The organism is Labrys sp. 22185, assembly GCF_052045555.1.
GTDB lineage: Bacteria > Pseudomonadota > Alphaproteobacteria > Rhizobiales > Labraceae > Labrys > Labrys neptuniae.
In genome coordinates this window covers 1-450,687 of the sequence record NZ_JBQEPH010000002.1, presented here as the reverse complement: position 1 = coordinate 450,687, position 450,687 = coordinate 1, and the positions used below count along the sequence as shown (strand labels likewise).

The following is a 450,687-nucleotide window of genomic DNA, read 5'->3' as shown; positions in this document are numbered from 1 at the left end:
CTCCTTGAGGATGGTGGCGATCGACTTGCGCTTGGAGAACCATTGCCGCCGGATCTTGGTCAGAAGCTTCGTGGCGTCGGTCTTGTCGAGCAGGATCGCCCGGGTCGACCAGCGATACGGAAAGGCGAGCCGGTTGAGATCGTCGAGTATGCCGGGCGTCGTCGCGGTCGGAAATCCGACGACCGTCAGGATGCGCAGATGCGCCTCGGCAAGGCGCGGCTCCAGGCCTCCGGTGAGTGGCTGATCGGCGACGAGCGCGTCGAGATACATCGGCGTCTCGGGAACGCGCACGCGGTAGCGCTTCGTCGAGACGGTCGAGTGTAGATAGGTCAGGGTCTCGACATCATCGAGCCACGCGCATTCCGGCATGAAGGCTTCGACGAGCTGCAGGATGCGATCGGTGCGGTCCACGAAGCCGCGCAGCGCCTCCCAGGCATCGACGCCTCGCTCGGCCTTGCCTTCGTAAAGCCAGCTCTCGGCGCGCGCGGCATCCTCGGCCGGAGGCAGGAAGGTGAACGTCAGGAAGTAGCTCGACTCGTAGTGGACGGCGTCCTCCTCGAAGTCGGCCTTGCGCTCGGCATCGACCATGGCCGAGGCGGCGTCGGGAAAGCGGCTCGCCGGATAGGCGCCGACGGCATGGCGTTGCGCCTCGACGAAGATCGCCCATCCGCTGCCGAGGCGGCGGAAGGCGCTGTTGAGGCGGCCCGCGACGGCGACGAGCTCGGCCTGCACGGCGGAATCGAGATCGGGCCCGCGGAAGCGTGCGCTGCGCTGAAACGAGCCGTCCTTGTTGAGAACCACGCCGGGAGCGACCAGCGCCGCCCAGGGCAGGAAGTCCGCAAGGCGGGTCGAGGAGCGGCGATATTCGGCGAGGCTCATCATGGCGCGCCTCAGACGTTCAGGTGACCGGGGATGCGGAGGTGCCGGCGGCCGACGTCGACAAATTGCGGGTCGCGCTTGGCCGCCCAGACGGCGGCGAAATGGCCGATCGCCCAGAGACCGAGGCCGACCAGCCAGAGGCGAAGACCGAGACCGAGAGCGGCGGCGAGCGTGCCGTTGAGGATGGCTATGGCGCGAGGTGCGCCGCCGAGCAGGATGTGCTCGGTCAGTGCCCGATGGACCGGGACGGTGTAGCCCGGAACGTCGCCGCCGCTCTCGATCAGGCCCGCCATCAGACGAGCGCCCCGCCGCCGAACGAGAAGAACGACAGGAAGAAGCTCGACGCGGCGAAGGCGATCGACAGGCCGAACACGATCTGGATGAGGCGGCGGAAGCCGCCCGAGGTGTCGCCGAAGGCGAGCGTCAGCCCGGTCACGATGATGATGATCACCGCAATGATCTTGGCGACCGGTCCCTCGATGGATTCGAGGATCGATTGCAGCGGCGCTTCCCACGGCATCGAGGAGCCGGATGCGTGGGCGGCCGGGGCCAGCAGGACACTGGCCATGAGGACGGATGCGGTTGTCGCGACATGGCGACGAAAATGCAGGGCACGGCGGATCATGCGGGTTCTCCTTCGGGGGGCTGGGTTGCGGGGCGGACGCGGTAGTCGCCGTCGGGGCTGAGCCCTTCGACGCGGCCGAGTTCGGCCAGGCGCCGGGTGGAGCCGCGGCCCGAGAGGACCGCGACGAGATCGATCGTCTCGGCGATCAGCGCGCGCGGGACGGTGACGACGGCTTCCTGGATGAGCTGCTCGAGGCGGCGCAGTGCGCCGAGCGCGGTGCCGGCGTGGATAGTGCCGATCCCGCCGGGGTGTCCGGTGCCCCAGGCCTTGAGCAGGTCGAGCGCCTCGGCGCCGCGTACCTCGCCGATCGGGATGCGGTCGGGACGAAGGCGTAGCGAGGAGCGGACGAGATCGGAGAGCGTGGCGACGCCGTCCTTCGTGCGCATGGCGACGAGGTTCGGCGCGGCGCATTGCAGCTCGCGGGTGTCCTCGATGAGCACCACGCGGTCGGAGGTCTTCGAGACCTCGGCGAGCAGCGCGTTGGTCAGCGTCGTCTTGCCGGTCGAGGTGCCGCCGGCCACGAGGATGGTGCGGCGATCGGCGACGGCCTGGCGCAGGATCTCGGCCTGCGCGGCGGTCATGGTGTCGGCGGCGACATAGTCCTGCAGCGTGAAGACAGCGACGGCGGGCTTGCGGATCGCGAAAGCCGGCGCCGCCACCACGGGCGGCAGAAGCCCCTCGAACCGCTCCCCTGTTTCCGGCAGCTCGGCCGAAACCCGGGGATTGCCGGCATGGACCTCGGCGCCGACATGGTGGGCGACCAGGCGCACGATGCGCTCGCCGTCGGCCGCCGAGAGCCGCTCGCCCGTGTCCGACAAACCTTCCGAGAGCCGGTCGATCCAGAGACGGCCGTCGGGGTTGAGCATCACCTCGACGACGCTGGCGTCTCCAAGGAAACCGGCTATTGCGGGGCCGAGTGCGGTCCGCAGCATGCGGGCCCCGCGAAGTATCGCCTCAGATTTCTCGGAAGAACCGGCCACGTTGTCCCCGTTCTTTGCGGGACCGCGTCAGGCCGTCCCTGGATCGGGGATGATTAAGAGAACCGGAAATCGGCCGGCGGCAACAGGTTGTTTTGCTCGTCGTACCGTGGCGTACAAAGACAGGCGATCGGCGGAATCGCCGAGTACTTGAGTTGCCGCAATCGCACATTATTGGCGCGCGGAGCCGAAATGACTTGGCGGAGCACGCCTCAGTGGCTGCCGTGAGGCGGCGGCTCGCGACCAAATTCTCGATCGGGGTATAAAGCCAAACGATCCTTGATCGCAGCGACCGCATCATACGGTGCCTCGTAGAACCAGATGGCGTCCACCAAACGCTCGCCGGAGACAGTCGCCATGCCGCGGGGACATAACGTTTGGCATATCTCGTGAGGTTTCAATTGAGCCCTAACGAGCTAGCTCGGTCGTGAGGTCAGATATCGGCGGCTGAAACTCACGCACGATCTCGAACATACCGGGCTCAAAGGTCGCGGCCTTCATGATTTCCTGAAGCGCGCTCGTCGAGCCGCTGCCTGCGCGCATCGCATCATAGTGCGCAAGGCTCTGCCAACGCGCGTACATCACAACTCGCTTTTCATCCAGGCTCAGATGCAACGTGGCACCTCTGAAGCCAGGCGCCATCGCTACTGACTCTTCTGTGACTTTGGTTAGCAGAGCTATCAATTTCGCCGGGTCCTCCGCCTTCAGTCGGAAGGTGTTGATCAAAACGATTGGACGCTGGTTATCTGGCATCACAAATCCTTTCCCTATGCTGCGGCTGTGCGCTTTCAGAACCTCAGGCTGCCGCTGCCTCAAGCGCCGTCCGCAGGTCCTGATCAAGCTGCTGCGCGACGGCGTCGACCTGCGGGTCATCGAATTGGCCGAAAACGGATACGGGGCGGTCGTACTCGAATGCCGAACCGCCGCCGTCCTCCCGCAGCAGAACCCGGATCGGTGCGTAGATCCCGGCCGAAAGCTGATGGCGGGTCATCTTCGAGGCAGTCAGCGGGTTGCCGATGTCATACTGGATGGAGCGCCGCTTCTGACCGACGATCGCCAACAAGGCGCCGTGGTCACGGAAGCTGAAGATCGACAGGTTCGCCGATGCTTCGAGCTCACGCAATGCACGGTCCGCTTCGCCGTAGCGCAGAAGCGTGAATATCCCATCGTCGATCCGCGGGACGAGGCTCTCGAGCCTGGCCTTCGCCTCCGCGAAGGGCTTGGTGGAACGGATGGTGACGTGCTCGTTTGTAAACGGCCGTATCTCGACCATAGGGGTGGTCATTGTCTGTCTCCAATCATTACGGGTGAGAGTTCGAGAGTCAGCAGAAGGTCATTGCCTAGGCGCTGAACACTTTCTCCACGCGGGCGGCGAGACCGAGAAGCGCGCGATCCCCACCATCCGGCCCATCGAGCTCCAGGCCGATCGGAAGGTCATGGCTGTCGACGCCGATCGGCAGGCTGATCCCCGGTAATCCTGCGGCGCTGGCAGGAATGGTGTTGTTCGCCAACACCCGGAAATCGACCTCCTGCCCATCCACGGTGAACTGCGTCTGGCGATCAACCGAGGGTGCCGTGCAGGGCGTCGTCGGGAAGATCAACGCGTGGGCGCCGTGCCGGGTGAAAACCTCGCTCATGCGTTGCTTCACCGCCAGCCGGTCGGCGGCCAGGGCGTGATAAGCCTCCTCGCTCAGGTAGCCCGGTGCGCCGGGGATGACGAAGTGGTCCCAGGCGTCCTTGACGCCCGCGCGCAACCCCTGGTGTAGGTCCTCGAAGGTGACGGGGATCGCGTGGCGCTTCAGGAACTCGGTCAGCGAAGCCTTGGTCTCGCGGAAGAAGAGGCTCCAGGTCGTCCGCAGGGCCAGCGCCTGGAAGTCCTCGCCGAGATCGATCTCGACGATTTCGGCCCCCGCCTCGGCGAGGCGCTGGATCGTGTTGCGGAACTGCGCCTCGACCTCGGGGTCGACCGGGCTCAGGTATTGGCGCGGCGCGAAGGCGAAACGGATTCCCTTCAGATCGGCGCGAGCTTCCAACTCCGCCGCGGGCGCACCGGTGACGACCTGGTCGATCAGTTCGCAATCCCCGACGGTGCGGGCGAAGACCCCCGTCGTATCGAGCGTGTGAGAGATCGGCGCGACCCCTTCGCGCGGCCAGCGCCGGGTGGTCGGCTTAAACCCCACGGCTCCGCATAGTGAGGCGGGAACCCGAATCGACCCGATGGTGTCCCCGCCGAGCGTCGCCGGAGCGAGGCCGGCAGCAACCGCCGCCGCCGAACCGCTCGACGAACCGCCGCTCACATGATCGGGCGCATGCGGGTTTCCGACCTGGCCATAAGGGCCGTTGTCGCCAGTCAAACCATAGGAAAGTTCGACCAGATTGGTCTTCCCGAGCACGATCGCGCCCGCCGCCTTGAGCGCCGCAACCGCCTCCGCGTCCTCAGTCGGCTGGAAGGCCGTGAGCGCACCAACGCCCAGCGTCGTGCGCAAGCCGGCCGTGAGATAGCTGTCCTTGATGCCGAGGGGAACACCGAGCAGCGGCGCGTCCAGCCCCTTGGCGCGGGCCTTGTCGGCTTCGCGGGCGGCGGAAAGGGCTCCAGGCTCGTCCAGGGTGATGAACGCCTTCAGGCCTTCGTCCTGCCGGGCCTTGGCGAGAAGGGCAGAAACATAGGTTTCGGCGCTGACCTCGCCCCGGCGAATGGCTTCCGCCGCGCCCGAGACGCCCAGTCGTGTGAGTTCTACCGCTTCCGGCACATTGGCCGCGATGGCCTTGGTCTGCTGACCCAGCATGACGCTCTCCGATCCGATTAGATGTTGCGTGACATCTTAATAGATGTCGGGTAACATCCAATCTGTCAAGGCCATCGTTGGGCGGTAGTGAAGGATGCGTCGTTGAGGAAATCGAACAAGGAAGCCGCCGAAACTCGGCGCGCCATCGTTACCGCGGCTGCTGACCACATCCGGCGCACGGGCATCGCAGAGGCCAGTCTTTCGGACGTCATGGCTGCCGCCGGCCTCACCCACGGTGGGTTCTACAAGCACTTTCGCAACAGGGAGCAACTGATAGCCGAGGCGCTCGTCGCTGCAGGCGGGAGTTCGGCGGGAACCCTTAAGGAGGTCCGGGCGAAAAAGGGGCGGAACGCAGCGTTAGACCATTATCTATCTCCTGAGCACCGCGATGCGACTACGCCTACCTGTCCAATGGCTGCCTTGGGGAGCGAAGCTGCCCGGTCGTCAGGTGAGACCCGGGCGGCGGCGGCGGCCGTTATCGAACAGATGATCGACGCGCTGGTCGAAGATCCATCTTCCGAGGAGGCTCGAGACGAGGCCATGGTGGACTACGCCACCATGATCGGCGCCATGACCTTGGCCCGGATTATGTCTGGAACGCCGCAGTCAGAGGAAATCCTGGAACGTGCTAGGCGGCGCCTGCATCGTTAGACACTCCTCTCCGGGGTCACTTGCGGCGCGACACCTGAACGTCTGCTATGGCCGACGGCCGGCTCTAGCGGCCATCGAACGTCAGATTTGGACCACTAGAGTATGCCGCCGCGCCAGTTTCGCTGTTCGCCGAGCGGCGAGCCACTTCTCCCCCTTCTGCTAGCTTACTGCGCGTCGCGCGCAGGAACGATGTCCTCGGAAATCTCCTGCCGGAGCTTCGGGCCCTTGGCGAGTCTCCGGCCCAAGGCCGCAACGAACGCATCGTAGCGCTCGCCCGCCTGGGCGCGGGCCGCGGCTTGCGCCGGCTCGGGCAAAGGCGGGTTAGTCGTCAGCCAGAAGCGCACGAAGACGGCAAGCATCTCCACCGAGATGCCGATGTCGCGCTCCATGCGCGTCATCCGACGGTCGAGCTGGTCGAGGCGTTTGGTCGTCGCCGCCTCTTGGCGCTCGGCGGCGTCCGGCGACAAAAAGGACGCGATCGCCGCCTCGGCGATGAGCGAGCGCGACTGATCGCGGCGGACCGCATGGGCTGCGAGCGCCTTCATGACTTCGGGTTCGAGATAGACAGACAGGCGCTGCTTCTTCGATGGATTGGCCATGGGCGCCTCACAGCTCCATGCCGTCGTTCGGATCGAGCGAGACCTGTCGCGCCACGCCCTGCATGATCTGATTGGCGCGGCTGATCCGGGCCGTGTCGTCATCGGCGGCATCGTCGAAGCCGCCGTCGAACTCGTTCTCGATCGGCGCCTTCTTCTCGACGGGCGCGGCGCGTTCCAGTTCCGGCTGGTGGCGCCGTTCCGATCCGGTGGGATCTTCGTCGCCGGCATCGTCTACGATGACTGCGCTTGGCGACACCATGCTTGCGGGCCGTGCCGGAAGCGGAAGTCGGCTCCAATCGTCCATGCCCGGCTGCGTCGGCCTGGTGAGCGCTGGCGGCGCCATGATCCGATCCTTGAAGCGGCGATCCTCGTAATAGCGCGCCTTCTTCGCGCGGATCGGCGGCGTGCCCGCGACCATGACGATCTCGTCGGCGGGCGGGAGCTGCATGATCTCGCCGGGCGTGAGCAGCGGCCTTGCGGTCTCCGAGCGCGACACCATCAGGTGGCCGAGCCAGGGCGAGAGACGATGGCCTGCGTAGTTGCGCATGGCGCGCATCTCGGTCGCGGTCCCGAGCGCATCGGAGACGCGCTTGGCGGTCCGTTCGTCGTTCGTCGCGAAGCTGACCCGGACATGGCAGTTGTCGAGGATCGAGTTGTTCGGCCCGTAGGCCTTCTCGATCTGGTTCAGCGATTGCGCGATCAGGAACGCCTTCAACCCATAGCCGGCCATGAAGGCGAGCGCGGATTCGAAGAAGTCGAGCCGACCGAGCGCGGGAAACTCGTCGAGCATCAGGAGCAACCTGTGCCGGTTGCCCTTCGCCTTCAGGTCCTCGGTCAAGCGGCGGCCGATCTGATTGAGGATAAGGCGGATGAGCGGCTTGGTGCGGGCGATGTCGGACGGCGGCACGACGAGGTACAGGCTGGTCGGTTGCCGGGCGCCGACGATGTCGGCGATGCGCCAGTCGCAGCGCCGCGTCACCTCGGCGACGACGGGATCGCGATAGAGGCCGAGGAAAGACATAGCCGTTGAGAGCACGCCGGAGCGTTCGTTGTCGGACTTGTTCAGCAGCTCGCGTGCGGCCGAGGCGATCACAGGATGCGGTCCGCTCTCCCCGAGATGAGTGGTCTTCATCATCGCCGCCAAGGTGGATTCGATCGGCCGCTTCGGATCGGAGAGGAAGGCGGCGACGCCGGCGAGCGTCTTGTCCTCCTCGGCGTAGAGGACATGCAGGATCGCACCGACTAGGAGCGCGTGGCTGGTCTTCTCCCAGTGGTTCCGTTTCTCAAGGCTTCCTTCAGGGTCGACCAGGATGTCGGCGATGTTCTGAACGTCGCGGACCTCCCACTCTCCGCGGCGACGCACCTCGAGGAGTGGATTGTAGGCGGCCGACTTCGCATTGGTCGGGTCGAACAGCAGCACCCGGCCGTGGCGGGCGCGGAAGCCGGCGGTCAGCGTCCAGTTCTCGCCCTTGATGTCGTGGACGATCGCCGAGCCCGGCCAGGTCAGCAGCGACGGCACGACCAGACCGACGCCCTTGCCGGACCGGGTCGGCGCGAAGCACAAGATATGCTCGGGGCCGTCATGCCGGAGATAGGCGCGGTCGTACTTGCCGAGCACCACGCCGTCCTCGCCGAGCAGGCCGGCGCCGCGCACCTCGTCTTCATGTGCCCAACGCGCCGAGCCGAAGGTCTCTGCGTTCTTCGCCTCCCGGGCCCGCCACACCGACATGCCGATCGCCACCGCGATCGAGATGAAGCCGCCGGAAGCGGCGATATAGGCGCCCTCGACGAAGATCGGCGGCGCGTAGGCGTCGTAGAAATACCACCACGGAAAGAAGGACCACGGATAGTAGATCGGCCAGTCGCCGAGCATGAACCACGGAGCTCCGAGCTGGGGTTGGAAGCCGAGCCGGTAGGCCGTCCACTGCGTGGCGGCCCAGGTGGTCAACAGGACGATGGCGAAGACAGTGAGGATCTGGCCCCAGAGGATCTTGGTGGCGGACATGGCGGGTCCTTTCGCTTGGGTGGTCACAGGCCGAGCCCCCGCTGGCGGCCGAAGCTCCAGTCGACGCCGCCATCGCTCCTGGCGACGCCGGAGACGTGGCGGCCGAGCTGCTTTTCGAGGGATGGCGTCCAGGGCACGAGGCTGAAGCCGAGCCCGTCGTCGATCATGGCGAAGCGGCCGCTCGCGAGCGTCAGCCGCCGCTGATAGGCGCCGGTGACATATTCACCGGATTCAGGTTTGACCTGGGGACGCCCGGTCTCGGCGGCGATGCGTTCGGCAACCGCCTCCAGCTCGCGACGCCGCAGCGTGTCGACCAGGCCGGGCTGGAAGCTGACGCCGCGCTTCTGCCGCTCGGCGAGGCCCTGGCCGACCAGATGTTCGGCGCGCCGGTCCATGGCGTCACGCACCTCGGCGCCAAAGCCGCCGCCCAGCGCCGCCGGCTCGCGGGCGATATTCTGCCGGTCGAGCCAGGTCGCGCCGGTCGCAGTGACCTGCCGCTCGATGTCGAGGTCGGAGCGCACCGCGATCGCCACGCGGCGCTGGCCGCGCGCGTCGTCGAATTTCCGAAGCTCGACGATCGAGCCCGGCGCGCTGTCGCCGGCCGCGTCGAGGTCGGAAAGCTTGATGTGGTGGGTCCGGCCATCGATGCCGTCGACGACTGCGAAGGCTGTGCCCTTGAGCTCGTCGTCGAGGCCGCGGGCGACCAGGCGGCCGATCACCGGATCGTTGAGCCTTTCGGACGCCAGCACATGGCTCGCCGCGCCGCGCTCGATGCCGCGCTCGGTCAGGCCGTGATGGATGCGCTTGATGATGTCGCCGCGCTCCCCGAGCTCGCGCAGCGTCGCCTCGGCCTTGTCCGAGATGGTCCATTGTCCCGGGCCGATCTCGTCGGCGAGCCCGAGGCCTTCGAGCTTGCGCAGCCGCCCGACCTTCAGCGCGTGGAATTCGTCGGGCTGCCGATCGGGATGCGGCGCGAGATCGATAACGCCGGTGCGATCGGCGTCGCGGACGAGCTGGCGATCGAGATTGGTCCAGCGGTCGGCGTCGATCTGGCGCTCCAGCGTCTGCCGGATCTCCTGATCGGTGCGCGGCCCCAGCTCCTGGGTGATCAGGTCGCGCGCCCGATCGCGCATGCCCTCCTTTATGTAGTCGCGCGAGATGACGAGGTTCTCGCCGTCATCGCGCACGCCGCGCACGATCAGATGGACATGCGGATGCTCGGTGTTCCAGTGATCGACCGCGACCCATTCGAGCCGCGTGCCGAGATCCTTCTCCATCTGGCCAACCAGCTCGCGGGTGAAACCCTTGAGGTCGGACATCTCCAGCGCGTCGTCCGGCGAGACGATGAACCGGAAATGGTGGCGGTCGTCCTCGGACCGCTCCGCGAAACTCTTGGCGTCAACCTCATCGCCGCCCGGACCGAACAACCGGGCCTTCTCCCCGTCGCGGGTGACGCCATCGCGACGGAGATAATCGAGATGCGTCGACAGCGGCGCGGACCGCCCGCCGTAACGGACGACCCGCGCCTTGATGACCGCGCCGCGCGAGCGGGCGGTGATGAGGCGGTTCGCCTGGATCGAGGCGCGCTGTCCACGCCCGAACCGGGACCGCGCGCCGGACCCGATCTTCCCCTGCCGGGAGACGCTGCCGCCGGCGCGCTGGGCGGCCGCCAGGGCCTGGGCGATGAAGGGCCGCGCCCGTTGTGCGCTGGTCGAGCGGATGCGGCCTGGCCGGATGCGGAAATCGTGCTCGTCGGTCATGCCCGACGCTCCACACATCGCGCCAACGCGATGAATTTGCTTGGTAAGACGCCGATGCGCAGGCTGCGCCGATCAGGCGCACCTCGCGAAATCGCCGCATAACCCCTTGAAAAAGCACAACCGAACCGAAGCGCACATCGCGCCCCTTTATCCTGCCATCGTGCGGTTGTGTTTGCGGTCCTCCCTCCCAACGCCCTCCAAACTGCGCTGGGGTTCGCCATGCTGCGATGGACGGGAAAGGCGGTCATCGCGGGCCTGCAGGCTCCCGGCGGGAGACGAACAGGCCGCCGGTTGGCGTCGCTTCGGCAGCCGTATCGCGCGGTGAAGTCGCAGGGTCGCTGTCACGCGTGTGTTCGTCCGCCTGCACCGGAGCTGCGCCCGGCCCGCGATCCGATGCGCCGATGAAGAGCGGCGCGCGCGTCCAGGCCAGCGGGTCGGCGGCGGCAACGGTGACGATGGCCGGAGTCGCTTCGCCGCCGACAAGGGGCGCGAGCTGGGCGACATAGGCGCGCGTTTCTGCTGGCAATGCGCGGCCGTTCGCGAGGTAGTCGTCGTACCGCCCGGGCCCCGCATTGTAGGCCGCGAGAAAGCCTGGCGCGCCGTAGCGATCGTAGAGTTCGCGCATATAGGCCGTGCCCGCGATGATGTTGTCGCGGGGATCGAACGGATCGCTGCCGAGGCGATAGCGCGTGCGCAGATAGGCCCAGGTGTCGGGCATGATCTGCATCAGGCCCATCGCACCCTTGGGCGAGACGGCGCGCACGTCGTTGGCGCTTTCGACTCGCATGAGCGCACGAATCCACGCGACCGGAATGCCGAACCGCTGCGAGGCCTCGGTCACGAAGGCGGCGACCTGAGTGCTCGCCTCGGCCGGAACCGGCGCCACGGTCTGAGCCTGTGCCGGCGATATCGGCGAAGCGGCGATCGGCAGGCCGGAAAGGAGAAGGGGGAGCAGCCGGGAGGCGGCACGGGACTTGTCCCTGCCGTTCCGATGATGCTGCGATCGATGTGGGCCGCGCACCGCTCAGTCCTCGCTGTCGCGCGTGTTGGTGCGCGGCTTGGCGGGCCGTGACCAGTGCAGACCCCAGGTGCCGTTGTCGTCACCGGCGCGGAAGAGATTGGCGCGCAGCGGACGCGGGAAGAGCGGGCTGTCGAGTTGCACGGAGACATAGTCGCCGGCACGTTCGCCGACATGCTTCCAGCCGGCGCCGATCTCGATGCCGTCGTCCCCGCCGAGCAGGACACGGTAGTCCGGAGCGTTCTCGGCCTCCGACGCCTCGGCCGGAATGAAGGCGAGTTCGGCGTCGATGCCGAGCGCGGTGAGCCGCCCGGAATAGCCGGACTTGGTGCGGGTGAATTGGCCGATCTGGGTCATCGTCGTCTCCTTGGGTTGGGGGTGGAAGCGGCAGTTCAGCGGGTCGGCGCGCGCCAGACGTAGCGGCCGTCGCCATGCTCATCGGTCCAGAGCGGCGTCGCCCGGCCGATCACGTCGCTGGTCGGCAGTGGCCCGAAATAGCGTCCGTCCAGGCTGTCGCGGACCGACCAGTTCATCAGGAAAAGTTCGCCCTCGGCGATGCGGCGGCAGCCCTGCCAGACGGGCAGCGAGCGGCCGAGATGGTCGCGTTCGAGCGCATCGCCCATCGGCACGCCGTCCACCGTGATGGCGTGATCGCGGCGGCAGACCTGTTGGCCGGGCACACCCGCGATCCGCTTCATCAAGGGCACGCCGCGGCCGATGTAGCCGCGTTCGACCATGAATGCGGCGAGCGGTTCCAGCGCGCGGACGGCGACGAGATCGGTGACCTCGAAGCGGTCGGCCGGGCCGATGCTGTAAAGCCCGATCGGCGTGCTCGCCGACGCGTTCCAGATCAGCTTTTTGGGGAAATCGACGAAGGCGGCGATCGCCGTTCCCATGGTCAGGACGTAGGTGACCATGACGTAGCCGAAGCGGCTCATGATCCCACCCTCCGACGCAGGAGGAAGGCCTTATGGTGCTGGGCCGTGTAGGGTCGCGGCTGTTCGCCGGCGACCAACCTGTTGTGGACGTGACGCCAATGATCGGGCGAGACGTCGCTCGGATCGATGCCCGTCGCCTCGATGGCGTCGATCATCTGCAGCACACGCTCGACTTTGGGCCAGCCCTCGACCTTCAGCAGGATGTCGCCGCCGGGGCGCACGAAGGGCACGGTCTGCTGCTGCTCGCCAGCGCGCGTGGTGCGGAGCACGTCGAGATGCGAGGCGATGGTCCCGTAGTCGTTGGCGACCCAGCGCACGAAGCCGAAGACGCTGTCCGGCGCGAAGCGAAGCACGCGCCGACGGCGGTCGAGGACCTGTTCGCTTACCTCGCGGCCGAACCTGATCCAGTTCTCGGTGCGCTTCTCGATCCAGGTGAGCTCGACTTCGGTCAGGTTGTCGGGCGGCGGCGCGGTCGGTCTCGGCTCGCCACGCGCATGGATGGCGGCGGCGCCGGTCATGTCGCGTCTCCAGTGCTGTCGGGGAATTCGCGCGCGAGCAGCTCGCGCAGCATGTCGGCAACGGTGACGCCGCGCTGGAAGGCTGCGATCTTGATCCGCGCACGTTGGTCGGGCGTGACGTCGATCGTCAGCCGTGCGGTGTAGATCGCGGCGTCGGGCGCGCGCGGCGCAGGCGCATCGGCGGCCCTGATCCAGGTCTCTGCGGCGCCCGGCCGGGTGGCGAAGCCGCGCTTCGGAGGCGTCGCGGTCATGGCGCGATCCTCCCGATCTCGCTGACCAGCGCGGCGATCTCGCGGGCCGCGGCACTGTCCTGATCGAGTTCGCCAACAAGCCGTCCGGTCTGCGCGGTATCGGCAAAGGCGACGCGTTGGCCGACCGTAGCGGCAAGCAGCGGCGGATCATGGTCGGCGAGTGTCTCGGCGGTCTCGCGGGCGATGACGGTGCGCGCGGCGCAGCGGTTGAGGACGAAGCGCGCCACGAGCTGCGGCCGGTAGATGCGGGCCTCGCCGAGCAGCGACAGCATCTCGGCCGACGCCCAGCCGTCGAAGGGCGACGGCTGCACCGGGATCAGCACCAGATCGGCGGCGAGCAATGCCGAGCGCATCAGCCCGGCGACGCGCGGCGGCCCGTCGATGATGACGTGGTCGACGTCGCGGGCGATCTCCGGCGCCTCGCGATGGAGGGTGTCACGCGCCAGACCGACCACCCCGAAGAGCCGAGGCAGGCTTTCTCGTGCGCGCTGCTGTGACCAGTCGAGCGCCGAGCCCTGCGGGTCCGCATCGATGACGGTGACGCGCTGACCGCGCTTTGCCCACTCGCCGGCAAGATGGAGCGCGATCGTCGTCTTGCCGACGCCGCCCTTCTGGTTGAGCAGCGCGACGATCATGACGGTCTCCCGGCGATCAGGGACTCGTCCACACGCGGCGAAAATGCCGTTCGCGTTAGAAAGATTCCGAAGGAATCTAAGTTAGAGAAGTTACAGGGCTCACAAGTTGCTGATTCAGCGGGCGGATTCGGCGATTTCGGTCCCCGATAGCACGAGGATCGGGTCCTCGATGGCACGATGGGTCCGGTCCCCGATAGCACGAGACGATTCACAGCTTATTCCCAGGGCGCTTGGTCGAGCGGCGGCGCTGGCGAGGGATGCCGAGCGCGTTCGGATCGATCGGTTTGAAGGAGAGGATTTCGGGACCGCCGAGGCACTGCTCGATGGTCAGGCGGTAGCCGGGCAGTGGCTGGCGACGGACGATGTCCCGCAGGTCGTAGGCGAAGTGTTTGAGCGGCGAGAGCGAGCCGGACTTGGCGTGAAGGTGCTGAAAGTCGAAGCTCCAGCCGAATTCCTGCTTGCCGCCGTGCTTGCGCACGAGGCGATAGAGCCAGCGCTCCAGACCGCCCGTCAGGCCGAAATAGTTGCGGTCGATGGTCAGCACGAGCGCATCGTCGAGAACGGCGGCATAGAACCAATCCGGCACGATCAGTTCGAGGCCGAGCGGCCGGCCTCTGCCGTCGGCACGCTCCTTCCATTCGTTGATCCAGGAAAAGCGATGCAGCCTTCGCTCGGTGGGTTGGCGGATCGACGTCGCCACCGTCGTCGACTGGAGGCGGTCGAGCGCGGCCTTCAAGCGGTCGTAGTCGCGCAAGGAAACGCCGCGGCCGATGAACTGCAGAATCTCGTAGGGCGTGGTCGCCATCAGACGCGACGGGCGCAGCCCGTGGTCACGCGCCTCGACGATCTGAGAGGCCGCCCAGATCAGCACGTCGGCATCCCAGATGGTGGCCATGCCGTGCTCGGGCACGGCTTCCACGCGGATGACGACAGAGCCGGCCTTGAAGTTGATCGGCGCCAGTCGCTTCGACTTGCCGAGCGCGAAGAACGGGTACGCCATCAGGTCCTGCGCGTCGCGCGGCGCCAGATCGCCGGGCAGCGCCCGGAAGAGATCGAGCTGCTCACGTTCGCTGCTGTGATGGCGCGCCGACATGCCGGGGCTCAGCGCGGGAGGCGGCCGGCGACGGCAGGCGAGACCGCCTGGCGCTTTGCCGGAAGAACGGTGCCGCCGCGCGGGTCGGAGGTCGAGGTGACGAGGCCGCGATCCGCCCAGGCCTGGAGATCGTCTACGGAATAGACGACCCGACCGCCGAGCTTTCGGTAGGTTGGGCCCGTACCGTAGGTGCGATGCTTTTCGAGGGTGCGTTCTGAGAGGCCGAGGAAGCGGGCGGCCTCCTGAGTTCTCAGGTAGCGTGGCGGTAGATTGGCGGCTTTTTCGGCCATGGTCGCACCTCCGTGTTTTCGCGGGAGGCCGCTGCGAACGAGCGGCGGGTCGCGAGCACGGTGGCGTGAAGACGGCGCGTTGGACGATGTCGAATTAGCAGGTCTAGTTTCGACACCAGGTGGAGTCAGCGTGTCCGGCGGGGGCGCCGAAGAAGATCAAGGTATCCCCCGTGCACCAGTTTCAGGCCGTCGCGAACTAGACGAATGGTGGTTTCACGAACTGAATTGCCGACCCAGCTCTTGGAATCCAGCTTATGTTTGGGAAATAGGGCTTCACCGATAGCCCGGTATGTCGCCCCTTCGGCCCGGCCGTCGATCGCTCGAAGCATCGCGCGTAGACGCGTGCGCCGTTGAGCCGTCACTCGATCGTCAGTCCCGCTCGAATGGCCTCGGTCCGCCATCAACAAGCGGGTGATCGCCAACAATCTGTCCGGACCATCGTCATCGAGAATGACTAAGGCTGCCAGCGGACCATCAGCTTGATCGATAAAGTCGACATCGAACAAAGCGCCGGCCTTGCGGACAAGGGCGTGGCCGCCCGGCTTCTGGCCAGGAGGTGAAAAGTCCTCAATCGTCCACGCGGTTTCGGTCGCGCGTATCGGAGATGTAGCAAGTAGGATGCGGAAAGGGTCAGCAGCGGGCGACCAGACAACATCAGTGGCGGGAGCGGGGAGGTCTGGGTCTATTGCGAAACGATAACCCCCAGTGATCGGAAAGGGAGTTCTCGGGATTAACGAGCTGACTCGAAACGCTCACTACTTTCTTGTATTCACTTTTATACTCCTCGTTCCGTCGCAAGAATTCCCAAGCGAGTTCGGGTGCACGAAGATCGTCGACATAGTCATAGGCAGAATCTACCCGCCACTTTTCTTGCGGCATGCTTCCTCTCCTTCTCGCGCCGTCAAACCGGAGCCGAGGAAGATCAGAATTCCAATTTGGCGGGGGTCTGGGAAGCAATCCAGATGCGCAACGTGATGCGATCGACGCATCATCTCGGCCTCGGCGTTCACCGAACCAGATGGCGGTAGCCGTTCTCAGTCATCCATTTGGCGCGAGCGAGATGACTGAGATAGATGCGTCTTGCTCGGGAGAAATCTTGTGCGGGATCGACGCCGAAAATAATTCTTGTCGCCTCCTGCCACGACGCGCCGTCCATTTCCGCGTCCAACAATCGGAGATAAATTCTCATATGCGCACGATCGTAGGCAGTCGGCGCTGCACTCGCGGGCGGTTCGTCCAAGATCGACGTCATCATATCCTCGCGCCGAATGTATGCATTCTGGAGAGGCCTGTTAACCAACTGCCAGCGATTTCAACCTCCGGATCAGCGGTGCTCGAACTAAGCGGGGGAACGACCACTCTTCTTTCCGCGGACGAGCATCACACCCTCGCCTTGATCGGAATTAAGAAATACGATCCCGCCATCCTCAAACGCCCGACGTATCTGATCGCTCGTACTCTCATAGACATCGAGCCCATTCTCAGACTCGAGGCGCTTGAGCGCAGTCAGTGATACCCGGGCTCTGTCCGCGAGCGCCTCCTGTGTCCAACCCAGCAGCGCACGAGCAGCCCTCGATTGTCGGGCGGTGATCATGCATGATCACCTCCCACACGTCGACCCGCTTATGCCAAAACTACGACTATAATAGTCGTTCTTGAGCTTCGGGGCCAGCGCTTTCGGCTCAGAGCCGCGCCGTATCAGGTGCCGCTAATGGGTGGCGTGCGGGTCGGTCCGGGACTTCGGCAGGCCCGGGGGCGACCTGATCGAGGAGCCAGTGGCGGAACGCCGTCATGGATGCGGTCTCGGAGCGAGATTTTAGCCTCGTCAGCCAATAGGAACCTGTGGAGATACTTATTTCGAATGGCTGGATGATGCGGCCGCTAGCAATTTCGGGTGTAAACATCGACACCGGAACTAGAGCGACACCAACTCCTCGAGCAGCAGCCTCCATGAGCGTCAAAGAGGAGTCGAACATCCAGCCTCGCAGATTGGGCATATCCACCCCCGCCGCCGCAAACCAGCGCGGCCACTCATCGATGCGATAAGACCGTAGCAATTCAGCCCTCGCCAAGTCCGTCGGCGTAGCAAGAGAATCGCAAAACGCTGGGGAGCAGACCGGAGAGAGCGGAGCGTCAATGAGATGCGTCGCTTCGGTACCATGCCACGCGCCGTCTCCGAAGCGGATGAAGAAATCCAGGCCGTCGAGGAGGATGTCAGATCGGTTGTTATTTGTCTTCAGCCGAAGATCGATATGGGGATTAGCGCGTTTAAATCCGGACAAGCGCGGTAGCAGCCATCCGATAGCGAACGTGCCTACGACTCCGACAGTAAGAATCTCGCTGAAGTTGCCCTCTTCGAACTGGCTGAGCGTTGTGCTCATCCTGTGGAATGCGTCGGTAAGCACTGGCAGCAGAGCATTGCCCTCGTCGGTCAAAGACAGTCCGCGGGGAAGTCTTTTGAATAGCGTCACTCCGAGGGCGTCCTCCAGGGCCTTCACCTGGTGGCTGATGGCTGTCTGCGTGACACGAAGCTCGAGGCCCGCGCGGGTGAAACTCGTGTGGCGGGCCGACGCCTCGAAGGCGCGCAGGGCATTGAGAGGGAGCTGTGAGATTTCCATGTGTCGCGCCTTGGCCAACTTTGATTCATGCCATAGCGGATAAATGATCATTTGTCTTGGGCATGGCGCTGCGCGATGGTGGGGTCGTACGGGACGGTCGAACGGCTGAGATGCTGCCGTCGCCGTCCCATCTCGCGAAAAATTAAGAAGGAAAAAGGAATGACAATGATGTTGTCACGCCGGCTTGCGCTTGGCGGTTTGCTTGCGATTCCAGCTGTCTCAGCAGTGAGCTCGCGTGCTCTGTCTCAAGGGTCCCCGTCCACAGAATCAAAGCTGTCCGAACTCGAACGGCGCCATTCGGGACGCATTTGCGTCTCCGTCCTCGATATGGGGACAGGACGGCGAATCGAGCATCGCGCCAATGAACGGATGCTTCTGTGCAGCACATTCAAGGCAATGGCTGCTGCACACATATTGAAGAGGGTGGACGAAAAGCGTGAAGCATTGGACCGCCGTGTCGTGTTTTCTCAGCAAGATGTCGTGCGGGCTTCTCCTGGAACCCAAGGTCGTACTGGGGAGCCGGGCATGACTGTCGCAGAGCTTTGCGACGCTGCCGTTACCCTTAGCGACAACACCGCGGGAAACGTCTTGCTCGCGAGCTTCGGAGGGCCAGCTGGGCTGACCGGCTTTTTCCGTTCAATCGGGGACGATATTTCGCGCCTCGATCGCATCGAGACCGATCTCAACTATCATGACAATGCGGACGACGTACGCGACACGACGACTGCAGCAGCGATGGTTGAAAACCTTCGCAAGTTAGTATTCGGCGACGCTCTATCGCCAGCATCGCGTTCGCAACTCGTCTCATGGCTCGTTAACAACAAGACCAGCGATGCTCGGATTCGTGCCGGCGTGCCGCGAGATTGCCTCGTCGGCGATAAAACCGGAGTGAACGGGGACAAGGACGGTAATCTCAACGATATCGCGGTCCTGTGGCCAGCTAATCGAGCGCCCATCATTGTAGCAGCTTATTGCGAGATTCCGGGAATCTCGGCCGGCGATCGTAACGCAGTGATTGCGGAGATCGGCAAGATCGCGATGCAGGTCTGAGTCCCCCTGGGCGAGGCGGGTACCCTTTGTGGCGATTCTCAAATCTGCTTCCGAGAGAGAGGAAGCGTGCTCGCCAATCGCAATCCGTCGCAGTCATGCCGAATAAGAAACTGAACAGGTCCGGAAAGGACGAACATGAATCGTAGAACTTTCGCATTACTTGCCGCCGTGTGCCTCGCCGTTTCGGCGCGTGCTCAGGCTGCCGAAACTGACGCACGCACTCGGGTGGGGAGCATCGTCGATTCGGTGGTCCAACCAATGATGGTCGAGGGCGACATTCCAGGAGTCGCGGTCGGGATCACCGTCGCCGGCAAGGAGTACATTTTCTGCTATGGCGTCGCCGATAAAGAGAGCGGAAAAAAGGTAACGAGCGAGACTATCTTTGAGATTGGCTCTCTCAGCAAGACGTTTACGGCTACGCTCGGCGCTTATGCTCAGGTGCAGGGAACGATTGCCCTTGCAGATCCGGCAAGCAAGTATCTTCCTGCTCTGAGTGGCACGGCATTCGATCGGGTCAATGTTCTTAACCTCGCGACGTTCACTGCAGGCGGCCTGCCTCTCCAATTTCCCGACGAGGTAACGACCGACGATCAGATGATCGAGTTTTATAGGGCTTGGAAGCCCGAGCAGCGGCCTGGCACGAGCAGGCGCTATTCCAATCCGAGTATCGGCCTGTATGGATATCTAGCCGCCAAAAGCATGGGTATGCCGTTCGAGGAATTGATGCAGAAGCACCTTCTGCCCGGCCTCGGCTTGGAGCACTCGTTCATCACCGTGCCCAGCGGCGAAATGGAGAACTACGCCTTCGGGTATACGAAGGAAAACAAGCGGATCCGGGTTGCGCCAGGCATGTTCGACGCAGAAGCATATGGCGTGAAGAGCACCGCCACGGACATGCTCCGGTTCGTGGAAGCCAATATCGGCGCACGCGGTGGAGAAAGCGCGCTTCATCGCGCGATCTTGCAGACACATATCGGTCGTTTTCAGATTGGTCCCATGGCGCAGGGCTTGGGATGGGAGATAATTCAGTATCCGACCAATCTAGACACACTGCTTGCCGCGAATTCTTCCGACATGGCTTTCACTCCTCAGAAGGCAATTCCGATCGCACCAACCGCAATGCCCCTGGACAACATCCTGATCAATAAAACGGGATCGACGAATGGTTTCGCGGCTTATGCAGCACTGGTACCGAAAGAAAGAGCCGGTATCGTAATTCTCGCGAACAAGAACTTTCCGATCCCGGCGCGCGTGAAAGCCGCGTATGCGATCTTGAGCGCGCTCGGCATCCAATAAGCATGACCGACAGATCGATGGCGGTCTAGCGGTCGGTCGCGAGAAAAGCAGAAGGCCCGCCCGATATTGGGTGGGCCTTCGCGGTTCCTAGTCCCGACTACGGCGGTGAGAGCGCGACCAGATAAGGCTGTAGCCTTCGCCTTCCTCGTCGTCGAAGAGGTTGGCGTAGATCGGGGCGTTGAAGCTCGGATCGTCGAGCTTGAGGCCGAGATAGTCGCGGCCCTCGTTGGAGCGCTTGGACCAGGCGGCGCCGATCTCGGCGCGGCCGACCAGGACCCGGTGGCTGGGGGCGTTCTCGCCGGTGGCGCGCTGGTCGGGAACGATGCGCACGTTCTTGGCCTGGACGCTGAGGGTGACGATTTCACCGGTGAACTCGTTCGGGCCGGTCTTCTTGAAGGTGCCGATGGTCGCCATTGTAAGTCTCCGTTTTCCGTTCCCGAGCCCGCGCCATTGCGACCTCGATGGCGATCGGCAGGCCGGAGGCGATCGACGGCGCACCCCGAAGGGGCCTGACAGCTAAGGAGGGCTTTCTTGTCTCGCGAGGAATGACGGCGCAGCCGGCAGGGGAAGAAAGTTTGACGCGGCTGTTGCGTCATAGGCGATCGAGGCGCAGCCGGCCTTCGGCCAGATCAGGCCATTGAAGAGGCCGTTTGAAGCGGTCGAGGCACGGTGAGATAACGGAGAAGATGGCGGCCGTCCCGCAACGGCAAACCGGCGCCACAGCACGCTCACCGACTTCGTCTCCTCCCGCCAGACCGACGCTGCCGCATCCGGCCGTCGTACCGCCACCGCCGAGGTCGCCGCGCCGATGTCCGGTGCCCGCCTAGACACGGCTCAGCTCTCGCAGTGCTCCAACGAAAACCGCCTTTCCGGACCAGCGTCGATCCGCGTCGCACGCCCATCGTTCCGGCCTCAGATGACGGGAGCGACCACGGCCACGGTTGCCCTGATCCTCCTGACGGCGATGACGAAGATCAGGCGCGTGCAAGGTCCCGGCCGGACGGGGCCGGAGCCGCCGCCATTCCTGCGACCCGCACGAAGGCGGTGATGCCGACCGCGACCGCGCCGATGACGGAGAAGGTGATCTCCCACGCGTCGGACGGCATGAGGTGCTTCACGATGCCATGGGTGGCATGGAAGCCGGCGATCGCTGCCGGTGCCACGAAGGCTGCGGCCACGATCAGCTTCAACCACATAGGCCGGACGAAGGTGATGAGCAGATGGCCGGCGGCGAGCGTGATCGCCGCCGCGACGGCGCCGACCAGGATGGCGCCCGGGATGCCGGCGCCCGTGCCGTGCGTCAAAGCGCCGGTGGTCACGCCGACGAACGCCGGCAGCGCGAAGACGGCCAGCGTGAACAGCAGCCAGCAAAGCAGGCCTATCGCTGCGAGGGATGCAAGTATTGCGATGATGATCATGGCGGTGGTTTCCGTATGGACAAGGTCTGACGGCCGCGCCTTCCACCACCACCACGGCGCGGATGAAGTATAGCGCAAGAGCGCGCGTGCCGGGAGTGGAAATCGTCCGGGATTTCCGTACCTGCGGCCGGCTCGCCCCGGTCACGGGGCGAAAGGGTCGATCTCCTGGACGATGGCGGCGGTGTCGCCGTCATATTCGCTGGCGGGCGTGACCGACATCGTGTCGTCGCCGGCCTGGAAGATGATGATGGCGGCCATGAGGGTAGTGGCCAGGCTGAAAGCGAAGGCGTGTGCGTCGGTGAGGGACATTGATCCGGCTCCTGCTTCGAGCGGAGGACCGTCCCCCGCTGACAGGCGCCCGATGTGTCGGACGGATCGCTGCAATCACCGCGCAGGCGAAGCCGGAGCGGCGGCATGCTCGCATAGCCGACCCTTTACGGGTTGATGGCGTCAAGCGATCCTTCTGACCAAGGATCAGCGCACATAAAGCAGGGAGCGGGTTTCCGCTCGGCGCGGGCCGGATTTCGGCCGAGGCGGCAGCGCCTCTGGTTCAGGTCTTGCTCGACTGTGCAATTGCGTCCCGAACCCATCGCTGGCCGACATGATCCTGAGTACGTTCATGCCAGACCATGCCGACGGAAAAGCCTTCCACCGGAAACGGCGATTCCATAATAATCAGCTTGTCGTTCCGACCGACGACCAGGCGCTCGGGGACAAGTGCCACCAGATCGGTTGTCGATACGATATCGATTACGGACAGGAACGAACTGGCCGACACCACGACCTTTCGTCGATGGCCAAGCGCTTTGACTGCCGTATCGACGGGGGTGGCGAAGTCCCGATCGCGAAGGGAGGCGATGACATGACCAAGGTCCGCGTAGTCCGCAACGGTCAGCCCCCGATGCAAATGCGGATGTCCCTTGCGGCCGATCAGTACATAGCGTTCGTTGAAAAGGTGCCGTGTTCTGAGATTGGCGGGCGCATCACCCGGCGTCATGAGGGCGAGATCGATCGCGCCCTGCGCCATCTCCTTTTCGAGACCGGCGATATCGAGGCTTCGCAAGGCGATGCGTATGCCAGGAGCCTTTTCCCTGAGGCCCGCGAGAAACGGAGCGGCCACCGCTGACTGAAGATAATCCGTGCAAGCTATGGCAACCGTCAGATCGGCGGTGGCGGGTTCGAAGCTGCGATTTGATGTGACGGTGGCACGCGCTAGTTCCAATGCGTGGCGGATCGGCTCCCGAAGCTCCTCCGCCTTGGGGGTGGGGATGATGCCCCGCTGGGCCGGGACAAACAACTGATCGCCGAACAGGTCGCGCAGCCGATTCAGTTGCGCGCTGACGGCTGGCTGACTGAGATTAAGCCTTGCGGCCGCCCGGGTCACGTTCTGCTCGGCGAGCAGGGCCTCAAGGGTCACAAGAAGGTTCAGATCGAAACGGCTGCTATCCATTCAAATTATGATAACGCATATATCGTTCAATTTCAAAAATAGCAGAGGAGAGCAGTATTCGGTGGCTCGCGCTCGGCCCAGTCCCCGGCCGATCGACGATCCATTCGAGAGTAGAGATATGAAGAAGACAGTCCTCATCGTTTATGCACAGCCGGAACCCAGCTCGCTTACCCGCCACCTCGTCCATCAAGGGATAGAGTTGCTTCAGAAGCGGGGGCATGATGTCCTGACCTCAGATCTATATGCGATGAACTGGAAGGCGGTGTACGACGCTGATGACTTTCCCGAACGGGCGGATGTCAGGCGGCTGTCGTTCATCGATGAATCCCGGCATGCGCACAAGAACGGCTTCCAGACGCCGGACGTCGTCGCCGAGCAGAACAAGCTCCTTGCCGCCGACGCGGTCATCCTCAAGTTTCCGCTCTGGTGGTTCAGCATGCCGGCGATCATGAAAGGCTGGGTCGAAAGGGTTTACGCGTACAATTTTGCCTACGGCTACCAGGATGCCGGCAATGCATTCCGATACGGCGACGGGATATTGAAGGGAAAGCGCGCCATGCTGTCGGTGATGTGCGGCGGGCCAGCGGAAGATTATTCCCTCCGTGGCATCAATGGTCCCCTCGACGAGCTTCTGTTTCCGATCACCCACGGCATCCTGTTTTATCCGGGAATGGATGTTCTTCCGACCTTTGCGATCTACGGCACGGGGCGCCTCGATGCGGCCGGCCTTGAGGCAGCCGAGAAAGGCTGGCGCGCACGCCTGGAGCGCCTGTTCGAAGACAAGCCCATCGCCTTCCGCCGCCAGAACGGCGGCGACTTTCCCGATCGGCATATCCTGGCGGATAATATCGCGCCGGGCAGGATCGGGATCGCCGCTCACATCGCGGAGTGACGATCGGGCCTAGGACCGGCGGCTATCAGCGCCGATCAAGCGGCTGCACCAGTTGCTGAAGTGTGAGGAGAGCAAACCCGAAGCACGTGCGATGGGGGGCGGCGCTCACGCGCCGCCGAACTTCCAGACCGGGATGCCGAGCTTCTTGGCCTTGTCGGCGAGGTTGTCGTGGATGCCGGTGCCAGGGAAGTGCATCACGCCCTTGGGCACGATCTCCAGGATCTCGTCGTTGCGCTTGAACGGCGCAGCTCGGCCGTGCTTCGTCCAGTCGGGTCTGAAGCCGATCTGCGGGACGTTGCGGTTTTTCGCCCAGAGCGAGGCGATCTTTTCGGCGCCCTTCGGCGATTTGCCGTGGATCAGCACCATGTCGGGATGCTTCTCGTGGACCTGATCGAGCTTGGCCCAGATCAGCCGGTTGTCATCGTAGTCGAGCCCGCCGGTGACGACGATCTTCGGGCCCGGCGGCAGGAGTACCTCCTGGTCTGCGCGCTTCTTCGCCATCAGAAAGTCGCGGCTGTCGATCATCGCCGAGGTGAGATTGCGATGGTTGACCTTCGATCCGCTGCGCGGAAGCCAAGTCTTTCCGACGTGGCGCTCGTAGTGTTCCGCGGCTTGGTCGCGCATTAGCTCGAAGGCGTTCTGGCGCTCGATCAGCGTCATGCCCTCGGCGATCAAGCGCTCCAGCTCGACGGATTTCACCTCGCTGCCGTCCTGTTCGCGCTGCGCCCGCTTCTGGGCCTGCTCGTTATCATCCAGTTCCCGGCCGATCCGGTCGGTGGCGCGGTGGAAGACGTTGACGGTCGACCATAGGAGATCGTCGAGGTCGGGTTCGAGGCGCGTGTCCTCAAGGGTGCCGATCAGGGCGTCGAAGATGTCGGCGACAGCACCCGCGACCTGGTTGCCGTCGGGCAGTAACCGCTGGTCGGGCTCGTCGGTGAAGGGCCGGTAGCCGTGGAGCTGGAGTTCGTTGAGGACATGCTCGGTGGGTGAGGATTCGTGGTGTGGTTCGAAGTCGTCGTGATCGCGCATGGGATGCTCCGTCGGTGAGACCGCGACCGTCGCGGCCTTCATGGCGACGAAGCCCACGGGCCGGACGGCCGGGCACCCGGAGCGCAAGCGCAGGGCTCGATGGCTAAGGCCGGCTATTTTGCCTCGCGATGGAAAGCGGCCGTCAGGCCGCGCCGGAAAATAGTCGGCCGCCGCCATTGCCCGGCTGGCCGGCTTGTGGGCCGATCGCCCTCTCGAAGCCCGAGGCGCGGTCCCCCTCCGACGGATCCTCCGGGCACGGCGGCGTTCGGCACGCCCATTCTCCTGCCGGCTATGCTGCCAACGCCATGAAGCGGGCCACGTCCTGCGGCGCGACCTGCAACCGGGCTTCCATGCGCAATACGTCCAGGCCGAGGGTGCGCAGATCCTCGTTGAAGTCGCCCAGCTCCGGCGAGATGACAATCGCCTCGATCCCGGCCGCGTTCGCCCGTTCGATCAAGCTATCGCGTGCCCCGTCGCCGGCCGGATCGTTGTCGCGGACGATGTAGAGCCGTCGCAGCGTGTCGGGGAACAGGATGGCGGCGAGATGCGCCGCTGAGAGCGCCGCCAGCATCGGCATGTCGGGAAGGACCTGGCGGAGCGACAGGACGGTCTCGATGCCTTCACCGGCCGCCATCACCTCGCCGCCGATGCCGAAGCGAACAGCGTTGCCGAGAAGATCGCCCATTGCCCGCCTCGGCGTGTCGATCGGCGCCTTGTCGCGGTGGCGTGGATCGAGCCAAGTGCGATGCGCCCCGGTGATCTTGCCGTCGAGGTCGGTAACCTCAGCGATCATTGCCGGCCAGGTCTCGGTCGGCGAACGCTCGTCGGGTCGATAATAGCAGCGCCGGTGGAAATGCAGGCTTCCGGTTCCGCGTAAATCCGTAATGCCGCGTTTCCGTAAATACGCTTGCACGAGCGTGCCGTAGATCGGCTGCGACATGCGGACGAGGCGACGCGCCGCCTCGGGAGAACCATGGGGCGCAGGGCTCTGATGCTGGTGCTCTCGGGGTTCGGGCTCGGGTGGCGGCATCGAGAGGAAGGACCGAGCTTCGTCGGCGACGTCCTTAAAGTCGATGAGGCCGCAGCTTTTCCGGATGACGTCGAGGAGATCGCCGTGTTCGCCGGTCGCTGCGTCGGTCCATTTGCCGGCTGGACCTTTGGGCGTGTCCTTGAGCCGAACATACATCGAGCGCCCGGGCGTATTGCGGACGTCGCCAACCAGCCAGTAGCCGCCCTCGCGACGTCCGCTGGAGAGGTAGTGGCGGCACACCGTCTCGGCACGATCGGCGAGACGACGTGCAAGATCATGCGGATTTTGGATCATGGTCGTTTCCCATGCAAAAAGGCCCGCCGTCTCCGGCGGGCCAGTCTCGCAAATCGTTGACGTTATTCGGCCGCGATCGCGTGGGGAGTGTCGTCGGCGATCTTATCTTCCGCGAGCGGCTCGTCTTCGACCATGGCCGTTTCGCCCTCGATTGCCGTCGATTGTGCGAACGCCTCAATGGTTTCGCCGATCGCGGTGGGTTCGACATTCGACGCGCTCCGCTCGACGGTGCGAAGCGGTTCAGGCAACCAGCCGCTATCGCCGAGCAGCGTCTCCGCCTCCGCCGCCATGTCGCCCTTCTTCAGATGCTCGATCCGATCGGCGGCGCGCTGCCCCTTCGCCTGGGAAACCGCCTGAAGCATGCGAGCCTTCGTCACCCGGCCGAGGAAGTTGTCCACGGTGGGCTTCCAGCCTGCGGCGACCATGTCGAGGTCGACCGCCTGCGCCAGCCGGTCGGCATGGGCTGCCGCACGGGGCCGCCGGTTCCAGGGCTCGTACACCGCGTTGACCGAGAGGCTGACGATGTGGGCGAACAGGGCCGCCTGGCTGTCGCGGTCCCACTCCTGCAGGGAGTCCCAGAGATCGGCCGATTCCTTGGGAAGTGCCTTCGACCAGCTCTCGTGGCGCACGCGGATCGCCTCGGCCGATGCGCTGTCGTTGAGCCCCGGCGCCTGCGTCCCTAAGCTGATGCTCTTCAGATCGAGTTCGAGGCAGCTATCCGAGCCGTAGTGGTAGAAGGTCTTCAGCGTCAGGACGTGCAGCGCCGCGACGAAGGCGACGTCCGGTCGCTCGCCGAGTGCGTTGCGCAGGCCAAGCGTCCGGTGCGAGGTCAACTCGGTCATCAGGCGGTCGGAGATGGGCGAGAGACCCTCGTCCTCCTCCGGCTCGGCGTCGGGGTCCGCCGTCGCGACTGCATCGTCGCCCTCGTAGCTGGCGGCCATAGCGCGTTCGTCGTCGCCGTCCACGTCCGGCTCGGACCCGGGCTCGGCCAGCAATTCGTCTTCCGGCCGGACATAGCCGCGCTCGACGCGAAGCTGGCCGTCGACGCCGATGCTGACGAAGGCGCCGGCCCGCGCGATCTCGGCGGCGTCGAACACCACGGGACGGTTGTCGAAGCCCTCGATCAGCGTCTCCAGCTCCGACAGGCGCTCATCCACTTCATCCGGAAGCTCGTCGGCGTCCTGGTATTCCTCGGACAGCCGGTCGAACTCGGCCTGGAGCGCGTCGCGGCTCGCTTCCTCCTGGGCCGACAGCGGCATGGCCTCGCCGCGAAGCTGGCGCAGGCCGAAGGCATGACCATAGGCGAAGTCGGGCGCGACCTCGATCCACTTCCAGCCTTCGGCGGCGATCGCCTCGGCGTCGGCCTTCAGCTTATCGGCTACCATCTGGTCGACGAGCGGAACATCCTGCAGCCAGCCGCCATCGTCGCCTTGGAACAGGTCGCGCAGCACCGTGCCGCCCGCCGCCACATAGGCGTCGAGGCCGATGAACTGCGCCCGCTTGTCGGAGGCGCGGACCGCGCCCTCGGTCAGCATGCGGCGGATGACGTACGGCTGCTTGTCGTAGGAAGCCTTCAGGCGCTCGAAGACCTGCTCCTGGCGCTCATGATCCCCCGAGACGGTGAAGGCCATGAGCTGGTCGAGCGTCATGCCGTCCTCGGCATAGACATCGAGCAGCCCCGGCGAGACCGACGCAAGCTTCAGGCGCTGCCTCACCACGTTGACCGAGACGAAGAAGGCGGCGGCGATCTCCTCCTCGGATTGCCCCTTCTCGCGCAACGCAAGGAAGGCCCGGAACTGGTCGAGCGGGTGCAACGGCGCGCGCTGGACGTTCTCGGCGAGCGAGTCCTCCTCCGCGATGCCGCCGTCGCGGACGACGCATGGCACGGACGCCGTTTTGGCGAGGCGCTTCTGCTTTACGAGCAGTTCCAGCGCCCGATAGCGCCGACCACCAGCCGGGATCTCGAACATGCCGGTCGGGGCGCCGGCCTGGTCGACGACAGCACGCACGCTGAGGCCCTGCAAGAGGCCGCGGCGGGCGATATCGTCGGCCAACTCTTCGACCGAGACGCCGGCCTTCACGCGCCGGACGTTCGACTGAGAGAGCAGGAGCTTGTTGAAGGGGATGTCGCGCGAGGGCGAGAGGGTGATCTTCTGAAGAGTGGTAGCCATCGGGATATACTCCGCGACGAGCGCCGAAAGCCTCTCTCTCGGCATCAACTCGTCACGAAGCGCAGCGCCGCCCTCTCACTCTGGAGGGCAGCGCCGCAGAACCGACGACTTCCAATTAGCGCACCTTCGACTCCCGATTAGCCGGCATCGACTGAAGGCAGGAGATACGCTTTTCCGTATCTCCGGCTTTCCGGGAGTCAGGCCGCCCGGTCGAGCAGCTTCTTGGCCCGCGCCTCTAGGTCCAGCCGCGCGTCCTGCTGGGTCTTATCCCGCGCGACGGCGGTAATGCCCTGCACGAAGTCGAAGACGCTCTCGGGCTTGCGGCCTTCCTCGGCCAAGACGGTCTCGATGATCTTCGCCGTCTCGGCCTTGGAGAAGCCACGCTTGCGCAGGAAGTCGCTGCGGTCCTCGTCGGAGCGGGCGACGATCTTTCCCCGGGCCGCTCTGATGCCGTTGACGAAGGGGAGCGGCGAGGAATCGGCGAAGCGGGTCAGCGCCGGCGCCGCCTCATGCGCGAAGCGCGAGGCGGCGTATTTCGAGTGGCGGATGGTGATCTCCTCGAAATCCTCGACACCCCAGAGATTCCGATTCTGGCAAACGGCACGGAGATAGAAGCTCGCCATGCCAAGCGTCTTCGCTCCCACCTCGGAATTCCAGCAGTAGAAGCCGCGGAAATAGAGGTCGGGCGAACCGTCGGGCAGCCGACCGGCTTCAATCGGGTTCAGGTCGTCGACCAGGAAGAGGAAGACGTCGCGATCGGAGGCATAGAGCGTGGTCGTGTCCTGGGTGATGTCGACGCGCGGATTGTAGATGCCGGTCGACCAGTCGAGCACGCCTGGGACTTTCCAGCGCGTGTCGCCCGTGCCGTTGCCGGCGATGCGCTGCACGGCTGCGACCAGCTCATGGTCGAAGATACGGCCATAGTCGGGCCCTGTGACGGCGCGCAGCTCGACGCGGCCATCTTCGATCTCGAGGGTCTTCACCTGCTCGGCCCGATGGGAGGTCAGCCCGTATTGCAGGTTGATGCCGGCGAGCGGCGCTGGGAGCTGGCGCAGGTAAGCCGCCGGCGCGCTGACTAGACCGGCGAGCTGGCCGAAGCTCCAATGGGTCGGAGCGATCGGCATGTCGGACCCGGGCAGCATCAGCGACAGACGTTCGGCGTTATCACGGCTCGCGTCGACCCGGATCGCCGCGCTCTCGACGGTGCGGGTACGGCTCCGCTCGGTCCGGCCATGGACGGCGGCATAGAGGTCCGACAGGGACAGGTAACGCTCGTCCGCCGGTCGCGAGAACCATTCCGACGATACGCGGCCGATGCGCTCGCCGCGGCTTACATCCACCTTGTAGCCGCCAGCGCGGTCGCGAGCGGCGTCCAGAATCTCCACATGGGTCATGGCAAGTCTCCATGACGGGCGCCGGAGGCCTCTCCTCCAACCCTCAACCCGTCACGGAGAACCCGTCCGCACTCTCACTCTCAGGGGCGTTGCGGGGTCTCCCCGCAGAAGGGGTCGGCCGAGACGCCAGGCTCGGCCGCAGGGGAAGGCTTTCCCCTCATGGACTACAGCACGCGTTCACAGCGAGAACGGCGTTCGAGGCCCCGGCCACTCATCGGCTTCCATTTGCGCAGCGAGATCCGCCGTCCCGATCCTGCGCACGCTCGATGCCGCGATGAATTGCGCGCCGAGGGCGAGCCTGACCACCTGAAGGCGCTTGAGGCCAGCGGGCTTGTACCGACTGGCAACATAGGGCGGGAGGTTCGCGATCACGGCTTGGACGCGAGCATCGTCACGATGCGGTCGGGCGGCCGCCATTCGAGCGGCCAACGCCGGTAGATTGTGACCGGCTGGACCACGAAAGGAATTGGGGTCGACGCCATCCCACACCAACACGGCCTTCATCGACAACTCCGCGACCATGCAAATCGGCTGAATCACCGAGTCATGGCTGAACGAGGTCGGCAAGGTATTGGCGGCGTCTTCGAGGTTCGATCGGGCCATCCGCCATAGCGTCACCGCATCGGCATTGCCGTGCTCGATTTCATTCAATCCCATCGTGAAGTCGTGGAGATCGGCGACGGCAAGGGTCACCTCAGCGGCGATCGTCCGATCCTGCCGGCACCAGTTCCACCACGTCTCGCCGTTGGCAAATCCGGCAATCTGCCAGGGCTGGAGAGCGTTGTCGCCGAACACCACGGGCAAGACGACCTTTCGAACTTGGTCGACGGATGCGACAATGCCCATGCCGGCGCCGGGCCAGCTCGTCTCGACCTCGGGCGTCATCGCAGCATAGGCGTCCATGATGCGCTTCACGTCCGGATTTCCGCCGAAGCCCATGACGAAACCGGAACCGAGCAGCTCCATCGCCGCTCGGAAGGGGCGCTGGTGAACATGGACGCCTTCCTCCGCATATTTCAGGTCGAGCCTGCGAAGGTCATCAAGTGTCCATCCGCTCATATAATCCTGCCTCGTCTCCGGCTTTGCTGGGCGTAGTGTCCGCGATCAGGCGAGCAATGTGCGCAGGTTCGACAATATGAACTTCGCCGCGACATCAGCCGATAAATCGAGTGTCGCTCCGAGGGCGGTGATTGTGCTTGCGACGTCTGAAGGTTCCGAGGGCCGTCCTCCAACCTGGGTGAACGGACCATCAGTTTCGGTCAGGATTCGATCTCGAGGGAGGGTGCGGATCAAGTCGCGTCCGCGATCGGTTCGCGTCATCTCGGCGTTGATGGAGAAATAGCAGCCGAGCGCAGCCGCTCGACGAGCATCACTCTTGCTGCCGGTAAACCAATGAAGCACCACTCTTCCACGTTCGCAGGGTAGATGGGCCTCGATCATGTCCAGGACCGCTGGAACGCTTCGCACGCTGTGGACCGTGAGAATCTTGCCGCCGGCTTCAGCGCAGCGCTCCAGGACGCGCTGGAACACATGCCTTTGCGTCTCCAAGGACTTGTAGAAGCGAGGACCAGCATCGAGGCCTACCTCGCCGATATAGCGCGTCTCAGCGAGGTGGCGTTCCCATAGCGGCAGCTCCGCAGCGCGTTCGGCGACAAGCTGTGGATGCAGGCCGAGAGCGGCGCGAACATATTGCGTATGTCGCGTGAGCTCGTGATTGCGCGGCCACGCTCTAGGCGTCGTCGTCACCGTCAGCGTGTAAATTCGCGCTGCTTCAGCTCTGGCGACGGCCGCTTCGTGATCGGGGTAGAGATCGAGGTGGCAATGAAAATCCACGCCGCCGATCGGTGACATTTCACTCATCCGGGCCGCGTCCGCACGCCGGTCAGGAGCGCACCTACCTCCTCAAGGCCGCGCCGGTACACGTCCGCGAGGGCGGCTTGGTGCTGTGGCGACTCATCGAAAAGCGGTCCTGGCTTGTGGATCAAGATCGGCGCCAGTGCCGGCCGTGAACGCAGGCGTTCGATGGCGAGCTGGAACGAACGAACCTGCACACCTTCCGATTGGCGGGTGTCGAGTGCGTGGGCGGTGAGATCGGGCACGGTATAAACGGTAGGATCGGTGTCCGGGCGCAGCCCCTTCAGGAGCGCGGCGCGCCGGATCAGGCAGGGCAGGCAGTAGCCGCAATGCTGCGTGCCGTGGCCCTGCCATCTGCCCTTCGTCGGCGAGGCGCAGGAGAGGGATGACGGCGTGAGCTGCCGAAGAAGCGCGGCGTTGGCGCAGTCCTCAACCATCTCGCCTTTCGTCCGGTCCCAATAGGGATTTTCGATGTGGCCGAGGATGCCGAGCGCATTCAACGCATCGTTCCAACGGGCGATGTAGAAGGGATGCGTCGTGCGGGTGCTCAGCGCGCCGAGCCGCAGCGGATCGAGGGGCACGTTGACGGCGATTAGCCCATTCTCCGGCACCTTGAGGGTGAAAGCCCCATCCAGCCCGGTGCCCGCGAAGACACCGAGAGTGAAGAAGAGGAAGGACCTGCCCCTGGTGGTGTTCTCACCAGCCGAAGCTCGGACGAAGCCGTCGGGGAAGGCCATCCAAAGGCGGAGCCGATCGAACGCCCGGCCTCGGTAGTGCGCTTTGAGGGCCTCAAAGATTGTGGACTGCGCATCGCTGGTGGCGCCTTCCCCCGCATGGCTGATGAAGAGGGGCGTGCGCCCCGCCTCAAGCGCGTCGATGGCGCCGATCAGGCTGTCGAGACCGCCGGAGAAGAGAGCGAGATCGTCGAACGGAGCGCCTATGAGCCGCGCGGGCGATGTCGGCGCCACATTCGCGAAACGTCGAGGCCGCGCCCGAAATCCCAAAGACCAACGATCGCCAGTCAGGAAATTGAGCAGTCGCACGAAGATCGGCGCAGCCGCCTGCCAGCGATCCGGGTCGGCCACCGGGACGATGAGCCGCAGCTCGCGGGTCCAGCCGTCCTGAGACTCACTGTCGCGTGAAACGCGGGTGTCGGCTGCGTGAACATGCGCCGCCAGCACCAGGAGATCGACGCCGATCTCCGAGGGGAAGACACCGAGGCGCGACAGATCGGCCAGCGCGCGTCCGATACCGTGGCCGAGGGAGCGCTCGCCGACCACCAGATCGAGACGGGTTTCCTCCTCGCCGTCGCCGAGCGGCATTCGGCTGCGGTCTCCGGGGCCGTAGCGGCCGGTGATAAGGTGTCGTCTCATGCGCCCTCCGCCTCCGCATCGCCCATGATCTGCAGGATGCCGAATGCCTGCTCGTAGACGCGCCCGACGAAGGCGAGCACGCGATCTGGAGTCAGCGCCGCGGCCGCCGCTCTGGCAGTCGTGAGGGCATCGGCGACGCCCCGCCTGATGAAGTCGTTGAGCTGCGCCTGGACTCGCGCGGCCTCGCGACTGTCGCTGGGCAGGGTCACAGTTCGCGCGCCGATGTCGTTGCACAGACGGGCTTCGATGGCGTTCGTCGCGTAGAGTTCGAAGACGGTCTGCATCTGTTCGGCGGTGAGGCCGTCCAGATCCGTGATGCCCGCGCCGGCGAGGTCGGCGATCGTCTCGATGAAAGCTTCGCGAGCGATGCCTTCGTCGATCGAGCCTCCGTCGGGGCAGACATAGTCGGCGAGGCCGAGAAAGATCTCCTCGATAGGTCGGCCTGCCAAACCGTCCAGGTTCAGCGAGCGCAACGCCTCCGTGGCACCGCGGGCCACGGCGTCGGACAGGAAGCCGAGGAGACGGCTTCCCGCGCCCCGCGCCGATCCCATCCTGGCCGCCGCCGTCCGGGCGCCCCCGGAGGATGAACCCACATAGTGCGAGACGGCGCGGCCGAGGCTGCGGCGGTCATCACCCCCTGAGCCTGCGAAACGCGAGAAATTGTTGCGGGCAGCCGAGAAGCGCGTGGGGTCGGCAATCGGCGGGACGGGAGGTCTGACAGGCGGCGCCGTCGGAGCGGCGGGCGGGGCGCCGTCGGCGGGAGCGCCGTCTGGCGCCTGACCGGGATCGGGCGGCGCACCATCGGGCGCGGACGGCGGCGCGCCATCGTCGCCGAGCCAGCTTGGAACGAGCGGGGTGCCCCCGCCTTGGCCGCCGAACGCACTGGACGTACCCATCAGCGTCCTCCCTGGCGGGTGCGCAGGACACCGTTGGCGGCAGCCTTAAGCATCGCTCCGCCTTCCTTGCCCCAGGTCTGGAGCAGACGATCGAATCGCTGGACGGCGTCGCCGTCCTTGAGGACGCCTTCCCACCCGCCGCAAACCCACGGGCCCAGCCGGTCGCGGGGCAGCGCGTCCAGGAAGTCGACAAGTTCACCTTGAAGCGTGGGATGCGCTTTGATGAGCACCGCGAGCCCGGCGGCGCCCGGTGGCTCGGTCTCAAATGCGTCCGCACCGACGATGCGACCACGCACGGCTTCGAACACCTGCGCCGCTTCCGGCGGAGCGAGCCGCTTGAGATCGGCCTCAAGGCCCTGAACGGCGAATTTGCCGCCGAAGAGTTGCTCGACGACGGCGGCCAGGTGCCCGAGCACAGACGCCGCGCCGAAATAGTCCTTTCGATCCTTCGCCACGAAGAGATAGGGGCGGAGATCCTCGTCCCCGATCATTGTAGGGACCGTTGCCCAAGCTTTGATGGCAGGGGACGAGAGCCACTCACCGAGCATCGCGCTTTCGGACGCCTTCACAGCTTCGAGGTTGGGGGCGGTCGCCTTTGTGGCTTCGCCGTCCTTGCCGGCGGGTTTGCCCGGTTTCGCCTTTGGCTTGTCGTCTTCCTTGGCGGTGGCGGCGGCTTCCAAGGCTGTCAGGTCGGGACATTTTCCATCGGCCGCCGCGGCCGCGGCGGCGGCGATCTGGTCGAAGAGGCGAGGGATGAAGCGTTCGGCGAGCATGAGCTTCGCCAGGACTGGCAGCTTCACATCGTCACCGAAGCCACGCGCTTCGGCCGTCCGCTGGCGCAGGACTAGGGTGTTGAGGAAGCGCTTGATCTGACGCGGGTTACCCTTGGTGCCGCTGGCGAGGATCGGTCCAATCTGATCGCTGAGCGCGAGCGCGTTGTTCGCACGGGACGCCTTGTCGCCGAGCGCGGCTCTCACCGAAGCCGAGTCCAGCGCGCCCGAGGTCCATGGGCGCTTCAGGCGCTCGCGCGCGACGCCGATCAGGGTGTTGAACGCCGGATCGCTATCGCCGAGCTCGGCACCCACGAGCAGCAAGGTCACGTAGATGCGGGTTTCGGTGTCGCCGAGAGCCGGGATGCGGAACGGGACCTGGATCAGCTTCTCAAGATAGTTGCGCGCGTAGGTCTGCGGGCCGGTCGTATCCGGCAGGTCCGGGAAATGCTTGCGCACGGCATATTCGATCATTGCCTCGTCGGCGGCGACGACGAACGCCGTCCGCGACGTGAAGACGAAGAGGCGGACCGCTTCCAAAGTCTCGATCGCGGTGTCCGGGAGGCAGCGATCGAGGTCGTCGATGAGCACGACGAGCTGTTCGACACCGGCCTTTTCCAGGAGGTCGTCGAAGGCTTTTCGGAACGCGTTGATCTCCTCAGGGACGTTGGCGCTTTCCCCATCCTTCTCCTTCAGGAGGCCTTTCACGCCGTCGATCGCCGATTGAAGGTTATCCTTGGTGGCGAGCTTCGCCGGGTCGGAGAGGAAGCCCTCCAGCGTGCCGACGATTGCGCCGATTTGCTCGGGCGTCGGGATGCCCGTGAAGGCGGTGAAGGCCAGACCCCCAGCCTTTTTCGCGACCTTGAGCCAGTCGATGCGGCGGAAGACGTCCTTTACGGCCTCGCCCGCCCTGGTCAGTGCCGGTCTCTTCTCGATCAGACCGGTGACGATCCCCTCGATCAGCGCGATCTTGGCGTCTTCGAAACCCTGGAAGCGCCATCCGTTGAACTTGAGGCAGAGCACTTTCGATTCCGACTCGAAGCCGGCTTCGATCATCTCGAGGACGCTCGACTTGCCGGCGCCCCAGTCGCCATGCACGCCGATCGTCACGGGCTGGTCTGGCCGGTCCCGCAGGAGCTTGATGATCGTCGTGGCAATCGCCTCGTTGTTGAGGAGATCGACCTTGGTTTCGTTGTCAGTCAGAATCATCGGCTCCCCCCGTTCTGATCAAAAAGCTCCCTCACCGGGATGAAGGGGCGGCCCGTCTCCGCGGCCCTGCGCACCTTACGTTCGAGAACCGCCTTTAGCGGGATCTGGCGGTCGAGCGCGTCATAGATATCGCGGCCATCCATGCAGATGAGCCGCTTGCCGGAGCCAAATGCCGTCAGACCATCAGGCGTGAAACCGTTGTAGCTGACGAAAAGTCCGCGCGCCCAGGCGGCCTTCTGATCAAGCTTGCCGTGGAAGACGTGGAGGTCTGCGACACCTGTCGGCGAGGAATGCCACTTCGCCTCAAGCAGATAGATTTCGTCCGCCAGCAGGAAACTGCCGTCTATCTGCTCGCCGACGTTGCGGAACGGTTCGCGCGCCTTCAGGCCCGCCATCTCGAAGGAACGTCGCAGGAAGGCCTCAAAAGCGTAACCCCGCTCATGCGGCTGCAAGGACTCCACCCGGACGAGTTCGTCCCGCAGCTCGGCAAGAAGACGCCAGTCTAAGGCCGGCCGGGGCTGCTCACCGGTGCCGACGGACGGCTGTCCCGTAAGGCGGGCGAGAAGCGTCAGGTATCGGCCCTCGGCATTGGGAACCGGATCCTGTTGTCCGGTGCGTGTCAGCAGTGCCGTGCGATGCTCCCACAGGGCTTGCAGGGTACGGGCTGCAGTCGCGTCATCGATCTTTTGAAGGAAGCAGCGCAGCCGCTTTCCCTTGGAGCCGCCGTGCTCGGCATAGATCGGATCATCGATGTCGACATCCAGCTCGGCGGCGAAGAATTCCGAGAAACTCGAATCCGAGAAATCCAGCACGTAGCCGCGGCCTCGGACGAATTCCACGAGGTCGTCAATCAAGCGCAGATCAATGGAACGTATCGAGCTAATGAATTCCTCCCCGGGGCCGCCTCATTCTATGCGTTTATTGTTTCCTGTATGGCCGCGATCTTCGCAAGTATGTCATCGAAGGGCGGCGGACTCTCATCAAACATCATTGGCGCCATGGCTCGATAATCCGCGCGCAGATCCTTCATACGCGCCTCGTTTGGAAGGAGTCGCAGCTTCCCAGGCTGAGCGGTGTCGTAGCTTGCCCACCCCGACCGAAAGAACGTTGCCTTGTGCTTGGCGACCTGAGCGAGCAGCTCGAAGTCCCTGACCGCTGTCTTCCCCTCGTCGGTGTCGAGAAGCATGGCGAGATCGTAGTAGTGCCGCGAGAAATACTGCGGCGTCGGTGACTCAGCAGGGCGATGCGCCTCCGCGTGTAGCGCGGTCGCCTTCTCCCAGAAGGTGCGCCGCGCCGACAGCACGGTCACGTTGGTGTCGGGATCGGTGAAGAAGTCAGGATAGTCGTCTGCCGCGTAGGGGCGGATGATTTTCTCTTCCGTCGGCCAGGGATCGCCGCGTGCGCCGAGTTCGAGCTTCACCCGCGGGGTAATGTAGGCCATGCCCTCATATTCGGTGGCAGGCAGCGCCGTCGGGTACTGGAAGTTGACCGTCTGCGCGTCGGCGGCATCGATCTCCAGCGACCACTCGCCCTTGGCCGGCTCGCCGAGCTGTTCGACGATAGCGGCGCGAAGCGCCGGGAGGAGTTGCTCGGCGATGTGACGCTCGACGTCGCCGACGAGATCGTCGATCAGCTTGGCCGCCTGCTTCCTGCTGAGTCCCTCCTTCTCGGGATCGCGATCGCCGGTGTAGCCCAGTTCAGCCCGATCGAACGAGAGATCGATGTCCTCCGAGAAGCGACGGATGGCCCCGAACGCCTTGGAGAGCGATGTGCCGCCCTTGAAGACGAGGGTGGCCGTCGTCCCCTTTGGCAGACCGAACACACGCCTGAGGGTCCAGCAGACCCAGAAATCCTTTTCGATGATCGTGTCCGCGACACCCCGGCTGGCACCGGTCTCCCCGAAAAGGGCGGCGCGGTCGTCAGCGGGGAGCAGGGCGACCTTATCCATCGATATCGGCCATCGCTCCGTTGGCGATCGAGACGAGAGCAGGCCGCATCCAGGCCGGAGCCTGAAAGGCGGTCGAAGCCAGTGTCTTCTTGTCGATGGCCGACAGCCGGCGCGCGGCGACTTGCACGACGTCGGCCGCCCGCACAGGGCCGACATGGCGAAGAGCCTGAACGACCGTTCCGGCAGGGCTTCCGGGGGCGATGAGATGCTTGGGCGAGGCGTGACGAAGATCAACGACGCGCTTGCCCAGCACAACGCGCCGGGAGGGACCGTCGGTCAGGTAAGTGCTTTGGGCCGGGACCTGTGTCGAAAGGCCGAGCGCGTTCGCCGCCCGCGCGCCGGCGATCTGAACCTGCGAGCCGGTCTCCCGGGCGAGCGCCTTGGCGACATCGTCGGGAGCGGGAGAGAGGGGACCGAGCTTCGGATGCAGCTTGGGGAAGTCATAGAGCCCACGGGTGAGGCGGCGAAGCTGACCACCCTTAACCAGCCGGGACAGCGCTTGATCGATGGACGGGCGAGCGGCGACGGCGAGGAAGTCGCTGGGCGTGAAGACGCTGCCGCGCCCGCTTGCGCGGACACGTCTCATCACTCGATCAGGAACGGATGCGGCCGGGGTTTTCATGTGTCAGAAAATAAGCTATCTTTTTCTGACATTCAAGGGCGCCTCGGGAGCCGTTCGGGGGCAGCGGGCAAATTCTTTTGGGCGCCGACGATTGGGGCGCCCAAGACAATTAAAAACGGGGGGGCTCGGTGCGGATCAAGGAAGTTCAAATCGAGAATTTTCGGCTCCTGCGCGATGTCGCGGTGGGGTTCGAAGATCGCACCACGTTGATTGTCGGCCGGAACAACAGCGGCAAAACGTCGATTGCAGAGCTGTTCCGGAGGCTCCTCGGCGACAAGGTGCCATCGTTCAGGATCGAGGACTTTTCCCTAGGCTGCCACGAGTGCTTCTGGACGGCATTTGAAGCAAGCAACGCGGGGACTCCTGCACCCGACATCGTCGAACTCCTCCCATCCATCAAGATTACGATCGACATCACCTACGATATTGACGCCCCCGACCTCGGCCCCTTGAGCGAGTGCATCGTCGATCTCGATCCGGACAGCAGCGACGCAAGGCTTGTTCTTACCTATGGCCCTCGGCCAACCGCACCTGCAGCGCTCTTCACGGATCTCGCCGTCGGCGATGACGTGGCGATCAACCGCCGGAACCTGTTTCGAGCGTTGGGCAGTCGCGTTCAAGCTGCCTACGCGGCATCGCTGGAGGCCGTCGATCCTAATGATCCGACCAATCGAAAGTCCCTGGAGCCGAAAACGCTCACGACGCTCATTCGGGGCGGCTTCATAAACGCGCAGCGGGGCCTGGACGATGACACGCATCGCGAGCGGGACGTTCTGGGGAAGGTCGTGGAGGTACTCTTTCAGTCAGCGCTGACCGATCCCGTCGATCCAGAGAAGCGGACAACGGCCGAGCAGCTTAAGGAAGCCGTGGAGCAAATCCAGGGTGACCTACATGCCGGCTTCAACGCCAAGCTCACCTCACTCCTGCCGACGTTCGACCTGTTCGGTTATCCCGGCCTCTCCGATCCGGGCCTCGTTACCGAGACCAGCTTCGACGTCGAAAAGCTGCTGAACGATCACACCAAGGTTCGCTACGTCGGCGTGAACGGCATGACCCTGCCCGAAACCTACAATGGGCTCGGCGTGCGTAACCTCGTCTATATGCTGCTCCAGTTGTTACGTTTTTTCCGCGAGTATCAGGCCACGCCGACCGCGGCCGGGGTGCATCTGATTTTCATCGAAGAGCCGGAGGCGCACCTTCATCCTCAGATGCAGGAGGTCTTCATCCGGCAGCTCGATCAGATCACCAACGCCTTCGTCGCTCAGCTCAACGAGGACCGGCCGTGGCCGGTCCAGTTCGTCGTCACCACCCACTCTCCCCACATGGCGAACGAAGCGCGCTTTGAGGCCATGCGCTATTTCCTCTCTGTACCGGATGGGGAAGGCATGCGCCGTTCGGTCGTCAAGGATTTGCGCAAGGGCATGGGTGGCGCGACCGAGCCCGATCGTGAATTTCTGCATCAGTATTTGACGCTGACGCGGTGTGATCTGTTCTTCGCCGACAAGGCGGTCCTTATCGAGGGCACGGCAGAGCGGATTCTGCTTCCCGCAATGATCCGCAAGACGGACAGCGCCGCCGCTGGTCAACCGCAGCTCGGCAGCCAGTATCTCACGGTGATGGAGGTCGGCGGCGCCTATGCCCACCGCTTCTTCGATCTTCTGTCCTTCCTCGAATTGCGTACCCTCATCATCACCGACATCGACGCGGTGAAGCCGAACGATGGCGGGAAGCGTGTTGCCGTGCCTGTTGCGGAGGGCGTGTTCACCAGCAACGGGTGCTTGAAGGCCTTGTTCGGCGACGACGTTTCGCCGGAGGCTCTGTTGGGAAAGACTGCGGCCGAAAAGACAACAGGCATTCGGCGCATCGCCTTTCAGATTCCAGAGGCCCAGGACGGACCGTGTGGCCGCAGCTTCGAGGACGCCTTCATCCTGGCCAATCCTGCGCGCTTTCCCCTTGGCGATGGCGATCGCGCGCTTGCGGCCTATGCGCTCGCTGGTGATCAGAAGAAATCTACGTTCGCGCTAGAGCACGCGATCGAGCACATCGAATGGAATGTTCCCCGATATGTTGCCGAGGGACTGCGCTGGCTGGCGGAAGGCAATCCCGCCCCCGCGGAGCCGGCTCCGCCAGTCGCGGTAGAGATCGTTGCTGACGCCGCGGGCGTCGCGGTGAACGTGGCCGAGGTTGGCGACAATGGCTGAGGAAGCGGAAAATCCCGCAGACGCCGCCGGACGCGTCGCCCTTGAGCGGATGTTTGCCTGTCTCGATGAGGGGCGCAGCTTTCGTCTGGAGGCAGGCGCTGGCGCTGGAAAGACCTACTCCCTCGACAAGGCGCTTTGTCGCCTGATCGACCGCCGAGGCGCCGAGCTTCTTCGTCGCGGCCAGCAAGTCGGCTGCATCACCTACACCAACGTCGCCAAGGACGAAATCATCTCTCGCATCCAGGCTCATCCGGCGGTGCGTCCCGAGACGATCCACGGCTTCTGCTGGTCCACCCTTCAGGACTTTCAATCGACGCTCCGCACACTTGTGCCAGCTCTTGACGGCTGGGCCGAGCGTCTCGAACCTGTTGGCGGCATTGGAGCGCGCCGTGTCCATTACGAACTGGGATACCCCAGCGTCGGCGACCAGCAGGTGACGCTTCGGCATGAAGACGTTCTGACGCTGATGATGCAGGCGCTTGCCTATCCGAAGTTCCGATCGGTCCTGACGGCGCGTTATCCCATCCTGCTCATCGACGAATATCAGGACACTGACGCCGGTTTCGTCGATGCGATCAAGGTCTGGTTTCTGGACACGGGCCAAGGTCCGCAGCTCGGCCTGTTCGGCGATCACTGGCAGAAGATCTATGGCGAGGGCTGCGGCCTGGTCGAGCACGCGGCGCTGGAAGTGATCGACAAGAACGCGAATTTCCGATCCACCGATCCAATCGTCCAGGTTCTCAATCGAATGCGGCCGGCGCTGCCGCAAATGGTGCGTGATCCTGCGATGCCGGGCGAAGCGCGCGTGTTTCACACCAATCTCTGGCCTGGCGTCAGGCGAACCGGACAAGGCGGCGGGCACTGGACCGGTGATACAAGCCCCGAGGCGGCCAAGGCGTATTTCGCGCACATCAAGCATAGACTTGCGGCCGAGGGCTGGGACCTCGGGGTCGGGAAAACCAAGATTCTCATGCTCAGCCACAGCGTCCTTGCGCGCGAGCAGGGCTATGCGAGCATCCCGCCGATCTATGGCCAGTTTAGTGATCCCTGGCTGAAGAAGGACGATCCCCACATCAAATTTCTGGCCGACCAGTTGGAGCCGGCTTGCGCCGCCTTCGAGGCGAAGCGTTACGGCGAAATGTTTGGATGCTTCGGAACCGGGACGCCCAAAATCCACAAGCACGCGGACAAGGTGTCATGGACGGAGGCTATGACCGCACTGATCGCGCTGCGAACATCGGGGACGATCGGCGAGGTTGTCGATTTCATCGCCGCTCAGCCGCACATGCGCCTACCCGAGCCTGTGGAAGAAGCGGAACTACGACTGGCCGACGCCGGCCCCGAGCCAATGGAAGGGGAGTCCCGCCGCGTCACCCGGCTTCGGAAGTTGCGTGCGGTCCCCTATACGGAGCTGATCGCCCTCGACCAGTTCATCGACGGACACACACCCTTCGCCACCAAGCACGGCGTGAAGGGCGCGGAGTTCGAGAATGTGTTGGTGATCGTAGGTCGTGGGTGGAACAAATATAATTTCGGCCAGATGCTCGAATGGATCGAGCCTGGTCCGCCCGCCGACAAGATCGAGTTCTTCGAGAACAACCGCAATCTGTTCTACGTGGCATGCTCCCGGCCCAAGGTCCGCCTAGCGATCTTGTTTACGCAGGTGCTCAGTGCAAATGCGATGACGCGGCTCACGGCTTGGTTCGGGGCCGACAACATTGTCGCCTTGCCGGCCGACCCGGCGGTAGTGCCGGCATGAGCCTGGACCTGCTCGATTTTGCCGGCATTGAGGAGGCTGACGCTCAGCATGTTCGAGCCGCGATCGAGCGCGGCGACAACTTCCAAAGCTACATTCCTTCGGACGCGCTCGATTTCATCGTGCGCAATTATCGCGCGCTCGGCCGGTTGCAGGTTTTGGAGCCGGCATGGCTCGATTGCTATGTCCACTCGTCGCACTTCAGCGCCTATGGGATCGAGACGATCAAGGCGATCTTCGATGCTTGTGATCGGCAGCGGCTGCGCACGCTCAAGCCTCTAACGCAGATCACCGGCGACCGCGCGACGCTATTTCGAGGATGTGCCGGGCCCGTCCACACACTGGGAATGTCGTGGACCTCCTCTCTCGATAAGGCAATCTGGTATGCCGCTCATCACGCATCGTACTACAATCTCGCCGATTGTGCGGTTTACGTCACCACCATCTCGGTCAGCGAAGTCTATTGCTGCTTGGACCACTACGACCACGACTTTATCGCCCATCCGAGCTCAGCGTGGCGTGTGGACGTTCCGGCTGAAGAGTTCCGATTAGACAGACCTCGTTGACGACACCGCGGACCGGGTCGTCATGCTCGCGTATGAGAGAAGATTCTGCTATTGGAGTAACGGTACTTTCTGAAGGTTGCGAGTGGAACACGGCTTGGCTTGCGGCGACCCTTGGGAACCCAATCGGCAGCGATAGATGCGGAAACCACGCAAAAAAATTTCCGAGGGTATTTCCCTTTAAAATCAACACCGTAGGATTTTGACGGCCCGAGCGTCGGCTTTTGATGCTGCGAATAAGAAAAAACCCAGTCAGATCAATGGCCTAACTAGGATGAAAACAATTGAGTGGGAGTGACGGGGCGTAGTTTTGGATACTGAGGGATACAGTAGCGAACATTGATGGCTTGGAACATTCGATAGGCGCCGATCGATGTCGGTAAGCCCGAAGAGATCGCCGGACTCGTATCGTATCTCGCACGCGACGAGGCGGCGTACATGACCGGCGAGAGCCTGACGATCGATGGCGGCTTCGTGCTGTAATCGACCGATACGCTCGACCTGAACGATCTCAGCGGGCTGCTCGCAATCTGGAGGGGCTTGCTCGGGAAGCGCGGGTGGGGGCGGACTGCATCCAGTCTCCCCATCCGCGCGCCCGAGCGAGTGTTCAGACGTCGACGAGCCCGACTTCGATCATGCTGCGCGCGGCGGCCTCGATGGCATCGGCGGGCGGGCGGGGATTCCAGCCGAGCATGCGTTTCGCTTTTTCGCCGCTGGCAGACAAATCGACGCCGAGCAGCGGCAACAGCCCCTTCACCTTGGGATCGACCAAAGCCTTGGCTTTAAGGGCGATGTCGGGAAGCTGCATCGTCGATATTTTGCGGGCCTGTTCGCCGAGGCGCTGTATGAGGATTTTGGCCACGTCGACGAGCCATAAGGCGTCACCGGAGGTTGCAAGAAAGCGCTCGCCCGCCGCGGCCGGACTGGTCATTGCCCGCATGTGAAGGTCGGCCACATCGCGCACGTCCACGAAACAGGACTGGATCCGAGGTTGGCCGGGCTGGCCCTCGAGCATGCCCTTCAGCATCATCAGCGAATGCGACGTATCCGGCCCCAGCGCCGGGCCCATCACGGCGGTCGGATTGATCGTGGCCAGTTCCATCCCGCCGCCCTGTTGGGCGATGAAGTCCCACGCCGCGCGCTCCGCTAGCGTCTTGGATTTCTGATAGGGAGCGATGTTGCCGTTCAGATCGCTCCAGTCCTCTTCGGTAAAGGGGCGCCCCGGGCTGGCCTTGCCCGCACCGATGGCACCGAAGGCGGAGGTTAGCACCACCCGTTTTACTCCGGCGTCGCGGGCGGCGCGGAGCAATCGCAAATTGCCGTCCACTGCCGGCCGGATCCATTCTTCTTCGCTCGCATAGGCGCCTGAGGGCGTCGAGGACGCGCTATGGATTGCATAGGTGCAGCCTTGCGCGGCTTCCGCCCATCCATCGTCTTTTAGCAGGTCAGTCTCGACGAAGCTCAGGTGATCTCCCGGCTCGGCACCGCCTTTGGCGAGATACGCGCGAACCTGGTCCGAACGATCAAGCGAGCGGATGGCGGTGCGCACGCGGAAGCCGGCGGCGAGCGCGGCGATGATATTATGCTGGGCGATGAAGCCGGTCGCACCGGTGATGAGGATGGTGTCGTCTGCCATGGCTGCTCCGAAAGCGAGTTGGTGTCGTCTTTCAGATAAGGCTCGAATCTGGATCGAGAATGCTTGAACGTCCGGTATCTATACGCGATAATCCGAAAATGCCCTCCGACGCGCTTTCCGAGATCCTCAGCCTGACCACCGTGGAGTCGATGGTAACCGGGGGCTTCGAGGCGGGAGGCCCCTGGGCGCTTCGGTTTCCGGCGCCCAAGTCGATCAAGTTCTTCGCGCTGACCAAGGGCTTTTGCTGGGCGCAGATCGACGGAGAAGCGCCGGTGCGCTTCGAACAAGGCGATGTGGGCCTTCTGACGGCGCAGCGTCCCTACACCTTGTCGAGCGATCCATCGGTGACGCCGGTCGACGCAATGGCGCTGTTTTCCGGGCGTGGCCGCTCGTTCGTCACCTTGGGCGACGGAACAGACTGCAACTATGTGGGCGGGCATGTCCTGCTCGATCCGACGAGCGGGACTCTGCTGTCGGAAGCGCTGCCACCGTGGCTCCGCATCGACGGTGCGACCGAGCAGGCGGCGCGGTTTCGCTGGTTGCTCGGCGAACTGGTGAACGAGCGCAAGCAGCCGCTGCCGGGAGGCGCCCTTGTCGCGTCGCAGCTCGCACAGTTGCTTTTCGTGCAGATCCTGCGGGCGCAGATGGACGGCAACGACCGCATACCGGCGGGTTGGTTGCGCGCACTGGGCGATCGGCGCCTCGCGCCGGCCGTGCAGCTCATGCATGATGATCCGGCGCGCGCATGGCATCTCGACGAGCTGGCACGGGCCTGCGCAATGTCGCGGTCAACCTTCGCGGCGCGCTTCACCGCCTCGGCCGGCATCGCGCCGCTCGGCTATCTGGCGCGCTGGCGCATCCACCTGGCTTGCAAGGCGCTGCGGGACGAGGAACTCCCCGTGGCGTCGGTGGCCACTTTGGCTGGCTATTCCTCGCAAGGTGCCTTCAGCAATGCCTTCAAACGGATGATGGGCGTTTCACCTTCGCTGTGGCGGGAACGACAGGCCTGCTTCGACGCCGCCTAAAAGCCAGATGCCCGGGCAATACTGCCTCGAGGCAAGGCTCAGGATGTCACCACGACCATCTCCAGATTGCCCGCCTCGGCCGCTGCCGTCATCGCCGAATCGAGATCATCCAGCGCGAAGACCTGCGTGGCGATCGGATCGAGCGAAAGACGGCCCGAGCGCACCAGGGCGGCAAGGCGCAGATGCGCGTCGGACGGATGCATGAAGTTGCCGAGCACCTCAAGATTGTTGAACATCATCTGGAGGTAATCGAGCGGAAGCGGCGCAAGCGCGCTCCCCATCATGACGAGCCGGCCACCCCGGTAAAGCGAACCCAGCGCCGCGCTGGTCGACTTCGCATCCGCGGCGCCCCCGATCATGTCGAGCGCGAGATGAGCGCCCCCGCCGGCGGCATCGCGCAACCGTGCGGTATCGGCTGCCACATCGCCAACGATCGCCACCGGCTCGACCATAGGGCCGGCCGCGTCGGCGAGCCGCTGCAGCACGTTGCCGTTCCGGCCCGCCGCGACGATCCGTGCCGCGCCCATGGCAATCGCAACCAGCACCGCCGCCGTTCCATAGGCGCCGGTCGCGCCATTGACGATCACCGTCTCCCCGGCGGCAAGGCGACCGCGCAGGAGGCCGCCATAGGGCACGACCAGCCGGGTCAGCACCGCAAGCCGAGCCGGGTCGAAATGCTCCAGCCCGTCGAGCGGCGTCGCGAGTTGCGCGGGGACGAGCACATATTCGGCAAGCGTGCCGTCTTGCCACGATGCCTGCAGCGCGTCGCCGATACCGCCCGGAGAGGTGACCCCGAGCAGGATCTGGCCCGGCTCCTGGACATTTTCGCGCGCCACCAGATGCGAGGAAACGATGACCCGTTGTCCCGGTCGAAGATGCCAGACATCATCGCCGGCAGCTTCGATGACGCCTATGCCGTTGCCGCCGGGCGTAAAATCTTTCGGCGCACGATAGGCCGGCAGCGCGCCTTCCAGATAGGGCTTCAAATAGGACATCAACGCCTGGGCTTCGATGCGGACGAGCACGCTGCCGGCGCGCACTGCGGGCGCAGCGCACTCGACGAGACTAAGCGAGCCGCCGAGGTGGTCGATATTCCAGGCTTTCATGAGCTTTATCCTTGTCATTGCCCGGACGCGGCTTCGAAATATTCGACGACGAGACCGTCGGGGTGGCGCGCCAGCAGGTTGGCTCCTCCGGTGACGGCACGGGGCGGACGCAGGATTTCGGCACCTTTGGCCATCAGCCACGCAGCGGCGTCGTCCAGCGCATCGACATAGAATATTGCATCGACCGGCCGCGCCGCAGCGAGCTGATCTTCGGTCCCTGAGAGAAGCAGGAAGCCGCCAATCTTGGCGACCTTGACGCCGGTTTCCGCAATCGTCAGGCGGCGCGCGCACGCGACACCCTGCAGCGCCTCGTAAAAGGCGATCATTTCGTCAAAGTGGCCGGGGTCTGCGTAGGCCCGAAAACAGTGTTCCAGAATGCGCATGAATGGTCCTCGTGGTGAAGGTCCCGCGCATTGTTGCGTTTTTATCCTGCATTTCCATAATGCAGACGCCATGATTCCTATTCAATCGTCCGAAATCGGCGCTCGTGACCCGCTCAGCGACATGCTTGCCCTTCTCGACGTGCGGAGCTTTCTATCCCGCCGGATCGAGGCGTCGGGACCTTGGGCACTGCGTTTTCCCGCCTATCGCCACATGAAGTTCGGCGGCGTGATCGAGGGAAAGCGCTGGCTGTGGATGGAGGGCGGGGCCGAGATACTGGAGCTGGAAGCGGGGGACTTCTATCTTCTGACCGATGGCGGGCCATACTGCTTTGCCAGCGACCGCGATGCGGTGCCGATGGACGGTCTCGGCGTAATGGACGAGCATTTGCAGGCCGATGGCGTGGTGCGCTTTGGCAGCGGCGAGGCGCGAAGCGTCGGAGTGGGCGGGCGTTTTGTCCTGGATGACGAAACATCGAGCCTGCTTCTGTCGATGCTTCCGCCGATTGTTCATATTCGAGGCAGCCAACCCCAGGCTGGCGCCCTGCGGGCCGCATTGGCGCTCATCACCTTCGAGACAGAAAAGAAACGGATGGGCACCGCCGCTATCGGTGGCAGTCTTTGCGCCATCATTCTGGTCAATATCCTGCGCGTCTACCTCACCAGCGGCGAGCGACTGTCCGGGTGGCTGGGCGCGCTGGCCGATCGCCACGTCGGAGCGGCGATCCAGGCAATGCACCTCGACGTGGCCCGGCGCTGGAGAGTGGCGGACCTCGCGGCAGCCGTCGGCATGTCACGCACCGCCTTCGCGGACAGGTTCAAGCGGCTAGTCGGCCTGGCGCCTCTCGAATATCTAATCCATTGGCGCATGACGGTTGCTCGCGAAGCGCTGAAGCGGGATAGGGCGCCTCTCGGAGAGATTGCCGAGGCCATTGGCTATGAATCGGAAACTGCCTTCGGCCTAGCCTTCAAAAGAAAGTTTGGTGAAAGCCCCGGCCGCTACCGATCACGGCTTCACCAGGCCGTAGCGTCTCAACTCGGCTGAACTGCGATTGGGGCCTCAGCCGCTGGGTCTATGCGGGGTTGGACAACGGCCGCGAACGGCCCCCATTCGGTCTCGAGGCGGTCCGCTCGAAAGCGGGTCTGTATGGTCGTCATCCTGATTAGGACGCGCACGCGGCTTGGCCTCTCGCTCATTTTATCCTCCAGTGGTCGGAGAATTGGGACGCAGGTCAGCCTTCGCTTGCTCGCGTAGGCGCCGAGTCGGCCAACTTCGACGGTACTTTTCGCCTCAATCTGGATTTGGGCGGCAGAGCTGGGACAGCGCGCAATGAGCCGATAGTAGCCGATAGATGGTTTGCGGATGTCAGGGGAAATTCCTCAGCGATATCAGCAGCGTAGGTTTCTAACGGGTCCTGAGCCGGTAGTATTTGGACGCAAAAATATTTTCTGCAATGAATTCATATGGTTGACGTGAGCCCGAACAATCGAGTGGGAGTGACCGGGGCGTACTGTGGAGTAGGGTAGGATAGACTAGCGGGTTATATGCGATCTTGCTCCAGCGATAGTCGTCGATAGTTCGCTATATGCTAGGCGACCAGCGGCGTACGCGGCTTAGTCCTCGGATGAGATTTGAACAATCGAGTGGGCGTCATCGTTCTCGCTGCCCGCGCCGATACTCTCGACGGTTCACGCGCACCTGAAGTCGTGCGAACTTCGCCGCTCGCAGCGCATCGCGGCATGAGGCGGGCGCTGACGAAGGTCAGGCTCACCCGGATGGGCTGACGGCCGGCGCGGTCGATCCGTCGCGACAGCCGTCGCGGCTGCGCACTCGTCGAACCGTCCGACAGCGTCAGCATCGCCGCGACTTAACTGATGCGGGTCTCTTCTTCGCGCCCTACTCAGTCATCGTCCTGCCATCTGCGCAGATCCGTCTGGTCATGGTAGGCCATGCGATCCGGCGTGGTGATGAACTCAATCGTCGTGCCCCATGGCATGCGGCAATAGCAGACCTTGTTTCCAAGACCTTTTTCGGTTGCGTAGGGAATAGCGCGCGGCGCTGTAAGAGACGTGCCTCCAGCCTTTTCGAAGCGCTCTACCGATGCGTCGATGTCGTCGGTGTAGACACCGAAGTGCGTAATGCCGAAGTCGCTCGCCCGAACCGGCTGTGCTTGTTCGGGGCCGTGCATTTCGAAGAGCTCGATGTCAGGTCCGGTTCCGATTTTGACCATCGCCTGCGCACGCACGACCGTTCCGGGGAAAGCACCAGTGGCCTGCTCGAATTCGGGTCCCTGCCGCGGCGGATCCTGCGGCCCGAAGGACTGATAGATCACCTGGCCGCCGAAAGCTTCCACCAGGAACGATTTTGCGGCTTCGATGTCCGGCACCGTGATGCCGATATGATTGACGCCGCGAATTACGGGTGCGGTCATGACAGTCTCCTTTGCTATTTATTCGATCCACCGCGAGGCCCACGACGGCCCGGGCGGCGGGTTTCAGTTGGTCTTGAGGAACTCGATCAGGGCGGCTGCGACTTCCTCCGGCCGCTCATCGGCGACATAGTGGCTGCACCGGGCGATCGAGCCGCCCGTCACATGGGTGGCGAACTCCTTGAGCATCGGCACCATCTGCGCTCCGAAGCGCTGATCGCCACCCAGGCCGAGGACCGGGATCTCGAGCGGTTGCTTCTTATATTCGAGCGCGGCCGCATGATCGGCGGCGAGCGTGCGATACCATTCCATGCCGCCACGCGTACGGCCGGGAAGCGCCATCGCCCTGGCACAGATTTCGACGTCCGTCGGATCGAAGCGGCCGTGGTCGTAGAACCGCTCCGCCATGAAGGCCGCGATATAGTCATATTCACGGCCATGGATCAGGCGCTCGGGCAGGTCCCGGTTCGCATGGAAGCCAAAGTGCCAGAGCCGTGCGATCGTCGCCTCCCATCCGGTCCAGCCGGGCAGCGGAACGTCGAGGACCGCCAGGTGGGTGATAGCCTCCCGGTGGAGGGCGGCCTGTGCCATGGCGACCATGCCGCCGATGTCATGGCCGCACACGGCGTAGCGTTCATGCCCAAGGGCAACCATTACGTCATGCGCGTCGCGCGCCATCGTCGCCTTGTCATAGCCGTCGAGAGGGCAGTCGGAAAAACCCGCGCCGCGCAGATCGATGGCCACCACGCTGAAATGCCCGGCCAGCGGCGGCATCACGTGGTGCCATTCCCACCATGTTTCCGGCCAGCCGTGAAGCAGAAGGATCGGCGGGCCTGAGCCTCCCGTGACGGCGTTGATCTTGATGCCGTTCACCGGCACCAGCTGCTGGGTAAACCCGTTCAAAGCTGCGATCATTATCGCTTTCCAGTCAGATGGAGGTGTCAGATAGAGCGCGTGTACAGCGCTCAGGGCTGGTCGAAATCGGTGGCGATCGTGACGTCGCGCCAGGCGTCGATATCGCTGCGGAAGGCAGCCAGCTTTCGCTCAGCGATCGAATGCGCGATCGGGCCGAGCGGCAGATGAAGCGGGGCGTCGTCGGCATCGACTGCCTGCAGGATCACCGCGATCGCCTTGTCGGGATCGCCTGCCTGATTGCCGTCGTTCGTTTCGCGATAGGGCTTGCGCGAGCTCGCGGCGTATTCCGGCATCTCGTTGGCCGCCATCGTGATCGAACGTCCGAGGAAATCGGTGCGAAACGGTCCAGGCTCAACGATCAGCACGCGGATGCCGAACGGCTTCAGCTCGCCGGCGAGCGCTTCGGAAATCCCTTCCACGGCAAACTTGGCGGCGTGGTAATAGCCTCCGCCGCCGCGGCCCTCGATGCCTGCACCCGAGGACATGTTGACGATCGTCCCGCCCGAACGTCGCAGGACGGGGAGGGCGGCTCTGGTGGTTTCGATCAGCCCGAAGACGTTCACGTCGAACATCGGCCGATATTCTCGGGGCGTGCCTTCCTCGATCGCGCCGAACAGTGCGTAGCCCGCATTGTTCACGAGCACGTCGAACCCGCCGAATGTCTCGACCGCCTTTGCGACCGCTGCCTTGGTCGCCGCCGTGTCGGTCACGTCGAGTGGCAAGGTGATCATGCGGCCGCCGAAGGGCTCGGCCATTTCCTTGATCGTCTCGACATTGCGGGCCGTCGCGATGACCCGGTCGCCGCGCTCTGCTGCAGCGAGCGCGAGCCGCTGGCCGAAGCCGCTTGAGCAGCCTGTGATGAGCCAGGTTTTCATGACTTTTTCTCCAAGTTGTTTTCAGACGGCGCCAGGGGACCAGCTAAAGCTGGCGAAGGTGGATTGCCGGAACTCAAGGCTTTCAATTCCAATGGCAGGGCGCAGACCCGGAGAGATCAGCGCCCCCGCGATCGACAGGCCCCGATGCGCCGCTCAGAGCTGCTTCACGATGCTGCGCCGCGGTTTGACGGCGGTGACGATGTCGACGTCAGCCATGACCTGAGCGGTCTCCGGCGAATTGAGCGCCGCTTCCATGGCGGCCTCGTCGCGGAAGTTGACGACGCCAACCGCGATTAGCCCGGCGCCATCACCTTGCGGAAAAAAGCCACCGGCGCTGACCAGCCCATAAGGCTCCCAGCTTTCCCGCACGAGCGGGAAATGTATGTTGATCCAATGATCGCGGTCGAACGGCGTTTGCTCATCGCCCGCATAGGTCACCAGCATCGTGATCATCATCGAAGTCCTCATTTGCGATCGTCAGACCGAGACCCGCGCCGATGCATTGGCCGGTCGCGATGCCGAAGCCACAGGGGCGGCTTCGGCGCATGGGTCACGAAACTTCCGCAGCCCTGAGCTGAACATCAGGGCATCGGCTTCATTTGCTCGCTGCTGCGGCGATGACATCGGCGACTTCGCGCGGATGCGAGATATAAATCGCATGGCTGGCACCGGGCACCTCGGTGACCTTCGCACTTGCCCGCTTGTACATAGACCGCTCCGCCTCGGCGCCGAGAGCCATGTCCAGCCCGGCCACGATGCCGTAGCTCGGCTTGGTCTTCCAGGCTGCGTGCTGCGTCTTGGTTCCGAGGATCTTCGCCGAAACCGGCACCTGCGAGTTGGTCATGAAATCGGTCTCGGCCTTAGGCAAGTCAGCGGCGAATCCCGCCCGAAACTTCGCGGGATCGAACAGCAGGAAGCCGTCAGAAGTCGGCTTGAACGCGTCCGCGGTCGGACTCGGCCACTTCTCGAACACATCGCCTACGCCCTCGCCAACATCCGGGACGATGGCCGCGACGTAGACAAGTGCCGAAACCTTCGGGTCGACGCCGGCTTCGGTGATGATCTGACCGCCATAGCTGTGGCCAACGAGGACGACCGGCCCATTTTGCTGCTCGATAGCGCGGCGAACCGCCTGAACGTCATCCGCCAGCGACGTGTTCGGTTCCTGAACGACCGTGACTTTCAAGCCCTTGGCGACCAGGCGCTCATAAACGCCCCTCCAGCCGCTGCCATCGACCAACGCGCCATGGACCAGAATCACATTTTGGGCTGGCTGCGCGAAAGCGGAGGGCGCGCCGAACACCACTGCAAGGGCCGCAGCACCGAGATAAAGAGACTTGAGAGACATTTGCCGATCCTTCCGAATGACATGAGGTGATGCACGAGAGACGGTCCGATGGGCCGATGGTGGGAATCTAGGTGTTTAGATTTGTTCTTTAAGTGACATAAATGTATTCTCGGCGTTCAGTTTTGTGTGGGTGGTCGCGATGGAATGGAGTGACGTCAGGATCTTTCTCGCTGTTGCACGATCCGGCACCCTCGGCGGCGCCGCGCGTTCTCTTCAGACAAGCCATCCGACCGTCGGCAGGCGCCTGCGCGCACTTGAGCAGGCGATCGGTCACACGCTCTTCCAGCGCACAGCGGACGGTCTGGTTCTGACCGAAGAGGGCCACGGGATCGTCGCGCTGGCCGAGCAAATGGAAGAAGGCGCGCTGGCCATGGAGCGCCGGCTTGCGGGGCAGGAGCAGACTCTCAAAGGCAGTCTGCGGATTTCGTCAGCGGACTGGTTTGGGGCCTATGTCCTCCCTCCAATCCTGGCGGATTTCTCGAAAGCCTACCCCAATGTCGACGTCGAGATCCTGACCGGCACACGCCAGTTCAACCTTGCCCAACGGGAGGCCGATGTCGCTTTTCGTATCGTGCCGTTCAACACGGCTGATATCGTTCAGCGGCGGCTCTTCAGGCTCGAATACGGCGTCTACATCGCCGAGGAGGCGGCTGATCCCAAATATGGCGATGGAACCGGTTTTCGGCTGATCACCCATGACACATCCACGGGCCAATTCCCTGACATCGCGTGGCTCATCGAGAGTTTCCCCAACGCGAGACCGGTCCTGCGATCGAACAACCGCAACGTCCAGGGGCGTATGTGCAGGCAAGGCGTCGGCATCGCTGTCCTGCCCCGCGTGGTCGGCAATCAGATCCCGGGTATCCGCAGACTGGAACTGCCGACGCCGCCGCCAACGCGAGACATCTGGATGGGATACCATCGGGACCTACGGCGTCTTAAGCGTCTTCGCGCGTTCATCTCGACGGTATCGGACCATCTCGTGAACGCGACCGCATGATGTGCGGCTCGGCAGATGTTCGCGCGACGCTGCGATCTGCTCGATAGCGGCAGGCGGATAGCCGGTCGTATCGAACTGATCTGGGGCCAGGCCCGATGGTGTGATCCAACGCGAGCAGTGGAGGCGACTCGAAAGGGAGGTGGACAGTCACCGCCCTGGAGACGATGGCGCCAGCGCCCCGGCCGGCGTAGTTATAGTCGCCGTTGCTATCGAGGACCGCTTGTACACGGTAGTCGCAAGGCGGCAGCGAGCCGAACGCGGTTGAGAAGGCAACATCGTTTGTGTCGATAGTGGCACGGCGATCGGGACCGAAGTTCGAGAGGTCGCGACCAGCCAGCGCGACCTTCGCTTCCGGATCGCTTAAGTCGACCACATTGGCAGTGGCATTTGCGGCAGTCGCCGGTTCAACGAAGACCAGCCGCCGCCCCCCCCGCACTGCTCTCCACATCCGGCGGTAGGGTCACCAAGATGCGCGCTTCCGGAGGGGCTGCACCCATCAGGCAGAGGGCCGGGACGAGGCACGTCAGACGTGCTAGGCGGAGCCTCGATCTGGGGAGAGAATGTCTCATCTCGACTTATTCGCTAAGGAGGTGCGAACGGTCACGCCCTGTCGATGATTTCTTCCAGACCGACCGGATCCCTGCTCGACCGCTGCCGAAATGTGGCTCAAGCAGCCGAGCGTCAATGTAAGGCCTAATGTGAAAACGGCACGCTAGAGCCGCGTGGCGGGACCTGTCGGCATGGCGTTCATTGAGGCGTCAGATCAAGCAGCAGCGTCGGGATGAGCTCCGAAACCGTCGGGTGGATCGGAACTGACCAGCGCAGGGTCTCGATCGGCTGGTCGGCGTTCATCATGTCCAGAATGCCGTGGATCGCCTCGTCCCCACTCGTTCCCAGTATCGCCGCGCCGAGGATGCGGCGGGTGTCGGCGTCAGCCACCACCTTCATGAACCCCTGAGTCTCGCCCTTCTCCACCGCGCGACCGACGCGGGACATCGGTCGCGTCGAGTGGAGCAGCCGTCGTCCGGTCTTGGCCGCCTCGGCGTCGGTCATGCCCACCCGTGCGAGCGGAGGATCGATATAGAGCGCGTAGCCCGACAGACGCTGGCTGACCCGGCGGTCCTCGCCGTCCAGGAGGTTCGCTGCGACGATCTCGAAGTCGTTGTAGGCGGTGTGCGTGAAGGCGCCGCGACCGTTGCAGTCGCCCAGCGCCCAGATGCCGGGGACGCTGGTCTCCAGCCTGTCGTCTACGGTGATGTACCCGCGTGCATCCACTGCCACGCCGGCGGCCTCCAGCCCGAGGTCGTCGGTGTTTGGCCGCCGCCCGACCGCCATCAGGACGTGACTGGCGACGACCGGCTGCGCGTCCTCGGCGCAATCCACGCGCATCTCGACATCCTCGCCGCTGCTGGCGAAGCCGATGCAGTCCGCACCCGTCCGGACCGTGACGCCCTCCGCCTCGAGGATCTGCCTGACGGCATCCGACACGTCGGGGTCCTCCCGCGCGATGAGCCGGTCCATCCGCTCCACAATCGTGACCTCGGCACCGAAGCGCCGATACATCTGGGCGAACTCCAGCCCGATGTAGCTTCCGCCGATCACCACGAGATGTCGGGGAAGCGTGTCGAGTGCGACGATATCGGTGTTGGTGAGGATCGGGACCTGATCCGCGCCGGGCATATCCGGCACGATGGCCCTGCCGCCGACGTTGATGAAGATGCGCGGTGCGGTCAGCCGCTCGCCCTCTACCGCGACGACATTGGGCCCCTCGAAGCGCGCATGCCCCCGGATGAGCTCGACGTGGGCCATGCCGAACAGCCAGCTCTCGTTGTCAGCCCGTCCACCCCGGATGATCCTGTCCGCCCGGGCTGCGACTGCCTTCATGTCGACGTCGACCGCCCCGGCAACGCTGAATCCGTAGTCCGACCCGCGCCGCGCGGTGTGGATCGCATGGGCGCTCGCCACAAGCGTCTTGGTCGGCCTGCAGCCGGTGTTGACGCATGTGCCGCCGACATGATGGCGCTCGATGATGGCGACCGATAGGCCGGCATCGTTCAGCCGGCCGGCGAGCGCCGGACCCGCCTGGCCGGCGCCGATGATGATAGCGTCGAAGCCACGCATGCTGAGGTCACCTCGTGATGTGGGTTATGGCGCGAAGCGCCGCCCGGGGGGGAACGGGCCTGCACTTGGGCAGGCCCGTCAAGGTCAGATGACGCTGAGGCGCACGTCGACGTTGCCTCGCGTGGCGTTGGAGTAAGGACAGGTCTGGTGAGCCGCCTTCACCAGACGCTGGGCGTCGTCGTGCTCCACGCCTGGCAGCGCCACGGCGAGCTCTACCTCTAGGCCGAAGCCGCCTTCGCCGCGCATACCGATGCCCATGGTCGCGGTCACCGCCGCACCCGTGGGCACCTGGAGCTTGAGTTGGTGCGCGGCAAACTTCAGGGCGCCGAGGAAGCAAGCGGCGTAACCCGACGCGAACAGCTGTTCCGGGTTGGTCCCTTCGCCGCCCGTGCCGCCGAGCTCCTTCGGCGTGGACAGCTGGAGGTCGAGCTTCCCGTCCTCGGTACGGGTGCGGCCGTCACGGCCCCCGTTCGCGGTGGCGGCGGTGCGGTATTTAACGTCGACAGTTATGGTTCAATCCTTTTATGGGTCGGCGCAGGCAGGTCCTGCGCCGGAGATGACGGGGACGCGCGTCAGGCCGCGACGGCCTTCGAGCGGCGGCGCGCGCCGCTGATGGTCAGCGAGACCGCCGAGATGAAGAAGTAGAAGGCGCCGAAGGCGGCGTAGGGCGCGATGTCGGCGATGCTGACCGGCGCCGTGCCAGCGGCCTTGCTGAGCATGTGCGCGCCGGCGAGCCCCGACTGGGCGCCGCTCAGGATCATGGCCCACTGCGCGCCATAGGACTTCCAGCGCCGTACCCCGGTGAGGAGCTGGAACAGGCCGGAGAGGACGGCCCACACGCCGAAGATCTGGAGGACCGCATGCATGCCGTGCGGCAAGGTCGCGGCGACGGCGACGGCGGTCACGACGCTGACGACGAAGTTGAGCATCTGGATCTTGTTCCTCGTCAGGCCGCCACTCCGGCTGGCGTCGAGATAGTTCGCCAGCGCATCCCACGCGGGATAGGTGACGAGCATCACCGCAGCCAGCGGCGGCATGGCCTTCGCGACCGTGAAAGCGAGCGCGACCCAGATCGCGGAAACCGCGAAGCGCAGATAATAGTAGGTCTTGAGCCAATCCCGGTCCGGAGTCTTCGCGTCGGTGATGGTCTTCATGGCAGGGTTCCTTTTTGTGATACAGGCGCACGTCTCCCGTTCCGGAATCCGGGTGGGTCGGTGATCGCTGGTTCAGGCGGAAATCTAGGTGTTTAGATTTGTTCTTTAAGTGACATAACCGTACTCTCGGCGTTCAGTTTTGTGTGGTGGTCGCGATGGAATGGAGTGACGTCAGAATCTTTCTTGCTATTGCGCGATCCGGCACGCTCGGCGGCGCCGCGCGTTCTCTTCAGACAAGCCATCCGACCGTCGGCAGGACGAGCTCGATCGTGCCGTCATCGCCAATGCGTACGGCTTGGATTTCTTGGTGCTGGATGAATTGCATACATATCGCGGCCGCCAAGGAGCGGACGTCGCGATGCTGGTGCGCCGCGTCAAGGACCGCCTCGTCAAAGAGCGCAAGCTGCTCTGCATCGCCATTACGGCACCTTGGGTCTGACTTCGGCTGGTTCGCAATTGAGGAGAAGGCAGGAGGCGAATTCTTAAATGCGCTGAGCAATGTCATCCGTGACAGAGGGGCGGGTCTGCCTGCAACGATGAGGCTTCCAACTTTCGAGCCGACGGGCTTTGCGCTTTCTGCGGGAGATCGCATTGCCAGAGCCGACGCTGACGAGCCTTATCAGTATGCGCTTTTCCGCGACGGCTTAGCCCTCCTAGGCGAGCCTTTCCGAGGACGGCCGCGCGATGTGATTGTCTGGTCGCCAGATGTAGGGATGACGCTGCTGCTGCCGCGGGTCGTGTCGCAGAGTGCACTATGCTATGAGTTCGTGACGGTACTTTCTTGGTTCGCAGCGAGAGCCATCCGCGTCGCCGAAATGGGTCCTGAGAGGCGATCGACCTCGATAGATGCTGAAACCTCGTAAAAAATTCTCAGCCAAAAAACCATGCAAAATCAAAAGCGTAAGATTTTGACGATATCAGCGGCGGTATTTTGCGCTGCGCAGAAAAAATTTGATAGTAGAATCAAATGGTTAGATGCTGTTTAAACAATCGAGTGGGAGTGAGGGAATCGGCGGCTCTGGCGCAGGTACAGCCGGGGGCGTAAATTGACAGAGAGCCAGCCTCGTCTCCGGCTGGTTTTGGGCGGTAGGTTTGCGGACCCCCATCTGTGCTATGACGGGCTCGCTAAGGCGCCCCCGGAAATCGTGCTTTCCGATGGCTGTAAGAACTTTGCGGTTGATGTCGCGACATTTGCCTAGCCATATGCCGGTCTCGCTCTAGCCGCTTGCTCTATTGAGCAATACCCAGAGGCGCGAAATCCTCCCGTCGACGACTTCGGCCACATCAGCTCCGGTCACTGCAACCGGTCCGCCTTGGGGCCCGGCCTCCCAGTGCAATACGCCCATGCCGTGGTGCCCAACCGCGTTGCCGATAGGCGTGAAGCGGAAGTTGGGGCCAAACTGTTCCAGAAGAGCACCCGCGACGGCGGAGATTGCTGCGCGACCCTCCACGACATTGTCCGGCTCGTACATGATGGGATTCATAACGAACAGTTCGCTAACGGCCGTTTCGCGTTGGGCGCTATCGCGTTCGTTAAAAACGCGTGCGAGATTGCTGCCGAGCAGCGCGTCAAAATCAGGCTCATCGATCGTCATTTGGTTATGACCTCTTGGTATGGGGGAGAGCGACAGTCTCGTACCACCGGTGGCTCCGGACTGTCGGTTGCGAAATTCCCGGTTCAAGCGTGCAGAGCGCGCGCCTCAGCGACGTCTCCTATGAAAGGGTAATCGACATAGCCCTCTGGTCCTTGTGTGAACCACGTTCCAGGATCGTCCGGCGAGAGGGGAGCCCTTTCCATCAATCTAGGGGGCAGATCGGGATTGGCGATGAAAGGGCGTCCGAAGGCGACTGCATCCCCGATACCTGCCTCGATCGAAGCGTTTCCGCGTGTCGCGTCAAAGTCCGAATTCAGGATGAGCGGTCCGCGGAAATGAGGTCGGATCTGCGGAGCGAGCGGATCGAGATAGCCGACGCCGAAAGTACCATTGAGCGGCGGCTCGCGCAGTTCAAGATGTGCGATGCCGATCGCGGAGAGTGTCTCAGCCGCCGCGATAAACAGTGGCAGCGGTTCGCTGTCGCGCACGCCTTGCGTTTCGCCATTGGGAGAGAGACGGACGCCGGTTCGGTCGGCGCCGATGGCATCGGCAATAGCCTGCGTCGTCTCGGCGAGCAGGCGCACCCGGTTGGCGATCGATCCGCCATAGGCGTCGCTGCGGAAGTTGGAGTTATCGCGCTGGAATTGGTCGATCAGATAGCCATTGGATGCGTGGAGCTGCACGCCGTCGAAGCCAGCCTTCCGCGCGTTGCGGGCGGCGGTGGCGTAGTCCGCGACGATGCCGGGAATCTCGTATGCGCTTAGGCTACGCGCGGCCGTATAGGGCAGCTTGCCGACATAGGTGTGGGCATAACCGGGGGCGGCCGTGACCGAAGCCGAGACCGGCTGCGCGCCGTCGAGGAAGGTCGGGTGAACGACGCGGCCCATGTGCCATAGCTGCGCGATGATGCGTCCGCCTGCCTCATGGACGGCATCCGTCACATGACGCCAGCCAGCGATCTGTTCGCGACTCCACAAGCCGGTTGCATAAGGCCAGCCAAGGCCTTCCCGCGAGATGCCGATAGCTTCGCTGATGATCAGCCCGGCCGAGGCGCGCTGGGCATAGTAGTCGGCCATAATCGGTGTCGGCATATGCTCGCGCGTGCCTCGAGCGCGAGTCATCGGCGCCATGAGGATGCGGTTAGGCGCCGTAATGGCTCCAAGCCGGATCGGATCGAAAAGGTTGGGCACAACAAATCCTCGACCAAGATCAGACGAGGCGGGAACCGCCGTCGATGTGCAGGACCTCGCCATTCATGAAGCCATTGCTCATGAGAAAGACGACAGCGGCTCCGACTTCGCGCGGCGTGCCGAGCCGATGAAGGGGAAGCTTTTCCTTCAGTGCTTCGACATATGCTTGGCGACCGTCCCCGAGGGTGCGGGCGAGCAGCGGCGTATCCGTCGTGCCGGGCGAGATTGTGTTGAATCGACGAGGCGCCATTTCCAGCGCCAAGCCGCGGCCAAGCGCCTCCATCGCCGCCGAAGCGGCAGCCAGTACCGCTGTGCCGTAAGCTGTCGGACGATCGGACAGAGCACCCGAGATGAAGGTCACCGACCCATGGGCATCAAGCCGATCGCCCAGTGCGCGAAGTGCATGGACCGCTGCCCAAATGCGCTCGTCGAACGCTCGCCTCAGATGCCCGACATCAGCCTCCAGAATCGTGCCGGCGACGAAAGTGCCGGCGAGGAGCACTAGATGATCCACGCAATCGATATCCGCGAGTGCAGCTGCGATGGTTTCGGGCTTGGTCACGTCGGCGGCACGCCAGCCGGCGAAGCCGTTCTCGGCGGCAATCCGCTCGGCACCGGTGGCATCAAAGCCAATCACGATCACCGTCGCACCCGCAGCCTTGGTTTGCTGGGCTGTCGACAGCCCGATGCCGGAGGTGCCTCCGAAGATGACGACGGAGCGATCCTTGAGTGTTTCATTCATGTGCAGGGCGCCTTGTTTGGAGCGCGCAACGAGCGCCGCTGAGGCGACCCTACGAAGAAGAGTACAACTTGATAATCGGGGCCATATTCGCTTTGATTATTCCGTCATGGAACAAATCAATCTTGACCGTCTCACTGGTTTGATTGCCTTCGCACGTGCTGGCTCGGTGGGCAGCTACACCGCGGCGGCGCGAGCTTTGGGCGTCTCGCCCTCTGCGATCAGTAAGAGCGTGCAACGCCTGGAACGTCACCTCGGCGTGCGCCTATTCAGCCGGACGACCCGCTCGTTAACCCTCACGCCGGAAGGACGGGACCTTCACGAACGTACTCTTCGTCTGCTGCGCGAGGCGGAAGCAATCGAGCAAGCCGCGCTCGCCGCCCGGTCCGAGCCAGCCGGCGTCCTGAAGGTCACTGCGCCCCTGCCTATCGGGGTGCATATTTTGGCACCAGCCTTGCCTCGCTTCCGGGCGCGCTATCCAAAGCTTTCGATCGATCTGAGGCTGGGCGACCATTTCGTCGATTTGATCGAGGAAGGCATCGACGTAGCTATCCGCGTTGGAGATCTCTCCGACTCGCGCCTGATCTCGCGATTACTCGCTCCGCACAATGTCTGCGCGTTCGCATCTCCAGATTATCTGGCGCGGCGCGGAATACCGCAGAGTCCTGGCGATCTCGACGACCATGATTGCGTGAATTTCCGTTTTCAAAGCTCAGGCCAGGCCCTGCGCTGGTCTTTCGCGCAAGGCGATCGCACCTTCGATATTTTGCCCGATGCAGCCATCATTACAGACGTCAGCGACGCAGTCGCGGCGATCCTGGCCGCGGGGGGAGGTATCGGAATTTCGCCCAACTTCGTCGCCGCAAGTTACGTCGAGAGAGGGAAGCTTGTCCCGCTTCTCCAGGACTATATCGCGCCGCGCTCCACGATCACGGCATTATGGCCCGAAAGCCGCCGGGCGAGCCCTAACGTCAAGGCATTTCTCAATTTCTTGAGCGAGGTTTTCCCAACCGAGACGGCTTGGGATACGATAGTACGAGCAAAATATAGCTCGTCATCATCGCTCCTCGCAGGCCAGGTGATGTAGCGTGGCACTCGGTCCAGATGACGGTACAATTCGGCGGCGGAGTTGTTTTCGGCGTACCGCGACGTACTTTCGGCGCTACGCGTTGAAGCAGTGCTCTGATCGGCACAACGCCCGTGCTCGTCGATAGATGATGGCGAAACCGCGATTCTGACTATTGGGCGAAAAAATCCAATATTTTCAATAGCACCATTTCTGACGGTGCGCCGTCCGGAGATTTTTATCTAATAGAATCAATTGGTTATGGTGCCCATAAACAATCGAGTGGGGAGTGGGGAGTGGGGAAACGGCGGCGGTATAGCGGATCGCAGAGGACAGTTAGACTGCACCCCGTAGATCTGCCGCTCCGCCGGGCGTGTCCCATTCTTCGAACAGCGGCCGTACGCCTTCGACTACGGTTCCTTCTTGAACAAGTCCTGGAAGATGAGCTGGCCCCAAATGCGGTCGCGTGCATGCACCAGCGCGCCGCCCTCGTCGAGCTTTCCCAGCTTGACGGGGGCGAACCCGAGTTGTTTGGCCAAGGCCGCCACGGAAGCGGTCGCGTCCTCGTCGTCGCTCGACAGAAAGACGACCCGGTGGCCGCCCTCGACGACCGGATCGGCAGCCAGGGTGGCCGCAACCAGGTGATTGAGAGCTTTCACGAGCCTGGCGCCGGTGAACGCCTTCGCTACGAAGGCGGAGGACGGGAGACCGTCCAGCTCCTCGGGGGAAACCAACGCGTTCATTGCGTCGATGATCGTCTTGCCTTTCCAACTCGGCAGGGCCTTGGCAACCTCGCGATGCTCCCCGAACGGGACCGCCAGGATGATCGTGTCGGCCTCGAGGGCATCCCGCAGCGGCTTGGCGATGACCGTGGGTCCAATCGCCCGAGCCTGTGGCTCCAGCGCCTCGGGGGGCCGCCGGCTCGCGACGGCCACCTCGATGCTTTTGCGGGCGAAGGCCTGGGCGAGGGCCTGGCCTACCGCACCGAATCCTACAATCGCATAGCTCATGATACTTCTCCGATCCGTGTTGATGTTGATTCCCGGCCTTCGGTGGCGCCGGGCTATCCGTCTCGCTGCGTGGCGACCTTTGCGCGGGCATTCCGCCGATCAGTCGCTTCCCGTGATCCGGCGCGCTGTCAGATGGCCGAGAACCCGCCGTCGACGGACAGCTCCACCCCGTTCACGAAGCTGGAATCGTCAGAAGCAAGAAACACCGCGACCGCCGCAATTTCCTCGGGACGCCCCATCTTTCCCCGCGGGATCAGGGTTTCGAACATCCGCTTTGCTTCTTCGGTCAGAACTTGGTCCTGCATCGGCGTGGCGATCGGCCCCGGGCTCAACACGTTCACCCGGATATTCCTGCCCTTCAGTTCGTTGAGCCAGGTGCGTGCGAAGGAACGCAACGCCGCCTTGCTCGCCGCATATACGCCGTAGCCGGGAAAACCTTTCACCGAGGCGACTGACCCGGTCATGAAGATCGACCCGCCATCGTTGAACAGCGGGAGCGCCTTCTGGACCGTAAACAGCGTACCGCGCGTATTCAGGCCGAAGGCCGCATCGAAATGCCGCTCGGTGATCTCGCCCAGCGGAACGGCTTCGCCTGTACCAGCGCTTGCGTACAGGACGTCGATCCTGCCTTTTTCCCGCCTGACCGTGTCGAACAAGCGATCGAGGTCGTCCAGATCGGCAGCGTCGCCGCGCATGCCGGTTACGTTCCGGCCAATCAGCCTGACGGCCTCGTCGAGTGCCTCCTGCCTCCGGCCCGTGATGAAGACATACGCGCCTTCTTCGACGAAGCGCCTTGCGCTCGCCAACGCCATGCCGCTCGATCCACCCGTGATGACTGCAATCTTACCGTCCAGCTTTCCCATGACTTCTCCTTTTCGGGCTCCGTCTTTGGTCGTGTGGGGAGCCCCCGAGAACCTCAACATGGGTCTGTTGGAGCTGAGCGTTGAGTGGGGAAGCGCGCACATCGGTGGTGCGAAAACGATCCGGCTGGACAGCTGACACCGCCTGCGACGATCACTATCTGCCGGTCTGAGTTGAGCTGCGTCCGGTGGTACGGGCTATGAAGACCGCCCATATTGATGTTTGATGTGTTAGGCACGGCTTTGGAAGGCGCACCCCGGTGGTGCTGAATTGCACCATGATCGACTGGGACGACATTCGCTATTTTCTTGCCGTTGCGCGCAAAGGCTCGGTGCGGGCTGCCGCCGAGCATCTCGGGGTGAACCACTCGACCGTGCTGCGACGCGTCGCCCAACTGGAGGAACGGCTCGGGGCTCAGATGTTCGAGAAGCTGCCTTCAGGTTACCGCCTGACGGTTGCAGGGGAGGAGGTCCTCGAACTCGCTGGTCAGATGGAAGCGTCGTCGCACCAGTTGGAGACGCGCGTCTTTGGCCGCGACCAAAGCGTGCGCGGGCTTCTGCGGGTGACGTTGGCGCCGACGCTTGCGACACACCTGCTCATGCCGGATTTCTCGGATTTCGCGTGCCTGTATCCGGACATCGAGATGGAAATCTTGTCGTCCGGCGAGCTGGCAAATCTGACCAACCGGGAGGCCGACCTCGCGATCCGCGTCGTCTATGACCGCAAAACCCTGCCGCTCAATCTTCACGGCCTGAAGGGGCCGGATGTCTTCGGAGCCATCTACATGTCCCGCGATCGACTAGCCGCGTGGCGTGCGGGCGCGCCTGATCCCATCCGCTGGATCGTCATCAGCATGCATGGCATCCCGGACTGGGTCCGCAAGGGGAATGTGCACGCCGCCGAGGTTCCGTTCAGGGTCACGGATGCCGGGGCGCAGATCGCCGCGGTGCGGCAGGGGCTCGGGATGACGACGCTGCCGTGCTTCGTCGGAGATGCAGACCCCATGCTGGCGAGGGTGCCGGGTACCGACTTGCACATGTACGGAACGCTCTGGCTTCTCACCCAGGGGGAGACGCGCAAGACCAAGCGCGTGCGGCTCTTCACGGAGTTCGTCTCCAGCAGGCTTGCTGCATATTCTTCGCTTCTCGCCGGTCTGTCCCCATCGCGCGACTGACGCGAGGGCTCGCCGGCGAGGTTTGCGCAAGGCGTTCGACATCAGACCCGATTTCGGCGACGCTTTGCCATCGGCCCATGCGCCAGCGGCGCGGTGATCACCACTGCCGATTTCAGTCGAGCCAAGCAGGAGATTGTCCAATGGCGCTCGAACTCATCAACCCGGATGATCTGCCGGTTCCCGAGATGTACACCCAGGTTGTCGTTGCGACAGGATCCAGGCTGGTCTTCATCTCAGGCCAGCAGCCCGAGGATATCCACGGCAAGCTGGTCGGGCATGGCGATTTTGCGGCGCAGGCGCGCCTGGCCTTCGCCAATCTCGGCCGGGCACTCCGTGCCGCCGGTGCGCGACCCGGGCACGTCTGCAAGATCACCATCTACATTGTCGATTATAACCGCGACGAACACGTTCCGATCATCGAACAAGCGCAGATTTCGTTGTTCGGAGATCACAAACCGGCGAATGTGGTGGTCGGGGTGGCGATCATGTCTCCGGGTTACCTCATAGAAGTCGACGCGATCGCGGTCATTGACGAGGTCGTCACACGCTAAGCACCGTGAAGACTTCACTGCTCACGGACCTGTCCCTGTCCTGCGAGCGGAAGGGGCGGACCGTTTTGAAACCGGTGTCGTTCAGTCAGGCGACTTCACGTGCGAACTTACCCGGCGGGCAACCGAGGCGTTTGCGAAAAGCAGTGCTGAAGGCGCTGGCGGATTCATAGCCAATTTCATCGGCGATCCGATCCAGGGACTTTACACCACGCATGAGCGCGTCCTTTGCGATCGCCATGCGCCAACGTGCCAAATATTCGATTGGCGCACATCCCAAGACCTCCCCGAACCGCGCGGCGAAACCCGACCGTGACATGCCGGCCATCCTGGCGAGATCGGCAACGGTCCAACTCGCACGAACGTCGGCATGGATCGCTTGCAGCACTCGGGCGAGAGCTGGGTCCCGCATGCCGCTGAGGAGACCTGGAGGCATCGCCCGATTGCCGATGCTGCGCCAGCGAAGGGCCTCGACCAGCAGCGCTTCGAGCATGCGACGGACAATCAGCTCCTTGCCCGGATAATCGGTCGCACATTCCTCGGCGAGCAGGTCGATGAGACGGCCGAGCCGTGTCGTCCGTCCCTCCGAAGCCGGGATGTGAATGAGGCCGGGCAACAGTGCCAGCAGGAGCGGTGCATTCACCCGTTCGAATGCGAAGGTGCCGCCCAGGGCAACAAGGTCGGGTGCGCCTTCCGGTTCGCCATGCCGGATCGCTTCGTTTCGCGGCTCCACCGGAATGCAGGCGATATCCGGTTCGCTGGACAGGGAGAATGCAGGCGTCGTCGGAAGGAGTACGAAATCGCCCTGTGCAAGCCGGAGCGGCTCTTCGCCATCGAATCTCAACCAGGCCTGCCCTTCCAATAGGATTGTGAACCCGGGCGCGTCATGAGCCCGATAGCTCACGCCCCAGCGGCCGCGCGCAGTGATCGGCTTGGAGATGGCGGCAGTCGGCCGGAGCAGGCTTATGATGTCGCTGAGCGGATCCATTCTGGACGATTCATAAATATTTTTGGATATTGGATTATATATCGTCCAAATCGGCTTGTCTATCTTGGGGCATCAAACGCAAGGAGACAGGCACTATGGACAAGACGATCCTCATCACCGGCACCTCCTCGGGCTACGGCAAGGCCACTGCCGAGCATTTCCTGCAGAATGGCTGGCATGTCGTCGCTGCGATGAGACGCCCCGACCCGACCATTCTTGGCGCTCAATCCGGGCGGCTGCGCGTATTGCCGCTGGATGTCACCGATGAACAAAGCATCGCTGCGCTGGTGGACGCTGCGGGCCCGATCGATGTGCTCGTGAACAATGCCGGCGTGGGTGGTGTGGGCGCATTCGAAGCCATGCCGATGTCGCTGATCCGCCAGCTCATCGAGACCAACACGATCGGTGTCATGGCCATGTGCCGGGCACTCATCCCGCAAATGCGTGCACGTCGTGCGGGTACCATCGTCAACGTGACATCGAGCGTAACGCTCGGCGAGTTTCCGCTCGCTGCCGCCTACACCGCGTCCAAGCAGGCAGTCGAAGGGTTCTCGGGCTCGCTCGCTCATGAGCTCGGTCATTTCGGGGTGCAGGTCAAGCTCGTCGAGCCCGGCTATGCTCCGACCACCCGGTTCGGCACCAATGCCATCGTGCCGGTCGAAGATTTGCTCCCCGGGGACTATGCCGAGTTTGCGCGGCCAATTCTCGAGGCCTTCGCGAAGCCGGCCATGACAACGCGGGAGAGCGACGTTGCCCAGGCTGTGTGGGCCGCTGTCCACGACACCTCCGGCCGGCTCCGTTTCCCTGCTGGGGCGGATGCCGTAGCTTTGGCGCAAGCGGGCTGACCGGGTTTCGCCCCGGGCTTTGGGCGGGAACGCGACGAGCGCCTGTCTTCTCGATGTTGCCTGTATGTGGGGCGACGCTCCGGGCCGTTGAAGGGGCAGGCCGCATCCCACGACCTCGGCATGCCGCTTCCTATAAGTTCAGAAACATTAGCATTGACTAATCAATTAGCATTTGCTAATTGATTTTCATGACAGAGACAGCCGCCATCGATACCGTCATGCGCGCCCTCGCGGACCCCACGAGGCGCGCCGTGTTCGAGCGGATCGTCGGATGCGACGAGATCACCGTGGCCGAACTGACGCAGGGAAGCGGCGTCACGCAGGGGGCGGTTTCCCAGCACCTCAAGGCGTTGAAACAGGCGGGTCTCGTCGCCGAACGTCCGGAAGGGCGGAAGGTCTATTACCGGGCCGAACCCGGCGGCCTCGAGCCGCTGGCCGACTGGATGAGCCATTACAGCCTGTTCTGGCGCCAGCGCTTCGCCAATCTCAGAACTCTCTTGAAGGAGATCGATCCGTGAATGATTCAGCCTTGAAGCCGGACACGCAGGCAATCGTGGTCGACGAGATCTTCCCACATGCTCCGGAGATCATCTGGAAAGCGCTGACCTCGGGCGATCTCATCGCCCGCTGGATGATGGCGCCTGCCGATTTCGCTGCTGTGGAAGGACAGCATTTCACCTTTCGCACCACGCCCGCCGGTGCCTGGGACGGTGTCATCCATTGCAGGGTGCTGGACGTGAAGCCAAACGAGCGCCTCGCCTATGCCTGGCAGGGTGGGGACGAGAGCAATGCGGGCTATGGATCGCGTCTCGACACGGTGGTGACCTGGACGCTGGAGGGCGCCAAGGGCGGGACGCGGGTTCGCCTCGTCCATGCCGGCTTCGTGATGCCCAGGAACGAGACGGCTTTCAGGAATATGGGCGAGGGTTGGAAGAAGGTCCTGCGCAACCTCGGCACCGTCGTGGCCAGCAGCAAGGACTGAGGCGAGGAGGACGAGATGAGCAAGGCCTATACCGGCGGATGCGCCTGCGGTGCGATCCGCTACGAGATCACTGCCGAGCCGGTGTTCAGCAATGATTGCCAGTGCCGCGACTGCCAGCGCGAAAGCGGCACGGGGCATCAGTCCCACCTGACCTTCCCGCGGCAGAATGTGGCTCTAACGGGGGAAGGGCGGCCCTGGGAGATGGTCGCCGACAGCGGCGTCAGGAAGACCCGCTATTTCTGTCCCACCTGCGGATCGCCTGTTTATCTGACCTTCTCGTCCATGCCGCAATTTTTCGCCGTCCGTGCCACGAGTCTCGACGAGCCGGGCCGCTACAAGCCGCAGGCGGTGACCTATACCAGCGAGGGGCATGCCTGGGACCACCTCGATCCAGATTTGCCGAAATTCGAGAAAATGCCGCCGCGGTGAGGAAAAAGGCCGCGTAGCGCCAGGGTGACGGCCATTAGCCGCCTGACGACCGAATACAATGCGGTTGACCTTAGTTCTCTTTTTGTTCTAGTTACGGGCAGTACCGGTCGAGAACGCGAGGTCATCATGCAGTTGGCGTTTGACTTCTATGGCGAGCTTCCGCGCGGGCCGCTACGAAGCGAAAGACTGTTCTTCGCGGTGTTTCCCGGCGCGGAGGATGCGTTTCGGATCGAACGGTTCAGGCAGGATTTTCTCAAGGCGAACCATCTCGGCGGCAGCATGTTGCGGCCGGACCGCTTCCACGTCTCACTCCACCATGTTGGCGACTTCAAGCGCCTCAGGTCACCGCGTACCTATGCGGCGGAACTGGCCGGCGATCTCCTGCAATTGCCTGCTTTCGAGATAACACTGCATGCCATCAAGAGTTTTGGTGCGTTCCCGAAGCCGGGCAGGGCGCTACGCTATCCCCTTGTCCTGCTCGGCGAGGGAGCGGGCCTGTTAGAGCTCCATGAGACATTGGGCGCAGCCATGACCAAGTTCGGCATACGTGCCTTACCGAATTTCACGCCCCATCTGACCTTGTCCTATGGCGAGAGGCCGATATCGGAACAGCGGATCGACCCAATCCCCCTTCAGATCGAAGGTTTTTGCCTGGTTCATAGCAGGTTGGGCAAGACGGAATACCGGATCATCAGGCGCTGGCCCCTGAGCGAACCCAAGCCGCTGCTGCATTAACCCAAGGAACCCTGATGCCGCCCGTTATCGTCGATCCCGCCAAGGTTCGTGAATTCGCCGATGCCGAGAGCTTCTACACCTGGCTCCGCGACCATCACGACAGCCAAAGCGAAGTCTGGATCAAGATCCACAAGGTGGGTTCGGGCCTCGCCTCGATCACGCCCAAGCAGGCGATCGACGTCGTGCTCTGCTGGGGCTGGATCGATGCGGTGCGCAAGGGCTTCGATGAGCGCAGCTTCCTGCAACGCTACACGCCGCGCGGGCGCAAGAGTATCTGGAGCCGCATCAATGTCGACAATGTTGCCCGGCTGGTCGCCGAAGGGCGCATGACCGAACACGGGTTGAAGCAGGTGGAGGCGGCCAAGGCGGACGGCCGCTGGGATCGGGCCTATGAGAGCGGCAAGGACCTGAAGATTCCACACGATCTCCAGGCTGCGATCGAGGCCGAGCCGGAGGCGCTGCAGATGCTGGCAATGCTCAGCGCACAGAACCGCTTCGCATTGGCCTTTCGCATGCACAACACCAAGAGCGAGGCAGGGCGGAAGAAGAAGATCGTGGCCTTCGTCGCCATGCTCAAGCGCGGCGAGACGATCTATCCGCAGTCGAGGAAATGAGGCGGCAGCGCCCTGCGTACACCGCCGCGGTTCAGAAGAACTCGTCCAGCAGAAGATAGAAGGCCATGCGCTCCGGATCCGGCACGATGCCGTAGCGGGCGAGAAAACGCTCGACCTGGGTTGGCCCGAAGTGATCGCCGATGCTGCGCGTCGCGAGCGCCAGGTCCTGGTGGCGATCGGCGAGCCCAGCCCGGGCACAATCGATGAAGCCGGAAAAGACCTCCTTGTCCGCCAGCAGGTTCTCCAGCGTCGCATCGCCATGCGTGACGACAAGGTCTTCCTGGCGCGGTCGCAGGGGCGACAGTTCGGCGAAGACATCGGCTGCGGTCTGGCCGGCGCGCTCCTCATCGAAATCCCCCTCGTCGACGAGGCCAGCCTTGAGCCGCGCTTCGGCCAAGGCGATGCGGCTGTCGGCGCTGTGGTCGAACAGACAACCGGTCCTGTCGAGAGCATGCAGATGCCGCAGGGCGTCGGCGGCGATGTCGACCACCCGTTCCGGGGCAAGACCGGCCTGGGACGACAGGATCGTGCCTGAAATGGCACTCATCAGCAGCCAGTGTCGGCCGTCATGCCGGGTCTCCGCCAGGCGTTTCGGGCATGGGATGCCGCGGGCGCCCAGCCAGTCCAGGCGCGGTCCTTCATCCGGCAATTCAGCGAGCGGTGACAGTTCCTCGGTCTTGGCGAACAGATCCGGTCTGTCCGGCGCTTCGAGGCGAAAGACGCCTGCACCGGAGGCTCCGATCGACTGGGCCTTCCAACCATAGCCTGCCAGATCGCGGCGCCAGTCGGCGGGCAGGTTCAGCGCTGATTCCATTGACGGTATCGTCCAGGTTCCATCAGGCGCCGGCAAGCCGGCTCTTGTCACTCTGGCCCGATTCCCTGGACGGAAAGAAGGCGGCCCGATGCGAACTCAAGCGGGCAGTGCCTCGGCGACGACGCCATTTTCGGCAGCCACCACGCCGCCTCGCAGCACGAGCTTGCGGGGCGGGCGATTGATCACGGCTTCCTCGGCACTCGGCGTGTCGATGACGACGAGATCGGCCGGCGCGCCGGGCACCAGGCCATAGCCAGTGATGCCGAGCGCCCTAGCCGGTTCAACGGTAGCAAGGTCGAGTGCCAGGCGCAAATCGTCATTGGCGTAGAATTCCTGCCTGGAAGCGACGATGGCGGCACGATCGAGCATGTCGCCATTGCCGAAGGGCGACCAGCAGTCGCGAATATTGTCGGACGCGGCGAAGAGGGTGACACCATGGCGGCGCAGCGCCTTTACCGGCGGCACCGGCACGGCGGCCGGGCTCGATGTCATGATCGCCACGCCGGCTCGGGCCAGGGCGTCTGCCGTTCTGGCGAAGCTCTCGGGAGACTGGTCACCAAGGGAAAAAGCGTGGCTCACCACCACGCGCCCCTGCAGGCCGAGGGCTTCGGTGCGGCTGGCGATATCGCGCAACTCGGCGCCACCGGTTTCGCCGCCATCATGCAGATGGATGTCGATACCCTTGCCGTGTTTCTCGGCGAGGGCGAAGACGATGTCGAGCTGGCCCGGGACATCATGGTCGAAGCCCTCGGGATCGAGGCCACCGATCAGGTCCGCACCTGCGGCGAGGGCAGCATCGAGCAGATCGGGGGCGCCGGGCTCGCTCACGACGCCGCTCTGGGGAAAGGCGACGATCTCGATGTCGACCCAAGGCCTCCAGCGTTCCCGAACGGCGAGCAGGGCCTCCAGATTGGCGAGCTTCACGTCATTGTCGATATCGACATGGCTGCGCACCCGAGTGGTACCGTTGGCGACGAGGCGACGGAGGAGGTTGGTGGCACGCGCTTCGACGGGCAGGGGCACGGCATGGCGGGCGACACGCTCGGCGGCGATGCGCTCGCGCACGCTTTCCCCCGGCACATGCGGCACCAGCGGCGCGCCCATATGGGTCTTGTCGAGGTGGATATGGCCATCGATGAAGGCCGGAAGCAGCAGAGCGCCGGCAAGATCGCGCCGATCCAGATCGGCGGCCGGAAGCCCGGGCGCGGTGATCGAGGCAATCAGGCCGTCGACGATATGGACATCCGCCCGGCGTCCGTCGGGCAGGGTAGCATTGGCAAGCAGCATCAGATGAGTCCGAGACGTTTGGCAGCAACATATTTGTAGAGCGGATCGCGATAAAGCTTGAATTCCTCGGAAGCCGAGAAGGTGAGGCTGAGATCGTGCTCGTCGTCATGCCTGACGGCCTCGGCAAAGATCTCCGGCCAATCCGGCACTTTCTGTCGGCGCCATTCTTCCACCTGCTCGGCCGCCGGAATGTCGGGAAAGCCGATCTTGGGAATGAGCGAGGCGATGGCCTGCCAGAAGCGCCGCATCGGCACGGCCGGATCGGGCGAACGCGGCGCCATCATGCGCAGCCAATGGGTGCCGGTGAGGGCATGCAGGAGGGAAAAGTCTCCCGTCGCGGCAAAGAGCGCCAGCGACAGGCGGGCGAAACGGTCCATGGTATCGGGGCCGATGGCCAGCATGTCATGGACGGGCGCGAATTCCGGCTTGGCCGCGACCGCGCGCATATTGTGCCAGAGCAGGTCGCATTCGGTGACGATATGGCGGAAGGAGGAAGGCCCGTACATATAGGCCAGCACGCCGAGCGGATCGTCTGTCGAAGCTGACGCGCCTTGGCCTGTACCGAGATCGAGATAGGTCGCCGCCCAATAGGCGAGCGCAATGGCGGTTTCCTCGTCATTGTCCGTCCAGGTCGCATAGGCCATGCGCATGAAGGCATGCATGGCGCTGGCGGCAAAGCCGTCGAACAGGAGCGGCAGATAGAGCCTGGCGGTCGGCGTGGCGCCGAGCCGCCCGACTTCCGCCTGAAAGAAGGTGCGGTAATCGCCTTCCCGTTCGCGGTCACCGAGAAAGTCGCGCCAGTTCTCGCGGCTGATCGCCCCCTTGGGCTCCGGCACGGGAACGAGGCCGTTCTGGACACGGTAGATTTCGCAGAACTCTTCCAGCCTCCGGTCGTCAGCGCCCATGCGCTGCATGGCGACCAGGATCATCGGCAGGTGATTGGCGAGCATATAGGGGAATTCGGCACTCCATTGCTGTGACCAGCCGATGGAGCGCGCGAGCGCATCGCCCTTGCTGCCCGCTTCTCGTGGTGCCGACATCGAACCCTCCCCATCCGGTCCTGGTTTGCTGGCGCGGCGAAGCTCTTCGTTCCTTCCGGCCACAGTGGTGAAACTACTCCGTCCGTGCGGGGCAGAAAAGGGCCACCCGCAACAAACCAAACAAAATTATGTAATAATTTGTTCGATATTGCGAGGATACAGGGCTTGCCTTTTGTTAAGTTGCAAAAAAATGTTTGAGTGTGCTCGAATTTCTCACATTCTGATTGCGCGTAAAAAATGCAATGATAGCCTCCCGGTTGCGAGGGTGTAACGGAGGGGACCCACGATGAACATGACGGCAAAATGCCGCTCACTCATGCTGGCAGGATTCCTGGTGTTTGCGGGAGCGGCGCAGGCCCAGGAGCGTTTCGACGGCGTCACGCTCAGCCTGGCATCGCAGAACGACCAGTTCGCGGTGATCCTGGCCGCGATGGCGCCGGATTTCGAGAAGGCGACCGGCGCCAAGGTCAATGTCGAGATCCTGAGCTATCCCGAACTCTTGACCAAGATCACGGCCGACTATGTCGGCCATACCAAGGGCTACGACATCGCCACCACCGATATCGTCTGGTCGGGACAGTTCGCGGAAGCCGGCTACACCGTCGACCTGACCGACTGGATCAAGCGCGATGCCGCCGAGATCAAGGTGGACGACATCTATCCCAGCCTGATGCAGGGACTGGGCGGCTACAAGGGCAAGCAGGTCGCCTTTCCCTTCGCGGGCTATGCCAATGTCCTGGCCTATCGCAAGGACCTCTACGAGGCCGCCGGCCTGAAGCCGCCCGCGACCATGGAAGACTACATCGCCGATGCCATCAAGCTGACCGACCCGGCCAAGAAGACCTATGGTTTCGTGGCCAATGGCCAGAAGGGGCCGGCGGTGGCGCAGGACTGGATGCAATATAATTTCCAGCTCGGCGGTTCGATCCTCGGTGCTGATGGCAAGCCGACGCTCAATTCGGCGGCGAACGTCCAAAGCGTGGTCGACTACAAGAAGCTGTTCGACAAGGCAGCTCCTCCCGGTGCGGCCGACTATGACTGGGGCGCGCGCGAGGAGAGCTTCCGCCAGGGCATGGCCGCCAACATGCAGACCTGGTCGATCGGCGCCGCCGGCTACGACAATCCGGAAATTTCCAAGGTCGTCGGCAAGGTCGGCATCATGCTGACCCCGGCCCGCGCCGGCAAGCAACCGGAATACGGCATCGGCGGCTGGGGGCTCGGCATCAACGCCGATATCGACAAGCGCAAGCAGGAGGCGGCCTGGGCCTTCATCAAATGGATCACCAGTCCGGCGGTGCACAAGGAGTTCAATCTGCGCGGCGCCGGCAGCTATCTGCGCAAGAGCGAGATGACGGACAAGGACCTTCTGGCGAAGTTCCCCTTCCTTCCCGTGCTCGCCACCTCCTTCGAACATGGCAATGTCGATTTCCGGCCACGCATTCCGCAATATCCGGAATTGCAGGACCTGATCGGCTCGGCCGTCAATGGCGTGCTGGTCGGCAATGCCGATCCGAAGGCGGCGCTGGACGAGGCGCAGGCCCAGGCTGAAAAGCTGTTCTGAGAGAGGCGAGGCGTCCTGGGATCGCAGGAGTTCTGGGATCGCAGGAGTTCTGGGATCGCAGGAGACCTCGCCTGCATCTTCCCATCCTGCGAGCGCCGCGGCGCAAAGAGCAGGCGAGGACGTCTGCGGTCCCAGGAAAACCTTCTGCTGGCCCGATGCAAGCATAGTTGCGCGGCCCTTGTGGCTGCGCGACCATGCCGGCCTATCCATTCGCCGCCGATTCCGGAGAGTTCGAACTTGGAAAGTCACTCATCGCGCCTCGCCGGAAGCGCCGTCGCGGCCAAGGCGCGGCCCCGACGCCTGTCCTATGCGCGCAAGCGCCAGCTCTTCCTGATCCTGCTGGCGGCTCCCGCCATACTCTATGTGCTGGCAATCGCCGTCTGGCCGATGGCTCAGGGGATTTTCTACTCCTTCGAGGAATACAGCCTGGTCCGCCCGGCGGGCCGCCATTTCGTCGGGCTCGACAATTACGTCGCCCTGTGGAGCGACAAGACCGCCCGCCAGGCGCTGATCAACACCTTCATCTTCACCATCGGCGCCGTCTCCATCGAGTTCGTCTTCGGCCTCGGCATCGCCTTGCTGCTCTGGCGCGACGACTTGTTCAATCGCATCGCCCTCGGCCTGTTGCTGATCCCTGCGACGGTGACGCCCCTGGTCGTCGGGCTGATCTTCAAGGCCATGCTCAATGCCGACTATGGCGTGCTCGGCTATTTCCTGGCCGAAGCCGGCATTTCAGGGCCACGAGGCCTGCTCGCCGATCCACTGCTCGCCTTGCCGACCCTGATCGCCGTCGATGTCTGGGAATGGACGCCGCTGATGGCGCTGATCCTGCTGGCTGGGCTGAAGTCCCTGCCGACTGATATTCTCGAGGCGGCACAGGTCGACGGCGCCACCAGCGCGCAACGCTTCGCCCTGATCATCCTGCCGCTCCTATTGCCGGCCGCCTTCCTGGCCCTGGTGCTGAGGATGATGGATGCCTTCCGCGTTTTCGACATCATCTATGTCAGCACCAGCGGCGGGCCCGGCGATGCCACCACTACGTTGATGATCCACGGCGTCAAGCAGGGGCTGGAGTTCTTCAATATCGGCCGGGCATCGGCCGTCAGCAATCTGATCACCATCTGCATCGGCATGATGGCGGCGCTGTTCATCTTCGTGGTCAGGCCGGCGAGGAACCGCAATGCTTAGAACCGCCGCCGACAGGGGATTGTGGGCACGGCGCGCAGCCCTGATCGTCATCCTCGTCATCGCTCTTTTTCCAATCCTGTGGCTGTTTTCGACGGCCTACAAGCCGGCGAGGGACATCTTCACCACGCCGCCGCAGCTCTTCTTCGAGCCGACCTTCGCGAATTTCGAAAACGTCTTCCGGCTTTTCGACCTGTGGTCCCTGGTGAAATCGAGCCTGATCATCTCGATCGGCTCGACGCTGCTGTCGCTGCTTCTCGGCGTTCCCGCCGGCTACGCCCTGGCCCGATCCAAGAATCCGAAAGCCGTGTGGCTGGCCTATTTCTTCCTGGCCATCCGCACCGTGCCGCCGGTCGCGACGCTGATCCCCTTCTATCTGATGATGCGCGACATCGGCCTGCTCGGCACCTGGTGGGCGGTGATCCTGCTCAACACAGCCCTGAACAGCGCCTTCGTGGTGTGGATGATGTTCTCCTATTTCCGCGCCTCGCCGGTGTCGATCGAGGAGGCGGCTCTGACCGACGGCAGCAATGACTGGAACACCTTCCTGTTCACGGCCCTGCCGTCCGTGGTGCCCGGCATTATCGCCAGCGCTATCTTCTGCATCATGTTCTCCTGGAACGACTTCCTCTATTCGATGTTCCTGACGCGGGCCGACAGCAAGCCGATCTCGGTGGCGCTGCTCTCGGCCTATGGCACCAAGGACATTTCCTGGGGCACGCTCGGCGCGCTGGCGCACTTCTCCACCCTTCCCATCGTCTTGATGATGATCCTGCTCAATCGCTATTTCGTGCAGGGCCTGACCAAGTCGGCCCATTAAAGGTTCCATCATGGCCGCGATCAGCTTTTCAAAGGTCAGCAAAGCCTATGCCGATGGGCACCTGGCCGTGAACAAACTCGATCTCGACATCGCCGATGGCGAGTTCCTGGTGCTGGTCGGACCCTCCGGCTGCGGCAAGTCCACGGCCCTGCGCATGATCGCGGGCTTGGAGACCATTACCGGCGGCACGCTCTCGATCGGCGCGGAGGTTGCCAACGACCTGTCGCCGCGCGAACGCAATGTGGCGATGATCTTCCAGAGCTATGCGCTCTATCCGCATCTTTCCGTCGCCGACAATGTCGGCTTTGCCCTCAAGGTGCGCGGCGAGAAACGCGAGGTGATCGCGGAGAAGGTCAAGGCTGCCGCCGAGATGCTCGAGCTGGACAAGCTGCTCACCCGCCGTCCCGGGCAACTGTCCGGCGGCCAGCGCCAGCGCGTCGCCATGGGGCGGGCGATCGTGCGTGAGCCTGCTGCCTTCCTGATGGACGAACCGCTGTCCAACCTCGATGCCCGCCTGCGCGGCCAGATGCGTGCCGAGATCGCCCGCCTGCAGCGGGCGAGCGGAGTGACCACGGTCTATGTGACGCATGACCAGGTCGAGGCGATGACCATGGGCGATCGCGTGGCCGTGATGAATGGCGGCGTGCTGCAGCAATTGGCGCCGCCCCGCGAGCTCTACGACCGCCCGGTCAACCTGTTCGTCGCCACCTTCATCGGCGCGCCGCCGATCAATTTGCTGCCCGGCCGGTTGCGCCGGGGCGGGCAGGGGATGGAAGTCGCCCTGCCGGGCCTCGTCCTGCCATTGCCGGCCGCTTTCGTGGAGGAAAGACCCGCCCTCGGGGTCCAGGGCGACCGCGAGGTGATCGTCGGCATTCGCCCCGAGAACCTGTTCCTCACCGAAGGCGACGCCGAAGCGCTTTCCGCCCGCGTCGCCTTTCAGGAGGATCTGGGCGCGAGCCTGCTTGTCCATGTCGACCTTGTCGATCCCGCAGCGAATGCCCAGCAGAAGCGGGCAGGGCTGGACGAATTGGACGAAGGCGCCCCGGCTGTAATCTCCACCCGCATGCGCATCAGCGCGCCCGTCAGCGCGAGGCGCAAGGCCGGCGATACCGTCAAAATCCGGATCCAGGTCGACAGCCTGCATTTCTTCGATCCGGCAAGCCAGCTGGCGATACGCTGACGGAATGGGAGACATCTTCACAAGGCGCCGCCGCTTGGCGACTTTCCCAACCATGCCTATCTATGATTTAAGCTCATCGTTGCGAACGCAGCGAAGCAATCCGGCTCTGTGGTTTGCGGCTTCTGGATTGCTTCGCCGCGCTCGCAATGACGAAAAGCCGCCCGCCGGGCGGCAATACATCACTCGGCCTCCGGCTTCATTGACAGGACTTCTCCTTTGTTCACAGGCATCATTCAGGGCGTCGCCAATATCGACGCCGTCAAGGACCATGACGGCCTGCGCACCTTCACGCTGCGCTTTCCCGAGGGCTTCAGCGAAGGTCTCGCCATCGGCGCGAGCGTCTCGGTGGACGGCGTCTGCCTGACCGTAACCGAGTTGGTCTCGGCGCAGACGGCGACCTTCGACGTCATGCTGCAGAGCCTGAAGATCACCACCCTGGCCGACTATGTCGCCGGCGATCGCGTGAATGTCGAGCGGGCCGCCAAGGATGGCGCCGAGATCGGCGGCCATCCGATTTCGGGCCATGTCGATTTCTCCACCGCCATCGACTCCGTCGGCACTTCGGAAGGCAACAAGGTCATCCGCATCGCCATCCCGCCGGATTTCGCGCGCTACGTCTTCGCCAAGGGCTACATCGCCATCAACGGCGCCAGCCTGACCGTGTCTGAGGTCGACAAGAAGGAAGGCTGGTTCGAAGTCTGGCTCATCCCCGAAACCCGCCGCATGACAGTGTTCGAGGACAAGCGCGCCGGCGACCGCCTCAATATCGAGATCGAGCGCGACACCCAGGTGGTTGTCGATACCGTGCGCGATGCCGTCCAGGAGAGCCTGGGGCGCCTGCAGCCTGTGCTGGAAGCCCTGCTCGCGGAAAAGGGCCTCAACCTCGAGGACTTCGTGCAGGTTCCGCGCCAGATCGGCAAGAGCTGAGGCTCGAAGGGATCTGCAATGTCAAATGTCGTGCCGTTCGGTAGAAGGAAACTGGGCGGCGCGGGATCTGAGGGAAAGTCACAAAGACGATTCGAGCTCCAACTTTTCATCAAACATCCAAGTATCGATCCAGCGGAAATTACGGCAGCGATCGGCCTTGAACCAAAATTTCAGCATAGAGCCGGAGATCCTCGTACCTCCCCCAAGGGCGAGCGTCTGCGGAGCCTCTATCCGAACACGAGTTGGCGCTATAGCGAGCGACATCATGTCGAAAAGCAATGGTTTGCCAGTCGTGTCGATGACCTGATCGATCGCCTTCTTCCCCACAAAGCCCTTCTGCTTAGCCTTAGGGAAAGCGGCGGCAAGACATGGATCATCGTCGAGTTTCTTGGCGATGGTTATTTCGGCGACGAAATTCCGCTGCGGACATTGGCTAAATTGGTCGAGCTTGGCCTGGATTTCGGTATCGAGGTCTTCGCTGTTCCTCAAAACTGAAGCTTTCGCAGCCGTCATCACCCCATGCCCAGCACCACGGCGCCCCCGGTCATGCCGGCGCCGGCCGCGGAAAGCAGCAGCTTTTCGCCCGGCCTGAACGGCTCGGCTTGACTGGCGAGCGACAACGACAGCGCTATCGTGGCCGCCGAGGAATTGCCGTAATCCTTGATGCTACGCACGGTTTTTGCTGCATCGAGCCCGAGTTCGGCCGAGACCGCATCGAAGATGCGCGCATTGGCCTGATGGGGCACGAAACGATCGATGTCCGCGGCCGTCAGCTCCGCGCGGGCCATCGCCCGTTCGGCGCAGCCGCTCATCATACGCACGGCCTGCGAGAACACCGCCTTGCCGCCGCGCATGGTCATCAGGAAATCCTGGGCGGCGATATCGGGCGCGAAGGGGCGGTTGCTGCCGCCAGCCGGGATGGAAATCAGGTCGTATTGGCTGCCATCGGAGGCAAGGTCGACACCGAGGAGGCCGGTCTCCTCGTCGCGCGAGGGGCCGAGCAAGAGGGCTCCTGCCGCATCGGAGAACACCACGGCGCTGGCGCGCTCATGAGGATTGATGCGGCGGCTGAGGATGTTGGCGGCAACCACCAGCACGGCCTTTTCCTGGGTGCGCACGAAGCCGTCCGCCAAAGTGAGGGCGTAGAGGAAGCCCGAGCAGGCGCCGGCGAGGTCGACGGCTCCCGCTTTCGGCAACGCTAGCCGGTGTGCCAGCAGAGGCGCCGAGGGCGGCAGCAGATGATCGGGCGTCGAGGTTGCGAGCAGGACGAGCCCCACCGCATCGGGCGCAATGCCGGCATCCGCCAGGGCTGCGGCACCGGCCTCGGCCGCAAGGCCGCTCAGCGTGTCCCCGGCGCCAGCCCAATGGCGATGGCGGATGCCCGTCCGCCGCTCGATCCAGCCGGCCTCGAGGCCGAGGCTCGCCTCGATCTCGGCATTGCCGACCCGACGTTCCGGGACGCGATGGCCGAAGCCGAGCACGCGGCTCGAACGGCAGCGGGTCATCGGCCGGCGCCGGCGACCAGGTCCACCGCCTCGTCGATGGTCGCATAGGCGCGGTCGAGATCATCCGGCGTGACGCAATAGGGCATCATCAGATAGATCACATTGCCGAGCGGGCGGATGAGCAGGCTGCGGGCCTTGAAGAAGGTGCGCAGCCGCGGCCCCGCATCGGAAAGATAACCGCCGGAGGGCACGGCGATCTCCATGACCGCGATGGTGCCGCATTGCCGGAGGTCGGCGAAACGCGGATCGCTGCGGAACCGGTCGAGGCGGCGGCCGTGTCCGGCCGCCAGGGTGGCGATACGTTCGGCAACCGGCTCCGAACGCCAGATGTCGAGATTGGAGCAGGCGGCCGCGCAGGCAATGGGATTGGCGGTATAGGAACTGGAGTGGAAGAAGGTGCGGCTGCGGTCATCCGACAGGTGCGCCTCGAAGATCTCCGACGTGCACAGGGTTGCCGCAAGCGGCACGGCACCGCCGGTAAGCCCCTTGGATAGGCACATTATGTCGGGCGTGATTCCGGCCTGCTCGCAGGCGAACAAGGAGCCGGTGCGCCCCCAGCCCGTCATCACCTCATCGGCGATCAGGAGGACGCCATGGGTCTCCGCGATCCGCTTCAGTTCGGTGAGAATCCAGGGCGCGTAGATGCGCATGCCTCCGGCACCCAACACCAAAGGTTCGATCAACAGGGCAGCGATGTCGCCCTGCCGGCAGAGGTGTTCGAAGGTATCGAGCGTGCGCTGTTCCTGCCCGGCGGCAGGAAAGGGCAGGCTATCGACCGAGAACAGCAAGGGGCCATAGGCCGCATTGAAGACACCGCGTTCACCGGCCGACATCGTGCCGATGGTGTCGCCGTGATAGCTGTGCTCCATCACCACGATGCGGGAACGGGGCGTGCCGCGATTGTGGAAGAAGCCGAGCGCCATCTTCAGGGCGACCTCGACCGCGGTCGAGCCACTGTCGGAATAGAAGACATGGGCGAGGCCTGAGGGCGCGAGTTCGATCAAGCCCCTGGCGAGCGTCTCGGCCGGCTCATGCGTATAGTCGGCAAAGATGATCTGGTCGAAGCGTTCGCTGGCCTCCCGGATCGCCTGCATGATGGCGGGATGCCGGTGGCCATGGGTGATCACCCACCAGGAGGAGATCGCATCGAGCACCGCCTGCCCGTCCTCCTCATAGAGGAAGGCACCTTCCGTGCGGGCGATCCGGCGCGTCACCGGATCGAGCTGATGCTGGGTGAAGGGATGCCAGACTGGCGAGGGCAGGGATTTCAGCATGAGGCAAGCCCCTTCTTGATAGTGGATAGGTCGATCCACTTCCGGAAGCCGGCATGCAGGCCATCGGCGGTGAGGGGATCGAGTTTTGGCAGCCGACCCAGGCTCCGGACATCGCCGATCTCGGCGATGACGGACTGACTGTCAGGCTGCTCGTCGCCGATGAAGACGATGCCGAGGATGGGAATGCCCCGGCGGCGCAGGGCTTCGAGCGACAGCAGCGTGTGGTTGATGGTGCCGAGCGCCGTGCGGGCACAGAGGATCGCCGGATAGCGCCAGCGCGCGAAGACGTCGGCGAACACGATCCGGCGCGTCAGCGGAACCAGCAGCCCACCGGCGCCCTCTATGACGAGAGGGTCGGCGACCGGCGGCGGATTGAGCATATCGGGATGGAGTTCCACACCGTCGATGGCAGCCGAGAGATGCGGCGAAGCCGGCGTGGCGAGCCGGTAGGTTTCGGGCAGGATGCGGTTCGATGGGAGCCTGCCCAGGCGCTGCACCGTCTCGCTGTCGGTCTCCTCGTCGAGGCCCGATTGCACCGGCTTCCAGTAGCTGGCATCGAGCGCATGGGCGAGAGCGGCTGAGAACACGGTCTTGCCGATGCCGGTGTCGGTGCCGGTGACGACGATGCGCGGATGAGCTTTACCGATCATGGCGCAGCCCCTGGGACCTTCGTTTCATCGATCCTCCTCCGCCATTACCATGGCGAGCCGTTCGACCATTTTCGTGATGGTTTCCTCGTCGACATTGGGCGTGATGGAAATACGCAGGCGCGCCGTGCCGGCCGGAACCGTCGGCGGGCGGATGGCCCGGATATCGAAACCGGCCCCCTGCATCCGCTCGGCGATGGCGAGGCAGCGCTTAGTGTCGCCGATGACGACAGGCAGGATCTGCGAGCCGCTGGTCGCGATGCCGAGCCGTTCGGCCACGAGTCTGTTGGCAAAATCGATCAGCGACAATTCCCGGCTGCGCCGCTCCGGCTCGTCCGCCAGCACGCGCAGGGCTTCGCGCACCAATGCAGCCTGGAGGGGAGAGGGCGCAGTCGCATAGATGAAGGGCGCGGCATGGTTGACCATGACGTCACAGAGCACGGCATTGGCACCGATGAGCGCGCCCGAGACGCCCAGCGCCTTGCCGCAGGTGTGCAGCACGACGACATTGTCCCGGCCTTCCAGAGCGGCGGCGAAACCGCGTCCGCTAGGCCCGTGCACCCCGGTGGCATGGGCCTCGTCGACATAGAGGAAGCCGTCATGCGCCTCGGCCAGTCCCATCAGCTCGGCCAGGGGCGCGATATCGCCATCCATGGAGTAGAGGCTTTCGACCACGATCCAGGGATGGCCTCTGCCGCCGGCCGTCCGCCAGGCGCGGATCGCCTGTTGGAAGGCGGCAACGTCGTTATGCGGTACGGCCACGGCCGCAGCGCGGCCGGCTGCGATGCCGGCATGGGCGCTGGCATGGACGAGGGCATCGTAGACGATGAGATCGCCGCGCTGCGGCAAGGTGGAGAGCGCGGCGAGATTGGCCGTGTAGCCGCCATTGAAATAGAGCATGCGCGGTGAGGCGAAGAACGTGGCGGATTCGGCCTCCAGTGCCTCATGCTCGGGATGGTTGCCACGCAGCAGGCGCGAGCCGCCGGCGCCGGTGGGCACGCCACGATCGACGGCCGAGATGAGAGCCTCGCGCAAACGGGATGACGACGCCAGCCCCAGATAGTCGTTGGAGCTGAAATCGATGCCGCTCAGCGGCGCCAGGACCCGGCGACGCCCCTTGCGTTCGAACTGGTCGAGCCTTGTCGCATAGCGCGCCAGCCGGGGCCGCTCGCCCGGCGATGCGACGCTCATGGCGCTTCCTCCATGGGCGCGGCCGTCAGGCCGAGACGGCGCATCAGGCTGCTGTCCTTGTCGTCTCCGGGATTGGCGGCGGTGAGCAGCGTGTCGCCGACGAAGATGGAATTGGCACCCGCGAAGAAGCACAGGGCCTGCATCTCGTCGCTCATCGCCGTGCGTCCAGCGGTGAGACGCACATGCGAGGTTGGCATCACGATACGGGCGAGCGCGATGATGCGGATGAATTCGATGGCATCGACCGGCGGGGCGTCCGCCAGCCTGGTACCGGGGACGGGGATGAGCATGTTGATCGGCACGCTTTCCGGCGCCTCGGGCAGGTTGGCGAGCGTCACCAGCATGTCGATGCGGTCATCGACCGCCTCGCCGAGGCCGAGAATGCCGCCGGAGCACACCTTGATGCCGGCCTCGCGCACATTGGCCAGCGTATCCAGCCGCTCGGCGAAGCTGCGGGTAGTGATCACCTCGGGGTAGTAACGCTCCGAGGTATCGATGTTGTGGTTGTAATAGTCGAGGCCAGCCTCGGCGAGCGTGCCGGCCTGCTGGGGCGACAGCATGCCGAGCGTCATGCAGGTCTCCATGCCGAGCGATTTCACGCCTTCGACCATGGCGACGAGCATGGCCATGTCGCGCTGCTTGGGACTACGCCAGGCCGCGCCCATGCAATAGCGCGTGGCGCCACCCGCCTTGGCCTGGCGCGCCTCCTCGATCACCCGCTGGACCTCCAGGAGCTTGGAAGCCTTCAGGCCGCTGTCATGATGGGCCGACTGGCTGCAATAGCCGCAATCTTCGGGGCAGCCGCCCGTCTTGATGCTGAGCAGCTTGCTGAGCTGGATGCGGTTGGGATCGAAATGCCGGCGATGAACGCTCTGGGCGCGGAACAGCAGGTCGTTGAACGGCAGGTCATAGATCGCGCGCGCCTCGGCATGGTTCCAGGGCAGGGGGCCGGCGCGGTCAGTGCTCGAACCGTGGATACCGGGCGCGCGCTCCTGGTTCTGACTCGTCGACAGGTGATCGTGCATTTCGTCTCCTCGCATGACCGGTCGCGGATCCCTTCAGGAAGGGCGCGAGCGTGGGAAGGAGAGGCAGCCAAATGTCCAGCGCCTCAAAATTATAGATAAAATCTTGAATCTATCTATCTGGAATCATCATAAAGTTGCGAAGCGAGGATGCATCTGGTTTTATCATAGATAATCTATGGAGCTGCCATGGCCGAAACCGTTGCCGAGCGCATAGCGCGTACCCTGGCCGAGCGCATCGTGCGCGGGGAATTGGCGCCGGGAACGCCGCTCCGGCAGGACAGGATCGCGGCGGAGTTCGAGGCGAGCCATGTACCCGCCCGCGAGGCCTTCCAGCTGCTGCGCGCCCAGGGCCTGGCGGTCAACGAGCCGCGGCGCGGCATGCGGGTGGCGCCGCTCGATGGCAAAGCGGCGCAGGAAGTCGTCGAGATTCGGGCGAACCTGGAAGTGCTGGCGGTCAGCCATGCCATTCCCTGGCTGAATGCGACGAGTTTTGAACGGATGGAGCAGGCTCTTCAGGCCGGTGACCGGGCTGAGACCATCGAGGATTGGGAACTCGCTAACCGGGCCTTCCATCGCGAGATCGTGGCACCCTGCCGCATGCCTCGGCTGCTTGCCATGCTGGATGGGCTGCAACTCGCCAATTCGCGCATCATTTTCGCGGCGACGCGGACGGCGGGATGGCGCCCCGGCACCAGCCACGCCCACCGGCAGATTCTCGATGCCCTGCGACAGCGGGATGCCGGGCGCGCGGCCACCCTGCTGCAGTCGCATATCCGTGGGCTTGAGCAGGGAAAGAGCGGCGACTTTCCGACATCGCCGCCTTCCACTTCCTGGATCGGTTCAGGCCGGTGAACGACCGCTCGCACCAGGTCTCCAGGCGATGACACCCTCCGTGCGCGCCCGCACCGTCCGCGAAGCGAGGCATGACGCAACCGCCTCGTAACCGGGGAACCCCGGAAAGGGAACGACCAGAGACGGAGGGCTGTGATTGGCGGGACACAGGATGATGGCCTCCTCCTCACCGGCGGTCGCCAGGTCCAGAATGGCATGAGACCGGGTCAGTACGAAGAGCGGGCTGGTGCCGGGAGGGCGCGCTCGCAGATAGGCACTTACTGCGCGCTGGGTCGGCTCGTCCAATCCCTGCTCGATCATGTCGATGACAAGAAAGGCGGGGCCTACTTCTGCCAGGCCGATTGCCAGAGCGGCGAGAGCATCGGACATCCCGGCGCCGTGGTGGGCGAGTTGCGCGAGGATCGGCTCGACGCGATCGCGAAGAGCCGGATCGGCTGCCAAACCTGTCCGCAATGAGGCCGTGTCGGATACGCGCTCCAGGCCGAGAAAGGCGGCATTCGGCAAGGTTTCGGCCAGACGCAGTGCCAATCGGGTCTTGCCGCTGCCGAGAGGGCCGATGATGTAGGTCAGCGGCTTGATGTCCTGAATCGCGAAGCGTTCGCCACCCCAGGGCCAGGGCAGGTCGAAGGCAATGGCTGGTTCTCGGCCGGATGAAGAGCGCGGCATGAGATTCCCCGGCACTAACGCAGGCGTGTTGGCGTGGCCGCTTTGGAGGGCTTGCAGTGTCATCGCCGTGGCGGCAAGTCCTTTGAGGCGATCCTTGATGGCCGTCTGATGCGCCGCGAGCGTCGCAACCCGTTCGCGGCTATTGCCCTTCAGCACCCGCGCAATCTCGGCAAGCGAGAAGCCGAGCCGGCGCAACGCGGCAATCTCCCGCGCCTTGTCGATCTCCCCAGGACCGTAGACGCGCCAGCCCGCGGCGGAGCGCGGCGGGGCAAGCAGGCCCTTGTCCTCATAGAGCCGCAGGGCCTTGGTCGAGACGCCCAGCCGCCTGGCGGCTTCGGACGGGTTGAGGAAACGCGCGGATGCCGGCATGAATCAGCCCTCGATGGTTGACCATCCTCTTATCGAGGCGGCCCCAGGGGCAAGGTCAAGCGCGCAGGCTCTCCATCACGCCGCGTCGTTGTCCTCGACCTTGAGGATGATGGCATCCTTGGCATCGACGGCACGCCCGTCACTGGTGCGGATCTCGAGCTCGATGGCTTGCCCGGTCTCGCGTTCGACCAGGCGGGAATGCGGCTCGCCAGGCGCAAACAAATGGGCTTCTCCGAATTTGCGCAAGGCCACCATCACCGGGAAGAGATCCCGCCCCATCTCGGTGAGGTGATATTCCTGGTGCGCACCACCATCCGACGCCGGCGCGGATTTGAGAATGCCCCGGGCAATCAACGTCTTCAGACGCTCGGACAGGATGTTCTTGGCGATGCCGAGGCTCTTTTGAAACTCGCCGAAGCGCGTCAGCCCATCGAAGGCATCGCGCACGATCAGCAGCGACCACCAGTCGCCGATCACGTCGAGCGAGCGTGCGCTCGGACAATAGTCCCCGGTGAGGCTCTTGCGCTTGACCATGACCCTGTTCGTCGTTCTTTGTCGGAAATTGGTTGCATCATAAAACTCCATCATTTACGAAGCAAATGGTTTCATTATTAAACCTATATTGCGATGGAGTTGTCATGCCTTCCGAAGTGGAGCTGGGATCCCCGCATGCCGCGGAAGTTGAAATCACGGCCGGGCCATCTGCGCCCCCCTTGTCGCGTACCTTGATCCTGCTGTTTGCCGTGGCGAGCGGCCTTGCTGTCGCCAATGCCTATTTTGCCCATCCCATGCTCGACGTGATGGCGGATGATCTCGGCCTGCCGCGAGCAACCGCCGGCCTGATCGTCGGCGCCACCCAGCTCGGCTATGGCATCGGCCTCGTCCTGCTGGTGCCGATCGGCGACCTGATCGAGCGGCGCAAGCTGGTCATCGCGCAATCGCTGCTCTCCGTCCTTGCTCTCGTCTCGATCGCCTTCGCCTCGAACAGCGCCATGCTGCTCGTCTCCATGGCGGTGATGGGGCTGCTGGCGGTGGTGACCCAGGCCTTCGTCGCCTTTGCCGCCAGCCTGGCGCGACCCTCCCAGCGCGGCGAAGTGGTGGGCATCGTCACCAGCGGCATCGTGCTCGGCATTTTGCTGGCGCGCACGGTGGCGGGTACGCTCACCGATCTTTCAGGCTGGCGCACGGTCTATCTCGCTTCGGCCGCGGTGACTCTCCTCATCGTGCTGGCGCTCTGGCGCATGCTGCCGCACCAGCCTCGGCCGGAGAGCCGGTTGAGCTATCCCCAACTGATCGGCTCGGTCTTCACCTTGTTGGTCGAGGAGCCGGTGCTTCGGATCCGTGCCATTATCGCCATGCTGATCTTTGCCGACATCACCACGCTGCTGGCACCGCTGGTGATGCCCCTGAGTGCGCCGCCCTTTTCCTTCTCGCACAGCGTGATCGGCCTGTTCGGCCTGGCCGGCGCGGCTGGCGCTCTCGGAGCGTCCCGGGCGGGACGCTGGACCGATCGCGGCTACGGGCAGCGCGTGACCGGCATCGCACTCGGCCTGATGTTGCTTGCCTGGCTGCCGATCGGACTGTTGCCTTACTCGATCCTCTGGCTGGTCCTCGGCGTCCTCGTCATCGATTTCGGCCTCCAGGCCGTGCATGTCACCAATCAGGGCATGATCTATCGGGTCAGGCCGGAGGCGCAGAGCCGCCTGACCGCCGCCTATATGGTGTTCTATTCGATCGGTAGCGCCTTTGGCTCGTCGTCCTCGACCCTGGTCTATGCCTATGCCGGCTGGACCGGTGTCAGCCTGCTCGGCGCAGCCATCGCGGCGGTTACCCTGGTCTTCTGGGCGGCAACCCTGGGCACAACACCCAAGGAAGCGGCGCAGGCGATCGATGCTGCCGAATAATCGGGCGTGATCGGGAGCTCAGGTCGAATGGAGGCGCTTCAGCTTGCCGAGCAGGGAGGTCATTTCCCGCAGGGCTTGCAACTCGCCGCTGTCCTGGGCAACGGCGCAGCCCTTGTCCCAGACGGTGATCGCCGCCGATATATTACCTGCCTTGGCATGGGCGGCGCCAAGCTGCTTGTAGGCGGCGGCATAGTCCGGTTTCAGGGCGATGGCCTGCGTGAGATGCAGGATGGCCCCCGCCGGGTCGTCCTGTTCCAGCCGGGCCCGGCCGAGCGTGAAGCGGGCAAGGGCATTGTCGCGGCCGGAGATGATCTGCTGCTCCAGGCGGGCGATCAATCCGCCGGCGTCGGCCATGGCTGGGGCTCCTCGGCGAAGAGTGGCGGCCACTCCGAAAGCGGGGCGGGCCGATGATATTGCCGCCGGTGCCAGAGCAGCGGCGCGGTCGTCTTCGCCAGCTGTGTTCCGACGATCGCGCCGGCGATGACGAGATGGGTGGGGATCGACATGCTGCCGATCAGTTCGCAGTCGATGGACGCCGCCGCAGAAGACAGGTGCGGCGTGCCGGACGACCAGCTCTGCCAGTCGCCGACGCTGAAGCGGTCGATGCCGCCGAGCTTGCCGGCGAAGGCATCGGCAATGTTCTCCTGGTCGCTCGCCAGCATCGCCACGGAGAAGCGGCCCGAGGCAAGGACGAGCTCGGCCAGGCGGCATCTCCGGTCGATCGAAACCAGAAGGGAAGGCGGCTCGGCCGAGAGGGAGAGCACGGCCGTCGCCGGGCGCCCCTGGCGTTCGCCCTGCCAATGGCCGGCGACGATGCACACCGTCGCTGCCAGGTTCGACATCGCTTCGGCAAACTCCGATCGTTGGATGGGAGGCCGGCGCGGCGATGTCAGTGCCATCGGCGTGACGGGGACAGAATGGGCGATTTCACGCAAAAGGCATATCTCCCCATCCGCCCGGCACGCTGCGCCCAGCTGTCAAAGCGCGGCCAGATTGGCTTCGGCAAACTCATAATTGGCCAGCTTGTCGAGGAAGTTCGTGACATAGTCGGGGCGGCGATTGCGGAAATCGACATAATAGCTGTGCTCCCAGACGTCGAGGCCGAGCAGGGGCGTGCCTTCGCCGGTGGCGAGCGGATTGGAGCCGTTCGGCGTCTTGGTCACCTTGAGCTTGCCGTCCTTGCCGGCGACCAGCCAGGCCCAGCCCGAACCGAACTGCGTGGTTGCCGCCGTCTTGAAGGCTTCCTTGAAGGCATCGGTGCCGCCGAGATCGGCATCGATCCTGGCCTGCAGCTTGCCGGGGATGCCGCCGCCATTCGGGCTGAGTGCCTGCCAGAAGTGGATGTGGTTCCAATGCTGCCCGGCATTGTTGAACACCGGCGCCACCTCGGGGCGGTCCTTGACCAGGGCAATGATCTCCTCGAGCGTCCTGCCTGCGAGAGCGGCATCCTTTTCCACGAAGCCGTTGAGGGCGGTGACATAGGCCTGGTGGTGCTTGCCGTGATGGAGCTCGAGCGTCTCCTGGCTCATGCCGCGTGCGGCGAGGGCGTTGATGGCATAGGGCAGGGTGGGGAGCGTGAAGGCCATGGTCTTTCTCCATCATCGGCGGACTGCGCTCACCGTCAGCGGTAGCGCAATCCATTTTCAAAGTCTTATCTTTGAAAAACGAATTGCCGCATATGTCAAGTTGATGGTTGGAAAATTGCCATGCCTTCCTCGTTCGTGCCTTCCTCTTTCATGCCTTTCTCGCTGTGGATCCGCGCGCCTGGCCTTCAATCTAGTCGCTGGCGTCATGCCGGACTGTCCGGCAGCAGGCGCATTATGTCCTCGAAAATCTCCTGCCATTCGGCTTCGGTCATCTGCACGAATTGAAAGCTGTGCAGGAAGAAGATGCCTTCGGAGGCGAGAAAGGCGAGGCGCGCCTTGCGCCCCTCGGGAGAAGAGGGATCGATCTCCGTGAGATAGCGGCGGTACCAGGCGCGGGTATCGGCCAGCTGATCCGGGCTCTGGATCAGGGTTGCCAGCATGGCGGCCGAACGGGACGCATCCTTCTCGTCGGTATGGCGATTGGCCTCGACATAAGCCCGGACCATGGCGAAAGGCCCTGGCTGCTCGGCTGCGAGCCTGGCAACTTCGGTGTCGAAACCTGCGGCCCAGCGCTCCAGCATGGCCTTGAGAAGGCCATCCTTGGTGCCGAAGCAATATTGCACGCCGCCCTTGGTGATGCCCGCTTCCTTGGCGACCGCATCGATGGTCAGGCCTGCGGGGCCGATACGTGCCACCACGGCTTCTGCCGCATCGAGAACCTTGTTGCGGTCGATGCTGCGAGGACGGCCAAGGCCGCTTCTCTCTTTTGTTTCCATACGTATGTATTTATATTGGCTGGGTGGGGTGGGCAAGCGGTCCGCTTTGCACGGATAGTTTCATACAACGCTGAACTCGATCATGGCATATCACAATCGCTGGCTGGTTCTCGCAATCGTTTCGAGCGCCCTGTTCCTCATCGTCGTCGACCTGACAGTGCTCTACACGGCACTGCCCCGCCTGACCCATGACCTGGCCGCGACCGCCTCCGAAAAGCTCTGGATCCTCAATGCCTATCCGCTCGTCGTTGCCGGCCTGTTGCCGGGCTGCGGGACACTCGGCGATCGCATCGGCTCCAAGCGCCTGTTCATGGCCGGCCTGATCGCCTTCGGGGCGGCCTCGCTGCTCGCTGCCTTCGCCCCCAGTTCGATGGTGCTGATCGCTGCCCGTGCTTTGCTGGCCGTCGGTGCCGCCATGATGATGCCCGCAACCCTCGCGATCATTCGCGTCACCTTCACCAGCGAGGAGGAGAGGGCTTTTGCCATCGGGGTCTGGGCAGCCGTGGCATCGAGCGGCGCGGCGTTTGGCCCGGTATTGGGCGGCTTTCTGCTCGAGTTCTTCTGGTGGGGCTCGGTCTTTCTGATCAACGTTCCGGTAGTCGTTGTCGCCTGGGTGGCGGCCGGCCTGGTCCTGGAAAACCGTCCGGGCCGTGCCACCCACCCTTGGGATCTTGTCGGCTCGCTCCAGATCATGGCCGGGCTGATCGCCACCGCCTATGCCATCAAGGAACTGGGCAAGCGTTCGCCGAGTTGGGAGGTCGCGCTTGTGGCGGGGCTCATCGGCGCCCTGGCATTCTTTCTTTTCGGGCGGCGGCAGCGCCGGAGCGAGATGCCGCTGATCGATTTCAGCCTGTTCCGCAATCCTGAATTCGCTGCGGGCGTCATCGTCGCCACCGTGTCATCGGCGGCCCTGATCGGCGTGGAACTGGTGTTCAGCCAGCATCTGCAGCTGGTGCGGAACATGTCGCCGCTGCAGGCGGGGCTGCTTCTGCTGCCCATTCCCCTGGCCTCGATCGTGGCGGGGCCGCTGGCGGGTCTCGCCTTGCCGCGGCTCGGGGCCCGCCATGTGCTCTGGATGTCGCTGGCGCTGGCCGGCGGTGGTCTGGCTGCCTTCCTGCTGGCTCATGACGGGACAGCGGCGCTCTGGCTGACGGCCCTGAGCGCCATGGGATTCGGCGTCGGCGCGTCGATGTCGGCCGCTTCCAGTGCGATCATGGTCAATGCGCCGGAGGAGCGGGCCGGCATGGCCGCCTCGATCGAGGAGGTTTCCTACGAACTCGGCGGCGCGCTCGGGGTTGCCGTGATGGGCACCATCATGTCGGCGATCTATACGGCGATGCTGGTATTGCCGCCGGATCTGCCGGTTGCCGGCACCGTTCGGGACAGCCTGGATGAAGCCCTGCTGGTAGCCGAAACGCTGCCGGCGCCGTCGGCCGACATGCTGGCCCGGCTGGCACGCTCGGCTTTCGAGCAGGCCTTTCTGGGCGTGATCGCCGTCTGCTCGCTGCTCTTCCTGCTGACGGCACTCGTCGTCGGCCTGATGGGCCGTCGCCAGGACCGCCTGAGCGATCGTCAACCGATCGGTTGACGATCGCAGGAGAACCGCTGTCAGTTACCGGCCGTCGACCGGTCCGGCTTGCCCGCCACCTTGGTGACAGGCACTTTCTGCTCGCGCAGTTCGAACCACATCGCGTTGAGAATGGCGAAGGAGCAGGCGAGGCCGAGCCCGAGGATCCAGGAAAAATACCACATGGTCGGGCTCCTTCAGTAGGCGTTGGGATTGCGGCCGATCGAGTCGGCGGTGACGGGACCGCGCATCACGCGGAAGACCCAGGTGGTGTAGGCCAGGATCAGCGGCAGGAAGACCGCCGTCGCCAGCAGCATGACGAACAGCGTCATGTGGCTGGAGGAAGCGTCCCACACGGTGAGGCTGACCTGAGGATCGAGCGAACTCGGTAGCAGGAAGGGGAACAGCGCCAGGCCGGCGGTGGCGATGATGCCGATGATGGCGAGGCTGCTGCCGAAGATCGCAAGCTTGCCCATGCGGGCCGACAGGCCGGCAAAGGCCACCAGCGGCCCAAGCAGGCCGAGGGTCGGCGCCGTCCACATCCAGCCATGGTTATGGAAGTTGGCGAGCCAGCGGCCCGTTTCGAGTGCGACCGTCTTGCCCAGCGGATTGGAGGGGCCGAACGGGTCCTGCTGGCTGGTGACGACATAGCCGTCGATGCCATAGGCGATCCAGACCCCGGCCAAGGCAAACAGCACCAGGGTTGCCAGGGCGGCAAGGCGGCCATAGGAGCGCGCCCGCTCCGTCATCGGCCCCCGGGTACGGGCCGAAATCACGGTTGCGCCATGGGTGACCAGCATGGCGAGGCTGACGAGCCCGGCCAGCAAGGCAAAGGGGCGCAGCAGGCCGAAGAAGTTGCCGCTATAGGACGGACGCAGCGTGGCATCGAGGCCGAACGGCACGCCCAGCAGCACATTGCCGACAGCAACACCGAAGATCAGAGCCGGCACGAAGCCGCCGAGGAACAGGGCGCAATCCCACAGATTGCGCCAGCGCGGATCCTGGAGCTTGCCGCGGAACTTGAAGCCGACGGGACGCAGGATCAGGGCGAGCAATATGGCGATCATCGCCAGGTAGAAGCCGGAAAAGGACGTCGCATAGAGCGCCGGCCAGGCAGCGAAGATCGCGCCGCCGCCGAGGATCAGCCAGACCTGGTTACCTTCCCAGGTCGGCCCCATCAGGTTGATGAGGATGCGGCGTTCCTCGTCGGTGCGGGCGGCAAAGGGCAGCAATGCCCCAATACCGAGATCGTAGCCATCCATGATGGCAAAGCCGATCAGCAATACGCCGAGCAGGGCCCACCAGATCAGGCGCAGGGTTTCATAATCGAGAGGGATCGTGGTCATGAGTGCGTATCCTGATCTGGCTCAGCGCGGCGTGCGGGCGAGGGCGGGCTCGGGCAGGGTGCCCGCGCCGGCCGGTGCATCGTCCAGCACGCTGTGCTCGGACGGTCCCTTGCGGATGGTCTTCACCATCAGGAAGATCATGACGATGAGGAGACTCGTATAGAGCGCCAGGAAGAAGCCCAGGCTGATGACGAGATCGGTGAGGGTGAGGCCGGAGGCGGCATAAAAGGTCGGCAGTACGCCCTCGATCGCCCAAGGCTGCCGGCCATATTCGGCGACCAGCCAGCCCGCCTCGATCGCCACCCACGGCAAGGGCAGGCTCCACAAGGCCACGCGCAGAAAGGCGCGGTTCTCGCCGAGACGATGGCGGCAGCTCATCAGGAAGGCGAGGCCGAAGAAGGCGATGAAGTAAAAGCCCAGAGCCACCATGACGCGGAAGCTCCAGAACAGCGGCGCCACGCCGGGCACGGTGTCCAGGGCCGCGCGCTGGATCTCTTCCGGCGTGGCGTTCTGGATATCGGCGCGGTAGCGCTTGAGCAGCAGCGCATAGCCGAGATCCGGCCATTGCTTGGCGAAGGCCTCGCGGGCGGCCTTGTCGTTCGGATCCTTGCGAATGGCGTCGAGACTGGCCGAGGCCTGGATGCCGTTGCGAATACGGACCTCCGCATGCTCGACCAGCGTCCGGATACCCGGCAATTCCTTGTTCAGACTGCGGGTGGTGATCAAGCCCAGCACCCAGGGAACCTTGACCTCGTAGCGATTGCCATCCTTGCCGGGCAGGGCAAAGAGGGTGAGGCCGGCCGGCGCAGGCTCGGTCTCCCACATCGCCTCGATGGCGGCGATCTTCATCTTCTGGTGCTCGGTGGCGACATAGCCGCTCTCGTCGCCCAGGACGACGACGGACAGGGCCGAGGCGAGGCCGAAGCTCGCCGCCACCACCATGGAGCGGCGGGCAAGCTCGCGGTGGCGCCCGCGCAGCAGGAAGAAGGCGCTGATCGCCATCACGAACATCGATCCGGCAACATAGCCGGCGCTGACCGTGTGCACGAACTTGGCCTGTGCGACCGGATTGAAGATGACCGCGATGAAATCGGTGATCTCCATGCGCATCGTGTCGGGATTAAAGACCGAGCCGACCGGATTTTGCATCCAGCCATTGGCGATCAGGATCCACAGGGCCGAGAAATTGGCGCCCAGTGCCACCAGCCAGGTGACGGCAAGATGCGCCACCTTCGACAGGCGGTCCCAGCCGAAAAAGAACAGGCCGATGAAGGTGGCTTCCATGAAGAAAGCCATCAGGCCTTCGATGGCGAGCGGCGCACCGAAGACGTCGCCGACATAGTGGCTGTAATAGCTCCAATTCATGCCGAACTGGAATTCCATCACGATGCCGGTGGCGACGCCCATGGCGAAGTTGATGCCGAACAGGGTGCCCCAGAACAGCGTCATGCGGCGCCATACCGGATTGCCGCTCATCACATAGACGCTCTCCATGATGGCCACCAGGATGGAGAGGCCGAGCGTCAAAGGTACGAAGATGAAGTGATACATGGCTGTCGCCGCAAATTGCAGTCGCGACAGATCGACAATGGTGAAATCAATCATAGACGCCAAACCCGGTCCAATACTGGCGTTGCGCCAGTTTCAAGTTTTCCTAAACGGGCTGCCCGTGGTGGGCATTGATCGAAATCAATGCCCCGGGCGGCCCACGGCGGCTAAAGATGCCGAGATTGTGCTTCGATTGATTTTGCTTTTTCAAGATAAAATCTAAAGTACGCAACACTTTGTGTCGCAAGAAGATCAATGGATATACTGGCGTCATCGGTGAACCATCGGAGCCGGTGTTACTTCGGAATCTAAGATGAGGCCCGTGTGAAGCAGGCAGGCGAGACGTCCGGTCTCCGGATCGCAGCAGGATCAAGCAGGGACGATCGTTCCGCGCTTGCCAGTCTCGCTCGTCATGCGCGACGAGGACTGGCGATCGCGACCATCCTGCCGCTGGTCTCCGGGGCTCTCCTCGTCGCCCAGGCCTACGTGCTGGCATCGGTGCTGCATCGGGCCGTGGTGGGAGGAGAAAGCGTTGCAGCGCTCGGCAGCCCGATCTTCTCGATCGCTGTCCTGATCGCCTTGAGACTCTCTTTGGGAGGGCTGGGCGAACAGGCAGGCATTGTTGCGGCCGAGCGCATCAAGTTCGATTTGCGCAGCCGGCTCGCCGAGAAATTGTCGGCCGGTTCGCTGGAGTGGTCAGCATCCCGCTCTTCCGGCGCCTTGAGCGCCGCAGTCGTCGACCAGGTCGAGGCACTCGACGGCTTCTTTGCCCGTTTCCTGCCGGCGAGCATCCAGGCGGCCGTGCTGCCGCTGGCCTTCGCCGCTGCGGTGCTGCCGGTCGACTGGGTGGTCGGGCTGCTGTTCCTACTGACGGCGCCGCTCATTCCTTTGTTCATGGCCCTGGTCGGCTGGGGAGCCGAAGCCGCGACCAGGGCGCAAGCCGATGCACTGGTGCGGCTGTCCGGGCATTTTGCCGATCGCCTGCGTGGCATGACCACACTGAAACTGTTCGGCCGTGCCGAGTTCGAGACCAGAGACGTCCAACGGGCGAGCGAGTATCTGCGACGCCGGACCCTGCGGGTGCTGCGCATCGCCTTCCTGTCCTCCGCCGTGCTGGAATTCTTCGCGGCCCTCGGGGTGGCCGGCGTGGCGCTCTATGTCGGCCTGACCTATCTCGGGCTCGTGGACCTGCGCGGCTCCGCCCTGACCTTGCAGGCGGGGCTGTTCTGCCTGCTGATGGCCCCGGAGGTCTATCAGCCGCTGCGCCTGCTTGCCGCCCATTATCATGACAGGGCTTCGGCCAAGGCGGCGATTGCCGAGATCGAGGCACGTTTCGCCGGCCTGCCGGAAGCCGCTGCCGCAGGAGGCTTCGTCCGGCTTCCAGCTTCGTCCGGCGGATTGCCGCTCCATGTCGAGCACCTGACCATCCGGGTGCCGGACAGTGAACGCGTCCTGCTCGACGGCGTCTCGCTGAAAATCGGAGCGGGCCGACACCTGGCGCTTTTCGGTGAAAGCGGCATCGGCAAGTCGAGCCTGCTGGAAACGCTGGCCCGGTTGAGGCCGGGTGCCGGCATTCGCATCGCAGGGCTCGACCTCGCTGCGATCGACGAGGACAGCCTGCGGGCGGGCGTCGCCTTCATCAGCCAGCGCTCGCGCCTGTTCCATGGTTCGATCGCCAACAATATCAGGCTGGGCAAGCCTTCCGCCTCGGCCGCGGAAATCGCGCAGGCGGCAGAACAGGCATGCGTCCTGGATTTTGCCTCGAAACTGCCAGAGGGGCTCGATACCCCGATCGGAGAGGGAGGCGTCGGCCTGTCGGGCGGGGAGGGCCATCGGGTCGCCCTGGCACGCCTGTTCCTGCGTGACCCCGGCCTGATTCTCCTGGACGAGCCGACAGCGCATCTGGATGCCGCCACGCAGGCCCGCGTTCTGGATGCCCTGATCGGTTTTGCCGCTGGCCGTACCATGATCATCGCGACCCATTCGCCCGCCGTAGCCGCCCGGCTGGATGAAGCCTGGCGGCTGGCCGGCGGCAAGCTGCTACTGATGCCGCATCCTCATGTCGACAGGCAGCAGAAACAGCCGAGGTGGACCGCATGACCGCCTTGCTGTCCTTCTGGCCGCTGTTCCGCCAGCACATCGGCCGCATGGGTCTGGCGCTGTTGTTGGCCGTGCTGACCCTGGCCGCCGGCGTCGCACTGCTCTGGGTCTCGGGCTGGTTCCTGACGGCAGCGGCTCTCACCACAGCGGCGGCGAGTTTCAACCTGTTCGGACCGTCCTCGCTGATCCGGGGGCTGTCGCTGGTGCGGATCCTCTCGCGCTATGGCGAAAGGCTGGTCGGGCACGATGCCACCTTGCGTCTCCTCTCGGCCCTCAGGGGCTGGCTGTTCGCCCGCCTGTTTCCCCGTGTTCCCTTGCCCTCCCGCGATCTCAGGCATGGCGATCTCGTCAGTCGCCTCACGGCCGACGTCGATACGCTCGACACGGTCTTCCTCACGGCGTTCGGCCCGATCCTCACTGCCTTGCTGATCGGGACCGTCATGACAGTCGGGCTTTTCGTCCTGCTGCCGGCCGCTGCTCCGCTCTATGCCATGGCCATGATCCTCGCCCTTGCCGGCGTTCCTACCCTGCTGATCCTGTTCTCGCATCGGCTCGGAGCGGAACTGGTGGAAGCCTCCGCCGCCTTGCGCATCGCCGTGCTGGATCGCGTCGATGGCCACGCCGATCTGGTCGCCTTCGGGGGACTTGCGGCGGCAGGGCAGGAATTCGACAAGGCGGCCAAACGCCTCGCCCGCGCCCGCAGGCGTTCGGCGCGCGCCGGCCTGCTGGCCGCAGCCTCCGTCCAGGCCCTGGCGGGGATCGCCCTTGTCGGTGTGCTCTGGTGCGGCATCGAGGCCTTGCGGCAGGCCGAAATCGGCGGTCCTCTGCTCGTCGGGCTGCTGCTTGCAGTGCTCGCCAGTTTCGAAGCGACGGCCATGCTGGTGCGCAGCGTCGCCAAATTCGGCGCTGCCGTCACATCGGCCGAGCGGGTGCGGGCGATCGCGCAGATGGCTCCCCCGATCGGCGATCCCCAACGCCCCGTGGTGCTGCCGGGTGGCGATCTTGCCGTGAACCAGGTCACTTTCGGCTTCGATCCGGCGCGTCCGGTGCTGCGCGATCTCAGCCTGACCATTTCGGCCGGCGAGCGCGTGGCGATCGTCGGCGAAAGCGGCAGCGGCAAGTCGACCCTGCTTGCCTTGCTGCTCAGGCTGCACGATCCCCAGGCCGGTTCGATCGCCATGGGCGGCACGGATATCCGCACCGTACGCCAGGCCGATCTCCATGCGCGGATCGCCCTGCTGAGCCAGAGCGCGCCCGTCTTTCTCGGCTCGGTGCGTGACAACCTGTCGATTGGTCGGGCAGAATCGAACGACGCCGAACTCTGGGCGGCTCTCGAAGCCGCGCGGATCGCCGATTTCGTGCGGAGCCTTCCCGAAGGGCTCGATGCCTTCGTCGGAGAGGCGGGCCGCACTTTGTCCGTCGGGCAGGCGCGGCGGCTCTGCCTCGCCCGCGTCTTGCTGTCACCGGCCGACATCCTGGTCTTCGATGAGCCGACCACCGGTCTCGATCGCGCCATGGAGACGGATTTCCTGGCCGATCTCGCAGCCGCCACCCAAGGACGCAGTGTCATCCTGGCTACTCACGCCGAGATCCCGGAAGGCGCGGTCGACAGGGTGCTTGCGCTCGCCGATGGCCGCCTGATGCCCGTGGAACTAACTGGCGGCTAGCCGAAGATGTTCGGGCGACAGGCCGATGCCGGCAATCTCGGCGAGCCGGCCGTCGTGCAGAATTTCGACCAGATGGGCTTCCGGCAGGCGGATCAGCCCCTGCGCCTTCAACCGGGTGAAACAACGGCTGACGGTCTCGATGGTCAGGCCGAGATGGTCGGCGATATCGGTACGCGACATCGCCAGTTGCAGCCGCCGCCCATGGCGGGGGTGATGGTTGGTCCGGGCATCGAGCATGAGCAGGAAGCCGGCCAGCTTTTCGAGCGGTGCCAGCCTGCCGAGCATGAGCTGGCTGTCATGCGCCTGGCGCAAGGCCGCCCTGGTCATGCGATGGAGCCGCTCCCGCAGGCTCGGAAACTCGTCCATCAGCAGCTCCATCTGGTTGATGGGAAAGGCGCACAGGCTGGAGGCAACGACGGCTTCGGCCGATTGGGAATGGAAATCGTCATCCACCAGGCCGAGATAGTCGCCCGGCATCAGGAAATCGGTGATCTGGCGCCGGCCATCGGGCAGGTCGGTAAATAGCCGCAGCATGCCGGATGTCAGGCTGTAGACCTTGCGGCAGGGATCGCCCTGGCGCAGCAGCGCCTGATTGGGCTGGAGAAGCACCGGGCTCGTGATGCCTTCGAGGCGGTAAAGATGCTCGTCGGCCATGGCCGTGCAGAGGGCCTGGTGCCGAACCTCGCACGCGCGGCAGGCTCCGCAGGCCTTGCGGACAAGCGTGAGAGAAGAGCGAAAACCGGCTGCTGCGCCCATGATGAGAACCAATCGCGTTGCGACCACGTCCATGGGGTAGCAGGTAGGTAGACGCTGAACGACTGGACATTTCGTCCAGTCGGATTGCTTATCAATCGCCTCCATAGGCGGGTTTTCGCATTGTCGGGGCGCCGACCGACCGTGATTGCAGCTAGGCCGCTGCGCGCGGGCCGACGGCCTTGCCATGCAGCGAAAGCGCCGCCGTCTTCAGGCAATCGAGATAATGCTGGCGGTTGCGGATGCCGTCCTCGCGCGGGGTCACCAGGCAGAGCGTGGCGGTGCAGCGATCCTGTCCGTCGAAGACGGGCACGGCAAAGCAATGGGTGAAGCTGTCGACAATGCTGTTGAAGGTAAACTCGCCCGCGGCGGCGGCCTGGCGGACTTCGGCGATGAAGTGGCCCGGATCCAGCAGGCTGCCATTGGGCAGACGGAAATCACCGGGCGGAACGAAATCCCGGATCTCCTGGTCGCTCAGATGCGACAGCAGGAGGCGCCCCGACGCCGTCCAGGGAATCGGCACGGCACGCCCGACATCGGAGGAAATCCGGAAAGGCCTGACGCCCTCCTTCATGCGGACGACCGTATATTTGTTGCCATCCAACATGCAGAACTGGGCGGTCTCGCGCGTCTCCGCCGCAATCTGGGCCAGGACCTTGTCGCATTCGCGCATGAAATCGAAATGGTCCTCATAGGCCGCGCCGAGGAAATAGAGCTTGCGGCCGAGATAGACCCGGCCCTCGCCATCGGCATATTCGAGAATGCCGTTGCGCAGCAGGAGGTTGACCAGTTCGTAGACCGATGAGCGCGGCGCCCCGATCCGGGCAGCGATCTCGTTGGGCTTGGTCGGCTCGCGCTTCATGCGCAGGAAATCGAGAATTTCGAAGGCACGGTCGAGCCCGCGTGTGCGCCTGGCAATACCTTCGTCGCTGATTGAATCCATTTCCTATCCTACCTGACCCGCTGGAGCGGGCTGCCCGCCGCCGTTGTTTCACTGATGAACGTTACGGCACGCATCAATGCAAGCCTCAAACTGCTCGTTTCAGCAACGATATTTCGGATGGCGGCTGCAACGCCTTCAAAAATTTCGCCACCTGCTTGTCAGCCTTGAAAAACCACCTATAGTTCGTGCTGTCCGATATTATGACCATATGTACAGTATATTGTACATCATGCAAGAGCCAAGGCTGCGAACAAGGCCCGCTGGCTCGCAAGAGGGGAACGACATGATCAAGACTTCTTTGCTGCGGAAGCTTACCGATCGGCGCGCCTTGATGGCGGGAGTAGGGCTCGCTGTACTGGCCTTCGCGGCCACGGCCGGCGTGGCTCAGGCTGCCTCGAATTGCGTCAAAGGCGATCGCAAGGCGCCTTATCGCATCGGCTGGGCCAACATCTACTCCGTGCCGACCTGGATGAAGCAGACGGAAGGCACCATCGTCAGCGAAGTCGACGCGCTCAAGAAGGAGGGGCTGGTCAAGGACCTGATGATCACCGATGCCCAGGGCAATGCCCAGACCCAGATCCAGCAGATCCAGTCGATGATCGATGCCAACCTCGATGCCATCATCGTCGAGGCCGGTTCGTCCACGGCGCTCGATCGCGTCGTCTCCGATGCCTGCGCCAAGGGCATTGCCGTGATGAATTTCGACAGCCTCGTCGACACCGACAACCTTACCGCCAAGATCAACACGGATTCGCTCGAATGGGGCAAGCAGGCCGCCGAATGGATGGTCAAACAGCTCGGCGGCAAGGGCAAGATCATCATCATGAACGGCCCGGCCGGCGTCTCGGTCAGCGACGATCGCCGCAAGGGTGCCCAGCCTGTGCTCGACGCCAATAAGGGTCTTGAAATCATCACCGAGACCAACACCGAATACAATGTCGCACCGGCCCAGGAAGCGATGACCAGCCTGCTCTTCGCCAATCCGCAGATCGACGGGGTGCTGTCGCTCGGGGGCGCCCTGTCGGCCGGCTCGGTGCTCGCCTTCGACCGCCAGGGCCGCGACCAGGTACCGACCACCGGCGAGAACGCCCGCCAGTTCCTGGAACTGTGGAAGGAGAAGAAGCTGAAGGGCTGGGGCACCATGCAGCCCAATTGGCTCGGTGCCTTCTCGGTCTATGCGGCGGTCCAGGCCTTGCAGGGCAAGACCATCCCGGCCGAGGTCAAGGTGCCGCTGCCGGTGATCGACGACAGCAATATCGACTCCTATCTCGCCCGCGCCGACAAGTTCCCGGCGGATGGCTACATCTACTCCGACTATGACCGGGCGCTCTTCGACAAGCTGCTGGCGCAGTAGACGTCGAGGTTCGCACGGAGAGTTTGTTTCATGAGCGATCGTCCGCCTTTGCTGGAAGCCCGCCAGGTCCTGAAGGGCTTCTACGGCAATCCGGTACTGAAGGGTGTCAGCATCACGTTGCGCCCGGGCCGGGTCCATGCCCTGCTGGGCGAGAACGGCGCCGGCAAGTCGACCCTGATCAACCTGTTGTCCGGTGCCCTGGCACCGGACGGCGGCGAGATCGTGCTCGACGGCAAGTCCCTCTCGCGTTTCAGCCCCGATCTCGCCCGCAAGGCCGGGATCGCGGTGGTGCAGCAGGAACTCAGCCTCACGCCGGAGCTTTCCATCGCCGAGAATATCGGCCTCGGCGCCTATCCCCGCCGTTTCGGCCTGGTGGACTACCAGGAACTGCAGCGGAGGGTCGTGGAGGTCTGTGGCCTTGTCGGCCTGACGGAAGCGCCCGACACCCTGGTCGGCGACCTTGCGCTCGGCCGCCGCCAGATGGTGGAGATTGCCAAGGCGCTCTTTCGCCGCCCGCGCGTGCTGATCCTGGACGAGCCGACTTCCTCGCTGTCGGGCCATGAGGCCGGCATCCTGGCGGGATTGATCGGCAGGTTGTGCGAAGAAGGGCTGGCGCTTCTCTACATCTCGCATCGCCTCAATGAAGTGCGGGCCCTGTGCTCGCATGTCACCGTTCTGAAGGACGGTGTTGTCACCGCCGACCAGCCGCTCGCCGGCGTCGACGCCGAGGGCCTGGTGCGCCTGATGGTGGGACGCGAGGCCGGCGGTCTCTTCCCGGCCAGGACGCAGCGCTCCATCGGCGAGGAACGCATCCATCTCCGTGGCTTTTCCGCCGGCATGGTGCGTGACGTCGATTTCGTCGCCCGCTCGGGCGAGATCGTCGGTATTGGCGGCCTGGTGGGGCAGGGCCAGGAGGATTTCCTGCTTGGGCTCTATGGCGCCCTGCCTGCTTCGGCTCGCAGCGCCCATCTATGCGGCAGGTCGGGCCTGTTCACCACGGTGGGGGCCGCCAACGACGCGGGCCTTGCCTATGTGCCCGCCGACCGCAAGAAGGAGGGGCTGATCCTGCCCCATTCCATCGCCTCCAACCTGTTGCTGCCTTCGCTCGACCTGCAGGCGCGGCGCGGGCTGCGGGACAGCGGCCGCGAACGCTCGCTGGTCGCGGAGCTTGCCAGGCGCCTCACCATCAAGGGCGACACCGAACGTCCGGTCCAGGCCCTGTCCGGCGGCAACCAGCAGAAGGTGGCATTGGCCAAATGGCTGCCGCTCGATCCTTCGGTGCTGCTGCTCAACGATCCCACGCGCGGCGTCGATATCGAGACCAAGCGGGAGATCTATCTGATGCTCCAGGGCTTTGCCGCCGACGGCAAGCTGGTGATCCTGTTGAGCTCGGATACGCCCGAACTCGTGCATCTGTGCGACCGGGTGGTGGTGTTCAGCGAGGGGCGGGCGGTGTCCGCGCTCGAGGGCGGTGCCATTTCCGAGGAAGCCATCGTCGGCTCCGCCATGGGCGTCTCCAACCGGGAGGTCGCGGCATGAGCGGCACTGTCTTCTCATCCAACCTCTATTGGGCAGTCCAGCGCCGCCGCAATCGCGGCCTCGGCGGTCTCTACGTGGTCGTCGCCGTCTTCCTGCTGCTCTATGCCTGGCTGTTTCCCGGCATTCTGAGCCTCGGTGGCTTTTCCAAATTCACCCAGAACTGGTTCCCGCTCGCTTTGGTCACCATGGCGCAGGCCCTGCTGATGCTGAATGGCGGCATCACCCTGGCGGTCGGGCCGATGGTAAGCCTCGGCGCCGTGATCGCCGCCACGACCATGGGTGGGCCGGCGGGCTCGGTCGGCGGCATCCTGCTGGTGGCCCTGGCCGGGCTGGCGATCGGCAGCCTGATCGGCGTGATCGTCGCCTATCTGCGCCTGCCGGCCATCATCGTCACGCTCGCCGGTTCCTTCATCATCACCGGCGTGGCCCTGCTGATCCTGCCGCGGCCCGGTGGCTTCGTGCCGCCCTGGTTCTCCGAATTCCTGGCGGGTGACGGACCGACGGCCTTCATCCTGCTTCTCATCGTGCTGGTGGCCTGGAAGCTGTTCCTGGCCACGCCGACGGGCCTCAGCATCTATGCCGCCGGCGACAATCCGGTCGGCGCCTATCGCTCGGGCGTGCCGGTGGAAAGGGTGAAGGTGATTTCCTTCGCCGTCTCCGGCCTGCTCGCCGTCCTCGCCGGCCTCTTCGTGGCGGCCCAGACCGGATCGGGCGACCCCGTCATCGGCAATCCCTTCACGCTGAATTCGATCGCCGGAGCGGTGCTGGGCGGCGTCGGCTTTCTCGGCGGCAAAGGCACCATGCGTGGCGCCATCTGCGGCAGCCTGCTGCTCTCGGTGATGATCAACGTGATGTTCTTCCTCGGCTTCCCCCCGGTCGCCCAATATGTCGCCCAGGGCCTGATCATCGTCGGGGCCGTGGCCATTCCCGAACTCTCCGCGCGCTGGAGGACGAAATGAGCAGCCTGTCCACCGCCGTCAGGGGGCTTTTCAGGAACCCGGCGCTGCTCACCTTGATCCTGGTGGCGCTGGTCTGGCTCGTCGCCAGCTTCAGCCTGCGCGGCTTCGGCGCCTATGGCCATCTGCGCTATCTCCTGGAACTGGCCGCCGTGATCGGCATCGTCGCGGCGGGGCAGACCTTGGTGATCATCATGGGCGGCATCGACCTCTCGGTCGGGGCCGTGATCACCGTCACCGCGATCATGCTGCCGCTGATCTCGCCGGGCTGGGACGCCACCGGACTGATCGGCATCGTCGGCGCCTTGGCGATAGCCACCGGTATCGGCCTGGTGAACGGCGCCGGTGCCGCCTTCCTGCGCGTACCGCCGATCATCATGACCCTGGCGATGGCGACCTTCCTGCAGGGCCTGCTGGTGATCGTCGCCGGCGGCAGCGCGGTTTCCGTCACCAACAAGGCCGTGATCTGGCTGGGCTCAGCGCGGCCGCTGGGCATTCCCGCCGGCATCATCCTGTGGATCCTCGTCTCCGTCGCGGTGCTCGTCCTGCTGCATCGCATGCCGATGGGCGTGCGTTTCCTGGCCCTTGGGGCCAATCCGGTGGCGGCGCGGCTGTCGGGCGTGAGCGTCGTCAGAAACACGCTGCTGCTCTATGCTCTGTCCGGCTTCTTTGCAGGGCTCGCCGGCACGCTGATCCTCGGCATGAACCGGCAGGGCTATGTCGGCATCGGCGATCCCTATCTGCTGATGTCGATCGCCGCGGTGGTGCTCGGCGGCACCTCCATTCTCGGCGGCAAGGGCAGCTATGCCGGCACCATCCCGGGCGCCATCCTGCTGGTGACCACCACGGCGCTGATCACGGTGGTGAACGCCTCGCCTGGCTGGCGCTCGATCATGTTCGGCTCGCTCATTCTGGCCCTGCTGCTGATCTCGGGGCGTGAGGCGCGCCGATGACCGCTCTCTATGGCGGGCCGGTGATCGACCCGCATCATCACCTCTGGGATCTGTCGCTGGGGCGCCACCCCTGGCTGCGCCCGCCGGAACGGGAAGAAAGGGAAATGGTGTTCGGCAGCCTGGCGCCGATCCGCCGCGACTACGGCGTCGCCGACTATCGCGCCGATGCCGCCGGTCAGAACATCGTCGCCACCGTGCATGTCGAAGCGGGCTGGTCTTCCGAATACCCCTTAGAGGAAAGCCGCTGGCTCGAAAGCCTCGATAGGCGTTCCGGCGTGGCGCGGCGCATCGTGGCTCGCGTGCCACTCGATCGTCCCGACGCTGCGGTGCTGCTGGAGGCGGAAGCGGCAAACGACCTGGTCGTCGGCATCCGGGATATCGTCAGCTGGCACCCCGAACCCGCCAAGAGCTTTGCCCGCTCGAAGGACCTGATGGGCGATCCGCGCTGGCGCGACGGCCTGCGCCAGGCGACGCGGCTCGGCCTGTCCTTCGACCTCATGCTGTTTCCCTGGCAAATGACGGAAGCCCTGCGTCTGGTTGCAGATTTTCCCGATACGATCTTCGTGCTCGACCATTGTGGCAGCCCGGCCGACCGCAGTCCGGAGGGCATGGCGCTGTGGCGGCGGGGCCTGCAAGCTTTGGGGCAAGCCGACAATGTCCTCGTCAAGATCTCGGATCTCGTCGCCTATGACAATGACTGGAGCCTCGACAGCCTGAGGCCGGTGATCGAACACTGCATCGCCTGTTTCGGTCCGGGGCGTGCCATGTTCGCCAGCGATTTCCCGGTTGCCGGGCTGCATGCCAGCTTCGCGGAGGTCTACGAGGCCTTTCGAACCGTTGCCTCCGAATGCAGCGCGGATGAACAGCGGGATCTCTTCTTTGCCACCGCCGACCGGGTCTACCGCCTCGGCCTCGATAAAGCTGCTACCAGCGAAACCTGATCCATGTCCGACCTTCATCTTTCCCTCGATGCCATCGATGACCGCATGCGCGGCTTTCCCGCCGGCCATGCTCCCTTGCCGCTCGCCGAAATCGGCCGGCAGGGCTGGAAGCCTTATGACGGCACCATGTCGCTGCCGCTGATGTCGCTCGACCGCCCGGCCTTCGATGGCAATGTCGCTTTGATGATGCGCTATGTCCGCGACCATGGCGTCGCCATCGCCCCTCATGCCAAGACGCCGATGTCGACTGATATCGCCAAGGAACTGGTCGAGGCCGGAGCCTGGGGTATGACGGTCGCCGATATCCGCCAGGCTTCGGTCCTGCTCAAGGCCGGTTTCGATCGGCTGATCCTGGCCAATGAGACTGGGGGCAAGGCCGCTGCTCGGCGGCTTGCGGCCTTGCTCGCCGGGCATCCGCAGGCGCAGATGCATGTTTTCGTCGACTCGGCCGAATTGGCTGACAGCCTGCTGGAGATCTGGCAGGCGCGGGATGACCTGCCACCCCTCGGCTTGCTGCTGGAGGTCGGTGCCGGACGGGCCGGAGCAAGGACGATCGAGGCCGCACAGGCCATTCTCGATGCGATCCTCGCCGGTGAGAATGCAGGCATCAGACTGGGCGGCATCGGTGCCTATGAGGGCGCCGCGGCGACGGCGGATCCGGAGGAAAGCATCCGCCGCATCGACGAATTGATGGCCCTGACGGTCGAGACCCACCACCTCGTCCGGAATCGTGTCGGAACGGAACGGCCGCTGATCCTGACGGCCGGCGGCTCGGTGTTCTTCGACCGGGTCATCGCGGGCCTCGGGCCGGCCTATAAGGGAGATGCCGCCACGACGCTGGTCTTGCGCAGCGGCGCGATCTTCTTTCACGATCACGGCGTCTATGAGCGCGGGCTCGCCGCCCTGGATGGCCGATCCGGTTTTGAACTCTCCGGAGAAACCATCAGCGCTTCCAGGGGCTTCAAGCCGGTTCTGCGCGTATGGGCTGAGGTTCTGTCACGCCCCGAGCCTGACCTGGCGATCTGCGGCATGGGCCTGCGCGACGTCGCCATCGATCAGGGGCTGCCTCGTCCATTGGCGCTCTATCGCGAGGGACGCCGTATCGGCGCCCTCAATGCGGCGGCGGTTGCCCGGCTCAACGACCAGCACGCCTTCGTCACGACCGGCGGTGGGGATCTGCGCATCGGCGATGTCATCGAGTTCGGCCTGTCGCATCCCTGCACCTGCCTCGACCGGCATGCCTTGGTCTACGGACTCGATGTCGATGGCACGGTGATCGGCGCTTTCGCCACCTCCTTCGGCTAGAGCCTCGAAGGGTTCATATTTTTAAAATCTTACAAAGGATTACGATAAAATGATCATGCGATATCAGAAGGGCTCGCGCATGAGCCAGGCCGTCAGCTATGCCGGTCTCGTCCATATTGCCGGCCAGGTCGCAGATGACCGCAAGGCCGGCATCGAAGCCCAGACGCTGGACGTGCTTTCCAAGATCGACGCCCTGCTCACGGAAGCCGGCACGGACCGCTCGCGCCTTCTGGCCGTCAATGTCTTCCTGCCGGCCATCGTCGACTTCGACGCCATGAACGGCGTCTATGATGCCTGGATCGACCCGGCCAATCCGCCGGCGCGCGCCTGCGTCGAGGCCCGGCTCGCCGATCCGGACCTGCGGGTCGAGATGACGGCCATCGCGGCCCTGTAGAAAGCACTCCGCCATGCATAGCGGCCTCGCCCATACCCTCGATTTCGACGCCGATGGCCGCCAGAGCGGCTATCTGAGCATTCCCTATTCCGTCGATCGTTCGCCCTATTACCAGATCAGGATACCGATCCTGCGGGTTCGGAACGGGCCGGGGCCGAGCCTCCTCCTGATGGCCGGCAATCATGGCGATGAATATGAGGGCGAACTGCAGTTGGCGCGCCTCATGCGCCGTCTCGATCCCGCGGCGATGCGCGGCAGCGTCACCGTCCTGCCGGCGGCCAATCTTCCGGCCGTGATGGCGGCCAGGCGGTGCTCGCCCTTCGACGGCGGCAATCTCAACCGAGCCTTTCCCGGCGATCCCTTGGGAACGCCGACCGCCCGGCTCGCCTATTTCCTCGAGCATGAACTGTTCCCGCGCCACGAGGTGCTGCTCGACATTCATTCCGGCGGCACCTCCATGGCGCATCTCCACTGCGCCCTGATCGAGCGCCAGCCGGACGCGGAGCGCTCCACCCGCGCCAAGGCCCTGCTCAGGGCGATGGCGCCCAGCCATGCCTTCATCGCGGATAATGGTTCGCGCTCGCCGACATCCATGGGCGCCGCCATGCGGGCTGGCATCATCGGCCTCAGCGGCGAATTCGGCGGCGGCGGCACGGTGACGCCGGCCAGCATGGCGTTCACGGCACGAGCGATCGACAATCTGATGCTGGCGCTCGGCATCATCGACCGTCCCTTGCTGGGTGGCGATGTCACCGCCAAGCCTGGCTTGCAGCTGCTGTCGCTTTCGCGCCATAGCCAGGGCATCTATGCCACGCACCGCGGCTGGTTCGAGCCGGCCGTCGAGCTCGGGGCTCGGGTTGCGGCCGGCGACCTTGCCGGCTGGTATCACGATCTCGAACGCCTGGAACAGCCCGAGGAAGCCCTCCGCTTCGCCGAGGGCGGCATCGTGATTTCACATCGGCTGCATTGCGACAGCCAGGCCGGTGACTGCCTGATGCAGGTGGCCGAACCGATCGAGGATTGAAGCGTTTTGCGATTTGGCGGAATCGCCAAGAGGCGTAAACACGTCGAGGCAAAGGGCATAGGCAAGGTGGCGTTTCTTCCCAACGCTCCTTGCTCCAGAAAGGACCAGGCGTCATGGCCGATACACTCATCCGGGGCGCGCGCATCATCGACGGCACGGGAGCCCCCTGGTATCGTGGCGACGTGCTGGTTTCGGGCGGTGCCATTGCCCGCATCGGCCAGGACCTCAAGGCTGATGACGGCGCCACGATCGTCGATGCGGCCGAGCGCTATCTCGCACCCGGTTTCATCGATGCTCATTGCCATGACGACCTCATCTTCCTGCGCGAGCGGAACCGGCCCGAAAAGGCGCTGCAGGGCGTCACCAGTATCGTGGTCGGCAATTGTTCCTTCTCGCTCTATCCGGCCATGCCGGCTTCACGCGAGAACCTGCGGCTGCATTTCTCTGGCCTGCTCGGCGAGACCCTTGACAGCGAGATCTTCGCCGACCTCGACGGCTATCGCCGGGCACTGACCGGGGAGGGTATCGCGCTCAACCTGGTGTCGCTCGTCGGCCATGCCGCGCTGCGCCTTGCAGTGATGGGACATGAGCGCCGCCCGGCAAGCTCGGCTGAGATCGAGGCGATGTGCGCGCTGCTCGCCACGCAACTCGACCAGGGCGCCGCAGGCCTGTCGCTCGGTCTCGTCTATCCGCCGAGCGCCTTTGCCGAAGAGGACGAACTCTTCGCGCTGGGGGACACCGTGCGTAGCCGCGGCAAGGTGCTCGCAGCCCATGTCCGTTCCTACGAGGCTGGCCTGATGGACGCCATCCGCGAGTTCGGCGGCATTCTCAGGCATTCCGGTTCGGCGGGCCTGCTGTCGCATCTGCAATCGGCCGGACGGCCGAACTGGGGCCAGATTCCCGCGGCGATCGAACTTCTCGAAGGCATGCGCTGCGAGGGCATCGACATCAGCTTCGACATGTATCCCTATCCGGCCGGCAGCACCTGGCTCCTGCAATTGCTGCCGCCCGCCGCCATGGATGGCGGGCTCGACGGCCTCAAGGCCCGGCTCGCCGATCCCGAAAAGCTCGCCCCCCTCCGCGAATGGGTCGAACATGGCGGCCCGGCTTTTCATGGCCAGAGCAAGGTATCGCTGATCGGCTGGGGCAATGTCCGCCTATCCGCCGTCGGCAGCGCCGAGCTCAAGCATCTGGAAGGCCTCGACATGGAGAAAGCGGCGGGTGAGCTCGGCGTCACGCCTTTCGACCTGATGCTGCGCTTCATCGAGGAGGACGACGGCCAGACCGGCATCATCCTGTTCCAGCTCGACGAAGACGATCTGCATGCCGCCTGCTGCCATCGCCTCTACATGGCGGGCTCCGATGGCCTGCCGCGCCCGGGTTCCAAGCCGCATCCGCGCGCCTTCGGCACCTTCCCGCGCATTGCCGGGCCGCTCCGGCGCGACAAGGACTGGTTCAGCCTGGAGGATGCCGTGCGCCGCATGACCTCGGTGGCCGCGCAGCGCTTCCAGCTCGCCGATCGCGGCCTGGTCCGCCCGGGGCTCGCCGCCGATCTCGTGCTGTTCGAGGACGCCATCACCGACCGGGCGACCTTCGAGAACTCGACGCAATTGCCGACCGGCATTTCCCATGTCTGGGTGAATGGGGGGACCGTGGTTGCCGAGGGCCGCCAGACGGGCGAGCGGCCGGGCAAGGTGCTCTAAGTCGTGCCGTCTTTCGACGCGATGGCAGTGACGGCAGCGCGAACCCAATCGAGCCTTTTCGCCGGTATCAGGCCGTAATTGTAGAAATTGATGCCTTCGGCACCAGCGGCTACGGCCGCCTCCACCCGCGCGACCAGGTCGGCGGCACCGCGGTTCTCCGGATAGAACACCCGGAAGCCGGCACCTAGGAACTTGCCGGGGGGCAGGGCCTTGCGGCCGGCAGCGAGCACCTCGCCGATCTCGGCGGGCGTCATGTCGTAGCAGCACAGGATGAGGCCGTCGCATATCTCGCCCACGGCGGCATGGTCTACGCCGCCGAGCCAGCCATCCTTGAGGTCGATCAGCACGAGCTTGGTGGCGGGATCGGCCTTTTGCCGGATCTCGCGGATCAGGCTGGTCACCGGTTCGCTGCGCCAGGCCAGGAAGGCATGCAGATCTCGCCAGGGTTTGAAGGCATCGATGCCGGCAGCCGGAAAATCGGGAAATTGCCGCTCCGGGATTTCGCGTTCACAGAGGTCGGCGATGAAGCGCCGCACGGTCTCGCTCGCCGCTCGCCCGTCGACGCCGGCGCGAGAGGCCCTTGCCAGGCAATGCTCGCAAAAGCACAGCGACAGCAGGAAGTCATCCTCTGCATTCAGGCCGACGCCGTCCTTCTCATGGTGGTATTCATGCGCAAACCCCATGAAGTTCGGGCTTTCGAGCTCCAGCATATCCGGCTTGTAGTTGCGCGTGACGTCCTCGACCAAGGTCACCACATAGCCGCGCGCAGCCGGACTCGACGGGCAGAGATTGTAGTAATTGGGGTTGCCGAAGGCATTGCGTGTGACATGGCCGGGATGGAGCATGCCAAGCCTGGTATTGTGCAGGCACACCGTCCAGCAGGAGACGCGTGGACCGCCAAGGGCGCGCTGCTCCACCAGGGCTGCCAGCATGTCGCCGCGCTCGGCGAGGTTTTGCGCCATCAGCGGCCGGATTTCCTTGTCCTGCCAGAGCCGTTCATCCGGCCTGAAATAGACCGTGCCGTCCTCGGGGAAGTAGGCTTTTCCAACAGGGCTGCGTGGCTGCAGGAAGCGGCCGGCGTGATAGGATGTCGCCAGCGAGATCGTATTGAGCCCGGCGCGCTCCCTCAGATCCGCGACGGTGCCAGCCAGCCCCTGGTCCTGGATGTCCCAGGGATAGGTCCACATGGATAGATGCATGGTCGCTCCGCCATAACGCTCTGCGATTTGACGAATCTATCGGAAATCGCAAAGACATTTAAAAACAAACGGTTATGGCGTGATGCTCTTACCTTGATGCACGCCTTGTCCTGGATCGAATCGGTTCGTCTGACAATAGAATTCAGGCCTCGCGGGAACCAAGCGGAATATGCCGCCGGCAGCGAAACGCCGCAGGATTCCGAGAGCGCGGCAAGGCCGCATCGCGCCGCCCGCACGAACTCGATTGCTCAAGCCTTGGCCTGAGTCGATCGTTTCAGGAACGGGGGACACAGCAGATAGAGCAGGGCACCCACCAGCCAGGCCCAGCCGCTCCAGGACGCCAGGGAGGCGACATAGATCGCGGTGAAGAGCAAGGGGCCAATGATGGACGTCAGGCTGGTAAGGGCAGACAGCGATCCCTGCAACTGGCCTTGATGGTTCTCGCCAACCTCCCGCGACAACATCGCCTGCAGGGCGGGGGCGCCGATGCCCCCTGCCGCCAGGGGGATCATGATGGCGAAAGCCATCCAGCTTTGCGAGGCGAAGGCCAGCAGCACATAGCCGAGCGCGTCGGCGGACATGCCGAGGATGACGGCGCGATTTTCGCCGAGCCGCTGGGCCAATGGGCCGGTCATGAACCCCTGGGCGATGGCGTGGAGAATGCCGAAGGCGGCCAGGGACAGCCCCACCGTGCTCGTATCCCAATGGAAGCGGCTTTCACCGAACAGGACCCAGATCGACCCAGGCACTTGGCCGACCAGTTGCATGACGAAGAACACCGCCATCAGGGCCATCACCACCGGCAGGCCATGCACCCAACGGAAGGAGGCAATCGGATTGAAGGCAGCCCCGGAGAGGGGCCGACGCTCGCCTCGATGGGTTTCAGGCAGAAGCAACAGAGCAAGCAGGCCGTTCAGGCCGTTCAGGATGGCCGCCATCAGGAAGGGGGCATGCGGGGAAAAGCCCCCGAGCAGGCCGCCGAGGGCCGGGCCTCCCACCAGGCCGAGGCCGAAGAATGCGCTCATCAGGCCGAAGCGCCGTGCACGCCGACATTCCGGCGTGATGTCGGCGATCGCAGCGCCAGCCACGGCCGCCGTTGCGCCGGTGATGCCCGCAACGGCGCGGCCGACATAGAGCACCCACAGGACGGGTGCCGTCGCCATGATAGCGTAGTCGATGGTCGCGCCCGCCAGCGAAGCAAGCAGCACCGGGCGGCGGCCGAAACGGTCCGACAGGGCCCCGAGGGCGGGTGAGCACAGAAACTGCATCAGGGCATAGATCGCCAACAGCACACCATAATGTCCGGCTACCGCATCGGTATGGACGAGAGTGCGCAAGAGCTCGGGCAAGACCGGCATGACCAGGCCGATGCCGATGGCATCCAGGACCACGACGCCCAGTATGAGGGGCAAGGCGAATTTGCTTGTCATGGAAACAGACAATCGGTCCGGGTTAAAATTTATCACTGATAAGTGATGTCATCAAACTTATCATTGATAAATAGTCAAGGCCGAATTTGCGCGCTGGCTTACTGAATCGGGACCGATGGGGTAGGTATCAAGACTGCATCGCCGTGCGGGAGATGGAATCTCCCGAGATGGTGCAGGGAAGGATGCCATGGCGAAACTACAGCGCGAGAAGGTCATTCGAGCTGCCCTCGATCTCCTGAACGAGGTCGGTGTCGACGGCCTGACTACCCGCAGGCTGGCCGACCATCTCGGCGTCCAGCAGCCGGCGCTCTATTGGCATTTCAAGAACAAGCGGGCGCTGCTCGATGCCCTGGCTCATGCCATGCTCGCCGAACGGCATACCCATGCGGTGCCGAGGCCCGAAGATGATTGGCGTTCCTTCGTCACCGGTAATGCCCGTAGTTTCAGGCAAGCCTTGCTTTCCTATCGCGACGGTGCGCGCATCCATGCGGGTACCAGGCCCAACGGAGCCGAAACCGCAAACGCAGAGGCGCAGTTGCGTTGCCTGACCGAGGCCGGGTTCACCCCGGCCGACACCACCTATGCGCTGATGACCATCAGCTATTTCGTGGTCGGCTCGGTGATGGAGCAGCAGGCGGCGCAGGCGGACAGGACCGAGCGCGCTGACCTGCCTCCTCCGGCAGCGACGTCGCCTTTGCTGGCCGAGGCCATGGAAACATTCGATCGGGAGGGTCCCGACGCGGCCTTCGAACGGGGACTGGGCTTCATCATTGCCGGGCTGAAGGAGAAATTGCAGCGATGAATGCGATCGAGCAGGGGCGTGCCCTGCGCCGGCTTCGCCTGCTCAAGGGTATCAAGCAGAGCCACCTCGCCGAATTGCTGGGTGTCGACCAGGCCAGCATTTCGCGTTGGGAAAGAGGGAGCGCGCCATTGGGGCAGGAGCGCTGGCTGGCCGCCCTGGATCTGCTGGCGGTATCCCCGACGCCAGCCGAAGATGCCGCCTTGAAACGCCTGGTGGCCTCCTCCGGCGCCAAGGTTCACCTGATCTGCGACCATAGTCATCGCCTGCTGGCGGCTTCCCTGCCGCGGCAGGCTGAGTGGCACGCCGATTTGACCGAACTGCTCGGCAAGTCGCTGCTCCGCTATGCCTCCGATGACATCCTGGCGGCGGAGGAGGGGCTCGCGGCCCGCGGCTGGCATGAAGGCTGCCTTTCTTCGCTGACGCTGGAGACCGGAGCCAATCACGACCCCGTCCTGCCGATCGAGCCGAGCCTGGTTCTATGGGAGCGGGTGACGCTGGCCGATGGCAGGGCTGGACGGCTGGTCACCACCATCGGCTGATACGCCCCTGCATATTTTATGCATGGCCGGGACAGCCTGCGATCACTAGTCGTAAGGCCGAATTGCTAAGGGCGGGTGGCCACGATGACGATCCTGGTAACGGGCAGTGCCGGACATCTGGGCGAGGCCCTGATGCGTACCTTGCGCATAGCGGGCCGGCCCGCCATCGGGCTCGACATCAAGGCCTCACCCTTCACAGATGCCGTGGGTTCGATCGGCGATCGCGATTTCGTTCAGCGCCTCCTGCCGGGTGTGCGCTCGGTTCTCCACGCGGCCACGCTGCACAAGCCGCATGTGGCGACCCATGCCTATCAGGATTTTCTCGGCGTCAATGTCCAGGGAACGCTCGCGCTGCTCGAGGCTGCCTCAGCCGCCAGCGTCGAATCCTTCGTCTTCACCAGCACGACCAGCACCTTTGGCTCGGCCCTGACGCCGGCAGCGGGCGAACCGGCGGCCTGGATCACCGAGGACGTTATCCCGATCCCCAAGAACATCTATGGCGCCAGCAAGGTCGCGGCGGAGACGCTGTGCGAGCTCTTTGCCCGACGTCATCGCCTGCCCGTCATCGTGCTGCGCACCTCGCGCTTCTTCCCGGAAGCCGATGACGATGCTGAGATGAGGCAGCGTTACGGCACCGACAACGCCCAGGCCAACGAATTGCTCAACCGGCGCTGCGACATCCAGGATGTGGTCGATGCCCATCTGGCGGCGGCGAAGAGGGCGCCCTCGCTGGGCTTCGGCCGCTACATCGTCTCGGCGACGACGCCTTTCGGGCCGGCGGATTGCGCGGCGCTGCGGGCGGATGCGCCGGGGCTCGTGCATCGCCTGTTTCCCGATTGCGCCGAGCTCTATGCTGCCCGGGGCTGGAGCCTGTTTCCCGAGGTCGACCGGGTCTATGTCAACGCCCAGGCACGGGCCGAGCTCGATTGGCGACCATGCTACGATTTCCGGCATATGCTCGACTGTCTGCGCGAAGGCCGGGATTTCCGCAGCCCGCTCGCCAGCGAGGTCGGCAGCAAGGGCTATCACGACAGGGATTTTTCGGAAGGACCTTATCCGGTTCACGATTGAGCAGCCGGACAGACGCGGCACTTCCGGAGGCGCGAATGACCACGCCTCCGGAAAACGGCCCCTACCAAGCCACTACAAGTCCGCAAGCCAGGCTTTGGTTTGTGCGACATCGGCCTGCGTCAGGCCATGGCCGGCCGGAAGGACCTCGTGGCGCACGGCTGCACCGCGCTCCTTGAGAAGTTCGGCCAACGTGCCGGCATTGGCAGACGGGACGATCGGATCGGCCGCACCGGAAAGCATCAGCACCGGCTTGCCCGCCAAATTCGCCGGCGGGGCCGATCGCAAGGGCGTCATCGGTCGGAGCAGCGCTGCCCCGGCCAGGGCCTGCGGGTGCAGCAGCAAGAGAGCCGCGGCGATATTGGCACCATTGGAAAAGCCCAATGCGACCGGCGCCCCGAGGCCGTAAGCCTCACGTGCCTCCGCAATGAAGCTAGCCAGCTCGGCGGCCCGCCGGCGCAGATCCTCTTCATCGAACACGCCTTCGCTCAGGCGCCGGAAAAACCGGGGCATGCCGGCTTCCAATACCTTGCCGCGCGGGGAGATGAGGGCGCTGCCGGGCGCGACCAGTTCGCCCAGGCCGATGAGATCGTTCTCGTCGCCGCCGGTGCCGTGCAGCAGCAGGAGAGGCGGGCGCTTCGTGTCCCGTCCGGGAACGAAGCGGTGGATATGCGACAATTGGGTTGTCGTGGTCATGGCGATTGCCTCCTCGATCGAGGGTGATGGGGGATGTGCGGCGCTCCTGCCCTATCGAGACAGGGCGTCGCGGGAAAAGTGCTTTAGGTCGCGCTTGGCTCGAGGCGTGGCAGGGTGGCTTCCAGGGCCGAACGACGGGCTTCGAGGAAGGAAGGCAGTTTCAGGGCTTCGCCGAGCGTCGACGCCGGCTCGTCCACGGCAAAGCCGGGGACATCGGTCGCGATCTCGAACAGGACATGGCCGGGTTCCCGGAAATAGACCGAGCGGAAATAGTTGCGGTCCTTCTGCTCCGTGGTGTGGATGCGGTGGTTCTCGGCAAGCTTGCGCACCATTGCAGCCTCCTCGGCATCATCGGCTGCGCGAAAGGCGATGTGATGCACCGAGCCGCCACCGAGGCGGGCGGGCAGGTAACCGCCTGCCTCATTGATATCGACGATGCTGCCGGCTCCACCGTCTGGCACGCTATATCGCACCAGGCTGCCCTCGCGCCCGACCTCGCTGAAGCCGAAGACATCGGTGAGGATGGCGCCGGTCGGAGCTGCCTGCGCCAGCAGGAGGTTGACACCATGGAATCCGCGGATGGCGGCATCGGCGGGTATGCCGGCACCGTTCCATCCAGCTTCGTTCTCAATGCCGGGCACGGCGACGAGCGCAAGGCGCATGCCGTCCGGGTCCTGGAAGGACAGCAGCGGCTCGCCAAAGCGACGGGTCAGCGGCTGATGGGCAACGCCGTTCTCGACGAAGCGCCGCGTCCAGTAGTCGATCGAGCCTTCCGGCACCCGAAACACGGTTTCCTGCGTCTCGCCGAGGCCGATACGGCCTGGCGCGACATGCTCCCAGGGAAAGAAGGTCAGGATGCTGCCCGGATGGCCGGCTTCGTCGCCATAATAGAGATGATAGGTGCCGGGATCGTCGAAATTCACGGTCTTCTTGACCAGGCGAAGGCCAAGTATGCGGGTGTAGAAATCGAGATTGCGCTGGGCGGGGCCTGCAATGGCCGTGACGTGATGGATGCCTTTGCCGCTCATGGCGAAACTCCTTTCGGTTGGGAACGCCGGTTCCCTCGCCAATGAGATAGGTCCGATAGGGCAGGAATTGCCATTGCGCTGGCGCAATGAAATGGTTGGGCGCGGCGCTATTGAATTGTCGAAGCGAAACGTAATATAGCTGGGAAATGGGTTGAAGGTGTGCCAGGGAATTTGTGGTGGGGGACGGTTTTCCGAATTTGGCCTGGGACGATTTGCGTCTGGTGAAGGCGATCGCCGATACGAGGAATCTGCCGGCAGCAGCCGCGCGCATCGGCATCGACCATTCGACGGCCTTCCGGCGATTGCGCCAGATCGAACAGACGCTGGGCGTCCCCCTGTTCGAAAAACACCGTACGGGCTACACGCTGACTTCGGCGGGCGAGGAAGTGGCGGGGCTGGCCGACCGCGTCGACGAGGATATCGTCTCGGTCCTGCGCAGGCTTGCCGGCAGCGAACTCGACCTTGCCGGCGAACTGCGCATAACCACCAACGACACCTTGCTCGTCGAATTGCTGACGCCGCTCCTCGCCCGGTTCACAGAAGCTTATCCGGGCATGCGGCTCGACATGATCCTGTCGAATGCCGCGTTGAATTTGTCCAAGCGGGACGCCGATATCGCCATCCGTGCCTCCGACGCACCGCCGGACACACTGGTCGGCCGACGCGTCGCCCGCATCGGCTGGGCGCTCTATGGCAGGGTGGAGGATTTCCCCGAGCCCGGCCTGCCGGATCTGGAGACACTGCATCGCCGGCGCTGGGTGGCGCTCGGCGACAATCTCGCCACGCTCAAGGCGGTGCGCTACGTCAAGTCTCACATCGCGCCGGAGCGTATCGTCTATCGCGTCAACTCCGTGCTCGGCCTCGCGGAAGCCGTCGAGGCGGGCATCGGCATTGGTCATCTGCCCTGTTTCATCGCCGGAACCCGGCCGGGGCTGCGGCGTATTGGACCGGTCAATCCGGAGTTCGGGGCGGACCTCTGGCTGCTCACCCATCCCGATCTGCGCGATGCCCCGCGCATCCGGGCGTTCCTCGATTTCCTCGCTGCCGAGATCGTGCGCCGGCGTGCTTTCATCGAAGGCGCCTGACGCCGTGGCAGTGACTTGGCCAAGACATTGCGCTTGCAATGACGGAAGCAACGCCAGCGCAATTGCAATGACGATTGCAGCTTGAAAACGTCCTCTCGAAGGATGGGCGTGTCAGCCAGCGGCTCTGACACGCCGCACATCCTGTGCTCCCTCCTGCAAGCGCTACTTCAGGGCTAGGTCCTGGTAATCGAAACACCGCCGTCGACCAGCAGGGCCGTTCCCGTCACGAAACTCGACAGGTCCGAGACCAGATAGAGCGCGGAACGGGCGATCTCCTCGGGGGTGGCCAGGCGCTTGAGGGCATGCAACCCTTCGACGAAGGCGCGCGCTTCCGGCGTGTTGGAGACGCTCCGTCCCATTGGCGTATCGGTGCCGCCAGGCAGAAGCGCATTGGCCCGAATGCCCTTGGCGCTGTATTCGGCGGCAATCACCTGGGTGAGGCCGATCAGGCCGGCCTTGCTGGCGGCATAGGCGGCCATGCCGGGAAAGCCGACGGTATGGCCGACAAAGGTCGAGGTGAACACCAGGGCGCCACCGCCGCGCGACAGCATGGCGGGAAGCTGGTGCCGGGCCGCGAGGAAGGCGCTGGTCAGGTTGACCTCGAGCGTATCGCGCCAGCTTTCAAGGGAGATTTCGGTCAGCGGCACTATGTCGCCGGTGGTGCCGGCATTGTTGAAGGCGATGTCGAGCCCGCCGAAATGCCGCTGGGCGGCCTCGACCAGGGCTATCTGGTGGTCTTCGTCCTGGATGTTACCGGTCATCGGTATGGCCTTTCCGCCGGCCGCCTTGATTTCGGCGGCGACCTTGTCGAGAGCATCCCGGCGACGCCCTGACAGGACGACCGCTGCACCCTCGGCGGCAAACAGGCGCGCCGATGCTTCGCCGATGCCAGAACTGGCTCCGGTGACGATGGCGACCTTGTTTTCGAGTGTAGATTTCATGTCTTGAACCTCCAATTCGTTTGGGAGGTTCTTGTTGTCCGCACATGGTCCGATCGCGACCCGTTTTCTCTGGTCTGGCGGAGTTCGGCCAGTTCCTTGTTTCCTGGGAAATCGCCAAGCGAAAGAACGAGCGGCAAGAGTGGTTGCTTCCATCCACCCATCGGCATACTCCCGCCGATGCGATCAAAGCCCGAGAATGAACCCATGGCTTCTCTTCACTGCCAACTCAGACGGATCGGTGCCATCCTGCTTGCAGGTCTTGCAGGCGGATTGTCGGCCACTTCCGTCCTTGCGAGCGGACAATTGCCGCCGCGTCCAGTTCCGGCCCAACATTTCGCTGACTTCGAGACCTGCCTCGAGCATTTGAAGGCCGTTCAGAGGGCCGATATGGCGGGAGTGGCCGAGGGAGCGGTTGCCGATGGCGAAAACCGTACGCGCCAGAAACTGGTCGACGGCGACGGCATTGTGCGTGTCGGGGAGCAAAACGCACGCTACCAGGCTCGTGTCGGCAACCAGTTCCGCGTCACCGACCGCCAAAAGGGCGTCATCGAGACGACTTTCAGCTATGAAGACACCACCCTCGAATGCCGGGGCGGCGAACTCACGGGAAGTGTGATCTCGGGCTATATGTTGCCGAGCATGGAACCATTGCCCGACGCCGCCAAGTCGCAGTGATAGGGCCCCAGGGCAAATAGCGCATCGACCGAGGCGCTATTTGCTCCTGCGGTCACTGGCGCAAGGCCGTACCTTCGGCGGCCTTGCTCGCAGCCTCCTCTCGCGAGGCAACATTGAGGACGCGCAGTAGCAGCGAGACATGGTTACGCACCGTGAAGGGGGAGATGGCCAGCGCCCGGGCGATCTCCTTGTTCGACTTGCCCTGGACGATCAGGTCCAGGATGTCCTGCTGGCGTGGGGTGAGCACCGGGTTCAGGTGCAGGGTCTGGTCCGGGCCAGCCCAGGTCTCGAGTGCCGAGACCACCTGCTCGGCCGAAACCAGCTTGCCGTCCACACCGCCCGGCTGGGCCGTCAGCAGGAAGATCGTGGCATTGGGGAAGTGTCGGCGCAATTGCGCCAGCGCATCCTCGCCATCCATTTCAATGATCGCCATGACGGCGCGGCGGATATCGACGGGCGGGGCGGAGGAGGAAGACGTCAAAGCAATGTGTCTCAATCGAAATGTCCCAGTCATCGGGGTGCGGCGATTTCGGTGAAGCGATTTCCTGACGGCTGCCGAACCTGCGACCTTGCTTGCTCTCCTTCTGTCATGCCTCCACATGGCCGTCTGTTCCGCACGTGACTCGGGAACAGACCTATCGCCCTGCCGTCTCAGCCCGGCCTTTGCGCCGAGTTGGCGATCAATGGCTCAATCGTCGTTTTCGGAAGTGAGCTCCTCCGGCCGAAGGCCGGATTGGCGCGCCCCGCGGCGCAGGCGCAGGCCCGGCCCGCTGCCATCGTCGTCGAGGAACTGGATGCCCGCTTCTTCAAAGGCAAGGCGCATGGCCGCCAGGTCCTGCCTCTGCGGTACCCGTCCGCCCTTTTCAAACTCGGCGATGATGACTTTCGGCACACCGGACCGTTTCACCAGATCGGCAATTTCGAAATCCAGGAGAGCGCGGGCGGCGCGGCTGAGGGAAGGGGTGAGGGACATCGTGAACGCCTCATGCGGATGAACAGGCCAATATTTGGCAACAAGCGGCCTTAACAGGAGATGTAGGAAACAGCGAGGCGTTCGGCCAGTTCATCCCTCAAGATCGCAGGGAAGTGTTTCCGCGGCGGATGCGATTCCTGAATCGGATTCGATGCTGTAGAGGAGGGCCCCGACTTTTCAAGGAAGGACACTCCCATGGTCAAGCGTCTCCATCCCGGCGCGCGTTTCTGCAAGGCGGTCGTCGCCAACGGCATCGTCACCACCGCCGGCATCACTGCTGCCGACACCAGCGGCGACACCAGGGCACAGACCGCCGACATCCTGGCGCAGATCGATGCCCTGCTGGCCGAGGCCGGCAGTTCCAAGGCAAACCTGCTCACGGCCAGCATCTGGCTGCGCGACATCGCTCATTTCGGCCAGATGAATGCCGTCTGGGACAAGTGGGTCGACATGAACAACCTGCCTGTCCGCGCCACTGTGGAAGCCCGCCTGGCCACGCCGGAACTGCTGGTCGAGATCCAGGTCACCGCGACGGCCTGATCGTCCTGTCCAAGGCGCGCCGTGCAATGACGAGCGCGCCTTGGCAATTTCAGGTATATCCAGTCGATAAAGCAACCGAACCGGATCGAGCTTCTAGCTCCGTGCCACGCGGGCATAGGCGTCCGCGGACATCCATTCGCCATTCTCGATGGGCAGGCCCAGGAAGGCCCTGAAATAGCGTTTCATGTCCGTCCTGTCGCTCGCGTCGGGATGTTCGGCCAGCAGGCGCCAGGCCTGCATGATGTGGCCATGCGTGAAAATGGCGATGCGATCGAGCCCGAGCGCTTCGATATGGCGGGCCGTGGCCCTGACACGCTCCAGCATCCGGGCGAAGGATTCGGCGCCCGGACCGTCGACCCGCTCGGGATCGGCGAGGCGCCAATAGGCGTCCACCAGCGGGCGGCGCTGCTCCATCGTGGTGTTCGCGCAGCGAACGGGCGACAGATAGGTGAACTCCTGCACAGGCCAGGTTTCGATCGTCACCGCCGCGAAACGTTCCGCCGTTGGCGCGGCCGTCTGGCGCGCGCGCAGATAGGGTGACACCACGATCAATTCCGGGGCACGTTCGAACCTGGCCGCCACTTCACGGGCCTGCAGCCAGCCGGTTTCGGTAAGCGGAGCCGATGAGGCGTCCTTGCTCGCAGCGCCGGCATTGGCCGTGCTTTCGCCATGGCGGATCAGCCAGAGCTCACGCGCCATGCCACCTCCGGCCAACCGGCAAGGGGCCTCTCACTGGAATACCTCTCACTCGAACGTCTCAAACGGACGTCGAAGCCGATCTTCCCGAGTGACTTGGCGCGCGTTGAGCTTGAGCTCGCAGCCATCGCAAATATCCGGGCGAGCCGTGAAGGCCTTGGATGCCTTGTCCTGGGCATCCGGAGCCCATTGTGAGGCGGGATTTCCCAAAGCGGGCGCCTTGGCGGCCACAGGCGCCGGTTTCTTGTGTCGGGGTTGCTCCACCGTCAGATCCGGCAGTGCGAATTCCTCTGCCAGGACAGAGGTGCCCAGCAGCGGCAGGAGGAGGAGAGCGGTGCAGGCGGACAGCTTCATCGGGGAGCCCCAGCGTCAGGCATTGCCGGCACGACAAGGTCGGGCGAGTCGATGGCAATATTCCAGCATAAAACGCCTTCGACAAGGGGAAGAACGCTCGCCGAGAGAGCAACTTCGATACGGTTCTTGCCTTGGCCCCGGCCTTGTGGCTTGCTCCGCGGCGAAAAATGACGAGGAGCGATCCATGCCTGATCCGACACTCTGGGGACTGTTCGTTCTCGCATCGGTCACGCTGCTGCTGACACCTGGACCGGCGGTGCTGTTCATCGTGGCGCGCTCGGTCGAACGCGGCAAGGTCGCAGGCCTGGTTTCCGTCCTCGGCATTCATCTGGGCACCATCGTCCATATCGTCGCTGCGGCGGTTGGGCTTTCGGCCTTGATCGTCTCCTCGACCCTGGCCTTTTCCGTAGTCAAATATCTGGGCGCGGCCTATCTGATCTGGATCGGCGTCCGCACGCTGATGGCGCCGGACCTGCCGCCGGAGATCTCGGCCAAGTCGAGCAAGCCGCTGCACCGGCTCTTTCAGGAAGGCTTCATCGTCAATCTGTTCAACCCGAAGACGGCGATCTTCTTCCTGGCGTTCCTGCCGCAATTCGTCGATCCGGCGCGCGGCGCCCTGCACTGGCAGATCCTGGTGCTCGGCTTCACCTTCATGGGGCTCGGCATGCTGAGCGATGCCATGTTCGCGGTGGCGGCGGGCACCGCCGGGGATTTCCTGCGCCGCAGCCGCCGCTTCCTGCGCTTCCAGCGCTGGTTCGCCGGCCTGTCCTTCATCGGCCTGGGCGTGACGGCCGCACTGGTTTCACGCAAATAGGAACGCCTTGGCGATACCGTGCCTGAGGGGCGCCCCGGCGGCGCTTCTCGGATCGAATAACAAGCTGCGCCGGTCGTTGGGAAGCGAGGTCGAGGATCGCCTCCTGCAACCCGAACGGAACTGGCGAAGGCCGACGATATTGGCGTGCCGGCAATGCGAGATCGCCCGCGATCATGTTTGCCAGATGCCGCTGCTGGCCAGCTTGCGGGATCCCTCTTATCGATTTCATCGATAGATAGGTTCTACGGAACTCGACTATTCAGCTGGATCGCCCCGTGCCAGCATTGTCTCCACCGGCGCCGCCTGCTCATTGCCAGGGGCGGATTGGACAAGCGCGAGGCTGTATCATGGGCGAGTTGATCGACGGGCAATGGCATCGTACCACCTCGGCAAAGCTGACGGCCGACGGCCGGCTGAGGCGCCCGCCCTCCGTCTATCGCAACTGGATCTCCTACCAGGCGGACACGCCTTTCAAGCCCGAGGCCGGACGCTATCACCTCTATGTCTCGCTGGCCTGTCCCTGGGCGCATCGCACCCTGATCATGCGCAGCTTGAAGGGGCTGGAGACATTGATCGACATCTCCATCGTCAACTGGCTGATGGGAGAAGAGGGCTGGACCTTCGAGCCCGGACCGGGCGTGGTGCCGGACAGCGTGAACGGCGCAACCAGGCTTCACCAACTCTATACACTGGGCGATCCCCGGGCCACCACGCGCGTCACCGTGCCCGTCCTGTGGGACAAGCAGACCCGGCGCATCGTTTCCAACGAATCCGCCGAGATCATCCGCATGTTCAATTCGGCCTTCGATGGCATCGGGGCGAGGCCGGGCGACTTCTATCCGAGCGAGCTCCGCACCGAGATCGACGCCCTCAACGAGCGCATCTATGAAAGCTTGAACAACGGTGTCTACAAGGCAGGCTTCGCCACCACGCAGGCCGCCTATGAGGAGGCCGCACGGGGCGTCTTCGAGACCCTGGATTGGCTCGAGCATCGGCTCGAAGGCCAGGCCTTCCTGCTGGGCGGGCGCATGACGGAGGCCGACATCCGGCTGTTCACGACATTGCTGCGCTTCGACCCGGTCTATCATGGCCACTTCAAATGCAATCGGCGCATGATCGCCGGCTACCCGGCGCTTTGGGACTATACGCGGATGCTTCATCAGCATCCGCTGATCCGGCCGACTATCGCCATGGATCATATCAAGGGGCATTATTATGCCAGCCATCCCTGGATCAATCCGAGCCGCATCGTGCCTCTCGGTCCCGACATCGACTATGATGCGCCACTGTCGGGCCTGCGTGCCTCGGCGGCCCGCGCAGCGTAAAATCTCAAGGAGCCTAGAGGTTGATCGCCAGTTCATCCGGCATCGCAGCGAAGGCTTCACGCAGGTGATCTGCCAGCATGATGCCCGCCCGCGTTGGATCCGGCGCGACGTGAAGCCGGATCTCGGCGCCGGGCAAGGCTGGCAACCTGTCCCTCGGGGACAGGCCACGCAAGCTGCGCGGCAGAAAACTCGATTTCACCACCGTGACCGCCAGCCCCTGGGTCGCAATGGCTTCCACCGTCGCCAGATTATGCGACACGAAGGCCAGTCGCCATGGCCGCTCCGAAGCGTCGAGGGCCTCGATCGCCCATTTGCGGAAAAGGCAGCCCGGCGGATAGAGCGCCACGGGGAGAGGATCGAGCAGCCAGGCCCGGTGCTCCGCACTGCCTGCCCATACCGGTCGTTCGAACCGCAGCAATTCCCCGCTCTCGCAACCCTCGCCATGCATGGCGATGACAAGCTCATAGCTTTCGCCGATACGGCTGAGCATGGGGCCGGTCAGGCCGGTTTCCATCTCGACGTGAATGCGGGGATAGAGCGCGAGAAAACGTGCCAGCACGGCGGGCAGAACGTGGCTCCCGTAATCATCCATCACGCCAAGGCGCACACGGCCCTCCAGCCGATGCTCGCGAAGCTTGCCGACCGCCTCCTCATTCAAGGCGAGGATACGCCGTGCATAGGTGACCAGGCTTTCGCCGGCCAGGGTCAGCTCGACCGTGGTGGTGTTGCGGCGGAACAACTCGGTTGCCAACCGCATTTCCAGGCGCCTGATCTGCATGCTCACGGCCGACTGGGTACGATTGAGCCGATTAGCCGCGCGCGTGAAGGAGCGGTGATCGGCCACGGCCAGGAAGGCTCGCAGGAGATCAGGATCGAGCATCGGCAATGTCATCACACATCATGATGATGTTCCTGGCTGAAATGCAATTTCCTTATGAGCACCCTCTGCCTATCGAGGTACATGGCCCCTTTTGCCGGCAGTGCGTGGGAGGTCGTGACTCAAAGATCCGTTCCGCCGGGCCTCTACGCCTGCATGACGGCGATGAGCAGAGGAGGCCTCCTTGTGCCCCGGACAGCTGGGATTTCCTCATTCCACCTTCCATAGGGTAAGGAAGCCGCCTTGATAATTCGTTCGGAACTCGGGATAAACTCGTCGAGACGGCTGAATTTCTGGAAAGGAAAGCCATGGACGGAGCATATTTATCGGCTTTGGCGGCTCTTGCCGGATCGAGCATCGGAGCGTTCGCCTCCTTTGCCACCACTTGGCTCAATCAGAGCTATCAGCAAAGGGTTCAGCGTCTATCCAATGAAATGTCACGGCGCGAAAGAATATTCGGAGAATTCATTGACGAGGCATCGAAAGTATACGGCGATGCCATGGAAAACAATTTAACCGACACAACGAAACTGGTTAAGCTCTATTCCATTAAAAATCGTATGAAACTGTTTTCGGGAGATGAGGTCATCGCGAGGGCCGAAGAGGTCTTGCAACTGATCGTCAAAAGATATTCGTCGGAGAAAGTGGACTTTTCTCACTTCAACGCCAACTCTCTTCGAGAATCCGATCTCTTGTATGGCTTTACGGAAGCCTGCCGGAAGGAAATCATTCGGTACTGAGTGTCCAACGGGCCGGCGGCGGCTGACTCACCCAATCCCCTTGGATCGCCCCCTGGATCAAGCCGCTGCTGCCAATCGGTCATCACGCATCGTGATAGCGTTCATCAACAAAATGCAATTCCCTCGAGAACCCAGCCTCCGCTAGCCTGTTCCCGCGACGATCGAGATGGGGCAGGGGCGATGTGGGGTGTTCTGGCGGCTGTCCTTTCGAGCGGTATCGGAGGCACTGCCGTGGTCGCCACACGCTCGCTCTCGAAGGCGATCGACCCGATCACGTTGGGCGCATTGCGCTTCGGCCTTGGCTTCGTGTTCCTGCTGCCGGTGGCGTGCCTGCGCCGCGAAGCCTGGCCGACGCGCCGCGACTGGCCGGGCGTGGCCGGGCTGGGCGTTCTGTTCTTCGGGCTGTTTCCGATCCTGTTCAATGCCGCGCTCTATTTCACCACGGCGGCACGTGGCGCCATTGCGCTTTCGGCCCTGCCGGTGCTGACCATGCTGGCGGCCTCGGCCTTGCGCGCCGAGACCATGACGGGACGCAAGGTCCTGGGCGTGCTGGTCACCATGACCGGTGTGGCGCTGGCGCTGCTCTCGGGCCTCTCCACGGCACCGCCGGGCGCCTGGCGCGGCGACCTCCTGATGCTCGGAGCGGCGCTGGTGATGGCACTCTACACGATCTGGTCCCGGCCTTTTGTCGCCCGGTCAGGGCCGGTTCGTTTCACTCTGATGGCGATGGGAATCGGGGCGCTTTGCCTCGTTTCGGTGGCGGCGATCGGCGGAGGATTGGCGAATGTGCGCGGGCTTGCGCCGGAAGCCTGGCTGGCTGCCGCCTATCTCGGCATCATCGGCAGCGCGCTGGTCTTCTTCCTGTGGTCTTTCGCGGTGACCCATACGACGCCGACGCTGGTGGCGATCGCGGTGGCCGTCAATCCGATCACAGCCAGCCTGGCGGGGGAGGTGTTTCTCGGAGAAAGGCTGGGCTGGAACTTTGCGGCGGGTCTCGGCTTGGTCTGCCTCGGCATCGTCATCGCGGCAACCAGGCCCGGTTTGCGTTCCGAACAGCCGTTCAGCGAGAAACGTCGGTTTCGCCTCCGAATACGACCCCGCGGTTGAACTGGTAATTATAGCCCGCATGCGCCCCGAAGGTGGAGCCGAGGTCCGAAGACGACCGGCTGGCACCATCCGTGCTCCATTTCGACTGCCCCTGGGACAGGCCGGCGTGGCCGCCGACATAGAACCCCGTCCAGTCGTGGGGACCGGACGCTTTCTTGGAATCCAGGGGCGGCGGCGCGAATTTATTCGTCTTGGGAGCAAGCCCGTCGGCGAAAGCGGCACTGGTCAGCAGGAGCAGTGCGCCGGCAGCGATGGCGGGGATCTTCATGGTCAACTCCGGCAATTTCCGCAGATTGACCGCCGAATCTACAGAAGAATGCGACCGAATGAAGATCACGCGGCATGCCCCTGGCAATGCGCCGCCGCCACGGCTTCGGAAGAAGGCCGGCTTGCTCCCCAGGCGTTGCCTCAGGCGCGTCGATGCGTGATCCAGCCGCCCCAGAACAGGCTCGAGAAGAACAAGGTGGGTTCCTCGAAACCGGCCTGGGTCAACAATCGAGCGACCTCCTGGTCGGAAGCGGGCGGATCGGCGCCCTGCCGGATCTTACCGAGCTTAGCAGCGATCTCGTTGGACGACGCGCCATGCATGCGCCAGCGCTCGCCCCAGGCGGCGAGAAAGAGCGGCTTGCTGGCATAGGCATGCCGGTTGCCGGCCAGGATGAGCGGCGCCCCAGCCTTGAGGCGGGCTGCCAATGCCGCGAGAACGGCCTGCTTGGCAGGGAGGCCGGGCAGGTGATGCAACACGCCGATCAGGGTCGCGGCATCGTAGATCGGCTCTTCCGGCAGATCCGCAACCTCGCCCAGCACGGGCGTCGTTCGTGCCGCCAGGCCTGCTTCGCCAACCGCCGCCATGGCGAGTTCGAGCATGGCGGCGGATGGATCCACGGCGGAAAAGTGCCAAAGCGGCTCGAGGCGGGCCGCCGAGAGGATTTCCTGGGCGGTACCGCCCGCTCCCGCCACGAGAATCCGCGCGGCGCGGCCCGGGCCGAGGTCGGCGGCGAGCAGGCAGGCGGCGAGTTCGTGGCAGGCATCGTAGCCCGCCAGGGCTATGCGGCTCTGGACCGCATATTCTGCGGCCCTTCCGGTATCGAATTTTGCGGCTGCCGTGTTTCCGGTCTCGATCATGGTCTTCTCCTGAACACCGCTCCTTTGCTGGCAAGAAACGATGTCGGGAAGGCCGGTTCTTATGCTGGTATAAAAATTATCTCTTAAAGATGCGCGCACCGCTTAAAATCTTGCCAAATTACGCCTTAACGATGTGCGGAGGAACAACAGCCAAACAATGCCAAACGCCCGAAGTGATCGAGCCTGAAAGCTGACCGCCGCCGGTCTACTTCAATTCTTGGCAAAGCTCTCGGCCAGCCAGGAGCGCATCATCGCATAGGATCTCGCCGCAGCCTTGGCATCAAAGCGGCAATTGCCGGTCTTGCCGGTGGCCTCGGTTTCCGTGAAGCAATGCACGGCGTGGCCGATCTCGACGAATTGCCAATCAGCCGGGCTGCCGCGCATCTCCTCGGTGAATTTGGGCACGTCCGGGATGGTGGCGGTATCGTCGGCCCCATTGATGGCGAGTACGCGTGCCTTGATCGACTTGGCCAGGGCCGGATCGTCGGTGCCGAGGCCGCCATGGAAGGAGATCACGGCCTTGGCGTCCGAACCGCTGCGCGCGAGATCGAGCACGGCGCTGCCGCCGAAGCAGAAACCGATCGCCGCCAGCCGCGACTGGTCGATCGGCGCGTTGGTGGTGTTGACCTTCAATTGCTCGAAGGCCTTGTCGATGCGCTTGCGCATCAGGGCGCGATTGCCATAGAGCGGCCCGATGGCAGCCTTGGCCTCATCGTCGTTCTTGGGGCGAACACCCTCGCCATACATGTCGGTGAGCAGGATGACGTAATCCTTGCCGGCGATCTTCTTGGCCTTTTCGACGGCCGTATCGCCCACGCCATACCAGTTGGGCACCATGACCAGGCCGGGGCGCTTTGCCTTGGCGGCATCGTCATAGATCAGCAGGCTCTTGAAGGTCGTGCCGTCCAGGGTCCAGTCGACCGGCTTGACCACCATCTTGGCAAAGGCGGGCGTGACAGCGAAAAGCGCGAGCAAAGGCAGGATGAGGCGGACGAGGCGCATGGGATTTCCTCTCGACGGCGGATGAAACCTGGTCAGGCCCTCATGCTACCAGACAAAAGCAGCTTTCAAACCTGACGAGCGATGGTACCGATCACATTGACGAGAAGCCGTGCGGCTGTCAGCGCCGAAAGGCCGCTTTCATCGGCGGGAGGATAGAGCTCGACGAGATCGAAGCCCGCGATCCTCGCCCGCTTGCCGAGGCCCGCGATCAGGTCGATCACCTGGGTATAGCTAAGGCCGCCCGGCGTGCGGGCCGCCACGCCGGGCAGGACGCCAGGGTCGAGGCCATCGCAATCGAGGGTGACGACGACCTGCGCTCCAGCAGGAATGTGCCGAAGCGCCGCCTCGACACCCCCGGCGTGGATCTCGCGGGCAGTCACCAGATGGCTGCCATAGGTTCGGGCCGCCTCGATTTCCGCCAGGCGCGCGCTGCCGACGCCGCGCATGCCGACCTGCACCATGCCGGCCACATGCGCCATTTCGCTCGCGCGGCGCATCGGGCTGGAATAGCCCTGGCGCTCGCCATGCAATTCGTCGCGCCAGTCGATATGGGCATCGATCTGCAGGATCCAGACGGGGCCATGATCGGCAAAGCCGGCAAGGAAGGGAATGGGGACGGAATCATCGCCGCCGAGCAGGAGGGGAACGGCGCCCGCCGCCAGGATCTCGCGCGTCTTCGCCTCGATCCGATGCCGATTCCCGGCATTGTCGCGCATGACGGTCTCGATGTCGCCGATGTCGATGCAGGAAGCAGGCCTGCCGTCGAAGAGCGGACCGCCGAGGTCGAAATCCCAATGCTCGACCAGGCCGGCATCCTCCTGGCTGGCGGCACGGATGGCATTCGGTGCCAGGGCGTAGGGGCTGCTGTCCTTGGCGGGATAGGTGCTGCCATGACCGGCCCCGAAGATCACCATGCGAGGCTTGCTCTCGCCGGCAAGGCGGGTGGGAAAATCCAGAAAGGTGGGCAGGGCGGTCATGGGGTTTCAATCCTGTCGGCGACAACTCAGGAGACGGAGGCCTCGACGATTTCGAGCGGGAACCCGGTCTGCTTGATGGTCTTGGTGACGATATAGGTGAAATAGCGGTCGATGCCGATCTCAGCCTCGAGCAGGCCGTCCATCAGCCGCTGGTAGGAATCGATGTCGGTGGTCACCACGCGCAGCAGATAATCGATGCCGCCTCCCACGGCGTCGCAGGCGACGATGGCCGGCTCACGCATGATGGCGGCCTCGAAGCGCTGGAAATCCGCCTGGCGGTGGCTCTTGAGGGTGATCTCGACCAGCACGGTGGCAAAGCGCCCCAAGCGGGCGGCGTCGATGACGGCGCCATAGCGGGCGATCGCACCGGCCTTTTCCAGGCGGCGCAGCCGCTCCCAGCATGCAGCGGCCGACAGGCCGGCCTCGGTGGCGAGGTTCAGCTTGGTGATGCGGCCATCGCGCTGCAGGGCAGCGAGGATCTTCAGATCGATCTTGTCGAGTTTCAACATGGCGCCGGCGAATGGATTGGTATAATACGGATAGGCTTCGGTATTGTATCAGGACAATTACATGCCACTCTCCAATTCTGATCGTTTCGGGCGATTTGTCGAATCGCGGGCGCCTCTCGCGGCGGCGGCAGAATGGCGGCCAGTCCTACCGCGCCGCAAGGGCGTGACCAAGCACAAGCTCCTGACCGACCTGATCATCGCCGATGTCGAGGCCGAGATCCTGAAGCCGGGCACGCGGATGCCGACCCATCGCGACCTCGCCCACGCCCTCAAGGTTTCGGTGCAGACGGTCAGCATCAGCTACAAGGAAGCGGAAAGGCGGGGGTTCCTGCGCGGCGAAGTCGGGCGGGGCACCTTCGTGCGCGACCGGGTGACCGAGCGCGCCGAGCGTTTCATGCTCGACCGCTCCCCCGGCCAGACGGCCGACCTGTCCATCATCCGCGCCGTCTATACCGAAGCGCATGAGCGCGCCTCGCGGCAGGCGATGGCGCGCCTGGGCGACGGCGACAACAGCGCCTTCATGCGCCCTTGCCGCCCGATCGCCGGCCTCGACCGGCACCGGACGGCCGCCAGATCCTGGCTGCGCGGGCTCGGCGTTGAGGCGGAGGCCGAGCGCGTCCTGATCACCAATGGCGCGGCCCATGGCCTCTTCCTGGCCGTGGCCTCGGTGGTCCATCCCGGCGACCTGGTGTTGACCGAGAACCTGACGGATCACGGCATCATCGGCCTGGCCTCGTTGCTGGGCTTCACCCTGCGCGGCTTGCCGACGGACACGCAAGGCATCCTGCCCGAAGCGTTTGAAGCCGCCTGTGCGGCCGGGGGCGTCAAGGCGCTCGTCCTCATTCCCTCGCTCGGAAACCCGACCAGCCACGTCGCCGGCGCCGAACGCCGGCGGGAGATTGCCGACATCGCTGCCCGGTATGGCATCTTCGTGATCGAGGACGAGGTCTACAAACCCCTGCTCGACGAGCCTTTGCCTTCGATCGCCCAGATGCTGCCCGAACTCGGATTCTTCGCCACCTCGATGACCAAGTCGGTGATGACGGGTTTGCGCGTCGGCTACCTCGTGGTGCCGCCGGCCTATTCGATCCGCGTCGGCAGCATCATGCGGGTCACGAGCTGGAGCGCCACCAACCTGCCGGCGGAGATCGCCTCGCTGTGGATCGAGGACGGCACGGCGCAGGCCCTCGTCGACCTGCAGCGCCAGGAAGCGCGCGCCCGCCAGGCCATCGTCGCCCAGGTGCTCGGCGACATCGTCGCCTCCAGCCATCCCCTGTCGCTCTGCGCCTGGCTGAAAGTGCCGCCACGCTGGACGGAGGAGGGGCTGGTGCGCGCACTTGCCCAGCGCGCCATCGCGGTGACGCCCTCCGATCCCTTCGTAGCCGGAGAAGTCCGCCCGGGGGGAATCCGCATCTGCCTGGGCGGACGGCTGTCGCATGCCGCCCTGGCGGAGACGCTCGCATCGGTGCGCGCCACCTTCGAGCAGTTGCCGCCGGTGTTCGACGCCCGTCTCATCGCATGACCGCGCCCTGTATCATTACAATATAATAATTGACATGATTTTTGTATCGTAACACCATCCCCCCCAAGCCAGGAGGGATGGGTTCGATGCCGGTCGCGGTCACCATCGACGAGATCAGGGCCGCCCATGCGCGGATCGCGGGGCACGTGGTCCGAACGCCGCTGCGTCCAGCGCTCTCCCTGTCGCGAGATGGTTCGCCGGTTCATCTCAAGCTGGAGACGCACCAGATCACCGGCTCGTTCAAGCTGCGCGGCGCCACCAATGCCGTTCTGTCTCTGGACGCATCGGCCCAAGGGGGCGCCGCGGGGGTCGTCACCGCCTCGACGGGAAACCACGGCCGCGCGGTCGCGCACGCCGCCAAGGCCCGCGGCATCCGGGCGGTGGTCTGCATGTCACAACTGGTTCCGGCAAACAAGGTCGAGGCCGTCCGCGCGCTCGGCGCCGAGGTGCGCATCGTCGGCTGCTCCCAGGATGACGCGCAGGACGAGGTCGACCGGCTGGTGGCCGAGGGAGGCCTTGCCGAAATCCCGCCTTTCGACCACCCAGCCGTGATCGCCGGGCAGGGAACGATCGGGCTCGAAATCATCGCCGACCTCCCGGACGTCGAACTCGTGCTGGTGCCACTCTCCGGCGGCGGACTGGCAGGCGGGATCGCAGCAGCCGTCAAGGCGCTCCGCCCCCAGGCCAAGGTCGTCGGCATCTCGATGGCCCGGGGCGCTGCCATGCATGCCAGCCTGTTGGCCGGCAAGCCGGTCGAGGTCGAGGAATTGCCGACGCTGGCAGATTCGCTCGGCGGCGGTATCGGCCTCGCCAATCGCTACAGCTTCGCCCTGTGCCGCGACTTCCTCGACGAGGTCATCCTGCTGAGCGAGGAGGAAGTGGCGGCCGGGATCCGGCATGCCTTCACCGCCGAGGACGAAATCGTCGAAGGCGCCGCAGGCGTCGGCATCGCCGCTTTGCTGGCCGGCAAGCTCAGGCCGTCGGGATCGACGGCAATCGTGGTGTCCGGCCGCAACATCGATCCGGAGCTGCATCGCCGCATCGTGGAAGAGGGAGTGGCGGCATGATCGTGCTGACAGAAGCCGAATTGCGCCGTTGCGTGGCGCTCGACGCCGATGCCGTCGATTGTGTCGAGCAAGCCTTCCTGGCCCTCGCAACCGAAGCGGTGGCTATGCCGCCGATCCTCCGGCTCGACATTCCCGAGCATCGCGGCGAGGTGGACGTCAAGACCGCCTATATTCCCGGTGTCGAGGGCTTCGCCATCAAGATCAGCCCGGGCTTCTTCGACAATCCCAAGCTCGGCCTGCCCAGCCTCAACGGCCTGATGGTGCTGCTGAGCAGCCGGACGGGCCTGGTCGAAGCCCTGCTGCTCGACAATGGCTATCTCACGCAGATCCGCACCGCCGCAGCGGGCGCCGTCGCCGCCCGCCACCTGGCCCGGGCCGATGCACGCATCGCTGCCATCATCGGCGGCGGCGAACAGGCCCGTCTGCAGCTCGAGGCCTTGCGCTTGGTCCGCCCGATCGACCGGGCCCGGCTCTGGGCTCGCGATACCGCCAAGGCCGTGACGACGGCAGAGGGCCTGTCGCAACGCCTGGGTATTCCGGTCGCGCCGGCCGCCAGCGTCGAGGCGGCCTGCGCCGGGGCCGACATCATCGTCACCACCACGCCGGCCGAACGCCCGGTTCTCAAAGCCGAATGGCTGGCACCCGGGCAGCATGTCACGGCAATGGGCTCGGATTCCGAGCACAAGAACGAAGTGGATCCGGCCGTGTTCGGCAAGACGGTCTATGTCGCCGACAGCCTTGCCCAGACAAGGCGGCTCGGCGAACTCGCCCACGCCATCAAGGCGGGAACCGCAGCGGCCGATGCGGTGTTTGCCGAACTGGGACAGGTGATCGCCGGCAAGGCCGAGGGGCGCCGGAGCGATGCCGACATCACCCTTTGCGACCTGACCGGCACCGGCGTGCAGGATACCGCCATCGCCACGCTCGCTTTTCGCCGGGCCGCCGCCACCGGGGCGGGCCAGACTTTCGAGACAATCAAGGGAAAGTGACGCAATGATTGCGCCCACGCTCAATTTCAGCCGCGAGGAATATGCCGAGCGCCTGGCCAAGACGCGAGCCGCCATGTCCAAGGCGGGCATCGATCTGCTCGTCGTCACCGACCCCTCGAACATGCACTGGCTCACCGGCTATGATGGCTGGTCCTTCTATGTCCATCAATGCGTTCTCGTCGCGGGCGAGGGAGAACCGGTCTGGTTCGGCCGGGGACAGGATGCCAACGGTGCCAAGCGCACCGCCTGGCTCGCTCACGACAACATCGTCGGCTACCCCGATCACTATGTGCAGTCTACCGAACGCCATCCGATGGATTACCTCTCGGGCATCATCGAGCAGCGCGGCTGGGCCAAGGGCACGATCGGCGTCGAGATGGACAATTACTGGTTCAGCGCTGCGGCCTATGCCTCGCTGGTCCGGCATCTGCCCAATGCCCGCTTCAAGGACTGCCTGTCGCTGGTCAACTGGCAGCGGGCGATCAAGAGCCCGACCGAGATCGACTATATGCGCAAGGCAGGCCGCATCGTCGAGGCGATGCACCGGCGCATCCTCGACAAGGTCGAGCCCGGCATGCGCAAGAGCGATCTCGTCGCCGAGATCTACGATGCCGCCATTCGGGGCGTCGACGGCTTTGGTGGCGACTATGCCGCCATCGTGCCGTTGCTGCCGTCGGGCGAGGAGGCCTCCGCGCCGCATCTGACCTGGAACGACCTGCCGATGAAAACCGGGGAGGGCACGTTCTTCGAGATCGCCGGCTGTTACAGGCGCTATCATTGTCCCCTGTCGCGCACCGTCTTCCTCGGCAAGCCGACCCAAGCCTTCGTCGACGCCGAGAAGGCCACAGTGGAGGGAATGGAGGCCGGCCTCGCGGCGGCCAGGCCCGGCAACACCTGCGAGGACATCGCCAACGCCTTCTTCGCCGTGCTGAAGAAGTACGGCATCGTCAAGGACAACCGCACCGGTTATCCGATCGGCCTGAGCTATCCGCCGGACTGGGGCGAGCGCACCATGAGCCTGCGGCCGGGCGATCGCACCGAATTGCGTCCCGGCATGACCTTCCATTTCATGACAGGCCTCTGGCTTGAAAACATGGGCCTGGAGATCACCGAGAGCATCCTGATCACCGAAAACGGCGTGGATTGCCTCGCCAATGTGCCGCGCCAACTCTTCGTGAAAGCATGAACGCCGCTCCGAACCCGCGCCCGTCGCCGATCAGCGCCAGCGTCGATTTCGACGCCGACGGCATTCAGCACGGCCATCTGCGCCTGCCCTGGAGCCGGGATGACTCCGCCTGGGGATCGGTGATGATCCCCGTCACCGTGGTGAAGCAGGGCGAGGGGCCGACGGCCCTGTTGACCGGCGCCAATCACGGCGACGAATATGAAGGGCCGATCGCCCTGTTCGACCTCGCCCGCACGCTGCGGGCGGAGGCGGTGAGCGGGCGCGTCATCATCGTGCCCGCCCTGAATTATCCCGCCTTTCGGGTCGCCCTGCGCACCTCGCCGATCGACAAGGGCAATCTCAATCGCAGCTTTCCCGGGCGCCCAGACGGCAGCGTCACCGAGAAGATCGCCGACTATGTCACGCGCGGCCTGCTGCCGCTGGCCGACATCGTGCTCGACTTTCATTCGGGCGGGCGGACGCTCGATTTCCTTCCCTATGCCGCGGCCCATGAACTGCCTGACAAGACACAGGAAGATCGCTGCTTTGCCGCCGTGGCGGCCTTCTCGGCGCCCTGGTCGATGCGCATGATCGAGATCGACGCCGTTGGCATGTTCGACACCATTGCCGAGGCGGCAGGCAAGGTCTTCGTCACCACCGAGCTTGGCGGCGGCGGCACCGCGACGGCGCGCTCGGCCGGCATCGCCAAGCGCGGGGTCGCCAATCTCCTCAAACATGCCGGCATCCTGGCCGGGCAGCCCGAGATCGGCGAGACACGCTGGCTCGACATGCCCTCGTCGGATTGTTTCGGCTTCAGCCCGGAAGAGGGACTGGTCGAGTTCCTCAAGGATCTCGGCGAGCCCATCGCCAGGAACGAAGTTATCGCCCGTATATATCCAATCGGCCGTACCGGTTCCTCGCCCTATGAACATCGGGCAGCACTGGATGGCCTGCTGGCGGCCCGCCATTTCCCTGGCCTGATCAAGGCCGGCGACTGCCTCTCGGTGATCGCAACCATCGAGGACCATGCCTGACAATCGACAAGGACCTGCCGGAACCAACCGGGCAGGCAATCACACCAGACAGGAGAATGAGATGATGAAACTGCCCCGACTCGCCGGCCTCGCCGGATTGGCTCTCGCCATGAGCGTGGCCAGCGTCCAGGCCACCACCCTCGAAGAGGTCAAGAGCAACGGCTTCGTTCGCGCCGTTACGGCCAACGAGGTTCCCTACGGCTTCACCAAGGAAGACGGCACGGCCGCCGGCATCGGTCCGGAAGTGGCCATTGCCGTCCTGAAAAAGATGGGCGTCAGCGAGATCGCCTGGACGGTCGCGCCCTTCGGCACCCTGATCCCCGGCCTCAAGGCGCGGCGCTATGATTTCGTGGCGGCCGAGCAGAACATCTCTCCCGATCGCTGCAAGCAGGTCGCCTTCACCGAACCCAATTCCAGCTATGGCGAAGGCCTGCTGGTCAAGGCCGGCAATCCCAAGAAGCTGACCACCTATGCCGACATCGCCAAGGACCCTTCACTGAAGGTCGCGGTGGTGTCGGGCGCCAACAATATCGACTTCCTGCGTGCCGTCGGGGTCAAGGACAGCCAGGTCGTCTTCATCCAGGCCAATGCCGACGCCATCGCCACCGTGAAGAGCCGGGCCGATGCCTATGCGGCCACCGAGCTGACGGTCGCCAGCCTCGCCAAGGGGCAGACGGAGGTGGAACAGGTCAAGCCCTTCACCGACCCGGTCGTCAACGGCAAGCCGGTGCGCAACTATGGCGGCTTTGCCTTCCGCCCGGAGGACAAGGACCTGCGCGAGGCCTACAACGCCGCGCTGGTGGAGTTCCGCAAGAGCGACGAATACAAGGCGATCCTCACCAATTACGGGCTGAGCGAGGCCAGCATCAAGGCCGCTGCCGAAAAGAAGGTCGCGGATCTCTGCGCGGGTAAATGACGACTGAACCGTCCAGCCCATCTCCGAGAGTTCGCCAATACACGTAGAACGATCGCCAAATGAGGTGCGTAATCCTTCCCCGGTTTCGGGGAAGGTGTCGCTGCACAGCAGCGACGGAAGGGGGAGAGTGGCACTGAGAGGGCCATTGACCCGTAAGGCCGCACCACCCACCCCCATCCGGCCCGGCTTTGCCGGTCCACCTTCCCCGAAGTCGGGGAAGGATTCTCGTGCTCTATCTTGAGAGCTGAGCCTTCGCGCGCACGCTGGCCCGTGGAGGCAATGGCAAGGCCCCTGAGTCCGGGCCTACAAAACCGACGAGGGAGCCTCATGCACTGGATCTCCTATCTGCCTGCCCTGGGCCGGGGTGCGCTGATCACCGCCGAGATTACCCTGGCCTCGCTGGCGATCGGCGCCTTCCTGGCCTTCCTGGCCGGGATCGTCAGGGTCGAGGGCGGCCGCATCCTGTCCATCATCGCGCTTTGCTATACCGAGCTGTTCCGCGGCACCTCGCTCTTGGTGCAGCTGTTCTGGTTCTATTACGCCCTGCCTCTCGTCGGCTTTTCCTTCTCCCCGGTGTCTACGGGCATTCTCGTGCTCTCGATGCATGTCGGCGCCTATGGCTCGGAGATCGTACGGGCCGGTCTCAAATCAGTGCCGCAACAGCAGCATGAGGCGGCACGGGCCCTGAATTTCGGTCCGGTGCACAAATTGCTCCACATCACGCTGCCCCAGGCCATCGTCGAGATGATGCCGGCCTTCGGCAATCTCGCCATCGAGACCTTGAAGCTCTCGTCACTGGTGTCCTTCATCTCGATCGCGGACATGACCTTCCGCGCCCAGACCCTGCGCAACCTGACCCAGGACAGCACGACGATCTACACCCTCACTCTCGTCGGCTACTTCCTGATGTCGCTGGTGATCATGGTTGCCATGCGCTTCCTGGAACGCCTGGTGCGCCGCGGCGGCGCCTTCCCGAAGGCGGTGCAATCATGATGTACGGCTTCGAATGGGATCCCTCGACGCCGCTGACCTATGCGCAGTCGATCCTGCCGATCCTGCTCATCGGCCTCACCGTGACCCTGCAGGCCGCAGCCGCAGGCTTTGCCATCGCGCTGGTGCTCGGCCTCGTCTTCGCCCTGATGCGGCGCAGCCGCTTTGCCGTGGTGAGCTGGGGGACCGCCTTCGTCGTCGAGTTCCTGCGCGACACGCCCCTCCTGGTGCAGCTCTTCTTCCTCTATTACGTCCTGCCCGACTACGGCATCGCCTTGCCGGCCTTCCTGACGGGCGCCATCGCGCTCGGCCTGCAATATTCGGCCTATACGTCGGAGGTCTACCGTGGCGGCATCGAGGCTGTGCCGCGGGGCCAATGGGAGGCCGCCACCGCGCTCAATATGTCGCGCTGGCAGCTCTACCGGAACGTGATCATCCCCCAGATGGTGCCGCGCATCCTGCCCACCATGGGCAACTACCTGATTGCCATGCTGAAGGAAACGCCGGTGCTCTCCGTGGTGACCGTGCTGGAAATGCTCGGCCTCGCCAATATGATCGGCGAGAACACCTTCGAATATCTGGTGCCGCTGAGCATGGTCGGCGTCCTCTTCCTCATCCTTACCCTGGTCTGTTCCGCCGGCGTCCATCGGCTGGAAAGGGCCTTGCCGAAAGCAGGGATACCGATGCGATGACCGCAAACGCCCAATCCGACATCATCCGCTTTTCCAACGTCAGCAAGCGCTTCGGCACGCTGACGGTCCTGCAGGATTTCGACTTCACCGTCGCGCCGGGGGAGAAGGTCTCGCTGATCGGCCCCTCGGGATCGGGCAAGACCACCGTGCTGCGCATCCTGATGACGCTCGAACCCTTTCAGGACGGCACGCTGGAGCTCGGCGGCATCGGCTATCACGAGCCCGGCGGCCATGGCCCTTTCAAGGCCAGCGAGCGGCATCTGCGCCAGATCCGCACGCAGGTCGGCATGGTGTTCCAGAGCTTCAACCTGTTCCCGCACATGAGCGTCCTGCGCAATGTGGTGGAGGCCCCCATCGCCGTGCTCGGCCTGAAGCGTGAGGAAGCGGAGTGCCGGGCCCTCGATCTGCTCGGCATGGTCGGCATGGCCGACAAGAAGGATCATTTCCCCAGCCAGCTTTCCGGTGGCCAGCAGCAGCGCGTCGCCATTGCCAGGGCCCTTGCCATGCGCCCCCGCGTCCTGCTGTTCGACGAGCCGACATCGGCGCTCGATCCCCAACTCGTCGGAGAGGTCCTCGGCGTGATCCGCTCGCTGGCCAGCGAGCACGATCTCACCATGCTGCTGGTGACCCACGAAATGCGCTTTGCGCGCGAAGTCTCCGACCGTGTCTGCTTCTTCGACAAAGGACGCATCGTCGAGCAGGGCGAGCCCGAGCGCATCTTTTCCAATCCTGAACAGGCGCGGACGCGCGAGTTCCTGCAGTCGGTGCTGTAAGGCCGATAATCTATCGGCGCGGCCCGGCAAATACCGAGGCTTTGACGGTGAGGAAGGGGGCGAAGCGAGACATTCTCACGGCGGCTCGGGCTAGCCTTGCAGACATGACGCCACCGGAGTTTCTTCGATGATCGCCACCGCTCTGAAACAAATCGGCCATCCCGCCCTCGGCCGGCTGAACGATCGACGACTGCTGAGGGAACTCGCCTATATCGACGGCCGCTGGGTCGGGGGACGGCAAGCCGCGAGCTTCGAGCTGAAGGATCCCGGGTCGGGTGCCATTCTTGCCCATATCGCCAGCCTGGGGGCTGAAGAGACGGGCAGGGCTGTTGATGCCGCCGCCCGAGCCTTCCCGGCCTGGAAGGCCTTGCCACCTCAGGAACGCGCCGCCCGCCTGCGCGCCTGGCACCAGCTCATCCTCGCCGCCCGTGAGGACCTGGCTTTGCTGATGACGCTGGAGCAGGGCAAGCCCCTGGCCGAAAGCCGCGGCGAGATCGACTATGGCGCTTCCTTCGTCGAATGGTACGCCGAGGAAGCCAAGCGTGTGAATGCCGAGAGCGTGACCAGCCACCTTCCCGGGGCGCATATGCAGGTTTCCCGCGAGCCGTTCGGCGTCGCCGCTCTGCTGACGCCGTGGAATTTTCCCTCGGCCATGGTGACTCGCAAGGCGGCCGCGGCTCTGGCGGCCGGCTGCACGGTCGTGCTCCATCCCTCGTCCTATACGCCGCTCTCCGCACTGGCGCTCGCCGAGCTCGCCGAACGGGCCGGCTTGCCCGCAGGCGTCTTCAACGTCGTCACCGGCGAGGCAGCTCCGATCGCCGGGCGCCTGTGCGAGGATACCCGCGTGCGGGTGGTCAGCTTCACAGGCTCGACCGAGATCGGGCGCCTGATCGCGGCGCAATGTGCGCCCAGCGTCAAGCGCCTGGTGATGGAACTCGGCGGCAATGCGCCTCTCATCGTCTTCGGTGATGCCGATCTTGATCGCGCGATCAAGATTGCCGTCGATGCGAAATTCGCGACCTCCGGCCAGGATTGCCTGGCAGCCAATCGCATCTTCGTGCAGCGCTCGCTCTATCCGGCCTTCTGCGAGGCGTTCAGCCGCCGCGTCGCCGCGCTCAAGCTCGGGCATGGCCTGGAAGAAGAAACCGACATCGGTCCGCTCATGCATGAACGGGCCGTCGCCCGCACCAAAGAGCGCATTGCCGATGCCTTGCAGCGAGGTGCTCGCAAGTTGACGGGTGGCGACATTGAAGCCGGATCACTCTTCGTGTCACCGACCGTCCTCGCCGACGTCCCCGATGACGCCCTGATCATGCGCGAAGAGGTCTTTGCGCCGGTTGCCAGCATCACGCCCTTCGACGACGAGGACGAAGTGGTGGCGCGCGCCAATGCCACGGAGTACGGCCTCGTCGCCTATGTCGTTACCGAAAATGCCGGCCGAGCCCTGCGCCTCAGCCGCGTGCTGGAATACGGCATGGTGGCCGTCAACCGCGTGAAACTGACCGGCGCGCCCATCCCCTTCGGCGGCGTCAAGCAGTCCGGCATGGGGCGCGAAGGCTCACGCCATGGCCTCGAAGCTTTCACCGATCTCAAATATACCTGTCTCGACCTCGCCTGAAAGGAGCCGACATGCTCGACCGCGCCGTTTCCGACAATGAACTCACCGCCTGGGATCGCGATCACTTCTTCCATCCCTCGACCCATATGGCCCAGCATGCCCGCGGCGAGACGCCCAACCGCATCATCACCGGTGCCGAGGGGGTCTACATCACCGATCGCAACGGCAAGAGCAGCCTCGACGCCTTTGCCGGCCTTTATTGCGTCAATGTCGGCTACGGCCGCACCAAGATCGCCGAGGCGATCGCCGAGCAGGCGGCGCAACTGCCCTATTACCATGCCTATGTCGGCCATGGCTCCCAACCCTCGATCACCCTGGCCAAGATGATCATCGACCGGGCACCCAAAGGCATGAGCCGGATCTTCTTCGGCCTGTCGGGCTCGGACGCCAACGAGACCAACATCAAGCTGGTCTGGTACATCAACAATGTACTGGGCCGCCCCGAGAAGAAGAAGATCATCTCGCGCTGGCGCGGTTATCACGGCTCGGGTTTGATGTCGGGCAGCCTCACCGGCCTGGCCGCCTTCCACAATCTGTTCGACCTGCCCAAGCCGCCGATCCTGCACACGGAAGCGCCGTATTATTTCCGCCGAGAGGACCGTTCGCAGAGCGAGGAGCAATTCGCCGATCATTGCGCCGCCAAGCTCGAGGAACTGATCCTCGCCGAGGGGCCGGATACGATTGCCGCTTTCATCGGCGAACCGGTGCTCGGCACCGGCGGCATCGTGCCGCCACCGCGCACCTATTGGGAGAAGATCCAGGCCGTCCTCACCAAATACGACATCCTCCTGATCGCCGACGAGGTCATCACCGGCTTCGGCCGGCTCGGCTCGATGTTCGGCTCGGATCATTACGGCATCAAGCCCGACCTGATCACCATCGCCAAGGGGCTGACGTCAGCCTATGCACCCCTTTCCGGCGTGATCGTCTCGGAGAAGGTCTGGCGCATCCTCGAAAAGGGCTCGGACGAGTTCGGCCCGATCGGCCATGGCTGGACTTATTCTTCTCACCCGCTCTGCGCTGCGGCGGGCGTCGCCAATCTCGAACTCGTCGACGAGCTCGACCTGGTCGCCAATGCCGGCAGCGTCGGCGCCTATTTCAAGCAGGCTCTCACCGACGCGCTTGGCGCGCATGCCCATGTCGGCGAGATCCGGGGTGAGGGGTTGATGGCGGCCGTCGAATTGGTCAGGGATCGCGACGACCGCGTCTTCTTCGACGTGTCCGAGAAGGTCGGCCCCCGCGTGGTCGCTGCCATGCTGGAGAACGGCGTGATCGGCCGCGCCATGCCGCAGGGCGACATCATGGGCTTTGCGCCGCCGCTCTGCCTCACGCGCGAGGAGGCCGACGTCGTGGTGTCGGCGGCGGCCAAGGCCGTGAAGTCGGTGCTGGGCTGAACACGCCTGAAACCGGAGGACGTTTCCTGGGACCGCAGGCGTCTCGCCTGCATCCTGGAAACGTCGCACTTGTGGGGGAGGGAGATGCAGGCGAGACGCCTGCGATCCCAGGGATCATTCCGGGAACTGATAGCCCGGCGTCGACTTCGAAAGCGCGATCTCCTCGGCATCCATTTCCGCCTCGATGCCATCGAACAAGGGTGTCGTCATATAGCGCTCGCCGGTATCGGGCAGCATGCACAGGATGACGGAGCCGGCGGGCGCCTTCTCGGCAATCTGGCGGGCGACGCCGAAAGTGGCGCCGGCGGAAATGCCGACAAAGATGCCTTCCTTCTGGGCCAGCGCCTTGGCCCATTTCACGCCTTCGGCACCGGCAATCGGAACGAGCTCGTCATAGAGCTTGTTGTCGATCCCCTCCTGCAGCACCTTGGGGATGAAGTCCGGCGTCCAGCCCTGGATCGGATGCGGCTCGAAGGCAGGATGGCCAACGGCCGGCGAACCATCGGCATCGCGTTCCTGCTTCTGGCCGCTGCCGACCAATTGGGCATTGGCGGGTTCGCACAGCACGATACGGGTATCGGGGCGTTCCCGGCGCAGCACGCGCCCGACGCCAACGGCGGTGCCGCCGGTGCCATAGCCGGTGACGAAGACGTCGAGCCGCTTGCCGGCGAAATCGTTGATGATCTCGCGTGCCGTGGTCGCCTCATGGATGGCGGCATTGGCCTCGGTCTCGAACTGATGGGCCAGGAACCAGCCATTGGCCTCGGCCAGTTCCACCGCCTTGCGATACATACCGAAGCCCTTCTGGGCACGTGGCGTCAGCACCACCTTGGCGCCGAGCATGCGCATGAGCTTGCGGCGTTCGATCGAGAAGCTGTCCGCCATGGTGACGACCAGCGGATAGCCTTTCTGCGCACAGACCATGGCAAGGCCGATGCCGGTATTGCCGCTGGTCGCCTCGACCACGGTCATGCCCGGCTTGAGCGCGCCGGTGCGTTCGCCATGCTCGATGATGCTCAGCGCCAGCCTGTCCTTCACCGAAGCGGCCGGGTTGAAGAACTCCGCCTTGACGTAGATCGTGGCATGATCAGGGGCGATGTTGTTGATCTTGATGACGGGTGTGTCGCCCACCGTCTCCAGGATGCTGTCGAAAAGGCGGCCGCGGCCGGATGTCGTTCTGGACTGGGACTGTTGGGTCATCTCACCTGCTCCTTGGCTTTCGGTTCGTCGCTTTTTGCAACCGCGTGATAGCATCGAGGCGTGAGCCGCTCGTGAAGAGGTCGAGAAAGCTCCGGAAAAGTGCTGATGTTTTCTCCGGAACCTGCTCAGCGCCCAGCGGATATGATCACCATCATCGGCCGATCGCGCTCTTCCGCAAGCGCGGAGTGCTGTGCCACCTGTTCTTCCGTCGGGCTCCATTCCACCACGCGCCTGATCGCGAAGCCGACGTCGATCAGGGTGTTCAGCGTCGTCCCGAGGGTGCGATGATATTTGACGACGCCCTTGGCCAGCCAGTCCGTGGTGCGCTCGCCCTCTACGGAATAGCGATCGAGCGGCCAGATCCTCCGGCCCTCCTCATCGTGCTGCCAGCCCGGATGGCTCGGAGCCATGTAGATCGGGTGTTCGATGGAAAAGACGAAGCCGGAACCTGGCCGCAAGCTGTCATGGATAGTTTTGGCCAGGCGGCCGAAATCCGCGACATAGTGGAAAGCCAGCGAGCTGTAGGCGAAATCGAAATCAGCCGCCGGCAGTTCGAGGGTTTCGAGGTCGGCAATCCGGTATTCAGCCCTGGAACTCGCGGTCATCTCCCGGGCTCGCGCGAGCATTTTCTCGGAGAGGTCGAAGCCAAGCGTGCTCGCCGCCCCGTGATCGAGGGCCCATCGGCTGAACCAGCCGAATCCGCAGCCGAGATCGACCACGCGCTCGCCGACGAGATCGGGGATCAGGGCTCGAATGTCCGGCCATTCCGGCGCTCCCGACAGGCCGTGGACCGAGCGAGGCAATTGGCTGTATCCGTCGAAAAATTCCTGACGGTCGTAAATGTTCTGCGCCATCCCAATCTCTTCCTTCAATATTCCTTGCAGGTGGCCGCTGCTCCATGCGCGTCGGAAAAGAAAGCGATGCCAGGACGGCTTCAGTTGCCGCTTTCGACCTCTGCCACGCAATTGGCCAGCAATTCGACGCCCCTCCTGATCTGGCGCACATCCAGGCTGCCATAGCCCATCACCAGGCCGGCTTGATCCGGCCTCGTCGCGCTGCCCGCGGCATAGAGTGGCGTCAGGAGGTGGAGACCGAGCCCGACCTGGCCGGCTTTCCGGATCAATTCTCCCTCCAGGGCCGCCGGAATATGGCGGAACCATGCGATGATGTGAAGGCCCGCCTTGGCTCCCTCGACGGCAAGCCTGTCGCCGAAACACTGCCGCAGCCCTTCGAGCAGGGTATCGCGGCGTTCGGCCATGCGCCGGCGAATGCGCCGGATATGGCGTTCATAGGCCCCGGTCTCCAGGAGAGTGGCGAGGGCTTCCTGCTCCAAGGCCGGGCTGTGCCTGTCCATGATCTGCTTGGCGTGCGTGAAAATGGCAGCGAGGCCGGAAGGGACTACCAGATAGCCGATGCGCAGGGTTGGGGACATGGTCTTCGAAACCGTGCCGAGATAGAGGACGTTCCGGCCGTGGCCCAGGCCATGAAGCGGCGGCACCGGATTGATGTCGTAGCGATACTCGCTGTCGTAATCGTCCTCGATCAGATAAGCGTCGCGCTCCTGGGCCCAGGCGAGCAAGCGGTGGCGCCTGGCGATCGACAGCACGCTGCCGAGCGGAAACTGATGCGAGGGCGTGACATAGGCGAGCCGTGCCTCGGCGTCGTCGAGCCGCGAGGTGTCCAGCCCGTCCTGATCGGCCGGAATTGGCATGACCCTGGCACCGGCCGCGGCGAAAATGTCCCGAGCCATCCGATAGCAGGGATCTTCCACGATCGCACCATCACCGGGATCGAGCAGGAGGCGACTGCACAGATCCAACCCCTGCTGGGATCCGTTGACGATGATGATCTGCTCGGCCTCGCAACGCAGCGCACGTGCCCGCCAGAGATAACCCTGCAGGGCCCGCCGCAATCGGAGCGAGCCGGCCGGATGGCCATAGGAAAGGCGATCCGGCCTTTGCGCCAGCGCCCCCAATATGGCGCGTCGCCAGATCGGCGTGGGAAAGTCCGACGCGGCAAGGTCGCCATAACGGAAATCGACGGCAGGCCGCGCTGCTGACGGAGGAGAGGCCGGTTGCTGGGCGAGGCGCGCGCCATAGCTCGACAGCGGCGGGGGCGCAGAGCTCGTCAACGCCGGCGATGACGGCGGCGTGCGGTCGAGAAGGGCGGCTACTTTCGGCCTGGCGCCCTGGCGGCTGCGAATGAAACCTTCTGCCGACAACTGCTCATAGGCCGAGGTGACGGTCGCGCGGGCCACGCCGAGTTCGGATGCCAAGGCGCGCGAAGAGGGCAGGGCACCCGCATCCCCATAGGTTCCCGCCAAGATCTGAGCCCGCAGCACGTCATAGATCTGCCGGGCTCCCGGACCCCGGACCTGTCGATCTTGCGTCATGACAACTGGTCTAGCCAAAATCACCCAAACTGGACGTTCTTATTAAGCCAGTTTGCTCCTATCTTGACTGGAAACCAAGTCGAGTTTTCACGAGCCGAATTTTCACGAGTCCCCCGCAATGTACATACCGCCCGCCTTCCGCGAAGACGATCCGGCCATCCTGCTTCGGCTGATACGGGATACGCGCCTGAGCACCCTGGTGACCGCAACCGCCAATGGCCCGATCGGCACGCCCCTGCCACTACTCTTCGACCCGGACGAAGGAGAGCATGGCACGCTCTATGGTCATCTTGCCCGCGCCAATCCGCAATGGCAGGCCGAGCCGATCGGCGACGCCATGGCCATCTTCATGGGTGCCGACGCGTATGTCTCGCCCAGCTGGTATGCCGCCAAGCGCGAACATCACAAGGTCGTGCCGACCTGGAACTACGAAGCCGTCCACGCCTATGGGCCGGTGGAATTTTTCGAAGATCCCGTGCGCCTGCTCGAGGCCGTCACCCGCCTCACCAATCTGCGCGAGGGGGCGATGGCCACGCCCTGGCAGGTTGCCGATGCGCCGCCGGCATTCGTCCAGGCACAACTGCGCGGTATCGTCGGGGTGCGGCTGGCAATCCGTCGCCTGGAAGGCAAGCGCAAGCTGAGCCAGAACCGGCCGGCTGCCGATCGGGCCGGCGTGGCGCGCGCGCTCGCCGACAGCCCCGATCCGGCCGATCGCCGGGTCGCCTCGCTCATTCCCCTCGATCCGCTTTGATATGGCGGCGCGATACGAGACTGGATGCTTGAAATGAACGAACTTCACGCCGATACGGCCGCTCTCGGCGAGACCGACATTGCCCGCTTCGGCCCCGATCCAAGGGCAAGTTTCGCTGCCAATCTCACCGATGTCGAACGCAGGATCGAGGCGGCCAGCCTGCGCGCGGGCCGGCAACCGGCCACGGTGCGCCTTCTTCCCATCACCAAGACCGTGCCGGCTCCCGTGCTGCGGCTCGCCTTCGCCGCCGGTATCCGCGACTTCGGCGAGAACAAGATCCAGGAGGCGCAGAGCAAGCGCGACGACCTCGCCGACCTGCCGATCGCCTGGAGCATCGTGGGGCATCTGCAGACCAACAAGGTGAAATATCTCGCCCGTTTTGCCCGCGAGTTTCACGCCCTCGACAGCCTGCGCGTCGCCGAGATGCTGGACAGGCGCCTCGCCATCGAGGATCGCTTCCTCGACGTCTACGTCCAGGTCAATACCTCGGGCGAGGAGAGCAAGTTCGGCCTGCATCCCGACGCCCTGCTCGATTTCGTCGACCGGCTCGAGGGCTTCGCGCGCTTGCGCCCCCGCGGGCTGATGACATTGGCGCTGTTCAGCGACGACATGGCCCGCGTGCGCCCCTGCTTTCGCCTGCTGCGGGCCCTGCGTGATCGAGCGGTAAAACGTAATGCGGCCTTGACAGAGCTCTCCATGGGCATGTCCGGCGATTTCGAAGCCGCGATCGAGGAGGGGGCCGACGTGGTTCGCGTCGGCCAGGCCATCTTCGGCAAACGCCCGACTCCCGACGGGCATTATTGGCCCGGCTTCGCGCCAGGCTAAGACATCGCGTCGAAAAGCGAGCACCGGTTCTCGGCAGGAAGGATCAGGCAACCGAATCTACACCGTTCGGGGCGTGAATCCGTCTATCTCAAGACGGAGTTCGAACATGCCTGCAGCGCTCGCCATCGCCCAAACCTATGTGGGGCCCTTTGCCGAGGAATTGGCCAAGCTCCAGAAAACCAATCCGATTGGCGACGCCAAGCGCTGGCAGCAGGCCAAACATGACGCGATCGAGTTCCTGACCGATTGGGGCGACCAGGTGGCCGAACTCGGCTGGAGCGCCGATGACCTCTTCGGTCTGCACCCGACGGCACCGCTTGCACGTTATGACGTGATGGGGCTGATCTGGTTGCTGCAGGGACAGGCCGTCAGCGAGGTTACCGACCGGAGCGCCAGCCTCGGTGCGACGACCTTTTACACGGCGGTACGATAGAACAGAGGACCTCTGGAATCACGCCGAAGTCACAGGCCGTCGACACACTCGCCCCAGTCAACGGCCACGACGATGAGGAGAGGTCGGCTGACGATAGTACCCCAATAGAACTCGCCCGGCGCATGAAGCGTCGGGCTTTTTTGTCGGGTGACTTGATTGGCGACATTGCTGCCGCGCGCAGACGATCACCAACGGTGATGCCGGCCACCATGCCTGCGCCAGCCGTCATGCCCGTGCCGTCCGCCATGCCGGCGCCAGCCTTCATGGCGACCGCGCCTCCAGCCCCGATGCAGGCCATTGTCGTGGTGCCGGCGCCAGCCATGCTTCCCCCAGCCATGCCAGCCGACCTGTTCGGCCTGCGTTGCGGCGGGAGTGCCCAGATGAACCGGAGCAAGGGCGGATGACGGTGCAACGCTGGCAGACAACGCGCCGACGGCAATCAGGGCAGCAAGAAGAAGCTTTTTCATTGAAAATCTCCAGTCGGATTTGACGACACTGACATTCCGTTACGTAATATGAATGGATGCTGAATGAATTTCATCATCCGTATCCAATCGCCTCGCCCAAATCCTATCGCGTCGCTGGTTTCCCGAACCAGGTTCCGAGGGCAGCCTCGAGGCCCCGTGCGTCTCCATTCCCGACCCAGGCGACGTGGCCGTCGGGCCGGATCAACACGGCGATTGGCGATGAGACCGGGCCGATCATGGGAAGCTCGCATATCCCTTCGAATCTCGCCTCGACCAGCGCGATGCGATCCGCCCATCCCCGAATGTCGAGGCTGCCGGACACTCCGAGATCGAGCAGCACGGGCCGGGCGTCGTGCAGGAGATCGAAAACCCGAACTGGCCCTTTGGCGCCGACAAGGTCGAGATCGGGCATGCGGCGGCCGAGCAATGGGTGTCCCTCACCGAGGTCGTAGTGAATGTCGAGGCCGGACATCATGGCGCCATACCAGATGCGTGGAGCATCCATTTGCATCACCGGCGCCATCATCTCGCGCAAGGCCTTCGTTCGTTCATCGCCGCGATTGAGAGCCGTGAGCGCGAGGGTGTGTTTCAGCAAGGCTGCTCCCACCGGATGCCGTTCGGCATGATAGGTGTCGAGCAGGTCGTCCGGTGAGACGCCCTTGACCACCTGTGCCAGCTTCCATCCCAGATTGACGGCATCCTGCAGGCCGATATTGAGGCCCTGTCCGCCGACCGGAGAATGCACATGGGCGGCGTCACCGGCGAGCAGCACGCGTCCCTGCCGATAGGAAGCCGCCTGTCGGGCAGCATCGGTGAACCTCGACAGCCAAGTGACGTCGTTGATGCCGAAATCCGACCCATAGGCGGCGGCAAGCGTCCCGCGGAGTTCGTCCACCGTGGGTTTGCTGCCTGGTTCGAGACGCTGCTCCGTCACGACGCCGCGGACGCGCTTGCCGTCCTCCAACCGGCCAAGGGCATAGACACCTCTTGCGCCATGGCGCATGCCGATGGGCGGTTCGTCCGCCATGTCGGCTTCGAAAATCAGATAGCTGATGTCGGGATCCCATCCGGGGAATTCGATCCCCGCCGTCTTACGGACAAGGCTGCGACCACCATCGCAGCCGGCAAGATATTGCGCCCGCATCGTCCGGCCATCGCCCAATCCGATATTTACACCGGTGTCGTCCTGCGTGAAGCCCGTCACCTCACAGCCCCGATAGACCGGCACCGCCAATTCGGAAATCCAATCGGCGAGAAGGCGCTCGATCTTGGCCTGCCACAGCGCGAGCGTGTAGTTGTGGCGGGTTGCACGGTCGCTGGCGTCCAGAACCGTTCCGGCAAACGGCACGACCCGATGCTTTTCGCCCTGTGCGACAAAGCGATCGGCGATGCCGCGCTGGTCCAGCACCTCGATCGATCGCGGATGCAACCCGCTTGCGCGCGAACCCTCGACGTCCTGATTCAAGCGCCGTTCGACGATGGCGACGTCGACACCCGCCAGGGCCAGTTCACCCGCCAGCATCAACCCGGTCGGGCCACCTCCAGCGATGACCACGTCATGTCCGGACGAATACATCTGCCACCTCACGAAATCACGGTCGGGGCCCGTTTTCTACGCGATGACCGACATCTTGAAGCAAGAGGGGGCGGCGCCCTATATCAAGAGTGGAAGGAGCGGCATTCGCCGAACACCGACAGGACGTCTGCGGATCCAGGCAGTTTCACCGCCCCCGATAGCGAACAGGACAGGGAAGCCAAGCGGCGCCGGGCGGGAATCTTCGTCCCGTCAGCGCAGCAACGGCCTCTCCGATCAGGCTCACTCGATGAAGTCGGTCGAACGGGAGACTTCTTCCCAAGCCACCATTTCCGCCTTCATCGCATCGATCTTGTCGCGGACGAGCTTGAGCGCATCGACCCCGAGATAGAGCCGGACTGGCGGGTTCTCGGCCGAGACGAGTTTGAGCAGCGCCTGTGCGGCCTTGGCGGGATCACCCGGCTGATTGCCGCTTTTTGCCTGCCGGGCGGCGCGGATCGGGTCCATGACCGCATCATAGGCGGCAAGACTGCGCTCGGAGCGAACCATCGAGCGCCCGGCCCAGTCGGTGCGGAACTGGCCCGGCGCCAACGCCGTCACATGGATGCCAAGAGGCTTCACTTCCTTGCCGAGTGCTTCGGAGATGCCTTCGAGGGCGAACTTGCTGCCGCAGTAATAGCTGATGCCCGGCATGGTGATGAAGCCTCCCATGGAGGTGACGTTGACGATATGGCCGGAACGCCGCGCCCGCATGCCCGGCAACACCGCCTTGATCATCGCGACCGCGCCGAACACATTGGCGTCGAACTGGCGACGCATCTCGTCCAGCGACGATTCCTCCAGGATACCCTCATGGCCGTAGCCAGCATTGTTGACGAGGACGTCGATGGGACCAGCCTCGTCCTGCGCTTGGGCAACGGCCTTCGGAACGGCATCAAAATTCGTCACGTCGAGCAGCATGGCATGCGCACGACCCGGTGCAAGCACCATGAATGCCTGTGCTGCGTCGGCATTGCGGACCGTGCCGATCACCTGGTGCCCGGCTGCGAGTGCGCCTTCGGCAAAGGCTTTGCCCAGCCCCGAACTGACACCCGTAATGAGAAAGGTCTTGTTGTTGCTCATGGGAGCTCCTTTTGCAGCGCGCCATCTGGCTCGCCATATTATATCATGGACTTAATTATATATCATGATATAGCTTTTCAAGTGATGCTCGAAACAGGGAGTTGAAGCGGTCATGGCCGGAACGGAGCGACAGCCCCTCAGGGAAAGGAACAGGCAGCTTGCCCGGGAGGTCGTACTCGACGCCGCCGAGCGCTTGCTTGAAAAAGGCGAGACAGCGGATTTCTCGATGCGGGCGCTAGCGGCCGAGGCGGGCGTAGGGTTCGCAACGCCGTTCAATCATTTCGGCAGCAAAAATGCGATCATGCAGGCGCTTTCGGCCCGCCTGATCCAGCGGATGGCGACGCAATTCGGCGACGAGGCCCCCACCGGTGACGCGATCGACCATGTGTTGGCAATGGGACGGATCAGCGTCGCGCTCCTGCTGGAGAAGCCGGACGTCCACAAGGCGGTGGTGGGATCGCTCGGCGTTGCCAATTCCGAGCCCGGTCCGGTGCGGCAGAACTCGCGGGAACTCTGGTTGCTGGCATTGGGGGATTTCGCTGGCATGACCGTCGAGACGAAGGCGCTTGCCCAGGCCGTGCTGGCAGACCAGCTTGCCTTCAATTTCCGGGGTTGCGTCTCGTTCTGGATCGCGGGCGAACTTCAAGATGAGGATCTTGATAGCGCTTTTCGGATTGGCGCTTCCACGCTTCTTCTCGGCTTCGCCAGCCCGTCGCGTCGCACCGACCTGATCGAGCAGATCAAGCGCTCCTAGGGGCCGTGGGACGATGCCCGGCCCATCAGGCGAGTGACTTGACAGCCACCCTACCAGAAGGTAGATAGTGAGTGCCTCACTTAGCGGACGGAATGAGTCATTTTTCATCCCCGTAAAGATCGGAAAATCGGCTGAGGGCTCCCCCTCGATCGGTCCGGCTCAACTTTGAAGGTGTGTGTTGAGTTTGCCTGCTCAACTACCTTCTAGTTGGAAGAAAAATAGGAGACTGAGATGTTTGGAATCTCTCCGATCGGCTGGGTGCATACACTCGGCAGCTTGCCCGCCATTCCGCTGGCTCTTTATATGCTTATTCGCCACGGGCGGATTGTACCTGGCTCGACATCCGGCATCATCTATTTCATCTCGATGGTCATCGGTGCCGCAACGGCATTTCTCGTTGCGCATCAGCCGGTGAGCTATGTCATCGGTGCGGCGACCATCATGTTGCTGGTCGCAGGCTATGGCGTTGGGCGGCTTCCGGGGCTGGAACGCACCAAGCGCTTCATCGAGACGATCTGCCTGAGCCTGACCATCTTCCTGCTGATGGTGCCGACGGTCACCGAGACCCTGCGCCGTGTGCCGGACGGCCATCCCCTCGTCACCGACTTGAAGTCGCCACTCCTCCTCGGGGCTCAGGGCAGCCTTCTCGTCCTGCTCATCGTCGGCCTGACGGCCCAGCTCATCCATCTCCGCAAGCAGGGGAGGGTTGCGGCGTGACAGCCTTGTTTGACGTGACAGCCATCGTGGACATGCAACATGGCAAGGCGAGGGCCTGCCGTCGACGCCTCCATTAACCATCATTCTACAGCACACACTATGCCGTGATTGTTACTATCATTTTCAGAAACCGTTCATTTTTGTCTCGCTAGTTTGCCCGCATAGCTGGGGGCGGCTTTTCTAGGAGAATATTATGAAAAAGCTTATTTGCGCCGTCGTCCTTTCCATTGCGGCACTTGGCGGAACAACTCTTGCGGCCTCGGCGGCCCCCCGGCATGACTGGCGGCATCCGGGTTTTGATCGCCACCACCATCGCCCGGTGTGCAAGGTCGTCAAGACCAAGACCTTCAAGCATGGCCGGCCGGTGTGGGTGACCCGGCGCGTTTGCCGATAAGGGCGCCTGCGAAGCGCGGGACGCAAACAAGACCCCTCTGGCCTCACGGGCCGGAGGGGCGGCAACCGGGATTACGAAACCCGGTTACACGAGCGATGTTTCTCACCGTTTCGCGGCAGGGCTCCGTGCCGACTGCCTTAGCCCGGCTGATCACCGTCGCTCGCCCTGCAGGTCTATCCCAGGCTTGGCCCCGGCAATCCGCGAATTTGATTGCCATATCCGGCAGCCCGTCAAAATATTCCAGGAGATTTGGGCTGGAGGCTTGGCGGTATGGCGAGGATCATTTTCGGAATGAATCTGTCCCTGGATGGCTATGTCGACCACCAGGACTTCGCGCCGGATCCCACGCTCTTCCGTCACTGGATAGAGCATGTGCGTAATCTGGCGGGCAGTGTCTATGGCCGCCGCATGTACGAGGTCATGCGCTATTGGGATGAAGACCATCCTGAGTGGACCTCGGATCTCCGCGCTTTCGCGGCGGCGTGGCGTGGCCAGCCGAAATGGGTCGCGTCGCGCTCGTTGAAATCAGTCGGCCCCAACGCCACGCTTGTCGCGGAGGACATTGCGGCTCTGATAGGCCGGTTGAAGAGCGAGCTCGATGGGGAGATTTCGGTTTCAGGACCAGACCTGGCTCAAAGCCTGACCGATCTTGGCCTCATCGATGAATATCGCCTCTACTTCCACCCCGTCGTGCTCGGTCGCGGCAAGCCGTTCTTTGCCGGCCCCCGGCCGCCGCTACGCCTTGTGGCCAGCGACTTGATCGGCACGGATGTGATCCGGTTGACCTATATGCCGGCCTGATCGCGCAACGCACCCGGGGGATCGCGCCAGCGCATCGGGGCGATACTGTCCGCAAGTGGCGATGGTCGCGTTGAAGGCCATTCGATGAAGCCAGGGGGCGGCCATTCGAACCGGCATGCCTGGAACCAACGACGGGCGAGACTGTTTAGCTCTAGCTTTGGCATGACGCTCACATGCCCTTCAGCCGGGTCACCGGCAATTTTGAAAGATGTGCATCATGAATATTTCGCCCAGATTTCGCACAATCGTCGCTGCGGTTGTCGCTACGGCCGGCATCGGCCTCGCCAGTTCCGCCCAAGCCGACAGCGGTACGATCCGCTTTTACGTCTACAAGGCCGCCTTCTTCGTGGGAGGCTCCGGAGGTGAGGGCACCTTGACCTTCCATGGTCGCCGCTATCCCATCTCCATCGGCGGCATCTCGGGCGGCCTCGCTTTCGGCGCGTCCAAGACTTATTTCCAGGGCAGGGTGCGCAATATTTACCGCGTCCGAGACGCGACAGGGGTCTATGGCGCGGCAGGCGGCGGCGGCGCCGTCGGCAAGGGCGCGCAGGTGATCGTCATGACCAACGGAAAGGGTGCCCAGCTCGAACTCCAGGGCAGGCAGGTCGGCCTGCAGGTCAACGCCGATGTCACCGGCCTGGCGATCTCAATGAAGTAAGGGCGATTGCAATGGCGGCCGTATCGGAAGATGGCGGGTATCTTTCGCTTTGCGTTCTATGACGGCCGCCAACTTTGTTCACCATGGCCCGCGAGCATATTGCGGCCCGAACGTCGCAGTTCGCCGTCTCATTCAGCCGTTCGTGTAGCCGGGCTCGGATAAGAGGTACGCGCGCCTATGCGTACTATCTATGGGGAAGCGGGCTGTTGCGTCCGTTTCCAAAGATAGAGAGCACCGGCCGCCAAAATGACGAAGCTCAGTTCCCAGGCGTAGAAGGCTGAACCTGCGCGCTCGAACGGAACCCAATTACCCGCTTCATCGATCTCAAACCGTTCAAGGCGAAAGGTATCCAATCCGACTAGGGCGGCTACGATGGCCGACAGCGCTGATATTTTATACTCCGCAGCAAGGAAGAATATGAGCGACATCGCGAAGATCGGATTTGCCAGCCAAGCCTCACATTCGAGATTCATAGCTTTAATCCACCCCAACAATAACAAAAACAAACCATATAAGCTTGATCCATGGCCATGAATTGCAGGCAAACACAGGGCGAATGCATAGAAGGAAAATGAAAGAATAGTTATAGAAAGTCGGATAATCATGCAGCCATTTTTGGCATATTTCAGATCTTCATGCATATGATACCTTGATGATTTGGCCGCAGATGCGCTTCCAAGTGGAAAAAGCACTCAATTATTGTTCCTCGATTTCCATGTATTTTTGACCAATTTTACAATAAATATGCTTACCGCGGAGCCTATGATGCCACCGATGAGAGGGAAATAAGCGTGCATTCTCGTGCCCTCGATAACGAAGTCTTCGAACCCCCTTGTGCGTAAATTATTGATGTTCCATTCTGTAACCGCGATCTGCCAGCCAATTACCGCGATGCCTGCGGCGATAAGTGCAATTTTAAGAGGGCGCAAACCAAACATATTTTTGCACTTTTCTTCCGCCTTCGGTGGCGGGGAGGTCGGGATGCTGCCGTTGTCTGACATGCTTCATTCTTAGCGGGTGCAACCGGTAGGCAAGATACCTGAAGGGCATTTGTGAGATTGCACTATGGGTGTTCTTAGCCATGTAAACGTTGGAAACTCACCAGACTTATAAAAAACTGAACTGTGTGGAAAGTACCAGCGGAAACAGGAAGTGCCTGCCGGCGCTTTCTTGCGGTGCCAATCGGCGGCGTGGCCGCTCCGAGAGCGGAAATAGTTTTAATCGGACAACAGCCAGGGTCGCCCTTCGCGCGACCGCAGGGGTGCGCCCAGATAGGTATCCCTTCAGGACATTGTGGCCTGCTCAACTTCGGCCAATCGCTCATACAGCAACGATTGCTGCGACAAGCCTGGGCTAGGCGAGTGCGCCAGAGCAAGAAATGGCGGCATTTGACGTGGTCAGAAGGGATTGAAATGGCGGAAGGGGTGGGATTCGAACCCACGGTAGACTTGCGCCTACGACGGTTTTCAAGACCGTTGCCTTAAACCACTCGGCCACCCTTCCACATATTCGCGCGCTCGCAACGAGGTCGCGCTAATAGGGGCGGTCTAGCAGAGTAGGGGGCTTCGTCAAGACCTTCTGCATCGAGAAAGGTCTTAGATCGCTCATGCCGGCGGCGATGGACGCTCGAATGCCGCGATCCGGCCTTTGCCGCCCGCCCTGTAGACGGGCGTCGACATCGGCGAACGAGCCAACGCCATCCCGAAGCAACCCGCAGCGATTGCGCGGTTTGAGCGCCCGCGGCTTCGCCAGCGCGGTTCGAACCCTCCCACGGTTCCGGGATCAAGGTTCGGCAACGTCCCACCGCAATTCCCTGTGCCATCCGACAGGCGCACCCTCGTCTCACCCACGTAGGAAACGCGCTTGACTCACTTAAATTCATCAATTTAATTAAAGATCGACGGCGCGAACCATAAGCATGAAAAGCCGTCTCTCGAACAACGAGATCCGAGGAGGAATAGTCCAATGGCTTCTGGCCTTGATTTCATCGAGGCGGCGCTGATCGAACGCCGTCGCTTTCTGATCGGTTCGGCCCTCGCGGCCGGGTCTTTGTTGCTGCCTGCCGGTGCAAGGCGTGCCTTCGCGGCATCCGACCTGCAATTTTCCAGCTCGATCCGTTCGCTCTCGAACGCCTTTCATGTCGCCTGGGACAAGGGCTCGAAGGCCTATGCCGATACGGTGGGTGCGCCCTATGCGGCTCTGGTGACGGAGGGCAACAGCGAAAAAGGGATCGCCGACATCAAGGCCATGCTGGCCAAGGTCGGCAACAAGCTGGTGCTGGGCGTCGATCCCAATGATGTTCCCGATGCCCGGCCGATCGTGGAAGCCGTCGCCAAGGCCGGTGCTCATGTCGTCACGGTGTGGAACAAGCCCGACGATCTGCATCCCTGGGATTTCGGCGACAACTACGTCGCCCACATGTCGTTCAACGGCGTGCCGGCCGGCGAGCAGACGGCCAAGGCCCTGTTCGACAGTTTCGGTGGTGAGGGCGGCATCGTGGCGCTTGGCGGCATTGCCTCCAATGCCCCCGCCATCCAGCGCAAGCAGGGCCTGATGAATGCGATCAAGGCCAATGGCAAGGTCGAACTCCTCGATTTCCAGGATGCCGACTGGGATTCCACCAAGGCCAACAATGTCGTGGCCGCCTGGATCACGCGCTTCGGCGACAAGATCAAGGGCATCTGGGCCGCCAATGACGGCATGGCCGTCGGTGCGCTCGAGGCGCTACGCGCCGAAGGCCTTGCCGGCAAGGTCCAGGTCACCGGCATCGACGGCACCAAGGATGCGGTCACGGCGATCCGCAACAAGGAGATGGCCGCAACCGTCGACTGGAATCCCTACTGGATCGGCGGCATCGCCCTTTCCCTGGGCTATCATGCGGCGACCGGCGCTTTCTCTCCCTCCAAGGAATCCAAGGAACACCGCGAGTTCTACGGTACCGGTGTCATGATCACGCAGGCGGATGTCGAGGCCTATTGGAAGGCCAATATCGACGAGACACCCAAGGTCGACTGGAACGATCTGTGGGGCAAGGTTACGGGCCAGATCACCTACTGAGATCGCGCCCGTCGGCGATGCGCGACACGCGGGGCAAGGTCTCTCCCAGCCTTTCCCCACCGGCGTTCGCGCATCGCCCCTCTCGCAAGGATTGTACGGAACTCTCGAACCGAGACAGTCGAAATGGTGATCCCCAGACAATCCCTCGCGCGTGCTGCGCCGGTCCTGGTCCTGCTCGGCCTGTGCCTCGGCATTTCGCTGCTGGATGCGCATTTTCTTTCGCTCGGCAATCTCATCCGCGTGGCCGCATCGGCGGCAGCGCCGCTGACCCTGGCCCTGGGCGTGACCTTCATCATCCTGATGGGATCCATCGATCTGTCCATCGAGGGATCGATGGCGGTGACGGCGGCGGCGCTCTGCGCCTTCGTGGCCAATTCCGCCGGCACGGGCTTCGATCTCGGCCTGCTCGCACTGCCTTTGGCGCTTGCGACGGCGGCTGCCTTCGGTTGCATCGTCGGCACCATCCATGTGGCCATGAAGGTGCCGTCCTTCATGGTCAGCCTCGGCATGGGTTTCGTCGGCACCGGCCTCGCCACGGTCCTGCTCGGTGGTGAAAGGGTGCAGATCCTCGATCCGTCGATCCGCGCTTTGGCGCTCTCTCGCCTGGCCGGCGTCCCCCTGGCCGTCTATGTCGCGGCCTTCATGCTGCTCATCGCCTGGTATGTGCAGGATCATACCCGCCTCGGCCGTCACATCATGGCGCTGGGTGGTGGCGAGGATCTTGCCAGGGCTTCCGGCGTCGCAGCCGGGCGCGTCCGCATCCTGGCCTTCACTCTGGCGGGGGTCTTCTTCGGGATAGGGGCCATCCTCGCCTGCGCGCGATTGGGCGCCGGCAGCGCCTTGATCGGCAGCGGACAACTGTTCACCGCGATCAGTGCCGTCGTGGTGGGGGGAACTGCGCTGACCGGCGGCAAGGGCGGGGTGTTCAACACGCTCGTCGGCGTGCTGATCGTGATGGTGCTCAACAACGGCATGATCATCATCGGCCTGCCGACCTTCGTGCAGCAGGGCGTGCTCGGCGTGGTGATCATCGGTGCGGTTCTCTTGAATACGCCCCTGCGCACGCTCTCCGTGGTGAAGTAAGGGGCCGGCGCCATGCTCGAACTTCTCGACATCACCAAGCGCTTCGGCAAGGTCGAGGCCCTCAGGAATGTCTCGATCACCGTCAAGCCCGGCGAGGTCGTCGGCCTGGTCGGCGAGAACGGGGCCGGCAAGTCGACGCTGATGAAGGTGCTCAACGGCATTAATCAACCCGATGCGGGCGAGATCCGCATTCACGGCAAGGCGGCCTCGATCTCCGGCCCGAAGGATGCGGCGGCGCGCGGCATCGGCATGGTGTTCCAGGAACAGTCCCTGATCACCAATCTGTCGGTGGCGGAGAACATTTTCCTGGGCCACGAAAGCCCGTTCATCCGCCTCGGTCGCGTCGATTGGCGGCGCATGGCCACCGCCGCCAGGCATCAGCTCGCCAAGGTTGGCCTCGACATCGATCCCCTGGCCGCCACCTCAGAGCTCAGCTTCGCGCAACGCCAGATGGTCGAGCTCGCCAAGGTGCTGACCCTGGAGGAGGCGGTGGAAGGAAGCCTGTGCATCCTGCTCGACGAGCCGACTTCCGTGCTGGAGCAGGCGGAGATCGATATTCTCTTCGACGTGATCCGTAAGCTGAAGCAGCGGGCCGGCATCATCTTCGTCTCGCATCGGCTCGACGAGGTCATCGACATTTCCGACCGGATCTATGTCCTCAAGGATGGTGTCGTCGTCAGCCGGATGGCCAAGCAGGAGGCGAGCCCAGAGCGCATCCATCACCTGATGGTCGGGCGCGCCGCCACGGGTTCCTACTACAAGGAGGAAGGACGGGCGCCGTTCGGGGCGGACGTAGCCCTGCAGGCCAGGGGGCTGGCGCGGGCACGGGCCTATGCCGATATCGATCTCGATCTTCACGTCGGCGAAGTCCTCGCCCTCGTCGGCACCGAGGGGGCCGGCAGCGAGGCCCTGATCCGCAGCCTGTTCGGCCTGGAGAAGATTCACCTCGGCAGCGCCCACTATCGCGGCCGCAATCTGCGTTTCGTCTCCCCGAGCCAGGCCGTCTCCCTGGGCCTCGGCTATGTCCCGCGCGAGCGCAAATTCGAGGGTATCGTCGAGGAAATGTCGGTCGAGGAGAATATCAGCCTCGCTCATCTCAGGGGCATGAGCCGCTTCGGCATCCTGAAATTCGGCGAGATCGGCCGCGCGACGCGCAACCTCATCGACCGCATGCGGATCAAGACGCCCAGCGCCGACACGCTTTGCGCCAACCTGTCGGGCGGTAACCAGCAAAAGGTGGTGCTGGCGAAATGGTACAATGCCGGAGCCCGCATCTTCCTGCTCGATCATCCCACCCGTGGCCTCGATGTCGGCGCCAAGGAGGATGTCTACGGCCTGATCCGCGAGCTTTGTGCCAATGGCTGTTCCGTCATCCTGATCGGCGACACTTTGGAAGAGGCGCTCGGATTGGCTCACACGATCATCGTGATGAAGGACGGGCGCCAGACGGCGCGCTTCGACACGATGGCGGTGCCGCCGCCTGAGCCGCTCGACCTCATCCGGCACATGGTGTGAGCATGGTTCGCCTGCGTTTCCTCAATCCTTATCTACCCTGGATCGCACTGGTCCTCGCCATCCTCGTCGTGGGCCTGTTCGACGCCCGCTTTCTCGATCCCATGACGCTGATCGGCCTGATGGCCGACAATGCCACGCTGTTCGTGATGGCACTCGGCATGACCTTCGTGATCTATGTCGGCTCGGTCGATCTGTCGATGCAATCGGTAGCGGCCGTCGCCTCCATCGTGCTCGCCCTTCTGCTGCCGGGATACGGCCTGGCCGCCATTCCGGCTGCCATCGTCATCGGCGGACTGCTCGGCCTGCTTTCGGGCTTCGTGCATGGCAAGCTGCGCATCCCCAGCTTCGTCGCCACCCTTGCCACGGGCGGCATTGCGGCGACGGCAGCGCTGTGGATTTCGGGCCAGAGAGCTATCGGCATCGCCGGCGACGTCCGCAACGACACCCTGGGCTGGATCATCGGCTCCACGCTCGGCCTCCCCAACGAAATCTGGGTCAGTCTCGTCGTCTTCATGCTGGCCTTCGTGCTGGAGCAGGCAACGCCCTTCGGCAAGATGATGAAGGCCGTGGGCTGCAGCGAACCGGCCGCGACCGTGTCCGGCATCCGCGTTACCAGGATCAAGCTTGCCGTCTTCGCCCTGGCCGGCGCCTTTGCCGCCCTGTCCGGGATCATGCTGGCAGGGCGTCTGTCGAGCGGAACGCCCACTATCGCCAATGAATTCCTGCTCCCGGCCATTGCCGCGGTGGTGCTGGGCGGCACCTCGCTTACCGGCGGCAATGGCGGCGTCCTGCGGACCCTTGCCGGCACCATGCTGATTGCCGTGTTTCGTACCGGCATGACCTTCGTCGGGGTCAATGCCCTGGCACAACAGATCGTCTTCGGCACGATCCTGATCCTGGCCGTCTGCCTGAACAGCGGCCATGCGCCCAAGGGCGTGATGAAATAACCACCACCACATAGGAAAAACGAATGCTCGAGAAATTTCGTCTGGACGGCAAGACCGCCCTCATCACCGGGGGCAATCGCGGCATTGGGCTCGCCGTCGCGCACGCCCTCGGCGAGGCCGGAGCCAAGCTCCTGATCTCAGGCCGGAGCAAGGTCGAGGGGGCCGAAAAGAGCCTGGCCGATGCCGGCTATGACGTTGCTTTCGTCCAGGCCGACATTCGCGATCCGGCCGCGCCGCAGCAACTGGTCGATGCCGCCCTCGCACGCTGGGGCCGGCTCGACATTCTCGTCAACAATGCCGGCATTGCCAGCCATGGCGACACCCCCGATTTCGACGAGGAACGCTGGCGCCAGGTGATGGACACCAATGTCGATGCCGTCTTCCGTGGCTGCCGCGCCGCGCTCGTGCCGATGCGCAAGCAAGGCAGCGGCGCGATCGTGAATGTCGGCTCGATTTCCGGCTTCATTTCCAACGTACCGCAGAACCAGGTCGCCTATAACGCTTCCAAGGCCGCGGTTCACATGATGACCAAGAGCCTGGCCAGCGAATTCGCGGCCGAGAACATCCGCGTCAATGCGGTGGCGCCTGGCTACATCAACACCAACATGTCGCGCGGCGGCATCGAGAACCCCGAATGGTTTCCGATCTGGCGCGACATGACACCGATGGCCAGGGTTGGAACGCCCGACGAAGTCGCCGCCTGCGTGCTGTTCCTGTGCGCTCCCGCTTCGAGCTATGTCACCGGCGAGGTCCTGGTCGTGGATGGCGGCTATCTGACCCGCTGACACCACTCGTCCCGCCTCTGGTCGAGACCAGGCCACCGAAGTCGTCGCAGCTGGAGCAAAATGCGCATGAACACCAACGCCTCTTTGCTCCAGCCCGTTATTTCCAGGCCGATTCAAAGGATCGGCGAGAGGAACTTTGCGATTCTTGGTGATTCCGCCTAATCGCAAAGCGCTTTAGGGTGTGAACAATCTGCGTTTCTCAAGGCAGGGCCGAAAGCCCTGCTGGTTTTGGTCGCGTCATGAATGAGTCCAACCGGGAAAGACCGGTCCCATCGTCCGCCGGACGGCGCAGGCAGCGAGGCTATAATGCCTCGCGGGTCGGTGACCTCAATCGTGGCCTGGTCATCGAGGGCATCCGGCAATCGCCCGGGATCGGACGTACGCATCTCGCCGCCGAGACGGGCCTGACCCCTTCCGCCATAACCCAGATCGTCGCCGCCCTGATGGAAGAGGGGCTGGTGGCGGAAGTCGCAGCCGCGCCTGAGGCGGATCGCACCGGGCGCCCCCGCCTGGGACAGCCCATCCGTGGTTTGCGCCTCATCTCTGGCTACGCCGCGACGATCGGCCTGCATTTCGATCACGAATTTGCCCGGGCGGTGCTCGTCGACGTCGCCGGCAACATCATTGCACATGAAAAGGAGCAGTTGCGGATCGAGGAGCCCGAACCGTCCACGCATCTGCTTGCCACCTTGTTCTCCCGTCTCGATGCCCACCCACTGCGGCCGAAACGGCTGCTGGGCGTCGGCGTCTCGGTCATGGGGCCGGTCGATCACGACAGGGGCGCCGTCGGGCAATCGAGCCAATACCCGGCCTGGCGCAACTATCCCTTCGAAAAGGCCTTGTCAGACCTGATCGGCCACGATGTCTTCATCGCGATCAACGGGGCGGCAGCCGGCCTGGGCGAATACTGGTTCGGCGGCGGCCATCATTTGCCGAGCTACATCTACGCCTTCGTCGGCTATGGCCTCGGCGGCGCCCTGATCTTCAACCGCCGCGCCGTACGCGGCTCCTATGGCAATGCTGGGGAGATCGGCCATATCCATACCTATCCCGACGGCGAGATCTGCTATTGCGGCGCTCGCGGCTGCCTGGAAACGGTGGTCTCGCTGCGCGGGCTGGCGCGTTTCCTCGGCAAGCCCACTGTCGAGGCCCTCGATTTCACCGCGCCTGGCTTTTGCGATGATCCCGATCTCGGCCGCTGGGTCGAGCAGGCGGGTACCGATCTCGGCCGCGCCCTGACCAGCGTCTCCAATATCGTCGACATCTCCAGCATCCTGATGAGCGGCCTGCTGCCCGAACCCGTGCTCGGACGCCTCGTCGAGCGCACCCGACGGACCGTTGCCGCCTATCAGATGAATGCACGGCCCAAGCCGATCGTGCTGGAGCGGGCGCAGGCACCGAGCGACCTCGTCGCAGCCCTCGGTGCCGCCGCCATGCCGCTCTATGGCAATCTGTTCTGATCGGATTTTCGGGAGCCACCCGGCCGTGTTTCAAGCCGAATGCCAGTGAACAACGCTTCCCGGCATTCGGGCATCGTCCCCCAGAGCAAAACGCGTTCAAGTGTGAACGCTTATTTTCTCTAACTCTTTGTTTGGACGCGTCTTTGCGATTCTTGGTGATTCCAAGAAATCACAAACCGCTATGGGATCCGTGCGTCAATAGACGAATCGAATTGGCTCGACCTTTGTCATTGCCGGGCTTGACCCCAATCCAGCCCCGCCTTCCAGACGTCGAAGGCGCCCCCTGGATGCCCGGGTCAAGCCCGAGCATGACAAAAGTGGCGCCCAGCTATTTGCAGACGGTACCTCAGTTCTGCATGGCTTCCTGCTGGGCCTGGATCACGGTCGTCTTGGCCAGGGTCCGTTCTTCGGTGCGCGCCAGGGCCTCCTCGCTGAAGATGCGGAAGCCGAGATCGGGGCGATAGCCGTGGATCTCGTGCACGTCGAGCGCCGACATGAACTGCAGGATCTCCATGCTGATGACCTGGCCGGGCACCAGGATGGGGAAACCCGGCGGGTAGGGGATCACGAACAGGGCGGAGACCAGCTCGCGCCCGGCCTGGATCGCCCGTGACGCCTCCATCATGTTCACATACTCGCAATTGCTGTCGTCATAGGACAGGAAGAAGGCACTGCGGATGTCGCCATTGCGGGTCTGGGTGTTGCTGGTGAGATTGTCGCCCCTGAAGGCGCGATGGAAGCTGGAGAAGTCGGGCAGGGGCGGATGCTCCAGCGTCAGCGACCGCACCTTCTTGGCATGGATGCGGCGCTCGATGCTGCTCATGTCGGCGGCACGGCGGTCAAGGTCCCGGGCGATCTTGACCAGCACCTCGATCAGATAGGCCACCGCCGAGCGCGTCGAGCCGATATTGGTCATGAACAGGACGGTGTTACGCGAGGTCTTGTTGATCTGGATGCCGTATTTATCCATCAGCTCCTTGTTCTTGAAGGTGTCGCCGTCGAGGCCGGTGGCCCCGATCGCCAGCGTCGCTCGGGTTGGGTCCAGCGCGAACTCGTCGGTGCGCCAGGCGAGCTCGAAATTGTTCCAGCCCGTCTCCTCGTTGAAATAGCTTTCGACGCCGGATTCCCGGTGCTGCAGCGGCACGAGGTCGCCGACCGCCAGGAAACGAAAATAGCGCTTGAGCAGGGGATGCGCCTGCACCTGGTCGCGCAAATTCATCGCCAGTTCGAGCTGGCGCTGTACCAGTTCGTAACCCTCGAGCTCCACCTGCCGCCGCCCGACATCGAGCGAGGCGAGGATCTGGTAGTTCGGCGAGGTCGATGTATGGGTCATATAGGCTTCGTGGAAGGCTTCCTCCGCCTTGTCCCTGAAATCCTGGTCCCAGACATGGATCATCGAGCCCTGGCGCAAGGCCGTCAGGGTCTTGTGCGTGGAGTGCGTAGCATAGGCACGTATGCGTACCTTGTCGGGATCAGGGATCAGCTGCCGTTCGAGCAAAGCCTCTTCGTCGTCCCAATCGACGCTGGCCGCGAACTCCTCATAGCGCTTGGCGTAGCTGGGATCCTTGAACATCTCGGCAAGGCGCGCCGCCGTGGCCATGGCCGTGCGCGGCCGATAGACGGGGTGGCAGCGCGCGAAGGCGAACCAGGCCTCGTCCCACAGGAAGACCAGATCCGGCTTGATCGCCAGGCATTCCAGCATCACGCGCTCGACATCATAGACGATGCCGTCGAAGGTACAGTTGGTCAGCAGCACCATGCGGACGCGATCGAGCGTGCCGGCGCGCTTGAAGGTCAGCAACTGCTCCTTGATGTGGCGGATCGGCACCGCGCCATACATCGAATACTGGTCGAGCGGATAGGAATCGAGATAGGCGACCTGCGCGCCCGCCAGCACCAGGCCGTAATGATGCGATTTGTGGCAGTTGCGGTCGACCAGCACGATGTCGTCGGGCCGCACCAGGGCCTGCACCACGATCTTGTTGCAGGTCGAGGTGCCGTTGGTGGCGAAATAGGTACGGCGGGCGCCGAAGGCGCGGGCAGCATGTTCCTGGGCGATCTTCAAGGGCCCGACCGGATCGAGCAGGGAGTCCAGGCCGCCCGACGTTGCCGACGTCTCGGCCATGAACAGGTTCATGCCGTAGAATTGCGAGAGATCCCCGATCCAGCTCGAATTGAGGATCGCCTTGCCGCGGGCGAGAGGCAAAGCGTGAAACACCCCTGTCGGCTGCTTGGCATAGTCGCGCAGCGCGTCGAAGAACGGCGTGTGGTAGCGCTCGCCGACGCCCTGCATGATGGCGCCGTAGAGCTCGACGTGGTCCTCTTCGCCGAAGAAGATGCGCTTGAACACCTCGCCGGCGGTCGCCGCGATGTCCTCCACCTTCATGTCGGTGACCAGATAGAGGTCGAGTTCCGGACGCAAGCGGGCGATCTGGCGGCCAAGCAGCGGGCCGCGCTCGAATTCGGGGATGGTCTCGATGCCGTCCTGAACGCCGTCGAGAAAGCGGCGCAGCATGTCGTCGCTATAGATCGAGCGGAAGGGAAAGCCGTGGCGGATCACCACCGCCTGCAGATTGAAGTTCACCAAGGTGGCGATCAGGGCGTCTTCGAAGCTGGGCACGATGACGATGTCGAAGACGAACTCATCCTCGGCATGGCGCTTGCGCTGGACGCGCCGGCGTAGCGCCGCCTCTTCGCTCGCCGACATCTCGTCGACGATGAGCACCTCGAAATAGGGACGCGACAATTGCGCCTGGCGTTCGCTTTCGGTCTCGATCTGCGAGGGCAGTTCGCCCTCTCCTTCGAGCGAGCTTGCCTCGTGCCGATAGGTCCGGGCCACCAGCACGCGATGGATGCGGCGCGCGGTCTGGTGCGCGCGCGCCAGTTCTCCCCGTTCGATCCAGCTGCAGAGATCCGCGAAAACCCTGCCGCCCGGAAAGGCCCAGTAGCTCTCGATCGGCACCAAAGCGGCAATCAGCTCGTTGATATGGGCAAGCCGGGACTGGCGTTCGGGATGGTCGGGCGGGAGGGCTACCAATCGGCTCAGATCGTCGACAAGGCCGATCCAGCTTTCGGAGCGCATTTCCCATACGCTGCGATGACGGCTCAGCGAGTTCTTGCTTTTGTCGAACGAGACCCCGGCACTCATATGTTCCTCCAACGCATTATCGTTATACTTTGTGATTTCTTCCGTGAGAGGTGGTAGCGGACATCATAGGTTGAGCTCTCAGGACTATGCTTTCGCTTTCGGCCCAGGCACATTCCCTTATGCAACCATCACGCCCGTCACGCATCGTCGAAGATACTGATCGGCTCAATGTCGAATCTGTCGGCCAATCCTCCCTGCATCTCTTGATATTGGCAGTCAGATTACAGTCACCGGGATGTCGCACAAGCGGATTTCGGCGCCCATCCGAGCTATTTCGAAAGGGGGCGGCGGTTATTCATTCATCTTCCGCATAGGCAGGTACCATGGGACGTCGAGGGGCCGGCCGGCACTCGGACACACCAGAACAGGGCAGACGGGTAACGCCATGGCATCGACGATCGCGCGAACTGCTGGCAGGGTGCTCTTCGGGGAGAATGCCCGCGCCTATGCCACGTTCCGCCCTGGCTATCCCGAGCGTGTCTTCGATATCCTCAGGGCCCGCTGCGGGGCGGGCGAGGGCAGGACCGTTTTCGAGGTCGGCGCCGGGACCGGCCTGGCGACTGCTCCCTTGCTTGCCATGGGCTGCCGGGTGACGGCTGTCGAACCGGACGCAAAGCTGGCAGCCCTTCTCGTCGACAGCCAGGCCGCCTATGCGGAGCGGCTGGCCGTGCAGATCGGTCCGTTCGAAGAAGCGGCCCTGTCGCCCGGCTCCTTCGATCTTGGCATTGCCGCGACATCCCTGCACTGGGTCGACCCCGACCTCGCCCTGACCAAGGCATTCCATCTCCTCCACCCTGGCGGCCATTGGGCGATGTGGTGGAACATCTTCGGAGACCCTGACGAGCCCGACGCATTCCAGCAACGCACGCATGCGCTGTTCGAGCGATTGTCGAAAAGCCCTTCGCATGGCGATGGACCGAAGGGGCATTTCGGCCTCGATAGGAAGCGCCGCATCGCCGAGCTCGAGCAGGCGGGTTTTCGATCCATCGTCGCCGAGGAACTGCGCTGGCGCCCTGTTTTGAACAGGCAGCAAATCCTGGGGCTGACGGCGACCTTTTCCCCCGTCGCCCGCCTGCCGGAAATTGAGCGTCAGGCGTTCCTCGGTCGTCTCGGAGCCATTGTCGACGAGGTATTCGGGGGCAGGGTTCAGCGGCATTTCATGACGGCGATCTACGTGGCAAGGCGACCTTGAGAGGCACTCCACATATTGTCGCCATCTGGCGATCTTCGCACCACTCCTGGCAATCAGCTTGCCGCGACGCCGACCAGATGCTTGAAAGGCTTCTGGAAACTGTCCGGCGGAAGGCATCATCGGCAGTCCGCCCCATCGTTCACCCATTGTCATGACAGATTGCTGCAGGGTTCATCGATGAGTATGTCCGTTCCTTTTTCGGCCGTTTTGTTCGATGCTTACGGCACATTGCTCGATCTTGGCTTCATCACAGAAAAGGCGGAGCAGGCTTTTCCGGGGCATGGCGCCCAGCTCGCCACGCTCTGGCGCGACAAGCAGCTCAACTATACCTGGCTGCGTACGATCAGCGAAAACTACGCCGATTTCGCCTCGGTCACGGCCGATGCCCTGGATTATTCGATCGAGCGGCTCGGCCTCACAGCTTCTCGGCAAAAGCGGGAGGAGTTGCTGGCCGCCTACTGGTTCTTGCCGAGCTTTCCTGAAGCGCCTGCGACCCTGGCACATCTCAGGCAGAAGGGGGTGCGGCTCGGCATCCTCTCGAACGGCACGCCGGCCATGCTGGAAGCAGCCTTGCGGTCGTCCGGCCTCGATGGCCTCTTCGACGATATCCTCAGTGTCGATGCGGCCGGCTGCTACAAGACGGCGAGGGCTGCCTATCAGTTGGGAACCACTCGATTGGCCCTGCCGCCCGAGCGTATCCTTTTCGTCTCCTCCAATGGCTGGGATATCTGCGGCGCAACCTGGTTCGGCTATCGCACCTATTGGGTAAACCGCGCCAAGCAACCCGCGGAAAGATTAGGCATTTCTGCCTATGACACCGGCGAAAGCCTGAAGGACCTCGCGGCCCTGTTCGCTTAGGGCTACGGTTGCAGTTTTCATGCGAAGGAATTTGGAGTGTCAGCCTCCTGGCTGACATCCTGAAAACGAAGCGCTTTCCGGCGAGTCGGATGTCGGCCAGCAGACTGACACTCCGCATAGAACGCCTTCATGCAGGCACAGATGTCGTGCTAACCGGAATTTGATGCCTGCACCGTCGTTCCTGGCGGCTTCTGAGGCTTGACGCTCCAGCGGCGGTGAAGGCGCGACAGCATGAGATAGATCACCGGGGTGGTATAGAGCGTGAGGATCTGGCTGACGATCAGCCCCCCGACGATGGTGACGCCGAGTGGACGGCGCAGTTCCGTACCGGGACCGGTCGCCAGGATCAGGGGCAGGGCGCCCAGAATGGCGGCAAGCGTGGTCATCAGGATCGGGCGGAATCGCACCAGGCAGGCCTCGAAGATTGCGTCCCTGGCGCTGAGATTGCGCTCGCGCTCGGCCTCCAGCGCGAAATCCACCAGCATGATGCCATTCTTCTTGACGATGCCGATCAGCAGGATGATGCCGATGAAGGCAACGGTCGTCAGTTCCATATTGGCGAAATGCAGGGCGAGCAACCCACCCAATCCGGCCGATGGCAGGGTCGAAAGAATGGTGAGCGGATGCGCCAGGCTCTCATAGAGAACACCGAGCACGATGTAGACCGCCAGCAGGGCCGCCAGGATCAGCAGAGGCTGGCTTGATCCGGATTGGGCCGCCTGTTTGGCATCGCCGGCAAATTCCCCCCGGATATCGGCAGGCAGGTGCATGCCGGCGACTGCCGCCTCGATGGCCTCCGATGCATCCTGGATCTTGGTACCCGGCGTCAGATTGTAGGAAAGGGTGATAGCCGGATATTGGCCCTGATGATTGACCTGCTGCGGCGCGAGCCCGCGCTCCACCGAGGCAACCGCCGAAAGCGGCACCAGGCCCGACCGGCCGGGGACGTAGAGGTCCGTCATGTCGCCGGGATCGCGGCTTTGCTCGGGGGAGGCGGCGAGCACCACGCGATATTGGTTGCGCTGGGTATAGATCGTCGAGATCTGCCGTTGCGAAAATGCGTTGTTGAGGGCGCTGTCGATGGAGGTAATGGCCACACCGAGGCGTGCGGCAGCCTCGCGATCGATGACAAGCTTTGCTTGCAACCCGTTGCGTTGCCTGTCGGAATTGACATCGGTCAGGCCCGGCACGCTCTTCAGCCTCTCCATCACCTTCGGCGCCCATTCGACCAGCAGGTCGGCATCGCCCGACCACAGCGTATACTGGTATTGCGACTGGGACTGGCGCCCTCCCGCGGATACGTCCTGCGGCGAGAACATGAAGACGTTGAGCCCGGCGACGGCCCGTACGCCCTTGCGCAATTGAGCAATGACCTCCTCGGTGGGCGGGCGCTGGTCCGGAGGCAGCAGCGAAATGCTGAGCTGGCCGGAATTGGTGCCGCCGAAGGGGCTCGAACCGATGGAGGAACCGACCCCGGTGACATAGGGGTTGCGTTGAATAATGGCCGCGACCTCGCGCTGCCAGACCACCACCGCGTCGTAGGACGCATCCGAGGAAGCTTGAGAAAAGCCTTGAATGAAGCCGCCATCATCCTGAGGTACCAGGGATTTCGGCAAGGCATAATAGAGCCAACCCGTGCCGAAGACCGTGGCGAAGATGACAAGCAGCGTCAGAAATCCGTGATTGAGCACGCCGCGCAGGCTGGCGCCGTAAAAGCTCACGACCCGATGCAATATCCCCTCGACTAGGCGATCGAACATCCCCCGACCGACGCCGATGCTGTCATGGCCGCGATGGGCCAGGATCATCGGCGTCAGAGTGAGCGAGATCACGGTCGAGGCGATCACCGCAAAAGCCAGTGTCATCGCGAATTCGAACAAGAACTTGCCGGTAATTCCTCCGGCAAAGAGCAAAGGAATGAAGACGGCCAGGAGCGAGAGGCTGATCGACACCACGGTGAAGCCGATCTGCCGGGCGCCCTCGATCGCAGCCTGCAGCGGCGGCAGGCTGGCTTCGCGCTTGGCATGCACGTTCTCAACCATGACGATGGCATCGTCGACCACGAAACCGACCGAGACCACCAGCGCCATCAAGGAGAGATTGTCGATGGAAAAGTCGGACAGCCACATCGCCCCGAAGGTGGCGGCAAGCGAGAGGGGCACGGTGACACCGGCTGCCAGGACCGGCGTGGAGCGGCGGAGAAAGACGAAGACCACCAGCACGACCAGGAGGACAGAGGCCATCAGCGTCCATTGCATGTCGTCGACACTGGCGCGGATCGTCGTGGTGCGATCGGTCAGGATGTCGATGTCGATGCCGGCCGGAATTCTTGCCTTCAGAACAGGCAGCAACGCCTTGATGGCGTTCACGGTATCGATGACGTTGCCATTGGCCTCCTTGGTGATGTTGAGGAGGATGGCCGGCTTGCCATTATAGCTCGCGCTGGAGTTGAGGTTGCGCACGCCGCGCTCCACGGTGGCGATGTCGCCAAGCCGCACGGCGGTGCCGTTGCCGGCGCGGATGATGATGGAGGCATAGTCTTCGGGCGCCGACATCTGGCCACCGGCATCGAGCGCCATGACGATGTCGGGGCCATCCAGGGAACCGAGAGGGCTGATGGCATTGGCGGCCACGATCGCCTGGCGCACCGATTCCATCGACAGGCCCATGGCCGAGATGCGGTCTGGGTTGAGCGTAACCCGGATCGCCGGTTGATCGGCACCGCTGACGGCGACTTCGCCGACCCCCTCGACCTGGGAGATACGCTGCACGATCACGCTGTCGGCGGCATCGAACATGTCGCTGGCACCGACCGTGTCGGAGGTCATCGCCAGGATCAGGATCGGACGGGCGTTCGGGTTGAACTTGCGGAAGGAAGGCGCCGTGGACAGGTCCGATGGCAGGTCGGAAGCTGCGGCATTGATGGCCGCCTGCACGTCCTGGGCCGCACTATCGACATTCCGCGAAATATCGAACTGGATGATGATGAGGGTGGAGCCGAGCGACGAGCGCGAGGTGATCTCGGTCACGCCGGCGATCGAGCCGAGCTTGCGCTCCAGCGGCGCCGCGACGCTGGCAGCCATGGTCGACGGGTCGGCGCCGGGGCGGCTCGCCGTCACCACGATGGTCGGCAGGTCGATGGCAGGCAGGCTCGAGACCGGCAATTGGCGATAGGCGGCGAGCCCCACCAGCAGGAGGCCCATCGCCAGCAGGATGGTGCCGATCGGCCTGCGGATGAAGGGCTCCGAGATGCTCATGCCTGCGGCACCGCCTGTGGCTTGCGGGCAAGGCGCTCGCGCAACCGCTCGAAGCCGAGATAGATCACCGGCGTGGTGTAGAGCGTCAGCAACTGGCTGAGCAGCAAGCCGCCGATGATGGTGATGCCGAGCGGTATGCGCAGTTCCGATCCCATGCCGTGGCCCAGCGCCAGGGGTAGGGCACCGAACAGGGCGGCCAGGGTGGTCATCATGATGGGACGGAAGCGCAGGGCGGACGCGGTGACGATCGCCTCATGCGGATCCATGCCCTGCTCGCGCTGCGCCTCGATGGCGAAGTCGATCATCATGATGGCGTTCTTCTTGACGATGCCCATCAAGAGCACGATGCCGATCAGCGCGATGAGCGAAAGCTCGTGTCCGGTATATTCCAGCGCGAGCAGGGCGCCGACGCCGGCCGACGGCAGCGTCGAGAGGATCGTCACCGGATGGATGGCGCTCTCATAGAGGACGCCCAGCACGATATAGATGGTGATCACCGCCGCCAGGATCAGCCAGGGCTGGTTGGCGAGCGAGGAGGAAAACTCAGCCGCATCGCCGGTGAAACGGGTGGAGATCGACGCCGGCATGCCAATCGCGGCCTGTGCCTTGCGGATCGCGGCAACGGCATCGCTGAGCGAGGCGCCGTGGGCCACGTCGAAACTGATGGTCGCCGAGGGGAATTGATCGTCGTGCTCGACCACCAATGGCGCCGTCTCGTGGCGGATGCTGGTGAAGGCGCTGAGGGGGACCTGATTGTCGGCAGCGCCCGATACCGTCGGTATGTTGGTTGCCGTGCCACTGGCGCCGACCGTTCCCGCCGTAGGATTGGTGGTGGTGGCAAGCCCGGAGGAGCTGGCGGAACTGGCGACATAGATGCGGCTGAGTACGCTTGGTCCCACCTGGTCGTCCGGCTCGGCCTCCAGGATGACGCGATACTGGTTGGCCTGCGCATAGATCGTGGCGATCTGGCGCTGGCCGAAAGCGTTGTTCAGGGCGTTGGAGATGTCCTGCATGGAGACGCCGAGGCGGGAGGCGGTGTCGCGGTCGACATCCACGAAGAGCCTGGCGCCGCCATTCTGCACCTCCGAGGTGACGTCTCGCATCACACCGGAGCGCTCGAGCTCGGCGGCCAGCTGATCGGCCCAACGGTCGACGTCACCGGCATCGGTTCCGGTCAGCGTATACTGGTAGGGCGCGCGTCCGGCTCGGGCCGTGATGCGGATATCCTGCACGCTCTGATAGGTCACGCGCAGGCCCGGCAGCCGGCTGGTCTCGGCCTGCAGGCGCTGGATGATATCGGTAGCGTCCGCCCTGCGCTCGTTGCGCGGCTTGAGCACCAGGGAGAGTGAGCCGGTATTGGAGGTCAGATTGCTTCCCGAAACGCCGATGCTGGCAATGGCGGAAAGGACATCGGGATCCTTGCGGGCGATGTCGGCAATGGTCGCCTGAGCCTTCTTCATGGCATCGAAGGAGGCCGTCGGCTCCGCCTGGATCACGGCCGTGATCAGCCCGGTATCCTGCTGGGGCAGGAAGCCCTTGGGCATGGCGATATAGAGCCAGACCGTGGTCGCAAGGGTGCCCAATGTCAGGAGCAGCATCAGAAAGCCATGGCGCAATGTCCACACCAGGCTGGCCCGATAGCCGCGGATGACGGTGTCGAATCCACGGTCGATCCAATCCAGCACCCCCTTGCGCTCGCCATGGCCCGACTTGAGCAGGCGTGCGCACATCATCGGCGTCAGGGTCAGCGAGATCACGGCCGAGACCACCACGGCGATGGTCAGGGTCAGGGCGAATTCGCGGAACATGCGCCCGACGATGCCGGTCATGAACAGGAGGGGAATGAAGACGGCGATCAGCGACACCGTCAGCGAAATGATGGTGAAGCCGATCTCCTTGGCGCCCTTGAGCGCGGCATCAAAGGGATTCTCTCCTTCCTCGATGTGCCGCACGATGTTCTCGATCATCACGATGGCGTCGTCGACCACGAAGCCGGCACCGATGGTGAGCGCCATCAGCGAGAGATTGTCGAGGCTGAAGCCGCAGAACCACATGACGCCGAAGGAAGCAATCAGCGAGAGCGGCAAGGCGACGCCGGCGATGATGGTGGCACGCAGGGTTCTGAGAAAGATGAAGACGACGAGAATCACCAGGCCGACGCTGAGGGCCAGGGTCATCTCCACTTCGTCGATAGAGGCCTGGATGGTCTGCGTGCGGTCGTTGACGACCTCGAGCGAGACATCGGCCGGCAGGCTGCGGCGCAGTTCCGGCAGCGCCGCCAGCACGCTCTTGACCGTGGCGATCACATTGGCGCCTGGCTGGCGCATGATGTCGATCACCACGGCCGGCTGGCCGTTGTAATAGGCACCCACGCGTGCGTTCTCCAGGCCCTCGACCACATTGGCGATGTCCTTGAGACGCACGGGAGCGCTGTTGCGGTAGGCGATCACCACATCGGCAAAGGCATCGGCCGCACTGATCTGGTCATTGGCCGCGATCGTGTAGGATTGGGCCGCGCCATTGAGCGACCCCTTGGCGCCGGCTACTGTCGAGGTGGTGATGGCGAGCCTGATGTCCTCCAGGCCCAGCCCATAGGCCGCGGCCCGGGCGAGATTGACCTGCACCCGCAAGGCCGGGCGCACGCCCCCCTGCACGTCGACATGCCCGACGCCGCTGACCTCCGCGAAACGCTGGGCCAGCAGGGTATCTGCCATGTCGGACAGGTTCCGGATGGTCTGCGTCTTCGAGCGCAGCGCCAGGGTCAGGATCGGCGTGTCGGCCGGGTTCACCTTGGCGTAGCTCGGCGGATAGGGCAGCCCCGAGGGCAGGGTGGACGCCGAGGCATTGATGGCCGCCTGCACGTCCTGGGCCGCCCCATCGATGTCGCGGTCCAGATTGAATTGCAGCGTGATCTGGCTGATGCCGAAGGCTGACGACGACACCATGGTCGCGATCGACGGGATCTGGCCGAGATTGCGCTCCAAGGGGGCGGTCACCAGCTTGGCCATGGTTTCCGGTTCGGCTCCCGGCAACTGGGTGGTGATCTGGATGGTCGGGAAATCGACCTGGGGCAGGGGAGCGATCGGCAGCGCAAAGTAGCCGAGCAGGCCTCCCAGCAGCACGGCGATACCGAGCAGCGAGGTGGCGATCGGCCGAAGGATGAAGGGGGCGGAGACCCCGTTCATGGCGCCGGCGCAGCGCCGCCGCCCTGCTGGCGACGATGCCCTTTACGTTGAGGCTGGCCTTCCCCTCCCTCCGTCTTGCTACCGGTTTCCGGCTGGGCAGCCGGCGCGCCCAGCCCTTCTTCATCTTCCTCGGCCGGTACGGCGCCCGATTTGGAAACCTCGACCTTGGCGCCGTCGCTCAACCTGGCGAAGCCGGTGGTGATGATCTTTTCGCCATTTTTCAGGCCGCTATCGACGACAACCTGCTGATCGCCCTGTTGGCTGACGGTGACCGGACGCATCTTGGCGGTGCCGTCATCGCCGAGCACATAGACGAAGGTGCCGTTGGGGCCACGCTGAATCGCTGCCGTCGGCGCAACCACGACCCCCGCCAGCGTTCTCACCTTGAGCTTGGCATTCACGAAGGCCCCCGGCCACAGGCCCAGGGCCTCGTTGGGAAAGATCGCCTTGAGCTGAATCGTGCCGGTGCTGGCATCGACCTCGTTGTTGACGACTTCGAGCTTGCCGGTATCGATCAGCACCTTGTTGTCGCCGCGCAGCGCCTCGACCTGCAAAGGCTCCTTGCCGCCGGCCGGTGCGATCTCGGCCAGGGCCTGCTGCGGCACCGAGAACAGCACGGCGATGGGCTTGAGCTGGGTCAGTGTCACCAGTCCCGTGCTGCCCGACGCTTGGACGACATTGCCCACATCGACGCTGCGGATGCCGGCGCGGCCGTCGATCGGTGCGGTAATGGTGGTATAGGCCAGGGTCGCCTGCGCGCTGGCGATGGCCGCATCGTCCGATTTGAGCTGGGCCTCGTACTGCGCCACGGTGGAGCGCTGCGTATCGGCCGTCTGCCGGGTCACCGAATTGCTGGCGGCCAGACCGATATAGCGCTGGAGGTCGCGCTTGGCATTGTCGAGCAGGGCCTGGTCCTGGGCTCTTTTGGCAATCGCCTGGTCCAGTGCTGCCTTGTAGGTCGAATCGTCGATGCGAGCGATCACCTCGCCCTTCTTGACGTCCTGCCCCTCCCGAAACGGCATGTCGACGATCTGTCCGCTGACCTGGGGCGTGATGGTCACGGTATTGTACGCCTTCACGGTGCCGACGCCATAGAGATAGACCGGCACATCGGCTGTCTTGGCCTCGGCGATCAGCACCGGCAGGGGCCCGCCATCGAAGCTGCCGCGTCGGCCGCGCCGTCCGCCGCCAGCCCTTGGTGCGGCGGGCTTGCCCTGGTCCGCGCTCTCGGCCGGCGGCAGATAGGCCTGCAGCCATGGTGGGGCCGAGGCGCGCCAGCGATCACGCGTCAGATAGGCCGCCCCGGCTCCGGCAGCCAGCAGAATGGCTAATGTCGCGAGGCTGCGCGCAAGTTTGGGCATTTCAACTCACTCGAATCGAGAACGGGCGCGAGCAGGATTTCGCATCACCACGACACGCCCTAATTTTGCGGCGTTGGCGCGGCGGACATGGTCCAGCCGCCGCCCAAGGCCTGATGCAGGCTGATCAGCGCCTGCAGACGCAGCAGCTTCACCTGCACCAGCGTGTCCTGGGCGTTGAAGAGAGTTTGCTCGGTCTGCAGCACCGTCACCAGATCGACGGTGCCTTCGCGCAACTGCTGCTCCGAGATGGCGTAGGCCTTGCGCGAACTCACCACCACGGCCTGCTGCAGCGCTTCCTGGCGGGCATATAGGCGCACGGCCGCCAAGGCGTTCTCGACATCGACGAAGGCCTGCACCACCGTCTTGCGGTAGGCGGCAACCTGGGCGCTCTGCACGCCATTGGCGCGCTCGACATTGCCGCGCAGGGTTCCGCCATCGAAGATGGGTTGGGTCAGGCCTGCCGCGATCGAATAGAAACCCGATGCCGGATCGAACAGGCTCTTGAGCGCAGCGCTCTGGACGCCGCCTTGCCCGGTCAGCGAGATCGAGGGGAATTGGGCGGCTCTTGCCGACAACGCATCCTGATGGGACGCCATCAGGCTGGCTTCCGCCGCAGCGATGTCGGGCCGGCGCGTCAGCAATTGCGAGGGCAGCCCTGCCGCGACGACCGGCACGCGCAAACGGCCGAGACCGCCACCCTTGATGTCTACCAGGGCCGGGGGCTTGCCGACCAGCAAGGCGACAGCCGCCTTGTTCTGCGCTACCGACAATTCGAGCGGCGGGATGCTGGCGCGCTGCTGGTCGAGCAGGCTCTGCTGCTGGGCGACCTGCAGCGACGTCGCCGTTCCCGCTTTGAGCTGGTTGTTGATCAGCGTCATGATCCGGCTGGCACTGGCGACGTTCTCGCGCGCAATGCGAAGCCTGTCCTGGGCGCCGAGGATGGCAAAATAGGCATCCGCCACATTGGCGATCGCCGTCAGTTCCACCGTGTCGCGATCGAAGCGGCTTGCAGCCTCGCTCGACCTGGCACTGGCCAGGGCCTGGCTGTTCTTGCCCCAGAAATCGATCTCGTAGCTGGCACTCGCCGACAGGCCATAGGTGGCGCGCCCGCGTCCGACTCGCCCTGTCGACGAGGCTGCGCGGGCCCGCTGGGCCGAGACGTCGCCATCGATCTGGGGAAACAAGGGGGCCCTTGCAATGGTAATGCCGGCCTGGGCCTGCTCGATATTGGCGATGGCGGTTGCGATGTCGAGATTGCCCATCTGCGCCTGCGCGACCAGCGCCGTCAGTTCGGGAGAACCGAAACTGCGCCACCAATCCGTACGCAGAGGCTCGGTCGGCTTGGCTTTCGCAGCCTGGTCATAGGCGCTCGGCACGGCAATTGCGAGGTTGAGCGGGCGAACATCGGCGCAACCGGCCAGGATCGCCGCAAGCCCGGGCAACATACCGACTGCCGTTGCTGAAGTACGCATCTGACGAAGAGAAAACTTCACGATGGGGCCTTCGAAAAGGAGCGTTCCAGTGACCCTAGGGCAGGAATCACCAACATGCCAAGCACATAGCCAAGTCGACGGCATCGCGCGAGCGTTGCGGGAGCACCTGTTTGCTGGCAAGCGCCATGCCTCGATTCCTTTCCGTCATGCCGTGTGCCTCCAACTGGCCCGGCGACTATGGCAGGACCGTGTTTGCGGGGGTCGTTCTGCTCTGTAAAGTTGTGTGAAGTGAACTTTTTTGCCGGCAATCGAACAATGCTCGGCTGCACTGGTTAACCGCCCTTTTCCTACTGATTTTGTTCAGAAAATATTGACCCCACCATGGCCGCCGCCGCGAGTGGGCCGGTGTCCTGGTGCCGCACGAGCCCATTCGGGGGCTTTCAATTTGTCGGATCTTGCGCTATCGGCTGTTTACGGTTTGGAAACCTTGCCGCAATTCAGACGCAATGTCAGGGCGTCTTTATGGCGGAAATCGGGGAAATCCACCACCGGACACGAAGTGCAGAACGGCTTCGTGCTTCGAAATGAAACAGCAGGATGCGCTCGTACTGCGCCCCGCCATGTCGTGTTCGACACGCCATGGCCGCACGCAGACCACGACGCCTCTTCGCTCCATAAGAAGGATTCTGAGATGGCGGAAAACCTCTCGGCTGTTCCAAATCGCGTCGAGTTGCGTATTTCCGACACTTCATCTCCTTCCCGGGTATCCGGAGCGGTCGTCAAGGCGACCGTCGCCCTTGTGGGCTGTGCCGCATTGGCAAGTTGCGCCGCTCCCAACCAGGCCTATGCCCCCAAGCCTGCCACCATGCAGGTCGCGGCCGCCACCAGCACCACCGTCGTACCTCCGCCGGCAGGCACGCGCGTGGCCATGCCGCCCGTCCGCAGCAAGAACGGCACGGACAAGCCTTACGCCGTCGGCGGCAAGCGCTATGTGCCGGCAAGCCATGATTCCAAATACACCGCCGTCGGTCTGGCGTCCTGGTACGGCCCGGGCTTCAACGGTCGCAAGACGGCTGTTGGCGAACGCTTCGACATGACGGGGCTTTCAGCCGCGCACAAGACCATGCCGCTGCCGAGCTATGCCCGCGTCACCAATCTGACCAACGGCACCTCGATCGTCGTTCGCGTGAACGATCGCGGCCCCTATGTGCATGGCCGCCTGATCGACCTGTCGAGCCGGGCCGCTGACCTGCTGCAATTCAAGGGTTCCGGTGTCGGGCGAGTAAAGGTCGAGTATGTCGGCCGCGCTCCCGAATCCGGCTCCGACAACAAGATGCTGTTGGCGACGTTGCGGACCGACGGCACGCCGGCTCCCTTGCCGGCCGGCCTCCCGAACACCATGGTCGCCGATGCGGCTCCGCCGACGCGTCCGACCGCGACACCGATCCTGCCTGTCAAGGCCGTGACGCAGGTCGCTTCGGCAACCGAGGCCAAGCCCTCCAGGCTTGCAGCCCCCGAGATCAAGCCGGTGATGGTGCCGCCGGTCATTGCCCAGGCCGATCCGATGGATCCGCCCGTCGCCACGACGGAAGTGGCCGGCTTGACCAATATGGCGTTCACGCCGCTGCCGCCCTCGCGCCCGCGCAGTTCGGACGGTGTCCTGGGCAAGGTGTCGACCGGCTCGGTCGGCCAGGTCAATCTGGCGAAGGCCAAGGCGCCCGACGCTTCGATGGAACCGTCTATGGCCGTACAGCCAACGGCTCAGGCCTTTGCCGCGACACCGGCTCACGGGCCTGCGGTTCTGGCGCCGACTCCGCCCGTCACCGCTTCGATGGCTGGACAATAGGCCGGATCGCCAATCAACCAAAGAATCAAAAAGCTCGCACATCCCTTTGTGCGAGCTTTATTTTTGCGTGGATGAGGTCGTTTCCGCTCGCGTTTAACCGCCCGTTGCCAAAGGCAGATCCGGCCGGGCACCCCATTCGGCCCAGGATCCGTCATAGATACCTTCGACAGGCTTACCGACCGTATCGAAGGCCAGAGCCAAAATGGCAGCCGACACGCCTGAGCCGCAACTCGTCACCAGCGGTTTTTGGATATCGATGCCAGCCGCCGCCATCGCCTCCTTGATTGTCTCTGGAGAGGCCAGGCGGCCGTTTTCGACAAGAGCGGCATAGGGAAGGTTACGGGCGCCCGGCATGTGACCCGGGCGCACGCCCGGCCGCGGTTCAGCTGCCTCGCCGCGGAAGCGCTCTGCCGGCCGGGCATCGACGATTTCCGCGCTGCCTTCCGCCAAGGCGGCCTGGACCTCGCTGACGCTCTTGACCTGACTGCCGTCGAAACGCGCGGTGAAGCGAACCGGCACCGGATGCGGCTCACCGCTCTCGACCGGACGGTTCTCGGCCTGCCAAAGCGGAAAGCCGCCGTCGAGGATGGAAACCCTGGCGGCGCCGAAGATCCGGAAGGTCCACCACACTCGCGGCGCCGAGAACAGACCGGCACCATCATAAATGACGATATGCTTGCTCTCGGTGATGCCGAGCGTACCGACGGCTGCAGAGAAAACCTCGGGACTGGGCAGCATATGGGGCAGACCGCTGCTCGCATCGACCACCTTGTCGATATCGAAGAACACGGCACCGGGAATATGAGCGGCCAGAAATTCGGCCTGACCGTTGCGATTGGCGGCCGGCAGGTGCCAAGAGGCGTCGACCACAGCCAAGTTCTCGTCGCCGAGATGTGCGGCCAGCCAGGCTGTAGATACCAGGTGGGGAGAGGAGGTCATGGTATATCCCTATGCCTTCTTGCGGGTTTTCTTGCCGGTGAGCCGGTCGAGAGCCAGCCTGGCTTTCTCATGCCCCTGGGCAGCTGCCTTGCGATACCAGGCTATGGCGTCCTTCTTGCTGGCACGGATCCCGCGTCCGTCCTCATAGAAAACACCGAGATTGAACTGGGCGACCGGCTCGTCCTGCTCCGCCGCCAGCCTGAACCATTTCAACGCTTCGACTTCGTCCTTTGGTGCACCGGTACCATCGGCAAGTTGCACGGCAAGATTGGTCTGGGAAGGACTGTAACCATCCTCGGCTGCTTGCCGATACAGTGAAACTGCCTTGGCTGGATCCTTCGGGACGCCTTTGCCTTCGGCATAGAACAACGCCAGATTGTGCCGGGCTGCGTTATATCCCTTGTCCGCGGCCTTGGCATACCATTTGGCCGCCTCGGCCGGCTCGGGGGACAGGCCCAGCCCCTCGTCATAGGCATAGCCGAGATCCATCTGCGCCGAGCCCAGGCCCTGTTGCGCTGCCTTGGTGTACCAGACCACGGCAAGAGCCGCGCTCTTCTCGACTCCATCCCCCTTGGCATGACGTTGGGCGAGCTCATATTGAGCATTGGCGCTGCCGGCGGCAGCTGCCTTGCGATAGTAGTCTACGGCAGTGGCAGGATCGGCTGCGACGCCATTCGCCTGTTCGTACATGACCCCTAGATTATAGGCGGCTTCACCGTCGCCATGCTCGAAGGCTTGGCGATAAAGAGCCAGGGCCTGCTCGACGCTCTGTTCGACGCCGTCGCCTCTGAGATAGAGGCCGGCAAGATTGTTCTGGCAACCGCTTTCGCCCGCATCGGCACCCTTCTTGTACCACGCCACAGCCGCTGCGAAATCCGCTTCCACGCCACGGCCTTCCTCGGAAAGGATGCCCAGGTTGAGGAAAGCCCGTTTCTCGCCGAGGTCGACGGCCTGAAGGTAGGATTGGCGCGCCTTCTCATACTGCCCGGCCGCGTCCAGGGACCGCCCGAGCATATAGGCAAACCGCCCTTCCTTCGGCTGTTCGGCCAGAGCCTGCTCACAAGCCGGGATCGCCTTGGCATGATCGATATCCGCCATGGCGAACCCCGGGCCGAGGGAAAGCGGGTCGCTTCCGTTGCGCGAAGCCAGGCGGTCGCAATCGGTCACCGGCACACCGGTGCCGGGGCGGGACCGATCGGCGATCTCACGCTGTGTACAAGCCAGGTGCCTGGCGTAGGAGCCAGCTCCCGTTTCGACCTTGGTCCGGCCTTCCGCATAGCAGGCGCCCTGGATGTCCTCCGGTACCTTGGCCCAGATGTCGTTCAATTCGACATAGGCCGTCGATTCCCGGTTGAAACAGGCGACCATTTCCGGGCTATCCAGCATCACCTTCGGCGGCCGGCCGACCGTGTCCAGGCAATAATCGTCCGACCGATAAATCGGAAACATCTCCGCCGAGGCCTGCCCGGCGAGCACCGTCACCAGCGTCGCTGCCAGCGCGGCCCCGCCTATTCTTCCTGCCATCACGCCCCCAAAAGCCAAGCCGTCTACCGCGCTAGCCAAATCGCCAGGCGGTTATCCCGGTACAGCCGCCTTATCCAGGAACCAGTGGATCGGACCGGCAGCCTCCACATGGGCCGATGGCAGATCGGCACCGGCAAAGACCTTTGAGAGCGTCTCGCGCTTGTCGGCCCCGGCCGCGAGAAAGGCAACGGCCCGGCTCGAGGCGATGGCCGGGAAGGTCAGGGTTACCCGCGGCACGAAGGGGTCCAGGCCGGGATCGGAATGAACGACCCAGCGATCTCGCACCGCCAGAGCCGGCTTGCCTGGAAAGAGGGAGGCCGTATGCCCGTCCGACCCGACACCGAGCAGCATGATATCGAAGAGTGGCCGATCCGGATCGAGCGTCTGGGCGCCATAGTAAGCCTTGAGCGCCTGCTCATAGGCTTGCGCCGCAGCCTCGGGCGAGGTCGGCGCGGCCGCAATCTCGTGAATGTTCTGCGCGGGCACCGGGACATGGTCGAGCAGAGCGGCCTTGGCCATCAGCGTGTTGCGCCTGGCATCGTCGGCCGGAACGATGCGTTCATCGCCCCAGAACCAATGAATGCGCTCGAAGGGCAGGGCGGAACGCCAGGGATCGCGAGCCAGGCGCTCATAGAGGCGCTTGGGCGTCGAACCACCGGACAGAGCCACGGCAATGGGCCCCGGCCGTCCCTTGAGTTCGGCGACGAACCAGTCGGCCGCACGGTCGGCCAAGGCATCCGCGTTCTCGGAGACATCGATGATGCGTTCGCTGCTCATGCGATTGGCCGCCAGCTGCGCCCGTCGCGGGCAAGCATGACCTCGGCTGCCGCCGGGCCTTCGGAACCGGCAGCATAGGTGGCAAGCCCCCGATCGCCAGCATTGGCCCAGGCATCGAGGAAGGGCTGCACCGCGGCCCAGCCAGCCTCGACCCCGTCGGCGCGCTGGAACAGCATGGCATCGCCGATCATGCAGTCATAGATCAGCGTTTCGTAACCCGTGCTCGCGGCCGCTTCGAAATAATCCTTGTACTTGAAGTCCATGCCGACACCGGCCAGGTCGATCTTGGGACCCGGCACCTTGGCGTTGAAATGCAGCGTGATGCCTTCTTCCGGCTGGATGTCGAGCACCAGCGTGTTGGGACCCATGCCGGACAGGGCGGTGTCGCGGAACATGGCGATCGGCGCGTCCTTGAAGCGGATCGCCACTTCCGTCTTGCGCTTGGCGAGGGCCTTGCCGGTGCGCAGATAGAAGGGCACGCCTGCCCAGCGCCAATTGTCGATGGCGAATTTGATCGCGGTAAAGGTTGGCGTGACGCTCTTGGGATTGACATCCTGCGAGGCACGATAGGCCGTGATCGGCGTGTCCTTGATGATGCCGGGACCATATTGGGCCCGCACCGAGTTCAGGATCGCCTGTTCGGGCGTGTATTGGGTGATTGCCGCCAGGGCCTCCGCCTTCTCCGAACGCACCGAATTGGCCGAGTAGCGGGCCGGCGGCTCCATGGCGACCAGCGACAGCAGCTGGCACAGATGGTTGGGCACCATGTCGCGCAGGGCGCCGGTGGCATCGTAGAAGGCGCCGCGACGCTCGACCGTGACGGTCTCGGCCACACTGATCTGGACGTGGTCGATATGATCGCGGTTCCAGATCGGCTCGAACAGGCCGTTGGCAAAGCGCAGGATCATGATGTTCTGGACCGTCTCCTTGCCCAGATAGTGATCCATCCGATAGATCTGGTCTTCGCTCAGCACGCTCAAGAGCTGCCGGTTGAGGGCCTGGGCCGAGGCAAGGTCGGTGCCGAACGGCTTTTCGACGATGACGCGTCGCCAGGGGCCGCCTTCCACTTCCTGGCTGAGGCCGACCTCCTGGAGGAGCCGGGTGATCGGAGCGAAGCCCGAGGGCGGCGTCGCCAGGTAGAAGAGGCGGTTGCCGCCGGTGTTGCGTGCGCTCTCGACCTTTTCCAGATGCCGGGCGAGATCCCGGAAACTATCGGGGTTCTCGACTTCGGCAACCACGCTGGTGACACAGGCGAACAATTTGTCGGCGACGGCCTGGTCGACCGGACGGGTAGCAAACTGCTTGAGGCCGTCCACCAGGGACTGGCGGAAGACATCGTCCGCCATGGGGCGGCGCACCACGCCGACGATGGCGAAGTTTTCCGGCAGCAGGCCGGTGGCCGCAAGATTATAGAGGGCGGGGACGAGCAGGCGCTTGGTCAGGTCGCCATTGGCGCCGAAGACGACGAAGCAGCAAGGGCCGGCAGCGCCGCCCTTGTTGATGTGGTGGGCATTCATAACTCAAGCCTTGGGCGCGGAATTCTTCGGTTCGACGTGACCGCCGAACCCCTTACGCATGGCGGAGAGTATCTTCTCCGCATAGGTGTGCTCCTGGCGGGAGCGGAAACGGGTGTAGAGAGCGGCGGTGAGGACTTCGGCCGGTACGGCCTGGTCGATGGCCGCCTCGATCGTCCAGCGTCCTTCGCCGGAATCCTCCACGAAGCCGGAATATTCGCTCAGTTCCTCGTCGGCGGCGAGAGCGCTCGCCGTCAGGTCCAGCAGCCAGGACGTGACGACACTGCCGCGACGCCAGACTTCGGCGATATCGGCCATGTTGAAATCGAATTTCTCGCCTTCGGCCCGGCCTTCATTGGCAGCCGAGCGCAGGATGTCGAAACCTTCCGCATAGGCCTGCATCAGGCCGTATTCGATGCCGTTGTGGATCATCTTGACGAAATGTCCGGCGCCGCACGGGCCGGCATGGATATAGCCTTGCTCGGCGCGCGGATCGTGCTTGTCACGCCCCGGCGTGCGCGGAACATTGCCGATGCCCGGCGCCAGCGTGGCGAAGATCGGATCGAGGCGGGTGACCGTTTCGGTCTTGCCGCCGATCATCATGCAATAACCGCGATCCAGGCCCCAGACACCGCCGGAGGTGCCGACATCGACATAGTCGAGCCCCTTGGCGGCCAGTTCCTTGCCGCGGCGGACATCGTCCTTCCAATTGGTGTTGCCGCCATCGATGATCACATCGCCCGGAGACATCAGGCGCGAAAGCTGGTCGATGGTGCCCTGGGTGACGGCTCCCGCCGGCAGCATGACCCAGACGGCACGCGGCGGCGTCAGCTTCGAGACGAGATCGGCAAGATCGCTTGCACCAACCGAGCCTTCGGCCACCAGAGCCTGGACCGCCTGAGGAGCGCGGTCATAGACGACGGTGGTGTGGCCGTTCTTCATCAGGCGGCGAGCAATGTTGCCGCCCATGCGGCCCAGGCCGATGATTCCCAATTGCATTGGCTGATCTCCTTTTGCCGCCCCCGGCAGCTTATCGTCCGTTACGTGCTTAGCACCGTTTTCAGCTCTCGCAAGCGCATGTATTCATCACTTCATGAGCATGACGAGGGGATGACGCGCCATTTTTGCATGGCACGCCGCAATGGCAGCTTGACCCATCCGCTCATGACGCTTAGAGACACCGCAATTGCAGGGCAAGGTCCTGCCTGGTGAGAGCTCGTAGCTCAGTCGGTAGAGCACGTGACTTTTAATCATGGGGTCGTGGGTTCGAATCCCACCGAGCTCACCACTGATTTTCCTAACATTGTCGATGAAACGGCTGGTTGTCCCGATCCGGGATCCCGCTCGCACTATCTGCAAGCCCATCTGCGCAAAGAATGTTAGATTTTGCAACGGGATCAGAGCAGGTAGGGACATCATGGCCAGCGAGAAAGTCGCGCTGGAGCAGGCACGTCGCGATTTTGCCAGGTCGATGCTGAAGGAAAGCGGATCGGGTGATCCGCGCATCGAGAGGGCATTCGAACTCGTGCCGCGCGAAGCCTTCCTGCCGCCCGGCCCCTGGCTGACCACCCATCATGGCGGTTATGTCGAAACCCCGAATGCCGACCCGATCCATCTCTACAGGAATCGTCTGATTGCCATAAAGGCGGACAAGCAGATCAACACGGGCGAACCCGCCCTGCATGCGGCATGGCTTGGGGCGGTGGCTCCCAGGGCAGGGGAGAGGGTCAGCCATATCGGGGCCGGCCTGGGATATTATACTGCGATGTTATCCGTGCTGACATTGCCCGGCGGGCACGTAACGGCATTCGAGATCGAAGAGGATCTCGCCGAGCAGGCCCGGCACAACCTCAAGCCGTTCGATGGCGTCAACGTGATTCGAGCCGATGCAACGCGCACCGCCTTGCCGCCCTCGGATCTCATCTATGTCAATGCAGGCGTGGTTGCCCCGCCGCTGGCCTGGCTTGCCGCGCTGCAGCCTGGGGGGCGCCTGATCTTTCCCTGGCGGCCGCGTGAGGAAATCGGCCTCGCCCTGCGGGTGGAGGCCACGGCCGCTGGTTTCGCCGTCAAGGCACTGATGCCATCCTGGTTCATTCCGTGCACGGGCGCGTCGCGGGAGATCCGCACGATTCGCCAGCCGCGCTCCTCGCGTGAAGCCTCGGCCGTCCGCTCGCTTTGGCCCCTTGCGCAGAAGGCGCCGGATGAGAGCGCGATCGCCATCTATCCCGATCTTTGGTTCTCCTCGGCCGCATTGAACGCCTGATCGCCTCGACCAATGATAGCGTCCAAAAAGGCGCTTGACCTTACAATGATGGGAAGCCCTACAAGGTCTTCATCGATTGGAGATCTCGCATGATCACGTTGAAAGTACCGGAAATGAGCTGCGGCCACTGCGTCAAGACGATCACGGGGGCGTTGCAGGCGATCGACCCCGGCGCAGCGGTCGAAATCGACCTCGGCACGCAGACCGTCAAGGTGGCAAGTGTCGCCGACGAGGCGAAATTGCGTGCTGCAATCGCCGAGGCCGGTTACGAGAGCGAGAAGTTGCCAGCCTGATTGCCAGGCCGACGGAGAAGGGGCCGGCCATCGCCGGCCGGCCCCTTGGCTCGTCTGGGCACATTGCCATGCAACGGCGCCGCGATCCGTTTCGGCCTAGCCGTGCGCGCCGAACTCGAGGGCAATGGCGGCGCCGATGGCGAGAATCGTCCGATAGGTTCTTTCGATCGGATCGATGAGATTGCGCGTCAACGCCGCATAGTTTGACGGTGCATCGCCCGGATAGGTGAAAGGCTCGGCGAGACTGTAGCCTTCCATGGTCAGTCCATTCACCGGATAGGCATCGCGCAGCAGCGTGACGGCTTCGGGAATGCGCAGGCTGAAGATCAACTCCATGATGTCCTCGCGCGAGACATCGTTGCGCGTGGAGAATTTCGGCACCCGGGCGGCCATCAGCAATATGTGCTGCAGCAAGGCAAGTCGAACCGCCTGCAGCATGTCGAGCCTTTCCCGGTTTTCGGAGATCGACTTGCCCAGATCCTGCCCGGCAAGGTCGAGCAGGCGATGCAGCGAGATGGCATCGAGCCTGAGCCTTACCGCCAATTCGTTGATCGAGACGGCCCGGTCGTCATCCTCCAGCAATTGGGTGATGAACAAGCAGGGCTCCGCCAGATGCGGTTCAGCGCCGGCATAGGGGCGCGTCGACCAGAAGGAACGATCGAACAGGGTCGAGAAGGCGGCCAGCGCCTTGATGCTGGAGCGCCGTTTCATGTGCACGACATGCGAGGTCAGGCGACGCAGCCGGTCCGATTTGGCGAAGGTGTCGATGAAGCGATCCTCGTCGCCCCGCAGCGCCGTACCGAAACCGGCGATCACCGTGGCGGGATGGCCGAGCTGCTGCAGAATGGCATTGTGCGGAATGGCGCGGATACGCCGAACCTGATGCACCTCGCCGCCGGACACGTCGAACTGCCGGCGCGACTTGCGCGAGCCGGTTTCGTTCAGGAGGCCCTGGGCAAAAGAGCCGAGCGCCCGGTGATAAGCATGATCATCGAGCAATTTGCTATGAAAAGAGGCAAGCCTGCGGAAGAAATCGAAGGAGAAGGTGGTGTTGGAATAGAAGGGATCGTCGCTGGCCGGCATTTCCCGCCAAGCCACTTCGGCTTCCAGCATGCGTGTCAGCGAGGCGAGGGCGAGTTCGGGCGTTTCGAAATAGATGAAGCCATCGCCCCCCTGAAAGCTGACCTCATGCTTGAGGGCAATGCCCCGGCTTTCGAATTCACGGCGGGCCCAGGGGCTCATCACATAGAAGGCCCGGTCCTCGAAATTGCCCTGATGAGCGCCGCGCCCCGCCGATTCACCATGGGTGTCGAAGATCAGGACTTCGACATCCGTCAGCCGATGTCGCTCGCAGGCCCTGGCCAATTGGCCGTGCAGACGCTCGATTGCCAGCGCCGCGGTAATCTGGCCCATGAATCGGCCCGAATCGGAAAACCCGGTCTGGATCGCCAGCCGGCCACGCCGGCGCACCGCCTGGCGGTATTCCTCGATACCGAACAGCACATCGAAGAACCGCGAGGCGCCTTCCAGCGCCGTCGGCGTCTCGAACAGGGGCGAAACATCGAGCTTGTCCTCGACACCGAACAGGCGGGCAAAATAGACCGCGGCCATCACGGTCGCAGGCGCCTCGCATTCGGCAATGAGCAGACGGATGCTCGAATCCCGGTCGACATGTTTGAGGATCTGCGCCGCCAGCACGAATTGGCGTAGTGCCGTCTTCTGCTCGATGTCGAGCGAACCGAAATTGACGGAGACCGGCTGGGCCTCGCGAATGAATGTCGCCAGCCGTTCCAGCATCGAGCGGGAGGTGATGTTTTCCTCCGAATCGATATCGAGATGCTGGCGCATGGCATTGTGCAATTGCGTGGCATTGATGCGCATATGCACTTCGCCGACCCCGAAGCCGAGGGTCAGCATTTCGCTGCGCAGGGCAACGAGGTCGAGCGCGATCTCGGGCGGCGCATCAGCGATCGCGATGTCGATCAGGGCAATATAGGGCCGCACGCTGGTGGCCGCATCCGGATGGCGGGCCGTGAGAAGATCGGCCGCCTGCCGAAGCGCGGGACGATCGAGCGGCGACGGGGTGAAGGCCGCCAGAATGCCGCCATTCCAGGCACGCGTGCGCTCGATGCGAGCGCTCAGCTCTTCGAGACGCTGGGCGGGCTGGGAGTCTGGCCCGACCTGAGCGGCGATGCGCAGAACCTCGCCGAGATAGCGATCGATCTGGTGCTGCTTTTCAGCGAGGCGGAAACGGAAGGAATCGATCCAACGAATATCGGTGCGGCCATCGAGATCATAGCCGATCCACGTACCCAAGCCGGCATAGCCGACTGTAACGGCCCGCCATTCCGCCGATCGCCGTTCACGCAGGACTTCGGCGACGATACGAGCGAATTCACCGATTGCCGTCTTGGCGGCATCGAGGGCGACCATGGCGGCCGCATGCTCGACCTGCAGGGTAATGGGATTGTCCGGTGCCATCAACGCATCCGGCAGCGTGGCCTCGCTACCGCAGGCCATCCGTGCCAGGCATGCCCGATTGGCGCTGGAAAGCAGGAAGGTCGGATGTCCGGTGAAGACGATGCCAAGCTGGGTGCGCGCCAGCGGGGAAGCGCTCGAAACGCCGCGGCGACCGGTTGCGAGCAAATGTTCGGCCACACGGCGCAGGCTCTTGCGGTTGCTTGCCATGTCGAGCGGGCCGACATAGTCCCGCAGGGCCTCCGCGCGCGCCGCGAAGGTTTCCTGGCTGAGCCGCAGGGCAAGGGCCTCGAAATCCTCCCGCGTCAGGCGCCCGGCTTCAAGCTCACGCGACAATTCGAAGGCCAGTTGGGCCACCGGGTTGTAGCGCGGCTCGTCAACCAGCTTGGCACGGGCGCTATCGAGCTTGTCGCGGCAGAAACGTTCGAGCTCGACGATACGGTCGTCAGGTCCAGGATCCGGCAAAGGTGCATCCATCTGGGTTCTCGGTCGACAGGTTCTTTTCAGGCGGTCCCATAAACCACCTCGGCATCGGAAACGAGCAAAAATCGTGCCGGAGGCACAGCCAAAACGAAAGAATCGATCAACGCGGCCGGCCAGTTCGTTTCGATTGCGCCGAGTCTCCTTCATGCAGGACAGGGCTCAAGCGCGCGCGGGCTGGCCGTTCCCGCCTAGGTGTGCCCTATGGCGAGCGGCATTCGGCGCCGATCCACACGCGATAGCCGATACCACTCGTACCGGCTGAAATCGCCGAGGAACGAGAGTTGTACCCGGGTAAAATATGGGGTGCCGGCTTACGACCGTCCCTAGCCCTTGGCTTTGACGAAACGCGAAAAGGCGTCGAGGGTGGCCTTGCTGACATGGTGTTCGATACCCTCGGCATCCCGCCGGGCGGTATCGGCGTCGATTCCCAGGGCCAGCAGGAAAGCCTCGACGATATGATGGCGCTCACGGCTGGCCTCGGCGAGCGCCTGGCCCGCTTCGGTGAGGAAGACGCCGCGATAGGGGCGTTGGGCCACGAACCCCTCGTCCGCCAATCGTTTCAGCATTTTAGCAACGGTCGGCTGGGCCACGCCGAGACGGGCAGCGATATCGACCTGCCTGGCTTCGCCGCCGTCGCTGATCAGGTCGGCGATCAACTCGACATAGTCCTCGATCAGTTCGAGGCGGCGGGCTTCGCGCGCCTGGCGGAAACTCTCGACGTGGACGACGGCGTCGACCAGGCCCGGCTCGGGGGGTGAAAGCGCAGCGGAACGTTTCATGCCGGCTCTCCTAAGCTGATTCCGGTGTGCATCCCAAGGCGGCGAGCAATCGCTGGCAGCCGGGTTTGCGGCATTGCAATTGCGGGTATGCCCGATCCGCGTAGCCTTATCAATGGCGGCGATGAAATACAGCCTTGGCGTTTATCCATTGACCAATCTTTAGAGTATAGCATATGCTATATTCATTGACATGGAATGATGCGGATCGTCGTGGTGGAGAAGGGTATGAGTGCGGATGGTGCGGGAGCGGCCTCGGCCGAGCAGGGGGGCTGGCGTGCGGCTCCCGAAGAGGAACGGCGGCCAAGTCTGGGGACGATGAATGCCAGCATTCCCGTGCCGAAGACGGGTTTGTGGGTCCGCCGGTTCCTGGCCTTTCTCGGGCCGGGTTACATGGTGTCCGTCGGCTATATGGATCCCGGCAATTGGGCGACCGACATCGCCGGAGGCTCGAAATTCGGCTACACGCTGTTGAGCGTGATCCTGCTGTCGAACCTGATGGCCATCGTGCTGCAGGCCTTGGCGGCGCGGCTCGGCATCGTAACGGGGCGCGACCTCGCCCAGGCCTGCCGCGACCATTATTCCCGCCCGGTGAACCTCATGCTCTGGTTCGCCTGCGAATTGGCGATCATCGCCTGCGACCTCGCCGAGGTCATCGGCACGGCCATCGCCCTCAATCTCCTGTTCGGCATTCCCCTGGTCTACGGCGCCATCATCACGGCGGTCGACGTCTTCCTGGTGCTGATGCTGATGCAGCGCGGCTTCAGGACGCTGGAAGCCTTCGTGATCGCGCTTTTGATCGTGATCTTCGGCTGCTTCATCATCCAGATCGTTCTGGCTGCGCCCGCAATCCACGACATCGTCGGCGGATTCCTGCCGCAGGCCAAGATCGTCACCAATCCCGAGGCTCTCTACATCGCCATCGGCATTATCGGCGCCACCGTGATGCCGCATAACCTCTATCTGCATTCCTCGATCGTGCAGACCCGCGCCTATGAGCGCACGGAGGAGGGCAAGCGCTCGGCCATCCGCTGGGCCGTGACTGACAGCACCATCGCGCTGATGCTGGCCCTGTTCGTGAACGCGGCCATCCTGATCACGGCAGCAACCGTGTTCCATCAGAATGGCCGGACCGATGTCGAGGAGATCGAGCAGGCCTATCAATTGCTGTCGCCGATGCTAGGTGTGGGCATCGCCTCCACGCTGCTGGCGGTTGCCCTGCTGGCCTCGGGCGTCAACTCGACGGTAACGGCCACGCTCGCCGGCCAGATCGTGATGGAGGGCTTCCTCCACCTGCGCATCCCGGACTGGGCCCGCCGCCTGATCACGCGCGGTATCGCCATCGTGCCGGTGGTCGCCGTCACCGCCCTCTACGGCGATCAGGGCACCAACAAGCTGCTGGTGCTCAGCCAGGTGATCCTGTCGATGCAACTGCCCTTCGCGATCATCCCGCTGGTGCGCTTCGTCTCGGACAAGCGCAAGATGGGAGCCTTCGTCACGCCGGCCTGGCTGACGATCCTGTCCTGGATGATCGCCGGCGTCATCCTGGTTCTGGATATCAAGCTGCTGGTGGACACCTTCACGGGGGCCTGAACCCAGCGAAAGGCATGATGAGTGCCGCAGCCGTTGTGACAGCGTCGGGTCCGATCTCGAAATCGGGTCCGGCGCTCTAGTCATACCAGGGCGCGTATGGGCCGACCCGTCATTGCGAGCGAAGCAATAACGGAGTTGGGTGAGCCAAACTTTATGCAGGCTTGTCCTATATGCGCCAAAGCGGATTATGCTGTTGGCAGCGTCAGGTCAGTTCGCGTGAACCAGAGCGAGGCGGGCCAGACGCTCGGCCGTATCCTGGGAGCCTGCCTTGGCAGCAGCTTCGTAGAAAGCCTTTGCCTGTGCCGCATTCGCCTGGGAGGCGTCCTTGACGATGGCAGGATCATAGGTCTCGGCCAAAGCGAACAAGGCGCGAGGATCGGTGCCGCTTCGATAAGATTCGAGAGCCTCCCTCGCGCCGACCACGTCACCGCCGGCCAACAATTCACGCGACGACTGCACGGCCTGGTCGATCTCGTCCAGGGTAATGGCAATGGTGCTGACGTTGCGCGTCGCGCTCTGCGGAGCAGGCACCGAAGCCGGTGCGGGAGACGTGACGTTTGGGGCCGGCGAGGCAGCCGGGGGCGGTGCGGCGGCAACCTTCGTCTCCGGTGGAGTCGAGGCAGGCGGCGCGACCATACTGCCCAAAGATTGCAGCTTCTCCGGATTGGCCCAGAAATAGGCCCCGACTGCGGCGATGCCGGCCGCGAGCAATACGGAGGCGATCAGGGCCGGTGGAATTTTGATCTTTGCCCAATTGCGCCTGGAAACATGCGTATCATTGGCATTGGCCGCCGGATTGACACCGAAGCGCGTGGTTTTCCGCGCCGGTGCCGGCTGAGGCATGACCGGTTTTTCTTCCTTGACCGCAGGAGCAACGGGCGTCGCTCCAGCATCAGCATATGCTGCCAATGAACTGCCGCCATTTCTCAGGTCCAGATCCTGCGGCGGTTCGGCCGTCGCGCTTACCGTCGACATGCGCGGCCGTTCGCGCGAAGGCGGGCCACGGAATTCGAAGGCTTGCTCGGCCTCGGGGCCTGGCTGCTCGGGAGCGGGAGCAGGCGTATCCGGCGACGCCGCACGCGGCATCTTCGGCGGTTCGACCTGCGCCTTCTTCTCCGTCTCTGGCGCGATCTCGATGAAGAGTGCTTCGCCGAAATCGAAGCCGTTGTCGTCCGCACTGTCCTCGACTGCCGGCGCCGGATCTGCCCGCACGGCGGCAGGTGGAGACGGAGGCTCGGGTGTCGGTACGGGCTTCGCTTCGGCTTCCGGGACTGGCGCCTCGGTGGGGCGGGTCCCAAGTTCCTTCGGCGGCGACGCCAGCGCCACCAGATGATCGAGGGAGGGGGAAGAAGGCTTGACCTCAACCGGCCCCGATTCGTTCGACTTTGCTTGGGTCGACTCGGCTTGCGCCGGCTTGGCTTCGGCCGTCTCGGCGACCGCCCTTGTCTCGGCAGCGCCGGCCTCATTGGCCGGCTTGGGCACGATCAGGCGCGGATCACGAGCGGACGGGGAAACAGCACGCTGCGCCGTGGCCGCGGCCTGCTTTTCCTTCAAAGCCTCCGCAGCCAAGCGCGCATTTTCCATATGGCGCTGAAATGCTTCGCGAACAGCCGCCGCGAGAGCCTCGTCTTTCTTCAGGGGTTCAGCCATATCGTTCCCACCCAAACGCTACACGGGCACCCACTGTGACGTGAAAAAAGGCCATCCAGCCGCGAGAGCGGAAAAGATAGCGTCCGGAGGAGTGCCTGCGCAAACAAATTCTTTAACCATTTGTTAACGAAGATGCAGCCTGGGTCGACGCACTGCCCTGAAAAGTTCACGAATATGGTTAAGGCGCTCCACTAGAGCCGAGCAAAGCCCGTTTGGGGATGCTACGATGCTGCAGTGCGACAACAAGATACGGTAGGGGCAGGGAATATTCGGGCTTGATGCTTTACGCCACGACGCTTTTCGAGGATTGCTGTGTCGCCTTCCGGCTAGGCGGCGTCGGGCCAAGGCTTTTTCACGTGACCGCCTGCGTTCTTGCGTGTTTCCTGGAGCCGAACGCGTTCATGCGTGAGCGCGTTTTGCTCTAACTCTTTGGTTCGACGCGTCTTTGCGATTCCAGGCGATGCCGCCAAATCGCAAAACGCTCTAGGAAGGATTCGTCACATCCTTCCGACCCGTGATTGGGGCATCGCAGCCGGGCTGTAACACCAGCATCGGCGCCTGACGCCCAGGAGGAATTCGTGTCCGTTCAAAATCAGTCCCAGCGAGTCACCGCGCCGCAGATCCGCCTGCGCAAGGGAGGAGAGCCGATCGTGGTTCTCACCTCCTATCACACCCACACCACGCGCATCATCGATCCCTTCGTCGACTGCATCCTGGTCGGCGACAGCCTGGGTATGGTCATGCACGGCATGGAAACCACGCTGCCGGTGACGCTGGAGATGATGATCCTGCAGGGCAGGGCAGTGATGCGCGGCTCCTCACATGCCCTCGTCGTCGTCGACATGCCGTTCGGTTCCTATGAGGAATCGCCGCAGCAGGCCTTCCGCAACGCGGCACGGATCCTGAAGGAAACCCGCTGCGGGGCGGTCAAGCTCGAAGGCGGCGAACGCATGGCCGAGACCATCCGCTTCCTCACCGAACGCGGTGTGCCGGTGATGGCCCATGTCGGGCTCACACCACAATCGATCATGGCGCTCGGTTCCTTCCGGGCCCAGGGACGTGAAGAAGTCGATTGGGCCCCGATCGAGCGCGATGCCCAGCTGGTTGCCGAAGCCGGTGCCTTTGCCGTGGTGCTCGAAGCGATCGCCGAGCCGCTCGCCGCCAAGATTTCCGCCAATATCCCGATCCCGACCATCGGCATCGGCGCCTCGCCGACCTGTGACGGACAGGTGCTGGTGCTGGAGGACATGCTGGGGCTGTCCGACCGGGTACCGAAATTCGTCAAGCGCTTCGGTTCGCTCGGCGACCAGATCCGCGAAGCCGTGCAGGGCTATGCTGAGGCGGTGCGCGACCGCAGCTTCCCGGCAGCCGAGCATACCTATGGCATGAAGAAGAAATAGCCTAGGCAGGACACTCGTCTGCGCCCTTCCGTCGGAAGGGCGCAGACGCAGGCCATCATTGGAAGGCGACCTCATTGAAGCTGCGCAGCTTGCGGGAGTGCAGCTGACGCTTGTCCGTCTCGCGCAGCAGCGCCATGGTCTCCAGGCCGACGGCGAGATGCTGGGAGACCCGTTCGCGATAGAAGGAATCCGCCATGCCCGGCAATTTCAGCTGGCCGTGCAGCGGCTTGTCGGAAACGCACAGAAGCGTGCCATAGGGCACGCGGAAGCGGAAGCCATTGGCCGCGATGGTGCTCGATTCCATGTCGAGGGCGATAGCACGGCTCTGGATGAAGGGCAGGTTCTGCACCGTCGAGGGGCGCAGTTCCCAGTTGCGGTCGTCCACGGTGGCGACCGTTCCCGTCCGCATCACCCGCTTGAGGTCATAGCCGGTCAATCCGGTGACCCTTCCGACAGCGCGTTCGATCGCGATCTGGATCTCGGCGAGGGCGGGTACGGGCACTTCCCGTGGCAAATCCGCATCCAGCACCTGGTCCTGCCGCAGATAGGCATGGGCAAGCACATAGTCGCCCAGCATCTGTGAATTGCGCAGGCCCGCACAATGGCCGAGCATCAGCCAGGCATGCGGCCTGAGCACCGCGACATGGTCGGAGATGTTCTTGGCGTTGGACGGGCCGACCCCGATATTGATCATGGTGATGCCGGAATCATCGGCGCGCTTGAGATGATAGGCCGGCATTTGCGGCAGGCGCGGCGGATGGTGGCCAGTCACGTCGAGCTGCTGGGTTTCGCCCCCAAGCTCGGTGACGACATTGCCCGGCTCGACAAAGGCCGTGTAGCCGGACCCTAGCGAGCCCCCTTCACCCTTGGCCAGGATGGTCTGTGCCAGCCGCACGAATTCATCGATGTAGAACTGGTAGTTGGTGAAGATCACGAAATTCTGGAAATGCCGCGCCGAGGTACCCGTATAGTGCTTCAGGCGCATCAGCGAGAGATCGATACGCGGCGCGGTGAACAGCGCCAGCGGCTTGGCGCCGTCGGCTGAGCGCACATCGATGCCGTTGGCGATGCGATCGTCCATGATGGTGAGATCGGGCACGTCGAAGATCTGCGGCAGCAGGGCGAGACGCCCATAATCAAGGCCGCTTTCGGCATGGAAGTCTTCGCCGAGCGCGAAATGGATCGGAATCGGCGTGGAGCTCTCGCCCACTTCGACATCCACACCAGTATTGCGCAGCAGCAGCGCGATCTGTTCCTCCAGATAGCGGCTGAAGATGTCCGGCCGCGTCAGCGTCGTCGCATAGGTGCCGGTATCGGCTACGAATCCGAACGGCGTACGCGCATCGAGCGTGGGCAGGCTGTCGGTGTTGACACTGACATAGGGGTAATAGGCGCGAATGCGGTGATCGAAATCCTTGCCACGGGTGAACGCCGTGAAGGCCTCCCGCAGGCGCGCGGTGTTCGCGTCATAGAGCTGCGTGATCGCCGCTACGGCCGCTCTCGCATTGTCGAAGCGGCGGGGCTTAGTAGTCATTCCAATTTCGAAGCCGCGCTGCGGCTCTCCCTTTTCAATCTTCTAGTTCAGCCCAGGTGACATCGCAACGACATCCCATCGCGGCGCCGATGAAATTTCCAACCGTGACATGGACTGCAAAGGATTTGGCGGTATAGGGCGTCATCATCGAATGGAGACCGCTCATGTTCGCCAGGTATCTGCTTGCCATCGCGGCTATGGCCTTCCTGCTGCTGCCCGGCCACGGGCTGGCGCAGGAAGCCGAAGGCATCCGCAAGGCACAGGTCCTGCAACAGGCCGTCGAGGCGATGCAGAAGGTGCTGCTGTCAGGCCCTTCCGTGGTGACCCTGGACAATCGGGCAACGCTGAAGCTCCCGCAAGGCACTGGTTTCGTGCGCCAGCCGGAAGCGGGCGCTTGGGCTTCCGCCTCGGACTACTCGAGCGATCCCGGTGTTCTCGGCATGCTGGTGCCGACCAGCGAGCAGAACTGGGTGGTCTTCATCCATTATCGCTCCGGTGTGCGCATCGACGATGCCGAAGCCACCGGCTGGAATGCAGACGATCTGCTGGCGCGCCTCAAGGCGAACACGGAGGAAGGCAATGCCGCGCGTGAAAAACGCGGCGAGCCTCAGCTCGAGGTTCGCGATTGGCTGGTCAGGCCCCATTACGACGAGGCGCAGAATACGCTGATCTGGGGCGCGATCAGCCCCGAAAAGGGTGGGGAAGCCGATGAGGGCACGGCCAATATCCACGGCTATGCGTTGGGCAATGAGGGCTATTTCGAGCTGACCCTGGTCTCGCCGGCCGCCGAGGTGCCGTCCTATGTGCCGATCGCCCGGTCCTTCCTCGCGGGCCTGCGATTCACCGCCGGCAATCGCTACCAGGATGCGGCGAAGGGAAAGCTGGAAGTACGACCGGTCACGAGCCTGATAGCCCCCACCTCGCCCGACCTTCGCGCTACGGCGCTGGCCTATCTCAAGGCGAACTGGTTGTGGCTAGTGGCTATGCTGCTGGTACTGGCCATTCTCGCCGGCAGCGCACTGCGAGCCCTGCGGCGGTGAAAACCGCTGGAATACCGAGATTTAATCTCGGTTTGGGCGGCTAGGAGCGCTGTTTGCTTGACGGCAAGGGGCCGCTCCTCTACGCCGAAAACACATCTCGCGCCAGCGCGAACCAAGGCGTCCTGCGATTGGGTGGAAAAACCTCGAATTGCAAGGACGCATCCAACCAAAGAGTCAGGGCAAAGGGCGTTCTTGCTACAGCGCGCCATGCTCTAGAGGATACGAGCCGGGTCTATGACCGATATCTTCCAGGAAGTCAGCGAGGACATGCGCCGTGAAAAGGCGCAGAAGCTCTGGGCGAAATATGGCAATTACGTTCTCGGCGCCGCTCTCGCCGTGGTCATCGGCGTGTCGGGTTACGTCGCCTACCAGCATTACCTGAAGCAGCAGGCCGAAGCCACCGGCGCGCGTTTCCAGGAAGCGATTTCCCTGGCCCAGAGCGGCAAGACCAAGGAGGCTGCGGCTGCCCTCGGCGCGCTGATGAAGGACGGCAGCGCCGGCTATCAGACCCTTGCCCGTTTCCGCCTGGCGGCGGAGACCGCCAACGACAAGGTCGAGGATGGCATCAAGGCCTATGAGGCGCTGGCCGCCGATTCCTCGCTCGGTCCGGTGCTGCAGAGCCTCGCCAAGGTGCGCGGCGGCTATCTCATGGTCGACACCGCCTCCTATGCGGATCTCGCCGGCAAGATCGAGCCCCTGACCGCAGCGGGCGAGCCCTGGCGGCATTCGGCGCGCGAGGTCCTCGGCCTGGCGGCGTGGAAAGCCAAGGATCTCGCCAATGCCTCCAAATGGTACCAGGCCGTGATCACAGACAAGGACGTGCCGCCGGCACTGCGTCAGCGGGCCGAACTGATGCTGCAGCTCATCGCCTCCGACCAGCCTGCCAAGGCCTGACCATGGCTGTCTCCATCGCCATCGTCGGCCGGCCCAATGTCGGCAAGTCGACCTTGTTCAACCGTCTGGTCGGCCGCAAGCTTGCCATCGTCGACGACCGTCCGGGCGTGACGCGCGACCGGCGTGAGGGCGACGCCAGGCTCGGCAGCCTCCACTTCAAGGTGATCGACACCGCCGGCCTCGAGGTCGCCGATGACGCTTCGCTCGCCGGGCGCATGCGCGCCCAGACGGAAGCGGCCATCGCCGAATGCGACCTGATCCTGTTCATGTTCGATGCGCGCGTCGGCGTGACCCCGGCAGACGAACATTTCGCGGAAGTGGCGCGGCGCTCCGGCAAGCCCGTCATAGCGGTCGCCAACAAGACCGAGAGCCGCACCGGCTTCCAGGGCGCCTATGAAGCCTATGCGCTCGGGCTCGGCGATCCCGTGCCGATCTCGGCCGAGCATGGCGAGGGCATGGCAGATCTTGCCGAGGCGATCGTCGCGGTCGCGCCAGCCACCGGCTATGAGCCCGAGGAAGAAGTCGCGGAAACCGATGCAGTCGTCAGTGGCGAGGAAGGCGAGGAAGAGGCGATCGATCTCGGTGCCGGCGTGGTTCGGCCGCTGCGTATCGCCATCATCGGTCGGCCGAACGCCGGTAAGTCGACCCTGGTCAATGCCCTGATCGGCCAGGATCGCATGTTGACCGGCCCCGAGGCCGGCATCACCCGCGACACCATCTCGGTGGACTGGACCTGGCGCGACAAACGCATCAAGCTGTTCGACACCGCCGGCATGCGCAAGAAGGCCCGCATCGAGGACAAGCTCGAAAAGCTCTCCGTTTCGGATGGGCTGCGGGCGGTCCGTTTCGCGGAAGTGGTCGTGCTGCTGCTCGATAGCGCCACGCCCTTCGAAAAGCAGGACCTGCAGATCGCCGACCTCGTGGAACGCGAGGGCAGGGCAATCGTCATCGGCCTCAACAAATGGGATCTGGTCGAGGATCGCCACAAGGCGCTGGCCAGCGCCCGGGAGATGTTCGAGCGCCTGCTGCCGCAATTGCGCGGTGCGCCAGTGGTGACCTTGTCCGGTCTGTCGGAGCAGGGCCTCGACCGCTTGATGGAGGCCGCTTTCCGTGCCTTCACGACCTGGAACCGCCGCGTGCCGACCGCTCGCCTCAACCGCTGGCTCGGGGGCGTGCTCGAACATCATCCACCGCCGGCCGTGTCGGGTCGCCGCATCAAGATCCGCTATATGACGCAGGTGAAGACTCGCCCGCCGCACTTCGCCATCTTCGGCAACCAGCTCGACGCACTGCCCGACAGCTTCCAGCGCTATCTGGTCAATGGCTTGCGCGAGACTTTCGAGATGCCCGGCGTGCCGATCCGGCTCAGCCTGCGCTCGCCGAAGAACCCCTTCGATCGAAAGAAATAAACCGTCCTGGGAGCGCGGACATCTTGTCCGCCTCTTCTTGTCGTCGAACGTGATGTCCGCGCTCCCAGGATTATTCCGGCGCCCTGAAGCTGAGGAAGCGTTCCTGGCGCATCTCGTAGACCTGCCCGGTCTCGATAAGATCCGGGCTCGCGAGCTTGAGGATCGAGGGCGCGATGCTGGAGGGGTGGGGCAGGGTATCGGCATCTTCGCCCGGCATGGCGGCCGCACGCATATGGGTGCGGACGGGGCCGGGGGAGAAGAGGTTGGCCCGGATCGGTGAATTCACCGTCTCGGCGGCATAGGTCGCCACCATGGAGTTGAGGGCCGCCTTGGTGGCCGCATAGAGCCCCCAGTAGGCCGTCGACTTCCAGGCCGCGCCCGAAGTGATGAAAATGGCGCGTCCGGCATCGGATTTGCGCAGCAGGGGATCGAAAGAGCGGATCAGCCGCCAGTTGGCCGTGACGTTCACCGCAAACACATTGTCCCAGTCCTTGGGCTCGATATGGCCGAGGGGAGAGATCGCGCCGAGCGCCCCTGCATTGCCGATCAGGATGTCGAGCTTGCCATAGCGCTCGAACAGGGTGTAGCCGAGCCGATCGATGCCGTCCCCGTCCTTGATGTCGAGGGGAACCAGGGTCGCGGCGCCGCCCCTCTGGCGGATTTCGTCATCGAGATCCTCGAGCGCTCCAACGGTGCGGGCCACGGCGATGACATGCGCACCGGCCTCGGCCAGGGCCACGGCCGTGGCACGGCCGATACCGCGCGATGCGCCGGTGACAAGCGCCAAGCGGCCTTTGAAAAGATCGGACATCGGAAAACTCACAGGATGGAAAAGTCTGCCATGTCCCCCCCGAACCGGGGTGGGGACGCGTCAGCTTGCTTCGGCGAGCAGGGAGAACTGCTGCTTGGCACCTTCTCCCACCACATCGGTCAGGAAGGTCGGATAGTCGCCAGTGAAGCAATGATCGGTGAACTGCGGGCGGACAGAGTCGCGCTGGTCGTAGCCGCATGCCTTGTAGACGCCATCGACCGACAGGAAGGCCAGTGAGTCCGCGCCCATATAGGCACGCATGGCTTCCAGATCCATCCGCGCCGCCAGCAGGTTTTCCCTGTCGGGCGTATCGATGCCGTAATAGTCGGGATGGGTGATGGGCGGGCTGGAAATGCGGAAATGCACTTCCTTGGCGCCGGCATCGCGCATCATGCGCACGATCTTCACCGAAGTGGTGCCACGCACGATCGAATCGTCGATCAGCACGACACGCTTGCCTTCGATGACCGAACGGTTGGCGCTGTGCTTCATACGCACGCCCATTTCACGAATGGCCTGGGTCGGCTGGATGAAAGTGCGCCCGACATAATGGTTGCGAATGATGCCGAGTTCATAAGGCAGACCAGCGGCCTGGGCATAGCCGATTGCCGCGGGCACGCCAGAATCCGGCACCGGTACCACCACATCGGCTTCGACGCTGGCTTCGGCGGCAAGCTGGGCACCGAAACTCTTGCGCACGGCATAGACGCTACGGCCGTGAACGATGGAGTCCGGACGGGCGAAATAGATATATTCGAAGATGCAGGGACGGGCAGGCACGCGCGGGAAGGGCTTCAGTGATTCCACGCCGTCCTTGGTGATGACGACGACCTCGCCATTCTCGATGTCGCGCACGAAGCGGGCACCGATGATGTCGAGGGCGCAGGTCTCGGAGGCAAGGATGTAGCAGCCATCGAGTTCGCCCAGCACCAGGGGGCGAATGCCGAGCGGATCGCGGGCGCCAACCAGCATATGGTTGGTCAGTCCGACAAAGGCATAGGCTCCCTCGATCTGGAACAGGGCGTCGATGAAGCGATCGATGAACTTTTCACGCGTCGAGCGTGCGACCAGATGGAGGATCACCTCGCTGTCCGAGGTGGCCTGGAAGATCGAACCGCGGGCGATCAGTTCGCGCCGCAGCGTCAGCCCATTGGTGAGATTGCCGTTATGGGCCACGGCGAAGCCACCGCCCTCGAGTTCCGCAAACAGCGGCTGCACATTGCGCAGGATAGTGCCGCCCGTCGTCGAATAGCGGGTGTGGCCGATGGCCTGGGAGCCGGGCAGGCGCTCGATGACCTCCCGTTTGGAGAAGGTGTCGCCGACCAGCCCGAGCCGCCGTTCCGAATTGTAGCGCGCACCGTCGAAGGTGACGATACCGCAGGCTTCCTGGCCGCGATGCTGCAGGGCATGGAGGCCGAGGGTGGTGATCGCCGCGGCCTCGCTGTGTCCGAAGATGCCGAACACACCGCATTCCTCACGCAGGCGGTCGGCGTCGAGATCCAGATCGTCGTTGTCACGGGCCATGGCGCTCACTTGGATTTCTTCTCCAAAAAGGGGTGAGCGGCCCGAAACCAGGTTTCGCCGCTCCGTTCGACATTCAGATAGTACCACCGATCGACTTTTCCAGCATGCCTGCTGGGAAGTTTGCTGTGGCAATGCAATCGCATCATTGCGCTGGCGCCGCCGGAGCCGGGGTTGCCGGCTGGGTCTGCGGAGCGGCGGGAGCGCCGGCGGCGTCCGGATCCGGCTCCTGCGTGTTGGTGTTGGTATCGGCACCAGGCCCGATCACTTCGTTGGCCCGCAACTGCTTGAGGATCACGTTTTCGGGATCGCTCGGCAGCAGGGTGAGGATCCAGTCACGCCCGGACACCAAAAGCTGACGGGATTTGGCATCCTGCACCCAGGTCGGTTCGGACTTGGGCGGTACCAGATAGCTGAAGAAGATGAAGGCGACGATGGCGAGCAGGAGGCCGCGAGCCGCGCCGAACAGGAAGCCGAACGTACGATCGATCGCCCCGATCCGGCTGTCCAGGATCATGTCCGAGATACGGATCGTGATGAAGGAGGCGATCAGGAGAACGAGCAGGAAGATGCCGGCGCCTGTCGCGATACGGGCCAACGTATCGTTCTTGATATAGGGCGTGACCAGCGGCAGCACCCGCGAGAACAGCAACAAGGTGGCTATTGCGGCAGCGGCCCAGGCGGCAATGGCCAGAACTTCGCGGGTGAAGCCTCGTACCATTGCGAGAAGGGCCGAAATCAGCATGACGCCGATGACGATCAGATCCAGCAGCGTTACGGGCATTGGCGGTCTATCCTGATTTGGAAGCAGTGTTTCCCGGTAAAGCCCACGAATGGGTTTTACCGGGAAACACTGCAAATACCTGCATAGGCGACGCGACAGACAGGGCCGCGCGCCTTTCTATAACGACGGTTCGACACGGCGTCACCCATTTGCTGCAGCGCAATCGGCGGAAATGCCCGCTTCATGGCGAAACTTTAGTGGATTTCCGCCTTTGGCTTTCACCAGAGGCGGCAATATCCGCAACAAGTGTCGCAAGTGAGGCAACGCCATTCACCCGCATGCCACTGTCCGAACCCGACTCGTTTCCGGGCACAGGACAGACGGCACGATGGAAACCGAGCTTGGCCGCTTCCTTCAAACGGGGGCCCATATGCGCAACCGGACGGACGGATCCAGACAGCGAGACTTCACCGAAATATACAGCATCCGCGGGCAGGGGAGCGCCCGTTAAAGAGGAGATCAAAGCTGCCGCCACGGCAAGATCGGCCGCGGGCTCCTGGATGCGCAAGCCGCCGGCCACGTTGAGATAGACATCGTGCCCCCCCAGCTTGACGCCGCAATGGGCTTCTAGCACGGCCAACACCATAGACAGGCGGCTGGAATCCCATCCCACAACCGCGCGCCGAGGCGTACCAAGGCTCGTCGGCGCTACCAGGGCCTGCATCTCGACCAGAAGCGGCCTCGTGCCCTCCATGCCGCCGAACACGGCCGTGCCTGGAGATCCGAGATCGCGTTCGGACAGGAACAAGGCGGAGGGATTGGTCACCTCGCGCAGGCCGAGCCCGGTCATTTCGAACACGCCGATCTCGTCGGTGGGACCGAAGCGGTTCTTCACGCCGCGCAGGATGCGAAAATCACGCCCGCCATCGCCCTCGAACGACAGCACGGCATCGACCATATGCTCGACGACACGCGGGCCTGCGATCTGCCCATCCTTGGTGACATGGCCCACGAGGATGACGGTACTGCCCGAACGCTTGGCGTAGCGGATCAGCGCCTGCGCCGAGCCGCGCACCTGCGTAACCGTGCCGGGAGCCGATTCGACCGTATCCGTCCACATGGTCTGGATCGAATCGATAACCACCAGGCGGGGCGGCGGGCCGTGCTCGAAGGTCGCCAGGATGTCCTCGACCGAAGTCTCGGAAGCCAGCTCCACCGGAGCGCTGGCAAGCCCCAGCCGCTCGGCTCGCAGGCGCACCTGTGCCGCGGCCTCTTCGCCCGATATATAGATGACCCGGGCGTTGCGGTTGGCAAGCGCGGCGCAGGCCTGGATCAGAAGGGTCGATTTGCCGATGCCGGGATCGCCTCCCAGCAGGAGGACCGAGCCTCTCACGAAGCCTCCGCCGGTGACCCTGTCGAGTTCCCCGATCCCCGAGACCAGGCGCGGTGCTTCGTCGGTCGATCCCGTCAGGCTTTCGAGCGCAAAGACGCGTCCCCGTCCTCTTGGACGCTGCGAGGCGGGAACGGCTGCGATGGCGCTGGTTTCCTCGGCGATCGAGTTCCACTCGCCGCAGGCATCGCATTTGCCCTGCCAGCGATTATAGGCGGCACCGCAATTCTGACAGACATAGGAGGGGCTTCGTTTGGCCATGACGCCCTTCTAGCGGGCGGCTCGAGTCTGATCAAATCCGACAGACCGGCCCGGGGCCACAATCACGAGGCTTGACACGAGCCACGAAATTCTCGGCGAAGAATTGCCCGCCGAGCCAGCGAGCTCAACCCACAGGCCGGGAACCACCGCCCCTTGCAGGCACGCTGAGCCACAACCTATATCTGGGCAATCATGCCCCGCTGGAACAATCCATGTCGCGCCCGCTGACCGTCACCATTCCCCACAGCCTTGGCCGTGCCGCCGCCCGCAAGCGCATCGAGGATGGCATTGCGCAATTGCGCGACAGCTATGCCGGGCAGTTCACGGCGCTCGAGGAGAATTGGAACGGCGATAGGTTCGAATGCCGCCTGAGCGTGTTCAAACAGACCATTTCGGGCAGCGTCGACATCGGCGACGACACGGTGACGGTGACCATCCTGCTGCCGATCTTCCTGACCATGCTGGCTGACAAGGTCACTACGCTGATACAACAGCGCGGCCAGGTATTGCTGGATCACAAGACTTAACCCGCAGAGCGATGCCCGAACGTATTCCGGGGCGGCGGCATCATTCGCCGCCGGCTCGCTCCGGATGCAGAATCATACGTTTCGTGCGTGCGACGGTGCGCCGTAGGGCGACAGTGCATTTCACGATCGGGCCGAGAAAACACCACCAGATCCTCTGGTAGTCGCCGCGCTCGTCCTCCACCGTGCCGATGCCGTATTTGTGCACTTCATCCCGCGTCGCCAGATAGGCCGTGCCGGCGATCCAGTCCCAGATCGACAATCTCGAACCCATATTCTTGTCCCAGTGCTTGCGGGCCACGCTGTGATGGACCTGATGCATGCGGGGACTGATGAAGATGCGGTCCAGGATCCCGAAGCTGATGGAAAAATGCGTGTGCTGGAGCGTGCCCAATGTCAGCAGCGAAAAGACCAGCGATGCGCTCGCCTGCATCGCCAGGAGCTCGACGATGGAAAAACCATAGAAGAATACGATCAAGGTGACCGGGATGACACGGCATACGCCGATGAATACGGCATCGAGAAGTACGCCTACCGGATGCACCCGCGAGGCGGTAAGTGGCGTCAGGAAGGTCGCCGAGTGATGAACCTTATGGAATTCCCAAAGATAACGATTCTTGTGCTGGGTATAATGACTTATAAATTCTCCAAGATCGGAAAACATGAACATAATTATACATAATATGACAATCGTCACCGGCCCAGCTTGCAACTTCTGATCGAACTGGAACCAGGCACTCAACGCCACCCCGGCTTTTTCCGCAAGGAACGTGGTCAGGATCGCTGCGAAAAGAGCCACCCATCGAAAAGAGAATTTGATAACGAAGTAGAGGAGAACGTCGATTTTCGTCGAGTGGCTAAGCCATCCCGAAGCAGGCATAAAAAAGCGAAGAAACCCTCGAATATTTCGACTGGCGCTCGCATCTGTCAGCAAGAACAAGAAAGCAAACACACCACCCGATACGAATGTTGCCATCATCAACAATATATTGATGCGTGCCATCGCAAAATCAGTAACAGCAGCGATGACATCCGAGACGATCGGCATGAGATTACTTTCCGTAAGCTCTCAAATGAGAAATCAAGAGCAGCAAACTGCAAAATCTCGATTGTCAAAGACGGCGATGAAAGTCAACATCGTCGGCGAAATCGAGGCCTTCGGGAACAATCTCGTAGAGAAATAAGCTCAGTCGACACGATGCATGGGTGAAACGAAGGTCAAGGGCAGCGACCTTCCCCGGACCGCCGAGGAAGAGCTCCCGTCAGCCCGGCAGGTGGCAGACCGCCTCGATATTATGGCCATCCGGATCGAGCACGAAGGCTGCATAGTAGTTGGGATGGTAGTGGGCCCGAATTCCTGGTGCGCCGTTGTCGCGCGCACCGGCGGCCAATGCGGCGGCATAAAAGGCATCCACCGCCTTCCTGTCTTTCGCAGCGAAGGCAATGTGGAAGCTGCCTTCCCTGGTGTCGCCATCCCCAATCCAGAACTGGGGCCGCCCATCCGCACCATAGCCGCAATGGGCGCTGTTGCCGGTCATCTCCCGCGTTACTTCCTTTTGCACCGAATAGCCGAGCGGTGCGAGAACCCGGTCGTAGAAGGCACGGGAATGTCGATAGTCACGAACCGGAAAGCCGAAATGGTCGATCATTGCATTCTTCCCGAGCAGCGCCTGTGGTGACCGGCGGCAAGGGCCGGCGCTATCGCCTAGACCGCCAGGTGCCGATCATAACGCGTACCCAGGCTGGTGAGTATCTCATAGCCGATGGTACCGGCACGGCGCGCTACCTCGTCGACCGGCAGATGCGGCCCGATCAGTTCGACCCAGTCGCCCCGTTTCACCGTGCCCGCCGGCAGATCCGTCACGTCGATCGCCGTCATGTCCATCGAGATGCGTCCGGCGATCAGGCAGTATTTGCCGGCGACATAAGCCAGCGCCGAGTCGAAATCGTCGGAGGAGGAGCCCGAACGCATGTAGCCGTCGGCATAGCCGATGGCCACCATGGCGATGCGCGCGGGCTGCCGGCTCGTCCAGGTCGCACCATAGCCGACATATTCGCCCGGCAGCACGCTGCGAACCTGCAGGACCTGGGCTGAAAGGGTGATGACCGACTGCATCGGATTGGGTTGACCAGGCAGGGGGTTGGAGCCGTACAACGCCACACCTGGGCGCAGCAGATCGTAGCCGATCTCTGCCGGCAGGAAGGTGCCGTAGGAATTGCAGAGGGAGGCGGGCACATCCGGATAGAGCGACCTGACGCTGGCAAAAGCCTCGAACTGCCGGGCATTGAGCGGGTGTTCGGGCGTGTCGGCGCAAGCGAGGTGGCTCATCAGCAAGGAAGGCTTGAAGAGCTCTCCCTCTGCGACCAAGGCACTGGCTTCATCCACGCGCAGCCCGAGCCGGGACATGCCGGTATCCACATGCAAGGCAGCGCCTCCCTGCCAGCCGGTGGCGGCAACGAAGGCGGACCATTCTTGCAGCTCCTCGCGTGAGCCCAGGGCCGGCCGCAGGGCATTCGCGGCAAACCTGTCGCCATGGCCGGGCGCGAGGCCGCTGAGGACATAGATCGTCGCATCCGGGGCAAGCTTGCGCACGCGAATGCCCTCGTCGATCTGGGCGACGAAGAAGGTACGGCATCCGGCCTGGCTGAGGGCGGGTACGACATTGTCGATGCCCAGCCCATAGCCATCGGCCTTCACCACGGCCGCGCATTCAGCCTTGGGCCGCTGCTGCCCGCAGCGCCGCCAATTCGCGGCGAGGGCGTCGGTGTCGATGGTCAGGCGGGCATAAACGGGAGGCAGGGAATCGGTCATGCGCAGACCATAGAGCGGGTTGGAATCGGGCGGAAGGCGAGACCGCAAAGATCGCGCCATCAAGATGGTCGGCGCCTACTCGCCGGTCTGGATCGGCAGGTGATCGGTGCGGGCAAGATTGCCGAAACGGGTGACGTCGGCATCGAACTGAACCTTGACGGTGCCGGTTGGACCGTGGCGCTGCTTGCCGATGATCACTTCGGCGACACCGGCCAGGCTTTCCATCTCGGCCTGCCACTTGAAGAACTCCTCGGTGCCTTCCTTGGGCATCTTGTTCTTCACGTAATATTCCTCGCGGAAGACGAACATCACCACGTCGGCGTCCTGCTCGATCGAGCCGGATTCACGCAGGTCCGACAGTTGCGGGCGCTTGTCGTCACGCGATTCCACCTGGCGCGAAAGCTGGGACAGGCCGATGAGCGGCACGTTCAGCTCCTTGGCCAGTGCCTTGAGGCCGGTGGTGATCTCGGTGATTTCCTGCACGCGGTTCTCGCTGCCCTTCTTGCCCGAGCCGGTGAGGAGCTGGATGTAGTCGACGATCAGGAGATCGAGGCCGCGCTGGCGCTTCAGGCGGCGCGAACGCGCCACGAGCTGGGCGATGGAGATGCCGCCGCTGTCGTCGATATAGAGCGGCGTCGTCTGCATGTCCTGGCTGGCGGTGACGAGACGGCTGAACTCGTCCTCGGAGAGGTCGCCGCGTCGGATCTTGTAGGAGGGCACGTTGGCCTGCTCGGCCACCACGCGGGTTGCAAGCTGCTCGGCCGACATTTCCAGCGAGAAGAAGCCGACCGCACCACCATCGATGGTCTTGCGAGAACCGTCGGGCTGGATCTCGAACTTGTAGTTCTTGGCGATGTTGTAGGCGATATTGGTAGCGAGCGACGTCTTGCCCATGCCCGGGCGCCCGGCGAGGACGATAAGGTCGGACGGCTGCAAGCCGCCCATCATGCGGTCCAGATCGTCGAGACCGGTGGCAAGGCCCGACAACTGCCCATCGCGCTGATAGGCGGCGGAAGCCATGTCGATGGCATCCTTCAGCGCGTCCGAGAAGGTCGCGAACCCGCCTTCGTTGCGCCCGGTCTCGGCCAGTGCGAACAGCCGGCGCTCGGCCTCCTCGATCTGATCGCCGGGCGTCATGTCGACGGGAGCGTCATAGGCGACGTTGACCAGTTCTTCCCCGACCTGGATCAGGGAGCGCCGGAGCGCGAGATCATAGATGATCTGGCCATAGTCGGCCGCGTTGATCACCGTGGTGGCCTCGGTGGCGAGGCGAATGAGATATTGCTGGGTGGTGAGCCCGCCAATGTCCTGGTCCGGCCCGAGAAAGGTCTTCAGCGTGATGGGCGTCGCCATCTTGCCGGCCCGCACCAGGCTCGAGGCGATTTCGTAGATCCTGCGATGGAAGGGATCGAAGAAATGCTCGGGCAGCAGGAAGTCGGAAACCCGGTAGAATGCCTCGTTGTTGACGAGAATAGCGCCGAGCAGGGCCTGCTCAGCCTCGACATTGCAGGGGGCCTGCCGAAAGGTCACGGCTTGGCCGGTCTCGAGCTTGTGTACGGTGGCTTCGACAGGTGTGGACATCAGGCTCTTGGGATCGTGATTCGTCGGGCGGCAAGCTTAGCACGCTCGCAGGGGCCCTTGGCCTTCGATCGGCAATTCACAGTGATTCACAACCGCGCAAATAAAAGCCGGGCGACAAGCGCCCGGCTCTTGATTGTGTCAAAGGACCGAGAATCAGACCTCGGGCTGCTCGCCGGTGCCGGGAACGCCGGGGATCTCGATGTCCTCGGGGTTCTCGAAGGTGTCCTCGTCGTCCTGCGGGGCCAGCACGTCCTCGCCACGGATCTGGCGCTCGGCTTCTTCGGGCGAGCGGGCGATGTTGGCGGTGACGGTAACTTCCACTTCCGGATGCAGGTGGACGAGCACCTTGTGCAGGCCGATGGTCTTGATCGGGGTGTTCAGCACGAACTGCGAACGAGCCACGGTGAAGCCGCCGGTGGTCGAGGTCTCGGCAAGATCGCGGGCCGTGACCGAACCATAGAGCTGGCCGGTCTCGCCGGCCTGGCGGATCAGCGTGAAGGTCTGGCCTTCCAGCTTGGCGGCGACGGCTTCGGCTTCCTTCTTGAGCTCGAGGTTGCGGGCTTCGAGTTGCACGCGCTCCTTCTCGAAGCGCTCCTTGTTGGCCTTGGTGGCGCGCAGGGCCTTGTTGTTGGGCAGCAGGAAGTTACGGGCATAGCCGTCCTTCACCTTCACCGTCTCGCCCATCTGGCCAAGCTTGGAAACGCGCTCCAGCAGAATGACTTCCATGTTTGTCTCCTTTATTCGTCTATCGGGGGGTACTGGGGGTATTGGAACGGTCGCCAAAGCGGCCGCGCAGATTGAAGAAAGTCTCGACCAGGCCGAACACGATCATCAGCGGCATCGCGATCCAGGACAGGAACACGCACAGCAGATAGGTCACGGCCAGGATCAGAGGACGCATGGCGCCGCCACGCGTAAGGACATGCACCGCCGCAAATCCCTGAATCAGGAAGGCACCGAGCAGCGCTGCCAGCAGCAACTGCCCGGCAAAGCCGACCGTGCCGGGAAGCAGCGAGACGGCACAGGCAATCGCTAACAGGCCCAGCGACCAGGTCGGCAGGCGGAGTTCCGCCGCGACGTCGGGCCAGGGGCGGGGCAGGCGGCCCGAGATCAGGGCAATGCGCGCCGACAGCCACAGGCCGCCGAGATTGGACACCGTGGTGAACAAGGCAGCGAGCGGCAGCAAGATCACGCTGAAGACCTGCAGGAACGCCTCCGGATCAACGCCGTCCTTGGCGGGAATCGGTTGATCCTTCGATCCGCCCATCATGATGCGATAGGCCTGCATGAGTTCGGTGCGCAGATTGGCCAGCGCCTGTTCAGGCGTCGAGCCGAGTGCGAGAATGCCGAAAAAGGTCCCTGCCATTCCCAGCACCGCAGCGACGACCGCCAAGGTGCCAAGCGAGAGGGGCGCACGATCGATCGCACTGTCGCCATAGCCGGCAACGGCGAGATAAGCCAGCCCCCAGGCCGGCAAGGCTCGGGAAACACCGAACTGCAGGGCGAGGCGGAGTGGGGAGGAATCGGGGGATTGGGCGGCAACGCCCGATGCGACCAGAGCCAGCACTGCCATGGCAGAGACGGCGGCGGCAAGGCCGGCGCGGTATCCCCAGCACAGCGTGGCCAGGGTAATCGGCAACGCGGACAGGACCGAGAGCAAGATGCCAAAACCCGAGCCGCTCAGGGGAGCGAGCGCCAGGATGGCTGCAGCAAGGCCGGCACCAAGGCCGATGGGAATATCGCGTTGCATCGTCGAGCTGTCCCGCTGTCGCGGTTAGAGGCCTTGCGGTGAAGACCCCAGCCATGGCCGGATTGTCCGGCTGACTGTCGTTGGAGATAGGCGGCGAGGCACGAAAGCGCCTCGCCACAAAATCATCAGCCGATCACGTAGGGCAGCAGGCCCAGGAAGCGGGCGCGCTTGATGGCCTGAGCCAGCTCGCGCTGCTTCTTGGCCGAAACCGCAGTGATACGGGAAGGAACGATCTTGCCGCGCTCGGAAATGTAGCGCTGCAGGAGCTTGACGTCCTTGTAGTCGATCTTCGGCGCGTTCGGGCCCGAGAACGGGCAGGTCTTGCGGCGACGGAAGAAGGGGCGGCGTCCAGGTGCGGTAGCCATGATTACTCTTCTCCCTGCTGCTCTTCAGAAGCGCCTTCGAAGCGCTCACGGCGCGGGGGGCGATCATTGCCGCCGCGGGGGCCGCCACGGCCGCCACCGAAGCCGAAGCCACGGTCGTCATCGCGACGCTCGTCGCGGTCGGACTTGCGCAGCATCGCCGACTGGCCTTCCTCGAGCTCGTCGACGGAAAGGGTGAGGAAGCGCAGGATGTCTTCGGAGATCGACATCTGGCGCTCGACTTCAGCCACGGCCGCATGCGGCGCGGTGATGTTCAGCAGCGTGAAGTGAGCCTTGCGGTTCTTCTTGATGCGATACTGCAGGGACTTTACGCCCCAATATTCGGTCTTGCCGACGGTGCCGCCATGCGCTTCGATGACGCCCTTGAACTGGGCGGTCAGCGCTTCGACCTGCTGGGAGGTCACGTCTTGGCGAGCCAGGAAGACATGCTCGTAATTCGGCATGAGATGGCCTGTCCTTTGGTTACAACGCGTCGTGGTTGTCACGTTCGCCTGGCGCGAAGCCCCTCGTGACCCGGCAGGCCGTCGAGGAATGTCTTAAGAGGGCGAAGACACGGGATGCCGGAACCCTGGGGTTCCACTGCGCAAGCGCAGCCATCCGTTCAGCCTCCGGCCAAAGCGAAGCCGGGTCCATACAGAGTTTGCCGCATCAGCGCAAGGACTAAGTTGTCTATACTAGGTGCAGGCCGCCGTCGCATGCGATTACGGTGCCGGTGACATAGCCGTTCTCGACCAGGAATTGAACGGCATGGGCGACCTCGTCGGCGTGTCCGACCCGGCCGACCGGCAGGATCTCCCGCTGTTCGCGAAAGAGATCGTCCCTGAAGCTCGCGGGAAACCGATCCCACCAGGGGGTATCGACCACGCCGGGGGAGACGGCGTTGACACGACTCGGCTTCAATTCACGCGCGAGGCTGCCGATCATGGCCTCGATGGCCCCATTGATGGCGCCGAGGCCGGCGGTCCCCGGTCGGGCGATGCGGGCAGAGATCGCCGTGATGAAGGTGATGCTGCCTCCCGCCCGCAGATGGGCAGCTCCTGCCTGCGCCGCCTGGATCTGCGGCCAGAACTTCTCCTCGAAACCGGCTCTCAGGCTTTGAAGGTCGAGCTCGGCCAGGAGACCGGCCCCCTGGCCACCACTCAGAGCCAGGATCAGGTGGTCGATGGGTCCCATCCGATCGAAAAACTGCTCAAGTGCGCTGCGCTCTCGAGCATCGAAGGCCGCAATCTCGATGGCATGACCGGCCGTAGCCGCCCGCAACTTGGCAAGGTCGCGCCCGGTGGCGACAACCTCGGCCCCGGCAAGGCTCAGGCGAAGTGCGGTGGCGAGCCCGATGCCCGACGAACCACCGATGACGATGACCTTTTGCCTGCTGCGTTCCATGGCTTGCTCTCCAGTGCTGCGAGGCCCAGTTCGCCTTGCCTCGTTTCGTGCGCAAGCCTAGGAATTGCTCGATTATCATTCAAATCGTTTGGATTTATGATGTCTATCATCGATAGTGATTTGAGGAGGCTGGATCTCAATCTTCTTCTGGCCTTCCATGCTCTCATGGCGGAGCGCAACGTCACCCGCGCCGCCGAACGGCTGTTCATCGGCCAGCCGGCGCTCAGCGGCGCACTCAAAAGATTGCGGTCGGCCTTCGGCGATGAATTGTTCGTTCGTACGCGACAGGGCATGGCGCCCACGCCGCGCGCCGTCGAACTCGCCGGCGCGATCGATCCCTTGCTGCTCTCCCTCCAGCAGGCTCTTCGCCGCAAACCCAGTTTCGATCCGGGCACGGCCGAACGGGTCTTTCACATCGGGCTCAGCGACGCCCTCGAAGTGGCCTTGATGCCCAAGCTGGTCCAGCAATTTGCGCGCACAGCGCCCGGCATCAGGCTGATATCCTCCTTCACGGATCGAACGCGCGCTTCGTCCATGCTGGACGCGGGCGAAATCGACCTCGCGATCGGCGTCTTCGACGAGGCGTCCACCTGGCATCGAGGCCAGGCCTTGTTCGACTGGACCTTCGTCTGCGTCTTCGATCCCCGCTACATCGCCTTGCCTGGCGGTCGTCTCACATTGGAGGACTATCTGGCCTATCCGCACCTGCTGACCTCCTTCAGCGGCGAATTGCATGGCTTCATCGACGAAAAACTCGAAGGGCTGGGGCATAGACGCAACGTGCTATTCGCCAGCCGGAACTTTGCGACCAATCCTCTGATCGTCCGGCAGATGGCCGCTTTCGCCACTGTGCCGTCCTTTGTCGCCGATGCCTGGGCCGAAACCTTGCAGCTTTCAACCGCCAGCCTGCCCTTCGAAAGCCTGACCACGCAAGTCAGCCTGCTATGGACGGCCATCAGCGATGCCGACGCCGGCCTTGCCTGGCTGATTGCGCAATTCGAGCACCTCTACGGACGCGGTGCCGCCCGATCCTATTGATGCGATCAGGTTTTCGCGGATGTCAGGATCGAGGCGAGGATGGCGATCGCCAGCATCGCGAAAGTGATCGCCATGGTCAGCACATTGTCGAACTCGCCGATGAGGCGTTCGTAAAAAATCACGACGCCGATAAAAACCAGCAGCGCCGCCAACGCGACCTTCAGATACCGAAATTTGGCGATGAGCGCGTCGATGACGAAATACAGGGCCCGCAGACCAAGAATGGCGAAGATGTTCGAGGTGTAGACGATGAAGGGATCCTGCGTCTGGGACAGTACCGCCGGCACGCTGTCTACGGCGAAGACGATGTCAGCCACGTTGATCACCGAAAAGGCGGCGAACAGGGGCGTCGCGTACAGGACGGGCTTGCCGTCGCCGCCCGGCAGACGAACAAAGAAGTGCTCGCCCTCGATCCTCGTCGTCATGCGCAAATGGCGCATGAACCAGGCAACCGCCCTGTTCTGGTCGAGGTCCGGCCGATCGTCGACGCCGCGCAGCATGCGCAGTCCGGTCACGATCAGGAAGAAGCCGAACAGATAGAGCACCCAGGCAAATCGCGCCACGATCGCCGCGCCCAAGCCGACGAAGACGCCCCTGAGGACGATGGCGACGACGATCCCCCAGAACAGCACGCGATGCTGATATCGTCGAGGCACACCAAAAAAGGCGAAGATCACCGACATCACGAAGACATTGTCGATCGAAAGCGACTGCTCGAGCGCATAGGCGGTGAAGAACAGCGATCCTTTCTCCGGCCCGAAATAGAGCCATGCGCCGCACCCGAACATGGCGGCCAGCACGGCATAGGCCGCTGTCAAACCAATCGATTGGCCGAGCGACAGCACCGGAATGCGGCGATTGAGATAGCCCAGATCGAAGATGAGAATGGCGGTGATGGACGATGCGAAGATCGCCCAGAACCACGGCGGCGCTCCGAGCATGTCGACGGATGCCAGAGATAGTCCGGACCATTCCATGGATCGCGCGCTCGTTTTTCGGCTTCCGGCTCGGCGATGTGGGTGGTTCGTGCAGTGATGGTGCCGGGGAGGGGATGTGTCAACCGCCCCGCGCATCCTTCGAGATTGCGCGGCGGACAGCCGTAGCAACGCGGACGTTCTTGTGGGCACCCGGGCCTGGAGGCGAAAATATTCTAGCGCCGGGGTTATGTGGCGATATGATGACGCTCCTTCAGTAGAGAATCCGAGCAGCGTTGGCTTCATCACCTCCTAGACCTTCCGGCAATCCGATAACCCCGCAGCAGAAGCGGCTGGCTTTCGGTGTGCATTTGTTTACGGCCAGCGGTGTGCTGTGGGGTTTTCTTGCCCTGATAGCGGCTGTCCAGCACGATTGGCGCACGATGTTCGCCTGGCTGGCGCTTGCCTTGTTCGTTGATGGCATCGACGGCACGATCGCCCGCAAGATCAATATCACCGAAGCCTCGCCCCGCTGGTCGGGCGTCGCCCTCGATCTGATCATCGACTATCTGACCTATGTCATCGTTCCCGCTTATGCCCTCTACAGTTCGGGCATGCTCGGCGGTTCGAGCAATGCGCTCAACCTTATCGCCATGGCGGTGATCCTTCTCACCAGCGCGATGTATTTCGCCGACAACGAGATGAAGACGGAAGACGCCTGGTTCAAAGGCTTCCCGGCGGTGTGGAACCTGATCGTGTTCTATTTCTTCCTGCTCAGCCCGGCCGAACCGACGATCCTCTCCATGACGGCTATCTTCCTGGTGGTTCTGGCACTCGGCCTGATGACCTTCGCATCCTTCGTTTTCGTGCACCCGCTGCGCGTGGCCAAACTGCGCATGCCCACCCTGATCCTGCTGGTGGTATGGTCGGTTCTGGCGATCAAGGCGATCTGGGAGAATGTCGATCCGGCCCCCTGGGTCACCTGGGCGCTTTGCATCATCGGCGTCTATTTCCTGATTCTCGGATATTTCCGCACGGCACCGCCCCAAGGCCGCATTGCCGAGTGAGCCCTGGGCGCTCTAATATCGGGCGTTTTCCATCTGAGCCGAATTCTGCATTCCGACACGACTTGATTTCAACGACAGGTATTTGCCATGCCCGCAGCCATTCGCGTTCACCAGACCGGCGGCCCCGAGGTTTTGACTTATGAGGAAGTGGCGACGCCGCTGCCGGCACCCGGCGAGGTCCTGATCCGTCAGCATGCCTGCGGCGTGAACTATATCGATACCTATTACCGCTCCGGCCTCTACAAGGCACCGTCCCTGCCTTTCACACTCGGCGCGGAGGGGGCGGGAGAAGTGGTCGCTGTCGGCGAGGGCGTGACCGAGTTCAAGCCCGGTGACCGTGTGGCCTATGCCGGTGCGATCGGCAGCTATGCCGCGGAGCGCACCTATCCCGCCAACCGGCTCGTGCCGCTGCCGGACGCGATTTCCTACGAGCAGGCCGCCGGCATGATGCTCAAGGGCATGACGGCACAATATCTGATCCGGCGCACTTTCAAGGTCGCGACCGGCCAGACAGTCCTGGTGCATGCGGCTGCGGGCGGTGTCGGGCTGATCCTGTGCCAATGGGCCAAGGCGCTGGGGGCAACGGTGATCGGCACGGTGGGTTCGGAGGAAAAGGCGGCCCTGGCGCGCGCCAACGGCGCCGACCATACCATTCTCTATCGCAGCGAGGACTGGGTGAGGCGCGTCGCCGAGATCACCGATGGCCGCAAATGCGAGGTGGTCTATGACGGCGTCGGCAAGGATACCTTCCCCGGTTCGCTCGACTGCCTGAGGCCGCTCGGCATGTGGGTCTCCTTCGGCAATGCCTCCGGCCCCGTCGAGCCTGTTCCGATGCTGCTTCTGTCCCAGAAGGGCTCGCTCTTCGCCACCCGCCCGACGCTGGGGACCTATGTCGCCGAGCGCGCCGACCTTCTGGCGACGGCCAGCGACCTGTTCGAGACGGTCGCCTCCGGCAAGGTTAAGATCCCCGTCAACCAGCGCTATCCGCTCAAGGACGCCCGCAAGGCGCATGAGGACCTGGAAGGGCGGGGTACGACGGGATCCTCTATCCTGCTGCCCTAAGGGCGTCACGAGACTTCCGTTACGGTGGCGCATGGCCGAAGACATCTACGACCCTCAATTCGTGAAAGGCGTCTTCGATCGCTGTTCCGATAAATATATCGCGTTCAGCACCTGGTGCTCGCTCGGCTTCACCGAGCGCTGGCGCCGGCAATGCGTCGAGGCGCTGCCGGCACCAGAGGCCCCGGCTGCCACGGGTTATGATCTCATGGCTGGCACCGGCGAGGTCTGGCCTCATCTCCTGAAACGCTATCCGGCGATTGCCGGCATCGTCGCCGTCGACATTTCAACGGGCATGCATCAGCGCGCCATGACCCGCCTTCATGCACATCGGGCCCACAAGATCGCCTTCATCGAGGACGACGTGCTCTCCAGCACTCTGCCCGACGGCGGCGCGGATTTCGTGATTTCGACCTTCGGCCTGAAGACGTTCAATCCGACCCAGCATCGCAAGCTCGCGGCCCTTATCGCCCGCTGCCTCAAGCCGGGCGGCAGTTTCTCGCTGATCGAAGCCTCCGATCCCAAGGGATGGTGGCTCCGTCCGCTCTATCTGTTCCATCTCAAGATGGTGCTGCCCATGATCGAGCGCTTCCTGCTGAAGGGAGCCCAGGACTTCGCCATGATCGGCACCTACAGTACCAATTTCGGCGACGCTTCCGCCTTCGCCCGAATGCTGGAGGCGGAAGGCCTGCAGGTGAGCTACCGGAAGTTCTTTTACGGATGCGCTACCGGCGTATGTGGGCGCAAGCCAACCGAGCGTATGCTTCCACCTTCATAGCCGCTCGCCTCATGCGTGCCATGTTCTTCAGCTCCAGAGCATTCGGTAAGAGTCGCGAATAACCCTTTGAAAGACAAATCGAAGAATGCTGTTGGCACAGGGAGCGCCAGGGTGGCACCGGGGGGCGGAATGGGCTAAAGCGTTTGGCGATTTAATGGAATCACTGAGAGTCGCCAAAGCGTTTTGCGATTTGAACGGACGACTTCAAATCGCAAAGATGCGTCGAAACAAGGAGCTAGAGCAAATTGGCGTTCACGCTCGAACGCGCTTTGCTTCAGGACGCGTCGAGAACGAAGAGCGTGAGCAAGGAGCGTTTCCCAAACGCGTCTTGCCCATGAGGACGCCGCAGAATCGGTTTGAGGCCGTGCATTGACTGACGAAAACGACAAGAGGCCGGATGACGGGGAGCCGTCCGACATCCGCTCGACTTCCATCACCGACGAGATGAGGCGCAGCTATCTCGATTACGCCATGAGCGTGATCGTGAGCCGCGCCCTGCCGGACGTGCGTGACGGCCTGAAGCCGGTCCATCGGCGCATCGTGCATTCCATGTACGAGAACAACCACACGCCCGACCGCAAATACGTCAAGTCGGCCAATATCGTCGGCGCCGTGATGGGTCAGTACCATCCCCATGGCGACCAGTCGATCTACGACGCCCTGGTCCGCATGGCTCAGCCTTTTTCGATGCGGCTGATGCTGGTGGACGGGCAGGGCAATTTCGGCTCGGTCGACGGCGACCCGCCGGCGGCCATGCGCTACACCGAGTCGCGCATGTCGAAAGCCGCCGTGGCGATGATCGATGATATCGACAAGGATACGGTCGACTTCCAGGAAAACTATGACGGCACCAAGTCGGAGCCGACGGTTCTGCCGGCGCGCTTTCCCAATCTCCTGGTCAACGGTGCCGGTGGCATCGCCGTCGGCATGGCCACCAACATTCCGCCCCACAATCTCGGCGAGGTGATCGACGGCTGTCTGGCCTATATCGACAATCCGGCCATCACCATCGACGATCTGATGGAACTGATCCCGGGGCCGGATTTCCCCACCGCGGCCAATATCGTCGGCCGTTCCGGCATTCGCTCGGCCTATAATACCGGGCGCGGCTCGATCATCATGCGCGCCACCGCCACGATCGAGGAAATCCGCAAGGATCGTGACGCCATCATCGTCACCGCCATTCCCTACCAGGTCAACAAGGCGACGCTGCAGGAACGCATTGCCGAGTTGGTGCGCGAGAAGCGGATCGAAGGCATCGCCGAAGTGCGCGACGAGTCCGACCGCCAGGGCATGCGCCTCGTCATCGAGCTCAAGCGCGATGCGGTCGGCGAAGTGGTGCTGAACCAGCTCTACCGCTTCACCTCGTTGCAGACCAGCTTCGGGGCGAACATGGTGGCGCTGAATGGCGGTCGGCCCGAACTGCTCAATCTCAAGGACATGATCTCGGCCTTCGTTGATTTTCGCGAAGAGGTGATCAGCCGCCGCACCAAATATCTGCTGAACAAGGCGCGGAACAGCGCCCATATCCTGTGCGGCCTCGCCACCGCCGTCGCCAATATCGACGAAGTCATCCGTATCATCCGCACCAGTCCCGACCCGACCACAGCCCGTGAGGCCTTGATGGGCCGCGACTGGCCGACGGGCGACATCGCGCCGCTGATCCTGCTGGTCGACGATCCCAAGCATCCGATGAACGAGGACGGAACCTACCGTCTTTCGGATGCCCAGGCTCGCGCCATCCTGGAACTGCGCCTGGCCCGCCTGACCGCTCTCGGCCGCGACGAGATCGGCGACGATCTGCAGAAACTGGCCGACCAGATTCGCGACTACCTCGAGATCCTGCGCTCGCGCGCGCGCATCATGTCGATCGCTCGCACCGAACTGGAAGAGATGAAGGCGCTGCACGCCACGCCGCGTCTTACCGAAATCCTCGATTCGGACGCCGATTTCGAGGACGAGGACCTGATCCAGAAAGAGGACATGGTGGTCACCGTGTCCCATGCCGGCTATGTCAAGCGCGTGCCTCTCTCTACCTACCGGGCGCAGCATCGCGGCGGCAAGGGCCGCTCCGGCATGCAGACCAAGGAAGAGGATTTCGTCACCTACCTGTTCGTGGCGAACACCCACACGCCGGTGCTGTTCTTCTCCTCCAAGGGCCGCGTCTACAAGGAAAAGGTCTGGCGCCTGCCCCTGGCGGCGCCCCAGGCACGCGGCAAGGCCTTCATCAATCTGCTGCCGATCGAAGCGGACGAGCGCATCACTTCGATCATGCCGCTGCCCGAGGACGAGAACCAGTGGGCGACGCTGCACATCATGTTCGCCACCTCGTCCGGCACCGTGCGGCGCAACGACCTTTCGGATTTCGTCCAGGTCAACCGCGCCGGCAAGATCGCGATGAAGCTGGAGGAAGGTGAGCAGATCCGGGACGTCTCGATCTGCACCGAGGCGGACGACGTGCTGCTCACCACCGCCCTTGGCCAATGCATCCGCTTCCCCGTGCCCGATGTGCGCGTGTTCAAGGGGCGTGACTCCATGGGCGTACGCGGCATCAGGCTGGAGGGCGAAGACACCGTCATTGCCATGGACATCATCGCCCATCGCGAGATTTCCCCCGAGGAGCGGTCCGCCTATTTCAAGATGCGTCGCGCGGTGGCCGGCGAAACCGAAAACGGTGACAATGGCGTCGAGGAAGTCGAGGAAACGAGCGAAGCCGCGGTGGAGATCACCACCGAGCGTTACGCTCAACTCTCGGCCGAAGAGCAGTTCATCCTTACCATTTCCGAAAATGGCTATGGCAAGCGCTCTTCGTCCTACGAATATCGCATCACCGGCCGTGGCGGCAAAGGCATCGTCGCCATGGCCGTCAACCAGCGTAATGGCAAGCTGGTCTCCTCCTATGCCGTCGAGCACAGCGACCAGATCATGCTGGTGACCGATGGTGGCCAGCTCATCCGCTGTCCGGTCGAAGGCATCCGTATCGTCGGACGCGGCTCGCAGGGTGTCATCGTCTTCAACACCGCCGAGGGTGAGAAAGTCGTCTCCGTCGAGCGCGTCAGCGATGAGGGTGACGAGGACGAAGAAGGCGGCGAGGAATAGCCCCAACAAAAAAAGCGGCACCCACGAAGGGTGCCGTTTGCAGGTTCCGGAAGGGCTTTTCGATCAGCCGAACCGGCGGTCTTGGAGGGCGAAAACCATCGCATCGCCGCGGGTTGCGGACGATGCGAGGCAAAACGGGGGGATCATTGCGCCAGCTTGATCTTGACCAGCGTGGTCTTGCCGGTGTCCTGGTAGACTTGGACCAGCGTCACCGGCGGCATCGCCTGCTTGGCAGCGACGTCGCCTGCACAGGCGGCAATGATTGAATTCTTGCTGCAATCGGCAGCGAGGGATGCAACGTTCAGCCTGTCACCGCGGCTTGCGGCAACCTGCTGAGGCTGCATGCGGGCCACGTCGAGGAGAGAGGCGGCGGCGAGGGCGAAGAGGCTTGCACCGATTGCCAGGGCGGGGCGAAGGGTTGTCATAGCCATGCATCCTATCAGTTCAGGTGTGTCTCAACCTTGTTTGATCACTTATGACCCATTAACCATGATGCGACCGTGACTCGCCGTGCGCTTTCGCACACGCCGTCCTCGCGGAGGCAGCGTTTGCGCGAAAGGGACGGTGGAGACGAGAACAGCGAGGGCCATGTGCATCAACCGATTTGGGGGCAGGATTTGCCCGTAGGACCGCAAATTCCGAGGCATTTCGCTTGAATTGTATCGTGCCACGGATAATGCGATGGCCGGCCAGAAAGTTCCCTGAGCGGTCGATCATCGGAACGATTTTCGTTGCCTTCGGCAAACGGGCCTCGCCTCGATGGTCGGCGCAGAGTGTACCAAAATGAAACATTCCGGATGCCTGGACCTTCGGCTTAAGCCTTAGGGCGTGCCATCGGTTATGGTCTGGAGTTTGACGAGGTCAAAATGGTGGGACGGGAGGGGCAAGCGCTGCCAGGACTTCGCGGCAGGGCAAGCGAAGCGACCAAGCCGCAAGGCTTGCGTCATCGAATGCCTTCCTCTCGGCAAACATCGCTCCCGTCAAAACGAAACCACAACCCGCCCCAACGATGAGAGTGCCATGACCTCAGCCCATGCGACGCCCAGGACGGCCTTCTATGCGGGCTCCTTCGATCCCCTGACCAACGGCCATGTCGACGTCATCCGGCATGCTGCGGCCGTGGCCGATCGACTGGTGGTTGCCATTGGCGTGCATCCCGGCAAGGCTCCTTTGTTCACGGCCGAAGAGCGCATGGACATGATCCGCGAGGATTGCGGCCCGTTGCTTGGCCCTGACCGATTGGAAGTCGTCACCTTTGCGGATCTCGCCGTCGATGCGGCCCGGCGCGTGGGAGCGACCCTGCTGATCCGCGGTCTCAGGGACGGCACCGATCTCGACTATGAAATGCAGATGGCCGGCATGAATGCCGCCTTGGCACCCGGTGTCCAGACCGTTTTCCTGCCATCCTCGCCGATCGTGCGCCCTATCACCGCCACGCTTGTGCGCCAGATCGCGGCCATGGGCGGCGATGTCTCCGGATTCGTACCGGCAGGCGTGCTGCGCCGCCTGAAGGCGCGGTTCGCCAAATCGACGCCCTAGGGCAAAACCCTGCAATCCATTCCGTCTTCGAGGGAGACAATCCTTGCTTCGTATTCTTTCTGCTTTGGCCGTCGTGATCGGCCTCTTCGCCGTGGCTCCCGCCCAGGCTGCCCAGGCCGATGCCAACACCGTCTATCTCGACACCCAGTACGGCCGCGCCACCATCAAGCTGCGTCCCGACCTCGCGCCCAAGCATGTCGAGCAGATCAAGACGCTGGTGAAGCGCGGTTTCTACAACGGCATCGTCTTCCACCGCGTGATCGAGGGCTTCATGGCCCAGACTGGCGATCCCACCGGCACTGGCACCGGCGGTTCGGACCTGCCCGACCTCAAGGCCGAGTTCACCAACAAGGCCAAGTTCGTGCGCGGTGTCGTCGGCATGGCCCGTTCCTCCGATCCGAATTCGGCGAATTCGCAGTTCTTCATCATGTATGCCCCGCAGGCCAGCCTCGATGGCCAGTACACCATCGTCGGCGAGGTGGTGTCGGGCATGGACGCCATCGACAAGATCAAGAAGGGCGATGCCAGCGACAACGGCATGGTCAGCAATCCCGACAAGATCATCAAGATGCAGTTGGCCAAGTAAGGTTTGCACCGGCTGCATTCGCCAATTGCAAGACGGGCGGCCAGGCACTATCTAGCCGTCATTCCACTTTGCTTTCCGACAGAAAGGAGCGTGCTGATGGCCGCTGATCCCGAAAACACGATCGTCATGGAAACCACGCAGGGCCGTGTCGTCATCGAACTGCGTCCGGACCTCGCCCCCCAGCATGTCGAGCGCATCAAGCTGCTCGCCCGCGAGAAATTCTATGACGGCATCGTCTTCCATCGCGTGATCGATGGCTTCATGGCGCAGGCCGGCTGCCCCGACGGTCGCGGCACCGGCGGCTCCAAGCACCCGAACCTGCCGGCCGAGTTCAACGACGAGTCGCATGTGCGCGGCATCTGCTCGATGGCCCGTTCCTCGATGCCGAACTCCGCCAACTCGCAGTTCTTCATCGTGTTCGACAACGCCAAGTTCCTCGATCGCCAGTACACGGTCTGGGGCAAGGTCGTGGAAGGCATGGAGAACGTCGACAAGATCAAGCGCGGCGAGCCGGTGGTGAACCCCGACAAGATCGTCTCCATGCGCGTCCAGGCCGACATCGCCTGAGCACGCCCTGAGACAAGCAATCGGGCATCACCGGAGAGATCCGGTGGTGCCCATCCTATTTTTGGCGTCATTGCGAGTGCAGCCAAGCAATCCAATTCTCATGAAGCGTAGACTTGGATTGCTTGGCCCCACGCGCAATGACGTTCCAATGACAAAGCAAGACCAGATTTGGTTGCGCGGACGTTGAGCATGCGCGTTTCCGATTTCGATTTTCATCTGCCTGCCGAAAACATCGCGCTTCGCCCCGCCGAGCCGCGCGACCACGCACGCCTGCTCGAAGTCGGCCCGGTTCACGGCAGCCTGGCCGATCGCATCGTATCCGACCTACCCAAGCTGCTGCGGGCAGGCGACATGCTGGTTTTCAACGACACCAAGGTCATCCCCGCCAGGCTCGACGGCCTGCGCCGCCGCCCAAGCGGGGCAGGGGCCGCCATCGAGGCGATGCTGCACCAGCGCCTCGGACCGGCCCAGTGGAGAGCCTTCGCTCGCCCCGGCAAGCGCCTGGCGGTGGGAGACATCATCGAATTCAGCGAGAATTTGAGTGCCGCTGTCGAGGAGAAGGGCGAAGGCGGCGAGGTCACGCTGCGCTTTTCGCTGGAAAGCGCAGCGCTGGACGTGGCGATCGCGACGGTCGGCCATATTCCGCTGCCGCCCTATATCGCCTCCAAACGCGCCGACGATGCCAGGGACCGCGAGGACTACCAGACCATCTATGCCAAGGCCGATGGCGCGGTTGCCGCCCCCACGGCCGGCCTGCATTTTACGCCGGACCTCTTCGCCAGGCTGGACGCGGCCGGAATTGCCCGCCATTTCGTCACGCTGCATGTCGGCGCCGGTACGTTCCTTCCCGTGAAGGGCGAGGATCTCTCGCAGCACAGGATGCACGCTGAATTCGGGGTCGTGACCGCGGAGACGGCTCAGGCGCTCAATGCCGGCAAGGCCAGGGGAGGGCGCATCATTGCCGTCGGCACCACCTCGCTACGCCTGCTCGAAAGCGCCGCCGCTGAGGACGGCACCCTCGAGCCCTTCGCCGACGAGACCTCGATCTTCATCACCCCGGGCTACCGCTTCCGTACCGCCGATGCCCTGATGACCAATTTCCACCTTCCCCGATCGACCTTGATGATGCTGGTCTCGGCCTTTGCCGGCTACGACACCATGAAGACCGCCTATGCCCATGCCATCGCCGCGGGCTACCGCTTCTATTCCTATGGCGATGCCAGTCTGCTATGGCGGGCACCATGCTGAAAACTTCGACATCGACCGTCGGCGAGGTCTCCTTCGCCATCCATGCCACCGAGGGTACGGCTCGCACCGGCGTCCTGCATCTGGGGCGCGGCAGCGTGCGCACGCCAGCCTTCATGCCGGTCGGCACCGCCGGCACGGTCAAGGCGATGTATATCGACCAGGTCAAGGACCTCGGCGCCGACATCATCCTGGGCAATACCTATCACCTGATGCTCCGCCCGGGAGCCGAGCGGGTGGCCGCCCTCGGCGGGCTGCACGAGTTCTCGCGCTGGCAGGGCCCGATCCTCACCGATTCCGGCGGCTTCCAGGTGATGTCGCTGGCGGGACTGCGCAAGCTCGACAAGAACGGCGTCACCTTCCGCAGCCATATCGACGGCTCCTCCCATCGCCTCACGCCCGAGCGCTCGGTCGAAATCCAGACCCTGCTCGACTCCGACATCATCATGCAGCTCGACGAATGCGTGCGCCTGCCCTCGACCCGCAAGGATATCGAGCGCGCCATGCGGCTGTCGCTCGATTGGGCCGAGCGCTCGAAGCGCGCCTTCGGAACCCAACCCGGCAAGGCGATCTTCGGCATCGTGCAGGGCGGCGACATTCCCGATCTGCGCATTACCTCCGCGCAGGCACTGGCCGGCATGGACTTTCCCGGCTACGCCGTGGGAGGCCTCGCCGTCGGCGAACCGCAGGCCGTGATGCTGGAGATGATCGAAACGGTCGAGCCGCATCTGCCGCGCGAGAAACCACGCTATCTGATGGGCGTCGGCACACCGGACGACCTGATCGAAAGCGTGTCGCGCGGCATCGACATGTTCGATTGCGTGATGCCGACACGGGCAGGGCGCCATGGCCTGGCCTATTCGCGTTTCGGCAAGGTCAATCTCAAGAATGCCCGCCATGCCGAGGATCCGCGCCCGCTGGACGAGGCCTCGTCTTGTCCCGCCGCCCGCGACTATAGCCGCGCCTATCTGCACCATCTCACCAAGGCCAATGAGATTCTCGGCATGATGCTGCTGACCTGGATCAACCTGGCCTACTATCAGGAGCTGATGGCCGGCATGCGCGCCGCCATCGCCGCAGGGCGCTTTGCCGATTTCAAGGCCGAGACCAAGGAAAACTGGGCTCGGGGCGATATCGCCAGGCTGTAATCTATAGGTGTGCCGATCTCGCCGCAGGTGCAGCCCAAAAGCATGCGGCTGCCTGAGATCACGCGCCGATCACGATCGCGCACATCGATTTTACCACCGGTCTTACGTGATCGTGAGAAACATCGGTCCCGGCACAGGCGTATAAGAGGAGTAAGTCCACGCCCATCGACCAGGGAAGATCATGCTGATCCGCCACGCACCCGACCTCACAGAGGCCCATGTCACGCCGAAGCAGGCCTATGTCGACCGCAGGCATTTTCTTGCCGGCCTCGGAGCCGTTGCCGGCGCAGCGCTGCTACCTGTCTCCGCCGATGCAGCCAAGCTGTCGGGAGCCAAGAGCGCCTATTCCACCGATGAGAAGCAGACCAGCTTCGAAGACGTCACCAGCTACAACAATTTCTACGAATTCGGCACCGACAAGTCCGATCCGGCCGCCTATGCCGGCAAGCTGACCACCACGCCCTGGAGCATCAAGGTCGATGGGCTCGTCAACAAGCCGGCAACTTATGCGCTGGAGGAGTTCATCAAGCCCTATCGCCTCGAGGAGCGCATCTACCGCCATCGCTGCGTCGAGGCCTGGTCGATGGTGATTCCCTGGCTCGGTTTCGCGCTCGCCGACGTCATCAAGAAGGCCGAGCCCCAGGGAAGCGCCAAATACGTGGCCTTCGAGACGCTGGTGCGGCCCTCGGAGATGCCGGGCCAGTCGGCCTTCTTCCCGGCACTGAAATGGCCCTATGTCGAGGGTTTGCGCCTCGACGAGGCGCTCAACCCGCTCACCATGCTGGCTGTCGGGCTCTATGGCGAAACGCTGCCGAACCAGAACGGCGCGCCGCTGCGCCTGGTCGTGCCCTGGAAATATGGCTTCAAGGGCATCAAGTCGATCGTGCGCATCAGCCTGGTCGAAAAGCAGCCGCCCACTTCGTGGAACCTGGAGAATGCCAGCGAGTACGGCTTCTATTCGAACGTCAACCCGGAAGTCGATCATCCGCGCTGGAGCCAGGCGAGCGAACGTCGGATCGGGGCAGGCCTGCTGGCCGGCCGGCAGCCGACTTTGATGTTCAACGGCTATGGCGACCAGGTGGCCGCGATGTATGCCGGCATGGATCTGAAGGTCAACTACTGATGCAACCCTCGCGCGCCAGCCTGCAGGCCATGCTCAAATGGCTCGTCTATATCGTCGGCATGCTGCCGGCCGTGTGGCTGTTCTATCTTGCCTTCAGCGGGCGCATCGGCGCCGATCCCGTCGCCCAGCTCGAATGGGGGCTGGGGCTGTGGGCCCTGCGCTTCCTGATCGCCTGCCTCTGCATCACGCCTTTGCGCCAACTCCTGCGCGTCAACCTCCTGCGCTATCGGCGCGCGCTTGGCCTGGTGGCCTTCTACTACGTGCTGCTGCATCTGAGCGTGTGGCTCTGGCTCGACCGCGGCCTCGATCTCCACGCGGCTGTCCAGGATATCCTGCGCCGTCCTTACATCACCATCGGCATGGCCGCCTTCGCCCTGCTCGTGCCCCTGGCATTGACGTCGACGAACTGGTCGATCCGCAAGCTCGGCGGCAAGGCCTGGTCGAAATTGCACAAGCTCGTCTATCCCGCCATCGCGCTCGGAGCGCTGCATTTCATCATGATCAAGAAGGTCTGGCTGATCGAGCCGCTGGTCTATGCGGCGATCGTGCTCGTATTGCTGGCCTGGCGCCTGTTGTGGCCGATGATCGGCAAGCGCGGCTCCAGTTCGCGGCGGGTGGCATCGACGTAGTATCGCACTCAACACCAGCGCTTAGCACTGGCGTTTCGTCGTTGCGAGGATAGTGCAGTAATCCAGATTACCCGGCATCAAGGGCTCGATTGCTGCGCTATCCTCGCAACGACGATCCACAAGTGAGATATCTGCATATTGCCGTAAGATGTGCCGAACCACGGCACGCTGGCGGCATATCGTTACACAACGACAGAAAAAATCGGTTGCCTTCGCGCGAATCTGCCCCTAGGTTGCCCTTCCCGGTTCACACTCAGCATGAGGGAGAATTGCATGACCACATTTCTGATTCTCGCTCACGTGTCGAACGCTCGGCCATATGAGATCCTGACGCGTTAGGTCGCGTCCTTTTCTCCCGAACACCCTCCGGGTCTTTTTCCTGAACATATTTTGCGTCGCACTTGCGTGCGCGCTTTGAATTTTGGAGACGGCGCGGGGCTGCGCCGGTTACCCCGATGACTCTTTCTCGCAAAGAGCCCGGCCGCAATCCCATGGCGGCCGTGCTTGGATTCACCTTTGATCACTGGCGAACCCAGGCCGATCTCGTCGCCCTGATCGTGGTCGCCGTCGGCGTAGCGACGATCGCCGAGGTGGTCGTGCCGATCTATGCCGGCCAGATGGTCGACGCCGTCACTGCCGGCCTCGGCAATGCAGGCGAGGCCTGGTGGGCGCTCGGTGCCATGCTGGCCCTCGGCGCGGTCGCCGTCGGCTGCCGGCAACTGTTCTTCTATGGCATCACCATCCTGACCACACGGATGATGAGTACAGTCGCCCGCGAGGCTTTCGCGCGCGTGCAGCGTTTCTCCACCGATTGGCATGCCAACAATTTCGCGGGCTCGACGGTGCGACGCGTCACCCGCGGCATGTGGGCACTCGACATGCTCAACGACACGCTGCTGGTGGCCATCCTGCCCTCGATCCTCGTCCTGCTCGGCTCGACGGTGGTGCTGGCGACGGTCTGGCCGATGCTGGGCCTGGTGGTTCTCATCGGTTCCATTGCCTTCGTGGCGATGACGGTGGTGCTGTCGGTGAATTATGTCGCGCCGGCGGCGCGCTTGGCCAATAGCTGGGATACGCGCGTGGGCGGTGCCCTTGCCGATGCCGTAACCTGCAACGCGGTGGTGAAGGCCTTCGGCGGCGAAACGCGCGAGGATGCCCGGCTGACGGCCGTGCTGGCCAAATGGCGCTCGCGCACCAATCGCACCTGGATGCGCGGCACCAATGCCGGTACGGCCCAGAACGTGTTCCTGCTGGGGCTGAGGGCCGCGGTACTGGGCGTGGTGCTGTGGTTATGGGCGCGCGGACAGGCCGGCGTCGGTGACGTCGCGCTGGTCCTGACCAGCTATGCCGTGGTCCATGGTTATCTGCGCGATATCGGCATGCATATCCACAATCTCCAACGTTCGGTGAACGACATGGAGGAACTGGTGGCGTTCTACGACCAGCCGATGGGCGTGAAGGACAGGCATGATGCCATGCCGGCCATGATCACTGACGGGCGCATCGCTTTCGAGCATGTCACCTTCCATTATGGTGGCCATGCCGATGCTCTCTATCGCGACTTCTCCGTCGAGATCGGGGCAGGGGAGAAGATCGGCCTGGTGGGTCGGTCGGGCTCGGGCAAGACCACCTTCGTCAAGCTGATCCAGCGTCTCTACGATGTGAATGCCGGCCGCATCACCATAGACGGCCAGGACATCGCCGACATGACGCAGGCCAGCCTGCGCAGCCAGATCGCCATCGTGCAGCAGGAGCCCATCCTGTTTCACCGCTCGCTTGCCGAAAACATCGCCTATGCCCGGCCCGGCGCCAGCATGGCGGAGATCGAGCACGCGGCAAAGCTTGCCAATGCGCACGCCTTCATCTCGGCCTTGCCCAAGGGTTATGGCACGATGGTGGGCGAACGCGGCGTGAAACTGTCCGGCGGCGAGCGTCAGCGTGTGGCGCTCGCCCGGGCCTTCCTGGCGGATGCGCCGGTGCTGATCCTGGACGAGGCGACTTCCAGCCTCGATTCGGAATCGGAGCATCTGATCCAGGAGGCGATGGAAAGGCTGATGGCGGGGCGAACCACCATCGTCATCGCTCATCGGCTCTCGACCGTGCAGGCGATGGACCGCATCCTTGTCTTCGACAAGGGCAAGATCGTCGAGGAGGGGGATCACGCCAGCCTGATCCGCCACCCCGACGGCATCTATCGCGGTCTATTCGAACGCCAGGCCCTGGAACTCGCCAAGGGCTGGGCGGCATAGGATTAGGAGACGACAAGGGATGGGGCGCAAGGCGTGCCCCGTCCCGCCAGCCAATCCTTGGCGAGGCAACCGAACATTGCTGCCGGCGGAGGCCCTCACTTCGATGAACGAAACACTGCGCGCCGTCGTTGCCGAGGCCTATGAACTGTTTCCGCCCCACCGTTTCGGAGCACAGCTGCAGAATGTCTGCACGGGCTGTTGCGTCACCGCCGACGAGCAGGCGCTGCTGATCCGCACGCCGCGCCAGGCCATTCCCGCCCCGCTGATGCAAGCCTATTATGGTGCGGCATTCAACGGGTGCCTGAATGCAGAGGAAACCGAGCATTTCCTGCCGCGCTTGCTCGAGCTCTCCGCCGAGGGGCATCAACTCGGCACGGGTGGGTTCGAGTGCAATTTCAATCATCTCGGCACGCGTGGTGCTGACTATCGGCACAATTGGAGCAGGGAGAAGATCGCTCTGATCGATCGCTATTTCCTGGCCCTGGCCGAATTATCCTGGCAGGCTGGGCTCCCAAATCCGCAATGGCAATGCCACGCAATCGAAGATGTGTTGTGCGCCATTGCGCGAGGAAGTGCTTACCTGCCTCCCATCCTGTCGGCGTGGCAGGCCGACCAGTCTCGGCAAGCGACCATCCGGCTGGCGAACACGCTTTCCAATTTGCATTGGTCAAAGCGGAAAGTCGGCTTCGCCAAACTCACCAACGCCTTCTGGGCCGACGTTCCGGATCAGGAATGTCTCTGTGTCGCCTGGCTGTGCAGCCCTGACCATTATACCCGTTTCGACACGGCCATGAACCAGGAGGAAGACGACGACGTTTTCGCGCTCTTTTCTCAGGCCCGAGACGTCGTGGGTGCGGCACCATGATCTGACCGAACGGCATCCGCTGGTCGGCTATGAGCGAACCGTCAAGCCAGGGCGATACGCACCCGCCGGTTCTGCTTGCCCTTCTTTTCGATCTGCGTCACCGCAATGCGGCCGATCTCCTCGGTGTTGCGCACATGGGTGCCGCCGCAAGGCTGCAGGTCGAGGCCCTCGATCTCGACCAGCCTGATCACCCCGGAGCCGCGCGGCGGCTTGACCGACATGGTCTTCACCAAACCAGGATTGGCGTCGAGCTCGGCATCGGTGATCCAGCGTTCGCTGACCTCGGCGCCCTGGCCGATCATGGTATTGACCTTGTGGGCGATCTCATCCTTGTCGAGCCCGGCATCCTGGATGTCGAAATCGAGCCGCCCCTCGCCATCGCCGATCGATCCGCCGGTGACGGGGTAGGGCAGGGCGACCGAAAGCAGATGCAAGGCGGTATGCACTTTCATGCGGGCATAACGCCGCGACCAGTCCAGCGCCAGTTCGACCGTGTCGCCGACAGCCGGCAACAATCCTTCCGGCGGCACCACATGGGCGATCTCGGTCTTGGTCTCGTCGTTCCACACCGTATTGGTGATGGCGATGGTGCGTCCGTCCGACAATGTCATGGTGCCGACATCGCCGGGCTGGCCGCCGCCCGTTGCGTAAAAGACCGTGCGATCCAGGATGATGCCATGTTGCGACAGCCCGATCACCGTAGCGCTGGCACCGGGGCTGTAGGGATCGTCTCTGAACAACAGGTCTGTCGCCATGTCGTCACCTATTCCAATGGAGCCTTGATGGTGGAACGCTTTTCAAGCCATTCCGGCACGGGCAGGTTCTTGGAACGCATGAACGCAGGATTGAACAGCTTGGACTGATAGCGCGAGCCATGGTCGCACAGGATGGTCACGATGGTGTGGCCGGGCCCGAGTTCCCGAGCCATGCGGATGGCACCGGCAATGTTGATGCCGGTCGACAAGCCCACGCACAGCCCTTCTTCCTGCAGCAGATCATAAACCAACGGCACCGCTTCTTCATCAGGGATCTGATAGGCAAGGTCGACCGGCGCGCCCTCGATATTCTTGGTGACCCGGTTCTGGCCGATGCCCTCCGACATCGACGAACCGGAGAATTTCAGTTCGCCATCGGTAAACCAGGAATACATGGCGGCCCCCATCGGATCAGCCACGCCGATCTTGATGGCAGGATTGGCCGCCTTCAGGGCGATACCGACGCCGGCCAGCGTGCCGCCCGAACCGATCGAGCAGATGAAGCCGTCGAGCTTGCCGTCGGTCTGCTCCAGGATTTCCGGCGCCGTGGTCTCGATATGGGCCTGGCGGTTGGCGACATTGTCGAATTGATTGGCCCAGACCGCGCCGCCCGGTTCGGTTTTCGCCAGTTCGGCGGCCAGCCTGCCCGAGACCTTCACGTAATTGTTGGGGTTGGCATAGGGTACCGCAGGCACCTCTACGAGTTCTGCCCCCGCCAGGCGCAGCATGTCCTTCTTTTCCTGGCTCTGGGTCTCGGGAATCACGATCACCGTGCGAAAGCCCATGGCATCGGCGACCAGCGCCAGGCCGATACCCGTATTGCCGGCCGTGCCTTCGACGATGGTGCCGCCGGGCTTCAGCGCGCCACGCGCCACCGCGTCCTTGATGATGAAGAGCGCCGCCCGATCCTTTACCGACTGGCCCGGATTCATGAATTCGGCCTTGCCAAGAATGGTGCAACCCGTCAGCTCGGACGCGCGGTTGAGGCGAATGAGGGGCGTGTTGCCGATGGCATCGACGAGACCGGTACGGAAAGCCATGTGTGATCGTCTGCTGATTGGAGGGGATGCGACCCTAACCCGACTTTTCTGATCGGCATAGGGGAGAGGCATGCCGACGACGGGTTTTCCAAGCCGTGGTGCCATGATAGCTCTCGCCCCGGCAGGCGGGCCCGTCATCACCGACCCGCCTCATCGATCATCGCCAGAGCAAAGCGCGTTTAGACGGAAACGCTATTTTGCTCTAACTCTTTGGTTCGACGCGTCTTTGCAATTCTTGGCGATTCCGCCAAGTCACAACACGCCATAGGAAGCCGCCATGTCGAAGGTGACACGCGCCACCCAGATGCTCGCCAAGACAGGCGTCGCCTTTTCCGTCCACAGCTACGACTATGATCCCGATGCCGACAGCATCGGCCTGCAGGCTGCAGACGCCCTTGGCGAACCGCCCAGCCGAGTGCTCAAGACCTTGATGGCGCTGGTTGACGGCAAGCCCGTCTGCGTCATCGTGCCGTCCGACCACGAGGTCTCCATGAAGAAGCTGGCGGCGGCCTTCAATGGCAAGTCGGCGCAGATGATGAAGCCGGCCGATGCAGAGCGCAGCAGCGGATACAAGGTCGGCGGCATCAGCCCCTTCGGCCAGATGCGCAAAGTGCGAACCGCCATCGAGGAAACCGCGCTCGGCGCCGACTATGTCTATGTCAATGGGGGCCAGCGGGGGCTGCAGATCCGGCTCGCTCCGCATGACGCCAAGACTGTCCTCGAAGCGACCGCCGCCGCCTTGGTCGCAGCCTGATCCTCTCGCGCGAGATGGAGGGCCTCTCATGTCGATAGCTCGCTCCAGCGAAGGCAGCTCGGCCGATCGTCAGGGCTGTCGCCGAGCCGCATGAGATTTAATCGTCAACCGAGCCCTTCGAGGGGATCAGCCGCCCTCGACTTCGGCTTTGGCGGTTCGGACGTCCCATCCCGCCATGGCGACATCCGCCACCGCCTCCAGCTCTGCGCAGCTCACCCCATCGCGGGCCAGGATCGACATGCCGTTCTGAACGGTCTGCACGAAGCGGGCGAGCGCGTGAAGATCGGTTGATACCGGGATTTCACCATCCGCCACCGCCCGGCTGAAGCGGGCCAATAGCCGTTCGAGCGTGACGGCGCGCGCGGACCTGACCAGCTCCCCGAGTTCCGCATGACCTTCGCTGCCGACCGAGGACAGCGTCACCATGCAACCGCGAGGGATATCCGCGACGCAACCGGTCAGTGCCGCGGCCGAGTCCGCGAGGATGGACCGGACAGCATCGCGCGCGGTCGCAGCCGACTGAAACCCCGCCCAAACATAACTCTCGTTGGTCTCGGCATAGTGCCGCAGCGCTTCTGCATAAAGCGCTTCCTTGGACTGGAAAGCGGCGTAGAGGCTGGGAGCGCCGATACCCATCGCCTGCGTCAGATCGGCGATGGAGGTCGCTTCGAACCCCTTGCACCAGAACAGCCGGGTCGCTTGCTCCAGCGCTGCGGTCCGATCGAACGCACGCGGTCGCCCGCGCACAGGCCCCGTTGCAACGCCGGTCTCGGGCTTCGGTTCAGAATTTTGCATCGATCGCTATATAATCATATTGACCCGCAGCGACAACACTTTTAGCCTTTCTGTATCGATCACTAGAAAAAGGCTGAGGCCATGACGGAACTGTCTGGAAAGCGCGCGCTCGTAACGGGTGGGTCGCGCGGCATCGGTGCTGCGATTGCAATCGCTCTCGCGGAGAAGGGGGCGGATGTAGCCCTCACCTACGAAAAGGCCGCCGATCGGGCTGCCGAAGTCGTTCGGGAAATCGAAGGGAAGGGGCGCAAGGCCGTTGCGATTCAGGCAGACAGCGCCGATCCGGGGGCGGTCAAGCGCTCCGTCGATGAAGCGGCAAGGGTGTTGGGCGGCCTCGACATCCTCGTCAACAACGCCGCGATTGCCCTTTATGCCTCCACGGCCGAGATCAGCGTCGAGTCGATCGATGCGATGCTCGAGGTCAATGTGCGTGGACCTGTGCTCGCGGCGCAAGCCGCCATTCCGCATCTCGGCGCAGGCGGGCGCATCGTCACGATCGGGTCCGCCGGTGCCGAACGCATCGTCGGACATCCCGGCACCTTCTACTACATGACCAAGTCTGCTTTACACTCGTTCACGCGCGGCCTTGCCCAGGAGCTCGGGCCGCGCGATGTCACGGTCAATCTGGTCCAGCCAGGCTCGACCGATACCGACATGAACCCATCCAATGGTGAATCGTCCGATTTCCAGCGTAGCCTGAGCCCGCTTGGACGCTACGGTGCGCCGCAGGACGTCGCCGCTGCCGTCGCCTTTCTGGCAAGCCCTTCGGCGCGACACGTCACAGGCGCCATTCTGACAGTGGACGGAGGACAAACGACCTGAAGCGGGCTTGATCCTCTCCGCCGGAGACCGGCCGGTGGCCGGTTTCCGCCACTCCGCGACCGGACGGGAGGTCATGCGGGGATTTCGCGCCAAACATCCATATCGCACGCACTGCGCGATTGGGGTGTTCAGCCGTCACATGGTGTAGGAGAAGGAGAATGGCTCCGCGAGCAGGACTCGAACCTGCGACCCAGCGATTAACAGTCGCTTGCTCTACCGGCTGAGCTATCGCGGAACAGAGGGTGTCCCCCGGTGGAGCGGGTGTATAGCTCCAAGAAACTCACTTGCCAAGGCCTATCCTGCCCTGATTGCATCTTCTTTTCGGATTAATATCTAAGGGTAAGGGAACACAACCGGATCAAAGGTCCGGTTTTGACCGTCTGGAGGGCTTTTTGGCACCCAACGAACAGATCAATCGTCCAAAGGTGAAACTCGCCGGACGACATTTTCATCTGCCGGCCTCGCGAAGCCTGCGAGTGATTCTGGGTGTTCTGCTGGTGATCGGCGGTTTTCTGGGCTTCCTGCCGATTCTGGGCTTCTGGATGATTCCGCTCGGCCTGCTGATTCTGTCGATCGATATTGCGCTGGTACGGCGTCACCGCCGCAAGCTCGCGGTCTGGTGGGGGCGCCGGCGTCAGCCACGCCCGGTGGAGGATCGCTGATTCCGTCAGCGCTTCAGGCGTGGCCGGCTACCACGCGCGTTTCCTCGACAACAACCAGGTGATTGACGACCCGTTGAAGTTCCTTGAGCGCAACCAGCCGATCTCGGCGGGAAATCTGCTCGAGGTCTTCATTCCCTTCGACGGCACAAGCGCGGGCAAGGAAATCGGCCAGCTTGATCTGGCCGAGGAAGAGTTCGAAGGCAAACACTTCCAGATAGAGGGCATAGGGCTGATCCGGCGCCGCATGGCAAGGGCAGATCTTGATTTCCAGCTCGCTCGCCTCGAGCACATCGAGATCGCTCCGTGTCGGCACACCCGGCTTGTCGCGGTTGCGCGTCAGCCATTCCTGCTGACGGTCGACTTCGTTGGGAGCTCGATCCCGACCGAGCGGATAGTAGCTGTCATTGGCATCCGTCATGCACCGTGTTCCCTTGGCTGGCCGCGCCGGTCGAATCAAACGGCGGCCGGCCGGAAGGCCGACGGTCGCGATCAATGGACCGGCTTGCGTTAACAGACTCTCATCCAAGGTCACCGAACGGCATGCCGTCCATGGAATCATGGCGCGCCAGCTGGTGTTTGGCATGACGCAGAGCCGAAATGGCGGTATCATGCTGCATCAGGCTTGCGAGGGCTCCTACCTGCCACCACAGAAGCAGGCTGCCGCCGTTTCGTCTCTCTCGCTTGAGGTGCCTGGCTATCACGCGCCGATCACGAGCGTGGTCGCCTAATGATAAAAAAGGGGGAGGTATCCGATGGTGGATGACTTCAGCACGCTGCAACAAAAGGCGCAGGCACTACAGGTCGAAATCGAGAGCCTGTATGCTTTGCTGGGGGCAATGGCCCGGGCTCTCGAAGAAACCGACCAGGATTTCAAGCAGCGTGTGGCCCAGTCGGCGGGGGCGGCCATTCGGGCCCAGATGGTCGACGACGATACGCAGGTGATGCGCAACCATTGCCTCCATTTCATCGCGAGCACACTGAAAGTACCGCTGTACTGTGTCATTCGCTGAAGACCGGAAGCTCTTTCGGGCTCGGCAATTCTGTCGATTGAATGTGGCAACGGAAATCCCCTCGTGGCGCAGGCGCCACGAGAATCACGATAGGCTACGCCGAGATCGGCCGGTGTCCTTGCCTGGTAGCCATCGCTTGCAAGCCCCGGCAGGCGACGTTTGCCTTCCGCTCGCAAGAATTGTTTCGTCAGCTTCCGGCAAGACGCGACAGGGCAGGGGACGCAGCTATGGCCCTTGATATTCGCAGTCGTTTCAGGCTGCCTGAACTGCGCCAAGCCGCGAGGGAGAATTCGTCGCCGTGGCTCCTCCGGCCGATCATTCAGGCGGCATTCAGTCTACTCCCACTACTTTTGCGCGAAGAGTAGCAGGGAGATACCCTATGTCCCGATCGGTCCTCGTCGGCGTCTTGGCAGGCGCTGGTATTGCCTTTTCATCGGCAGCCAGTGCTTCAGTATCGGCGCCTTTGGCCACCCCGAATGTCTCGTCGGCCCTGCAGGTCCAATATTATCCACCGTGCCCGCCCGGCTATAGGGTCACCGGCCATGGCGTCTGCAAGCCGAGCCACTACCTCAAGAGACACCCGGGTCAGGATCCCTATAGCGAGAACTATCAACGCACGCGCCGGTATTACCGTTATGACGATGATCAGCCGGGCTACGACCGCCGCTATCAGCGCCCCTATTACTACAACAATGGCGATGACGAAGGCGACGGTGACGACTGATCACCGTTCCTTGCGATCTGCCTTGGGCATCACACTCCCGGCTAGGCCGTCTTGAGAGCCGCCCAAATCGCCACATGATGGCGCGATGGCCTGGGAATGGCACGGCCAAGCCTGCGTGAATTCTCGATCCAGGCCTGGATTGCGTCCTTCGCCTTGGCGACCGCGCCCTCAGGGGTCTCGCCATTGCTCATGCAGCCGGGAAGATCAGGGACTATTGCGGCAAAGCCGCCTCCATCCGCAACGGACCGCGGCTCGACCAGAATTGGGTATTCCAGATCGCCCATGTCGCCCCCGCCAGTGCACCATATCGCGCGTAGGCGTCATTTGGATGTCAGCAGGTGCAGCATTGCTCGCCACCGCGTCCCTGCGACGAGGGTGGATCGCGAATCGATCCGGCTCTTGCCGCCCCGGGCGCCGAAAACGGTCGCCCTCGCACAGACTGCGTCGCACTGTCATTGAGGGGTAAGCCCCATAGCCAAATTGCCGGGCGTCTGGGTGCGTCTTAGGCTTCAGACGCTCTCAGCCGGGGCCCCTGCTGATCGAGCAGGGAGGCTCGGAAGGCGATCCTGCAAATCTGCCCTCCGGGCCTCCTGTTTTCTTCCACGACGAAGGACCCAGCCCATCTCGGGAAAATCTCGCGCCGCAAGGAAGAAAGGGAAGCGGGCGAGAATCGCCCGAACCACGAACATCGTGCCGAACTGGTGCAAGGCACAATCGAACAACGGACACATCCATTCCGCCGTCATTATTGCCAGCGGCCCAGACAGGGCGTTCCGATGCATCAGGAAAAGTGGAGGCCACGCCCGGAATCGAACCGGGGTGCAAGGATTTGCAGTCCTCTGCGTAACCACTCCGCCACGTGGCCATCCATTGTCGCGCTGTGCAGGACAAAGCGGAGGCAGGCGCTATAACAAGCAAGCCTCACGCGTTCAACCGGTTTTCTCAACCGAAGCAATATTTCCGTGAATGCGGATTGCAGGCTGTAAAACTGAAGCCTCCCATCTCGCTGCAAGGCCAGCCTTCTTGCCTTTTGCGAGGCCATGCCGCAAACAACGCTGTGACAAACAGAGATATCGAGCGATGACCGACTTCATCCAAGCGCGCCGCACCATGGTGGATTGCCAGATTCGCACCAATGACGTGACCGAGGCGCGCGTCGTGGATGCCTTCCTTACCGTTCCCCGCGAGACTTTCGTGCCGGCCTCCAAGCAGCCCTTGGCTTATCTCGATGCCGATCTGGCAGTGGGCGGCGAGGCCGGCCAGCGCTATCTCATTCAGCCGATGTATCTGGCCAAGCTCATCCAGGCCGCCGGCATCAAATCCACCGACACCGTGCTCGATATCGGCACGGCGACGGGCTATTCGTCAGCGATTCTCGCAGAACTCGCCGAGAAAGTGGTGGCACTGGAGAGCGATGAGGGGCTTGCCGCTTCGGCGAAGACTGCGCTGGCATCCTACCCCAATGTGACGGTAGTGACCGGCCCGCTCGAGCAGGGAGTGGCTGGTTCCGGACCTTATGACGTGATCCTGATCGAAGGCGCCGCCGAAGACATTCCGCCCGCCTTGTTCGCCTCGCTCAAGGAGGGCGGTCGCCTCATCGCCGTGGTCGGCCATGGCCGTCCCGGACGCGCCACCGTCTTCGTCAAGGTCGGATCGGATCATACCGGACGCATCGCCTTCGACGCCTCCGTACCGGCCCTGGCAGCCTTCGCCAAGGCGCCCGCCTTTTCATTCTGACCATCAAAACAGCATCTTAGGAGAAAATTAACCAGCAATTAACCGAACCCGGGGTTCACTGTCTCTTTTTTGCTTCAACCTCGGATTTATCTCTGGGCAGCCGAAATCAGTTGTTGGTGAAAGCTGCCCGACAGGCTATTTTTTTAAAAAATATGGCGGTTTGTCTGCCTCTTTTGATTTGGGTCGGGTCGAGTCATGAAAACTGTAAGCGTATTTTCGTTATTGGCTGCAAGTGCTTCGCTTGTTTTCTTCATGGGCGGAGCACAAGCTCAATCGCTGCAATCGGCCCTTGCGCAAGCCTATGCGGCCAACCCCACCTTGAATGCCCAACGTGCCGGCACCCGGGCCAATGACGAAACGGTCTCGCAGGCGCTCAGTGGTTACAGGCCGAACGTTTCGGCTTCGGCGAGCATCAGTGCCGAACGGGATTTCACCAAGTCTCTGCAGGGGAGACGGTCCAACGACACCCGATTTCCGCGCGGCGCCGACATCACAGTAACGCAGAATCTGTTCAACGGCTTCCAGACCGCGAATTCGGTACGCGCCGCAGAATCGGGCGTGCTCAGCCAGCGCGAGACGTTGCGTGACACCGAGCAGTCGGTACTCCTCAACGCCGTAACGGCCTATATGAATGTGTTGCGCGACGCAGCTCTGCTCAATTTGCAGAAGAACAATGTCGAGGTGCTCGAGGAGCAGCTCAAACAGACCAAGGATCGTTTCAATGTCGGCGAAGTGACGCGTACCGACGTCGAGCAGGCCAATTCCAGTTTGGCGAGCGCGCAGTCCCAGCGGGTCGCCGCCGATGCTCAGCTCAAATCGTCGGTCGCCATCTATCGGCAGATCATCGGCTCCCAGCCCAAGAAGCTGCAGCCGGTCAAGGTGCCGCGCTCGCTGCCGAGGAACCAGAACGCCGCAATCCAGGCCGGGCTTGCCAACCATCCTGGCATCACGGCCGCGCTTCATGCTGTCGACCAGGCCGCCATGCAGGTGAAGGTCGCCGAGGGTGCACTTTATCCCAGCTTGAACGCCCAGGGCACGATCTCACACAATTATGAGCCATCCGGCGCAAAGATGGGCACCTCGGCCGCGATCGGTGCCTTCCTCACCGTGCCGATCTATTCGGGCGGCGGTGACTATTCCAAGATCCGCCAGGCCAAGGAGCTGCTCGGCCAGGCGCGCATCCAGGTCGACGTCAATCGTGAATTGGTACGCTCCAACGTCATCCAGGCCTGGGGCTCCCTGGACGGCGCCCGCGGCGAAATCCAGGCCTTCCAGGCCGCCGTCAATGCGCAGGGCGTGGCCCTCGCCGGCGTGCGTGAGGAAGCCAAGGTCGGCCAGCGCACCACCTTCGACGTGCTGCAGCAGCAGCAATTGCTCTTGCAGGCGCGGGCCAGCCTCATCCAGGCGCAGCGCGACCAGATCGTGGCGGCCTATACCGTGCTGTCGACCGTCGGCAAGCTCAACGCCTCGGCGCTCGGCCTCAAGGTTGCCCGTTACGATCCCACCACGCATTACGATCAGGTGCGTGACAAGTGGATCGGCACCGACATTCCGGATGGGCGCTAAGCGGCGCCTGCCCACAGGAAGATGATGGCAGCGCCCTCCGCATCCTTGCGATCGGAGGGCGTTCTTGCTTGAAGTGCCGCCAAAGCGTTTCGCGCTTGGATGGAATCGTCGAGAATCGCCAAGACAGCTCGAAACGATGAGCCGGCGCCAAGCGCGCTTCGAAGACATTGCATTTTGCTCCAGCGCGCCATGGGGGCAGGGCGCGCTCGATGTGGAAGGAGTCGCCCGATGTCGTCACCTACGCGGGCAGATCCGCCTCGTACCCTCAAGGAACCCTCGATGGACGAGATTCTCACTTCCATTCGGCGCATCATCTCCGACGATCCACCGGCAAAGCCTGGACGCCGTTCCACCCCGGAGGCTTCTTCGCTGGCTGATCTGCCAGGTCCGGCCGCTCTCCCCCGGGAAGAACCGGCTTCACCCGCCAGCCCGGCCAGTCCGGAGCGGGGCGCCGGCGGCCTGCTCTCGGCGGAGCCTCAATCCGAGGCAGCTTCCGCCTTCGCCTCCCTCAATCACACGGTATTTTCCAAGAACGCGCGAACGATCGAAGATGTCGTGCAGGAGATGCTGAGACCCATGCTGCAGACCTGGCTCGATGCCCATCTGCCGTCTCTGGTCGAGCGCCTGGTCAGCCAGGAGATCGAGCGCATTTCCGGACGGTCGTGACGGGCTGAGGCTCTCTGTCACAAACCGTCAGGCATTTTGATTTCTCAGCGCATTCACGAAGCCCTAAATCCCTCCCGTCTAGAGTTTGTCTCGAATCGATGAAGGGTAGGGCGTATGTGCGGCATTGTCGGTATTCTGGGTAGGGAAGCGGTTGCGCTACCCTTGGTGGACGCCCTGCGGCGCTTGGAATATCGCGGCTACGACTCTGCCGGTATCGCCACGCTGGAAGACGGAGCCATTACGCGCCGCCGGGCCGAAGGCAAGCTGCGCAATCTCGAAGGCAAGCTTGATCGCGATCCGCTCGCCGGCATGATCGGTATCGGGCATACGCGGTGGGCAACCCATGGCAGGCCGACCGAAGAGAACGCGCATCCGCACGCCACGGCCCGAGTCGCGGTGGTCCACAACGGCATCATCGAGAATTTTCGTGAGCTGCGCGAGGAACTGAGCGCCGAGGGCGCCCGCTTCCGGAGCGAGACCGATACGGAGGTGGTGGCCCATCTCGTCAATCGCGAGCTCGATCGTGGCCTGCCGCCGATCGAGGCAGTGCATGCCAGCCTCAGGCGCCTGCGCGGCGCGTTCTCGCTGGGCTTTCTCTTTGCTGGCCAGGACGACCTCCTCATCGGCGCGCGCCTGGGCTCTCCGCTGGCGATCGGCTATGGCGAGGGCGAGATGTTCCTCGGCTCGGATGCCATTGCGCTGGCTCCCTTCACCAACACCATCGCCTATCTCGAAGACGGCGACAGCGTTGCCTTGACGCGTGGCTCGGCGACCATCTTCGATGCGTCCTTCAAGCGCGTTCACCGCCCGATCCAGAAATCGCAGGCCTCGGCCACCATCGTCGACAAGGGCAACCACCGGCATTTCATGGCCAAGGAAATCCATGAACAGCCGGAAGTGGTTTCCCATACGCTGGCCTCCTTCATCGACATGGTCGGCGAGACGATCCGACTGCCTGAGAATCTGCCTTTCGATTGGGCGGCGCTCGGCCGCGTCACCATATCGGCCTGCGGTACGGCATCTTTCGCCGGCATGATCGCCAAATACTGGTTCGAGCGTTACGCCCGTCTGCCGGTCGAAGTCGATATAGCCTCCGAGTTCCGCTACCGCGAAGCGCCCCTCGACAAGGGCGGCCTATCGATCTTCGTGTCTCAATCCGGCGAGACGGCCGATACGCTCGCGGCCTTGCGCTACTGCAAAGAACAGGGCCAGCACACGCTCGCCATCGTCAACGTGCCAACCTCGACCATCGCGCGCGAGGCCTCGGTGATGGTGCGCACTTTGGCCGGCCCGGAGATCGGGGTCGCTTCGACCAAGGCCTTCACCTGCCAGCTCGCAGCCCTGGCGGGACTCGCGATCGGTGCCGGTAAGGCACGCGGTGTGCTGTCGGCAGAGGAAGAAAGCGAACTCGTGCACGCTTTGATCGAGGCGCCGCGCCTGATGGCCGAGGCGCTTCGGCTCGAGCACGAGATCGAGACGTTTTCCAGGGACCTCGCCAAGGCCAAGGACGTCCTCTATCTCGGCCGCGGCACCAGCTTTCCTCTCTCCTTGGAAGGCGCGTTGAAGCTCAAGGAAATCAGCTACATACACGCGGAAGGTTATGCAGCGGGCGAACTCAAGCATGGCCCGATTGCCCTGATCGACGAGACCATGCCGGTAGTGGTGATCGCGCCCTTCGACACGATCTTCGAAAAGACCGTCTCGAATATGCAGGAAGTCGCCGCGCGCGGCGGCCGCATCATTCTGATGACCGATGAGGCGGGGGCGGCGGCGGCCGCGATGACGACGCTGAAGACGATCATCCTGCCATCGATGCCCACGATCCTGACGCCGCTGGTCTACTCCATTCCGATTCAACTTCTCGCCTATCACACTGCTGTGATCATCGGCACCGACGTCGACCAGCCGCGTAATCTGGCCAAGAGCGTCACCGTCGAGTAGGAATACTCGTGGACGCTGCCCGATTGGACCGGTTGCACAAATTTGCATCGACAGGCGGTGACAAGGGCGTGCTAGAAGCGTGACATGGTACGAGATACGCCTCCCCACACGGTGACACCTTCCGGTCCGCCTCAACGGGTCAGCAGGTTTGGCGGTTTGCACAGCTACTTTCTCACCGGCCTGGTGGTCACCGGGCCGGTCGCGATCACGCTATACCTGATCTGGACCTTCATTCAGTGGGTCGACGGCTGGGTCAAGCCGTTCATTCCCGAGCGTTACCTGCCTGAGACCTACCTCCCTTTTCAGATCCCGGGCTTCGGCCTGGTCGTGGCGATCATCGGCCTTACCCTGATCGGCTTCTTCACCGCCAATCTGGTGGGCCGTACCCTGGTGCGCCTCGGCGAGAAGCTGCTCGACCGCACGCCGGTGGTGCGCGGCATCTACAAGGCTCTCAAGCAGGTGTTCTCGACGATCTTCTCGCAATCCGGAACCTCGTTCCGGAAAGTAGGGCTGGTCGAGTTCCCCCAGGGGGCTTGGTCGATCGTCTTCATTTCCGCCGAACCGAGCCCGGTGGTGGAGGAGAGGCTACCCGGCGGCAATGGCGAAGCCTGGGTTTCGGTGTTCATGCCCTGCGCCCCCAACCCGACGACAGGATTCTTCTTCCTGCTGCCGAAGGCCAAGGTGATCGAGTTGCCCATCAGCGTCGAGCAGGCCACCAAGCTGGTGATCTCAGCCGGCCTGATCCAGCCCGAGACATTGACCGTCTCAGAAGAATTACGGCCAAGCTGAGCTTGCTGCCACCCTTGCTTCAGGGCTCGATCAGGGCATTGTTCCAGGCCGTGTCGAGCATGGCCGTAAGGTGTTCCTGGGCGCAGGCTGCGATATCGGCCTCATCGCGGACACGCTGGCCGTTGCGTTGGAAATGGAGAGTATCCTCGGCCGCCTTTGCCTTGAGGTGATCGAGCAACTGCCTGCGGGTCAGCGAGCCGTCCATCACCGGCACGACATGCTGCGCCACCACGCCGAGATCGAAATTCTCGTGGCGTCGGTTCACCGTGCGCGTACGGCCGCTGGCGGCATCCCTGCGCGCGAGCATGGTCGCCCTGGGACGGTCGGCTTCAGCCGCGCCGACTGCCACTGCCTCGGTCGAAGCAGTCGTCAGCCCTGAAAGAACCCCCTGGAGAAGGGCGCCGCGAATCTCGCTTTTTTCCTGCGGCGTGAGCTTTTTCTGGTCGGTCGCCTCGATATCGGCAACCAGCTGCCGATAGTTCGAGGTTGCCGGACGTCTCGCGGCAATCAACTGATAGGCTTTACGCACGACTTCCACCCGTGTGCGGATCTGCCGGCCCATGCGGTTTTCGAAGCAGTAGGGCATGTCAGGCTCGCTTGAGGGAACCTGAGCGATATCGGCAATGAGATGCAGATCCTCGATCCGCTCCGCATCGATATTGCGTTTTGTCGCCGCGGCCCGGGCCGGCGGGATCAATAGTGTCTGGCGGAAGGTGCGCCCGGTCAGGACGTCGATGTAGTTCTCGGTCTCGATCAGGGTGTTGCCACCCAGCATTCTCAAGGCCTTCGCCGCTTCGGCGCCGAAGTTTTCCGGGACCATCATGTGAACATCGCTCTCGCCGAGATAAGCAAGCTGATGCCGTCCGGCCGCATACATGAAGTCGTGGAACGAGCACGGCGCATTCTCGAGTTCCAGGAACTCATGGGCCAGATAATCGTCAGAAACCTTTTGCAACTGGGCAACGCCTTCCTTGACCGCAGCCCCATAGGGGCCGGGCGGGGCATGTTCGGCCAGGAACCCCATGAACTCTCGCGCCTTGGAAATGCGCTCGCGCTGATTGCTGGCCTTGCCGACATGCGCCATCAGGGCATCGCGCAGGATCTGCTTGGGTCGCCAGCCCGGCAATACGTTGAAGCTGACATAGGCGATGCCCTGGAATTCGAGATATTTCGAACAGATGTCGAGGATGGCATGACGCACGGGTTCGGGCACCCAGGAATAAACGCCATGACAGAGGATGAAATCGAAGCGGTGGCCGGGATTGTCGAAAAAGGTGATGTCCTGCTGGCGCAATTCGATGTTGGTCAGGCCGATCGCCTCGATCCGCTTGCGCCCGTCGGCGATCTGGATGCCGGAGAGGTCGAGCCCGAGAAAACGCCCCTCGGGATAGGCGGCGGCCAGGGGAATGAGATTGCCGCCGCTGGCGCAGCCGATCTCGAGCACGCGCATCTTGCCGAGCGGCGGCATTTCGAGACCGAACAGCCTGGCCGTGGCGGCGAGCCTTGCCGGATGGGTTTGCGGGAAGGCATGGGAAACATAGGGTATCTCGTCATAGCTCGCCCGGGTCCTGGCCTGGGCTTCGGCGAAGTTGGCCAGATGGGCATCTGATGTCATTGCGATATTCCCCGGGCAGAGGCTGGCATGACCCGTAGAATACACGCCAGTTTCCCTTGCGCTATCCTGATCGCAGCAGGCGCACGGCTTCATCGCGCTCGAACAGATAGAGCAGGGTCCGCAGAGCAACGCCGCGAGGGGAGACGAGTTCCGGATCGCGGGCCAGCACCAGCCTTGCATCGTCATTGGCGGGGGCAAGCAGATGGCGATGGCTGTCGAGATCGGCCACCCGGAAGCCCGGCATGCCGGACTGGCGCGTGCCGAGCACGTCGCCTTCGCCGCGCAATTTCAGATCCTCCTCGGCAATGCGGAAGCCATCCTCTGTCTCGCGCATGATCTCAAGCCGTTTGCGGGAAATTTCCCCAAGCGGGCCCTTGTAGAGCAGGAGGCAGGTCGACTTGTCCGAACCGCGCCCGATGCGCCCGCGGAGCTGATGGAGCTGGGCGAGGCCGAAGCGCTCGGCATGCTCCACCACCATCACCGTCGCCTCCGGCACATTGACACCAACTTCGATCACGGTGGTCGAAACCAGGACACGCAGATCGCCCGCCACGAACCGAGCCATCACCTCGTCCTTGGCCGTACCTTTCATCTGGCCATGCAGCAGGCCGACCTTGTCGCCGAAGAGCGAGACGAGATGGGCATAGCGATCCTCGGCGGCTGCGACATCGAGGGTCTCGGATTCAGCGATGAGGGGACAGACCCAATAGGCCCGTGCGCCGGTCTGCAGCAGGCGCCCCAACCCGTTCACCACCTCGTCGAGCCGTTCCAGCGAGATCAGGCGCGTGTCGACCGGCTTGCGCCCGGCCGGCTTTTCGCGGAGCTGGGAGGAGTCCATGTCGCCGAAATAGGTCAGCACCAGGCTGCGTGGAATGGGCGTGGCCGTCATCACCAGAACGTCGATGCCGGCATTCTTGCGGCTCAGAGCCAGGCGTTGATGCACGCCGAAGCGATGCTGCTCGTCGACGATGGCAAGACCGAGATCGTGAAACTCGACATCCTCCTGGAACAGGGCATGGGTGCCGACCACGATGTCGATGCTGCCATCCTTGAGCGCGGCCTGCATGCGCGTACGTTCGCGGGCCTTGTCGCGCCCCGTGATCAGGCCGACGCGCAGACCGGCGGCATCGGCAATGGGCTGGATGGTGGCCAGGTGCTGGCGGGCGAGGATCTCGGTCGGCGCCATCAGCGCGGCCTGCCGGCCGCCTTCCACCATGGTCGCCATCGCGAGCAGCGCCACCACCGTCTTGCCCGAACCGACATCGCCCTGCAGCAGCCGCAGCATGCGCGTCGGAGCCGCCATATCGGCACGAATGTCGGCCAACGCCGTGACCTGGCTCGCCGTGAGCTTGAAGGGCAGGGCGGCCTCGATCCGGGCCGAGATGCTCCCCGTTCCGGCGACGGACAGTCCAGGCAGAGCCTTGTTATGGGCACGCACCATGGCGAGGGCGAGCTGAGAGGCCAAGAGTTCGTCATAGGCAAGTCGTAGCCTGGGCGCTGAGTCCGGCGCCACAACCTGGGGCGTCTCCGGCGAATGCAATGCGGCCAGGGCCTCGCGGAACCCCGGCCAGCGCTGGGCCTTGAGCCAGGCCGGGTCCTGCCATTCGGCGAGTTCGGGGGTGCGCGCCAAAGCCTCCTGAGCTGCCTTCTGGATCTGGCGCGGATAGAGCCCCTCCGTCAGCGGATAGACTGGCTCGACCAAAGGCAGTGATTTAAGCCCTTCCTCATCGACGATCCGATCGGGATGCACCATCTGGCGCATACCGTCGAACAGCTCGATCTTGCCGCTCAGCCATCGCCGCTCGCCGACGGGCAGGGCATGCTCGATCCAACTCGTCTGTGCTGCAAAGAAGACGAGGGTCAGGTCCCCCGTATCGTCATGGACATAAACGCGATAGGGGCCTTTGCCGCCGCTGGCCCGGTGGCGTTCCACCACGACTTCGACCATTACCAATTCGCCGATCGGCGCATCCGCCAATTTGGGGCGGCGGCGGCGATCGAGCACATTGGCCGGCAGGTGGAACAGGGCATCGACGACCCGCGCCCCAACCGGCTCCGCGCCTCCGAGGAGGCGGGTGAGCAGCTTCACCAGCTTCGGCCCGATCCCTGGCAGGGATGAGACGGAAGCGAACAGGGGGGTCAGAATCGCCGGACGCATGAAAGCCTCACCGGCTCTTTTGACCGGGCAGGCGGCAAGAGGCAAGTTTCAGAGGAAGGAAACCGGTCGCATTGCCTCGAAAGAGAACAGGTGGCGGCACCGTGCAATCTTGTGTTTTGGTTTGCTTGGGCGCTCTGCATTTCCCCCTCATCCCCCTGCCGGGACCTTCTCCCGCAAGGGGCATGAGGGGTATTGCGAGGCAAGGTAAGAAAAACAAAGCGGATTGTCGTACTTAGACCCGCATGCGCTCCAGTATTCCTCTGATTACCAGCGCATGGGTGTGTTCGGCATCCCTGGCGGCATAGATCAGGGTGGCGACCTTGTCACCGATCAGGCGGCGGAGCGCGACGACAGCCTCGTTGTTGTGCGCGAGTTCACTTTCGTAGCGGGCCTGAAATTCCTGCCATTTCGCCGGGTCGTGGCCGAACCATTGCCGCAGGGCAGGGCTGGGGGCGACATCCTTGGCCCAGATGTCGATATGCGCCTCCGGCTTGGACAGGCCCCGAGGCCATAGGCGATCGACCAGGATGCGCAGGCCATCAGAGGAAGCGGGTGGATCATAAGCGCGTTTCAATCCGATCGGCATCACGGCCCCCAGTCACCCCGGAGCCCGCGCCCAGGGAATTTGACCGCAAGGATGATATTTCGATCTTCCATGGTTTCCACAAGGCCTCTTACTCTCTATACAGCGAGCCAACAGGATCGAGAACATGTCCGGAACGATACGCACTTCTGAGGAACTTGACCCGCGTCGCAGACGGATCGTCTACCGGGCCTGGCATCGCGGTTTTCGCGAGATGGACCTCATCATGGGCAGTTTCTGCGATGCCGTCATCGTCGAGCTGTCCGAGGAAGAAGTCGCCGACTTCGAGACGCTCATCGATGCCCCCGATCATGAACTCTACGCCTGGATCAGGAACGAAGAGCCGGTACCGGGCGAATTCGATACGCCCGTGTTCCGGCGACTGCGCGATTACCATTTCACCATGAAGCCGATGTTTGCATGAAAGCCGCCGATCGACTCGCCGAAGTCCTGAATCGTTCCGGCGGACAACTCGTTTTCTCCAATTGCGCCGATGGCCAGGATGGCCTCGTGCTCGCCGATTTGGCGCGCAAGCTGGTGGCGCAGGCCCGAGAGCGGCCGGCGGCCCTTCTACACGTCGCGCGCGACGGCACGCGCTCCGCCACACTGGAAGCGGCCCTCCAGTTTTACGCGCCCGATATCGACGTCATCAACTTTCCCGCCTGGGACTGCCAGCCCTATGACAGGGTTTCCCCGAATGCCACCGTCGTGGCGCGGCGCATGACGGCACTGTCGCGGCTGGCGACCACCAGGGGCGGGGACAAGCCCCGTATCGTGCTTACCACCGTCAATGCCGTGCTGCAGCGCGTGCCGTCCCGCGACCTCATCGCCGCCCAATCGCTCTCGGCGGCGCCCGGCAATGCCGTCAACATGGACCGGCTGTCGGCCTGGCTGGAACATAATGGCTATCTGCGCTCCTCCACGGTGCGCGAGACCGGCGAATATGCCGTGCGCGGCGGCATCCTCGATCTCTATCCGCCGGGCCTTGCCATTCCGGTGCGTCTCGACTTCTTCGGCGACACGCTCGAATCCATCCGCAGCTTCGACGTCGAGACCCAGCGCTCCCAGACCCAGTTGCGCATGCTCGACCTCGTGCCGATGAGCGAAGTCCAGCTCACCACCGAGACGATCAAGCGCTTCCGCCAGGCCTATCTCGCCGAATTCGGCGCCCAGACCCGTGGCGACCCGCTTTATGAAGCCATCTCGGAAGGCCGACGCTATGTCGGCCTCGAACACTGGCTGCCGCTGTTCCACAACAAGCTCGACACGCTGTTCGACTACCTGCCCGAAGTTCCCGTCGCGCTCGATGCGCTGGCCGAGGATGCCGCCGGCGAAAGGCTGGCGCAGATCAAGGACTATTACGACGCCCGCCGCGACGTGCTGGGCAAACCCGGCGAGAGCGTGCCCTACAAGCCGCTGCCGCCGGATCGCCTCTACATCGCGCCCGAGGAATGGCGCCGCCGGCTCGACGAGGCGTCCCTGGCACGTCTGACGCCCTTCGCATCGCCTCCTGCGCCCGGTCGCGAAATTGTCGACTGCGGCGGCCGGCAGGGCCATAACTTCGCGGCGGAACGCGCAGCGGAAGACGCCAACGTCTTCGACGCCGTCGTCCGCCACATCCGCACCCTGCAGGCCGATGGCCAGCGGGTCATCGTGGCGGGCTGGACCGACGGCTCGCGCGAAAGGCTCGGTGCCGTGCTCGCCGATCACGGCCTCACCCAGGCCAAGCTGGTTCCCGATTTCGCCCGTGCCCTGGCCTTGCCGAAAAGCGAGATCGCCCTCGGCGTGCTGCCGCTCGAGACGGGCTTCGAGACATCAGACCTCGCCATCATCTCCGAGCAGGACGTTCTCGGCGATCGCCTGGTGCGCCGCACGGCCAAGCGCAAGCGCGCCCAGAACTTCCTGACCGAGATCGGCACGCTCTCGCCCGGCGACATCGTCGTGCATGTCGAGCACGGCATCGGGCGCTTCGTCGGCCTGCAGACGGTGACCGCCGTGGGCGCCCCGCACGACTGCCTCGAAATCCACTATGCGGGCGGCGACAAGCTGTTCCTACCGGTGGAAAATCTGGAGTTGCTGTCGCGCTACGGCTCGGAAGACGCCGAAGCGCAGCTCGACAAGCTCGGCGGCCGTGGCTGGCAGGAACGCAAGGCGCGCATGAAGAAGCGCATCCGCGAAATGGCGGGTGAGCTGATCAAGATCGCTGCGGCACGTGCGCTGCGGGAGGCGCCGAAGCTGATCCCCGCCCAGGGCCTCTACGACGAATTCGCCGCGCGCTTCCCCTACAGCGAGACCGAAGACCAGCAATTCGCCATCGACTCGGTGCTCGAGGATCTCGCCTCCGGCCGGCCCATGGATCGCCTGGTCTGCGGCGATGTCGGCTTCGGCAAGACGGAAGTGGCCCTGCGCGCCGCCTTTGCCTGTGCGCTGACGGGCAGGCAGGTCGCCGTGGTGGTGCCCACCACGCTACTCGCTCGCCAGCACGCCAAGACCTTTGCCGACCGCTTCAAGGGGCTGCCCGTCAAGGTCGCCCAGCTCTCGCGCTTCGTACCGGCCGACGAGGCCCGCAAGACCAGAGCGGGCTTGGCGTCGGGCGATGTCGACATCGTGGTGGGCACCCATGCCCTGCTAGCCAAGACCATCGCCTTCCGCGATCTCGGCCTGCTCATCATCGACGAGGAGCAGCATTTCGGCGTGGGCCACAAGGAGCGCCTCAAGCAGTTGCGCGCCGAGGTGCATGTGCTGACCCTGTCGGCGACGCCGATCCCGCGCACCCTGCAGCTCGCCCTCACCGGCGTGCGCGAATTGTCGATCATCGCCACGCCCCCCGTCGACCGCCTGGCCGTGCGCACCTTCGTCACGCCCTTCGATCCGGTGGTGCTGCGCGAGGCGCTGATGCGCGAACGCTATCGCGGCGGCCAGAGTTTCTTCGTGGTACCGCGCATCGAGGACATTGCCGATGCCAAGGCCTTCCTCGACGAATACGCCCCCGAGGCCAAGGTCGCCATCGGCCATGGCCAGATGGCGGCCGGCCAGCTCGAAGACGTGATGACGGCGTTCTACGAGGGCAAATACGATATCCTGCTCTCGACCACGATCGTCGAATCCGGCCTCGACATTCCCACGGCCAACACGCTGATCGTCTGGCGCGCCGACATGTTCGGCCTCGCCCAGCTCTACCAGCTGCGCGGCCGTGTCGGGCGTTCCAAGACCCGGGCCTATGCCCTGTTCACCCTGCCGGCCAACCGCACCATCACCCCTGGGGCCGAGCGCCGGCTCAAGGTGCTGCAGTCCCTGGATACCCTCGGCGCCGGCTTCCAGCTCGCCTCGCACGATCTCGACATCCGCGGCGCCGGCAACCTGCTCGGCGACGAGCAGTCCGGCCATATCAAGGAAGTCGGCTACGAGCTCTACCAGCAGATGCTGGAAGAGGCCGTCGCGGCCCTCAAGGAAGGCGGCGTCGAGACCGAGGTCGAGGAGCAGTGGTCGCCGCAGATCACCATCGGCACGCCGGTGATGATCCCCGAGGATTACGTGCCGGACCTGACGCTGCGCCTCAGCCTCTATCGCCGCCTGTCATCGCTGGATACCGATGCCGAGATCGACTCATTCGGTGCCGAACTGACCGACCGTTTCGGCGAACGGCCTGCCGAGGTCGACCAGCTCCTCAAGCTGATGTCGATCAAGGCCCTGTGCCGGCGCGCCAATGTCGAGAAGGTCGATGCCGGGCCGAAGGGCGTCGTGGTCTCCTTTCGCGACAATGCCTTCGCCAATCCGGACGGGCTGGTGCGCTACATCGCCGAGCAGGGCTCCTTCGCCAAGGTCCGCCCCGACATGCGCATCCTGTTCCAGCGCGATTTCGACAAGCCCGACGACCGGCTCAAGGGCACGGCCGTCATTCTCAAGAATCTCGCTCGCATCGCCGAGACGAAGAAAGCCGCCTGATCGGACACAACGATGGCAATTGCCTCCCTCTCTTCCGTCGAAACCCCCTTCGTCCAGGTCGACCTCGACATTGCCGAACGCAATGTCGTGCGGCTCCAGGCCTATTGCGACGAACACGGCCTCAAGCTGCGGCCGCATATCAAGACGCATAAGCTGCCGCGCCTGGCCCGCTTCCAGGTCGAGCAAGGGGCGGTCGGCATCACCTGCCAGAAGCTGTCGGAGGCCGACGCCATGACCGACGGCACCGGGCTCGACGATGTCCTGATCACCTACAACCTGGTGGGCGAGGCCAAGCGCGAGCGCCTGCGGGCGCTTTCCGAACGCATCCGTCTCAGCGTCGTCGCCGACAGCGCTGCTGTCGTCGACGAATTGGCGGCGGCCATGAAGGGAACGGGGCGCAAGCTGACAGTGCTGGTCGAATGCGATACCGGCGCCCGGCGCTGCGGCGTTCCCACGCCCGAGGCGGCTGCGGAACTGGCAAACCGCATCGCGGCATCATCCGAACTCGCCTTCGGCGGACTGATGACCTACCCGCCGATCGGTGGAACCGAAGCGGTGCAAGATTTCATGCAAAGAGCGAAATCCCTGATCGAAGCCTTTGGAATTCCTGTCGAAACGATTACAAGCGGCGGCTCCCCCGACATGTGGCGGGCGCATGAGGCGTCCATCGTCACCGAATACCGGCCCGGCACCTACGTCTATAATGACCGTTCCCTCGTCACCCGCGGCGTCTGCGGTTTCGATGACTGCGCCCTCAACGTCGTTGCCACCGTCGTATCGGTACCCGATACACACAGGGCCATCATCGATGCCGGCTCGAAGGTTCTGACCTCAGACCTGCTCGGCCTCACGGGTCATGGCCATGTCCTCGGCCGCCCGGACATCGCCATCGACCAGCTCTCGGAAGAGCATGGCAGGCTGGTCACCGAACAGCCGATCAACCTGTCCGTGGGCGACCGCGTGCGCATCGTGCCCAATCACGCCTGCGTCGTCGCCAATATGCTGGACTTCGTGGTCCTCTGCCGCGGCGAGACCCTTGTCGGTCCCGAGCCTGTCGCAGCGCGCGGGCGGGTTTGGTAGGAAGGGGCGCTCTCTCCAGCTCCATCGAGAAGTGGAGCGAGATCGCCCTCCGTTTTCGCCGCGATGTCAGGCCGCGCCCGCAAGCGGCTGGTTGGCCTTCGAAGTATCGACGCTCTGGCTAGGTTCATGGAGCAGCGATGCTTCCTGTGCGCTCATGGGCCTGCCATAGCGTGCGCCCGTAATCTCCAGGAGGCCGCCGCTTCGCTCCACGGTTCCTGAAGCGGGGTAGGAGGTCGATACCCAGCCCTCCGCCCCGACGGGATAGGAAACCTCCCGCTCGCTGACGTCGAAACCGATCCCCGGCACCTGCTGGCCACGCAGGGCGAGATAGCCGCCTTCCTCAATGCCGGCCTCGACCAGCGGCAGCGCAGCGTCTTCCGGGGACGGGACCAGGGCTTCGAGCCCGAACCCGCCATCCTCCAGCGGGCGCATCGGCACGATGCCGATCTCACCGAGCACGGCGAAATGAGGAATGGGGCAGGGAGCACCTGCCGGCACGACGGCTGTATGGGGCGCGCGCGCAAGGCCTGCAACCTTCTCGAGCTTGCGGCTGTCGAACAAGCCGTCGACGAGGCCGGCGCGCAACACCGCATCGGGCAGCAAGGCGTGGGTGACACCATGCATCGTGATCTGGACGGCAAATACCGTCGCATCGAAAGCCTGGTGCAGGACGAGCTGGCATCCCGTGCTGAGCCATGACACCAGGCCGCCGGCAAGCCCGGCAAGTCCTGATGGCGCCATCGGACACAGCAGGCGCGAGGTTCGCGACAGGCCGAGTTCGGCGACTAGGACCGCTGCGGCTGCATGCCATTCGCGGTGATTGCGGGCGACGGCGAAATCCCCCTCCGGACCTCGATCGATCGTCATGATCGCCAGGCTTTCCTCGGGACGTTCGCGCCGCGACAGGCGGGTGATCACGCCGCTACGCGGGTAGCCGATGCAATCCTCGAACGAGACCGTTCCCCCGGGCAGATCCGCGCCGAAGGCCCCGATGAAGCGAATATCGGCAATGGACTCGTCGACGAGGTGACGAAGGGAGCGCAGGGGCTGGACATCGCCCATGCGCCGCGCCGCCAGGATTGCCTTGGCATTCAGGCGTTCCGCGACGCCGACGATCTCGGCCGGCGAGAAGTCGATCGGAACGATCACCGCCACCAAACCGGCCCGGATGCAGCCGAGCAGCGCGATCAACGTATCCGTGACGTTGAGTCCCTGCACGCAGACCAGCGCTTCGCTCGGCAATCCCATTTCGAAAAAGCGGCCGGCAACCGCGGAAACCGCAGCATCGACCTGGTTCCAGGTCAACCGGCGAGGCGCGCCGTCGGCCCAGAGCGGGCGATCCGGGGCATCGACCAGGGCCAGCGTATCGCCGCCGCGCTGGGCGCTGAGGCGCAGCAACTGGTCGAGGGTCGGGGGAGCGGGGGCAATCCTGGGCGTGATGTCTGACGTCATGGGGCCTCAGGTATTCACGGGGCACGAATCAGATCCAGGTGAGTCTAACGCTGGATGACGGCAAAGCCATAGCCGGTTTGTCGGTCCGGGTCGTCCCACCCGCGGGCACCATCCACACCTTGAGCAGCTGCCGTCCTACATGCCCGTGCCGGCAAGAGGTCTTGCACATCAAAGCATTTGGCCTGCCCGGCCGGGCGATCCATAATCGCGGACATGATTCCCGGTCAGAAATTCCTCACGCTCCTGCGCGACATCGCCGCCGACAAGCGCCTCGCTTTCATGCTGTTGCTCGGCTTCAGTGCCGGCCTACCATTCCTGCTGATCTACAGTACGCCGTCGATCTGGTTTGCTGAAGCTGGCTTCTCGGAAGGTGTGATCGGGCTGACATACTATGCAACCATCGCCTATAGCTTCAAATTCGCCTGGGCGCCGTTGCTCGATCGTTTCGACCCGCCCTTTCTTTCTCGCTTCTATCGGCGTTGGCGGGGGTGGCTTTTGTTGGCACAAGCGACGGTCACGATCGGGTTGCTGGGTGTCGCCGCCAGCAATCCTTCGGCCACACTCTGGCCAACGGTCACGTTTACCACTCTAATCGCCATAGCCGGAGCAAGCCAAGACATCGTAATCGATGGCTGGCGCATCAACGTCATGCCTGCCGATCGTCAGGGCGTCATGCTCGCCTGCTATCAGTTGGGCTATCGATTCGGCCTCATTGCCGGCGGAGTGGGCGCTCTATTCGTTGTTTACTACGCAGGTTGGCACTTTGCCTATTGCGTGATGGCGCTGTTGATGCTGTTGGGCATCGCCGCCACACTCCGGGCCCCGGACCCGGAAAAACCCGAGATACCAGTAGGAATCTCTAAGCCGATGGCGCCAGCGAAAGTGAGCCGCATTGACGCGGCCTTGTCCAACTCTGGATGGAGACTCCCGCCTTTCCTCGCCGCCTATGAAGAGCCGCTCGCTGATTTGTTCAGACGGTTTGGACAACTCATCGTCCCCATCCTGCTGCTGGTGGCGCTGTTTCGATTGCCAGACTATTTGTCCGGGGTAATGGCCAATCCGCTCTACACAAAACTCGGATTTAACGTGATAGAAATAGCGACGGTTACCAAACTTTATGGTATTCCGATCGCCCTTTTTGCTGCTTTTGTCGGTGGAATCTCAATTACTTGGTTGGGTTTGATGCCCACTTTGATTATCGGCGGCATCGCAGGCGCGGCTTCCAATCTCGCGTTGGCCGCGTTGGCGACAAGAGGGGGGGATTTTACCTTCTTTACGCTGGCCGTCGGCGCGGAGAATTTTGCCGGCAGTTTCGCGGGGACGGCTCTGATGGCCTATATGTCGAGCCTGACGACTCGGACCTATGCCGCAACTCAGTATGCATTGTTGAGTTCCCTTTATGCGCTTCCCGGCAAGTTGGTGGGAGGATTGTCCGGCTTGCTGGTTATGGCTTGGGGATATCCGACCTTTCTAGCATCAACCGCCCTGATTGGCTTGCCGATTGTCGCTCTCTCCCTGCTGATATGGTGGAAGGATACCAAACGGACGGCTGCGGCAACTTGATCATGCCGCTGGTCACGTTTTCTTCAATTTGTCATGCACAAGCTGCGACACCGTCGCCATAGGTCGTTTTCGAGGCTGGAAACCCGTGCCCGCTTCGTTTAAGGACCTTTCCCGAAATCGTCATCTTGGCGCCTTCGTCGGCGATGAGAGACATTCAGCCCCATCGGTGCGTTGCCAACCCGCGCTTGCCCAGCGCGTTGCGGCGGCGGACTTAGGATCCAAGGATTTTGCATGATGTCGTTCCGCCTCCTTGCGACTGCAGCTCTTGCGGCGCTCAGCCTTGCGGTGACACCCGCATTGGCACAGGATACGCTCGCCAAGCCGGCCGCACCCGCCACGAAGCCGAAGGCACCTGCAGCCAAGCCGGCGCAGAAGCCTGCAGCGGCCGCTCCCGCGGCAGCAGCAGCCCCCGCTGAGCCGGTTCCCGGCCTGGAAGGCGCAACCACTCCCGCCATCTCCAGCTCCCAGCCCGATTGGGTGAAACTGTGCCAGACCGATCAGGCCAAGAAGGAAATCTGCCTGACCCGTCGCGACCTGCGGTCCGATACGGGGCAGACGATGATGACGGCCATCCTGATGCAGAACGTCACCGACAAGAAGCAGATCCTGCGGCTCGTCCTGCCGGTTGGCGCCCTGATCCAGCCTGGTGTCGGCCTCTATCTCGACAATGCCGCCTTCTCCACCGGCAAATATGCCGTCTGCTCTCCCGAAGGCTGCCTGGTCGAACTTCCGATCGATGAGGCACAGCTCAAGGCCCTCCGCGCCTCCAAGACCCTGGCGATCGCCTTCAAGACCCCCAACCAGGGCGTCCAACTGCCCCTGGGCACCGAGGGCTTCGCCAAGGCACTCGACAACAAGCCCCTCGATCCCCAGTCGATCGTCGACGAGCAGAAGAAGCTGCAGCAGCAGTTGCAGGACGCCGCCGAGAAGGCGCGCCAGCAGCTCAACGCCAATCCGGCGCCTGCTCAATAAGACCGCCCAGGAACAGGAATCCAGATTATGCGAAACTCTCTGATCGCTGGCGCTGCGGCAGCCTTGATCCTGTCGGCCGGTACGGCGCTGGCCCAGCAACAGCCCCAGCCTGCTGGCCAGCAGCCCGAACTGCCCAAATTCGACCAGCCGGACTGGACCAAGATCTGCGCCAAGACCCCCGACGGCAAGGACACCTGCCAGACCGTGCGCGACCTTCTGGCGCCGACGGCCGCCTGGATGATGACCGCGCAGGTCGGTCAGGAGAAGGGCGGCAAACCCAAGCTCACCGTGATCATTCCGGCTGGTGTGGTGCTGCCGCTGGGAGCCCGCGTCCTCGTCGATGACCAGACCATCGACACGGCCAAGTATCGCATCTGCACGGGGCCGAGCTGCATCGCCGACATGCCCTTGACCGATGCCAATCTGGCAAACCTCAAGAAAGGCAAGAAGCTGAAGGTGCAGGCGATCACCTTCCAGGGGCAGCCCATTTCTCTGGAGATCGGCCTGGACGGCCTCGGTAAGGCTCTCGATGCCCAGGGCATCGACCAGGCTGGCTATGCTGCCAAGCAGAAGGCTTATGGCGAGAAGCTGCAGGCGATTTTCCAGCCCCTGATCGATGCCCAGCGCAAGCAGCAGCAACAGCAGGGCGGTGCCGCTCCGGCGACACCGGCTGCGCCGGCAACTCCCGCGGCGCCGGCAGCCCCCGCGCAATGAAATGACAGAGGCCGGCCTTCGGGCCGGCCTTTTTCATATCGGAAGGTGGCTGCCTCGCACCGATCACAGAAGCCGCCGAAACGCTCAACGGGCCACGTTGTCAGTGCCGCGTCCCGGGCTTCAGCCGATAGCCGCCATCGTCATCGCGATCGAAGAGTTCTTCGATCTGCGTATTCCGGACAGGCCTGCCACTGTCGTCGATCACCAGATTCTGCTCGGAGACATAGGCGACATATTCGGTCTCCTCATTCTCCGCGAACAGATGATAGAAGGGCTGATCCTTCGAAGGGCGCACATCTTCCGGAATGGACTGCCACCATTCTTCCGTATTGGCGAACTCCGGATCGACATCGAAGATGACGCCGCGGAATGGATAGATGCGGTGGCGCACCACTTGACCGATAAAGAACTTTGCTTCCCGCGCTTTATTCATACGCCGTTCAATCGTCATCTGTGCTCGGCAAGTCTGCAATAGTGATGCCTGCAAGCCGGGCGATACCGAGTCCGCCACAACTGCGCGGACCTGCTATCCCGTTATCAGGATAGCAGTATTCTCGTCAAAGTCGTCCAATATTTCATTAAGAGAGGGACGACATGGCCGGCCATCATCCCCAGCGTCGGTGTGCCCACATCCATTGTTCGGGGTGTTCGCGGATCCACCGCTCGAACAGGACATGAATTCTGCGCGTCGCTTCGGCGATGTCGGCATCGCGGTCGGCGGTATGCGGCACCTCGATCCTCTCCGTCTCGATATAGAAATGCACGCCGCGGGTGCGTACGCAACGCGCAGCAAGCAATACGGCATCGTTGCTGCGTGCCAGCAAGGCCGGAAATGGCGTGGTCGGGGCCGGACGGCCGAAGAATGGCACCACGACGCCCCGGCGGTCGCGCAGATCCGCCAGCAATGCGACCGAACCACCTTCGCGTACGATGCGCATCAGCTTGCGCGCAATGTCGTTGCCCTTGGCGAACAGGCCGCGCGCATAGCGGTCCCGCCGGGCCAGCATGATATAGTCGTCGACCTTGGGGTTTTTCATGCGTTGATAGACACCGGCGGCCTTGATGCCGCGGACCAGGGTTGGATAGATCACCAATTCCCAATTGCCGGTATGCATCGAGACAAAGACGCTGCCCTTGCCGGAAATCTTCAGTGTATCCAATTGCGTGCCGGTGCGGTCGTCGATGCGGCCGGCACGCATGATGCGCTCGCTGATCAGCGCTTCTGCAAAAGTCCGGCCAAGTTGCATCCACATGGCCCGTGCGATGGCTTCGATCTCGGCACGCGATTTTTCGGGGTAGGCCGCGGCAAGATGACGAAGGGCACGTTCATGGCGGCGCAGATGCGGCGCGACGACGCGCCAAATCGCCCCCATCACCCATGAACTGAAGTCGATGGGCAATATATGCAACAAGCCGGCAAGGGCACGCAGTGCGCTATATTCGAAGGCGTATTTGATCCGCCGCGTGCGGCGTCTCCCCCCCTTTTCGTCTGCGCCGCCTGCCACGATGCCTTCCGCTGTTTCCACGACGTGCTCGTCCCGCTGGCCATTGAAACCAGAAGCGGGAAGAATTCAATGCTCGGCTGCGCGAGCGAGCCCCTGCCGCATCATCACCCGCCTCAGGGGACCGACCCGCTCAAGGGCGTAGAGCCCCAGACCACGCAGGCCCTGCAGAGGGAAATGCCCTGAGAGCAAGGAGCGGTTCAAGAGATCGACCGCCGAGTGACGCGTCCCGATGTCGAGCCGCCTTGCCTTGGCATAGGCCTCTGTCACGCCGGCATCGCCGGGATCGCGGGCGGCCTCCAGGGCCTTGGCCAGGGCCGCGATATCGCGCAGTGTCAGGTTGAAGCCTTGCGCCCCGATCGGCGGCAGCACATGGGCGGCCTCGCCTATCAGCGCGACCCGCTCTGCCGCCTGGGTCACCGCCACCACCGCACTCATCGGCCAGAAGGAGCGCCGGCCGTCGATCTCGACATGGCCGAGCAGGGCATGGCTCTGGATTTCGATGGCCCGGGAGAGGGCCGCATCATCCATTGCCCGCAACTCATCCGCCTTTTCAGGGGAGACCACCCAGACGAGGCTGGCCCGCTGCCCCGGCAGGGGCACCAGTGTGAACGGACCAGACTCGGTGTGGAACTCCGTGGAGACATCGCGATGGCTGCGGCTGATCTTCAGATTGAGGGCCAGTGCCATCTGCGGATAGTCATGGCTCCGCGTCTCGATCCCGGCCGCCTGCCTGACGAGGGAGCCGCGCCCGTCGGCGGCAACGGCGAGATCGGCGGTCAGATCAGGCTGTCCATCCAGCTTGAGAACGAGGCCGCTCGAGCCGCGTTCGGCGGCAAGCACCCGCACCGGCAGATGTTCGACACCGGCCTCCTGCAGGCGGGCCTGAAGGATCTGGGTCAGGGCGCCATTGGGGATATTCCAGCCAAAGGCCTCCAAGCCGATCTCCTCCGCCTTGAAGGCGATAGGGCGTGCACGCAGGAGCCGTTGTGTCGCATCGATGATGGACATCACCCGCAGCGGCGCTGCCTCCGGATGGCCCGCAATCGGAATGCCCGCCTTCGCCAGAGCCTGGATGCTGCCGTCGAGCAGAGCGGTGGTACGGGTGTCGCCAACATTGCCGGGCGGGCCCACCAGGGTGGTCCTGAAGCCTTTTGCAGCAAGGACCCCGGCACAGGCCAAGCCTGCGAGCCCAGCGCCCACAATGACGATCGAACGATGATTTGATTCACGATTGGCTGGCATGATGTTCAATGGAATTAACGCTCTCTGAAGCGGACGTCACCTGTTTTCGGATGCTGCGGACCAGGCGCAATTGCGCCGGAGCGCGCGAATTTGGTACTATCGGGCAGAACGGACATCGGCGATGAAAAGCGTTGTCATCGGGCTATTTCTGGCGGCCGTCGTGCTGGTGCCACCGTTGCGTGCGGAGCCGTTCACCACTACCGCGCCGATTGCCCTGGTGATCGAAACAGGTTCGGGCACGGTCCTGCTCGACAAGAACGCCGACAAGCCGGTCGAGCCTGCTGCCATGGCCAAGATCATGACCGTCGCCGTCGTCGCCGAAGCCCTGCGCAAGGGCCAGGCTTCGAGAGAGACCGAGTATCTGATTTCGGAAGACATCTGGCGCAAGGGTGGGGCCCCCTCGGGCAGCGCCACCATGTTCGCCGCCGTGAGAAGCCGGGTGCGTGTCGATGATCTCCTGCGCGGGGTGATGGTCCAGGCCGCCAATGATGCCTGCCTCGCGCTGTCGGCGGGACTCACGGGCCAGCTCGAGGGCCTGGTGCCGCGGATGAACACGCTGGCCGCCGAAATCGGCTTGCAGCACACGCAGTTCCGCAATGTCACCGGCTTTGCCGATCCGGCCCAATTGACCACGGCGCGGGATCTCGCCCGGCTGCTCGGCTGGCTCCGCCGGAACGAGCCGGACATCTATGCCATCTACCAGGAGCGGGATTTCACCTGGAACAAGATCCGGCAGACCAACCGCAATCCCCTGCTCACCCAGGGCTTGGGGGTCGATGGCGGCGTCACCGGAGCATCCGACACGGCGGGCTATGGCGTGGTCGTTTCGGCCCTTCACGGCGACCAGCACTTCATCATGGTGCTGCACGGCCTGCAATCGAATGCCGAACGGGCGACGGAAGCCAAACGGGTCCTTGAATGGGCCGAAAATTCATTCCGCCCGCGTCTCGTCTTCGCCAAGGGGGAGATCGTCGGCGAGGCTTCCGTCTATGGCGGCACGGCCAATTCCGTGCCCGTCGTGGCCGATCGCGACGTCTCCATGCTGGTAGACAGCAGCGGCACGGAAAAACTCAGTGCCAAATTGCTCTATGACGGGCCCCTCGAGGCCCCGGTACAGAAAAACAGCGCCGTCGGCCGGCTCCAGATCCTGCGCGAGGGACAGGTGTCTCTGGAAATTCCCCTGTATGCAGCCGCCGATGTGCCAGTCGGCAGTCTTCCCCAACGCGCATTCGGTGCTATCTACGAGCTTGGCATCGGATTGATACAGGGTGGGCACGACAAGCGATGAAGGGCCGGTTCATAACGTTCGAAGGCGGCGAGGGTGTGGGTAAGTCTACCCAGATCCGCCGGCTGGCGGCATCCTTGAACGCGCTCGGCGTCGAGACCCTGCTGACCCGCGAGCCCGGCGGCTCGCCGCATGCCGAGGAATTGCGTGAAGTGCTGCTTTCCGGCGGCGCCAAGCATTTCGGCCCCTTTGCCGAAACGATTCTGTTCTATGCGGCGCGCGACGATCATCTCAACGCGACGATCAGGCCGGCCTTGGCAAGGGGGACGTGGGTGCTATGCGATCGCTTCATGGATTCGACTCGCGCCTATCAGGGCGTGCTGGGCGAGGTCGAGCCAGCCTTGATCCGCTCGATCGAACGCGTGGTGGTTGGTTCCACCGTGCCCGACCTCACGCTCATTCTCGACATGCCGGCCCGTGATGGGCTCGCCAGGGTCCGCTCCCGCGGCGCGGCCATCGATCGCTTCGAGGGAGAGAGCCTGGTTTTCCATGAAAAGCTGCGCGAGGCCTTCCTGGCCATTGCCGAATTCGAGCCTCGCCGCTGCGCCGTCGTCGATGCCTCCGCCTCGCAGGACGAGGTCGCCGCGGCGATTCTCGGCGTTGTGCGAAGAAGGCTCGACCTCGATGCGGCCCGGGTGCCGGCATGAGCGAACGCCTCGAAAGCGACATGCTGGCCGACAGCCCGCATCCGCGCGAAACCATGCAATTGATCGGCCAGGACCGGGCAGAGCAGGCTTTGCTGAGCGCCTATCGTTCAGGCCGCATCCATCACGCCTGGCTGTTGGGTGGCCCCGAGGGCGTCGGCAAGGCAACGCTGGCCTATCGCATGGCCAAATTCGTGCTGACCCATCCCGATCCTCACCAACTCGGCGCGGCAACCAGTCTCTCGGTCGCCGCCGACGCCACGGCTGCTCGCCAGATCGTGTCGCAATCCCATGTCGATCTTGCGGTGCTGCGTCGCCTTCCCAACGACAAGACCAAGGGGTTCTATTCCAACATTCGTGTCGACGACGTCCGCAGCGTGGTGCGTTTCCTCGGCTCGACCGCCGGGGCAGGGGGGTGGCGCATCGCCATCATCGACTCAGCCGAGGACCTGGCACGTGAGGGCGCCAACGCCCTGCTCAAAGTCCTGGAAGAGCCGCCGCCGCGGGTGCTTTTCCTGATGATATCGCATCAGCCGGCCCGCCTCCTGCCGACCATCCGTTCGCGCTGCCGGCTGCTCACGCTCGATCCTCTCGGCGACGCCGATGTCCTCAAGGCGGCGGCACAGGCGCGTCCAGACCTGCCCGAAGAGACGCTGGCTGCAGGAGCTGCCCTGGCGCAGGGCAGCGTCAGGCGCGCCTTGACCCTGGCGGACGGGGAGGGGGTATCCCTGCACCGCTCCCTCACGGACCTGCTGGCCAAGCTGCCGCGGATCGACGTGGCTGCAGCCCATGCTCTCGCGGACCGATGCGCCAACAAGGCAGGCGACGAGAATTTCGCGCTCCTGCTCGACTTCCTCGACGAATGGCTGCATCAGCGCCTGCTGGCGGCACGTGGCGAACCCGTGGCCCGCCTTGCGCGCTGGGCTGAGGTATGGGAGAAGGCCCGCCATGCTGCGCGTGATGTCGAGGCCTATAATCTCGACCGCAAACCTTTCGTGCTCGCGACCCTCGGCTTGCTCGCCGAAGCTTCCGCAGCCTGAAGGGTTTTGCGTTTAGACGAAATTGCGTCGACTCGCGAAACGCCCCAGGCATTTTCCGGCGAAAAGTCTCTCAACTTTCTCCGAAAATGCTCTACATCAGGAATCCCTGATGCGCGGCCTGACTGGCGGTGTCGCGCATCGTTGTCAGGAAAAGCGTCATCGATGGCCGAGAAAGACACCTATTACATCACCACGGCGATCTCCTATCCCAATGGCAAACCCCATATCGGGCATGCCTATGAGCTGATCGCGACGGATGCCATCGCCCGCTTCAAGCGGCTCGACGGGAATGATGTGTTCTTCCTCACAGGCACCGACGAGCACGGCCAGAAGATGCTGCAGACGGCGGCCAAGCAGGGCACCACGGCCCAGGCCCTGGCCGATCAGAACTCGGAATATTTCCGCGAGATGGCCCGGGTGCTCAATGCGTCGAACGACGATTTCATCCGCACCAGCGAAGAGCGCCATCATCGCGCCTGCCAGGAGATCTGGCGCCGCATGGAGGCGGCCGGCGACATCTATCTGTCGAAATATTCGGGCTGGTATTCGGTGCGCGACGAAGCCTTCTTCGACGAGAAGGACCTGGCTCTCAATTCCGATGGCTCCCGTTCGGTGATCGAGACCGGTGCCAAGGTGGAATGGGTGGAGGAGGAAAGCTATTTCTTTCGCCTTTCCGCCTATCAGGATCGCCTGCTGAAGCATTATGAGAGCCATCCTGGCTTCATCGGCCCGGAGGAACGCCGCAACGAGATCCTGAGTTTCGTGCGCTCGGGCCTGCGTGACCTTTCCATCAGCCGCACCACCTTCGATTGGGGCGTGCCGGTTCCCGGCAACCCCAAGCACGTGATGTATGTCTGGGTCGATGCCCTCACCAATTACCTGACGGCGACAGGCTTTCCGGACACCGATACCGAACGCTCCAAATTCTGGCCGGCCAGCGTGCATATCATCGGCAAGGACATCGTGCGCTTCCACACGGTCTATTGGCCTGCTTTCCTGATGTCGGCTGGTATCGAGTTGCCGCATCGCGTCTTCGGCCATGGCTTCCTGTTCAACCGCGGCGAGAAGATGTCGAAATCGGTCGGCAACGTGATCGATCCCTTCACCCTTGCCGAGCATTACGGCGTCGACCAGTTGCGCTATTTCTTCCTGCGCGAGGTCCCCTTCGGCCAGGACGGCAATTATTCGCATGAAGCGATCGTCAACCGCATCAATGCCGACCTCGCCAATGATTTCGGCAATCTGGCCAATCGCTGTCTGAAGATGATCGCGGCCAATTGCGGTGGCAAGGTACCCAGCCCCGGCGATCTCCTGCCGTCCGACGAACAATTGCTGAAGGCGGCGGACAACCTGATCTGGCAGGCTCGGGACGCCATCTTCAATTTCGCCCTGCACACCATCCTAGCCGATCTGTGGAGCGTCGTGGGCGAAGCCAACCGCTATTTTGCGGCCGAAGAGCCCTGGAAGCTGAAGACCAGCAACCCGGCGCGCATGGAGACGGTGCTTTACGTCACGGCCGAGGTGGTCCGCCAGGTTGCCATCCTGGCCCAGCCGGTGATCCCGGCAGGGGCAGCGCGACTGCTCGACCAGTTGGCTGTGCCGGAAGACGCGCGCGACTTCGACCATCTCGGCATTGACGGCCGCCTATCACCGGACGCCGAACTGCCGGCACCGACAGCCGTGTTCCCCCGCTATGTCGAGGCGGTCGACGGGGCAGGCAGGGCCTGAGACGGACAAGCTGAACCATGCTGATCGATAGCCACTGCCATCTCGATTTTCCCGACCTGCAAGCCGAGATCGACGACGTCGTCGCACGTGCCCGCCAGGCCGGGATCGGGCGCATGATCACCATCTCGACCCGTATCCGCCAGTTCGAGAAGATCAGGGCGCTGATCGAGCGCTATGACGACGTCTTCGGCTCGATCGGCACGCATTGCCTGCACGCCCATGAGGAGGACGACATCCCGCTCGACACCATCCTGGAACTCGCCGCCCATCCCAAGGTGGTGGCGATCGGCGAGGCCGGGCTCGACTATCACTATGACTACGCCCCGCGCGACGTGCAGGCGCACGGGTTTCGCAAGCATATCGCCGCGGCACGGCTCACGGGACTGCCGCTGGTGATCCATGCCCGCCAGGCCGACAAGGAAATCGGCGACATTCTCGAGGAAGAAATGGAGAAGGGGGCCTTCAGCGCCGTCCTCCATTGCTATTCGTCCGGCCCCGAACTGGCCCGGCGGGGGCTCGCGCTCGGTTTCTACGTCTCCTTCTCCGGCATCCTCACCTTCAAGTCGGCCGAGGAGATCCGGGATATCGCCCGCTTCGTCCCACATGACCGGCTGCTGGTTGAAACGGATGCGCCCTATCTCGCGCCCATGCCGTTCCGCGGCAAGCGCAACGAGCCAGCCTTTGTGGCCAATACCGCGCGGATCCTGGCTGAGACCATCGGCCTGAACGAAAGCGAGGTGGCGAGGCAAACCAGCGAGAACGCCTTCCGCCTCTTCACCAAGATGCCGCGTCCCGACGGTATCAAGGCAGCAGCCTGACGCCATGAAGTTGACTGCGACATTGCTGGGCTGCGGTTCCTCCGGCGGCATCCCCCGGGTCGGATTTGGCTGGGGCAGTTGCGATCCCCACGAGCCACGCAACCGGCGCCGGCGCTGCGCCCTCCTGCTCGAACAGGATGGAGCGGAAGGCGGCCGTACCACGGTGCTGATCGATACCGGCGCCGATATGCGCCAGCAATTGCTGGACGCCGAGGTCAAGGCGGTCGACGGCGTGCTCTACACTCATGATCACGCCGATCATACCCATGGTATCGACGATCTGCGCGTGCTGGCGCTTTATCAGCGCAGCCTTGTCGACGTCTACGCCGACCGACGCACCGCTGCCTTACTGCGAAACCGTTTCGACTATTGCTTCGAGACGCCACCGGGCTCGTCCTATCCTCCCATCCTGACGCTCAACACGATCACGGTCGGGCAGGCGGTCAGTGTCGACGGTGCCGGCGGCTCGATCACGGCTCTGCCGTTCGAGCAGGACCACGGCGACATCCAATCCCTCGGATTCAGGATTGGGGACTTTGCATATTCCAGCGATATCAATGGATTGCCTGGAGAAAGCGAAGCATTGCTTCAGGGCCTCGACATCTGGATCGTCGACGCGCTTCGCCCCACGCCGCATCCCAGCCATTGGTCACTGCCGGAGACACTGGCCTGGATCGAGAAATTGAAACCGCGCCGCGCCATCCTGACCAACATGCACACGGACATGGATTATCAGACCTTGCGACGCAGCCTGCCGGCGGGCGTGGAACCGGGCTATGACGGCATGCGCATTGAACTGGCACCACCGGGAGCAGGCCGCGCCTAGACGGCAGCGCTCCGCCGCTCTCACTCCTTGGTTCGACACGTTTTTGCGATCCGTGGCGTGATCGCCAGATCGCAAAACGTTTCGGAACAAATTGACCGCAAGCGTCGAAATATGACGTTAATGTTCATGCTGTTTCAATTGCTTATGTGATAGATTCCTCTTTCTTGTCATGAAAAGGATTCGTCCTAAGGAATTGCTCGGTTGGCTGGTCAGCACGTTTTTCTCAATCTTCTCGCAGGTGTCGCACTCCTGATCTGGTCCACCCGCCTGGTCAAGACGGGGATCATGCGGGCCTTCGGCGAACGATTGCGCGGCGTGATTTCGCAGGCCACTTCCAATCGGTTTTCCGCCTGCCTGGCGGGGGCAGGGGTGGCGGCAGCCCTGCAGAGTTCGACCGGTTCGACCCTTCTGGTAATGTCCTTCGTCGAGCGGGGCTTCCTCACGCTCGCCATGGCCCTGGCCGTCTTGCTCGGCAGCAATGTCGGCACCACGCTCGTGGTTCAGGCATTGTCCTTCGATCTGTCGGCCTTGATGCCCGTCCTGATCATCGCGGGCGTGGCTTCGTTCATGCTCGGGCGCTCATCCGTCTCGCAGAATGTCGGCCGCGCCATGATCGGCCTCGGACTGATGATCCTGTCGCTGCACCTGGTCGTCGGGATCGCCGATCCGATCCGCCAGAGCGAGATCATGACGTTGATCTTCGAACGCCTCAATGGCCAGCCCTGGGCTGCGCTGCTGATCGGGGCTGGACTGGCTTGGCTGGTGCATTCGAGCGTGGCGATCCTGCTGCTGGTGATGTCGCTCTCGGGGGCAGGCGTGGTGGGCATTCCACTCGGCCTTGCCCTGGTGCTGGGGGCCAATATTGGCTCGGGACTGGCTCCTCTCGGTCTGTCCCTGGCTGCCCCGATCGAAGTCCGACGCGCTTTGCTCGGCAATCTCGGCACCCGCCTGGTCGGGGCCGTGGTGCTCTTGCCCCTGATCGGCCTCATTCAGCCCTGGCTGGCGCAATTGGAAGCCTCCGGGGCCCGCCAGATCGCCAATTTCCATGTCGGCTTCAACTTAGCTCTTCTGATCGTCTTCCTGCCCTTCATCGACCAGACCGCCCGCCTGCTCGAAAGGCTGGTGAGGGCGCCTGAGGCGCCGATTGGCGAGCGCCCCTCGCCTGTGCTCGACGAAGGGGATTTCGACAGCCCCTCGGTCGCTCTGGTGGCTGCCTCGCGCGAGGTGATCCGGCTGGCCGAACTGGTTGAGATCATGCTGCGGGAATCGATCATAACCTTCGAGGAACAGGACGATTCCAGGCGCAAGCAAATCAGCCAGCTCGACTATCAAGTCGACCGGTTGCAGGAGAACATCAAACTCTATCTGACCCGGCTGACCCGCACGCCTCTCGACAAGGACATGAGCCGGAAGGCGTTCGAGCTCATCCTGTTCACCACCAATCTCGAACATGTCGGCGATATCCTCGATAAGACCCTGCTTGAACTGGCCGCCAAGAAGCAGCGGCTCAATCTGAGCTTCTCAAGCGAGGGCTGGGCTGAAATCAAGGCCATGCATCGCGAAGTGGTGGCGCAGATGCGCCTCGCCATCACGGTATTCATGACCCAGGATCCCGTCATGGCCCGCCAATTGGTGGTGGCCAAGGATCATATCCGCAATTTCGAACGCTCGGCGGCGGAGAGCCACCTCAATCGCCTGCGGGCCGGTACGCTGGCCTCGATCGAGACCAGCTCGCTGCATATGGACGTCATCCGCGACCTCAAGCGCATCGTCGCTCATCTGACGGCCGTGGCCTATCCGATCCTCGAGGCAGCGGGAGAACTTTCGACCTCACGCCTCAAGGATGCTGGATAATTATCTGATATCAATTAGATAAATAGAATTTTTCAGACGATTGATCGGCTGCAGTGGATCGGGATCATCCTGCCGCCGTGAGACTTCGCACCACATCAAGGAGCACGTTCGCACCGGCAAGAAGATCGGCATCCGGCGTGAACTCCTTGGGATTATGACTGATTCCGGCAATGCTGGGCACGAAGATCATGGCCGAGGGCGTGATCCGAGCCATCATCTGGGCATCATGGCCCGCACCGGAGGTCATCCGGCGGCAGGGTAGGCCCCGGCGGCCGGCCGCCTGTTCGATCCGATCCACCAATCCCCTGTCGAAGACAACCGGCTCGAACCGAGCGAGGCGCTCGACGGATACCGTGACGCCCTCCGACCGGGCGAGTTCATCAAGGAAAGAGGCGAGGGCGCTTTCCGCCTCGCGCAGGCGTATCTCATCGGGATCGCGCAGGTCCACCGTAAGGCTCGCCCGTGCCGGGATGACGTTGATGGCATTCGGCTCGAACCGAAGACTGCCGACGGTCGCCACCGACGGCGTGTCGGCGGCAACGGCCTGCTCGCGCAGAAAGGTAATCACGCGCGCCGCGGCATGGCCGGCATCATGGCGCAGCGACATCGGGGTGGTGCCGGCGTGATTGGCGACGCCCTCGATGGTGACGCGTTGCCAGGAGATGCCTTGCAGCGTCTCGACAGCGCCAATGGCCAGACCTTCGCGTTCGAGTACCGGGCCTTGCTCGATATGAAGCTCCAGATAGGCATGTGGCTTGAGGAAACCGGGCTCCCGTTCGCCCGCATAGCCGATCCGCCGCAGTTCCTCGCCAAGCCTGGTTCCATCGATGCCGATGGAGGCCAGCGCCTCCTCGACCGACAATCCGCCAGCATGGACCAGTGAACCCATCATGTCCGGCGCATAACGTACGCCTTCCTCATTGGTGAAGGCGGCTATGGCGATCGGGCGGCTTGGGCGCCAGCCGGAGGATTTCAGCGTCTCGATCACTTCGAGGCCCGACAGAACACCATAGCAACCGTCATAGATTCCGGCGTCGATGACGGTGTCGATATGCGAGCCGAGGAGGACCGGGGCATCGTCCCTTACGCTCGCCGGACGCCAGATACCGAAGATATTGCCGATCCTGTCGATCGCGACCTCGAGGCCCGCATCCTCGAGCCATCGAACCAGACCGTCGCGCCCCGCTCTGTCGGCGTCGGATGCGGCCAATCGGGTCAGCCGGCCGTCGTTCCCACGCCCGATCGCCCCGAGACTGCGCAGCCGCCCCAGCAAGCGCTCGGCCTGGATGGATACCTCGCTCATGCCTGAATCTCCCCATTTGCCATCCGCACATCCGCCGGGTCGAGGCCGACAAGATCCCGGTATCGTGCGGGATCGGTGGCGCCTTCGCTGTTGATCACCAGGAGGCGGGCATTGGCATCCAGGCCGAGTGCCTGGCGCATGGCATCGTCCCGAGCCGCCCGGAGCAAGCCGGCTAGGCCGGCCGCGCCGCTCTCGCCCGCGACGATCGCGGGATCGCCCGGCAAGGGACGCGCCAGGGCCTTCATCGCCGCGATCGCTTCCTCGTCCTCCACCGTCATGAAACCGTCCGCCACGCGCATCAGGATCCGCCATGCAACCTGGGACGGCTCGTAGCATTCCAGCATCGCCATCACCGTGGGAGCACCATGGTCGACCTTCACGGGCTGGCCGGCCTGCGCGCTGGCGAAGATACAGGCCGAGAGCGCCGGCTCGACTACCACCAGCTTCGGCCGCTGCGCTTCGAGGACGAGTGCAGCATGGCCGCCAAGCGCTGCCGCAATGCCGCCGACACCGGCCTGGACGAACAAATGGGTCGGCGGTTCGCGCATCTGCTGCAAGGCTTCTCGCAGAATGGTGGTGTAGCCCTGCATCACCAGGCTCGGGATGCGCTCATAGCCTGCCCAGGACGTGTCGGAGACGACAGTCCAGCCCCTGGCTTGGCTGACACGCGCGGCCTCGGCCACGGAGTCGTCATAGGTACCATCCACCCGCACGATCTCAGCCCCGAACGCCGCGATCGCCTGCACGCGCCCCGGACTCACACCGCCATGCACGAAGATCACGGCCTTCGCCCCGACAAACTGGGCCCCCTGGGCCACGGAGCGACCGTGATTGCCGTCAGTCGCACAGGCGAAAACCATTTCGGCGGCGACCGATCTGACCTCATCCTGCCCGAGTTGCGTATAATCGACTGTCCGCCCCAGCTGCCGGCTGGCCTTCTCGATCACCAGCCGCACCACGGCATAGGCTCCGCCAAGAGCCTTGAAACTACAAAGACCTAGACGGTGAGCCTCATCTTTTACGAGGAGTTCGCCGATACCGAGCCGCGTCGCGAGAGCGGGCAGGGAGAGCAGGGGGGTCGGATGGTGGTCGGCCCGAACGGCCAGGAAGCGCTCGACTTCGTCCGCACCGGTGCGTCCCAGCGTGGAACGGTCGTCGGCGAGGAGTGGGGAGCGATAGTACGCATCGGAATTGAGCAGAAGCATCGGGGATCTCCATTTCTCAAGCGCAATCCTATTGCGTAAGAGCCGATGAATGCGCTCTGATCGGAGATCGTTGGTGCAATTTTGTATCGTCGGGTCGCGATGCCACGCATTTCCGGTTCATCCCTCGAACTTGACGGCTTCGATGTCGCCATCCTGGCTATCCTGCAACGCGACAATCACACGCCGCAGCGCAAGATCGCCGAGGCCATCCATCTGTCGGCGCCGGCCGTACAACGCCGCATCCGGCGCTTGGAGGAGAGTGGCGTCATAACCGCCAATGTTGCCACGCTCGATCCGGCAAAGATTGGCCAGCCGTTGACCATCGTGGTCAATGTCGATCTCGAGCGCGAGCGAAGCGTCTTGATCGACGAGGCCAAGAAGGCATTCCTCGCCGAAGCCAGCGTGCAGCAATGCTATTATGTCGCCGGAGAAACGGACTTCGTGCTGATCTTGAACGTGCCGTCGATGGCTGATTATGAAGCACTGACGCGCCGGCTGTTCTTCGCCAACAACAACGTCAAGCGCTTCCGGACTTTCGTGGTGATGGACCGGGTCAAAACCGGCACCACCTTGTCCCTGGACAAGGTTCCGGGCGTCTCGACACCGCAATGACGCCTCAAGACATTAGATTCGATTAAAACTTCAATATATTGAAATATAACAATAAATATGTAATTTAATGTCAAATTCGCATTGCCTTCATGACCAAGATTTCATATTGGCGGCCTTGAAGCCGCCGGGTTCTTGGCACCACATCCGGCCGTGCTGATCGATCCGGTCGAATCCCAAGATGGAGACGTCCGAAAGTTCGTGGCGAGCTCGGGCTGGGCGATCGTAGAGGAGCAAGAACGGATAATGGATCTGAACAATCTGCTTGGAAAAGTGCTGGGTGCCGGCGGTCAAGTTCTCAACACGCCAGGCAAGAAGCTGGCGGCGGGTGGCGCTGCGGCAGGCATCCTGTTCACCGAAACCGGCCGAGACCTGGCCGGCGCCGCCGTCAAATATGGCGGCATTGCCGCTATCGGCGCGCTCGCGCTGCATGCCTGGCAGCGCAGCCAGGCTGGGCAGGCCGGCGCTCCGGCAACAGACGACAACGGCGCCACAGCGGCCAATAGCGCGCCGGGCGGCTTCCTGCCGCCGCAAGTGTCGAGCCCACAACCGCTGCCGCCCATCATCGAGGCACGCGCAGTCGAGGCGCTGCCCGTGGAAACGCCCGCCGCGGCTGAAAGCCACGCCAAGCTTTTGCTGGGTGCGATGATCAACGCAGCCAAGGCCGACGGCAATGTCGACGCCGAGGAGCAGAGCCTGATCCTCGGACATGCCGACAAGCTCAGTCTCTCCGACGACGAACGCAACTTCCTTTTCCAGGAGTTGAGCAAGCCCTTCGACATGGAGCCGATCGTGCGTGGCGCGGCCACGCCGGAACTGGCGGCCGAGGTCTACGCCGTTTCGCGCATCGCTGTCGGTGCCGCATCGCCGGCCGAGAATTCCTATCTGCATGTACTGGCCGGGCGCCTGAAGCTGCCGCAGGCGGTGACGGGCCAGATCGACAGCGGCCTTGCTGCCACCGTCGCCCGATAGAGCGATCAAGCCTCGGATCGCATCGATCCTCAGTGCGAACGAAGACCGGGCTTTTTGAGAAAAGCCCGGTTTATCAGGCTTTTGGCTAGGCTGGGGAATGGATTTATGTTCCATAATATATCTTATGCGAATTAAGGACCTGGCCCACGGCCCCACTCCTGGCCCGGTTTCAGCCGGTATTTGCTGCCGCCCCTGATCGCTCCCCGCAACCGAAATTGCCGGCTTGTCGCTCAAGGTTTTTCAGCGCCGATGCATCGCTTTCGGGCCATGCCGGTCGTGCCGCCCAGTTCATATCAGCGCCGACCATCGACGACCATTCACAGGCATGCCAATTTTAGCCGCTAGGACCGCCGTTTCCCTGGAGGTCGTCCAATGCGCTGCATGCTTCTTGTCTGCCTGCTCCTGCTTGCGCCGCCGGCCCGAGCCGCTTCGGACTTTACGGATGGCATCTGGCTGACGACGGGATACGGCCATGCCTATGCCATTGGCGGCGGGCATTTGCAGCGTTTCGAAATCACGGCGATCAGTTGCCAGAAGTCGGTTTCTGCCGAACGGGTCGCGTCTTCGGAAAACGCCGCACGCTTTGCCGGCTCCAGCATCAACAACGATACCGGGGTCACCGATGCCTTCGCGTTCCGGCCAGGACGGCAGCCGAACCAGCTCATGCTGACTGTCGACGGGGTCGCCACGCAAACCCAACTCACGCGCACCGATGCATTGCCCGCGGCCTGTTCGCAGGCCGCCACCGCGGATCCCATCGTCAATTTCGATATTTTCGCGCGGACTTTCGCCGAACAATATCCATTCTTCAAGCAGCATCACGTGGATTGGGACGCCACGACAGCCGCACATCGAGAGGCTATCGGACCAACGACGGACGATCAGACGCTCTTCAGGCATTTTCGTGAAATGCTGACGCCCCTCGAAGATGCCCATGTCTGGATCGAAGCGCCGGCTCTCGGGCAGGAATTCAGCGGCTGGCGTCCACCCGCAACCACTAGCGAGGCAGTCCATCAGCGGGCACTCGCCATCGTCGAAAAGCGTTACCTGACAGGGCCCCTCGCTTGGTACTGCAACCGCCAGCTTGCATTCGGCATGCTGCCCGACGGTATCGGCTATTTGCTGATCGTCAGTTTCGAGAACTATGACAAGAATGCCGAAACCGCCGCCCAGACGGCTGCGCTCGATGCAGCGCTGGACGATATTTTCGGCAAGGCATCCGGATTGCGTGGGCTCGTTGTCGACATACGCCTCAATGGCGGCGGCACCGAAATGCTGGGCTTGCAGATCGCGGGGCACCTGACCGCGACATCCTATCCCGCTTCCAGCAAGATTTTCCGCATCGACCCGGCGGATCCGACGAAATTCAGCGAGCCGCAGCCGATCATGGTGGCTCCTTCTCCGCGCCCGGGCTTCTACGGACCGATGGCGCTGTTGATGGGGCACGAAAGCGTCAGCGCGGCCGAGGCTTTCGCCATGTCGCTCCAGGGGCGCAGGCATAAACCCGTTTTCATCGGAGAGAACACACAGGGCGTCTTCTCCGATGTGCTGATCCGTCATTTGCCGAATGGCTGGCGCTTCGGTGTTCCCAATGAAATCTACTTGAACGAGAAGGGACAAGCATATGATATAAAAGGTGTTCCACCCGATGTTCCGATAACTTTGTTCACCGAGGCCGATCTCGAAGCCGAGCGTGATCCAGCGCTTCAAGCTGCGGTGCACGCCGTTGACGAAGCGGGTCGATCGGGGCGCTTCCCGGGCCTTCCAAATCGATAAGCTTTTACATTAGATATATAATGGTATATTATTGAAAATAATGATTTTTAGCTCGAAATTTTCTTGATTTCAACAATCATTTCATCCGTGCTGCGCGTACGGCAATAGTGCCCCTTCATGCTCTCGATCGAAGCCAGATGGTTCTCCGGCGTCTCGGCCGCGCAGCAATCCTCGACCTGGGTCACCAGGAAACCGCGGTCGGCGGCGTCACGTATGGCGGATTCGACGCATTGATCGGTCACCACGCCATAGACGATCAGGAACTCCACACCGAGATTGCGCAGCACATATTCGATATTGGTGGCGTTGAAGATGCCGGATGCCGTCTTGGGTATGATGATCTCATCCCCCCTGGGACCGACGGTCTCAATCACTTTCGCCTCCCAGCAGCCCTTCGGGAAATTCAGGCCCGAGATCTTGTGGTCGAGGCTGCGGTCGCGCCCATCCTGGGTCAGGCTTTCCAGCACGGTGAAGATCACCTCGATGCCGGCGGCCCTCGCCGCTTCCTGCAGGCGGACCTGGTTGGGGATCACCACGCTGTCGATGCGTTCATAGAAGGCCCGCTTTGCCGCTTCCGGCGTACCCGGCGTACGAGCACGCGCCAGGATCTGCGCATTGAATTCGCCATTCTGCATGTCGACATTGAGCAGCGCCGTTCGAGCCGGGACGATCCCGCGCTCTCGGTAGGCGCCGCCCGGCGCATCGATGGCTGGAAGGCCTGCCATGCTGTCCTCGTGGGATGGGGAACTTGTTGTAATTCAAATTACGGTTTTTCCCGTAGTTGACCTATCCTGTACCGAGACATCGTGAAAGACAATGGCACCCGTGCGGACGTCAGAACATCCGCGCGGACATCGAGAAAAGGTATCGCCATGGAGCCCCCGAGAGTCGCCCTGCCCCAGACCAGCACGACGCTAGCCGATCGCGTCGCGGCGACCATGCCGTCCCTGAGCGATGCGGAAAAGCGTGCGGCCCGCGCCCTCCTCGCCCGCTACCCAACCACCGGCATGGAGACGGTGGCGCTGTTCGCCGAGAGAGCCAAGGTCAGCGCTCCCACCATTCTGCGCTTCGTCGCCAAGCTCGGCTTTCCGGGCTATGCCGATTTCAGGCGGGCATTGCGCGAGGAAATGGAGGCTCAGGCTGAATTCCCCCTGACGCGCCCCCATGCGGATGCCTCGACATCGGCACTTCTCGAGTTCGGGCGCGCCCTCGCCGAGACGGTGCAAGGCTCGATCGCCATGATCAATGAGGCGGAGCTCGCGCGTCTCGTCGACATTCTCGTCGATGAAAGACGCCAGGTCTTTCTGCTTGGCGGCGACTTCACCGAGCCGGCTGCACGCCATCTGGAATTCCACCTGCGCAAGCTTCGCGGCAGGATCAGGCTGTTCTCCGCAGGACTGATGCGACGCGCCGATGAACTCGCCGAGCTTCGGCGCAAGGACGTCGTGATCCTGTTCGACATCCGACGCTATCAGGCCGACACGGTGCGTACGGCCGAGGTCGCCAAGAGCCGCGAGGCCGTGGTCGCACTCTTTACCGACCAGTGGATGTCGGATGCCGCCCAGGTTGCCGATATCGTGCTGAGGGCCCGCGTCGACGTCCCCTCGCCCTGGGACAGCCTGATCGGTGTCATCGCCCTGGTGGAAGCGGTCGCACTCGCGATCGACGCCCGGCAATGGCCGATTGCCAGGGCCCGGTTCGAAACCATCGAAGGTGTTCGGCAGAAATTGCTTCCGTGACGTTTTATTTGTTTTGCCAAAAATTACGGCATAGCCGCTCTTAACATCATCTTGTAAGAAATAATTCTCGCGTGCTAGCGTTCGTCCCAATAAAAACAGGGGAACGGCACGCCAATGGCAACAAGGCCTGAAAGCGTCATCACGGTCTGCTGCAGCGACATTGCCGGCCAGGTCCGCGGCAAGGGATTTCCAGCGGCCGACCTGGAGAACCGTCGCCGCTTCGGTGTCGGCTGGACCCCGACCAACATCATGATCAATTGCTTCGGCCGCATCCCCGCCACGCCTTTCGGCGCGGAGGGCGACCTCATGCTGGTGCCCCAACCCGGCGGCGATATCCGCCTGCCCTATGACGACGGCACGCCCACCGAGCACATCATCCTCGGCGACATCATGACCATGGCAGGCACGCCCTGGGATTGCTGCCTGCGCGGCCTGCTCAAGCGGGCCCTCGCCGCTCTCGAGGCTGAAGCGGGCTTGCGGCTCATCGCCAGCTTCGAGCATGAATTCTGGTACGCGGGCGGTGAAGAACGCCCGGGGGACTCCTATGCCGCCAGCAGCCTCCGAGGCATGGAGGGCTTCATCGGCTCCTTCCTGGTGGCCTTGCGTGCCAACGACATCGCCCCCGACACCTTCCTGCCCGAATACGGCCCGCGACAGTATGAAATTACCATCGACCCCGCGGAGGGCCTGACGGCGGCCGACCAGGCGGTGAAGCTCCGCGAGATCTGCCGCTCGCTGGCCCGCCGCCATGGCAGCCACGCCAGTTTCTCGCCTGTGGTGACCCCGGGCATCGTCGGCAATGGCGTGCACATCCATTTCAGCCTGATCGATCTTGCCGGCAAGCCTGTCTGTTATGAGCCTGGACGACCAGGAGGCATGAGCGAGATCTGCGCGTCTTTCTGCGCCGGCATCCTCAGGCATGCCAGAGCGCTGTGTGCCGTCACCGCACCGAGCGTGATCTCCTATGAGCGGCTGAAACCACATTCCTGGTCGGCCTATTATGCCAATCTCGCCGATCGGGACCGCGAGGCGCTTTTGCGCATCTGCCCCTATCCCGAGATCGAGGGCGTCGACGTCGCCAAGCGATACAACATCGAATATCGCGGCGCCGATGCCACTGCGAGCCCCTATCTGCAGCTGGCCATGCTGGTCTTTGCCGGTCTTTCGGGCATACGCGAAGCCCTGCCCGAGCCCTTCATCTCCAGCGGCGATCCCGGACGCTGGAATGCAACGGAGCGGGCCGAACGCGGCATTGGCGACCTGCCTCACAGCCTCGGCGAAGCGCTAGACGCTCTGGAAGCCGACATTGCGGCCACCACCTGGCTCGGCCCAGTCCTGACCAAAGCCTATCTCATGCATAAGCGCGGCGAGATCGAGATGGCCGGGGACACGGGCTTGGAAGACCTCTGCGCCCTCTATGCGAGGGCCTATTGATGGGCTCATTCCCACGCCCCGTTCCGACCGGCCTGCTCGGTGCCGACGATCCGCCGCCGGTAGGCTTGCACAATGACGAGGCTTCCTCTCCCTTCCTGATCATCTGCGACCATGCCGGCAATGCGGTGCCCGTCGTGCTCGCCGGGCTGGGCCTGCCGCAATCGGAACTCGACCGCCACATCGGCATCGACATCGGCATTCTGGGCGTCAGCATGGCCCTGTCCGATCGCCTGCAGGCGCCCCTTATATTCCAACGCTATTCGCGTCTGGTGGCCGAATGCAATCGACGGCTCGACTCGCCCAGCTTCATGACACCCATTTCCGACGGGACACGGGTACCGGCCAACCAGGATCCGACGGCTGATGATCGCCAGGCGCGCATCCGCGAAATCGTCGAACCCTATCACACCGCGATATCCACCTACATCGACCACAAGCTGGCCGCCGGCCAGCCCCTGATCCTGGTGTCGATGCACAGCTTCACGCCCTCGCTTCGGGCCGCTCCGGCACCGCGCCCCTGGCATGTCGGCCTTTGCTATCATGACAACCGCCAATTCTCGGACCTGGTCCTCACCGAATTGGCGCATCAGCGCGATCTCGTGATCGGGCGCAACGAGCCCTATGGGGTCAACATGGCCGAAGATTATTCCGTGCCCGTCCATGGCGAGGAACGGCGGTTGCCCTATGTCGAGTTCGAGATCCGCCAGGATCTGATTGCCGATGCCTCCGGCCAAGTAACCTGGGCGGAGCGCCTCGCTCCCGTCTTGAAGGCCGCCTGTGCGCATTTCGGCGTGGAGGCCGGCCGATGATTCCCGATCGCAAGGCGCCCCTCGATCCCGTCAGGACCGCCATCCTGGTGATCGACACGCAGAACGGCATCTTCAACGCACAAGCCGAGGCAACACGGCCCTATTTCTACCGCTCGGCCCGCGATGTCGCGATTCCGAATATCGTGCGCCTGCTGGCTGCCGGCCGGGCAGCGGGTGCCGAGATCGTCTATACCGTCATCGCCAGCCTGACCCGGGACGGGCGCGACCGCAGCCTCGACTACAAGCAGACCGGCTTTCATTTCGCCCCCGGCAGCCCGGAAACCCACGTCATCGCCGAGCTCGCGCCCGGCCCGGACGACATGGTGCTGCCGAAAACCTCATCCAGTCTCTTCAACTCCACCAATTTCGAATATCTCGTCCGCAATATCGGGCTCGACACCATCGTGGTGACGGGCTTCCTGACCGATCAATGCATCGACCACACGGTGCGCGACGGCGCCGATCGCGGCTTTCGCATGGTCTGCCCTGTCGACGCCTGCACGACCGATACGCCCGAGCGCCACGCGCATGCCCTCAGCGCCTTCAAAGGCTATTGCCGGCAGGCCAGTACCGACGAGTTGCTGAGAGAACTGGCGGCCCCGCGGAGGCGCAGTGATGGCTGAAGCGACCTCCCCGCAAACCGCCCCCTTACTGCGCACGGCCGATCTCACCAAGGCCTTTCGCGGCCTGGTCGCCCTGCGCAATCAGGCCATCAGCGTACAGGCTGGCGAGATCGTCGGCATCATCGGCCCGAACGGATCGGGCAAAAGCACCTTCTTCAATCTGGTGACCGGCTTCTCGCGGCCCAATGCCGGTACGATCGAATTCCAGGGCCAGTCGATCGCCGGCCTGTCGACGGCAGCCATCGTCGAGCGGGGCATCGCCCGCACCTTCCAGGGCTCGCGTCTGTTCGGTTCGCTGAGCGTGCGCGATAATGTCCTGGCTGCGGCCCAGCTTCGTCATCCCATCGGCCCTTTTGCCGCGATCTTGCGAGGAGCACGCTATCGGGAGCGCCTGGCAGCTGCCCAACACTCGGCCGATGAACTGCTCGACTTGATGGCCCTCAAGCCGAAGGCTCGGCTGCCGGCATCCGCCCTGCCCTATGGCGACCAGCGACGCCTCGAAATCGCCCGCGCTCTGGCGACGCAGCCACGGCTCCTGCTGCTCGACGAACCCGCCGCCGGGCTCGATTCCAACGAGACCCGGGTGCTCGCAGGGCTGATCCGGGCCATCCGGGACCGCTATGGCATCGCCGTCGTCGTGGTCGAGCACGACATGGACCTGATCATGACTCTGTGCGAGCGCATCCAAGTCCTGGCCACCGGCGAAGTCATCTGCACCGGTACGCCGGCGGAGGTGCGCAGCAACAGCAGGGTCCGGGAGGCCTATCTCGGCCATGCCTGACGCCCATTCCTCCTCACCTTTGCTCCGGATCGACGGGCTCGAAGTCAATTTCGGCGCGGTCCGCGCGCTGAAGGGTGTCTCCCTCGATATCGGCCACGGCGAAGTCGTTGCCCTGGTCGGCGCCAACGGCGCCGGCAAGAGCACGACCTTGCGCACCGTCTCCGGCCTGAATCGTCCGAAAGCCGGAGCCATCACCTTCGCGGGTCAGGCCATCACAACCCTTCCGCCCGCCGAGATCGTGCGGATCGGCATCTCCCATAGTCCGGAGGGCCGTCGCCTGTTCGGCGGCCTGACGGTAGCCGACAATCTGCGTCTCGGCGCCTGCACGCGGCGTGATCGCGACGGCATCGGCCGCGACCAAGAACGCATGTTCGCCCTGTTCCCGATCCTCAAGCAGCGCCTAGCGCAATTGGCCGGCACGCTCTCGGGCGGCGAGCAGCAGCAGCTTGCCCTCGCCCGCGCCATGATGGCGGCCCCTCGCCTCCTGCTGCTCGACGAACCCTCGCTCGGGGTCGCTCCGCTGCTGGTCCGCCACATCTTCGAGGCCCTGGCCGAACTCAAGCGCCAAGGCATGACCATGCTGCTGGTCGAGCAGAACATCGCGATCGCTCTTGAACTGGCCGATAGGGCCTATGTGCTGCGCACCGGCCGCGTGGTGCTCTCCGGCAGTTCCGCCGAACTGACGGCCAATGACCGCGTGGCGCAGGCCTATCTGGGGGCTGACGAATGAACGGCTTCGAATATGTCCTCCAGCAGGTCATCAACGCCGTCAGCCTTGGCAGCCTCTACGCCCTCGTGGCGGTCGGTCTCTCCATCGTCTTCGGCGTGCTCAAGCTGACCAACTTCGCCCATGGCGACGTGATGATGGTGGGTGCCTTCACCACCGTGATCCTCGGCGTGGCCGGCATGCCTTTCGCCCTCGCCATGCTCTGCGGCATCGTCGCTGCCGCCCTGGCCGGCTTCGTGATCGAGCGCATCGCCTATCGTCCGATCCGCAACGCACCGGACGTGACCCGGCTGCTGACCAGCCTCGCCGTTACCTACATCCTGGAAAATCTCGGCATCCTCGCCTTCACCTCCTCGCCGCGCAATTTTCCCCTGCCCGATTTGCTCAACGGCTCCTGGCAATTGGCCGATGGCGCTATCACCTTCACCAACATCAACATCCTGACCATCGCCCTCTCCTTCCTGTCACTGCTGGGCCTCGGCTGGTTCATCACCCGCACCACCGTCGGGCTCGGCATGCGGGCGGCAGCCGAAGACATGTCCGCTGCCCATCTCGTCGGCCTCGACGTCAACCGCGTCATCGTCATCGCCTTCGTGGTGGCCTCCGCCTATGCCGGCCTCGCCGGCGTGCTCTGGGCCGCCCAGGCCGGCGTGGTCCAGCCGCAAATGGGCTTCACCCCGCTGCTCAAAGCCTTCGTCGCCGCGATCATCGGCGGATTCGGCTCGATCTCGGGCGCCCTCGTCGGCGGCTACATGCTCGGCGCCCTCGAGATCTTCATCGTCGCCTTCCTGCCCGATGCGGTGACGCCCTATCGCGATGCCATCGTCTTCAGCCTGCTGATCGCCTTCCTGCTGTTCCGTCCCGGTGGCCTGCTGCAGCCCAATCGAGAGATCAAGCTATGAGAGCCGGCCTGCCCATCCCACTGCTCGCAGCCGTCGGCCTCGTGGTTGCCGGCGTGATTGCCATCGGCGCGCCCCTTGTCCTGAGCGACTATCTCACGCGCATCCTCATCCTGATTGCCCTCAACTCGATCCTGGTGCTCTCCCTCTCGCTCAGCAACGGCTTCACCGGCGTGTTTTCGCTGGGCCATGTCGGCTTCGTCGGCGCCGGTGCCTATGCCTCGGGCATCCTGTCGCTGACGGTGCAGCAGAAGGCTGCCCTGCTGCCGCATCTGCCTGGCCTTTTGTCGAGCTTCAGCCTGCCCTTCCTGCCGGCCACCCTGGCCGCCGGCCTGTTCACGGCCCTGCTCGCGGTCGTCGTCGGCTATCCCCTGATGCGGCTATCCGGCTATTTCGTCTCGGTGGCGACGATGGGCTTTCTCATCATCGTCAATGTCGTGCTGATCAATGCCGTCGACATCACCCGCGGCTCGCGCACCTTCACCGGCGTGCCGCTGCAGACCAACCTGCCCTGGGTGATGGCCTGGCTGGTGGTAACGCTGCTCCTATTGGCACGCCTAGTCTATTCGCCCTTCGGCCGCTCGATGATGGCTGTCAGGGACGACACCATCGCCGCCGGCGCCGTCGGCATCGACGTGCTGCGCACGCGTCTGATCGCCTTCGTGATCGGGGCCTTCTTCGCGGGTGTCGGCGGCTCGCTCTATGCTCATTATCTCGGCTCCTTCTCGCCGATCACCTTCTATTTCGCCATGACGCTGAACCTGATCGCCATGCTCGTCCTGGGCGGCATGGGCTCGCTTTCCGGCGCCATGATCGGCGTCGTCTGCGTCTCCCTCCTTTCGGAAGGGCTGCGCTCAGCCGAACGCGGCTTCAGCCTGCTCGGCCTGACAGTGCCACCTGTGTTCGGTGCCAGCCAGATCGTGCTCGGCATCGTCTTCATCCTGATCATGATCTTCCGGCCGAAGGGGATCATGGGCGACCGCGAACTGACATTCGGGGCGGCCAGAACATCGGCAAGCAAGCCATCAATTGAGAGGTGACCAGATGTTGACGTTGAACAGACGCAGAACCCTCGCCCTCGGCCTGTCGGCCGCCGCCTTGCTGGTACATGCGGGACCCGCGCTCGCCGCCGATCCGATCAAGATCGGCTATTCGGCCAATCTCACCGGCGTGCAGGCTTCGCTCGACGGCCCCATGCTGAACGGCGCCAAACTGGCGGCGCAGGAGATCAACGCCGCCGGTGGTGTGCTTGGAAGGCCGATCGAACTGGTGACCTATGATTCCAAATCGGACGCCACCGTGATCTCCACCGTCGCCAGTCAGATGATCGACAGCGACAAGGTCGTCGGCATCATCGGCTTTGCGGATTCAGATTCGGTGCTCGCTATCGGCCCCCAGGTCCAGAAGGCGGAAATCCCCTTCGTCACCCCCGGCGCCACGTCGCCCAAGCTGCCGGCCCAGCTCGGCAACGAGGTGTTCCTTGCCGCCTTCGGTGACAATGTCCAGGCGGCCGTGGGCGCGGAATTCGCGCTCAAGACGCTGAACGCCAAGACCTGCTACCTGCTGACGGATATCGGCACCGAATACACCACCCTGCTCTCCGACTATTTCGTCAAGGCCTATGAGCATGGCGGCGGCAAGATCGTCGGCAAGGACAGCTACAAGATCGGCGACAAGACCTTCACCGCACAGATCGCCAAGATCAAGGCCCTGCCCGAAAAGCCAGCCTTCGTCTATGCGGCCGCCAATGCCGAGGAGATCGGGCTGATCCTCAAGCAGTTGCGTCAGGCCGGCATCACCCTGCCTGTTGTGGGTGGCGACGGCTACGATACGCCTTTGCTGCTGCAGGTCGGTGGCGAGGCCGCCAACGACACCTATTTCACCACGCACGCCTTCATCGGTGATGGCGCCAGCGCCAAGGTGAAGGCCTTCATGGACGCCTACCAAAAGGCCTACAACACCGCGCCCGAAAATGCCTTTGCCGCACTCGGCTATGACGCAGTGAAACTGATGGCCGACGCCATCAAGCGGGCTGGTGCGCCCGAGCCCGCCAAGATCCGTGACGCGCTCGCGGCGACCTCCGGTCTCGATGGCGTGACGGGTACGATCACCTACCGCCCGAATGTCTCGGTGCCGGACAAGTCCGTCTCGGTGATCGGTGTCAAGGGCGGCAAGCTCACGCTCGCCGGCGAGGCTGCACCCTCCTTCGTGGCGGAGCCCTGACATGGCCGCGCCGCTGTCCTTGTGGGAGGTCTATCGCGCCGCATTCGCCGGCGCGATCTTCACCGACCTGAGCCACGCCTTCCACCCCGGGCAGCCTCGCTTCTCGGCCTTCCCGGACGAGGAGCGCCAGCTCGTGTTCGACTATCCCAAGGGCGATGCCTTCCAGGTGCATCGCTACGCCTTCGTCGGGCAATGGGGCACGCATGTCGATCCACCCGTGCATTTCATCGAGGGTGGACGCGCCGTGGACGATTTGCCCGTCAGCGACATGCTGCTGCCTCTGGTGGTACTGGACATCCGGGAGAAAGTCGCCGCCAATCCCGATGCGACGCCGGAGCCGGGTGACATCACGGCCTGGGAGGAGCGCAACGGGCCCATTCCAGCGGGATGCTTCGTTGCCCTGCGCACCGGCTGGTCAAGCCGCTGGCCGGATAATGAGCGTTTCTACAACCGCTCGGCGGACGGCGTTTCCCATTGTCCCGGCTGGTCACGGGCGGTGCTCGAAGAACTGTTCGAGAAGCGGGGCATCGCCGCAATCGGCCACGAGCAGATCGACACCGATCCCGGCATGGCAACCTCGCAGGGCGATTTCAGCCTCGAACACTACGTCCTCTCGCGCGATCGCTGGCAGGTCGAGCTGCTCGCCAACCTCGACGGTCTGCCGGAAGCCGGCGCCTTGATCATGGCAAGCTGGCCGAAGGCGAAGGGAGGCTCCGGCTTTCCGGCTCGCGCCGTCGCCATCCATCGCTGAGACATTGCTCACCTTACTGAATGCTTCAGCCGAATCCTTGGAAGTGTCCGACCAACGCATCGATCATCACACGCGCGCGCAGACTGAGATCGCGGCGGTGGGGCCAGACCGCGTAAATCGGCAGGCTGTCCGGGGCGTATTGCCCGAGAACCACGACGAGGCTGCCGTTCTGGATGGCTTCGGCGACGAGCCAGGCTGGAACTTGTGCAACGCCGAAGCCGGCCAACGCGGTCTCGGCAATCGCCTCATAGCTGCCAATGCTCAGTCGCCCTGCTACCGCAAGGCTCAGCACCGTTCCATTAATGGCCCGCAACTGCCATCCCTGCGGCTTGCCGCCTCGGACATAGCCAATGCAAGCGTGAGCGGCGAGGTCTTCGGGATGCGCCGGCGTGCCGTGATCGCGCAGATAGCTGGGAGCGGCACACGTCACGATCCTCTGCTCGCCCAGCCGCCGCGAAACGAGATCGGCCGGACGCCCAGGTTGGCCGATCCGAACGGCGATGTCGACATGATCTTCCACCAGATCAATGAGATGGTTCGTAAATCCGACCTCGATCTCGATCCCCGAATGCCGGCGAGCCACATCCTGAATCACCGGCATGACGACACGGCGTCCGAGCAGTTCCGGTACGCTCAGGCGAAGACGGCCGGTAGGCTCGCGCCTTCGCGAGGACAACAGCCCTTCCGCCAGATCGAGTTCGCCAAAGGCGCGCATGCACGCGTCGAGATAGAGCTGCCCCTCTTCGGTCAGGGACAAGCGGCGCGTCGTGCGCCGAAACAGGCGAACGCCCAACCTCTGTTCCAATCGAGCCACGGCCTTGCTCACGGCCGACCCCGTCAGGTCGAGTTGTTCTCCGGCAGACGCGAAACTCTCGCTGCGTGCCGCTTGGGCAAAGATTCTTGAAGCGCTGAGCAGTTCGCCGGCGATCATCTCGGCCTCCTTATTCAGGAATCTATTTCCATAGTAAAGGGATCTCTCGTCCGAGAAGAGAAATCAATCCTCCAATATAGTTCTCCCATACAGCAAGAACCGGAATGGGAGACGAGGATGGCCGGGCACGGCGCTACCAAGGTTCATGACGATTATGCCCTGGGCCGCATGCCCGGCTCGGCACGACACAGCTGGATCGCGGTAGCGATGCAGCGTTTCGGCCAACTCTCCTGCCTGTCGCAATTCATGCTCGGAGCCACCCTCGGCTACGGCATGAACTTCTGGGATGCCTTCCTGGCGCTGACATTGGGCGCGGTGATCCTGGAGGTCGTCGCCATCTTCATCGGCATCGCCGGCCAGCGCGAGGGATTGGGCATGGTGATGCTGTCGCGTTGGGCCGGCTTCGGCCGGCATGGTTCGAGCCTGCTTTCGCTGGTCGTCACCATCAGCCTAGTTGGCTGGTTTGCCGTTCAGAATGCCGTCTTCGCCGCCGGCATCCAATCCCTGCTCGGCGGGCTGCCATTGTGGGCGTGGTCGCTGCTCTGCGGCCTGGCCGTCACATTGGTGGTTGCCTATGGAATTTCAGCAATGGCCTGGCTCGCCTACGTCACGGTTCCCGCTTTCCTGCTGCTGGCGGGCTGGTCGATCCTGGCGGCCTTGCAACAACATTCCCTTGCTGACTTGATCGCCTCGCCGGCTCCCGGACCGCACCTCAGCCTCACCCAAGGGGCGACACTGGTCGCCGGCGGTTTCATCATCGGCGCTGTGGTGACGCCGGACATGAGCCGCTTCAACCGCTCACCGTGGGATGTGGTCAGGCAGACCGTGATCAGCATCACCTTCGGCGAATATCTGATCGGCTTAGTCGCCGTGCTGCTTGCCCATGCCGTCAAGAGTGCGGATGTCGTTGCGATCATCGTCACCACGACCAATATCGCCGGCACGATCATCCTGGTCACCTCGACCATGAAGATCAACGACTGGAACCTCTATTCCGCCTCGCTCGGCAGCGTGAGCTTCCTGGATGCCGTTCTCCGTTGTGCCGTCGACCGCCGGATCGCCACCATAGCCGTGGGCTTCCTGGGTACCCTGCTCTCGATTTGGGGCAGGCTGGAGCAGTTCACGCCGTTTCTGCTCTTCCTCGGCACGGCGGTTCCGCCGGTCGGAGGCATCATGATCGTCGACTATTTCGTACTCCGGCGCAGCCGCGCCGCCCTTGATGCCTCGGCGCTCAGAAACGAGGTTCCCGGCGAAATCGAAGGCTGGAACCTGCCCTGCCTTCTAGCCTGGGCGGGCGGCCTCGCCACGGGCCTGTGGTTCGATGTCGGCATTCCCTCCCTCAATGCGCTGGTCGTGGCCGGCATCGCTTATTGGCTGCTGGCCCGCCTGCTGCCCGCTCCGGCACGACGGTTCTCGTCCAGCCAGGCCTGAAACCTTGCGCCCCATTGAATATACACACGTATACAAAAGGAAAAGGCATGTTTGAAAACAAGAGACTTGCCGTCATCGGCGGAACCTCGGGGATCGGCTTCAGGGTCGCCGAAAAGGTCGTTGCGGCGGGAGGCGAGGCCGTGATCGGCGGCCGCGATGCCAAACGCCTGGAAGCGGCACTTGTCCGGCTCGGATCGCGGGCAAGCGGGCATCTCGTCGACAATCGCGACCAGGCCTCGCTCAAGGCCTTCTTCCGGGCTGCCGGAGCGATCGATCTGCTCTTCACGCCTGGCGCGAGCTATAGCCGCGGCCGCATCGACGAGGTCAGCGACGACGTCGCCGAAAGCTCGTTCAAGTCGAAATTCTGGGGGCAATACTACGCTGTCAAGCACGCGCTGCCCTCCTTGTCCAAGGACGGTGCCGTCGTGCTCATGGCGGGTGCCTATAGCGTCCGGCCGGCTCCGAATGGCGCCGCCTACGGCGCCTGCAACGCGGCGTTGGAGGGGCTTGGCCGGGCACTCGCCGTCGAACTCGCGCCGATCCGGGTCAATGTCGTCTCGCCAGGCACGATCGACAGTGAACTCTGGCAGCGCCAGCCGGAGGCGACCAGGCAGGATGCCTTCCGCTCTTATGGCGACCTTGCCCTGCTCAAGCGCGTGGGCACGACAGACGAGGTCGCGGAGACGGTGCTGTTCCTGTTGTCCAACGGCTACATGACCGGCTCCACGCTCTATCCCGATGGCGGATTTGCGCTGCGATGACCCGCATCCTGACCCATGGGGATATCGAGCCGGCGGTGCTCGGCGGAGCCATATTGGGCGGCGGTGGCGGCGGTTCGGTCGAGAAGGGGCTGGCGGCAGCCCGGCAGGCTCTCGAAGCGGGAACCGTGCAACTGGTGCCGATCGAAAAACTGCCGCAGCAGGCCCTTACCGCAACGGTGGCGTTGGTCGGCGCTCCCTCCTCGCCGGATGCCCATGTCGACGCGGAGCAATATATGCAGGCCCTCACCTTGCTTCACCAGGCCGCGCCCGGTATCGCCGCAATCAACACCAACGAGAATGGTGCCGAAACCACGGTGAATGGCTGGTTGCAATCAGCCAGGAGCGGCCTGCCTTTGCTCGATTTCGCCTGCAATGGCCGCGCCCATCCGACCGGCCTGATGGGGGCTCTGGGGCTCCACCGCCAGACCGCTTTCCGCTCTCGCCAGGCCGTGGCCGGCGGCCGGGGTGGGCGCGCCCTTACCGGCGTCATGGAGGGAGACCTGCGCAGTGTCGCCGAACTCGTGGGACGGTCTGCCGTCGAGGCCGGCGGCATGATCGCCGTGGCGCGCAACCCAGTCTGCCTCGCCTATGCCCGGGCAAACGGAGCGCCGGGCGCCATCACCCAGGCGCTGGCGGTGGGCAATGCCCTGATTACGGCGGGGCCGCAGGGGGTCGCGACCCTGCTCGGGGGGCATCTGAGCGAGCTTTCGCTCGTGTCCCGCTATGTCTGCCAACGTCGGCAGGGCCTCGATGTGGGAAAAGCAGAGCTCGACGACGGAACGATCCTGACCTTCGTCAATGAATACATGACATCTGAACGCAAGGGGCAGCGGGACGCCACCTTTCCGGATCTCATCATGACCATCGACGCGGGCGGCATGCCCCGTCCTTCCTCCTCCCTGCGCGAAGGAGAGGCGATTAGGTTGCTGACGGTTCCTCGTGACAAGTTGCTACTGTCGGTCACGATGGATATGCCGGAGCTTCTAACCCCTGTTCTAGCGATGATTGAGTAATCGCTAACTGATTGGTTGGATTCGCCCTTCTTTCACCTGTCAGGCAGGTATGAGTGCCATCAACAACACTGCGTTGCCGACTGCTTCGACATGCCCTGCACTTGCAGTGCCCGCGCGGCTCGAATCCATGTGACCGCACAACCGTTCCATGCTAGCCTCCCTTTAGGTAATTTTGCCTGACACGCCTGGAGTGAACATGGGACTGTTCAATTTCATCAAGGACGCCGGCCATAAGATGTTCGGTTCGAGCAAGGCCGAGGCGGCGCCAGCAGCGCCGGCGGCAGCGGCTCCCACCGACATTGCCGCGCTGGTGAAAAAGCAGATCGAGGATGCTGGCCTCAAGGCCGAAGGCTTGAATGTGTCGGTGGACGGCGACAAGGTCGTCCTGGGTGGCATGGCTCCTTCCCAGGAAATCGCCGAGAAGATCATTCTTACCGCCGGCAACAACAATGGTGTGGCGCAGGTCGACAGCCAGCTTGGCGTCAACACCCCCGGAACGCCCTCGACCATGTATACGGTGGTGAAGGGCGACACGCTCTGGGCCATCGCCGAGAAGCATTACGGCAAGGGCAAGGGCAATCTCTACAAAGAGATCGTCAAGGCCAACACCCCGCCGGTCAAGGACCCCGACCACATCCTCCCCGGCTGGGTGCTGCGCATTCCGCCGATCGGGCAGGCCTGAGACCGTTCGACTTTACGGTTGAAAATTCGAACCCGGCGAGCTCCCTCGCCGGGTTTTTCTTTGCGTCGCCCTATAAAAGCTGCGGGCTAATAGCCCCCCAACGGAATACCTTCGATGCTAATCATGCAGGTCTTTCGGAAGGGTTCCACGCCATCCAGCAATGGCAGGGCGATCGCTGGCGCTGGACGAATGGGCGGGGCACCATCGCTTCCAGCTTGTGGGCAGACGCCGTCGGTGTGGTCACCCTCGAGATCGAGCTGGCACGCGATCGAGGCCGAATGCGTGCCTGGCTTGAGCCAACCGATTACAGCCTCCCTCACGACAATGCATACGCGTCAGAAAACGCTGCGTAATTCCTGACTGGCATGGGGTGATGGTGGAGGCTGTCACCAAGCACGGTTCTGCCATGTGGAAGTGGCAGGAGATATCCCTTACTTCACTGCCCCCGCCGTCAAGCCTGCCACGATCTGGCGCTGGGCGAACAGGGTCAGCAGCAGCACCGGCAGCGTCACCACCAGAGCCGCGGCGGCGAGCGGGCCCCAGCTCACCTGTTCGAAGGACAGCATGTTGTAGACGGCAACCGGCAGGGTGCGCGTCTCGCGGCTGGCCAGCACGATGCCGAAGACGAAATTGTTCCAGGAGAAAATCACGGCCAGGATCAGGGAGACCACGATGCCTGGCTTGGCGATCGGCAGCGCCACTTTGTAGAAGATCTGCCAGCGCGAGGCGCCGTCGATCATCGCCGCCTCTTCCAGTTCCAAAGGCGTCGTCTCGAAATAGCCGATCATGATCCAGATCACGATCGGGATCGTCACCACCAGGTGGATGATGATCTGCGGCCAGAGCGTGCCGAGCAAGCCGAGCGACTGGAACAGAAGGAACATCGGTATCAAGAAGGACAGACCCGGCGTCATGCGCGCGATCATGATCACCATCGCTGCCTTGTCGGCCTTGATGCGGGCGATGCCATAGCCAGCCGGCACTCCGACGATCAGCGCCAGCGCCGTGGCCGCGCCGGTGACGATCACGCTGTTCCAGAAATAGCGCAGGAAATCGTTGGTGGCGAAGATCTCGGTGTAGTTCGACCAGGCGAACTGCTCGGGGATCAGGATCGGCGGATAGGCGCCATTGTCGATCTCGTATTTCAGCGAGAGCGACAGCATCCAGATGAAGAACAGCAGTGCCGGCGACACCACGACGAAGCCGAGAAAGAGCGTGCCGGCGAGACGCAGGAGACGTCGAGGTGTCATCGACCGAAGCTTCATCATCCAAATACTCATCATCACCGCCTCACGTGTTCCATTTCGCACGCTGGCGCAGATGCAGCAGCACCAGCGACATCACGATGATGATGATGAAGAACACCACGGCGATCGCCGAGCCGTAGCCGATGTCATAATAGGAGAAGGCCACGTTGTAGAGATAGAGATTGATGGTCTCGGAGGCCGTGCCCGGGCCACCCTGCGTCATGGCATAGATGATGTCGAAGCTCTTGAGCGCATCGATCGAGCGGATGATCACCGCGATCATCATGAACGGCAGGATCATCGGCAGCGTGATATAGCGGAATTTCTGCCAGGCATTGGCCCCGTCGATCTCCGCGCCCTCGAAGGGCTCGCGCGGCATCGAGGCCAGTCCACCAAGCACGATGAGCATGATCAGCGGCGTCCATTGCCAGGTCTCGACCAGCACCAGGGAGGGGATCACCGTGCCCTGCTCGAAGATCCAGGCCTGGGCCGGAATGCCGACCAGCGACAACAGATAGTTCAGCACGCCGAGCTGGGGGTGGAACATCATGGTCCAGACCAAAGCCACGGCGACAGGCGTCGCCATCATCGGCATCACGAAAATGCCGCGCAGCAATCCACGCAACGGCATCTTCGAATCGAACACCAGGGCCGCCAGCGTACCCAGGATCAGCGGCGCCACCACCGAGAGCACGGTGTAGGTGAGCGTGTGCCACATCGACTCCCAGAACCGCATATCGCCGGCAAGGCGGATATAGTTCTCCAGCCCCACGAAGCGCGGCGCCGAGCCGACCTGCCAGGCGTTCGCGCTCATGCCGACGGTGAACAGCCAGGGAAAGACGATCACCGCCGCTACGAGTAGGAGTGCCGGCAGGATGAAGGGCCAATAGCCCGGCCTCAGCGGGCCGGACGCACCATTGTTCGTCTGGACGGACACCACGGCCGGGCTTTCGACGCTCATTGCGCCTCGCTGCGGGCGAGCACAGGCTTGAAGGCTTCCGTCGCCTTCTTCATCTCGGTCGCCGGATCGGCGCCACCGAGCAGATTGGTCAGGCCCACACCGATGATGTCGCGGAACTCGGTGACCGGGATGATCACGGGAAGCCCGAGCTGGCTGATCGGGGCCGATTGGGCCACGCAGTCCACCCAGGCACCTGGCATGGTGACGCCTTCGCGTACCTTGGCGTCGTTCAGGATCGAATTGCGGAACGGCACGCCCGCTCCGGCCTGCAGCAGCCGTGCCCCCATTTCCTTGGAAATCGCCCACTGGCAATAGAGATAGGCCGCTTCCTTCTTGGCCGAGGCCTCGGTGACGCCGATGCCGTCGCCGAAGGTAGCGGAGGCCTGCGCCGCCGGCCCCTTGGGCATCACGCCATAGCCGACCTTGCCGACCACGCGGGACTTCTGCGGATTTTCGAGCGGCGGGGCGAAACCGACACCGTCGAGCCACATGCCGACCTTGCCCTGCAGGAAGGCGGACTGGCATTCAGCCCAATTGAAACCGGTAACGCCGCGCGGCGCCGACTTGGTCATCAGGCGCTGATAGAGCGCGGCAGCCTCGATCGCCTCGGCGGAATCGGTCTGCAGCGAACCGTCGGCGCCGACGGGGTTCTTGCCATGGCCGAGCAGGAAGCTGGTCCACACCGGCACATTGGCATTCTTGGCGCCGCGAGCCACGAAGCCCGCAATATTGTTGCTGGCATCCGTGATGGTTTCGGCCGCCTTGACCATCTCCTCGAAGGTCTTGGGATATTCAAGCCCCTTGGCGGCGAACAGGTCCTTGTTCCAATAGACGATCCAATAGTCCACCGAGAAGGGCAGCGCGCCGAAGCGGCCATTCTTGTCCTTGGCGAAGGCCAGGCCAGCGGCGGCGAAATCGCTTTCGACCAGGGAAGGATCCGTCAGCTCGGGGTTCTTGAGGAACGGACCGAGATCGGCCAGCCAGCCGGCCTTTTCGAACTGGCGCTTCTGCACGTGATAGCTGACGTGGATGACGTCGAAACTCGGCTTGCCAGAAGTCAGCTCGATCACCGCCTTCTGGCGCTGCTGCTGCTCGGGCGTCTGCTCGGCATTGACCTTGATGCCGGTCAGTTCCTCGAATTCCTTCTGATATTTCTGCAGCGTATCGCCACGCGGGCTCTTGATCAGATTCACCTCGAGCGTGGTGCCGGCATATTTCTTCCAGTCTACCGCCGCGAAGGCCGGCCAGATACCGGTGAGACCGGCAGCACCGAGTGCGGCGGAACCGGCCAGGAATTGCCGGCGCGACGGCTTCAACAAATCAAAACTCATAGGTTCCTCCTCCCAAAGCTTCTTCTGGATCGTCTGTCTCGTGGATCGTCCCGGCGCTAGACCTTCAGCGCCAGGGCACGGGCGTTGTTGATGTGTTCGGCAATGGCGTCCACGGCCCTTTGCGGCTCTCTGCTCTCGATGGCATCGAGAATGGCAAGGTGCTCGCGCATCACCGGCACCACGCGACCGTCGATACGGAAACGCTCCTGGTTGATCAGGCGCATCTTGATCGAGTTGACGCGGTAGGCCTTGGCGATGATCTCGTTGCCGATGGAGTCGATAATGGTGTCGTGCAGGTTCCAGTCGGTCGCCTGCGCCTGTTCCACCATCTCGGGCGCCAGATCCTCCGACAGTCCCCGGGCCAGCATGTCCTCGTGCTCGCGGCGCAGCTTCGCCAGCAGGCCATCGGACGCCGACACTGTAAAAAGGGCCACGGCCTCTTTTTCGAGGAAGAGACGGAACTGAAAGGCGTCTTTAATGAGGTTGAGGTCAATATGGGCGATCTGGATGCCCCGCTGGGGAATGGTGGAGAGCAAGCCCTCCGCTTCCAGGCGCGGTACGAGTTCGCGGATGGCGCCGAGCGGCAGGCCGGTCAGGGCCACCAGTTCGCGCTGGGATACGAATTGGCCGGGACGGACATCGCGCGCCAGCAGGTGGCGGGTGAAACTGGCATAGGCCTTTTCCCGCAACCGCAGCGGTTCGCCGCCTTCCTCCATTCGCCCCCCTCCCTGGTCCGGAGCAATGCGATTTTTGCCGAATCGCACCTTTCTCCAGCCTCTATTGCGACGCCTTTAGGCTGCCTTCGTCTGTCCGATGCGATCAAACAGGCCCGCCAGCTTCTTGGCATCATTCTCGGGCAACGTCACCAGCGGCGCCCTTGTGGCCGACCATGCCGCATCGCCGGTACGATAGGCAACCATCGCCTTGACGGCCGGGATGACCGGATAGTGGACGAGTTCGTCGACGAAGGCGACCAGCCCCGCATCGTCCCGCCCCTCGTGAACCATGGGGAGCAGGCGCTCGGGACAGATATTCGCCATGCCGGAGATCGCCCCCTGCCCGCCCAGACGCACGCCGGCCGCCAGGCCTCGCTCGTCGCCGATCAGGATGGCAAGGTCACCATGGGCTTCCAGCAGAGACTTCGTAAACGGCCAATTGCCTGAGGAATCCTTGACGCCGGCCACCACCGACGGGAACGCCTGCTTCAGTCGCCCGATCAGGTCCACCGAAAGCTCCACGGCTGTGACCGAGGGAATGTTGTAGAGATAGACGCCCCTCGCCTTCGGCCCGACCGCCTCGAACACGGCGGCAAACCAGGCGAACAGGCCATCGTCCTGCAAGCCCTTGAAATAGGAAGGCGGTGCCAGCAGCACGCCGCGACAACCGGCATCGAGCGCCTGCCGCGCCTGAGCGGCAGCATCGGCAATGGCATTTGCCATCACGCCCACCACGATCTGCCGCGCCTCGATGCCGTCAGCCAGGAAGCCCGACAGCAAGATGTCGCGTTCAGCGGAAGCGATCGAGGCTCCCTCCCCGGTGGTGCCGAACAACGTGACGCTGCCGCAACCATTGGCAAGGCACCAGCGCGCATGGGCGACAGCGCGGGTGACGTCAACTTGCCCGTGGCCATCGAAGGGTGTGGTCAATGCCGCCGAAAGGCCGAACCGTTGATGCGTCATCCCAGTCTTCCATCGAATTTTCAATGTGCAATTATTGATAACAGACTGACATGTCAGTCGCAAGTCGGGTGGGAAATTTTGTCCGATCAATTTCCGCTGCCGGGCTTGACCGGTTGCCGCTAGGCGACGACATTCGCGGCGTCATCCAGCGGCTCTCGCTTCGGCGAGCCGGTCGCACGGCTCCATCCCTTCAACCGCCATCCGATCATGACATTCCCCCTTGGGCTCGCCGCGACCTGGCCGGACCTTGCCGGCAATGCGGATTTTGCTGCCCTGCTCGACCGCAGCCTCTGTCGCCTGATGGGGCACGGGCTTTTTCAAACCCTGCCAGGCAGCCGGCCAGACGCAGCATGGCTCTATGCCGAGGCGCCCTTCTGCCTCCTGGCCCACGACACCCAGCCAGATCCCATTTTCATCTATGGAAACAAGGCTGTACAGGCTTGTTTTGAATATGGTTGGGAGGAGTTGACGCAATTGCCATCCCGCCTATCGGCGGAATTTCCGGATCGAGACGAACGCCAGCGCCTGCTCGATACGGTCAGGAGCCAGGGATTCATCGCCGATTATCGCGGCGTGCGCATCGCCAAATCGGGCCGGCGCTTCTTCATCGAGAATGCCACCGTCTGGGAGGTCATCGACGAGGCCGGCATCCGCCATGGCCAGGCCGCCATGTTCGCCTCCTGGCGCGACCTGCCCTGATCCGTCAGCGGATGATCAGGGCCGTTCCCCACAGGCCGATCGCGAATACCGTGTGCGCAACCAGATTGAGCAGGCGCACCTTGGTGGGATTGGGCGTTTTCGACGCAGCCCAGCCAATGCCGAGCCCGGGTTGCAGCAAGAACCAGCCAGCCCCCACCGTGACGATGCCGAGGATCCAGGCCGGCAGGAATGTCGGATTCGCCAGCCAGGCCCCTCCGGCGAAGACCACCAGGATCACGCCGTAGAGAATGCCAACCACGTAATGGCCAATCCAGCCCAACGCCAATTCATGGGCATAGGGTGCGGCCTTGCCGATATCGTCATGGAAGACGCGGCCCTCTTTCAGATGCCAGAACCAACGGCCGACAGGCGCCCAGTTCGGCAGGTTCTCACCGAAGAATTTGTGCAGCAGGATCGCCCATAGATCCATCAGGATCGTTGCACCAACGCCGATCGCAACGCCGCGCCAGAAAAGTTCGAACATGCCGATTCCGCCAAGAGGACTGTATTCATCATACAAAACACGCTGCGCTCGGCAGACGCAAGATTTCAAATTTCGAGAAGAGCGCGGATTTCGTCGGGATCCGCGATGATGATGCGGCGTGCCAGCGAAACGGCAAAGCCACCGCGTGCCAATATAGCGATTTCCCGTTCGATCTCGGCTTCCTTGTCCGTCCGGCGCCAGGGACCGATGCGCCGGCGCTGTGCCAGCCGTGCAGCGGCCCTTTCTTCGGCTGCGTCACTTTCCTCTCCCGCAAGAGCCTCAGCCACCAAAGTGCGATCGACGCCCTTGGCAGCCAGGGCAGCGCCGATCCGGCGCGCCGAAAGGCCCCGGCTGCGTCCGGCGTGAAGGCGTGCCTCCACAAAACTGGCGTCGTCGATGAAACCGAGCTGCCGGCAATAGCCGATCGTGCGCTCGATCAGGTCGGCGACGTCAGCTTCCGGACCCAATTTGCGGCGTGCCCTTCGCTGCAGGACCTGACGGAGGTTGGCGACGCTGGTCGATCGCTGGCCGAGATAATGGAGCGCGGACTTGCGCATCCAGCTTTCTTCGCAGCTCAGCGACGGGATGATGGACATGGCAGCCTCGAATCGTTGGAAAGAACTTGCCGGAACTCGTGGCCACGCGCCATCATCCCCCCGCTCGGACCTGGCTTGACAAGAATCGCGGCACGCCGGCCTCTGCACGTCTTCTTGGATCAGGCGGTTCCCATGTCCTTCTCTCTGGTGATTTTCGATTGCGATGGTGTTCTCGTCGACAGCGAGATCCTGTCGGCCGAAGTCGAGGCCGAGGCCTTGTCGGCCCTCGGCGTAAAAGTCACCGCGCATGACGTGATGCAGCGTTTCCTCGGCCTGACCCAGGAGGCCTTGGAGGAGCGCTTCGAGCACGATTTCGGACTCAAGCTGCCGCCGAACCATGCCGAAACCACACGCAGTATGCTGCGAGCGGCCTATGTAGAGCGTCTGGAACCCATTCCAGGCGTGCGCGACGTGCTCCAAAGCCTGCCTATGCCCTTTTGCGTCGCCTCCAACAGCCCACCTGCAAAGCTTGGTCTCGGCCTCAGCATCACCAACCTGTTCGAACTGGTCTATCCCAACATCTTCAGCGCGAAGCTGGTGGCGCGGGGGAAACCGGCGCCGGATCTGTTTCTCCATGCGGCAAAGGCGCTCGGCGCGGATCCCGCCGACACCGTCGTGGTCGAAGACAGCGTGGTCGGCGTCAAGGCAGCAAAGGCCGCGGGCATGACGGCGATCGGCTTCGTCGGCGGCCTGCACCATATGCCCCCCAGCGAGGAAACCCTGGTAGCGGCCGGCGCCGATCACATCGCCGAGACGATGGACGAGGTGAAGGCGCTGATCCTGGCATGAGCCAGGATGATGGCGGTCGGTAGCGGCGCGCTTCCAGATCTCAATCCATCGAAATCTTGCTGCCGCGTAGCGATTTGACGTTCGAGCGGCGCGATTTCGACTCAAGCCGCCGCGCCTTGGCGGCTTTGGAGGGCTTGGTCGCCTTGCGGGGTGGCGGTGGCGGCGTCGCCGCCTCGCGCAGAAGCGCAACCAGCCTCTCGCGGGCATCTTCGCGATTACGCTCCTGGGTGCGGAAACGCTGGGCAAGAATGACGACAACCCCATCCTGCGTCAGCTTGCGCCCGGCGAGCCTCTGAGCCCGGATCGCAACCTCATTGGGGAGTGAAGGCGAAGTACGGATGTCGAAACGCAATTGCACCGCCGTCGACAGCTTGTTGACGTTCTGTCCGCCAGGGCCGGAGGAGCGTACGAAATCCTCGACGATCTCGCGCTCATCGATGGACAGAGTTGGTGTGATCTCGATCATCCGGCCTGCATAGCGTATGGCTTGGCGCGCCGCCGCTAATTTCTGCGGATAAGTTCACGAATTGTTCTTGTCTTTTCGTACACCCTCCTTCAATTTGCGAGCCAAAGCGCCTATCTCAGGCTGAAAGCCCACAGGATCGTCCGTATGTCTGGCCGCCCCACCTCCGGCAGCGCTGTTCCATCGCCTGCCGATCGCCGCTTCATTACCGTGCGCGGCGCTCGCGAGCACAATCTCAAGAATGTCGATCTCGAAATCCCGCGCGACAAGCTGGTAGTCTTTACCGGCCTTTCCGGCTCGGGCAAGTCGTCGCTTGCCTTCGATACCATCTATGCCGAAGGGCAGCGCCGCTATGTCGAGAGCCTGTCGGCCTATGCGCGCCAGTTCCTCGAGATGATGCAGAAGCCGGACGTCGACCAGATCGACGGCCTGTCGCCCGCCATCTCGATCGAGCAGAAGACCACATCGCGCAATCCGCGCTCGACGGTGGCGACGGTCACCGAAATCTATGACTATATGCGCCTGCTCTGGGCCCGCATCGGCATTCCCTATTCGCCGGCGACCGGCCTGCCTATCGAAAGCCAGACGGTCAGCCAGATGGTGGACCGGGTCATGGCTATGCCGGAAGGCACCCGCCTGTTCCTGCTCGCCCCCGTCGTGCGCGGGCGCAAGGGCGAATACCGCAAGGAGCTCGCCGATTTCCTCAAGCGCGGCTTCCAGCGCGTCAAGATCGACGGCACCTTCTACGAGATCGCCGACGCCCCTGCCCTCGACAAGAAGCTCAAGCATGACCTCGACGTGGTGGTGGACCGCATCGTGGTGCGCGCCGACATCGCCAGCCGTCTGGCCGACTCCTTCGAAACGGCGCTCGAACTCGCCGACGGCATTGCCGTGGTCGAGCTCGCCGACCAGAAGGAGGCCGACGGCTCGCCCAAGCGCGTGATGTTCAGCCAGAAATTTGCCTGCCCCGTCTCCGGCTTCACCATTCCGGAGATCGAACCGCGGCTGTTCTCCTTCAACAATCCCTTCGGTGCCTGCCCGTCCTGCGACGGGATCGGCACCGAGATGACAGTCGATCCCGTGCTAGTGGTGCCTGACGAGACATTGTCACTGCGCAAGGGCGCGCTGGCGCCCTGGGCGAAGTCGACCAGCCCCTATTACAGCCAGACGGTCGACGCGCTCGCCAAACATTACAAATTCGGCGTGACCACGCCCTGGAAGGACCTGCCGGAAAAGGTGCAGCAGGTGTTCCTCTACGGTTCGGGCGAGGAACAGATCGTCTTTTCCTTTGATGACGGCCTGCGCTCCTATGAGACCCGCAAGGCTTTCGAAGGCGTGGTGACCAATCTGGAGCGGCGCTGGAAGGAGACAGATTCCGAACAGGCCCGCGAGGACATTTCGCGCTTCATGGCGAACACGCCATGCAAGGCCTGCGCCGGATTTCGCCTCAAGCCCGAATCCCTGGCGGTAAAGGTCACGCACAAGCATATCGGCGAGATCTCGGCGATGTCGGTGCGCCAGGCCCAGCACTGGTTCGAAGCGCTGCCGGCCGAGCTCAACACCAAGCAGAACGAGATCGCTGTCCGCATCCTCAAGGAGATTCGCGAGCGCCTGCGCTTCCTGGTCGATGTCGGCCTGGATTACCTGACGCTTGCCCGCAATTCCGGTACGCTCTCGGGCGGTGAGAGCCAGCGCATCCGCCTGGCCTCGCAGATCGGATCCGGCCTCAGCGGCGTGCTCTATGTGCTGGACGAGCCTTCCATCGGCCTGCACCAACGCGACAACGAGCGCCTGCTCGAAACGCTGCGGCGCCTGCGCGAACTCGGCAACACCGTCATCGTGGTGGAGCATGACGAGGATGCCATCCTGCAGGCCGATCATGTCGTCGATGTCGGTCCGGGCGCGGGCGTGCATGGCGGGCGAGTCGTAGCCCAGGGCACGCCGGCCGAGGTGATGGCCAATCCGGCTTCCCTCACCGGCAAATATCTGACCGGCCAGCTCTCGGTCCCGATGCCGGCCGAACGGCGCCGGCGCCAGAAGGGCAAGGCGCTGAAGCTCACCGGCGCCCGCGGCAACAATCTCAAGGATGTCTCGGTCGAGGTGCCGCTCGGCTTGTTCACCTGCGTCACCGGCGTTTCCGGCGGTGGCAAGTCGACCCTGCTGATCGATACCATCTACAAGGCCGTCGCCCGCAAGCTGAACGGCGCGCTGGAGCACCCTGCCCCCTATGACAAGCTCGACGGCCTGGAACTGATCGACAAGGTCATCGACATCGATCAGTCGCCGATCGGCCGCACCCCGCGCTCCAATCCGGCGACCTATACCGGTGCCTTCACGCCCATCCGCGAATGGTTTGCAGGCTTGCCCGAGGCGAAGGCGCGCGGCTATCTGCCGGGGCGCTTCTCCTTCAACGTCAAGGGCGGACGCTGCGAGGCCTGCCAGGGCGACGGCGTCATCAAGATCGAGATGCACTTCCTGCCCGACGTCTACGTCACCTGCGACGTCTGCAAGGGCAAGCGGTACGATCGCGAGACTTTGGACGTGCGCTTCAAGAACAAGTCGATCGCCGACGTGCTCGACATGACGGTCGACGAAGGAGCCGAATTCTTCAAGGCCGTGCCGACCATCCGCAACACCATGGAAACGCTGGCGCGGGTCGGCCTGGGCTATGTCAAGGTCGGCCAGCAGGCGACCACCCTGTCGGGCGGCGAAGCCCAGCGCGTGAAGCTCTCCAAGGAATTGTCGCGTCGCTCGACCGGGCGCACGCTCTACATCCTCGACGAGCCGACCACGGGCCTGCATTTCCACGACGTCGCCAAGCTGCTGGAAGTGCTGCATGAACTGGTCGACCAGGGCAATACCGTGGTGGTGATCGAGCACAATCTCGAAGTCATCAAGACGGCCGACTGGGTCATTGACATGGGGCCGGAGGGCGGCGACGGCGGCGGCGAGGTGGTTGCCGAAGGCACGCCGGAAGCGATCATCCGGGAGCCACGTTCCCATACCGGGCGTTTCCTGCGCGAGGTGATGGAGCGTCGCCCCCAGGGGCGCCGAGGCGAAGCAGCCGAATAACCCCCTGGGCAGGCGCCCTCGCCTGCATTCCAGCTTCCCGCGAACATGCGCAGCCAAGAGCCGGGGAGATTCCGCGCCCCGGGTCGCGCTTTCCAGGCGCGGCCCGATCTCCCATTGCCAAACGAGTGTTTCGCCGGTTAACGCTATAGCCATTCATATATAGCGAGTCGGCGCGACCGCTCCGTTTCCGGGAGAAGCAAATGTTCAGGATCCTGCTCGCCGCTAGTCTGGTCCTCGGCAGTGCCGCTGCCCGGGCCGACGAGGTGGTGCTCTATGGCGCCGGCAGCCTGCGTGCGGTGCTGACCGACATCGCCCAGGATTTCAGCAAGAAGAGCGGCATCAAGGTGCATACGGACTTCGGTCCTTCGGGCCTGATGCGGGAAAAGATCGAGCAGGGCGACAAGGTCGACATCCTGGCCTCGGCGGACATGGCCAGCCCCCTCAAATTGCAGAAGGATGGTCGGGCGAGCGCCGTCGTCATGTTCACCCGCAACCGGCTTTGCGCTTTCGCCCTGCCGGAAGCCAAGCTCGCCGGCTCCAACTTTGCCGAGCGCCTGCTCGATCCTGCCGTGAAGCTCGGCACTTCCACGCCCAAGGCCGATCCCGGCGGTGACTACACCTGGGCCATGTTCCAGTTGATCGACAAGCGAAACCCGGGAGCCTTCGCCAAGCTGGATGCCAAAGCCCAGAAGATCGTTGGTGGCTCGACCGCTCCTGTTCCCGCCGGGCAGGATCCGATTGCCGACGGCTTCAAAAGCGGCCAGATCAACGTGATGATGGGCTATTGCAGCGGCGCGGCGCAGCGCAAGGCGGCTACGCCGAACCTGGAAGTGATCCAGGTGCCCGAAGCCTATGAGACCGGCCCCGAATACGGCTTGGCCCTGGCGCATGCCGACAATGCCGCTGCCGTGGCGCTGATGCTAGCGATCCTCTCGCCGGAAGGTCAGGCCACTTTCGGCAGATATGGTTTCGCGCCGGTCGGCCTGCCGTCTCAACCCTGAACGAAGCGAAGGAACCGGCAGTGCTCCCGGCATTGGCATGTGCCGCCCTGTCATTTCCATCGGCCTTCGGGTGGCGCGTACACCGGCGCCAGCCGATCTCCCGGCAATGCCAGCGGGAAATTTTGTAGGGATATTGCCGGCGGCTCCCAGCCACAAATGGCGCCAATGAACCAGAATAGCGCGCAGGCGCCCTGCCACCGGTCTGCGCAGCGGCGCTGCCGCAAGCAGGATCAGGGCCCATAGCAGCAGGCTTGTTCGGCCCTTCGTCTCACGTCCTGACCGGCCAACGGCCGAGAATGGCGTGGCCCGCAGCCAGGGCAGGCGAAATAGCCCAAGAATGGCGTGGATATCGTCCTCATAGAGGCGCCCGTCGGCAAAACCGTTGGCACTCTTATTGCCGCCGACCGGCTCGGTATGCCGGACCGGGAATTCGTCGATCACGGCAAAGTCGCGGGAGCCCTCGGCGACGAGATTGCACCAGATCAGGTCAATGCCGCTTTCATAACCCAGGGCATATAGCGGCGCGATCCGCTCGAGAACGTCATGCCGGAAGACCGGGCACATCATCTCCACGAAATTGAGATATCGCAGGACATACCGCCCCTGCCGAAGCAGGCAGGCATAGGTGAAATAGCTATCCCATGTCAGCGCCGGTTGAGCGATCTTGAGATCATACTGGTCGCAACGAGAAAAAATTCCATTTATAGAAGTCGGGGACGCATAAATGTCCTCGTCGAGAAAGAATATATACTTATATCGACCAATAAACTCCGCGTGCTCGCGCAAGAACCCGTCATATCCCGCGACTTTTTTGCCAGATCGGTATTCGAAATAAACGCCATCTCCGCGAACAACGGGCAAGCCCGCATCGTAACTGCTGAGGAAAACGTCATAAAGTCTATCCACACCAGCGGCCAGCCACTTTGCGTGAAGACTCTTCGGCCCGATCCGTGCAACCAGCAGATATTTTCGGGCTCGTATCCCCGAGCCATCTCCTGAACCGTTCGTCGTCATTGCTCCAGTCTCCCGCTAACCTTCCAAGGGTTTGGCGCGCTTCGGCGTCACGTACGTTCAGGACCCAATAAAAACAAGAAAATCACTCCAATTTAAAAATATTATGTATCGATCTTCTAATTTATTGAAATTTTATATTGAAAAACAATCTCGGAAATTCGTAATCCAATACGATGCAGGCTATTTCTTATTCTTATTTTTCGAGCCCCCTATAGCACGCCTGCTCCTTGGGAAGCCAAGTCCAACTTTGGTGTATGGCGGTACTACTGGTGGGGTAACGCCGATTAAGCCTCGGCCGGCATTCTTGGGCGCGAAATTAGTTCTGACCCCTGCTGAGTGCACCGAGCGGTATGATCGGCTGCGTCAGGTGGTACTCGAACGGATACCGCCTCTTCGTCTCTGATATGCAGCCCTGAAGGGTTATAGGCGCCAAAACGCCACAAGATATGCACATCACGCATCACAATGAGGCAACTCTGGCCATTCTTGACAGTTTTCTAACAATGACGGCATTGCGGTATGCACAAATTGCATGATTGTTGTGCAGCGCAGCATCTACCTCATTCGAGGGAAAAACGGCATATAGGGAATGTGAGCGGCGTTGAGGAATTCGCTTCAACGCAAGCTCGCAGAAGAGGAACCTTATCATGTTGTTCGCAGCTTTGATCGAACGTGTCCGCATCTGGCGCCGTGAGCGCGAGACGCTGGCCGAGCTCAGGCGCTTGAACGGACGCGATCTGGCCGACATCGGTATCAACCCTGCCGACGTTCGCGCAATCGCGCGTCAGGCCGCCCGCGCCTAACCTTGCAGGTAATGACCAATGGGCTGCACGGCTCATTGGTACAGTTTCGACGATCCGCCCGCGCGTCCGCCTTTTGCAGTGGAAAGTCGTATCGCTTTTGCCAGTTGGTGGTATGCCGACAGGCGATCGGGCAGCGACAATGTCGAGCCTAAGCGAAAAGTCGTAGGCACCGCCTTGCAGGACCAGGGCCGAGTGCTACATAGCCGCCCTTTCAGGGCGGCTTTTTGTTGGGTCAACGCTTCAATAGCTGGCCCTGATGGTCTAAAAGCCGGGCATGACCATCGATACCATTCATATCATCGGCGGCGGCCTCGCCGGTTCCGAAGCCGCCTGGCAGATTGCCCGGGCAGGCGTTCCCGTCATCCTGCACGAAATGCGGCCAGTTCAGCCGACCGAGGTCCACAAGACCACGGACTTTGCCGAGCTTGTCTGCTCCAACTCCTTCCGCTCCGATGACGCCGAGACCAACGCGGTCGGCTTGCTCCACGAGGAAATGCGGCGGCTGGATTCGGTGATCATGGCCTGCGCCGACAGCCACAAGGTTCCGGCGGGCGGAGCCCTCGCGGTGGATCGGGACGGTTTCTCGGCTGCTGTGACGGAACGACTGACATCGCATCCGTTGATCGAGATCCGCCGCGAACATGTCGACGGCCTGCCGCCTGCGGATTGGGACAATGTCATCGTGGCCACAGGTCCCCTCACCTCCAAGCCTCTTGCCGATGCGATCGCGACCTTGACCGGTGAGACGTCGCTCGCCTTCTTCGATGCGATTGCGCCGATCGTGCATCGCGAATCCATCAACATGGACATCGCCTGGTATCAGTCGCGCTACGACAAGCCGGGCCCGAGTGGCACCGGTGCCGACTATATCAACTGCCCCCTCAGCAAGGAGGAGTATGAAGCCTTTCTCGACGCCGTTCTTGCCGGCGACAAGACAGGCTTCAAGGAATTCGAGGGTACGCCCTATTTCGATGGCTGCCTGCCCATCGAGATCATGGCCGAACGCGGTCGCGAAACCCTGCGCTTCGGGCCGCTGAAGCCGGTCGGCCTGACCAATCCGCGCAATCCCGAGGTCAAGCCACATGCCATCGTGCAGTTGCGGCAAGACAATGCACTCGGCACGCTCTACAATATGGTCGGCTTCCAGACGAAGCTGAAATATGCCGAGCAGGTTCGGGTCTTCCGCATGATTCCGGGGCTCGAGAATGCTGAATTTGCCCGTCTGGGCGGGCTGCATCGCAACACCTATCTGAACTCGCCGGTATTGCTGGACTCGACGCTGCGTTTGAAGACGCAGCCACGCCTGCGGTTTGCCGGCCAGATCACCGGATGCGAAGGCTACATCGAGAGCGCGAGCGTCGGCCTGATGACGGGCCGCTTCGCCGCCGCCGAACGCCTGGGCCAGCCGGTAACGGCACCGCCGCCCACCACGGCGCTCGGCGCCCTGCTCAACCACATCACCGGTGGTCACCTCGTCAGCGAAGAGGCGGGACCGCGCTCCTTCCAGCCGATGAACGTCAATTTCGGCTTGTTCCCTCCTTTGGAGATCTCTCCCAAGGGGGAAGGTGGAAAACGCCTGCGCGGCAGCGAAAAGACCCTTGCCAAGAAGAGGGCGGTGAGCGCCAGGGCATTGGAAGCCCTGGAGAGCTGGAAGAACGCGATGGCCGGCGAACAACTCCCGGCCTAGCGGCCATTTGCTTCAGGCGATTCCCGTCCCGGGACAAGAAGCGGGATGGGCACGGGTTCGATAGCGATGTAGCCTGCTCTCGGTTCCCGCCCTGTCCGCATCATGGCGGGACTAAAGGTCCGATCGACGACGTTCGTAATCCCGCTTCGCCATCAGCAAACAGGATCCTGCAATGCTCCGCCTCCATGGCCTCGCATCCGTCCTGACCCTGCTCCTCGTTGCAGGCCCGGCCCTGGCTGCCGACACTTCGTCCGACACCCCCGCCGCCGCGACGCCCGATCTCGCCTCTATCCGAACCCAGATCAAGGCCGAGGACTACAAGGCCGCCATAGCGGCTCTCCAACCCTTGGCCGATAGCGGATCGAAAGACCCCGACGTCTACAATCTGCTCGGCTACAGCCTGCGCAAGAGCGGTGACCGCAAGACCGCCCAAACCTTCTACGAGAAGGCGCTCGCCATCGATCCCACTCACAAGGGGACTCTGGAATATCAGGGCGAACTCTTTATCGAGAATGGCGACCTTCCCAAGGCGCAGCAAAATCTCGCAGCCCTGGTCAAGCTCTGCCCCGGTGGCTGCGAGGAGCGTGAAGACCTGGAGAAGGCGCTGGCCCACGCTGCCAAACCGAAATAGTCCGAGGCAGCCCTATTCCGAGCTAACGCAGCCTGCGTGAAAAACGCCATAGATGCCACTGACTGCGCCATTGCGGCAGGCCGGCCTCATGGCGAAACCAGTCAAACCCCGGCCGTGTCATGCGCCTGAGCAAGGGGCCGACCAACGCAAGACCGACATAGGCGGGCGCAATCGCACTGGGGGCGGCAGACAGCAATTGCTCCGACGTGCCCAGATGTTGCAGCGCTACCCCGGCAAGCTCGGCAAACATGGCCCGCATCTCGCCGGTGTTGCGGCCGTTCAGCAGGTCCTCGCGAGCCGTTCCATGCTTCAGCACGAGATCGGCCGGCACGAAGATCTGCCCCCTGGCCGCATGCCGGGCGGCCTGCTTCATCAGACAGGCTATGCCATAGGCCACGCCGGCATGCCCGGCAAGATCGGCACTGCCGGGGTCACCGCCATCGGCAAGAATGAGGCTGGCCATACGGAAAAGGCTGGAATAGGTCTCGCCGCAATAGCCTTCCAGATCGGTGATGCTCTGCAGCAGATCGTCATAGAGGTCGTGCGTGTGGGCGTCGATCAGGGTTACGAGCGCCGAGGCTGGCAGATGGTAGCGATCGATCGCAGCCAGAAGTTCGGAGGCAACCGGGTGTCCGGATATCTGCCCCCTCGCCTGCCCCTCCAGCAGGTCCCGCCACCATTGCAGCCGGACCTCGCCCGGCAGAGGCTCCGACACCATGTCCCTCACGCGCTCGATTTCGCTGTTGAAGGCGTAAAGCGCATTGAGGGCGCGCCTGTGCTCGGCCGGCGCGAACAGATTGGCAAGCCAGCGATTGCGGTCATGTTCGCGCAGCAGGCTCGCGCAATAGGCTTCGTTGCTCATGCTGATATTGGAATTGGCCAGGGCATTGGCCAGGCGATCGGCGCTCATGGCACGGCGATCAGGGCGGCGGCGACGCGACGATCCTCGGCGAGCAGGACGTTCCAGGTGCGGGTCGCCGCGCCGGTCGGCATCGCATCGACGACGATCTTGAGATCGCGGAAACGCCAGCGCAGTGCCTCGGGGAAAAAAACGACGTCGGGGCCGGTGCCGACGAGCAGGATCTCGATGGCATCGGCTTCGGCGAAGACTGGTTCGAACGCCTTTGCCGACAACTCCGCTGCACTCGTCACCGGCCAGGCATGCATGCCGGAGGGCAGGCACAGAAGCGAACCGCGATGCGACATCTCCGCAAAGCGGAAGCCGCCGGTGCCATAGGCATCGATCGGCGCCACGCGCGGCAGGAAGCGGCGTTCGCCTCCGGTCATGACAGCTTACTCCGGCTTGTCGCCGCCTGCCGTCTCATGGCTGCCAGGACGCAGGCCCAGATAGATCAGGACGGGCGAGGCAATGAAGATCGAGGTGTAGGTACCGACCAGCACGACACCGAACAGCATGGTGGCGGTGAAGCTGTGAATGGCGTGCCCCCCGAACAGAAGCAGGGCCAGCAAGGCCAGTGCCACGGTGACGTGGGTGATCACAGAGCGCGACAACGTGGCGTTAATCGACTCGTCCAGGAGCTCATCCATCGGCTTCTTCTTGTATTTGCGCAGGAGCTCGCGAATACGGTCATAGATCACCACGGTATCGTTGAGCGAATAGCCGAGGATGGTCAGCAGCGCGGCGACGCTGGTGAGGTCGAAATCGATCTGCGTCACCGACATGAAGCCGATGGTCAGCACGATATCATGGACGTTGGCGATCATGGCACCGACGGCGAACTGCCAGTCGAAGCGGAACCACAAATAGATCAGAATACCCAGAATGGCGACGAAAATGCCGACGGTACCGACCGTCACCAGTTCCTGCGAAACGCTCGGACCGATGATCTGGATCTGGTCGTCCTTGCCGGAGATATAGTCGGGTGCCAGCGTCTGCTTGACCTTCTCGGCAACCGCATTCTGCTCGGCATCACCGCCCGGCTGGAGGGCGATGCGCATGAGCACCTGTCCCTTGTCGCCAAAACTCTGGATCTGGATCTCGCCCAGCCCAAGCGGCGCCAGCTTGTCGCGAATGGCCTGCACATCGGCCTGCCCCGATTGGGCCGTGACGCCAAGGGCGATGCCGCCCTTGAAATCGATGCCGTAGTTCAGGCCGTGGGTAAAGAAAAGCACCAGAGCCAGAATCGACAACACGGCCGAAATCGGAAAGCTGATACGCCGGAACCGGATGAAGCCGAAACTGGTATTGTCGGGAACAATGCGAAGATGGCGCACCGCGCTCACTCCATCAATCTATCAAATCGGGATGGAACGAGGCTTGACCCCGCGATACCACCAGGAAACCAACAGGCGCGTGACCGTGAAGGCGGTGAACACCGTCGTGATGATGCCGATCCCCAGCGTCACCGCGAAGCCCTTCACGGCGCCGGTGCCGACGAAATACAGCACGGCGGCGGCAATGAAGGTGGTGATGTTGGAATCCAGGATGGTCGCCAGCGCCCGGGCAAAGCCGGCATCGAGCGACATCAGCACGGTTCGTCCGGCCCGCACTTCCTCGCGTATGCGCTCATAGATCAGCACGTTGGAGTCGACGGCGATGCCGACCGTCAGCACGATGCCGGCAATACCCGGCAGGGTCAGCGTCGCGCCGAGCAGGGACAGGATGCCGAAGATCATGCCGACATTGAGCGCCACGGCGACGGAGGCGATGATGCCGAACAGGCCATAGCTGGCAATCATGAATCCGATGACCAGGATCGAGCCGACCAGGGCGGCCATCTCACCGGCGCGAATGGCGGCCTGGCCGAGGCCCGGGCCGACCGTCTGTTCCTGAATCACCGTCATGGGCGCGGGCAAGGCACCCGAGCGCAGCAGCAGCGCCAGATCCTGCGCCTGCTGTGTGGTGAAATTACCCGAGATCTGGCCCGAGCCGCCGGTGATCGGCTCACGAATGACCGGCGCCGACAGGACCTTGCCGTCGAGCACGATGGCGAAGGGTTTGTTGACATTCTCGGTGGTGACGCGACCGAACTGGCGCGCGCCATTGGTGTTGAAGCGGAAGGAAACCACCGGCTCACGCGTGTTCTGGTCGAAGCTCGCCTGGGCGTCGGTCAGTTCGTCGCCGGCAACCATCACCTGGTCTTCGATCAGATAGTTCTGGCCGCCATCCGACGATGGCAGGACCGTGGAACCGACGGGCGGGCGGGTCCGCATGGCCTGATCGACGGGCATGCTCAGATCGACCAGGCGGAATTCGAGCTTGGCCGTCTGGCCCAGCAGATTCTTGAAACGATCCGGATCATCCAGACCCGGCAGCTGCACCACGATGCGATCTTCGCCCTGGCGCTGGATGATCGGCTCGACCACGCCGGTCTGGTTGACGCGGTTGCCGACGATCTCCACCGAACGCTGGACGATGCGGGTCATGCGGTCGCGCAGGCCTTCATCGGTCAATGCCACGCTGACCTGCCCCGGCGTCGAGGAGGCGATGGTCGCGGTGCGGTTGCCGGTGCCGAAGAGATTGCCGTCGGCCGGATTGCCCAGCACCTGCAGCAGCTGGACGGCCTTTTCGGTGTCGGCCGGATTGGGCAGCGTCACCAGGATGCCGCGCCCCTGCAGAGCGGCCTGGCTGCGGATCTTGTTGTCGTTCAGGATCTGGCGCGCCTGCGAACGCAGGCTGGCGACCTGTTCCTTGATCACCGCATTCTTGTCGATCTCGAGCAGGAAGTAGGAACCACCCTGGAGATCGAGGCCGAGCGTCAATGTCTTGTGCGGCAGCCAGGACGGCATGGCCTTGACCCAGCTGGCTGGCATCAGATTGGGCGCGGCCAGCCATAGGCCGATCAGCAAGGTAAGAAGGACCGAAGCCGTCTTGGCGGGAGAAAAGTGCAGCATAGCGGAGCAATTCCGAGCCTTGACAGGCTATTCTCAGGACAGTCGGGAGATAAAGAACCGCGCCGACCCTATCCTGAGTCTCTTATCGTGTCTTGTGATCGAAGCCAAAGAGGGGAATTACCCCAAAAGGCCTCAGGCCGCCTCGGACTTCTTCACCGGCTCGGTCTTGGAGCGGACGCTGGCCACCATCTCGCGGATGACTTTCACGCGAACGCCTTCGGCAATCTCGGCCTCGATCTCGGATTCGCCTTCGACCGCCTTGGTGACTTTGCCGATCATGCCACCCGACATCACGATGGTGTCGCCACGACGGATCCCCTTGAGCAGAGCGGCCTGTTCCTTCGCCTTGCGCTGCTGCGGACGGATCAGCAGGAAGTAGAAGATCACGAACATTGCGATCGGCAGCAGCAGCGTACCGCCGAGACTGGAGAACAGGTCGCCGCCGCCCTGGGCTGCCTGGGCAAAGGCTGGTGTCGTGAACATGGGATCGCCTCTCAAGAGAAGCGGCCGGGACAGCCCGGCCGCGAATTCGCGCGGAATATAGTGAACCAGCCACCGAAAGCAAACAGAACGCCACTTTCGCCCAGCACATGACGAAAAATTCATGGCCAACGGTGTGGGAAACTGTCCATTCCGGCATCACCGATTTGACCAGGCGCCGCTGGGTGGCGGCCAGGAAATCGCATCCCCTATCCTCAATCGCATCCCCGTCCTAAAAGTGGCAGCGAACAGGCACCGGCCTTGCCACGGCATCGTTCTGCCGAGATCCGCCCGGGGTTTCGCACAAGGCATTGCCGCGCACTTGGAGGCAGGCGCGGCATGCCGCCGCTTTTCAGCGCCTCGCCGGCGCGTTAGAGACGAAGGGCTTACTCACGTTCATCTCATCTGGTTGCCATGACTGACTTTTCATCCCGAGAATTGCCGCACTTGCTCGCCCGTATCGCCGACGCCCTGGAGCGGTTGGCGCCCCCCGCCGCCATCAAGGCCGACTTCGACGCTGCCGAGGCTTTCATCTGGCAGGCCGGTGAGAAATATCTGCAGCCCGTGCCCAAGGTGAACAGGGTCGCCATGCCTTTGCTCAAGGGCATCGACCTGGTGCGCGATCTCCTGGTCGACAACACCGAGCGCTTCGCACGCGGCTTGCCTGCCAACAACGCCCTGCTCTGGGGCGCCCGCGGCATGGGCAAGTCGTCGCTGGTGAAGGCCTCCCATGCCGATATCAACGCCAAGGTCGGTGGCATCCTGAAGCTGATCGAGATTCACCGCGAGGACATCGACAGCCTGCCCGAATTGATGAATCTCACCCGCAAAGCCCCCTATCGCTTCATCGTGTTCTGCGACGATCTTTCTTTCGACAGCGACGACACCTCCTACAAGTCGCTCAAGGCAGCGCTGGAAGGGGGCGTCGAGGGACGCCCGGACAATCTCATCTTCTACGCGACCTCGAACCGGCGTCACCTGATGCCCCGCGACATGATCGACAATGAGCGATCGACCGCAATCAATCCCGGCGAGGCCGTGGAAGAAAAAGTGTCGCTCTCCGATCGTTTCGGCCTGTGGCTCGGCTTCCACCGCTGCAGCCAGGACGATTACCTCGACATGGTCTATGGCTATGCCGATCATTTCGGCCTCGACCTCGATCGTGACACCATGCGGGCCGAGGCGCTGGAGTGGGCGACGACCCGCGGCGCCCGCTCGGGCCGCACGGCCTGGCAATATGTGCAGGATCTCGCCGGCCGCCTGGGCAAGGCGTTGAGCTGACCTGTTCCGTCGGCTCAATGAAAAGTGGCCCGGACATCGCTGCCGGGCCACTCGAGCTGCTTCGGGGTCTCGCGGAGAAGCAGATTTCGGTATCAGGTGCCTGAGAGATAGCGGGTCGGATCGACCGGCGCGGCACCCTTGCGTACTTCGAACAGCACCTGCGGCGAGGTCACGTTGCCCGTCTGGCCTGCGGTCGCGATGGTCTGGCCGCGCCGGACGGTTTCGCCTTTCTTGACGTCGAGATCCTTGGCATGGCCGTAAGCCGTGACATAGCCATTGGCGTGGCGGATCAGGATCAGGTTGCCATAGCCCTTCAATTCGTTGCCGGCATAGGCGACGACACCATCCTCGGCGGCCTTCACCTCGGTGCCTTCCGGCACCGAGATATTGATGCCGTCGCTGTTGCGCCCGAAGTTCTGGATGATGCGCCCCTTCACCGGCCAGCGGAACTCAGGGTTACCCGAGGCAGCGGCATTGGCATCCTTCGGCAGTTCCGCGGCGGGAGCAGCCTGCTGGGGCAGGCTCGCGGAGGGCGAGATCGTCCCGGTTGCAACCGGCGCAGGCTGGCTGACTTCGGCAGGCTTGACCGGCTTGGCAGCCGCCACCTGCGCAGGCTTGCTGGCCGGCACCTTCTGCTTGGCAGCAGCCAGCTTCTCAGCCTTGAGCTTGTTCGCCTTGGTCGGATCGATCGGCTTGGCGGCCGCGACCTGGGCGGGCTTGGCCTTGGCGTTGACCGGAGCGACCTTCGCCGTCTGAACTGGCTTGACCGTCACCGGCTTGACGGTGGCAGTCTTGACGGCCTGCCCATGCGGGGCTGCAACCTGCATCGCCTCGGCGGCAATCGACTTCTGCGTCTTGGCGGTCTTCACCGGCACCGGAGCTGCGGCACGCGCCGCCTGCACCGGCTTGGGAGCAGCCACAGGCCTCGGTTGAACGGCGGCAGCGACCGGCACGTCACGCGGCGGGCGGTTGTCGACAGCCTCGGCAGCCGGTGCCGGCACCGCCGCCGCGGCATGGGCCGTACCGCGCACGACCAGCTTCTGGCCGATCTTGACGCTCATCCATTCATCGATGCCGTTCTCTTTGGCAAGGCGGGGCCGCGTCGTGCCATAGGCCTTGGCGATCGAGGTCAACGTCTCGCCTGGCTTGACGACGTGAATGCCGGAAGCAGCAGCGACGGGAGCCGGCCTCGGCTTCGAACCGGCGGCCGGCGTGGTCGCAACAGGGCGAACCTTGACCTCGCCGACGCTGCCGCGTGACGTCTCGGGCACGTCGCCCGGATAAGGCTGGTCGGCGGTAGCAGCAACTGTTGTCACTGCGCCATTGCCATTCTGGGCCGCATTGTAGACAGGGATGATGACCTGCTGTCCGGGCGTCAGCGAACGGGAGGTCAGCCCGTTGACCTTCATGATCGCGTCGGAAGGCACACCGTAGCGGTTGGAGAGCGTGTTGATGGTCTCTCCCGCAGCGGCCGTAACCGGCGTTCCGCCCGTGGCAGTCCACCCCCCCGCCTTGAAGCCGCCGATCTGCGGTGCAGGCGTGGAGATCGCGCCGGTTACGATCGGCTGTTCGCCACGCGCCAGACGATATTGCGTGGACGGCGTGCTGCGCTGAGCCACGGCACCGACCGGAGGCAACGGCTGCGAGGCGACCACGCCCGCCGCCGGCACGGTGTTGACGGCATAGCCGGAGTTGTCGTAGCGCGGCCTCGCCTTGGAAGGCTGCGGCTGGGCATAGGCCAACTGGTTGTCACTCGAGGTGAACGGATTGGAGAAGGGGTTCTGGGCGAACCTCGATGTGTCGCTGCAGCTTGCTGCGAGGCCAGCCACCAAGGCGATCACGGCGACGCGCGACAAGTGGCGCGAACGGATCAATTCGATCGGAAAACGCATAGGACGCTCACACCCACGCTTGAGAAGAAGATGGGGTGATTAAGCCTCTATTGGGGTAAACAACGCCTTAAGAGCTGGACTCAATTTGGACAAAATCCGGGAACGGCGCCGATTGCAGGCGAGCGGACACCTCGGAGCCTGTTCCGCCCACGCCATTGAGATTGCAGTGCTTTTCAAGCAACCGCATCATATTGCTACGGGTTCTCCGACAGGCGATCACGATCAGGGGACAGGGTTGGCCTTGCCCCATGCGTTAAAGAGTTGCCGCGCCGGCGCCCACAGGGAATCAGCTTCACCGGCGCGACTCACAAATGGCTCAACGCGACCATTCCAGGCGCAGGTCCTCGGCACTGCGAATGCCGCCATGACCTTCGACTTTCAGCTTGCCGACGAGCCTGGCTTGAGGAATACGGCTGACGAGCGCTGCCAACCCTTCTTCCAGCTCCGCCTTTGCCAGGGCTTCACCCAGACAGCGATGGGCGCCGCCGCCGAAGACATAGTGCCAGCGTGTATGATCCGTCCGCCTGATGTCGAATCGATCCGGCTCGGCGAACACATCGGGATCGCGCAAGGCCGACATGGTGGAGAGCATCAGCAGCGATCCCGGCGCCAATGTGTGACCACCGATCTCGATCTCCTCCAGCACCAGCCGCGGCAGCGACGCGACCGAGGGTTCGAATCGCAGGGCCTCGGAAACCGCTCCGGGAATGAGGCTGGGATCGTCGCACACGGCTTGCCACTGGTCGCGATGCTCGAGCAGAAGGGCAATCTGGATCGCCATCGAGGCCCGCGTGGTATCGCTGCCGCCCAGCACCACGATGATGATCTGCATGATCGCCTCGAGCGGCGTCATCTCCGGATTCTCGTCGATGGCGGCGATATAGTCGGACAGAAAATCGCCGCGCGGGTTCTGGCGGCGTTCCGCGACCAGTTCATACATGTAGTCCGTCATCTGCCGGCAGGCATCCTCGAGCTCGGGAATGTCCTTTTCCGTCCAGGACGTGCCCAGGCTGCGCGCGATGACATAGATCCAATCCGCGAATTTCGGAATGTCGGCCTCCGGCATCCCCAGAATGGCGGCAACGGTATGGGCCGGAATGATCGCCGAATAGTCCTCGAACAGGTCCATCCCACCAGCCTCGTAATGCTGGTCGATCAGTTTTTCTGCCATCGCCCGCACCTTGGGGCGGACCTCGGCAACCATCTTGAAGGCGAAGGTTCGCGCCATCGGGCCGCGCCGCCGCCTATGGGCAGCCCCATTCGAAAGCAGCATGCATTTGTCGTAGAAGTCGAACAGAGGTCCGGATGTGACACCCCTCAATTGCAGGAGTTCGGTTTCGATCTGGCGGGTGCGCTCGTCGGTGGTGAGGCTGACGACGTCCTTGGCGCGCAGGACGAAGAGCGGCCCGTCGTCCCGTCGGATGAAGGGGGTTTCCGGTCGAAATTTGCGGAACAGGGCGTGCGTGTCCTGATCCAGTTCGGCAATGCTGAATGTTGGAATATCTGAATTGAATTGTTGTGCTGTCTGTTCGGTCATCTCAAATCCCCCAACCGAGTTGCGGTTCTGACTGAGCGACCAGGGGCGATCTTGAAATCAGACCTGGGCTGCCAGTCCCGCACCGTCGGAAACCGCCGCATACTGCACGGGATGGAGGTATCCCGCCATCCCTCCGCGACCTGAATTTGTCTGCATCCGCGCGTCGGGGCTTCGCCCCTGCCCTGCAGTCGAGCAATTGAAAGTCCGGCTCAACGGGAAAGACGCAATTGTACCGTGATACCAGCGATGACTGCGCCGAACTCGCTTCCGCTTCAAACTCGACGGCGGCTTAAAGCCGGTCGGCAACGCCCAGAATCATCGATGCGGCGCGGATGTCCATCAGCGGCGTATGATGGAAACCGTCGGCGTCGCGCACGATCATGGTCAATTGCTGCTCTTCGCCCGGCGGGCCGATCGGCGCGATCATCCGTCCCCCCAGGGCCAGTTGATCCAGCAGATCCTCGGGCACCTCGCTCATTGCGGCCGTCGTGACGATACGATCGAAGGGTGCCTGCTGGCGCCAACCGGAACTGCCGTCTGCCACCATCATCGTGACATTGAGGATGGTGACGGCCCGCAGCCTTTCCTCAGCCTCGGTGACCAAGGTGCGCCAGCGGTCGAGTGTGAGGACTCGCTTGGCGAGGCGTCCTAGCACCGCGGTCAGATAGCCGGAACCCGTACCGATCTCCAGCACGCGATGCAGCGGCTCGACATCCAGGCGCTCGGCAATGGTGGCCGCAAGCACGGGCGGCGTGATGGTCTGGCCACACTGGATGGGAAGGCTGAGGTCGCGCCAGGCGAACTCGGCGAATTCCGGCAGCACGAAGACGGGGCGCGGCAAAGTGGAAACGGCATTCAGCACCTTCTGATCCGTCAGCCCGTGGCGGCGCAGGCGCAGGATGAAAGCCATCATCTCCTGCGCATGTTCGTCATCGGGATTCACAAAGGGCTCGTAATCCGTCATGTTGTCCGTCATCGCACCGTTTCAAAGCTATCCGAAAGCCGTTGCAGGGCTGGCACGTCGGTCAGGTTGAGATGGAGGGGGGTCACGGAAATCTGTTTGTTGAAAAGGGCGGCCAGATCGGTGCCCTCGAGCCGGGGCGGCGTTTCCCGCCGCGGAGCCAGCCAGTAGTAGGGACCGCCACGAAAATCCTGCCGCTCGACTACGTCGACGAGGGCCGCATCGCGCTGCCCCTGCGTGGTGACCGCAATCCCGGCGACCTCCTCGGGCTCGCAATCGGGAAAATTGACGTTGAACAAGGTTCCCTTGGCGAAACCGTGGGCCAGCAGCTTGCGGATCACACCGGGTGCATGCTGTTCGGCGCAATGCCAACGCATGCCGTCCCTGCCCCCGATGCCATAAGCCTGGCTGAGAGCGATGGATGGAATCCCCAGGACGGTCCCCTCCATCGCGGCCGCCACCGTACCGGAATAGGTAACGTCCTCAGCGATGTTCTGGCCGCGATTGACGCCGGACAGCACCACGTCGGGCTGCCTGCCCTTGAGCAGGTGCTGAACGCCCATCAGCACGCAATCGGTCGGCGTCCCGCTGACGGCGTAGCGCTTTTCATCGATCTGCCGCAGGCGCAGCGGCGTGCTGAGCGAGAGGGAGTGGGAAACGCCGGACTGATCCGTCTCCGGTGCGACCACGATCACGTCGTCGCTAAGGCTGCGGGCGATCTTCTCCAGCGAAACCAGGCCTGGCGCATGGATGCCGTCATCGTTGGTAATCAAAACTCGCATCCGCCGTCCGTCCCTGTTCGCTGAGTCCATAGCTAGTGTGCCACAGGAAAAGGAGCTCCGGCGAGAGTTTGTCGTACGCAATCCCCTACCGTTGCAGAAATCCCTGCAGAAACAAATGATTGCCTCACCCTTCCTGATTCTGGAATCAAGGACGGTGCGGCAAGATGCGCGGGAGCGGGATTACTGTCTTTCGATCCGGCGCAGGCCGCCCATATAGGGAACCAGAACGTCCGGAACGGTGATGGAGCCATCCTCGTTCTGATAATTCTCCATCACGGCCACAAGTGCGCGGCCGACCGCCACGCCCGAACCGTTCAGCGTATGCACGAAACGCGGGCTGCCGCCGGATTTCGGACGGGTCCGGGCGTTCATGCGGCGTGCCTGGAAGTCACCGCAGACCGAGCAGGAGGAGATTTCCCGGAACAGCCCCTGCCCCGGCAGCCAGACTTCGATGTCATAGGTCTTCTGGGAGGCGAAACCCATATCGCCGGTGCACAGGGTCATCACCCGGTAATGCAGGTCGAGGCCCTTCAACACGGCCTCGGCACAGGCGAGCATGCGCTCATGCTCGTCCCGGCTCTGTTCGGGCGTGGTGACCGAGACGAGTTCGACCTTCTGGAACTGATGCTGACGGATCATGCCGCGCGTATCGCGCCCCGCCGCGCCCGCCTCGGCCCGGAAGCAGTGGGTCAGCGCGGTATAGCGCAGCGGCAGCTCCTCCTCGGCGGTGATGGCGTCGCGCACCAGGTTGGTCAGCGAAACCTCGGCCGTCGGAATCAACCAGAAATCGCCCGGCTGAACACGGAACTGATCCTCGGCGAATTTCGGCAACTGGGCCGTACCGATCATGGCATCGTCGCGCACCAGCAAGGGCGCCGCGACCTCGGTGTAACCATGCTCGCCGGTATGCTTGTCGATGAAATACTGGCCGAGCGCGCGCTCGAGCCGGGCCAGGCCCCTCTGCAGCACCACGAAGCGGGAGCCGGAGAGCTTGGCGGCAATCTCGAAATCCATCAGGCCGAGAGCTTCGCCCAGCTCGAAATGCTCCTTGGGGGCGAATGTATACGCCCGCGCCACGCCATGGCGATGGTGTTCGACATTGCCGTGTTCGTCAGCACCGGTAGGAACCTCGTCGAGCGGCAGGTTCGGAATCGAGATGAGCTGATCGTAAAGGGCCTTGTCGGCGAGGCGGAGCGCCTCCTCGTCAGCCGGCATCGAAGCCTTGAGCGCATTGACTTCGGCCATCAGGGCCTGCGCCTTGGCCTCATCCTTGGCCTGCTTGGCCGCACCGATCTCCTTGGAGGCGGCGTTGCGACGTTCCTGGGAGGCCTGCAGCCGGGCAACGAGCGCACGGCGGCTCTCATCGAGCTCGAGTATGGTGGCGGACAGCGGCTCGAGCCCTCTGCGAACCCGGCCTTGGTCGAAGAGACCCGAGTTCTCGCGGATCCACTTCACATCATACATGAGATCAACTCCAGAACGGTCGTCGGGACACCGACGGGCTATTCCGAAGCCTGCGTATCGCCTTCCGCGCGCTTCTTCTCAACCCACCGGACCGAATAGATCGAGAGTTCGTAAAGGAGCACGCCCGGCACGGCAAGCGCGATCATGCTCCACGGATCGGGTGGCGCCAGCACGGCAGCGATCGCGAACACGATGACGATGGCATAGCGGCGCTTTTCCGTCAGGAAGGTCGAGTCGACCACGCCAATCCGGCCCAAAAGGGTCAACACCACCGGAAGCTGAAACACCAAGCCGAAGGCAAAGATGAGGTTCATCAGCAAGGACAGATAGCCATCGACAGTCGCCAGCAATTCGATTGTGGCGATTCCGCTGCCGCCGAGTTGCTGCATGCCCAACGCGAAATGCATCACCGCTGGCATCGCCAGGAAATACACCAGCAACCCGCCCAGGAAGAAGAAGAGTGGAGTGGCGATGAGATAGGGCAGGAAGATATTGCGTTCGTGCTTGTAGAGGCCGGGAGCGACGAAACGATAGATCTGGATGGCGAAGAAGGGAAAGCCGACGAAAGCAGCGGCGAAGAAAGCAACCCGAATCTGCGTGAACAGGAAATCGAGCGGGTGATTGTAGATCAGCTTGACCGGATTGCCGGCTGCCGCCCATTCATAGGGCCACAGCAAGATGAGATAGATCGATTTGGAAATCGCGAAGGCGCCGATGAACAGCACGATGAACGCAATGCCGGATTTCATCAGGCGTGAGCGTAGCTCGATCAGGTGATCGAGAAGCGGCGCCTTGGAGGCGTCGATGTCGTCTTCGGTCATCTTAGGACTTGAACGCTGCAAGGGGGGCGAAGGCGGAGGGGATTTCGACCCCGACGAGTTTGGCAGCCAAGGATGAAGGGTTTGGCCCGGCGATGGAAGGCTCGCCTGGCGTGGCAGCCACCGCCCCGTTCTCCAGAATCGGCGCAATTGCCGCCGGACTAAGTGGCGGTTCCGAATCGAACACCGAGGATTTCAGGGCGTTGCGCGCCAGGCCTGCGGGGCTGCTGATGCTACTCAAGGTTGCCGCGGATTGGCGCAGCGTGTCGAATTCCTTTTTGACATCCTCGAGATTGGCTTCCTTGAGCGCTTCGTTGAACTGGCCTTGGAATTCGCCCGCCATACGGCGCAGCTTGTTCACGCCCCGCCCGAGGGAGCGCATCGTGCTGGGCAGTTCCTTGGGGCCAATGACGACGACAGCCACTGCCCCCACGATCAGGATATGGCTCCAGCTGATATCAAACATGCAACGCTCGGTCTGGCGAAACGAAATGCTCCGCGCATTAACGCGGAGCCTAGAAAGACCCAGTCTTCAGGCTGACGCCGCCGGCACAAACCGCGCCAGCTCAGCCCGCCTTGGTTTGCTCGGTCGGATTGACGGTCGTGCCGGCCTGCGCATCGATCGTCTTCACAGGCTGCTGGGCAGTCGTCGGTTCGTCATCGGCCATGCCCTTCTTGAAGGATTTGATGCCCTTGGCAACGTCACCCATCAAATCGGAAATCTTACCGCGTCCACCAAACAGGACGAGTACGACGACAGCCAGAATGATCCAGTGCGTGATACCCCATGTACCCATGATACCCTCCAACGCGGCAAAGCCGATTGCAACAACACAACAACGGCGCCGCACGCGACCCGATGATCCCAGCAGAATCTAGGCGGGCTTGACGGCAAAAACAAGAAGGTTTGCCGTTCTTACTCAACCTTCATGTTCGGGTTCCGGTTCCGGAAATGCGAACGAAAGGTCGGCGGCTTCCAGCGGCTCCTCATCCGGCGCCAGCGCGCTGTCATCATTGGGCATGGGCACGCTGAAGCCAGGCGGCAGGCGGCCATCGAGCAGGCCCGCTCCCTTGAGCTCATCGAGCCCAGGCAGGTCGCCGACGCCATCCAGGCCGAAATGCTCCAGAAATGCGGGCGTGGTGCCGTAAGTCACCGGTCGTCCCGGTGCGCGCCGCCGCCCGCGCAGGCGCACCCAACCGGTTTCCAGAAGCACATCCAGTGTGCCCTTGGAGATCGACACTGAGCGGATGTCCTCGATCTCGGCGCGGGTCACCGGCTGGTGATAGGCGATGATTGCCAGGGTTTCCATCGCCGCCCGCGACAATTTGCGCGTCTCATAGGCATCGCGCGATAGGATCCAGGCGAGGTCGTCGGCGGTGCGGAAAGCCCAGCGCCCCCCCAGCCTGACCAGATTGACGCCACGGGTCGCATAGTCGGCCTGCAAGGCGCCGATGGCGGCACCGATATCCGCACCCTCGGGCAGCCGCGATGCCAGCGTCGCCTCGTCCAGCGGTTCCGTTGCCGCGAACAGCAAGGCTTCGATCAAACGCATATGCTGCTGCAGATCGGTCTGTGCCGTGCCTTCCGGTTGGAACGATGCAATTTCGCCCAAAGCCTAACCCTTCCCTATGCGGGCTGCGCCACAAGAATAAAGCGCGGGCCGCATGGTTTACCAAAACCTGCCTAGTCCTCGAACCGACAGCTGGCCCTCGGCGGCGTGCCGCACAGGAGGGTTGAGATGCTGCCGATCCTTCCTGATCGAGCCATGGCTCGATCAGGAAGGATCGGTCTGGCCGGCTTCACCACGCGACCGCAGATAGATCGGCGAGAAGGGCGTAGCCTGACGCAAATCGAGCTTGCCTTCCTTCACGAGTTCGAGGCTCGCGGAGAAGCTAGAGGCCCGAACGGTGGCCCGTGTCGAGGGCTCGGCCAGATAGTCCACCAGAAATTCGTCGAGACTGAGCCAGTCCGCCGCCGGCCCGATCAGCGCTTCCAGCAATTCGCGCGCTTCGGCCAGCGTCCAGACATTGCGCTCGGGCAGCTTGACATAACCAACCATGGCGCGCTGACGCTGCTGGGCATAGGCAGAGAGCAGATCATGCAGCGTTGCCTCGAATCGCCCATGATTGTTAAGTCGGATGCCTTCGGGCATGCCGCGCTTGAACACGTCGCGGCCCAGAACGGCCCGCTCCTGCAGCTGGGCGGCGGCATTGCGCATCGCTTCCAGGCGCTGCAGGCGGAAGGCAAGGGCGGCGGCCAATTCGGCCGCGGGCGGTTCCTCGCCCTTCGGCGATTCCGGCAGCAGCAGGCGCGACTTGAGATAAGCGAGCCAAGCCGCCATCACCAGATAGTCGGCCGCCAGTTCGAGCCTGAGACGGCGGGCCTCCTCGACAAAGGAGAGATATTGCTCGGCAAGGGCGAGGATAGAAATGCGCGTAAGATCGACCTTCTGGCGCCGCGCCAATTCGAGCAGCAGGTCGAGCGGTCCTTCGAAGCCGTCGACATCCACGACGAGCGTGGGATCGCTGACCGCCGTGTCCGCCCTCACCTCTTCCTCGAACTCATCGCTCATTCAAACCGTGCCTCCGCTGGCAAGCGCCGCCGCCAGCCGTTCCCGCGCTTCGTCGATGTCGAGCGGCTCCGGCAGGTGGCGGATGCGGGCCAAGGCGGCATCGGCCCGGCGGCGTGCCTTGCCTGACAGGCTTGGAGCGGCCCGCGCCACCTCGATCATCTCATCCATCTTGCCGTTGCAATGCAGCCCGAGATCGCAGCCAGCCGCGAAGGCCGCTGCCGCGCGTTGCTCCAATGTTCCCTCGAGGGCCTGCATGGAAAGATCGTCACTCATCAGGAGACCATCATAGCCGATTGCCTTCCTGATCACATTGCGGATCACTTTTTTGGACGTCGTAGCTGGGGATGACGGATCCAAAGCCTCGTAAACCACATGGGCGGTCATCGCGGCGGGCATGTCGGCGAGCATGCGGAAGGGCAGGAAATCGAGTGATTCGAGCTCGGCCCGGCCCGCCGCCACGATCGGCAGCGAAAGATGGCTGTCCACGCCGGCGCGGCCATGGCCGGGCATATGCTTCATTACGGGCAGCACGCCGCCGGCGATCATGCCCTCGGCCGCGGCCCGACCGAGCGTGCCGACCGTGGTCGCGTCGAGACCGTAGGCCCTGTCGCCGATCACGTCATGGGCTCCTGGCACGGGAATATCGAGCACCGGCAGGCAATCGACGTTGATGCCGACCTCGAGGAGATCGTGCGCGATCAGTCTCGCAGCCAGCCGGGTGATCTCGCGGCGTGTCACCGGATCATTGGCATGGAGCTGGCTATAGCGCCGCGCGGCCGGATATTTCGACCAATGAGGAGCCGTCAGCCGCTGGACCCGCCCGCCCTCCTGATCCACCAGAACGGGCGCATCGCGTCCCACCGTCTCGCGCAAGGAAGCCGTCAGGGCTCGCACTTCCGCCGGTGTGCCGACATTCCGCCGGAACAGGATGAAGCCCCAGGGATTCGCATCACGGTAGAAAGCGCGCTCGTCAGGGGTGAGCGACAGGCCGGAACAACCCAGGATCAGCGCTGATTGGGGCATGACAGTCTCTTCGGCTTTCGGGAAATATATGAAGAACAGGCAAGCCGAACTGGATCGGGGCGATCGGAACCTGGCCCCCGATCGCCCCGATCCAGTTCGGCTTGCCCGAAATCTCTCAGACGTCAGATTCAGGCGCGGCGCGCATGAACGGCAGCGGGCTCGAATCAGCCGGCAATCAGTTGCGGGCGATCACACAGTCCCCACCGGCAGCCTTCAGCTTGCCGCAGAAGGCCGTGGCCTCGGCCGGCGTGGACCATCCTCCGACCCGCACCCGGTAATAAGTGCCGCGATCGGGTAGATCGACCTTGCGGATCGACGGCTTCATACCGCCCAGCACACCTGCGAAACGGCGCTGCAGCGACTGGAAGGCGCTCTGCGCATCAGCCGGCGAGCGTTGCGACGAAACCTGGACGACATAGCTGCCATTGGCGACCGGGGCCGCGGTCGGAGCCGATGCGGCGGCCGGGGCTGCCCCTGCGGTCGGTTCGGCCGACGCAACCTGCGCCGGTTTCGGCGCCGGCGGCATATGGCGAGGACGGACAGGCGGTACCGCCGGCGGCGGTGCCTGCGCCTGGGTCGGCTCGACGACCGTGGTCGCACCGCCATCTTCCTCGCCCGGCAGCGCTTGTGGCGTCTGGTCGTCCGGCAGGGCGGCAGCCGAGCCGGCGGGCACGGTTGCAACCGGGGCAGCGGGGGCCGGCGACGTGGCCTGGCCAGCATCGCCCTGGACGACCGGAGCGGCTTGCGGAGCAACAGCAGGAGCCGTTGGAGCCGCCTCAGACGAAGGCTGGTCGGCAGGAGGCGTCGGCGCCAGGGCCGAGACGTCCACGGAACGGGTCTGCGGAGCGCTCGGCTCGGCATTGGTGATGGGGGCTTCACCCGTCACCACCGAACTGTCCGGCATGATCTTGATGGTCTTCACCCGCCGCGGCTCGTCGGGTGCCTGCGTAACCTGGGTTTCCGTGGCATTGCTGGCCGTCTGGTCGGGCGCGCCAGCGCCTTCGGGATTGGGCAGCACGATGTTGCTGGTCGTCACCGGACGCGTCGCATTGGCGTCGGGCACCGCGGGGGCCGGGGCTGCCGTCCCTTCGGGTCGGGTCGGCACCACCGCAACCGGCTGCTCCTCGTGACGCACCAGTCGCTCATTGGCGACGGAAGCGGTCTGGTTGCTGCGATTGAAGATCTCGTGAGTCGGCTGGCTGGCAGCCGCAGCGTTCTCGGCCGGCTTGATCTTGACCGGGTCCGTGCTCGCCTTGATCACCGGCGGTGCGCTGCCGATACCCGGAATGTCGCTACCGACAAAGCCGCCCTTCTTCCAGACATAGGCGAGGCCGCCACCGATGCTGGCGACGAGGACGAGAGCGGCAAGACTGACGGCACTGCCACGAGACTTGCGCCGCGGCATCCGGGTCTCGGCGCGCGGCGCCAGATATTCATCATCGGCGGCCGGCGCATAGCGATCTTCCTCGCCTTCGGGATAGGCTTCCACATAGGGATTGCCGTCACGATCGACCCAGACTCCGCGCTGTTCGTCATAGACCCATTCGGGGCCTTGCTCCTCGCGTTCGTCGTCGAAGACATAGGCCTTCGATTGGCGCGTGGCGACCTCCTGGTCGTCGCCGTAATAGTCGTCCTGATAGGCTTGCGCCTGCTCGGCCTGCGCATGTTTGGACACGGTCTCGGGATGGCCGTCGCGAATCTCGTGCCCATTGCGATCATAACGATCCGTCATGCCCGCCTCCCGCGAACGCAAAACGCCGGCCGAAGCATAGGCCTTTGTGTCACGCCTTTCAGCATAAACATCGCGATCGCCACCTGCAGTTGCCAGATCGGACAGCCATTGATCGCTGTTGCTGGCTGCGACACGGCGATGTTCGGTTTCAATCATGACTCGTTCCTGACCAGGCTGGTCGATCGCCGGGGGGCGATCTGCGGCCAAAAGGGCCGATCTCGTTTCAGCGCATCTCGTCCGGCGCAGAACTGCCGAGCAAGCCGAGTCCAGACTTAAGAACCGCCTCGACCCCGCGCACCAACGCCAAACGGGCGCCTGTTAACAATCGATCATCATCCCTAATGAAGCGTAAATACGGAGCCCCGAGACTGCGATAATATTGCCGGTGCAGTCCGCCAGCCAGGCTGCACAGATAGTGGAGCAGCCGGCAGGGCTCGCGCTGCCTCACGGCGAGATCGATCTGGCTTGGATATAGGGCGAGCAAGCGCAGAATCAACTGCGCGCCCTCATCCTCGAAAGCTCGAACATCCCAGCGATCTTCATCGGAATCGCCATGTCCCCTGATCTCCGCCTGTTGGCGCAGGGCCCGGCAGCGGGCATGGGCATAGTGCAGGTCAAAGACGGGGTTGGCATGGCTCTGATCGAGCAGGAGATCGAGATCGAGCACGAGCGGAGCATCGGCAGGCTCGATCAGCATGCCCAGACGAGCGGCGTCGTCGCCGACGATGCCCGCGATCATCGAAAGATCGAGATCGTCGGCAAGATGCCTCGTCACGGCCGTAGGGTCCCGCCCTTTCACGCCGACAAGCGGTCCGAGCCGGACAACGACATCGGCGCGCTGCGAAGGTACCCGAAACTGCCTATCCGCGCGAAAACCGAGATGGTCCAGCATATTGGCCAGGGCTGTTCCGACTGCCTCGCAGCGGGCCGGTGACAGGGGCCGGGTGCTCTGCGGATCGGCGGCGTCGAAGCCGATCGTAGGGTTGCCTGCCCCGCCGCGCTCACCGGCGCCATAACGGCTGCCCGCCTCCAGCACGCCGGCAAGCATCCGTGCCCATGCCGCCGGCGCCAGCGTCAGGTTCAGGAAGCCGGGGCCGGCAATTTCAACACTGGCAATGCCATCCATGCTCTCCAGAGCTTCGGCAAGGAGAGCAGCCAGGATCGGGGATGGCATCCCTGCCGACCGGCTCAGCACGAGGGCGGCATTGCAGGTAAAATCGCCACGCCCCGTTCGATCCGGCACCTCGATGCCGATCGAGGTCGGATCGAGACCGGCGGGCAGACGTCCCCCAGCTTGAAGCGAGGCAACAGCGTCCTGTACGCCGCGCCTGAGCCATTCGATCAGATCCACGGCGATGTCAGCGCAGATCCGGCGCCGTTCCGAACAGGCGCCGATGCTCGTTGATGGCAAAAGTATCGGTCATGCCGGCAATATAGTCAGCGACACGGCGCGCGCGCTTGTCCTCACGAGCGCCCTCCAGCCCCTCGCACCATTCGGCCGGCATCTGGCTGATGTCGGCAAACAAACGGTCGAACAGCCGGGTGACCACCTGTGCCGCATGCATGCGGACGCGCATCACCCGTTCGTGGCGATACATGTTGGGATAGAGGAACCCCTTGATGCCCTTGTCGGCCAGCGCGACGGGCGGCGAAAAGGCAATGAGCATCTTGCCGGCAGCCCGCACGTCCTCGCTCGATCGGTAGAGACCGGAGGTAAAGGCGGCCTTGCCCATGCCGATCACATCCTCCACCAGCCGGGTGATCACGCGGCGCATCAATTCGTGGGTGGTGCGGCTGCGATCGAGGTCCGGGTGACGATCGGCGATCTCGGCAAGCAACTCGCCGGCGAGAGGCACCTGCCCGAGATCGGCGAGTTCGAACAGGCCCGCGCGCAGCCCGTCATCGATGTCGTGCGCATTGTAGGCGATATCGTCGGCAATGGCAGCGGCCTGCGCCTCGGCACTGGCGAAACTCTCGAGTTCGAGATTCTGCTGGGCTTGATATTCCAGGATGGCGACGGGAATGCCCCGCTCGCGATAGCGCTCCACCGGGCTGCCATCCGGCTGCAGCAGAGGCCCGTTATGTTTGACCAACCCTTCCAGCGTTTCCCAGGCAAGGTTGAGCCCGTCGAACTCGGCATAACGCCGCTCGAGGCGAGTGACGATGCGCAGCGACTGCGCATTGTGGTCGAAGCCGCCATAGGCGCGCATCGCCTCGTCCAACGCATCCTCGCCGGTATGGCCGAACGGCGTGTGGCCGAGATCATGCGCCAGGGCCAGCGCCTCGGCCAGATCCTCGTCGAGCGCCAGGGAACGCGCGATCGAACGGGCGATCTGGGCGACCTCGATCGTATGGGTCAGCCGGGTGCGATAATGGTCGCCCTCATGCGCGACGAAAACCTGGGTCTTGTGCTTGAGGCGGCGGAAAGCCGTGGAGTGGATGATGCGGTCGCGGTCGCGCTGGAAATCGGTCCGAGTCGGCGACTGCGGCTCGGCGAACAGCCGCCCGCGCGATTGGGGCGCCACCGCCCACGGACCGCGAGGCCGGATCACGCAATCGGGTATCTCGAGTTCGGCCATCGCGCCTCACGCCTTGCTTGCGCCTCAATAGAGGTTGCCACGTGCCAAGGCAAAGCTTCTTTACAGCGCGATCCGGCATTGAACCTTTGGCCCATCGCACATATTTTCGGGATAAGATGCAGCCAGATTTGCAGGATGCCATGACCAGTCTCGTTTCCGTGAGCGACCGTGCCGCGCGTCGGATCGCCAAGATTCTCGAAAGTGAACCGTCCGGCTCGATGCTGCGCATCAGCGTGGAGGGCGGCGGCTGCTCCGGCTTCCAGTACAAATTCGTCTTCGACACCGAACGCCACGAGGATGACCTGGCGATCGCCAAGGAAGGCGCCACGGTGCTGATCGACGAGATGTCGCAGCAATATATGGAAGGTGCCGAACTCGATTATGTCGAGGACCTGATCGGCTCTGCCTTCAAGATCAACAATCCGCAGGCCACCGCCGCTTGCGGCTGCGGCACCAGCTTCTCGGTGTGACATGGTGCGTATTGCCAGCTGGAACGTGAACTCGATCCGCCAAAGGCTTCCCCATCTGTTGGGTTGGTTGAAGGACGCCCAACCGGACGTGGTCTGCCTGCAGGAGATCAAATGCGTGGACGAGGCCTTTCCCGCCGCCGACATCGAGGCGCTGGGCTACAATGTCGCCGTCCATGGCCAGAAGACCTTCAATGGCGTGGCAATCCTCTCCAAGCACCCGTTCGACGAGGTGAAAACGCGGCTGCCGGGCGACGATGGCGACGAACAGGCCCGCTATATCGAGGCGGTGATCTCGGCTTCGTCGGGCGCGTTGCGGGTCGCGTCGATCTATCTGCCGAATGGCAATCCGGTCGGCACCGAGAAATACCCCTACAAGCTCGGTTGGATGGAGCGCCTCAGGCTGCATATCAGCGGTCTGCTCGCGCTCGAAGAGCCCTTCGTGATGGCGGGCGACTACAACATCATCCCGCAGGCCGCCGACGCAAAGAATCCGGCGGAATGGGTGAACGACGCTCTCTTCCTGCTGCAGAGCCGCTCCAAGTTCCGCGAATTGCTGGCGCTCGGCCTGACGGATGCGTTCCGGTCGTGCGAGGACGCACCCGGACACTATACCTTCTGGGACTATCAAGGCGGTGGCTGGCAGAAGGACAACGGCATTCGCATCGATCATCTGCTGCTGTCGCCGCAGGCGGCCTCGCGCCTGCAGGGCTGTGCCATCGACAAGGCGATGCGTGGGCAGGAAAAGGCTTCCGACCACGTGCCGATTCGCTGCGATCTTGCCCTCTGACGACCAAAGATCGCGTCGTCAGCCTCGCTGCCGCGGCGGGTTGAAGGTTGGGAAGTTGAAGCCGGGCCGCCTCTGGCCACGATTCTTGCCTCCCTCACCACCATAGCGCCCGCAGAGTTGGGCCCCCGCGCCGGCTTCGGCACAGTGAGGCGAAAACACCACCGGCGGCCCGCCCCTTCGCGACCTGCTGCCGGGGAAGATGGTAATCGTCTCTCCCCGCCGTTTTAGAAGCGGGCAACGCCGCCGGCGCTCCTGATCGACAGAAAGCCCCCGCTGGCGCGGGCATACCTCGATGGCACCTTCCCAAATGGTGAAGCGCTCATAATTGTCGCCGACTTCGGCCGTGAAATTGGTCCCTCTCACGCCGATCCCGGCAAGCGGCGTCTGGATCCAATAGGCTTTCTTGGCGGAGACACCGCTGGCAAAGCGAAACACCCCCTTCGACAGGCCGATCACCACGTCCCTGGCCTGACCGCCCGAATAGACGAAGCGATCGAGCTTGGCCGATGCCGAAGAACCGAGCGCCAGACGCGTCTGGTCGAGGAATTTGATTTCGAGCGCCCCCGAAGGACCGGTCCGCACGGTCTCGTCGCGATAGACCGCGATATCGACCCCGAGTTCTCCCGCAACCGTGCCGATGGCGGCCGGGGTCACGCCGACCGTGTTGCCCACGGTCTCGGCCGCATAGGCGGGCGAAAAGGCCAAGCCGCAGGCTGCCGCCAGCCCAACGAAGCGGAGAGTCAGGAAGCGCGATCGTGGCATGCCGATAATCCGCCCTATGTCCGGTCACTATATTGGTGTTGGCGAAAACCGGCCTCCGACCGCCGGTGCCCGGATTGAGCGAGCCGAAGGGGTGGCAGCGATGCCAAGGCCATCATGACGCATTCCCTCCCGTGATCAAGAGGCGAGACTTTTGTGACCTACAACCCAGCCACGCCGGCTGCCGCAAGGGAAAAGCTGATAATTCACTGGCCGAGCGGGGCGAATTCCTCCAGTAGTACCTGCTGTGCCGGAGTATGAGCGTGACATCGACATGCGGCTGAAGCGCTTCCTTGGATATCCGCTGGTGGTGGCTCTGCCGCTGCTGATCTTCAGCCTGTTGACTTTGCTCGGTCCCGCCCCCCTACCCCGGCTGCAGGACATCGTCTTCGACACCTATCAACGCTGGCACGCCAAGGGGCGCGATCCCGATTCGCCCGTGCGTATCGTGGCGATCGACGAGAAATCGTTGTCCGAAATCGGCCAATTTCCCTGGCCGCGCAGCGTGATCGCCACACTCACTCAAAAGCTGGCCGATGCCGGTGCGGTCGTGGTTGCCTTCGACGTCCTGTTCAGCGAGGCCGACCAGACCTCGCCTGGACTGTTGGTGAAGAAGCTGCCCACCAGTGCCGAACGGGAAGCGCTGGAAAAAGCCATGAGCGCCTCCACCGCATCCTACGACGTCATGTTTGCCCAGACCATGGCGAACATACCCGTGGTGCTCGGCCTTCTGGGAACCGATGCCGGCGAGCCGGTCAAGATCAAGAGCGGATACGGGCAGGTCGGGGATGATCCCGTCAATTTCCTGCCCTCCTTCCCGGCCGCCAAAATGCCGCTTCCCGTCCTTTATGACGCGGCCCGGGGAGCGGGTGCCATCAACTGGTTTCCCGACGGTGACAGCGTCATCCGCAAGGTACCGACCTTCGTCGCCATCGGCGGCAAGGTGGCGCCGTCCCTCTCGCTTGAAACCATTCGCGTCGCCATGGGCGCCGACACCCTCATGGTGCGCGCTTCCAATGCCAGCGGCCAACCCGCCTTTGGCGTCCAAAGCGGCATCAACACCATCCGAATCGGCGATGGCGACAGAAGCATCTTCATCGACACGGACAGCAACGGCGAGGTCCGCCTGGTTGCGCGCAGATCGGAGCCGTCATCCTGGATCTCGGCTGCCTCGATCCTCGACGGCAGCTTCAATCCGCAGGACATCAAAGATCACATCGTCTTCGTCGGCGCGGTCGCCATCGGCCTGCGCGATCAGCGAAGCACCTCGGTGGAAGAGGCCATCCCCGGCGTCGAGGTGCATGCCCAGATCGTCGAACAAGTGCTCGCCGGCGCCAGCCTGGTGCGCCCCGACTGGATGCGCGGCCTGGAGGCATTTCTGATCCTCGCCCTGGGCAGCCTGCTGGCCTGGATCCTGAGGCGCACCCGCAACATGCCGCTGGTTTCGACCGTGGCCGGCCTCTCCATCCCGATCATGATCGCGTGCTGGAGCTGGATTCTCTATGTGCGGCAGGGCGTGCTGTTCGATGCGGTGATGCCGAGCGTGGGCACCCTCTCCGTCTTTCTTGCCGCCACGGTCTATCACTACCAGGAGGCCGAGCACCGGCGGGCCGAGGTGCGTTCGATGTTCGGCCGTTTCGTGACGCCGGCGGTGGTGGAGCGCCTCGTCGAAGCGCCGGATCGCATCGTGCTCGGCGGCGAGATCCGCGAACTCACCATCATGTTCTCGGACGTGCGCAACTTCACCGGCATTGCCGAGACCCAGTCGCCGGAGGGGGTGGTGTCGCTGATCCGCCGCATCCATACGCCGGCGACGGAGGCCGTTCTTCGCCATAGCGGCACCATCGACAAATTCATCGGCGACGGCATGATGGCCTTCTGGAATGCGCCGCTCGACATGCCGAACCATGCGACGCTCGCCTGCAAGGCTGCGCTGGACATCGCCGGCATGGCACGCGAGTTCCGCGATCCGCCGATCCAGATGGGCATCGGGCTGCATACGGGCGAGGCCTGCGTCGGCAATCTCGGCTCGGAGCAACGGCTCGAATATTCGGCCCTCGGCGATGCGGTCAACCTCGCTTCGCGCCTGGAGGCCCTGACGAAGCTCTATGGCGTGGAGGTTCTCGTCACCGAGGCTACCAGCCGGGCGGCGGCCGGCATGCCCTTCCTGGAGCTCGACCGTGCCATGGTACGCGGTCGACAAGGGGCTATCGGACTGTTCGCCCTTCACACCGGCGAGGCGGATGCCGACTTCTTCCGGCTGCAGGTCGCCCAGGCAGAAATCCTGGGCCCCTACCGGGCCGGCGATTTCGTGCAAGCCCTGGCACTCCTGGAAAAGAACGCAGCGGCCTATCAACGGGGTTACCAGCGCTTGTTCGATTATTATTCAAAGCATTTCAATAGATTGATAGGAACTCCTAAACTCGATTGGCAGGGCGTGACGCAGCTCTGACGAATGCCGACCCATGTTGGGGAGGCGCTTGCCGCGCCAGGAAACAGCCCCGGTGCTTCCCGACAAAATCCCTGGCCCGCCTAAGGACATGCGGGATTGGGAGTGTCAGTCTCCGGCTGACATCATCGGCGAGCAGAGTGCCAGCCGAGGCTGACACTCCGAATTCCACACAAAGGGAAACCGCAACCGCCGGACTATGAATGGTCCTTGAGGAACTGCGCCAGATAGGTCAGGCACATCTCGCGTTCGTCCGGCGTGGCCTTGGCGAAGGCATCGTCATAGAGATCGATGATCCACTGGTCGCGCTCGCCATTGGCACCGTCGCGCGCCAAAGTCAGATACATCAGGCCACGCGCGCCCTGGCGCGGCATGTCGTTGCCCGACAGCAGGAGATGGCCGAGCACGGCCTGCGCCTGGCGATGGCCCTTGTCGGCGGCCAGACGCAGCCAGCGGCCCGCCGTGATGGCATCGCGCTTTTGCACGGCATTGCCGTCGAGATAGATGCGGCCGAGATTGTACTGCGCATCGCTGTCGCCGAAATAGGTGGCAGCATACTGGAACAGTTCGGTCGCGTGCCTGGGATTGGCCTTCACCTCATTGGGGATGCCGGAAACATAATAGGAACCGAGCGCGACGATCGCGCTGGAGACGAAGCGGGCTTGGGCGGTATCCGGGCTGTCTTCGCCATGGGCGTCGACAATGGCCTGATAATAGTCGAACGCCTTCTTGTCGTCGCGGGGAACGCCGTCACCTTCCGAATACATGCGAGCGAGCTTCCATTGGGCCAGAGCGTGTCCCTTGCTCGCGGCGAATTCCAGCGCCTGGGATGCCCCGGCAAGGTCGCCGGCCTTGTAGGCCTTGGTGCCATTGCGGAAGGCCTGCATCGGAGAAGGATCGTCCGCCGGCGTCTTGGTGCCATCGAAAGCCTGTGCCGTCACGCAGCCCAGGGATAGCAAGAGGCCCAGGCCGCTCGCACGCAGAAGACAGCGCATTCTGGCAAGCGATTTACCATGGCGCGCCGGGACCCGACCAAGGGGTCCGCCTGCGGTTTGCCGGTCGGCCAAGAGAGAAATCTGGTTCATAGTGAAGGACATAGCCGACACTTCTGCCGATTCTTTGACCGATTCACGGCGGCTCTTATGCCAAAGCCGCAAAGTTGATGGCTTTTTCGCGACGGCACTGGCCGGCCGGCGGAATCTTCCGGGCACGTGGACACGACCACTGGCAAGTCCGGCGCTGTCCATTGCGTGTTCGCGAAAAGCTCTATCCAAGTTCGACCGCCACTCAAGCAACTCAACTACGTTCAGCACGCTGGAGATCTGATGCTCCAAGGTGCGGGCTGAATTCAGCGGTCACTTTGTGGCAGGAACGCGGCCAAGTCGACGGCCGGAGGTCGTCAACGCAAGACTTCGAATCCGTGTTGCTCTATTGCCACACCGGACAGTGAAGAATTAACCATAGCATTTACGGGCGCACACGAGGATAACGTGCCATCGCCTCCAGATCATCGAGGTCTATGGTGTTGCGCATATACTGCTTGGAAGCGTCCCTGAAAGGTTGAAAGTCCCAGGAAGTCGCTTTTCCCGAGTTCAAGGCATCGTCGACCACTCGACGACGACGCTGGCTGGCACGCACATCGGCATCAATAGCGGCAAGGTTCCAGCGCGTTTCTATTTCCTTACGAAAAGCCGCGACGATTTCGGCATGGGCCGGCTCGGCCGCAAGGTTCGTCAATTCGGCGGGGTCGGCGGCCAGATCGTAGAGCTGATCGGGGTCGGCGGGTGAATGCACGAATTTGAAGTCGCCGCGACGGAGCATCAGCAAAGGCGCCACGGCCCCCTCGGCAAGATATTCACCGCGGACTTCATCATGCCCGCCTTCTTCGCGGCAATGCGGCACCAGGCTGGCGCCGTCGATGCCGGCGAGTTCCGCAGCCGCGCCAGGCTCGGCCATATCGACCAGGGTCGGCAGGATATCGACCAGCGACACGCTCGCCGCGACCCGATGCGGGCGATAGAGCTGAGGCGCGCTGATGATCAGAGGCACCCGGGCCGAGCCCTCGAACCAGCTCATCTTGTACCAGAGGCCGCGCTCGCCCAGCATTTCGCCGTGGTCGCCGGTAAACAGAATGATCGTCTCCTTATCGAGTCCTGTCGCTTCCAGGGCCTTGAGCAGCTTGCCGACATTGGCATCGACATAGGAAATCGCTCCGAAATAAGCATGCCGGGCATTGCGGATATGCTGGTCGGTGATCTCGGCCTTGTCCATGTCGCAGACATGGCGCAGGCGCTGGGAGTGCGGGTCGAGTTCCTCGACCGGAACCACGTGGCGGGGCAAAGGAATTTCCTCGTCCCGATAGAGATCCCAATAGTCCTGCGTGATCGCATAGGGATCATGCGGATGGGTCAGCGACGCCACCATGCAGAAGGGGCGCTTGTCGGGGCTGCGCACATGTTCATAGAGGGCGCGCTCGGCTGCAAACACCACCTCATCGTCGAAATCGAGCTGGTTGGTGCGCACGCAAAGGCCGGCATCGGTCACCGACGACATGTTGTGATACCAGCTCGGGCGTTCCTGCGGGTGATCCCAATCGGGCGTCCAGCCGTAATCCGCAGGATAGATGTCGGTTGTCAGCCGCTCCTCGAAGCCGTGAAGCTGGTCGGGCCCGCAGAAATGCATCTTGCCCGACAGCACGGTGCGATAGCCTGCACGCCGGAGATAGTGCGCCCAGGTCGGGATGTCGGCGCGGAATTCGGCGGCATTGTCGTAGACACCCGAGCGTGACGACAATTGCCCGCTCATGAACACGGCGCGGGAGGGCGAGCACAAGGGCGAATTGCAATAGGCGCTGTCGAACACCACGCCGCGCTCGGCCAGCCCCATGATGTTCGGCGCCTTGACGAGATCGAAGCCGTGTACCGGCAGGAAGGCCGGTGCGAGCTGATCCACCATGATGATGAGGATGTTGGGCTTGGACTGGGACATGACGGACCTGACGCGCTGGGCTGGATTCGCAAGGGGGGGATAGCAATTGTCGGAACACATCGCGAGATGGCCTTGCTTGCATCCGACACGGGCTGGCCTCGGCGGCGCATTTGGGCTTATAGGGACGGGCCTAGTTCGAGAGATCGTGATGTCCCCTGCCCACCTCACCACCCTTGCCTTCGATGCCGACGATACGCTCTGGCAGAACGAGCAATATTTCAGGACGGCAGAGGAAGAACTGGTCAGCCTGCTTGCCGACTATGCCGACAAGGACACGCTGCTGGCGCATCTACTCGAAGTCGGCAAGCGCAATGTCGTCAGCCACGGCTTCGGCATGAAGACCTTCACCTTCTCGATGATCGATACCGCCATCGACGTCAGTGGCGGCCAAGTGCCGGCGCCGGTGATCGGGCGCATCCTGGCGCTCGGCAAGGAGATCCTCAACCATCCGGTCGAGCTGCTCCCAGGCGTCGCCGACACGCTGGAAAGCCTGGCAGGCCAATACCGGCTCATCCTGATCACCAAGGGTGATCTGTTCCATCAGGAGAACAAGATCGCGCAATCGGGGCTGCGCGGCCTGTTCGAAGCCGTGGAGATCGTCAGCGAGAAGAGTGCCGAGACCTATGCACAGGCCTTCGCCCGGCATGGCGATGGTCCCCAGGCCTCGATGATGATCGGCAACTCGCTGAAGTCCGACGTGATTCCGGCGCTCCGGGTCGGCAGCTGGGGTGTCTATGTCCCCCATCCCCTGACCTGGGCCTTCGAACATGCGGAAGCGCCGCTGCATGAGCCGCGTTTTCGCGAGATCGAAACGCTGACGCAGACCGTCGACGTGATCCAGGCAATCAAGGATTAGGGATTGCGCGTAAGACGTGGTCACGCAGACCGATAGACCTGCGCAACCGAGCCTCCGGGAAAGGCCGTCGAGCTGATCGGCATGAGACGCCTGGGCGGGACGACTTCGGAGAAGATCGGCATGCCCTTGCCGAGAGCGATCGGATGCACAACCAAGGCGTATCGGTCGACCAACGCCCGGGCGATGAGGCTGCGCGCAAAGGCAGCGCCGCCATGGGCAATGATCGGCTTGCCGTCGTCTGCCTTCATCCGGGCGATCTCGTCGGCCAGATCGCCGCTGGCCACATAGGCCTGCCTCCAACTTTCCACACCGGGCTGCTGTTGTCCTGATTGGGGGATGCCGGCCTCAGCCGCCGTCAGGATTGCCGATCCCTGCCTTGAAAAGACGGCCTTGGGAATCTGGTTCATCGCTGGCGCGAACACGCTGGTGGAGGTTGGCCAATAGGCGGCCATGGCCTGGAAGGTGCGGCTGCCCATGATGTGCAGGCCCGCATTCGACACAGTCTCCAGCTTCCAGGCGATCGCCTCCTGGTCGCCATCAAAGATCCAGTCGAGTTCCCCCTCCGGGCCGCAGACGAAACCATCGAGCGACATGGTCATCGTCAGGATCAACTCTCTCATTGCCATCTCCTCACGCCTATTCGCTCCAAGGACGCGCGAGATCGATCGATTCCGACAACGCCGGTGAATTCGGCCTCAATAGCCGATTGCAAGCCCATCCTTTCTCGGATCGGAACCACCCGTCAGCGTTCCCCTGTCCCAATCGATGAGAACCATCTGCCCGCCGCCGAGCGGCTCCCCGGCCGGGCCGACCTTGTGGCCACGAGCCTCGAGGGCACGCAGTGTGGCCGCCGGCACGCCGCGTTCGGCAAGAAGTTCGCCCTTCTCGTAGAAAACCCGAGGCAGATCGATCGCAGTCTGCGGATCCATCCCGTAGTCGAGCAGGTTGCTCAGCACATGGACATTGCCGAAGGGCTGATAGTCGCCTCCCATGACACCGAAGGGCGCGACGACACGGCCGTTACGGGTTGCCATGCCTGGCATGATGGTGTGGAGGGGACGCTTGCGCGGCGCGATGCAGTTCGGGTGGCGTCGGTCGACGCGAAATCCCCTGCCCCGGTTCTGCAGGACGATGCCCGATCTCGGGCCGACCAGGCCGCTGCCGAAGGAATGATAGGTCGAGTTGATGAAACTGACCGCATTCCGATCGCGATCCACCACCGAGAGATAGACCGTGTCCGACGGCTCCATTACCGCTTCCGGCAATTCACGGTTGGCCATATCGGGGTTGATCCTGCGCCTCAGTCCGTCGGCATAGGATGAGGCCAGCAAGGCCTCGACGGGGACGTCGGCGTGGTCGGGGTCGGCGATCAGCTCATCCCGGATCCGGTAGGCAAGGCGCCCGGCCTCGACCTCCAGATGCAGCCGCTCCGCCCCCAGCGGGTCGAGCCCGGCCAGATCGAAGCCAGCCAGCAGGTTGAGCATCAGCAGGGCGGTCAGCCCCTGATTGCTCGGTGGCATCTGCCAGACATCGATGCCGCGATAGCTGGTCCTGACAGGCTCTGCGTAATCACCACCGGCGGCTGCGAAGTCGTCGAGCGTGTGTAGTCCGCCCCTGCTGCGCAGATGGGCAACCAGATCCTCGGCGAGTTCCCCCTGGTAGAAAACTGCCCGTCCCTTGGCGGCGATGAGGCGCAGGCTCCGGGCCAGCTCCGGCTGGCGATGGACATCGCCAGCCCTCGGCACGGCGCCCCCGGGCAGAAAGATGCGGGCGGCCGTGGCGTCCTGTGCCAGCAGGTCCCTCGCTTCGTGCCAATCGGCCTCGACGCGGTCATGAATCACATATCCGGCCTCGGCGTAGTGGATGGCGGGGGCGAGCACGCGCTCGAGCGGGGTGCAACCATGATCGGCCGAAAGGCGGCACCAGGCGTCGATCGCACCGGGAATGGTGACGGCGTGGGGGCTGTCGACCGGTATCTCCGTAAAGCCCCGCTCCTCATACCAGTCGATGGTTGCAGCTTCCGGCGCCCGGCCCGCCCCATTATAGGCGAGTACCGGCCCCTCCCCACCGCGCACATAGAGGCAGAAACAATCGCCGCCGATCCCCGTCGACTGCGGCTCGACCACTGCCAGGACGGCAGAGGCACAGATTGCCGCGTCGATGGCATTGCCCCCCTCGCGCAACAGGGTCAGGGCGGCCGCGCTGGCCAGGGGATGGGATGTCGCGACCATTGCGTCCATGGCGCGGACGGGCGAACGGCCCGGAAGCTGAAAATCCCTCATTGTGCCTTTTCCTGAAATGCGTTGCGCAGAAGATCGATCGGCGTATCGTCCCCATCCTCGGTCTCTCCGTCGGCATCCTCCAGCAGCAAGGCATGCTGGACCGAGCGCAGATGCCGCCGCATGGCGGCTTCTGCGGCTGATGGATCATGCCGGGCAATGGCATCGACGATCTGGCGATGGTGGAGCGTGAGTTCCTCGAAACGCTCGGCCGTGGTGGGATCGTTGCGCAGGCGCCGCCAGGCTCCCTCCTCCCGCACGGCGTTCAGGCTGTCGAACACGGCCAGCGCAAGGGCATTATGCGTGGCCTCGGCAATGGCCCGGTGCAGGCGGACATCCCAGATGTCCCAGGTTGCCGCATCGCGGGCGGCGGCACTCTTGTCGAGCAGATAGCGCAGATTGTCGATGTCCATGCGGCTCGCCCGCGTGGCGGCAACCCGGGCATAGGTCGGCTCCGTCCACAGGCACAGATCCATGAGCTCGGCCGGGCTGGTACTGGCGGTGATCAGCGACATGCCTAGTTCCCGCTCGGGTGGGCGGGAGCCGACGAAAGTGCCCTTGCCGACATGTCGCCACAGGCGCCCCTCGGCCTCCAGTTGTTCCAGCCCCAGCCGGAGCGCGCGGCGGCTCAGCCCGAGCCGGAGCATGAGGTCACGTTCCGGCGGCAGGCGACTGCCGGGCGGATAGGCCCCCCCGTTCAACAGACTGCGGAGACTCTGGCTGGCTTGCTGTTTGCTGTTCATTCTGAAACCAATTCAAATATTGGTTCCATAGAGTAGTATCGATTTTCTTGCATTGTCCATACGATTCTTCTTGCTGGCATGCCAATGTTGTGCCCCAATATCGGTATCAATAATAATATTGGTTCCATACTGGGACCAGGAACGAGCCATCCGGAGCACCACCATGCGCGCATTCCGTGCCGTACTGCCTCGTCTTCGCCCAGGGCCTGCTTTCCTATCGGTCGCCCTTGTGGCAGTGAGCATCGCCACCACAACCCGGGCACAATCCGTCCAGCCACCGGCCGCCATTGCCGATGCCAGGAAGATGGTGATCTGTGCCGACATCGGCTCACCACCGCTTTCGTTCTACAAGGATGACGGCTCGTTGACCGGAGCCGAGATCGAGCTCGGCAATGCCATTGCCAAGCAGCTGGGCGTCAGCGCGGAATGGAAGCAGGTGCAGTTCGACGGCATCATTCCTGCCCTGATCGCCAGGCAGTGCGACGTGATCATGTCCGAGCTCTATGACAAGCCCAAGCGCCGCGAGGTCGTCGATTTCGTCGACTATCTCGCCTCCAGCCAGTCACTTGTCGTCCTGAAAGGCAATGCGAGCCATATCACCGGGCTTGCCGATCTCTCCGGCAAGAAGGTTGCCGTCGAGAACGGCACGACCATCCAGTCCCTTGTCGATGAGGAAAACAAGAAGCTCGCCGGCGAGGGCAAGGCACAGGCCCAGGTCGTGGTGTTTCCCAAGGATACCGATGCCTTCCAGGCCCTGCGCATCGGACAGGTCGATGCCTATGGCACCACGATCAAGACGGCCGGTTACTATTTCAAGCAAGCCCCGGACCTCTTCGAACTGGGAGGCCCGCCTTTCGCCCAGGCCGTCATCGGCGCCGCTTTCCGCAAGGAAGACATCGACCTGCAGAAGGCCTTCGCCGCGGCGCTCGAGGCCATCCGCAAGGATGGCACCTACCGGAAGATCCTGGAAAGCTGGGGTATCGAACGCGACGCCTTGTGAGGTCTTGCCATGAACTTCAACTGGGCCTTCTTCTTCCACTACCTGCTCGAACCCTCCAGCATCTATCTGCACGGCCTCTGGCTGACGCTCAGCATCAGCATCGTCGCTCAGATCATCGGCACCACCCTCGGCCTGTTCGTGGCCCTGGGCCGGCTATCGTCCTGGCGGGTCCTGCGGGCTCTCTCCTCCTTCTATGTCTGGGTGATGCGCGGCACGCCGCTGCTGGTGCAGATCGTGTTCATCTACACCGCGCTCGCCGCTGCCGGCATCCTGCGCTTCCATGACATCGATCTCGGCTTCATGATCCTGCCGGGCAATGTCCAGGCCGGCATCATCGCCCTCAGCCTGAATGAGGCGGCCTATATGGGCGAGATCATCCGCGCCGGCATCACCTCGATCGACCGAGGGCAGACGGAGGCAGCCAAGTCGCTCGGGATGACACCCGTCAAGCTCCTGCGGCGCATCATCCTGCCCCAGGCTGCGAGAGTCATCATTCCGCCGCTCGGCAACAACTTCAACGGCATGCTGAAGAGCACGACGCTGCTGAGCGTCATCGGCGTACCCGAACTCCTGCTGGCGACCCAGATGGTGACGTCGGCAACCTTCCGTGTCTTCGAGCTCTATTCGGTGGTCGCGCTCTATTATCTCTCGCTCACCACCCTGTGGGGCTTCCTCCAGCGCACCATCGAGGCCCGCTTCAGCACGCCCTTTGCCGAGACCCGCAGCAAGGCGCCGCGCGGCCGACTTCTGACCAGCCTGTTCGGAGCCAACCCATGAGCACCGCAGACATGCAATGGACCGTCGAGGCCGAGGGCGTCGAGAAATGGTTCGGCTCGATGCAGGTGCTCAAGGGCGTCTCGCTCAACGTCCGGCGCGGCGAAGTCGTCGTCATCGTCGGCGCTTCCGGGTCGGGCAAGACCACCTTCGTGCGCTGCATCAACCATCTGGAGAAGATCCAGAACGGCCGCATCCGCGTGAACGGCCATCTCATCGGCTATCGCGAGAGGAAGGGTCGCCTCGTCGAGGACAGCGAGCGCAACATTGCCCGCCAGAGGCGGGACATCGGCATGGTCTTCCAGCGCTTCAACCTGTTCCCGCACCTGACCGCGCTCGGCAACATCATCGAAGCGCCCACGCAGGTGCTGGGCATCGATCCGGCGACGGCCCGCCGCGAAGCAGCGGCGCTGCTGGCCCGGGTGGGCCTCAAGGACAAGGCGGATGCCTATCCGGCCCAGCTCTCGGGCGGCCAGCAGCAGCGCGTGGCCATCGCCCGGGCCCTGGCGATGAAGCCGACATTGATGCTGTTCGACGAACCGACCAGCGCACTCGATCCCGAAATGGTCGGCGAGGTGCTGGAAGTCATGAAGGAACTCGCCCGCGACGGCATGACCATGGTTGTCGTCACCCATGAAATGGGCTTTGCCCGCGAGGTCGCTGATCGAGTGGTGATGATGGATGACGGCCTCGTGGTCGAGGAGGCGCCGCCCGAGACCTTCTTCACGGCACCGCGCTCGGAACGCTCGAAGGCCTTCCTCGCCCGTGTCTCGGGGGCAAACGGCCGATAGGCGTCGTGATGCTTGGCGTGCCAATCTCAGATCGGCACGCCGGAGCGCGGCTACAGCCCGGCCAGCGCGTCCTGCAGCTTGGCACGACGGGCGGTGGCTTCCTCCAGGCGCTCGCGGTTTTCCTCGATCACCTCTTCCTTGGCCCGGGCGATGAAGTCGGGATTGCCGAGCTTGGCATTGATCTTGGCAATCTCGCCGTCGATCTTGTCGGTCTCCTTCTTCAGGCGCGCCTTCTCTGCCTCGATGTCGACAATGCCTTCCAGAGCCAGGGCCGCCACCGCGCCGCGGGCAATGATCTGCACCGAGCCCTTCGGGGCCGATGGCGCGAAGCTGATTTCGCTGATGCGGGCCAGGCGCTTGAGCGTTTCGCCATGGGCGGCGACGCGTGCCTCGATGGCCGGGGACGCATTCACCATCACCAGCGGCACCTGCGCGCCGCCAGGCACGCCGACCTCGGTGCGGATCGAGCGGATCTCGGTGACGAGGTCGACCAGCCAGCCGATTTCCTCATCCGCCGCGGCGTCGAGCAGGCCGCCGAGATCCGGCCAGGCCGTCAGGGCCGCCATCTGGCTGCGCGGAACCGGCCCTGCCGTCACCGACCAGAGCTCCTCGGTCATGAACGGCATGAAGGGGTGCAGCAGGAGCGTCGACTGGTCGAGGATGAAGGCGACCATGGCCCGCGTCTCGGCCCGTGCGGCCTCGTCCTCGCCCTCGATGATCGGCTTGGCGAGCTCGACATACCAGTCACACACCACGTTCCAGATGAAGCGGTAGACCGCGCTGGCGGCGTCGTTGAAGCGATAGGCCTCGATGGCGCGCTGGATTTCGCCGACAGCCTTCTCCGCTTCGCCGGCAATCCAACGGTTGAGGGCGATCTTCGCCGATTTCGGGTCGAAGCCGGGATCGCGCACGCAGCCCTTCATCTCGGCAAAGCGCGTGGCGTTCCACAGCTTGGTACCGAAATTGCGATAGCCCTTGACGCGGTCGATCGACAGCTTGATGTCGCGGCCGGGTGCGGCCATCGCGGCCAGGAAGAAGCGCAAGGCGTCGGCACCATAGCGCTCGATGCCGTTCGGATAGGCTTTCCGCGTCTCCGAGGTGACATGGGCGACATCGGCCTTGTTGGCCAGGGCCGCGGTGCGCTTGGCGATGAGGGTATCGAGTTCGACGCCGTCGATGATATCCAGGGGGTCCATGACGTTGCCCTTGGATTTCGACATCTTGGCGCCCTTCTCGTCGCGGACGAGGGCGTGAAGATAAACGTCCTTGAAGGGCACGTCGTTCTGGGTGAACAGGCCCGTCATCATCATACGGGCAACCCAGAAGAAGATGATGTCGAAGCCGGTCACCACCACGGAAGTCGGGTAGTATCTGGCGAGTTCCGCCGTCTTGTCCGGCCAGCCGAAGGTCGAATAGGGCCACAGCGCCGAGGAGAACCAGGTGTCGAGCACGTCCTCGTCACGCGTGATAGCCGCACCGGCACCCCACTTCTCATCGGCCTTGGCGCGCGCTTCCTTTTCGTTGCGGGCGATGACGTAACCGCCATCCGGCCCGTACCAGGCCGGGATCTGGTGACCCCACCAGAGCTGACGCGACACGCACCAGGGCTGGATGTTCTCGAGCCAGTCGAAGAAGGTCTTCTCCCAGTTCTGCGGCACGAAGCGAGTCTGGCCGCGACGCACGGCGGCCAGGGCCTCCTCGGCGAGCGGGCGCACGTTCAGATACCACTGGTCGGTGAGCCAGGGCTCGATCGGCACGCCCGAGCGGTCGCCATGCGGCACCTGATGCTTGTGCTTCTCGATCTCGACCAGGCGGCCGGCAGCCTCCATGTCGGCAACGATGCGCTTGCGCGCCTCGAAGCGGTCCAGGCCGCGATAGGCTTCGGGCGCGGCGTCGTTGATACGCGCTTCGGCCGTGAGGATGTTGATCACCTCGAGATTATGCCGCCTGCCGACCTCGAAATCGTTGAAATCGTGCGCCGGCGTGATCTTTACCGCGCCCGTGCCCTTCTCGGGATCGGAATATTCGTCGGCGACGATCGGAATCAGGCGCCCGACCAGTGGCAGCCGCACCTTCTTGCCGACCAGATGGGTATAGCGTTCGTCAGACGGATGCACCGCCACGGCGGTGTCGCCGAGCATGGTTTCCGGACGCGTGGTGGCGACGGTAATGGTCTCTCCCGTCTCCTGCCCCGCCTCGTCCACCACCGGATAGGCAAAGTGCCACAGGCTGCCATTGACCTCGATCTGCTCGACTTCGATGTCGGAGATCGCGGTCAGCAGCTTGGGATCCCAGCTGACCAGGCGCTTGTCCTTATAGATCAGACCGGCTTCGTTCATGCGCACGAAGATCTCGATCACCGCCTTGGACAGGCCTTCATCCATGGTGAAGCGTTCGCGCGACCAGTCGCAGGACGCGCCCAGGCGCTTGAGCTGCTTGACGATGGTACCGCCCGATTCTTCCTTCCAGGCCCAGACATGCTCGAGGAATTTTTCACGCCCGATCTCGCGGCGATGGATCTGGCGCTCCTGGAGCTGGCGCTCCACCACCATCTGGGTGGCGATGCCGGCATGGTCGGTGCCGGGCTGCCAGAGCACGTCCTTGCCGCGCATGCGCTCGAAGCGGCAGAGGATATCCTGCAGCGTATTGTTGAGCGCATGGCCCATATGCAGAGAGCCGGTGACGTTCGGCGGCGGAATCACGATCGAATAGGGAGCAGCGCCGGCCCGATCTGGGCGACCTGCGCGAAAAGCCTGTGCCTCTTCCCAGGCCGCGGACACGCGCGGCTCGACGCTGGCGGGGTCAAAGGTGGTTTCGATCATGATCTTCTTTCAAGGCAGGTCAGGTGGCGTGGGCGGCGGTTACAGGCACCGGCGGCTCCGTGATTCGGCCTGCCGGCATGCCCATGAGCGAGCAGTCCACGCAATTCACGGCCGGTAGTGGCAGAAACGCCCCCTCAAAGTCAACGAAACAAGCGCTGAGACCGCTGCACCCGGCGGCTTTCCGGCATTTCCGGGCGCGATGCGCCCTGCGATCTTCCCACCTCTTCCTGCCCCAATGCCGACCTTTACCCGCCCGACACAGAGTCGGCTTGTGACAAGAAAATGGAAAGCCTCTCCCTCTACATCATGAAGTCGTCACGATTCTTCGGTTGAAGGCCGTCGGTCCGGGTGTGGGGTGGTCGGGGAACGATGTCGCGAGTACACCCGCCAGTTGTTGCCGGCGATCGTATCACCTATGGTGCCCCGATGATGACCCGACGCTTCCTCCCGAGGGACGTGGTGCCGTTCCTTGCCCAGCCACACCTATTGCGCCTGCCAAAAGCGCGTTAAGAAGACCATGAACAGACGCGACTTCTTGAAATTTGCCTCGATTGCCGCCGGTGTGTTGACCGCCCCCCAGGGGGCCCGGGCAGCGATCGACGCCCCCGGCCTGAAGGAAGGCGAGGTCTTCTCCCGCGACAAGCTCCTGGACTATGCCAGGAACCTGGCCAAGGCCCCCTATCAGGCACCGGACGCCACGCTGCCCTCTTCCCTGCAGAATCTGGACTACGAGCAATATGTCTCGATCCGATTCCGGCCCGACCGGGGCATTTGGAGCCAGGATCACCGCGGCTTCGTGATCGAGCCCCTGCATCGCGGCTTCATCTATGCGACCCCGGTCGACCTGTTCACCGTCGAGGACGGCCGTGTCCTCATCGTGCCCTATGAGCCGGCGATGTTCGACTTCGGCAAGATCGCTGCGCCGCCGCCCGATTCCAAGCTGGGCTTTTCTGGTTTTCGCCTGAAGGCGCCGATCGACATGCCCAATCGGCTCGACGATTTCGCCATCTTCCAGGGTGCCAGCTATTTCCGCGCCATCGCCAAGAATCAGGTCTATGGCGCGGCGGCGCGCGGTCTGGCGATCAATACCGGCGAATCCAGCGGCGAGGAGTTTCCCGCCTTCCGCGCCTTCTGGATCGAGCGTCCACCCCAGAATGCCGAGAATCTGGTGGTGCACGCCTTGCTCGATTCGGAAGCGGCGACGGGCGCGTTCCACCTGACGCTGCACCCGGGCGAGATCACGACCATCGACGTCGAAACCACGATTTTCCCGCGCGCCAAGATCGAACATGTCGGCATCGCGCCGCTGAATTCGATGTATCTGTTCGGCTCCAACGACCGCAAAGGCGTCGACGACGTACGCGTGGCCGTCCACGGTTCTTCCGGCCTGCAGATGCTGTCCGGTGGCGGCGAATGGATCTGGCGCCCGCTGCAGAATCCGGAGACGCTGCAGATTTCGGCCTTTGTCGACAAGACCCCGCGCGGCTTCGGCCTGCTTCAGCGCAATCGCGATCCGGCCGATTATGAAGACAGCCGGCATCGCTACGAAATGCAGCCCAGCGTGTGGATCACGCCCAAGGGCGACTGGGGCGAAGGCTCGATCCAACTCGTGGAGATCCCGACCGACCAGGAAATCCACGACAACATCATCACCTATTGGCGCCCCAAGGATGCCCTCGAAGCGGGCAAGGACTATTCCTTCGCCTATCGCTCCAATTGGTGCTGGACGCCGGCGGAGCGTCCGCCAATGGTATTGGTGCGCGAAACGCGCATCGGAGCCCTCGGCTCCAAGCGGCGCCTGTTCGTGATCGACTTCCAGGGCGATCTGTTCGCCAATGCCGACAATCTCAACGGCGTCACGCCGGAGATCACCGTCAATCCCGGCAAGCTGAGCGACGTCAGTTTGACTCTGGAAACGGAGCGGCGCATCGGTCGCCTGAGTTTCGGCCTCGACCCGAGCAGCGAAACCTATTCGGAAATGCGTGCCGTGCTGGTCAAGGACGGCAAGCCTGTAAGTGAGACATGGCTGTATCGATGGACACCGTAGAGGAACACACCGGCGGCACCAATCCCAACCCGTCGCAGGAATGGGTCTATCAGCGCCCCGCCATGCCGGACGAGAACCGGCTGGAGATGCCGGTGCAGTCGCTGACCAAATGGTCGCGTTCGGAACGCCGCTCCTGGATCCATCCGGCGCTGCATCACGGTTCCTGGCTCATCCGGCTGTTCGTCTTCGGCGGCATGCTGGTGCTCACCGCTTTCGGCGCCTGGGAAATGTACAAGGTCGTGGAAGTCGGCGGCGTCACCTTCCTCGAATGGGCCCTCGTCTGCCTGTTCGTGCTCAACTTCTCCTGGATCGCCCTCGCCTTTACCGCGGGCGTCGCCGGCTTCGTCTATCTGCTGTTCCACCGGCGCACCACGCAGCCCTTGCCCCAGCAATTGAGCACGCGCACAGCGGTGCTCATGCCGATCTACAATGAGGCGCCAAGCCGGGTTTTCGGCGCGATGCAGGCCATCATCGAATCGGTGGAGCAGACCGGGCTCGGCCGCGCCTTCGACTATTTCTTCGTCTCCGACACCACCGACCCGAATGTATGGATCGCCGAGGAACGGGCGTTCCTGGCGATGCGCAAGCGCCTGGGACCCGACATCCAGCTCTGGTACCACCATCGCCAGCGCAACACGAACCGCAAGGCGGGCAACATCGCCAATTGGGTCACGCGGTGGGGCGGTTCCTACGACCATATGCTGGTGCTCGACGCCGACAGCCTGATGACGGGCTCCTCCGTCGTGCAGCTGGCTGCTGCCATGGAGCGCGACCCGGATGCCGGCATCATCCAGACGCTGCCGCTGATCATCAACCGCAACACCCTGTTCGCGCGCATCCAGCAATTCGCCGCGCGCGTCTATGGTCCGGTGATCGCCGAAGGCCTGTCGCTGTGGATGGGCCATGATGGCAATTACTGGGGCCATAACGCCATTATCCGTACCAAGGCCTTCGCAGCGCATTGCGGCATGCCGGATCTGTCGGGCCGCCCGCCCTTCGGCGGCCATATCCTCAGCCATGACTTCGTCGAGGCGGCCCTGATCCGCCGCGCCGGCTATGCCGTCTACATGCTCAACGACATCACCGGCTCCTATGAAGAGAGCCCGCCCTCGCTGATCGACCTGTCGGCGCGCGACCGCCGGTGGTGCCAGGGCAATCTGCAGCACTCCCGCGTGATCGGTTCCAAGGGTTTCCACCCCTGCACGCGCCAGCATTTCGCCAATGGCATCTTCTCCTATCTGGCCAGCCCGCTCTGGCTGCTGCAGCTGCTCGTCGGCCTGACCATCGCCCTGCAGGCCCATTTCATCCGGCGCGAATATTTCACCGACGAATTCTCGCTGTTCCCGACTTGGCCGGTGTTCAACGCCGAACTCGCCCTGGCGCTGTTCGGGGGCACCATGGGCATCCTGCTGGCGCCGAAGATCTTCGGGCTGATCATCATGCTGCTCGACGGTCCCAACCGCAGGGCGAGCGGCGGCGGCATCCGGCTGACCCTGTCGGTGCTGCTCGAGATCATCCTCTCGGCCCTGCTCGCTCCGGTGATGATGCTGATCCAGTCGGGCGCCGTGTTCGAAATCCTGGTCGGGCGCGACTCGGGCTGGAAGCCGCAGCGGCGCGACGACGGTTCGATCCCCTTCCGCGACATCGTCAAGCGCCATCGCTCGCACACTGTCCTCGGGCTTTTCGCCGGCGTGGCCGCCTATGTGATCTCGCCTTATCTGTTTACCTGGATGTCGCCGACCATCCTCGGCCTCCTCCTTGCCATTCCGCTCTCCTGGGCATCCGGCCAGCTCGCGCTCGGCCTGTGGCTGCGCCGCCATGGCATTCTGGCGACCCCCGAGGAGACCCATCCGCCGGAAGTGGCGACCCGGGCCAACGCCCTCAGCACCGAGCTCGCGGCCGTCGGCGAGGATGACAGCGATGCCATCGAGGTCGTCTACAAGGATGCCGGCTTCCGAGCCCTGCACGAGACCATGCTGCCGACCTCGGCTTCCCGCGAGCGCGGGCGTTTCGAGCAGGATCGCGTCATGGCGCAAGCCAAGATCGCGGAGGCCGCCTCGATCGAGGAGGCTGCCAAATGGCTGAATTCGAAGGAACGCTTCGTGGCGCTGCATGACCGCAGCCTGATCGCCAGCCTGTCCCGACTGCACGAGCCGGCCAAGGTCGAACCAGCCTAAAGCGTCTTGCAACTTGGCGGAATCGCCTGGAATCGCAAGACGCGTCGTTCACTCAAGGCCCATCATCGGCGTGCCTTCGCAACGGAGGCAGCGCTATGGGCCGACGGTTTCACCGCTCAGGCCGGGTTCGGGCTGCAAGCCGTCCTGGAGGCGCGACTTCAGCCGATTTTCCTGGCGCTTCTTGGCATAGGGCGTGCTGCGATCGGCGGTTTCCTGGACCAGCGGGTCCAAGCGTTCATCGACGGCGGCAATGGCCTCGTCGGCATAGGGAAACTCATCCTGCCGTCCCCAGGCCCGCCAGGCCCTGGCCACGCTCAGGCGCAGCCGGCCATAGGTATAGGCATAGGCGCCCATCGTGCGCGCAAAGCGCCAAGCATAACGGGCATAGAAGCGCAGCGGGTTTTCGATCGGCAGCCCGTAGCGCCGCTCCCGGCGGTCGATGACGCGCCCGAGGCCGAACTCCGCGAAGGCGACGCCTTCCCGCCGTGGCCCTTCGCGATAGGCAATCAGATTGTAGAGCGTGGTCAGCCGCATGCCGTTCTTGAGCTGCACCCGGCGCTTGAACACCCGCTCCATATGCTCGAAATCGTAATAGCGGCGGCTGGCTTCGTGGAAGACGGCATCAAGCTCGGCGTCGCTCATCTTGGGATGATGGGTGACGCGATGGTTCAGGTCATATTTGTTGAAGTCCGGGTCCATCCACACCCCGGCTTCCTTCATGCGCTTATGGTCCTCACTGCCGGGCAGAGGCGTCAGAATGTTGAAGTAGAGCACATCGATGGCCAGTTCCCGCTTGATCAGATCGACATCGCGCAGGATCGATTCCCTTGTATCGGCCGGAAAGCCGATGATGTAGCCGCAGCTGATCACCACAGGATGGCGCTTCCACGCCAGCACCATCTCGCGATATTCCTCAATGCGGTTCTGGCGTTTCTTGGCCGCCTCCAGATTGTCGGGATTGATGTTTTCGAGCCCGATGAAGATCAGCCGCACACCGGCCCGCACCACCTTGTCGATGAAGCCGGGAATGCGATGGGCCATGGTGTCGACCTGGATCAGCAGCCGGGCTTCAAGCCCCTCGCGCTCGCGCAACTCGATCAGCCGGTCGCAATAGGCCTCCCAATTGCGGTTGCGGGCGAAATTATCGTCGGTCACGAAGAACTTGCTGACGCCTTCCGCAGCGTTCAGCCGGAGGATGGCCTCCAGCTCGTCCGCCGTGCGGAAGCGGCTCTTGCGCCCCTGCACATTGATGATGGTGCAGAAGGAGCATTCGAACGGGCAGCCCCGGCCGAGATCGAAGCTCGACCAATGGGTGAAGGAGCGCCGCACGATCGGCCCGGGCAGCAGCGGCACCGGCACGTTCTGCAGGCCGGGCTGGTCCTTCAAATGATTGTACAGCGGCTTCAAAGTGCCGGCCAAGGCATCGCTCAGCACGACGTCGAGGCGGTCGGGCTCGGCCTCGCCGGCGAACTGGCTGACACCGAGCTCCCGGGCCAGGGTGAGTTCCTCGGCATCCTCACCGAGCATGGCGACACAGCCGGATACATGAAAGCCGCCGATGCAGACCGGCACGCCGGCGGCTCGCAGCGGACGCGCGATATCCATCGCCCGCGGATATTGGTTGGTCTGCACGCCGACCAGCATGACGATGGCCCGCGCGCCCTCGCCCCGATGGCTTGCCAGAATGGCAGGAATGTCGACCCGGGTATTGGTCTCGTCGATGGCGTGCACCCGCGCTTCGACGTCGGGACCGAAGACTTGCCGGGAAATGGCGTCTTCCACCAGGGCCCAGACGCAGGCAAGCGAGTTCGACGGAATGGCCGACCTTATCCAGCGGATGGGATAGCCGTCATCATCATATCGCGTGGCTTTGATCAGCCAGATATCGACATGGCGCGTCTGCCCCCCCGGCTGGACGCCTGGTCTACCCGGCCCTGCAACTGCCTGCCCCTGCATGCCTTGGCCCCAAGGATATTTATACTTTTTGTAGAGACTTCTATTTCGGGAGCAAGATGATTTTTGCTTAATGCCGAGCTAAGCGTCGCATTGTCGGACGCTTTACAGATATGCTGCTTCCCCGAGATCGCCAACACCCGGCACCAAGCACGGATGAATAAGTAGTAAGTCGGCAAATCTCAGCATTCCTGCGAGAATGATTTCCCCTGACACAGGCAGCTCCCATATCGCGATGCCGGCTCAGGTTGGCGCCATCGCCCGTCGGAGCAGAACAGCCGCATTTCACCGGAACGACTTAAAAATATATAATTTCTATAAATTTTGCAGAAAAATATTAACATCCATGAATTGAGCACAAACCATCGGCCTCAGCCCATTGCCATTGGAGCCTCCATGGCCGCGATGAACCATCACGACGAGTTTGGCACCGCAAGCCGAGCGCGTGAGCGCTGTCGCTAGAAGGACGAGCGTTCCGGCTTGCATTCTTGACCATTCCAACCGTTTGAGCCCACCATGTCCACTTCCGATATTCCACCCATTGCACTCAGCAGACGACATCGTTTGATACGAATTGCTTTCATTGTCGTCCCACCCCTGGTTGCCGCGACTATCGCGGCAGGGCTTTGGTACGCCCCCATCGACTGGAACGCCGCGCCTGCCGAAATCGGTTCTGGATTGATTTCACGCGGCTTCTGGACGGCCGTTGCCGTCGGGCTGCTGGCCCAGATCGTCGATGGCGCTCTCGGCATGGCCTATGGCGTGACCTCCACGACCTTCCTGCTCTCCACGGGCGTGCCGCCGGCCGCGGCTTCGGCCTCGGTTCACATCGCCGAGATCTTCACCACCGGCTTTTCCGGCCTCTCGCATTGGAAACTGGGCAATGTGAACGGCAAGCTGTTTGCGCGCCTGCTCATTCCCGGCATCATCGGCGCGGTGATCGGAGCCTATCTCGTCACCGCCATCGATGGCGATCTGCTGAAACCGTGGATATCGGCCTATCTGCTGCTGTTGGGCCTCTACATCGTCAGCAAGGCCTTCCGAGCCATCCATGTCCGCACCGAACCGCCGACTTTCGTCGCCCCGCTTGCCGTCACCGGCGGTTTCGTCGATGCCGTCGGCGGTGGTGGCTGGGGACCGGTGGTCACCACCTCGCTGCTGGGCACCGGTCACGACCCGCGCACGACGATCGGTTCCGTCAACGCCGCCGAGTTCTTCCTCGCCATCGCCAGCGGCTTCTCCTTCGCACTGCTTGGCGGCTTCACACACTGGACGACGATCGCCGGCCTGATCTTCGGCGGATTGTTTGCCGCGCCCTTCGCGGCTCTGCTGGTCAAGAAACTGCCGACGCGCGTTTTGCTCATCATCGTCGGCGTGTTGATCACCTCGCTCAGCGCCTGGAATCTCTGGAAGGCCCTGGCATAGGCTGAGGCTGCCGTCGTCACCCGGCCGCCGAATTCATCGGCAGCCGCGTGACGTGAACCGGCAATCCATGCCCGTCTACGCCCCCACGCCAAGCGATTTGAGCTTGCGATGCAAGGCCGAACGCTCCATGCCGACGAACTCGGCAGTGCGGGAAATGTTGCCGCCGAAACGATTGATCTGTGCGATCAGATATTCGCGCTCGAACAATTCGCGGGCATCGCGCAATTGCAGGCCCATCAACTGCTCGCCCCCCTGCCCGTTCGGGCGCGTCGGCATCAGCGCACCGATCTCCGGCGGCAGCATTTCGGCGGTGATGGTCGCATCGGCATCGCCCCCCACCAGGATCATCAGCCGCTCGATATTGTTGCGCAACTGGCGGACATTGCCGGGCCATTCATGCGACTGCAGCACCGCCATGGCATCGGGGCCGACCACCCGGCGCGGCAAACCAGTCGCCTGCGCGATCTGGCCCTGGAAATAGTCGACGAGTTCCGGGATATCCTCGCGGCGCTCGGACAGGCCGGGCACGCGGATCGGCACCACGGAGAGGCGGTGCAGCAGATCCTCGCGGAAGCGGCCGTCGGCCACTTCTTCGGTCAGGTCACGCGAGGTCGAGGTGATGATGCGCACGTCGACATGTACCTTGGTGGCACCACCGACGCGGGAGAAATTCTGGTCGATCAGCACCCGCAGGATCTTGCCCTGCGTTTCGCGCGGCAAATCCGCGACCTCGTCGAAAAACAGCGTGCCACCATGGGCCTCCTCGAAAGCACCGACCTTGCGGGCGCGGCCATCGCCGCCTTCGACGCCGAACAATTCGGTTTCCATGGTTTCCGGCAGGATCGAGGCCGAATTGAGCACCACGAAAGGTCCTTCGGCCCGCTGCGAGGCCTGGTGGATGGTGCGCGCGGCCAATTCCTTGCCCGATCCGGGCGGCCCCGCAATCAGGATGCGGCTGTTGGTCGGCGCCGTCTTCTCGATCACCTGCCGGAGCTGGTTCATGGCCGAGGAACGCCCGATCATCTTGGAGGCGCTGCCCGAGATCTGACGCAACTGGTTGACCTCGCGGCGCAGGCGCGACGTTTCCAAAGCGCGCTCTGCGACCAGTACCAGCCTGTCCGCCTTGAACGGCTTTTCGATGAAGTCATAGGCGCCGATCTTGATCGCCGCCACGGCGGTTTCGATATTGCCATGGCCCGAGATCATCACCACCGGAACGTCGGGGTGCTCGGCCTTCAGGACCTCCAGAAGCTGGAGGCCATCGAGGCGTGAGCCCTGCATCCAGATGTCCAGGAAGATCAGATGCGGCCGGCGCTGGGCAACGGTAGCCAGGGCATCGTCGGCGTCCTTGGCGGTACGGGTGCCATGGCCTTCATCCTCGAGGATGCCGGCAACGAGCTCGCGGATATCGGCCTCATCGTCAACGATCAGAATGTCGGTCGCCATCGTCTAGGTCCTGCTTGCTCGAGGTGAATCCAACGCTCCCGCCTTGCACCGGGCCGGGTATGCCGCTCGCAAAGGCCTTGCAATCGCGCGCTGGAAGAATGGGCCTTGGCCCTGATGAAAATCGAATATCGCCGTCATTGCACGGCCTCATCGCTGGTCGTCGCCTCCGCCGGGAACCACAGGCGCATCATCGCGCCGTGACCGCCCTCCGCCACGGCGGGCGCATCAAGGAGCTCGATACCGCCGCCATGCTCCTCCATGATCTTGCCGACGATGGCCAGGCCCAGGCCCGTGCCCTTCTCACGCGTGGTGACATAGGGTTCGAGCAGCTTCTGGCGGTTTTCCTTGGGCAGACCAATGCCGTTGTCGACAACCTCGACGGCGATGTCGCCTCCCCTGCGCAGCGCGCGCACCTCGACGGCCCCCGGCCCCTGCCGATCCTCGGGACGGCCGGCGATCGCCTCGGTGGCGTTCTTCACGATGTTGGTGACGGCTTGCGAGAGCAGGCGCCGGTCGAACCGGGCTATGATGGGTTCGGGTGGCGGCTGATAGGTGAAGGTAATGTCGGGATAGCCGATGCGCATCATGAACACGACCTGTTTCACCATCTCGCCGAAATCCTCGCTCTCGATCGAGGGTTTGGGCATGCGGGCGAAGGAGGAGAACTCGTCGACCATGCGCTTGATGTCGTCGACCTGGCGCACGATGGTGTCGGTGCACTGGTCGAAGACCTCGCGGTCCTCGACGATGACCTTGCCATATTTGCGCCGGATGCGTTCGGCCGAAAGCTGGATCGGCGTCAGCGGATTCTTGATCTCGTGGGCGATGCGGCGGGCGACATCCGCCCAGGCGGAGCTGCGCTGCGCCACCACCAGTTCGGTGATGTCGTCCAGCGTCACCACATAGCCGTGCTCGCGCATGGTCGACTGCTCGGAGGTGACGCGTACGGTAAGATTGCGCTCGCGCCCGTCGCGATTGATGGTGATCTGACCCTGCACCAACCGCGAACGCGTGCCGAGCGCATCGGCGAGATAGGTCGACAATTCGGGCATCACCTCCGCAAGGGGGCGCCCCACGGGTGACTGCCGCGACTTGATCCAGGTGCTGGCGAGCGGGTTGACCACGGTGATCTTGCCTTCGTCGTCGATGCCGATCACGCCGGTCGAAACGCCGGAAAGCACCGCCTCGATGAAGCGCCGGCGGCTGTCGAGCAGGTCGTTGGCTCCGAGCAGGTCGTTGCGCTGGGTGCGCAGCGTGTCCGTCATGTTGTTGAAGGTGTCGCCGAGTTTACCAAGGTCGCCCGAGCGCCGCTCCACCGGTACATGCACGTTGAGATTGCCGCTGCCGACCTGGTCGGCCGCACTGATCAGGCGCCGGATCGGCTCGACCAGGCGATTGGCAAAGGACAGGCCGATCCAGATCGCCGCCAGCAGCATGTTGAGGGCGATGATGGCATAGAGCAGCGCGAAATTGACCTGGGTCGGGAAGCGCGATGCCTTCAGATTCTCGAAGCGCGCCGAATCTTCGCCGGTCTGGCGGATATATTCGGCGATCTTCGGGTCGAAGGGCCGGACGATGAAGAGATAGCGATCGGTATAGGCGGCCAGCTTGATGATCTGGCCCGTGACGTTCTGCGTACCGGGGTCGATGCGCACGGCCGGTTGCTGGTCCGCGGCGGCAAGGGCCGGATAGAGCTTGGCCGGCAGGAAGAAGGGCAGGCTCCCGGGAACGTAGGACTGGTCGGTCACCTGGCCGTCCCGCGTCAGGATCATGGCGCTGGACAGGCCGTAATTCACGGCGAGCATGTCGAACAAGCGCTGATATTGCGACCTGTCGGCAGCATAGAGCGGTGAATATTTGTTGAGGTCGGCAGCCATCGACAGGCCGGCAAACCGCAATTGCAGGGCCTGCTCGTCCTGATAGGAATTGGCGACGGCAACCGACGTATTGACGATGTTGCTGACGCGCGTCGAAAACAGATTGTCGAGGCCGCGGTCGAGCGAGATGATCGCCACCGTGGCCAGCAGCAATACCGGCACGGCGGAGACGACGGAGAACAACCCGATCACCCGCATATGCAACGCGGCGCCGGCCTGCCCACGACGCCTTGCGACGATCAGATTGCCGGCCTCGACCGCCAGCAGCACCAGCAATGCCACGATGAAGGAGGCGTTGACGATGAACAGCGCATCGATGGCGTTGCTGTAGGCGATATCGGTGTTGGGCGCCTGGGCGACGCTATCGATGCCCAGATAGAAGCGCAGATCGGAGACCGTGCTCTTGAGCAGCAGTGAAACCGGTTCGACGTCGACAAGCACGAAGAAGGTGCCGATGGCCGAGGCGACCGAAAGAATGACAAGACCGAAACCGAGCAGGCCGAGGCGCCGTGCCGGCATGCTGGCGACGTCTGGCACCGTCTGCTGGGCGTTGTCTGCAACTGCCATTCGAACGCCGTCCTCGCCCCGTTGTCGACCCGGTCAGCCCGGACGATTCCTGGCTGAGTGATTCATGCAACACTGTTGCCGAATTGTAACAGAATCAAGGCGAAATTGACGAAGCCGGCCAATCAACGCGTCAGGCGAATGCCTCCTGCTCGCCGATCATGGCCGCGGCCGCTGCCCTCGCGGCGTTGCAGAGCCAGTCTTTCCTGCGCTTGCGCAAATCCTGCTGCAGCAGCGACAGCCGATCCGGATCATTGGCATGGCAGTTGGCGATTTCCTGCCCCATCAGTGCGAGCATCCGAGGCGACAGGAACGCGTCGATCGCCGTTTTCACTTCCAGCTTGCGGCTGTTGGGAGACAAGCGCCGCACGAGGATGGCATCCTTCACCCCGTAATGTGGGTCCGCTGCCCGGCAGCGCCCGGTCGCGATCGTCTCGGCCAGGATCGCTTTGGCCCCGGGATCGAAGCGCAGGGACCAGGCCGAGATGGTCAACCTCTTGGCCTCGCGCAGCACCGGCCCGCCCCGCCATTCGCCGCAGGCCATGAAGCGCGCCCGGCCGAGACTGCCGGTGCCCGCCCGTCTGGGGAAAAAATGATATGCGCCCTGCGGATCGGGCATCGCGGCCCGCAGCCTCTCCTCGTAGACGGGCTTGATGGATTTTCCCGTCCTGATGTCGAACTTGCTCCAGAACGCCTTACGCTCCGATTCCGGCAACAGCACTGCCTTGCGCAGCCACTTATGATCACGCTCGAGCACCACCGGAGCGGGAGTGGCCAGCCCGGCGGCATAGCCGGCCGCAACCGCCCGGCAGATCTCCGCTGCCGGTGGGTCGCCACTGGCCCGCGCCAGCAACGCACTGGTGGCAAGCCGCACGAGGTCGAGCACATAGGGCATGAAAGCGGCATCGTCGAAATCGTTGGCACCCCAGATCAGGCGCCCTTCGCTATCGCGCCAGGTGCCGAAATTCTCCAGATGGGTGTCGCCGATTGCCAGAACTTCCGGCGCGTCGGCGAGCTCCGGGCAGATCTCCAGGATCGTCTCGGCCCAACGCCAATAGGTCGCACGCAGAAAGGCGAAGGCTCTGCCACGCATCTTGCGGTGTTTTTCTTCCAGGTCCGCCTCGACGAAATCGGCTCCGATCTCATCCCTCAGCCAGTTTTCATAGGCTCGCACCGAGGCCCTGATTGCGTTCATGCCTGCATCCCATATCCGGGTAGCCGAATGTAGGGAGCAGCGGAGCCGAACGATAGCGGATTTGTCGCGTTCCCGATGTCACGCAACGGTCGAACGCCCATGCTCTATTTTATCCGCACGGGTTCCACGATCGACGCATGAAGCGGGAGAAGCAGGCATGCGAGCGGAAGCAACGAATGGTGATTTTGCGCTTCGGGCCATCGCAGGCAGCCATGTGGTACTGCTGGCGCTCGACGCCACTGCCGAGGCCCGCCGGGGGCTGCTCGGCTTTGCCATCAAGCGCACCGATGTCACCGAAGATCAGTCCTATTGGCTGAGCGGCACCAAGCTGTTCCGAGATGTGGTTCCCGAACCGCGTCCGGGGCAGAAATACTCCACGCTCGAACATCCGATCCAGAGCTTCTTGTGGAGCGACTACACCGCCAAGCCCGGTCGTCCCTATGGCTTCCTGATCCGGCCCGTCTACGGCACGCCCAAGAACCTGCGCTATGGCAAGGATGTCGAGATCAAGGTCACGACCGAGAGCGAGGATAGCGGCAAGCATGCCGTCTACTTCAATCGTGGTGCCATCGCGAGCCAGGCCTTCGCCGAGAAATTCGGCAACCAGGGTCCGGCCGATCCCGATGACAGCCATGATCGTACCACTCAATGGCTCTCGCGCGGTCTGCTCGAGGCCGTTCTCGATTTCATCGCCGATGCCCGTCCGGGAGAAAGCCTGCGCATCGCAGCCTATGAATTCAGCTATCCGCCGGTGCTGAAAGCCCTGGCTGCCGCGCATGAGCGCAAGGTCGATGTCGCCATCGTCTATGAGGCCGGCCAGGAAACCGTGAAGGGCGAAAGTCGGGATACTGAGGCCACCAAGGCCAACGCCGCAGCCATCAAGGCTGCCGGCTTGCCCAAGACGATCCTGCTGCCGCGCACCCGCCGTAACGACATTCCGCACAACAAGTTCATCCTGCGCCTGTCGGACGATCCGGCCCGCGTCGCCCTATGGACCGGTTCGACCAACTTCACAGCCTCCGGTTTTCTAGGGCAGAGCAATGTCGGCCACCTCGTGCGGGATGAGGCGCTTGCCGCCCATTATCTCTCCTATTGGGAAAAGCTTGCTGACGACACCGAATGGAAGCCGCTGCGTCAATGGGTTGGCGCCGAAAACGCCGCGCCCCAAGGCGAGGTTCCGCCAGGCACGATCACCCCGCTGTTCAGCCCGCGCCCGGATGACAGCCTGCTCGCCTGGTATGCCGACCGCATCCGCGCAGCGCGGCAAACCGTGATGTTCACGGCCGCCTTCGGCGTCAATGCCACCCTGGCCAAGGCCTTTACCGAGGACGTTGACTTCCTGCGCTACATCCTGCTCGAAAAGCCGCTCGACACCAAGGCGGAGAAATTGTTGGGCAGCGACCCGGACCTGCAGATCGCCAATGGTGCCGCCCTCGGCAAGATGACGCTACGCGCCAAGGTTCCCGGCTGGAAACTCGACAGGTGGTTCCTGGAGGAAGGCCATTACCGCTATGAAGGTAATGTCTTCTACATCCACACCAAGATCCTGCTGGTCGACCCGCTGTCGGACGATCCTCTGGTCATCAGCGGTTTGGCGAACTTTTCCAGGAACTCCCTCGTCAACAATGACGAGAACATGCTGCTCATCCGCGGGGAGACGCGCGTCGCCGACATCTACATGACGGAGTTCGACCGCATCTTCCGGCACTTCTACTTCCGCAATGTCGCCAACCAGCTCGCACTCAAGGGGAGCGAGGGAACACAGGCCATCTTCCTCGACCCGACCGACGGATGGGTCGGCGAGAATTTCGATCCCGATCGCATGAAGTCCAAGCGACGCAAGCTTTTCTTCCCGCAATCGCCGAATTGATCCCCGCACCGCGCCTCAGCGGATGGCGCGGATGACCTGGATATCGAGGTCGCGGATCTTCTTGCGCAATGTGTTTCTGTTGACGCCGAGAAGTTCGGCCGCCTTGATCTGGTTGCCGCGCGTCGCCGCGAGCGCCGCGCCGATCAGCGGCTCCTCGATGTCGCGCAGAACCCGGTGATAGAGCCCGGGAGGCGGCAGGTCGTCGCCGAACTTGCTGAAATAACGCGTCATATGGCGCTCGACCGAGGCCGACAGGGTTTCGTCGACCGAGCTCTCCGCCTCCAGCGGCATGGTCTCGGAGGTCGCCAATTCCTGCTCGATGATCGCGGCCGTCAGTGTCTCCTGCGGGTAGAGAGCACAAAGCCGGCGCACCAGATTTTCGAGCTCGCGCACATTGCCCGGCCAGCGATGGCGCTTGAGGCGCTCGACGGCTGAAGAATCCAGATGCTTGGCCGGCAAGCCCTCCCGCTCGACCATCTTGAAGAAATGGCGGGCGAGATCCGGCACGTCCTCCGCCCGCTCTCGCAGCGGCGGCAGGCGCAGCGGCACGACATTGAGACGGAAGAACAGATCTTCGCGGAACAGGCCCTGCTGGATCAGGATGCGCAGGTCCTTGTTGGTGGCGGCGACGATGCGCACATCGGTCTTGATCGGCGTGCGCCCCCCCACCGTGGTGTATTCGCCCTGCTGCAGGACGCGCAGCAGGCGTGTCTGTGCCTCCATCGGCATGTCGCCGATCTCGTCGAGGAACAGCGTACCGCCCTCGGCCTGCTCAAAGCGCCCGACGGAACGGGCATTGGCGCCGGTGAACGCCCCCTTCTCATGGCCGAACAATTCGGATTCGATCAGGTCGCGCGGGATCGCCGCCATGTTGATGGCAACGAAGGCGCCGCTGCGGCGCTTGCCATAGTCATGCAGGGCCCGGGCTACCAGCTCCTTGCCCGTGCCGGACTCACCGGAGATCATCACGGTCAGGTCCGTCTGCATCAGGCGAGCGAGGACGCGATAGATCTCCTGCATCGCGGCCGAACGGCCGACCAGCGGCATGCTCTCGGCTTCCTCACCCGAGCGCGGCGCCGGCTTGCCGCGAGGCTCGCTCAGCGCGCGGCCGACGATGGCGATCAACTCCTTCAGGTCGAAAGGCTTGGGCAGGTAGTCGTATGCCCCCTTCTCGGAGGCCCGGATCGCCGTCATCAGCGTGTTCTGGGCGCTCATTACCACGACGGGCAGTTCCGGCCGCACTTTCTTGATGCGCGGCAGCATGTCGAAGGCGTTCTCGTCCGGCATCACCACGTCGGTGATGACCAGGTCCCCCTCGCCCTGGCTGACCCAGCGCCACAGCGTGGTGGCGTTCCCGGTCGAGCGCACCTCATAGCCGGCGCGGGACAGGGCCTGGTTGAGCACCGTCCGGATGGCGGCGTCGTCATCGGCGACGAGAATACTGCCTGCCTGCATACTCGGTTTTCCTATGCGCTAAAGCGTTTTGCGATTTGAGCGTTTCAGTTCAAATCGCAAAGACGCGTCGAACCAAAGAGAAAGAACAACAAGCGTTCACGGCTGAAGGCGCTTTGCTTCGGAGTCGGAACGATACATGGGGAGAAGGATGCGAAAGACCGTGCGCTTATTCTGGCTTTCGCATTCGACGATGCCCCCGTGATCGCCGACGATCTTGGCGACGAGGGCCAATCCCAGCCCGGTACCGCTGGTCTTGGTGGTGACGAAGGGATCGAACAGATAGGGCAGGAGATCGGGCGCCACGCCCGGCCCGCTATCCTTGATGCACACTTCGATGGGCAGGCTGACCCGCGAGGACGATCCCGGCACCGAAAGGCGCACGCCCGGCTTGAAGCCGGTGGTCATGGTAATCTCGCCATCCGCCTCGCCATCGATGGCCTCGGCGGCGTTCTTGACGAGGTTGAGCACGACCTGGACGAGCTGGTCCTTGTTGGCATGAACCGGCGGCAGCGAGGGATCATAGTCCTCGATGAACTTGATCTTGCGGGCAAAGCCGGACTGGGCCAGCTTCTTCACATGCTCGAGCACGACATGGATGTTGACCGGGCTGCGCGCCACCGGGCGCTCATCCGAGAACACCTCCATGCGGTCGACCAGCTTGACGATGCGGTCGGCCTCTTCGCAGATCAGCTGCGTCAGCTCGCGGTCGGCGTCTTCAACCGACTGCTCCAGAAGCTGGGCCGCGCCGCGGATGCCGGAGAGCGGGTTCTTGATCTCATGAGCCAGCATGGCCGCCAGCGCCGTCACCGAACGGGCGGCGCCCCGATGGGTGAGCTGGCGGTCCATCTTGTCGGCGATGGTGCGTTCCTGCAGCATGATCACCACGCCGCCGGACTGGTCCTGCATCGGCGCGACCTGGATGTCGACATGCCGCTCTCCGCCGAGCCGGGGCGAGCCAAGGTCGACGCGATATTCGTTCACGGGCGCATTGCGCTCGCGGACCTGGTCGATCAGGGCCAGCAGCGGCGAACCGAAAGGCAGCAGGTCCTTGATCAGATTGCGCCGCATCATCGGCGCGCTGACGTCGAAGAAGGCCTCGGCGGCCATGTTGGCGTCGAGCACCCTGCCCTGTGCATCCACCGAAAGAATGGCGTGCGGCAAGGCATTCAGGACAGCTTCGTGGTTGGGCATGTGGCGCGGCAAGGCTGTCATGCGGCCACCCGGTCGAGGCTGGCGAAATAGGCGGTGAAGGCGGCTGCCACCTGCCCGGGCCTGTCGCCCGTCAGAACCGACTGGCGCAGTTCGGCATTGCCGCCACCGAAATAATCCTGAGCCGCCTCCATGGCGGAAGCCAGATGCTTGCGGGCGTGGCGGATCCCATGCGCGGGCCCGTAGAGATCGAGCAGGCCGTGATAGTGCTCCAGCGTGAGGTCGCGCTGCACCGGCGCCTCGGGCACGGGCAGAGCCTCGCCGGCTGCAAGCTCGCGGGCTATATGCCCCGGCAGCCATGGCCGTCCCTGGGCAGCCCGCCCAACCATCACGGCATCGCAGCCCGATTGCTGCAGCATGGCCAGGGCATCGCTGAGGCCCCGGCAATCGCCGTTGGCGACAACGGGAATGCCAACGGCCTGCTTGACGGCCTGGATGGCTCGCCAATCAGCCGTGCCCTTGTAGAATTGCATGCGGGTGCGCCCATGCACGGTGATCATGCCGGCACCCGCCTGCTCGGCCCGGCGGGCGAGTTCCGGTGCATTGAGGCTGGCCTGGTCCCAGCCCAGACGCATCTTCACCGTCACCGGGACCTTCACAGCCGATACCGTCGCCTCGATCAAGGTGAGCGCATGATCGAGATCGCGCATCAGGGCCGAACCGGACCAACCGCCAGTAACGCGCTTAGCTGGGCACCCCATATTGATGTCGATGACATCGGCGCCGGCATCGACTGCCACGCGCGCCGCTTCGCCCATCCAGCGCGCCTCGCAGCCCGCAAGCTGTACGACATGCGGCCCACCGCCGGGCGCCTCGGCCCGCAAACGCGCCTCTTCGTCACCGGTGGCGAGACGATCGCTCGCCACCATCTCGGAAATCACCAGACCTGCGCCCTGGCGCTGTGCAATACCGCGCAGCACGGCGTCGGTCACGCCGGACATCGGCGCCAGGACCACCGGATTTGCCAACTCGACCGTCCCGATCCGCAGCCGTCTTGGCGGCGCAGATTCGATCGTGGCCGTGATTTCCTTGCCTACCATGAATGCAGGGCTCCTCTATGCTCACAATCTAGCCAGTCACAGAGACGGCAGCAAGCGGAATTCGCCTCCTAAACAAGCATGCCTGCAAAACGGGCAGCGCAGGGCAGATTCATCGCCCCGCCATCTCGATACTCCGATTTGCACATTACCCGCGTTTGGCAAATGATGCGGTTGCGCAAGGGCACCTCATGCCGCCCCTCACAGTCGCGTCCGGGAGTGAGATCGATGAAGATTAAGCTATCACAATTCGTTATAGCCACTATATCAACCATTTTATTGGCAGGCGCCGCCCAGGCCGGCGATGCATCCGGGACCTGGCTGAGGGAGAATGGCGAATCGAAGGTGAAGATCGCTCCGTGTGGCGAAGCGCTGTGTGGCTCCGTCGTCTGGGTCAAGGATCCCAAGCATCAGGACAATGTCGGCAAACGCGTGTTCTACGACATGGCGCCGTCGGGCGACGACAAATGGAAAGGCAAGGCCTTCAATCCCGAGGACGGCAAGACCTATACCGGCACCATGACCCTTTCGGGCAACCGGCTCACCACGGCCGGCTGCGTTCTCGGCGGCCTGATCTGCCGGTCGGTCAGCTGGAACCGCCAATAGAGACATGGCGGGCGTGCCGTTCCGATGCACGGCGCGCCCTTCCGGCCGAAACGAGGCCGAGGACTGTTTGGCGAAAGGATTTGGAGCGATGACGGCGGAGAGCAAGCCGGCGGCGCGGCCGATTTCGTCGGATGACGTGCCCTGGACGGAATGGGCCGAGGTGCCGCGCTTCGGCGTGCGATACCGGCATCTCACCCGGGCGGCGATCGGCGATTCCTATCATGTCGGGGTCGCCATCGAGGAGTTGGAGCCGGGGAAACAGAGCTCGCCTGCGCATTTTCACATCTTCGAGGAAGAACATGTCTTCGTCCTCGATGGCGAGCTTGCCGCACGGGTCGGCAGCGAAACGCACAGGCTGAAGGCCGGCGACTACATCTGCTTTCCTGCCGGGCAGAGGGCTGGCCATTGCCTGCTCAACCAGGGCAGCGCGCCGGCCCGCTACGTGATAATCGGCGAGCGCAACGAGAATGAGGTGGTGGTCTACACCGACTCCAACAAGGTACTGGTGCGGGCCCTTGGAAGGGATGCCCTCCTCGACCTCGAAGCGGCACGCAATTACTGGGATGGCGAGGCCACCGGCCTCGACGCCCCGGTCTTCCCCCGCCCCGACATCGTCGGCAGTCTTGCGGCCAAGCCTGTCAAGCCGCTTGCGCCGATCTCGCAGGACCACGTGCCCTGGGACGAGAATGGTGCCGGGCCGCAATTCGGCGGCTCGTCCAAGCACCTGACCTATGCCGCCGCGGGCAAGGCCTATCATGTCGGCGTGCTGATCGAATCCCCGGCTCCTGGCCTGCGCCTGTGCCCGACCCACTATCACATGCTCGAAGAGGAGCATGCGCTGGTCCTCGAAGGAGAGCTGACGCTCATCCTGGGCGAAGAGCGCCTCAGGATGAAACCAGGCGACTATGTCTGCTTTCCGGCTGGCCAGAAGATCGGCCACTCCTTCATCAACGCCGGCACGGGTCCTTGCCGCTACCTGATGATAGGCGAGCGCAACCTGAACGAGGTCTGCGTCTATCCCGACTCGAACAAGATGGCCGTCGATGCGCTCCAGCGCGTTGACGGCGTCTTCGATATGTCGGCGACAAGAGATTATTGGGACGGCGAAAAGACTGCGTAGTCAGATCCAGGCCATCCCGGGATCGCAGGCTCACGGCATGCAATCCCGGGATGGCGTACCGCTTCTCAAAGGCCGAGCTTGGCCTTCAGGATATCGTTCACGGCCTGCGGATTGGCCTTGCCGCCGCTCTGCTTCATCACCTGGCCGACGAACCAGCCGAGCATGGTGGGCTTGGCCTTGACCTGCTCGACCTTGTCGGGATTGGCCGCGATCACCGCGTCGATGGCCGCCTCGATTGCCCCGGTATCGGTGACCTGCTTCATGCCGCGAGCCTCGACGACGGCACGCGGGTCGCCGCCTTCGGTCCAGACGATCTCGAACAGATCCTTGGCGAGCTTGCCCGAAATGACGTTCTCGCCGATGAGATCGACGATCGAGCCGAGCTGCGCGGCGGAAACGGGCGAGGCGGTGATGTCGAGCCCTTCCTTGTTGAGGCGGCCGAACAATTCGTTGATCACCCAGTTCGCCGCGATCTTGCCGTCGCGCCCCGTCGCGACCGCCTCGAAGAAATCGGCGGATTCACGCTCGGCCGTCAGCACGCCGGCATCGTAGGCCGACAGGCCGTACTGGCTGATGAAGCGTGCCTTCTTGGGATCGGGCAGTTCCGGCAGATGGCCGGCGAGATCATCGACATAGGCCTGGTCGAATTCGAGCGGCAGGAGGTCCGGATCGGGGAAATAGCGATAGTCATGCGCTTCTTCCTTCGACCGCATCGACCGCGTCTCGCCCTTGTTGGGATCGTAGAGGCGGGTCTCCTGGTCGATGGAACCGCCGTCCTCCAGGATGCCGATCTGGCGACGGGCCTCGACGTCGACGGCCTGGCCGATGAAGCGGATCGAGTTGACGTTCTTGATCTCGCAACGCGTGCCGAAGGGCTCGCCCGGACGGCGCACGGAGACGTTGACGTCGGCGCGCAGATTGCCCTTGTCCATGTCGCCGTCGCAGGTGCCGAGATAGCGCAGGATCGTGCGCAGCTTGGAGACATAGGCGCGTGCCTCGTCGGCCGAGCGCAGGTCCGGCTTGGAGACGATCTCCATCAGAGCCACGCCCGACCGGTTGAGGTCGACCAGCGAGACGTCGCCGACATGCATGGACTTGCCGGCGTCCTGCTCCAGATGCAGGCGCTCGATGCCAACGCTCAGCGTCTCGCCGGTCTCCGGCACCTCGACGATGACCGTGCCCTCGCCGATGATCGGCTGCTTGTACTGCGAGATCTGGTAGCCCTGCGGCAGATCCGGATAGAAATAGTTCTTGCGGTCGAACACCGACTTCAGATTGACCTGCGCCTTGAGGCCGAGGCCGGTGCGGATGGCCTGGCGTACGCATTCCTCGTTGATCACGGGCAGCATGCCGGGCATGGCGGCATCGACCAGCGAGACATGGGAGTTGGGCTCCCCGCCAAACTTGGTGGAGGCTCCCGAAAAGAGCTTGGCCTCGGAGGTGACCTGGGCATGGATCTCCATGCCGACGACCACTTCCCAATCGCCCGTGGCGCCCTTGATCAGCTTCTTGGGATCAACCGTGGCGTTCATGTCTAGGCTCCGGTTCGAAGTAGAATTCAATGTTTGAACGGGCTGATGTCAGCCTCGTTTGTCCGTGGTCAGGTGCTGGTTCTCGTAGTCGATGATCCAGGCCACCATGTCGCGCCAGATGAGTTCGGCAAGTTCGGGCGGCAATCCTTCGATTTCAGCCCGCCTGCAGGCCGATGCCACCACCTCCTCGACGCGCTCGGGGATGTTGGCAGGCAGGCCGTCGCGGTTCTTCACCTTGACCACCCGTTGCACGACCTCGAGGCGGCTGGCCAGGAGGTGCACCAGCTTTTCGTCGATGGCATCGATCTCGCGGCGCAGATCCGCCAATGTCTCGGTCGTGCCCGACGTCTTGCTGGTGTCCTTGCTGGTGTCCTGGCCGCCGCTCATGCTCAGGCCCACCAACGCTCGGGCCGGCCGAGCGAGCCGGCCGCCTGCTCGACGGCATGGCCGAGGGTGAACAATGTCTCCTCGTCGAAGGGGCGCCCGATGAGCTGAAGGCCGAGCGGCAGGCCGCCCGAGGACAGCCCGGCCGGCACGGACAGGCCCGGCAGGCCGGCCAGGTTCACCGTCACCGTGAAGACGTCGTAGAGATACATCTCCACCGGATCGGCGCCGCCCTTTTCGCCGATGCCGAAAGCGGGCGACGGGGTAGCCGGCGTGAGGATGGCGTCGACGCCGCTGGCATAGGCCTGCTCGAAATCGCGCTTGATCAGCGTGCGGATCTTCTGGGCCCGGACGTAGTACGCATCGTAGTAGCCGGCCGACAGCACATAGGTGCCGATCAGGATGCGGCGCTTCACCTCGGCGCCGAAACCGGCAGCGCGGGTGTTCTCGTAGAGCTCGGTGATCTCGCGGCCGGCAACCCGCTCGCCATAGCGCACGCCGTCATAGCGGGCCAGATTCGAGGAGCACTCGGCCGGCGCCACGATGTAATAGGCCGGCAAGGCATATTTGGTGTGCGGCAGGCTGATCTCGCGAATTTCGGCGCCGGCATCGCGCAGCCAGTCAATGCCCTTCTGCCAGAGCGCGTCGATCTCCGCCGACATGCCTTCCACCCGGTATTCCTTGGGAATGCCGATGACCTTGCCCTTTACGCTGCCGCCGATCGCCGCCTCGTAGTCGGGCACGGCGATATCCATGGAGGTGGTGTCCTTGGGATCGTGGCCGGCCATCGAATTGAGCATGATGGCACAGTCGCGCACGGTATGGCCGAAGGCGCCGGCCTGGTCGAGCGAGGAGGCGTAGGCGATGATCCCCCAGCGCGAGCACCGGCCATAGGTCGGCTTGATGCCGGTGATGCCGGTGATGGCGGCCGGCTGGCGGATGGAGCCGCCGGTGTCGGTGCCGGCCGCACCAGGGCACAGGCGCGCGGCCACGGCGGCGGCGGAGCCGCCGGAGGAGCCGCCCGGAACCAGGAAGCCGTTCGGCGTCTCGCCGGCGGCGCGTGCTTCTTCGAGCTTGCGCTTGCCGTCCTCGGCGCTCCAGCCCGGCGGCAGCCAGGGCGAGACGGCCGCCCCGAAGGCGGAGGTCTCGTTCGACGAGCCCATGGCGAATTCATCGTTGTTGGTCTTGCCGAGCATGACGGCACCGTCGCGCCAGAGCTGGCTCGTCACGGTCGATTCATAGGGCGGCACGAAATTGTCGAGGATACGCGAGCAGGCGGTGGTGCGCACCCCCTCGGTGGCGAAGAGATCCTTGACGCCGAGCGGCACGCCTTCGAGCGGGCCGCCCTCGCCCTTGGCGAGCTTGTCATCGGCCCGGGCCGCCATGGCGAGCGCCTGCTCCGGCGTCTCCAGCACATAGGCGTTGAGGCCGCGTGCCTTTTCCATCGCATCGAGATAGACCTTGGCCGCTTCGGTTGCGGTGAAGGTCTTGGCCTTCAGGCCGTCGCGGATTTCAGCAAGGGTGAGATCGGTGATGTGGCTCACGGAAAGATGTCCTGAACGGATGCGGCCCGGGTTCGAAGCGGCGGGAAGTGCCGCGGCTTGAGCGCGCTGGGCCTGGAAATGGCGTAATTCAGTCGACGACCTTGGGAACGAGGAAATAATTGTCCTCGGAGGCCGGCGCGTTGGCGACGATCTTCGCGGCGATATTGCCGTCCGTCACCACGTCCTGGCGCTTCTTCATCAGCATCGGCGTCACCGAGGTCATCGGTTCCACGCCATTGACATCGACTTCGTCGAGTTGGGCCACGAAATCGAGGATGGCATTCAGCTCGCCCTGCAAATGCGGAACGTCTTCTTCGGTGACGGCAATGCGCGCAAGACGCGCGATACGCTTCACCGTGGCGGCATCGACAGACATGAAACCCTCGATTGTGCGCGAAATCACGGAACGGCGCGGTCTATCACGCGTAGCTTTGCAGGCGCAACCGATCTTGTCCCCCACGATGTCGTAAAGCGGGGGAACGAGTCACGTTCGTTTGACGCCATTTGCGCGAAGTCCTTCGCATGAGGCCCTTGCGTAAGATATTCTTCTTCGGTGACCGGGGAACCGCCATGAGTGCACGCCTCGCCCTTGTTCTCCTTGCCATGCTGGCTTTCGGGGGCGGCGTCATGCCGGCTTCGGCCAAGCTCCTGGCTCTGGTCGTCGGCAACAATGCCTATCAGGAAGTCGCGCCGCTGCAGACCGCCGTGAACGATGCCCAGGCCATGCGGGACGCCCTGCAGCGGGCGGGCTTCACGGTCACGCTGGTGGAGAATGGCACCAAGCGCCAGATCAGCCGGGCCATGGCCGCGGTGGAGGGGGCGATCAGCCCCGGTGACACCGTCCTCTTCCACTATTCCGGCCATGGCGTCGAGATCGAGGGCCAGAACTGGCTCCTGCCCGTCGACGTTCCCACTGCCAGGGAGGGCGAATCCGGGCTCGTCAAGGATGAATCCTTCAATGCCGCCGACATCATCGACCGCTTCCGGGCGAAGGGCGCAAGACAGGTGGTGGCCATTCTCGATGCCTGCCGCAACAATCCCTTCGCCCAGGGCGGCACGCGCGCCCTGCCGACCACACGCGGCCTCGCGCGCATGGAAGCCGATGGTGGCGTCTTCATCATGTTTTCGGCGGGCACCAAGCAGGAGGCGCTGGATCGCCTGTCACCGGCCGACTCGGAAAAGACCTCCGTCTTCGTACGTTCCTTCCTGCCCCTGCTGGGCCGCCAGGACCTGACATTGATCGACATGGCCAAGGAAACGCAGGAGAAGGTGCGGACCCTCGCCCGCAGCGCCGGGCGGGAGCAGATCCCCGCTTATTATGACGGCATCGTCGGCCGCGTCACTCTGACGGGCGAGTTGCCGGCCGCCCGCGTGAGTGCTCCGCCGACACCGGTCACGCCCGATTCCAATGCCGCCGGCACCAGCCAGTCGGAAAACCTGTTCTGGCAATCGATCCAGAACAGCTCCGATCCCGCCATGTTCCAGGCCTATCTCGACCAGGTGGGCATCGGCACGTTCACGGGGACCTATAAGGTGCTCGCCCAGATCAAGCTTGCCGCGCTGCAGCCCAAAGCCGCGCAGCAACCGGCAGCAAAACCTGCTCCTTCCTCGCCGCCACCGCCTGCCGAGCAAGCCACCCTGTCGCCGCAGCCCACGCCCGGTAACGCGGTCGCCGACGCCGCTGTGACGGCCTGCGACCAGGCAGCCGCGGATGCGCGTGACCCCGACAAGCCGGCCGCGATTGCCGGAGCAAGATTGTCCGGCGACGGTGCCTCGGCGGCCATAGCCGCGTGCAGCAAGGCCATTGCGGTGCCCGCAGCGCCGCGCCGCGTCTTTTATCAGCTCTCCCTCGCCTACGCACAGGCCGGACAGGATTCGCTCGCGCTGGCTCAACTCCAGAAGGCGGCCTCGCTCGGCCACGGCCTCGCTCTCTACGAGCTCGCCGGGCGCTATCTGGCTGGCCGCGGTGTTCCCAAGGATGCCATCAAGGCCCTCAGCCTCTACTACAAGGCGATCGATGGAAACTATGCGCCGGCCGTCAGTCGAATCGCCTGGATGTATGCCAACGGCCTTGGCGCCAGCCGCGATTATCGCAAGGCGGCGGCGATCTACGAACTCGGAGTCAAGAGCAGGGAACCGACGGCCTATTCAGGCCTCGGCCTGCTCTATCTCAAAGGCCAGGGCGTGACCAAGGATGTCGGCAAGGCCTGCGATCTCTTCAGGCAGGGTGCAGCCGCCGGGGATGCCGACGCAGCCGGCAATCTCAATGCCAAATGCCCGCCGGGCTGAGCGACAGGCGCAGGCAGATTCAGTCGGACGGTTGGAAATGAGCGGAGAGCGCAGATGTCGATGAAACTGCTGGCAGGGTCCCTGATCGCCACGGCGCTGGCGCTGTCCTGGAGCGCGCCGGGCCTGGCGGATCCTGCCCGCCCACTGCTGCTCGCCCAGGCGAGCCAGTCGGCCGAGGACATCTTCTGGCAATCGGTGCAAAACAGCACCGATCCCGCCATGTTCCAAGCCTATCTCGACCAGGTGGCCAACGGCACCTTCAAGGGCATCTACAAGCCGCTGGCCGAGATCAAGTTGAAAGCCCTGGGCAAGGCTGCGGCACCGTCCACGCCGGCGCCGGAAACAACGGCCCAAGACCGCGCCACGCCGCCGCCGGCAACGGAACCGACAACCTCGTCCCCTCCCGCCCAGACTGCTCAGGATGGGGCATTGTCACCCGATATCGAGGCCTGCGATCGCGCGGCCGCTCATGCGATGGACGAGCAGAAGCCGGCCAACCTGCCCGGCGTCACCTTCGACAAGCTCGACACCTCGGCGGCCATCACAGCCTGTCTCAGGGCGACGCAGCTTACCGATGCGCCGGCCAGGGAGTTCTTCCAGCTAGGACGCAGCTATGACAAGGCCGGGAACTACAAGGAAGCCATGGTGGCTTACAAAGCTGCCATGGAAAAGGGACACAAACGGGCGATCTACAACGTGGCGACCGGCCTGATGAAGAACCAGCGCGGCGTCAAGAAAGACCCTGCCGCGGCTTTGGCACTGATGGAGAGGGCCGCGGACGAGAAAGTGATGTTCGCCCTTTCAGGCCTTGGCGACTATTACCGCCTTGGTGTCGGGGGGCGCCGCAACTACCCGAAGGCGATCGACTATTATAACCAGGCCATCGCAGCCGGCGATTCACAAGGCTATGTCGGCCTCGCCATCATGACCTATGACGGCACGGGCATGCCGAGAAACCGCAACAAGGCTTGCGATCTCTGGCAGAAGGGCTCCAGCCTCGGGGATGTCAACGCCGCCGACTACAGCAAGCGCTACTGCCGGTATCGCTGAGGCCGAGTTACAAATAGCCACCGCTTTGGACGCCGAGTCGCAGGCAGGCTACCCGCGACTCGGCCATGCATCCTCACCCGACTTCCACGCTCTCACCGGATTTGGGGGCAAGCACCCGCGTCTTGGTGCCGGCGAGCCCCGCGGCGAAGGTATCGGCATTGCTCACCAAGCCGGGGAAGGTGGCGTAGTGGCAGGGAATGGCGACATCGAGGCCGAGATAGCGCTTCACCGCCAGTGCCGCTGTCTGCGGGCCCATGGTGTAGCGGTCTCCGATCGGCACCAGGCCGATCTTGGGCTGATGCAGTTCGGCGATCAGGGCCATGTCGGAGAAGATGTCGGTATCGCCTAGATGATAGAGCGTCGGCTGGCCCGGCGCCTTGAGGATGAGGCCATTGGCATTGCCGACGGCAATGCTGACGCCATTGTCGATCAGACTGGCCGAATGATCGGCTCTCACCATCGTGACGCTGAATCCGCCGAGATCGACGGTACCGCCGGTGTTCATCGGCTCGACCTTCTCCACGCCCTTACCCGCCAGGAAGGTCACCAGATCGGCGTTGGAGACCACCGTCGCACCGGTTTCCCGCGCCAGCTCGATGGTGTCGCCGACATGGTCGGCATGGCCATGGGTGAGCAATATGTGGCTGATGCCGGCGCTGACGGCGGCACGGTCTCCCTTGAAAGAGGGATTCCCGCTCAGGAAGGGGTCGAACAACACGGCCTTGCCGTCGAATTCGACCCGGAAAGCGGCGTGGCCGAGCCAGGTAATACGCATTTGGACAATTCCTTGAACAATGAGGTTGGTGTCATGAGTACAGCAACGAACCCGATCTCAAAATCGGGTCCGATGCGGAAGCCCGTTGCTCTCGCATCTTTTTGCCGAAAACCGGCCTCCACTTTTCGGCGCGATGCCCTAGAAAACCATAACGCCCGCAGCCCCCAAAATGCTATCGGCATTGCAGCCGGGCGCCAATCCCGGGACGCTCGCTCCCAGAGATATTTCCTTGATTGTTGATCTCTTCGACCTCGCCGAAAATTTGCCCGCCAACCAGCGCCTGCTCGGCCTCGATCTCGGCACCAAGACGATCGGCCTGGCACTATCCGACGTGATGCTCACCATCGCCTCGCCCCTGGAAACGATCCGCCGCACCAAATTCACCGCCGATGCCGAGCAGTTGCTCGCTCTCTGCGCCCGACACGAGGTCGGCGGCCTGGTACTCGGCTATCCCCTCAACATGGATGGAAGCAAAGGTCCGCGCGCTCAGGCCTCGGAGAGTTTCGCCCGCAACCTGCAGCGCCTGAGCGACCTGCCGGTTGCCCTGTGGGATGAGCGCCTGTCCACGGCGGCCGTGACCCGAACCTTGCTCGAAGCCGACGCTTCGCGTCGCAGGCGGGCAGAAGTCGTCGACAAAATGGCGGCATCCTTCATTCTGCAAGGCGCGTTGGATCGCCTGGGCTATGGGCGATAGCATCATGAGAACGATCACTGAACCGGCGCGCCGGATCGACGTCATCCTGGAAACGGACGTCCTGGTGGTCGGCAGCGGCCCGGCGGGGCTGGCAGCAGCCCTCGCCGCCGCCCGGGCCGGTGCCGAAACCACGTTGCTGGAGCGCCATGGCTGTTTCGGTGGCAACATCACGCAGGTCGGCGTCGAAGGCTTTGCCTGGTATCGGCATGAAAACACGGTCGACAGCGAGGGCATCGGCATCGAGTTCGAACAGCGCGCCAAGGCCATGGGTGCGGCCCAACCCGAGCCGCAATCCGACAGCCAGGCGCTCGACGCCGAATTGTTCAAATATGTCGCCGATGTCCTTGTGCAGGAAGCCGGAATTCGTCCCCTGCTCCACAGGCTGGTGGTGGGCACCATCGTCGAGGACGGCGCGATCAGGGGTGTGATCACCGAAAGCAAGGCCGGCCGCGAAGCCATCCTGGCCAGGCGCGTGGTGGATGCGACCGGTGATGCCGATATCGCCTTCCGGGCAGGTGTTCCTACCTACAAGACGCCGCGTGAAGAGATGCAGGCCGCCTCGGTGATGTTCTCGATGTGCGGCGTCGACAAACGCCGCTTCCTCGAGGCGGTGAAGACCGATCCGCAGACCTACAAGGACTGGGGTGGTGGCGAATGGACGGTCGAAACCACCGGCAAGGAGGACTCGATGTTCTCGCCCTTCCTGCGCAAGCCGTTCAGGAAGGCAATCGAAGCGGGAGAAATTCCCGCCAATCTGTCGACGATCTGCGGCACCTGGGGCGCGGTTTCCGACCAGGGCGACCTGACTTATCTCAATCTGGTGCATCTGCCCGAGCTGGACGGGACGGATCCCAACGACCTCACCAAAGGCGAGATCGAGGGGCGGCGCCAGGCCGTGATGGCGGTAGAGGCCTTGCGCCGCTACATGCCGGGCTGCGAAACCGCCAAGCTCCGCAATTTCGGCATGACGATCGGCATCCGCGATACCCGCAAGATCGACGCCCTCTACAATATGGTCGGGTCCGATGTGCGCGAGCAGGCCCGTTTTGATGATTCGATCGGCATCTTCCCCGAATTCATCGACGGCTACGGCATCCTGATCCTGCCGACGACCGGACGCTATTTCCATGTGCCCTATCGCGCCATGCTGCCTCAGAAGATCGAAAACCTGATCGTTGCCGGCCGCAGCATTGGCGGCGACAAGGTTTCACATGCCGCCGTGCGCAACATGATGTGCTGCGCCGTCGCCGGCCAGGGCGCAGGCGCGGCTGCCGCAGTTTCCCTGAAGAGCGGGCGCTCCTTCCACGATCTGGAGATCGCGCAGGTCCAGCAGGAACTGCGCCGCCAAGGCGCGCGGATCCATTGAAAATATACCGAGTCTGGAAGATACCGACGCATCCGAGCCTTGGACACTTGACGATTTTCGAAACCGAATCAAAGATTTGGCGAAAATCGTCAGACGGAGCCGCAACGGCGAGACCGCTCAGCGTCCGTGCCGCTCCAGCGCCTCGATCACAGCCTTGGGAATTTCGATAGTGTCCTCGGCACGCTTGCGGCCGGGGATATGCACGCCTTTGCCGGACAGCCTTTCCAACTGCTTCTTCAGGCGATCGGCAAAGTCCGGCTCCAGGAGATCAGGCTTCAGAGCGAGGACGAACAGGCCCGTGCCCGGGCTCTTCTCGCCGGTCATGAAACGCGGGGCGTCGAGCGACCAGTTCGCCCCGCTGATGCCGGCTGCCAGCACCTCCACCATCAGCGCGATATTGCCGCCTCGCGCGCCCCCAAAAGCCAGGAGCGCTCCCTTGACGGCCTCGCTCGCATCGGTCGTCGGCTGCCCCTGTGCATCGACCGCCCAGCCCTCGGGAATGGCCTCGCCCTTCTCGGCGGCCTTCCGGACGGTGACGAAGGCCGTGGCGCTGGAGGCCTGGTCGATCACCAAAGGCGGCCCGCCTGCGACAGGTGCCGCGAACGCCAGCGGATTGGTGCAGTACACCGCCTCGCTGCCCAATGCGGCCGCCATCAGGGCCGGGCCATTCGACGCGGCGATGGCCACCAATCCCTGTTCGGCCAGGCGGCGCACATAATAGCCGAGCTCGCCAGTGGTATAGCTGTTGCGCTGGGCGAAGACCGCCAGGCCATAGCGGCCGGCCCGGCTGCATAACTCCCGATAGGCCCTGTCGAAGCCGAGCTGGGCGATGCCGCCCTTCGCATCCGAGCGGATGACGGCCAAGGCCGGATCGTCGAACTCCGGCTCCACATTGGTGGCGATCCGCCCCGAGGTAAAGCCGGCCAGATAATCGCGCAGATGCGCAAGGCCCACCGAGGGGCGCGCGGCCCATTCGGCAGCGACGATGGCATCGGCGAGCGACCTTGCAATCACCTCACTGGCACCCGCCCCCCGGCAGGCGCCATGGGCGAGTGTCCAGGCGGCCTCTCGCCCCAATCTCACGACATCCGACATTTGCGACAATCATCCCCCGAAGCGTTCCGCGATCTGCCGGAATACACAGGGCCTTATCCAACAAAAGGTTAGAGAAAACCAGCTTTCAGGCATGAAGGCCCGGTTGTTCTAGAACGCCGAAGCCGGATCCGGCCGGCTGCTCGCCAGCTTCGTGCGATAGATGAGCAGCGCCGCGATCAATCCGCAAGCAGCCGCCACCGAGAGCCACAGCCCCGGAGCCGCCTTGTTCTGCAGCAGGGAGATCAGCCAGGTGGAGATCGCCAGCGAAAAACCGCCGAGCGCCGTGGCGAGGCTGTAGGCCAGGGAGAAACCGGTGGTGCGGACATGGGCCGGCACGATCTCGGTCAAGGCCACCACCATAGCGCCGTTATAGCTGCCATAGAGGAAGGAAAACCACAGCTCGACCTCCAGCATGCGCACAAAGCTCGGCGCGCTGACCAGCCAGGAAAGCGCGGGATAGGCGGTCACCAGCATCAGGAAGGAAAAGATCGCCAGGATGGGAAAGCGCCCGACCCGATCCGACAACGCGCCCATCACCGGCAGCCAGATAAAATTGGAGATGCCGACGCACAGAGTGACCACGAGGGCATCGGACTCGGAGAGCTTGAGCACGCTCTTGCCAAAAGTCGGCGTGTAGACGGTGATGAGATAGAAGGAGACGGTGGTCATCAGCACCAGCATTACGCCGAGCAGCACGACCTGCCAGTTCTGCAGGAGCGAGGACACGGCCTGCTGTAGGGTCGGGCGGACCTGGCGCGCCTCGAACTCGGCCGTCTCTTCCAGGCTCCGGCGCAGGAAGAACAGCAGCGGCACGATCATGCAGCCGATGAAGAAGGGTATACGCCAGGCCCAATCGCTGATGGTCTCCGGCACGAACAGGTGATTGAGCGCATAGCCGATCAGGGCCGAGACGACGATGGCGACCTGCTGGCTGCCCGATTGCCAGGAGACATAGAAGCCCTTGTTGCCTGGAGTCGCCATCTCCGCGAGGTAGACGGAGACGCCGCCCAGTTCAACGCCCGCCGAAAACCCCTGCAGCAACCGTCCGACCAGCACCAGGATCGGGGCCAGCACGCCGATGGTCTGATAGCCCGGCATCATGGCGATCAGCACGGTGCCCATCGCCATGATGCCGAGCGTGACGATCAGCCCCTGCCGCCGGCCGATGCGATCGATATAGGCACCCAGGAACAGCGCGCCGAGCGGCCGCATCAGGAAACCGGCCCCGAAGGTCATGAAGGCTTGCAGAAGAGACGTCGTTTCGTTCTGGGAGGGAAAGAAGGCCTGGGAAATCTGGGTAGCGTAGAACCCGAACAGAAAGAAATCGAACATTTCGAGGAAGTTGCCGCTGGTGACCCTGAGTACGGTTCCCGCTTTCGACTGACCTGCCGCCGCGCCTGCCATGAGCGTTCTCCCCCGTTGTTCTTGTTCGGCGCCCCCCGGCACGGGCATTAAGAGCCAGCTCCCGTGCCCGGACAAGGGAAATATTCCAACCTCCGGAGGGGAAAGGCCCTTTCGAAACATGGGAAAGGGCCCATCCAAAAAACACGGCAATGCCGGGTATCCTGCCCGTTCTCCCGATCGTGCGCATGGCCAGACAAGAGAGCCGACCTGAAGAATCAGCCTCCCATTTGGCTGGCAGAGGCGAAGAATGCCTCCGGTCCGTCCACCTCGATGAGTTTCCGGCCCTCGATCAGCCAGAAGCGGCTGCCGACGGCCCGCACGAAGCTCCTGTCATGCGAGACCAGCAGGCAGCTGACATTGGGGCGCAGCAATTCCCCTTCCAGCGCCTCCTGGCCCTCAATGTCGAGATGATTGGTCGGCTCGTCGAGGAGATAGAAGTTCGGTTCGGCCAGGCGCAGCATCAACAGGCCCAAGCGCGCCTTCTGGCCGCCGGAAAGCTGGCCGATCGGGCGGGCCTGCTTTTCGATGGCGATGCCGGCCCCGGCCAGCAGCGAGCGCGCCCGCTGGTCACCGACCTCGAAGCGATGGGTCAGGGCGTGGTGTGGCGTCTGCCCGTCGTCGAGATCGGCCAAAGCCTGATCGCCATAGCCCAGGACCAGCGCGGGCGTTGCCTTGATGCCCTCCACGCTGGCATCAGGCTGTGCAATGGCACGGCGCAGCAAGGCGATGAGGCGGCTCTTGCCCGCGCCGTTCCGGCCGAGCAGGACGATACGATCGCCCTGGCAGATGAAGCGCCGGCCGGTCCGGAACAGCAGCGTGCCATCCGGGATCGTCACGGCAGCATCCTCCAGCGTGACCAGCACCTTGGCATGCGTGCCCTGGCTGGCGAGGCGAACCGCACCTGCCGAGCGCTCCTGATGGGCCGGCTTTGCCGCTTCCTCCAGGCGCTCGGCCCGCTCCTTCAGCTGCTTGGTCTTGACCACCAGAAGGTCGCTGCCGGAATTGATGCCGATATTGTTCAGCTTCGCCGCCTGCTTGCGCAATTGCTGGGCCGCCTTGATGTCGCGCTGATAGCGTCGTTCCTCGGCAGCGTCGGCGTCCTCCAGCGCAGCCCGCGCCCTGGAATAGGCCAGGGGGAAGAGCTGCGAGCGTTCCGGACGCAGGAACAGCGTGCGGTTGGTGGTCGCATCGAGGAAGGCGCGGTCATGGCTCGCCACCAGCACCGGCACGTCGCGGGGCAAGGCGTTGAGCCAGTCTTCCAGCAGGGCGATCTTGGCAAGGTCGAGATGGTTGGTCGGCTCGTCGAGCAGCAGCAGATCGGGCTCGCTGACCCAGACCCTGGCCAGCATGGCGAGCCTCAACCAGCCGCCGCTCAACTGCCCGAGTGCCCGCTGGCGCAGGTCGTCCGGCACCTGCAGCGAATCGAGGGTGACGTCGACCCGCCAGGCTTCGCTGGCCTGCGTCTCTTCGGGCAACGCCGCGAGGACGGCGTCGTAAAAGGGGATTTCGAGGAGCGCAGGCGGCACCTGCTGTTCGACGTGGCCGACCGTCAGGCCGCGCGACCTCGTGATGTCGCCCTCCCCGGCCTCTATCGTGCCGGCGATGCAGCGCAGCAAAGTGGACTTGCCGCGGCCATTGGCGGCCACCAGGCCGATACGGTCGCCGGCATTGATGCTGAGGTTGAGTTGAGAAAACAGCGGTGCGCTCAGCGTCACGCCGAGATTGCGCAGGGTAATCAGGCTCATGGGTCTATTCTCTGGTCCGGACCGGCGAACGCGGCATCCCGGGCACGCAGCCATCGGGAAATGCAGGCGAAGGCACGGCGTTTGACGATGTGCGGGTGCGCATGCGAGCGCATCCTGCACGGCCACGAAGGGCGGACCAGCAAGGGGAGATACGACCTCTGGTCAGCCCTGCAAACGCGTCTGCAGGGCCTGAACTGGGCCACGCTGGCGATGATGATCGCAGCGAATAATCATGCGCAGCCCTCCTTTCCGGGTTCGAGTATCGCCTCGCCGATAGCATTGGTCCGAGGGATAGGCAAGGGATCCGGCCCAACGCCCGCGGTGGAAAAACGGGCAAGGCGCATCTCCTGCCTTGCTGCCGTCACCTGTGAGGCCTATGAAGTCGGCTTTGATGACCAAGCCAGCTTCAGCGACATATCCGCACCGCCACCTCCTCGGCATAGAAGGCCTGACGGAGAGCGACATCATCAGCCTGCTCGACGAGGCCGACGAGCACATCGCCTTCAACAGGCAGGTGGAGAAGAAGTCGTCCGCCCTGCGCGGGCGAACCCAGATCAACCTCTTCTTCGAGCCCTCGACACGCACCCAGTCCTCCTTCGAACTGGCGGGCAAGCGCCTCGGCGCCGACGTGATGAACATGTCGGTCGGCTCGTCCTCGGTGAAGAAGGGCGAGACGCTGATCGACACGGCCATCACCCTCAACGCCATGCGGCCCGACGTGATCGTGGTCCGGCACAACCAGGCCGGCGCCGTGCATCTCCTCGCCCGAAAGGTCGATTGCGCCGTGGTCAATGCCGGTGACGGTGCCCACGAGCATCCGACCCAGGCCCTGCTCGATGCTCTGACCATCCGCCGCAACAAGGGGCGAATCGCCGGGCTGACGGTGGCGATCTGCGGCGACATCCTGCATTCGCGCGTCGCCCGCTCCAACATCCTGCTGCTCGCCACGCTCGGGGCCCGGGTCCGGCTGATTGCTCCTTCCACCTTGCTGCCGGCCGGCATCGACCGCTTTGGCGTCGAGATCCACAGGGACATGAAGGAAGGCCTGCGCGATGCCGATATCGTGATGATGCTGCGTCTCCAACGCGAGCGCATGGCCGGCGCTTTCATTCCTTCGATCAAAGAATATTTCCGCTATTTCGGCCTGGACGAAGAAAAACTCAGCCATGCCAAGCCGGATGCGCTGGTGATGCATCCCGGGCCGATGAATCGCGGGGTGGAGATCGACACCGCCGTCGCAGACGGTGCCCAGTCGCTCATCCGCGAGCAGGTGGAAGCGGGCGTCGCCGTCCGCATGGCCGTGCTCGAAGCGCTCGCCCGCAACCTGCCGAATGTCTGAGGGGAATGAAAAGTTGACGAACGCTCGCCCCCTGCTTCTGGCCAATGCCCTGCTGACCGATCCCGCTGCCCGGACCCAGCAGCATGGCGGTCTGCTGATTCGAGACGGCGTCATCGCCGATACCGGGCCTCATCTCACCGCCGGCGCTGTCGGGCAGGACACGGCCGTCCTCGATTGCGAGGGCCAGGTCGTCGCCCCCGGCCTGATCGACATGCGCGCCGTGACGGGCGAACCCGGCGCCGAACATCGCGAGACGCTCGCCACTGCCTCGCAGGCCGCGGCGGCCGGCGGCGTCACCACCATCGTGTGCACGCCGGAAACCCATCCGCCGATCGACGATCCGGCCGTGGTCGATTTCGTGCTGCGCCGCGCCCGCGACACCGCCATTGTGCATGTCCATGCCATGGCGGCGCTGACCAAGGGCCTCGCCGGCCAGGAGATGACCGAAATCGGCCTGCTCGGCGAAGCCGGCGCCCTCGCCTTCACCGATGGCGCGCGCAGCGTGATGAATGCGCGGGTGATGCGACGGACGCTGACCTATGCGCGTGACTTCGATGCCCTCATCATCCATCACACCCAGGACAGGGATTTGGCCGGCGATGGCGTGATGAACGAGGGCGAGTTCGCCAGCCGCCTCGGCCTGCCCGGCATTCCCGCCGAGGCCGAGGCGATGCTGCTGGAACGCGACATGCGCCTGGTCGCCCTGACCGGCGGGCGCTATCACGCCGCCACCGTCACCTGCCGCGCCTCGATCGAAGTGCTGCGCCGAGCCAGGCAGGACGGACTCGACGTCACCGCCTCCACCTCGATCAACCACGTCACCCTCAACGAGAACGACATCGACGGCTTCCGCACCTTCTGCAAGGTGTCACCGCCGTTGCGTCACGAGGACGACCGCATGGCCCTGGTGCAGGCCATCAAGGACGGGCTGGTCGATGCGATCGTCTCCGATCACAATCCGCAGGACGTCGAGACCAAGCGCCAGCCCTTCGCGGAAGCGGCTGACGGCGCCATCGGCCTGGAGACCATGCTCTCGGCCGGCCTGCGCCTGGTGCATGACGGCTCGCTCGACCTGATCGGCCTGCTGCGCGCCCTCTCGACCCGCCCCGCCGAGATCCTGCGCCTGCCCGGCGGCACCCTCGCCAAGGGCGCCAGCGCCGACGTCATCGTCTTCGATCCTGACGTGCCCTTCGTGCTCGACGCCGCCAGGCTGCGTTCGCGCTGCAAGAACTCGCCCTTCGACGGCGCTCGCCTCAGCGGCCTGGTCTCGCGGACCTTCGTCGCCGGCAAGCAGGTGTTCGAGCGAGGCTGAGGGCTCGCGTCCGAAATGGGTAGCTCGTCCTTCCCGGCCGTCTCCTCGCAAGCTCTGCTCGTGAGCGGCTCAGCCGGGGATGACGACCGGCTTCTCGGCCTACTCGTCGAAGGCCTGGTCCAGGGCCTGTTTCTGCGCCGTGCTGGGCCCGCCCAGATAGACCGGCTTGTCGCCGTCGCGGACCTCCGCCCAGGCCTGGCGGCCATCGGCCGTAAACAGGAAGACGCTGCCATATTCGGCACAGGTCACGTTGGTCGGGCAGACCATGGCAACGCGGTGAGGCGAACCATCGACGCTCACCTGCTTGGAACCGAAGGTCATGTAGTCGCCCTTGCGCCTGAGCACATCGGATAGATAGTCGGGAACGGGCGACAATTCCTTCAAAAGGGCACCATAGGCCCCCTTGTAGGGCTGGGTCTTCACCAGCCGGTCCAAGGCAGGAAACTCCTTTTCGACCTGCTCGTTGTAGGTCGGCTGCTGCGCGAGAGCAGCGCCGGCGAGACCGAAAAACAAGGCCGAAGCCACGATAAGACGCATCCAAATCTCCTTCAGCCGGCCGATTCCTACAAATGCGGCATGCCCTTGTGTCATACAGCATTGAACCAGCTCGGCTCACCAGGAAAGCCTTAGCGTGCTCCCGGGTCATCGCAATCCGTCGACCCGACAAAGGCTGAGGAAAACTCCTGCCTTGATCTCCCGCTCCCCATAGGGACAAAAATTTTCGTGGCCGGGCCTTGGCGAGTGGCGATAGTGTGCCGCACGAGCCTTTTCCTCCCGAAGCGAGCTGCCGATGTTTGCCGACCTGACCCTGACGACGACGCTGGCGGCGCTGCTGCTCGGCTATCTGCTCGGGTCGATCCCCTTTGGCCTGATCCTCACCCGCCTGGCAGGATTGGGCGACATCCGCGCCATCGGCTCGGGCAATATCGGCACCACCAATGTCCTGCGCACCGGACGCAAGGACCTGGCAGCCGCCACCTTGATTCTCGACGCCCTCAAGGGCACGGCCGCCGTGCTGCTTGCCCGCCATTTCTGGGGGGATGGGGCTGCGGTCTTTGCAGGGCTAGCCGCTTTCGTCGGCCATCTCTTCCCGATCTGGCTGAAATTCAAGGGCGGCAAGGGAGTCGCGACCTATCTCGGCCTCCTCGCCGCCTTTGCCTGGCCTATCGCCATCTTCTTCGCATTGGTCTGGGTCCTGGTGGCCTTCACCACCCGCTATTCTTCCGCCTCCGCCCTGACCGCCAGCCTGCTGAGCCCGATCGGGCTGCTGCTGATGGGCTATCAGCGTGAAGCTTTGCTCTTTACAGTCCTCTCGGTGGCCCTCTGGGTCATGCACCGCGCCAATATCGGCCGTCTTCTCAACGGCACGGAGAGCCGCATCGGAAAGAAGGCGTGACCTCGCCGGGACCTACCCTCTCGGACGAAGAAAAGCTGGATTGGCTGCGCCTGATCCGCTGTGACGGCATTGGCCCCATCAGCTTCAAGGGTCTCCTGGAAAGCCACGGTTCCGCCCGGGCGGTGATCGAGGCTTTGCCCGACATTGCCAGACGCAGCGGTCGAGCCCTCAAGCTGCCGTCCGATGCCAGCCTCCAGCGCGAATTGCAGGCGATGGCCACCCTTGGTGCCCGCTTCGTGGCGCTGGGCGAAGCCGACTACCCGCTCTCCCTGGCTGCCATCGATTCGGCCCCGCCTCTCCTCGCCGCCTGGGGCTCGCTCATCCCCCTGTCCCGGCCGATGGTCGCCATCGTCGGGGCCCGCAATGCCTCCGCGCTGGGGCGTCGATTCGCGGCTGTCATGGCGGCCGAACTCGCCAATGCCGGTTTCACCGTGGTCTCAGGCCTGGCGCGAGGGATCGACGAAGCGGCCCATAGCGCCACGATAGCAAACGGCACCGTCGCCGTGGTCGGTGGCGGCCTGGGCAACATCTATCCTCCCCAGCACGTGCAGCTCGCGCAGGATATCAGCAAGGCCGGCTGCGTCATCTCCGAGATGCCTTTCGGCTGGGTAGCGACGGCACGCGATTTTCCCAAACGCAACCGCATCGTCTCGGGCCTTTCGCTCGGTGTGGTCATCATCGAAGCCGCTGCCCGCTCCGGCTCCCTCATCACCGCCCGCTTGGCGTTGGAGCAAGGTCGGGAACTAATGGCAGCCCCGGGTTCCCCGCTCGACCCGCGCAACGAAGGCAGCAACAAATTGCTGCGTGAAGGGGCCATCCTGGTCCGGCATGCCGGCGATGTGCTGGAAGCCCTGACACCGTTGGTCGAACGTCCCGCGCCGCCGCCGCGCCGGCCCGTTCAACCTCGCTTCAGTTTCGACGACACCTCACCCGCCTCCCCTTCCACTCCACCAGCCGTCTCGACAGGCGACCCCGACCAGGATCGGCTGATCGCCGCCCTCGGCCCCTCTCCCGTGGCCATGGATGAGTTGGTGCGAGCCTGTGGACTCGATGCCCGACGGGTTCAGCTCGCCTTGCTCGAGCTCGATATGTCGGGACGAATCGAACGGCACGGCAATGGTATGGTGTCGCTGTTATAAGCCGGTCGGTCGAATTGACTTGAGCTCGCCTTTTGCCCATCTTGCCGCCGCCTTGGTGGTCGCAACACCACCTAATCTGACAAATGCGCCAGTTTGCAATTTTCGGATTTACCCTTATCTGGCAGTTAGTCGACGGTTCCAGGACGCCTATTCGCGCCGAAAAGCCGGACGGCCTGCTCGTTTCCATGCCCTGTTTGGCCGGCCACCGAGGTGAGCTCCTGGCAGGGGAGATTTCGTTTTCCGCGTATTGAACGGCCCGCCCATGCCTGTCGTCATCGTTGAGTCGCCTGCCAAAGCACAGACGATCAACAAATATCTCGGTTCCAACTACCAGGTGATCGCCTCCTATGGTCACGTGCGCGACCTGCCGGCCAAGGATGGTTCGGTGGAGCCCGACGCCGATTTCGCCATGGTGTGGGAGAACGACGCCAAGGCCGGCAAGCGCCTCAGCGACATCGCCAAGGCGGTGAAGGAGAGCGACAAGCTCATCCTGGCAACCGACCCTGATCGCGAGGGCGAGGCGATCTCCTGGCATGTGCTGGAGATCCTGCGCCAGAAGCGCGCCATCAAGGATATCCCGGTCGAACGCGTGACCTTCAACGCCATCACCAAGGACGCTGTCCTGAAGGCGATGAAGGCGCCGCGCGAGATCGACGAAGGCCTGGTCGACGCCTATCTCGCCCGCCGTGCCCTCGACTATCTCGTCGGTTTCCGCCTGTCGCCGGTGCTCTGGCGCAAGCTGCCGGGCGCCCGCTCGGCCGGCCGTGTCCAATCGGTGGCCCTGCGCCTGGTCTGCGACCGGGAACTCGAGATCGAGCGCTTCGTCGCCCGCGAATACTGGTCCCTCGTCGCTACCCTGGCTACGCCGCGCGGCGATCTGTTCGAAGCGCGCCTCGTCGGCGCCGACGGCCAGAAGATCCAGCGCCTCGACGTTGGTACCGAAAAGGAAGCTCTCGCCTTCCGTGACGCCCTCGACCGGGGCCGTTACGTCGTCGCCAGCGTCGAGGCCAAGCCTGCCCGGCGCAATCCCTTCCCGCCTTTCACCACGTCGACGCTGCAGCAGGAAGCCAGCCGCAAGCTCGGCCTATCGCCCAACCGCACCATGCAGATCGCCCAGCGTCTCTATGAGGGTGTGAATCTCAATGGTGAGCAGGTCGGCCTGATCACTTATATGCGTACCGACGGTGTCGACATGGCACCGGAAGCAGTCACCGCCGTGCGCAGCATGATCGGCAAGAGCTATGCGCCCGGCTATCTGCCGGAAACGCCGCGCCGTTACATCACCAAGGCCAAGAACGCCCAGGAAGCCCATGAGGCGATCCGGCCGACCGATCCTTTCCGTACACCCAAGGACGTCACCCGTTTCCTCGACAACGAGCAGGCCCGGCTCTATGAACTGATCTGGAAGCGTACGGTCGCCAGCCAGATGGCGTCGGCGGAACTCGAGCGCACCACGGTCGACATCCTGGTCGAAGCAGGCGGACGCAAGCTCGATCTGCGCGCGACCGGCCAGGTCGTGAAGTTCGACGGCTTCCTGACCCTCTATAATGAAGACCGCGACGACGATGGCGACGAGGAGGACGGCAAGCGCCTGCCCGCCATGGCGTCCGGGGAAACGCTGGAAAAGAAGGCGATCGCCGCCACCCAGCACTTCACCGAGCCGCCGCCGCGCTACAGCGAGGCCACGCTGATCAAGCGCATGGAAGAGCTCGGCATCGGGCGTCCCTCGACCTATGCGGCCACGCTCGCTACTTTGCGCGACCGCGACTACGTCTCGGTCGACAAGAAGCGCCTGAAGGCCGAGGACAAGGGCCGCATCGTCACCGCTTTCCTCGAAAGCTTCTTTGCCCGCTATGTCGAATATGACTTCACCGCGGCCCTGGAGGAGAAGCTCGACCGCATCTCCAACCACGAGCTCGATTGGAAGGAAGTGCTGCGCGACTTCTGGCGCGATTTCTCGTCGGCCATCGACGGCACCAAGGAATTGCGCACAACGCAGGTCATCGACGCCCTCAACGACCTGCTTGCGCCGCATATTTTCCCCGACCGGGGCGACGGTTCTAATCCCCGCCAATGCACGGTGTGCGGCACCGGCACGCTCTCGCTCAAGTTGACCAGGCAAGGGCGGGCGTTCATCGGCTGCTCCAATTATCCGGAATGCCACTACACCCGCAATTTCTCCGCCGGTGCCGGACAGAATGGCGACGCGGAAGGTGGCGGCGAAGCCGGAACGCGCAAGCTTGGCACGGATCCCGAGAGCGGCCTCGACGTCACCCTCCGCGATGGGCGTTTCGGTCCCTATGTCCAGCTCGGCGAAGGCGAGAAGCCCAAGCGCTCCAGCCTGCCCCGCGGCATGAGCGCGGCCAATGTCGATCTCGAACGAGCCCTCTCGCTGCTTTCTTTGCCGAAGGAAGTCGCGGTGCATCCCGAGAGCGGCAAGCCGATCCTGGTGGGCATTGGCCGCTACGGCCCCTATGTCCAGCACGAGAAGACCTACGCCAATCTCGACAAGGATGACGACGTACTGGCCGTCGGCGCCAACCGGGCCATCGCCCTAATCCTCACCAAGGAAAGCGGAGGTTCAGGCCGCCGTTTCGGCGCCGGTGCGCCGGCGGGCCGTCCCCTCGGCGACTATCCCGGTGGCGGCAGCGTCGAGGTCAAGCCCGGCCGCTATGGCGCCTATGTGACCAATGGCAAGGTCAACGCCACCCTGCCCAAAGGCATGGAAGCCGACGCGGTGACCCTGGAGCAGGCCATCGAGCTCATTGCGGCCAAGGGCGGCAAGGCGCCGGCGGCCAAGAAGGCAGCGACCGCCAAAAAGGCGCCGGCCAAGAAAGCCACGGCCACCAAGAAACCCGCTGCCAAGAAGGCAACCAAGGCAATCGTCGATTCCGACGAGGTGCCGTTCGATACCGATTGATCACTGGGCCCAGCTGGAACCCTGTTCCCGCCGGGACTTCCTCAGGGCGCTCCAGGCCTCTAGCCTGCTCTTCTCATGCAGGCTGGAGGCAAGTGTTATGGTTCGTCGCGTTGCAGGGCTGATCGGCGCAGTCCTTCTGAACGGCCTGGCCCTTGCAACCGCCCTCGCCGGTGATGCCGCCACGCCCGACATCATTGGCTTTTCCAAGGACGGTCGCTATTTCGCCTTCGAGGAATACGGCACGCACGATGCCTCGATTCATCCCTACAGCACGATCTCCGTGATCGATCTCGACGCGGGCAAATCCGTGCCCGACGCGCCCTTCACCATCGAGCATGACAAGGAAGGCGCCGAAGACGCCGCCCGCACCGAGGCGCGCAAAAAGGCGGAGCCGCTGCTGGCCAGGCTCGGAATCGGCGAGAAACCGACCCGACAGGCCGTGTATGAGGGCGCACGGCTCTTCGATCCACCACTCCCGGACCAGGCCTACGCCACCATGGCCGCCGAAGCGACGAATCTCAGCATCGGCGATGCTGTTCCCGGAGGGGACGTCACGGTGGACGTCCTGCCCCGCACGATCACCGATGCGGCTTGCGCGGCTCGCGGACGCGACAAGCTCAAGAGCTTTTCACTGGTGCGCACCTTGCCTGAGAACCACAGGGACAATGAAATCGTCTATGTCGACGAGGCTTCCGGGCAAGAGCGCGGCTGTTCCCAGTCCAATGGACTGAATGCGCTTTTCGTCTACAAGCCGGCCAATGCCAAGCCGCGGCTCGTGGCATTGGTGAGCTATTGGCCTCATAACTGGGAGGAACCTGACCGACGCCATCTCGCCATCCCCGTTCCCTTGCCGTGATGGAAGCCAGGTCCGCTACCACCGCCCGTGGCGCTTGTTCCAGGCAAACAGCAAGTCCGCGAAGCGGTCATAGGCGAAGCAGGTCAGCGTGTGAATCCCCGGTGCACCGAGCAGGCCGGCGATCCAGGCCTGTCCCGGCGTGCGCCGCCAGATGGCCAGGGCGACGTCGGCGCCGACCAGCAGACGGCCCTCCTCGTCCGTCGCATGCAGGCGTCGCCTGATATCGTCGAGGCTGGCGCCGAAACGCACGAGGGCATCCGGTTCGAGATTGATGTCCAGAAACTCGATGCGTCCGGCCTTGACCGCTTCCACGAGCCGGTTGCGTTGATGCCGGATGCCGGCATCGCAGACCGGGCATCTGGTGTTGTACCAGACCGTGAGGGGACGGGCGCCGCCGGCTTTTACAATCTCACTGGCCATCCCAGCTCTTCAGCGCCTCGATCTTGAGCTTGCGCTGCTCGTCGGCCGAAAGCTCGTAATTGCTCTTGTAGGGCGCGGATTCGAACGAGCCATAGGTCGGATTGGCGATCACGATCCAGTCATGTCCCCAATGGGACGCATTGTCTGCAAAGACCTTGTCGCGCTCTTCCGGCGTTCCCTTATAGGCATCGGTGAAGTCCCCGAGATTATCGCCAACCAGCAGCAGGATACGATAATCCCTGGCAATCACGGCCCGCCTTGTGCCCTTGGCCGACTTCCAGTCCGGCTGCTCCTTGGCGCTGAGGAAGGTGTCGACATTGCCGCCATCGGGGAAGCCGAGCTTCGTCATCAACTGCACTGTCGGTTCTTCCTCCTCCTTTGTGCGGTTGGTGACGTAGAAGACTTTCACCCCCTTCGAGGCCGCATATTGGGTGAATTCAACCGCGCCAGGGATGACGGTATCGACTTGCGCCTTGACATATTTCGTCCAGGTCTCCGGCGTGAACCGTGTCCCCGCCTTGACGTTCCAGGCCTGGTAGTTGGAGGTGTTCAGCAAGGTGTCGTCGACATCGAGGACGATCGCCGGCGGATGATCCTTGAAATCGCCGGTCTGCTCGACGGGCGCGGCCGTCCAGGCGGGGTCGGCCAGGGCCTGGTCGAGCCTGATCTTCGCCAGGGCGAACATGGCCGTCGCATTGGCCTTGGCTTCCACGGCGGTCTGGTCCCACAGCACGGCATTGAGATTGTCGTCGGGCTTGGTGCTGTCCTGCGCCTGGGCCGGAGCAGGTATGCCCGAAGCCGCGACAAGCGTCGATGAGAGGTAAAGTCCGATCAGTGCACCACGCATACCGTACTCCCGGTTTGGACCCGCAAAACAGAAACGATATCATCGCTCCTCGGTGGGTCAACGCGGCATGTTCTCGAGGACACGCGGCTAGAATGCTGCAGCGCAGCATTTTCGTTGACAAACCAAGCATGGGGACTTATATGGCCCCATGTCCGGTTCGATCGAACCGTCCCTCCGTCCGCCAGTGCCTGTGGATCGCTCGAGGGTTTTGGACAGTCTGTCCCGGCACGTTGAGTTTCCTGCCGTTCCGCGTTTTGCCAAACATGGCTCTGCCGCGCTGTGGGATCCATCCGGATCGCCGCGCAGAGCGCTTCGACAATCTCTTCCTTCGACAGACAGAGCTGCCAATCGCGCAGGACGTTGCGGAAATGCGCGATGTCCACGATTGGCTTCGACAAATACCCCATGCGTTGGTCTATGATGACACCGGATCCACTGCCCGCTTTCCCTGGGCATGCCGGGCCGCCAACGCCAATTCGGAATAATTTCTGTGGTTCGTAAAAACAAACAAGCCGAGGCATTGGAACCCGCCCTGCCCAGCCGCGAAGACATTCTCGCATTCATTGCCCGCTCGCATGGCCGCGCCGGCAAACGGGAGATCGCCCGTGAATTCGGCCTGGGCGGGGCCGAAAAGATCGCCCTCAAACATCTGCTCAACGAATTTGCCGACGAAGGAGCGGTGCAGCGCAGCCGCAAGGGCTTCAATGCCCCCGGCGCCCTGCCCTCCTCCCTCGTCGCCGACATCACCGGCCGTGACCGTGACGGGGAACTCATCGCCACTCCCGCTGAATGGAACGAGGACAACGGCAAGCCGCCGCGCATCGTGGTGACCATTCCCAAGCGCTTCGGCGGGGCCGCTCCCGGTGTGGGGTCGCGGGTTCTCCTGCGCATGGCCGACGGCGGCTCGGATCATCAGCCGACCGGGCGGGTGATCAAGGTGCTGGAACGGTTGCGCCAGCGCATTCTCGGTGTCTTCCGTCGCCTTCCCAATGGCGAAGGCCAGATCGTGCCGATCGAAAAACGCAATGCGGGCCGCGAGATGCTCGTTCGTCCCGACGATGCCGCAAAGGCGGAAGATGGCGAACTCGTCGCCATCGAGCCCCTGCGTGGCCCTCGCCACGGCCCGCCCATGGCGCGCATCGTCGAGCGGGTCGGCAAGGTCGGCAGCGAGAAGGCGATCAGCCTGATCGCCATCCATGCCCATGACATTCCCTATGTCTTCCGCAAGGACACGCTGGAGGAGGCAGAGGCGGCCAAGCCGGCGACGATGTCCGGTCGCGAAGACTGGCGGCGCCTGCCGCTGATCACCATCGACCCGGCCGATGCCAAGGATCACGACGACGCCGTCCATGCCGAGCCGGATCCCGATCCGGCCAATCCAGGCGGTCATATCCTGACCGTGGCGATCGCCGATGTCGCCGCCTATGTCAGGCCGGATTCGCCCCTCGATCGTGAAGCCTTGATCCGGGGCAATTCGGTGTATTTCCCCGACCGCGTCGTACCGATGCTGCCGGAACGCATCTCCAACGACCTGTGCTCGCTGCGGGCCAACGAGGACAGGCCGGCGCTGGCCGTGCGCATGATCATCGCCGCTGATGGGCGCAAGCTGCGCCACAGCTTCCATCGTGTGATGATGCGCTCGGCCGCCAAGCTCTCCTACCAGCAGGCCCAGCGCGCCATCAACGGCGATACCGACGAAGTCACGGGCCCGTTGCTCGCTCCTGTGCTCCAGCCTTTGTGGGCCGCCTATGCCTGCCTCAGGACGGAGCGTGACAGCCGCGGGCCGCTCGATCTCGATCTGCCGGAGCGCAAGATCCTCTTGAAGCCCAACGGCATGGTCGACCGGGTCGTCGTTCCCGAGCGCCTCGACGCCCACCGGCTGATCGAGGAGTTCATGATCCTTGCCAATGTGGCGGCTGCCGAGACGCTGGAAGCCAAGAAGACGCCGCTGGTCTACCGCGTGCATGACGAGCCTTCGATGGAGAAGATCATCGCCCTGCGCGAGTTCCTCCACACGCTCGACATCCCGCTCTCCAAGCAGGGAGCGCTCAGGCCGAGCCAGTTCAACACCATCTTGGAAAGAGTCGCAGGCACCGATAACGCTCATCTCGTCAACGACGTGGTGCTGCGCTCGCAGAGCCAGGCCGAATATTCAGCCGACAATATCGGGCATTTCGGCCTGAACCTGCGCCGATATGCGCATTTCACCTCGCCGATCCGCCGCTATTCGGACCTGATCGTGCATCGCGCCCTGATCCGGGCCTTGCATCTGGGCGATGACGGCCTGCCGACGGAAATGACGCCTGCCATGCTGAGCGAGATCGCCGGCAGGATCTCGGCCTGCGAGCGACGCGCCATGACGGCCGAGCGCGAGACCATCGACCGCCTGATCGCCCATTTCCTCGCCGATCACGTCGGCGAGATCTTCCAGGGCCGCGTGTCCGGCGTGATCAAGTCGGGCCTGTTCGTCAAGCTCCTCGAAACCGGCGCCGACGGCTTCGTGCCCGCCGCGACGATCGGTCACGACTATTATCGCTTCGAAGAGAACGCGCATCAGCTTATCGGTGCAGCCACGGGTGAATCCTTCCAGCTTGGCGACACGGTGTCGGTGAAGCTGGTGGAGGCGGCGCCCTTTGCCGGTGCGCTGCGCTTCGAGATCGTCTCGGACGGCCAGCGGCGCCGCGCGCCCGGCCGAAAGGTCGGCGTGGTCAAGCGGCCGCGCATCACCGATCGCAAGGGCAATGCGGCCAAACGCAAGGCCAAGGCGCTCAAAGGCAAGCGCGCCGGGAAGGGAAGTCGGCGATGAACGAATATCGGCCCGAGCAGCGCGATGCGGCCCTCGCCATGCGGCGGGGCGCCTTCGGGCGTTGCCCCAATTGCGGCAAGGGCAAGATCTTCACCTCCTATCTCAAGGTCGCTCCTCGCTGCAGTGTCTGCGGGGAGGATCTGTCGCATCACCGTGCCGACGACGCTCCGCCCTATTTCACCATGCTGATCGTCGGCCACATCGTGGTCGCCGGCATCCTCACCTGCGTGATCGAGACGGAGATGCCGCTCTGGTCGCTCGGCGTGATCTTCGGTACGCTGACCATCGTGCTGTCGCTGGTCCTGCTGCCGATGATCAAGGGCGCCATCATCGGGCTGCAATGGGCGAATCGCATGCATGGTTTTTCCGGCAAGCCGGATCCCGATACGCTTTCTCCATACTGAGCCATTTCCTTCTTGCTGAACCGATGTCCGAAATCCCGTCCTCGCCCTCCAAACCCCGTCCCGTCCACCCCCGCGATGCCGCTTCGCTGATCCTGCTCGATCGCACCGGCAAGACGCCGCGCGTCCTGATGGGAAGGCGGCATGCCGGTCATGCCTTCATGCCCGGCGTGATGGTGTTTCCCGGCGGGCGCGTTGAACCGGCCGATCGCAGCATGAGCGCCTATGGCACGCTGGCCGCCCATACCGAACGCGGCTTGCTCACGCGTGTCGTCAGCCCTTCCCCGGCCAAGGCCAGGGCACTGGCCCTGTGCGCGATCCGGGAAACCTTCGAGGAAACCGGCATCCTGCTCGGCGAAAAAGGGCTCGGCGCCCCCGCCACCAGCAGCGAGCACTGGCGCGCCTTTGCCGAACACGAGGTGTTCCCCTCGCCCGAAAGCCTGCATTTCGTCGCCCGCGCCATCACGCCGCCGGCGATGAAGCGCCGATTCGACACGCGCTTCTTCGTGGCCGATGCGAACTCCATCGCGCACCGGACCGAAGGCGTCGTGGGTCCCGACTCGGAGCTGATCGAGACGAAATGGCTCTCCTTCGACGAAGCCCGGGCGGAAGATCTGGTTTGGATCACCCGCACCATTCTCGAGGAAGTCGCCAAGAGACTGGAAATCGGCCTGGAGAAGGATGTCCCCGTGCCCTTCTATCGTGAGCAACGGGGGGTGCGGAGCCGGGAGGAGATATAGGAGAGGCACGAATGGCCATCATGGCCGCACAATTCCAGCCGGCATGCGCTTCTTTTGGTTGACTTCGGCTCTTCCATGAGTAGTGTGCGCGAAGATTCAAAAGGGCCGCGCCATTGCGCGGCTTTGCTGCCTTAGCCGATACGGTCCGGTAGCAATATTCGGAGCATCACCATGGCCAAGGCCGCAACCATCAAGATCAAGCTGCTTTCGACGGCAGACACGGGCTACTTCTATGTCACCAAGAAGAACACCCGTACTAAGACCGAGAAGCTCGCAATGAAGAAGTACGACCCCGTCGCGCGCAAGCACGTCGAGTTCAAGGAAACCAAGATCAAGTAAGATCGGTTTCCGGATCGGAATCAAGGGCGCCTTCGGGGCGCCCTTTGTTTTTGCAAGGTTCGTGGGAGGCTACAGATGTCGATATCCAGCGAAACTCGCGGGCCCTCGCGCGGTTTGCAGTTCTTCATCCTCGCCAGCACCCTCCTGGTCGTCGGCTTCGGTTCCGGCGCCGCCACGGTCAGCCTCTCGGCCATCCTTCAGGAATTCGCGCTCTCCTACGCGCTCATAGGCGCCGTCACCTCCGGCGTTTTCCTGTTCCTCATCGTATTCCTCGCACTGGGCGGACGCCTGCGGGCGGTGGTCGGTGACAAACCCTTCTTGTTGACCGCAACGTCCGTCTTCGTGATTGGCGAAACGCTGGGGGGACTTGCTCCCGATTTTTCCGTCTGGGCCATCGGCCGCCTGCTTCAGGGAGCCGCGACCGGCAGCCTTCTTTCCGTCAGCCTTGCTTTTGCGGCCGACAATGCGCGACGCCAGTGGCGGAGCGATGCCATAAGCATCTTGCTCGCCCTCTATTTCCTCGGCGCCGCCGTGGGTCCCGGCGTGGCAGGCTATGTCACGGCGTTCTATAGCTGGCGCGACATTGCCTCCGCTTCGGCAGCTCTCGGCGTGATCGTGCTCATCCTGCAGGCTGCGTTCGTCACCACGCCCAGGCGGGCGGAAATCGAGACCGTTTTTGACTGAGCCGCATCCTGCCGCTACGCCGCCTTGCGGACATGGTCTTCCGCTGCTTCGCGGATGGCCGCGATATTGCCGGCATAATTTGCAGCCCCGCCCCGGAACACGGCCGATCCCGCCACGAGGGTATCGGCGCCGGCCGCGGCTACCAGGGCTGCCGTCTCGGGGTTGACGCCGCCATCGACCTCGAGACGGATCGGCCTTGTACCGATCATCGCCCGGATGCGCCGGATCTTGTCGAGCTGCGAGGTGATGAAGGCCTGCCCGCCAAAACCCGGATTGACCGTCATCACCAGGATGAGGTCGAGACGGTCGAGCACATAATCCAGCACGCTTTCCGGCGTCGCCGGACAGATCGTCGCCCCCGCCTTGCAGCCCAGCGAGCGGATCGCCTGCAGCGAGCGATCGAGATGAGGGCCGGATTCGGCATGCACGGTGATGATGTCGGCACCAGCCTTGGCAAAGGCTTCCAGATAGGGATCGGCCGGCTTGATCATCAGATGCACGTCGAAGGGCTTCTTCGTGTAGGGCCTGACGGCCTTGATGACATCGGGCCCGAAGGTGATGTTGGGCACGAAATGCCCGTCCATCACATCGCAATGGATCCAGTCCGCCCCGCTCTCGTCGATGGCCTTGATCTCCTCGCCCAGCCGCGCGAAATCGGCCGACAGGATGGAGGGCGCGATCACGATCGGTTCTGCCATGATGATCTTCCTTTCCCTTGCAATCTTGGTCAGGCGCCTCCGCCATCGGGCTGTGCGCCCTTGGCGAAGACGCGGCTCGCCAGAACATCGGCCGCTTCGATGGTCATGATGTCGTCGGCGGTCAGCCTGCGGTCGAGGTCGTCGACAAGCCGGCTCGCCTGGCGTAGGCGGATGCGGTCGAGGGCATTGCGGATGGAGCGCGCATTGGAGAACAAGGGCTGGGTCTTGCGCAACTCGATGTAGCGGATGAACGCCGCCCGCGCCTGCGCATCGAAGCGGTAATTGCGCTCCTGCAGCATCAGCTCGGCAATCGACAGCAGTTCGCCTTCCTCATAATCGGGAAAATCGATGTGATGGGCGACCCGCGAGCGAAAGCCGGGATTGCTGGCGAAGAATTTCTGCATCCGATCTTCGTAACCGGCCAGGATCACCACCAGATCGTCGCGCTGCGTCTCCATCACCTGCAGCAGGATCTCGATGGATTCCTGGCCGTAGTCGCGCTCATTCTCGGGGCGGTAGAGGTAATAGGCCTCGTCGATGAACAGCACGCCGCCCATCGCCTTCTTGAGGATCTCCTTGGTCTTCGGTGCGGTGTGACCGATATACTGGCCGACGAGATCGTCCCGCGTCACCGAAACCAGATGTCCACGCCGCACGAAGCCGAGGCGATGCAGGATGTCGGCCATGCGCAGGGCTACCGTGGTCTTGCCGGTACCGGGATTGCCGGTGAAGGACATGTGCAGGGTCGGCGGATCATTCGCCAGGCCGATCTTCTGCCGGATGCGCTCGATCATGAGAAGCGAAGCGATCTCGCGGATGCGCGTCTTCACCGGCTTGAGGCCGACCAGTTCGCGATCGAGCTGGGCGAAGACATCGGCAATGCCGACCGCCTCGAACTCCTGCCTGAGATCGATGGCCTGCGCCACCGGCGTTCCGGCTTGGCCGGCCTCTTTCGCGCTGTTTGCATCAAGCATGGTGCTTCTCCCGAAAGGCTCCGCCGCCCGGCCGGCGGCGGAGCAAGTTGTCCAGTTGGTCGCCAGGGACGGGAGGCACTGCCGTCACCAACTGGACTGGGACGTCTCAGCCGTAACGCTGGCCTTCCGGCCGGTCCGCGGCATAGCTGTGGGTGGTGTAGCGGATGTTGCGTCCGACGCTTTCCTGGCGTTCGAGGCGGAAGCCGGGCTCGTCCTTCGGGCGATTGACGATGAAGGAGATACGCACCGACTCCCAGCCATGCGTGGAATCGAAGCCCGAGATGCGGATATAGCGATCACCGTAGACGCGCCGGCATTCGGCCAGTTCCATCATCACGCCCGCCGCATCGCGCAAGTCAAACATCGGCAGGCCCCACATCTCCCAATAGGTGTTGCGGGGATGGGGATCGTCGGTGAACTCGATGTTCACCGCCCAGCCCATCTCAAGGCAATATTGCACCTGCCGGCCGATCTGCTCGTCGGTGAGATCGGGCAGAAAGGAAAAACATCCTTGTGTGATACGCATCGTCTTTCTCCCTTCAGGCGGTGACGGCGACGGTGGGCACGAAGTCCGGCGTGTCGGTGGATTCGTAGTTGAAGGTGACGTCCTTCCACACCTCGAGCGCCTGCTTGAGCGGGGTACAGCTATTGGCCGCCCTGGCCAGGATTTCCGGGCCCTCATGCAGGTAGTCGCGCCCTTCGTTGCGGGCGAGGATCATTGCTTCCAGCGCCACGCGGTTGGCCGTGGCGCCAGCGGCGATCCCCTGAGGGTGGCCGATGGTGCCGCCGCCGAATTGCAGCACCACGTCCTCGCCGAGCAGGTGCAGAAGCTGGTGCATCTGGCCGGCATGGATGCCGCCGGACGCCACCGGCATCAGCTTGTTGAGGCTGGCCCAGTGCTGGTCGAAGAAGACACCATGTTCGAGGTTGGTCGGATTGAAGTCCTCGCGGCAGATATCGTAATAGCCGCGCGTGGTATTCGGGTCGCCTTCGAGCTTGCCGACCACGGTGCCGGCATGGATATGGTCGACGCCGGCGAGCCGCATCCATTTGGCGATGACGCGGAACGACACGCCATGGCTCTTCTGGCGCGTATAGGTGCTGTGGCCGGCCCGGTGCAGATGCAGGATCATATCGTTGCGGCGCGCCCAGGCCGCCATCGACTGGATCGCGGTATAGCCGATCACCAGGTCGATCATCACGATGTTGGAGCCGATCTCCCGGGCGAAATCGGCCCGCTCATACATCTGCTCCATCGTGCCGGCGGTGACGTTGAGATAGGTCCCCTTGATCTCGCCGGACGCAGCCTGTGCCTTGTTCACGGCTTCCATGCAATAGAGGAAGCGCTCGCGCCAATGCATGAAGGGCTGCGAGTTGATGTTCTCGTCATCCTTGGTGAAATCGAGCCCCCCCTTCAGCGCCTCGTAGACGACGCGTCCATAGTTGCGGCCCGACAGGCCGAGCTTGGGCTTGACGGTGGCCCCGAGCAGCGGCCGGCCGAACTTGTCGAGCCGCTCGCGCTCGACCACGATGCCGGTCGCCGGTCCCTGGAAGGTCTTCACATAGGCCACGGGGAAGCGCATGTCCTCCAGGCGCAGCGCCTTCAAGGGCTTGAAGCCGAAGACATTGCCGATGATCGAGGCCGAGAGATTGGCGATCGAACCCGGCTCGAACAAATCGAGGTCGTAGGCGATATAGGCGAAGTACTGGCCGGGCGCGTTCGGCACCGGATCGACCCTGTAGCACTTGGCCCGGTATTTTTCCGCTGCCGTCAGCCGGTCCGTCCACACCACCGTCCAGGTGGCGGTGGAGGATTCACCTGCCACGGCCGCCGAGGCCTCGATGGGATCGACACCGTCCTGGGGGGTTACCCGAAACAGCGCGATGACGTCCGTGTCCTTGGGTTCGTAGTCGGGCTCCCAATAGCCCATCTTCTTGTATTCCATCGTGCCGGACCGGTAGCGATCCTTGCCGCGGACGGTTTGCGTATTCACATTCATCTCGTCCTCCTTGATTGGGTGGATTGCGCCAGCTCCTGGTCTCGACGCGTCCTTGCGAGCTTGATGCGCCCCTGCATCGCAAAGCGCCTCAGGCCGCGGCCGCCAGGCCTTCAACTTTCGGTTCCAGGCTGCCGGCGCGATAGCGCCGGGCCATTTCGGGTAGCGGAACGACCTTGATCCGTGAGGCGTGTCCCGCCGTGCCAAACGCCTCGAAACGTTCGCGGCAGAGGGTTTTCAGCCCTTCCATGGCAGGCTTGAGGAATTTGCGTGGATCGAACTCGCTGCGGTTCTCGCTGGCGACCTTGCGGAAGGCTGCGGTCATGGCGAGCCGGCAATCGGTATCGATATTGACCTTGCGCACGCCATGCCGAATGCCCCGGACGATCTCCTCGACCGGCACGCCCCAGGTCTGCGGCATCTCCCCGCCAAAGGCGTTGAACATGTCCTGCAACTCCTGCGGCACCGAGGAGGAACCGTGCATGACCAGATGCACACCGGGCATGCGACGATGGATTTCCTCGATCACATGCATGGCCAGGATGTCGCCATCGGGCTTGCGGCTGAATTTGTAGGCACCATGCGAGGTACCCATCGCGATAGCCAGGGCATCGACCCTGGTGGCCCGCACGAAATCCACCGCCTGATCGGGATCGGTGAGCAACTGGTCGTGGCTGACTTCGCCGATGACGCCGTGGCCATCCTCCTGCTCACCTCCGCCCTGCTCGAGCGAACCGAGCACACCGAGTTCCCCCTCGACGGAAGCACCGACCCAATGGGCGAGATCGACGACACGGCGGGTGATCGCGACATTGTAGTCGTAACTTGCCGGTGTCTTGGCGTCGGCCTCGAGCGAGCCATCCATCATCACGGAGGTGAAACCGTAGCGCAGCGCCGTCGCGCAGGTCGCCTCCTCATTGCCGTGGTCGAGATGCAGGCAGAGGGGAATATGCGGATACATCTCCTCCAGGGCCTCGACCATCTTCGCCAGCATGATGTCGTTGGCATAGGAGCGCGCGCCTCGAGAGGCTTGCAGGATCACGGGCGCATCGACGGCTGCCGCAGCCTCCATGATGCCCAGGGCCTGCTCCATATTGTTGATGTTGAAGGCTGGCACGCCATAGCCATGCTCGGCGGCGTCATCCAGCAATTGCCTGAGGGTGATACGGGCCATGCTGCCCTCCGTTTCAAATGCGACTTTTGAAATTTACAGACTGACAAACTATTCGGCTGGCTTGGATACGAGCCGGCGCGCGACCTCTGTGATGACGGTGGCGGTGATGCCGAACTCCCGGTAGAGGTCGCCGGCCGGCGCCGAGGCGCCGAAGCCTGTCATGCCGATGAAGACGCCGTCCGCCCCGAGCAGGCGCGACCAATCACCTTCGACCGCCGCCTCCACGCCGATGCGCGGAGCCGTTCCCAAGACCGCCTGGCGATAGATCGGCCCCTGCCGTCGGAAGAGCTCGAAGCAGGGTGCCGACACCACGGCGGCGCGAATGCCTTCCTTCGCCAGGAGTTCGGCCGCCTCCACGGCGATCGAAACCTCCGAGCCCGTGGCGATCAAGGTAACGTCACGCACCCCTGGCGGCTCGATCAGGACATAGGCGCCGAGCGCGACCCCATTCACGCCGCAGTCGGAACGCAGCGTCGGCAGCGCCTGGCGCGACAGGCAGAGCACGGAAGGCTGCCTTTCGGCCGTCAACGCGCACTCCCAGGCCTCGGCGGTCTCGACGGCATCCGCTGGCCGGAACACCAGAAGGTTGGGAATGGCCCGCAACGCCGCCAGATGCTCCACGGGCTGGTGGGTCGGGCCGTCTTCGCCGAGACCGATGGAATCATGCGTCATCACATGGATCACGCGCAGCCCCATCAGGGCCGCCAGCCGGATCGCCGGTCGCGAATAGTCGGCAAAGGCCAGGAAGGTACCGCCAAAGGGGATGAAGCCGCCATGCAGGGCGATGCCGTTCATCGCCGCGGCCATACCGAACTCGCGCACGCCGTAATGGATGTAGCCGCCGGAGAAATCCTCGGCCTGGATCGGTTGCAATCCCTTTGCCTGGGTGAGGTTGGAATGGGTGAGGTCGGCCGAGCCTCCCAGGAGATTGGGCTGAGCGGCAACGATCGCATTGATGACCTGCTGGGAAGCCTGCCGCGTGGCGATCGTCGGGCATTCGCTGGCAAAGCGCTGACGGATATCCGCCAAGGCACGCTTCAGTTCAGCACCCACTTTGCCTTTGAGGGCTTCGTCGAACTGGCGCCTCTCGGCCTCGCCGACATCGTGCAGCCTCTGCTGCCAGGCTTCGTGCTCAGCCTTGCCGCGGGCACCCACGGCCAGCCAGGCCTCTCGGATCTCGGACGGAACCTCGAAGGGCTCGTATGGCCAGCCGAGGGCCTCGCGCGCCGCCTGGCTCTCCTCGGCACCGAGCGGCGCACCATGCACCTTTTCGGTGCCCTGCCGGTTGGGCGCACCGAAGCCGATGATGGTCCGGCAGGCGATGAGCGAGGGCCCTTTCGTCGCCCGTTCCTCGGCGATCGCCTTGGCCACGGCCTCGCGGTCATGGCCGTCGACCCGGCGCGCCGACCAGCCGGAAGCCGCAAAGCGCGCGAGTTGGTCGTCCGAGCAGGAGAGCGAGGTGGCCCCGTCGATCGAGATCTCGTTGTCGTCGAACAGCACGATCAGCTTGCCGAGCTTGAGATGGCCGGCCAGCGAAATCGCCTCGTGACTGATCCCTTCCATCAGGCAGCCATCGCCGGCGATGACATAGGTATGGTGGTCGACGAGATCGTCTCCGAAGCGGGCGTTGGCGAGGCGCTCGGCCAAGGCCATGCCGACGGCCGTCGCCAATCCCTGCCCGAGCGGGCCCGTCGTGGTCTCCACGCCTTGCGTGTGGCCATATTCGGGATGTCCCGGCGTCCTGGAGCCCCATTGCCGGAAGGACTTCAGCTCCTCCAGCGTGAGTTCGGGGTAGCCGGTGAGATGCAGGAGGCCATAGAGCAACATCGAGCCATGTCCAGCCGAGAGCACGAAGCGGTCCCGATCCGGCCAAGCCGCGTCCGACGGATCGAACTTCAGGAAGCGGGAGAACAGCACGGTGGCGACGTCGGCCATGCCCATGGGCATGCCGGGATGGCCGGACTTGGCCTTCTCCACGGCATCAATGGCCAGGAAGCGCAGGGCATTGGCCATGTCGCGATGCGGCACCGAGGTCTCGAAAGTGGCTGATGGCGTCGAGATATTCACGGGCATGTCCTCCCATTCCGCTGCCCTGGGCAGACGGTGGTGTGGTTCACGGAAAGGCTCTGTGTCTTGTGGGCGCGCTGTCAGGCTGCGCGTTTCTTGCGTTCGACCAGCTGCAGGATCAGCGGCGTCAGGATGAGCTGCATGGCCAGATCCAGCTTGGAGCCGTGGATGACGATGGAGTTGGCCCGCGACATGAAACTGTTGGGGATCATCGACAGCAGATAGGGAAAATCGATCCCCCGCGGCACCTGAAAGCGGATCACCACCATCGACTCATCCGGCGTCGGGATCCAGCGCGCGATGAAGGGGTTGGAGGTATCCACCGTCGGCACGCGCTGGAAATTGATGTCGGTATGGGTGAATTGCGGGCAGATATAATTCACATAGTCCGGCATGCGCCGCAGGATGGTGTCGGTCACCGCTTCGGTCGAATAACCCCGCGTGCTGCGGTCGCGATGCAGCTTCTGGATCCACTCGAGATTGATCACCGGCACGACGCCGATCTTGAGATCGGCATATTTGGCAACGTCGACCTCGTCGGTCACCACCGCTCCATGCAGCCCTTCATAGAAGAGCAGGTCGGTGCCTGAGGGCAGCGGCTTCCAGGGCGTGAACGTGCCGGGCGGGGCCCCGTAGAGAATCTCCTCCTCGTCATCATGGACATAGTGGCGCGTGGTGCCGGTTCCATGGTTGCCATAGTCGCGGAACAGTGCCTCCAGCTCCGCGAACAGATTGGTTTCCGGGCTGAAATGGCTGAAATGCTTGTTACCCTTGGCCGCCTCATCCGCCATGTGGGCCCGCATCTCTGCCCTGTCATAGCGATGAAAGGAATCGCCCTCGACATAGGCCGCCTCGATGTTCTCCCGGCGGAAGATCTGCTCGAAGGTCCGCTTGACCGAGGTCGTGCCGGCGCCGGACGAGCCGGTAATGGAAATGATGGGATGCTTGATCGACATGGTATTCCCCGAGCTCAAACGCGGAAGAGGCCGCGATTGGCGAACAAGGGCGCCGAGGTCGGCGGCCACAAGCCCGGCCTGTTATGCAGCGTTTCCAAACGAGCGACCTTGTTGGTGGCCCCGAGGATCAGCGGTACACGCTGATGCAGCGAGGTCGCGCGGATATCGAGAATACGGATACGGCCATTCGACCCCGCCCCTCCCGCCCTCTCCATCAGGAAAGCCATGGGATAGGCTTCGTAGATCAGTCGCAGGCGCCCCTGCCCGTAGCCGCTCCTGGCGTCGGCCGGGTAGAGATAGATGCCGCCTCGGGTGAGAGCCCGGAACGTGTCGGCCACCAGTGCCCCGTGCCAGCGCATGTTGTGGTCGCGCCCTGACGGACCATCGGCGCCAGCCTGGCATTCGTCGATGAAAGCCCGCACCGGCTCCTCCCAATGCCGGTAATTGGAGGCATTGATCGAATATTCCGGCTGGTCCTGGTCCGGCAGGCGGACATTGGCCTGGGTCAGGCGGAAGTGGCCGCTGCGGCGGTCGAGCGTGAAAATGTCCACCGCCTCGCCGAGCGAAAGCACCAAGGTCGTCTGCGGGCCGTAGATGACGAAGCCCGCGGCAAGCTGGCTGGTGCCTGCCGGCCAGACCAGGGTGCGGTCGGCCGCCGACGCCAGCACGAACTCATCCGGTGTCGGCATGATGGAAAAGATCGTGCCCACGGGCATGTTGAGCTCGAGATTGCCGGAGCCGTCGACCGGATCGATGGCGACACAGAGAGGCTGGCTCGCATCCCAGATCTCAAGTTCGTCGACCTCCTCCGAGGCGAAGGCCGCAATCGCGCAAGCCTTCAGCGCTTCCCGGAACTGGCGGTCGGCCCAGACATCCATATCCTTCTGTTCGTCTCCGCCGGCGTTGTGGCCACGGGCCTCCTCGACGATCTCGGCAAGGGCACCCAGCGACACGGCCTCCGACACGCGGATGGCCGCCGCGGCGAGGCTGGCGACGACTTCGGCAACCGCAACCCTGAGCATGTCACTGCCAGCGTGGCGGGTGAGATAGGCGTCCAGAGTCGGCTTGTGGGTCATCGGCATTCTCCCCCGGATGACGCCTCCTGCGAGGCATCGTCATTTCGCGATCTTTCGAGGAGCTTGACCGAAAATAGAAAATAATCGAAATTTTGTTTTCTTCTCCTTTGCAAAAGTTTTCCTTATATGGCTGTTCGCCTGCGAGACATCACCCGTCGGCAGCTGCGTGCCCTCGCCGCCATCGCGTCAAGCGGCTCGGTGACGTCGGCCGCCAAGGCCCTGCACCTCACCCAACCGGCGGTGACATTGCAGCTGCGCAATCTGCAGGACCTTGCTGACCTGCCCTTGCTGCAACGGACCGGCGACGGCATGATCCTCACCGATGCCGGCGTCGAGATGCTGCAATTGCACAGCCGTATCGAGGCAGCCATTGCCGATTGCGAAGCGACACTGGGCATCATCTCCGGGAAAACTGCCGGACGTGTCTCGATCGGGGCCGTCAGTACCGCCAAGTACTTCGTCCCCTTCATCATCGCGGCCTTCTCGCGCGCGCATCCTCGGATCGAAGTGACATTGTCGATCGGCAATCGCGCTGAAATCATGCAGGCCTTACGCGACTACAAGCTCGACGTCGCCATCACCGGCCGCCCGCCGCCCGACATCGAGGTCGAGAAGCATCTGATCGGCCAGAACCCGCATGTAATCATCGCATCACACACTCACTGGCTGGCCAAGGAGAGAGGCCTTGCCGCAGTCGATTTGTCGCATGAGACCTTCCTCACACGCGAGCCCGGCTCAGGCACGCGCATACTGATGGAACGCCTGTTCGAGCAGACGGAACTTGCGCCCCATATCGGCATGGAGTTCGATTCGAACGAGACGATCAAGCAAAGCGTGATCGCCGATCTCGGCATCGCTTTCCTTTCGGCCCATACGGTCGCGACCGAACTGGAAGACGGACGCCTGGTGACCTTGGACGTGGCAGGCCTGCCGGTGACGCGGCAATGGTTCGTGGTACGCCGGGTCGACAAGGTCCTGCTCCCCCCGGCCCAGGAAGCGCTCGATTTCATTGCCAGGGAGGCGTCTCAATACCTGCCGCGCCCGCCCCTCAGCCACGACTGACACAACGAGAACTTCTGGGATCTAGGCATCCCTCGATGCCCCTCAAGATCGCTACTCTCCCAGGAAACCGCGCACCGTTTCCAGGAACTTCGCCACCGAGATCGGCTTCGACAGATAGGCCTCGCACCCGCCCTGGCGGATGCGTTCCTCGTCGCCCTTCATGGCGAAAGCGGTGATGGCGACCACCGGGATCGATTTCAGCTCATCGTCATCCTTGAGCCATCGTGTCACCTCGAGGCCCGAAACCTCCGGCAGCTGGATATCCATCAGAATCAGGTCGGGACGATGCTCGCGCGCCAGGTTCATCACATTGATGCCACTGCGGGTTTCCACGATGTCGTAGCCGTTGGCTTCCAACAGATCATGGAAGAGCTTCATGTTGAGCTCGTTATCTTCCACGATCAGGACTTTCTTGGCCATGAAGACCCTCGTCTGCGCCAAAGCATCCTTCGATCCGGCACAATCGCCGGGAATCGCAAAGACGCGTCAATACAAAGAGTTAGAACAAGGAAGCGTTTTCAGCAAAACGCACTTTGCTCTAGAATGAACCGCGGATATCGGGGCTGCGAATCTGTTTTCAACCACGCCCGCTTACCGGCATGTTGTTAGCAGTCAGTCCTTACCAAACGGGAAATCAAATGTTCAGGCAAACCGCCGGGCAGGCAGCTCAAAAGCAACGTGCCGAAGAAATCGCGACGGCAGCTCTCGGCTTCATTGCTGCCAATGAAGATCGACTCAATGGTTTCTTCATGGCAACCGGCCTGTCACCCGAGGAGATTCGCAGTGCCGCAGCCAAGCCTGGATTTCTAGCTTCGGTGCTGCAGCACGTCCTCTCGGATGAAGAGAGTGCTGCCGGCTTTGCCGCGGAAAATGGCCTCTCCCCCGAAGACCTGCAACGGGCGGCGTTCCAGCTCGGCCTTTGTTGGGATTGATGAGCGCGCTCTGCCGAGACTGTCTTGGCGAGGCTGGCGAGGCGGATCGCTGCCCTGCCTGCCGCTCGCCCCGCATCATCCGGCATCGGCAACTCGAGCGCCTCACGATCGCCCATGTCGACTGCGATGCCTTCTACGCCACCATCGAGAAGCGCGACGATCCTTCGCTGGCCGACAAGCCGGTCATCGTCGGCGGCGCCAAGCGCGGCGTAGTCTCGACCGCCTGCTACATCGCCCGCACCTATGGGGTCCGTTCGGCCATGCCGATGTTCCAGGCACTCAAGCTCTGCCCGGACGCGGTGGTCGTCAGGCCCAATATGGAGAAATATGTCGAGGTCGGCCGCCAGGTCCGCGACATGATGCTGGCGCTGACGCCGCTGGTCGAGCCGCTTTCGATCGACGAAGCCTTTCTCGACCTCAGCGGCACTGACCGCCTGCACCATGCCAGCCCGGCGCGCACGCTGCTGCGCTTTGCCAACCAGGTCGAGAAGGAACTGAGGATCACCGTCTCCATCGGGCTCTCCGCCAACAAATTCCTGGCCAAGACGGCCTCCGATCTGGAAAAGCCTCGCGGCTTTGCCGTGCTCTCGCCCGAGGAGGCACCGGACTTTCTCGCCCCACGCCCGATCTCCTTCATCTGGGGCGTCGGCAAGGCCGGGGCAGCCCGTTACGAAAAGGACGGGCTTCGCACGATCGCCGATCTGCAGAAGGCCGGAGAACTGCCTCTGATGCGGCGCTACGGCGTCGAAGGACAGCGGCTTGCCCGCCTCGCCTTTGGCCGCGATACCCGCAGGGTCGACCCAGAGGGCGACCGCAAATCCGTCTCGGCCGAGACCACCTTCGAGCATGATCTTGCCAGCGGTGAAAGCCTGCTGCCGATTCTCTGGCAATTGTCGGAAAAGGTGTCGTCCCGGCTGAAGAAATCCGCCATTGCCGGCTCGACCGTGACGTTGAAGCTGAAATCGGCCGATTTTCGTCTCCGCACTCGCGCCCAGAGCCTGCATGAACCAACACGCCTGGCGACGCGCATCTTCGAAACCGGCAAGAAACTGTTGGCGAAGGAGACGGATGGCACCCAATATCGCCTGATCGGCATCGGGGTCACCGGCCTCGCCGATCTGGCGGATGCCGATCACGGCGATCTCGCCGACCCCAACGCCAAACGCCTGGTCGCGACCGAAAACGCCATCGATGCCGTCCGGGCCAAGTTCGGCAAGACCGCCATGCAAAGGGGAATCGCCTTCAAGCCCAACAAAAGCGAGACCTAGAGCATCGTACCGAAAAGTGGGCGCCGCCTTTCCGCAAAAGCGATGCGACAACAATGACCTACAGCCGCAGGCAACGCTATGGGCTGCGATAGACGCCGATATCTAGCTTCTTGCCGCCGTTGATGTTGATCCCCGCAACCCTGGAAACCGGATCAGCCTTTGTGCCGTTCGCAGCGAGGCGGGCCAGAAACGCCGGCTCGAAACGCTTGTCGACAAAGGCGACCCGGCAGGCGCCCTGCCCCAGGAAATCCGCTGCGCCTTCCGGGCTGGGCATATCTAGATCCGTCCCGGCCAGGAAGACCAGGCTGGGCTCGCGGAAGCCCACGCTCGCGGCTGCAACATGCGGGCATTGCGACGTCTGTGCCGCCGCGGCCAGGCGCGGGCTGATGGCCATGGCCTGCAGTTTGGGAATTGCACCGGCATAGATGCCCCAATAGAGCAGCAGGCTGGTGGCGAGACAGGCCAGAACGGCCTCGGCGCCTCTGTCCTCTCCCAGCCGCCGCCAAGCCAACCATGCCGCCACTATCGCCAGGATGGCAAAGGGCAGTGTCAGCCAGGCAATCTCCCGCTGATAGAACCACACCGCGCCGACCGCGACGACGGCCAACACCAGCGCCAGGAAGGGAATGAGCCCCGCCACGATGCGAGCCCACAGGCTTCGCGAGAGTCCATCGTCGCAAACAGCCGCAGCGATCAGGATGGCGATCGCCGGATAGACCGGCAGGACGTAGTGCGGCAACTTGGTGGGGAAGAATTCGAAGACGAGCCAGAACGGCACCAACCAGGCCAGCAGGAAGACCACCGATGCGGTTCGGCGCTGCCGCCAGATCCATGGCACGGCCAGGGCGGCCAGCGGCGCGAAGGGCCAGAACGTGCCCCAGAAGACGGCGAGATAGGTCCCGGGCCAGCCGCCATGGGATTCCTGGGCACCCGCCACCTTGTTCAGCATGTCCTTGCCGACCGATTCCTGCAGGAAGGCACCCTTGCTCTGGATCATGATGGCGATGAACCAGGGCGACACCAGGACGAGAGTGAAGAGGATGCCCCAAAGCCAGCGCAGGTTTCCGAGCCAGCGCCAGTCACGCGTGGCAGCCACCGTACCGGCAATGGTCAAGGCCACGAGAAGGGCTCCGATCGGCCCCTTGATCAGAATGGACGCCGCCATGCCGATCCAGAACACGGCCGGCAGGCTCAAGCCCACCGGCAAGGGATCGCCACGCCGGGAGGCCATGAAGAAGCGGGCCAGCACACCCACCATCGCCATCACCGTCAAAAGCTGGGTCGCGTCCGTCTTGGCCAGGCGCGCTTCGACGCCAAGCAGCAGGCAGCCGGCCATCATCAGTCCTGCCAGCAGGGCCGCGCGGCGGCCCACGAGCGGAATGGCAGTCCACCAGGTCAACAGCACCGCACCGATCGCGGCAATCAGCGAGGGAATGCGATAGAGCCAGATCGTGGTGCGCGCCTCTGGAACTCCAAGGCTCTCCCCCAGGCTGACGGCAGCCGTCTGCAGCCAGTAAATGCCGACCGGCTTCTTGAGCCTGGCCTCGTCCTGGAAGCGGATACTGACGAAATCGCCGCTCTCCAGCATCTGCTTGGAGGCCTGTGCGAAGCGCGGCTCGTCCCGATCCATCGGCGGCAGACCGGTGAAGCCGGGTGCGAGGGCCAGGAAGGTTACGAGCAGGAGCGTTGCAAGCGCGAGCAGGTTGGAACCAGCCAGCCGATCGACCATACGAACCGGCCCGTGGGCGGCGGCAGGTGCTTCGGATAAGGCGGCCATGCTAACCTCCACCGGTCTCGCCGATCTTCGATAAGGAACGAAGACCGCCGTGCGCTGCCTATTGCCCAGGCCCATGGCCGGTTGTCCAGCGGGATGGCGACCCCAGCAGGGCTCGAACCTGCGACCTAGCGCTTAGAAGGCGCTCGCTCTATCCAGCTGAGCTATGGGGCCAGTCCAAAGCCGGACGCAAACGCTCAATGGGTCCACTGACCGATGCGCGAAACCTTGAAGTTGTCCGAATAGGATACGATCTTCGTCGTCGCCTCTTGCGGCTCGAAGATCTGATAGGCGATGCCGTTGCGGGTGGCGTAGGCGATGGCCTCTTCCTTGGTCGCGAAACGCAGCTTGACCTGCTGCTTCATGTCGCCCGAGGAGGTCCAGCCCATCAGCGGCTCGACCGAGCGCGGCTCCTCCGGCTCGAACTCCAGGAGCCAGTCCTTCGTCTTCGCCGAACCGGACTGCATGGCCGTACGTGCCGGCTTGTAGATTCTCGCTGTCATCGTTCGCCGTCCGCCTTTCGTCTCATCCGTCGCTGGTCGGGGCAGCAGGATTCGAACCTGCGACCTATAGTACCCAAAACTATCGCGCTACCAGGCTGCGCCATACCCCGTTCAGGACGAATGTGAGCTTACTAAGGGGCCTCGCAGAGAACCGCAAGGGTCTGGGCGCTCCGATTTCAAAAAGTTGTATGACCGTGTCAGCTCGTCAAGGCTTGAAGATCGGATAGCTCACCTTGTCGCCGGGCTTGATGCCCAGCTTGTCCGCCGTTCCAGCCACCACTTCCAAAACCGCCAGCACCGGTGCGCCGGACATGATCGTACGCGTCGACAAGGGCTCGGCACGTTTCTCGATGCGCTGGATCGTACCGTCCCCGCGAATGAAGATCATGTCGAGCGAAACATAGGTATTCTCCATCCAGAACGAAGCGATGCGCTCCGCCGTGAATGGAAAGAGCATGCCTTTGTCCGGCTCCAGGCTGCGCCTGAACATCATGCCGCGCCGCTGTTCGTCCTCGGTCCGCATGACTTCGACCTGGAAGTCGCGCTGACCACCTGCGGTGGCAATCGATAAGGGTTCGAACACACCATCCTCGGCCGGTGAGGCCGAAAGACCGGCAACGCTCACAAACAACGCGAGGACAGCAGTATAAACTATTGAAAGAAGAGGACTCTTGCGCATTCTCGTCAATGGGACTGAGGACCAGACGGGCCATCCGCAAGCTTGAGCTCGGCAGCCATCAGCCCTTTGGGTCCCGTGCCGAAGCGTACCATCAGGATCTGACCGGGCTTGAGGTCCATGATGCCGAACCGCCGCAAGGTCTCCATATGGACGAAGATATCCGGCGTGCCGTCTCCCCGCGAGACGAAACCGAAACCGCGCAAGCGGTTGAACCATTTCACCGTCGTCGGCTCGAAACCGCCGGTCGGCGTCACCTGCACATGGGTGCGCGCTGGCGGGAGCTGGGCGGGATGGACAGCGGTGGATTCGTCCATCGACAGGATGCGGAACACCTGCAGGCCCTTGGCGCGCTGCGTGGCCTCGACGACGACACGCGAGCCTTCAAAGGCCGCCTGGTAGCCGTCCCGACGCAAGACACTGACATGAAGCAGGATATCCTGGCCGCCATTGTCCGGAACGATGAACCCATAGCCCTTGGCAATGTCGAACCACTTGATGGTGCCGGCGACCTCCAGCAAGCCTGCCGGCCTCTCGTCCGGATGTCCCCCGGAGTCGCGAACTGGCTCGAACCTCGCTTCAAAATCGTTCGTACCCATCTACGCCATCCAACACATTGCCCACGGACTGGGCCGCCGCACGATTCTTGATGCTGCTACGATAACACCCCCAGGCTCAACGGAAAGCCCGAATTAACATTTTTGTGCCTCATCTTCATACAATCGCAAAACGTCCCTAAAATCGACGAACTCTCGATAAACCGGCCACATTTACAGGGCGAACCCCTCGAGCAAATCGCCGATCTCTCCCCGCAGCAGCAACTGGGCATAAGGGTCGCTCGGCGTCTCCTCCCGGTTGACGATCACCACGCGTGCGCCCTGGCGATGGGCAAGACGCGGCAGATCGGCAGCCGGATAGACGACCAAGGACGAGCCGACGACCACGAAAAGATCGCAGGTCTTGGCGAGTTCCGTAGCCCGTCGCATCGCCGCCTCCGGCATGGGCTGGCCGAAAGATATCGTCGCCGTCTTGATGAAACCGCCGCAATCGTCGCAGCGCGGCGCCTGCCCGCTCGCCAGGAACGGTCCCCGCAAGGCTGCAATCTCATAGCGCCTGGCGCAGTCGAGGCATGTCGCATAGGTGGTGTTGCCGTGCACTTCCACCACGGCATCGGCAGGAATGCCCGAATCCTGGTGCAGATTGTCGATATTCTGCGTGATCACCGCCGGGCATTTGCCCGCCTGCACCCAGGAAGCGATCGTCTGATGGCCCCGCGTCGGTCGTGCCAGGCGGATCTCGTCATCCATGTCGAAACGCCGGCGCCAGCTCTCGCGCCGGGCCTCGTCGTCGGCCAGGAACTCAGCGAAGGGAATCGGCTTCATCCGGCTCCAGCGGCCGCCGGGCGAGCGGAAGTCCGGAATGCCGGCCTCGGTCGACAGCCCGGCGCCGGTAAAGGCGACGACGCGATCGGCTCGCGCCAGCATCTGCGCAAAGCGAAGAAGTTTTTCGCGATGCACGGCGTCCTTGTCGGCGGCGGCAATCGGCATTAGGCCTTACCTCCCCAATTGCGATGAGGATCCAATGAAATATTTGCACACCATGGTTCGCGTGCGCGACCTCGATGCCTCGCTCAAATTCTACGTCGACATCTTCGGCCTGGTCGAGGGCCGTCGCTATGAAAACGAGAAGGGCCGCTTCACCCTGGTCTTCCTGGTCGCCCCCGAGGATCTCGAAGCCTTCAGGGCCGGCAAGGCCCCTGCCCTCGAGCTGACCTACAACTGGGATACCGAAGACTACGGCAGCGCGCGCAATTTCGGCCACCTCGCCTATGAGGTCGACGACATCTATGCCTTCTGCGCCAAGCTGCAGCAGGCCGGCATCACCATCAATCGCCCGCCTCGTGACGGCCACATGGCCTTCGTGCGCTCCCCGGATCTGATCTCGATCGAGATCCTGCAGAAGGGCGATTCTCTGCCGCCGGCCGAGCCCTGGTCCTCGATGGCCAACACCGGAGTGTGGTGAAACGGGGCATTTTTGCCCCAAAACCGGCACCTAAAGCGCTCGGCACAACTAATTTCACAAAGGCGGCATATTCCTCTTGCCGCCTGCGATTCCCCCCTCTATATGTCCGCCCCGCCGCGCCCTTCGTCTATCGGTCAGGACGCCACCCTTTCACGGTGGAGAGAGGGGTTCGATTCCCCTAGGGCGCGCCACATTTTCGAACCCAAGCATCGATATCAGCCAAATACCTCGCTCATTCGATGCTTTGGTTTCCGCACCTCTCCCATGACAATCGCTGACATCTCCCAGTCCGTTATCGCCTTCGTTCGCATGCATGAAGGCTGGGGTACTCTCGTCGTGCTGCTGCTGGCCTTCGGGGAATCGCTCGCCTTCGTCTCACTCCTGCTGCCGGCAACCGTCATCCTGCTCGGGATCGGCTTCCTGATCGGCGAAAGCGGCATGTCGCTCTGGCCCTTCTGGGCGGCGGCGGCGCTAGGAGCCTTTCTCGGCGATTGGCTGTCCTATTGGATCGGCCTGAAGCTCGAGCATCGCGTGGCCCATTATTGGCCGCTCACACGCTATCCGGACCTGCTGCCGCGCGGCCATCGCTTCTTCGAGAAATGGGGGGCGCTCGGCGTCTTCTTCGGCCGCTTCCTCGGGCCGCTCAGGGCCTCGGTGCCGCTGGTGGCCGGCATCTGCGAAATGCCGGCGCTGAGCTTCCAGCTCGTGAATGCCGCCTCGGCCGTGATCTGGGCCTTCGGCGTGCTAGCGCCCGGTGCCCTGGGGCTCAACTGGCTGCAAACGCTGTTCTGATCGGGTTCGGATGCTCCGACATCTTTGGAACCCGATCTGGAAAGCTCACACCATCAGCCGAACCGGCGCCTCCAATTCTCCCTTCACCGTCTTGATGAAGGCGGCGGCATCGAAGCCGTCGACGATGCGGTGATCGAAGGAGGACGACAGGTTCATCAGCTTGGCGACGAGGATTTGCCCGTCCTTCACCACGGGTCGCTCGACGATCTTGTTGACGCCGACGATGGCGACCTCGGGCGGGTTGATGATCGGCGTCGCGGCGATGCCGCCGAGCGCTCCGAGGCTCGACACCGTGATGGTCGAGCCGGTCAGCACCTCGCGGCTCGCCTTGCCGGCCCTGGCGAGTTCGCTGAGCTTGGCGATCTCGGCGGCGAGCTGGTGCAGGGTCAGCAATTCGGCATGGCGTATCACTGGCACCACCAGGCCACGCGGCGTCTGCGTCGCCACGCCGATATGCACGGCATTGTAGCGGTGGATCACCGCGGCGTCGGCATCGTAGCGGGCATTGACGATGGGATGCTGGGCGATGCCGCGCACCATGGCCTTGATCAGGAAGGGCAGCAGGGTCAGCTTCGGCCAGCCGACGGCTGCGGTGTTGATCTCTGCGCGCGCCGCTTCGAGGGCGGTGACGTCGATCTCCTCGACATAGGTGAAATGCGGCACGCTGCGCTTGGCTTCCAGCATGCGTTCGGCGATCTGGCGGCGCAGGCCGATCACCTTGATATCCTCGATGCCCTCATCGCCGGCCGTGGGCGGCGGCGGCACAGGCGGGCGGGCCGTCGGAGCCGGGGGCACAGCCCGGGACTGGGGCTGGCTGCGGGTCAGATAGTCGTCGAGATCGGCATGCTCGATGCGCCCCTCGGGACCACTGCCGCGGATCGTGCTGCCGTCAAGCCCTAGGGCGGCCAATCGGGCGCGCACGGCGGGCGCCGCCAGCACCTTGCCCGACCCAACCGGGGTGGCCGCCGAGGGCGACACGACAACCGGAGCGGCGACCCGCGCCGGAGCCGGAGCAGCCTTGGCCGGCGCCTTGGCGGGCTTGGCCGGCGCTGATGTTGGAACAGGTGCCGGTTCGGCGGCGGGAGCCTCGGGCTTGCCGCCGGTATCGATCACCACCAATTCGCTGCCGATCGAGGCCATCACGCCGACCTCGGCATGACGCGAGAGGATGCGCCCCGAAACGGGCGAGGTGATCTCCACCGTCGCCTTGTCGGTCATCACATCGACGAGCGGATCGTCCTCCTGGATCTCCTGGCCGATCTCCGCGTGCCAGGCGACGATCTCGGCCTGGGCGATGCCTTCGCCGACGTCCGGCAATTTGAACACGAAATTGCTCATGATCGTTTCCCTCAGCCTGCCATCACTTTGCGCATGCCTTCCCCGACCCGCTTCGGCCCCGGGAAATACTGCCATTCGAACGTATGCGGATAGGGCGTGTCCCAGCCGGTGACGCGCTCGATCGGCGCTTCGAGATGGTGGAAGCAGCGTTCCTGCACCAGTGCCGACAATTCTGCACCGAAACCGCCCGTCCGTGTCGCCTCATGCACGATCAGGCAGCGGCCGGTCTTCTTCACCGATTCCTCGATCGTCTCGATGTCGACAGGCAGGATCGTCCTGAGATCGATGATCTCGGCATCGATGCCGGTCTCCTGCGTCGCCGAGAGCGCGACATGCACCATGGTGCCATAGGCCAGGATGGTAAGTTCGCTGCCCTCCCGTGCGATCGCAGCCTTGCCGAGCGGTACCTTGTAGTGTCCCGCCGGCACGTCGGCCCCGGCCTGGTCGGTCCAGGGCTTCAGCGGGCGGTCGTGATGGCCATCGAAGGGACCGTTGTAGAGGCGCTTGGGCTCGAAGAACAAGACCGGGTCGTCATCCTCGACCGCGCTGATCAAGAGCCCCTTGGCGTCATAGGGATTGGACGGAATCACCGTCTTGATGCCGCAGACATGGCTGAACAGGCCTTCCGGGCTCTGGCTATGGGTCTGGCCGCCGAAAATGCCGCCGCCATAGGGCGAGCGGATGGTGATCGGCGAGGTGAATTCCCCGCCCGAGCGGTAGCGCAGTCGCGCCGCTTCCGAGACGATCTGGTCGAAGCCGGGATAGATGTAATCGGCGAACTGGCACTCGACGATCGGCCTGAGGCCATAGGCGCCCATGCCGATGGCGATGGCGATCAAGCCACCCTCGGCGATGGGGGCATCGAAGACGCGCTGTGAACTGTAGCGCTGCTGCAGGCCGTCGGTGCAGCGGAACACGCCGCCGAAGAAGCCGACATCCTCGCCGAAGATCAGCACGTTGGGATCGTTCCTGAGCAGGACGTCCATGGCCGAATTCAGGGCCTGCACCATGTTCATGGCGGGCATTATTCGCGCTCCTTCTTATGAGCGGCGTGTTTGGCGGCTTCGAAACGGTTGAGTTCCGCCAGCTGTTCCTTGAGATGCCAGGGCATTTCCTTGAAGACGTCCTCGAACATGGTTTCGGTGCCGTGATGCGGCCCGTCGCTGAGAATGCCGTGGCGCTGGGCCTCGGCATTGGCGGCCTTGACTTCGGCCTGCAATTCCTTGGCCTGCGCCTGGTGGCGCTCCTCGTTCCATTCGCCCAGCCCGATGAGATGACGCTTCAATCGCTCGACCGGATCGCCGAAGGGCCAGTATTTCTCCTCGTCACCCGGGCGGTAGCGGCCGGGATCGTCGCTGGTGGAATGGGCGGCGACGCGATAGGTGAAGAGCTCGATCAGGGTTGGGCCATGGTTGGAGCGGGCCCGTTCGGCAGCCCAGCGCGTGACGGCATAGACGGCGAGCAGATCGTTGCCGTCGACCCGGATGCCCGGCATGCCGAAACCGATGGCACGCGAGGCGAAAGTCGCCTCCTCGCCGCCGGCGACACCCTGGCTGGACGAGATCGCCCATTGATTGTTGACGAGATTGATCAGCACCGGCGCGTGATAGACGGAGGCGAACACCATGCCGTGATGGAAATCGCCCTCGGCGGAGGAGCCGTCGCCGATCCAGGCCGCGGCGATGCGGCGATCGCGCTTATAGGCCGAAGCCATGGCCCAGCCGACGGCCTGCGGCACCTGGGTGGCGAGATTGCCGGAGATGGAAAAGAAGCCGGCCTCCTTGGCCGAATAGAGTACCGGCAATTGCCGGCCCTTCAACCGGTCCTGCCCGTTGGAGTAGATCTGGGACATCATGTCGGTCAACGGCCAGTTGCGTGCCACCAGCAGGCCCTGCTGGCGATAGGTCGGGAAGCACATGTCGTCGGCTTCCAGCGCCAACGCCTGGCCGACCGCCACCGCCTCCTCGCCCGTGCATTTCATGTAGAAGGAGGTCTTGCCCTGGCGCTGGGCTTTGAACATCTGATCGTCGAAATAGCGCGTCAGCATCATGGCGCGCAGGGCCTTGCGCAAGATGTCGGCGTCGAGCTTGGGGTCCCAAGGGCCGACAGCCTTGCCCTCGTCGTCGAGCACCCGGACGAGGCCGAAAGCAAGGTCCCGGGTTTCGGAGGCGACCGCAGTCACCGGCGGGCGCTGGGCCTCGCCCGCCCCCGGCAGGTTGAGATAGCTGAAATCAGGCGTATCGCCCGGCCGGAAGCGGGCTTCCGGAATGTGCAGGCTGAGCGTGGTCTTCTTGGTCATCGAGCGGGCGCTCCCAGGACTTGTTGCTGTCCGGCTGGCGTGAGGTTGCGTCTGGTCGGGTCAAAACTCGGCTATGGTTGGCTTCCTGGTCATCCCGTGCGCGATGCAGCATGAAATGCTGCCTCGCAGACCCGGGATCGCTCTGAGAATGAGCCAAAATCGGCTTGCGATCCCCGGACCAAACCTTTGGTTTGGTCTGACTGCACCGCATCATTGCGTGCTGCGATGCGTCCGGGATGACCCCGTGTCCGGCGCTGTCAGCTCGTCTCGCGGAATATCTCGCGGCCGATCAGCATGCGCCGGATCTCGGAGGTGCCGGCGCCAATCTCGTAGAGCTTGGCGTCACGAAGAAGGCGTCCGGCCGGGAAATCGTTGATGTAGCCGTTGCCGCCCAGAGCCTGGATCGCCTCGAGCGCGATCTTGGTGGCATTCTCGGCCGAATAGAGGATGCAGCCGGCGGCGTCCTTGCGCGCAACCTCGCCGCGGTCGCAGGCCGCGGCCACCGCATAGGTATAGGCACGCGAGGCATTGTAGAGGGTGTACATGTCCGCGAGCTTGCCCTGCATCAGCTGGAAGGTGCCGATGGCTTCGCCGAACTGCTTGCGCTCATGCACATAGGGCACGACGAGGTCGAGAGAGGCCGCCATCAGTCCGATCGGTCCGCCCGACAATACCACCCTCTCGAAATCGAGGCCGGACATCAGGATGCGCACGCCATCGCCGACCTTGCCGAGCAGGTTGGCTGCAGGCACGAAGCAATCCTCGAACACCAGCTCGCAGGTACTGGAGCCGCGCATGCCGAGCTTGTCGAGCTTGGGCGAGGTGCGGAAGCCGGCAAAACCGCGTTCGACGATGAAGGTGGAGATACCCTTCGGCCCGGCGGCCGGATCGGTTTTGGCATAGACGACCAGCACGTCGGCGTCCGGGCCATTGGTGATCCACATCTTGGTACCGTTGAGGACAAAACCGCCTTCACGGGCCTCGGCCTTGAGGCTCATCGACACCACATCCGAGCCGGAACCGGCCTCCGACATCGCCAGCGAGCCGACATGCTCGCCCGAGATCAGCTTGGGCAGATAACGCTGCTTCTGGTCCCGATTGGCATGGCGGGTGAGCTGGTTGACGCACAGATTGGAATGGGCGCCGTAGGAAAGCCCCACCGCGCCCGAGGCCCGGCTGATTTCCTCCATGGCGACGCAATGGGCGAGATAGCCCATGCCCGAGCCGCCATAGTCGGATTCGGCGGTGATGCCGAGCAGGCCAAGGGCACCGAGTTCGGGCCACAAATCGCGCGGAAAGGCATTGTCGCGATCGATGGCGGCGGCCCGCGGCGCGATCCTCTCCGCTGCGAAGCGCTGCACCATGCGGCGCAATTCCTCGACGTCCTCACCGAGATTGAAGTTCAGGCCGCCATCATACATGAGCCCTCTCCCTGCTATTTTATCTTGGCCGCCAAGGCCTGCCCTGCGCGCGAGCGCGGGGCCGAGCCGAGCGCTGTGCAGACAGCCCTGCCGGCAGCCGCGACCCTATCGAGATCGACCCCGGTTTCGACGCCCAGGCCATCAAGCATGTAAACGAGATCCTCGGTCGCCAGGTTTCCGCTCGCCCCCGGCGCATAGGGACAACCGCCGAGGCCGGCGACGGAGGAATCCACCACGGTGACGCCGAGTTCCAGGCAGGCCAGGACATTGGCGAGCGCCTGGCCATAGGTGTCGTGGAAGTGCACGGCGACGCGCTCGATGCCGATCTCGCGCGCCACGGCCGCCGTCATCGCCCGCGCCGCATCGGGCGTACCGACGCCGATGGTGTCGCCGAGCGAAATCTCTTCGCACCCCATCGCGGCCAGGGCCGTCGCCACCGAAACCACGGCGGAGACAGCCACCCGTCCCTCATAGGGGCAGCCCAGCACGCAGCTGACATAGCCCCGCACCTTCAGGCCCTTGGCCCGGGCCTCGGTCACGATCGGCCGGTATTCGTCGAGGCTCTCTTCGATGCTGCGATTGATGTTGCGGAGGCTGAAACTCTCGGAGGCGGCGGCAAACACGGCGATATGCCGGGCCTTGGCCGCGAGTGCATCGGCAAAACCACGGGCATTGGGCACCAGCACGGGTAGATCGACCTGTCCCGCCAAGGAGGACAGCCCGGCCAGCACGTCAGCGGTCTGCGCCATCTGCGGCAGGTTCTTGGGCGAGACGAAGCTGCCGGCCTCCACCGTACGCAGCCCGGCTGTCGCCAGGTCGCGGATGAGGGCGATACGGGTCTCGACCGGTAACACCCGGCTTTCGTTCTGGAGGCCGTCGCGGGGACCGACCTCGAAAACCTCGACGCGTTCGGCCCGGCTCACGGCTCGATCTCCAGCACTACCAGTTCGGCGCCGGCGACGACCTGATCGCCCACCGCGACATCGACCATCTTGACGACGCCGGCGCGCGGAGCGGAAACGGTGTGTTCCATCTTCATGGCTTCGATCACCACCAGGGCCTGCCCCTTCTCCACCGCGGTACCCACCGCCGCGCTAACCGACAGCACCAGGCCAGGCATGGGCGACAGGATGCGGCCGGCCCCCTCGCTTTCGACGCCGCGCGGCTTGCGGGGATCGCGCAGGCCGAATGCATGGGATCGGCCGTCCACGAAAAGGGTCAGCGTTTCGCCGAGCAGGACCGCACGGGCCTTGAGCACGCCCTCGCCGATGCGCAGCCTCGCCGTTCCCTGGGCATCGACGTTGCCTTCGACGACAACGAGCCGATCGGCGAAATGCAGCGCATAGCCCCCCGCCCGCCAGACGGCATCGACGCCGATCGGCGTGTCGCCCCAGGCCAGCTCCAGCTTGCGCCGCGCCGAGCCTGAGAGGCGCCAGCCACCTGTGTCGCCCCAGGGCGAATGGGGATCGGCCGGATCGGCCGTCTTGGCCTGGCTTTCGGAGACCCGCAATGCCACGAAGGCCGCCGCTGCGACCACCTCGTCTGACGGATGCGAGGCTGGTGCCAGCAGATCGACCTGATGATGCTCGATGAAACGTGTGTCGACCCTGCCTTCGGCAAAAGCCGGATGGCGGATGATGGCGGCAAGGAAATCCCGATTGGTATGGGGCCCGACCACTTCGACGGCATCGAGGCCCGCTCCGAGCCGGGCGATGGCTTCGGCGCGGTCCGCGCCGACGGCGATCACCTTGGCGAGCAGGGAATCGTAATGCATCGAGATGGTGTCGCCGCCGCGAAAGCCACTGTCGACCCGCAGGCCGGCGAGGCCCTCTGGCAAGGCCAGATGCTCGATCCGGCCGATGCTCGGCAGGAAGCCGCCGGCCGGATCCTCGGCACACAGACGCGCCTCCAGGGCATGGCCCGTGCAGGTGATCGCCTCCTGCGCCAGCGGCAGCGGCGCGCCGCCTGCCACCCGCAACTGCCAGGACACGAGATCGAGGCCGGTGACCGCTTCCGTCACCGGATGCTCGACCTGAAGCCTCGTATTCATCTCCATGAAATAGAAATGGTCGTCGGCAACCAGGAACTCAACGGTGCCGGCACCGACATAATCGACCGATCGCGCACAGGTGATCGCCGCCTGATGCAGGCCCGCACGCAAGTCCGGTGGCAGGTCCGGTGCCGGCGCCTCCTCGATCACTTTCTGATGGCGACGCTGCACCGAGCAGTCGCGGTCGAACAGATGCACCGTATGGCCGTGGTGGTCGGCGAAGACCTGCACCTCGACATGACGCGCGACCTGCAGATAGCGCTCGATCACCATGCGATCGTCGCCGAAGGACGAGCGCGCCTCACGCTGGGCGGCGAGCAAAGCGGCCGGCAGATCCTCGACCTGCCGCACGATATGCATGCCCTTGCCGCCGCCGCCGGCCGACGGCTTCAGCAATACCGGAAAGCCGATGGCCTCCGCCGCGCGCGTCAATGTGTCGAGGCTCTGGTCCTCGCCCTCATAGCCCTTCAACACCGGCACGCCAGCTGCGGCCATGCGGGCGCGGGCCTGCGCCTTGTCGCCCATGGCCAGGATGGTTTCGGCCGACGGCCCGACGAAGGTGATGCCCTCGGCCGCGCAGGCCAGGGCGAACTCGGCATTCTCGGCCAGGAAGCCATAACCGGGATGGATGGCATCTGCACCGCTGGCCTTGGCGGCGGCGATCAGCTTGTCGATCGACAGATAGCTTTCGCGCGAGGGCGCGGGACCGAGGTGCAACGCCCGGTCCGCCAGCGACACGGCAAGGCTATCGGCATCGGCATCCGAATAGACGGCGACAGTGCGGATGCCCATGGCGCGGGCCGTGCGAATGATGCGTACGGCGATCTCGCCGCGATTGGCGATCAGGAGCACGCGAACGGGTCTGGGCTGATGAGCGGTCATGGCATCCATCCCGGCTTGCGCTTGGCAAAAAAGGCAGCGAGGCCCTCGCGCGCCTCGGGCGAAGAGCGGATCGTGGCGATGCGCCGAGCGCTCTCCTCGATGCGCTCTGCCGTGATGGGCCCAGCCATGTCATCAGCCAGTTTCTTGGCGGCGGCGATGGCCTCCGGACCGCCGGCGAAGATGTCCGAAAGGCAGCGTTGCACTGCTTCGTCCAGCGTTTCGGGGGCCGCTATTTCATGGATCAGCCCGTATCTCAATGCATCTTCGGCCGAGAAGCGTTCGGCGGTGAGGAAGAGGCGGCGCGCGGCGCGCTGGCCGATCGCCCTGACCACATAGGGACTGATCACGCCAGGGATCAGGCCGAGGCGCACCTCGCTGAGGGCGAACCGCGCTTGCGGCACGGCAATGGCGATGTCGCAGCAGGCCACCAGCCCCACGGCGCCGCCGAAGGCCGCCCCCTGCACCTTTGCCAGCGTCGGCTTGGGGCAGGTGTCGACCACCCGCATCAGCTCGGCGAGCTGCCGGGCATCGGCGAGATTGTCCTCCGGCAAGGCATCGGCGGCACGGCGCATCCAGGCAAGATCCGCCCCGGCCGAGAAGGCCTTGCCCTCTGCCTGCAGCAGCACCGCCCGCACCGTTGCGTCGGTGCCCGCCTCGGCAAAGGCCCGTGTCAATTCGGCGATGAGGCCGTCGTCGAAGGCGTTCAGCACCTCGGGACGGTCCAACGTCAGGACCGCGACCATCCCGTCCCGCTCCACCCGCAGGCTCACATCCGGAACACGCCGAAGCGTGTCTCCCTGGCTGGGGCATTCCGCGACGCCGACAGGGCCAGCGCCAGCACCATGCGGGTCTCGGCAGGATCGATGATGCCGTCGTCCCATAGCCGCGCCGTCGAGTAATAGGGGTTGCCCTGCTCCTCATACTGGGCTCGGATCGGCGCTTTGAAGGCCTCCTCGGCCTCAGCATCGATTTTGGACTCATCGGTTCCGGCCGCATCCCGCCGCACCTGCGCCAAGACATTGGCGGCCTGCTCGCCCCCCATCACGGAAATGCGGGCATTGGGCCACATCCACAGGAAGCGCGGATCATAGGCACGGCCGCACATGGCGTAATTGCCGGCGCCGAAGCTGTTGCCGATCACCACGGTGAATTTCGGCACGTTCGCTGCCGCCACCGCCGCCACCAGCTTGGCGCCATCCTTGGCGATGCCGCCCGCCTCATAGTCCCGGCCGACCATGAAGCCGGTGATGTTCTGCAGGAAGAGCAAGGGAATGCCGCGCTGGCAGGCAAGCTCGATGAAATGAGCCCCCTTCAGCGCCGACTCCGAAAAGAGAATGCCGTTATTGGCGATGATGCCGACGGGATAGCCCCAGATCCGGGCAAAGCCTGTGACCAGCGTATTGCCGAAATCGGCCTTGAACTCGTCGAACTCCGAGCCATCGACCAGCCGGGCGATGACCTGCCTGACATCATAGGGCTTGCGCGGATCGGCGGAGACGATGCCGTAGATCTCGCTGGGATCGTAAAGGGGCGGCCTCGGCGCCTCGACGTCACCGACATCATGCTTGCGCCGGTTGAGATTGCCGACGATCTCCCGCGCAATGCCGAGGGCATGCGCATCGTTCTCGGCAGCATAGTCAGCGACGCCCGAGGTTCGGGTGTGAGTATCGGTGCCGCCCAGCACCTCTGCACTGACTGTCTCGCCGGTAGCCGCCTTCACCAACGGTGGCCCTCCGAGGAAAATCGTGGCCTGGTTGCGCACCATCACGACCTGATCGGCCATGGCCGGCACATAGGCGCCGCCCGCGGTTGAACTGCCCATCACCACGGCGATCTGCGGGATGCCGGCCGCCGACAGGCGCGCCTGGTTGAAGAAGATGCGGCCGAAATGCTCGCGGTCGGGAAAGACCTCGTCCTGCTTGGGCAGGAAGGCCCCACCCGAATCAACCAGATAGACGCAGGGCAGATGATTTTCGGCAGCGATGGACTGCGCCCGCAAATGCTTCTTCACCGTCATCGGGAAATAGGTGCCGCCTTTCACCGTGGCATCGTTGGCGACAACCATGCATTCCTGGCCCGAGATGCGGCCGATACCGGTGATCAACCCGGCGGCTGGTACTTCGTCGCGATAGAGGCCGAAGGCGGCAAGCTGGGAAAGCTCCAGGAAGGGGGCCCCGGCGTCGAGCAGCAACTCGATGCGGTCGCGCGGCAACAGCTTGCCACGCTTGAGATGTTTTTCACGGGCGGAGGCCGAACCGCCGCCACCGGCGCGCTGATTGCGCTCCCTCAGTTCAGCGGCGAGCGCAGCCAGTGCGTCGTGATTGCGCTGGAACGTCTCCGACCGCCGATCGACGGCACTCCCTATGACCGGCATGCAGATCGCCTTGCCTGTTGCAAGCCGCTTGCGGGGCGGCCTTTATTGGATCATAAACGAACGGACGTTTGTTTCTATAATCGGGAGCGGGTTTCTCCGCAAGTGATTTGAGATGGCACGCAGGGCAGGAGCGGATGGCAGCAAGACAGCGGAGGCGATCCGCACCGCGGGCCTGCGCCTGATCTTCCAGCACGGCTATGAAGGCATGAGCCTGCGGGACCTTGCCCAGAGCGTCGGGATCCAGCCGGGGTCGCTCTACAATCACATCACCACCAAGCAGGCACTGTTGTTCGACTTCCTGGTCGAGCACATGACGAGGCTGACCGAAGCGCTCGACGCGGCACTGGCCGGCATCGAGAGCCCCCTCGCCCGCCTCGACACCTTCATCGAATTCCACCTGCGCTACCATCTGACCCGGCGGATGGAAGTCTTCGTCAACAATTCCGAACTGCGCAGCCTGGAGCCGCAGAACAGGGCTGTGGTGACCGGCTTGCGGCGTGACTACGAGCGACGCCTGGAACAGATCCTGGCCGAAGGAACCCGGAGCGGCGCCCTGGCGGTGCCGGATGTGACCGTTGCCACCTTCGCGATCATCGCCCAGCTCACCGGCGTGGTCGGCTGGTACGACCCCAAGGGGCGCCTCGGCGAGGACGAGATCATCGCCATCCATCGGCAGCTGGTCGTAAAGGGCCTCTTGCCGCAACTCCCGTAGCCCGGAGATTTTTCTTCACCAAAGGCTGGTCTTTGCCCGCCGTCGGAATATCATCCGACAATTGGCTCGACCTGAGGTCGTTGTCAGGAGGCCAATCGAATTTCGTTTCAACACCAGCGCATGTTTTGAATGCCGGCGATCGGGATTGTCGCGAGCCGGCTTCGTTCCGTAGATGAGGAATATCCATGGAATATCGTCAGTTAGGCGGCTCGGGCTTCAAGGTGCCGGCGCTCAGCCTGGGCACTGGAACTTTTGGCGGCGGCGGTGACTTCTTCAAGGCCTGGGGCACGACCGATTCGGAAGGCGCACGCCGCCTGCTCGACATCTGTATCGACGCCGGCGTTACCATGTTCGACAGCGCCGATATCTATTCCTCAGGTCTCGCGGAGGAAATTCTCGGCAAGGCGATCGCCGGGCGCCGCGACCAGGTGATCATCTCGACCAAGGCGACCTTCCGCTCCGGTCCCGGGCCGAATGATGTCGGCTCCTCCCGTTTCCATCTCACCGATGCTGTCGACAAGGCGCTGAAGCGGCTCGGCACCGACTATATCGACCTGTTCCAACTGCACGGTTTCGACGCGCTCACGCCGGTCGAGGAAGTACTGCAGACCTTCGACGACCTGATCCGCGCCGGAAAGATCCGCTATATCGGCGTCTCCAACTTCTCCGGCTGGCATCTGGCGAAGTCCCTGGCAGCCTCGGACCGTTACGGGCTGCCGCGCTATGTCGCCCACCAGGCCTATTATTCCCTGGTCGGCCGCGACTATGAATGGGAACTGATGCCGCTCGGCCTCGACCAGAAGGTCGGTGCCGTGGTGTGGAGCCCGCTCGGCTGGGGGCGCCTGACTGGAAAGCTGCGCCGCGGTGCGGCATTGCCGGAGCGCAGCCGTCTGCACCAGACCGCGGCCGATGGTCCGCCGGTAGCCGATGAGCTGCTCTATCGTGTCGTCGATGCCATCGACGCCATCGCCGGCGAAACCGGCAAGAGCGTACCCCAGATTGCTCTCAACTGGCTGCTGCAGCGTCCCACCGTCGCCAGCGTGATCATCGGTGCACGCGACGAGGCACAATTGCACGAAAATCTCGGCGCCGTCGGCTGGTCGCTCACACCGGAGCAGATCGCAAAGCTGGACGAGGCCAGCACCGTGACCCTGCCCTATCCTTATTGGCACCAGCGTGGCTTCACCGAGCGCAATCCGCCACCGGTGTGAACAGACAGAACTGCTCTCCTGTCAGCCATTGGCGGGCGCCGCGTCGATCACCCGCAATTGCACGCGCTCGCGCCCGCCATAGCGATCGACGCTCAAGGTGCCTGCGACATGCACGGCCTTGCCGCGATGGCCGACAAGGCCGTCGCCCAGGGGTTGCCCGACCGACCGGAAGGCGATGGCGTCGAGCATGGTGCCATCATACGCCTTGAGGCGCAGGCGCAAATGCGCCTCGCCGACGGTATCCACGAAGGCGAGCTGGTGGCCCGGCAGCGCCAGCACCGGCTCGGGATTGCCCTGACCGAACGGGCCGGCCTTTTCGAGCATCTCGATCAGGCCGGTGGTCGCGCCGCCGGCGGCAAGCGCGCCGTCGATCTCCAGGGCCGCATCTGCCCGCGCCGTCTCGACAGCCGATGCGAGTTCCGCCTCCAGATAGGCTCGGAAGGCACCGAGCTGGTCCTGTCCCAAGGTGATGCCCGCGGCCATGGCGTGGCCGCCGCCCTTGACGATGAGACCGCGCTCCACCGCCTGCCTTACGGCCTTGCCCAGATCGACGCCGCCGATCGAGCGCCCGGATCCGGTGCCGACCCCATCCTTGTTGAAGGCGATCGCAAAGGCAGGTCGGCCGAAGCGTTCCTTCAGGCGGGCGGCCACCAGGCCCACGACACCGGGGTGCCAATTTCGCGAGGCCGTCACCACCGTCGCGCCCGTCTCCTCGAGGCCGAGGGCCGCGACGGCCTCCGCCAACGCCTCCTCCAGCATGACGGCTTCGACCGTCTGGCGCTCCCGGTTGAGCCGGTCCAATGTCGCGGCGATCGAAGCCGCCTCCTCGCCGTCCTCGCTCATCAACAGCCTCGCTCCGAGAGCGGCATCGCCGATACGCCCGCCCGCATTGATGCGCGGCCCGAGCAGGAAGCCGAGATGATAGGGCCGCGGCGGCCCGTCCAGGCGGGCCATGTCCATCAGAGCGCGCAGGCCGGCCCGCTGGCGCTGGCGCATGACGGCCAGGCCCCGCGCCACGAAGGCCCGATTGAGGCCCTTGAGCGGCACCACATCCGCCACCGTTCCCAAGGCGACCAGATCGAGGCGCGCCATCAGGTCCGGCTCGGGTCGCTCCCTCCACCAGCCACGCTTGCGCAAGCTCCGGCTCGCGGCGACGAGAAGCATGAAGGTGACGCCGCAGGCGCATAGATGCCCCTGCCCGGAGAGATCGTCGAGGCGGTTGGGATTGACCACCGCCACCGCCGGCGGCAGCGCCTCGCCGGCCTGGTGATGGTCGACGACCAGGGTCTCGAAGCCGAGCTCAGCGGCCTTGCCGAGGACATCGACGCTGGTCGTGCCGCAGTCCACCGTCACCAGCAGGCTGGCGCCTTCGGCCCGCAACAGCCGAATCGCCTCCTCGTTCGGACCGTAGCCTTCATAGATTCGATCGGGAATGTGGATTCGCGCCGGCACGCCGACCTCGCGCAGCCAGCCCCCAAGCAGCGCTGAGGAGGTGGCGCCATCGACATCGTAGTCACCAAAAATGGCAATGCTTTCGCGCGCCATCACGGCGTCGGCCAGCCGTTCAGCCGCCTTGTCCATGTCGGTCAGGCGTGAGGGATCGGGCATGTAGTGGCGCAGGGTGGGCGCCAGATAGGCGTCGGCCTCCTCGACCGTCACGCCCCTGCCGGCGAGGATGCGCGCCAGCAGGTCGGGCTGGCCGGAGCGCTGGGCCAGGGTCATGGCCTGCATCTGCCCTTGCGCATCTAGCCTTTCCCGCCAGGCCTTGCCGGTGAAGGAGGATTGCACGCCGAGAAAATAACGAGGGGGAGAAACGGATGACTGCATGGGCGGACCATATCGGCGAAGCCCTAGCCAGCACAAATGCTTCGTTAGCTCCGCATAACACCTTCGGCATCCTTGACCACGTGCGACAATCTGCCATCAATCGCATATTTCCCGAACGCTCACGGGGCAATGGTGATGACGACTGCGGCGGGCGCTAACGGATCTCGTTTTTCACCTGGACTGGCCTTGGCGGCGCTCGGCGTCGTCTATGGAGACATCGGCACCAGCCCGCTCTACGCCTTCGCACAGGCCATCAGCGCCAGCGGCGATGGCGGCGCCGGCCAGGCCTGGATCGTGACAGGTGTCGTCTCGGTGATCTTCTGGGCTCTGATCCTGATCGTCTCCCTGAAATATGCGATCCTGATCCTGCGCGCCGACAACAAGGGCGAAGGCGGCATTGTCGCCCTGCTCGCCATTCTGGGGGGCAGCGGCCGCCGCGAAGGCCGCCGCCATGTCATCTTCCTGATCATCGGCCTGGTGGGCGCCGCGCTGCTCTATGGCGACGGCGCCATCACGCCAGCCATCTCGGTGCTCAGCGCCATCGAGGGACTGGAAGTCGCCACGCCGTCCCTGGTCCATATCGTGGTGCCGCTGACCGTCGCGATCCTCCTGGTCCTGTTCATGGTCCAACGCTATGGCACCGGCATGATCGGCCGCTTCTTCGGCCCGGTCATGCTGGCCTGGTTCGTCCTCATCGGCCTGCTGGGCGCGGCGAGCATCGTGCGGAACCCTGCCATCCTCGCCGCCCTCAATCCGTTCGTGGCGCTGCATTTCCTGGTCACGGCCAATCCGGCCGTCAGTTTTGCCATCCTGGGAGCGGCCTTCCTCGCCGTCACCGGCGGCGAGGCGATGTATGCCGATATGGGGCATTTCGGCCGAAACCCCATCCGCGTGGCCTGGTTCATGATCGCCCTGCCCGCTCTGGTCCTCAATTATTTCGGCCAGGGTGCCCTGCTGCTAGGCAATCCTGCCGCCGCCTCCAATCCGTTCTACAACCTGGTACCCGACTGGCTGCATTTCCCGGTCATCATTTTTGCGACGGTAGCCACCGTCATCGCCAGCCAGGCCATCATATCGGGGGCCTTTTCGCTGGCGCGCCAGTCCATACAACTTGGCCTGCTCCCACGCCTCACCATCAAGCAGACCGACAATCGGGAATTCGGCCAGATCTACGTCCCCCTGGTCAACTGGCTGCTGTGCATCGCCACGCTCGGCGCCGTGCTCGGCTTCGGCTCGTCTGCGGCGCTGGCGGGCGCCTATGGCGTCGCCGTTTCCCTGCTGATGGCGATCACCACGCTGCTGGCGGCCCTGGTGGCCCGGCATTGGGGTTACAATCTCTTCCTCGTCATCCTGGTCAACGGCGCCTTCTTCGTCGTCGACCTGATCTTCGTCGCCGCCAATGGCGTCAAGCTCTTCGAGGGCGGCTGGTATCCGCTGTTGTTGGCCATCTTCGTCGCCATGCTGATGCTGACCTGGCGCCGCGGCCAGATCCTGGCCGAACAGGCCCGCAAGCATCTGCGCGTGGAGGAGACCACCTTCTTCGCGGCGATGAAAACCCAGCGCCCCACGAGGCTGCCGGGCACGGCTGCCTTCCTGAGCTCGGCCGCCGTCGGCATGCCCCTCTCGCTGAGTATTTTCTTGCGCCACACCGGCGCCATTCCCGAACGCGTGCTGCTGGTCACCGTGCAGGGCGCTGAAATCCCTCGCGTCAAGGACAGGGACCGCGTGACGGTGACCTCCCTTCGCCCCGGTTTCGAGCGCATCATCCTGCGCTTCGGCTTCATGGAGGAACCCGACGTGCTCAAGGGCATGCGGCTGGCCATCTCGCAAGGCCAGATCTCGGGCTTCGACCTCGCCGAGATCTCCTTCTATATCGGGAGCGAGACGATCATCCCCTCCAAGAGGATCGCGGGCATGGCCTTCTGGCGCGAGGTGCTCTACGCCATGCTCCAGCGCAATGCCGAGCGCTCCGCCTCCTATTTCCGCATCCCGGCGCCGCAGGTGGTGCAGTTCGGAACTGAGATCGAGATCTGAACGGGCTCAGGAGCCGATCAGTCTCTTGAATATGAAGAAGTCAGCGGCACAGATCAGGCCGAGGTCGGTGAAATTTTCAGGAAGGAGCGCCAAGTTTCTCGAGCTTGTCGCGCAGCAAGTCTTCATTCAGCGCGAAGGCCTGATCGTAGTCGCCCGGCTCGCCGATGAGCCAGCTATAGTCGAGGCCAAGGCGCTTGCTGAGCCATAGATAGGTGCTCTTGGTGAAATTCTCGGGAAAAAGCTCGATGACTTGCGTTCCGGGGCAGCAGAACGCCAGATTGCCGAGCCCGGCGCCATGCACGCCAACAACCACATCGGCCTGGGAGAACAGCCGAACCTGTTCGGCATGATTGTCGCCCCTGGCCTCGAAGCGTTCGAAACCATGAGCCTTTGCAATGTCCCAGAGCGCCTCTTCGTTGAGCAGGCGCCGGATCTTGCTGCCTCCCCGCGAAAAGAAGATGCGCCGCCCGCCACCGGGCTCCACCCGGTAGTGTGCCCGGAAGAGCTCGGCCAGCCGCCGTACCGGAGCGGCATCGGCAAAGCTCCATTCGGCGTTGCCGGCATCGAAGGAAAGCCACAGCGCCTCCTCGACCGCCACCTTGGCATCGTCCGGCATGGCGACCACGCGCACGCCCGGATAGGCTTGCTCGAGCAAGGCGCAGCCGAGATTCAGGCTTTCCAGGCGCGAAGGCGGTAGCAGCAAGGTGAGCGGCATGTCCCTGGGGTGAAAGCGCTCGATATAGTCGACCACCGGCACCAGATCCTCGAAGAGTGCATGGTAGTAGTTGTCCGTGCGGGCCAGCAGATGACAACGCCCGGAAAGGGCGGGTAGGGCCCGGAGCCGCTTGGCCCTGGCGAAGTTCCAATTGACCCATTGCACGTCGCGGATCACCACGCCCTGCTGGCGAGGTGCGAAAATGCGGCTGACATGGCCGAGCAGCTCGGCCGGTTTCACCGTCACGGCCAGCTCTTGCACTGGAACCGTGATACCGCCCGTCCACTGACGCGCCAATGTGTCATAGGGCCAGCACCGGTCCCGCACGAAGGTGCTTTCCTCCGGCGTGAATGCGGTCGCCAACTCGGTTTTGCGGTCTTCGATGACCAGCGCGGCGGCGATCGCGGGATCGACCCCGCGTGGATAGAAGGAAAAACGCCGCCGCAGCGGGCCGATCCGGCCAATGATCGCCCGCGCCAGCAGCCAGCGCCAGTAGCGGATATTGAAGCGCTTTCGAAATCCGGATTTGACGCGGGCCATTTCTGCCGTTTGATTGCCATTGAACAGCCAAGCGGCTATAGCCGCGCCACCACCCTCTGTCTATCGGATCAGACCTTGAAAGCAATCATTCTCGCCGGCGGCATGGGCACGCGCATTTCCGAAGAATCGCATCTGCGCCCCAAACCGATGATCGAGATCGGAGGCCGGCCGATCCTCTGGCACATCATGAAGATCTACAGCCATTACGGCATCAACGATTTCGTGATCTGCCTGGGCTACAAGGGCTATATGATCAAGGAGTATTTCTCCAATTACTTCCTGCACAATGCGGATGTGACGATCGACGCCGAGAAGAACGAGGTCATCTATCACAATCAGAAGGCCGAACCCTGGCGCGTCACCATGGTGGATACCGGCGAGACAAGCATGACGGGCGGCCGGCTCAGGCGGGTTGCGCCCTTCCTGACGCCGGGCGAATCCTTCTGCTTCACCTATGGCGATGGCGTCGCCGATGTCGACATCGGCGCCCTCATTGCCTTCCACAAGAAGCACGGCAAGCGCGCCACGCTGACCGGTGTGATCCCTCCCGGCCGCTACGGCTCCCTGTCGCTCGAGGGCGACAAGGTCACGCGCTTCATTGAAAAGCCTCCGGGCGACAATGCGCTGATCAATGGCGGCTTCTTCGTGCTGGAGCCGAGCGTGGTCGATATGATCGAGACGGACCAGACCTCCTGGGAAGGCGCCCCGCTCGAGGCCCTGGCCGCCTCCGGCGACTTGATGGCCTACCGTCATGGCGGCTTCTGGCAACCCATGGATACCCTGCGCGACAAGAACCATCTTGAGCAATTGTGGGCACAGGGCAAGGCGCCCTGGAAGGTCTGGCCGTGAGCGAGGCACTCGCCGCAGGCGCATTGCCTTCACCCGCCTTCTGGCGGGGCAAGAAGGTGCTTCTAACTGGCCATACCGGCTTCAAGGGAAGCTGGATGGCCCTGTGGCTGCGTCGGCTGGGGGCCGAAGTCACCGGCTTTGCACTGCCGCCGGCCGCCGACCAGCCGCTGTTCGCCGCAGCCGGCGTGAACAGTGCCGTTCGCTCGGTCCTGGGCGATCTGCGCGACGCCGAGGCTGTGCGCGAGGCTGTTGAGGCGGCACAGCCGCAGATCGTATTGCATCTCGCCGCCCAGGCCTTGGTGAGGCGCTCCCTCGCCGATCCGATCGAGACCTTCGGATCCAATGTGATGGGCACCGTCCATCTGCTCGAGGCCCTGCGTTCACGCCCCGGCCTTGCCTGCATTCTCGCGGTGACCTCGGACAAGGTCTATCTCAACCAGGAAGAGGGATCGGCTTTCCGCGAGGACGACAAGCTCGGCGGCAAGGACCCCTATTCCGCCTCCAAGGCGGCGGCCGAGATCGTCACCTATGCCTATGCCCGCTCCTTTTTCGACAAGGCAGCGGTGCCGGTCGCTACCGCACGTGGCGGCAACGTCATCGGCGGCGGCGACCATTCGGCCGACAGGCTCGTCCCCGACATCGTACGCGCCGTGCGCAGCGGCCGGCCGCTCGAACTGCGCCATCCTGAAGCGACGCGCCCCTGGCAGCATGTGCTGGACTGCGTCAACGGCTATCTGATCTATGCCGAGCGGCTCGCCTCGGTCGCCGACACGCCGCGCGCGCTCAATTTCGGCCCCGATCCGTCCCGCCCCCTGCCCGTCTCGGCCGTGGCAGATGCCGTCTTCCAGGCACTCGGCCGCAAGCCGGACTGGGTACACAAGCCGGTACCCGGGTCCATCGAGATGAAAGCCTTGACGGTCAACTCGGACCTTGCCCGCCAACTGCTCGGCTGGCAAGACCGCCTCGCCGGCCCGTCCAGCCTGGAATGGACAGCGCAATGGTATGCTGCCGAGGCAGCCGGCCAGGACATGCATGCCTTCACCCTCGACCAGATCTCCCGTTTCTCGACGCCCTGAGACCGCTGCCATGACCGCTGCCACGTCCACGCTTCCCCATTGCCGGTTCTGCGCCACGCCGCTGACGACCACTTTGTGCGATCTCGGCTCGATGCCGCTCGCCAATGACTACCGCCTGCCCGACGACAGCAATCCCGAGCGCAGCTTTCCACTGCATGCGCGCGTCTGCCCGAGCTGTCTGCTGGTTCAGGTCGACGATTCCGTGCCGCCGGACGCCATCTTCTCCGACTATGCCTATTTCTCTTCCTATTCGGACAGCTGGGTCGCGCATGCCAAGCGCTATGCGGACGCAATGATCGAGCGTTTCAAACTCGGCGCTGACGCCCTGGTGGTCGAGGTCGCCTCCAATGACGGCTACCTCCTTCAACATTTCAAGGTCGCGGGTGTGCCCGTGCTCGGCGTCGAGCCCGCCGCCAACGTCGCCGAAACGGCCCGGGCCAAGGGCATCGATACCGAGGTCGCTTTCTTCGGTGTCGAAACCGCCAGGCGCCTCGTCGGCCAGGGCAAGCGCGCCGACCTCATGGCCGCCAACAATGTGCTCGCCCATGTCCCCGACATCCGCGACTTCGTCGGCGGCTTCGCCACCCTGTTGAAGCCCGAAGGCGTCGTCACCTTCGAATTCCCGCATGTGCTCAATCTGATCGAGAAGGTGCAGTTCGACACCATCTATCACGAGCACTTTTCCTATCTCTCGCTGGTGACGGTGGAGAAGGTGTTCGCCGCCGTGGGCCTCAAGGCGATCGATGTGGAGGAGCTGCCGACGCATGGCGGTTCCCTGCGCCTGTTCGCGGCCCCGATTGTTTCCAGCCACCAGCCTTCGGCGCGGCTCGACGCCCTGCGCGCCAAGGAGCACGCCGCCAGTCTCGACACCCTGGCGGGCTATGAAGGCTTTGCCGCCAAGGTCGCCGAGGTCAAGCGTGGCTTCCTCGCTTTCCTGGCCGAGGCCAAGGCGGCCGGCAAGACCATTGCCGCCTACGGCGCCGCCGCCAAGGGCAACACTTTCCTGAACTTCTGTGGCGTCGGCCCTGCCGATATCGTGGCGGTCTTCGATCGGTCCCTGGCCAAGCAGGGCCGCCTGCTGCCCGGCAGCCAGATTCCGATCCTCTCGCCCGACAAGATCAGCGAGATAGCGCCGGATTATCTCGTCATCCTGCCCTGGAACATCGCCGAAGAGGTGATGGAGCAGACGCGCCCCTTGATGCCATCGGGCAGTTCCTTCGTGACGGCCGTGCCCAGCATCAGGCTCACGCCGTGATCTTCAGCGAAACGCGGATCCCAGGCTGCTTCCTGATCAAGCCGGAACCGCGGCGTGATGATCGCGGCTTCTTCGCCAGGACCTATTGCCCGGACGAGTTCGCCGCAGCCGGCATCGCCTTCACGCCTATGCAGACCAATCTGTCGCGCAACGACAAGGCCTTCACCCTGCGCGGCATGCACTTCCAGGACCCACCCCACGCCGAGGCCAAGCTCGTCCAGGTGGCACGGGGCGCGATCCATGATGTCGTGGTCGATCTCAGGCCCGACAGCCCGGCCTTTCGCGAATGGATCGGCGCAGATCTGAGCGCCGACAACCTTCACCAGCTCTATATCCCAGAGGGCTGTGCCCACGGCTTCCTGACGCTCGAAGCAGGAACGGACGTGCTGTATGGCATGGGCCGCAAATATGTTCCGGGCCATGCCCGCGGCTATCGCTATGACGATCCTGCCTTCACCATCGAATGGCCCCGTCCGCCGGCGGTGATCGCGCCGGCGGACGAAGCCTGGCCACCTTTCGGAGCTTGAAGGACCGCCCGCTGCGCCTCTGTCGCAGCGGGCTGATTCCCTATTTTGCCTCGAAAGCCGGGTGATAGGCCACGTTTCCGTGCGGCGTATCGGCCCCGAGGGCCAGGCACTGGAAATAGACCTGTGGCAGGCCGGGAAAGCAAAGCTGCGCTTCATTCTTGAAACCGAAGCGGCCGTAATAGGCGGGATTCCCCACTACGACGCAGCCTTCTGCCTTTTGCCGACGAAGATGGGCCAGCCCTGCCTCGATCAGCGCCCGGCCGATACCATCCTTCTGGCGATCCGGCCGCACCGATACAGGCCCCAGCCCATACCACTGCCGGAAAACTCCCTCGATGGTGACGGGCGAGAAGGCCACATGACCGACGACCTCGCCGTCTTCTTCCGCCACCAGGGACAAAGTCAAGGCTCCGGCCGCCCGCAAGGCGTCGATGATCGCCGCCTCCGTCTGGCTGCTATATGGCTTTCCTTCGAAGGCCGCCTTGGTAATCGCGCGGATGGCATCGATGTCATCGGCACGTTCCGGTCGGATCTGCATGGTTTTTCCCTTGTTCAACGATTATCGGCCTGCGCGCGCACGCTCTCCCGCCCCTTGCGCGAAATGCGGTAAGGACCGGAGGCATGGGACTCGATCAGCCTCTTGCGGTGGAGTTTGCCGAAGGTCTCCAGCGTACAATCGGCCAGACGATGGCCGTCGCGGGTGAAGCAGTCGACATGGTGGATGCGGCCATTATCGCCGCGGTGATGACGGATATGCCCGCCCTGGGCCAGCACGTGCAGCACACGCTGCTCGCCCCGTGAGATATTCATGATGGTGGAGCCTGTCGCAGAAACCATGACAAGCATCGCCCGCGCACGCCGTCGATCCGACCGCAGTGCCTCGCAATGCTTTCTCATGTCTCGTCAAATCGAGACGGTCAGCGGTTTCCCACAAGCTCTGACATAAAACCTTCCGCTCAAATCAGCAGGCGGCCATCGCATAGGTCGGCATCGCTGCGATGTCAATCCGATCCGGCCACGCCGGTCATCCGAGCCCGCCAAGACATCGGGCCGCCCGTACGTCGGCTTCGACAAGGGACGCCCCCTGCGGGAGGAACTGCGGCCTTTCTGGCACCAATGGAGGCGACGGCCTGAAACGGCTTCGCCGTGGAACCCCACGCCTCCGTGCGCATTTCATTTGGGAAGCGACTGTTCGGGAACACTCAAATGACCCAGTTCGTCATCATGAAACGCCGCGGCGCCCACGTCGAGCCGCTGTCGGAGGCACCGATTTTCGACGACCTTGTCGAGGCGGAGATTTGGGCGGCCACCTATCTGGAAGGTGATCCGGCCCTGTTCGATCAAAGCCTCGATTCGATCGAAGTACACAAGCAGGAGCCGCAACTGGCAACACGCCAAGTAGCATCGGGCAAGCGCTAAATAAAAACGCTCGCGCAGAGACTGTTCCAACTGACTGAGTTCATTGGTGGGCGGTGACGGGCTCGAACCGCCGACCCTCTCGGTGTAAACGAGATGCTCTACCAACTGAGCTAACCGCCCTAAACGCGGGAGGACCCACGCACGGCCTCTGTCTATTGCGCTTGCGCGCGCTTCGCAAGGCAAAAGAAAGCGGCCGTGCCCTTGTCGAGGCACGGCCGCTCTAAGATCATTTCAGCGTCAGTGGGCGACGACGGTGTTGCTGTCATCGCCGACTTTGGCCGGCGGAGGCGCGTTCTTGTCCTCGTCCCAGGTGATGGGCTCGGGCATGCGCACCAGCGCCCTGCGCAGAACCTCTTCCATCCGGGAAACCGGCACCAGTTCGAGGCCGTTCTTCACATTGTCCGGAAGCTCGGCCAAGTCCTTGGCGTTCTCTTCCGGAATCAGAACGGTCTTGATGCCGGCCCTAAGAGCAGCGAGCAGCTTCTCCTTCAGGCCACCGATCGGCAGCACGCGACCACGCAGGGTGACCTCGCCGGTCATGGCGACGTCGCGGCGAACCGGGATGCCCGTCATCACCGACACCATGGCGGTTGCCATGGCGATGCCGGCAGAGGGGCCATCCTTAGGCGTTGCGCCTTCCGGCAGATGCACATGCACGTCGCGCTTGTCGAACAGCGGCGGCTCGATGCCGTAGTCGATGGCGCGCGAGCGGACATAGGAGGCAGCCGCGGAGATCGACTCGCGCATGACGTCCTTCAGATTGCCCGTCACGATCATCTTGCCCTTGCCGGGCATCATCACCGCTTCGATGGTCAGAAGCACGCCGCCAACCTCGGTCCAGGCCAGACCCGTGACCGCGCCGACCTGGTCCTCGAGCTCGGCCTGGCCGTAGCGATAACGCGGAGCCCCGAGATAGTCTTCGAGCACCGTGTTGGTCACCTTCACGCTCTTCTTCTTGGACATCAGGATGTCCTTGACGGCCTTGCGGGTCAGGTTCGAGATCTCGCGCTCGAGGTTACGCACCCCGGCTTCCTGGGTATAGCGGCGCACCAAGTTGAGCAGGGCTTCGTCATCGATCGAGAACTCGCGTGCCTTCAGACCATGCTTCTGGACGGACGAAGGGATGAGATGCTTGCGGGCGATCTCGACCTTTTCGTCTTCCGTGTAGCCAGCGAGACGGATGATCTCCATGCGGTCCAGCAGGGCCGGCGGGATGTTGAGCGTGTTCGCCGTGGTCACGAACATCACGTTCGACAGGTCGTAGTCGACCTCGAGGTAATGGTCGTTGAACGTCGAGTTCTGCTCGGGATCCAGCACCTCCAAGAGAGCCGAAGACGGGTCGCCGCGGAAATCCTGGCCCATCTTGTCGATTTCATCGAGTAGGAAGAGCGGATTCTGCTTCTTGGCCTTGCGCATCGACTGGACGACCTTGCCGGGCATCGAGCCGATATAGGTGCGCCGATGGCCACGGATCTCGGCCTCGTCGCGCACACCGCCGAGCGACATGCGCACATATTCGCGGCCGGTCGCCTTGGCGATCGAACGGGCGAGCGAAGTCTTGCCGACGCCGGGCGGACCGACGAGGCACAGGATCGGACCGGTCAGCTTGTTGGCACGCTGCTGCACCGCCAGATACTCGATGATGCGCTCCTTGACCTTTTCCAGGCCATGGTGATCGGCATCGAGGATCTCCTGGGCATGCGGCAGATCCTTCTTGATCCGGGACTTGTCGCCCCAGGGCAAGGAGATCAGCCAATCCAGGTAGTTGCGCACGACGGTGGCCTCGGCCGACATCGGGGACATCTGGCGCAGCTTCTTCATCTCGGCCTGCGCCTTGTCGCGGGCCTCCTTGGAGAGCTTGGTGTCCTTGATCTTCTGCTCGAGTTCGCCGAGTTCGTCCTTACCTTCCTCGTCGCCCAGCTCCTTCTGGATCGCCTTCATCTGCTCGTTGAGATAGTATTCGCGCTGGGTCTTCTCCATCTGCCGCTTGACGCGGGTGCGGATGCGCTTCTCGACCTGCAGGACGGAGATCTCGCTCTCCATCAAGGCTAGCACCTTTTCCAGGCGCGCCGGGATCGACAGGATCTCCAGCACTTCCTGCTTGTCGGCGATCTTCACCGCAAGATGCGCGGCGATGGTGTCGGCCAGCTTGGAATAGTCCTCGATCTGGGTGACCGTGGCCACGACTTCCGGCGACACCTTCTTATTGAGCTTCACATAGCTCTCGAATTCGGCAACCACGGACCGGGCAAGCGCCTCAGCTTCGATCTTCTCGCCATTGCCGTCGCCCAGCACTTCGGCTTCGGCCTGGTAGAAATCATCATGCCCGGAATAGGAGAGCACGCGCGCACGGTCGACACCTTCGACCAGCACCTTCACCGTGCCATCGGGCAGTTTCAGCAACTGCAGCACGGTAGCCAGCGTGCCGAGCTTGTAGATGGCGTCCGGCGCCGGATCATCCTCGGCAGCATTGAGCTGTGTCGCCAGCAGGATGTGGCGGTCGGTCCGCATGACTTCTTCCAGCGCCCGGATCGACTTCTCGCGGCCAACGAAAAGCGGCACGATCATGTGGGGGAACACCACGATATCGCGCAGAGGCAACACCGGGAACGTATCGACAGTACCTGCCGGCACCGGAGGACGCTGCTTATTCGTCGTCATTGCATATCCTTTCTTGCGCCGTACCACGCTGCAATAGCCATGCCAGCGACGCTATCCTCCTGGTCAACACGAAGAGCGACCCCGGAGGTATTCCCAACTGCCCCGGATGGGCACAGTTGCTTCGATAAGGGTTAGGTGGAGAGCACCAAGCACAGTGTCAAGCCGGCTAATCCCGGGAAATTACGCTGTCTCGATTTTCCTTCTCGCACCTGCGAACCTCGCTGTAAATTTCTGCTCGATCGACTTTGGATTGATTGCCGGAAGCTTCGGGTCATCTCTGGAGTTACGCCCTGAAAAGTGTCGACAATCACCTAAATCGTGTATTTTTCTACGGAAACCGGCTCGAATCGTGCCGATCTCTCCTGGACCCACGATACCCCCCTCCGTCGTCCAGCGCAATCAACGGCCGCTGCGGCGAATGGTCGATCTTGGCAATAGTGGAACGCTTTGGACGGAGCCATGCATTTCAACATGCCTGCAGGAAGATGCCGACATGACAATGCCGGCCAGAGGCCGGCATTGCACTGAGAGCGCTACTCCAACCGGCATCAGCCGGTGGAGGAAACCTCCTGCTTCTCGGAATAGATGAAGAGCGGCTTGGCCTGCCCGTCGACGACCTCCTTGGAGATCACCACTTCCTCGACGCCGTCGAGGCCCGGTAGTTCGAACATGGTGTCGAGCAGAATGCCCTCCATGATCGACCGCAGGCCGCGCGCACCGGTCTTGCGCTCGATCGCCTTCTTGGCAATCGACGACAAGGCCTCGTCCTGGAAGGTCAGATCGATGCCTTCCATCTCGAACAGGCGCTGATACTGCTTCACGAGCGCATTCTTCGGCTCGGTCAGGATCTTGATCAGCGCCGGCTCGTCGAGGTCTTCCAAGGTCGCGATGACCGGCAGACGCCCGACGAATTCCGGGATCAGGCCGAACTTCAGAAGATCCTCGGGCTCGACCTCGCGGAAGATCTCGCCGGTACGCCGGTCCTCCGGCGTCACCACGCGGGCGCCGAAGCCGATCGAGGTGCCCTTGCCGCGACTGGAGATGATCTTCTCGAGACCCGAGAAGGCGCCGCCGCAGATGAACAGGATGTTGGTGGTGTCGACCTGCAGGAACTCCTGCTGGGGATGCTTGCGTCCACCCTGGGGCGGAACGCTGGCCACCGTGCCTTCCATGATCTTCAGCAAGGCCTGCTGCACGCCCTCGCCCGAGACGTCGCGGGTGATCGAGGGGTTGTCGGACTTGCGGCTGATCTTGTCGACTTCGTCGATGTAGACGATGCCGCGCTGGGCACGCTCGACATTGTAGTCGGCTGCCTGCAGGAGCTTGAGGATGATGTTCTCGACATCCTCGCCGACATAGCCGGCTTCCGTCAGGGTGGTGGCGTCGGCCATGGTGAAGGGCACGTCGATGATGCGAGCCATGGTCTGGGCAAGCAGCGTCTTGCCCGAGCCGGTCGGCCCGATCATCAGGATGTTGGACTTCGCCAGTTCGACATCGCTGTGCTTGGTGGCATGGTTGAGGCGCTTGTAGTGATTGTGCACGGCCACCGAGAGCACGCGCTTGGCCTGCATCTGGCCGATCACGTAATCGTCGAGCACCTTGCAGATCTCACGCGGGGTGGGCACTCCGTCGCGCGACTTCACCAGCGAGGACTTGTTCTCCTCGCGAATAATATCCATGCACAGCTCGACACATTCATCGCAGATGAATACCGTCGGGCCGGCGATGAGCTTGCGAACTTCGTGCTGGCTCTTGCCGCAGAACGAGCAGTAGAGCGTGTTCTTGGTATCGCTGCCGGCCTTGGTCATGGCATCCCCCTTTCGGGCTCTCTCGGCGGAACGGACATTCCGCATAATCCCACGGGCATCCCCGTGGCTGTAAATACGATCGCGCAGGCGTACCTGCATCGACCAAGCTCGTCTTGCAAGGGCTATGCCAAGTGGCGGCCGCCCCTGCAATCTTCGGTGATGCTGCATCCAGCAGGTCCAATGCTGGAATCTAGCGCCCCCCACGTCAACAGATCATTACCGATATCCATTGCAACGAACTGTGGCGAAACTCGTGCAGGTATCTCCCGCAGGGTTACATTAAGGCTTGGGCGAGGCTTCCTCGGGCCGCTTCTCGCTCACATGGTCGACCAGACCGAAAGCTTTCGCCTGTTCTGCGTCCATGAAATTATCACGCTCCAGGGCTTCCTGGATCGCCTTGATGTCCTGGCCGGTATGCTTGACGTAGATTTCGTTCAGCCTCTGCTTCACACGCCGCGTCTCTTCGGCATGGATGAGGATGTCGGTCGCCTGGCCCTGATATCCGCCCGAAGGCTGATGCACCATGATGCGCGCATTGGGCAGAGCGAAGCGCAGATCCTTCTCGCCGGCGGCCAGCAGGAGCGATCCCATCGAGGCGGCCTGGCCGACGCAAAGCGTGGAGATCGGCGAGCGAATGAACTGCATGGTGTCGTAGATCGACAGGCCCGCCGTCACCACGCCGCCCGGCGAGTTGATGTACATCGCGATTTCCTTCTTGGGGTTCTCCCCCTCGAGGAACAGCAACTGGGCCACCACGATGGAGGCCATGTAGTCTTCCACCGGACCGGTCAGGAAGATGATGCGCTCGCGCATCAGGCGCGAATAGATGTCCCAGGCACGCTCGCCGCGATTGGTGCTCTCGACCACGGTCGGTATGAGGTTGTTGGTATAGAAGTCGATCGGATCTCGCATCAATCTCTCCAGCAAGCGAATCTCGGCAGTCCATGTTCCCGTCAGGGCAGGGATCGCGAGCCTGTTTGTCAAGTGAACCTTCCTGTCTCCCGCAAGGACATGAAGGCGCAACGGGTGTCGAGGGTGGCTTGCCCTGGCAGAAACGAACCCTCCCGTCGCAAATGTGTCGTCAAACTGCGTCCTGCAAGTCCCCTCTCCGCCTTTTGCGACATTGAGGGCATTCGAGAACGACAATGGCCGGGGCAGGCCCGGCCATCGCATATTCGTTGGGACGAGCCATGACGGCCCGACGCAGCCTTATTCCGCGGACTCGGCAGCCTTGGCAGCCTTTGTCTTCTTGGCCTTGGCCGGCTTGTCCTCGGCAGCTGCGGAAACGGCCTGCTCGTCGTCTTCCTTGAACAGGTCCTCCTTGGAGACCTTGTTCTCGGTGACGTCGGCGAGCGACAGGATGTGGTCGACGACCTTGTCCTCGAAGATCGGCGCACGCAGCTCGGCAATCGCCTGCGGGTTCTTGGTGTAGAACTCCCAGATCTGGCGCTCCTGGCCCGGGAACTGGCGGGCGCGCTCGATCACGGCGCGGGTCGCCTCTTCGTCGGTCACCTGGATCTTGTTGCTCTCGCCGATCTCGGCCAGGACAAGACCGAGGCGAACGCGGCGGGCCGCGATCTTGCGATAGTCTTCCTTGGCGGCCTCTTCGGTGGTGTTCTCCTGCTCGAAGGTGCGGCCGGTCTGCTGCATCTCGCGCTCGACCTGCAGCCAGACATTGTCGAACTCCTGCTGGAACAGGGTCGGCGGCAGATCGAAGGAGTATTTGGCATCGAGGGCATCGAGAAGCTGGCGCTTCACCTTGCTGCGCGAGGCGGCATTGTACTCGCCTTCGATCGAGCTCTTGATCACTTCCTTGAGCTTGTCGAGCGACTCGAGACCGACGGACTTGGCAAGCTCGTCGTCGACGACGAGTTCAGCCGGAGCCTGCACCGCCTTGACCTTGACGTCGAAGGTGGCGTCCTTGCCGGCCAGCGTGTCGGAGGCATAGTTGGTGGGGAACTTGACCTCGATGGTCTTCTCCTGGCCGGCGGTGACGCCGATCAGCTGATCCTCGAAGCCCGGAATGAAGGTCTTGGAGCCGAGATCGACGGAGATATCCTCGCCCTTTCCGCCTTCGAACTCGACGCCGTCGATCTTGCCGACGAAATCGACGATCACGCGATCGCGGTTCTCGGCCTTCGACTTGGCCTTCTTGTCGGCATAAGTGACGTTGCGGCGGGCCAGATCCTCCAGGCGCGACTGCACCTCTTCGTCGGCGACTTCGGCCACCGGCTTGACGATCTTGATGCCGTTGATGTCGCCCACCTCGAAGGTCGGCAACACTTCCACGGCGACGGTCCAGGCGAGATCGGCCTTGCCGTCGAGCACCTGGGTCACGCCCTCATCGTCGGCACCGAAATCGAGCTTGGGCTCCATGGCCAGCTTGATCTGGTTGTCATCGACGATCTTGCGATTGGCTTCGCCAACGAAATTGTTGACGACATCAGCCGTGACCGAACGACCGTAGAGACGACGCAGATGCGCCACCGGCACCTTGCCCGGACGAAAGCCGTTGACGCGGACCTTGCCCTTCATGTCTTCCAACTGGGCATCGGTGCGCGAGGCGATATCGGCCGCCGGCACCACCACTTTGAATTCCCGCTTCAGGCCATCGGCCAGGGTTTGGGTCACCTGCATATTCTTGTCCCGAATCCGTGAGTTCGTAGCCGCCCCGTCTTTAAGCCGTCGAGGCCGATCGTGGTGCGGGCGGAGGGGCTCGAACCCCCACGACTTTCATCACTGGAACCTAAATCCAGCGCGTCTACCAGTTCCGCCACGCCCGCAAATAGGGCTCCCTCTCGCAAAACTTGCATTCTGCGAAACGAGTGGCGCCATATAGCATGTCATGAAATTGATGCAGCAAAAAAATGCCATCCCCTGCATGATATTTGGAGTGGGGGATTCGCATGCGCTTGCATTGCCTGGCCGCAAGGGCTGCTCCAAGCCCCTCGAGCAACCTCCCGGCCCCGGCAGGCGGGAATAGCCTGCACCCAGTCCGGAAGGAGCGAGCGATGACCGCCAGCCTCGATCGGCGTCAGCTTCTGGCCGGGCTCGGCATCACCCTGGCCAACCTGGCCCTCCCCAATCCTGCGCTGGCGACTACGGCGCAGATCCTGACGGCTGCCGCCGGCGAACTCGCATTGCCAGGCAGCCCTACGCCCACCCGGACGCAGTGCTTCGACGCCTCGACCCCGGGTCCCCTCTTGCGTGCGAAGCGCAACCAGCCCGTGAAGCTGCGCTTCGCCAACCGGCTCGAAGCCCCTTCGGCGATCCATTGGCACGGCCTGCGCCTCACAAACGCCATGGACGGCGTTCCTGCCCTGACCCAGCAGGCCGTGAAGCCGGGCGAGGGCTTCGATTATGTCTTCACGCCGCCGGACGCCGGCACGTTCTGGTATCACCCGCCGGCTTTCGGCCCCTTTCTGTCCCAATGCGAAGCCGGCCTCTATGGCGTCCTCGTCGTCGACGAAGACGAACCGCCACAGGTCGACCAAGACCTGATTCTCGTCATCGACGACTGGAATGTCGGCCCTGACGGGCAGATTCTGTCCGCCGCCTCCACCACCGGGAGCAAGCCGACCGTTACGGTGAATTCGAAAGCGGCCGAAACGATCCGCCTCGCTCCCAACGAGCGTGTACGCCTGCGTCTCGTCAACGCCGCGGCGACGCGCATCGCCAGACTGGCCCTGGCCGGCTTCGAGGCCACCATCATCGCAATCGACGGCCACCCCGTCGATACGCCCTTCGCCCCCCATCACGGCCGAATCGACTTGCCGCCCGGCGGCCGCGCCGACATTGCGGTCGACGGCACGCTTGCGGCGGGGAGCGAGGCCGGCATCGCGTTGGACCTCGATGGCGAAGTCGTCATTCTCGCCCATCTTGTGGCGGGCACTGCAGTTCCGCTTCGTTCGGCTCCCCTGCCGCCCTTGGTGCTGGCACGCCCCAGTCTGCCTGCCGCGCTGGCTCTGCAAAAGGCCAAGCGTGTTGCGGTAACCCTGCCTGGCCACGCCACTGGCGGCGGGGTGCTGCCAGACAAGCCCTTGTTCTCCATCAAACGCGGCAGCCTCGTCGATCTCGGTCTCGCCAACAAAACACGTACCGATCATGCCGTGCATGTGCATGGCCACGCCATGCGTATCCTCCATCCCTTCGACGACGAATGGCAGCCCTATTGGGTCGACACTGTCGCAATCGGTCCGGGCGAGACCGTGCATACGGTTTTCCTGGCGGATAATCCGGGCAAATGGCTGCTGCATGGCCGCGCTTGTGGTCCCTCCCGGAAGGACGATCTCCTGGCCTGGTTCGAGGTGAGCTAGAATGCTGTCTCACTAAGGCGCAGCCATAGCCTGATTGACGCGAGTTGAACGAATGCGAGGTAGCTAGAGCGGCGGGCCCATCGTAGCGCGTCGCCACCCGACGATATGTTTGATCCTGTTGAGAAACCGCTCGACGTAGTTGCGAGCCCGATAGAGATAGGGGCTGAAGCAGATAGGATCGCTGCAATTGGTTTTCGGCGGGATGTTGGCGCACGCGCCCTTCTTCATGGCAAGCTTCCTGATCCAGCCCGCATCATAGCCACGGTCGGCATTCAGCATTGACCCGGATTTCAGACGAGACAACAGTTTTCCGGCGAGTCGAACGTCCTGGGCCTCCCGCGGGCACAGCGCCAGCGTACCGGCAGCCCGTTGCAATCGACCACCGCATGGATTTTGCTCGTCAAGCCGCCGCGGGACCTTGCCATCGATTGGCGCTGATTCCTTGTGATGCAGGCTCCATGCTGATGTACGCGGGCAATGGAGGCGTCGATCATCTGGACAGCGCCATCATGGGCAGTGGCAAGCGCTTCTATGATGCGGCCCCAAACACTGGCCCACTGCCACCTAACGAAGCGGTTGCAGCAAGTGGTGTATGGGCCAAACGCCGTCGGCAGATCAGGCCAGGGTGCTCCTGATCGGAGGACCCAGAAGATGCCATTGAGGACCCGTCTGTCGTTCACCCGAGGAACGCCACGCGGCTTGCTCGGCAGTATCGGCTCGATGGCGGTCCATTCATGGTCGGTGAGTTCGTAGCGCGTGATTCGAGCCTCCAGTCCGGGAGTTTGAATTACGGCGCTCCGGCCAAACGCAACGGTCCTGGCCCGCTCGTGGTACGGCGCTTACGGACAGGGGCGGACCTCACCCAGTCCCCAATCTCTGCCAAGGGTACCGAAAATGCCCCATAACGGACGTTGAATTTACAGCGGTCGAACGTCCGTTACTGGCGCTTTCAAAGCTATGGACGGCGTCAGGGCATTGCTGGCTCCACTTTGCCGCCGCGCGAAGTCGACAAACGCCTTGAACGCGGCGGTCGGGTTGCGTCTGCTCGGATAGTAGAGGCTCAAGGGAGAGAGCGTTGGCGTCCAATCCTCAAGCACGCACACAAGGCGGCCTGCCTCGATGTCGTCTCGTACGTCGGACTCCATCGCCAGGGTGAGACCGACCGAAGCGAGGGCCGCGGTGCGTGCGAGGCTCGCTTCGTCGAGGGTGACGGCACCCTCGACGTCGACATGGACCGATTGTCCGTCCTTCTCGAACGGCCAGCGGTAGATTGCGCCATTGGGAAGCCGGACGCGGAGACAGGAATGCTCGGCGAGATCCTGCGGGATCACAGGCGTCCCGTGCGCTTTCAAATAGCTCGGTGTGCCCACCACAACATTGCGCCGCGCGCGCCCCAACGGAAGTGCGATCATGTCGACTGGCACAAGGTCTGAGCTACGGACGCCGAGGTCGAAGCCGCCCGCCACAATGTCCACCAGGCGCCCCTCCGTGACGATGTCGATATGGACCTGAGGGTGCACTTGGAGAAACGGTAGGACGAGCCAGGAGAAAATCTCCCGCGCGGCTGTCGGAAAGGCGTTGATGCGCAGGGTGCCCGAAGGCGTGGCCTGTTGAGACCGCGCAACCTCCATCGCCTCATGAATGTCACGCACGGCGGGAGCGACTTGCGCGACGAACTGCTGGCCTGCCTCCGTCAGGGATACGCTTCGCGTCGTCCGGTTGAAAAGCCGTACGCCGAGCGTGCGCTCCAGCTTTCCGACCGCATTGCTGAGCGCAGTCGTCGAAACCCCGAGCTCAAGCGCAGCCGTGCGGAACTTGCCTCGATGGGCGACCATGAGAACAGCGTCCAATTCCGTCAGGCTACTTTGCACGATTATCCCGGTTTTCGTGATGAGACATCCCAGATTGTCCCGATTATCGCGTGCCCTGTCCACCGCTATCTTGGCTGGTAAGCGCGCTTGCAGCCGCCGGGGCTGCGGCCGCAGCAAACAGGACAAAAACAATGACGCTCGAACTTCCAATCCCCATCGCCGCATATGTGGCTGCCAACGCCCGCCTGGACGTCAATGGCATGCTGGCCCCCTTCGCGGCCGACGCCGCCGTTCGCGACAACGGCGCCATTCTTCAGGGACACGCTGAACTGAGGCGTCTTTTTGAGGACGAAGTGGTGGCGGTGAAGGCGATTTTCGCACCGGACACCGTCCGGCACGAGGACGATCAGGTCGTCGTCGAAGGGCCGGCCCATGGCGACTTCAAGGGGAGCCCGATCCGCTTCACCTACCGTTTCACGCTCGAAAATGACGCCATCAAAGCTCTGGAGATCACGGCATGACCATCAAAGCTGATCCGATCGAGTTCGCGGGAAAGCGCGTGCTCGTCAGCGGCGGCACCAAGGGTCTGGGCCGCGCCACCGTCGACCGCTTCCTGGCCGGCGGCGCCCGGGTGATCACCTCCGCCCGCGGAGCCCCAGATCCCATCGATGGCGTCGAGTTCGTCCAGGCAGACCTGACCACGGCCGAGGGCGGCGAAGCCCTGGCCAAGGCGGCGCTCGAGCGTCTGGGGGGCATCGACATTCTCGCCCATGTGCTCGGCGGCTCGACCACGCCAGGCGGCGGCTTCGTCGCCCTGACCGACGAACACTGGCTGTCCGAACTGAACCTGAACCTGCTGGCCACGGTCCGTCTTGATCGTCTCCTGATCCCGCAGATGATCGCGCAGGGCGCCGGCGCGGTGGTGCATGTCACCTCCATCCAGTCCGTCCTGCCGCTTCCCGAGGCGACCACCGCGTACGCCGCCGCCAAGGCCGCGCTTCGGACCTACAGCAAGTCGATTTCCAAGGAACTGGGGTCGAAGGGCGTGCGGGTCAATGCCGTGTCCCCCGGCTGGATCATGACCGAGGGGACCGGGCTGTTTTTGGCACGTATCCAAGCCTCCAACGGCGGCACGCTAGAGGACGCGCGCCAGTTCGTCCTGGACGGCCTTGGCGGCATTGCCATCGGGCGTGGGGCCGAACCATTCGAGGTCGCCGAAGCCATCGCCTTCCTGGCCTCGGATCGCGCCTCTTCGATCCACGGTTCCGAGCTCGTCGTCGACGGCGGCACCATCCCGACTGTCTGATCACATGGACACGCCCACGCTTGACCGATCCGGCCAAGCGTGGACAGACGCATGCCATGGCCCGATTGTCCAAACGTCTGCTCGCCGGCCTTGGAGCGAATAACCGCTGCTTCGGCTCACCATGACATATTGCGCTACCGTCCGAAGTCGACCGTTATAAGGGCAGAGCAGAGATTGCTGTAGTCGCATCATGCCGCCGGGTTTATGGGTACACGGCCTAGATCAGGTTATCACTGATTGTAATAGTGCTGACATCTTCAAGACTTCAGGCCGTTTCCGGTGGTTCAGTCACGATTCATGTCGGCCAGCGCGTCCCGCATGGCAATGCTGGAGATGCCGAAGAAACCGCCATAGGGAATCTTCAGGTCGATGATCACAAACATGACGCTCGACACGCATACGACGCCGATGGCAAGCACGATCTTACTCAACAGGCGATGCGAGATCTGAAGGCCGAAGCTGAGAAAGACGAGGGCCAGCCAGAAGCTGATGATCAGGGTGAAGGACACGCCAGATGGAGCGTGGGTATCCTCGATCACGGCCCAGCGCCCCGTCAATGCCGCCCTGTAGTCGAGCTGGCAGCGCGCGGCGATGTTCTTGCTGATGCCATCGGAGGCCTCGAATGAATCGATCGCCAGACCGATCTGGTTCATCATGCCGGCAAGCACCTTGTCCTCGCCCATGAGCGGCATATCCTTGGTGTCGAGCAGAATCTTGACCTGCGGGGCCGGCTCGTCGGGCCAAGTGCTGACGATCACTGCAGCGGTGTAGCGGCGCAGCAGCTGCCGTGTCGGCTCCATTCGCTTGGAGAGATCACGCAGACACTGATCGAGGCTCGCCAGATGCGCCGCATAGGTCGAGCGATCCTTGCTGGCCGCATCGAATTCGGCCCTGGAGGTGGAAAGTTGCAGGCTGAGGATCAGGGCCGCGAAGGACACCAGCAGGCCGGTCACCAGCCGCACCGCCTCCATATTCTCCTTCGAGAGGTGTTCCTCATGCAGATGCCTGCGCAGGATCACCCCGCCGATGGCACTCAGACTGAAAAGCACCAGGAAACTCAGGCCGTAGATTTCTTCCATGACCGGGGACCGCCATATTTTTCTTGTGTAGGCAGTATCGCTCAGCGGGCGTGACTTGAAAGTCACACCAGAATCCGGCCTCGCGCACAAGACCGTCACGCTCTCTTGCCCGCAAATGTTGCGGCGCCCCTTGAGCACAGCGGCGGCATGGATCGCCATCTTGATTGTACGCCCTGTCGACGCTTGTCCGATCAGACGATCGCCCCTATACGCCATACCCAGGAGTTCGCCATGTAACGCGCATCTTGGCCCTGTCGGTTCAGGCAGGGCATCCGTCCCACAGCCCGCATTTTCCTACGCCGTCTGTTGCTGGGCGAATGCGAAATCGTGTGTACAAGGTGCGACCATGTCCTTCTTCAAATATCCGCGCACGCCGCATCTCGTCGGCTCGCGGCTGCAGCCGGGCGACGACAGTGCCGGTCAGATTCAACTCGACCAACTTGCCGGCGGCCATCTCGTCTTCGAGGAGAAGCTCGACGGAGCCAATGCCGCCATAAGCTTCGACCGAAACGGCAGCCTCACATTGCAATCACGGGGCCATGTCCTCGCCGGCGGGGCGCGGGAAGCCCAGTTCAACCTGTTCAAGGCGTGGGCCCAGACCCATGAACGCATCTTCAGGACGCGGCTCGGCCGGCGTTTCATGATGTTCGGCGAATGGTGCTTCGCCAAGCATACGGTCTTCTATGACCGCCTGCCGCACTATTTTATCGAGTTCGATATCTATGATCGCGAACGCGCGGCCTTTCTCCCGACGCCGCGCCGACATGCCTTGCTGGCAGGGTTGCCTGTGGTTTCGGTGCCGGTCGTTCACCGTGGCAACCTGCCCAAGAAAGTAGAACTATCGGCACTGGTTGGGCCGTCACTCTATAAATCGCGGGATTGGCGGCAAGCCCTGCGGCTCGCCGCAGCCGGGGCCGGCCTCGACATCCCAACCGTCCTCGGTCAGACCGAGGACAGCGATCTCGCCGAAGGTCTCTACCTCAAGCAGGAGGACGAGGAGCAAGTCATCGGCCGTTATAAATTCGTGCGTGCCGATTTTCACCAGACCATCCAGGATTCGGGCTCCCACTGGCAGGAACGTCCGATTCTGCCCAACCGCCTGGCCGATGGCATCGACCTCTTCGCAGGAAGCCTGGAATGAAGCGATGCGGTACGGATCACAACAAGGCAGCAAGGGCCTTGGGCAGCATCGCCGGCAGGTCATCGGCGGTGAGGCCCGGCCCGAACAGATGTGCCGCCTCGCCATGCAGCCAGACGGCGGCGCTCGCGGCTTCGAAGGCCGGCATCGATTGAGCGAGAAGCCCGCCGATCAGGCCGGAGAGCACGTCGCCGGAGCCGGCCGTCGCCAGGGTCGGCGGCGCATTGGCGTTGATGCCGGCCCGCCCGTCCGGTGCTGCGACCACGGTATCGGCTCCCTTCAGCACGATCACCGCGCCGGTTGCCTCGGCGGCTGCACGGGCCCGCTGGAGCTTGTCGGCATGCTTTCCGGCAATGTCGTCGAAGACGCGTGCGAATTCGCCCTCATGGGGCGTGAGAACGACGGGCCCGAGCGCAGCCCGTAGCGTGGCGATGAAGTGAATGCGCTCGGCTGCAAAGGCGGAGAGCGCGCCGGCATCGATCAGCACGGCTCGGGCGGAAGAAAGAACCAGATCGACCTTGGCGCGGGTCTCCTCATCCGGCGGCAAAGCGGGGCCCACGACGAATGCGTTGCGCCGGGGATCCTCCAGCATGACGGCGAGGCCCTCCGGGCCGTCGCAGCGCCGCACCATGATCGCATCGAGCGAGGCAGCATGGATGCCAAGAGCGTCGGAAGGACTGGCAACCGTCACGAGCCCCGCGCCCACACGCAATCCGGCCTTGGCCGCCAGCCGTGCCGCACCCGTCCCTTCAATGCCGGCGGACAGCACCACCAGATGCCCGCGCGCATATTTATGTCCCGCTGGTTCGGGATGCGGAAAACAAGGCCGCCACAGGTCCGGTTGGTTGACGAAGGTCCGCGGCCGGATGGTTGCCAGCACATTGTCCGCAATGCCGATATCCGCAACCCGGACCGCGCCGCAATTGAGCTTGCCCGGCAGGAGCATATGTCCCGGCTTGCGCCGGAAGAAGGTCACCGTCTCGCGCGCCTTGACGGCCACGCCGCGGATCTGGCCGGTCGCCCCATCGATGCCGGAAGGCAGATCGACCGCGATAACCTGCAGGCCGGAAGCATTGATCCGTTCGACCAGCACGGCGAGCGGGCCGCCAATGTCGCGGGAAAGCCCGGCGCCGAGCAGCGCATCAATGATGATTCCCTCCCTGGGGAGCGACAGAGTCAGGGCATCCTCCACCGGCTGCCCCCATTTCTCGGCGGCATAGGCGACCTCTCCCCCCAGCGCCGAAACCGGGCCCAGCAGGCCGAGCCGGACCCGATAGCCCCTTTCGCGCAGGATACGGGCGGCAACGAAGCCGTCCCCTCCATTCAGCCCTGTGCCGCACAGCACCAGGATCGGCGTATTGAAGGGATGTCGCGCCGCGACATCGGCCACCGCCCGCCCCGCTCTCTCGAGCAATTGGTCGGCCGTCATGGCCTCGGCGATGGCGAGACGATCCGCATCGGCCATTTCGGACGGGGTCAGCAACTCGATCAAAACGTCCTCCAAACCTTCACTGACATGCGCCACCTCGTCGCATTCGGTGGAAAAAATGCGTTCCTTCGCGTCAGGCGCCGAAAATTACCCTCTTGGGGCGCATATTTTATTGGCAGGTCGCCGAAAAATTGTGCAGTCTTCCGACATCGCTTGCCCATTTTTCAGCACCTGACGCCTCAACATCTTGAAGATAAAAGAAAATTTTCCTGTTGGCGGTTTGGCATGCGACCTGCTACCAGCAAGGAGGTTTCTGCGCACTATGTGCTGAAATCGAGGAGACCCCATGAAGAAAATTGAAGCCATCATCAAGCCCTTCAAGTTGGACGAGGTGAAGGAAGCGCTGCAGGAGGTCGGCCTGCAGGGCATTACGGTGACGGAAGCGAAGGGCTTCGGGCGGCAGAAAGGCCACACGGAACTGTATCGCGGTGCCGAATATGTCGTCGATTTTCTTCCCAAGGTGAAGATCGAGGTCGTGGTGCCGGACGAGCGCGTCGAGCGCGCCATCGACGCCATCCGCAAGGCCGCCCAGACGGGCCGGATCGGCGATGGCAAGATCTTCGTCCTCAACATCGAGGAAGCCATCCGCATCCGCACCGGCGAGAGCGGCCTCGACGCCATCTAGAGCAAAGCGCGTTC

Annotated in this window: 428 protein-coding genes, 9 tRNA genes and 2 pseudogenes (1 of these 439 only partly in view); 201 read left to right on the top strand and 238 right to left on the bottom strand. The window is 63.5% G+C overall.

Annotation, left to right across the window (positions count from 1 at the left end):
- From trbE to ACTJKX_RS06680, 8 genes are all read right to left on the bottom strand, one after another.
- Positions 1-882, bottom strand: partial view of a conjugal transfer protein TrbE gene (gene trbE, locus ACTJKX_RS06715; protein WP_440724786.1) — the 5' end (the start) only. The gene continues 1,557 nt to the left of window position 1, outside the view; the window shows 882 of its 2,439 coding nt (coding positions 1-882); its start codon is at positions 880-882; the stop codon falls past the left edge of the window.
- 8 nt (positions 883-890) lie between these two features.
- Positions 891-1,172, bottom strand: coding sequence for a VirB3 family type IV secretion system protein (locus ACTJKX_RS06710; protein WP_008125099.1), 282 nt, complete (start codon positions 1,170-1,172; stop codon positions 891-893).
- Positions 1,172-1,504 carry a TrbC/VirB2 family protein gene (locus ACTJKX_RS06705; protein ID WP_440724785.1) on the bottom strand — a complete coding sequence of 111 codons (333 nt, stop codon included), beginning with the start codon at positions 1,502-1,504 and terminating at the stop codon, positions 1,172-1,174. The genes ACTJKX_RS06710 and ACTJKX_RS06705 overlap by 1 nt, the downstream gene beginning before the upstream one ends.
- The gene (trbB, locus tag ACTJKX_RS06700) at positions 1,501-2,436 is read right to left on the bottom strand and encodes a P-type conjugative transfer ATPase TrbB (protein WP_440724784.1); all 936 of its coding nucleotides are present in this window, start codon (positions 2,434-2,436) and stop codon (positions 1,501-1,503) included. Before trbB ends, ACTJKX_RS06705 begins: the two co-directional genes overlap by 4 nt.
- Before the next feature lie 257 nt (positions 2,437-2,693).
- Positions 2,694-2,840, bottom strand: a complete 147-nt coding sequence (locus ACTJKX_RS06695; protein WP_440724783.1) for a DUF427 domain-containing protein — start codon at positions 2,838-2,840, stop codon at positions 2,694-2,696.
- Positions 2,841-2,889: 49 nt separating this feature from the next.
- The gene (locus tag ACTJKX_RS06690; RefSeq protein WP_440724782.1) at positions 2,890-3,234 is read right to left on the bottom strand and encodes an antibiotic biosynthesis monooxygenase family protein; all 345 of its coding nucleotides are present in this window, start codon (positions 3,232-3,234) and stop codon (positions 2,890-2,892) included.
- Between the two features lie 43 nt (positions 3,235-3,277).
- Entirely contained in the window at positions 3,278-3,766 is a 489-nt protein-coding gene (locus ACTJKX_RS06685) for a DUF302 domain-containing protein (RefSeq protein ID WP_440724781.1), read from the bottom strand.
- 55 nt (positions 3,767-3,821) lie between these two features.
- A complete protein-coding gene (locus tag ACTJKX_RS06680) occupies positions 3,822-5,267 on the bottom strand; it encodes an amidase family protein (RefSeq protein WP_440724780.1) in 1,446 nt (481 codons plus the stop codon).
- A gap of 102 nt (positions 5,268-5,369) precedes the next feature.
- On the opposite strand from ACTJKX_RS06680, the gene ACTJKX_RS06675 reads away from it, so the two are divergent.
- On the top strand, positions 5,370-5,918 hold the full coding sequence (locus ACTJKX_RS06675; protein ID WP_440724779.1) for a TetR/AcrR family transcriptional regulator: 549 nt from the start codon (positions 5,370-5,372) through the stop codon (positions 5,916-5,918).
- A gap of 164 nt (positions 5,919-6,082) precedes the next feature.
- Here ACTJKX_RS06675 and ACTJKX_RS06670 read toward each other — a convergent pair whose 3' ends face one another.
- From ACTJKX_RS06670 to ACTJKX_RS06595, 16 genes are all read right to left on the bottom strand, one after another.
- A complete protein-coding gene (locus ACTJKX_RS06670; protein WP_440724778.1) occupies positions 6,083-6,517 on the bottom strand; it encodes a CopG family transcriptional regulator in 435 nt (144 codons plus the stop codon).
- Positions 6,518-6,524: 7 nt separating this feature from the next.
- On the bottom strand, positions 6,525-8,522 hold the full coding sequence (locus ACTJKX_RS06665) for a conjugal transfer protein TraG (protein ID WP_440724777.1): 1,998 nt from the start codon (positions 8,520-8,522) through the stop codon (positions 6,525-6,527).
- A gap of 23 nt (positions 8,523-8,545) precedes the next feature.
- On the bottom strand, positions 8,546-10,282 hold the full coding sequence (locus ACTJKX_RS06660) for a relaxase/mobilization nuclease domain-containing protein (protein WP_440724776.1): 1,737 nt from the start codon (positions 10,280-10,282) through the stop codon (positions 8,546-8,548).
- Positions 10,283-10,526: 244 nt separating this feature from the next.
- Complete coding sequence (locus ACTJKX_RS06655; protein ID WP_440724775.1) at positions 10,527-11,303, bottom strand: lytic transglycosylase domain-containing protein; 777 nt, start codon at positions 11,301-11,303, stop codon at positions 10,527-10,529.
- Between the two features lie 3 nt (positions 11,304-11,306).
- Positions 11,307-11,657 (bottom strand): DUF736 domain-containing protein, encoded by a 351-nt coding sequence (locus tag ACTJKX_RS06650; RefSeq protein WP_440724774.1) that lies wholly within the window; start codon positions 11,655-11,657, stop codon positions 11,307-11,309.
- A gap of 35 nt (positions 11,658-11,692) precedes the next feature.
- Positions 11,693-12,238, bottom strand: a complete 546-nt coding sequence (locus ACTJKX_RS06645) for a S26 family signal peptidase (protein WP_440724773.1) — start codon at positions 12,236-12,238, stop codon at positions 11,693-11,695.
- A complete protein-coding gene (locus ACTJKX_RS06640; protein WP_440724772.1) occupies positions 12,235-12,756 on the bottom strand; it encodes a DUF2840 domain-containing protein in 522 nt (173 codons plus the stop codon). Before ACTJKX_RS06640 ends, ACTJKX_RS06645 begins: the two co-directional genes overlap by 4 nt.
- The gene (locus ACTJKX_RS06635) at positions 12,753-13,007 is read right to left on the bottom strand and encodes a ribbon-helix-helix protein (protein WP_440724771.1); all 255 of its coding nucleotides are present in this window, start codon (positions 13,005-13,007) and stop codon (positions 12,753-12,755) included. Before ACTJKX_RS06635 ends, ACTJKX_RS06640 begins: the two co-directional genes overlap by 4 nt.
- The gene (gene parA / locus ACTJKX_RS06630; RefSeq protein ID WP_440724770.1) at positions 13,004-13,642 is read right to left on the bottom strand and encodes a ParA family partition ATPase; all 639 of its coding nucleotides are present in this window, start codon (positions 13,640-13,642) and stop codon (positions 13,004-13,006) included. Before parA ends, ACTJKX_RS06635 begins: the two co-directional genes overlap by 4 nt.
- Before the next feature lie 208 nt (positions 13,643-13,850).
- Positions 13,851-14,735 (bottom strand): replication initiator protein A, encoded by an 885-nt coding sequence (locus tag ACTJKX_RS06625; protein WP_440724769.1) that lies wholly within the window; start codon positions 14,733-14,735, stop codon positions 13,851-13,853.
- A gap of 8 nt (positions 14,736-14,743) precedes the next feature.
- Entirely contained in the window at positions 14,744-15,025 is a 282-nt protein-coding gene (locus tag ACTJKX_RS06620) for a helix-turn-helix transcriptional regulator (protein ID WP_102959699.1), read from the bottom strand.
- Positions 15,026-15,150: 125 nt separating this feature from the next.
- Positions 15,151-15,531 (bottom strand): DUF2285 domain-containing protein, encoded by a 381-nt coding sequence (locus tag ACTJKX_RS06615; RefSeq protein ID WP_440724768.1) that lies wholly within the window; start codon positions 15,529-15,531, stop codon positions 15,151-15,153.
- Between the two features lie 148 nt (positions 15,532-15,679).
- Positions 15,680-15,904 carry a transcriptional regulator domain-containing protein gene (locus ACTJKX_RS06610; RefSeq protein ID WP_440724767.1) on the bottom strand — a complete coding sequence of 75 codons (225 nt, stop codon included), beginning with the start codon at positions 15,902-15,904 and terminating at the stop codon, positions 15,680-15,682.
- Between the two features lie 127 nt (positions 15,905-16,031).
- Positions 16,032-16,280, bottom strand: coding sequence for a DNA -binding domain-containing protein (locus ACTJKX_RS06605; protein WP_440724766.1), 249 nt, complete (start codon positions 16,278-16,280; stop codon positions 16,032-16,034).
- Positions 16,281-16,364: 84 nt separating this feature from the next.
- Positions 16,365-16,619, bottom strand: a complete 255-nt coding sequence (locus tag ACTJKX_RS06600) for a helix-turn-helix domain-containing protein (RefSeq protein ID WP_440724765.1) — start codon at positions 16,617-16,619, stop codon at positions 16,365-16,367.
- An 88-nt stretch (positions 16,620-16,707) separates the two neighbouring features.
- Positions 16,708-17,643, bottom strand: a complete 936-nt coding sequence (locus ACTJKX_RS06595; RefSeq protein ID WP_440724764.1) for a LysR family transcriptional regulator — start codon at positions 17,641-17,643, stop codon at positions 16,708-16,710.
- 159 nt (positions 17,644-17,802) lie between these two features.
- Here ACTJKX_RS06595 and bla point away from each other — a divergent pair, with 159 nt between their 5' ends.
- The gene (bla, locus tag ACTJKX_RS06590; RefSeq protein ID WP_440724763.1) at positions 17,803-18,693 is read left to right on the top strand and encodes a class A beta-lactamase; all 891 of its coding nucleotides are present in this window, start codon (positions 17,803-17,805) and stop codon (positions 18,691-18,693) included.
- A 135-nt stretch (positions 18,694-18,828) separates the two neighbouring features.
- On the top strand, positions 18,829-19,989 hold the full coding sequence (gene ampC, locus ACTJKX_RS06585; RefSeq protein WP_440724762.1) for a class C beta-lactamase: 1,161 nt from the start codon (positions 18,829-18,831) through the stop codon (positions 19,987-19,989).
- 87 nt (positions 19,990-20,076) lie between these two features.
- Here ampC and ACTJKX_RS06580 read toward each other — a convergent pair whose 3' ends face one another.
- The 4 genes from ACTJKX_RS06580 to ACTJKX_RS06565 form a co-directional block, all read right to left on the bottom strand.
- Positions 20,077-20,403, bottom strand: a complete 327-nt coding sequence (locus ACTJKX_RS06580; protein WP_440724761.1) for a DUF736 domain-containing protein — start codon at positions 20,401-20,403, stop codon at positions 20,077-20,079.
- Positions 20,404-20,963: 560 nt separating this feature from the next.
- Positions 20,964-21,407: a hypothetical protein gene (locus ACTJKX_RS06575; protein WP_440724760.1), complete on the bottom strand. Its 444-nt coding sequence runs from the start codon at positions 21,405-21,407 to the stop codon at positions 20,964-20,966.
- 141 nt (positions 21,408-21,548) lie between these two features.
- Positions 21,549-21,716 carry a hypothetical protein gene (locus ACTJKX_RS06570; protein ID WP_440724759.1) on the bottom strand — a complete coding sequence of 56 codons (168 nt, stop codon included), beginning with the start codon at positions 21,714-21,716 and terminating at the stop codon, positions 21,549-21,551.
- A 241-nt stretch (positions 21,717-21,957) separates the two neighbouring features.
- A complete protein-coding gene (locus ACTJKX_RS06565; protein ID WP_440724758.1) occupies positions 21,958-22,857 on the bottom strand; it encodes a LysR family transcriptional regulator in 900 nt (299 codons plus the stop codon).
- Positions 22,858-22,975: 118 nt separating this feature from the next.
- On the opposite strand from ACTJKX_RS06565, the gene ACTJKX_RS06560 reads away from it, so the two are divergent.
- On the top strand, positions 22,976-23,749 hold the full coding sequence (locus ACTJKX_RS06560) for an NAD(P)H-dependent oxidoreductase (protein WP_440724757.1): 774 nt from the start codon (positions 22,976-22,978) through the stop codon (positions 23,747-23,749).
- A gap of 105 nt (positions 23,750-23,854) precedes the next feature.
- Here ACTJKX_RS06560 and ACTJKX_RS06555 read toward each other — a convergent pair whose 3' ends face one another.
- From ACTJKX_RS06555 to ACTJKX_RS06500, 12 genes are all read right to left on the bottom strand, one after another.
- Positions 23,855-24,778: a DUF2493 domain-containing protein gene (locus ACTJKX_RS06555; RefSeq protein WP_440724756.1), complete on the bottom strand. Its 924-nt coding sequence runs from the start codon at positions 24,776-24,778 to the stop codon at positions 23,855-23,857.
- 289 nt (positions 24,779-25,067) lie between these two features.
- Positions 25,068-26,102: a DUF7146 domain-containing protein gene (locus tag ACTJKX_RS06550; protein ID WP_440724755.1), complete on the bottom strand. Its 1,035-nt coding sequence runs from the start codon at positions 26,100-26,102 to the stop codon at positions 25,068-25,070.
- 62 nt (positions 26,103-26,164) lie between these two features.
- Positions 26,165-28,273, bottom strand: a complete 2,109-nt coding sequence (locus ACTJKX_RS06545; protein ID WP_440724872.1) for a ParB/RepB/Spo0J family partition protein — start codon at positions 28,271-28,273, stop codon at positions 26,165-26,167.
- 197 nt (positions 28,274-28,470) lie between these two features.
- A complete protein-coding gene (locus tag ACTJKX_RS06540) occupies positions 28,471-29,667 on the bottom strand; it encodes a DUF932 domain-containing protein (RefSeq protein ID WP_440724754.1) in 1,197 nt (398 codons plus the stop codon).
- 177 nt (positions 29,668-29,844) lie between these two features.
- Positions 29,845-30,633 (bottom strand): hypothetical protein, encoded by a 789-nt coding sequence (locus ACTJKX_RS06535; protein WP_440724753.1) that lies wholly within the window; start codon positions 30,631-30,633, stop codon positions 29,845-29,847.
- A gap of 138 nt (positions 30,634-30,771) precedes the next feature.
- Positions 30,772-31,527, bottom strand: a complete 756-nt coding sequence (qatD, locus tag ACTJKX_RS06530; protein ID WP_440724752.1) for a Qat anti-phage system TatD family nuclease QatD — start codon at positions 31,525-31,527, stop codon at positions 30,772-30,774.
- Positions 31,524-32,843 (bottom strand): Qat anti-phage system QueC-like protein QatC, encoded by a 1,320-nt coding sequence (gene qatC / locus ACTJKX_RS06525; protein WP_440724751.1) that lies wholly within the window; start codon positions 32,841-32,843, stop codon positions 31,524-31,526. The genes qatD and qatC overlap by 4 nt, the downstream gene beginning before the upstream one ends.
- Before the next feature lie 47 nt (positions 32,844-32,890).
- On the bottom strand, positions 32,891-33,790 hold the full coding sequence (gene qatB, locus ACTJKX_RS06520) for a Qat anti-phage system associated protein QatB (RefSeq protein WP_440724750.1): 900 nt from the start codon (positions 33,788-33,790) through the stop codon (positions 32,891-32,893).
- Positions 33,790-35,769, bottom strand: a complete 1,980-nt coding sequence (qatA, locus tag ACTJKX_RS06515; RefSeq protein WP_440724749.1) for a Qat anti-phage system ATPase QatA — start codon at positions 35,767-35,769, stop codon at positions 33,790-33,792. Before qatA ends, qatB begins: the two co-directional genes overlap by 1 nt.
- On the bottom strand, positions 35,766-36,620 hold the full coding sequence (locus ACTJKX_RS06510; protein ID WP_440724871.1) for a restriction endonuclease: 855 nt from the start codon (positions 36,618-36,620) through the stop codon (positions 35,766-35,768). The genes qatA and ACTJKX_RS06510 overlap by 4 nt, the downstream gene beginning before the upstream one ends.
- 59 nt (positions 36,621-36,679) lie before the next feature.
- Positions 36,680-37,717 (bottom strand): nucleotidyl transferase AbiEii/AbiGii toxin family protein, encoded by a 1,038-nt coding sequence (locus ACTJKX_RS06505; RefSeq protein WP_440724748.1) that lies wholly within the window; start codon positions 37,715-37,717, stop codon positions 36,680-36,682.
- The gene (locus ACTJKX_RS06500) at positions 37,710-38,303 is read right to left on the bottom strand and encodes a DUF6088 family protein (protein WP_440724747.1); all 594 of its coding nucleotides are present in this window, start codon (positions 38,301-38,303) and stop codon (positions 37,710-37,712) included. Before ACTJKX_RS06500 ends, ACTJKX_RS06505 begins: the two co-directional genes overlap by 8 nt.
- A 164-nt stretch (positions 38,304-38,467) precedes the next feature.
- On the opposite strand from ACTJKX_RS06500, the gene ACTJKX_RS06495 reads away from it, so the two are divergent.
- From ACTJKX_RS06495 to ACTJKX_RS06480, 4 genes are all read left to right on the top strand, one after another.
- Positions 38,468-40,540 carry an ATP-dependent nuclease gene (locus tag ACTJKX_RS06495; protein WP_440724746.1) on the top strand — a complete coding sequence of 691 codons (2,073 nt, stop codon included), beginning with the start codon at positions 38,468-38,470 and terminating at the stop codon, positions 40,538-40,540.
- A complete protein-coding gene (locus tag ACTJKX_RS06490; protein ID WP_440724745.1) occupies positions 40,533-42,299 on the top strand; it encodes a UvrD-helicase domain-containing protein in 1,767 nt (588 codons plus the stop codon). Before ACTJKX_RS06495 ends, ACTJKX_RS06490 begins: the two co-directional genes overlap by 8 nt.
- Positions 42,296-42,862 (top strand): hypothetical protein, encoded by a 567-nt coding sequence (locus tag ACTJKX_RS06485; RefSeq protein ID WP_440724744.1) that lies wholly within the window; start codon positions 42,296-42,298, stop codon positions 42,860-42,862. Before ACTJKX_RS06490 ends, ACTJKX_RS06485 begins: the two co-directional genes overlap by 4 nt.
- A gap of 366 nt (positions 42,863-43,228) precedes the next feature.
- Positions 43,229-43,342, top strand: a complete 114-nt coding sequence (locus tag ACTJKX_RS06480; RefSeq protein WP_440724870.1) for an SDR family oxidoreductase — start codon at positions 43,229-43,231, stop codon at positions 43,340-43,342.
- 124 nt (positions 43,343-43,466) lie between these two features.
- Here the strand turns inward: ACTJKX_RS06480 and ACTJKX_RS06475 are convergent, their stop codons facing one another.
- Positions 43,467-44,495 carry an SDR family oxidoreductase gene (locus tag ACTJKX_RS06475; protein WP_440724743.1) on the bottom strand — a complete coding sequence of 343 codons (1,029 nt, stop codon included), beginning with the start codon at positions 44,493-44,495 and terminating at the stop codon, positions 43,467-43,469.
- Positions 44,496-44,554: 59 nt separating this feature from the next.
- Between ACTJKX_RS06475 and ACTJKX_RS06470 the strand changes: the two genes are divergently transcribed.
- A complete protein-coding gene (locus ACTJKX_RS06470) occupies positions 44,555-45,520 on the top strand; it encodes a cupin domain-containing protein (RefSeq protein ID WP_440724742.1) in 966 nt (321 codons plus the stop codon).
- Positions 45,521-45,558: 38 nt separating this feature from the next.
- On the opposite strand, the gene ACTJKX_RS06465 is transcribed toward ACTJKX_RS06470, so the two are convergent.
- Both ACTJKX_RS06465 and ACTJKX_RS06460 read right to left on the bottom strand, forming a co-directional pair.
- Positions 45,559-46,626, bottom strand: a complete 1,068-nt coding sequence (locus tag ACTJKX_RS06465; RefSeq protein ID WP_440724741.1) for an alcohol dehydrogenase catalytic domain-containing protein — start codon at positions 46,624-46,626, stop codon at positions 45,559-45,561.
- Positions 46,627-46,640: 14 nt separating this feature from the next.
- Positions 46,641-47,009: a VOC family protein gene (locus ACTJKX_RS06460; protein ID WP_440724740.1), complete on the bottom strand. Its 369-nt coding sequence runs from the start codon at positions 47,007-47,009 to the stop codon at positions 46,641-46,643.
- On the opposite strand from ACTJKX_RS06460, the gene ACTJKX_RS06455 reads away from it, so the two are divergent.
- Positions 47,008-48,051 carry an AraC family transcriptional regulator gene (locus ACTJKX_RS06455; RefSeq protein WP_440724739.1) on the top strand — a complete coding sequence of 348 codons (1,044 nt, stop codon included), beginning with the start codon at positions 47,008-47,010 and terminating at the stop codon, positions 48,049-48,051. The two genes, ACTJKX_RS06460 and ACTJKX_RS06455, sit on opposite strands and share 2 nt — an antisense overlap.
- Positions 48,052-48,638: 587 nt before the next feature.
- Positions 48,639-48,791 (top strand): hypothetical protein, encoded by a 153-nt coding sequence (locus ACTJKX_RS06450; protein WP_440724738.1) that lies wholly within the window; start codon positions 48,639-48,641, stop codon positions 48,789-48,791.
- Between the two features lie 116 nt (positions 48,792-48,907).
- On the opposite strand, the gene ACTJKX_RS06445 is transcribed toward ACTJKX_RS06450, so the two are convergent.
- The 5 genes from ACTJKX_RS06445 to ACTJKX_RS06425 form a co-directional block, all read right to left on the bottom strand.
- Positions 48,908-49,438: a VOC family protein gene (locus tag ACTJKX_RS06445; RefSeq protein ID WP_440724737.1), complete on the bottom strand. Its 531-nt coding sequence runs from the start codon at positions 49,436-49,438 to the stop codon at positions 48,908-48,910.
- A gap of 63 nt (positions 49,439-49,501) precedes the next feature.
- The gene (locus ACTJKX_RS06440; RefSeq protein ID WP_440724736.1) at positions 49,502-50,350 is read right to left on the bottom strand and encodes an alpha/beta fold hydrolase; all 849 of its coding nucleotides are present in this window, start codon (positions 50,348-50,350) and stop codon (positions 49,502-49,504) included.
- Between the two features lie 50 nt (positions 50,351-50,400).
- Complete coding sequence (locus tag ACTJKX_RS06435; protein WP_440724735.1) at positions 50,401-51,225, bottom strand: oxidoreductase; 825 nt, start codon at positions 51,223-51,225, stop codon at positions 50,401-50,403.
- Positions 51,226-51,378: 153 nt separating this feature from the next.
- Positions 51,379-51,681 carry an EthD family reductase gene (locus ACTJKX_RS06430; protein WP_440724734.1) on the bottom strand — a complete coding sequence of 101 codons (303 nt, stop codon included), beginning with the start codon at positions 51,679-51,681 and terminating at the stop codon, positions 51,379-51,381.
- Between the two features lie 139 nt (positions 51,682-51,820).
- A complete protein-coding gene (locus ACTJKX_RS06425) occupies positions 51,821-52,573 on the bottom strand; it encodes an alpha/beta fold hydrolase (protein ID WP_440724733.1) in 753 nt (250 codons plus the stop codon).
- Between the two features lie 139 nt (positions 52,574-52,712).
- Between ACTJKX_RS06425 and ACTJKX_RS06420 the strand changes: the two genes are divergently transcribed.
- The gene (locus ACTJKX_RS06420; RefSeq protein WP_440724732.1) at positions 52,713-53,573 is read left to right on the top strand and encodes a LysR family transcriptional regulator; all 861 of its coding nucleotides are present in this window, start codon (positions 52,713-52,715) and stop codon (positions 53,571-53,573) included.
- Positions 53,574-54,320: 747 nt separating this feature from the next.
- On the opposite strand, the gene ACTJKX_RS06415 is transcribed toward ACTJKX_RS06420, so the two are convergent.
- From ACTJKX_RS06415 to ACTJKX_RS06405, 3 genes are all read right to left on the bottom strand, one after another.
- Positions 54,321-55,694, bottom strand: coding sequence for an FAD-containing oxidoreductase (locus tag ACTJKX_RS06415; protein ID WP_440724731.1), 1,374 nt, complete (start codon positions 55,692-55,694; stop codon positions 54,321-54,323).
- A gap of 84 nt (positions 55,695-55,778) precedes the next feature.
- Positions 55,779-56,204, bottom strand: a complete 426-nt coding sequence (locus tag ACTJKX_RS06410) for an organic hydroperoxide resistance protein (protein WP_440724869.1) — start codon at positions 56,202-56,204, stop codon at positions 55,779-55,781.
- A gap of 62 nt (positions 56,205-56,266) precedes the next feature.
- Positions 56,267-56,848, bottom strand: coding sequence for a DUF308 domain-containing protein (locus ACTJKX_RS06405; RefSeq protein WP_440724730.1), 582 nt, complete (start codon positions 56,846-56,848; stop codon positions 56,267-56,269).
- Between the two features lie 155 nt (positions 56,849-57,003).
- Here ACTJKX_RS06405 and ACTJKX_RS06400 point away from each other — a divergent pair.
- Positions 57,004-57,105, top strand: a pseudogene (locus ACTJKX_RS06400) (LysR family transcriptional regulator); the annotation flags it as partial.
- A gap of 50 nt (positions 57,106-57,155) precedes the next feature.
- Positions 57,156-57,287, top strand: a complete 132-nt coding sequence (locus tag ACTJKX_RS06395) for a hypothetical protein (RefSeq protein ID WP_440724875.1) — start codon at positions 57,156-57,158, stop codon at positions 57,285-57,287.
- Positions 57,288-58,065: 778 nt separating this feature from the next.
- On the opposite strand, the gene ACTJKX_RS06390 is transcribed toward ACTJKX_RS06395, so the two are convergent.
- The 3 genes from ACTJKX_RS06390 to ACTJKX_RS06380 form a co-directional block, all read right to left on the bottom strand.
- The gene (locus ACTJKX_RS06390) at positions 58,066-58,443 is read right to left on the bottom strand and encodes a nuclear transport factor 2 family protein (protein WP_394309154.1); all 378 of its coding nucleotides are present in this window, start codon (positions 58,441-58,443) and stop codon (positions 58,066-58,068) included.
- Between the two features lie 83 nt (positions 58,444-58,526).
- Entirely contained in the window at positions 58,527-59,633 is a 1,107-nt protein-coding gene (locus tag ACTJKX_RS06385; protein ID WP_440724868.1) for an alkene reductase, read from the bottom strand.
- A gap of 19 nt (positions 59,634-59,652) precedes the next feature.
- Positions 59,653-60,375, bottom strand: a complete 723-nt coding sequence (locus ACTJKX_RS06380; protein WP_394309152.1) for an SDR family oxidoreductase — start codon at positions 60,373-60,375, stop codon at positions 59,653-59,655.
- Positions 60,376-60,481: 106 nt separating this feature from the next.
- Between ACTJKX_RS06380 and ACTJKX_RS06375 the strand changes: the two genes are divergently transcribed.
- A complete protein-coding gene (locus ACTJKX_RS06375; RefSeq protein WP_394309150.1) occupies positions 60,482-61,459 on the top strand; it encodes a LysR family transcriptional regulator in 978 nt (325 codons plus the stop codon).
- A 389-nt stretch (positions 61,460-61,848) separates the two neighbouring features.
- Here the strand turns inward: ACTJKX_RS06375 and ACTJKX_RS06370 are convergent, their stop codons facing one another.
- Together ACTJKX_RS06370 and ACTJKX_RS06365 are read right to left on the bottom strand one after the other, a co-directional pair.
- Positions 61,849-62,448, bottom strand: a complete 600-nt coding sequence (locus tag ACTJKX_RS06370) for an NADPH-dependent F420 reductase (protein WP_440724729.1) — start codon at positions 62,446-62,448, stop codon at positions 61,849-61,851.
- A 128-nt stretch (positions 62,449-62,576) separates the two neighbouring features.
- Complete coding sequence (locus tag ACTJKX_RS06365) at positions 62,577-63,311, bottom strand: SDR family NAD(P)-dependent oxidoreductase (RefSeq protein ID WP_440724728.1); 735 nt, start codon at positions 63,309-63,311, stop codon at positions 62,577-62,579.
- Positions 63,312-63,586: 275 nt separating this feature from the next.
- Between ACTJKX_RS06365 and ACTJKX_RS06360 the strand changes: the two genes are divergently transcribed.
- Together ACTJKX_RS06360 and ACTJKX_RS06355 are read left to right on the top strand one after the other, a co-directional pair.
- Entirely contained in the window at positions 63,587-64,483 is an 897-nt protein-coding gene (locus ACTJKX_RS06360) for a LysR family transcriptional regulator (RefSeq protein ID WP_440724727.1), read from the top strand.
- Between the two features lie 140 nt (positions 64,484-64,623).
- Entirely contained in the window at positions 64,624-65,034 is a 411-nt protein-coding gene (locus tag ACTJKX_RS06355) for a RidA family protein (protein ID WP_440724726.1), read from the top strand.
- Between the two features lie 85 nt (positions 65,035-65,119).
- Here the strand turns inward: ACTJKX_RS06355 and ACTJKX_RS06350 are convergent, their stop codons facing one another.
- Positions 65,120-66,019, bottom strand: a complete 900-nt coding sequence (locus ACTJKX_RS06350; RefSeq protein ID WP_440724725.1) for an AraC family transcriptional regulator — start codon at positions 66,017-66,019, stop codon at positions 65,120-65,122.
- Between the two features lie 95 nt (positions 66,020-66,114).
- Between ACTJKX_RS06350 and ACTJKX_RS06345 the strand changes: the two genes are divergently transcribed.
- The 6 genes from ACTJKX_RS06345 (at position 66,115) to ACTJKX_RS06320 (ending at position 69,624) form a co-directional block, all read left to right on the top strand.
- The gene (locus ACTJKX_RS06345) at positions 66,115-66,864 is read left to right on the top strand and encodes an SDR family oxidoreductase (RefSeq protein ID WP_440724724.1); all 750 of its coding nucleotides are present in this window, start codon (positions 66,115-66,117) and stop codon (positions 66,862-66,864) included.
- Between the two features lie 188 nt (positions 66,865-67,052).
- Positions 67,053-67,382 (top strand): ArsR/SmtB family transcription factor, encoded by a 330-nt coding sequence (locus tag ACTJKX_RS06340; RefSeq protein ID WP_149255089.1) that lies wholly within the window; start codon positions 67,053-67,055, stop codon positions 67,380-67,382.
- A complete protein-coding gene (locus ACTJKX_RS06335) occupies positions 67,379-67,846 on the top strand; it encodes an SRPBCC family protein (protein ID WP_440724723.1) in 468 nt (155 codons plus the stop codon). Before ACTJKX_RS06340 ends, ACTJKX_RS06335 begins: the two co-directional genes overlap by 4 nt.
- 15 nt (positions 67,847-67,861) lie before the next feature.
- Positions 67,862-68,275 carry a GFA family protein gene (locus tag ACTJKX_RS06330; RefSeq protein ID WP_440724722.1) on the top strand — a complete coding sequence of 138 codons (414 nt, stop codon included), beginning with the start codon at positions 67,862-67,864 and terminating at the stop codon, positions 68,273-68,275.
- A gap of 24 nt (positions 68,276-68,299) precedes the next feature.
- On the top strand, positions 68,300-69,010 hold the full coding sequence (locus tag ACTJKX_RS06325) for a 2'-5' RNA ligase family protein (RefSeq protein WP_440724721.1): 711 nt from the start codon (positions 68,300-68,302) through the stop codon (positions 69,008-69,010).
- 14 nt (positions 69,011-69,024) lie between these two features.
- On the top strand, positions 69,025-69,624 hold the full coding sequence (locus ACTJKX_RS06320) for a YdeI/OmpD-associated family protein (protein WP_440724720.1): 600 nt from the start codon (positions 69,025-69,027) through the stop codon (positions 69,622-69,624).
- A 31-nt stretch (positions 69,625-69,655) separates the two neighbouring features.
- Here the strand turns inward: ACTJKX_RS06320 and ACTJKX_RS06315 are convergent, their stop codons facing one another.
- The 3 genes from ACTJKX_RS06315 to ACTJKX_RS06305 all read right to left on the bottom strand — a co-directional run bounded on the left by ACTJKX_RS06315 (position 69,656) and on the right by ACTJKX_RS06305 (position 72,765).
- Positions 69,656-70,438, bottom strand: coding sequence for an APH(3') family aminoglycoside O-phosphotransferase (locus tag ACTJKX_RS06315; RefSeq protein ID WP_440724719.1), 783 nt, complete (start codon positions 70,436-70,438; stop codon positions 69,656-69,658).
- 96 nt (positions 70,439-70,534) lie between these two features.
- The gene (locus tag ACTJKX_RS06310; RefSeq protein ID WP_440724718.1) at positions 70,535-71,725 is read right to left on the bottom strand and encodes an amidohydrolase family protein; all 1,191 of its coding nucleotides are present in this window, start codon (positions 71,723-71,725) and stop codon (positions 70,535-70,537) included.
- Positions 71,725-72,765 carry a questin oxidase family protein gene (locus tag ACTJKX_RS06305; protein ID WP_440724717.1) on the bottom strand — a complete coding sequence of 347 codons (1,041 nt, stop codon included), beginning with the start codon at positions 72,763-72,765 and terminating at the stop codon, positions 71,725-71,727. Before ACTJKX_RS06305 ends, ACTJKX_RS06310 begins: the two co-directional genes overlap by 1 nt.
- Before the next feature lie 286 nt (positions 72,766-73,051).
- Here ACTJKX_RS06305 and ACTJKX_RS06300 point away from each other — a divergent pair, with 286 nt between their 5' ends.
- From ACTJKX_RS06300 to ACTJKX_RS06275, 6 genes are all read left to right on the top strand, one after another.
- Entirely contained in the window at positions 73,052-74,326 is a 1,275-nt protein-coding gene (locus ACTJKX_RS06300; RefSeq protein ID WP_440724716.1) for an ABC transporter substrate-binding protein, read from the top strand.
- Positions 74,327-74,626: 300 nt separating this feature from the next.
- Positions 74,627-75,514: a carbohydrate ABC transporter permease gene (locus tag ACTJKX_RS06295; protein WP_394309459.1), complete on the top strand. Its 888-nt coding sequence runs from the start codon at positions 74,627-74,629 to the stop codon at positions 75,512-75,514.
- Positions 75,507-76,331, top strand: a complete 825-nt coding sequence (locus ACTJKX_RS06290) for a carbohydrate ABC transporter permease (protein ID WP_149255099.1) — start codon at positions 75,507-75,509, stop codon at positions 76,329-76,331. The genes ACTJKX_RS06295 and ACTJKX_RS06290 overlap by 8 nt, the downstream gene beginning before the upstream one ends.
- 10 nt (positions 76,332-76,341) lie before the next feature.
- On the top strand, positions 76,342-77,511 hold the full coding sequence (locus ACTJKX_RS06285) for an ABC transporter ATP-binding protein (RefSeq protein ID WP_440724715.1): 1,170 nt from the start codon (positions 76,342-76,344) through the stop codon (positions 77,509-77,511).
- Positions 77,512-77,727: 216 nt separating this feature from the next.
- Positions 77,728-78,438, top strand: a complete 711-nt coding sequence (locus ACTJKX_RS06280; protein WP_311938278.1) for a riboflavin synthase subunit alpha — start codon at positions 77,728-77,730, stop codon at positions 78,436-78,438.
- A gap of 18 nt (positions 78,439-78,456) precedes the next feature.
- The gene (locus ACTJKX_RS06275) at positions 78,457-78,933 is read left to right on the top strand and encodes a DUF4279 domain-containing protein (RefSeq protein ID WP_440724714.1); all 477 of its coding nucleotides are present in this window, start codon (positions 78,457-78,459) and stop codon (positions 78,931-78,933) included.
- Positions 78,934-78,950: 17 nt separating this feature from the next.
- On the opposite strand, the gene ACTJKX_RS06270 is transcribed toward ACTJKX_RS06275, so the two are convergent.
- Genes ACTJKX_RS06270 through bioB form a run of 5 tightly spaced genes read right to left on the bottom strand, consistent with a single transcriptional unit; the run spans position 78,951 to position 84,080 of the window.
- Complete coding sequence (locus ACTJKX_RS06270; protein WP_440724713.1) at positions 78,951-79,943, bottom strand: beta-ketoacyl-ACP synthase III; 993 nt, start codon at positions 79,941-79,943, stop codon at positions 78,951-78,953.
- On the bottom strand, positions 79,940-81,217 hold the full coding sequence (locus ACTJKX_RS06265) for an adenosylmethionine--8-amino-7-oxononanoate transaminase (RefSeq protein ID WP_440724712.1): 1,278 nt from the start codon (positions 81,215-81,217) through the stop codon (positions 79,940-79,942). The genes ACTJKX_RS06270 and ACTJKX_RS06265 overlap by 4 nt, the downstream gene beginning before the upstream one ends.
- Entirely contained in the window at positions 81,211-81,867 is a 657-nt protein-coding gene (gene bioD, locus ACTJKX_RS06260) for a dethiobiotin synthase (RefSeq protein WP_394309120.1), read from the bottom strand. Before bioD ends, ACTJKX_RS06265 begins: the two co-directional genes overlap by 7 nt.
- 24 nt (positions 81,868-81,891) lie before the next feature.
- Positions 81,892-83,055: an 8-amino-7-oxononanoate synthase gene (locus ACTJKX_RS06255; RefSeq protein WP_440724711.1), complete on the bottom strand. Its 1,164-nt coding sequence runs from the start codon at positions 83,053-83,055 to the stop codon at positions 81,892-81,894.
- Positions 83,052-84,080 carry a biotin synthase BioB gene (gene bioB / locus ACTJKX_RS06250; protein WP_440724710.1) on the bottom strand — a complete coding sequence of 343 codons (1,029 nt, stop codon included), beginning with the start codon at positions 84,078-84,080 and terminating at the stop codon, positions 83,052-83,054. Before bioB ends, ACTJKX_RS06255 begins: the two co-directional genes overlap by 4 nt.
- A 186-nt stretch (positions 84,081-84,266) precedes the next feature.
- Here bioB and ACTJKX_RS06245 point away from each other — a divergent pair, with 186 nt between their 5' ends.
- Positions 84,267-84,932, top strand: a complete 666-nt coding sequence (locus tag ACTJKX_RS06245) for a GntR family transcriptional regulator (RefSeq protein WP_311938283.1) — start codon at positions 84,267-84,269, stop codon at positions 84,930-84,932.
- Here the strand turns inward: ACTJKX_RS06245 and ACTJKX_RS06240 are convergent.
- Together ACTJKX_RS06240 and ACTJKX_RS06235 are read right to left on the bottom strand one after the other, a co-directional pair.
- Positions 84,921-85,967: a MerR family transcriptional regulator gene (locus ACTJKX_RS06240; protein WP_440724709.1), complete on the bottom strand. Its 1,047-nt coding sequence runs from the start codon at positions 85,965-85,967 to the stop codon at positions 84,921-84,923. The genes ACTJKX_RS06245 and ACTJKX_RS06240 overlap by 12 nt on opposite strands.
- A 75-nt stretch (positions 85,968-86,042) precedes the next feature.
- Positions 86,043-86,501, bottom strand: coding sequence for a winged helix-turn-helix transcriptional regulator (locus ACTJKX_RS06235; protein WP_149255110.1), 459 nt, complete (start codon positions 86,499-86,501; stop codon positions 86,043-86,045).
- Between the two features lie 104 nt (positions 86,502-86,605).
- Between ACTJKX_RS06235 and ACTJKX_RS06230 the strand changes: the two genes are divergently transcribed.
- The gene (locus ACTJKX_RS06230; protein WP_440724708.1) at positions 86,606-87,871 is read left to right on the top strand and encodes an MFS transporter; all 1,266 of its coding nucleotides are present in this window, start codon (positions 86,606-86,608) and stop codon (positions 87,869-87,871) included.
- A gap of 18 nt (positions 87,872-87,889) precedes the next feature.
- On the opposite strand, the gene ACTJKX_RS06225 is transcribed toward ACTJKX_RS06230, so the two are convergent.
- The 4 genes from ACTJKX_RS06225 to ACTJKX_RS06210 form a co-directional block, all read right to left on the bottom strand.
- Positions 87,890-88,225, bottom strand: a complete 336-nt coding sequence (locus ACTJKX_RS06225; RefSeq protein WP_440724707.1) for a tetratricopeptide repeat protein — start codon at positions 88,223-88,225, stop codon at positions 87,890-87,892.
- Positions 88,204-88,713 (bottom strand): flavin reductase family protein, encoded by a 510-nt coding sequence (locus ACTJKX_RS06220; RefSeq protein ID WP_440724706.1) that lies wholly within the window; start codon positions 88,711-88,713, stop codon positions 88,204-88,206. The genes ACTJKX_RS06225 and ACTJKX_RS06220 overlap by 22 nt, the downstream gene beginning before the upstream one ends.
- Before the next feature lie 135 nt (positions 88,714-88,848).
- On the bottom strand, positions 88,849-89,457 hold the full coding sequence (locus tag ACTJKX_RS06215; RefSeq protein WP_440724705.1) for a superoxide dismutase: 609 nt from the start codon (positions 89,455-89,457) through the stop codon (positions 88,849-88,851).
- A 203-nt stretch (positions 89,458-89,660) separates the two neighbouring features.
- Positions 89,661-90,233, bottom strand: coding sequence for a TetR/AcrR family transcriptional regulator (locus ACTJKX_RS06210; protein ID WP_394309108.1), 573 nt, complete (start codon positions 90,231-90,233; stop codon positions 89,661-89,663).
- Between the two features lie 82 nt (positions 90,234-90,315).
- Here ACTJKX_RS06210 and ACTJKX_RS06205 point away from each other — a divergent pair, with 82 nt between their 5' ends.
- Positions 90,316-91,821, top strand: a complete 1,506-nt coding sequence (locus ACTJKX_RS06205) for an MFS transporter (RefSeq protein WP_394309106.1) — start codon at positions 90,316-90,318, stop codon at positions 91,819-91,821.
- Positions 91,822-91,841: 20 nt separating this feature from the next.
- Here ACTJKX_RS06205 and cydX read toward each other — a convergent pair whose 3' ends face one another.
- Genes cydX through ACTJKX_RS06190 form a run of 3 tightly spaced genes read right to left on the bottom strand, consistent with a single transcriptional unit; the run spans position 91,842 to position 94,751 of the window.
- A complete protein-coding gene (gene cydX / locus ACTJKX_RS06200; RefSeq protein WP_311938295.1) occupies positions 91,842-91,985 on the bottom strand; it encodes a cytochrome bd-I oxidase subunit CydX in 144 nt (47 codons plus the stop codon).
- A gap of 12 nt (positions 91,986-91,997) precedes the next feature.
- Positions 91,998-93,146: a cytochrome d ubiquinol oxidase subunit II gene (gene cydB / locus ACTJKX_RS06195; protein ID WP_440724704.1), complete on the bottom strand. Its 1,149-nt coding sequence runs from the start codon at positions 93,144-93,146 to the stop codon at positions 91,998-92,000.
- Positions 93,147-93,167: 21 nt separating this feature from the next.
- Positions 93,168-94,751, bottom strand: a complete 1,584-nt coding sequence (locus ACTJKX_RS06190; protein ID WP_440724703.1) for a cytochrome ubiquinol oxidase subunit I — start codon at positions 94,749-94,751, stop codon at positions 93,168-93,170.
- Positions 94,752-95,018: 267 nt separating this feature from the next.
- Between ACTJKX_RS06190 and cydD the strand changes: the two genes are divergently transcribed.
- A complete protein-coding gene (cydD, locus tag ACTJKX_RS06185) occupies positions 95,019-96,794 on the top strand; it encodes a thiol reductant ABC exporter subunit CydD (protein WP_440724702.1) in 1,776 nt (591 codons plus the stop codon).
- Positions 96,791-98,461, top strand: coding sequence for a thiol reductant ABC exporter subunit CydC (gene cydC, locus ACTJKX_RS06180; protein ID WP_440724701.1), 1,671 nt, complete (start codon positions 96,791-96,793; stop codon positions 98,459-98,461). The genes cydD and cydC overlap by 4 nt, the downstream gene beginning before the upstream one ends.
- On the opposite strand, the gene ACTJKX_RS06175 is transcribed toward cydC, so the two are convergent.
- Entirely contained in the window at positions 98,447-99,217 is a 771-nt protein-coding gene (locus ACTJKX_RS06175) for a helix-turn-helix domain-containing protein (protein WP_440724700.1), read from the bottom strand. The genes cydC and ACTJKX_RS06175 overlap by 15 nt on opposite strands.
- A 151-nt stretch (positions 99,218-99,368) precedes the next feature.
- Positions 99,369-100,157, bottom strand: a complete 789-nt coding sequence (locus ACTJKX_RS06170; RefSeq protein WP_311938302.1) for an IclR family transcriptional regulator — start codon at positions 100,155-100,157, stop codon at positions 99,369-99,371.
- A gap of 283 nt (positions 100,158-100,440) precedes the next feature.
- Here ACTJKX_RS06170 and ACTJKX_RS06165 point away from each other — a divergent pair, with 283 nt between their 5' ends.
- The 9 genes from ACTJKX_RS06165 to ACTJKX_RS06125 all read left to right on the top strand — a co-directional run bounded on the left by ACTJKX_RS06165 (position 100,441) and on the right by ACTJKX_RS06125 (position 110,326).
- Positions 100,441-101,511, top strand: a complete 1,071-nt coding sequence (locus ACTJKX_RS06165) for an ABC transporter substrate-binding protein (RefSeq protein WP_440724699.1) — start codon at positions 100,441-100,443, stop codon at positions 101,509-101,511.
- A 30-nt stretch (positions 101,512-101,541) separates the two neighbouring features.
- A complete protein-coding gene (locus ACTJKX_RS06160; RefSeq protein ID WP_440724698.1) occupies positions 101,542-103,050 on the top strand; it encodes a sugar ABC transporter ATP-binding protein in 1,509 nt (502 codons plus the stop codon).
- Complete coding sequence (locus ACTJKX_RS06155) at positions 103,047-104,009, top strand: ABC transporter permease (protein WP_440724697.1); 963 nt, start codon at positions 103,047-103,049, stop codon at positions 104,007-104,009. The genes ACTJKX_RS06160 and ACTJKX_RS06155 overlap by 4 nt, the downstream gene beginning before the upstream one ends.
- Entirely contained in the window at positions 104,006-104,959 is a 954-nt protein-coding gene (locus ACTJKX_RS06150; RefSeq protein ID WP_440724696.1) for an ABC transporter permease, read from the top strand. The genes ACTJKX_RS06155 and ACTJKX_RS06150 overlap by 4 nt, the downstream gene beginning before the upstream one ends.
- Complete coding sequence (locus ACTJKX_RS06145; protein ID WP_440724695.1) at positions 104,956-105,900, top strand: amidohydrolase family protein; 945 nt, start codon at positions 104,956-104,958, stop codon at positions 105,898-105,900. Before ACTJKX_RS06150 ends, ACTJKX_RS06145 begins: the two co-directional genes overlap by 4 nt.
- A 3-nt stretch (positions 105,901-105,903) precedes the next feature.
- A complete protein-coding gene (locus ACTJKX_RS06140; protein WP_440724694.1) occupies positions 105,904-107,205 on the top strand; it encodes an alanine racemase in 1,302 nt (433 codons plus the stop codon).
- A gap of 49 nt (positions 107,206-107,254) precedes the next feature.
- Entirely contained in the window at positions 107,255-107,599 is a 345-nt protein-coding gene (locus ACTJKX_RS06135) for a RidA family protein (RefSeq protein ID WP_440724693.1), read from the top strand.
- A gap of 13 nt (positions 107,600-107,612) precedes the next feature.
- Positions 107,613-108,623, top strand: a complete 1,011-nt coding sequence (locus tag ACTJKX_RS06130; protein ID WP_440724692.1) for a succinylglutamate desuccinylase/aspartoacylase family protein — start codon at positions 107,613-107,615, stop codon at positions 108,621-108,623.
- Between the two features lie 113 nt (positions 108,624-108,736).
- A complete protein-coding gene (locus ACTJKX_RS06125; protein WP_440724691.1) occupies positions 108,737-110,326 on the top strand; it encodes an N-acyl-D-amino-acid deacylase family protein in 1,590 nt (529 codons plus the stop codon).
- Here ACTJKX_RS06125 and ACTJKX_RS06120 read toward each other — a convergent pair.
- Positions 110,323-111,525 carry a hypothetical protein gene (locus ACTJKX_RS06120; RefSeq protein WP_440724690.1) on the bottom strand — a complete coding sequence of 401 codons (1,203 nt, stop codon included), beginning with the start codon at positions 111,523-111,525 and terminating at the stop codon, positions 110,323-110,325. The genes ACTJKX_RS06125 and ACTJKX_RS06120 overlap by 4 nt on opposite strands.
- 248 nt (positions 111,526-111,773) lie before the next feature.
- Complete coding sequence (gene tet, locus ACTJKX_RS06115; RefSeq protein WP_440724689.1) at positions 111,774-112,955, bottom strand: Tet(A)/Tet(B)/Tet(C) family tetracycline efflux MFS transporter; 1,182 nt, start codon at positions 112,953-112,955, stop codon at positions 111,774-111,776.
- A 187-nt stretch (positions 112,956-113,142) separates the two neighbouring features.
- Between tet and tetR the strand changes: the two genes are divergently transcribed.
- From tetR to ACTJKX_RS06100, 3 genes are all read left to right on the top strand, one after another.
- Entirely contained in the window at positions 113,143-113,757 is a 615-nt protein-coding gene (gene tetR / locus ACTJKX_RS06110; RefSeq protein WP_440724688.1) for a tetracycline resistance transcriptional repressor TetR, read from the top strand.
- Positions 113,754-114,296, top strand: a complete 543-nt coding sequence (locus ACTJKX_RS06105; protein WP_394309073.1) for a helix-turn-helix domain-containing protein — start codon at positions 113,754-113,756, stop codon at positions 114,294-114,296. Before tetR ends, ACTJKX_RS06105 begins: the two co-directional genes overlap by 4 nt.
- 84 nt (positions 114,297-114,380) lie before the next feature.
- The gene (locus tag ACTJKX_RS06100) at positions 114,381-115,367 is read left to right on the top strand and encodes an NAD-dependent epimerase/dehydratase family protein (RefSeq protein ID WP_440724687.1); all 987 of its coding nucleotides are present in this window, start codon (positions 114,381-114,383) and stop codon (positions 115,365-115,367) included.
- 72 nt (positions 115,368-115,439) lie between these two features.
- Here ACTJKX_RS06100 and ACTJKX_RS06095 read toward each other — a convergent pair whose 3' ends face one another.
- Both ACTJKX_RS06095 and ACTJKX_RS06090 read right to left on the bottom strand, forming a co-directional pair.
- Positions 115,440-116,060, bottom strand: coding sequence for an alpha/beta hydrolase (locus tag ACTJKX_RS06095; protein ID WP_440724686.1), 621 nt, complete (start codon positions 116,058-116,060; stop codon positions 115,440-115,442).
- A gap of 83 nt (positions 116,061-116,143) precedes the next feature.
- Entirely contained in the window at positions 116,144-117,088 is a 945-nt protein-coding gene (locus ACTJKX_RS06090; RefSeq protein ID WP_440724685.1) for a ring-cleaving dioxygenase, read from the bottom strand.
- Between the two features lie 176 nt (positions 117,089-117,264).
- On the opposite strand from ACTJKX_RS06090, the gene ACTJKX_RS06085 reads away from it, so the two are divergent.
- Positions 117,265-118,173, top strand: a complete 909-nt coding sequence (locus ACTJKX_RS06085) for a LysR family transcriptional regulator (protein WP_440724684.1) — start codon at positions 117,265-117,267, stop codon at positions 118,171-118,173.
- 173 nt (positions 118,174-118,346) lie between these two features.
- Here ACTJKX_RS06085 and ACTJKX_RS06080 read toward each other — a convergent pair whose 3' ends face one another.
- Positions 118,347-119,114 carry an SDR family oxidoreductase gene (locus ACTJKX_RS06080; RefSeq protein ID WP_440724683.1) on the bottom strand — a complete coding sequence of 256 codons (768 nt, stop codon included), beginning with the start codon at positions 119,112-119,114 and terminating at the stop codon, positions 118,347-118,349.
- Positions 119,115-119,501: 387 nt separating this feature from the next.
- Between ACTJKX_RS06080 and ACTJKX_RS06075 the strand changes: the two genes are divergently transcribed.
- On the top strand, positions 119,502-119,789 hold the full coding sequence (locus ACTJKX_RS06075) for a hypothetical protein (protein ID WP_440724682.1): 288 nt from the start codon (positions 119,502-119,504) through the stop codon (positions 119,787-119,789).
- 52 nt (positions 119,790-119,841) lie between these two features.
- Here the strand turns inward: ACTJKX_RS06075 and ACTJKX_RS06070 are convergent, their stop codons facing one another.
- Together ACTJKX_RS06070 and ACTJKX_RS06065 are read right to left on the bottom strand one after the other, a co-directional pair.
- Complete coding sequence (locus ACTJKX_RS06070) at positions 119,842-120,270, bottom strand: response regulator transcription factor (RefSeq protein ID WP_311938330.1); 429 nt, start codon at positions 120,268-120,270, stop codon at positions 119,842-119,844.
- Between the two features lie 207 nt (positions 120,271-120,477).
- Entirely contained in the window at positions 120,478-120,762 is a 285-nt protein-coding gene (locus tag ACTJKX_RS06065) for a transcriptional regulator (protein ID WP_311938331.1), read from the bottom strand.
- Between the two features lie 195 nt (positions 120,763-120,957).
- Between ACTJKX_RS06065 and ACTJKX_RS06060 the strand changes: the two genes are divergently transcribed.
- On the top strand, positions 120,958-121,302 hold the full coding sequence (locus ACTJKX_RS06060; protein WP_311938332.1) for a RidA family protein: 345 nt from the start codon (positions 120,958-120,960) through the stop codon (positions 121,300-121,302).
- A 93-nt stretch (positions 121,303-121,395) separates the two neighbouring features.
- Here the strand turns inward: ACTJKX_RS06060 and ACTJKX_RS06055 are convergent, their stop codons facing one another.
- Complete coding sequence (locus ACTJKX_RS06055; protein ID WP_440724681.1) at positions 121,396-122,001, bottom strand: histidine phosphatase family protein; 606 nt, start codon at positions 121,999-122,001, stop codon at positions 121,396-121,398.
- A gap of 45 nt (positions 122,002-122,046) precedes the next feature.
- Positions 122,047-122,352: a hypothetical protein gene (locus ACTJKX_RS06050; RefSeq protein ID WP_311938334.1), complete on the bottom strand. Its 306-nt coding sequence runs from the start codon at positions 122,350-122,352 to the stop codon at positions 122,047-122,049.
- A gap of 184 nt (positions 122,353-122,536) precedes the next feature.
- Between ACTJKX_RS06050 and ACTJKX_RS06045 the strand changes: the two genes are divergently transcribed.
- The gene (locus ACTJKX_RS06045) at positions 122,537-123,166 is read left to right on the top strand and encodes a LysE family translocator (protein ID WP_311938335.1); all 630 of its coding nucleotides are present in this window, start codon (positions 122,537-122,539) and stop codon (positions 123,164-123,166) included.
- Positions 123,167-123,513: 347 nt separating this feature from the next.
- Positions 123,514-124,491 (top strand): glutathione S-transferase family protein, encoded by a 978-nt coding sequence (locus ACTJKX_RS06040; protein WP_394309056.1) that lies wholly within the window; start codon positions 123,514-123,516, stop codon positions 124,489-124,491.
- 13 nt (positions 124,492-124,504) lie between these two features.
- Here ACTJKX_RS06040 and ACTJKX_RS06035 read toward each other — a convergent pair whose 3' ends face one another.
- Complete coding sequence (locus tag ACTJKX_RS06035; RefSeq protein ID WP_440724680.1) at positions 124,505-125,383, bottom strand: LysR family transcriptional regulator; 879 nt, start codon at positions 125,381-125,383, stop codon at positions 124,505-124,507.
- 293 nt (positions 125,384-125,676) lie between these two features.
- On the opposite strand from ACTJKX_RS06035, the gene ACTJKX_RS06030 reads away from it, so the two are divergent.
- A complete protein-coding gene (locus ACTJKX_RS06030; RefSeq protein WP_440724679.1) occupies positions 125,677-126,108 on the top strand; it encodes a hypothetical protein in 432 nt (143 codons plus the stop codon).
- 231 nt (positions 126,109-126,339) lie between these two features.
- Positions 126,340-127,215 (top strand): DMT family transporter, encoded by an 876-nt coding sequence (locus ACTJKX_RS06025; protein WP_440724678.1) that lies wholly within the window; start codon positions 126,340-126,342, stop codon positions 127,213-127,215.
- On the opposite strand, the gene ACTJKX_RS06020 is transcribed toward ACTJKX_RS06025, so the two are convergent.
- The 5 genes from ACTJKX_RS06020 to ACTJKX_RS06000 form a co-directional block, all read right to left on the bottom strand.
- Positions 127,169-127,483, bottom strand: coding sequence for a hypothetical protein (locus tag ACTJKX_RS06020; protein ID WP_440724677.1), 315 nt, complete (start codon positions 127,481-127,483; stop codon positions 127,169-127,171). The two genes, ACTJKX_RS06025 and ACTJKX_RS06020, sit on opposite strands and share 47 nt — an antisense overlap.
- A 140-nt stretch (positions 127,484-127,623) precedes the next feature.
- Positions 127,624-128,340, bottom strand: a complete 717-nt coding sequence (locus tag ACTJKX_RS06015) for a methyltransferase (RefSeq protein WP_394309047.1) — start codon at positions 128,338-128,340, stop codon at positions 127,624-127,626.
- A 210-nt stretch (positions 128,341-128,550) separates the two neighbouring features.
- Positions 128,551-129,342, bottom strand: coding sequence for a dienelactone hydrolase family protein (locus tag ACTJKX_RS06010; RefSeq protein WP_440724676.1), 792 nt, complete (start codon positions 129,340-129,342; stop codon positions 128,551-128,553).
- A 65-nt stretch (positions 129,343-129,407) separates the two neighbouring features.
- Complete coding sequence (locus ACTJKX_RS06005) at positions 129,408-130,319, bottom strand: agmatinase (RefSeq protein WP_440724675.1); 912 nt, start codon at positions 130,317-130,319, stop codon at positions 129,408-129,410.
- 26 nt (positions 130,320-130,345) lie between these two features.
- Positions 130,346-130,825 (bottom strand): Lrp/AsnC family transcriptional regulator, encoded by a 480-nt coding sequence (locus ACTJKX_RS06000; RefSeq protein ID WP_367623418.1) that lies wholly within the window; start codon positions 130,823-130,825, stop codon positions 130,346-130,348.
- A gap of 64 nt (positions 130,826-130,889) precedes the next feature.
- Here ACTJKX_RS06000 and ACTJKX_RS05995 point away from each other — a divergent pair, with 64 nt between their 5' ends.
- The 11 genes from ACTJKX_RS05995 to ACTJKX_RS05945 all read left to right on the top strand — a co-directional run bounded on the left by ACTJKX_RS05995 (position 130,890) and on the right by ACTJKX_RS05945 (position 142,988).
- A complete protein-coding gene (locus tag ACTJKX_RS05995; RefSeq protein WP_311938345.1) occupies positions 130,890-132,350 on the top strand; it encodes a MocR-like ectoine utilization transcription factor EhuR in 1,461 nt (486 codons plus the stop codon).
- 86 nt (positions 132,351-132,436) lie between these two features.
- Complete coding sequence (gene eutB, locus ACTJKX_RS05990; protein ID WP_440724674.1) at positions 132,437-133,417, top strand: hydroxyectoine utilization dehydratase EutB; 981 nt, start codon at positions 132,437-132,439, stop codon at positions 133,415-133,417.
- Positions 133,414-134,406 (top strand): ectoine utilization protein EutC, encoded by a 993-nt coding sequence (gene eutC, locus ACTJKX_RS05985; RefSeq protein ID WP_440724673.1) that lies wholly within the window; start codon positions 133,414-133,416, stop codon positions 134,404-134,406. The genes eutB and eutC overlap by 4 nt, the downstream gene beginning before the upstream one ends.
- Before the next feature lie 7 nt (positions 134,407-134,413).
- Positions 134,414-135,592: an ectoine hydrolase DoeA gene (gene doeA / locus ACTJKX_RS05980; protein ID WP_367623419.1), complete on the top strand. Its 1,179-nt coding sequence runs from the start codon at positions 134,414-134,416 to the stop codon at positions 135,590-135,592.
- On the top strand, positions 135,589-136,605 hold the full coding sequence (doeB, locus tag ACTJKX_RS05975) for a N(2)-acetyl-L-2,4-diaminobutanoate deacetylase DoeB (RefSeq protein WP_440724672.1): 1,017 nt from the start codon (positions 135,589-135,591) through the stop codon (positions 136,603-136,605). The genes doeA and doeB overlap by 4 nt, the downstream gene beginning before the upstream one ends.
- A gap of 64 nt (positions 136,606-136,669) precedes the next feature.
- Positions 136,670-137,521 carry an ectoine/hydroxyectoine ABC transporter substrate-binding protein EhuB gene (gene ehuB, locus ACTJKX_RS05970; RefSeq protein ID WP_367623420.1) on the top strand — a complete coding sequence of 284 codons (852 nt, stop codon included), beginning with the start codon at positions 136,670-136,672 and terminating at the stop codon, positions 137,519-137,521.
- Between the two features lie 327 nt (positions 137,522-137,848).
- Entirely contained in the window at positions 137,849-138,514 is a 666-nt protein-coding gene (gene ehuC, locus ACTJKX_RS05965; protein ID WP_440724671.1) for an ectoine/hydroxyectoine ABC transporter permease subunit EhuC, read from the top strand.
- Positions 138,511-139,203, top strand: coding sequence for an ectoine/hydroxyectoine ABC transporter permease subunit EhuD (gene ehuD / locus ACTJKX_RS05960; protein WP_149255167.1), 693 nt, complete (start codon positions 138,511-138,513; stop codon positions 139,201-139,203). The genes ehuC and ehuD overlap by 4 nt, the downstream gene beginning before the upstream one ends.
- The gene (ehuA, locus tag ACTJKX_RS05955; RefSeq protein WP_440724670.1) at positions 139,200-139,976 is read left to right on the top strand and encodes an ectoine/hydroxyectoine ABC transporter ATP-binding protein EhuA; all 777 of its coding nucleotides are present in this window, start codon (positions 139,200-139,202) and stop codon (positions 139,974-139,976) included. Before ehuD ends, ehuA begins: the two co-directional genes overlap by 4 nt.
- Before the next feature lie 127 nt (positions 139,977-140,103).
- Positions 140,104-141,594, top strand: coding sequence for an NAD-dependent succinate-semialdehyde dehydrogenase (locus ACTJKX_RS05950; RefSeq protein WP_440724669.1), 1,491 nt, complete (start codon positions 140,104-140,106; stop codon positions 141,592-141,594).
- Between the two features lie 11 nt (positions 141,595-141,605).
- Entirely contained in the window at positions 141,606-142,988 is a 1,383-nt protein-coding gene (locus ACTJKX_RS05945; protein ID WP_440724668.1) for an aspartate aminotransferase family protein, read from the top strand.
- Between the two features lie 114 nt (positions 142,989-143,102).
- Here the strand turns inward: ACTJKX_RS05945 and ACTJKX_RS05940 are convergent, their stop codons facing one another.
- The 3 genes from ACTJKX_RS05940 to pdxR all read right to left on the bottom strand — a co-directional run bounded on the left by ACTJKX_RS05940 (position 143,103) and on the right by pdxR (position 146,580).
- Positions 143,103-144,188, bottom strand: a complete 1,086-nt coding sequence (locus ACTJKX_RS05940; protein WP_367622690.1) for a PLP-dependent cysteine synthase family protein — start codon at positions 144,186-144,188, stop codon at positions 143,103-143,105.
- 125 nt (positions 144,189-144,313) lie between these two features.
- On the bottom strand, positions 144,314-145,042 hold the full coding sequence (locus tag ACTJKX_RS05935; protein ID WP_440724667.1) for a class I SAM-dependent methyltransferase: 729 nt from the start codon (positions 145,040-145,042) through the stop codon (positions 144,314-144,316).
- An 80-nt stretch (positions 145,043-145,122) separates the two neighbouring features.
- Entirely contained in the window at positions 145,123-146,580 is a 1,458-nt protein-coding gene (pdxR, locus tag ACTJKX_RS05930; RefSeq protein ID WP_440724666.1) for a MocR-like pyridoxine biosynthesis transcription factor PdxR, read from the bottom strand.
- Between the two features lie 118 nt (positions 146,581-146,698).
- On the opposite strand from pdxR, the gene ACTJKX_RS05925 reads away from it, so the two are divergent.
- The 3 genes from ACTJKX_RS05925 to ACTJKX_RS05915 all read left to right on the top strand — a co-directional run bounded on the left by ACTJKX_RS05925 (position 146,699) and on the right by ACTJKX_RS05915 (position 148,589).
- Positions 146,699-147,331: an FMN-binding negative transcriptional regulator gene (locus ACTJKX_RS05925; RefSeq protein ID WP_440724665.1), complete on the top strand. Its 633-nt coding sequence runs from the start codon at positions 146,699-146,701 to the stop codon at positions 147,329-147,331.
- A 33-nt stretch (positions 147,332-147,364) separates the two neighbouring features.
- Positions 147,365-148,156, top strand: coding sequence for a YggS family pyridoxal phosphate-dependent enzyme (locus ACTJKX_RS05920; RefSeq protein ID WP_440724664.1), 792 nt, complete (start codon positions 147,365-147,367; stop codon positions 148,154-148,156).
- 106 nt (positions 148,157-148,262) lie between these two features.
- Positions 148,263-148,589, top strand: a complete 327-nt coding sequence (locus tag ACTJKX_RS05915; RefSeq protein WP_440724663.1) for a hypothetical protein — start codon at positions 148,263-148,265, stop codon at positions 148,587-148,589.
- A 185-nt stretch (positions 148,590-148,774) separates the two neighbouring features.
- Here ACTJKX_RS05915 and ACTJKX_RS05910 read toward each other — a convergent pair whose 3' ends face one another.
- The 3 genes from ACTJKX_RS05910 to ACTJKX_RS05900 form a co-directional block, all read right to left on the bottom strand.
- Positions 148,775-149,056, bottom strand: a complete 282-nt coding sequence (locus ACTJKX_RS05910) for a hypothetical protein (protein WP_311938362.1) — start codon at positions 149,054-149,056, stop codon at positions 148,775-148,777.
- A 103-nt stretch (positions 149,057-149,159) separates the two neighbouring features.
- Positions 149,160-150,632 carry an FAD-dependent monooxygenase gene (locus ACTJKX_RS05905; protein WP_440724662.1) on the bottom strand — a complete coding sequence of 491 codons (1,473 nt, stop codon included), beginning with the start codon at positions 150,630-150,632 and terminating at the stop codon, positions 149,160-149,162.
- A 240-nt stretch (positions 150,633-150,872) separates the two neighbouring features.
- The gene (locus tag ACTJKX_RS05900) at positions 150,873-151,712 is read right to left on the bottom strand and encodes an oxidoreductase (protein ID WP_440724661.1); all 840 of its coding nucleotides are present in this window, start codon (positions 151,710-151,712) and stop codon (positions 150,873-150,875) included.
- 112 nt (positions 151,713-151,824) lie between these two features.
- Between ACTJKX_RS05900 and ACTJKX_RS05895 the strand changes: the two genes are divergently transcribed.
- The 5 genes from ACTJKX_RS05895 to ACTJKX_RS05875 all read left to right on the top strand — a co-directional run bounded on the left by ACTJKX_RS05895 (position 151,825) and on the right by ACTJKX_RS05875 (position 155,036).
- Entirely contained in the window at positions 151,825-152,466 is a 642-nt protein-coding gene (locus tag ACTJKX_RS05895; RefSeq protein ID WP_440724660.1) for a TetR/AcrR family transcriptional regulator, read from the top strand.
- A 231-nt stretch (positions 152,467-152,697) separates the two neighbouring features.
- The gene (locus ACTJKX_RS05890; protein ID WP_440724659.1) at positions 152,698-153,183 is read left to right on the top strand and encodes a hypothetical protein; all 486 of its coding nucleotides are present in this window, start codon (positions 152,698-152,700) and stop codon (positions 153,181-153,183) included.
- Positions 153,184-153,376: 193 nt separating this feature from the next.
- Complete coding sequence (locus ACTJKX_RS05885) at positions 153,377-153,577, top strand: hypothetical protein (RefSeq protein ID WP_156771352.1); 201 nt, start codon at positions 153,377-153,379, stop codon at positions 153,575-153,577.
- Positions 153,578-153,847: 270 nt separating this feature from the next.
- Positions 153,848-154,378, top strand: coding sequence for a dihydrofolate reductase family protein (locus tag ACTJKX_RS05880; RefSeq protein ID WP_440724658.1), 531 nt, complete (start codon positions 153,848-153,850; stop codon positions 154,376-154,378).
- Positions 154,379-154,595: 217 nt separating this feature from the next.
- The gene (locus ACTJKX_RS05875; protein ID WP_311938369.1) at positions 154,596-155,036 is read left to right on the top strand and encodes a hypothetical protein; all 441 of its coding nucleotides are present in this window, start codon (positions 154,596-154,598) and stop codon (positions 155,034-155,036) included.
- A 188-nt stretch (positions 155,037-155,224) separates the two neighbouring features.
- Here ACTJKX_RS05875 and ACTJKX_RS05870 read toward each other — a convergent pair whose 3' ends face one another.
- The 3 genes from ACTJKX_RS05870 to ACTJKX_RS05860 form a co-directional block, all read right to left on the bottom strand.
- A complete protein-coding gene (locus ACTJKX_RS05870; RefSeq protein WP_440724657.1) occupies positions 155,225-155,677 on the bottom strand; it encodes a hypothetical protein in 453 nt (150 codons plus the stop codon).
- Positions 155,678-155,728: 51 nt separating this feature from the next.
- The gene (locus tag ACTJKX_RS05865) at positions 155,729-156,037 is read right to left on the bottom strand and encodes a hypothetical protein (RefSeq protein ID WP_440724656.1); all 309 of its coding nucleotides are present in this window, start codon (positions 156,035-156,037) and stop codon (positions 155,729-155,731) included.
- A 412-nt stretch (positions 156,038-156,449) separates the two neighbouring features.
- A tRNA-Ser gene (locus ACTJKX_RS05860) sits at positions 156,450-156,539 on the bottom strand.
- A gap of 462 nt (positions 156,540-157,001) precedes the next feature.
- Here ACTJKX_RS05860 and ACTJKX_RS05855 point away from each other — a divergent pair.
- The 6 genes from ACTJKX_RS05855 to ACTJKX_RS05830 all read left to right on the top strand — a co-directional run bounded on the left by ACTJKX_RS05855 (position 157,002) and on the right by ACTJKX_RS05830 (position 163,883).
- A complete protein-coding gene (locus ACTJKX_RS05855) occupies positions 157,002-158,093 on the top strand; it encodes a sugar ABC transporter substrate-binding protein (protein WP_394309010.1) in 1,092 nt (363 codons plus the stop codon).
- A 123-nt stretch (positions 158,094-158,216) separates the two neighbouring features.
- Positions 158,217-159,176 (top strand): ABC transporter permease, encoded by a 960-nt coding sequence (locus ACTJKX_RS05850; RefSeq protein ID WP_440724655.1) that lies wholly within the window; start codon positions 158,217-158,219, stop codon positions 159,174-159,176.
- A 12-nt stretch (positions 159,177-159,188) separates the two neighbouring features.
- A complete protein-coding gene (locus tag ACTJKX_RS05845) occupies positions 159,189-160,691 on the top strand; it encodes a sugar ABC transporter ATP-binding protein (protein WP_440724654.1) in 1,503 nt (500 codons plus the stop codon).
- A gap of 2 nt (positions 160,692-160,693) precedes the next feature.
- The gene (locus ACTJKX_RS05840; RefSeq protein WP_311938376.1) at positions 160,694-161,638 is read left to right on the top strand and encodes an ABC transporter permease; all 945 of its coding nucleotides are present in this window, start codon (positions 160,694-160,696) and stop codon (positions 161,636-161,638) included.
- A gap of 23 nt (positions 161,639-161,661) precedes the next feature.
- On the top strand, positions 161,662-162,423 hold the full coding sequence (locus ACTJKX_RS05835; RefSeq protein WP_440724653.1) for an SDR family NAD(P)-dependent oxidoreductase: 762 nt from the start codon (positions 161,662-161,664) through the stop codon (positions 162,421-162,423).
- 239 nt (positions 162,424-162,662) lie between these two features.
- On the top strand, positions 162,663-163,883 hold the full coding sequence (locus tag ACTJKX_RS05830; RefSeq protein WP_367622706.1) for an ROK family protein: 1,221 nt from the start codon (positions 162,663-162,665) through the stop codon (positions 163,881-163,883).
- 346 nt (positions 163,884-164,229) lie between these two features.
- Here ACTJKX_RS05830 and ACTJKX_RS05825 read toward each other — a convergent pair whose 3' ends face one another.
- Positions 164,230-167,031: an aminotransferase class I/II-fold pyridoxal phosphate-dependent enzyme gene (locus ACTJKX_RS05825; RefSeq protein ID WP_440724652.1), complete on the bottom strand. Its 2,802-nt coding sequence runs from the start codon at positions 167,029-167,031 to the stop codon at positions 164,230-164,232.
- A 385-nt stretch (positions 167,032-167,416) separates the two neighbouring features.
- On the opposite strand from ACTJKX_RS05825, the gene ACTJKX_RS05820 reads away from it, so the two are divergent.
- Positions 167,417-168,223, top strand: a complete 807-nt coding sequence (locus ACTJKX_RS05820; protein WP_440724651.1) for a class I SAM-dependent methyltransferase — start codon at positions 167,417-167,419, stop codon at positions 168,221-168,223.
- A 177-nt stretch (positions 168,224-168,400) separates the two neighbouring features.
- Positions 168,401-169,081: a haloacid dehalogenase type II gene (locus ACTJKX_RS05815; protein ID WP_440724650.1), complete on the top strand. Its 681-nt coding sequence runs from the start codon at positions 168,401-168,403 to the stop codon at positions 169,079-169,081.
- Positions 169,082-169,230: 149 nt separating this feature from the next.
- Here the strand turns inward: ACTJKX_RS05815 and ACTJKX_RS05810 are convergent, their stop codons facing one another.
- The 4 genes from ACTJKX_RS05810 to ACTJKX_RS05795 are packed head-to-tail and all read right to left on the bottom strand — an operon-like array spanning position 169,231 to position 178,329.
- Complete coding sequence (locus tag ACTJKX_RS05810) at positions 169,231-172,338, bottom strand: efflux RND transporter permease subunit (protein ID WP_440724649.1); 3,108 nt, start codon at positions 172,336-172,338, stop codon at positions 169,231-169,233.
- On the bottom strand, positions 172,335-175,523 hold the full coding sequence (locus ACTJKX_RS05805) for an efflux RND transporter permease subunit (protein ID WP_440724648.1): 3,189 nt from the start codon (positions 175,521-175,523) through the stop codon (positions 172,335-172,337). The genes ACTJKX_RS05810 and ACTJKX_RS05805 overlap by 4 nt, the downstream gene beginning before the upstream one ends.
- Positions 175,520-176,884 carry an efflux RND transporter periplasmic adaptor subunit gene (locus ACTJKX_RS05800; protein WP_440724647.1) on the bottom strand — a complete coding sequence of 455 codons (1,365 nt, stop codon included), beginning with the start codon at positions 176,882-176,884 and terminating at the stop codon, positions 175,520-175,522. Before ACTJKX_RS05800 ends, ACTJKX_RS05805 begins: the two co-directional genes overlap by 4 nt.
- 59 nt (positions 176,885-176,943) lie before the next feature.
- Positions 176,944-178,329, bottom strand: coding sequence for an efflux transporter outer membrane subunit (locus ACTJKX_RS05795; RefSeq protein WP_440724646.1), 1,386 nt, complete (start codon positions 178,327-178,329; stop codon positions 176,944-176,946).
- 679 nt (positions 178,330-179,008) lie between these two features.
- Between ACTJKX_RS05795 and ACTJKX_RS05790 the strand changes: the two genes are divergently transcribed.
- Positions 179,009-180,163 (top strand): septal ring lytic transglycosylase RlpA family protein, encoded by a 1,155-nt coding sequence (locus ACTJKX_RS05790; protein WP_440724645.1) that lies wholly within the window; start codon positions 179,009-179,011, stop codon positions 180,161-180,163.
- 93 nt (positions 180,164-180,256) lie between these two features.
- Here the strand turns inward: ACTJKX_RS05790 and sseA are convergent, their stop codons facing one another.
- The 5 genes from sseA to gnd are packed head-to-tail and all read right to left on the bottom strand — an operon-like array spanning position 180,257 to position 185,916.
- Positions 180,257-181,102: a 3-mercaptopyruvate sulfurtransferase gene (sseA, locus tag ACTJKX_RS05785; RefSeq protein ID WP_440724644.1), complete on the bottom strand. Its 846-nt coding sequence runs from the start codon at positions 181,100-181,102 to the stop codon at positions 180,257-180,259.
- 9 nt (positions 181,103-181,111) lie between these two features.
- On the bottom strand, positions 181,112-182,626 hold the full coding sequence (locus ACTJKX_RS05780; RefSeq protein ID WP_440724643.1) for a tetratricopeptide repeat protein: 1,515 nt from the start codon (positions 182,624-182,626) through the stop codon (positions 181,112-181,114).
- Between the two features lie 51 nt (positions 182,627-182,677).
- A complete protein-coding gene (gene pgl / locus ACTJKX_RS05775; RefSeq protein ID WP_367622716.1) occupies positions 182,678-183,403 on the bottom strand; it encodes a 6-phosphogluconolactonase in 726 nt (241 codons plus the stop codon).
- Positions 183,400-184,920: a glucose-6-phosphate dehydrogenase gene (gene zwf / locus ACTJKX_RS05770; protein WP_311938399.1), complete on the bottom strand. Its 1,521-nt coding sequence runs from the start codon at positions 184,918-184,920 to the stop codon at positions 183,400-183,402. Before zwf ends, pgl begins: the two co-directional genes overlap by 4 nt.
- Before the next feature lie 3 nt (positions 184,921-184,923).
- Positions 184,924-185,916: a phosphogluconate dehydrogenase (NAD(+)-dependent, decarboxylating) gene (gnd, locus tag ACTJKX_RS05765; protein WP_394308989.1), complete on the bottom strand. Its 993-nt coding sequence runs from the start codon at positions 185,914-185,916 to the stop codon at positions 184,924-184,926.
- 213 nt (positions 185,917-186,129) lie between these two features.
- Between gnd and ACTJKX_RS05760 the strand changes: the two genes are divergently transcribed.
- From ACTJKX_RS05760 to ACTJKX_RS05750, 3 genes are all read left to right on the top strand, one after another.
- Positions 186,130-186,205 (top strand) — tRNA-Lys (locus ACTJKX_RS05760).
- A gap of 129 nt (positions 186,206-186,334) precedes the next feature.
- Positions 186,335-187,180 (top strand): protein-L-isoaspartate O-methyltransferase family protein, encoded by an 846-nt coding sequence (locus ACTJKX_RS05755; protein WP_394308988.1) that lies wholly within the window; start codon positions 186,335-186,337, stop codon positions 187,178-187,180.
- An 89-nt stretch (positions 187,181-187,269) separates the two neighbouring features.
- Positions 187,270-187,473, top strand: coding sequence for a heavy-metal-associated domain-containing protein (locus ACTJKX_RS05750; protein ID WP_311938405.1), 204 nt, complete (start codon positions 187,270-187,272; stop codon positions 187,471-187,473).
- A 96-nt stretch (positions 187,474-187,569) separates the two neighbouring features.
- Here ACTJKX_RS05750 and ACTJKX_RS05745 read toward each other — a convergent pair whose 3' ends face one another.
- Entirely contained in the window at positions 187,570-190,428 is a 2,859-nt protein-coding gene (locus tag ACTJKX_RS05745; RefSeq protein ID WP_440724642.1) for a phosphoenolpyruvate carboxylase, read from the bottom strand.
- 329 nt (positions 190,429-190,757) lie between these two features.
- Complete coding sequence (gene mntR, locus ACTJKX_RS05740) at positions 190,758-191,213, bottom strand: manganese-binding transcriptional regulator MntR (protein ID WP_149255206.1); 456 nt, start codon at positions 191,211-191,213, stop codon at positions 190,758-190,760.
- A 225-nt stretch (positions 191,214-191,438) separates the two neighbouring features.
- On the opposite strand from mntR, the gene ACTJKX_RS05735 reads away from it, so the two are divergent.
- The gene (locus tag ACTJKX_RS05735; RefSeq protein ID WP_311938513.1) at positions 191,439-192,803 is read left to right on the top strand and encodes an Nramp family divalent metal transporter; all 1,365 of its coding nucleotides are present in this window, start codon (positions 191,439-191,441) and stop codon (positions 192,801-192,803) included.
- A gap of 207 nt (positions 192,804-193,010) precedes the next feature.
- Here the strand turns inward: ACTJKX_RS05735 and ACTJKX_RS05730 are convergent, their stop codons facing one another.
- Positions 193,011-194,453: a hypothetical protein gene (locus ACTJKX_RS05730; protein WP_440724641.1), complete on the bottom strand. Its 1,443-nt coding sequence runs from the start codon at positions 194,451-194,453 to the stop codon at positions 193,011-193,013.
- Between the two features lie 578 nt (positions 194,454-195,031).
- Here ACTJKX_RS05730 and panB point away from each other — a divergent pair.
- Positions 195,032-195,853, top strand: a complete 822-nt coding sequence (panB, locus tag ACTJKX_RS05725) for a 3-methyl-2-oxobutanoate hydroxymethyltransferase (protein WP_311938412.1) — start codon at positions 195,032-195,034, stop codon at positions 195,851-195,853.
- A 55-nt stretch (positions 195,854-195,908) separates the two neighbouring features.
- Here panB and ACTJKX_RS05720 read toward each other — a convergent pair whose 3' ends face one another.
- Positions 195,909-197,387: an AMP nucleosidase gene (locus ACTJKX_RS05720; RefSeq protein ID WP_068295109.1), complete on the bottom strand. Its 1,479-nt coding sequence runs from the start codon at positions 197,385-197,387 to the stop codon at positions 195,909-195,911.
- Between the two features lie 164 nt (positions 197,388-197,551).
- On the opposite strand from ACTJKX_RS05720, the gene ACTJKX_RS05715 reads away from it, so the two are divergent.
- From ACTJKX_RS05715 to der, 3 genes are all read left to right on the top strand, one after another.
- A complete protein-coding gene (locus tag ACTJKX_RS05715) occupies positions 197,552-198,427 on the top strand; it encodes a DUF2167 domain-containing protein (protein WP_440724640.1) in 876 nt (291 codons plus the stop codon).
- Positions 198,428-198,661: 234 nt separating this feature from the next.
- Positions 198,662-199,321, top strand: a complete 660-nt coding sequence (locus ACTJKX_RS05710) for a tetratricopeptide repeat protein (protein WP_068295105.1) — start codon at positions 198,662-198,664, stop codon at positions 199,319-199,321.
- Between the two features lie 2 nt (positions 199,322-199,323).
- Positions 199,324-200,730 (top strand): ribosome biogenesis GTPase Der, encoded by a 1,407-nt coding sequence (gene der / locus ACTJKX_RS05705; protein ID WP_394308980.1) that lies wholly within the window; start codon positions 199,324-199,326, stop codon positions 200,728-200,730.
- Positions 200,731-200,800: 70 nt separating this feature from the next.
- Here the strand turns inward: der and ACTJKX_RS05700 are convergent, their stop codons facing one another.
- The 4 genes from ACTJKX_RS05700 to radA form a co-directional block, all read right to left on the bottom strand.
- The gene (locus ACTJKX_RS05700) at positions 200,801-201,541 is read right to left on the bottom strand and encodes an SDR family NAD(P)-dependent oxidoreductase (protein WP_440724639.1); all 741 of its coding nucleotides are present in this window, start codon (positions 201,539-201,541) and stop codon (positions 200,801-200,803) included.
- A 60-nt stretch (positions 201,542-201,601) separates the two neighbouring features.
- Positions 201,602-203,065 carry an amidophosphoribosyltransferase gene (purF, locus tag ACTJKX_RS05695; RefSeq protein ID WP_311938426.1) on the bottom strand — a complete coding sequence of 488 codons (1,464 nt, stop codon included), beginning with the start codon at positions 203,063-203,065 and terminating at the stop codon, positions 201,602-201,604.
- Between the two features lie 142 nt (positions 203,066-203,207).
- A complete protein-coding gene (locus ACTJKX_RS05690; RefSeq protein ID WP_311938427.1) occupies positions 203,208-203,846 on the bottom strand; it encodes a CvpA family protein in 639 nt (212 codons plus the stop codon).
- A gap of 181 nt (positions 203,847-204,027) precedes the next feature.
- A complete protein-coding gene (gene radA / locus ACTJKX_RS05685) occupies positions 204,028-205,437 on the bottom strand; it encodes a DNA repair protein RadA (RefSeq protein ID WP_440724638.1) in 1,410 nt (469 codons plus the stop codon).
- A 212-nt stretch (positions 205,438-205,649) separates the two neighbouring features.
- On the opposite strand from radA, the gene ACTJKX_RS05680 reads away from it, so the two are divergent.
- On the top strand, positions 205,650-205,964 hold the full coding sequence (locus ACTJKX_RS05680; RefSeq protein ID WP_440724637.1) for a polyhydroxyalkanoic acid system family protein: 315 nt from the start codon (positions 205,650-205,652) through the stop codon (positions 205,962-205,964).
- 40 nt (positions 205,965-206,004) lie between these two features.
- Here the strand turns inward: ACTJKX_RS05680 and ACTJKX_RS05675 are convergent, their stop codons facing one another.
- The 9 genes from ACTJKX_RS05675 to ACTJKX_RS05635 form a co-directional block, all read right to left on the bottom strand.
- Positions 206,005-207,009 carry a sterol desaturase family protein gene (locus tag ACTJKX_RS05675; protein ID WP_367622725.1) on the bottom strand — a complete coding sequence of 335 codons (1,005 nt, stop codon included), beginning with the start codon at positions 207,007-207,009 and terminating at the stop codon, positions 206,005-206,007.
- A gap of 214 nt (positions 207,010-207,223) precedes the next feature.
- Positions 207,224-207,610 carry a VOC family protein gene (locus ACTJKX_RS05670; protein ID WP_394308971.1) on the bottom strand — a complete coding sequence of 129 codons (387 nt, stop codon included), beginning with the start codon at positions 207,608-207,610 and terminating at the stop codon, positions 207,224-207,226.
- 56 nt (positions 207,611-207,666) lie between these two features.
- Entirely contained in the window at positions 207,667-208,773 is a 1,107-nt protein-coding gene (alr, locus tag ACTJKX_RS05665; protein WP_440724636.1) for an alanine racemase, read from the bottom strand.
- Positions 208,774-208,848: 75 nt separating this feature from the next.
- A complete protein-coding gene (locus ACTJKX_RS05660; protein WP_394308968.1) occupies positions 208,849-210,354 on the bottom strand; it encodes a replicative DNA helicase in 1,506 nt (501 codons plus the stop codon).
- A gap of 153 nt (positions 210,355-210,507) precedes the next feature.
- Positions 210,508-211,080: a 50S ribosomal protein L9 gene (rplI, locus tag ACTJKX_RS05655; RefSeq protein ID WP_311938441.1), complete on the bottom strand. Its 573-nt coding sequence runs from the start codon at positions 211,078-211,080 to the stop codon at positions 210,508-210,510.
- A gap of 19 nt (positions 211,081-211,099) precedes the next feature.
- Positions 211,100-212,104 (bottom strand): hypothetical protein, encoded by a 1,005-nt coding sequence (locus ACTJKX_RS05650; protein WP_394308967.1) that lies wholly within the window; start codon positions 212,102-212,104, stop codon positions 211,100-211,102.
- Positions 212,105-212,229: 125 nt separating this feature from the next.
- Complete coding sequence (gene rpsR, locus ACTJKX_RS05645; RefSeq protein ID WP_068295067.1) at positions 212,230-212,469, bottom strand: 30S ribosomal protein S18; 240 nt, start codon at positions 212,467-212,469, stop codon at positions 212,230-212,232.
- Positions 212,470-212,471: 2 nt separating this feature from the next.
- A complete protein-coding gene (rpsF, locus tag ACTJKX_RS05640; protein ID WP_394308965.1) occupies positions 212,472-212,930 on the bottom strand; it encodes a 30S ribosomal protein S6 in 459 nt (152 codons plus the stop codon).
- A 226-nt stretch (positions 212,931-213,156) separates the two neighbouring features.
- Complete coding sequence (locus ACTJKX_RS05635; protein ID WP_311938448.1) at positions 213,157-213,870, bottom strand: SDR family oxidoreductase; 714 nt, start codon at positions 213,868-213,870, stop codon at positions 213,157-213,159.
- 120 nt (positions 213,871-213,990) lie between these two features.
- Here ACTJKX_RS05635 and ACTJKX_RS05630 point away from each other — a divergent pair, with 120 nt between their 5' ends.
- Positions 213,991-214,908: a LysR family transcriptional regulator gene (locus ACTJKX_RS05630; RefSeq protein WP_394308963.1), complete on the top strand. Its 918-nt coding sequence runs from the start codon at positions 213,991-213,993 to the stop codon at positions 214,906-214,908.
- A gap of 5 nt (positions 214,909-214,913) precedes the next feature.
- Here ACTJKX_RS05630 and ACTJKX_RS05625 read toward each other — a convergent pair whose 3' ends face one another.
- Positions 214,914-216,128, bottom strand: a complete 1,215-nt coding sequence (locus ACTJKX_RS05625) for a TerC family protein (protein ID WP_440724635.1) — start codon at positions 216,126-216,128, stop codon at positions 214,914-214,916.
- Between the two features lie 59 nt (positions 216,129-216,187).
- Between ACTJKX_RS05625 and ACTJKX_RS05620 the strand changes: the two genes are divergently transcribed.
- The 4 genes from ACTJKX_RS05620 to gyrA all read left to right on the top strand — a co-directional run bounded on the left by ACTJKX_RS05620 (position 216,188) and on the right by gyrA (position 221,825).
- Complete coding sequence (locus ACTJKX_RS05620; RefSeq protein ID WP_311938454.1) at positions 216,188-216,889, top strand: CDP-alcohol phosphatidyltransferase family protein; 702 nt, start codon at positions 216,188-216,190, stop codon at positions 216,887-216,889.
- Between the two features lie 87 nt (positions 216,890-216,976).
- Entirely contained in the window at positions 216,977-217,951 is a 975-nt protein-coding gene (locus ACTJKX_RS05615) for a quinone oxidoreductase family protein (RefSeq protein WP_311938456.1), read from the top strand.
- Between the two features lie 31 nt (positions 217,952-217,982).
- Positions 217,983-218,726, top strand: a complete 744-nt coding sequence (locus tag ACTJKX_RS05610) for a class I SAM-dependent methyltransferase (protein WP_394308959.1) — start codon at positions 217,983-217,985, stop codon at positions 218,724-218,726.
- 369 nt (positions 218,727-219,095) lie between these two features.
- Positions 219,096-221,825, top strand: a complete 2,730-nt coding sequence (gyrA, locus tag ACTJKX_RS05605; protein ID WP_440724634.1) for a DNA gyrase subunit A — start codon at positions 219,096-219,098, stop codon at positions 221,823-221,825.
- A gap of 143 nt (positions 221,826-221,968) precedes the next feature.
- Here the strand turns inward: gyrA and ACTJKX_RS05600 are convergent, their stop codons facing one another.
- On the bottom strand, positions 221,969-222,250 hold the full coding sequence (locus tag ACTJKX_RS05600) for a hypothetical protein (RefSeq protein WP_311938462.1): 282 nt from the start codon (positions 222,248-222,250) through the stop codon (positions 221,969-221,971).
- Between the two features lie 595 nt (positions 222,251-222,845).
- Between ACTJKX_RS05600 and coaD the strand changes: the two genes are divergently transcribed.
- The 9 genes from coaD to ACTJKX_RS05555 all read left to right on the top strand — a co-directional run bounded on the left by coaD (position 222,846) and on the right by ACTJKX_RS05555 (position 231,776).
- Positions 222,846-223,364 (top strand): pantetheine-phosphate adenylyltransferase, encoded by a 519-nt coding sequence (gene coaD / locus ACTJKX_RS05595; protein WP_311938464.1) that lies wholly within the window; start codon positions 222,846-222,848, stop codon positions 223,362-223,364.
- A 43-nt stretch (positions 223,365-223,407) separates the two neighbouring features.
- A complete protein-coding gene (locus ACTJKX_RS05590) occupies positions 223,408-223,950 on the top strand; it encodes a peptidylprolyl isomerase (RefSeq protein ID WP_376717694.1) in 543 nt (180 codons plus the stop codon).
- A gap of 96 nt (positions 223,951-224,046) precedes the next feature.
- On the top strand, positions 224,047-224,517 hold the full coding sequence (locus ACTJKX_RS05585; RefSeq protein ID WP_068295034.1) for a peptidylprolyl isomerase: 471 nt from the start codon (positions 224,047-224,049) through the stop codon (positions 224,515-224,517).
- A 189-nt stretch (positions 224,518-224,706) separates the two neighbouring features.
- Positions 224,707-225,765, top strand: a complete 1,059-nt coding sequence (queA, locus tag ACTJKX_RS05580) for a tRNA preQ1(34) S-adenosylmethionine ribosyltransferase-isomerase QueA (protein ID WP_440724633.1) — start codon at positions 224,707-224,709, stop codon at positions 225,763-225,765.
- Positions 225,759-226,910 carry a tRNA guanosine(34) transglycosylase Tgt gene (gene tgt / locus ACTJKX_RS05575; RefSeq protein WP_440724632.1) on the top strand — a complete coding sequence of 384 codons (1,152 nt, stop codon included), beginning with the start codon at positions 225,759-225,761 and terminating at the stop codon, positions 226,908-226,910. Before queA ends, tgt begins: the two co-directional genes overlap by 7 nt.
- A 181-nt stretch (positions 226,911-227,091) precedes the next feature.
- Positions 227,092-228,033 carry a protein-methionine-sulfoxide reductase catalytic subunit MsrP gene (gene msrP / locus ACTJKX_RS05570; RefSeq protein WP_440724631.1) on the top strand — a complete coding sequence of 314 codons (942 nt, stop codon included), beginning with the start codon at positions 227,092-227,094 and terminating at the stop codon, positions 228,031-228,033.
- The gene (gene msrQ / locus ACTJKX_RS05565; protein ID WP_394308954.1) at positions 228,033-228,662 is read left to right on the top strand and encodes a protein-methionine-sulfoxide reductase heme-binding subunit MsrQ; all 630 of its coding nucleotides are present in this window, start codon (positions 228,033-228,035) and stop codon (positions 228,660-228,662) included. Before msrP ends, msrQ begins: the two co-directional genes overlap by 1 nt.
- A gap of 455 nt (positions 228,663-229,117) precedes the next feature.
- The gene (locus ACTJKX_RS05560) at positions 229,118-230,911 is read left to right on the top strand and encodes an ABC transporter ATP-binding protein (RefSeq protein ID WP_440724630.1); all 1,794 of its coding nucleotides are present in this window, start codon (positions 229,118-229,120) and stop codon (positions 230,909-230,911) included.
- Positions 230,912-230,930: 19 nt separating this feature from the next.
- The gene (locus ACTJKX_RS05555) at positions 230,931-231,776 is read left to right on the top strand and encodes a hypothetical protein (RefSeq protein ID WP_440724629.1); all 846 of its coding nucleotides are present in this window, start codon (positions 230,931-230,933) and stop codon (positions 231,774-231,776) included.
- Between the two features lie 41 nt (positions 231,777-231,817).
- Here the strand turns inward: ACTJKX_RS05555 and ACTJKX_RS05550 are convergent, their stop codons facing one another.
- On the bottom strand, positions 231,818-232,531 hold the full coding sequence (locus ACTJKX_RS05550; RefSeq protein ID WP_440724628.1) for an alanyl-tRNA editing protein: 714 nt from the start codon (positions 232,529-232,531) through the stop codon (positions 231,818-231,820).
- Between the two features lie 8 nt (positions 232,532-232,539).
- Positions 232,540-233,571, bottom strand: coding sequence for a cysteine synthase A (locus tag ACTJKX_RS05545; RefSeq protein ID WP_394308948.1), 1,032 nt, complete (start codon positions 233,569-233,571; stop codon positions 232,540-232,542).
- Positions 233,572-233,848: 277 nt separating this feature from the next.
- Between ACTJKX_RS05545 and ybaK the strand changes: the two genes are divergently transcribed.
- Positions 233,849-234,325 (top strand): Cys-tRNA(Pro) deacylase, encoded by a 477-nt coding sequence (gene ybaK, locus ACTJKX_RS05540; protein ID WP_394308946.1) that lies wholly within the window; start codon positions 233,849-233,851, stop codon positions 234,323-234,325.
- Between the two features lie 126 nt (positions 234,326-234,451).
- Here ybaK and ACTJKX_RS05535 read toward each other — a convergent pair whose 3' ends face one another.
- Positions 234,452-235,120 (bottom strand): TetR/AcrR family transcriptional regulator, encoded by a 669-nt coding sequence (locus tag ACTJKX_RS05535; RefSeq protein WP_394308944.1) that lies wholly within the window; start codon positions 235,118-235,120, stop codon positions 234,452-234,454.
- An 81-nt stretch (positions 235,121-235,201) separates the two neighbouring features.
- Between ACTJKX_RS05535 and ACTJKX_RS05530 the strand changes: the two genes are divergently transcribed.
- The gene (locus ACTJKX_RS05530; protein ID WP_311938490.1) at positions 235,202-235,942 is read left to right on the top strand and encodes an SDR family NAD(P)-dependent oxidoreductase; all 741 of its coding nucleotides are present in this window, start codon (positions 235,202-235,204) and stop codon (positions 235,940-235,942) included.
- Between the two features lie 159 nt (positions 235,943-236,101).
- Here the strand turns inward: ACTJKX_RS05530 and ACTJKX_RS05525 are convergent.
- A tRNA-Asn gene (locus tag ACTJKX_RS05525) sits at positions 236,102-236,177 on the bottom strand.
- Between the two features lie 157 nt (positions 236,178-236,334).
- On the opposite strand from ACTJKX_RS05525, the gene ACTJKX_RS05520 reads away from it, so the two are divergent.
- On the top strand, positions 236,335-236,604 hold the full coding sequence (locus ACTJKX_RS05520) for a hypothetical protein (protein WP_311936171.1): 270 nt from the start codon (positions 236,335-236,337) through the stop codon (positions 236,602-236,604).
- Positions 236,605-236,617: 13 nt separating this feature from the next.
- Here the strand turns inward: ACTJKX_RS05520 and ACTJKX_RS05515 are convergent, their stop codons facing one another.
- Complete coding sequence (locus ACTJKX_RS05515; protein ID WP_440724627.1) at positions 236,618-237,187, bottom strand: hypothetical protein; 570 nt, start codon at positions 237,185-237,187, stop codon at positions 236,618-236,620.
- On the opposite strand from ACTJKX_RS05515, the gene ACTJKX_RS05510 reads away from it, so the two are divergent.
- The 3 genes from ACTJKX_RS05510 (at position 237,186) to ACTJKX_RS05500 (ending at position 238,338) form a co-directional block, all read left to right on the top strand.
- On the top strand, positions 237,186-237,332 hold the full coding sequence (locus ACTJKX_RS05510) for a hypothetical protein (protein WP_440724626.1): 147 nt from the start codon (positions 237,186-237,188) through the stop codon (positions 237,330-237,332). The genes ACTJKX_RS05515 and ACTJKX_RS05510 overlap by 2 nt on opposite strands.
- Before the next feature lie 24 nt (positions 237,333-237,356).
- A complete protein-coding gene (locus tag ACTJKX_RS05505) occupies positions 237,357-237,614 on the top strand; it encodes a hypothetical protein (protein WP_311936165.1) in 258 nt (85 codons plus the stop codon).
- A 379-nt stretch (positions 237,615-237,993) separates the two neighbouring features.
- On the top strand, positions 237,994-238,338 hold the full coding sequence (locus tag ACTJKX_RS05500) for a hypothetical protein (protein ID WP_440724625.1): 345 nt from the start codon (positions 237,994-237,996) through the stop codon (positions 238,336-238,338).
- A gap of 41 nt (positions 238,339-238,379) precedes the next feature.
- Here ACTJKX_RS05500 and ACTJKX_RS05495 read toward each other — a convergent pair whose 3' ends face one another.
- Both ACTJKX_RS05495 and ACTJKX_RS05490 read right to left on the bottom strand, forming a co-directional pair.
- Positions 238,380-238,622 carry a type II toxin-antitoxin system HicB family antitoxin gene (locus tag ACTJKX_RS05495; protein WP_440724624.1) on the bottom strand — a complete coding sequence of 81 codons (243 nt, stop codon included), beginning with the start codon at positions 238,620-238,622 and terminating at the stop codon, positions 238,380-238,382.
- A 507-nt stretch (positions 238,623-239,129) separates the two neighbouring features.
- Positions 239,130-239,203 (bottom strand) — tRNA-Cys (locus tag ACTJKX_RS05490).
- 215 nt (positions 239,204-239,418) lie between these two features.
- On the opposite strand from ACTJKX_RS05490, the gene ACTJKX_RS05485 reads away from it, so the two are divergent.
- The 5 genes from ACTJKX_RS05485 (at position 239,419) to ACTJKX_RS05465 (ending at position 245,037) form a co-directional block, all read left to right on the top strand.
- Positions 239,419-240,075, top strand: a complete 657-nt coding sequence (locus ACTJKX_RS05485) for a protein-L-isoaspartate O-methyltransferase family protein (protein WP_440724623.1) — start codon at positions 239,419-239,421, stop codon at positions 240,073-240,075.
- 252 nt (positions 240,076-240,327) lie between these two features.
- Positions 240,328-241,641, top strand: coding sequence for a TolC family outer membrane protein (locus tag ACTJKX_RS05480; protein WP_311936156.1), 1,314 nt, complete (start codon positions 240,328-240,330; stop codon positions 241,639-241,641).
- Positions 241,642-241,869: 228 nt separating this feature from the next.
- Complete coding sequence (locus tag ACTJKX_RS05475) at positions 241,870-242,307, top strand: PopZ family protein (RefSeq protein ID WP_440724622.1); 438 nt, start codon at positions 241,870-241,872, stop codon at positions 242,305-242,307.
- A 114-nt stretch (positions 242,308-242,421) separates the two neighbouring features.
- Complete coding sequence (gene glmS, locus ACTJKX_RS05470; protein WP_440724621.1) at positions 242,422-244,248, top strand: glutamine--fructose-6-phosphate transaminase (isomerizing); 1,827 nt, start codon at positions 242,422-242,424, stop codon at positions 244,246-244,248.
- Between the two features lie 156 nt (positions 244,249-244,404).
- Positions 244,405-245,037 (top strand): DUF502 domain-containing protein, encoded by a 633-nt coding sequence (locus ACTJKX_RS05465; RefSeq protein WP_311936150.1) that lies wholly within the window; start codon positions 244,405-244,407, stop codon positions 245,035-245,037.
- 19 nt (positions 245,038-245,056) lie between these two features.
- On the opposite strand, the gene ACTJKX_RS05460 is transcribed toward ACTJKX_RS05465, so the two are convergent.
- From ACTJKX_RS05460 to ACTJKX_RS05450, 3 genes are all read right to left on the bottom strand, one after another.
- Positions 245,057-246,652 (bottom strand): methyltransferase regulatory domain-containing protein, encoded by a 1,596-nt coding sequence (locus ACTJKX_RS05460; RefSeq protein ID WP_440724620.1) that lies wholly within the window; start codon positions 246,650-246,652, stop codon positions 245,057-245,059.
- A gap of 61 nt (positions 246,653-246,713) precedes the next feature.
- On the bottom strand, positions 246,714-248,810 hold the full coding sequence (gene recG / locus ACTJKX_RS05455) for an ATP-dependent DNA helicase RecG (RefSeq protein WP_440724619.1): 2,097 nt from the start codon (positions 248,808-248,810) through the stop codon (positions 246,714-246,716).
- 232 nt (positions 248,811-249,042) lie between these two features.
- Complete coding sequence (locus ACTJKX_RS05450; RefSeq protein ID WP_311936144.1) at positions 249,043-249,396, bottom strand: DUF488 domain-containing protein; 354 nt, start codon at positions 249,394-249,396, stop codon at positions 249,043-249,045.
- 124 nt (positions 249,397-249,520) lie between these two features.
- Between ACTJKX_RS05450 and ACTJKX_RS05445 the strand changes: the two genes are divergently transcribed.
- Genes ACTJKX_RS05445 through ACTJKX_RS05435 form a run of 3 tightly spaced genes read left to right on the top strand, consistent with a single transcriptional unit; the run spans position 249,521 to position 254,418 of the window.
- The gene (locus tag ACTJKX_RS05445) at positions 249,521-249,817 is read left to right on the top strand and encodes an FAD assembly factor SdhE (protein ID WP_068284896.1); all 297 of its coding nucleotides are present in this window, start codon (positions 249,521-249,523) and stop codon (positions 249,815-249,817) included.
- Complete coding sequence (gene mfd, locus ACTJKX_RS05440; RefSeq protein ID WP_440724618.1) at positions 249,814-253,338, top strand: transcription-repair coupling factor; 3,525 nt, start codon at positions 249,814-249,816, stop codon at positions 253,336-253,338. Before ACTJKX_RS05445 ends, mfd begins: the two co-directional genes overlap by 4 nt.
- Before the next feature lie 12 nt (positions 253,339-253,350).
- The gene (locus ACTJKX_RS05435) at positions 253,351-254,418 is read left to right on the top strand and encodes a D-TA family PLP-dependent enzyme (RefSeq protein WP_394308921.1); all 1,068 of its coding nucleotides are present in this window, start codon (positions 253,351-253,353) and stop codon (positions 254,416-254,418) included.
- 66 nt (positions 254,419-254,484) lie between these two features.
- Here ACTJKX_RS05435 and ACTJKX_RS05430 read toward each other — a convergent pair whose 3' ends face one another.
- Positions 254,485-255,870, bottom strand: coding sequence for an AMP-binding protein (locus tag ACTJKX_RS05430; protein WP_394308919.1), 1,386 nt, complete (start codon positions 255,868-255,870; stop codon positions 254,485-254,487).
- A gap of 213 nt (positions 255,871-256,083) precedes the next feature.
- On the opposite strand from ACTJKX_RS05430, the gene ACTJKX_RS05425 reads away from it, so the two are divergent.
- From ACTJKX_RS05425 to ACTJKX_RS05415, 3 genes are all read left to right on the top strand, one after another.
- Complete coding sequence (locus ACTJKX_RS05425) at positions 256,084-257,433, top strand: AmpG family muropeptide MFS transporter (RefSeq protein ID WP_394308917.1); 1,350 nt, start codon at positions 256,084-256,086, stop codon at positions 257,431-257,433.
- 231 nt (positions 257,434-257,664) lie between these two features.
- A complete protein-coding gene (locus ACTJKX_RS05420; protein ID WP_440724617.1) occupies positions 257,665-258,405 on the top strand; it encodes an invasion associated locus B family protein in 741 nt (246 codons plus the stop codon).
- Between the two features lie 27 nt (positions 258,406-258,432).
- Positions 258,433-259,119, top strand: a complete 687-nt coding sequence (locus tag ACTJKX_RS05415; RefSeq protein WP_440724616.1) for an invasion associated locus B family protein — start codon at positions 258,433-258,435, stop codon at positions 259,117-259,119.
- Between the two features lie 100 nt (positions 259,120-259,219).
- Here ACTJKX_RS05415 and hspQ read toward each other — a convergent pair whose 3' ends face one another.
- The 3 genes from hspQ to ACTJKX_RS05400 all read right to left on the bottom strand — a co-directional run bounded on the left by hspQ (position 259,220) and on the right by ACTJKX_RS05400 (position 261,866).
- Entirely contained in the window at positions 259,220-259,552 is a 333-nt protein-coding gene (hspQ, locus tag ACTJKX_RS05410; RefSeq protein ID WP_068284888.1) for a heat shock protein HspQ, read from the bottom strand.
- A gap of 172 nt (positions 259,553-259,724) precedes the next feature.
- Positions 259,725-260,645, bottom strand: coding sequence for a lysophospholipid acyltransferase family protein (locus ACTJKX_RS05405; protein ID WP_440724615.1), 921 nt, complete (start codon positions 260,643-260,645; stop codon positions 259,725-259,727).
- A gap of 45 nt (positions 260,646-260,690) precedes the next feature.
- Positions 260,691-261,866, bottom strand: coding sequence for a UbiH/UbiF family hydroxylase (locus ACTJKX_RS05400; RefSeq protein ID WP_440724614.1), 1,176 nt, complete (start codon positions 261,864-261,866; stop codon positions 260,691-260,693).
- Positions 261,867-261,987: 121 nt separating this feature from the next.
- On the opposite strand from ACTJKX_RS05400, the gene ACTJKX_RS05395 reads away from it, so the two are divergent.
- From ACTJKX_RS05395 to ACTJKX_RS05365, 7 genes are all read left to right on the top strand, one after another.
- Complete coding sequence (locus ACTJKX_RS05395; protein ID WP_440724613.1) at positions 261,988-263,154, top strand: D-alanyl-D-alanine carboxypeptidase family protein; 1,167 nt, start codon at positions 261,988-261,990, stop codon at positions 263,152-263,154.
- Positions 263,151-263,798: a dTMP kinase gene (gene tmk, locus ACTJKX_RS05390; protein WP_394308910.1), complete on the top strand. Its 648-nt coding sequence runs from the start codon at positions 263,151-263,153 to the stop codon at positions 263,796-263,798. Before ACTJKX_RS05395 ends, tmk begins: the two co-directional genes overlap by 4 nt.
- A complete protein-coding gene (locus tag ACTJKX_RS05385; RefSeq protein ID WP_440724612.1) occupies positions 263,795-264,835 on the top strand; it encodes a DNA polymerase III subunit delta' in 1,041 nt (346 codons plus the stop codon). The genes tmk and ACTJKX_RS05385 overlap by 4 nt, the downstream gene beginning before the upstream one ends.
- A gap of 162 nt (positions 264,836-264,997) precedes the next feature.
- Positions 264,998-266,563 carry a methionine--tRNA ligase gene (gene metG / locus ACTJKX_RS05380; RefSeq protein WP_440724611.1) on the top strand — a complete coding sequence of 522 codons (1,566 nt, stop codon included), beginning with the start codon at positions 264,998-265,000 and terminating at the stop codon, positions 266,561-266,563.
- A 17-nt stretch (positions 266,564-266,580) separates the two neighbouring features.
- Positions 266,581-267,381, top strand: coding sequence for a TatD family hydrolase (locus tag ACTJKX_RS05375; RefSeq protein ID WP_394308905.1), 801 nt, complete (start codon positions 266,581-266,583; stop codon positions 267,379-267,381).
- Between the two features lie 4 nt (positions 267,382-267,385).
- A complete protein-coding gene (locus ACTJKX_RS05370) occupies positions 267,386-268,207 on the top strand; it encodes an MBL fold metallo-hydrolase (protein WP_440724610.1) in 822 nt (273 codons plus the stop codon).
- 201 nt (positions 268,208-268,408) lie between these two features.
- Entirely contained in the window at positions 268,409-270,061 is a 1,653-nt protein-coding gene (locus ACTJKX_RS05365) for a Na/Pi cotransporter family protein (protein ID WP_440724609.1), read from the top strand.
- A 64-nt stretch (positions 270,062-270,125) separates the two neighbouring features.
- Here ACTJKX_RS05365 and ACTJKX_RS05360 read toward each other — a convergent pair whose 3' ends face one another.
- Complete coding sequence (locus ACTJKX_RS05360) at positions 270,126-271,364, bottom strand: Zn-dependent hydrolase (RefSeq protein WP_440724608.1); 1,239 nt, start codon at positions 271,362-271,364, stop codon at positions 270,126-270,128.
- Positions 271,361-272,569: a diaminopropionate ammonia-lyase gene (locus ACTJKX_RS05355; protein WP_440724607.1), complete on the bottom strand. Its 1,209-nt coding sequence runs from the start codon at positions 272,567-272,569 to the stop codon at positions 271,361-271,363. Before ACTJKX_RS05355 ends, ACTJKX_RS05360 begins: the two co-directional genes overlap by 4 nt.
- 99 nt (positions 272,570-272,668) lie before the next feature.
- Here ACTJKX_RS05355 and ACTJKX_RS05350 point away from each other — a divergent pair, with 99 nt between their 5' ends.
- The 3 genes from ACTJKX_RS05350 (at position 272,669) to ACTJKX_RS05340 (ending at position 275,926) form a co-directional block, all read left to right on the top strand.
- On the top strand, positions 272,669-273,181 hold the full coding sequence (locus ACTJKX_RS05350; RefSeq protein WP_440724606.1) for an Lrp/AsnC family transcriptional regulator: 513 nt from the start codon (positions 272,669-272,671) through the stop codon (positions 273,179-273,181).
- A gap of 243 nt (positions 273,182-273,424) precedes the next feature.
- Entirely contained in the window at positions 273,425-274,150 is a 726-nt protein-coding gene (locus tag ACTJKX_RS05345; protein ID WP_440724605.1) for a tellurite resistance TerB family protein, read from the top strand.
- 498 nt (positions 274,151-274,648) lie between these two features.
- Positions 274,649-275,926, top strand: coding sequence for a S41 family peptidase (locus ACTJKX_RS05340; protein ID WP_440724604.1), 1,278 nt, complete (start codon positions 274,649-274,651; stop codon positions 275,924-275,926).
- 47 nt (positions 275,927-275,973) lie between these two features.
- Here ACTJKX_RS05340 and ACTJKX_RS05335 read toward each other — a convergent pair whose 3' ends face one another.
- Positions 275,974-276,651 carry a cysteine hydrolase family protein gene (locus ACTJKX_RS05335; protein ID WP_440724603.1) on the bottom strand — a complete coding sequence of 226 codons (678 nt, stop codon included), beginning with the start codon at positions 276,649-276,651 and terminating at the stop codon, positions 275,974-275,976.
- A gap of 147 nt (positions 276,652-276,798) precedes the next feature.
- On the opposite strand from ACTJKX_RS05335, the gene ACTJKX_RS05330 reads away from it, so the two are divergent.
- The 10 genes from ACTJKX_RS05330 (at position 276,799) to ACTJKX_RS05285 (ending at position 285,912) form a co-directional block, all read left to right on the top strand.
- A complete protein-coding gene (locus tag ACTJKX_RS05330) occupies positions 276,799-277,665 on the top strand; it encodes a MurR/RpiR family transcriptional regulator (RefSeq protein ID WP_440724602.1) in 867 nt (288 codons plus the stop codon).
- Between the two features lie 114 nt (positions 277,666-277,779).
- Entirely contained in the window at positions 277,780-279,099 is a 1,320-nt protein-coding gene (locus ACTJKX_RS05325) for a glutamine synthetase (RefSeq protein WP_440724601.1), read from the top strand.
- A complete protein-coding gene (locus ACTJKX_RS05320; protein WP_440724600.1) occupies positions 279,099-279,908 on the top strand; it encodes an N-formylglutamate amidohydrolase in 810 nt (269 codons plus the stop codon). Before ACTJKX_RS05325 ends, ACTJKX_RS05320 begins: the two co-directional genes overlap by 1 nt.
- Positions 279,905-280,531: a cysteine hydrolase family protein gene (locus ACTJKX_RS05315; protein WP_440724599.1), complete on the top strand. Its 627-nt coding sequence runs from the start codon at positions 279,905-279,907 to the stop codon at positions 280,529-280,531. Before ACTJKX_RS05320 ends, ACTJKX_RS05315 begins: the two co-directional genes overlap by 4 nt.
- A complete protein-coding gene (locus ACTJKX_RS05310) occupies positions 280,524-281,312 on the top strand; it encodes an ABC transporter ATP-binding protein (protein WP_415081230.1) in 789 nt (262 codons plus the stop codon). Before ACTJKX_RS05315 ends, ACTJKX_RS05310 begins: the two co-directional genes overlap by 8 nt.
- On the top strand, positions 281,305-282,042 hold the full coding sequence (locus ACTJKX_RS05305) for an ABC transporter ATP-binding protein (RefSeq protein WP_440724598.1): 738 nt from the start codon (positions 281,305-281,307) through the stop codon (positions 282,040-282,042). Before ACTJKX_RS05310 ends, ACTJKX_RS05305 begins: the two co-directional genes overlap by 8 nt.
- The gene (locus ACTJKX_RS05300; protein WP_440724597.1) at positions 282,039-282,941 is read left to right on the top strand and encodes a branched-chain amino acid ABC transporter permease; all 903 of its coding nucleotides are present in this window, start codon (positions 282,039-282,041) and stop codon (positions 282,939-282,941) included. Before ACTJKX_RS05305 ends, ACTJKX_RS05300 begins: the two co-directional genes overlap by 4 nt.
- On the top strand, positions 282,938-283,978 hold the full coding sequence (locus ACTJKX_RS05295; protein WP_440724596.1) for a branched-chain amino acid ABC transporter permease: 1,041 nt from the start codon (positions 282,938-282,940) through the stop codon (positions 283,976-283,978). The genes ACTJKX_RS05300 and ACTJKX_RS05295 overlap by 4 nt, the downstream gene beginning before the upstream one ends.
- Before the next feature lie 4 nt (positions 283,979-283,982).
- Positions 283,983-285,161, top strand: a complete 1,179-nt coding sequence (locus ACTJKX_RS05290; RefSeq protein WP_440724595.1) for an ABC transporter substrate-binding protein — start codon at positions 283,983-283,985, stop codon at positions 285,159-285,161.
- A 1-nt stretch (position 285,162) separates the two neighbouring features.
- Complete coding sequence (locus tag ACTJKX_RS05285; protein WP_440724594.1) at positions 285,163-285,912, top strand: cyclase family protein; 750 nt, start codon at positions 285,163-285,165, stop codon at positions 285,910-285,912.
- Positions 285,913-285,937: 25 nt separating this feature from the next.
- Here ACTJKX_RS05285 and ACTJKX_RS05280 read toward each other — a convergent pair whose 3' ends face one another.
- Positions 285,938-286,843, bottom strand: a complete 906-nt coding sequence (locus tag ACTJKX_RS05280) for a LysR family transcriptional regulator (protein ID WP_440724593.1) — start codon at positions 286,841-286,843, stop codon at positions 285,938-285,940.
- Between the two features lie 117 nt (positions 286,844-286,960).
- On the opposite strand from ACTJKX_RS05280, the gene ACTJKX_RS05275 reads away from it, so the two are divergent.
- The 4 genes from ACTJKX_RS05275 (at position 286,961) to lysM (ending at position 290,730) form a co-directional block, all read left to right on the top strand.
- On the top strand, positions 286,961-288,274 hold the full coding sequence (locus ACTJKX_RS05275) for a purine-cytosine permease family protein (RefSeq protein ID WP_440724592.1): 1,314 nt from the start codon (positions 286,961-286,963) through the stop codon (positions 288,272-288,274).
- Positions 288,275-288,321: 47 nt separating this feature from the next.
- The gene (locus ACTJKX_RS05270) at positions 288,322-289,035 is read left to right on the top strand and encodes an SDR family oxidoreductase (protein ID WP_440724591.1); all 714 of its coding nucleotides are present in this window, start codon (positions 288,322-288,324) and stop codon (positions 289,033-289,035) included.
- Complete coding sequence (locus ACTJKX_RS05265; RefSeq protein WP_440724590.1) at positions 289,032-290,048, top strand: S-methyl thiohydantoin desulfurase domain-containing protein; 1,017 nt, start codon at positions 289,032-289,034, stop codon at positions 290,046-290,048. Before ACTJKX_RS05270 ends, ACTJKX_RS05265 begins: the two co-directional genes overlap by 4 nt.
- A 196-nt stretch (positions 290,049-290,244) precedes the next feature.
- Positions 290,245-290,730, top strand: coding sequence for a peptidoglycan-binding protein LysM (lysM, locus tag ACTJKX_RS05260; RefSeq protein WP_440724589.1), 486 nt, complete (start codon positions 290,245-290,247; stop codon positions 290,728-290,730).
- A 431-nt stretch (positions 290,731-291,161) separates the two neighbouring features.
- Here lysM and ACTJKX_RS05255 read toward each other — a convergent pair whose 3' ends face one another.
- From ACTJKX_RS05255 to ACTJKX_RS05235, 5 genes are all read right to left on the bottom strand, one after another.
- The gene (locus tag ACTJKX_RS05255) at positions 291,162-291,980 is read right to left on the bottom strand and encodes a carbohydrate ABC transporter permease (RefSeq protein ID WP_149250883.1); all 819 of its coding nucleotides are present in this window, start codon (positions 291,978-291,980) and stop codon (positions 291,162-291,164) included.
- Positions 291,981-292,020: 40 nt separating this feature from the next.
- The gene (locus ACTJKX_RS05250) at positions 292,021-292,938 is read right to left on the bottom strand and encodes a carbohydrate ABC transporter permease (RefSeq protein WP_367622770.1); all 918 of its coding nucleotides are present in this window, start codon (positions 292,936-292,938) and stop codon (positions 292,021-292,023) included.
- On the bottom strand, positions 292,935-294,269 hold the full coding sequence (locus ACTJKX_RS05245) for an ABC transporter substrate-binding protein (protein WP_440724588.1): 1,335 nt from the start codon (positions 294,267-294,269) through the stop codon (positions 292,935-292,937). Before ACTJKX_RS05245 ends, ACTJKX_RS05250 begins: the two co-directional genes overlap by 4 nt.
- Before the next feature lie 56 nt (positions 294,270-294,325).
- Positions 294,326-294,985 carry a GntR family transcriptional regulator gene (locus ACTJKX_RS05240; RefSeq protein WP_311936031.1) on the bottom strand — a complete coding sequence of 220 codons (660 nt, stop codon included), beginning with the start codon at positions 294,983-294,985 and terminating at the stop codon, positions 294,326-294,328.
- 75 nt (positions 294,986-295,060) lie between these two features.
- On the bottom strand, positions 295,061-295,948 hold the full coding sequence (locus ACTJKX_RS05235) for a dihydrodipicolinate synthase family protein (protein ID WP_440724587.1): 888 nt from the start codon (positions 295,946-295,948) through the stop codon (positions 295,061-295,063).
- A gap of 207 nt (positions 295,949-296,155) precedes the next feature.
- Here ACTJKX_RS05235 and ACTJKX_RS05230 point away from each other — a divergent pair, with 207 nt between their 5' ends.
- The gene (locus ACTJKX_RS05230) at positions 296,156-296,647 is read left to right on the top strand and encodes an MEKHLA domain-containing protein (protein WP_440724586.1); all 492 of its coding nucleotides are present in this window, start codon (positions 296,156-296,158) and stop codon (positions 296,645-296,647) included.
- Between the two features lie 4 nt (positions 296,648-296,651).
- Here the strand turns inward: ACTJKX_RS05230 and ACTJKX_RS05225 are convergent, their stop codons facing one another.
- Both ACTJKX_RS05225 and ACTJKX_RS05220 read right to left on the bottom strand, forming a co-directional pair.
- Positions 296,652-297,131 carry a DUF2938 domain-containing protein gene (locus tag ACTJKX_RS05225; RefSeq protein ID WP_311936024.1) on the bottom strand — a complete coding sequence of 160 codons (480 nt, stop codon included), beginning with the start codon at positions 297,129-297,131 and terminating at the stop codon, positions 296,652-296,654.
- 65 nt (positions 297,132-297,196) lie between these two features.
- Positions 297,197-297,727: a regulatory protein RecX gene (locus ACTJKX_RS05220; RefSeq protein WP_440724585.1), complete on the bottom strand. Its 531-nt coding sequence runs from the start codon at positions 297,725-297,727 to the stop codon at positions 297,197-297,199.
- Positions 297,728-297,859: 132 nt separating this feature from the next.
- Here ACTJKX_RS05220 and ACTJKX_RS05215 point away from each other — a divergent pair, with 132 nt between their 5' ends.
- Positions 297,860-298,516 carry an HAD-IA family hydrolase gene (locus ACTJKX_RS05215; RefSeq protein ID WP_367622774.1) on the top strand — a complete coding sequence of 219 codons (657 nt, stop codon included), beginning with the start codon at positions 297,860-297,862 and terminating at the stop codon, positions 298,514-298,516.
- Between the two features lie 40 nt (positions 298,517-298,556).
- Here the strand turns inward: ACTJKX_RS05215 and arfB are convergent, their stop codons facing one another.
- Positions 298,557-298,982, bottom strand: coding sequence for an alternative ribosome rescue aminoacyl-tRNA hydrolase ArfB (arfB, locus tag ACTJKX_RS05210; RefSeq protein ID WP_367622775.1), 426 nt, complete (start codon positions 298,980-298,982; stop codon positions 298,557-298,559).
- Positions 298,983-299,126: 144 nt separating this feature from the next.
- On the opposite strand from arfB, the gene uvrA reads away from it, so the two are divergent.
- Both uvrA and ACTJKX_RS05200 read left to right on the top strand, forming a co-directional pair.
- Entirely contained in the window at positions 299,127-302,051 is a 2,925-nt protein-coding gene (gene uvrA, locus ACTJKX_RS05205) for an excinuclease ABC subunit UvrA (protein ID WP_311936011.1), read from the top strand.
- 200 nt (positions 302,052-302,251) lie between these two features.
- Complete coding sequence (locus ACTJKX_RS05200) at positions 302,252-303,052, top strand: extracellular solute-binding protein (RefSeq protein ID WP_394308867.1); 801 nt, start codon at positions 302,252-302,254, stop codon at positions 303,050-303,052.
- Here the strand turns inward: ACTJKX_RS05200 and ACTJKX_RS05195 are convergent.
- Positions 302,972-304,066: a hypothetical protein gene (locus ACTJKX_RS05195; protein ID WP_440724584.1), complete on the bottom strand. Its 1,095-nt coding sequence runs from the start codon at positions 304,064-304,066 to the stop codon at positions 302,972-302,974. The two genes, ACTJKX_RS05200 and ACTJKX_RS05195, sit on opposite strands and share 81 nt — an antisense overlap.
- A 647-nt stretch (positions 304,067-304,713) precedes the next feature.
- Here ACTJKX_RS05195 and ACTJKX_RS05190 point away from each other — a divergent pair.
- The 3 genes from ACTJKX_RS05190 to ACTJKX_RS05180 all read left to right on the top strand — a co-directional run bounded on the left by ACTJKX_RS05190 (position 304,714) and on the right by ACTJKX_RS05180 (position 307,187).
- Positions 304,714-304,869: a DUF1127 domain-containing protein gene (locus tag ACTJKX_RS05190; RefSeq protein ID WP_082979542.1), complete on the top strand. Its 156-nt coding sequence runs from the start codon at positions 304,714-304,716 to the stop codon at positions 304,867-304,869.
- A 274-nt stretch (positions 304,870-305,143) separates the two neighbouring features.
- The gene (gene trmFO / locus ACTJKX_RS05185) at positions 305,144-306,556 is read left to right on the top strand and encodes a methylenetetrahydrofolate--tRNA-(uracil(54)-C(5))-methyltransferase (FADH(2)-oxidizing) TrmFO (protein WP_440724583.1); all 1,413 of its coding nucleotides are present in this window, start codon (positions 305,144-305,146) and stop codon (positions 306,554-306,556) included.
- Between the two features lie 172 nt (positions 306,557-306,728).
- Positions 306,729-307,187 carry a tetratricopeptide repeat protein gene (locus tag ACTJKX_RS05180; RefSeq protein ID WP_440724582.1) on the top strand — a complete coding sequence of 153 codons (459 nt, stop codon included), beginning with the start codon at positions 306,729-306,731 and terminating at the stop codon, positions 307,185-307,187.
- A gap of 22 nt (positions 307,188-307,209) precedes the next feature.
- Here ACTJKX_RS05180 and ACTJKX_RS05175 read toward each other — a convergent pair whose 3' ends face one another.
- The 5 genes from ACTJKX_RS05175 to yajC form a co-directional block, all read right to left on the bottom strand.
- The gene (locus ACTJKX_RS05175; protein ID WP_440724581.1) at positions 307,210-308,097 is read right to left on the bottom strand and encodes a phytoene/squalene synthase family protein; all 888 of its coding nucleotides are present in this window, start codon (positions 308,095-308,097) and stop codon (positions 307,210-307,212) included.
- Positions 308,094-308,474 carry an Mth938-like domain-containing protein gene (locus tag ACTJKX_RS05170; protein ID WP_311935989.1) on the bottom strand — a complete coding sequence of 127 codons (381 nt, stop codon included), beginning with the start codon at positions 308,472-308,474 and terminating at the stop codon, positions 308,094-308,096. Before ACTJKX_RS05170 ends, ACTJKX_RS05175 begins: the two co-directional genes overlap by 4 nt.
- 6 nt (positions 308,475-308,480) lie before the next feature.
- On the bottom strand, positions 308,481-309,422 hold the full coding sequence (gene secF, locus ACTJKX_RS05165; protein WP_311935986.1) for a protein translocase subunit SecF: 942 nt from the start codon (positions 309,420-309,422) through the stop codon (positions 308,481-308,483).
- A 21-nt stretch (positions 309,423-309,443) separates the two neighbouring features.
- Entirely contained in the window at positions 309,444-311,042 is a 1,599-nt protein-coding gene (secD, locus tag ACTJKX_RS05160; protein ID WP_440724580.1) for a protein translocase subunit SecD, read from the bottom strand.
- A 132-nt stretch (positions 311,043-311,174) separates the two neighbouring features.
- Entirely contained in the window at positions 311,175-311,525 is a 351-nt protein-coding gene (yajC, locus tag ACTJKX_RS05155) for a preprotein translocase subunit YajC (RefSeq protein ID WP_311935980.1), read from the bottom strand.
- 411 nt (positions 311,526-311,936) lie between these two features.
- Here yajC and ACTJKX_RS05150 point away from each other — a divergent pair, with 411 nt between their 5' ends.
- Positions 311,937-312,803: an ATP-binding protein gene (locus tag ACTJKX_RS05150; protein WP_311935977.1), complete on the top strand. Its 867-nt coding sequence runs from the start codon at positions 311,937-311,939 to the stop codon at positions 312,801-312,803.
- 92 nt (positions 312,804-312,895) lie between these two features.
- On the opposite strand, the gene ACTJKX_RS05145 is transcribed toward ACTJKX_RS05150, so the two are convergent.
- The 14 genes from ACTJKX_RS05145 to ACTJKX_RS05080 all read right to left on the bottom strand — a co-directional run bounded on the left by ACTJKX_RS05145 (position 312,896) and on the right by ACTJKX_RS05080 (position 328,164).
- Positions 312,896-314,695, bottom strand: coding sequence for a peptidoglycan DD-metalloendopeptidase family protein (locus ACTJKX_RS05145; protein WP_440724579.1), 1,800 nt, complete (start codon positions 314,693-314,695; stop codon positions 312,896-312,898).
- A gap of 316 nt (positions 314,696-315,011) precedes the next feature.
- Positions 315,012-316,232, bottom strand: coding sequence for a cytochrome P450 (locus ACTJKX_RS05140; RefSeq protein ID WP_440724578.1), 1,221 nt, complete (start codon positions 316,230-316,232; stop codon positions 315,012-315,014).
- Positions 316,233-316,521: 289 nt separating this feature from the next.
- A complete protein-coding gene (locus ACTJKX_RS05135) occupies positions 316,522-317,208 on the bottom strand; it encodes a protein-L-isoaspartate(D-aspartate) O-methyltransferase (RefSeq protein WP_367622785.1) in 687 nt (228 codons plus the stop codon).
- Positions 317,205-317,975 carry a 5'/3'-nucleotidase SurE gene (gene surE / locus ACTJKX_RS05130; protein WP_367622786.1) on the bottom strand — a complete coding sequence of 257 codons (771 nt, stop codon included), beginning with the start codon at positions 317,973-317,975 and terminating at the stop codon, positions 317,205-317,207. Before surE ends, ACTJKX_RS05135 begins: the two co-directional genes overlap by 4 nt.
- A 180-nt stretch (positions 317,976-318,155) precedes the next feature.
- Complete coding sequence (serS, locus tag ACTJKX_RS05125) at positions 318,156-319,439, bottom strand: serine--tRNA ligase (protein WP_367622787.1); 1,284 nt, start codon at positions 319,437-319,439, stop codon at positions 318,156-318,158.
- 38 nt (positions 319,440-319,477) lie between these two features.
- Entirely contained in the window at positions 319,478-320,260 is a 783-nt protein-coding gene (tatC, locus tag ACTJKX_RS05120) for a twin-arginine translocase subunit TatC (protein ID WP_367622788.1), read from the bottom strand.
- Position 320,261: 1 nt separating this feature from the next.
- Positions 320,262-320,723, bottom strand: a complete 462-nt coding sequence (gene tatB / locus ACTJKX_RS05115; RefSeq protein ID WP_367622789.1) for a Sec-independent protein translocase protein TatB — start codon at positions 320,721-320,723, stop codon at positions 320,262-320,264.
- Positions 320,724-320,823: 100 nt separating this feature from the next.
- Complete coding sequence (locus ACTJKX_RS05110) at positions 320,824-321,054, bottom strand: twin-arginine translocase TatA/TatE family subunit (protein WP_311935957.1); 231 nt, start codon at positions 321,052-321,054, stop codon at positions 320,824-320,826.
- Positions 321,055-321,177: 123 nt separating this feature from the next.
- Positions 321,178-321,810, bottom strand: a complete 633-nt coding sequence (gene scpB / locus ACTJKX_RS05105) for an SMC-Scp complex subunit ScpB (protein ID WP_376717664.1) — start codon at positions 321,808-321,810, stop codon at positions 321,178-321,180.
- A 222-nt stretch (positions 321,811-322,032) separates the two neighbouring features.
- Positions 322,033-322,830 carry a segregation and condensation protein A gene (locus ACTJKX_RS05100; RefSeq protein WP_367622790.1) on the bottom strand — a complete coding sequence of 266 codons (798 nt, stop codon included), beginning with the start codon at positions 322,828-322,830 and terminating at the stop codon, positions 322,033-322,035.
- A complete protein-coding gene (gene nagZ / locus ACTJKX_RS05095; protein ID WP_367622791.1) occupies positions 322,831-323,853 on the bottom strand; it encodes a beta-N-acetylhexosaminidase in 1,023 nt (340 codons plus the stop codon).
- 175 nt (positions 323,854-324,028) lie between these two features.
- Entirely contained in the window at positions 324,029-325,741 is a 1,713-nt protein-coding gene (locus tag ACTJKX_RS05090) for an SPOR domain-containing protein (RefSeq protein WP_394308851.1), read from the bottom strand.
- A 67-nt stretch (positions 325,742-325,808) separates the two neighbouring features.
- On the bottom strand, positions 325,809-326,936 hold the full coding sequence (locus tag ACTJKX_RS05085; protein ID WP_440724577.1) for a DALR anticodon-binding domain-containing protein: 1,128 nt from the start codon (positions 326,934-326,936) through the stop codon (positions 325,809-325,811).
- Positions 326,937-326,943: 7 nt separating this feature from the next.
- Positions 326,944-328,164, bottom strand: a complete 1,221-nt coding sequence (locus ACTJKX_RS05080; RefSeq protein WP_440724576.1) for a deoxyguanosinetriphosphate triphosphohydrolase — start codon at positions 328,162-328,164, stop codon at positions 326,944-326,946.
- 140 nt (positions 328,165-328,304) lie between these two features.
- Here ACTJKX_RS05080 and erpA point away from each other — a divergent pair, with 140 nt between their 5' ends.
- Both erpA and xth read left to right on the top strand, forming a co-directional pair.
- The gene (erpA, locus tag ACTJKX_RS05075; protein WP_440724575.1) at positions 328,305-328,634 is read left to right on the top strand and encodes an iron-sulfur cluster insertion protein ErpA; all 330 of its coding nucleotides are present in this window, start codon (positions 328,305-328,307) and stop codon (positions 328,632-328,634) included.
- Positions 328,635-328,638: 4 nt separating this feature from the next.
- On the top strand, positions 328,639-329,421 hold the full coding sequence (gene xth / locus ACTJKX_RS05070; protein WP_440724867.1) for an exodeoxyribonuclease III: 783 nt from the start codon (positions 328,639-328,641) through the stop codon (positions 329,419-329,421).
- 18 nt (positions 329,422-329,439) lie between these two features.
- On the opposite strand, the gene ACTJKX_RS05065 is transcribed toward xth, so the two are convergent.
- Complete coding sequence (locus ACTJKX_RS05065) at positions 329,440-330,183, bottom strand: FecR family protein (RefSeq protein ID WP_311934783.1); 744 nt, start codon at positions 330,181-330,183, stop codon at positions 329,440-329,442.
- Positions 330,184-330,454: 271 nt separating this feature from the next.
- Here ACTJKX_RS05065 and ACTJKX_RS05060 point away from each other — a divergent pair, with 271 nt between their 5' ends.
- A complete protein-coding gene (locus ACTJKX_RS05060) occupies positions 330,455-332,632 on the top strand; it encodes a CHASE2 domain-containing protein (protein WP_440724574.1) in 2,178 nt (725 codons plus the stop codon).
- 194 nt (positions 332,633-332,826) lie between these two features.
- Here ACTJKX_RS05060 and ACTJKX_RS05055 read toward each other — a convergent pair whose 3' ends face one another.
- Positions 332,827-333,624, bottom strand: coding sequence for a tetratricopeptide repeat protein (locus tag ACTJKX_RS05055; RefSeq protein WP_440724573.1), 798 nt, complete (start codon positions 333,622-333,624; stop codon positions 332,827-332,829).
- Positions 333,625-334,096: 472 nt separating this feature from the next.
- Positions 334,097-335,617 carry a choline-sulfatase gene (gene betC / locus ACTJKX_RS05050; RefSeq protein WP_440724572.1) on the bottom strand — a complete coding sequence of 507 codons (1,521 nt, stop codon included), beginning with the start codon at positions 335,615-335,617 and terminating at the stop codon, positions 334,097-334,099.
- Positions 335,618-335,762: 145 nt separating this feature from the next.
- On the opposite strand from betC, the gene ACTJKX_RS05045 reads away from it, so the two are divergent.
- Positions 335,763-336,473: an HAD family hydrolase gene (locus tag ACTJKX_RS05045; protein WP_440724571.1), complete on the top strand. Its 711-nt coding sequence runs from the start codon at positions 335,763-335,765 to the stop codon at positions 336,471-336,473.
- A 20-nt stretch (positions 336,474-336,493) separates the two neighbouring features.
- On the opposite strand, the gene ACTJKX_RS05040 is transcribed toward ACTJKX_RS05045, so the two are convergent.
- The 3 genes from ACTJKX_RS05040 to ACTJKX_RS05030 all read right to left on the bottom strand — a co-directional run bounded on the left by ACTJKX_RS05040 (position 336,494) and on the right by ACTJKX_RS05030 (position 339,495).
- Positions 336,494-337,093, bottom strand: a complete 600-nt coding sequence (locus tag ACTJKX_RS05040) for a dihydrofolate reductase family protein (protein ID WP_440724570.1) — start codon at positions 337,091-337,093, stop codon at positions 336,494-336,496.
- Positions 337,094-337,168: 75 nt separating this feature from the next.
- Positions 337,169-338,755, bottom strand: coding sequence for a gamma-glutamyltransferase (ggt, locus tag ACTJKX_RS05035; RefSeq protein ID WP_440724569.1), 1,587 nt, complete (start codon positions 338,753-338,755; stop codon positions 337,169-337,171).
- A complete protein-coding gene (locus tag ACTJKX_RS05030; RefSeq protein WP_440724568.1) occupies positions 338,752-339,495 on the bottom strand; it encodes a FadR/GntR family transcriptional regulator in 744 nt (247 codons plus the stop codon). Before ACTJKX_RS05030 ends, ggt begins: the two co-directional genes overlap by 4 nt.
- Before the next feature lie 163 nt (positions 339,496-339,658).
- Between ACTJKX_RS05030 and ACTJKX_RS05025 the strand changes: the two genes are divergently transcribed.
- From ACTJKX_RS05025 to ACTJKX_RS05015, 3 genes are read left to right on the top strand one after another with little or no spacing between them, the layout of a single operon-like run.
- A complete protein-coding gene (locus ACTJKX_RS05025) occupies positions 339,659-340,495 on the top strand; it encodes an ABC transporter substrate-binding protein (RefSeq protein WP_440724567.1) in 837 nt (278 codons plus the stop codon).
- A gap of 9 nt (positions 340,496-340,504) precedes the next feature.
- Complete coding sequence (locus ACTJKX_RS05020) at positions 340,505-341,272, top strand: amino acid ABC transporter permease (RefSeq protein ID WP_440724566.1); 768 nt, start codon at positions 340,505-340,507, stop codon at positions 341,270-341,272.
- Positions 341,269-342,060, top strand: coding sequence for an amino acid ABC transporter ATP-binding protein (locus ACTJKX_RS05015; RefSeq protein ID WP_440724565.1), 792 nt, complete (start codon positions 341,269-341,271; stop codon positions 342,058-342,060). Before ACTJKX_RS05020 ends, ACTJKX_RS05015 begins: the two co-directional genes overlap by 4 nt.
- A gap of 50 nt (positions 342,061-342,110) precedes the next feature.
- On the opposite strand, the gene ACTJKX_RS05010 is transcribed toward ACTJKX_RS05015, so the two are convergent.
- A complete protein-coding gene (locus tag ACTJKX_RS05010; protein WP_440724564.1) occupies positions 342,111-344,882 on the bottom strand; it encodes a valine--tRNA ligase in 2,772 nt (923 codons plus the stop codon).
- Between the two features lie 517 nt (positions 344,883-345,399).
- Here ACTJKX_RS05010 and ACTJKX_RS05005 point away from each other — a divergent pair.
- Complete coding sequence (locus ACTJKX_RS05005; RefSeq protein WP_311934794.1) at positions 345,400-346,929, top strand: glucan biosynthesis protein; 1,530 nt, start codon at positions 345,400-345,402, stop codon at positions 346,927-346,929.
- On the top strand, positions 346,905-349,106 hold the full coding sequence (gene mdoH, locus ACTJKX_RS05000) for a glucans biosynthesis glucosyltransferase MdoH (RefSeq protein ID WP_367622804.1): 2,202 nt from the start codon (positions 346,905-346,907) through the stop codon (positions 349,104-349,106). Before ACTJKX_RS05005 ends, mdoH begins: the two co-directional genes overlap by 25 nt.
- Positions 349,107-349,199: 93 nt before the next feature.
- Here the strand turns inward: mdoH and ACTJKX_RS04995 are convergent, their stop codons facing one another.
- Complete coding sequence (locus ACTJKX_RS04995) at positions 349,200-351,062, bottom strand: B12-binding domain-containing radical SAM protein (protein ID WP_440724563.1); 1,863 nt, start codon at positions 351,060-351,062, stop codon at positions 349,200-349,202.
- A 561-nt stretch (positions 351,063-351,623) separates the two neighbouring features.
- Between ACTJKX_RS04995 and ACTJKX_RS04990 the strand changes: the two genes are divergently transcribed.
- Positions 351,624-352,484: a sulfite exporter TauE/SafE family protein gene (locus ACTJKX_RS04990; protein WP_440724562.1), complete on the top strand. Its 861-nt coding sequence runs from the start codon at positions 351,624-351,626 to the stop codon at positions 352,482-352,484.
- A 75-nt stretch (positions 352,485-352,559) separates the two neighbouring features.
- Here ACTJKX_RS04990 and ntrX read toward each other — a convergent pair whose 3' ends face one another.
- The 3 genes from ntrX to ACTJKX_RS04975 form a co-directional block, all read right to left on the bottom strand.
- On the bottom strand, positions 352,560-353,930 hold the full coding sequence (gene ntrX, locus ACTJKX_RS04985) for a nitrogen assimilation response regulator NtrX (RefSeq protein WP_311934798.1): 1,371 nt from the start codon (positions 353,928-353,930) through the stop codon (positions 352,560-352,562).
- Between the two features lie 134 nt (positions 353,931-354,064).
- Positions 354,065-356,374 (bottom strand): sensor histidine kinase NtrY-like, encoded by a 2,310-nt coding sequence (locus ACTJKX_RS04980; RefSeq protein WP_394308828.1) that lies wholly within the window; start codon positions 356,372-356,374, stop codon positions 354,065-354,067.
- A 130-nt stretch (positions 356,375-356,504) separates the two neighbouring features.
- A complete protein-coding gene (locus ACTJKX_RS04975; RefSeq protein WP_440724561.1) occupies positions 356,505-357,566 on the bottom strand; it encodes a DUF2252 family protein in 1,062 nt (353 codons plus the stop codon).
- Positions 357,567-357,723: 157 nt separating this feature from the next.
- Here ACTJKX_RS04975 and ACTJKX_RS04970 point away from each other — a divergent pair, with 157 nt between their 5' ends.
- The gene (locus ACTJKX_RS04970; RefSeq protein ID WP_440724560.1) at positions 357,724-359,436 is read left to right on the top strand and encodes a phospholipase D-like domain-containing protein; all 1,713 of its coding nucleotides are present in this window, start codon (positions 357,724-357,726) and stop codon (positions 359,434-359,436) included.
- Between the two features lie 15 nt (positions 359,437-359,451).
- On the opposite strand, the gene ntrC is transcribed toward ACTJKX_RS04970, so the two are convergent.
- From ntrC to dusB, 3 genes are all read right to left on the bottom strand, one after another.
- Positions 359,452-360,891 (bottom strand): nitrogen regulation protein NR(I), encoded by a 1,440-nt coding sequence (gene ntrC, locus ACTJKX_RS04965; RefSeq protein WP_311934802.1) that lies wholly within the window; start codon positions 360,889-360,891, stop codon positions 359,452-359,454.
- A gap of 96 nt (positions 360,892-360,987) precedes the next feature.
- Positions 360,988-362,103, bottom strand: a complete 1,116-nt coding sequence (locus ACTJKX_RS04960; protein ID WP_068297124.1) for a two-component system sensor histidine kinase NtrB — start codon at positions 362,101-362,103, stop codon at positions 360,988-360,990.
- Entirely contained in the window at positions 362,100-363,140 is a 1,041-nt protein-coding gene (gene dusB, locus ACTJKX_RS04955; RefSeq protein WP_440724559.1) for a tRNA dihydrouridine synthase DusB, read from the bottom strand. Before dusB ends, ACTJKX_RS04960 begins: the two co-directional genes overlap by 4 nt.
- A gap of 78 nt (positions 363,141-363,218) precedes the next feature.
- Here dusB and ACTJKX_RS04950 point away from each other — a divergent pair, with 78 nt between their 5' ends.
- Positions 363,219-363,743 carry a DUF2147 domain-containing protein gene (locus ACTJKX_RS04950; protein WP_394308824.1) on the top strand — a complete coding sequence of 175 codons (525 nt, stop codon included), beginning with the start codon at positions 363,219-363,221 and terminating at the stop codon, positions 363,741-363,743.
- Between the two features lie 88 nt (positions 363,744-363,831).
- Positions 363,832-364,863: a cupin domain-containing protein gene (locus tag ACTJKX_RS04945; protein WP_394308822.1), complete on the top strand. Its 1,032-nt coding sequence runs from the start codon at positions 363,832-363,834 to the stop codon at positions 364,861-364,863.
- A gap of 65 nt (positions 364,864-364,928) precedes the next feature.
- Here the strand turns inward: ACTJKX_RS04945 and gatB are convergent, their stop codons facing one another.
- The 4 genes from gatB to gatC form a co-directional block, all read right to left on the bottom strand.
- Positions 364,929-366,395 (bottom strand): Asp-tRNA(Asn)/Glu-tRNA(Gln) amidotransferase subunit GatB, encoded by a 1,467-nt coding sequence (gene gatB, locus ACTJKX_RS04940; RefSeq protein ID WP_440724558.1) that lies wholly within the window; start codon positions 366,393-366,395, stop codon positions 364,929-364,931.
- A gap of 48 nt (positions 366,396-366,443) precedes the next feature.
- Positions 366,444-366,782, bottom strand: coding sequence for a chorismate mutase (locus ACTJKX_RS04935; RefSeq protein WP_311934807.1), 339 nt, complete (start codon positions 366,780-366,782; stop codon positions 366,444-366,446).
- A gap of 2 nt (positions 366,783-366,784) precedes the next feature.
- Positions 366,785-368,323, bottom strand: a complete 1,539-nt coding sequence (locus ACTJKX_RS04930; protein WP_440724557.1) for an amidase — start codon at positions 368,321-368,323, stop codon at positions 366,785-366,787.
- Between the two features lie 88 nt (positions 368,324-368,411).
- Positions 368,412-368,699, bottom strand: a complete 288-nt coding sequence (gene gatC, locus ACTJKX_RS04925) for an Asp-tRNA(Asn)/Glu-tRNA(Gln) amidotransferase subunit GatC (protein WP_440724556.1) — start codon at positions 368,697-368,699, stop codon at positions 368,412-368,414.
- A 194-nt stretch (positions 368,700-368,893) separates the two neighbouring features.
- On the opposite strand from gatC, the gene ACTJKX_RS04920 reads away from it, so the two are divergent.
- Positions 368,894-370,612 (top strand): caspase family protein, encoded by a 1,719-nt coding sequence (locus ACTJKX_RS04920; RefSeq protein WP_440724555.1) that lies wholly within the window; start codon positions 368,894-368,896, stop codon positions 370,610-370,612.
- A gap of 54 nt (positions 370,613-370,666) precedes the next feature.
- On the top strand, positions 370,667-371,662 hold the full coding sequence (locus ACTJKX_RS04915) for a tetratricopeptide repeat protein (protein ID WP_440724554.1): 996 nt from the start codon (positions 370,667-370,669) through the stop codon (positions 371,660-371,662).
- A 73-nt stretch (positions 371,663-371,735) separates the two neighbouring features.
- Here the strand turns inward: ACTJKX_RS04915 and ACTJKX_RS04910 are convergent, their stop codons facing one another.
- Positions 371,736-372,437 carry a metal-dependent hydrolase gene (locus tag ACTJKX_RS04910; protein WP_311934812.1) on the bottom strand — a complete coding sequence of 234 codons (702 nt, stop codon included), beginning with the start codon at positions 372,435-372,437 and terminating at the stop codon, positions 371,736-371,738.
- 229 nt (positions 372,438-372,666) lie between these two features.
- On the opposite strand from ACTJKX_RS04910, the gene ruvX reads away from it, so the two are divergent.
- A complete protein-coding gene (ruvX, locus tag ACTJKX_RS04905; protein WP_245443533.1) occupies positions 372,667-373,131 on the top strand; it encodes a Holliday junction resolvase RuvX in 465 nt (154 codons plus the stop codon).
- Between the two features lie 4 nt (positions 373,132-373,135).
- On the top strand, positions 373,136-374,497 hold the full coding sequence (locus ACTJKX_RS04900) for an FAD-dependent oxidoreductase (RefSeq protein ID WP_440724553.1): 1,362 nt from the start codon (positions 373,136-373,138) through the stop codon (positions 374,495-374,497).
- 117 nt (positions 374,498-374,614) lie between these two features.
- Here ACTJKX_RS04900 and ACTJKX_RS04895 read toward each other — a convergent pair whose 3' ends face one another.
- The 3 genes from ACTJKX_RS04895 to ACTJKX_RS04885 all read right to left on the bottom strand — a co-directional run bounded on the left by ACTJKX_RS04895 (position 374,615) and on the right by ACTJKX_RS04885 (position 378,741).
- Positions 374,615-375,592, bottom strand: coding sequence for an Ldh family oxidoreductase (locus ACTJKX_RS04895; RefSeq protein WP_311934814.1), 978 nt, complete (start codon positions 375,590-375,592; stop codon positions 374,615-374,617).
- 108 nt (positions 375,593-375,700) lie between these two features.
- Positions 375,701-376,996: an MFS transporter gene (locus tag ACTJKX_RS04890; RefSeq protein WP_440724552.1), complete on the bottom strand. Its 1,296-nt coding sequence runs from the start codon at positions 376,994-376,996 to the stop codon at positions 375,701-375,703.
- 215 nt (positions 376,997-377,211) lie between these two features.
- Entirely contained in the window at positions 377,212-378,741 is a 1,530-nt protein-coding gene (locus ACTJKX_RS04885; RefSeq protein ID WP_440724551.1) for an ABC-F family ATP-binding cassette domain-containing protein, read from the bottom strand.
- Between the two features lie 391 nt (positions 378,742-379,132).
- Between ACTJKX_RS04885 and ACTJKX_RS04880 the strand changes: the two genes are divergently transcribed.
- Both ACTJKX_RS04880 and ACTJKX_RS04875 read left to right on the top strand, forming a co-directional pair.
- Positions 379,133-380,080, top strand: a complete 948-nt coding sequence (locus ACTJKX_RS04880) for an aspartate carbamoyltransferase catalytic subunit (RefSeq protein WP_311934817.1) — start codon at positions 379,133-379,135, stop codon at positions 380,078-380,080.
- 13 nt (positions 380,081-380,093) lie between these two features.
- Positions 380,094-381,392 (top strand): dihydroorotase, encoded by a 1,299-nt coding sequence (locus ACTJKX_RS04875; RefSeq protein WP_440724550.1) that lies wholly within the window; start codon positions 380,094-380,096, stop codon positions 381,390-381,392.
- Positions 381,393-381,491: 99 nt separating this feature from the next.
- On the opposite strand, the gene ACTJKX_RS04870 is transcribed toward ACTJKX_RS04875, so the two are convergent.
- Complete coding sequence (locus tag ACTJKX_RS04870) at positions 381,492-381,929, bottom strand: hypothetical protein (protein ID WP_394308803.1); 438 nt, start codon at positions 381,927-381,929, stop codon at positions 381,492-381,494.
- A gap of 253 nt (positions 381,930-382,182) precedes the next feature.
- Between ACTJKX_RS04870 and plsY the strand changes: the two genes are divergently transcribed.
- The 4 genes from plsY to ACTJKX_RS04850 all read left to right on the top strand — a co-directional run bounded on the left by plsY (position 382,183) and on the right by ACTJKX_RS04850 (position 387,703).
- Entirely contained in the window at positions 382,183-382,788 is a 606-nt protein-coding gene (plsY, locus tag ACTJKX_RS04865; RefSeq protein ID WP_311934820.1) for a glycerol-3-phosphate 1-O-acyltransferase PlsY, read from the top strand.
- Positions 382,785-383,927 carry a DNA-processing protein DprA gene (gene dprA, locus ACTJKX_RS04860; protein WP_440724549.1) on the top strand — a complete coding sequence of 381 codons (1,143 nt, stop codon included), beginning with the start codon at positions 382,785-382,787 and terminating at the stop codon, positions 383,925-383,927. Before plsY ends, dprA begins: the two co-directional genes overlap by 4 nt.
- A 262-nt stretch (positions 383,928-384,189) precedes the next feature.
- Positions 384,190-386,847, top strand: coding sequence for a type I DNA topoisomerase (gene topA, locus ACTJKX_RS04855; RefSeq protein ID WP_440724548.1), 2,658 nt, complete (start codon positions 384,190-384,192; stop codon positions 386,845-386,847).
- 97 nt (positions 386,848-386,944) lie between these two features.
- Positions 386,945-387,703, top strand: coding sequence for a DUF2259 domain-containing protein (locus ACTJKX_RS04850; protein WP_440724547.1), 759 nt, complete (start codon positions 386,945-386,947; stop codon positions 387,701-387,703).
- 15 nt (positions 387,704-387,718) lie between these two features.
- On the opposite strand, the gene ACTJKX_RS04845 is transcribed toward ACTJKX_RS04850, so the two are convergent.
- Positions 387,719-388,123 (bottom strand): thiol-disulfide oxidoreductase DCC family protein, encoded by a 405-nt coding sequence (locus tag ACTJKX_RS04845; protein WP_311934824.1) that lies wholly within the window; start codon positions 388,121-388,123, stop codon positions 387,719-387,721.
- A complete protein-coding gene (locus ACTJKX_RS04840) occupies positions 388,113-388,970 on the bottom strand; it encodes a 5'-nucleotidase, lipoprotein e(P4) family (protein ID WP_440724546.1) in 858 nt (285 codons plus the stop codon). The genes ACTJKX_RS04845 and ACTJKX_RS04840 overlap by 11 nt, the downstream gene beginning before the upstream one ends.
- Positions 388,971-389,460: 490 nt before the next feature.
- Between ACTJKX_RS04840 and rnr the strand changes: the two genes are divergently transcribed.
- The 5 genes from rnr to ACTJKX_RS04815 all read left to right on the top strand — a co-directional run bounded on the left by rnr (position 389,461) and on the right by ACTJKX_RS04815 (position 393,940).
- On the top strand, positions 389,461-391,776 hold the full coding sequence (gene rnr / locus ACTJKX_RS04835; RefSeq protein ID WP_440724545.1) for a ribonuclease R: 2,316 nt from the start codon (positions 389,461-389,463) through the stop codon (positions 391,774-391,776).
- A complete protein-coding gene (locus tag ACTJKX_RS04830; protein ID WP_311934827.1) occupies positions 391,773-392,180 on the top strand; it encodes a DUF983 domain-containing protein in 408 nt (135 codons plus the stop codon). The genes rnr and ACTJKX_RS04830 overlap by 4 nt, the downstream gene beginning before the upstream one ends.
- A gap of 23 nt (positions 392,181-392,203) precedes the next feature.
- The gene (locus ACTJKX_RS04825) at positions 392,204-392,917 is read left to right on the top strand and encodes an NUDIX hydrolase (protein WP_311934828.1); all 714 of its coding nucleotides are present in this window, start codon (positions 392,204-392,206) and stop codon (positions 392,915-392,917) included.
- A 171-nt stretch (positions 392,918-393,088) separates the two neighbouring features.
- On the top strand, positions 393,089-393,256 hold the full coding sequence (gene rpmG, locus ACTJKX_RS04820) for a 50S ribosomal protein L33 (protein WP_068297055.1): 168 nt from the start codon (positions 393,089-393,091) through the stop codon (positions 393,254-393,256).
- A gap of 75 nt (positions 393,257-393,331) precedes the next feature.
- Positions 393,332-393,940, top strand: a complete 609-nt coding sequence (locus ACTJKX_RS04815; protein ID WP_440724544.1) for an MFS transporter — start codon at positions 393,332-393,334, stop codon at positions 393,938-393,940.
- 14 nt (positions 393,941-393,954) lie between these two features.
- Here ACTJKX_RS04815 and rpe read toward each other — a convergent pair whose 3' ends face one another.
- From rpe to ACTJKX_RS04775, 8 genes are all read right to left on the bottom strand, one after another.
- Positions 393,955-394,638: a ribulose-phosphate 3-epimerase gene (gene rpe, locus ACTJKX_RS04810; RefSeq protein WP_311934830.1), complete on the bottom strand. Its 684-nt coding sequence runs from the start codon at positions 394,636-394,638 to the stop codon at positions 393,955-393,957.
- A gap of 29 nt (positions 394,639-394,667) precedes the next feature.
- Positions 394,668-395,612 (bottom strand): CbbX protein, encoded by a 945-nt coding sequence (gene cbbX / locus ACTJKX_RS04805; RefSeq protein WP_367622825.1) that lies wholly within the window; start codon positions 395,610-395,612, stop codon positions 394,668-394,670.
- Positions 395,613-395,718: 106 nt separating this feature from the next.
- The gene (locus ACTJKX_RS04800) at positions 395,719-396,138 is read right to left on the bottom strand and encodes a ribulose bisphosphate carboxylase small subunit (RefSeq protein WP_440724543.1); all 420 of its coding nucleotides are present in this window, start codon (positions 396,136-396,138) and stop codon (positions 395,719-395,721) included.
- A gap of 13 nt (positions 396,139-396,151) precedes the next feature.
- Positions 396,152-397,612 (bottom strand): form I ribulose bisphosphate carboxylase large subunit, encoded by a 1,461-nt coding sequence (locus ACTJKX_RS04795; protein WP_311934833.1) that lies wholly within the window; start codon positions 397,610-397,612, stop codon positions 396,152-396,154.
- Between the two features lie 88 nt (positions 397,613-397,700).
- Positions 397,701-398,783, bottom strand: a complete 1,083-nt coding sequence (gene fba / locus ACTJKX_RS04790) for a class II fructose-bisphosphate aldolase (RefSeq protein ID WP_440724542.1) — start codon at positions 398,781-398,783, stop codon at positions 397,701-397,703.
- A 48-nt stretch (positions 398,784-398,831) separates the two neighbouring features.
- Positions 398,832-400,856, bottom strand: coding sequence for a transketolase (gene tkt / locus ACTJKX_RS04785; protein WP_440724541.1), 2,025 nt, complete (start codon positions 400,854-400,856; stop codon positions 398,832-398,834).
- Positions 400,857-400,930: 74 nt separating this feature from the next.
- Entirely contained in the window at positions 400,931-401,806 is an 876-nt protein-coding gene (locus ACTJKX_RS04780) for a phosphoribulokinase (RefSeq protein ID WP_367622828.1), read from the bottom strand.
- A 14-nt stretch (positions 401,807-401,820) separates the two neighbouring features.
- Positions 401,821-402,882: a class 1 fructose-bisphosphatase gene (locus tag ACTJKX_RS04775; RefSeq protein ID WP_440724540.1), complete on the bottom strand. Its 1,062-nt coding sequence runs from the start codon at positions 402,880-402,882 to the stop codon at positions 401,821-401,823.
- Between the two features lie 126 nt (positions 402,883-403,008).
- Here ACTJKX_RS04775 and ACTJKX_RS04770 point away from each other — a divergent pair, with 126 nt between their 5' ends.
- A complete protein-coding gene (locus tag ACTJKX_RS04770; protein WP_440724539.1) occupies positions 403,009-403,944 on the top strand; it encodes a LysR family transcriptional regulator in 936 nt (311 codons plus the stop codon).
- Positions 403,945-403,995: 51 nt separating this feature from the next.
- Here ACTJKX_RS04770 and ACTJKX_RS04765 read toward each other — a convergent pair whose 3' ends face one another.
- Positions 403,996-404,364, bottom strand: a complete 369-nt coding sequence (locus ACTJKX_RS04765; RefSeq protein ID WP_068297025.1) for a response regulator — start codon at positions 404,362-404,364, stop codon at positions 403,996-403,998.
- Between ACTJKX_RS04765 and ACTJKX_RS04760 the strand changes: the two genes are divergently transcribed.
- The 3 genes from ACTJKX_RS04760 to ACTJKX_RS04750 all read left to right on the top strand — a co-directional run bounded on the left by ACTJKX_RS04760 (position 404,363) and on the right by ACTJKX_RS04750 (position 406,144).
- A complete protein-coding gene (locus ACTJKX_RS04760) occupies positions 404,363-404,491 on the top strand; it encodes a hypothetical protein (protein WP_311934839.1) in 129 nt (42 codons plus the stop codon). The two genes, ACTJKX_RS04765 and ACTJKX_RS04760, sit on opposite strands and share 2 nt — an antisense overlap.
- Positions 404,492-404,582: 91 nt before the next feature.
- Positions 404,583-404,876: a DUF3572 domain-containing protein gene (locus ACTJKX_RS04755; protein WP_440724538.1), complete on the top strand. Its 294-nt coding sequence runs from the start codon at positions 404,583-404,585 to the stop codon at positions 404,874-404,876.
- Complete coding sequence (locus ACTJKX_RS04750; protein ID WP_440724537.1) at positions 404,876-406,144, top strand: DNA polymerase IV; 1,269 nt, start codon at positions 404,876-404,878, stop codon at positions 406,142-406,144. Before ACTJKX_RS04755 ends, ACTJKX_RS04750 begins: the two co-directional genes overlap by 1 nt.
- 76 nt (positions 406,145-406,220) lie before the next feature.
- Here the strand turns inward: ACTJKX_RS04750 and ACTJKX_RS04745 are convergent, their stop codons facing one another.
- The 7 genes from ACTJKX_RS04745 to ACTJKX_RS04715 all read right to left on the bottom strand — a co-directional run bounded on the left by ACTJKX_RS04745 (position 406,221) and on the right by ACTJKX_RS04715 (position 410,644).
- On the bottom strand, positions 406,221-407,921 hold the full coding sequence (locus tag ACTJKX_RS04745; RefSeq protein ID WP_440724536.1) for an ArnT family glycosyltransferase: 1,701 nt from the start codon (positions 407,919-407,921) through the stop codon (positions 406,221-406,223).
- Between the two features lie 94 nt (positions 407,922-408,015).
- A tRNA-Arg gene (locus tag ACTJKX_RS04740) sits at positions 408,016-408,092 on the bottom strand.
- A 23-nt stretch (positions 408,093-408,115) separates the two neighbouring features.
- Positions 408,116-408,421, bottom strand: a complete 306-nt coding sequence (locus ACTJKX_RS04735; protein WP_311934843.1) for an ETC complex I subunit — start codon at positions 408,419-408,421, stop codon at positions 408,116-408,118.
- Between the two features lie 33 nt (positions 408,422-408,454).
- Positions 408,455-408,531, bottom strand: a tRNA-Pro gene (locus tag ACTJKX_RS04730).
- Between the two features lie 95 nt (positions 408,532-408,626).
- Positions 408,627-409,004 carry a DUF192 domain-containing protein gene (locus ACTJKX_RS04725; RefSeq protein WP_440724535.1) on the bottom strand — a complete coding sequence of 126 codons (378 nt, stop codon included), beginning with the start codon at positions 409,002-409,004 and terminating at the stop codon, positions 408,627-408,629.
- A gap of 101 nt (positions 409,005-409,105) precedes the next feature.
- Positions 409,106-409,696 carry a cold-shock protein gene (locus ACTJKX_RS04720; protein WP_105864580.1) on the bottom strand — a complete coding sequence of 197 codons (591 nt, stop codon included), beginning with the start codon at positions 409,694-409,696 and terminating at the stop codon, positions 409,106-409,108.
- Between the two features lie 171 nt (positions 409,697-409,867).
- Positions 409,868-410,644 carry an SIR2 family NAD-dependent protein deacylase gene (locus ACTJKX_RS04715; protein WP_440724534.1) on the bottom strand — a complete coding sequence of 259 codons (777 nt, stop codon included), beginning with the start codon at positions 410,642-410,644 and terminating at the stop codon, positions 409,868-409,870.
- A 34-nt stretch (positions 410,645-410,678) separates the two neighbouring features.
- On the opposite strand from ACTJKX_RS04715, the gene ACTJKX_RS04710 reads away from it, so the two are divergent.
- The 3 genes from ACTJKX_RS04710 (at position 410,679) to ACTJKX_RS04700 (ending at position 411,911) form a co-directional block, all read left to right on the top strand.
- Positions 410,679-411,119 carry a VOC family protein gene (locus ACTJKX_RS04710; RefSeq protein ID WP_311934845.1) on the top strand — a complete coding sequence of 147 codons (441 nt, stop codon included), beginning with the start codon at positions 410,679-410,681 and terminating at the stop codon, positions 411,117-411,119.
- A 116-nt stretch (positions 411,120-411,235) separates the two neighbouring features.
- Positions 411,236-411,310 (top strand) — tRNA-Glu (locus tag ACTJKX_RS04705).
- Between the two features lie 73 nt (positions 411,311-411,383).
- Positions 411,384-411,911 carry a DedA family protein gene (locus ACTJKX_RS04700; protein ID WP_440724533.1) on the top strand — a complete coding sequence of 176 codons (528 nt, stop codon included), beginning with the start codon at positions 411,384-411,386 and terminating at the stop codon, positions 411,909-411,911.
- Between the two features lie 45 nt (positions 411,912-411,956).
- Here the strand turns inward: ACTJKX_RS04700 and ACTJKX_RS04695 are convergent, their stop codons facing one another.
- The 8 genes from ACTJKX_RS04695 to ACTJKX_RS04660 all read right to left on the bottom strand — a co-directional run bounded on the left by ACTJKX_RS04695 (position 411,957) and on the right by ACTJKX_RS04660 (position 422,275).
- The gene (locus ACTJKX_RS04695; RefSeq protein ID WP_440724532.1) at positions 411,957-413,249 is read right to left on the bottom strand and encodes a dihydrolipoamide acetyltransferase family protein; all 1,293 of its coding nucleotides are present in this window, start codon (positions 413,247-413,249) and stop codon (positions 411,957-411,959) included.
- 11 nt (positions 413,250-413,260) lie between these two features.
- Entirely contained in the window at positions 413,261-414,274 is a 1,014-nt protein-coding gene (locus ACTJKX_RS04690) for an alpha-ketoacid dehydrogenase subunit beta (RefSeq protein ID WP_440724531.1), read from the bottom strand.
- Positions 414,274-415,548, bottom strand: a complete 1,275-nt coding sequence (locus ACTJKX_RS04685) for a thiamine pyrophosphate-dependent enzyme (protein WP_440724530.1) — start codon at positions 415,546-415,548, stop codon at positions 414,274-414,276. Before ACTJKX_RS04685 ends, ACTJKX_RS04690 begins: the two co-directional genes overlap by 1 nt.
- A gap of 257 nt (positions 415,549-415,805) precedes the next feature.
- Positions 415,806-416,969: an isovaleryl-CoA dehydrogenase gene (locus tag ACTJKX_RS04680; RefSeq protein WP_440724529.1), complete on the bottom strand. Its 1,164-nt coding sequence runs from the start codon at positions 416,967-416,969 to the stop codon at positions 415,806-415,808.
- A gap of 14 nt (positions 416,970-416,983) precedes the next feature.
- Positions 416,984-417,892: a hydroxymethylglutaryl-CoA lyase gene (locus ACTJKX_RS04675; protein ID WP_440724528.1), complete on the bottom strand. Its 909-nt coding sequence runs from the start codon at positions 417,890-417,892 to the stop codon at positions 416,984-416,986.
- Positions 417,889-419,901 carry an acetyl/propionyl/methylcrotonyl-CoA carboxylase subunit alpha gene (locus tag ACTJKX_RS04670; protein WP_394308583.1) on the bottom strand — a complete coding sequence of 671 codons (2,013 nt, stop codon included), beginning with the start codon at positions 419,899-419,901 and terminating at the stop codon, positions 417,889-417,891. The genes ACTJKX_RS04675 and ACTJKX_RS04670 overlap by 4 nt, the downstream gene beginning before the upstream one ends.
- Complete coding sequence (locus ACTJKX_RS04665; protein WP_394308580.1) at positions 419,898-420,644, bottom strand: enoyl-CoA hydratase-related protein; 747 nt, start codon at positions 420,642-420,644, stop codon at positions 419,898-419,900. The genes ACTJKX_RS04670 and ACTJKX_RS04665 overlap by 4 nt, the downstream gene beginning before the upstream one ends.
- 23 nt (positions 420,645-420,667) lie before the next feature.
- Positions 420,668-422,275: a carboxyl transferase domain-containing protein gene (locus ACTJKX_RS04660; protein WP_440724527.1), complete on the bottom strand. Its 1,608-nt coding sequence runs from the start codon at positions 422,273-422,275 to the stop codon at positions 420,668-420,670.
- Positions 422,276-422,387: 112 nt separating this feature from the next.
- Between ACTJKX_RS04660 and ACTJKX_RS04655 the strand changes: the two genes are divergently transcribed.
- Positions 422,388-422,987 carry a TetR/AcrR family transcriptional regulator gene (locus ACTJKX_RS04655; protein ID WP_440724526.1) on the top strand — a complete coding sequence of 200 codons (600 nt, stop codon included), beginning with the start codon at positions 422,388-422,390 and terminating at the stop codon, positions 422,985-422,987.
- A gap of 185 nt (positions 422,988-423,172) precedes the next feature.
- Positions 423,173-424,198, top strand: a complete 1,026-nt coding sequence (locus ACTJKX_RS04650; protein ID WP_440724525.1) for an aldo/keto reductase — start codon at positions 423,173-423,175, stop codon at positions 424,196-424,198.
- Between the two features lie 21 nt (positions 424,199-424,219).
- On the opposite strand, the gene recJ is transcribed toward ACTJKX_RS04650, so the two are convergent.
- Complete coding sequence (gene recJ / locus ACTJKX_RS04645) at positions 424,220-426,025, bottom strand: single-stranded-DNA-specific exonuclease RecJ (protein ID WP_440724524.1); 1,806 nt, start codon at positions 426,023-426,025, stop codon at positions 424,220-424,222.
- Positions 426,026-426,160: 135 nt separating this feature from the next.
- On the opposite strand from recJ, the gene ACTJKX_RS04640 reads away from it, so the two are divergent.
- A complete protein-coding gene (locus ACTJKX_RS04640) occupies positions 426,161-428,059 on the top strand; it encodes a potassium transporter Kup (RefSeq protein ID WP_440724523.1) in 1,899 nt (632 codons plus the stop codon).
- 76 nt (positions 428,060-428,135) lie between these two features.
- Here ACTJKX_RS04640 and ACTJKX_RS04635 read toward each other — a convergent pair whose 3' ends face one another.
- A complete protein-coding gene (locus ACTJKX_RS04635; RefSeq protein ID WP_440724522.1) occupies positions 428,136-429,314 on the bottom strand; it encodes a glycosyltransferase family 61 protein in 1,179 nt (392 codons plus the stop codon).
- Between the two features lie 75 nt (positions 429,315-429,389).
- Between ACTJKX_RS04635 and rfbF the strand changes: the two genes are divergently transcribed.
- The 4 genes from rfbF to ACTJKX_RS04615 are packed head-to-tail and all read left to right on the top strand — an operon-like array spanning position 429,390 to position 433,021.
- Entirely contained in the window at positions 429,390-430,163 is a 774-nt protein-coding gene (gene rfbF, locus ACTJKX_RS04630; protein WP_440724521.1) for a glucose-1-phosphate cytidylyltransferase, read from the top strand.
- Positions 430,160-431,239: a CDP-glucose 4,6-dehydratase gene (rfbG, locus tag ACTJKX_RS04625; RefSeq protein WP_440724520.1), complete on the top strand. Its 1,080-nt coding sequence runs from the start codon at positions 430,160-430,162 to the stop codon at positions 431,237-431,239. Before rfbF ends, rfbG begins: the two co-directional genes overlap by 4 nt.
- A gap of 10 nt (positions 431,240-431,249) precedes the next feature.
- Positions 431,250-432,494, top strand: coding sequence for a methyltransferase domain-containing protein (locus tag ACTJKX_RS04620; RefSeq protein ID WP_440724519.1), 1,245 nt, complete (start codon positions 431,250-431,252; stop codon positions 432,492-432,494).
- On the top strand, positions 432,491-433,021 hold the full coding sequence (locus tag ACTJKX_RS04615) for a dTDP-4-dehydrorhamnose 3,5-epimerase family protein (RefSeq protein ID WP_440724518.1): 531 nt from the start codon (positions 432,491-432,493) through the stop codon (positions 433,019-433,021). Before ACTJKX_RS04620 ends, ACTJKX_RS04615 begins: the two co-directional genes overlap by 4 nt.
- Positions 433,022-433,061: 40 nt before the next feature.
- On the opposite strand, the gene ACTJKX_RS04610 is transcribed toward ACTJKX_RS04615, so the two are convergent.
- Positions 433,062-433,559: a GNAT family N-acetyltransferase gene (locus ACTJKX_RS04610; RefSeq protein WP_440724517.1), complete on the bottom strand. Its 498-nt coding sequence runs from the start codon at positions 433,557-433,559 to the stop codon at positions 433,062-433,064.
- Between the two features lie 14 nt (positions 433,560-433,573).
- Complete coding sequence (locus ACTJKX_RS04605) at positions 433,574-433,831, bottom strand: YjhX family toxin (protein WP_105864712.1); 258 nt, start codon at positions 433,829-433,831, stop codon at positions 433,574-433,576.
- Between the two features lie 396 nt (positions 433,832-434,227).
- Between ACTJKX_RS04605 and ACTJKX_RS04600 the strand changes: the two genes are divergently transcribed.
- Positions 434,228-434,440 (top strand): hypothetical protein, encoded by a 213-nt coding sequence (locus ACTJKX_RS04600; protein ID WP_440724516.1) that lies wholly within the window; start codon positions 434,228-434,230, stop codon positions 434,438-434,440.
- A 44-nt stretch (positions 434,441-434,484) separates the two neighbouring features.
- Here ACTJKX_RS04600 and ACTJKX_RS04595 read toward each other — a convergent pair.
- From ACTJKX_RS04595 to ACTJKX_RS04570, 6 genes are all read right to left on the bottom strand, one after another.
- A tRNA-Val gene (locus tag ACTJKX_RS04595) sits at positions 434,485-434,560 on the bottom strand.
- A gap of 117 nt (positions 434,561-434,677) precedes the next feature.
- Entirely contained in the window at positions 434,678-437,101 is a 2,424-nt protein-coding gene (lon, locus tag ACTJKX_RS04590) for an endopeptidase La (RefSeq protein ID WP_068296297.1), read from the bottom strand.
- A gap of 548 nt (positions 437,102-437,649) precedes the next feature.
- Complete coding sequence (gene clpX / locus ACTJKX_RS04585; RefSeq protein WP_068296294.1) at positions 437,650-438,909, bottom strand: ATP-dependent Clp protease ATP-binding subunit ClpX; 1,260 nt, start codon at positions 438,907-438,909, stop codon at positions 437,650-437,652.
- Positions 438,910-439,188: 279 nt separating this feature from the next.
- Positions 439,189-439,821, bottom strand: a complete 633-nt coding sequence (locus ACTJKX_RS04580; RefSeq protein WP_311934879.1) for an ATP-dependent Clp protease proteolytic subunit — start codon at positions 439,819-439,821, stop codon at positions 439,189-439,191.
- Positions 439,822-440,118: 297 nt separating this feature from the next.
- Entirely contained in the window at positions 440,119-441,546 is a 1,428-nt protein-coding gene (gene tig / locus ACTJKX_RS04575; protein WP_394308560.1) for a trigger factor, read from the bottom strand.
- Between the two features lie 61 nt (positions 441,547-441,607).
- Positions 441,608-441,692, bottom strand: a tRNA-Leu gene (locus ACTJKX_RS04570).
- Positions 441,693-441,920: 228 nt separating this feature from the next.
- On the opposite strand from ACTJKX_RS04570, the gene ACTJKX_RS04565 reads away from it, so the two are divergent.
- A complete protein-coding gene (locus ACTJKX_RS04565) occupies positions 441,921-443,225 on the top strand; it encodes a multicopper oxidase family protein (RefSeq protein ID WP_440724515.1) in 1,305 nt (434 codons plus the stop codon).
- On the opposite strand, the pseudogene ACTJKX_RS04560 reads toward ACTJKX_RS04565, so the two are convergent.
- Both ACTJKX_RS04560 and ACTJKX_RS04555 read right to left on the bottom strand, forming a co-directional pair.
- A pseudogene (locus ACTJKX_RS04560) lies at positions 443,222-443,986 on the bottom strand (IS5 family transposase). The gene ACTJKX_RS04565 and the pseudogene ACTJKX_RS04560 sit on opposite strands and share 4 nt — an antisense overlap.
- A gap of 156 nt (positions 443,987-444,142) precedes the next feature.
- Positions 444,143-445,099 carry a LysR family transcriptional regulator gene (locus ACTJKX_RS04555; RefSeq protein ID WP_394309444.1) on the bottom strand — a complete coding sequence of 319 codons (957 nt, stop codon included), beginning with the start codon at positions 445,097-445,099 and terminating at the stop codon, positions 444,143-444,145.
- A 128-nt stretch (positions 445,100-445,227) separates the two neighbouring features.
- On the opposite strand from ACTJKX_RS04555, the gene ACTJKX_RS04550 reads away from it, so the two are divergent.
- Both ACTJKX_RS04550 and ACTJKX_RS04545 read left to right on the top strand, forming a co-directional pair.
- Positions 445,228-445,557 carry a nuclear transport factor 2 family protein gene (locus ACTJKX_RS04550; RefSeq protein ID WP_440724514.1) on the top strand — a complete coding sequence of 110 codons (330 nt, stop codon included), beginning with the start codon at positions 445,228-445,230 and terminating at the stop codon, positions 445,555-445,557.
- Positions 445,554-446,342 (top strand): SDR family oxidoreductase, encoded by a 789-nt coding sequence (locus tag ACTJKX_RS04545; protein WP_440724513.1) that lies wholly within the window; start codon positions 445,554-445,556, stop codon positions 446,340-446,342. Before ACTJKX_RS04550 ends, ACTJKX_RS04545 begins: the two co-directional genes overlap by 4 nt.
- A gap of 284 nt (positions 446,343-446,626) precedes the next feature.
- Here ACTJKX_RS04545 and ACTJKX_RS04540 read toward each other — a convergent pair whose 3' ends face one another.
- Positions 446,627-447,421 (bottom strand): hypothetical protein, encoded by a 795-nt coding sequence (locus ACTJKX_RS04540; RefSeq protein WP_440724512.1) that lies wholly within the window; start codon positions 447,419-447,421, stop codon positions 446,627-446,629.
- A gap of 346 nt (positions 447,422-447,767) precedes the next feature.
- Here ACTJKX_RS04540 and ACTJKX_RS04535 point away from each other — a divergent pair, with 346 nt between their 5' ends.
- Positions 447,768-448,562: an RNA ligase family protein gene (locus ACTJKX_RS04535; RefSeq protein WP_440724511.1), complete on the top strand. Its 795-nt coding sequence runs from the start codon at positions 447,768-447,770 to the stop codon at positions 448,560-448,562.
- A gap of 16 nt (positions 448,563-448,578) precedes the next feature.
- Here the strand turns inward: ACTJKX_RS04535 and ACTJKX_RS04530 are convergent, their stop codons facing one another.
- Positions 448,579-450,048: an NAD(P)H-hydrate dehydratase gene (locus ACTJKX_RS04530; RefSeq protein ID WP_440724866.1), complete on the bottom strand. Its 1,470-nt coding sequence runs from the start codon at positions 450,046-450,048 to the stop codon at positions 448,579-448,581.
- A 286-nt stretch (positions 450,049-450,334) separates the two neighbouring features.
- Here ACTJKX_RS04530 and ACTJKX_RS04525 point away from each other — a divergent pair, with 286 nt between their 5' ends.
- Complete coding sequence (locus ACTJKX_RS04525; protein ID WP_068296275.1) at positions 450,335-450,673, top strand: P-II family nitrogen regulator; 339 nt, start codon at positions 450,335-450,337, stop codon at positions 450,671-450,673.
- Positions 450,674-450,687 lie beyond the last annotated feature (14 nt).

Bases quoted from the DNA above. Each gene is read 5' to 3' on its own strand.
- ACTJKX_RS06710 (WP_008125099.1), bottom strand. From the start codon at position 1,172: ATGGCGGGCCTGATCGAGAGCGGCGGCGACGTTCCGGGCTACACCGTC.
- ACTJKX_RS06705 (WP_440724785.1), bottom strand. From the start codon at position 1,504: ATGATCCGCCGTGCCCTGCATTTTCGTCGCCATGTCGCGACAACCGCA.
- trbB (WP_440724784.1), bottom strand. From the start codon at position 2,436: ATGCTGCGGACCGCACTCGGCCCCGCAATAGCCGGTTTCCTTGGAGAC.
- ACTJKX_RS06695 (WP_440724783.1), bottom strand. From the start codon at position 2,840: ATGGCGACTGTCTCCGGCGAGCGTTTGGTGGACGCCATCTGGTTCTAC.
- ACTJKX_RS06690 (WP_440724782.1), bottom strand. From the start codon at position 3,234: ATGCCAGATAACCAGCGTCCAATCGTTTTGATCAACACCTTCCGACTG.
- ACTJKX_RS06685 (WP_440724781.1), bottom strand. From the start codon at position 3,766: ATGACCACCCCTATGGTCGAGATACGGCCGTTTACAAACGAGCACGTC.
- ACTJKX_RS06680 (WP_440724780.1), bottom strand. From the start codon at position 5,267: ATGCTGGGTCAGCAGACCAAGGCCATCGCGGCCAATGTGCCGGAAGCG.
- ACTJKX_RS06670 (WP_440724778.1), bottom strand. From the start codon at position 6,517: ATGGCCAATCCATCGAAGAAGCAGCGCCTGTCTGTCTATCTCGAACCC.
- ACTJKX_RS06665 (WP_440724777.1), bottom strand. From the start codon at position 8,522: ATGTCCGCCACCAAGATCCTCTGGGGCCAGATCCTCACTGTCTTCGCC.
- ACTJKX_RS06660 (WP_440724776.1), bottom strand. From the start codon at position 10,282: ATGACCGACGAGCACGATTTCCGCATCCGGCCAGGCCGCATCCGCTCG.
- ACTJKX_RS06650 (WP_440724774.1), bottom strand. From the start codon at position 11,657: ATGACCCAGATCGGCCAATTCACCCGCACCAAGTCCGGCTATTCCGGG.
- ACTJKX_RS06645 (WP_440724773.1), bottom strand. From the start codon at position 12,238: ATGAGCCGCTTCGGCTACGTCATGGTCACCTACGTCCTGACCATGGGA.
- ACTJKX_RS06640 (WP_440724772.1), bottom strand. From the start codon at position 12,756: ATGACCGGCGCCGCCGCCATCCATGCGCGTGGCGAGCCGAGACCGACC.
- ACTJKX_RS06635 (WP_440724771.1), bottom strand. From the start codon at position 13,007: ATGACCGCGACGCCTCCGAAGCGCGGCTTCGCCACCCGGCCGGGCGCC.
- parA (WP_440724770.1), bottom strand. From the start codon at position 13,642: ATGATCGTCGCGCTGCTCAACCAGAAGGGCGGCGTCGGCAAGACGACG.
- ACTJKX_RS06625 (WP_440724769.1), bottom strand. From the start codon at position 14,735: ATGTCGGCGCGCCATCACAGCAGCGAACGTGAGCAGCTCGATCTCTTC.
- ACTJKX_RS06620 (WP_102959699.1), bottom strand. From the start codon at position 15,025: ATGGCCGAAAAAGCCGCCAATCTACCGCCACGCTACCTGAGAACTCAG.
- ACTJKX_RS06610 (WP_440724767.1), bottom strand. From the start codon at position 15,904: ATGCCGCAAGAAAAGTGGCGGGTAGATTCTGCCTATGACTATGTCGAC.
- ACTJKX_RS06605 (WP_440724766.1), bottom strand. From the start codon at position 16,280: ATGATGACGTCGATCTTGGACGAACCGCCCGCGAGTGCAGCGCCGACT.
- ACTJKX_RS06600 (WP_440724765.1), bottom strand. From the start codon at position 16,619: ATGATCACCGCCCGACAATCGAGGGCTGCTCGTGCGCTGCTGGGTTGG.
- ACTJKX_RS06595 (WP_440724764.1), bottom strand. From the start codon at position 17,643: ATGGAAATCTCACAGCTCCCTCTCAATGCCCTGCGCGCCTTCGAGGCG.
- bla (WP_440724763.1), top strand. From the start codon at position 17,803: ATGACAATGATGTTGTCACGCCGGCTTGCGCTTGGCGGTTTGCTTGCG.
- ampC (WP_440724762.1), top strand. From the start codon at position 18,829: ATGAATCGTAGAACTTTCGCATTACTTGCCGCCGTGTGCCTCGCCGTT.
- ACTJKX_RS06580 (WP_440724761.1), bottom strand. From the start codon at position 20,403: ATGGCGACCATCGGCACCTTCAAGAAGACCGGCCCGAACGAGTTCACC.
- ACTJKX_RS06575 (WP_440724760.1), bottom strand. From the start codon at position 21,407: ATGATCATCATCGCAATACTTGCATCCCTCGCAGCGATAGGCCTGCTT.
- ACTJKX_RS06570 (WP_440724759.1), bottom strand. From the start codon at position 21,716: ATGTCCCTCACCGACGCACACGCCTTCGCTTTCAGCCTGGCCACTACC.
- ACTJKX_RS06565 (WP_440724758.1), bottom strand. From the start codon at position 22,857: ATGGATAGCAGCCGTTTCGATCTGAACCTTCTTGTGACCCTTGAGGCC.
- ACTJKX_RS06560 (WP_440724757.1), top strand. From the start codon at position 22,976: ATGAAGAAGACAGTCCTCATCGTTTATGCACAGCCGGAACCCAGCTCG.
- ACTJKX_RS06555 (WP_440724756.1), bottom strand. From the start codon at position 24,778: ATGCGCGATCACGACGACTTCGAACCACACCACGAATCCTCACCCACC.
- ACTJKX_RS06550 (WP_440724755.1), bottom strand. From the start codon at position 26,102: ATGATCCAAAATCCGCATGATCTTGCACGTCGTCTCGCCGATCGTGCC.
- ACTJKX_RS06545 (WP_440724872.1), bottom strand. From the start codon at position 28,273: ATGGCTACCACTCTTCAGAAGATCACCCTCTCGCCCTCGCGCGACATC.
- ACTJKX_RS06540 (WP_440724754.1), bottom strand. From the start codon at position 29,667: ATGACCCATGTGGAGATTCTGGACGCCGCTCGCGACCGCGCTGGCGGC.
- ACTJKX_RS06535 (WP_440724753.1), bottom strand. From the start codon at position 30,633: ATGGAGCTGCTCGGTTCCGGTTTCGTCATGGGCTTCGGCGGAAATCCG.
- qatD (WP_440724752.1), bottom strand. From the start codon at position 31,527: ATGAGTGAAATGTCACCGATCGGCGGCGTGGATTTTCATTGCCACCTC.
- qatC (WP_440724751.1), bottom strand. From the start codon at position 32,843: ATGCCGCTCGGCGACGGCGAGGAGGAAACCCGTCTCGATCTGGTGGTC.
- qatB (WP_440724750.1), bottom strand. From the start codon at position 33,790: ATGGGTACGTCCAGTGCGTTCGGCGGCCAAGGCGGGGGCACCCCGCTC.
- qatA (WP_440724749.1), bottom strand. From the start codon at position 35,769: ATGATTCTGACTGACAACGAAACCAAGGTCGATCTCCTCAACAACGAG.
- ACTJKX_RS06505 (WP_440724748.1), bottom strand. From the start codon at position 37,717: ATGGATAAGGTCGCCCTGCTCCCCGCTGACGACCGCGCCGCCCTTTTC.
- ACTJKX_RS06500 (WP_440724747.1), bottom strand. From the start codon at position 38,303: ATGAGACGTGTCCGCGCAAGCGGGCGCGGCAGCGTCTTCACGCCCAGC.
- ACTJKX_RS06490 (WP_440724745.1), top strand. From the start codon at position 40,533: ATGGCTGAGGAAGCGGAAAATCCCGCAGACGCCGCCGGACGCGTCGCC.
- ACTJKX_RS06485 (WP_440724744.1), top strand. From the start codon at position 42,296: ATGAGCCTGGACCTGCTCGATTTTGCCGGCATTGAGGAGGCTGACGCT.
- ACTJKX_RS06475 (WP_440724743.1), bottom strand. From the start codon at position 44,495: ATGGCAGACGACACCATCCTCATCACCGGTGCGACCGGCTTCATCGCC.
- ACTJKX_RS06470 (WP_440724742.1), top strand. From the start codon at position 44,555: ATGCTTGAACGTCCGGTATCTATACGCGATAATCCGAAAATGCCCTCC.
- ACTJKX_RS06465 (WP_440724741.1), bottom strand. From the start codon at position 46,626: ATGAAAGCCTGGAATATCGACCACCTCGGCGGCTCGCTTAGTCTCGTC.
- ACTJKX_RS06455 (WP_440724739.1), top strand. From the start codon at position 47,008: ATGAATGGTCCTCGTGGTGAAGGTCCCGCGCATTGTTGCGTTTTTATC.
- ACTJKX_RS06460 (WP_440724740.1), bottom strand. From the start codon at position 47,009: ATGCGCATTCTGGAACACTGTTTTCGGGCCTACGCAGACCCCGGCCAC.
- ACTJKX_RS06445 (WP_440724737.1), bottom strand. From the start codon at position 49,438: ATGACCGCACCCGTAATTCGCGGCGTCAATCATATCGGCATCACGGTG.
- ACTJKX_RS06440 (WP_440724736.1), bottom strand. From the start codon at position 50,350: ATGATCGCAGCTTTGAACGGGTTTACCCAGCAGCTGGTGCCGGTGAAC.
- ACTJKX_RS06435 (WP_440724735.1), bottom strand. From the start codon at position 51,225: ATGAAAACCTGGCTCATCACAGGCTGCTCAAGCGGCTTCGGCCAGCGG.
- ACTJKX_RS06430 (WP_440724734.1), bottom strand. From the start codon at position 51,681: ATGATGATCACGATGCTGGTGACCTATGCGGGCGATGAGCAAACGCCG.
- ACTJKX_RS06425 (WP_440724733.1), bottom strand. From the start codon at position 52,573: ATGTCTCTCAAGTCTCTTTATCTCGGTGCTGCGGCCCTTGCAGTGGTG.
- ACTJKX_RS06420 (WP_440724732.1), top strand. From the start codon at position 52,713: ATGGAATGGAGTGACGTCAGGATCTTTCTCGCTGTTGCACGATCCGGC.
- ACTJKX_RS06415 (WP_440724731.1), bottom strand. From the start codon at position 55,694: ATGCGTGGCTTCGACGCTATCATCATCGGCGCCGGCCAGGCGGGTCCG.
- ACTJKX_RS06405 (WP_440724730.1), bottom strand. From the start codon at position 56,848: ATGAAGACCATCACCGACGCGAAGACTCCGGACCGGGATTGGCTCAAG.
- ACTJKX_RS06390 (WP_394309154.1), bottom strand. From the start codon at position 58,443: ATGACGATCGATGAGCCTGATTTTGACGCGCTGCTCGGCAGCAATCTC.
- ACTJKX_RS06380 (WP_394309152.1), bottom strand. From the start codon at position 60,375: ATGAATGAAACACTCAAGGATCGCTCCGTCGTCATCTTCGGAGGCACC.
- ACTJKX_RS06375 (WP_394309150.1), top strand. From the start codon at position 60,482: ATGGAACAAATCAATCTTGACCGTCTCACTGGTTTGATTGCCTTCGCA.
- ACTJKX_RS06370 (WP_440724729.1), bottom strand. From the start codon at position 62,448: ATGAGCTATGCGATTGTAGGATTCGGTGCGGTAGGCCAGGCCCTCGCC.
- ACTJKX_RS06365 (WP_440724728.1), bottom strand. From the start codon at position 63,311: ATGGGAAAGCTGGACGGTAAGATTGCAGTCATCACGGGTGGATCGAGC.
- ACTJKX_RS06360 (WP_440724727.1), top strand. From the start codon at position 63,587: ATGATCGACTGGGACGACATTCGCTATTTTCTTGCCGTTGCGCGCAAA.
- ACTJKX_RS06355 (WP_440724726.1), top strand. From the start codon at position 64,624: ATGGCGCTCGAACTCATCAACCCGGATGATCTGCCGGTTCCCGAGATG.
- ACTJKX_RS06350 (WP_440724725.1), bottom strand. From the start codon at position 66,019: ATGGATCCGCTCAGCGACATCATAAGCCTGCTCCGGCCGACTGCCGCC.
- ACTJKX_RS06345 (WP_440724724.1), top strand. From the start codon at position 66,115: ATGGACAAGACGATCCTCATCACCGGCACCTCCTCGGGCTACGGCAAG.
- ACTJKX_RS06340 (WP_149255089.1), top strand. From the start codon at position 67,053: ATGACAGAGACAGCCGCCATCGATACCGTCATGCGCGCCCTCGCGGAC.
- ACTJKX_RS06330 (WP_440724722.1), top strand. From the start codon at position 67,862: ATGAGCAAGGCCTATACCGGCGGATGCGCCTGCGGTGCGATCCGCTAC.
- ACTJKX_RS06320 (WP_440724720.1), top strand. From the start codon at position 69,025: ATGCCGCCCGTTATCGTCGATCCCGCCAAGGTTCGTGAATTCGCCGAT.
- ACTJKX_RS06315 (WP_440724719.1), bottom strand. From the start codon at position 70,438: ATGGAATCAGCGCTGAACCTGCCCGCCGACTGGCGCCGCGATCTGGCA.
- ACTJKX_RS06310 (WP_440724718.1), bottom strand. From the start codon at position 71,725: ATGCTGCTTGCCAATGCTACCCTGCCCGACGGACGCCGGGCGGATGTC.
- ACTJKX_RS06305 (WP_440724717.1), bottom strand. From the start codon at position 72,765: ATGTCGGCACCACGAGAAGCGGGCAGCAAGGGCGATGCGCTCGCGCGC.
- ACTJKX_RS06300 (WP_440724716.1), top strand. From the start codon at position 73,052: ATGAACATGACGGCAAAATGCCGCTCACTCATGCTGGCAGGATTCCTG.
- ACTJKX_RS06290 (WP_149255099.1), top strand. From the start codon at position 75,507: ATGCTTAGAACCGCCGCCGACAGGGGATTGTGGGCACGGCGCGCAGCC.
- ACTJKX_RS06285 (WP_440724715.1), top strand. From the start codon at position 76,342: ATGGCCGCGATCAGCTTTTCAAAGGTCAGCAAAGCCTATGCCGATGGG.
- ACTJKX_RS06275 (WP_440724714.1), top strand. From the start codon at position 78,457: ATGTCAAATGTCGTGCCGTTCGGTAGAAGGAAACTGGGCGGCGCGGGA.
- ACTJKX_RS06270 (WP_440724713.1), bottom strand. From the start codon at position 79,943: ATGACCCGCTGCCGTTCGAGCCGCGTGCTCGGCTTCGGCCATCGCGTC.
- ACTJKX_RS06265 (WP_440724712.1), bottom strand. From the start codon at position 81,217: ATGCTGAAATCCCTGCCCTCGCCAGTCTGGCATCCCTTCACCCAGCAT.
- bioD (WP_394309120.1), bottom strand. From the start codon at position 81,867: ATGATCGGTAAAGCTCATCCGCGCATCGTCGTCACCGGCACCGACACC.
- ACTJKX_RS06255 (WP_440724711.1), bottom strand. From the start codon at position 83,055: ATGAGCGTCGCATCGCCGGGCGAGCGGCCCCGGCTGGCGCGCTATGCG.
- bioB (WP_440724710.1), bottom strand. From the start codon at position 84,080: ATGCACGATCACCTGTCGACGAGTCAGAACCAGGAGCGCGCGCCCGGT.
- ACTJKX_RS06245 (WP_311938283.1), top strand. From the start codon at position 84,267: ATGGCCGAAACCGTTGCCGAGCGCATAGCGCGTACCCTGGCCGAGCGC.
- ACTJKX_RS06240 (WP_440724709.1), bottom strand. From the start codon at position 85,967: ATGCCGGCATCCGCGCGTTTCCTCAACCCGTCCGAAGCCGCCAGGCGG.
- ACTJKX_RS06235 (WP_149255110.1), bottom strand. From the start codon at position 86,501: ATGGTCAAGCGCAAGAGCCTCACCGGGGACTATTGTCCGAGCGCACGC.
- ACTJKX_RS06230 (WP_440724708.1), top strand. From the start codon at position 86,606: ATGCCTTCCGAAGTGGAGCTGGGATCCCCGCATGCCGCGGAAGTTGAA.
- ACTJKX_RS06225 (WP_440724707.1), bottom strand. From the start codon at position 88,225: ATGGCCGACGCCGGCGGATTGATCGCCCGCCTGGAGCAGCAGATCATC.
- ACTJKX_RS06220 (WP_440724706.1), bottom strand. From the start codon at position 88,713: ATGTCGAACCTGGCAGCGACGGTGTGCATCGTCGCCGGCCATTGGCAG.
- ACTJKX_RS06215 (WP_440724705.1), bottom strand. From the start codon at position 89,457: ATGGCCTTCACGCTCCCCACCCTGCCCTATGCCATCAACGCCCTCGCC.
- ACTJKX_RS06210 (WP_394309108.1), bottom strand. From the start codon at position 90,233: ATGGAAACAAAAGAGAGAAGCGGCCTTGGCCGTCCTCGCAGCATCGAC.
- ACTJKX_RS06205 (WP_394309106.1), top strand. From the start codon at position 90,316: ATGGCATATCACAATCGCTGGCTGGTTCTCGCAATCGTTTCGAGCGCC.
- cydX (WP_311938295.1), bottom strand. From the start codon at position 91,985: ATGTGGTATTTTTCCTGGATCCTCGGGCTCGGCCTCGCCTGCTCCTTC.
- cydB (WP_440724704.1), bottom strand. From the start codon at position 93,146: ATGACCACGATCCCTCTCGATTATGAAACCCTGCGCCTGATCTGGTGG.
- ACTJKX_RS06190 (WP_440724703.1), bottom strand. From the start codon at position 94,751: ATGATTGATTTCACCATTGTCGATCTGTCGCGACTGCAATTTGCGGCG.
- cydC (WP_440724701.1), top strand. From the start codon at position 96,791: ATGACCGCCTTGCTGTCCTTCTGGCCGCTGTTCCGCCAGCACATCGGC.
- ACTJKX_RS06175 (WP_440724700.1), bottom strand. From the start codon at position 99,217: ATGGGCGCAGCAGCCGGTTTTCGCTCTTCTCTCACGCTTGTCCGCAAG.
- ACTJKX_RS06170 (WP_311938302.1), bottom strand. From the start codon at position 100,157: ATGGATTCAATCAGCGACGAAGGTATTGCCAGGCGCACACGCGGGCTC.
- ACTJKX_RS06165 (WP_440724699.1), top strand. From the start codon at position 100,441: ATGATCAAGACTTCTTTGCTGCGGAAGCTTACCGATCGGCGCGCCTTG.
- ACTJKX_RS06160 (WP_440724698.1), top strand. From the start codon at position 101,542: ATGAGCGATCGTCCGCCTTTGCTGGAAGCCCGCCAGGTCCTGAAGGGC.
- ACTJKX_RS06155 (WP_440724697.1), top strand. From the start codon at position 103,047: ATGAGCGGCACTGTCTTCTCATCCAACCTCTATTGGGCAGTCCAGCGC.
- ACTJKX_RS06150 (WP_440724696.1), top strand. From the start codon at position 104,006: ATGAGCAGCCTGTCCACCGCCGTCAGGGGGCTTTTCAGGAACCCGGCG.
- ACTJKX_RS06145 (WP_440724695.1), top strand. From the start codon at position 104,956: ATGACCGCTCTCTATGGCGGGCCGGTGATCGACCCGCATCATCACCTC.
- ACTJKX_RS06140 (WP_440724694.1), top strand. From the start codon at position 105,904: ATGTCCGACCTTCATCTTTCCCTCGATGCCATCGATGACCGCATGCGC.
- ACTJKX_RS06135 (WP_440724693.1), top strand. From the start codon at position 107,255: ATGATCATGCGATATCAGAAGGGCTCGCGCATGAGCCAGGCCGTCAGC.
- ACTJKX_RS06130 (WP_440724692.1), top strand. From the start codon at position 107,613: ATGCATAGCGGCCTCGCCCATACCCTCGATTTCGACGCCGATGGCCGC.
- ACTJKX_RS06125 (WP_440724691.1), top strand. From the start codon at position 108,737: ATGGCCGATACACTCATCCGGGGCGCGCGCATCATCGACGGCACGGGA.
- ACTJKX_RS06120 (WP_440724690.1), bottom strand. From the start codon at position 111,525: ATGCATCTATCCATGTGGACCTATCCCTGGGACATCCAGGACCAGGGG.
- tet (WP_440724689.1), bottom strand. From the start codon at position 112,955: ATGACAAGCAAATTCGCCTTGCCCCTCATACTGGGCGTCGTGGTCCTG.
- tetR (WP_440724688.1), top strand. From the start codon at position 113,143: ATGGCGAAACTACAGCGCGAGAAGGTCATTCGAGCTGCCCTCGATCTC.
- ACTJKX_RS06105 (WP_394309073.1), top strand. From the start codon at position 113,754: ATGAATGCGATCGAGCAGGGGCGTGCCCTGCGCCGGCTTCGCCTGCTC.
- ACTJKX_RS06100 (WP_440724687.1), top strand. From the start codon at position 114,381: ATGACGATCCTGGTAACGGGCAGTGCCGGACATCTGGGCGAGGCCCTG.
- ACTJKX_RS06095 (WP_440724686.1), bottom strand. From the start codon at position 116,060: ATGACCACGACAACCCAATTGTCGCATATCCACCGCTTCGTTCCCGGA.
- ACTJKX_RS06090 (WP_440724685.1), bottom strand. From the start codon at position 117,088: ATGAGCGGCAAAGGCATCCATCACGTCACGGCCATTGCAGGCCCCGCC.
- ACTJKX_RS06080 (WP_440724683.1), bottom strand. From the start codon at position 119,114: ATGAAATCTACACTCGAAAACAAGGTCGCCATCGTCACCGGAGCCAGT.
- ACTJKX_RS06075 (WP_440724682.1), top strand. From the start codon at position 119,502: ATGGCGGGAGTGGCCGAGGGAGCGGTTGCCGATGGCGAAAACCGTACG.
- ACTJKX_RS06065 (WP_311938331.1), bottom strand. From the start codon at position 120,762: ATGTCCCTCACCCCTTCCCTCAGCCGCGCCGCCCGCGCTCTCCTGGAT.
- ACTJKX_RS06060 (WP_311938332.1), top strand. From the start codon at position 120,958: ATGGTCAAGCGTCTCCATCCCGGCGCGCGTTTCTGCAAGGCGGTCGTC.
- ACTJKX_RS06055 (WP_440724681.1), bottom strand. From the start codon at position 122,001: ATGGCGCGTGAGCTCTGGCTGATCCGCCATGGCGAAAGCACGGCCAAT.
- ACTJKX_RS06050 (WP_311938334.1), bottom strand. From the start codon at position 122,352: ATGAAGCTGTCCGCCTGCACCGCTCTCCTCCTCCTGCCGCTGCTGGGC.
- ACTJKX_RS06045 (WP_311938335.1), top strand. From the start codon at position 122,537: ATGCCTGATCCGACACTCTGGGGACTGTTCGTTCTCGCATCGGTCACG.
- ACTJKX_RS06040 (WP_394309056.1), top strand. From the start codon at position 123,514: ATGGGCGAGTTGATCGACGGGCAATGGCATCGTACCACCTCGGCAAAG.
- ACTJKX_RS06035 (WP_440724680.1), bottom strand. From the start codon at position 125,383: ATGACATTGCCGATGCTCGATCCTGATCTCCTGCGAGCCTTCCTGGCC.
- ACTJKX_RS06030 (WP_440724679.1), top strand. From the start codon at position 125,677: ATGGACGGAGCATATTTATCGGCTTTGGCGGCTCTTGCCGGATCGAGC.
- ACTJKX_RS06020 (WP_440724677.1), bottom strand. From the start codon at position 127,483: ATGAAGATCCCCGCCATCGCTGCCGGCGCACTGCTCCTGCTGACCAGT.
- ACTJKX_RS06015 (WP_394309047.1), bottom strand. From the start codon at position 128,340: ATGATCGAGACCGGAAACACGGCAGCCGCAAAATTCGATACCGGAAGG.
- ACTJKX_RS06010 (WP_440724676.1), bottom strand. From the start codon at position 129,342: ATGCGCCTCGTCCGCCTCATCCTGCCTTTGCTCGCGCTTTTCGCTGTC.
- ACTJKX_RS06005 (WP_440724675.1), bottom strand. From the start codon at position 130,319: ATGACCGCCCTGCCCACCTTTCTGGATTTTCCCACCCGCCTTGCCGGC.
- ACTJKX_RS05995 (WP_311938345.1), top strand. From the start codon at position 130,890: ATGCCACTCTCCAATTCTGATCGTTTCGGGCGATTTGTCGAATCGCGG.
- eutB (WP_440724674.1), top strand. From the start codon at position 132,437: ATGCCGGTCGCGGTCACCATCGACGAGATCAGGGCCGCCCATGCGCGG.
- eutC (WP_440724673.1), top strand. From the start codon at position 133,414: ATGATCGTGCTGACAGAAGCCGAATTGCGCCGTTGCGTGGCGCTCGAC.
- doeB (WP_440724672.1), top strand. From the start codon at position 135,589: ATGAACGCCGCTCCGAACCCGCGCCCGTCGCCGATCAGCGCCAGCGTC.
- ehuB (WP_367623420.1), top strand. From the start codon at position 136,670: ATGAAACTGCCCCGACTCGCCGGCCTCGCCGGATTGGCTCTCGCCATG.
- ehuC (WP_440724671.1), top strand. From the start codon at position 137,849: ATGCACTGGATCTCCTATCTGCCTGCCCTGGGCCGGGGTGCGCTGATC.
- ehuD (WP_149255167.1), top strand. From the start codon at position 138,511: ATGATGTACGGCTTCGAATGGGATCCCTCGACGCCGCTGACCTATGCG.
- ehuA (WP_440724670.1), top strand. From the start codon at position 139,200: ATGACCGCAAACGCCCAATCCGACATCATCCGCTTTTCCAACGTCAGC.
- ACTJKX_RS05950 (WP_440724669.1), top strand. From the start codon at position 140,104: ATGATCGCCACCGCTCTGAAACAAATCGGCCATCCCGCCCTCGGCCGG.
- ACTJKX_RS05945 (WP_440724668.1), top strand. From the start codon at position 141,606: ATGCTCGACCGCGCCGTTTCCGACAATGAACTCACCGCCTGGGATCGC.
- ACTJKX_RS05940 (WP_367622690.1), bottom strand. From the start codon at position 144,188: ATGACCCAACAGTCCCAGTCCAGAACGACATCCGGCCGCGGCCGCCTT.
- ACTJKX_RS05935 (WP_440724667.1), bottom strand. From the start codon at position 145,042: ATGGCGCAGAACATTTACGACCGTCAGGAATTTTTCGACGGATACAGC.
- pdxR (WP_440724666.1), bottom strand. From the start codon at position 146,580: ATGACGCAAGATCGACAGGTCCGGGGTCCGGGAGCCCGGCAGATCTAT.
- ACTJKX_RS05925 (WP_440724665.1), top strand. From the start codon at position 146,699: ATGTACATACCGCCCGCCTTCCGCGAAGACGATCCGGCCATCCTGCTT.
- ACTJKX_RS05920 (WP_440724664.1), top strand. From the start codon at position 147,365: ATGAACGAACTTCACGCCGATACGGCCGCTCTCGGCGAGACCGACATT.
- ACTJKX_RS05915 (WP_440724663.1), top strand. From the start codon at position 148,263: ATGCCTGCAGCGCTCGCCATCGCCCAAACCTATGTGGGGCCCTTTGCC.
- ACTJKX_RS05910 (WP_311938362.1), bottom strand. From the start codon at position 149,056: ATGAAAAAGCTTCTTCTTGCTGCCCTGATTGCCGTCGGCGCGTTGTCT.
- ACTJKX_RS05905 (WP_440724662.1), bottom strand. From the start codon at position 150,632: ATGTATTCGTCCGGACATGACGTGGTCATCGCTGGAGGTGGCCCGACC.
- ACTJKX_RS05900 (WP_440724661.1), bottom strand. From the start codon at position 151,712: ATGAGCAACAACAAGACCTTTCTCATTACGGGTGTCAGTTCGGGGCTG.
- ACTJKX_RS05895 (WP_440724660.1), top strand. From the start codon at position 151,825: ATGGCCGGAACGGAGCGACAGCCCCTCAGGGAAAGGAACAGGCAGCTT.
- ACTJKX_RS05890 (WP_440724659.1), top strand. From the start codon at position 152,698: ATGTTTGGAATCTCTCCGATCGGCTGGGTGCATACACTCGGCAGCTTG.
- ACTJKX_RS05885 (WP_156771352.1), top strand. From the start codon at position 153,377: ATGAAAAAGCTTATTTGCGCCGTCGTCCTTTCCATTGCGGCACTTGGC.
- ACTJKX_RS05880 (WP_440724658.1), top strand. From the start codon at position 153,848: ATGGCGAGGATCATTTTCGGAATGAATCTGTCCCTGGATGGCTATGTC.
- ACTJKX_RS05875 (WP_311938369.1), top strand. From the start codon at position 154,596: ATGAATATTTCGCCCAGATTTCGCACAATCGTCGCTGCGGTTGTCGCT.
- ACTJKX_RS05870 (WP_440724657.1), bottom strand. From the start codon at position 155,677: ATGCATGAAGATCTGAAATATGCCAAAAATGGCTGCATGATTATCCGA.
- ACTJKX_RS05865 (WP_440724656.1), bottom strand. From the start codon at position 156,037: ATGTCAGACAACGGCAGCATCCCGACCTCCCCGCCACCGAAGGCGGAA.
- ACTJKX_RS05855 (WP_394309010.1), top strand. From the start codon at position 157,002: ATGGCTTCTGGCCTTGATTTCATCGAGGCGGCGCTGATCGAACGCCGT.
- ACTJKX_RS05850 (WP_440724655.1), top strand. From the start codon at position 158,217: ATGGTGATCCCCAGACAATCCCTCGCGCGTGCTGCGCCGGTCCTGGTC.
- ACTJKX_RS05845 (WP_440724654.1), top strand. From the start codon at position 159,189: ATGCTCGAACTTCTCGACATCACCAAGCGCTTCGGCAAGGTCGAGGCC.
- ACTJKX_RS05840 (WP_311938376.1), top strand. From the start codon at position 160,694: ATGGTTCGCCTGCGTTTCCTCAATCCTTATCTACCCTGGATCGCACTG.
- ACTJKX_RS05835 (WP_440724653.1), top strand. From the start codon at position 161,662: ATGCTCGAGAAATTTCGTCTGGACGGCAAGACCGCCCTCATCACCGGG.
- ACTJKX_RS05830 (WP_367622706.1), top strand. From the start codon at position 162,663: ATGAATGAGTCCAACCGGGAAAGACCGGTCCCATCGTCCGCCGGACGG.
- ACTJKX_RS05825 (WP_440724652.1), bottom strand. From the start codon at position 167,031: ATGAGTGCCGGGGTCTCGTTCGACAAAAGCAAGAACTCGCTGAGCCGT.
- ACTJKX_RS05820 (WP_440724651.1), top strand. From the start codon at position 167,417: ATGGCATCGACGATCGCGCGAACTGCTGGCAGGGTGCTCTTCGGGGAG.
- ACTJKX_RS05815 (WP_440724650.1), top strand. From the start codon at position 168,401: ATGAGTATGTCCGTTCCTTTTTCGGCCGTTTTGTTCGATGCTTACGGC.
- ACTJKX_RS05810 (WP_440724649.1), bottom strand. From the start codon at position 172,338: ATGAGCATCTCGGAGCCCTTCATCCGCAGGCCGATCGGCACCATCCTG.
- ACTJKX_RS05805 (WP_440724648.1), bottom strand. From the start codon at position 175,523: ATGAACGGGGTCTCCGCCCCCTTCATCCTTCGGCCGATCGCCACCTCG.
- ACTJKX_RS05800 (WP_440724647.1), bottom strand. From the start codon at position 176,884: ATGCCCAAACTTGCGCGCAGCCTCGCGACATTAGCCATTCTGCTGGCT.
- ACTJKX_RS05795 (WP_440724646.1), bottom strand. From the start codon at position 178,329: ATGTTGCCCGGGCTTGCGGCGATCCTGGCCGGTTGCGCCGATGTTCGC.
- ACTJKX_RS05790 (WP_440724645.1), top strand. From the start codon at position 179,009: ATGGCGGAAAACCTCTCGGCTGTTCCAAATCGCGTCGAGTTGCGTATT.
- sseA (WP_440724644.1), bottom strand. From the start codon at position 181,102: ATGACCTCCTCTCCCCACCTGGTATCTACAGCCTGGCTGGCCGCACAT.
- ACTJKX_RS05780 (WP_440724643.1), bottom strand. From the start codon at position 182,626: ATGGCAGGAAGAATAGGCGGGGCCGCGCTGGCAGCGACGCTGGTGACG.
- pgl (WP_367622716.1), bottom strand. From the start codon at position 183,403: ATGAGCAGCGAACGCATCATCGATGTCTCCGAGAACGCGGATGCCTTG.
- zwf (WP_311938399.1), bottom strand. From the start codon at position 184,920: ATGAATGCCCACCACATCAACAAGGGCGGCGCTGCCGGCCCTTGCTGC.
- gnd (WP_394308989.1), bottom strand. From the start codon at position 185,916: ATGCAATTGGGAATCATCGGCCTGGGCCGCATGGGCGGCAACATTGCT.
- ACTJKX_RS05755 (WP_394308988.1), top strand. From the start codon at position 186,335: ATGGCCAGCGAGAAAGTCGCGCTGGAGCAGGCACGTCGCGATTTTGCC.
- ACTJKX_RS05750 (WP_311938405.1), top strand. From the start codon at position 187,270: ATGATCACGTTGAAAGTACCGGAAATGAGCTGCGGCCACTGCGTCAAG.
- ACTJKX_RS05745 (WP_440724642.1), bottom strand. From the start codon at position 190,428: ATGGATGCACCTTTGCCGGATCCTGGACCTGACGACCGTATCGTCGAG.
- mntR (WP_149255206.1), bottom strand. From the start codon at position 191,213: ATGAAACGTTCCGCTGCGCTTTCACCCCCCGAGCCGGGCCTGGTCGAC.
- ACTJKX_RS05735 (WP_311938513.1), top strand. From the start codon at position 191,439: ATGAGTGCGGATGGTGCGGGAGCGGCCTCGGCCGAGCAGGGGGGCTGG.
- ACTJKX_RS05730 (WP_440724641.1), bottom strand. From the start codon at position 194,453: ATGGCTGAACCCCTGAAGAAAGACGAGGCTCTCGCGGCGGCTGTTCGC.
- ACTJKX_RS05720 (WP_068295109.1), bottom strand. From the start codon at position 197,387: ATGACTACTAAGCCCCGCCGCTTCGACAATGCGAGAGCGGCCGTAGCG.
- ACTJKX_RS05715 (WP_440724640.1), top strand. From the start codon at position 197,552: ATGTTCGCCAGGTATCTGCTTGCCATCGCGGCTATGGCCTTCCTGCTG.
- ACTJKX_RS05710 (WP_068295105.1), top strand. From the start codon at position 198,662: ATGACCGATATCTTCCAGGAAGTCAGCGAGGACATGCGCCGTGAAAAG.
- der (WP_394308980.1), top strand. From the start codon at position 199,324: ATGGCTGTCTCCATCGCCATCGTCGGCCGGCCCAATGTCGGCAAGTCG.
- ACTJKX_RS05700 (WP_440724639.1), bottom strand. From the start codon at position 201,541: ATGTCCGATCTTTTCAAAGGCCGCTTGGCGCTTGTCACCGGCGCATCG.
- purF (WP_311938426.1), bottom strand. From the start codon at position 203,065: ATGGCCCGTGACAACGACGATCTGGATCTCGACGCCGACCGCCTGCGT.
- ACTJKX_RS05690 (WP_311938427.1), bottom strand. From the start codon at position 203,846: ATGCCCGTAACGCTGCTGGATCTGATCGTCATCGGCGTCATGCTGATT.
- radA (WP_440724638.1), bottom strand. From the start codon at position 205,437: ATGGCCAAACGAAGCCCCTCCTATGTCTGTCAGAATTGCGGTGCCGCC.
- ACTJKX_RS05680 (WP_440724637.1), top strand. From the start codon at position 205,650: ATGTCGCGCCCGCTGACCGTCACCATTCCCCACAGCCTTGGCCGTGCC.
- ACTJKX_RS05675 (WP_367622725.1), bottom strand. From the start codon at position 207,009: ATGCCGATCGTCTCGGATGTCATCGCTGCTGTTACTGATTTTGCGATG.
- ACTJKX_RS05670 (WP_394308971.1), bottom strand. From the start codon at position 207,610: ATGATCGACCATTTCGGCTTTCCGGTTCGTGACTATCGACATTCCCGT.
- alr (WP_440724636.1), bottom strand. From the start codon at position 208,773: ATGACCGATTCCCTGCCTCCCGTTTATGCCCGCCTGACCATCGACACC.
- ACTJKX_RS05660 (WP_394308968.1), bottom strand. From the start codon at position 210,354: ATGTCCACACCTGTCGAAGCCACCGTACACAAGCTCGAGACCGGCCAA.
- rplI (WP_311938441.1), bottom strand. From the start codon at position 211,080: ATGGAAGTCATTCTGCTGGAGCGCGTTTCCAAGCTTGGCCAGATGGGC.
- ACTJKX_RS05650 (WP_394308967.1), bottom strand. From the start codon at position 212,104: ATGCAACGCGATATTCCCATCGGCCTTGGTGCCGGCCTTGCTGCAGCC.
- rpsR (WP_068295067.1), bottom strand. From the start codon at position 212,469: ATGGCTACCGCACCTGGACGCCGCCCCTTCTTCCGTCGCCGCAAGACC.
- rpsF (WP_394308965.1), bottom strand. From the start codon at position 212,930: ATGCCGAATTACGAGCATGTCTTCCTGGCTCGCCAAGACGTGACCTCC.
- ACTJKX_RS05635 (WP_311938448.1), bottom strand. From the start codon at position 213,870: ATGGAACGCAGCAGGCAAAAGGTCATCGTCATCGGTGGTTCGTCGGGC.
- ACTJKX_RS05625 (WP_440724635.1), bottom strand. From the start codon at position 216,128: ATGAAGCCAACGCTGCTCGGATTCTCTACTGAAGGAGCGTCATCATAT.
- ACTJKX_RS05615 (WP_311938456.1), top strand. From the start codon at position 216,977: ATGCCCGCAGCCATTCGCGTTCACCAGACCGGCGGCCCCGAGGTTTTG.
- ACTJKX_RS05610 (WP_394308959.1), top strand. From the start codon at position 217,983: ATGGCCGAAGACATCTACGACCCTCAATTCGTGAAAGGCGTCTTCGAT.
- ACTJKX_RS05600 (WP_311938462.1), bottom strand. From the start codon at position 222,250: ATGACAACCCTTCGCCCCGCCCTGGCAATCGGTGCAAGCCTCTTCGCC.
- coaD (WP_311938464.1), top strand. From the start codon at position 222,846: ATGACCTCAGCCCATGCGACGCCCAGGACGGCCTTCTATGCGGGCTCC.
- ACTJKX_RS05585 (WP_068295034.1), top strand. From the start codon at position 224,047: ATGGCCGCTGATCCCGAAAACACGATCGTCATGGAAACCACGCAGGGC.
- queA (WP_440724633.1), top strand. From the start codon at position 224,707: ATGCGCGTTTCCGATTTCGATTTTCATCTGCCTGCCGAAAACATCGCG.
- tgt (WP_440724632.1), top strand. From the start codon at position 225,759: ATGCTGAAAACTTCGACATCGACCGTCGGCGAGGTCTCCTTCGCCATC.
- msrP (WP_440724631.1), top strand. From the start codon at position 227,092: ATGCTGATCCGCCACGCACCCGACCTCACAGAGGCCCATGTCACGCCG.
- msrQ (WP_394308954.1), top strand. From the start codon at position 228,033: ATGCAACCCTCGCGCGCCAGCCTGCAGGCCATGCTCAAATGGCTCGTC.
- ACTJKX_RS05560 (WP_440724630.1), top strand. From the start codon at position 229,118: ATGACTCTTTCTCGCAAAGAGCCCGGCCGCAATCCCATGGCGGCCGTG.
- ACTJKX_RS05555 (WP_440724629.1), top strand. From the start codon at position 230,931: ATGGGGCGCAAGGCGTGCCCCGTCCCGCCAGCCAATCCTTGGCGAGGC.
- ACTJKX_RS05550 (WP_440724628.1), bottom strand. From the start codon at position 232,531: ATGGCGACAGACCTGTTGTTCAGAGACGATCCCTACAGCCCCGGTGCC.
- ACTJKX_RS05545 (WP_394308948.1), bottom strand. From the start codon at position 233,571: ATGGCTTTCCGTACCGGTCTCGTCGATGCCATCGGCAACACGCCCCTC.
- ybaK (WP_394308946.1), top strand. From the start codon at position 233,849: ATGTCGAAGGTGACACGCGCCACCCAGATGCTCGCCAAGACAGGCGTC.
- ACTJKX_RS05535 (WP_394308944.1), bottom strand. From the start codon at position 235,120: ATGCAAAATTCTGAACCGAAGCCCGAGACCGGCGTTGCAACGGGGCCT.
- ACTJKX_RS05530 (WP_311938490.1), top strand. From the start codon at position 235,202: ATGACGGAACTGTCTGGAAAGCGCGCGCTCGTAACGGGTGGGTCGCGC.
- ACTJKX_RS05510 (WP_440724626.1), top strand. From the start codon at position 237,186: ATGACGCAGAGCCGAAATGGCGGTATCATGCTGCATCAGGCTTGCGAG.
- ACTJKX_RS05515 (WP_440724627.1), bottom strand. From the start codon at position 237,187: ATGCCAAACACCAGCTGGCGCGCCATGATTCCATGGACGGCATGCCGT.
- ACTJKX_RS05505 (WP_311936165.1), top strand. From the start codon at position 237,357: ATGGTGGATGACTTCAGCACGCTGCAACAAAAGGCGCAGGCACTACAG.
- ACTJKX_RS05500 (WP_440724625.1), top strand. From the start codon at position 237,994: ATGTCCCGATCGGTCCTCGTCGGCGTCTTGGCAGGCGCTGGTATTGCC.
- ACTJKX_RS05495 (WP_440724624.1), bottom strand. From the start codon at position 238,622: ATGGGCGATCTGGAATACCCAATTCTGGTCGAGCCGCGGTCCGTTGCG.
- ACTJKX_RS05485 (WP_440724623.1), top strand. From the start codon at position 239,419: ATGACCGACTTCATCCAAGCGCGCCGCACCATGGTGGATTGCCAGATT.
- ACTJKX_RS05480 (WP_311936156.1), top strand. From the start codon at position 240,328: ATGGGCGGAGCACAAGCTCAATCGCTGCAATCGGCCCTTGCGCAAGCC.
- ACTJKX_RS05475 (WP_440724622.1), top strand. From the start codon at position 241,870: ATGTCGTCACCTACGCGGGCAGATCCGCCTCGTACCCTCAAGGAACCC.
- glmS (WP_440724621.1), top strand. From the start codon at position 242,422: ATGTGCGGCATTGTCGGTATTCTGGGTAGGGAAGCGGTTGCGCTACCC.
- ACTJKX_RS05460 (WP_440724620.1), bottom strand. From the start codon at position 246,652: ATGACATCAGATGCCCATCTGGCCAACTTCGCCGAAGCCCAGGCCAGG.
- recG (WP_440724619.1), bottom strand. From the start codon at position 248,810: ATGCGTCCGGCGATTCTGACCCCCCTGTTCGCTTCCGTCTCATCCCTG.
- ACTJKX_RS05450 (WP_311936144.1), bottom strand. From the start codon at position 249,396: ATGCCGATCGGATTGAAACGCGCTTATGATCCACCCGCTTCCTCTGAT.
- ACTJKX_RS05445 (WP_068284896.1), top strand. From the start codon at position 249,521: ATGTCCGGAACGATACGCACTTCTGAGGAACTTGACCCGCGTCGCAGA.
- mfd (WP_440724618.1), top strand. From the start codon at position 249,814: ATGAAAGCCGCCGATCGACTCGCCGAAGTCCTGAATCGTTCCGGCGGA.
- ACTJKX_RS05435 (WP_394308921.1), top strand. From the start codon at position 253,351: ATGGCAATTGCCTCCCTCTCTTCCGTCGAAACCCCCTTCGTCCAGGTC.
- ACTJKX_RS05430 (WP_394308919.1), bottom strand. From the start codon at position 255,870: ATGACGTCAGACATCACGCCCAGGATTGCCCCCGCTCCCCCGACCCTC.
- ACTJKX_RS05425 (WP_394308917.1), top strand. From the start codon at position 256,084: ATGATTCCCGGTCAGAAATTCCTCACGCTCCTGCGCGACATCGCCGCC.
- ACTJKX_RS05420 (WP_440724617.1), top strand. From the start codon at position 257,665: ATGATGTCGTTCCGCCTCCTTGCGACTGCAGCTCTTGCGGCGCTCAGC.
- ACTJKX_RS05415 (WP_440724616.1), top strand. From the start codon at position 258,433: ATGCGAAACTCTCTGATCGCTGGCGCTGCGGCAGCCTTGATCCTGTCG.
- hspQ (WP_068284888.1), bottom strand. From the start codon at position 259,552: ATGAATAAAGCGCGGGAAGCAAAGTTCTTTATCGGTCAAGTGGTGCGC.
- ACTJKX_RS05400 (WP_440724614.1), bottom strand. From the start codon at position 261,866: ATGCCAGCCAATCGTGAATCAAATCATCGTTCGATCGTCATTGTGGGC.
- ACTJKX_RS05395 (WP_440724613.1), top strand. From the start codon at position 261,988: ATGAAAAGCGTTGTCATCGGGCTATTTCTGGCGGCCGTCGTGCTGGTG.
- tmk (WP_394308910.1), top strand. From the start codon at position 263,151: ATGAAGGGCCGGTTCATAACGTTCGAAGGCGGCGAGGGTGTGGGTAAG.
- ACTJKX_RS05385 (WP_440724612.1), top strand. From the start codon at position 263,795: ATGAGCGAACGCCTCGAAAGCGACATGCTGGCCGACAGCCCGCATCCG.
- metG (WP_440724611.1), top strand. From the start codon at position 264,998: ATGGCCGAGAAAGACACCTATTACATCACCACGGCGATCTCCTATCCC.
- ACTJKX_RS05375 (WP_394308905.1), top strand. From the start codon at position 266,581: ATGCTGATCGATAGCCACTGCCATCTCGATTTTCCCGACCTGCAAGCC.
- ACTJKX_RS05370 (WP_440724610.1), top strand. From the start codon at position 267,386: ATGAAGTTGACTGCGACATTGCTGGGCTGCGGTTCCTCCGGCGGCATC.
- ACTJKX_RS05360 (WP_440724608.1), bottom strand. From the start codon at position 271,364: ATGAGCGAGGTATCCATCCAGGCCGAGCGCTTGCTGGGGCGGCTGCGC.
- ACTJKX_RS05355 (WP_440724607.1), bottom strand. From the start codon at position 272,569: ATGCTTCTGCTCAATTCCGATGCGTACTATCGCTCCCCACTCCTCGCC.
- ACTJKX_RS05350 (WP_440724606.1), top strand. From the start codon at position 272,669: ATGCCACGCATTTCCGGTTCATCCCTCGAACTTGACGGCTTCGATGTC.
- ACTJKX_RS05345 (WP_440724605.1), top strand. From the start codon at position 273,425: ATGGATCTGAACAATCTGCTTGGAAAAGTGCTGGGTGCCGGCGGTCAA.
- ACTJKX_RS05335 (WP_440724603.1), bottom strand. From the start codon at position 276,651: ATGGCAGGCCTTCCAGCCATCGATGCGCCGGGCGGCGCCTACCGAGAG.
- ACTJKX_RS05330 (WP_440724602.1), top strand. From the start codon at position 276,799: ATGGAGCCCCCGAGAGTCGCCCTGCCCCAGACCAGCACGACGCTAGCC.
- ACTJKX_RS05325 (WP_440724601.1), top strand. From the start codon at position 277,780: ATGGCAACAAGGCCTGAAAGCGTCATCACGGTCTGCTGCAGCGACATT.
- ACTJKX_RS05320 (WP_440724600.1), top strand. From the start codon at position 279,099: ATGGGCTCATTCCCACGCCCCGTTCCGACCGGCCTGCTCGGTGCCGAC.
- ACTJKX_RS05315 (WP_440724599.1), top strand. From the start codon at position 279,905: ATGATTCCCGATCGCAAGGCGCCCCTCGATCCCGTCAGGACCGCCATC.
- ACTJKX_RS05310 (WP_415081230.1), top strand. From the start codon at position 280,524: ATGGCTGAAGCGACCTCCCCGCAAACCGCCCCCTTACTGCGCACGGCC.
- ACTJKX_RS05305 (WP_440724598.1), top strand. From the start codon at position 281,305: ATGCCTGACGCCCATTCCTCCTCACCTTTGCTCCGGATCGACGGGCTC.
- ACTJKX_RS05300 (WP_440724597.1), top strand. From the start codon at position 282,039: ATGAACGGCTTCGAATATGTCCTCCAGCAGGTCATCAACGCCGTCAGC.
- ACTJKX_RS05295 (WP_440724596.1), top strand. From the start codon at position 282,938: ATGAGAGCCGGCCTGCCCATCCCACTGCTCGCAGCCGTCGGCCTCGTG.
- ACTJKX_RS05290 (WP_440724595.1), top strand. From the start codon at position 283,983: ATGTTGACGTTGAACAGACGCAGAACCCTCGCCCTCGGCCTGTCGGCC.
- ACTJKX_RS05285 (WP_440724594.1), top strand. From the start codon at position 285,163: ATGGCCGCGCCGCTGTCCTTGTGGGAGGTCTATCGCGCCGCATTCGCC.
- ACTJKX_RS05280 (WP_440724593.1), bottom strand. From the start codon at position 286,843: ATGATCGCCGGCGAACTGCTCAGCGCTTCAAGAATCTTTGCCCAAGCG.
- ACTJKX_RS05275 (WP_440724592.1), top strand. From the start codon at position 286,961: ATGGCCGGGCACGGCGCTACCAAGGTTCATGACGATTATGCCCTGGGC.
- ACTJKX_RS05270 (WP_440724591.1), top strand. From the start codon at position 288,322: ATGTTTGAAAACAAGAGACTTGCCGTCATCGGCGGAACCTCGGGGATC.
- ACTJKX_RS05265 (WP_440724590.1), top strand. From the start codon at position 289,032: ATGACCCGCATCCTGACCCATGGGGATATCGAGCCGGCGGTGCTCGGC.
- lysM (WP_440724589.1), top strand. From the start codon at position 290,245: ATGGGACTGTTCAATTTCATCAAGGACGCCGGCCATAAGATGTTCGGT.
- ACTJKX_RS05255 (WP_149250883.1), bottom strand. From the start codon at position 291,980: ATGACACCTCGACGTCTCCTGCGTCTCGCCGGCACGCTCTTTCTCGGC.
- ACTJKX_RS05250 (WP_367622770.1), bottom strand. From the start codon at position 292,938: ATGAGCGTCGAAAGCCCGGCCGTGGTGTCCGTCCAGACGAACAATGGT.
- ACTJKX_RS05245 (WP_440724588.1), bottom strand. From the start codon at position 294,269: ATGAGTTTTGATTTGTTGAAGCCGTCGCGCCGGCAATTCCTGGCCGGT.
- ACTJKX_RS05240 (WP_311936031.1), bottom strand. From the start codon at position 294,985: ATGGAGGAAGGCGGCGAACCGCTGCGGTTGCGGGAAAAGGCCTATGCC.
- ACTJKX_RS05235 (WP_440724587.1), bottom strand. From the start codon at position 295,948: ATGACGCATCAACGGTTCGGCCTTTCGGCGGCATTGACCACACCCTTC.
- ACTJKX_RS05230 (WP_440724586.1), top strand. From the start codon at position 296,156: ATGACATTCCCCCTTGGGCTCGCCGCGACCTGGCCGGACCTTGCCGGC.
- ACTJKX_RS05225 (WP_311936024.1), bottom strand. From the start codon at position 297,131: ATGTTCGAACTTTTCTGGCGCGGCGTTGCGATCGGCGTTGGTGCAACG.
- ACTJKX_RS05220 (WP_440724585.1), bottom strand. From the start codon at position 297,727: ATGTCCATCATCCCGTCGCTGAGCTGCGAAGAAAGCTGGATGCGCAAG.
- ACTJKX_RS05215 (WP_367622774.1), top strand. From the start codon at position 297,860: ATGTCCTTCTCTCTGGTGATTTTCGATTGCGATGGTGTTCTCGTCGAC.
- arfB (WP_367622775.1), bottom strand. From the start codon at position 298,982: ATGATCGAGATCACACCAACTCTGTCCATCGATGAGCGCGAGATCGTC.
- uvrA (WP_311936011.1), top strand. From the start codon at position 299,127: ATGTCTGGCCGCCCCACCTCCGGCAGCGCTGTTCCATCGCCTGCCGAT.
- ACTJKX_RS05200 (WP_394308867.1), top strand. From the start codon at position 302,252: ATGTTCAGGATCCTGCTCGCCGCTAGTCTGGTCCTCGGCAGTGCCGCT.
- ACTJKX_RS05195 (WP_440724584.1), bottom strand. From the start codon at position 304,066: ATGACGACGAACGGTTCAGGAGATGGCTCGGGGATACGAGCCCGAAAA.
- ACTJKX_RS05190 (WP_082979542.1), top strand. From the start codon at position 304,714: ATGTTGTTCGCAGCTTTGATCGAACGTGTCCGCATCTGGCGCCGTGAG.
- trmFO (WP_440724583.1), top strand. From the start codon at position 305,144: ATGACCATCGATACCATTCATATCATCGGCGGCGGCCTCGCCGGTTCC.
- ACTJKX_RS05180 (WP_440724582.1), top strand. From the start codon at position 306,729: ATGCTCCGCCTCCATGGCCTCGCATCCGTCCTGACCCTGCTCCTCGTT.
- ACTJKX_RS05175 (WP_440724581.1), bottom strand. From the start codon at position 308,097: ATGAGCGCCGATCGCCTGGCCAATGCCCTGGCCAATTCCAATATCAGC.
- ACTJKX_RS05170 (WP_311935989.1), bottom strand. From the start codon at position 308,474: ATGACCGGAGGCGAACGCCGCTTCCTGCCGCGCGTGGCGCCGATCGAT.
- secD (WP_440724580.1), bottom strand. From the start codon at position 311,042: ATGCTGCACTTTTCTCCCGCCAAGACGGCTTCGGTCCTTCTTACCTTG.
- yajC (WP_311935980.1), bottom strand. From the start codon at position 311,525: ATGTTCACGACACCAGCCTTTGCCCAGGCAGCCCAGGGCGGCGGCGAC.
- ACTJKX_RS05150 (WP_311935977.1), top strand. From the start codon at position 311,937: ATGACTGACTTTTCATCCCGAGAATTGCCGCACTTGCTCGCCCGTATC.
- ACTJKX_RS05145 (WP_440724579.1), bottom strand. From the start codon at position 314,695: ATGCGTTTTCCGATCGAATTGATCCGTTCGCGCCACTTGTCGCGCGTC.
- ACTJKX_RS05140 (WP_440724578.1), bottom strand. From the start codon at position 316,232: ATGACCGAACAGACAGCACAACAATTCAATTCAGATATTCCAACATTC.
- ACTJKX_RS05135 (WP_367622785.1), bottom strand. From the start codon at position 317,208: ATGACGGACAACATGACGGATTACGAGCCCTTTGTGAATCCCGATGAC.
- surE (WP_367622786.1), bottom strand. From the start codon at position 317,975: ATGCGAGTTTTGATTACCAACGATGACGGCATCCATGCGCCAGGCCTG.
- serS (WP_367622787.1), bottom strand. From the start codon at position 319,439: ATGTATGATGTGAAGTGGATCCGCGAGAACTCGGGTCTCTTCGACCAA.
- tatC (WP_367622788.1), bottom strand. From the start codon at position 320,260: ATGACCGAAGACGACATCGACGCCTCCAAGGCGCCGCTTCTCGATCAC.
- tatB (WP_367622789.1), bottom strand. From the start codon at position 320,723: ATGTTTGATATCAGCTGGAGCCATATCCTGATCGTGGGGGCAGTGGCT.
- ACTJKX_RS05110 (WP_311935957.1), bottom strand. From the start codon at position 321,054: ATGGGTACATGGGGTATCACGCACTGGATCATTCTGGCTGTCGTCGTA.
- scpB (WP_376717664.1), bottom strand. From the start codon at position 321,810: ATGCGTTTGATCGAAGCCTTGCTGTTCGCGGCAACGGAACCGCTGGAC.
- ACTJKX_RS05100 (WP_367622790.1), bottom strand. From the start codon at position 322,830: ATGAGCGATGAGTTCGAGGAAGAGGTGAGGGCGGACACGGCGGTCAGC.
- nagZ (WP_367622791.1), bottom strand. From the start codon at position 323,853: ATGCCCCAATCAGCGCTGATCCTGGGTTGTTCCGGCCTGTCGCTCACC.
- ACTJKX_RS05090 (WP_394308851.1), bottom strand. From the start codon at position 325,741: ATGATTGAAACCGAACATCGCCGTGTCGCAGCCAGCAACAGCGATCAA.
- ACTJKX_RS05080 (WP_440724576.1), bottom strand. From the start codon at position 328,164: ATGGCCGAACTCGAGATACCCGATTGCGTGATCCGGCCTCGCGGTCCG.
- erpA (WP_440724575.1), top strand. From the start codon at position 328,305: ATGACCAGTCTCGTTTCCGTGAGCGACCGTGCCGCGCGTCGGATCGCC.
- ACTJKX_RS05065 (WP_311934783.1), bottom strand. From the start codon at position 330,183: ATGCCACGATCGCGCTTCCTGACTCTCCGCTTCGTTGGGCTGGCGGCA.
- ACTJKX_RS05060 (WP_440724574.1), top strand. From the start codon at position 330,455: ATGCGGCTGAAGCGCTTCCTTGGATATCCGCTGGTGGTGGCTCTGCCG.
- ACTJKX_RS05055 (WP_440724573.1), bottom strand. From the start codon at position 333,624: ATGCGCTGTCTTCTGCGTGCGAGCGGCCTGGGCCTCTTGCTATCCCTG.
- betC (WP_440724572.1), bottom strand. From the start codon at position 335,617: ATGTCCCAGTCCAAGCCCAACATCCTCATCATCATGGTGGATCAGCTC.
- ACTJKX_RS05040 (WP_440724570.1), bottom strand. From the start codon at position 337,093: ATGAGAGAGTTGATCCTGACGATGACCATGTCGCTCGATGGTTTCGTC.
- ggt (WP_440724569.1), bottom strand. From the start codon at position 338,755: ATGAGGGATTTTCAGCTTCCGGGCCGTTCGCCCGTCCGCGCCATGGAC.
- ACTJKX_RS05030 (WP_440724568.1), bottom strand. From the start codon at position 339,495: ATGAACAGCAAACAGCAAGCCAGCCAGAGTCTCCGCAGTCTGTTGAAC.
- ACTJKX_RS05025 (WP_440724567.1), top strand. From the start codon at position 339,659: ATGCGCGCATTCCGTGCCGTACTGCCTCGTCTTCGCCCAGGGCCTGCT.
- ACTJKX_RS05020 (WP_440724566.1), top strand. From the start codon at position 340,505: ATGAACTTCAACTGGGCCTTCTTCTTCCACTACCTGCTCGAACCCTCC.
- ACTJKX_RS05015 (WP_440724565.1), top strand. From the start codon at position 341,269: ATGAGCACCGCAGACATGCAATGGACCGTCGAGGCCGAGGGCGTCGAG.
- ACTJKX_RS05010 (WP_440724564.1), bottom strand. From the start codon at position 344,882: ATGATCGAAACCACCTTTGACCCCGCCAGCGTCGAGCCGCGCGTGTCC.
- ACTJKX_RS05005 (WP_311934794.1), top strand. From the start codon at position 345,400: ATGAACAGACGCGACTTCTTGAAATTTGCCTCGATTGCCGCCGGTGTG.
- mdoH (WP_367622804.1), top strand. From the start codon at position 346,905: ATGGCTGTATCGATGGACACCGTAGAGGAACACACCGGCGGCACCAAT.
- ACTJKX_RS04995 (WP_440724563.1), bottom strand. From the start codon at position 351,062: ATGCAGGGGCAGGCAGTTGCAGGGCCGGGTAGACCAGGCGTCCAGCCG.
- ntrX (WP_311934798.1), bottom strand. From the start codon at position 353,930: ATGGCGACCGACATTCTGATCGTTGACGATGAGGCCGATATCCGCGAG.
- ACTJKX_RS04980 (WP_394308828.1), bottom strand. From the start codon at position 356,374: ATGGCAGTTGCAGACAACGCCCAGCAGACGGTGCCAGACGTCGCCAGC.
- ACTJKX_RS04975 (WP_440724561.1), bottom strand. From the start codon at position 357,566: ATGAACGCAATCAGGGCCTCGGTGCGAGCCTATGAAAACTGGCTGAGG.
- ACTJKX_RS04970 (WP_440724560.1), top strand. From the start codon at position 357,724: ATGCGAGCGGAAGCAACGAATGGTGATTTTGCGCTTCGGGCCATCGCA.
- ntrC (WP_311934802.1), bottom strand. From the start codon at position 360,891: ATGCAGGCAGGCAGTATTCTCGTCGCCGATGACGACGCCGCCATCCGG.
- ACTJKX_RS04960 (WP_068297124.1), bottom strand. From the start codon at position 362,103: ATGACAGCCTTGCCGCGCCACATGCCCAACCACGAAGCTGTCCTGAAT.
- dusB (WP_440724559.1), bottom strand. From the start codon at position 363,140: ATGGTAGGCAAGGAAATCACGGCCACGATCGAATCTGCGCCGCCAAGA.
- ACTJKX_RS04950 (WP_394308824.1), top strand. From the start codon at position 363,219: ATGCCTGCAAAACGGGCAGCGCAGGGCAGATTCATCGCCCCGCCATCT.
- ACTJKX_RS04945 (WP_394308822.1), top strand. From the start codon at position 363,832: ATGACGGCGGAGAGCAAGCCGGCGGCGCGGCCGATTTCGTCGGATGAC.
- gatB (WP_440724558.1), bottom strand. From the start codon at position 366,395: ATGAACGCCACGGTTGATCCCAAGAAGCTGATCAAGGGCGCCACGGGC.
- ACTJKX_RS04935 (WP_311934807.1), bottom strand. From the start codon at position 366,782: ATGAGCGGCGGCCAGGACACCAGCAAGGACACCAGCAAGACGTCGGGC.
- gatC (WP_440724556.1), bottom strand. From the start codon at position 368,699: ATGTCTGTCGATGCCGCCACGGTGAAGCGTATCGCGCGTCTTGCGCGC.
- ACTJKX_RS04920 (WP_440724555.1), top strand. From the start codon at position 368,894: ATGAGTGCACGCCTCGCCCTTGTTCTCCTTGCCATGCTGGCTTTCGGG.
- ACTJKX_RS04915 (WP_440724554.1), top strand. From the start codon at position 370,667: ATGTCGATGAAACTGCTGGCAGGGTCCCTGATCGCCACGGCGCTGGCG.
- ACTJKX_RS04910 (WP_311934812.1), bottom strand. From the start codon at position 372,437: ATGCGTATTACCTGGCTCGGCCACGCCGCTTTCCGGGTCGAATTCGAC.
- ACTJKX_RS04900 (WP_440724553.1), top strand. From the start codon at position 373,136: ATGAGAACGATCACTGAACCGGCGCGCCGGATCGACGTCATCCTGGAA.
- ACTJKX_RS04895 (WP_311934814.1), bottom strand. From the start codon at position 375,592: ATGTCGGATGTCGTGAGATTGGGGCGAGAGGCCGCCTGGACACTCGCC.
- ACTJKX_RS04890 (WP_440724552.1), bottom strand. From the start codon at position 376,996: ATGGCAGGCGCGGCGGCAGGTCAGTCGAAAGCGGGAACCGTACTCAGG.
- ACTJKX_RS04885 (WP_440724551.1), bottom strand. From the start codon at position 378,741: ATGAGCCTGATTACCCTGCGCAATCTCGGCGTGACGCTGAGCGCACCG.
- ACTJKX_RS04880 (WP_311934817.1), top strand. From the start codon at position 379,133: ATGACCAAGCCAGCTTCAGCGACATATCCGCACCGCCACCTCCTCGGC.
- ACTJKX_RS04870 (WP_394308803.1), bottom strand. From the start codon at position 381,929: ATGCGTCTTATCGTGGCTTCGGCCTTGTTTTTCGGTCTCGCCGGCGCT.
- plsY (WP_311934820.1), top strand. From the start codon at position 382,183: ATGTTTGCCGACCTGACCCTGACGACGACGCTGGCGGCGCTGCTGCTC.
- topA (WP_440724548.1), top strand. From the start codon at position 384,190: ATGCCTGTCGTCATCGTTGAGTCGCCTGCCAAAGCACAGACGATCAAC.
- ACTJKX_RS04850 (WP_440724547.1), top strand. From the start codon at position 386,945: ATGGTTCGTCGCGTTGCAGGGCTGATCGGCGCAGTCCTTCTGAACGGC.
- ACTJKX_RS04845 (WP_311934824.1), bottom strand. From the start codon at position 388,123: ATGGCCAGTGAGATTGTAAAAGCCGGCGGCGCCCGTCCCCTCACGGTC.
- ACTJKX_RS04840 (WP_440724546.1), bottom strand. From the start codon at position 388,970: ATGCGTGGTGCACTGATCGGACTTTACCTCTCATCGACGCTTGTCGCG.
- ACTJKX_RS04830 (WP_311934827.1), top strand. From the start codon at position 391,773: ATGAACGAATATCGGCCCGAGCAGCGCGATGCGGCCCTCGCCATGCGG.
- ACTJKX_RS04825 (WP_311934828.1), top strand. From the start codon at position 392,204: ATGTCCGAAATCCCGTCCTCGCCCTCCAAACCCCGTCCCGTCCACCCC.
- rpmG (WP_068297055.1), top strand. From the start codon at position 393,089: ATGGCCAAGGCCGCAACCATCAAGATCAAGCTGCTTTCGACGGCAGAC.
- ACTJKX_RS04815 (WP_440724544.1), top strand. From the start codon at position 393,332: ATGTCGATATCCAGCGAAACTCGCGGGCCCTCGCGCGGTTTGCAGTTC.
- rpe (WP_311934830.1), bottom strand. From the start codon at position 394,638: ATGGCAGAACCGATCGTGATCGCGCCCTCCATCCTGTCGGCCGATTTC.
- cbbX (WP_367622825.1), bottom strand. From the start codon at position 395,612: ATGCTTGATGCAAACAGCGCGAAAGAGGCCGGCCAAGCCGGAACGCCG.
- ACTJKX_RS04800 (WP_440724543.1), bottom strand. From the start codon at position 396,138: ATGCGTATCACACAAGGATGTTTTTCCTTTCTGCCCGATCTCACCGAC.
- ACTJKX_RS04795 (WP_311934833.1), bottom strand. From the start codon at position 397,612: ATGAATGTGAATACGCAAACCGTCCGCGGCAAGGATCGCTACCGGTCC.
- fba (WP_440724542.1), bottom strand. From the start codon at position 398,783: ATGGCCCGTATCACCCTCAGGCAATTGCTGGATGACGCCGCCGAGCAT.
- tkt (WP_440724541.1), bottom strand. From the start codon at position 400,856: ATGCCCGTGAATATCTCGACGCCATCAGCCACTTTCGAGACCTCGGTG.
- ACTJKX_RS04780 (WP_367622828.1), bottom strand. From the start codon at position 401,806: ATGTCGATCAAGCATCCCATCATTTCCATTACCGGCTCGTCCGGCGCC.
- ACTJKX_RS04775 (WP_440724540.1), bottom strand. From the start codon at position 402,882: ATGACCCACAAGCCGACTCTGGACGCCTATCTCACCCGCCACGCTGGC.
- ACTJKX_RS04770 (WP_440724539.1), top strand. From the start codon at position 403,009: ATGGCTGTTCGCCTGCGAGACATCACCCGTCGGCAGCTGCGTGCCCTC.
- ACTJKX_RS04760 (WP_311934839.1), top strand. From the start codon at position 404,363: ATGAAGACCCTCGTCTGCGCCAAAGCATCCTTCGATCCGGCACAATCG.
- ACTJKX_RS04765 (WP_068297025.1), bottom strand. From the start codon at position 404,364: ATGGCCAAGAAAGTCCTGATCGTGGAAGATAACGAGCTCAACATGAAG.
- ACTJKX_RS04755 (WP_440724538.1), top strand. From the start codon at position 404,583: ATGTTCAGGCAAACCGCCGGGCAGGCAGCTCAAAAGCAACGTGCCGAA.
- ACTJKX_RS04750 (WP_440724537.1), top strand. From the start codon at position 404,876: ATGAGCGCGCTCTGCCGAGACTGTCTTGGCGAGGCTGGCGAGGCGGAT.
- ACTJKX_RS04745 (WP_440724536.1), bottom strand. From the start codon at position 407,921: ATGGCCGCCTTATCCGAAGCACCTGCCGCCGCCCACGGGCCGGTTCGT.
- ACTJKX_RS04735 (WP_311934843.1), bottom strand. From the start codon at position 408,421: ATGACAGCGAGAATCTACAAGCCGGCACGTACGGCCATGCAGTCCGGT.
- ACTJKX_RS04720 (WP_105864580.1), bottom strand. From the start codon at position 409,696: ATGGGTACGAACGATTTTGAAGCGAGGTTCGAGCCAGTTCGCGACTCC.
- ACTJKX_RS04715 (WP_440724534.1), bottom strand. From the start codon at position 410,644: ATGCCGATTGCCGCCGCCGACAAGGACGCCGTGCATCGCGAAAAACTT.
- ACTJKX_RS04710 (WP_311934845.1), top strand. From the start codon at position 410,679: ATGAAATATTTGCACACCATGGTTCGCGTGCGCGACCTCGATGCCTCG.
- ACTJKX_RS04700 (WP_440724533.1), top strand. From the start codon at position 411,384: ATGACAATCGCTGACATCTCCCAGTCCGTTATCGCCTTCGTTCGCATG.
- ACTJKX_RS04695 (WP_440724532.1), bottom strand. From the start codon at position 413,249: ATGAGCAATTTCGTGTTCAAATTGCCGGACGTCGGCGAAGGCATCGCC.
- ACTJKX_RS04690 (WP_440724531.1), bottom strand. From the start codon at position 414,274: ATGCCCGCCATGAACATGGTGCAGGCCCTGAATTCGGCCATGGACGTC.
- ACTJKX_RS04685 (WP_440724530.1), bottom strand. From the start codon at position 415,548: ATGACCAAGAAGACCACGCTCAGCCTGCACATTCCGGAAGCCCGCTTC.
- ACTJKX_RS04680 (WP_440724529.1), bottom strand. From the start codon at position 416,969: ATGTATGATGGCGGCCTGAACTTCAATCTCGGTGAGGACGTCGAGGAA.
- ACTJKX_RS04670 (WP_394308583.1), bottom strand. From the start codon at position 419,901: ATGACCGCTCATCAGCCCAGACCCGTTCGCGTGCTCCTGATCGCCAAT.
- ACTJKX_RS04665 (WP_394308580.1), bottom strand. From the start codon at position 420,644: ATGGTCGCGGTCCTGACGTTGGACCGTCCCGAGGTGCTGAACGCCTTC.
- ACTJKX_RS04660 (WP_440724527.1), bottom strand. From the start codon at position 422,275: ATGCCGGTCATAGGGAGTGCCGTCGATCGGCGGTCGGAGACGTTCCAG.
- ACTJKX_RS04655 (WP_440724526.1), top strand. From the start codon at position 422,388: ATGGCACGCAGGGCAGGAGCGGATGGCAGCAAGACAGCGGAGGCGATC.
- ACTJKX_RS04650 (WP_440724525.1), top strand. From the start codon at position 423,173: ATGGAATATCGTCAGTTAGGCGGCTCGGGCTTCAAGGTGCCGGCGCTC.
- recJ (WP_440724524.1), bottom strand. From the start codon at position 426,025: ATGCAGTCATCCGTTTCTCCCCCTCGTTATTTTCTCGGCGTGCAATCC.
- ACTJKX_RS04640 (WP_440724523.1), top strand. From the start codon at position 426,161: ATGACGACTGCGGCGGGCGCTAACGGATCTCGTTTTTCACCTGGACTG.
- ACTJKX_RS04635 (WP_440724522.1), bottom strand. From the start codon at position 429,314: ATGGCCCGCGTCAAATCCGGATTTCGAAAGCGCTTCAATATCCGCTAC.
- ACTJKX_RS04620 (WP_440724519.1), top strand. From the start codon at position 431,250: ATGACCGCTGCCACGTCCACGCTTCCCCATTGCCGGTTCTGCGCCACG.
- ACTJKX_RS04610 (WP_440724517.1), bottom strand. From the start codon at position 433,559: ATGCAGATCCGACCGGAACGTGCCGATGACATCGATGCCATCCGCGCG.
- ACTJKX_RS04605 (WP_105864712.1), bottom strand. From the start codon at position 433,831: ATGAATATCTCACGGGGCGAGCAGCGTGTGCTGCACGTGCTGGCCCAG.
- ACTJKX_RS04600 (WP_440724516.1), top strand. From the start codon at position 434,228: ATGACCCAGTTCGTCATCATGAAACGCCGCGGCGCCCACGTCGAGCCG.
- lon (WP_068296297.1), bottom strand. From the start codon at position 437,101: ATGACGACGAATAAGCAGCGTCCTCCGGTGCCGGCAGGTACTGTCGAT.
- clpX (WP_068296294.1), bottom strand. From the start codon at position 438,909: ATGACCAAGGCCGGCAGCGATACCAAGAACACGCTCTACTGCTCGTTC.
- ACTJKX_RS04580 (WP_311934879.1), bottom strand. From the start codon at position 439,821: ATGCGAGATCCGATCGACTTCTATACCAACAACCTCATACCGACCGTG.
- tig (WP_394308560.1), bottom strand. From the start codon at position 441,546: ATGCAGGTGACCCAAACCCTGGCCGATGGCCTGAAGCGGGAATTCAAA.
- ACTJKX_RS04565 (WP_440724515.1), top strand. From the start codon at position 441,921: ATGACCGCCAGCCTCGATCGGCGTCAGCTTCTGGCCGGGCTCGGCATC.
- ACTJKX_RS04550 (WP_440724514.1), top strand. From the start codon at position 445,228: ATGACGCTCGAACTTCCAATCCCCATCGCCGCATATGTGGCTGCCAAC.
- ACTJKX_RS04545 (WP_440724513.1), top strand. From the start codon at position 445,554: ATGACCATCAAAGCTGATCCGATCGAGTTCGCGGGAAAGCGCGTGCTC.
- ACTJKX_RS04540 (WP_440724512.1), bottom strand. From the start codon at position 447,421: ATGGAAGAAATCTACGGCCTGAGTTTCCTGGTGCTTTTCAGTCTGAGT.
- ACTJKX_RS04535 (WP_440724511.1), top strand. From the start codon at position 447,768: ATGTCCTTCTTCAAATATCCGCGCACGCCGCATCTCGTCGGCTCGCGG.
- ACTJKX_RS04525 (WP_068296275.1), top strand. From the start codon at position 450,335: ATGAAGAAAATTGAAGCCATCATCAAGCCCTTCAAGTTGGACGAGGTG.